The sequence below is a fragment of the Chryseobacterium viscerum genome (assembly GCF_025949665.1).
Taxonomy (GTDB): Bacteria; Bacteroidota; Bacteroidia; order Flavobacteriales; family Weeksellaceae; genus Chryseobacterium; species Chryseobacterium viscerum_A.
Genome location: NZ_JAPDFT010000001.1, coordinates 1 through 461,373, shown reverse-complemented (window position 1 = coordinate 461,373; position 461,373 = coordinate 1). Strand labels below are relative to the sequence as shown.

At 35.8% G+C, this 461,373-nt stretch carries 423 protein-coding genes, 12 tRNA genes, 2 other RNA genes, 1 pseudogene and 1 riboswitch (1 of these 439 only partly in view); of the genes and pseudogenes, 223 read left to right on the top strand and 215 right to left on the bottom strand.

The features are described from left to right. The 7 genes from OL225_RS02195 to OL225_RS02165 form a co-directional block, all read right to left on the bottom strand. Positions 1–1,262, bottom strand: the 5' portion of a protein-coding gene (locus OL225_RS02195) for a glycosyltransferase family 39 protein (RefSeq protein WP_264517129.1). Its footprint begins 265 nt before the window's first position; only the first 1,262 of its 1,527 coding nucleotides appear in the window; its start codon is at positions 1,260–1,262; its stop codon lies off the left edge, out of view. Positions 1,263–1,311: 49 nt separating this feature from the next. Continuing rightward, entirely contained in the window at positions 1,312–1,878 is a 567-nt protein-coding gene (locus tag OL225_RS02190; protein ID WP_264517128.1) for a hypothetical protein, read from the bottom strand. Positions 1,879–1,998: 120 nt separating this feature from the next. Beyond that, positions 1,999–3,210, bottom strand: a complete 1,212-nt coding sequence (locus OL225_RS02185) for an efflux RND transporter periplasmic adaptor subunit (protein ID WP_264517127.1) — start codon at positions 3,208–3,210, stop codon at positions 1,999–2,001. Positions 3,211–3,316: 106 nt separating this feature from the next. Then, positions 3,317–4,588, bottom strand: a complete 1,272-nt coding sequence (locus tag OL225_RS02180) for an ABC transporter permease (protein ID WP_264517126.1) — start codon at positions 4,586–4,588, stop codon at positions 3,317–3,319. A gap of 80 nt (positions 4,589–4,668) precedes the next feature. Continuing rightward, positions 4,669–5,898: an ABC transporter permease gene (locus OL225_RS02175; RefSeq protein ID WP_047378788.1), complete on the bottom strand. Its 1,230-nt coding sequence runs from the start codon at positions 5,896–5,898 to the stop codon at positions 4,669–4,671. A 133-nt stretch (positions 5,899–6,031) separates the two neighbouring features. Beyond that, positions 6,032–6,388: a four helix bundle protein gene (locus OL225_RS02170; RefSeq protein WP_264517125.1), complete on the bottom strand. Its 357-nt coding sequence runs from the start codon at positions 6,386–6,388 to the stop codon at positions 6,032–6,034. A gap of 99 nt (positions 6,389–6,487) precedes the next feature. Then, complete coding sequence (locus OL225_RS02165; protein WP_047378789.1) at positions 6,488–7,177, bottom strand: ABC transporter ATP-binding protein; 690 nt, start codon at positions 7,175–7,177, stop codon at positions 6,488–6,490. Positions 7,178–7,602: 425 nt separating this feature from the next. Between OL225_RS02165 and OL225_RS02160 the strand changes: the two genes are divergently transcribed. The 3 genes from OL225_RS02160 (at position 7,603) to OL225_RS02150 (ending at position 10,690) form a co-directional block, all read left to right on the top strand. Continuing rightward, on the top strand, positions 7,603–8,577 hold the full coding sequence (locus tag OL225_RS02160) for a ribonucleotide-diphosphate reductase subunit beta (RefSeq protein WP_047378790.1): 975 nt from the start codon (positions 7,603–7,605) through the stop codon (positions 8,575–8,577). A gap of 108 nt (positions 8,578–8,685) precedes the next feature. Further along, positions 8,686–8,976, top strand: a complete 291-nt coding sequence (locus OL225_RS02155) for a hypothetical protein (RefSeq protein WP_047378796.1) — start codon at positions 8,686–8,688, stop codon at positions 8,974–8,976. A 55-nt stretch (positions 8,977–9,031) separates the two neighbouring features. Further along, on the top strand, positions 9,032–10,690 hold the full coding sequence (locus OL225_RS02150) for a ribonucleoside-diphosphate reductase subunit alpha (RefSeq protein ID WP_047378798.1): 1,659 nt from the start codon (positions 9,032–9,034) through the stop codon (positions 10,688–10,690). A gap of 362 nt (positions 10,691–11,052) precedes the next feature. Here the strand turns inward: OL225_RS02150 and OL225_RS02145 are convergent, their stop codons facing one another. Then, complete coding sequence (locus tag OL225_RS02145; RefSeq protein WP_264517124.1) at positions 11,053–14,238, bottom strand: TonB-dependent receptor; 3,186 nt, start codon at positions 14,236–14,238, stop codon at positions 11,053–11,055. Positions 14,239–14,556: 318 nt separating this feature from the next. Here OL225_RS02145 and OL225_RS02140 point away from each other — a divergent pair, with 318 nt between their 5' ends. Both OL225_RS02140 and OL225_RS02135 read left to right on the top strand, forming a co-directional pair. Next, positions 14,557–15,447, top strand: a complete 891-nt coding sequence (locus OL225_RS02140) for a DUF72 domain-containing protein (RefSeq protein WP_264517123.1) — start codon at positions 14,557–14,559, stop codon at positions 15,445–15,447. Between the two features lie 116 nt (positions 15,448–15,563). After that, positions 15,564–15,794 (top strand): hypothetical protein, encoded by a 231-nt coding sequence (locus tag OL225_RS02135; RefSeq protein ID WP_047378800.1) that lies wholly within the window; start codon positions 15,564–15,566, stop codon positions 15,792–15,794. 54 nt (positions 15,795–15,848) lie between these two features. Here the strand turns inward: OL225_RS02135 and OL225_RS02130 are convergent, their stop codons facing one another. Then, entirely contained in the window at positions 15,849–16,442 is a 594-nt protein-coding gene (locus OL225_RS02130) for a hypothetical protein (RefSeq protein ID WP_081995537.1), read from the bottom strand. Between the two features lie 69 nt (positions 16,443–16,511). Here OL225_RS02130 and OL225_RS02125 point away from each other — a divergent pair, with 69 nt between their 5' ends. Then, entirely contained in the window at positions 16,512–17,747 is a 1,236-nt protein-coding gene (locus OL225_RS02125; RefSeq protein ID WP_264517122.1) for a PorT family protein, read from the top strand. Here OL225_RS02125 and OL225_RS02120 read toward each other — a convergent pair. From OL225_RS02120 to OL225_RS02095, 6 genes are all read right to left on the bottom strand, one after another. Continuing rightward, positions 17,744–18,388 (bottom strand): HD domain-containing protein, encoded by a 645-nt coding sequence (locus tag OL225_RS02120; protein WP_047378802.1) that lies wholly within the window; start codon positions 18,386–18,388, stop codon positions 17,744–17,746. The two genes, OL225_RS02125 and OL225_RS02120, sit on opposite strands and share 4 nt — an antisense overlap. Continuing rightward, a complete protein-coding gene (locus OL225_RS02115) occupies positions 18,385–19,230 on the bottom strand; it encodes an alpha/beta fold hydrolase (RefSeq protein ID WP_264517121.1) in 846 nt (281 codons plus the stop codon). The genes OL225_RS02120 and OL225_RS02115 overlap by 4 nt, the downstream gene beginning before the upstream one ends. 92 nt (positions 19,231–19,322) lie before the next feature. Next, entirely contained in the window at positions 19,323–20,213 is an 891-nt protein-coding gene (locus OL225_RS02110) for a ribokinase (protein WP_047378809.1), read from the bottom strand. Positions 20,214–20,280: 67 nt separating this feature from the next. Next, the gene (locus tag OL225_RS02105) at positions 20,281–20,916 is read right to left on the bottom strand and encodes a DUF4241 domain-containing protein (RefSeq protein ID WP_264517120.1); all 636 of its coding nucleotides are present in this window, start codon (positions 20,914–20,916) and stop codon (positions 20,281–20,283) included. Between the two features lie 133 nt (positions 20,917–21,049). Continuing rightward, positions 21,050–21,661: a DUF3239 domain-containing protein gene (locus tag OL225_RS02100; protein ID WP_264517119.1), complete on the bottom strand. Its 612-nt coding sequence runs from the start codon at positions 21,659–21,661 to the stop codon at positions 21,050–21,052. 24 nt (positions 21,662–21,685) lie between these two features. After that, positions 21,686–24,301 (bottom strand): valine--tRNA ligase, encoded by a 2,616-nt coding sequence (locus OL225_RS02095; protein ID WP_264517118.1) that lies wholly within the window; start codon positions 24,299–24,301, stop codon positions 21,686–21,688. Between the two features lie 128 nt (positions 24,302–24,429). Here OL225_RS02095 and OL225_RS02090 point away from each other — a divergent pair, with 128 nt between their 5' ends. Then, entirely contained in the window at positions 24,430–24,906 is a 477-nt protein-coding gene (locus tag OL225_RS02090) for a DUF1573 domain-containing protein (protein ID WP_047378814.1), read from the top strand. Positions 24,907–25,238: 332 nt separating this feature from the next. Beyond that, complete coding sequence (locus OL225_RS02085) at positions 25,239–26,108, top strand: polyphosphate kinase 2 family protein (RefSeq protein WP_264517117.1); 870 nt, start codon at positions 25,239–25,241, stop codon at positions 26,106–26,108. 11 nt (positions 26,109–26,119) lie between these two features. Here the strand turns inward: OL225_RS02085 and OL225_RS02080 are convergent, their stop codons facing one another. The 4 genes from OL225_RS02080 to rnpB all read right to left on the bottom strand — a co-directional run bounded on the left by OL225_RS02080 (position 26,120) and on the right by rnpB (position 28,335). Further along, on the bottom strand, positions 26,120–26,710 hold the full coding sequence (locus tag OL225_RS02080; RefSeq protein WP_264517116.1) for a glycine-rich domain-containing protein: 591 nt from the start codon (positions 26,708–26,710) through the stop codon (positions 26,120–26,122). Positions 26,711–26,757: 47 nt separating this feature from the next. Next, positions 26,758–27,285 carry a hypothetical protein gene (locus OL225_RS02075; RefSeq protein ID WP_264517115.1) on the bottom strand — a complete coding sequence of 176 codons (528 nt, stop codon included), beginning with the start codon at positions 27,283–27,285 and terminating at the stop codon, positions 26,758–26,760. Between the two features lie 21 nt (positions 27,286–27,306). Next, positions 27,307–27,837, bottom strand: a complete 531-nt coding sequence (locus OL225_RS02070; protein ID WP_264517114.1) for a hypothetical protein — start codon at positions 27,835–27,837, stop codon at positions 27,307–27,309. Positions 27,838–28,010: 173 nt separating this feature from the next. After that, an RNA gene (rnpB, locus tag OL225_RS02065) (RNase P RNA component class A) lies at positions 28,011–28,335 on the bottom strand. A 166-nt stretch (positions 28,336–28,501) separates the two neighbouring features. On the opposite strand from rnpB, the gene OL225_RS02060 reads away from it, so the two are divergent. Genes OL225_RS02060 through OL225_RS02050 form a run of 3 tightly spaced genes read left to right on the top strand, consistent with a single transcriptional unit; the run spans position 28,502 to position 31,344 of the window. After that, positions 28,502–28,993: an RNA polymerase sigma factor gene (locus OL225_RS02060; RefSeq protein ID WP_047378820.1), complete on the top strand. Its 492-nt coding sequence runs from the start codon at positions 28,502–28,504 to the stop codon at positions 28,991–28,993. Next, positions 28,986–29,660, top strand: coding sequence for a hypothetical protein (locus OL225_RS02055; RefSeq protein ID WP_047378821.1), 675 nt, complete (start codon positions 28,986–28,988; stop codon positions 29,658–29,660). Before OL225_RS02060 ends, OL225_RS02055 begins: the two co-directional genes overlap by 8 nt. A gap of 58 nt (positions 29,661–29,718) precedes the next feature. Further along, entirely contained in the window at positions 29,719–31,344 is a 1,626-nt protein-coding gene (locus OL225_RS02050; protein ID WP_264517113.1) for an AMP-binding protein, read from the top strand. 185 nt (positions 31,345–31,529) lie between these two features. Here the strand turns inward: OL225_RS02050 and rpoN are convergent, their stop codons facing one another. The 6 genes from rpoN to OL225_RS02020 all read right to left on the bottom strand — a co-directional run bounded on the left by rpoN (position 31,530) and on the right by OL225_RS02020 (position 39,023). Further along, positions 31,530–32,993, bottom strand: coding sequence for an RNA polymerase factor sigma-54 (rpoN, locus tag OL225_RS02045; protein WP_264517112.1), 1,464 nt, complete (start codon positions 32,991–32,993; stop codon positions 31,530–31,532). Between the two features lie 160 nt (positions 32,994–33,153). Continuing rightward, positions 33,154–34,602, bottom strand: coding sequence for an asparagine--tRNA ligase (asnS, locus tag OL225_RS02040; RefSeq protein WP_264517111.1), 1,449 nt, complete (start codon positions 34,600–34,602; stop codon positions 33,154–33,156). Positions 34,603–35,368: 766 nt separating this feature from the next. Next, positions 35,369–37,099: a helix-turn-helix domain-containing protein gene (locus tag OL225_RS02035; RefSeq protein ID WP_264517110.1), complete on the bottom strand. Its 1,731-nt coding sequence runs from the start codon at positions 37,097–37,099 to the stop codon at positions 35,369–35,371. Between the two features lie 153 nt (positions 37,100–37,252). Next, positions 37,253–37,894 carry a hypothetical protein gene (locus tag OL225_RS02030; RefSeq protein ID WP_052184846.1) on the bottom strand — a complete coding sequence of 214 codons (642 nt, stop codon included), beginning with the start codon at positions 37,892–37,894 and terminating at the stop codon, positions 37,253–37,255. Between the two features lie 29 nt (positions 37,895–37,923). Continuing rightward, positions 37,924–38,388, bottom strand: coding sequence for a hypothetical protein (locus OL225_RS02025; RefSeq protein ID WP_264517109.1), 465 nt, complete (start codon positions 38,386–38,388; stop codon positions 37,924–37,926). Further along, positions 38,385–39,023, bottom strand: a complete 639-nt coding sequence (locus tag OL225_RS02020; protein WP_264517108.1) for an LA_2272 family surface repeat-containing protein — start codon at positions 39,021–39,023, stop codon at positions 38,385–38,387. The genes OL225_RS02025 and OL225_RS02020 overlap by 4 nt, the downstream gene beginning before the upstream one ends. Positions 39,024–39,128: 105 nt before the next feature. Here OL225_RS02020 and OL225_RS02015 point away from each other — a divergent pair, with 105 nt between their 5' ends. From OL225_RS02015 to OL225_RS01995, 5 genes are all read left to right on the top strand, one after another. After that, positions 39,129–40,058, top strand: coding sequence for a helix-turn-helix domain-containing protein (locus OL225_RS02015; RefSeq protein WP_264517107.1), 930 nt, complete (start codon positions 39,129–39,131; stop codon positions 40,056–40,058). After that, entirely contained in the window at positions 40,055–40,861 is an 807-nt protein-coding gene (locus tag OL225_RS02010) for a helix-turn-helix transcriptional regulator (protein ID WP_264517106.1), read from the top strand. Before OL225_RS02015 ends, OL225_RS02010 begins: the two co-directional genes overlap by 4 nt. 247 nt (positions 40,862–41,108) lie before the next feature. Further along, complete coding sequence (locus OL225_RS02005) at positions 41,109–41,948, top strand: SDR family NAD(P)-dependent oxidoreductase (RefSeq protein WP_047378831.1); 840 nt, start codon at positions 41,109–41,111, stop codon at positions 41,946–41,948. A 100-nt stretch (positions 41,949–42,048) separates the two neighbouring features. Further along, positions 42,049–42,963 (top strand): helix-turn-helix domain-containing protein, encoded by a 915-nt coding sequence (locus OL225_RS02000; RefSeq protein WP_264517105.1) that lies wholly within the window; start codon positions 42,049–42,051, stop codon positions 42,961–42,963. Between the two features lie 85 nt (positions 42,964–43,048). Beyond that, positions 43,049–44,701 (top strand): serine hydrolase domain-containing protein, encoded by a 1,653-nt coding sequence (locus OL225_RS01995; protein WP_264517104.1) that lies wholly within the window; start codon positions 43,049–43,051, stop codon positions 44,699–44,701. Between the two features lie 37 nt (positions 44,702–44,738). On the opposite strand, the gene rimM is transcribed toward OL225_RS01995, so the two are convergent. The 5 genes from rimM to OL225_RS01970 all read right to left on the bottom strand — a co-directional run bounded on the left by rimM (position 44,739) and on the right by OL225_RS01970 (position 47,621). Continuing rightward, positions 44,739–45,281 (bottom strand): ribosome maturation factor RimM, encoded by a 543-nt coding sequence (rimM, locus tag OL225_RS01990; protein ID WP_047378836.1) that lies wholly within the window; start codon positions 45,279–45,281, stop codon positions 44,739–44,741. A 14-nt stretch (positions 45,282–45,295) separates the two neighbouring features. Continuing rightward, positions 45,296–45,862, bottom strand: a complete 567-nt coding sequence (locus OL225_RS01985) for a 30S ribosomal protein S16 (protein ID WP_034698991.1) — start codon at positions 45,860–45,862, stop codon at positions 45,296–45,298. Between the two features lie 117 nt (positions 45,863–45,979). After that, a complete protein-coding gene (locus OL225_RS01980) occupies positions 45,980–46,564 on the bottom strand; it encodes a hypothetical protein (protein ID WP_264517103.1) in 585 nt (194 codons plus the stop codon). Beyond that, entirely contained in the window at positions 46,565–47,074 is a 510-nt protein-coding gene (locus OL225_RS01975; RefSeq protein ID WP_264517102.1) for a nitroreductase, read from the bottom strand. A gap of 97 nt (positions 47,075–47,171) precedes the next feature. Next, positions 47,172–47,621: a hypothetical protein gene (locus OL225_RS01970; RefSeq protein WP_047378839.1), complete on the bottom strand. Its 450-nt coding sequence runs from the start codon at positions 47,619–47,621 to the stop codon at positions 47,172–47,174. Positions 47,622–47,752: 131 nt separating this feature from the next. Between OL225_RS01970 and OL225_RS01965 the strand changes: the two genes are divergently transcribed. After that, the gene (locus OL225_RS01965; protein ID WP_047378840.1) at positions 47,753–48,112 is read left to right on the top strand and encodes a DUF805 domain-containing protein; all 360 of its coding nucleotides are present in this window, start codon (positions 47,753–47,755) and stop codon (positions 48,110–48,112) included. A gap of 34 nt (positions 48,113–48,146) precedes the next feature. Here the strand turns inward: OL225_RS01965 and OL225_RS01960 are convergent, their stop codons facing one another. Then, positions 48,147–48,677 carry an SRPBCC family protein gene (locus tag OL225_RS01960; RefSeq protein WP_047378841.1) on the bottom strand — a complete coding sequence of 177 codons (531 nt, stop codon included), beginning with the start codon at positions 48,675–48,677 and terminating at the stop codon, positions 48,147–48,149. 211 nt (positions 48,678–48,888) lie between these two features. Here OL225_RS01960 and OL225_RS01955 point away from each other — a divergent pair, with 211 nt between their 5' ends. The 9 genes from OL225_RS01955 (at position 48,889) to OL225_RS01915 (ending at position 55,838) form a co-directional block, all read left to right on the top strand. Continuing rightward, positions 48,889–50,907: a M3 family metallopeptidase gene (locus OL225_RS01955; RefSeq protein WP_047378842.1), complete on the top strand. Its 2,019-nt coding sequence runs from the start codon at positions 48,889–48,891 to the stop codon at positions 50,905–50,907. Positions 50,908–51,053: 146 nt separating this feature from the next. After that, positions 51,054–51,473 carry a DUF1801 domain-containing protein gene (locus OL225_RS01950; RefSeq protein WP_264517101.1) on the top strand — a complete coding sequence of 140 codons (420 nt, stop codon included), beginning with the start codon at positions 51,054–51,056 and terminating at the stop codon, positions 51,471–51,473. A 95-nt stretch (positions 51,474–51,568) separates the two neighbouring features. Beyond that, on the top strand, positions 51,569–51,952 hold the full coding sequence (locus tag OL225_RS01945) for a tetratricopeptide repeat protein (protein ID WP_047378844.1): 384 nt from the start codon (positions 51,569–51,571) through the stop codon (positions 51,950–51,952). Between the two features lie 28 nt (positions 51,953–51,980). Beyond that, positions 51,981–52,181, top strand: a complete 201-nt coding sequence (locus OL225_RS01940; protein WP_264517100.1) for a YqaE/Pmp3 family membrane protein — start codon at positions 51,981–51,983, stop codon at positions 52,179–52,181. A 153-nt stretch (positions 52,182–52,334) separates the two neighbouring features. Then, positions 52,335–52,655, top strand: a complete 321-nt coding sequence (locus OL225_RS01935; protein WP_129042068.1) for an ArsR/SmtB family transcription factor — start codon at positions 52,335–52,337, stop codon at positions 52,653–52,655. Positions 52,656–52,706: 51 nt separating this feature from the next. After that, on the top strand, positions 52,707–53,210 hold the full coding sequence (locus tag OL225_RS01930; RefSeq protein WP_264517099.1) for an SRPBCC family protein: 504 nt from the start codon (positions 52,707–52,709) through the stop codon (positions 53,208–53,210). Between the two features lie 3 nt (positions 53,211–53,213). Next, positions 53,214–53,627, top strand: a complete 414-nt coding sequence (locus OL225_RS01925) for an SRPBCC family protein (protein ID WP_264517098.1) — start codon at positions 53,214–53,216, stop codon at positions 53,625–53,627. 268 nt (positions 53,628–53,895) lie between these two features. Continuing rightward, entirely contained in the window at positions 53,896–54,627 is a 732-nt protein-coding gene (locus OL225_RS01920; protein WP_264518680.1) for a class I SAM-dependent methyltransferase, read from the top strand. A gap of 164 nt (positions 54,628–54,791) precedes the next feature. Further along, positions 54,792–55,838 (top strand): serine hydrolase domain-containing protein, encoded by a 1,047-nt coding sequence (locus OL225_RS01915; RefSeq protein WP_264517097.1) that lies wholly within the window; start codon positions 54,792–54,794, stop codon positions 55,836–55,838. A gap of 18 nt (positions 55,839–55,856) precedes the next feature. Here OL225_RS01915 and OL225_RS01910 read toward each other — a convergent pair whose 3' ends face one another. Further along, positions 55,857–57,254, bottom strand: coding sequence for an MFS transporter (locus tag OL225_RS01910; RefSeq protein WP_264517096.1), 1,398 nt, complete (start codon positions 57,252–57,254; stop codon positions 55,857–55,859). 40 nt (positions 57,255–57,294) lie between these two features. Then, the gene (locus tag OL225_RS01905) at positions 57,295–57,858 is read right to left on the bottom strand and encodes a TetR/AcrR family transcriptional regulator (RefSeq protein WP_264517095.1); all 564 of its coding nucleotides are present in this window, start codon (positions 57,856–57,858) and stop codon (positions 57,295–57,297) included. A 202-nt stretch (positions 57,859–58,060) separates the two neighbouring features. On the opposite strand from OL225_RS01905, the gene OL225_RS01900 reads away from it, so the two are divergent. Then, positions 58,061–58,387, top strand: coding sequence for a VOC family protein (locus OL225_RS01900; RefSeq protein ID WP_264517094.1), 327 nt, complete (start codon positions 58,061–58,063; stop codon positions 58,385–58,387). A gap of 152 nt (positions 58,388–58,539) precedes the next feature. Continuing rightward, positions 58,540–59,163 (top strand): hypothetical protein, encoded by a 624-nt coding sequence (locus tag OL225_RS01895; protein WP_047378851.1) that lies wholly within the window; start codon positions 58,540–58,542, stop codon positions 59,161–59,163. Between the two features lie 13 nt (positions 59,164–59,176). Here OL225_RS01895 and OL225_RS01890 read toward each other — a convergent pair whose 3' ends face one another. The 4 genes from OL225_RS01890 to OL225_RS01875 form a co-directional block, all read right to left on the bottom strand. Beyond that, complete coding sequence (locus OL225_RS01890) at positions 59,177–60,196, bottom strand: NAD-dependent epimerase/dehydratase family protein (protein WP_264517093.1); 1,020 nt, start codon at positions 60,194–60,196, stop codon at positions 59,177–59,179. 59 nt (positions 60,197–60,255) lie between these two features. Then, complete coding sequence (locus OL225_RS01885) at positions 60,256–60,831, bottom strand: Crp/Fnr family transcriptional regulator (RefSeq protein WP_264517092.1); 576 nt, start codon at positions 60,829–60,831, stop codon at positions 60,256–60,258. Between the two features lie 236 nt (positions 60,832–61,067). Continuing rightward, positions 61,068–61,427 carry a hypothetical protein gene (locus tag OL225_RS01880; RefSeq protein WP_264517091.1) on the bottom strand — a complete coding sequence of 120 codons (360 nt, stop codon included), beginning with the start codon at positions 61,425–61,427 and terminating at the stop codon, positions 61,068–61,070. Next, positions 61,427–61,561 carry a hypothetical protein gene (locus OL225_RS01875; protein WP_264517090.1) on the bottom strand — a complete coding sequence of 45 codons (135 nt, stop codon included), beginning with the start codon at positions 61,559–61,561 and terminating at the stop codon, positions 61,427–61,429. The genes OL225_RS01880 and OL225_RS01875 overlap by 1 nt, the downstream gene beginning before the upstream one ends. Positions 61,562–61,661: 100 nt before the next feature. On the opposite strand from OL225_RS01875, the gene OL225_RS01870 reads away from it, so the two are divergent. From OL225_RS01870 to OL225_RS01840, 7 genes are all read left to right on the top strand, one after another. Next, positions 61,662–62,282: a TetR/AcrR family transcriptional regulator gene (locus OL225_RS01870; RefSeq protein WP_264517089.1), complete on the top strand. Its 621-nt coding sequence runs from the start codon at positions 61,662–61,664 to the stop codon at positions 62,280–62,282. After that, positions 62,260–62,757 (top strand): GNAT family N-acetyltransferase, encoded by a 498-nt coding sequence (locus OL225_RS01865; RefSeq protein ID WP_264517088.1) that lies wholly within the window; start codon positions 62,260–62,262, stop codon positions 62,755–62,757. Before OL225_RS01870 ends, OL225_RS01865 begins: the two co-directional genes overlap by 23 nt. A gap of 10 nt (positions 62,758–62,767) precedes the next feature. Next, positions 62,768–63,586: a helix-turn-helix domain-containing protein gene (locus OL225_RS01860; protein ID WP_264517087.1), complete on the top strand. Its 819-nt coding sequence runs from the start codon at positions 62,768–62,770 to the stop codon at positions 63,584–63,586. Between the two features lie 76 nt (positions 63,587–63,662). Beyond that, positions 63,663–64,253 (top strand): NAD(P)H-dependent oxidoreductase, encoded by a 591-nt coding sequence (locus OL225_RS01855; protein ID WP_264517086.1) that lies wholly within the window; start codon positions 63,663–63,665, stop codon positions 64,251–64,253. A gap of 479 nt (positions 64,254–64,732) precedes the next feature. Then, the gene (gene tyrS / locus OL225_RS01850; protein ID WP_264517085.1) at positions 64,733–65,935 is read left to right on the top strand and encodes a tyrosine--tRNA ligase; all 1,203 of its coding nucleotides are present in this window, start codon (positions 64,733–64,735) and stop codon (positions 65,933–65,935) included. Between the two features lie 189 nt (positions 65,936–66,124). Beyond that, positions 66,125–66,646 (top strand): 3'-5' exoribonuclease domain-containing protein, encoded by a 522-nt coding sequence (locus OL225_RS01845; protein WP_264517084.1) that lies wholly within the window; start codon positions 66,125–66,127, stop codon positions 66,644–66,646. A gap of 24 nt (positions 66,647–66,670) precedes the next feature. Beyond that, on the top strand, positions 66,671–67,111 hold the full coding sequence (locus OL225_RS01840) for a GNAT family N-acetyltransferase (RefSeq protein WP_264517083.1): 441 nt from the start codon (positions 66,671–66,673) through the stop codon (positions 67,109–67,111). 246 nt (positions 67,112–67,357) lie between these two features. Here the strand turns inward: OL225_RS01840 and OL225_RS01835 are convergent, their stop codons facing one another. The 8 genes from OL225_RS01835 to panD all read right to left on the bottom strand — a co-directional run bounded on the left by OL225_RS01835 (position 67,358) and on the right by panD (position 74,779). After that, positions 67,358–68,869 (bottom strand): helix-hairpin-helix domain-containing protein, encoded by a 1,512-nt coding sequence (locus OL225_RS01835; protein ID WP_264517082.1) that lies wholly within the window; start codon positions 68,867–68,869, stop codon positions 67,358–67,360. 4 nt (positions 68,870–68,873) lie between these two features. Continuing rightward, on the bottom strand, positions 68,874–70,100 hold the full coding sequence (locus OL225_RS01830) for a PP2C family serine/threonine-protein phosphatase (protein WP_264517081.1): 1,227 nt from the start codon (positions 70,098–70,100) through the stop codon (positions 68,874–68,876). A 50-nt stretch (positions 70,101–70,150) separates the two neighbouring features. Next, positions 70,151–71,194: a TerY-C metal binding domain-containing protein gene (locus tag OL225_RS01825; RefSeq protein WP_047378863.1), complete on the bottom strand. Its 1,044-nt coding sequence runs from the start codon at positions 71,192–71,194 to the stop codon at positions 70,151–70,153. 17 nt (positions 71,195–71,211) lie between these two features. Continuing rightward, complete coding sequence (locus OL225_RS01820; protein ID WP_047378864.1) at positions 71,212–71,850, bottom strand: vWA domain-containing protein; 639 nt, start codon at positions 71,848–71,850, stop codon at positions 71,212–71,214. An 86-nt stretch (positions 71,851–71,936) separates the two neighbouring features. Then, positions 71,937–72,614 (bottom strand): TerD family protein, encoded by a 678-nt coding sequence (locus OL225_RS01815; RefSeq protein ID WP_264517080.1) that lies wholly within the window; start codon positions 72,612–72,614, stop codon positions 71,937–71,939. A 29-nt stretch (positions 72,615–72,643) separates the two neighbouring features. Beyond that, positions 72,644–73,219 (bottom strand): TerD family protein, encoded by a 576-nt coding sequence (locus OL225_RS01810; RefSeq protein WP_264517079.1) that lies wholly within the window; start codon positions 73,217–73,219, stop codon positions 72,644–72,646. A gap of 177 nt (positions 73,220–73,396) precedes the next feature. Continuing rightward, entirely contained in the window at positions 73,397–74,425 is a 1,029-nt protein-coding gene (locus OL225_RS01805) for a lysylphosphatidylglycerol synthase transmembrane domain-containing protein (RefSeq protein ID WP_264517078.1), read from the bottom strand. 3 nt (positions 74,426–74,428) lie between these two features. Beyond that, the gene (gene panD, locus OL225_RS01800; RefSeq protein WP_002976902.1) at positions 74,429–74,779 is read right to left on the bottom strand and encodes an aspartate 1-decarboxylase; all 351 of its coding nucleotides are present in this window, start codon (positions 74,777–74,779) and stop codon (positions 74,429–74,431) included. A 399-nt stretch (positions 74,780–75,178) separates the two neighbouring features. Between panD and OL225_RS01795 the strand changes: the two genes are divergently transcribed. Further along, complete coding sequence (locus tag OL225_RS01795; protein ID WP_002976900.1) at positions 75,179–75,469, top strand: HU family DNA-binding protein; 291 nt, start codon at positions 75,179–75,181, stop codon at positions 75,467–75,469. A 276-nt stretch (positions 75,470–75,745) separates the two neighbouring features. On the opposite strand, the gene pdxH is transcribed toward OL225_RS01795, so the two are convergent. Further along, the gene (pdxH, locus tag OL225_RS01790; RefSeq protein WP_047378874.1) at positions 75,746–76,387 is read right to left on the bottom strand and encodes a pyridoxamine 5'-phosphate oxidase; all 642 of its coding nucleotides are present in this window, start codon (positions 76,385–76,387) and stop codon (positions 75,746–75,748) included. 24 nt (positions 76,388–76,411) lie between these two features. Here pdxH and OL225_RS01785 point away from each other — a divergent pair, with 24 nt between their 5' ends. Together OL225_RS01785 and OL225_RS01780 are read left to right on the top strand one after the other, a co-directional pair. After that, the gene (locus OL225_RS01785; RefSeq protein WP_047378875.1) at positions 76,412–76,960 is read left to right on the top strand and encodes a YqgE/AlgH family protein; all 549 of its coding nucleotides are present in this window, start codon (positions 76,412–76,414) and stop codon (positions 76,958–76,960) included. Between the two features lie 101 nt (positions 76,961–77,061). Further along, positions 77,062–77,643: an N-acetylmuramoyl-L-alanine amidase family protein gene (locus OL225_RS01780; RefSeq protein ID WP_047378876.1), complete on the top strand. Its 582-nt coding sequence runs from the start codon at positions 77,062–77,064 to the stop codon at positions 77,641–77,643. 84 nt (positions 77,644–77,727) lie between these two features. Here OL225_RS01780 and OL225_RS01775 read toward each other — a convergent pair whose 3' ends face one another. The 9 genes from OL225_RS01775 to OL225_RS01735 form a co-directional block, all read right to left on the bottom strand. Beyond that, positions 77,728–78,543: an aminotransferase class IV gene (locus OL225_RS01775; protein ID WP_264517077.1), complete on the bottom strand. Its 816-nt coding sequence runs from the start codon at positions 78,541–78,543 to the stop codon at positions 77,728–77,730. Between the two features lie 78 nt (positions 78,544–78,621). After that, complete coding sequence (locus tag OL225_RS01770; protein ID WP_034696870.1) at positions 78,622–79,008, bottom strand: START-like domain-containing protein; 387 nt, start codon at positions 79,006–79,008, stop codon at positions 78,622–78,624. Positions 79,009–79,196: 188 nt separating this feature from the next. Further along, positions 79,197–80,372 (bottom strand): aspartate aminotransferase family protein, encoded by a 1,176-nt coding sequence (locus OL225_RS01765; protein WP_264518679.1) that lies wholly within the window; start codon positions 80,370–80,372, stop codon positions 79,197–79,199. 95 nt (positions 80,373–80,467) lie between these two features. Continuing rightward, entirely contained in the window at positions 80,468–82,207 is a 1,740-nt protein-coding gene (locus OL225_RS01760) for an OstA-like protein (RefSeq protein WP_264517076.1), read from the bottom strand. 3 nt (positions 82,208–82,210) lie between these two features. Beyond that, complete coding sequence (locus OL225_RS01755; RefSeq protein ID WP_027374694.1) at positions 82,211–82,684, bottom strand: Fur family transcriptional regulator; 474 nt, start codon at positions 82,682–82,684, stop codon at positions 82,211–82,213. 65 nt (positions 82,685–82,749) lie between these two features. Next, complete coding sequence (locus tag OL225_RS01750) at positions 82,750–84,744, bottom strand: KUP/HAK/KT family potassium transporter (protein WP_047378879.1); 1,995 nt, start codon at positions 84,742–84,744, stop codon at positions 82,750–82,752. A 114-nt stretch (positions 84,745–84,858) separates the two neighbouring features. Further along, positions 84,859–85,839, bottom strand: a complete 981-nt coding sequence (locus tag OL225_RS01745) for a pyruvate dehydrogenase complex E1 component subunit beta (protein WP_047378880.1) — start codon at positions 85,837–85,839, stop codon at positions 84,859–84,861. A 240-nt stretch (positions 85,840–86,079) separates the two neighbouring features. Further along, on the bottom strand, positions 86,080–86,499 hold the full coding sequence (locus tag OL225_RS01740) for a DUF2147 domain-containing protein (protein WP_034696866.1): 420 nt from the start codon (positions 86,497–86,499) through the stop codon (positions 86,080–86,082). A gap of 178 nt (positions 86,500–86,677) precedes the next feature. Next, positions 86,678–88,606, bottom strand: coding sequence for an LTA synthase family protein (locus tag OL225_RS01735; protein WP_264517075.1), 1,929 nt, complete (start codon positions 88,604–88,606; stop codon positions 86,678–86,680). An 89-nt stretch (positions 88,607–88,695) separates the two neighbouring features. On the opposite strand from OL225_RS01735, the gene OL225_RS01730 reads away from it, so the two are divergent. The 5 genes from OL225_RS01730 to OL225_RS01710 all read left to right on the top strand — a co-directional run bounded on the left by OL225_RS01730 (position 88,696) and on the right by OL225_RS01710 (position 91,806). Next, entirely contained in the window at positions 88,696–89,409 is a 714-nt protein-coding gene (locus OL225_RS01730) for a CDP-alcohol phosphatidyltransferase family protein (RefSeq protein ID WP_047378882.1), read from the top strand. A gap of 41 nt (positions 89,410–89,450) precedes the next feature. After that, positions 89,451–90,215, top strand: a complete 765-nt coding sequence (locus OL225_RS01725; protein ID WP_047378883.1) for a 3'-5' exonuclease — start codon at positions 89,451–89,453, stop codon at positions 90,213–90,215. 2 nt (positions 90,216–90,217) lie between these two features. Continuing rightward, positions 90,218–90,616 carry a DUF2007 domain-containing protein gene (locus tag OL225_RS01720; RefSeq protein ID WP_264517074.1) on the top strand — a complete coding sequence of 133 codons (399 nt, stop codon included), beginning with the start codon at positions 90,218–90,220 and terminating at the stop codon, positions 90,614–90,616. Between the two features lie 88 nt (positions 90,617–90,704). Continuing rightward, entirely contained in the window at positions 90,705–91,310 is a 606-nt protein-coding gene (locus OL225_RS01715) for a fumarylacetoacetate hydrolase family protein (RefSeq protein ID WP_264517073.1), read from the top strand. A 58-nt stretch (positions 91,311–91,368) separates the two neighbouring features. Next, entirely contained in the window at positions 91,369–91,806 is a 438-nt protein-coding gene (locus OL225_RS01710; protein ID WP_264517072.1) for a universal stress protein, read from the top strand. An 83-nt stretch (positions 91,807–91,889) separates the two neighbouring features. Here the strand turns inward: OL225_RS01710 and OL225_RS01705 are convergent, their stop codons facing one another. Further along, entirely contained in the window at positions 91,890–92,123 is a 234-nt protein-coding gene (locus tag OL225_RS01705) for a DUF6341 family protein (protein WP_149833408.1), read from the bottom strand. Between the two features lie 42 nt (positions 92,124–92,165). On the opposite strand from OL225_RS01705, the gene OL225_RS01700 reads away from it, so the two are divergent. Next, the gene (locus OL225_RS01700) at positions 92,166–93,071 is read left to right on the top strand and encodes a DUF6427 family protein (protein ID WP_047378892.1); all 906 of its coding nucleotides are present in this window, start codon (positions 92,166–92,168) and stop codon (positions 93,069–93,071) included. Positions 93,072–93,077: 6 nt separating this feature from the next. Next, entirely contained in the window at positions 93,078–93,662 is a 585-nt protein-coding gene (locus OL225_RS01695; RefSeq protein ID WP_047378893.1) for a DUF3109 family protein, read from the top strand. 74 nt (positions 93,663–93,736) lie between these two features. Here OL225_RS01695 and OL225_RS01690 read toward each other — a convergent pair whose 3' ends face one another. From OL225_RS01690 to OL225_RS01620, 15 genes are all read right to left on the bottom strand, one after another. Further along, a complete protein-coding gene (locus tag OL225_RS01690) occupies positions 93,737–96,601 on the bottom strand; it encodes a M16 family metallopeptidase (protein WP_264517071.1) in 2,865 nt (954 codons plus the stop codon). 152 nt (positions 96,602–96,753) lie between these two features. Further along, the gene (locus OL225_RS01685; RefSeq protein WP_047378894.1) at positions 96,754–97,440 is read right to left on the bottom strand and encodes a hypothetical protein; all 687 of its coding nucleotides are present in this window, start codon (positions 97,438–97,440) and stop codon (positions 96,754–96,756) included. Between the two features lie 196 nt (positions 97,441–97,636). Then, entirely contained in the window at positions 97,637–98,971 is a 1,335-nt protein-coding gene (locus OL225_RS01680) for a trigger factor (protein ID WP_264517070.1), read from the bottom strand. 138 nt (positions 98,972–99,109) lie between these two features. Beyond that, positions 99,110–99,694, bottom strand: a complete 585-nt coding sequence (locus OL225_RS01675) for a hypothetical protein (RefSeq protein WP_047378896.1) — start codon at positions 99,692–99,694, stop codon at positions 99,110–99,112. Positions 99,695–99,712: 18 nt separating this feature from the next. Next, on the bottom strand, positions 99,713–102,106 hold the full coding sequence (locus OL225_RS01670; RefSeq protein ID WP_047378897.1) for a TonB-dependent receptor: 2,394 nt from the start codon (positions 102,104–102,106) through the stop codon (positions 99,713–99,715). Between the two features lie 278 nt (positions 102,107–102,384). After that, positions 102,385–102,741 (bottom strand): hypothetical protein, encoded by a 357-nt coding sequence (locus OL225_RS01665; RefSeq protein WP_047378898.1) that lies wholly within the window; start codon positions 102,739–102,741, stop codon positions 102,385–102,387. 146 nt (positions 102,742–102,887) lie between these two features. Beyond that, the gene (locus OL225_RS01660) at positions 102,888–104,816 is read right to left on the bottom strand and encodes an ABC-F family ATP-binding cassette domain-containing protein (protein WP_264517069.1); all 1,929 of its coding nucleotides are present in this window, start codon (positions 104,814–104,816) and stop codon (positions 102,888–102,890) included. Positions 104,817–104,952: 136 nt separating this feature from the next. Further along, entirely contained in the window at positions 104,953–105,201 is a 249-nt protein-coding gene (locus tag OL225_RS01655; RefSeq protein WP_047378900.1) for a hypothetical protein, read from the bottom strand. A 40-nt stretch (positions 105,202–105,241) separates the two neighbouring features. Next, a complete protein-coding gene (locus OL225_RS01650) occupies positions 105,242–105,979 on the bottom strand; it encodes a hypothetical protein (RefSeq protein WP_264517068.1) in 738 nt (245 codons plus the stop codon). A 253-nt stretch (positions 105,980–106,232) separates the two neighbouring features. Beyond that, positions 106,233–107,585, bottom strand: a complete 1,353-nt coding sequence (locus OL225_RS01645; protein WP_264517067.1) for a T6SS phospholipase effector Tle1-like catalytic domain-containing protein — start codon at positions 107,583–107,585, stop codon at positions 106,233–106,235. Positions 107,586–107,735: 150 nt separating this feature from the next. Next, positions 107,736–108,413 (bottom strand): response regulator, encoded by a 678-nt coding sequence (locus tag OL225_RS01640; protein WP_047378903.1) that lies wholly within the window; start codon positions 108,411–108,413, stop codon positions 107,736–107,738. Beyond that, a complete protein-coding gene (locus OL225_RS01635; RefSeq protein WP_264517066.1) occupies positions 108,382–109,053 on the bottom strand; it encodes a sensor histidine kinase in 672 nt (223 codons plus the stop codon). The genes OL225_RS01640 and OL225_RS01635 overlap by 32 nt, the downstream gene beginning before the upstream one ends. A 110-nt stretch (positions 109,054–109,163) precedes the next feature. Next, positions 109,164–109,787 (bottom strand): hypothetical protein, encoded by a 624-nt coding sequence (locus OL225_RS01630; protein WP_264517065.1) that lies wholly within the window; start codon positions 109,785–109,787, stop codon positions 109,164–109,166. 17 nt (positions 109,788–109,804) lie between these two features. Then, positions 109,805–110,584, bottom strand: coding sequence for a hypothetical protein (locus OL225_RS01625; protein ID WP_264517064.1), 780 nt, complete (start codon positions 110,582–110,584; stop codon positions 109,805–109,807). Positions 110,585–110,647: 63 nt separating this feature from the next. Continuing rightward, positions 110,648–111,268, bottom strand: a complete 621-nt coding sequence (locus OL225_RS01620; RefSeq protein WP_264517063.1) for a DUF5715 family protein — start codon at positions 111,266–111,268, stop codon at positions 110,648–110,650. Between the two features lie 218 nt (positions 111,269–111,486). Between OL225_RS01620 and aqpZ the strand changes: the two genes are divergently transcribed. Further along, the gene (gene aqpZ / locus OL225_RS01615) at positions 111,487–112,203 is read left to right on the top strand and encodes an aquaporin Z (RefSeq protein ID WP_047379563.1); all 717 of its coding nucleotides are present in this window, start codon (positions 111,487–111,489) and stop codon (positions 112,201–112,203) included. A gap of 291 nt (positions 112,204–112,494) precedes the next feature. On the opposite strand, the gene OL225_RS01610 is transcribed toward aqpZ, so the two are convergent. The 11 genes from OL225_RS01610 to aceB form a co-directional block, all read right to left on the bottom strand. After that, entirely contained in the window at positions 112,495–113,040 is a 546-nt protein-coding gene (locus tag OL225_RS01610) for a hypothetical protein (RefSeq protein ID WP_264517062.1), read from the bottom strand. Positions 113,041–113,281: 241 nt separating this feature from the next. After that, positions 113,282–114,274, bottom strand: coding sequence for an acyl transferase (locus tag OL225_RS01605; protein WP_264517061.1), 993 nt, complete (start codon positions 114,272–114,274; stop codon positions 113,282–113,284). Between the two features lie 194 nt (positions 114,275–114,468). Continuing rightward, positions 114,469–115,239: a UDP-2,3-diacylglucosamine diphosphatase gene (locus tag OL225_RS01600; protein ID WP_264517060.1), complete on the bottom strand. Its 771-nt coding sequence runs from the start codon at positions 115,237–115,239 to the stop codon at positions 114,469–114,471. Between the two features lie 20 nt (positions 115,240–115,259). Continuing rightward, positions 115,260–115,706, bottom strand: a complete 447-nt coding sequence (locus OL225_RS01595) for a 6-pyruvoyl trahydropterin synthase family protein (RefSeq protein WP_264517059.1) — start codon at positions 115,704–115,706, stop codon at positions 115,260–115,262. A 72-nt stretch (positions 115,707–115,778) separates the two neighbouring features. Beyond that, positions 115,779–117,221, bottom strand: coding sequence for a serine hydrolase (locus OL225_RS01590; protein WP_264517058.1), 1,443 nt, complete (start codon positions 117,219–117,221; stop codon positions 115,779–115,781). A gap of 74 nt (positions 117,222–117,295) precedes the next feature. Then, on the bottom strand, positions 117,296–117,682 hold the full coding sequence (locus OL225_RS01585) for a hypothetical protein (RefSeq protein WP_264517057.1): 387 nt from the start codon (positions 117,680–117,682) through the stop codon (positions 117,296–117,298). A 32-nt stretch (positions 117,683–117,714) separates the two neighbouring features. Beyond that, positions 117,715–118,881 carry a hypothetical protein gene (locus OL225_RS01580; RefSeq protein ID WP_264517056.1) on the bottom strand — a complete coding sequence of 389 codons (1,167 nt, stop codon included), beginning with the start codon at positions 118,879–118,881 and terminating at the stop codon, positions 117,715–117,717. 87 nt (positions 118,882–118,968) lie between these two features. Further along, positions 118,969–119,355: an acyl-CoA thioesterase gene (locus OL225_RS01575; protein WP_264517055.1), complete on the bottom strand. Its 387-nt coding sequence runs from the start codon at positions 119,353–119,355 to the stop codon at positions 118,969–118,971. Positions 119,356–119,470: 115 nt separating this feature from the next. Then, positions 119,471–120,043 (bottom strand): OmpH family outer membrane protein, encoded by a 573-nt coding sequence (locus OL225_RS01570; RefSeq protein WP_264517054.1) that lies wholly within the window; start codon positions 120,041–120,043, stop codon positions 119,471–119,473. A 180-nt stretch (positions 120,044–120,223) separates the two neighbouring features. Continuing rightward, positions 120,224–121,504, bottom strand: coding sequence for an isocitrate lyase (gene aceA / locus OL225_RS01565; RefSeq protein WP_255816595.1), 1,281 nt, complete (start codon positions 121,502–121,504; stop codon positions 120,224–120,226). Between the two features lie 119 nt (positions 121,505–121,623). Beyond that, positions 121,624–123,198: a malate synthase A gene (aceB, locus tag OL225_RS01560; protein WP_264517053.1), complete on the bottom strand. Its 1,575-nt coding sequence runs from the start codon at positions 123,196–123,198 to the stop codon at positions 121,624–121,626. Positions 123,199–123,324: 126 nt separating this feature from the next. Here aceB and OL225_RS01555 point away from each other — a divergent pair, with 126 nt between their 5' ends. The 3 genes from OL225_RS01555 (at position 123,325) to OL225_RS01545 (ending at position 126,504) form a co-directional block, all read left to right on the top strand. Then, positions 123,325–124,803, top strand: coding sequence for a helix-turn-helix domain-containing protein (locus OL225_RS01555; protein WP_264517052.1), 1,479 nt, complete (start codon positions 123,325–123,327; stop codon positions 124,801–124,803). 160 nt (positions 124,804–124,963) lie between these two features. Next, positions 124,964–125,617, top strand: a complete 654-nt coding sequence (locus OL225_RS01550) for a ComF family protein (protein WP_264517051.1) — start codon at positions 124,964–124,966, stop codon at positions 125,615–125,617. Between the two features lie 200 nt (positions 125,618–125,817). Beyond that, positions 125,818–126,504 (top strand): alpha/beta fold hydrolase, encoded by a 687-nt coding sequence (locus OL225_RS01545; protein WP_264517050.1) that lies wholly within the window; start codon positions 125,818–125,820, stop codon positions 126,502–126,504. 1 nt (position 126,505) lies between these two features. Here the strand turns inward: OL225_RS01545 and upp are convergent, their stop codons facing one another. Both upp and der read right to left on the bottom strand, forming a co-directional pair. After that, entirely contained in the window at positions 126,506–127,156 is a 651-nt protein-coding gene (gene upp, locus OL225_RS01540; protein WP_047378923.1) for a uracil phosphoribosyltransferase, read from the bottom strand. A gap of 244 nt (positions 127,157–127,400) precedes the next feature. After that, complete coding sequence (gene der / locus OL225_RS01535) at positions 127,401–128,711, bottom strand: ribosome biogenesis GTPase Der (RefSeq protein WP_047378925.1); 1,311 nt, start codon at positions 128,709–128,711, stop codon at positions 127,401–127,403. A gap of 373 nt (positions 128,712–129,084) precedes the next feature. Between der and OL225_RS01530 the strand changes: the two genes are divergently transcribed. Next, positions 129,085–129,155: transfer RNA gene (locus OL225_RS01530), tRNA-Gln, on the top strand. 148 nt (positions 129,156–129,303) lie between these two features. Here the strand turns inward: OL225_RS01530 and OL225_RS22035 are convergent. The 4 genes from OL225_RS22035 to OL225_RS01510 form a co-directional block, all read right to left on the bottom strand. After that, the gene (locus OL225_RS22035; protein ID WP_413541844.1) at positions 129,304–129,462 is read right to left on the bottom strand and encodes a hypothetical protein; all 159 of its coding nucleotides are present in this window, start codon (positions 129,460–129,462) and stop codon (positions 129,304–129,306) included. Between the two features lie 615 nt (positions 129,463–130,077). Next, a complete protein-coding gene (locus tag OL225_RS01520; protein WP_264517048.1) occupies positions 130,078–131,544 on the bottom strand; it encodes a tetratricopeptide repeat protein in 1,467 nt (488 codons plus the stop codon). Positions 131,545–132,041: 497 nt separating this feature from the next. Then, positions 132,042–132,635, bottom strand: coding sequence for a hypothetical protein (locus OL225_RS01515; protein ID WP_264517047.1), 594 nt, complete (start codon positions 132,633–132,635; stop codon positions 132,042–132,044). A 933-nt stretch (positions 132,636–133,568) separates the two neighbouring features. Continuing rightward, positions 133,569–133,709 (bottom strand): hypothetical protein, encoded by a 141-nt coding sequence (locus OL225_RS01510; RefSeq protein ID WP_264517046.1) that lies wholly within the window; start codon positions 133,707–133,709, stop codon positions 133,569–133,571. A gap of 81 nt (positions 133,710–133,790) precedes the next feature. Here OL225_RS01510 and OL225_RS01505 point away from each other — a divergent pair, with 81 nt between their 5' ends. From OL225_RS01505 to OL225_RS01490, 4 genes are all read left to right on the top strand, one after another. Continuing rightward, positions 133,791–135,398: a hypothetical protein gene (locus OL225_RS01505; RefSeq protein ID WP_264517045.1), complete on the top strand. Its 1,608-nt coding sequence runs from the start codon at positions 133,791–133,793 to the stop codon at positions 135,396–135,398. Positions 135,399–135,623: 225 nt separating this feature from the next. Then, on the top strand, positions 135,624–135,863 hold the full coding sequence (locus OL225_RS01500; RefSeq protein ID WP_264517044.1) for a hypothetical protein: 240 nt from the start codon (positions 135,624–135,626) through the stop codon (positions 135,861–135,863). Between the two features lie 320 nt (positions 135,864–136,183). After that, on the top strand, positions 136,184–136,525 hold the full coding sequence (locus OL225_RS01495; protein ID WP_264517043.1) for a hypothetical protein: 342 nt from the start codon (positions 136,184–136,186) through the stop codon (positions 136,523–136,525). 365 nt (positions 136,526–136,890) lie between these two features. Continuing rightward, positions 136,891–137,142 (top strand): hypothetical protein, encoded by a 252-nt coding sequence (locus tag OL225_RS01490; RefSeq protein ID WP_264517042.1) that lies wholly within the window; start codon positions 136,891–136,893, stop codon positions 137,140–137,142. Positions 137,143–137,243: 101 nt separating this feature from the next. Here the strand turns inward: OL225_RS01490 and katG are convergent, their stop codons facing one another. Beyond that, positions 137,244–139,523 carry a catalase/peroxidase HPI gene (gene katG, locus OL225_RS01485; RefSeq protein ID WP_264517041.1) on the bottom strand — a complete coding sequence of 760 codons (2,280 nt, stop codon included), beginning with the start codon at positions 139,521–139,523 and terminating at the stop codon, positions 137,244–137,246. Between the two features lie 453 nt (positions 139,524–139,976). Here katG and OL225_RS01480 point away from each other — a divergent pair, with 453 nt between their 5' ends. Together OL225_RS01480 and OL225_RS01475 are read left to right on the top strand one after the other, a co-directional pair. Beyond that, positions 139,977–140,444 carry a heme-binding domain-containing protein gene (locus OL225_RS01480; RefSeq protein ID WP_264517040.1) on the top strand — a complete coding sequence of 156 codons (468 nt, stop codon included), beginning with the start codon at positions 139,977–139,979 and terminating at the stop codon, positions 140,442–140,444. A 4-nt stretch (positions 140,445–140,448) separates the two neighbouring features. Next, complete coding sequence (locus OL225_RS01475; RefSeq protein ID WP_047378933.1) at positions 140,449–140,859, top strand: thiol-disulfide oxidoreductase DCC family protein; 411 nt, start codon at positions 140,449–140,451, stop codon at positions 140,857–140,859. Positions 140,860–141,198: 339 nt separating this feature from the next. On the opposite strand, the gene OL225_RS01470 is transcribed toward OL225_RS01475, so the two are convergent. Next, positions 141,199–142,638: an alpha-amylase gene (locus OL225_RS01470; RefSeq protein WP_264517039.1), complete on the bottom strand. Its 1,440-nt coding sequence runs from the start codon at positions 142,636–142,638 to the stop codon at positions 141,199–141,201. A gap of 187 nt (positions 142,639–142,825) precedes the next feature. On the opposite strand from OL225_RS01470, the gene OL225_RS01465 reads away from it, so the two are divergent. After that, the gene (locus OL225_RS01465; RefSeq protein WP_047378938.1) at positions 142,826–143,497 is read left to right on the top strand and encodes a DUF4290 domain-containing protein; all 672 of its coding nucleotides are present in this window, start codon (positions 142,826–142,828) and stop codon (positions 143,495–143,497) included. Further along, complete coding sequence (gene murA, locus OL225_RS01460) at positions 143,497–144,804, top strand: UDP-N-acetylglucosamine 1-carboxyvinyltransferase (RefSeq protein ID WP_047378939.1); 1,308 nt, start codon at positions 143,497–143,499, stop codon at positions 144,802–144,804. The genes OL225_RS01465 and murA overlap by 1 nt, the downstream gene beginning before the upstream one ends. Before the next feature lie 282 nt (positions 144,805–145,086). Here the strand turns inward: murA and OL225_RS01455 are convergent, their stop codons facing one another. Both OL225_RS01455 and OL225_RS01450 read right to left on the bottom strand, forming a co-directional pair. After that, the gene (locus OL225_RS01455; RefSeq protein WP_047378941.1) at positions 145,087–145,398 is read right to left on the bottom strand and encodes an NIL domain-containing protein; all 312 of its coding nucleotides are present in this window, start codon (positions 145,396–145,398) and stop codon (positions 145,087–145,089) included. A gap of 159 nt (positions 145,399–145,557) precedes the next feature. Further along, on the bottom strand, positions 145,558–146,232 hold the full coding sequence (locus OL225_RS01450; RefSeq protein ID WP_264517038.1) for a YiiX/YebB-like N1pC/P60 family cysteine hydrolase: 675 nt from the start codon (positions 146,230–146,232) through the stop codon (positions 145,558–145,560). A gap of 101 nt (positions 146,233–146,333) precedes the next feature. Between OL225_RS01450 and OL225_RS01445 the strand changes: the two genes are divergently transcribed. After that, positions 146,334–147,038, top strand: a complete 705-nt coding sequence (locus OL225_RS01445) for a response regulator transcription factor (protein WP_264517037.1) — start codon at positions 146,334–146,336, stop codon at positions 147,036–147,038. A 28-nt stretch (positions 147,039–147,066) separates the two neighbouring features. Further along, the gene (locus OL225_RS01440; protein ID WP_264517036.1) at positions 147,067–148,428 is read left to right on the top strand and encodes an ATP-binding protein; all 1,362 of its coding nucleotides are present in this window, start codon (positions 147,067–147,069) and stop codon (positions 148,426–148,428) included. Positions 148,429–148,439: 11 nt separating this feature from the next. On the opposite strand, the gene OL225_RS01435 is transcribed toward OL225_RS01440, so the two are convergent. Beyond that, positions 148,440–149,291 (bottom strand): EamA family transporter, encoded by an 852-nt coding sequence (locus OL225_RS01435; RefSeq protein WP_264517035.1) that lies wholly within the window; start codon positions 149,289–149,291, stop codon positions 148,440–148,442. 409 nt (positions 149,292–149,700) lie between these two features. Between OL225_RS01435 and OL225_RS01430 the strand changes: the two are divergent. From OL225_RS01430 to OL225_RS01415, 4 genes and pseudogenes are all read left to right on the top strand, one after another. After that, positions 149,701–150,081: pseudogene (locus OL225_RS01430) on the top strand (MgtC/SapB family protein); the annotation flags it as partial. Between the two features lie 106 nt (positions 150,082–150,187). After that, positions 150,188–151,288, top strand: coding sequence for an efflux RND transporter periplasmic adaptor subunit (locus OL225_RS01425; protein WP_264517033.1), 1,101 nt, complete (start codon positions 150,188–150,190; stop codon positions 151,286–151,288). Between the two features lie 98 nt (positions 151,289–151,386). Then, on the top strand, positions 151,387–154,482 hold the full coding sequence (locus tag OL225_RS01420) for an efflux RND transporter permease subunit (RefSeq protein WP_264517032.1): 3,096 nt from the start codon (positions 151,387–151,389) through the stop codon (positions 154,480–154,482). After that, positions 154,472–155,737, top strand: a complete 1,266-nt coding sequence (locus tag OL225_RS01415) for a TolC family protein (protein ID WP_264517031.1) — start codon at positions 154,472–154,474, stop codon at positions 155,735–155,737. The genes OL225_RS01420 and OL225_RS01415 overlap by 11 nt, the downstream gene beginning before the upstream one ends. Positions 155,738–155,926: 189 nt before the next feature. Here OL225_RS01415 and OL225_RS01410 read toward each other — a convergent pair whose 3' ends face one another. Both OL225_RS01410 and OL225_RS01405 read right to left on the bottom strand, forming a co-directional pair. After that, complete coding sequence (locus OL225_RS01410) at positions 155,927–156,382, bottom strand: DUF1801 domain-containing protein (protein ID WP_047378948.1); 456 nt, start codon at positions 156,380–156,382, stop codon at positions 155,927–155,929. Positions 156,383–156,531: 149 nt separating this feature from the next. After that, positions 156,532–159,123, bottom strand: a complete 2,592-nt coding sequence (locus OL225_RS01405) for a fibronectin type III domain-containing protein (protein WP_264517030.1) — start codon at positions 159,121–159,123, stop codon at positions 156,532–156,534. A gap of 214 nt (positions 159,124–159,337) precedes the next feature. On the opposite strand from OL225_RS01405, the gene OL225_RS01400 reads away from it, so the two are divergent. The 4 genes from OL225_RS01400 to proC all read left to right on the top strand — a co-directional run bounded on the left by OL225_RS01400 (position 159,338) and on the right by proC (position 163,390). Then, complete coding sequence (locus tag OL225_RS01400) at positions 159,338–160,543, top strand: pyridoxal phosphate-dependent aminotransferase (RefSeq protein ID WP_047378951.1); 1,206 nt, start codon at positions 159,338–159,340, stop codon at positions 160,541–160,543. Between the two features lie 10 nt (positions 160,544–160,553). Next, positions 160,554–161,039, top strand: a complete 486-nt coding sequence (locus OL225_RS01395; protein WP_047378952.1) for a hypothetical protein — start codon at positions 160,554–160,556, stop codon at positions 161,037–161,039. Between the two features lie 4 nt (positions 161,040–161,043). Continuing rightward, on the top strand, positions 161,044–162,057 hold the full coding sequence (gene murB / locus OL225_RS01390; RefSeq protein ID WP_264517029.1) for a UDP-N-acetylmuramate dehydrogenase: 1,014 nt from the start codon (positions 161,044–161,046) through the stop codon (positions 162,055–162,057). Between the two features lie 529 nt (positions 162,058–162,586). Beyond that, complete coding sequence (gene proC, locus OL225_RS01385; protein WP_047378954.1) at positions 162,587–163,390, top strand: pyrroline-5-carboxylate reductase; 804 nt, start codon at positions 162,587–162,589, stop codon at positions 163,388–163,390. Here the strand turns inward: proC and OL225_RS01380 are convergent. Beyond that, on the bottom strand, positions 163,380–163,793 hold the full coding sequence (locus OL225_RS01380; protein WP_264517028.1) for a VanZ family protein: 414 nt from the start codon (positions 163,791–163,793) through the stop codon (positions 163,380–163,382). The two genes, proC and OL225_RS01380, sit on opposite strands and share 11 nt — an antisense overlap. A gap of 56 nt (positions 163,794–163,849) precedes the next feature. Between OL225_RS01380 and lnt the strand changes: the two genes are divergently transcribed. Continuing rightward, the gene (lnt, locus tag OL225_RS01375) at positions 163,850–165,484 is read left to right on the top strand and encodes an apolipoprotein N-acyltransferase (protein ID WP_264517027.1); all 1,635 of its coding nucleotides are present in this window, start codon (positions 163,850–163,852) and stop codon (positions 165,482–165,484) included. A 174-nt stretch (positions 165,485–165,658) separates the two neighbouring features. On the opposite strand, the gene OL225_RS01370 is transcribed toward lnt, so the two are convergent. Next, positions 165,659–167,368, bottom strand: a complete 1,710-nt coding sequence (locus tag OL225_RS01370; protein WP_264517026.1) for a T9SS type A sorting domain-containing protein — start codon at positions 167,366–167,368, stop codon at positions 165,659–165,661. Between the two features lie 243 nt (positions 167,369–167,611). Between OL225_RS01370 and rpmB the strand changes: the two genes are divergently transcribed. The 6 genes from rpmB to OL225_RS01340 all read left to right on the top strand — a co-directional run bounded on the left by rpmB (position 167,612) and on the right by OL225_RS01340 (position 170,076). Next, positions 167,612–167,854 carry a 50S ribosomal protein L28 gene (gene rpmB / locus OL225_RS01365; protein ID WP_002976757.1) on the top strand — a complete coding sequence of 81 codons (243 nt, stop codon included), beginning with the start codon at positions 167,612–167,614 and terminating at the stop codon, positions 167,852–167,854. Positions 167,855–167,860: 6 nt separating this feature from the next. Beyond that, entirely contained in the window at positions 167,861–168,043 is a 183-nt protein-coding gene (gene rpmG / locus OL225_RS01360) for a 50S ribosomal protein L33 (protein ID WP_027373683.1), read from the top strand. A gap of 20 nt (positions 168,044–168,063) precedes the next feature. Further along, positions 168,064–168,216, top strand: coding sequence for a DUF4295 domain-containing protein (locus OL225_RS01355; protein ID WP_002976755.1), 153 nt, complete (start codon positions 168,064–168,066; stop codon positions 168,214–168,216). 89 nt (positions 168,217–168,305) lie between these two features. Next, positions 168,306–168,773, top strand: coding sequence for a RidA family protein (locus tag OL225_RS01350; protein WP_052184855.1), 468 nt, complete (start codon positions 168,306–168,308; stop codon positions 168,771–168,773). 15 nt (positions 168,774–168,788) lie between these two features. Beyond that, on the top strand, positions 168,789–169,742 hold the full coding sequence (gene ftsY, locus OL225_RS01345) for a signal recognition particle-docking protein FtsY (protein ID WP_264517025.1): 954 nt from the start codon (positions 168,789–168,791) through the stop codon (positions 169,740–169,742). Positions 169,743–169,815: 73 nt separating this feature from the next. Continuing rightward, the gene (locus OL225_RS01340; protein ID WP_047378967.1) at positions 169,816–170,076 is read left to right on the top strand and encodes a GlsB/YeaQ/YmgE family stress response membrane protein; all 261 of its coding nucleotides are present in this window, start codon (positions 169,816–169,818) and stop codon (positions 170,074–170,076) included. 76 nt (positions 170,077–170,152) lie between these two features. Here the strand turns inward: OL225_RS01340 and sppA are convergent, their stop codons facing one another. After that, on the bottom strand, positions 170,153–171,910 hold the full coding sequence (gene sppA, locus OL225_RS01335) for a signal peptide peptidase SppA (protein WP_047378969.1): 1,758 nt from the start codon (positions 171,908–171,910) through the stop codon (positions 170,153–170,155). A gap of 20 nt (positions 171,911–171,930) precedes the next feature. On the opposite strand from sppA, the gene folK reads away from it, so the two are divergent. The 6 genes from folK (at position 171,931) to fmt (ending at position 179,765) form a co-directional block, all read left to right on the top strand. Beyond that, positions 171,931–172,347 carry a 2-amino-4-hydroxy-6-hydroxymethyldihydropteridine diphosphokinase gene (gene folK / locus OL225_RS01330; protein ID WP_047378970.1) on the top strand — a complete coding sequence of 139 codons (417 nt, stop codon included), beginning with the start codon at positions 171,931–171,933 and terminating at the stop codon, positions 172,345–172,347. Positions 172,348–172,364: 17 nt separating this feature from the next. Next, a complete protein-coding gene (locus tag OL225_RS01325; protein WP_264517024.1) occupies positions 172,365–173,480 on the top strand; it encodes an OmpA family protein in 1,116 nt (371 codons plus the stop codon). A gap of 50 nt (positions 173,481–173,530) precedes the next feature. Beyond that, the gene (locus OL225_RS01320) at positions 173,531–175,057 is read left to right on the top strand and encodes an OmpA family protein (RefSeq protein WP_047378972.1); all 1,527 of its coding nucleotides are present in this window, start codon (positions 173,531–173,533) and stop codon (positions 175,055–175,057) included. A gap of 210 nt (positions 175,058–175,267) precedes the next feature. Further along, positions 175,268–176,707, top strand: a complete 1,440-nt coding sequence (locus tag OL225_RS01315) for an OmpA family protein (RefSeq protein WP_047378973.1) — start codon at positions 175,268–175,270, stop codon at positions 176,705–176,707. 77 nt (positions 176,708–176,784) lie between these two features. Beyond that, positions 176,785–178,689: an ATP-dependent DNA helicase RecQ gene (locus OL225_RS01310; RefSeq protein WP_264517023.1), complete on the top strand. Its 1,905-nt coding sequence runs from the start codon at positions 176,785–176,787 to the stop codon at positions 178,687–178,689. Positions 178,690–178,817: 128 nt separating this feature from the next. Beyond that, on the top strand, positions 178,818–179,765 hold the full coding sequence (gene fmt, locus OL225_RS01305; RefSeq protein ID WP_264517022.1) for a methionyl-tRNA formyltransferase: 948 nt from the start codon (positions 178,818–178,820) through the stop codon (positions 179,763–179,765). 88 nt (positions 179,766–179,853) lie between these two features. Here the strand turns inward: fmt and ribB (OL225_RS01300) are convergent, their stop codons facing one another. Next, positions 179,854–180,975 carry a 3,4-dihydroxy-2-butanone-4-phosphate synthase gene (ribB, locus tag OL225_RS01300; protein ID WP_047378976.1) on the bottom strand — a complete coding sequence of 374 codons (1,122 nt, stop codon included), beginning with the start codon at positions 180,973–180,975 and terminating at the stop codon, positions 179,854–179,856. A 68-nt stretch (positions 180,976–181,043) separates the two neighbouring features. After that, complete coding sequence (locus OL225_RS01295) at positions 181,044–182,048, bottom strand: LLM class flavin-dependent oxidoreductase (RefSeq protein ID WP_264517021.1); 1,005 nt, start codon at positions 182,046–182,048, stop codon at positions 181,044–181,046. A 188-nt stretch (positions 182,049–182,236) separates the two neighbouring features. Here OL225_RS01295 and OL225_RS01290 point away from each other — a divergent pair, with 188 nt between their 5' ends. Next, positions 182,237–182,686: a hypothetical protein gene (locus OL225_RS01290; RefSeq protein ID WP_264517020.1), complete on the top strand. Its 450-nt coding sequence runs from the start codon at positions 182,237–182,239 to the stop codon at positions 182,684–182,686. Between the two features lie 251 nt (positions 182,687–182,937). Next, positions 182,938–183,786, top strand: coding sequence for a M12 family metallopeptidase (locus OL225_RS01285; RefSeq protein ID WP_047378978.1), 849 nt, complete (start codon positions 182,938–182,940; stop codon positions 183,784–183,786). A gap of 35 nt (positions 183,787–183,821) precedes the next feature. Here the strand turns inward: OL225_RS01285 and OL225_RS01280 are convergent, their stop codons facing one another. After that, positions 183,822–185,948 (bottom strand): helix-turn-helix domain-containing protein, encoded by a 2,127-nt coding sequence (locus OL225_RS01280; RefSeq protein ID WP_047378979.1) that lies wholly within the window; start codon positions 185,946–185,948, stop codon positions 183,822–183,824. Positions 185,949–186,030: 82 nt separating this feature from the next. On the opposite strand from OL225_RS01280, the gene OL225_RS01275 reads away from it, so the two are divergent. After that, positions 186,031–186,483, top strand: coding sequence for a 2-hydroxyacyl-CoA dehydratase family protein (locus OL225_RS01275; protein WP_264517019.1), 453 nt, complete (start codon positions 186,031–186,033; stop codon positions 186,481–186,483). A 288-nt stretch (positions 186,484–186,771) separates the two neighbouring features. Here the strand turns inward: OL225_RS01275 and OL225_RS01270 are convergent, their stop codons facing one another. After that, entirely contained in the window at positions 186,772–187,308 is a 537-nt protein-coding gene (locus OL225_RS01270) for a gamma carbonic anhydrase family protein (protein WP_047378983.1), read from the bottom strand. A 167-nt stretch (positions 187,309–187,475) separates the two neighbouring features. On the opposite strand from OL225_RS01270, the gene OL225_RS01265 reads away from it, so the two are divergent. From OL225_RS01265 to hemH, 3 genes are read left to right on the top strand one after another with little or no spacing between them, the layout of a single operon-like run. Beyond that, a complete protein-coding gene (locus OL225_RS01265; protein ID WP_264517018.1) occupies positions 187,476–188,354 on the top strand; it encodes a NifU family protein in 879 nt (292 codons plus the stop codon). A 12-nt stretch (positions 188,355–188,366) separates the two neighbouring features. After that, a complete protein-coding gene (locus tag OL225_RS01260) occupies positions 188,367–188,894 on the top strand; it encodes an NADPH-dependent FMN reductase (RefSeq protein ID WP_264517017.1) in 528 nt (175 codons plus the stop codon). Positions 188,895–188,909: 15 nt separating this feature from the next. Further along, entirely contained in the window at positions 188,910–189,938 is a 1,029-nt protein-coding gene (gene hemH / locus OL225_RS01255) for a ferrochelatase (RefSeq protein WP_264517016.1), read from the top strand. A 76-nt stretch (positions 189,939–190,014) separates the two neighbouring features. Here the strand turns inward: hemH and OL225_RS01250 are convergent, their stop codons facing one another. Both OL225_RS01250 and OL225_RS01245 read right to left on the bottom strand, forming a co-directional pair. Beyond that, positions 190,015–191,970: a M4 family metallopeptidase gene (locus tag OL225_RS01250; protein ID WP_264517015.1), complete on the bottom strand. Its 1,956-nt coding sequence runs from the start codon at positions 191,968–191,970 to the stop codon at positions 190,015–190,017. Positions 191,971–192,337: 367 nt separating this feature from the next. Then, positions 192,338–193,558, bottom strand: coding sequence for a DUF5103 domain-containing protein (locus OL225_RS01245; protein WP_264517014.1), 1,221 nt, complete (start codon positions 193,556–193,558; stop codon positions 192,338–192,340). 70 nt (positions 193,559–193,628) lie between these two features. On the opposite strand from OL225_RS01245, the gene OL225_RS01240 reads away from it, so the two are divergent. After that, positions 193,629–194,267, top strand: coding sequence for an MBL fold metallo-hydrolase (locus tag OL225_RS01240; protein WP_264518678.1), 639 nt, complete (start codon positions 193,629–193,631; stop codon positions 194,265–194,267). A gap of 197 nt (positions 194,268–194,464) precedes the next feature. Here the strand turns inward: OL225_RS01240 and OL225_RS01235 are convergent, their stop codons facing one another. Genes OL225_RS01235 through OL225_RS01225 form a run of 3 tightly spaced genes read right to left on the bottom strand, consistent with a single transcriptional unit; the run spans position 194,465 to position 199,630 of the window. Then, the gene (locus tag OL225_RS01235; protein WP_264517013.1) at positions 194,465–196,894 is read right to left on the bottom strand and encodes a TonB-dependent receptor; all 2,430 of its coding nucleotides are present in this window, start codon (positions 196,892–196,894) and stop codon (positions 194,465–194,467) included. A 22-nt stretch (positions 196,895–196,916) separates the two neighbouring features. Then, entirely contained in the window at positions 196,917–198,398 is a 1,482-nt protein-coding gene (locus OL225_RS01230) for a trehalase family glycosidase (protein WP_264517012.1), read from the bottom strand. Positions 198,399–198,400: 2 nt separating this feature from the next. After that, positions 198,401–199,630 (bottom strand): MFS transporter, encoded by a 1,230-nt coding sequence (locus OL225_RS01225; protein WP_264517011.1) that lies wholly within the window; start codon positions 199,628–199,630, stop codon positions 198,401–198,403. Between the two features lie 123 nt (positions 199,631–199,753). Between OL225_RS01225 and OL225_RS01220 the strand changes: the two genes are divergently transcribed. Beyond that, on the top strand, positions 199,754–200,659 hold the full coding sequence (locus OL225_RS01220) for an AraC family transcriptional regulator (protein ID WP_264517010.1): 906 nt from the start codon (positions 199,754–199,756) through the stop codon (positions 200,657–200,659). 291 nt (positions 200,660–200,950) lie between these two features. Here the strand turns inward: OL225_RS01220 and OL225_RS01215 are convergent, their stop codons facing one another. After that, entirely contained in the window at positions 200,951–201,505 is a 555-nt protein-coding gene (locus OL225_RS01215; protein WP_047378998.1) for a thioredoxin family protein, read from the bottom strand. 320 nt (positions 201,506–201,825) lie between these two features. Here OL225_RS01215 and OL225_RS01210 point away from each other — a divergent pair, with 320 nt between their 5' ends. From OL225_RS01210 to OL225_RS01195, 4 genes are all read left to right on the top strand, one after another. Then, entirely contained in the window at positions 201,826–202,422 is a 597-nt protein-coding gene (locus tag OL225_RS01210; protein WP_142017878.1) for a TetR/AcrR family transcriptional regulator, read from the top strand. 364 nt (positions 202,423–202,786) lie between these two features. After that, complete coding sequence (locus OL225_RS01205; protein ID WP_047379000.1) at positions 202,787–203,947, top strand: efflux RND transporter periplasmic adaptor subunit; 1,161 nt, start codon at positions 202,787–202,789, stop codon at positions 203,945–203,947. A 39-nt stretch (positions 203,948–203,986) separates the two neighbouring features. Next, positions 203,987–207,169: an efflux RND transporter permease subunit gene (locus tag OL225_RS01200; RefSeq protein WP_264517009.1), complete on the top strand. Its 3,183-nt coding sequence runs from the start codon at positions 203,987–203,989 to the stop codon at positions 207,167–207,169. Between the two features lie 171 nt (positions 207,170–207,340). Continuing rightward, positions 207,341–208,753, top strand: a complete 1,413-nt coding sequence (locus OL225_RS01195) for an efflux transporter outer membrane subunit (RefSeq protein ID WP_264517008.1) — start codon at positions 207,341–207,343, stop codon at positions 208,751–208,753. A 260-nt stretch (positions 208,754–209,013) separates the two neighbouring features. Here OL225_RS01195 and miaA read toward each other — a convergent pair whose 3' ends face one another. Next, positions 209,014–209,934: a tRNA (adenosine(37)-N6)-dimethylallyltransferase MiaA gene (gene miaA / locus OL225_RS01190; protein ID WP_264517007.1), complete on the bottom strand. Its 921-nt coding sequence runs from the start codon at positions 209,932–209,934 to the stop codon at positions 209,014–209,016. Between the two features lie 178 nt (positions 209,935–210,112). Here miaA and OL225_RS01185 point away from each other — a divergent pair, with 178 nt between their 5' ends. From OL225_RS01185 to OL225_RS01170, 4 genes are all read left to right on the top strand, one after another. Continuing rightward, complete coding sequence (locus OL225_RS01185; RefSeq protein WP_047379005.1) at positions 210,113–210,970, top strand: YicC family protein; 858 nt, start codon at positions 210,113–210,115, stop codon at positions 210,968–210,970. An 86-nt stretch (positions 210,971–211,056) separates the two neighbouring features. Next, positions 211,057–211,623, top strand: a complete 567-nt coding sequence (gmk, locus tag OL225_RS01180) for a guanylate kinase (protein WP_047379008.1) — start codon at positions 211,057–211,059, stop codon at positions 211,621–211,623. 109 nt (positions 211,624–211,732) lie between these two features. Continuing rightward, on the top strand, positions 211,733–212,752 hold the full coding sequence (nadA, locus tag OL225_RS01175) for a quinolinate synthase NadA (RefSeq protein ID WP_047379009.1): 1,020 nt from the start codon (positions 211,733–211,735) through the stop codon (positions 212,750–212,752). 52 nt (positions 212,753–212,804) lie between these two features. After that, entirely contained in the window at positions 212,805–212,966 is a 162-nt protein-coding gene (locus OL225_RS01170) for a bacteriocin-like protein (protein WP_156118487.1), read from the top strand. Positions 212,967–213,229: 263 nt separating this feature from the next. Here the strand turns inward: OL225_RS01170 and OL225_RS01165 are convergent, their stop codons facing one another. From OL225_RS01165 to OL225_RS01150, 4 genes are all read right to left on the bottom strand, one after another. Further along, the gene (locus tag OL225_RS01165; protein ID WP_047379010.1) at positions 213,230–213,439 is read right to left on the bottom strand and encodes a bacteriocin-like protein; all 210 of its coding nucleotides are present in this window, start codon (positions 213,437–213,439) and stop codon (positions 213,230–213,232) included. Positions 213,440–213,505: 66 nt separating this feature from the next. Next, positions 213,506–213,703, bottom strand: a complete 198-nt coding sequence (locus tag OL225_RS01160) for a hypothetical protein (RefSeq protein WP_047379011.1) — start codon at positions 213,701–213,703, stop codon at positions 213,506–213,508. Positions 213,704–213,765: 62 nt separating this feature from the next. Further along, positions 213,766–213,936: a bacteriocin-like protein gene (locus OL225_RS01155; protein ID WP_156118488.1), complete on the bottom strand. Its 171-nt coding sequence runs from the start codon at positions 213,934–213,936 to the stop codon at positions 213,766–213,768. A 58-nt stretch (positions 213,937–213,994) separates the two neighbouring features. Then, a complete protein-coding gene (locus OL225_RS01150) occupies positions 213,995–214,189 on the bottom strand; it encodes a bacteriocin-like protein (protein ID WP_047379013.1) in 195 nt (64 codons plus the stop codon). 334 nt (positions 214,190–214,523) lie between these two features. Between OL225_RS01150 and thrA the strand changes: the two genes are divergently transcribed. From thrA to OL225_RS01105, 9 genes are all read left to right on the top strand, one after another. Beyond that, positions 214,524–216,971 carry a bifunctional aspartate kinase/homoserine dehydrogenase I gene (gene thrA, locus OL225_RS01145; protein WP_264517006.1) on the top strand — a complete coding sequence of 816 codons (2,448 nt, stop codon included), beginning with the start codon at positions 214,524–214,526 and terminating at the stop codon, positions 216,969–216,971. Positions 216,972–216,980: 9 nt separating this feature from the next. After that, positions 216,981–217,907: a homoserine kinase gene (locus OL225_RS01140; RefSeq protein WP_264517005.1), complete on the top strand. Its 927-nt coding sequence runs from the start codon at positions 216,981–216,983 to the stop codon at positions 217,905–217,907. Positions 217,908–217,921: 14 nt separating this feature from the next. Then, positions 217,922–219,226 carry a threonine synthase gene (thrC, locus tag OL225_RS01135; protein WP_264517004.1) on the top strand — a complete coding sequence of 435 codons (1,305 nt, stop codon included), beginning with the start codon at positions 217,922–217,924 and terminating at the stop codon, positions 219,224–219,226. 4 nt (positions 219,227–219,230) lie between these two features. Then, on the top strand, positions 219,231–219,599 hold the full coding sequence (gene folB / locus OL225_RS01130; protein WP_047379018.1) for a dihydroneopterin aldolase: 369 nt from the start codon (positions 219,231–219,233) through the stop codon (positions 219,597–219,599). Positions 219,600–219,632: 33 nt separating this feature from the next. Then, a complete protein-coding gene (locus OL225_RS01125; protein ID WP_264517003.1) occupies positions 219,633–220,997 on the top strand; it encodes a DUF4403 family protein in 1,365 nt (454 codons plus the stop codon). A gap of 42 nt (positions 220,998–221,039) precedes the next feature. Then, positions 221,040–221,549 (top strand): RDD family protein, encoded by a 510-nt coding sequence (locus OL225_RS01120; RefSeq protein ID WP_264517002.1) that lies wholly within the window; start codon positions 221,040–221,042, stop codon positions 221,547–221,549. 58 nt (positions 221,550–221,607) lie between these two features. Beyond that, positions 221,608–221,678: transfer RNA gene (locus OL225_RS01115), tRNA-Cys, on the top strand. A 1,267-nt stretch (positions 221,679–222,945) separates the two neighbouring features. Continuing rightward, positions 222,946–223,173, top strand: a complete 228-nt coding sequence (locus OL225_RS01110) for a hypothetical protein (protein ID WP_047379023.1) — start codon at positions 222,946–222,948, stop codon at positions 223,171–223,173. Positions 223,174–223,601: 428 nt separating this feature from the next. Then, entirely contained in the window at positions 223,602–224,435 is an 834-nt protein-coding gene (locus OL225_RS01105) for a glycosyltransferase family 2 protein (protein ID WP_264517001.1), read from the top strand. A gap of 446 nt (positions 224,436–224,881) precedes the next feature. Here OL225_RS01105 and OL225_RS01100 read toward each other — a convergent pair whose 3' ends face one another. After that, the gene (locus OL225_RS01100; RefSeq protein ID WP_264517000.1) at positions 224,882–225,322 is read right to left on the bottom strand and encodes a hypothetical protein; all 441 of its coding nucleotides are present in this window, start codon (positions 225,320–225,322) and stop codon (positions 224,882–224,884) included. A gap of 344 nt (positions 225,323–225,666) precedes the next feature. Here OL225_RS01100 and OL225_RS01095 point away from each other — a divergent pair, with 344 nt between their 5' ends. The 8 genes from OL225_RS01095 to OL225_RS01060 all read left to right on the top strand — a co-directional run bounded on the left by OL225_RS01095 (position 225,667) and on the right by OL225_RS01060 (position 234,963). Beyond that, the gene (locus OL225_RS01095; RefSeq protein WP_047379025.1) at positions 225,667–226,221 is read left to right on the top strand and encodes a YMGG-like glycine zipper-containing protein; all 555 of its coding nucleotides are present in this window, start codon (positions 225,667–225,669) and stop codon (positions 226,219–226,221) included. A gap of 54 nt (positions 226,222–226,275) precedes the next feature. After that, entirely contained in the window at positions 226,276–227,910 is a 1,635-nt protein-coding gene (locus OL225_RS01090; RefSeq protein WP_264516999.1) for an LIC_10190 family membrane protein, read from the top strand. A 50-nt stretch (positions 227,911–227,960) separates the two neighbouring features. After that, a complete protein-coding gene (aroC, locus tag OL225_RS01085; RefSeq protein ID WP_047379028.1) occupies positions 227,961–229,031 on the top strand; it encodes a chorismate synthase in 1,071 nt (356 codons plus the stop codon). Between the two features lie 17 nt (positions 229,032–229,048). Continuing rightward, positions 229,049–229,612 (top strand): thioredoxin family protein, encoded by a 564-nt coding sequence (locus OL225_RS01080; RefSeq protein ID WP_047379030.1) that lies wholly within the window; start codon positions 229,049–229,051, stop codon positions 229,610–229,612. Between the two features lie 9 nt (positions 229,613–229,621). Then, on the top strand, positions 229,622–230,161 hold the full coding sequence (locus OL225_RS01075; protein ID WP_047379032.1) for a TlpA family protein disulfide reductase: 540 nt from the start codon (positions 229,622–229,624) through the stop codon (positions 230,159–230,161). A gap of 83 nt (positions 230,162–230,244) precedes the next feature. Further along, on the top strand, positions 230,245–230,586 hold the full coding sequence (locus tag OL225_RS01070; protein ID WP_047379034.1) for a YkvA family protein: 342 nt from the start codon (positions 230,245–230,247) through the stop codon (positions 230,584–230,586). Positions 230,587–230,707: 121 nt separating this feature from the next. Further along, positions 230,708–232,087, top strand: coding sequence for an orotidine-5'-phosphate decarboxylase (gene pyrF / locus OL225_RS01065; RefSeq protein ID WP_264516998.1), 1,380 nt, complete (start codon positions 230,708–230,710; stop codon positions 232,085–232,087). A 53-nt stretch (positions 232,088–232,140) separates the two neighbouring features. Next, on the top strand, positions 232,141–234,963 hold the full coding sequence (locus OL225_RS01060) for an aminopeptidase (RefSeq protein WP_264516997.1): 2,823 nt from the start codon (positions 232,141–232,143) through the stop codon (positions 234,961–234,963). Between the two features lie 186 nt (positions 234,964–235,149). On the opposite strand, the gene OL225_RS01055 is transcribed toward OL225_RS01060, so the two are convergent. Next, positions 235,150–235,959, bottom strand: coding sequence for a T9SS type A sorting domain-containing protein (locus OL225_RS01055; protein WP_264516996.1), 810 nt, complete (start codon positions 235,957–235,959; stop codon positions 235,150–235,152). A gap of 156 nt (positions 235,960–236,115) precedes the next feature. After that, entirely contained in the window at positions 236,116–236,985 is an 870-nt protein-coding gene (locus OL225_RS01050) for a T9SS type A sorting domain-containing protein (protein ID WP_264516995.1), read from the bottom strand. Positions 236,986–237,140: 155 nt separating this feature from the next. Here OL225_RS01050 and OL225_RS01045 point away from each other — a divergent pair, with 155 nt between their 5' ends. Beyond that, positions 237,141–240,368: a hypothetical protein gene (locus OL225_RS01045; RefSeq protein ID WP_264516994.1), complete on the top strand. Its 3,228-nt coding sequence runs from the start codon at positions 237,141–237,143 to the stop codon at positions 240,366–240,368. A 76-nt stretch (positions 240,369–240,444) separates the two neighbouring features. Here OL225_RS01045 and OL225_RS01040 read toward each other — a convergent pair whose 3' ends face one another. Continuing rightward, complete coding sequence (locus OL225_RS01040; RefSeq protein ID WP_264516993.1) at positions 240,445–242,415, bottom strand: T9SS type A sorting domain-containing protein; 1,971 nt, start codon at positions 242,413–242,415, stop codon at positions 240,445–240,447. A 198-nt stretch (positions 242,416–242,613) separates the two neighbouring features. On the opposite strand from OL225_RS01040, the gene dusB reads away from it, so the two are divergent. Further along, a complete protein-coding gene (gene dusB / locus OL225_RS01035; protein ID WP_264516992.1) occupies positions 242,614–243,609 on the top strand; it encodes a tRNA dihydrouridine synthase DusB in 996 nt (331 codons plus the stop codon). Between the two features lie 51 nt (positions 243,610–243,660). Here the strand turns inward: dusB and deoC are convergent, their stop codons facing one another. The 5 genes from deoC to OL225_RS01010 all read right to left on the bottom strand — a co-directional run bounded on the left by deoC (position 243,661) and on the right by OL225_RS01010 (position 248,153). After that, positions 243,661–244,404, bottom strand: a complete 744-nt coding sequence (gene deoC, locus OL225_RS01030; RefSeq protein WP_264516991.1) for a deoxyribose-phosphate aldolase — start codon at positions 244,402–244,404, stop codon at positions 243,661–243,663. 4 nt (positions 244,405–244,408) lie between these two features. Further along, positions 244,409–244,879, bottom strand: a complete 471-nt coding sequence (locus tag OL225_RS01025) for an Lrp/AsnC ligand binding domain-containing protein (RefSeq protein ID WP_047379047.1) — start codon at positions 244,877–244,879, stop codon at positions 244,409–244,411. A gap of 27 nt (positions 244,880–244,906) precedes the next feature. Beyond that, positions 244,907–245,842: an endonuclease/exonuclease/phosphatase family protein gene (locus tag OL225_RS01020; protein ID WP_047379049.1), complete on the bottom strand. Its 936-nt coding sequence runs from the start codon at positions 245,840–245,842 to the stop codon at positions 244,907–244,909. Positions 245,843–246,222: 380 nt separating this feature from the next. Continuing rightward, on the bottom strand, positions 246,223–246,894 hold the full coding sequence (gene trmD, locus OL225_RS01015) for a tRNA (guanosine(37)-N1)-methyltransferase TrmD (protein ID WP_047379050.1): 672 nt from the start codon (positions 246,892–246,894) through the stop codon (positions 246,223–246,225). After that, positions 246,891–248,153: an NAD(P)/FAD-dependent oxidoreductase gene (locus OL225_RS01010; RefSeq protein WP_047379051.1), complete on the bottom strand. Its 1,263-nt coding sequence runs from the start codon at positions 248,151–248,153 to the stop codon at positions 246,891–246,893. The genes trmD and OL225_RS01010 overlap by 4 nt, the downstream gene beginning before the upstream one ends. Before the next feature lie 66 nt (positions 248,154–248,219). On the opposite strand from OL225_RS01010, the gene OL225_RS01005 reads away from it, so the two are divergent. Continuing rightward, complete coding sequence (locus OL225_RS01005; RefSeq protein WP_047379052.1) at positions 248,220–249,083, top strand: glycoside hydrolase family 25 protein; 864 nt, start codon at positions 248,220–248,222, stop codon at positions 249,081–249,083. A gap of 142 nt (positions 249,084–249,225) precedes the next feature. Here the strand turns inward: OL225_RS01005 and OL225_RS01000 are convergent, their stop codons facing one another. Together OL225_RS01000 and OL225_RS00995 are read right to left on the bottom strand one after the other, a co-directional pair. Further along, positions 249,226–250,881, bottom strand: coding sequence for an alpha/beta fold hydrolase (locus OL225_RS01000; RefSeq protein WP_264516990.1), 1,656 nt, complete (start codon positions 250,879–250,881; stop codon positions 249,226–249,228). Between the two features lie 145 nt (positions 250,882–251,026). Continuing rightward, entirely contained in the window at positions 251,027–251,539 is a 513-nt protein-coding gene (locus tag OL225_RS00995; protein ID WP_047379053.1) for a 5' nucleotidase, NT5C type, read from the bottom strand. 215 nt (positions 251,540–251,754) lie between these two features. Here OL225_RS00995 and OL225_RS00990 point away from each other — a divergent pair, with 215 nt between their 5' ends. Further along, on the top strand, positions 251,755–253,653 hold the full coding sequence (locus OL225_RS00990) for an ABC-F family ATP-binding cassette domain-containing protein (protein WP_264516989.1): 1,899 nt from the start codon (positions 251,755–251,757) through the stop codon (positions 253,651–253,653). A gap of 161 nt (positions 253,654–253,814) precedes the next feature. Here the strand turns inward: OL225_RS00990 and OL225_RS00985 are convergent, their stop codons facing one another. Beyond that, a complete protein-coding gene (locus OL225_RS00985) occupies positions 253,815–254,870 on the bottom strand; it encodes a Gfo/Idh/MocA family oxidoreductase (protein ID WP_264516988.1) in 1,056 nt (351 codons plus the stop codon). Between the two features lie 181 nt (positions 254,871–255,051). Between OL225_RS00985 and OL225_RS00980 the strand changes: the two genes are divergently transcribed. The 3 genes from OL225_RS00980 (at position 255,052) to OL225_RS00970 (ending at position 258,791) form a co-directional block, all read left to right on the top strand. Continuing rightward, on the top strand, positions 255,052–257,337 hold the full coding sequence (locus OL225_RS00980) for a TonB-dependent siderophore receptor (RefSeq protein ID WP_264516987.1): 2,286 nt from the start codon (positions 255,052–255,054) through the stop codon (positions 257,335–257,337). A 94-nt stretch (positions 257,338–257,431) separates the two neighbouring features. Continuing rightward, positions 257,432–257,947, top strand: a complete 516-nt coding sequence (locus OL225_RS00975; protein WP_047379059.1) for a membrane protein — start codon at positions 257,432–257,434, stop codon at positions 257,945–257,947. A 253-nt stretch (positions 257,948–258,200) separates the two neighbouring features. After that, on the top strand, positions 258,201–258,791 hold the full coding sequence (locus tag OL225_RS00970; protein ID WP_047379061.1) for an outer membrane beta-barrel protein: 591 nt from the start codon (positions 258,201–258,203) through the stop codon (positions 258,789–258,791). A gap of 95 nt (positions 258,792–258,886) precedes the next feature. On the opposite strand, the gene OL225_RS00965 is transcribed toward OL225_RS00970, so the two are convergent. Next, positions 258,887–259,522 (bottom strand): peroxiredoxin, encoded by a 636-nt coding sequence (locus OL225_RS00965; protein WP_264516986.1) that lies wholly within the window; start codon positions 259,520–259,522, stop codon positions 258,887–258,889. Between the two features lie 94 nt (positions 259,523–259,616). On the opposite strand from OL225_RS00965, the gene OL225_RS00960 reads away from it, so the two are divergent. Beyond that, entirely contained in the window at positions 259,617–260,504 is an 888-nt protein-coding gene (locus OL225_RS00960; RefSeq protein WP_264516985.1) for a mechanosensitive ion channel family protein, read from the top strand. Positions 260,505–260,759: 255 nt separating this feature from the next. Here the strand turns inward: OL225_RS00960 and sucC are convergent, their stop codons facing one another. The 5 genes from sucC to OL225_RS00935 form a co-directional block, all read right to left on the bottom strand. Further along, a complete protein-coding gene (gene sucC / locus OL225_RS00955) occupies positions 260,760–261,950 on the bottom strand; it encodes an ADP-forming succinate--CoA ligase subunit beta (protein WP_034694875.1) in 1,191 nt (396 codons plus the stop codon). A gap of 131 nt (positions 261,951–262,081) precedes the next feature. After that, positions 262,082–263,359 carry a chloride channel protein gene (locus tag OL225_RS00950; RefSeq protein WP_047379067.1) on the bottom strand — a complete coding sequence of 426 codons (1,278 nt, stop codon included), beginning with the start codon at positions 263,357–263,359 and terminating at the stop codon, positions 262,082–262,084. Positions 263,360–263,361: 2 nt separating this feature from the next. Next, complete coding sequence (locus OL225_RS00945; protein WP_047096689.1) at positions 263,362–263,748, bottom strand: DUF423 domain-containing protein; 387 nt, start codon at positions 263,746–263,748, stop codon at positions 263,362–263,364. A 1-nt stretch (position 263,749) separates the two neighbouring features. Beyond that, on the bottom strand, positions 263,750–264,820 hold the full coding sequence (locus OL225_RS00940) for a hypothetical protein (RefSeq protein ID WP_264516984.1): 1,071 nt from the start codon (positions 264,818–264,820) through the stop codon (positions 263,750–263,752). Between the two features lie 166 nt (positions 264,821–264,986). Continuing rightward, positions 264,987–266,315 (bottom strand): hydroxymethylglutaryl-CoA reductase, degradative, encoded by a 1,329-nt coding sequence (locus OL225_RS00935; RefSeq protein ID WP_264516983.1) that lies wholly within the window; start codon positions 266,313–266,315, stop codon positions 264,987–264,989. Positions 266,316–266,471: 156 nt separating this feature from the next. On the opposite strand from OL225_RS00935, the gene OL225_RS00930 reads away from it, so the two are divergent. Next, entirely contained in the window at positions 266,472–267,731 is a 1,260-nt protein-coding gene (locus tag OL225_RS00930) for a putative DNA modification/repair radical SAM protein (RefSeq protein WP_264516982.1), read from the top strand. Between the two features lie 177 nt (positions 267,732–267,908). Continuing rightward, positions 267,909–268,667 carry a TIGR03915 family putative DNA repair protein gene (locus OL225_RS00925; RefSeq protein ID WP_047379072.1) on the top strand — a complete coding sequence of 253 codons (759 nt, stop codon included), beginning with the start codon at positions 267,909–267,911 and terminating at the stop codon, positions 268,665–268,667. A gap of 432 nt (positions 268,668–269,099) precedes the next feature. Here the strand turns inward: OL225_RS00925 and OL225_RS00920 are convergent, their stop codons facing one another. After that, complete coding sequence (locus OL225_RS00920; protein ID WP_264516981.1) at positions 269,100–269,900, bottom strand: DNA alkylation repair protein; 801 nt, start codon at positions 269,898–269,900, stop codon at positions 269,100–269,102. Between the two features lie 95 nt (positions 269,901–269,995). Between OL225_RS00920 and OL225_RS00915 the strand changes: the two genes are divergently transcribed. From OL225_RS00915 to gap, 4 genes are all read left to right on the top strand, one after another. Continuing rightward, on the top strand, positions 269,996–270,343 hold the full coding sequence (locus OL225_RS00915; RefSeq protein ID WP_047379074.1) for a winged helix-turn-helix transcriptional regulator: 348 nt from the start codon (positions 269,996–269,998) through the stop codon (positions 270,341–270,343). Positions 270,344–270,409: 66 nt separating this feature from the next. Then, positions 270,410–271,288, top strand: a complete 879-nt coding sequence (locus OL225_RS00910; protein ID WP_264516980.1) for a DUF4846 domain-containing protein — start codon at positions 270,410–270,412, stop codon at positions 271,286–271,288. A gap of 83 nt (positions 271,289–271,371) precedes the next feature. Then, a complete protein-coding gene (pfkA, locus tag OL225_RS00905) occupies positions 271,372–272,358 on the top strand; it encodes a 6-phosphofructokinase (RefSeq protein ID WP_047379076.1) in 987 nt (328 codons plus the stop codon). Positions 272,359–272,391: 33 nt separating this feature from the next. Continuing rightward, positions 272,392–273,396 carry a type I glyceraldehyde-3-phosphate dehydrogenase gene (gene gap / locus OL225_RS00900; RefSeq protein WP_047379077.1) on the top strand — a complete coding sequence of 335 codons (1,005 nt, stop codon included), beginning with the start codon at positions 272,392–272,394 and terminating at the stop codon, positions 273,394–273,396. 54 nt (positions 273,397–273,450) lie between these two features. Here the strand turns inward: gap and OL225_RS00895 are convergent, their stop codons facing one another. Continuing rightward, positions 273,451–274,302, bottom strand: a complete 852-nt coding sequence (locus tag OL225_RS00895) for a hypothetical protein (protein WP_047379078.1) — start codon at positions 274,300–274,302, stop codon at positions 273,451–273,453. A gap of 195 nt (positions 274,303–274,497) precedes the next feature. Between OL225_RS00895 and OL225_RS00890 the strand changes: the two genes are divergently transcribed. The 3 genes from OL225_RS00890 (at position 274,498) to recA (ending at position 277,868) form a co-directional block, all read left to right on the top strand. Continuing rightward, positions 274,498–275,295: a response regulator transcription factor gene (locus tag OL225_RS00890; RefSeq protein WP_264516979.1), complete on the top strand. Its 798-nt coding sequence runs from the start codon at positions 274,498–274,500 to the stop codon at positions 275,293–275,295. A gap of 79 nt (positions 275,296–275,374) precedes the next feature. Further along, positions 275,375–276,559 (top strand): oxygenase MpaB family protein, encoded by a 1,185-nt coding sequence (locus OL225_RS00885; RefSeq protein WP_264516978.1) that lies wholly within the window; start codon positions 275,375–275,377, stop codon positions 276,557–276,559. Positions 276,560–276,866: 307 nt separating this feature from the next. Next, on the top strand, positions 276,867–277,868 hold the full coding sequence (recA, locus tag OL225_RS00880) for a recombinase RecA (RefSeq protein ID WP_047379082.1): 1,002 nt from the start codon (positions 276,867–276,869) through the stop codon (positions 277,866–277,868). Between the two features lie 326 nt (positions 277,869–278,194). Here the strand turns inward: recA and OL225_RS00875 are convergent, their stop codons facing one another. Beyond that, positions 278,195–279,628 (bottom strand): hypothetical protein, encoded by a 1,434-nt coding sequence (locus OL225_RS00875; RefSeq protein ID WP_264516977.1) that lies wholly within the window; start codon positions 279,626–279,628, stop codon positions 278,195–278,197. Positions 279,629–279,778: 150 nt separating this feature from the next. Then, on the bottom strand, positions 279,779–282,670 hold the full coding sequence (locus OL225_RS00870; RefSeq protein ID WP_413541843.1) for an alpha/beta hydrolase family protein: 2,892 nt from the start codon (positions 282,668–282,670) through the stop codon (positions 279,779–279,781). A gap of 153 nt (positions 282,671–282,823) precedes the next feature. Between OL225_RS00870 and htpG the strand changes: the two genes are divergently transcribed. Together htpG and OL225_RS00860 are read left to right on the top strand one after the other, a co-directional pair. Further along, the gene (gene htpG / locus OL225_RS00865) at positions 282,824–284,719 is read left to right on the top strand and encodes a molecular chaperone HtpG (protein ID WP_264518677.1); all 1,896 of its coding nucleotides are present in this window, start codon (positions 282,824–282,826) and stop codon (positions 284,717–284,719) included. A gap of 410 nt (positions 284,720–285,129) precedes the next feature. Further along, the gene (locus OL225_RS00860) at positions 285,130–285,522 is read left to right on the top strand and encodes a helix-turn-helix transcriptional regulator (RefSeq protein WP_047379086.1); all 393 of its coding nucleotides are present in this window, start codon (positions 285,130–285,132) and stop codon (positions 285,520–285,522) included. Between the two features lie 277 nt (positions 285,523–285,799). Here OL225_RS00860 and OL225_RS00855 read toward each other — a convergent pair whose 3' ends face one another. Continuing rightward, positions 285,800–286,096, bottom strand: coding sequence for an MGMT family protein (locus OL225_RS00855; RefSeq protein WP_264516975.1), 297 nt, complete (start codon positions 286,094–286,096; stop codon positions 285,800–285,802). Positions 286,097–286,183: 87 nt separating this feature from the next. Between OL225_RS00855 and OL225_RS00850 the strand changes: the two genes are divergently transcribed. After that, positions 286,184–286,330, top strand: coding sequence for a hypothetical protein (locus OL225_RS00850; protein WP_185097866.1), 147 nt, complete (start codon positions 286,184–286,186; stop codon positions 286,328–286,330). Positions 286,331–286,711: 381 nt separating this feature from the next. On the opposite strand, the gene OL225_RS00845 is transcribed toward OL225_RS00850, so the two are convergent. The 5 genes from OL225_RS00845 to OL225_RS00825 all read right to left on the bottom strand — a co-directional run bounded on the left by OL225_RS00845 (position 286,712) and on the right by OL225_RS00825 (position 290,997). Further along, entirely contained in the window at positions 286,712–287,686 is a 975-nt protein-coding gene (locus OL225_RS00845) for a deoxyhypusine synthase family protein (RefSeq protein ID WP_045500886.1), read from the bottom strand. Between the two features lie 478 nt (positions 287,687–288,164). After that, positions 288,165–288,545, bottom strand: a complete 381-nt coding sequence (locus tag OL225_RS00840; RefSeq protein WP_047379596.1) for a GreA/GreB family elongation factor — start codon at positions 288,543–288,545, stop codon at positions 288,165–288,167. 299 nt (positions 288,546–288,844) lie between these two features. Then, positions 288,845–289,489, bottom strand: a complete 645-nt coding sequence (locus OL225_RS00835) for a hypothetical protein (RefSeq protein ID WP_264516974.1) — start codon at positions 289,487–289,489, stop codon at positions 288,845–288,847. Between the two features lie 48 nt (positions 289,490–289,537). After that, positions 289,538–289,930 carry an alternative ribosome rescue aminoacyl-tRNA hydrolase ArfB gene (gene arfB / locus OL225_RS00830; RefSeq protein WP_255812609.1) on the bottom strand — a complete coding sequence of 131 codons (393 nt, stop codon included), beginning with the start codon at positions 289,928–289,930 and terminating at the stop codon, positions 289,538–289,540. 38 nt (positions 289,931–289,968) lie between these two features. Beyond that, entirely contained in the window at positions 289,969–290,997 is a 1,029-nt protein-coding gene (locus OL225_RS00825; RefSeq protein WP_264516973.1) for an AMP-binding protein, read from the bottom strand. A gap of 99 nt (positions 290,998–291,096) precedes the next feature. Between OL225_RS00825 and OL225_RS00820 the strand changes: the two genes are divergently transcribed. Beyond that, positions 291,097–291,167: transfer RNA gene (locus OL225_RS00820), tRNA-Gln, on the top strand. 230 nt (positions 291,168–291,397) lie between these two features. Continuing rightward, positions 291,398–291,468: transfer RNA gene (locus OL225_RS00815), tRNA-Gln, on the top strand. Positions 291,469–291,853: 385 nt separating this feature from the next. On the opposite strand, the gene OL225_RS00810 is transcribed toward OL225_RS00815, so the two are convergent. From OL225_RS00810 to OL225_RS00795, 3 genes are all read right to left on the bottom strand, one after another. Continuing rightward, positions 291,854–292,882, bottom strand: coding sequence for a hypothetical protein (locus OL225_RS00810; RefSeq protein ID WP_264516972.1), 1,029 nt, complete (start codon positions 292,880–292,882; stop codon positions 291,854–291,856). 867 nt (positions 292,883–293,749) lie between these two features. Then, the gene (locus tag OL225_RS00800) at positions 293,750–294,172 is read right to left on the bottom strand and encodes a helix-turn-helix domain-containing protein (RefSeq protein WP_264516971.1); all 423 of its coding nucleotides are present in this window, start codon (positions 294,170–294,172) and stop codon (positions 293,750–293,752) included. Between the two features lie 127 nt (positions 294,173–294,299). Beyond that, positions 294,300–296,054: a hypothetical protein gene (locus tag OL225_RS00795; RefSeq protein WP_264516970.1), complete on the bottom strand. Its 1,755-nt coding sequence runs from the start codon at positions 296,052–296,054 to the stop codon at positions 294,300–294,302. Between the two features lie 693 nt (positions 296,055–296,747). On the opposite strand from OL225_RS00795, the gene OL225_RS00790 reads away from it, so the two are divergent. Then, positions 296,748–298,061: a tetratricopeptide repeat protein gene (locus OL225_RS00790; protein ID WP_185097868.1), complete on the top strand. Its 1,314-nt coding sequence runs from the start codon at positions 296,748–296,750 to the stop codon at positions 298,059–298,061. 6 nt (positions 298,062–298,067) lie between these two features. On the opposite strand, the gene OL225_RS00785 is transcribed toward OL225_RS00790, so the two are convergent. The 6 genes from OL225_RS00785 to OL225_RS00760 all read right to left on the bottom strand — a co-directional run bounded on the left by OL225_RS00785 (position 298,068) and on the right by OL225_RS00760 (position 305,880). After that, positions 298,068–298,703 carry an HdeD family acid-resistance protein gene (locus tag OL225_RS00785; RefSeq protein WP_047379101.1) on the bottom strand — a complete coding sequence of 212 codons (636 nt, stop codon included), beginning with the start codon at positions 298,701–298,703 and terminating at the stop codon, positions 298,068–298,070. A 265-nt stretch (positions 298,704–298,968) separates the two neighbouring features. Further along, positions 298,969–300,387: an amino acid permease gene (locus OL225_RS00780; RefSeq protein ID WP_264516969.1), complete on the bottom strand. Its 1,419-nt coding sequence runs from the start codon at positions 300,385–300,387 to the stop codon at positions 298,969–298,971. A 201-nt stretch (positions 300,388–300,588) separates the two neighbouring features. After that, positions 300,589–301,533, bottom strand: coding sequence for a hypothetical protein (locus OL225_RS00775; protein WP_264516968.1), 945 nt, complete (start codon positions 301,531–301,533; stop codon positions 300,589–300,591). A gap of 176 nt (positions 301,534–301,709) precedes the next feature. Beyond that, positions 301,710–302,324 carry a response regulator transcription factor gene (locus tag OL225_RS00770; protein ID WP_264516967.1) on the bottom strand — a complete coding sequence of 205 codons (615 nt, stop codon included), beginning with the start codon at positions 302,322–302,324 and terminating at the stop codon, positions 301,710–301,712. Beyond that, positions 302,321–305,293: an ATP-binding protein gene (locus OL225_RS00765; protein WP_264516966.1), complete on the bottom strand. Its 2,973-nt coding sequence runs from the start codon at positions 305,291–305,293 to the stop codon at positions 302,321–302,323. The genes OL225_RS00770 and OL225_RS00765 overlap by 4 nt, the downstream gene beginning before the upstream one ends. Positions 305,294–305,586: 293 nt before the next feature. Beyond that, positions 305,587–305,880 carry a helix-turn-helix domain-containing protein gene (locus tag OL225_RS00760; RefSeq protein WP_047379111.1) on the bottom strand — a complete coding sequence of 98 codons (294 nt, stop codon included), beginning with the start codon at positions 305,878–305,880 and terminating at the stop codon, positions 305,587–305,589. 184 nt (positions 305,881–306,064) lie between these two features. On the opposite strand from OL225_RS00760, the gene ccoN reads away from it, so the two are divergent. The 5 genes from ccoN (at position 306,065) to OL225_RS00735 (ending at position 317,847) form a co-directional block, all read left to right on the top strand. Next, positions 306,065–308,344, top strand: coding sequence for a cytochrome-c oxidase, cbb3-type subunit I (gene ccoN / locus OL225_RS00755; protein ID WP_264516965.1), 2,280 nt, complete (start codon positions 306,065–306,067; stop codon positions 308,342–308,344). Between the two features lie 19 nt (positions 308,345–308,363). Next, positions 308,364–309,251, top strand: coding sequence for a cbb3-type cytochrome c oxidase N-terminal domain-containing protein (locus OL225_RS00750; protein WP_047379113.1), 888 nt, complete (start codon positions 308,364–308,366; stop codon positions 309,249–309,251). A gap of 295 nt (positions 309,252–309,546) precedes the next feature. Beyond that, positions 309,547–314,580 (top strand): translocation/assembly module TamB, encoded by a 5,034-nt coding sequence (locus OL225_RS00745; protein ID WP_264516964.1) that lies wholly within the window; start codon positions 309,547–309,549, stop codon positions 314,578–314,580. Further along, the gene (locus OL225_RS00740; RefSeq protein WP_264516963.1) at positions 314,580–316,907 is read left to right on the top strand and encodes a BamA/TamA family outer membrane protein; all 2,328 of its coding nucleotides are present in this window, start codon (positions 314,580–314,582) and stop codon (positions 316,905–316,907) included. Before OL225_RS00745 ends, OL225_RS00740 begins: the two co-directional genes overlap by 1 nt. A 1-nt stretch (position 316,908) precedes the next feature. Beyond that, positions 316,909–317,847 (top strand): YihY/virulence factor BrkB family protein, encoded by a 939-nt coding sequence (locus OL225_RS00735; protein ID WP_047379115.1) that lies wholly within the window; start codon positions 316,909–316,911, stop codon positions 317,845–317,847. A 110-nt stretch (positions 317,848–317,957) separates the two neighbouring features. Here the strand turns inward: OL225_RS00735 and argS are convergent, their stop codons facing one another. The 6 genes from argS to OL225_RS00705 form a co-directional block, all read right to left on the bottom strand. Next, positions 317,958–319,718 (bottom strand): arginine--tRNA ligase, encoded by a 1,761-nt coding sequence (gene argS, locus OL225_RS00730; protein WP_264516962.1) that lies wholly within the window; start codon positions 319,716–319,718, stop codon positions 317,958–317,960. Positions 319,719–319,847: 129 nt separating this feature from the next. Then, on the bottom strand, positions 319,848–320,297 hold the full coding sequence (locus OL225_RS00725; RefSeq protein WP_264516961.1) for a lipocalin family protein: 450 nt from the start codon (positions 320,295–320,297) through the stop codon (positions 319,848–319,850). A gap of 57 nt (positions 320,298–320,354) precedes the next feature. Beyond that, positions 320,355–321,815, bottom strand: coding sequence for a SusD/RagB family nutrient-binding outer membrane lipoprotein (locus tag OL225_RS00720; RefSeq protein ID WP_264516960.1), 1,461 nt, complete (start codon positions 321,813–321,815; stop codon positions 320,355–320,357). Between the two features lie 3 nt (positions 321,816–321,818). Beyond that, positions 321,819–324,776 carry a SusC/RagA family TonB-linked outer membrane protein gene (locus tag OL225_RS00715; RefSeq protein ID WP_264516959.1) on the bottom strand — a complete coding sequence of 986 codons (2,958 nt, stop codon included), beginning with the start codon at positions 324,774–324,776 and terminating at the stop codon, positions 321,819–321,821. A gap of 398 nt (positions 324,777–325,174) precedes the next feature. Continuing rightward, on the bottom strand, positions 325,175–326,773 hold the full coding sequence (locus tag OL225_RS00710; RefSeq protein ID WP_264516958.1) for a SusD/RagB family nutrient-binding outer membrane lipoprotein: 1,599 nt from the start codon (positions 326,771–326,773) through the stop codon (positions 325,175–325,177). 14 nt (positions 326,774–326,787) lie between these two features. Beyond that, positions 326,788–329,823 carry a SusC/RagA family TonB-linked outer membrane protein gene (locus OL225_RS00705; protein WP_264516957.1) on the bottom strand — a complete coding sequence of 1,012 codons (3,036 nt, stop codon included), beginning with the start codon at positions 329,821–329,823 and terminating at the stop codon, positions 326,788–326,790. 551 nt (positions 329,824–330,374) lie between these two features. Between OL225_RS00705 and OL225_RS00700 the strand changes: the two genes are divergently transcribed. Next, positions 330,375–330,959, top strand: a complete 585-nt coding sequence (locus OL225_RS00700; protein ID WP_264516956.1) for a ribonuclease HII — start codon at positions 330,375–330,377, stop codon at positions 330,957–330,959. 131 nt (positions 330,960–331,090) lie between these two features. Here the strand turns inward: OL225_RS00700 and yidC are convergent, their stop codons facing one another. The 3 genes from yidC to OL225_RS00685 form a co-directional block, all read right to left on the bottom strand. Next, positions 331,091–332,890: a membrane protein insertase YidC gene (gene yidC, locus OL225_RS00695; protein WP_264516955.1), complete on the bottom strand. Its 1,800-nt coding sequence runs from the start codon at positions 332,888–332,890 to the stop codon at positions 331,091–331,093. 178 nt (positions 332,891–333,068) lie between these two features. Next, a complete protein-coding gene (locus OL225_RS00690) occupies positions 333,069–334,676 on the bottom strand; it encodes a CTP synthase (RefSeq protein WP_047379124.1) in 1,608 nt (535 codons plus the stop codon). Positions 334,677–334,903: 227 nt separating this feature from the next. Next, complete coding sequence (locus OL225_RS00685) at positions 334,904–335,473, bottom strand: YceI family protein (protein ID WP_264516954.1); 570 nt, start codon at positions 335,471–335,473, stop codon at positions 334,904–334,906. Positions 335,474–335,609: 136 nt separating this feature from the next. On the opposite strand from OL225_RS00685, the gene radA reads away from it, so the two are divergent. Continuing rightward, positions 335,610–336,959, top strand: coding sequence for a DNA repair protein RadA (gene radA / locus OL225_RS00680; protein WP_047379126.1), 1,350 nt, complete (start codon positions 335,610–335,612; stop codon positions 336,957–336,959). Positions 336,960–337,172: 213 nt separating this feature from the next. After that, complete coding sequence (locus tag OL225_RS00675) at positions 337,173–337,766, top strand: ACP phosphodiesterase (RefSeq protein ID WP_264516953.1); 594 nt, start codon at positions 337,173–337,175, stop codon at positions 337,764–337,766. A 5-nt stretch (positions 337,767–337,771) separates the two neighbouring features. On the opposite strand, the gene OL225_RS00670 is transcribed toward OL225_RS00675, so the two are convergent. Further along, the gene (locus OL225_RS00670) at positions 337,772–338,287 is read right to left on the bottom strand and encodes a DUF6702 family protein (protein WP_047379128.1); all 516 of its coding nucleotides are present in this window, start codon (positions 338,285–338,287) and stop codon (positions 337,772–337,774) included. A gap of 81 nt (positions 338,288–338,368) precedes the next feature. After that, on the bottom strand, positions 338,369–341,587 hold the full coding sequence (locus tag OL225_RS00665) for a S8/S53 family peptidase (RefSeq protein WP_264516952.1): 3,219 nt from the start codon (positions 341,585–341,587) through the stop codon (positions 338,369–338,371). A 151-nt stretch (positions 341,588–341,738) separates the two neighbouring features. On the opposite strand from OL225_RS00665, the gene OL225_RS00660 reads away from it, so the two are divergent. From OL225_RS00660 to OL225_RS00640, 5 genes are all read left to right on the top strand, one after another. After that, positions 341,739–342,317: a HupE/UreJ family protein gene (locus OL225_RS00660; protein WP_047435205.1), complete on the top strand. Its 579-nt coding sequence runs from the start codon at positions 341,739–341,741 to the stop codon at positions 342,315–342,317. Positions 342,318–342,384: 67 nt separating this feature from the next. After that, on the top strand, positions 342,385–344,772 hold the full coding sequence (locus OL225_RS00655; RefSeq protein ID WP_264516951.1) for a M1 family metallopeptidase: 2,388 nt from the start codon (positions 342,385–342,387) through the stop codon (positions 344,770–344,772). 56 nt (positions 344,773–344,828) lie between these two features. After that, positions 344,829–345,551 carry a hypothetical protein gene (locus tag OL225_RS00650; protein WP_264516950.1) on the top strand — a complete coding sequence of 241 codons (723 nt, stop codon included), beginning with the start codon at positions 344,829–344,831 and terminating at the stop codon, positions 345,549–345,551. Between the two features lie 154 nt (positions 345,552–345,705). Then, positions 345,706–345,843 (top strand): hypothetical protein, encoded by a 138-nt coding sequence (locus OL225_RS00645; protein WP_165790518.1) that lies wholly within the window; start codon positions 345,706–345,708, stop codon positions 345,841–345,843. Positions 345,844–346,077: 234 nt separating this feature from the next. Then, a complete protein-coding gene (locus tag OL225_RS00640; protein WP_255812661.1) occupies positions 346,078–346,212 on the top strand; it encodes a hypothetical protein in 135 nt (44 codons plus the stop codon). Positions 346,213–346,265: 53 nt separating this feature from the next. Here the strand turns inward: OL225_RS00640 and OL225_RS00635 are convergent, their stop codons facing one another. Both OL225_RS00635 and OL225_RS00630 read right to left on the bottom strand, forming a co-directional pair. After that, complete coding sequence (locus OL225_RS00635; protein ID WP_264516949.1) at positions 346,266–346,964, bottom strand: LytR/AlgR family response regulator transcription factor; 699 nt, start codon at positions 346,962–346,964, stop codon at positions 346,266–346,268. Next, positions 346,957–347,865 (bottom strand): sensor histidine kinase, encoded by a 909-nt coding sequence (locus tag OL225_RS00630; protein ID WP_264516948.1) that lies wholly within the window; start codon positions 347,863–347,865, stop codon positions 346,957–346,959. Before OL225_RS00630 ends, OL225_RS00635 begins: the two co-directional genes overlap by 8 nt. A 355-nt stretch (positions 347,866–348,220) precedes the next feature. Here OL225_RS00630 and OL225_RS00625 point away from each other — a divergent pair, with 355 nt between their 5' ends. The 12 genes from OL225_RS00625 to OL225_RS00570 all read left to right on the top strand — a co-directional run bounded on the left by OL225_RS00625 (position 348,221) and on the right by OL225_RS00570 (position 360,256). Further along, the gene (locus OL225_RS00625) at positions 348,221–348,913 is read left to right on the top strand and encodes a DUF2490 domain-containing protein (RefSeq protein ID WP_264516947.1); all 693 of its coding nucleotides are present in this window, start codon (positions 348,221–348,223) and stop codon (positions 348,911–348,913) included. Between the two features lie 27 nt (positions 348,914–348,940). Further along, the gene (locus OL225_RS00620; RefSeq protein WP_047379142.1) at positions 348,941–350,227 is read left to right on the top strand and encodes a CitMHS family transporter; all 1,287 of its coding nucleotides are present in this window, start codon (positions 348,941–348,943) and stop codon (positions 350,225–350,227) included. Positions 350,228–350,270: 43 nt separating this feature from the next. Then, positions 350,271–351,482, top strand: a complete 1,212-nt coding sequence (locus tag OL225_RS00615) for a cation:dicarboxylate symporter family transporter (protein WP_047379145.1) — start codon at positions 350,271–350,273, stop codon at positions 351,480–351,482. Next, positions 351,469–352,260 carry a TerC family protein gene (locus OL225_RS00610; protein WP_264516946.1) on the top strand — a complete coding sequence of 264 codons (792 nt, stop codon included), beginning with the start codon at positions 351,469–351,471 and terminating at the stop codon, positions 352,258–352,260. The genes OL225_RS00615 and OL225_RS00610 overlap by 14 nt, the downstream gene beginning before the upstream one ends. Before the next feature lie 115 nt (positions 352,261–352,375). Next, positions 352,376–352,654: a co-chaperone GroES gene (groES, locus tag OL225_RS00605; protein ID WP_034696138.1), complete on the top strand. Its 279-nt coding sequence runs from the start codon at positions 352,376–352,378 to the stop codon at positions 352,652–352,654. Between the two features lie 95 nt (positions 352,655–352,749). Beyond that, the gene (groL, locus tag OL225_RS00600; RefSeq protein WP_264516945.1) at positions 352,750–354,375 is read left to right on the top strand and encodes a chaperonin GroEL; all 1,626 of its coding nucleotides are present in this window, start codon (positions 352,750–352,752) and stop codon (positions 354,373–354,375) included. 116 nt (positions 354,376–354,491) lie between these two features. Next, positions 354,492–355,358: an alpha/beta hydrolase family protein gene (locus OL225_RS00595; RefSeq protein WP_264516944.1), complete on the top strand. Its 867-nt coding sequence runs from the start codon at positions 354,492–354,494 to the stop codon at positions 355,356–355,358. Between the two features lie 259 nt (positions 355,359–355,617). Beyond that, positions 355,618–356,574 (top strand): hypothetical protein, encoded by a 957-nt coding sequence (locus OL225_RS00590; RefSeq protein ID WP_264516943.1) that lies wholly within the window; start codon positions 355,618–355,620, stop codon positions 356,572–356,574. A 594-nt stretch (positions 356,575–357,168) separates the two neighbouring features. Continuing rightward, positions 357,169–357,390, top strand: coding sequence for a hypothetical protein (locus tag OL225_RS00585; protein WP_264516942.1), 222 nt, complete (start codon positions 357,169–357,171; stop codon positions 357,388–357,390). A 169-nt stretch (positions 357,391–357,559) separates the two neighbouring features. Then, positions 357,560–357,883, top strand: coding sequence for a hypothetical protein (locus OL225_RS00580; protein WP_264516941.1), 324 nt, complete (start codon positions 357,560–357,562; stop codon positions 357,881–357,883). A gap of 346 nt (positions 357,884–358,229) precedes the next feature. Beyond that, positions 358,230–359,078 carry a toll/interleukin-1 receptor domain-containing protein gene (locus OL225_RS00575; protein ID WP_264516940.1) on the top strand — a complete coding sequence of 283 codons (849 nt, stop codon included), beginning with the start codon at positions 358,230–358,232 and terminating at the stop codon, positions 359,076–359,078. Positions 359,079–359,161: 83 nt separating this feature from the next. Next, the gene (locus tag OL225_RS00570; RefSeq protein ID WP_264516939.1) at positions 359,162–360,256 is read left to right on the top strand and encodes a hypothetical protein; all 1,095 of its coding nucleotides are present in this window, start codon (positions 359,162–359,164) and stop codon (positions 360,254–360,256) included. Between the two features lie 96 nt (positions 360,257–360,352). On the opposite strand, the gene OL225_RS00565 is transcribed toward OL225_RS00570, so the two are convergent. Then, positions 360,353–360,640 (bottom strand): helix-turn-helix domain-containing protein, encoded by a 288-nt coding sequence (locus OL225_RS00565; protein WP_264516938.1) that lies wholly within the window; start codon positions 360,638–360,640, stop codon positions 360,353–360,355. 508 nt (positions 360,641–361,148) lie between these two features. On the opposite strand from OL225_RS00565, the gene OL225_RS00560 reads away from it, so the two are divergent. The 34 genes from OL225_RS00560 (at position 361,149) to OL225_RS00395 (ending at position 386,730) form a co-directional block, all read left to right on the top strand. Further along, positions 361,149–361,673, top strand: a complete 525-nt coding sequence (locus tag OL225_RS00560; RefSeq protein WP_264516937.1) for a hypothetical protein — start codon at positions 361,149–361,151, stop codon at positions 361,671–361,673. A gap of 107 nt (positions 361,674–361,780) precedes the next feature. Continuing rightward, complete coding sequence (locus OL225_RS00555; RefSeq protein ID WP_264516936.1) at positions 361,781–362,323, top strand: hypothetical protein; 543 nt, start codon at positions 361,781–361,783, stop codon at positions 362,321–362,323. A gap of 24 nt (positions 362,324–362,347) precedes the next feature. Further along, the gene (locus tag OL225_RS00550) at positions 362,348–362,797 is read left to right on the top strand and encodes a hypothetical protein (RefSeq protein ID WP_264516935.1); all 450 of its coding nucleotides are present in this window, start codon (positions 362,348–362,350) and stop codon (positions 362,795–362,797) included. A 20-nt stretch (positions 362,798–362,817) separates the two neighbouring features. Further along, positions 362,818–363,402: a hypothetical protein gene (locus tag OL225_RS00545; protein ID WP_264516934.1), complete on the top strand. Its 585-nt coding sequence runs from the start codon at positions 362,818–362,820 to the stop codon at positions 363,400–363,402. A 108-nt stretch (positions 363,403–363,510) separates the two neighbouring features. Then, a complete protein-coding gene (locus tag OL225_RS00540; protein WP_264516933.1) occupies positions 363,511–364,047 on the top strand; it encodes a hypothetical protein in 537 nt (178 codons plus the stop codon). Beyond that, entirely contained in the window at positions 364,044–364,976 is a 933-nt protein-coding gene (locus OL225_RS00535) for a Kelch repeat-containing protein (RefSeq protein WP_264516932.1), read from the top strand. Before OL225_RS00540 ends, OL225_RS00535 begins: the two co-directional genes overlap by 4 nt. 128 nt (positions 364,977–365,104) lie before the next feature. Next, on the top strand, positions 365,105–366,310 hold the full coding sequence (locus OL225_RS00530; protein WP_264516931.1) for a T9SS C-terminal target domain-containing protein: 1,206 nt from the start codon (positions 365,105–365,107) through the stop codon (positions 366,308–366,310). A 56-nt stretch (positions 366,311–366,366) separates the two neighbouring features. Beyond that, the gene (locus OL225_RS00525; protein WP_264516930.1) at positions 366,367–366,915 is read left to right on the top strand and encodes a hypothetical protein; all 549 of its coding nucleotides are present in this window, start codon (positions 366,367–366,369) and stop codon (positions 366,913–366,915) included. A gap of 51 nt (positions 366,916–366,966) precedes the next feature. Further along, complete coding sequence (locus OL225_RS00520; RefSeq protein WP_264516929.1) at positions 366,967–367,455, top strand: hypothetical protein; 489 nt, start codon at positions 366,967–366,969, stop codon at positions 367,453–367,455. Between the two features lie 22 nt (positions 367,456–367,477). Then, on the top strand, positions 367,478–368,131 hold the full coding sequence (locus OL225_RS00515; RefSeq protein WP_264516928.1) for a DUF4919 domain-containing protein: 654 nt from the start codon (positions 367,478–367,480) through the stop codon (positions 368,129–368,131). Between the two features lie 48 nt (positions 368,132–368,179). Then, positions 368,180–368,623: a hypothetical protein gene (locus OL225_RS00510; protein WP_264516927.1), complete on the top strand. Its 444-nt coding sequence runs from the start codon at positions 368,180–368,182 to the stop codon at positions 368,621–368,623. A gap of 64 nt (positions 368,624–368,687) precedes the next feature. Then, on the top strand, positions 368,688–369,254 hold the full coding sequence (locus tag OL225_RS00505) for a hypothetical protein (protein ID WP_264516926.1): 567 nt from the start codon (positions 368,688–368,690) through the stop codon (positions 369,252–369,254). A 17-nt stretch (positions 369,255–369,271) separates the two neighbouring features. Then, on the top strand, positions 369,272–369,931 hold the full coding sequence (locus tag OL225_RS00500; protein ID WP_264516925.1) for a DUF2461 domain-containing protein: 660 nt from the start codon (positions 369,272–369,274) through the stop codon (positions 369,929–369,931). Positions 369,932–370,116: 185 nt separating this feature from the next. After that, positions 370,117–370,911 (top strand): hypothetical protein, encoded by a 795-nt coding sequence (locus OL225_RS00495; protein WP_156118491.1) that lies wholly within the window; start codon positions 370,117–370,119, stop codon positions 370,909–370,911. Positions 370,912–371,023: 112 nt separating this feature from the next. Beyond that, positions 371,024–371,599 carry a hypothetical protein gene (locus tag OL225_RS00490; RefSeq protein WP_264516924.1) on the top strand — a complete coding sequence of 192 codons (576 nt, stop codon included), beginning with the start codon at positions 371,024–371,026 and terminating at the stop codon, positions 371,597–371,599. Positions 371,600–371,695: 96 nt separating this feature from the next. Further along, positions 371,696–372,175: a hypothetical protein gene (locus OL225_RS00485; protein WP_264516923.1), complete on the top strand. Its 480-nt coding sequence runs from the start codon at positions 371,696–371,698 to the stop codon at positions 372,173–372,175. 76 nt (positions 372,176–372,251) lie between these two features. Beyond that, complete coding sequence (locus OL225_RS00480; protein WP_264516922.1) at positions 372,252–373,220, top strand: hypothetical protein; 969 nt, start codon at positions 372,252–372,254, stop codon at positions 373,218–373,220. Between the two features lie 50 nt (positions 373,221–373,270). Then, positions 373,271–373,912: a hypothetical protein gene (locus OL225_RS00475; RefSeq protein ID WP_264516921.1), complete on the top strand. Its 642-nt coding sequence runs from the start codon at positions 373,271–373,273 to the stop codon at positions 373,910–373,912. An 86-nt stretch (positions 373,913–373,998) separates the two neighbouring features. Continuing rightward, on the top strand, positions 373,999–374,541 hold the full coding sequence (locus tag OL225_RS00470; protein ID WP_264516920.1) for a hypothetical protein: 543 nt from the start codon (positions 373,999–374,001) through the stop codon (positions 374,539–374,541). Positions 374,542–374,609: 68 nt separating this feature from the next. Further along, the gene (locus OL225_RS00465) at positions 374,610–375,002 is read left to right on the top strand and encodes a hypothetical protein (protein ID WP_264516919.1); all 393 of its coding nucleotides are present in this window, start codon (positions 374,610–374,612) and stop codon (positions 375,000–375,002) included. Between the two features lie 394 nt (positions 375,003–375,396). Next, positions 375,397–375,936, top strand: coding sequence for a dihydrofolate reductase family protein (locus OL225_RS00460; protein WP_264516918.1), 540 nt, complete (start codon positions 375,397–375,399; stop codon positions 375,934–375,936). 18 nt (positions 375,937–375,954) lie between these two features. Next, on the top strand, positions 375,955–376,329 hold the full coding sequence (locus OL225_RS00455) for a VOC family protein (RefSeq protein WP_264516917.1): 375 nt from the start codon (positions 375,955–375,957) through the stop codon (positions 376,327–376,329). A gap of 19 nt (positions 376,330–376,348) precedes the next feature. Next, complete coding sequence (locus tag OL225_RS00450) at positions 376,349–376,876, top strand: hypothetical protein (RefSeq protein WP_264516916.1); 528 nt, start codon at positions 376,349–376,351, stop codon at positions 376,874–376,876. Positions 376,877–376,889: 13 nt separating this feature from the next. After that, positions 376,890–377,558 (top strand): hypothetical protein, encoded by a 669-nt coding sequence (locus tag OL225_RS00445; protein ID WP_264516915.1) that lies wholly within the window; start codon positions 376,890–376,892, stop codon positions 377,556–377,558. Positions 377,559–377,573: 15 nt separating this feature from the next. Then, entirely contained in the window at positions 377,574–378,077 is a 504-nt protein-coding gene (locus tag OL225_RS00440; RefSeq protein ID WP_264516914.1) for a hypothetical protein, read from the top strand. Between the two features lies 1 nt (position 378,078). Beyond that, the gene (locus tag OL225_RS00435) at positions 378,079–378,876 is read left to right on the top strand and encodes a hypothetical protein (protein WP_047379175.1); all 798 of its coding nucleotides are present in this window, start codon (positions 378,079–378,081) and stop codon (positions 378,874–378,876) included. Positions 378,877–378,958: 82 nt separating this feature from the next. Then, positions 378,959–380,569 carry a serine hydrolase gene (locus tag OL225_RS00430; protein ID WP_264516913.1) on the top strand — a complete coding sequence of 537 codons (1,611 nt, stop codon included), beginning with the start codon at positions 378,959–378,961 and terminating at the stop codon, positions 380,567–380,569. Positions 380,570–380,700: 131 nt separating this feature from the next. Then, positions 380,701–381,084 (top strand): 5-carboxymethyl-2-hydroxymuconate Delta-isomerase, encoded by a 384-nt coding sequence (locus OL225_RS00425; protein WP_264516912.1) that lies wholly within the window; start codon positions 380,701–380,703, stop codon positions 381,082–381,084. 33 nt (positions 381,085–381,117) lie between these two features. Next, a complete protein-coding gene (locus tag OL225_RS00420) occupies positions 381,118–381,621 on the top strand; it encodes a DinB family protein (RefSeq protein ID WP_264516911.1) in 504 nt (167 codons plus the stop codon). Positions 381,622–381,679: 58 nt separating this feature from the next. After that, positions 381,680–382,453 carry a hypothetical protein gene (locus tag OL225_RS00415; protein ID WP_047379184.1) on the top strand — a complete coding sequence of 258 codons (774 nt, stop codon included), beginning with the start codon at positions 381,680–381,682 and terminating at the stop codon, positions 382,451–382,453. Between the two features lie 487 nt (positions 382,454–382,940). After that, a complete protein-coding gene (locus OL225_RS00410) occupies positions 382,941–384,185 on the top strand; it encodes a hypothetical protein (RefSeq protein ID WP_264516910.1) in 1,245 nt (414 codons plus the stop codon). Between the two features lie 41 nt (positions 384,186–384,226). Next, positions 384,227–384,580 carry a DUF2200 domain-containing protein gene (locus tag OL225_RS00405; protein ID WP_047379188.1) on the top strand — a complete coding sequence of 118 codons (354 nt, stop codon included), beginning with the start codon at positions 384,227–384,229 and terminating at the stop codon, positions 384,578–384,580. 146 nt (positions 384,581–384,726) lie between these two features. Further along, positions 384,727–384,852: riboswitch (FMN riboswitch) on the top strand. A 92-nt stretch (positions 384,853–384,944) separates the two neighbouring features. Next, entirely contained in the window at positions 384,945–385,592 is a 648-nt protein-coding gene (gene ribB, locus OL225_RS00400) for a 3,4-dihydroxy-2-butanone-4-phosphate synthase (RefSeq protein ID WP_047379189.1), read from the top strand. Between the two features lie 139 nt (positions 385,593–385,731). After that, positions 385,732–386,730: a T9SS type A sorting domain-containing protein gene (locus OL225_RS00395; RefSeq protein ID WP_264516909.1), complete on the top strand. Its 999-nt coding sequence runs from the start codon at positions 385,732–385,734 to the stop codon at positions 386,728–386,730. A gap of 63 nt (positions 386,731–386,793) precedes the next feature. Here the strand turns inward: OL225_RS00395 and OL225_RS00390 are convergent, their stop codons facing one another. Continuing rightward, positions 386,794–388,878 (bottom strand): outer membrane beta-barrel protein, encoded by a 2,085-nt coding sequence (locus OL225_RS00390; RefSeq protein ID WP_264516908.1) that lies wholly within the window; start codon positions 388,876–388,878, stop codon positions 386,794–386,796. A gap of 166 nt (positions 388,879–389,044) precedes the next feature. Between OL225_RS00390 and OL225_RS00385 the strand changes: the two genes are divergently transcribed. After that, complete coding sequence (locus tag OL225_RS00385) at positions 389,045–389,797, top strand: DUF3575 domain-containing protein (protein ID WP_264516907.1); 753 nt, start codon at positions 389,045–389,047, stop codon at positions 389,795–389,797. 103 nt (positions 389,798–389,900) lie between these two features. After that, entirely contained in the window at positions 389,901–391,193 is a 1,293-nt protein-coding gene (locus OL225_RS00380) for an MFS transporter (protein ID WP_264516906.1), read from the top strand. Positions 391,194–391,253: 60 nt separating this feature from the next. On the opposite strand, the gene OL225_RS00375 is transcribed toward OL225_RS00380, so the two are convergent. Then, positions 391,254–391,469 carry a hypothetical protein gene (locus OL225_RS00375; protein ID WP_115958649.1) on the bottom strand — a complete coding sequence of 72 codons (216 nt, stop codon included), beginning with the start codon at positions 391,467–391,469 and terminating at the stop codon, positions 391,254–391,256. 220 nt (positions 391,470–391,689) lie between these two features. Here OL225_RS00375 and OL225_RS00370 point away from each other — a divergent pair, with 220 nt between their 5' ends. The 5 genes from OL225_RS00370 to OL225_RS00350 all read left to right on the top strand — a co-directional run bounded on the left by OL225_RS00370 (position 391,690) and on the right by OL225_RS00350 (position 395,093). Further along, positions 391,690–392,364: a DUF4919 domain-containing protein gene (locus OL225_RS00370; protein ID WP_264516905.1), complete on the top strand. Its 675-nt coding sequence runs from the start codon at positions 391,690–391,692 to the stop codon at positions 392,362–392,364. 213 nt (positions 392,365–392,577) lie between these two features. Further along, the gene (locus OL225_RS00365) at positions 392,578–393,429 is read left to right on the top strand and encodes an alpha/beta fold hydrolase (protein ID WP_264516904.1); all 852 of its coding nucleotides are present in this window, start codon (positions 392,578–392,580) and stop codon (positions 393,427–393,429) included. Continuing rightward, positions 393,429–393,899 carry an RNA polymerase sigma factor gene (locus OL225_RS00360; RefSeq protein WP_264516903.1) on the top strand — a complete coding sequence of 157 codons (471 nt, stop codon included), beginning with the start codon at positions 393,429–393,431 and terminating at the stop codon, positions 393,897–393,899. Before OL225_RS00365 ends, OL225_RS00360 begins: the two co-directional genes overlap by 1 nt. Beyond that, positions 393,889–394,482: a hypothetical protein gene (locus tag OL225_RS00355; protein ID WP_047379199.1), complete on the top strand. Its 594-nt coding sequence runs from the start codon at positions 393,889–393,891 to the stop codon at positions 394,480–394,482. The genes OL225_RS00360 and OL225_RS00355 overlap by 11 nt, the downstream gene beginning before the upstream one ends. Beyond that, entirely contained in the window at positions 394,479–395,093 is a 615-nt protein-coding gene (locus tag OL225_RS00350; RefSeq protein WP_264516902.1) for a class I SAM-dependent methyltransferase, read from the top strand. Before OL225_RS00355 ends, OL225_RS00350 begins: the two co-directional genes overlap by 4 nt. A 68-nt stretch (positions 395,094–395,161) precedes the next feature. On the opposite strand, the gene OL225_RS00345 is transcribed toward OL225_RS00350, so the two are convergent. Both OL225_RS00345 and truA read right to left on the bottom strand, forming a co-directional pair. Next, positions 395,162–396,919, bottom strand: a complete 1,758-nt coding sequence (locus OL225_RS00345; protein ID WP_264516901.1) for an ABC transporter ATP-binding protein — start codon at positions 396,917–396,919, stop codon at positions 395,162–395,164. Positions 396,920–397,251: 332 nt separating this feature from the next. Further along, positions 397,252–398,004 (bottom strand): tRNA pseudouridine(38-40) synthase TruA, encoded by a 753-nt coding sequence (gene truA, locus OL225_RS00340; protein WP_264516900.1) that lies wholly within the window; start codon positions 398,002–398,004, stop codon positions 397,252–397,254. Positions 398,005–398,092: 88 nt separating this feature from the next. On the opposite strand from truA, the gene lpxK reads away from it, so the two are divergent. The 6 genes from lpxK to OL225_RS00310 all read left to right on the top strand — a co-directional run bounded on the left by lpxK (position 398,093) and on the right by OL225_RS00310 (position 403,992). Beyond that, entirely contained in the window at positions 398,093–399,118 is a 1,026-nt protein-coding gene (gene lpxK, locus OL225_RS00335) for a tetraacyldisaccharide 4'-kinase (RefSeq protein ID WP_047379207.1), read from the top strand. Continuing rightward, the gene (locus OL225_RS00330; RefSeq protein ID WP_264516899.1) at positions 399,102–399,917 is read left to right on the top strand and encodes a purine-nucleoside phosphorylase; all 816 of its coding nucleotides are present in this window, start codon (positions 399,102–399,104) and stop codon (positions 399,915–399,917) included. The genes lpxK and OL225_RS00330 overlap by 17 nt, the downstream gene beginning before the upstream one ends. A gap of 211 nt (positions 399,918–400,128) precedes the next feature. After that, positions 400,129–400,644 carry a TlpA family protein disulfide reductase gene (locus OL225_RS00325; protein ID WP_047379211.1) on the top strand — a complete coding sequence of 172 codons (516 nt, stop codon included), beginning with the start codon at positions 400,129–400,131 and terminating at the stop codon, positions 400,642–400,644. 87 nt (positions 400,645–400,731) lie between these two features. Further along, on the top strand, positions 400,732–401,187 hold the full coding sequence (locus OL225_RS00320; protein WP_264516898.1) for a GNAT family N-acetyltransferase: 456 nt from the start codon (positions 400,732–400,734) through the stop codon (positions 401,185–401,187). Positions 401,188–401,377: 190 nt separating this feature from the next. Next, positions 401,378–402,475 carry a DNA polymerase IV gene (dinB, locus tag OL225_RS00315; RefSeq protein WP_047379215.1) on the top strand — a complete coding sequence of 366 codons (1,098 nt, stop codon included), beginning with the start codon at positions 401,378–401,380 and terminating at the stop codon, positions 402,473–402,475. Positions 402,476–402,519: 44 nt separating this feature from the next. Next, on the top strand, positions 402,520–403,992 hold the full coding sequence (locus tag OL225_RS00310; RefSeq protein WP_264516897.1) for an alpha-amylase: 1,473 nt from the start codon (positions 402,520–402,522) through the stop codon (positions 403,990–403,992). A 465-nt stretch (positions 403,993–404,457) separates the two neighbouring features. Here OL225_RS00310 and OL225_RS00305 read toward each other — a convergent pair whose 3' ends face one another. Next, complete coding sequence (locus OL225_RS00305) at positions 404,458–405,798, bottom strand: carboxylesterase family protein (protein WP_264516896.1); 1,341 nt, start codon at positions 405,796–405,798, stop codon at positions 404,458–404,460. Between the two features lie 130 nt (positions 405,799–405,928). Then, entirely contained in the window at positions 405,929–406,831 is a 903-nt protein-coding gene (locus tag OL225_RS00300) for a helix-turn-helix domain-containing protein (protein WP_264516895.1), read from the bottom strand. A gap of 131 nt (positions 406,832–406,962) precedes the next feature. On the opposite strand from OL225_RS00300, the gene OL225_RS00295 reads away from it, so the two are divergent. Next, complete coding sequence (locus tag OL225_RS00295; RefSeq protein WP_264516894.1) at positions 406,963–407,367, top strand: cupin domain-containing protein; 405 nt, start codon at positions 406,963–406,965, stop codon at positions 407,365–407,367. Between the two features lie 24 nt (positions 407,368–407,391). Then, positions 407,392–408,447, top strand: coding sequence for an NAD(P)-dependent alcohol dehydrogenase (locus OL225_RS00290; protein ID WP_047379223.1), 1,056 nt, complete (start codon positions 407,392–407,394; stop codon positions 408,445–408,447). A 53-nt stretch (positions 408,448–408,500) separates the two neighbouring features. On the opposite strand, the gene OL225_RS00285 is transcribed toward OL225_RS00290, so the two are convergent. Next, a complete protein-coding gene (locus OL225_RS00285; protein ID WP_081995546.1) occupies positions 408,501–408,929 on the bottom strand; it encodes a winged helix-turn-helix transcriptional regulator in 429 nt (142 codons plus the stop codon). Positions 408,930–409,010: 81 nt separating this feature from the next. Between OL225_RS00285 and OL225_RS00280 the strand changes: the two genes are divergently transcribed. Beyond that, on the top strand, positions 409,011–409,889 hold the full coding sequence (locus OL225_RS00280; RefSeq protein ID WP_264516893.1) for an NAD(P)H-binding protein: 879 nt from the start codon (positions 409,011–409,013) through the stop codon (positions 409,887–409,889). A gap of 94 nt (positions 409,890–409,983) precedes the next feature. Here the strand turns inward: OL225_RS00280 and OL225_RS00275 are convergent, their stop codons facing one another. From OL225_RS00275 to rpsU, 40 genes are all read right to left on the bottom strand, one after another. Then, positions 409,984–411,267 carry an ectonucleotide pyrophosphatase/phosphodiesterase gene (locus tag OL225_RS00275; protein ID WP_264516892.1) on the bottom strand — a complete coding sequence of 428 codons (1,284 nt, stop codon included), beginning with the start codon at positions 411,265–411,267 and terminating at the stop codon, positions 409,984–409,986. Between the two features lie 109 nt (positions 411,268–411,376). Next, the gene (locus tag OL225_RS00270; RefSeq protein WP_264516891.1) at positions 411,377–412,222 is read right to left on the bottom strand and encodes a GNAT family N-acetyltransferase; all 846 of its coding nucleotides are present in this window, start codon (positions 412,220–412,222) and stop codon (positions 411,377–411,379) included. A 178-nt stretch (positions 412,223–412,400) separates the two neighbouring features. Beyond that, complete coding sequence (locus OL225_RS00265) at positions 412,401–413,183, bottom strand: T9SS type A sorting domain-containing protein (RefSeq protein ID WP_264516890.1); 783 nt, start codon at positions 413,181–413,183, stop codon at positions 412,401–412,403. A 4-nt stretch (positions 413,184–413,187) separates the two neighbouring features. Then, the gene (locus tag OL225_RS00260; protein ID WP_264516889.1) at positions 413,188–413,712 is read right to left on the bottom strand and encodes an ankyrin repeat domain-containing protein; all 525 of its coding nucleotides are present in this window, start codon (positions 413,710–413,712) and stop codon (positions 413,188–413,190) included. Further along, the gene (locus OL225_RS00255) at positions 413,709–414,254 is read right to left on the bottom strand and encodes a YceI family protein (RefSeq protein ID WP_264516888.1); all 546 of its coding nucleotides are present in this window, start codon (positions 414,252–414,254) and stop codon (positions 413,709–413,711) included. The genes OL225_RS00260 and OL225_RS00255 overlap by 4 nt, the downstream gene beginning before the upstream one ends. Positions 414,255–414,264: 10 nt before the next feature. Continuing rightward, a complete protein-coding gene (locus tag OL225_RS00250; protein ID WP_047379233.1) occupies positions 414,265–414,612 on the bottom strand; it encodes a hypothetical protein in 348 nt (115 codons plus the stop codon). A gap of 1 nt (position 414,613) precedes the next feature. Then, complete coding sequence (locus OL225_RS00245; RefSeq protein WP_264516887.1) at positions 414,614–415,456, bottom strand: DUF5777 family beta-barrel protein; 843 nt, start codon at positions 415,454–415,456, stop codon at positions 414,614–414,616. A 125-nt stretch (positions 415,457–415,581) separates the two neighbouring features. Next, positions 415,582–416,232 (bottom strand): Crp/Fnr family transcriptional regulator, encoded by a 651-nt coding sequence (locus OL225_RS00240; RefSeq protein WP_264516886.1) that lies wholly within the window; start codon positions 416,230–416,232, stop codon positions 415,582–415,584. 188 nt (positions 416,233–416,420) lie between these two features. After that, positions 416,421–416,726 (bottom strand): DUF3467 domain-containing protein, encoded by a 306-nt coding sequence (locus OL225_RS00235; RefSeq protein ID WP_002976436.1) that lies wholly within the window; start codon positions 416,724–416,726, stop codon positions 416,421–416,423. Between the two features lie 87 nt (positions 416,727–416,813). Continuing rightward, positions 416,814–421,079, bottom strand: a complete 4,266-nt coding sequence (gene rpoC / locus OL225_RS00230) for a DNA-directed RNA polymerase subunit beta' (protein WP_047379238.1) — start codon at positions 421,077–421,079, stop codon at positions 416,814–416,816. 84 nt (positions 421,080–421,163) lie between these two features. After that, positions 421,164–424,985: a DNA-directed RNA polymerase subunit beta gene (gene rpoB / locus OL225_RS00225; protein WP_264516885.1), complete on the bottom strand. Its 3,822-nt coding sequence runs from the start codon at positions 424,983–424,985 to the stop codon at positions 421,164–421,166. Positions 424,986–425,425: 440 nt separating this feature from the next. Further along, positions 425,426–428,023: a T9SS type A sorting domain-containing protein gene (locus tag OL225_RS00220; protein ID WP_264516884.1), complete on the bottom strand. Its 2,598-nt coding sequence runs from the start codon at positions 428,021–428,023 to the stop codon at positions 425,426–425,428. A gap of 39 nt (positions 428,024–428,062) precedes the next feature. Beyond that, positions 428,063–429,196 (bottom strand): hypothetical protein, encoded by a 1,134-nt coding sequence (locus OL225_RS00215; RefSeq protein ID WP_264516883.1) that lies wholly within the window; start codon positions 429,194–429,196, stop codon positions 428,063–428,065. Positions 429,197–429,325: 129 nt separating this feature from the next. Then, positions 429,326–429,724, bottom strand: coding sequence for a hypothetical protein (locus OL225_RS00210; RefSeq protein WP_156118493.1), 399 nt, complete (start codon positions 429,722–429,724; stop codon positions 429,326–429,328). A 373-nt stretch (positions 429,725–430,097) separates the two neighbouring features. Further along, complete coding sequence (gene rplL, locus OL225_RS00205; protein WP_007845452.1) at positions 430,098–430,463, bottom strand: 50S ribosomal protein L7/L12; 366 nt, start codon at positions 430,461–430,463, stop codon at positions 430,098–430,100. 46 nt (positions 430,464–430,509) lie between these two features. Beyond that, positions 430,510–431,097 (bottom strand): 50S ribosomal protein L10, encoded by a 588-nt coding sequence (gene rplJ / locus OL225_RS00200; protein ID WP_264516882.1) that lies wholly within the window; start codon positions 431,095–431,097, stop codon positions 430,510–430,512. A 17-nt stretch (positions 431,098–431,114) separates the two neighbouring features. Next, a complete protein-coding gene (gene rplA, locus OL225_RS00195) occupies positions 431,115–431,807 on the bottom strand; it encodes a 50S ribosomal protein L1 (protein ID WP_047099699.1) in 693 nt (230 codons plus the stop codon). Between the two features lie 11 nt (positions 431,808–431,818). After that, positions 431,819–432,262: a 50S ribosomal protein L11 gene (gene rplK, locus OL225_RS00190; protein WP_047379251.1), complete on the bottom strand. Its 444-nt coding sequence runs from the start codon at positions 432,260–432,262 to the stop codon at positions 431,819–431,821. A gap of 347 nt (positions 432,263–432,609) precedes the next feature. Beyond that, on the bottom strand, positions 432,610–433,278 hold the full coding sequence (locus OL225_RS00185; protein WP_047379253.1) for a hypothetical protein: 669 nt from the start codon (positions 433,276–433,278) through the stop codon (positions 432,610–432,612). Positions 433,279–433,284: 6 nt separating this feature from the next. Then, a complete protein-coding gene (locus OL225_RS00180) occupies positions 433,285–433,932 on the bottom strand; it encodes a hypothetical protein (RefSeq protein WP_264516881.1) in 648 nt (215 codons plus the stop codon). Positions 433,933–433,945: 13 nt separating this feature from the next. After that, positions 433,946–434,566 carry a hypothetical protein gene (locus OL225_RS00175; RefSeq protein WP_047379255.1) on the bottom strand — a complete coding sequence of 207 codons (621 nt, stop codon included), beginning with the start codon at positions 434,564–434,566 and terminating at the stop codon, positions 433,946–433,948. A gap of 485 nt (positions 434,567–435,051) precedes the next feature. Beyond that, positions 435,052–435,594 (bottom strand): transcription termination/antitermination protein NusG, encoded by a 543-nt coding sequence (nusG, locus tag OL225_RS00170; protein ID WP_047379257.1) that lies wholly within the window; start codon positions 435,592–435,594, stop codon positions 435,052–435,054. A gap of 19 nt (positions 435,595–435,613) precedes the next feature. Further along, complete coding sequence (secE, locus tag OL225_RS00165; protein ID WP_045501119.1) at positions 435,614–435,820, bottom strand: preprotein translocase subunit SecE; 207 nt, start codon at positions 435,818–435,820, stop codon at positions 435,614–435,616. A 12-nt stretch (positions 435,821–435,832) separates the two neighbouring features. Further along, positions 435,833–435,903, bottom strand: a tRNA-Trp gene (locus OL225_RS00160). Between the two features lie 56 nt (positions 435,904–435,959). Further along, on the bottom strand, positions 435,960–437,171 hold the full coding sequence (tuf, locus tag OL225_RS00155) for an elongation factor Tu (RefSeq protein ID WP_034687396.1): 1,212 nt from the start codon (positions 437,169–437,171) through the stop codon (positions 435,960–435,962). Between the two features lie 252 nt (positions 437,172–437,423). Next, the gene (locus tag OL225_RS00150) at positions 437,424–440,522 is read right to left on the bottom strand and encodes an efflux RND transporter permease subunit (protein WP_264516880.1); all 3,099 of its coding nucleotides are present in this window, start codon (positions 440,520–440,522) and stop codon (positions 437,424–437,426) included. A 70-nt stretch (positions 440,523–440,592) separates the two neighbouring features. After that, positions 440,593–441,678, bottom strand: a complete 1,086-nt coding sequence (locus OL225_RS00145) for an efflux RND transporter periplasmic adaptor subunit (protein ID WP_264516879.1) — start codon at positions 441,676–441,678, stop codon at positions 440,593–440,595. 4 nt (positions 441,679–441,682) lie between these two features. Next, positions 441,683–442,924: a TolC family protein gene (locus OL225_RS00140; RefSeq protein WP_081995547.1), complete on the bottom strand. Its 1,242-nt coding sequence runs from the start codon at positions 442,922–442,924 to the stop codon at positions 441,683–441,685. A gap of 220 nt (positions 442,925–443,144) precedes the next feature. Further along, positions 443,145–444,509, bottom strand: a complete 1,365-nt coding sequence (locus OL225_RS00135) for an ATP-binding protein (RefSeq protein WP_047379262.1) — start codon at positions 444,507–444,509, stop codon at positions 443,145–443,147. Continuing rightward, a complete protein-coding gene (locus tag OL225_RS00130) occupies positions 444,510–445,190 on the bottom strand; it encodes a response regulator transcription factor (RefSeq protein WP_047379264.1) in 681 nt (226 codons plus the stop codon). 257 nt (positions 445,191–445,447) lie between these two features. Further along, positions 445,448–445,519 (bottom strand) — tRNA-Thr (locus OL225_RS00125). Positions 445,520–445,562: 43 nt separating this feature from the next. Next, positions 445,563–445,635 (bottom strand) — tRNA-Gly (locus OL225_RS00120). An 86-nt stretch (positions 445,636–445,721) separates the two neighbouring features. Continuing rightward, positions 445,722–445,802: transfer RNA gene (locus OL225_RS00115), tRNA-Tyr, on the bottom strand. Positions 445,803–445,822: 20 nt separating this feature from the next. Beyond that, positions 445,823–445,896: transfer RNA gene (locus OL225_RS00110), tRNA-Thr, on the bottom strand. An 88-nt stretch (positions 445,897–445,984) separates the two neighbouring features. Further along, positions 445,985–446,057 (bottom strand) — tRNA-Gly (locus OL225_RS00105). 88 nt (positions 446,058–446,145) lie between these two features. Beyond that, positions 446,146–446,226: transfer RNA gene (locus tag OL225_RS00100), tRNA-Tyr, on the bottom strand. A gap of 19 nt (positions 446,227–446,245) precedes the next feature. After that, positions 446,246–446,319: transfer RNA gene (locus tag OL225_RS00095), tRNA-Thr, on the bottom strand. 109 nt (positions 446,320–446,428) lie between these two features. Next, positions 446,429–446,719 (bottom strand): HPF/RaiA family ribosome-associated protein, encoded by a 291-nt coding sequence (locus OL225_RS00090; protein ID WP_047379265.1) that lies wholly within the window; start codon positions 446,717–446,719, stop codon positions 446,429–446,431. Further along, the gene (locus tag OL225_RS00085; RefSeq protein ID WP_264518676.1) at positions 446,716–447,603 is read right to left on the bottom strand and encodes a tyrosine-type recombinase/integrase; all 888 of its coding nucleotides are present in this window, start codon (positions 447,601–447,603) and stop codon (positions 446,716–446,718) included. Before OL225_RS00085 ends, OL225_RS00090 begins: the two co-directional genes overlap by 4 nt. A gap of 78 nt (positions 447,604–447,681) precedes the next feature. After that, the gene (gene rpsU / locus OL225_RS00080; protein ID WP_047379266.1) at positions 447,682–447,879 is read right to left on the bottom strand and encodes a 30S ribosomal protein S21; all 198 of its coding nucleotides are present in this window, start codon (positions 447,877–447,879) and stop codon (positions 447,682–447,684) included. Between the two features lie 270 nt (positions 447,880–448,149). Here rpsU and ssrA point away from each other — a divergent pair. The 7 genes from ssrA to pyk all read left to right on the top strand — a co-directional run bounded on the left by ssrA (position 448,150) and on the right by pyk (position 453,735). Continuing rightward, positions 448,150–448,548: a transfer-messenger RNA gene (gene ssrA / locus OL225_RS00075) on the top strand. A gap of 167 nt (positions 448,549–448,715) precedes the next feature. Then, positions 448,716–449,174, top strand: a complete 459-nt coding sequence (locus tag OL225_RS00070; protein ID WP_047379268.1) for a hypothetical protein — start codon at positions 448,716–448,718, stop codon at positions 449,172–449,174. A 379-nt stretch (positions 449,175–449,553) separates the two neighbouring features. Then, the gene (locus OL225_RS00065; protein WP_002976354.1) at positions 449,554–449,793 is read left to right on the top strand and encodes an acyl carrier protein; all 240 of its coding nucleotides are present in this window, start codon (positions 449,554–449,556) and stop codon (positions 449,791–449,793) included. 34 nt (positions 449,794–449,827) lie between these two features. Beyond that, positions 449,828–451,072 carry a beta-ketoacyl-ACP synthase II gene (gene fabF / locus OL225_RS00060; RefSeq protein ID WP_047379275.1) on the top strand — a complete coding sequence of 415 codons (1,245 nt, stop codon included), beginning with the start codon at positions 449,828–449,830 and terminating at the stop codon, positions 451,070–451,072. 9 nt (positions 451,073–451,081) lie between these two features. After that, positions 451,082–451,846: a ribonuclease III gene (gene rnc, locus OL225_RS00055; RefSeq protein WP_047379280.1), complete on the top strand. Its 765-nt coding sequence runs from the start codon at positions 451,082–451,084 to the stop codon at positions 451,844–451,846. Beyond that, the gene (locus OL225_RS00050) at positions 451,824–452,297 is read left to right on the top strand and encodes an IPExxxVDY family protein (protein ID WP_047379287.1); all 474 of its coding nucleotides are present in this window, start codon (positions 451,824–451,826) and stop codon (positions 452,295–452,297) included. The genes rnc and OL225_RS00050 overlap by 23 nt, the downstream gene beginning before the upstream one ends. Continuing rightward, complete coding sequence (gene pyk, locus OL225_RS00045; RefSeq protein ID WP_047379289.1) at positions 452,290–453,735, top strand: pyruvate kinase; 1,446 nt, start codon at positions 452,290–452,292, stop codon at positions 453,733–453,735. Before OL225_RS00050 ends, pyk begins: the two co-directional genes overlap by 8 nt. A gap of 191 nt (positions 453,736–453,926) precedes the next feature. Here the strand turns inward: pyk and OL225_RS00040 are convergent, their stop codons facing one another. From OL225_RS00040 to hutI, 3 genes are all read right to left on the bottom strand, one after another. Continuing rightward, on the bottom strand, positions 453,927–455,219 hold the full coding sequence (locus OL225_RS00040) for an aldehyde dehydrogenase family protein (protein WP_264516878.1): 1,293 nt from the start codon (positions 455,217–455,219) through the stop codon (positions 453,927–453,929). A 137-nt stretch (positions 455,220–455,356) separates the two neighbouring features. Then, positions 455,357–456,277, bottom strand: a complete 921-nt coding sequence (hutG, locus tag OL225_RS00035) for a formimidoylglutamase (RefSeq protein ID WP_264516877.1) — start codon at positions 456,275–456,277, stop codon at positions 455,357–455,359. An 87-nt stretch (positions 456,278–456,364) separates the two neighbouring features. After that, entirely contained in the window at positions 456,365–457,588 is a 1,224-nt protein-coding gene (gene hutI / locus OL225_RS00030; protein WP_264516876.1) for an imidazolonepropionase, read from the bottom strand. 259 nt (positions 457,589–457,847) lie between these two features. On the opposite strand from hutI, the gene ruvB reads away from it, so the two are divergent. Genes ruvB through coaE form a run of 4 tightly spaced genes read left to right on the top strand, consistent with a single transcriptional unit; the run spans position 457,848 to position 461,044 of the window. After that, positions 457,848–458,870, top strand: a complete 1,023-nt coding sequence (gene ruvB, locus OL225_RS00025) for a Holliday junction branch migration DNA helicase RuvB (RefSeq protein WP_142719109.1) — start codon at positions 457,848–457,850, stop codon at positions 458,868–458,870. 43 nt (positions 458,871–458,913) lie between these two features. Continuing rightward, positions 458,914–459,525, top strand: coding sequence for an FMN-binding negative transcriptional regulator (locus OL225_RS00020; protein WP_264516875.1), 612 nt, complete (start codon positions 458,914–458,916; stop codon positions 459,523–459,525). Between the two features lie 13 nt (positions 459,526–459,538). Next, positions 459,539–460,405: an MBL fold metallo-hydrolase gene (locus OL225_RS00015; RefSeq protein ID WP_264516874.1), complete on the top strand. Its 867-nt coding sequence runs from the start codon at positions 459,539–459,541 to the stop codon at positions 460,403–460,405. A gap of 9 nt (positions 460,406–460,414) precedes the next feature. Continuing rightward, positions 460,415–461,044 (top strand): dephospho-CoA kinase, encoded by a 630-nt coding sequence (gene coaE, locus OL225_RS00010; protein WP_264516873.1) that lies wholly within the window; start codon positions 460,415–460,417, stop codon positions 461,042–461,044. Between the two features lie 88 nt (positions 461,045–461,132). Here the strand turns inward: coaE and OL225_RS00005 are convergent. Then, positions 461,133–461,373, bottom strand: a 241-nt coding sequence (locus tag OL225_RS00005) for a T9SS type A sorting domain-containing protein (RefSeq protein WP_264516872.1), incomplete at its 5' end; no start/stop codon positions are given.

Below are 461,373 nucleotides of genomic sequence, written 5' to 3'. Positions count from 1 at the left end.
GCTTTTACACCCATTTTTGAATAGTAATTAATAGCTCCGGTCTGCCCATAATTATCACACAGAACCATAGTATTTCCTGACTTTGACAGTCGTGAATATTCTTTATCTACTTTTTGAGCCAATTCTTTCCAGCCCTGCATATCTGCAAAATCCTGAGGTAACGGATGATCTTTTCCATCCTCCCACCGAAGCAGCCCGAATTTTTTGTATTGATCCTGATGGGATTCAATATATTGAGGACTTTTATTCGGAAAGGCTACATTATATAAAGGAAGAAATAAAAGTATGGGAATGAGAATACTGATGGGCTTCAAAAACCTCTTCCAGCCTTTTTCAAATAAATGACCAAGAAAAACGGAACCAAAAGCAATATACACTGGATAAAGTCCTATTGCGTAATAGTCTTTTGCTTTAAAAAACAAAAACAGAGTAATTGTAATGATATAACTCCAGAAGAAAAATCTGAATTTCTCAAAAGGTTTGTACAGCAATAATGCTCCCCAGCCCGCAATAATCACAAAGATAACTCCTATGAAAAAGAGGATCTGAGATTTCATAAAATCCATTCGGTCTACATTTACAAGCTGTGTTTCAGAAAGTTCTTTCATATGATGAATGACCGGAAACTGATTCTGATACTGCCAGAGAAGATTGGGAAAAATAATCATCAAAGCCAAAAGAGCAGCCCAATATACATGAGACTGCATAAAAATTTTTCTTTGCTCTGTGAGCAATAATGCAGGAATAAGCCCCAATAATGAAAAAGCAATATTGTATTTATTTAATATTCCTATTCCGAAAATGACAGCTCCAATGTATATCCATTTTACTTTTTCTGAATTAAAATATTTAATCAAAGCATAATAAAGGAACAACCACAGAAAAATTTCTAAAGAGTTAGGCTGAAACAGCATATTTATCCGGAGGAGCACTGAAAACAGAATGCCTAAGGAAGCAAGTATTTTGGCAAAGAGGCTTCCATTAAGTTCTTCAACAATTTTCCACACCAGCACTATCGTCAGTGCTCCAAATAAAGCAGGGAAAAATTTAACCCAAAATATGGAATTTCCTAACATTTTAATTATCCAGGCAATCCATGAATTGACGGGAGGAACTGAAAGATATCCCCAAGCCAGATGATTCGCCTGATCGAGATGCAGATATTCATCCCGGTGGAGTTCATACTCAGGACTTATTAACGAGTATTGAAGGGCAAACTTTGCAATGACAAAAAGAAGCAGAATCCAATAGTCTTTTTTCATGGGATATAGTTTGGAATTTAAAGGTAAGACAGTATAACTCTTTCTTTTGTTACATGATTTCAAACTTATTATCTATGATTTCAGTTTTTATCTTCTGAATATTGCCGGACCAATACTTAATTTCTTCAGTCTTCTCAGGACATTCTTGTAAGGGAGCATTCTGACAGGCAGCCAGATATTCCTGATACGTTTTCAATATAGTATTCAGGTATACTTCATAATCTTTGGGATTTTTGGGAATATATCCTATTCCATCACAACCGCAGGAATGAAAACATTTTCCTGTTTTAAAAAGGCTTTCTACAATCTTCCATTCTTTGACTGCTGTTTTTTTAGGCGCTTTGAAATCTTTTCCCAGATCAGCCATCACACTGGCGCATTCCGGGCATTTTATAGTCCTGTTTTCAAGTTTTGAAACAATTTTTTTCAGTTCTTTTGTCTCATCTTTTGTGAAAATATATCCTACTTTGCGAAATATTTTCCCACCAGGTTCATAGTAAACTTTTTCTTTTTCGATCCTTCTTATAATGTCATAAGTATCCGGCTGTTTAAATGATTTTCGGCATTTAAAACAGACATAATGTGATTTATAAGTTTTCCGAGCGTATCGACACATTTTTCATGGATTTATCTAATTCAAATATAGGAATTTACTCTTGTAAAGATTTTATATAAAAAAATCCCGGAGAAAAAAATTCCTCCAGGATTACAGTTTAAAAGTGTATAGTGTAGTTTATTATTTTTTATTCGCTTTTTCTTTCAGCTCTTCTTTGTCTTTATCAGACGGGTTCCAAACTTTCACCTCAGTGTCTTTTGTAATATTTGATCCCGGAAGAATCTGAACGTTGATACCGTCGCTTGCTCCAAGTTTCACATATACTTTTTTGAATTTCCCATCTTTTTGTTTCACTTCTACAAAAGGAACATCTTTACCTTGCTTTTTTTCATACTGGACTAAAGATTCATCCAATAATAATGCATTTTTCTGAGAACTCAAAACAATTTCACCGTTTGCAGAAAAACCTGCTCTAATATACTCATTATTAGGATTAGTTACGTTTCCTTCTACCGGAAATTTAATAGTTCCTGCATTGTCCTTTCCTTTAGGCGCGATCATAGTAAGTTTCCCAGGGAATGTTTTGTTTTGTAATGCCCCGATCACGATGTTCATATCCATACCTTCACTTAGCTTTCCGGCTTGTGCTTCATCGATTTCACCTTTAAAAATCAAGACGTTCAAATCCGCCACTGAACAGATTGTAGTTCCGGCATTAAAGTTATTGGCTTCAATCACCTGACTTCCTGCTTTTACAGGAACTTCAAGTACAGTACCTGAGGCTTTGGAACGGATTTCTGTAGTTGCCAGGCCTTGTCCTTTAAGTTCAGGAGTTGCTCCTGTTTTAGCGATCTGTAATCTTTTTTGAGCGGTATTCAATTGCTGCTGGGCATTTTTCAAAGTCTGCTGCTGAGAAAACAACTGTTGCTGAGAGTTCAGATATTCCTGCTTAGAAGCAACTCCCTGCTTATATAGTTTCTCCTGCATTTCAAACTGCTTCTGCATATTTCCTACATTCATCTGCGCATTGCTGATCTGAATCTGTGCATTCTGAACTTCCTGCTGAGAAGCATTTACTTCAGAGATGCTTGGAACAATTTTTACCGTGGCAATCAGCTGCCCTACCTCTACTTTATCTCCTTCTTTTACTAAGATCTTATCTATAATCCCTGCAATATTGGGTTTGATTTCAATTTCTTCTTTTGGAACAATTTTCCCCGTAGCCATTACCTTATCATCCATATTCTGAACAGTAGGTTTACGGGTAAGGAAAGCCTCACCTTCTTTAGAGTTTGATTTTATAAGATAGCCAAGCCCCGAGAACAATGCCACTGCAAATAAAAGCCCTAACACAATATAAATGGCTTTTTTCCAGGTGAATTTCTTTTTCATATGTATAGTTTATTTTTTATTAAAAGATTGAATGATTTAAAGACTAATCAGCCATACTGATGACCTGATCATCACAATTTTCAAATTATTTTTATTTTCAAATTAATTACTCCGTTCTTAATGCTTCAATAGGTCTGATCTTTACTGCTCTCTGTGCAGGGATCATCCCGATTACCAATCCTAAAATCACCATTACAGCCATTGCTGCAAATACGTTTCCATAGTTGACTGTCGGATTATAGAAGGGAAACGAATCCTGCCCCTGTGTAACGGCATTGAGAATCATCAATACAAAAATTCCAAACATAAAGCCTAATAATCCCGAGGAGAGCGTGATCACAACACTTTCCAGCAAAATCTGATTTCTTACTTCTGCCGGCTTTGCTCCCAATGCTCTTCTGATCCCGATTTCTTTGGTTCTTTCTTTCACTGTAATCAACAGGATATTCGAAATAGCAATTACTCCCGCAAGAATCGTCAATGTACCAACAATGATTGTTAATAACTGCATTCCCGTAAGGAAACCGGTCAGCTTTTTAAACTCTTTTCCAAGGTTGAAACTTCCGAAAGCGTTGGTATCTTCAGGTGAAACTTTATTTTTTGTTTTTAAAACCTGCTTTACATCTTCTTCTACGGAATTCACATCAGCATTAGGCTTGCTTACAATAGCAAACATATCAATCTGGTCTCCTGCATTATACATTTTTGTATAAGTGGAAAGTGGAATGAAAGCCGTTTGGTCATTTTCAAATCCGCCTCCTTTTTTCACACGGAAAACTCCGATGACATTAAAGAAGAGACCTTTAATATTGATTGATTTTCCTATTGGATTTTCTTTTTTCTTGGCATCAAAGAAGTTTTTATAAATCTCTTCTCCTATAACCACTACATTTTTATTTCCTGAAACATCAGCATCATTGATATAACGTCCAAAAATCAGTTTCTTTTCTGAAATTTTATTTCCTACAGAGTAGTCTCCGGTAAGCGAATACGTTCCGTTTTTCCCATTCCTTGACATTGCTTCTCCCGGTGTTCCGGTAAAACTTCCTCTTGCATTTTGCGGCGAGATATAATCTATGGCAGTTACTCTTCTTTTCAGCATTTCCATATCAGCTAAGTTCAGATGTACTTCTCTTCCTTTGGGAAAACCCTCATATGGAATAGATGTTTTCTGCGCCCACAGGAATATTGAATTGGTAGCAAAACCTGAAAATAATTTATCAAAACCATTTTCCATTCCTTTTGCGGCTCCAAGAAGGCTTACATACAAAAACATCCCCCATCCTACGCCAATCATGGTAAGAAATGTTCGGAGTTTATTATTCCTCAATGAGTAATAGATCTCCTGCCAAGTATCTTTTTTAAATATGATATTCACCTTTTTGAATTATAAGTTATAAATTATGAGTTATGAATTCCATTCATCCTTTTAACTAAAGACTTGCTTTTTAGCTTATATTATTCTGTTCTCAATGCTTCAATAGGTTTGATTCTTGAAGCTCTGTATGCGGGCACAAATCCAGCAATCAATCCTGAAAAAATCAGTGCAATGAATGCCATAATAATGGCTCCCCAGCCTACACTTGGGCTTTTGATAAAGAATTCTTCAAGACTGTCACCAATAAGACTTAATGTCAAAACACCTATTCCCACTCCAATAAGTCCGGATACCACTGTAATTACAACACTTTCCTGAACAATCAGCCCTACGATTCCGCTTGGTTTTGCCCCAATAGCTTTTCGTACTCCGATTTCTTTGGTTCTTTCTTTCACGATATACACCATGATATTACTGATCCCGATAATTCCGGCCAATAGTGTCCCTAATCCAATGAATCCTACAATAGCTGTAAGAACTGCCATAAACGTAAATGTATCATTCATGTTTTTGGCATTATTCCAGACACGTACTCCATTTTCATCATCAGGAGAAACATTCTTTCTGGCTTTTAATTTATTTTGTAACTCATCACCGTATTTTATGGCCTGATCCGGAGTCAACTTATCATTATATGTGATATATGCTATATTCACCGTATCAGAACCCTTTTTCATCTGCTGTAAAGTGGTAATAGGAACTGTAATATGTCTTTCATCCCTGTCTCCTCCATCATCTGAAAAGACTCCAATCACCTTGTACATCGTTCCATTAATATCCAGCTCTTTTCCAATAGGATTTCCATTTTTGATCAAATCCCGCTGAACCATTCTTCCAATTACTGCAACATTTAATTTCCTAGCCAAATCCATAGATGTCAGATAACGACCATCAATAACTTTTCTATTTTCAATAACCTGCTCCCCCGGCTCTGCACCATTGATCTGATAAAGACCACTCTCTTTCCCATATTTCACCATTAAATTGGCGCTATACCTAGGACTTGAAGGACCCGCTTTTTTCTTATCTGCATTAATCAAAAAATCATAGTCTGCGTTATTCATTGAAACATTTCTATCAGACTGCAAACCTTTATAAGCTAAAGTGGCTTTTCCTGTTGAAATAATAATAAGGTTCTTAGCGTCTCCGGCAAATCCTTCAGAGAAAGCATTCTGAAGTCCTTTTCCAATTCCAAAAAGTACAATAAAAATAAACAGTCCCAAAGCTACTGTAAACCCTGAAAGCACCGTCCGAAGTACATTACTCCGGATAGAACTGAATATTTCCTGCCAACGATCTAGGTCAAACATAGTTTTTATTTTTTTACTTTGTAAAAAAGTCAATTAGCTTCGCTCTTAATTTTCTTCGAAGTCAATTAACTTTGTTGTCAATTTTTTTCTCCTATTTTATTTCGATTACGAAGCAAAGTTCATTTTCACATTTCTACTCTTTTTTCAACATTTTACTTAATAGGATAAATGTTGTTTTTATTAAATTTTCAATTTTTGTTAATTCTTCTATTTTAATATAATTACATTCTATAACGATATCAAAACAAGAATCCAACTCAATAACTGAACCTCTGGCAATTTCAAAATATCTTTTCCTTTCCAGTTCAGATTTTCTTGAACACCCTTCGGTAATATTTAATACCACTGAAGTAGAAGCTCTTCGTATCTGGTCAATTATATTAAACTTTTCATGATCAGGAATTTTAGATAAAACTTTATAACATTCTATTCTTAATTTTCGGGCTGACTGATAAACATCAAGCTTATAATGATTCAGATTTAAAAACATTTTTATTTTTTTTCATATTCATTTGTGTCCGTTATAAATTATTTATCCTCCTCATTATAAAATTCACTTGCGAAGCAAAATTGACCATTCACTATTCACTTATAGTACAATCTGCTTAATAAACTCATCACTTTCAATAACCCCATCTTTCAGTATTACATTTCTTTTCGTTTGTGCAGCAACATCCGGTTCGTGGGTTACAACAATGATTGTTTTCCCCTCATTATTGATATCCTGAAGAAGTTTCATAATATCATGAGTGGTTTTGGAGTCCAGCGCGCCGGTAGGTTCATCTGCAAGCACCACTTTTGGATTTGTTATCAATGCTCTTGCAATAGCTACCCTTTGTTTCTGTCCTCCGGAAAGTTCACTCGGAAGATGGTTTGCCCATTGTGCCAATCCCACTTTTTCAAGATATTCCATAGCTTTCTGATTTCGCTCTTTTCTCGGTACATTCTGATAGTACAGAGGAAGTGCTACATTTTCCAAAGCTGTTTTATAATTGATAAGATTAAAAGACTGAAAAATAAATCCTAAAAACCTGCTTCTGTATTCCGCAGCTTTTATTTCAGATAAATGTTCAATAGGAACTCCATCCAATTCATAGGTTCCTGAGTCTTTTTCGTCCAGAATCCCAATAATATTAAGAAGCGTAGATTTTCCGGAACCGGAACTTCCCATAATAGAAACAAACTCCCCTTCAGAAATATTCAGATTAATTCCTTTGAGAACATGAAGCTTGCTTTTCCCTGTATCGTATGACTTATTTAAATCCTGAATTACTAACATTAAGTGATGTATGTTTTTATACCCAATAAGTAGATGATATTTTCAAATTGTTACAAGAATAAAAATTTATTCAAATATTTTTTTGTTTAACTAATTATACCTTTATTTATAATGGTTTATGTTTTTCTGTTTAACTGTAACTATGAATTTACACCCATTTACCCCCAAGATAGCGGTCTAGCCTATTATTCGAGCCTGTTTCATGTAAATGTGGAAAACTTTTCAGGCTAAAAGTCAGCCGATTAGTATTTACCTCTTTCAAAATCAGTTCTTTTTTTCGAACTTTGCTATTAGTTCTTTACAAGAAATATGAATTTGGGGAAGTGAATAACTTTAATTCACAACTTACAGATAAACAAAAAGTTAAGTATTTCCGGAACATTATCCACAGAGATCTAAATTATTTAATTATAAAGATATTTAATATGGGAATTTTTGATAAAAGAGTAAGCTATAAGCCATTTGAATACCCGGAGGTTCTTCAATTTGTAGAGGCAATCAACAAATCGTTCTGGGTGCATTCGGAAGTGGACTTTACTGCAGATGTTCAGGATTTTCATTCGCAGTTGGAACCACATGAAAAGCATGCTGTGAAAAATGCGCTGTTAGCCATTGCACAGATCGAGGTGTCTGTAAAGACATTCTGGGGAAATTTATACAACCACCTTCCAAAGCCGGAATTCAATGGATTAGGATCTACTTTTGCAGAATGCGAGTTTCGTCATTCTGAAGCATATTCCCGTTTATTAGAGGTATTAGGATATAATGATGAATTCCTTAATGTAATCGAAATTCCTGCTGTAAAAGGAAGAATCGAGTTTTTAGGAAATGCTTTAAAGCATGCTAATTCTGCTACTCCGAAAGAATATGTTTCCGCTTTATTGCTGTTCAGTATTTTAGTGGAAAACGTTTCTCTTTTCTCGCAGTTTGCCATTATCCTTTCTTTCACAAGATTCAAAGGATTCATGAAAAACGTTTCCAATATCATTGCATGGACTTCAGTAGATGAGCAGATTCACGCCAACGCAGGAATCTACCTGATCAACAAAATCCGTGAGGAACAACCTGACTTATTAACAGACAGCGATATTGAAGATATCTATACATTGGTAGACGAGTCTATCGCAAGAGAAGGTGATATCCTTAGCTGGATCTTTGAACTAGGAGAAATCGACAATGTTTCCAAAGAAGACCTGTTGAACTTCATGAAATACCGTGTGGATGACAGCTTGAAGAAAATCAACATGAAAACAAGATACAACATCACTCCGGAACAATACAAACCAATGGTATGGTTCGAAGAGGAAGTTTTCGCGAATTCACTGGATGATTTCTTTGCAAAAAGACCTGTAGACTACACAAAACACGACAAGAGTATTACAGCAAACGATTTGTTTTAATACAGAGGCGCGAGCGAAGCGAGCGTCAAAACAGTCAGTATTAGGATTATCCTTTTCTGATTAATAAATGGAATTGCTGTTCATTAATAAAGCACAAATACAGAAGAAATGATCAATGTAATAGTAAGCTATACGGTAAAACCGGAATTTGTTCCAAACAATAAAACCAATATCCAAAAGTTTCTGGAAGATTTCAAAAATTTAGATCCTTCCACTTTTGAATACAAAGTTTTTGTAAAGGAAGATGGTGTTACTTTTGTACATTATTCAAACTACATCAACGAAGAAGTTCAGCATGAAGTTTTGAATGTTCCGTCTTTTAAAGAATTTCAGAGATTAAGAGATGAAAGCGGGCTGAACGGTTCCCACAAAGTAGAAATTTTACAATCAATAATATAAAAAAACAAAATTCCGGAGTGATTCTCTCATTCCGGAATTCGAAAATATAACATCTATGGAAGAGCAAAATTCAAATATATGGTGGCTCAATGAAGAGTCTGAGCAGATGCTGAACAGAGGATATCTGTTGAAAGGTGAAACGGTAGACGGAGCTATCGACAGAATTACCACTGCCGCTGCAAAAAGGTTATACAAACCCGAACTTCAACCGGCATTCAAAGAAATGATCACGAAAGGATGGATCAGTTTTTCTTCTCCTGTATGGGCAAATATGGGAACAGAAAGGGGACTTCCTATCTCATGTTTCAATGCTCACATTCCGGACAGCATCGAAGGGATTACTCACAAAATGGGTGAAGTAATCATGCAGACTAAAATCGGAGGTGGTACTTCAGGATATTTCGGGGAATTGAGAAATAGAGGAACCGCTGTAACTGATAACGGAAAATCTTCAGGAGCAGTTTCATTCATGAAGCTTTTTGATACGGCTATGGACGTTGTTTCACAAGGAGGCGTAAGAAGAGGAGCTTTTGCTGCTTACCTAGATATTGACCACGGAGATATTGAAGAATTTTTATCCATTAAAGATATCGGTAGCCCGATTCAAAACCTGTTTACCGGAGTATGTGTACCAGATTACTGGATGCAGGATATGATAGACGGTGATATGGAAAAACGTAAAGTTTGGGCAAGAGTATTGGAAAGCCGCCAGCAAAAAGGTCTTCCGTATATTTTCTTCACAGACAACGTAAACAGAAATAAACCTCAGGTGTATAAAGATTTAGGAATGACGGTAAATGCAAGTAACCTTTGTTCTGAAATCATGCTTCCGTCTACTATGGAAGAATCTTTCATCTGCTGTCTGTCTTCTATGAACCTTGAACTATATGATGAGTGGAAAGATACAGATGCTGTAAAATTAGCAGTATACTTCCTTGATGCTGTATTATCAGAGTTTATTGACAAAACTGAAGGTAACTACTATCTGCAGGGAGCAAGAAACTTTGCAATGCGTCACAGAGCTCTTGGATTAGGAGTTTTAGGATACCACTCTTATTTACAGAAAAATATGATTCCGTTTGAAAGCTTTGAAGCAACCCAGTTCAACGCAAGAGCATTCAGACATATTAAAGAGCAGGCTGAGCAGGCTTCAAGAGAGCTTGCCAACATCTATGGAGAACCGGAAGTATTGAAAGGATACGGGTTAAGAAATACCACTACAATGGCTATCGCTCCTACTACTTCAAGTTCAGCAATCTTAGGACAGACTTCTCCTGGAATCGAGCCTTTCTCTTCTAACTATTATAAAGCAGGTCTTGCTAAAGGAAACTTTATGCGTAAAAACAAATACCTTGCAAAACTATTGAAAGAAAAAGGATTGGATAACGAAGAAACATGGAGAACAATCATGTTGAACCACGGATCTGTACAGCATCTTAATGAGCTTACCCCTGAAGAAAAGGCAGTATTCAAAACATTCAAAGAAATTTCTCCAATGGAGATTATCTCTCAGGCAGCACAGAGACAGCAATACATTGACCAGGCACAGTCACTGAATCTTCAGATTCCTTCTACAATGCCTGTAAAAGATGTTAACTATCTTTATATTGAAGCTTGGAAAAAAGGAGTAAAAACACTTTACTACCAAAGAAGTTCTTCTGTTTCAAAAGAAATGATGGTCAACTTTGTATCATGTTCAAGCTGTGAGGCATAAGATCAAGTAATAAACACACTATATTTACAAAAGCATACCGAAAGGTGTGCTTTTGTCGTTTTCAATGTTAATAAGTTTTGGCTAAAGCCAGTGGAGGGTTTGTTTTATGAAAACGGGCTTCAGCCCATTCCTATTGAATAATTACAGCTTGTATATAATTATTTTGAGCATTTCCCGCACATTGCGCAGATTTTCACAGATGATTGTGTGTATTTAAAATGATTTAGTAAGAATAAAATATATTTCTTCTGTTGGCATCATTTATCAATAATAATTTATAGTTTATAATTCATGAAAAAGGTCCGGAAAGAAAATCCGAACCTTTGAAAAAGAATTATATGAAGTAAAATGTAAAAGCGTCATTAAAAATTGTATCGTACTCCCAGCTGAGCCTGGAATCTTGATGCAAACTGATCAATAGTATACGGCAATCCCGGAGTTTTGAAATTGTATGTAGGATCTCCCGCAGAAGGTTGTCCTGTAGCTATATTTCCAACCTTTGTCAGTCCTACACTTGCTGTAGAGTTGAAAGTATTAGGCACAAAATAGACTTTCCCCCAATCTTTGTTTAACAGATTGGTAAAATTGATGATACTCAATGAAATTTGAATATTATTCTTAGATTTCTTACTCAGCTTAATCTCATCCATGATTCTGATATCTGCCTGAATATTCCATGGAGTGACATCACCGTTTCTTTCCGTGAACTTCCCTCGTCTGGATTTCAGATAATCATTACTGTTGACAAAGTTTTCATAATCTGCAATCTGCTGCTGGGCAGTTACGACTATATTTCCTGCAGCATCTTTTATAGGAACAATATATTTGGAAGCTTCTGCAGCATCTTTAAAGATATAAGCAAGCCCTGCAGCCTGTCCCGTATTGGCAATTGTACTGTTTACAAATCCCCATGAAAAAGGATTTCCGGACTGTGCATTGAAATATACATTGGTATATAATCTGTTCATATCGGAAATATTAAAGGCATACCCCAGATTGGCTACTACTCTGTTTTTGATTGCAAAATTAGAGGTTGTCAGTTTCGGATCGTTAGGAGTAAGAGACTGGTTCATCTGCCAGTTACTTTCCATAGAGTTTCGGATCCCGTTGGTAATATCTTTAGCATCTCCGTAAGTATAAGCCACAAAGAAATTAAATCCGAAATCATAGGATTTTGAAAGCTGTGCCGTCAGGTTATAACGGTATCCCTCTTTAGTATTGGATAAAAGATAGGCATTAGAGAAGTTGCTGTTGATATTTGTGGTATAGATTGGCATTTCATGATTCGTATCATAGCTGTAATACGTCACGTTGTCTGTCTTGTTCACCTGCTGGAATTTCAGATCATAAAGCACTTTTGTATAAATACCCTCCAAAGTCAGTTTATACCCTGCAAGCGTATAATCGAAAGCTAATGAACTTCTCCATACTCTTGGCATTTTAAAATTATTATCAATAAGATCAACCTGTACTTTTGAAGAGTTCTGCCATTTCGGGAAATTGGCACTGTTCAATGGGTCTCCATTGGCAGCAAGCTGTGCCGCCGTTGGCCCATTGTAATCATAGCTTCCAAAACCTACTCCATCATTATAATAAGCGTATCCCAGCCATGCAAAAGGAATTCTTCCCACAAAAATACCTGACCCTCCTCTTAGTACCATAGATCTGTTCTCTGTAAGATCAATCGTAAATCCAAGTCTTGGAGAGAATGTCGGTTTATTCAGATAATTGTTGGTAAGCTGACTTAGTGGGGTATAATTGTAAGTATTTCCAGCATTTGGATCCTGAGGCGAATTGGTTACCAATGGGCTCAGCTGCGGTTTATTCGGTAAGTCTGTATAATCTACTCTTACTCCCGGTGAAAGTCTCACTCTTCCCCAATTGATTTCATCCTGAAGATACATGGAAAGCAAGTTTACTTTATACTGAGCATACGGATTATCAAAAAGGTTTTCTCTGCTGTCTCCGTTGAAAGGATAAGTACCTCTTATTCTTGCAGGTGTTCCATTATAAAAATCAGTCAGGTTTTTATAGGAAATTCTTCCGTTCAAAGCATTCACAAAACCATAGTTGATATTATACAATTCATTGTGAGTTCCCAATAAGAAGGTATGATTTCCTGTTTTGTAGGTAAGGTTATCCGTAATTTCGAAAGTCTTTTGCTTCATATTGAAAACGGTAGCTTCTCTGTCATTTCCAAGAAGAATAGTTCCTCCGTTGTAAGCAATTTCCACCTGTGGGAACATCGCGTTTCCAGAAGTAGGATCTCTGTAATCATGAATGGAAGAATATCCCACCACTAAATTGTTGCTCCATTTATCATTAAAACGGCTTTTCAATTCAAGTGTAGTGGTAGACGCTGTATTTTTCTGAATAAAATCCATGCTGGAGAATCTGAAGTTGGCTCCGTCTCTTTCCAGGTTGGATGCCTGTGAAAATACCGTATTGTTTTTAATGGATAAAGTATGTTTATCATTAATCTTCCAGTCTAACTTATTGAAAAGTTTAGAACTTTCAGAGAAGTTATTGTACTGATTGAAACTTCCTGCGTTGAATCCATATTTATTTCGTACAAAATCTGAAATCTGCTGCGCTACTTGCTCATTCACCAATGCCCCCGGATCGTTGGCATTATAGAAAACAGGATCTGTTCTTTTGGTGTACTCCAGGTTGGTAAATAAGAACACTTTATCTCTTACAACCGGCAATCCTACTCTTCCACCATAGATAAAGTCTTCAAAATCACTAGGCATTTTAGAATTATCCCCTACTCTGTTTCTACCGGTAATGGCTGCGTTTCTTCCGTATGCATAGATTGAACCTGTAACATCATTGCTTCCGCTTCGGGTTACGGCATTAATACTTCCTCCAAGGAAATTTCCGAGCTTCACATCATAAGGAGCAATGTAAACCTGCACATCCTGAATGGCATCCAAACTTATAGAATTGGAACGCGTACTGCTTCCCGGCATTCCTGAAGTACCGGTCTGCCCTCCCAGTGAAGGGCTGAAACCAATAGCGTCGTTATTGATAGACCCATCAATCGTCACGTTATTATAACGGAAATTAGTTCCGTTGAAAGAGTTGTTAGCACTCTGGGGAATCAGTTTGGTAACATCCTGAATTCCGCGATTGATGTTAGGAAGTCCGGAAATCTGAGCCTGGCTGATCCCCACTCCATATTTTGCAGTGGTCTTTTTAGAAGTAATTTTCACCTCATCAATTGTCTTTTCTTTACTTCCTACTTCTACTACAGGTAAGTCGTTATTTCCCAAAGAAAGCTGCAGATTCGGGTTTTCATAGATAACCTGTGATCCGTCAGAAATTTCAATTTTATAAGGTCCTCCCGGCTGAAGATTATCCAAACTGAACTGCCCTTTGCTGTTACTTTTCGTTTCAAAGGTACTATTGGTAGGTATATGTATTACCTTTACTGTAACTTCGGAAGAAATTCCCTTTAATCTTCCAAAAATTTTAGAACTGGTTTCCTGTGAAAATGCAAACCCAAACGATAACAGAGCAAAAGCACAGATGATTTTTTTCTTCATATTTTATTCGCTATAAACTTGGTGTAAAATTAGACCTAGTAAAAGTGAAGTATGGTAACATAGAATTAACATTACGTAACAGAATGTTTAACATTTCCTTAAAAAAAACTTAATAGGAACATCGTGAAAATCTTAAAAAAAATTCTAAAGAAAAACATAAAAATCGTCCTATTTACCGAGCATTTCAAAAGGTTTTAATTTCTTAAAATTTCACTATCAACAATCATTTCCTGTTGAATTACTTTCCATGAAAATCATAGAAGCTCTGATATTTTTGGTTTATATTTGTGTTTATTGTTTAATACCAAAACTACAGATATGAAATTCGGACAAGTAGAGGACCCATCAAAAATAGATTTCACATTACCAAAAGATCATCCTAAAACCAAAGATATACTGGCTCTTAATAAAAAAGGACTGGAAAATATTTCTATCGGATGTGCAAAATGGAATAAAACAGATCTTAAAGGATTCTATCCTAAAGGAACTAAAGATGAACTGACCTATTATGCCACTCAGTTTAATTCTATTGAGCTGAATGCAACTTTCTACGGAATGCCCACTCCGGACCAGGTAAAAACATGGAAAGAAAAAACCCCTGATAATTTTAAATTCTTCCCCAAGATTACTAACACCGTTTCCCATTTCAGAAGACTGATTGATGTGACTGATCCGGTAACACATTTTGCCTCAGCGGTAATCAATTTTGATGAAAAACTGGGAATGGCTTTTCTTCAGCTTCATGATAATTTTAAACCCAAGGATTATGACAGACTGGAAAAATTTGTAAAAGAATGGCCTAAAGAAGTTCCATTAGCTATAGAACTCAGAAATACGGAATGGTTTACCGATGAAGAGATCCTTAATACAACCTGTGATCTCTTTGAAGCTCACAACATCACCAATATCATCGTAGACACTGCCGGAAGAAGAGATATGCTTCACATGCGTCTTACTACACCTAATGCATTTATCCGTTATGTAGGAGCCAATGCTGAAAGTGACTATGAAAGGTTGGATGACTGGTTGAAACATCTCACAAAATGGAAAAAAGAAGGCCTTCAGAATCTCTACTTTTTCGTACACCAGAATATTGAAAAAGCATCTCCTCTATTATCCGCATATTTCATCAAGAAACTGAATGAAGAATGGAAAACTGATATTCATGTTCCACAAATGGCAACGGAAAGTACAGGTACGTTATTTTAGATAGTATAAAGCGGGTACAAGATAAAGATTGACGCAACACCCTTTTTCATAATGAAAAATTTCATAAATTAGAGTATAGCGTATTTCACAATACATTATACTTTAAAACATAAATCATGGAAAAGGAAATTTGCAAAATCAGTATTGCCAATAACTGGCTTGGTGATGAATATACTTTTTATGAAAACAATACCATAAAAAGAGTATTTGATTATCACAGTCTTAATTCCAATAAAACGGAATGGGTTACCCCAAAAGAAATCAGTAAACAGAGTAAAGACAAACTTATCAGGTCCTGTCCTGAGGAATTCAAGGAGCAAATTATGCAGATCCTGGATTATCCTTAGCAAAATAATAATGGGTAATGGGTACTATAAAAAGACTCATTACCCATTCTATTCTTATTTATTTTTCTTCAGAAGCAATACCAGATTGAGAAACAGAAGCAGGAAATCCAATGCAATCCAGATCCCAAGTTTTGTGTTCTCATAATTATAGGCATCTACCTGCTTTTTTGCCGATTCAGAAAGTTTCATACTTTGATTGATGTAATTCTGAACTTCTACAATCTGATCAATATTTTTATTCGGTACGGAATGCTGGGAAAAGTACACCAGGTTTTTCTTTCCGAGATAGCCCACAATCCAGTATTCATCAGACTTATCCATTTTCAGGTATTCTATCCTGTAGTATTCCGGTCGTATTTTACCAATATGCTTGGGCTCAAGGGTTACATTCTTATCGTTTTTATTTACATTGATCAGGTAAAAATCCAATGCCTGAGGAAGCTTATTGACGACCTGCAGCCCCACAGAATTATCCACAAATGCTACAGCACTTTTCTTGATAAACCAATATGTAAAAACAGAGATTGAAAAAACTACTGTTACAATACGAAACAGCTTCGCCCACTTTGCCATACTTCCTGATTTTACCTTAAACAGGACCAAAGAAAGAACAGAAGCCAGGAATATTATAAAAATAATGAGTGTCATATTTTACAAAGATACTTCTTATCTCTATTTTATCTATATTTGCGCCCAAGTTTTTAATCCTAACTAACCATGAAAAAAACATTCTCGGTGCTGCTTTCCTTCTGTATCGTGCTCATTTCCGCACAAATAAAATTCGAAAAAGGCTATATCATCAGTAGCAATGATGTAAGAAAAGAAATACTCATCAAAAATCAGGGATGGGCCAACAATCCTGACAGTTTCACTTATAAAATGGATGAAGCATCAGGAGAAAGTACAGGAAATCCCTCTACAATTAAAGAATTTGGTATCTATAATGATGTAAAATATGTTACTTACAATGGTGATATTGATTACTCTTCTGATAATACAGGAGATCTTTCTTCCATCAAGGAACCTGAATTTAAAAAGGCTTCCGTATTCCTTAAAGAAATAGCAACAGGTAATAAAAATCTGTATTCTTACCAAGGGCGCAATGTAATAAGATATTTTTATTCTGATTCTGATTCTTCTATCAAGCCATTGATTTATAAAAAATACTTTTTCAATGGAAATAATCTGCAGGTTGCAACTAACGAAGAATATATTGATCAATTGAAGACCATATTCTCAAATGACAATGTAGCCCAAGCAATCGCTCCAAAAACAAAATATACCAGTAATGACCTGAAGAAAATTTTCTCAACCTATAACAGCAAATTTTCCGGAACTACTAACGAGGAAAATGTTTCTGAAACTAAAAGAAATTCAAAGTTGAACTTAGCGGTTAGACCCGGTCTCAATTTTTATTCACCATTGGAAATAACAAAAACCCTTAGTAATGAAGGAGCTCCTTCAAAAACCGGATTTAGAATAGGAGTTGAGGCAGAAATTGTATTACCTTTCAATAGAGGCAAATGGTCAGTTGTAGCTGAACCTACATTCTCTCTTTACAATAATAAGACGGCTATAAGAACAACTAATGGTAATTTGTATAACATCAATGTAGAAAATTATTCATTTATCAGTATTCCTCTAAGTGTAAGACACTACATGTTCATCAATGATAAATCAAAGATTTTTATTAATGCCGGAATTAATCTCCTGACGCTTAAAACCAGTTCCGCTAAGGATTTCTCTGTAGATTATGACGGATATGTATTTGATAGATTAAAGCTATCTTCATCCCAGGCTTTCAAAAGTGCTGTATTTGGAATAGGATATAACTATAATAACAAATACATATTAGAGGCAAGATATAATACAGGCATGAATCTATTTGAAGAAAAAGGGGCTGAAGCAAACCTAAAGTATGCTTCCATAATTCTGGGATATAATATTTTCTAATCTACATTCCATTCTTTATAAAACTGGTCGAGGAAATTCAGCATATAATTGTGTCTTTCTTCGGCCATTTCTTTTCCTTTTTGGGTATTCATCATATCTTTCAAAAGCAATAGTTTTTCGTAGAAATGATTGATGGTTGTTCCATCAGACTTTTTATATTCTTCTTTTGACATTCCCAGTTTAGGTTTCATATCCGGGTGATACATCAGGTTATTCTTAAAACCTCCAAAATTGAATGTTCTGGCAATTCCAATAGCTCCTATTGCATCAATACGGTCTGCATCCTGCACAATTTGCAGTTCAATAGATGGATTTACCGGAGCCTGATCTCTGTTTTTGAACGAAATATTTTCAATTACAAATAAAACCTGCTGGATCGTTTCTTCAGGAACGTTCTGTTCTTCAAGAAATGCTCTGGATATTTTGGGAGCAATGGTTTCGTCGCCGTTATGAAATTTAGGATCTGCAATATCATGGAGAAGGGCAGATAATTCTACCACCTCTTTATTACAATTTTCTGTTTCTGCTATCTGAGCTGCCAGTTTCCATACTCTTTCAATATGGAACCAGTCATGTCCTGCTTCTGCTCCTTCTAATTTTTCTTTTACAAATGCTACCGTGTTATCAATCGTACTTTTCATTTATCTATCAGTTCATTTAAAATAATATCCCAGAGTTTGCTGTTGTAGCTTCTAAAAAAATTGACATGTCCGATTTCCTTTTTATCAGATTCTGAAACAGCGATCAGTCTGTACGTTGGTTTAAGATTAGGGTAAGTATTGTTCAATAAGCTTAATACGCCTCTTTCTGTCAGCCAGATATCATCTTCTGCGCGGATTACAAATACTTTCTGTGTCAAATTTCTAGAAAAGTTATCAATTTTCTCCAACAGCCTGTTGGTTGATTTCTTGTTTAAAATTAAGGTTCTCCAGTCATATGCGCAATTTTTTGGAAGACTTTCTCCCAGTCCAAACCAATGTGCCGGAAAATATCCTAATAATGAAGTGGTTAATGGCTGGGCAATTCCAAACCCCAGATAGGCTTCAATTTTTGTAACTCCTTTAAGGTTGCCAACAAAAGCATTTTGTGTTCCTACAAAAACAAATTCTTCAAATATTTCCGAATCTTCATTCATTCCCAGAATCAATGCGCCTACAGAATGACCTAAGCAATACTTTTTGTGGTCTTTAAAGTGTGTTTTGATGTATCCAGTTAAAGCTTTATAATCTTTTGAGCCCCACAATCTCATCGAACCATGAAATCCTCTCATATCTTTCGGCTTGGAAAGTCCTATTCCCCTGTAATCGTAAGTGATCACGGTAAATCCCTGTTCAGAAAAATAACTAGCAAAAGAAAAGTACACCTGCTGTTTTACTCCTGTTGCCGAATTGATCAGCAATAGTTTCCCATTACTTTTTTCCGGTTTAAAGAGATGGACAGCCAAAGAAATATGATCTTCCGTGGTAAGTATTAGTTTTTCCATAGTATAAAAAGAAAAAAATCCACTATAAAAGTGGACATTTTTACTTATACTTTTATGTTAAGTTTTAGACTTTTAATATGTCGTAAATAGTTTTAAGAAAAGAAATCTGACATTCTTGGCAGGCCTGTCTGAGAACCCTTACCTCCGGAAACTCTTGATGAAACTTCATTTCCAAATTTCACACATTCTTCGATAGAGTTTCCATGACAAAGAGCGATAGCAAATCCTGAAGTAAATGCATCACCCATTCCCATTTTATAAACTTTCTCATCTTTGTCGTTTCTGTAATATTTCATCTCAGTACCATCAAAATAAATGGTTGAGTTGGTATCATCTCTTACAAAAACTTTATTGAAATATTTCTTAAGGACCTCTTCCCTTTTTTCTTCTCCGAAAATGGTGTATAATTCGTTACTCTTCGCTACAATAAAATCAACCTTTTCTAAAATTTCTTCACTGACTCTCATTGCAGGAGAAGCATACAAACCTACTTTTTTTCCATATTTCTTGGCTTTTTTAACGGTATGCTCCACCACCTCCATAGAAACCTCAAGTTGTACCAGCACAAGATCTGCAGTATTAAAATACTTGTCGGCTTCGTCTATATGTGATTTGCTAAGATGTTTATTGGCTGCCGGCACTACAACAATAGCCGCATTGCCGTGAGAAGTCGTTACGTAGGCTGTTCCTGTAGCATCTTTATCTGTTTCATGTACAAAACCTACATTCACATTTTCACTTACCAGATTTCTCATAATCTGCTGCCCAAGGGGATCCATTCCCACACATCCTATAAAGTACACACTTGCCCCCAGCCTGGCAGTACCTACCGACTGATTGGCTCCTTTACCTCCAAAATAACTATCTGACTTAACGGCTAAAACCGTTTCGTTGGGTGAAGGAAGTTTTTCGGTTTCAAGAACCAAATCTATGGATGAGCTGCCCACAACAATAATTCGGGGTTGTTCTGATGAGAAATTCATTGTGTTTTGTATTAGCTTTAAAATTTATAACTGACAAAATCGTGTTCCAAAAATAGCTAATTTTAAATTAACTTATTTCTATAAATTCAGTAATTATTTTCACAGGCACTTGATCCTGATCATACGCTATATAACTGGCATAAAATCCTTCACCATATCCGGTTTCAAAAGCAAATATAGTTCCAGGATGTTCCTTTGCAGGTTTTAGGAAAGCATATTGATCAATAGCTCCGTTTTCATCAAAGAAATACTCATGGAAAAACTCTTCGTAGATTCCCATAAAATCTCCGCCTTTATTCTGGAATAACCTTTGTTCAAGCTCATTGAGACTGTTTTGAGTATCAACATCCATAAAGCATCCCATCCCGCTTTCTACAGGATAACCAAAAATTTCTTCTTTTGCCAGATCTTTTATATTCTGCCCGGCTGTGGTGGCCAGTTTCCATTCTTTAATTTCAGAATTATTGAATATGATTTCGGCATAAGCCACACAGTTACTGTTTCTTTCTTTGTGTACCATCACAGAAAAATCTCCCTTCGGAAATTCTGTGGTGAAAGGAAGCATATCATTGGTGATTAATGGATCGCAGGCAACCAGCTTTCCACTGGAAAGATAGATCTTTCCTGCTTCAAAACTTTCTAACAATGGATTTTCTACAAAATCCTTCGAGAATAGTTTTTTTATGTTTTCTATATGTGTCATTTTATGTATTCTTTAAACCATCAGGCTGGATACAATTTTCCATCTGTATCCAGCCTGAGATTCTGACAAACTTTACTGTCTATATTTTACAAACTTTTCAGTTTCTCTTCAAGGATAAAAATATCTATACTTTTTACCAACTGCTTGTTTCATCAAATATTTTAAATAATCCTTCTCTATATGGTTGCTTTAGCTGCTTTATTCTGCTTTCCAAAACATCCCAGCTTTCTTCTGAATATGATTCCAAAACAGTATTCAATTCCTCTTTATTATTATTAACATAGTCTACAGGAACTGGAAAAAAGTCATTCCAGTGGGGCTTTTCTTCAGAATTTTCATAAAGAGCAACTGTTCCTATCCTATCATTGAGTTTTCCTTTTCCTTTATAAGGCAAAATCTTTATGACAGGAAACTTACCTCCAAAACCTTTGGAGAGATTGGTAGTGACTGCAATCATTTTAGGTTTTTCAGAAATGACTATTGCTCCGTTAGAATCTCCATATTTAAAATGTTCTTTTTGTCTTCTCCAATAAAAAATATTTACCAGTAAAAGAATAATAAAAGCAAATCCTCCCCATAGCCATGAAACATCCAATGCAAAAGCTAACGAAAACAATAAAGCAATTAACAAATAAATAGGTTTATAGATGTATTTTATCAATACAAATGGCATTACTCTAACCCTTCCAGGATTTGAAGCAACCGTTCTACTATTTAATGTTAAAATATCCCTATTGTCATCCATATTTTAAGGAGTATTTAAAATATTTTACAAACTTTTCAGTTTCTCTTCAAGGATCGCAATTTTATCCTGAGCATCTTTCTGCTTCTTACGCTCCACTTCTACAACTTCAGGCTTAGCATTAGCAACAAACTTTTCATTGGAAAGTTTCTTATCTACTGAAACTAAGAATCCTTTTAAATATTTCAATTCTTCTTCAGTTTTTGCTTTTTCTTCTCCCAAGTCTAAGTTTTCACTTAGAGGAATAGAGACCTCGGTTGCTCCTACCAGGAAAGTAAAGCTTGGCTTATCTGTTTTCTGTCCAAAATGGATCTCAGAAACATTAGCCAGTTTTCTTACTACGGCTTCATTGGCAAATTCAGAAGCATTTGTATATATATCAGCAGCCTCTCTTGGAGAAATTCCTTTTGTCTGACGGTAATTTCTAACTCCTGAAATCAATTCAGCTGTAATTTCAAAGTTTTTAATGACTTCTTCACTAAAGCTATCCGCATCCTTCTGCTGAGCAATAACAAGCGCATCATCAATACTTCTTTCCGAAATCAATTGCCAGATTTCTTCAGACTGGAATGGCATGAACGGATGAAGCAATTTCATCAATTCTTCAAAGAAATATATTGTTTTATTATAAACTTCTTTAGAAATGCCTTCTCCATAGTTTGGTTTAATCGCTTCAAGATACCAACCACAAAAATCATCCCAAATTAATTTATAGATCAAATGCAGGGCATCAGAAATTCTGAATTTCTCGAACTGATCATTAATCTCAACGATTGTTTTGTTAAGTTTATTCTCAAACCATTCGATAGCCTGGTGATCTGTAGCGACAGCAGGTTTATCTTCATGGTTCCACATATTGATCAAACGGAATGCACTCCAGATTTTCGTCATGAAGTTTCTTCCCTGAAGCATTAGATCTTCATCAAAAAGAAGGTCATTTCCTGCTGCAGAACTCAATAGAATTCCTACACGTACTCCATCAGCACCATATTTTTCCATTAATTCAATAGGATCCGGAGAGTTCCCTAAAGATTTAGACATTTTTCTTCTTTGCTTATCTCTTACAATTCCTGTAAAATAAACATTTTTGAACGGTACTTCTTTTTTATATTCCAGTCCGGACATAATCATTCTTGCCACCCAGAAGAAAATAATATCAGGGGCAGTTACCAGATCAGAAGTAGGATAATAATACTTGATATCTTTATTTTCAGGATCTAAAAGCCCTTCAAATACAGACATTGGCCATAGCCATGCAGAGAACCAGGTATCTAATGTATCCTGATCCTGTCTTAAGCTTTCAAGAGTAAGTTCCGGATTTCCGGATTTCTGTTTTGCTAATTCTAAAGCGGCTTCAGCAGCTTCAGCTACTACAAAATCGTCATCTCCTGTTCCGTAGTAAAAAGCAGGAATCTGCTGTCCCCACCAAAGCTGACGGGAGATATTCCAGTCACGGATGTTTTCCATCCAGTGTTTGTAGGTATTTTTAAATTTCTCAGGATAGAATTTCACTTCATCATCCATTACCACATCTAAAGCAGGCTTAGCCAACTCAGACATTTTAAGGAACCACTGTACTGAAACTTTAGGTTCAATAACGGCACCTGTTCTCTCGGAAGTTCCAACTTTATTTACATAGTCTTCAGCTTTCAGTAAAAGATCTTTTTCTTCAAGTTCTTTAGCAATCTGCTTTCTTACGTCAAATCTGTTTTTCCCTGCATAATGTAAACCATGTTCATTAAGATTTCCGTCATCATCCAGGGCATCAATCATTTTCAGCTGATGTTTCTGTCCGATTTCGTAGTCATTTACGTCATGTGCCGGCGTAATTTTCAGAGCACCGGTTCCGAATTCAATGTCAACATATTCGTCTTCAATAATTGGAACTACTCTGTTTACAATAGGTACAATTACATTTTTACCTTTTAAGTGGGCATATCTTTCGTCATTCGGATTGATACATACCGCTGTGTCCCCGAAAATAGTTTCTGGACGCGTAGTAGCTACTGAAAGAAACTCTTCTGAGCCTTCAATTTTATATTTAAGGAAATACAGTTTTCCGTTCTGTTCTTTGAATATTACTTCTTCATCAGAAATATTGGTCTTTGCTTCAGGGTCCCAGTTGACCATTCTGTATCCTCTGTAAATCTTTCCTTTATTATAAAGATCTACGAAGCTTATGATAACCTGTTTTGAAAGGTTATCTTCCATGGTAAAACGGGTTCTGTCCCAATCACAAGAACATCCCAGTTTTTTCAGTTGCTCAAGGATCGTTCCTCCATATTTGTGAGTCCAGTCCCATGCATGAGTTAAAAACTCTTCACGGGTAATATCTGACTTATTGATTCCTTCAGACTTCAATTTAGCAACAACTTTAGCTTCGGTAGCAATTGAAGCGTGATCTGTTCCCGGAATCCAACAAGCATTAAACCCGCGCATTCTTGCACGACGGACCAAAACATCTTGAATGGTATTGTTCAGCATATGCCCCATGTGTAATATCCCCGTTACGTTTGGCGGAGGAATGACCACGGTATATGGTGGTTTATCATTAGGTTCTGAGTGGAAATATTTATTTTCCAACCAGTAATTGTACCATTTCTGTTCTGTTTCCTGTGGATTGTACTTTTCTGAAATCTGCATAAATTCTATTTCTTTGGCTTGCAATTTGCAAAAATAGTCTAAAGAAAAAAATTTTTAAGCATGAATTAAAATAATTTTTAACTTTGTTTCACAAAATTTATCTAACAAACGTATTAACATTCAAGAATATGAAAAAACTAATTGCAGGAATTGCATTATTCGGAACATTTGCAATTGCATCTGCACAAACGATTACATTTGATAAAACAACTTTCGATTACGGTACTATTAAGCCTAATGCTGATGGTACGAGATTCTTTACTGTAACGAATTCAGGTGATAAGCCTTTGATTCTTTCAAACGTAAAGCCTTCTTGTGGATGTACAACTCCTGAGTTCAGTCAAGATCCTATTATGCCTGGTAAATCTGCTAAAATCAAAGTTGGATACAACACAGCTATTCCTGGAGGTTTCAACAAAATGATTGAGGTTTTCTCTAACGACCCTGCAAACAGTAGAAGTGTAATTTACATTAAAGGTAATGTAGACGCTAATGCTCCTGCTCCTGTTGCTGAGACAAAAGTATTGACTCCTGCAGAGCAGAAAGAAGCTGCTAAAGCAGAGAAGAAAGCTGCTAAACTAGCTAAAAAGGCTGCTGCGAAGTAATCTCTACTCAAAAAAATAAAGAAACCGTCTCTATAGAGGCGGTTTTTTTTATTACATTTATGTTAGTTTAGGTGGAAGGTAGCAGATAATCGGTAATAGGAAATGGTATTGATATTTATCAAATATATTATTTAGGTTTTGACCGAAGCCTTTTGAATTTATTTTTTTAAAAATGGCTGGACTAAAACCCACTCCTATTGAATTTTAATAACAACCTCTTTTAATCTTTTAATCTTTTAATCTTTTAATCTTTTAATCTTTTAATCTTTTAATCTTTTAATCTTTAAATCTTTAAATCTTTTAATCTTTAAATCTTTAAATCTTTAAAATATATGGACACCAATTTCTCAGATGACTTTAAGGTAAATGGAAAATTTTCAATAAAAAAAGCGTCAACATCTTATAAAGGAAAGCTTACCAAAGAAGATGGAGAGCAAATGCTGATTCAGGAGAAAGAAAAGCTTCGTGAACTGCAGGAAAAATTATACGCTGACGGAAGCCAGTCTCTCCTGGTTGTATTGCAGGCTATGGATGCAGCAGGAAAAGACAGTATGATAGAACATGTTTTCGGAGGGGTAAATCCGCAGGGATGTAATGTGACCAGCTTTAAAACTCCAAGCTCTAAAGAGTATTCCCATGATTTTTTATGGAGACATTATCTTGCATTACCACAGAAAGGAATGATAGGGATTTTCAACCGGTCTCATTATGAAAGTGTTCTGGTCTGCAAAGTACATCCTGAATATAATTTAAGTGAAAAAACGTGGTCTTCAGTAAAAGATTTTGACAATAAATTCTGGGAAAACAGATATGAAAGTATTAGAAATTTTGAAAAACACCTTTCACAGAACGGAACAACCGTTGTAAAGATCTTTTTACATGTTTCTAAAGATGAGCAGAAAAAAAGGCTTCTGGACAGAATTGATGAGCAGGAAAAAAACTGGAAATTCTCTGTAGGGGATCTTCCGGAAAGAGCATTATTTGATCAATATATGGAAGCTTATGAAACAGCCATCAATGAAACATCAAAAGATCATGCTCCATGGTATGTACTTCCTGCCGACAGCAAATGGTTTACAAGAATAGCTGCTATCCAGATCATTATTGATACTCTTGAAAAAATGAATCTCAAATATCCTACACTTTCTGATAAAGACACGGAAGGTCTTCAACAGGCCAAAAAGCAATTAATGGAAGAATAATCAGTCACGGTTTATTTCAAAACCGATCTGTGATGAATATAATTGAAGACCTTTGAATGTAATTTTTCAAAGGTTTTTTTCCAGGTGAATTGTTCGGTACTTTTTATCTTATTCCCATTTTCCGGTAGCAGGAATGGTATAATTTCTTTGGGTATACGCCATAAACCTTCGCGTGGATTTTGGCTGAAAATATTAATGTAAAGTTTTAATGTTTCCAGATACCAGTCCTGATGCTTATGATAATCATTAATTCCACCTACGTTTGGGAAATGATGCAGTTCTCTTTCCAGGATCTTCGGACAGAATTCTTTCCAGTATTCGGTGGTATAAAGCAAGTGCATATGCCATACTTTATCTACTACGATTGAAGGTGAGGCTCCGTTTTTTGAGATACAGCATAAATAAACAAACTTTTTATATTCTTCAATAGCAAGCAGACAGAATCTTCTCGTCCAACCTTCAGTCTGAGCTAATTTTCTGGAAAATGGAATAATGACGTCAGCCTGATCAATCTGATATTCTGAAATCCTTTTCCACAAAGGATCCTGGTCATAATCTAACTGTATGTTATCCAGTAAAATGGAAGTAAATTCGGGTTTCATAATGTCAATATTTTAATTGGTAATTCTGGTTACTATTATACACTCAATTAACCTCCGCATCCACAGGATAAAGGACTATTATAGGTATAAATTTCTTTTTTATAATGACATCCAAGTAATTTTGCAAAATCATCTCTGGTCATATCCATATAAACATCCGTGTCCCCTAAATATAATTGAAAATCTTTTTCAGGATACAAATCTACCGTCACCGAAATAACAGCATCAATAATCTGAATTTCAGAAATTTCGTCCCAGATCAATTGCTGTTTTGCCTTATGGTTAAAAATTCCTGTTTTGGTGATGGACAGTATTTCAACAGCTTCTTCTTCCGGCGCTCTCTGCTCCGTAATGCATCTGATTAAGATTTTTACTGAACTATATAAGAAGACTGATATCAATACAAGTACAATAACGGAGATTAAAAACTTAAAGAAATTACTGCTTATTAGCAAGAGATATATTGTTGCACAAAGAGCAGCCAATAGAGCAAGTGATATGAGCATAAAGAAAATAATCCCCGAATACCCCGGTTTTCTTTGTCTGGATTTATATAAGGTGATTTCTGTTTCCATTTTTATGTTATTATATTAAAATTAACAACCACAACCACAGGATGATGGAGTATGGTAAATATAAATTTCTTTTTTATAATAATATTCCAATAGTTTTTCAAAATCATCCTGCTTCATTTGCTTCTGAAGATCTGTATTGAAAAGGTTAAGTTTAAAATCTTTTCCAGAATCAAAATCTACGGTTACAGACAATATAGAATCTATAATCTGTATTTCTGAAATATCTACCCATATGGCTTTTTTATTTTCCGGATAATAGGCTATTCCTTCTTTTGAAATATTTAAAACAGGATAAATAACCGGACGTTTTCTTTGTTTTTTTATCAGATAAAGGAAATGTTTTACGATCAAATAATTAAAAAACATCAACCCGATCCACACTACCTTATTAAGAATCTTTATCAGTACAGCATTGGTTATATCACTGAAAAAATAAACCAGACATTCGTCTATTATCCAAAAAAGTCCATATATAAAGGCAAGGTAAAATAGAATAAGAATATATCCGGGTTTTTCTTCAGGAACTGAATGTAATGTGATTTCTGTTCTCATTTTGATTTGTTTATACAAATTTGTGATAACAGAACAATATAAAAGTCTCTAATTCGTCTTATTTAGTTTTACACAAGTCTTATATTAGACTTATATAAAACAATACTCTTTCAAGTATAGCTATGAAAAGAAGTTAGATTGAAGAATAAAATTTGAGGAAGATTATATTGTAAAAAACGAGAAAATCTATAAGCCGGATTTTGTACTTCCGAAGAAGTGCCTGTTATTTATCTACGTGTTACATTGCTGCAACACTTGAGCTGATTACCCCTCGGTTTTCAGGACGAGCCGCCCCTATTTCCATTACTGAAAAGAACCGATATACTTACCATTGCACCGCAAAGAGTTTACCTGGTTTCACTACAGCCGAACTGTACCTGCTTTCTGTTGCACTTGTCCTACCCTCACGGGTGACGGATGTTATCCGCTTTGCTGCTCTATGGTGTCCGGACTTTCCTACCTCCCGTAAAACGGGAAATCAACAAGCCGATTTTCTCGCGGATGCAAAGATACATAAATTTCGCAAAGAAAGCTGAGAAAGCTAAGTTGGCCGAGAAATCTAATTTTTTAATTTATTTTTTTCCCTTTTCACATTTTTACAATTTTACACTATAATCTTTACTAATTTACCACTTTATCATTATCTTCGTGCCATTATATATCTATGGATTCCAGAGAAAAAGAATTTGCGCAGCTTATTAAAGATAATCAGGGACTGATTATCAAAGTATCGCGCCTTTATACCAATTCTCTGGAAGATGAAGAGGATCTTTTCCAGGAAATCGTGTTACAACTCTGGAGAAGCTATGATTCCTTTAAAGGAAATTCAAAGATTTCCACATGGATGTACCGTGTAGCGCTCAATACAGCCATTACCCTCTTTAGAAAAAAAAGCAAAAGTCTTCCTACAAATGAGCTAGACGTCAACCACAAAGATTTTGTGGAAGATGATGATGAAAAACAGCAGCAGGTATCACTTTTGTATACTGTAATCAAGACTCTTCCCAATGTAGAAAGAGCCATTGTCATGATGTATCTTGACGATCTGCCTTACAAGGATATTGCAGAAAACCTCGGTATCACTGAAGTCAATGCACGTGTTAAAATGAACAGATTAAAGAAAACCCTTAAAGAACAGATGGAAAAATATGCCTGAATTTGATCTAGATAGTTTAAAAAAAACATGGCAGGAGCAACCTGTCCAGCCTAAATATGACAACAACGAGATTCTCCAGATGTTGAATAGAAAATCACGTAATTACATCAAATATATTTTCTGGATCAGCGTTGTAGAGTTTTTGTTTTTTTCCGTATTGGGCTTGTTTTACCTTTTCCCGGAAGAAGAATCAGACAGTTTCCGTAAAATGCTGGAAAGATTAGGGGCCCAGGAAGCTCCGGAAGTAGAAAACAACTTCGGTCATGCTTATTTAGCGATAAAGGTCTTAAGTTTATTGATCACAGCATATTTTGTATTGAAATTCTACCAGAATTACCGAAGAATCAAGATTGAGGAAAATCTGAAGGGACTTATCACCAGAATCATTAAATTCAAAACAACAGTCAATGCTTTTATTCTGATTAGTATTGTATTATTATTGATATTCACGTTTGTATTGACAGCGTTCATATTTTACACTTTAAATTCTCAGAATATACAGCCTAGCGGCTCGAATCTCACAATCATCATAGTAGGAATTGTTGTCAGTACTCTATTAGGCATATCCATGATCTGGCTTTATTACAGACTGGTATATGGTACAATTATTAAAAAGCTTGATAAAAATTTAAAGCAGCTTAAAGAAATAGATTCTCAGGAAAGTTAATATACATAGGCATATTTCGGGATATAATTATTAATTTTAGCCCACCAAATCTTAAACTATGCCCTTATCTTATGTGTGTGGAACTTCTGAGATTCCATTATTAGGACAGACCATTGGAGCAAATCTTAAAAGTACTGTCGAAAAATACCCCCATCAGGAAGCATTAGTCTGTGTTCATCAGAATTACAGAGCTACTTACCAGGAATTTTACAATCAAACCACTGCTGTTGCAAAAGCTTTACTGCTTTTGGGAGCAAAAGCAGGTGACAGAATCGGAATCTGGTCTTCCAATCGTTATGAATGGGTCCTCTTACAGTATGCCACTGCAAGAATAGGAACTATTTTAGTCAATATCAATCCGGCCTACAGGACTCATGAACTCACCTATGTTCTTAATCAGTCTGAAGTTCGTTTTATTTTTTCTTCTTTAAGTTTTAAAAGCAGCAACTACAAAGAAATGGTTGAATATGCCAAAGAAGTATGTCCTACCCTTGAACATGAGATATTCTTTGATGAAAACTGGGAAGCATTTGTCAATAACGGTCAGGATATTTCAGATGAAGTTCTCCACAGTTTTGAAGAACATGTACAGTTTGATGATCCTGTTAACATTCAATATACTTCCGGAACTACAGGTTTCCCGAAAGGAGTTACACTTTCTCATCATAATATCCTCAACAACGGGTATTTTATCGGAATCAGATTAAAATATACTGAAAAAGACCGTGTCTGTATCCCTGTTCCTTTCTATCATTGTTTTGGTATGGTTATCGGCAATATGTGCTGTACAGCCCATGGAGCATGCATGGTAATTCCCAACGACAGTTTTGATCCGGAAATTACTTTAAAAGCCGTTTCTGACGAAAAATGCACTTCTTTGTATGGTGTTCCTACCATGTTTATTGCTGAGCTGGCAGTAAAAGATTTTAATAAGTATGATTTTTCAAGCTTAAGAACGGGGGTCATGGCAGGCTCGGTATGTCCTCCGGAGATTATGAAAAAGGTAGAGAGCCTGATGAATATTAAAGAAATGAGTATCTGCTACGGAATGACGGAAACTTCACCTGTATCTACCCAGACTTTAATAGGAACACCGCTGGAGAAACAGGTCAGTACTGTGGGAACTGTTCAGGACCATCTTGAGATCAAAATCATTGATGAAAATGGCAGAACTCTGAAACGCGGGGAACATGGTGAACTTTGCACAAGAGGCTATTCTGTCATGCTGAAATACTGGAATGATCCTGAAAACACCAAAAAAGTACTGGATAATGCCCGCTGGATGCATACCGGAGATATGGCAGTAATGGATGAAAACGGATATATTACCATTTCAGGAAGAATAAAAGACCTCATCATCCGCGGTGGAGAAAATATTTCACCTAAAGAAATTGAAGATTTTTTATATACTTACACCAACATTCTTGATGTTCAGATCATTGGTGTTCCGAGTGAAAAATTCGGGGAAGAAGTGATGGCCTGGGTGAAAGTGAGAAAAGGTTTTACCATCACTGCTGAAGAACTGCAGGAATACTGCAAAGGAAAAATTGCCCACTATAAAATACCAAAACACTGGAAGTTTGTAGATGAATTCCCAATGACCATTTCCGGCAAAATAAGAAAGGTTGAAATGAGGGAAATCTCTATGAGGGAATTGGGACTGGAGAATATAAAGCAGATCTGATAAGATATTAAATGCAAAATTGTGAAATGATGAAGTTATTGAATAATCCATATCAAGGTTTAAAACCTTGACATGGATTAAAGTCTTTTCTACATTTACAGGAGTAATTTGACAAATGACTTTTATCCATTCAAACCTATAAAAAACAAAAAAAAGCATTTCAAAATTGAAATGCTTTTTTTATTTTAAAGTTCTTTTCTTAATCTTGCTACAGGAATATTGAGCTGTTCACGATATTTTGCAATCGTTCTTCTGGCAATATTATAACCCTGTTCTTTTAGAATTACCACTAATGCATCATCTGTAAGCGGCTTTCTTTTGTTTTCTTTGCTGATTACTTCCTGAAGATGGGTTTTGATTTCTTTGGTAGAAACTTCTTCTCCGTCATCATTCGTTAAGCTGTCTGAAAACAAATCTTTAAGATATACAATACCGTTAGGAGTATCTGCATATTTACTTTTTACCACTCTTGAAATGGTAGAGATATCAAATCCTGTAATATCTGCAACATCCTTTAAGATCATTGGTTTCAGAGATTTTTCATCTCCGGTAATGAAATAATCCTTCTGGAATTTCACAATCGCCGTAATCGTCTGTAATAAGGTATTCTGACGCTGATTAATAGCATCAATATACCATTTTGCAGCATCCAGTTTCTGCTTGATAAATAATGCAGCCTGTTTATGTTCCGATGAATTCTTATCATGGGAATAAGTAGTAAGAATATCTTTATATTCTTCAGAAACTCTTAAGGTAGGTGCATTTTTGCTGTTGAGCATAGGTATAACCAATCCATCTTTTACCTGAATCACAAAATCCGGAATAATTTCCTGATTAATTGTAATGGTCTGTGTATCAAAGTTCCCTCCTACTTTCGGGGATAATTTTGAGATTTCTTCCAGTGCATCTTTCAGATCTTCTTCCTCAATATCATATTTCTGAATGATCTTATTGTAGTGCTTATTCGTCAAGGCTTCAAACTGATGTCTCAAGATATTGGCAGCTAAAGAAACTGCTTTATCTGAGCTTACTTTCTTTTCAATTTGCAGCAATAAACATTCCTGCAGGCCTCTTGCTCCTACTCCGGACGGATCCAGTTTCTGAACATAGTTCTCCAGGATATCCTCCACTCTTTCTTTAGTTGTATAAATTCCTTGGGAGAAAGCCAGATCATCAACAATAGACTTGATTTCTCTTCTAAGATATCCATCTGTATCTAAGTTCCCGATAAGGTATTCTGCAATCTTAAGATCTTCATCACTGATATTCACCAGATGAATCTGTTCCGTAAGATAGTCGTATAAGGACTGTCCTTCCGTAAGAAGACTTTCATTGTCAAATTCTTCGTCATCCGGAGAATAGTTGCTGGATGCGGTTTTATAGCTTGGTTCATCGTCATAGATATATTCATTGACGTCGAAATCTGTTTCAATGCTTTCTGTACCCTCATCCTTATAAGCATCTTCCAGGGAAGAATATTCATCCTCCTTAGAATCTTCTTTCGCAATTTCCAAAGCCGGGTTTTCTTCTAACTCTCTCTCCAACTCCTCTTCAAATTCCAGAGTATGAAGTTGAATAAGCTTCATCAACTGGATTTGCTGAGGGGCCAGCTTTTGTCCTAATTTGAGTTGTAAGTGTTGTTTAAGCATATTCTTATTTGCGTTTTAACATAACATATTCTACGAATTTAATAAATTTATTTGATAAAAAACGTATTTAGCATGATTTTTGCAGTATACATCCCATCTTAATAAACTATTGAAAAATAAAAAAAGCCTTAACTTGTGATTAAGGCTTTTTTTTATTGTTCTAGAATTCAGCGCTTTTCGGCGTTCTTGGGAAAGGAATTACGTCTCTGATGTTCGTCATTCCTGTTACGAAAAGAACTAATCTTTCCAGTCCTAAACCAAAGCCTGCATGCGGCACAGAACCGAATTTTCTGGTATCAAGATACCACCAAAGTTCATGTTCATCTACATGCATATCTGCCATTTTCTGTTTTAAAACATCTAATCTTGCTTCTCTTTCAGATCCACCGATAATCTCACCGATACCAGGGAAAAGAACATCCATCGCTGCAACAGTTTTGTTGTCATCGTTCAGTTTCATATAGAAAGCTTTGATTTCTTTCGGATAGTCAAATAATACTACCGGGCTTTCAAAATGTTTTTCAACAAGATATCTTTCATGCTCAGACTGAAGGTCTGTTCCCCATTTTTCAACCGGATAAGCAAATTTTCCTTTTTTGTTTTCTTTCGAGTTCAATAGGATTTCGATTGCTTCTGTATAGCTTACACGCTTGAAACGCTTAGCCACTACATTCTGAAGTTTTTCGATAAGACCTTCTTTTGCTCTTTCTTTTTCCGGTTTTGTCTTCTGTTCTTCTGCAAAACGGTTGTCTAAGAACTCAAGATCATCTTTACAGTTATCCAATACATACTGGATTACATATTTTAAGAAATCTTCCGCAAGATCGATATTGTCTTCAAGGTTGTTGAAAGCAACTTCCGGCTCAATCATCCAGAACTCCGCAAGGTGTCTTGTAGTGTTAGAGTTTTCAGCACGGAAAGTAGGTCCGAATGTATAGATTCTTCCTAATCCCATGGCAGCAGTTTCTCCTTCAAGCTGTCCTGAAACGGTAAGGTTTGTTTTTTTACCGAAGAAATCCTGTGCAAAATCAATGTCTCCTTCTTCAGTTCTCGGCATGTTGTTCAGGTCAAAGTTCGTTACTCCAAACATTTCACCTGCTCCTTCTGCATCTGCTCCGGTAATAACCGGCGTGTTGATATAGAAAAACTGATTCTGGTTGAAGAACGAGTGAACGGCAAAACTTACTGCATGGCGCACTCTGAACACCGCTCCAAAAAGGTTTGTTCTGAATCTTAGATGTGCCTGCTCACGAAGCTTTTCAAGGCTGTGTTTTTTAGGTTGAAGAATCGTACTCTGAAGTTCTTCCGTAAAGTTATCTCCTAAAACAATAATTTTTTTAGCGATAATTTCCACAGATTGGCCTGCTCCCTGGCTTTCCACCACTTCTCCTACTACTTTAAGGGAAGAAGCTGTACTGATATTCTTGATAATAGCTTCATCAAAATTTTCGAAATCAACAACTATCTGCAAATTATTAATCGTAGAACCATCATTAAGCGCTATAAAGCGATTAGCACGGAATGATCTTACCCATCCGTAAACTGTAATGTCATGATGTAATACTTTCTTGTAATCCTTTAGGACTTCTTTGATCGTTTGCTTTTTCATTTGTTGATGATAAATTTTTTATATAAAAATTAATGTCTGCAAAGTTACAAAAAAACAGCGCAACTTGATGATTGCGCTGTCTTAAAATCATTTAACAAGTATTTAAACTTTCAGTTCAGGAAAATCACCCTTTTTCTTCTTCCCACTCTTCTTCATTTTCAGGTTACATTTCCACTCAATATTGTCCTGAACTTCAATAAAATCCGCATTGCCCCGGAGTGAATACCCTTACACTATCACCTTTTAGAAAGAATAAATTTTACTTTATTCTGAGTTTTCATGGAATTAGTTTTAATTTATTGAAATGGTTATTAGTTTTTAGGCAATAATTTCATGGTAAACTACAGGTCATGAATCCATCTATTAAACTATACTATACTTTTAAACACTGTGGATGGATTCTGCGAATTTATTTTACTTATTTTATGATTTTTTAAATGATCACTACTCTTTTATATTTCTAAATTTCTGAACAAATTACTTCATTACTATGTTTCATTTTTTACTGATATTCATTTATGATTTTAACCAGCTTTGTTTCTCATTTTTAATATACAGTTCCGGACTTTACTTTTTAATGAATCAACAGTTTGGAACTGATATCTTGTATTGTGCACATACAAAATAAATGATTGTGTTTTTACCTGAAGCAAAGATGCAGTAAGAAAAATAATGATACAAGAGAATGGTTCATAGATTCATAAATTTATATACCTAAAATCATGAATTTATAAACTTAAATAAAATGAAAATCAATCAGTTATATTTAACTCACCCTCATGTTTTCAATTTCTTTCAGATAGACAGAAAGAGGTGTTCCAGTTCGTTTTTTGAAGGCTAAAGTGAAAGCCTGCTCATTATTATATCCTAATTCTTCGGCAATAAAAGGAATTTTATAAGACCTGAATTTTCTATCATTCGCCAATCTGTTGATGGCATAGTCAATACGGAGATCATTAAGATAGGTTGCAAAATTTTTCCCTTTGTAAGTATTGATAATTTCCGACAGATATTTAGAGTTTGTTTTTATTTTTTTGGCAAGACTTCCCAATGTAATTCCTCTATTCAAAAACTGGTCTTTGCTTTCAAAGATGTCAAGTTCTTTTAAAATGGTTTGGGCAATATCTTCAGAAATTGCTCTGGATGTTCTGTCTTCCGTATTTTCTACCGGAAGAGTTTCAGGCAGAATCTCTTTTTTAATTTCAGACTCCCTGCTTCCTCTGTTTTCATTAACAGACTGAATCAGGTCCTGGGCAATCTTTTTATAATTCTTTTCAGATTTTTTGTATTTAAAATAAACATTGATAAATAAAAGATGTGATACCAATAAAAGACTCAACACGATATAAAACAGGCTCTTCCTTTTTGTAAGCTCATTGGTGATATTTTCTTTCTCCTGCTGTAGTTCCGGAGTATCATACCTTCTCGGAAGTTCTCTGGAAATATACCTGAACCGGCTATCCAGGACCTGATCAACCTTTAAAAAACGTTCTACATAATACAGTTGTTTTTCCTTAGCATTGTTTTCTTTATAATAATCAATCAGATAGGTGTATACATCTCTCAGTTCAGGATAGATGTAATTTGTTTTAAGAACCATGGAATCTATCTTCCGGAAAAAGTTTACGGCTTTTTCTTTTTCCTGAAGCCCGGCATAGGATTTTCCCAAATACAAAAGAGTATAATGCTGGTTTCTTTTACTGCCATTATTGTTTGTAAAGAAATATTTTTCACACTCCAATAAACCGTCAATCGCTTTCTGATAATTTTTTGAATGCAGATGATAATATCCCAGCAACCCAAGATTCTGATAATAACGGTAAACATTTTTATTTTTCCTTGAATCTTGTAAACCTTCCTGTATTAATATATAAGCAGAATCCATTTTACTGATCTCTATATAAGCATCTGCCAGGTTCAGTTTGAGAGAGTTCTTCTCATCCTCATTCATATAATCAGCATCATAGGCATAATGTCTCAATACCTTAGCAGTTTCCTCGTGTTTTCCAATATAATTATTCAGATAGGCAATATTGATATGTGCCATGGCAATCTGCCGATTATTTCCTTTTTCTTTTGCATATTTCAACCCTAAGATATAATTATTTAATGCAGACTGAAGATTATCATTTTTAAAATATAAAATCCCTCTTAAAAGATACGTTCTTGCCGGATAAATGTTTTCTTTGGAATTTTTGGTGATATGCTGTAGGCTGTCAAGATATTGTAATGCATTGGGTAAGCTTTCGTCAAAATGAAGCATAACATACCCTTCAGCAATCTGAGCTGTATTTTTTTCAAATTTTGCTTTTTTAAGATAATAATTTGCAATACTTCTTGCACTGTTTGCATCTTCAGAACGGTCCTTATAGAATTCTTCTTCCAATTCCTTATAAGTAAGTCTTTCAAGAATATTTTTTTCTACATTATTGATCTGTGCCTGAAAAAACACATTCCCTATAATCAAAAACAGCAGTAAATATTTTATTTTCATCATTCATCCTAGCTATATTACAAAAATATTATTTTTCTTCAGTAGATGCACCAATCCTTTTACTTTTTTCCGTGAATGGGGAATAATTTTATTAAAATCAATACTGATAAACTTACAAAAGAGAGTACAGTATGAAGACTGCACTCTCTTCAAAAATCATTTCCATTCTACCCTTCCTTCCATATAATATACCCTTCCCTTATCTTCGTAAAGAAGATCATACCCCTGAGAGGTCAGGTAGAAATGACAAACCTTCATTTCATCTTTTTTATCTTTAAATTGAATAACAGCCGGGCACATTTTAGCACGATCCATTTTTTTCACAGTCAGATCAAAATTCTTCTGAATATTCTTTTTGCTGTACAGAGACAACATTCTGTCATCAATAAAACGCACATATTTTAAAGATGAAAGAGGGTAATTAATCAATTCAAAAGGCTGTCCTGCCAGCCTGGCTGCATTTTCATTGAAAAAATTCGTAATCGAAAGACTGTCTTGAGTAATATTTTTTACCACACTTGATTCATATCTTTTTCCATCCGTAAATTCCATACTGTATATTGCTTCCATTTTAATGGCAAAACCTTTCCCTGATTTTCTTAAGTCTTTAAGATCTGTAAATTCTTTCCCCTTTTTGATCACGATCAAAACATTTCCTTCTCCAAAATCACAATCATAATATTTTTTATAGTCAAAAGATTCTTCTGTTTGGGTATTCAGTGTATCATTGATTGTATTTTGTGAAAAAACACGTACCGAAAACAGTAATAAAAATAATATCCATTTATAATTTTTCATGGTTGAATTATTTATAGGTTTAAAATCATTTAAAAGACAAGGTTAATTCCCATACCATAGCGGAATCCTTTAATAGGAAAAGGCTTGTAGGTATTATATTCAAAGTTGTACCCGAATTCTGCACAAAAGAAATGGTAAAAATTTATTCCCGCTTTGGGTGAAACCGCATAAGGTGAAACTCCTGCTCCGGCATATAAAGATGATACCTCGGCACCATCCCGAAACGAAACAACTTTTCTGAAATAATCAAACTCCGGAATGACCAGTAGTTTTCTTTCGTCCCACCAGTTAAAATGACCTCTTAAGCTGTAATAATTCTTATCACCATCAGTAAGTTTTGTTCCTATTGACAGAAAGGCTTTATTATCCATTAAAGTCCCTTCAATTCTGGTACTGAGAAGAATGACCAGCCACTTTTTTTCTTTGATTTCTTCAAACTGAGCTTGTAAGAAACCACAAAGAAATATTGCGATTATTAAAGCTAACTTTTTCATAATGTCTTATTGGTTTTTTGTTTTTTAAAATTCCAGTTGATCAAAGGAAGTTTTCTCTTTCCGTTCTCATTCCATCCGCCAATCTGTATTCCACTGAAATCACTGCATTTATTGTACAGTCCTATTTGTATTCCTCTGCATTTCTGGCCAATATTAGCCAGTGGTGCTACAGAAACCCCTTTCATTTCATGGTGCAGATTAAAAAACGGAGAAACAGCCATACCGTTGGTCACCGCATAAGTATTGATATTACTTGAAACATTGATTTCCAAACCATTTGTAACCGTAGGTTCCATATTGATGAGCGACAATTGAAGTCCATTGATTTTGTTCATCTTTTCACGAGGAACTATTACATAATCATCATTACCAGGTAATTGTAAGTTGAAAAGCATCAACGGAGGAAGAAAAACACCTAGGAAATTGAATCCCAGGCCCAGGCCATTTACTTTTTTCGGTTTAAAATGATCTTCTTCATCATAATATTTAAATAAAACTCCATTCACGTTTCTGACATTCTTTGAGGGGGAAGCGGCAATCAGTCTCGGTTTCAAAGAATCTGCTTTTAAACGGTCTGATGCATAGGCCAGACTACTGAATAAAAGAACTGCTATTAATAAAATTCGTGTTTTCATAACTCTTTATTTTAAAATTACAGTTCAAAATTATCAGCAGAAGGCTCAGTTCCGAATGTGAAAAAAAATTAAAAAAAATGCTACATTTGTGAAAATCACAAAACTATGCACCAGGAAGCCCTACTGAAGGAGATCCGAAGAAAAATCGGTGAAAAATCTTTAAATGATGAGATCGCCAACATTCTTAATATCAGCTATGATGCAGCTCACAGAAGGACTTCCATGAAAGCCAAGTTCAGTTTTGAGGAAGCACTGGAACTTGCCAAATACTATCAGATTTCATTAGATCAGTTCCTGGGAACAGAAAACCAACTGATTGTTAAAAGAACCCAGCCTGTAAGAACCACCGAAGATCTTTTAAACTATTTTGAAAACTCTTTGAAGATTTTAAATGTTTTTCAGAATATCACCAATTCCAAAGTATTTTATTCAGCAAAAGACATCCCATTTTTTTACACGATTTCAGATTCCATTTTGTCCCGCTTCAAATTTTATGTCTGGATGAATTTACTGAACCAGGATAAATTTTTAAGTCCTTTTCATGAGTTTAATATGGAATATCATTCTGTAAAAAATGAAATGCTGAAAGATCTTTATGATAAACAAAATGTAACTGAAATCTGGAATGACACCACTATTATGAGCGCTTTAAGACAAATCTCATTCTATTATGAGATGGGATTGTTAAAGAAAAATGATGTAGATCTTATTCTGGATGACCTGAGAAAACTATTGGAAGGGCTTGAAATGAAAACACTGGAGAAAACTAATTTTCAGATCTATGTGAATGATTTAGTAATTTTAAACAACAGTATTTTATTCAAAAATGAGCAGCAATGTTCTTTTTTTGTTCCTTTCAGCATGTTTGGATATATGATGACCAATGATAAAATCACCTGTGAAGATTCTCTGAGCTATTTTGAGCATCAGATCAAGAACTCCAGATCGCTGAACGAATCCGGAAACCGGGAAAGGAAAATGTTCTTTAATAAAATGTATGAACAGATTGACCGATTAAAACAAACCCTATCATGAATACACTTCGTAAAGGCGAATACTTTGGACAAACCAATCAAATGGTCAATTTAGAAGGATTGACCATCACTGATACGGAGTATACACATCCTTACGTAGACTGGCATTATCATGAAAATGCTTATTTCACTTTTCTTCTGCAGGGCAATATGACAGAAGGAAACAAAAAAGAAAGGTATGACTGTTCTGCAGGAACGTTATTGTACCATCATTGGGAAGATCCGCATTACAATATTAAACCGGAGGTTTTCACAAGAGGTTTTCACATCGAACTTTCACAAAGCTGGTTTGATCGGTTTGATATTCAGAAAAATAAAGTGGAAGGTAGTTTTAATATAAAAGATCCCGCTTTAAAACTGTTGGTTTATCAGATATTCAGGGAAACCAAAACCAATGATTTGTCTTTTGAAATAGCTGTCAATCAGTTATTATTACATCTTTTCAGTCAATTGAGCCATCAGAAAGAAACAGTTGATAGAAACCCCGTATGGGTAGGTCAGATCAATGAAATTCTGCATGAAAGCTTTACGGAAAGTCTCAATCTTACAAAACTTTCCAAAACATTGAACATTCATCCCATTCATTTAAGCAGGGATTTTCATAAATACTTCCATTGCAATCTGGGCGAATACCTCAGAAAATTAAAACTCAATAAATCTCTTGAACTTCTCACTTTACCCAATTCTTTAACGGATATCGCTTTGGAATGTGGTTTTTCAGACCAGAGCCATTTTATCCGTTGTTTCAAAGAGAGTATAGGAATTACTCCACTTAAATACAGGAAGCTTTTGAAAAATCATTAGAATCTGTCCGAATTCAGAAAGGCCGTCCTGAAAGTCAAATTATTCCGCTTTTGTAATCGTGACGAACGAAGAATCTTACTAGTTATCAAGTGTTTGAGATTCTTCATTTCATTCTATTCCATTCAGAATGACACTTTTGAAATAGTACCATTCACGATTTGGATACATCATTCCCCGATTTGGATACATTTCCCCTTTTGTAAGTTTCCATCTTTGTACCATCATTTAAACAAAAAAATATTTAAAAATGGAAACAAAAAAAGTATGGTTCGTGACAGGAGCTTCAAAAGGCTTAGGATTCGAGTTGGTAAAAAAATTATTATCCGAAGGATTTCAGGTTGCTGCTACAAGCCGTACCGTTGAATCCCTGATCTCCACCATCGGAGAAACTTCAGAGAACTTCCTGCCGCTCAGCGTCAACATTACAGACAATAATGACATCAAATCTGCTATTGCTAAAACAGTGAATCATTTCGGACGAATTGATGTAGTTGTCAATAATGCAGGCTACGGGCAGATCGGAACGCTGGAAGAACTTACCGATGAAGAAGCAAGAGAAAATTATGCGGTGAATGTTTTCGGAACCTTAAATGTGATAAGAAACGCCATGCCTTATCTTCGCGAGCAAAGATCAGGAAACATATTCAATATTTCTTCTGTTGGGGGATATTCTGCCAATTTTCCAGGTTGGGGAATTTACTGTTCAACAAAATTTGCTGTTGCCGGCTTTACTGAAGCTTTGGCTGAAGAAGTAAAAGATTTCGGAATTCATGCTACCGTAGTGTACCCAGGATATTTCCGTACCGATTTTTTGAACAAAGATTCTGTAAAAACTCCCGCCAATCCCATTCAGGCGTATGAAGCAGCGAGGAATTCTGAACAGGCACACCTTAATGACATCAACGGAAATCAGCCTAATGATCCTGGAAAAGCAGCTGACGTCCTGATCCAGATCAGTAAGGAGAAAAATCCACCAGTACACTTGTTATTGGGTGTAGGTACCCTGGAATTTCTGAATAACAAGATTGATATTTTAAAGAAAGACGCTGAGAAATGGGAAAGCCTTACTGTTTCCACTGCGATCTAATTCTGTAGTGATACCCTTCGGCTCTGTTATACATAAGCAGAGCCGAAGACTTTTTGAATCAATACGTTATACTTTTTACAAAAACAACTAACTTCGCTATATGAAACAGCCTGTTCATTTTAATTCTATTTCAGATTTTCATGCTTTCTGTGGTCTTCCCAATCCTGAGCATCCGCTGATCAGTGTGATAGATTACAGTAAAGTCCGCTATATTATAGACAATGGGGAGTTGAAATGGATACAGAATTTTTATTCAATTGGTCTGAAAAAGAATGTCAGTCCTAAGTTCAATTACGGACAGCAGCAATATGATTTTGACTCGGGCGTATTGTGCTTTGTTTCTCCACAACAGTTTTTAAGTCTGGAAATAAGACAGGATGTTGAAGTAGAGCCTACCGGATTTTTATTGCTGATTCATCCCGATTTTCTGTGGAACACTTCATTAACCAGGAAAATAAAATCTTATGATTTCTTCAGTTATAAGGTGAAAGAAGCCCTTTTTCTTTCTGACAAGGAAGAGAAAATTCTTGTTGATATTTTTAAAAATATTGAGCGTGAATATCAAACCAACACCGATAGATTCACGCAGGAACTGATCATTGCCCAGATTGAATTATTACTGGTTTACTCTGACCGTTTTTATGAACGTCAATTTTTCACCAGAAAAAAATCAAGCCACGAATTATTATACAAGTTTGAAGACCTTCTTTCTCAATATTTTGAAAGTGGAAATCTTCTTGAAACCGGAATCCCATCAGTAAAAACCATTGCCGAACAAATGAATATTTCTCCTAATTATCTGGGAACGCTTCTACGGCTTCACACCCAGCAAAATACCCAACAGCATATTCAGAATAAACTCATTGATTCTGCTAAAGAACGTTTGAGCACGACAAGTTTATCTGTAAGTGAAATTGCTTATGAATTGGGATTTGAACATCCACAGTCTTTCAGTAAACTCTTTAAGCAAAAGACCAATCAGTCTCCGGGAGAATTTAGAAAATTATTTAATTAGATTCAAGGGCAGATCAATATAAATGTTAATTTCATTCTATTTTGGCACTAAGAAGTTTGTTACTTTTGTTTAAATACTTCTTGTAATGAAACCAGTTCTATTATTGATCTTTATTTTTACATTTTATCTTTATCAGGGGCAGAATAAAAATATAATCAATCCTGAAAAAATTGAAAATCCGATTCAAAAAAAATATACCGGAAAAATTATTTTCCTTAACAAAGCCGTTACTCTTGAAAATTTGAAAGATTCGGACTTTCTCACTTCTTGTCTATTCCAGGAAAACGGAGATCTTGGCATTCTTGCTTTTTTTGACAATTCTCTTGTCAATTACCTTCACCAGCTTGAACCCAATTGGACCGTTGAGGAACTGTTGAAAAACGGAAATTATCAATTCTCATTTTATGTAGATGGCAAGCTGATCTATAAAGAAAACCTCAATACAGGTGCAGGTACTTCAGATCATAAAAAAAACAAAACTACATTACGAATTCCTCTTCTCAGCAGTAAAAATGAAGATTCATGGGGAAGATATCTGTGGATGCGCTTCTACATGGCCCATAACGGAATTGATGCTCTGACAGAAGGAAATCATATTTTAAAAATTGAAATGCGTCCGTATCTTAATACCTCTACAATCAAGATAGGAGCTGTTATTGCAGAAGGACAGATCAACCTCAGTGTTCCGTCCCAAAATATTTCGGAGCAACAGATCGCTGTTCAGTCTATCCAGCCCAACAGCGGATGGAAGGTTTCTCAGGAAAAGATCAACACAGAAACTATCAGAAATCTGAATAAGAAAATTGCAGAAAACAGGTTTAAAAATATAACCGGAGTTGTTATTGTAAAAGACGGGAAATTGCTTCTTGAAGAATATTTCAACGGATCCGGAAGAGATTCTTTGCAGGATACCCGTTCTGTAGGAAAATCATTTTCTTCAGCTTTAATGGGAATTGCTATCAGAGAAGGAAATATAAAAAGTGAAAATCAAAACCTGAAAGATTTCTATGATCTGAGACAATTTAAAAATTATTCTTCACAAAAAGATAATGTTACTATAAAAAGTTTATTGACAATGAGCTCCGGATTTGACGGAAACGATGAAAATTTTGAATCTGCCGGAAATGAGGAAAATATGTATCCTACCGAAAATTGGGTAAATTTCACGTTGGATCTGCCAATGACAGATAATGTAGCAGGAAAAAACTGGAGTTACTTCACTGCCGGGGTGGTGGTAACCGGAGATATTTTGGATAGAACAGTTCCTCAAGGCTTAAAAAGCTATGCAGATAAAAAGTTATTTCAACCGCTTGGAATCACAAATTATAAATGGCAGTTTACTCCACAGCAAAAGCCTTCTCTGGCAGGAGGACTTCGTATGAAAGCGCTTGATTTTGCAAAATTCGGACAACTGTATAGTAATAATGGAGTTTGGGAAGGTAAAACTATTTTAAGTAAGGATTGGATTAAGAAATCTTTTACCAATTATTTTCCGGATCGTCAGGATTTTGAAGGGTATGGATATTTATTCTGGAGAAAAGTTTATACAGTGGGAAACAACAGTTATGAAGCTTTCCAATCCAGCGGAAATGGCGGAAATAAAATTATCATCTTCACTCAAATACCAGTTGTCATGGTAATTACCGCACAAGCTTACAATAAACCTTATGCCCACCCACAAGTTGAAAAAATGGTACAAGAATATCTTTTACCAAGTTTAATTATGAGTAATGAGTAATATTGAAAAGTGAGAAAGAAATTGCTTATTGCAAAAATTATTCGTCTTTCTTGGATGGAACAAGGAATACATCAATAAGACCTTCAGGGAGTTCCATTTTGATTATTCTTTCTTCTCTGTCAACTTCAAGAATCCAGTCTTTTATCATAGGAATAACCACTTCTTTTCCATCCAGATTGGTAATGAAATACACCTGTGCCGTCTGATCGTTTACGGATCTGATCACTCCACAGTTGTTATCATTTTGATCAAAAATTTCAAACCCGATGATTTCGTGGTAATAGAACTGTTTTCCTGAAAGTTTAGGCAGTGAAGCAAGCGGAAGGTAAACATTTTTACCCAATACCTGGTCTATGATAGCCTCAGAAGAGTTTTTGAATGCAAGATTCAGAGCATCAAGTTTGCTCCACGATGATCTTTCAATAAAAAATGGAACCAATAATCCGTTGATTTCAACGAATATTGATTCCAATTTATTGTAAAGCTCGGGTTGGTCCGTATCCAATTTAAGGATTACGTTACCCGCAAGTCCATGTCTGCGTGTGATTTTACCTAAAAAATAGCAATCTTCTTTACGCATAACAGGGTTTGGTCTTAAGCTTCAGTGTTTTCTTCAGTTTCAGCAGCAGGAGCTTCTCCTTCTGTAGCTTCAGCAACAACTTCTTCAGCAGGTGCGTTTGCAGCTTCTTCAGCAGCTTTAGCATCAGCTTCAGCTTGTGCAGCAGCAGCAACTCTAGCTTCGTTTACTTTTACTTCAGCCTCTAAAGCAGCTTTCTTAGCATCAGCTTTAGCAGTTGCTAAACCTTCTACTTTACCTTGTACTTTAGAATCTTTAGCTTCTACCCAAGCATTGAATCTTTTTTCAGCTTCAGCTTCGTCAAAAGCACCTTTAGCTACACCACCTTGTAAGTGTTTTTTGTAAAGAGCACCTTTGTAAGATAGAATAGCTCTAGCAGTATCAGTAGGCTGAGCACCGTTGTTTAACCACTGTACAGCGGAATCAACGTTCAATTCGATAGTTGCTGGGTTAGTAATTGGGTTGTAAGTTCCTAGTTTTTCGATGAATCTACCATCTCTTCTAGCTCTAGAATCTGCAACCACGATGTGGAAAAAAGGTTTTCCTTTTTTACCGTGTCTTTGTAATCTGATTTTTACTGACATAATGTTTGAATTTTACGGGAACTCGTCCCAGTTAAATATTTAAGAGTGCAAAGATAGTAAAAAAGTTTGAAGTAAAAAGCTCAAAGTGAAAAGTTTTATAAATTCAAATTATTTTTTCTAACCAAGCATAGCAAGAGAGAATATTGTTGAAATAATTACGGAAATAAGAACAGCCATAAAAACAACAAAATTATCCCGTGTCTTTCCCGTAATTCCATAGATCACGAAATAGTTGATGATATAAACAGGTACCAGCAGAAAAAATGAAAATTCTCCTGTAGATGTCATCACAGCCTTTAAAAAAAGAAGTCCGGTAACAGAAGCTGCTACAAGTCCTAAAAGGCTTTTAAAAATTATTTTCGAATCTATTTTATCATTTTCTTTTACTTTTGAAAACTGATCAAATTTATCCAGAATAAAAACTTTCAAATCACTGCTTCCGATCATTTTCGAAGAGATCGTTTCAAGAATAGTATCTATCTTTTCTCCCTTTTGTACCATTTTGTGTACTTCAAATGAGATTCTCCCTTTTTCTTTAACTAAAACCTTCCTGAATTCTGCTGCTTTTACAAATTCATCATAATTGAATTGCTGACTGATGGCTTTACGCAGTTCATCATTGACTTTACCGGTATGATCAGTCATATGAAGATAAGCAGCATGCAGATCTTCTTCATTATAATTTCTGTAAATATTCTTCATCTATACCGTTCCCATATAGAAAAGTCCCAGACATTGCTGGTTTTCTTCAATAGTCAGAGAATCTTTCAACTCCTCTACAATTTTAGGTGAACTCCAGTAGCATCCGATATTATTCGCTGTGCAGGTAAGATACATATTCTGAACGGCCATTGAAGTAGCTGCTATTTCTTCCCATTCAGGAACCATTCCACTGAAATTGACTACGATGGAAACTACAACATTAGCTTTATTGATTTTAAAACCGATATCTGCGTATTTTTTTTCTAAGAAAAGCTGTTCGGGTGTAATTGCTTTATAGATTGCCTGCATTTCTGATGCCAGCTGTGCTTTTTCTTCCCCTTTGAATATCTTGAAACGCCAAGGTTTAGTACGTTTATGATTGGGAGCAAATGTAGCAGAGTTTACAATTTCCTCTACAACTTCCTGAGATATCTCTGTGTCTGTATAATCTTTTGGGAAAATACTTCTTCTTTGCTCTATAATTTCTTTTAAAATGGATGCATTATTCATACAACAAAATTACGAAAAAGATGGATGCAGGAAGCAGAATGAAAGAAGTTTAATGTTTGACTGTTTAATAGAGAATTATCAAAATTACTTTTTACTTTTACAAAACCTCTATAATCTTCTGATGGATTTGGTTCAGGGTAAATTCATCGCCAGGCTTCATCCCCATCATTTTTTTGGCCATAGGGCTTTCGGGAGAGATGGCGTAGAACCTGTCTCCCTCAAAAAAAAACTCCCCTAATGACACTGATATATAAAACCTGGCCTTATTGGTGATCACCAGCGAGCCAAGCTGTACTCTTTCTGTAGCGGTATTCAGAACTTTTGCCATATTTCTTTTAAGATCATTCAAAGCCCCAAGCTGTCTCTGCATCTGATAAATCTCCTCCTGCATCTCTTCTCTCATGCTGTCATATTTCGGAGTTTTTTTAATATCACGGCTGGCTTCCAGGGTAAATTCGATAAAGTTATTAAGCTTTTCAATTTTCTCTGCGATGGTAGTTTTCACAAAGTCTCTGATATCACTTTTTTCAAATACGATCTTCTCCATACAATCTATTCTTTATATAAAGATAATATTTTTAGAATAATATTTCTTTCACTTTATAGAAAATAATGCCCACAAACAGCCATTATCTTTAAAAAAATATTTCTAGATTTGCCTTTTTTAAAACTAAAACCATGTTTAAAGCACCATTTTCATTTAATGGAAGAATCAGAAGGACAGAGTATGGATTGTCCTATCTTCTATATCTGGTATTTTCTGTACCATTCAATATCTACTTTCAAAGTAACGAACCATCAGGCGGTGTTACTTTTGTATTCTTCGTTTTACTGATTCCATTTCTTTGGTTTCTTATTGCACAGGGAACAAAAAGATGTCACGACAGAGGAAATTCAGGTTGGTTTCAATTAATCCCTTTGTATGGTTTATGGATGTTATTTGCAGACAGCGACCACGGACCAAATGAATACGGACCAAATCCTAAAGGGGAAGGAAACTATAGCTCAATCAACGAGATTGGTAAGAAAGAATTGTAATAAAAAAGCCTTGTAAATTTACAAGGCTTTTATTTTATTTTTCAGCAAGTTTCTTCAGATCACCAAGACCCTGACTAAACATTTTATCCATATTACTGTTCATCAGCGGTTTCATAATCTTCATCATAGGAGTTAGCTCATTATCGATCATCCATGTTACTTTTGTTCCGCTTCCTTCAGGTGTCATAATGAAATTAGCCTTCATATTTCCTTCAAATGGTTCTACAAAGTGAAGTTTGGTAGCCATTTTTTGATTGGGTATCAGCTCAGTAATGGACTGCTCACCCTCTCCCACATTTTTATCTCCTTTCCAGTGATAGGAATCTCCTACTTTATCTCCATTTCCTGAATAAGTAATGACAATGTTTTTATCAGCTTTAGAAAAAGGATCCCATTGGTTATATCCTTTTAAGTTACCCGCATAAGTCCATACTTTTTCCTGTGGTGCATTGATCACAATAGATTTTTCATAATGATAATCTTTACTGAAAGCCAGCATCGCAATTACAGCATAGATGAGAATCAGCACGATGATAGTACCAATAATTTTTAAGAGTGTTTTCATAGTCTATATATTTAAGGTTATTTATTTTAATAATGACTTTTAAATCTGTTCTCAAAATTAAATATTCCCGCATCACTCCCACTTTCCATATGACAAGATTATTTAAAGATAAGTATTTTTGTCATAACTTGTGAGTAAGGCATTATTTTTGAGCATTTCAGCTGTGATTCCCAATGAATCATTACATTTACCTTATATAAAAGATTAAAAAATGAATATTTTAACTGAAAAATTTAACACTCCATATCATTCGGCACCATTCAATAGCATTAAAAATGAAGATTATCTTCCGGCATTTAAAGAACTGATTCAAAAGTCCGAAGCCGAAATTGATGCCATTATCAACAATACTGAGGCACCTACTTTCAAAAATGTTATTGAAGCATTGGCATATTCGGGAGAGCAGCTGGATGTGGTTTCAAATATTTTTTTCAACTTAAATTCTGCAGAGACCAGCGATGAAATTCAGCAGATTGCTCAGGAGGTTTCTCCGATCTTAACTGAATATTCATCAAAAATATCTCAGAACGAAGCCCTTTTCAACAAAATCAAAAAAGTATATGATGAAAAGGAAAACTATAATCTTAACGAAGAACAGGAAATGCTTTTAAATGAGACTTACAAAGGTTTTGTAAGAAGCGGAGCTTTATTGAATGAGGAAGACAAAGAAAAATTAAAGAAAATCAGCATGGATCTTTCTTTAAAGTCTTTACAGTTCGGACAAAATGTACTGGCTTCCACGAATGCTTATTTTAAACATATCACCAATAAGGAAGATCTTGCGGGAATTCCTGAAGCCATCATCGATCAATATGCTGAAGAAGCTAAGGAAAGAAACCTTGAAGGCTGGGTAGTAACTTTACAGTATCCAAGCTATATTCCGTTCATGACGTATGCTGAAAACCGTGAACTGAGAAAGGAACTGGCTTTAGCCAATGGTAAAAAGTCTTTCGATGGCGGAGAATTTGACAACCAGAATCTGATTAAAGAACTTCTGAATTTAAAGCAGCAAAAAGCCGAGCTTCTTGGGTATAAAAACTATGCAGATTTTGTTCTGGAAGAAAGAATGGCAAAGTCTCCGGTAAAAGTTCTTGATTTTTTAAACGAACTTTTAACGAAAGCAAAACCTTATGCTGATAAAGAAATTGAAGAATTAAAGTCTTTAGCCAAAGCAGACGGAATTGATGAAATGCAAGGTTACGACCACACATTCTATGCTGAAAAACTTCGTAAGGCTAAATTTGACCTTAATGATGAAGAATTGAAGCCTTATTTTCCACTAAACCAGGTGCAGGATGCTGTATTCGGGCTGGCTGGAAAACTTTTCGGGCTGACTTTTGAGGAAAGAAATGATATTCCAAAATACCACGAAGATGTAAAAGTATATGAAGTGAAAGAGAACGGAATTTACAAATCTCTGTTATACGTTGATTATTTCCCAAGAAAAGGGAAAAGAGCCGGTGCATGGATGACCAGCTACAAAAATCAGTATAAGCAAAACGGTGAAAATTCACGTCCGCATATTTCTATTGTCTGTAACTTCAGCAAGCCAACAAAAGATACTCCCAGCTTACTTACGTTCCAGGAAGTAACGACTTTATTCCACGAATTCGGGCACGCTCTTCACGGAATGATGGCGGATACTCAGTATCCTACCCTTTCCGGAACTTCTGTAAAATGGGATTTTGTGGAACTTCCATCTCAGTTTCTGGAAAACTTCTGCTATGAGCCGGAGTTTTTAAAAACGTTTGCTAAGCATTATAAAACGGGAGAAGTACTTCCTGACGAAAAAATTGAAAAGATAGAACAGTCTAAAAATTTCATGGAAGGTTATCAAACTTTAAGACAGCTGGGATTCGGGCTTCTGGATATGAACTATCATACAAAAGTTGGAGAGTTGGAAAATGAAAGTATAAAGGATTTTGAGGATAAGTATACCAAAGCGACCACTCTTTATCCTTCCAATGCTGAAACGGCAATGAGCCCAAGTTTCTCCCATATTTTCCAGGGCGGATATTCTGCAGGATACTATTCTTATAAATGGGCAGAAGTTCTGGATGCGGATGCTTTCCAGTATTTCAAAGAAAACGGAATCTTCAATCCTGAGATTGCAGCCAAATATAAAGTATTGCTTTCTTCAGGCGGAACGAAAGATCCAATGGAACTTTATAAAAGCTTCAGAGGCAGCGAGCCAAAAGTAGAGAGTTTATTGAAAAGAGCATTTGGATAACCATAAAAACTGATTCACAGATCAGGAAAAAGAAAATATAAAAGAACAGCAATTGCTGTTCTTTTTGTTTCATCATTATGCATATAACGCTTTATGAAATTTTGTAAATTAGCCCATCTACAATCAAAAACTAATTCTAATTTCACATGACCATCCAGGAACAAATCAAAAACTATATCAACAGCCAGCCTGAAAAGAAACGCAATGATATGCAGGAACTGCACCACATCATTCTGGAACTTATGCCGGAATGCCAGCTTTGGTTTCTCGATGGTAAAAACAGTGAAAATAAAACAGTTTCCAACCCCAATATCGGATATGGATTCTATACCATTCAATATACCGACGGAAAAACCCGGGATTTTTATCAAATCGGAATGAGTGCCAATACCACCGGAATCTCAATTTATGTTCTCAACATTGATGATAAAACTTATTTGTCTACAGCCTATGGAGACAAAATAGGTAAAGCCAGCGTAACCGGATATTGCATTAAATTCAAGGCATTGAAAGATATCAATATTGAAATCCTGAAAGCTGCCATACTGGATGGGCTTAAAGGATAAAATTCTTTTAACTTATAAAAAACTGGCAGATCTATTCTAAGAAAGCTAAATTTGTATAGGAAACAAAGCAAGCATCCATTCTGTAATTTTAAATAATGAGCACGATACCACTAAGATTAGAAAACGTAAAAAAACTTCAGGCTAAAAGATGGGAAAATGAAGACCATTGGGATACTTTGAATGATTTATTAGTCAAAGAATTAGATGAAATTTTATTGATTGACCCTGAAAACACTTCGGCTTTAGTGAATATTGGTGCTGTTTATTCCGATATGGGAGAAAACGAAAAGGCTCTGGAGTATCTACAAAAGGCTTTAAACTTAGGTTCTAAAGACAAAAATCTTTTTGTAAACCTCGCTATTGTGCTTATCTACATGGAAAAACATCAGGAAGAGTATTTGGAATACCTTGAAGAAGCTGAAGATACCATTGAAGATCCGCTTACTTTTAAAGCATATTTTGATCCTCAATCTCGTTAAAATTCTTTACAATAAAAATTTTAAAATCATGCTACTGGCCATATTACTTCCCTTCTTATCCTTCATCGTCCGTGGAAAAGTTTTCACCGGAATTATCTGTCTTATTTTACAGATCACCCTGATCGGATGGCTTCCTGCCGCCATTTGGGCTGTTCTTTCTTTAAACAATGAAAGAGCTGATAAACGGAATGACAAGCTGATTAAAGCGATGCGTAAAAACCAAAAGTAAATATCGCTTCAAATCAGCCACTAACAACCGGTTACATTCTATACATTTTAATTTATAACTTCTGATTTGTAATTTTTTTCAAAAAAAACTTGCGAAACCAAAAAGTTGCATATATATTTGCAACCATATGGTTTCATTTAAAAATTGATACTTATGAGAAGAGATATTTTTCAGGCAATAGCAGATCCTACCCGCAGGGCAATTATTGCGTTGATAGCAGTACAAGCGATGACACCCAATGCAATTGCAGAACATTTTGACACGACAAGACAAGCGGTTTCAAAACACCTTAAAATCCTGACTGAATGTGAACTGGTTACCCAAAATCAACAGGGAAGAGAAATTTATTACTTTTTAGAAATTGATAAAATGAAAGAAATAGATCATTGGCTGGAACAGTTCAGAAAAATCTGGGAAAGCCGCTTCGAGCAACTAGACACTTTACTGGCAACATTGAAAAGCCAGCAGAAATAAAGCTTAATACTTTACTATCATTTTAACAAAACAAATTATAAAAATAATATTATGAAACATCATCTTCAGTTCGATTTTCTTGCAGACAAGGAAAAGAACACACTTACTATCAGACGTGAGTTTATGGCCAACCGACAAATGGTTTGGGATTGTTACACAAAGAGTGAACTTCTTGACCGATGGTTTGCTCCGAAACCACTGACCACAAAAACAAAATCAATGGAATTCCGTGAAGGCGGACATTGGCATTATGCTATGGTAGAACCCAACGGAACAGAATATTGGGGCTGGGTAAGCTATCACAAGATTAATCCGGTTGATTCCTATACTTCAGGTGATGCGTTCTGCAATGAACAAGGAGAAATAAACACAGATTTACCTCAGGCTGAATGGCTGGTCACTTTCACAGATAAAAATGAAAATACCCTTGTGGAAACTATTGTCACCTATCAATCATTAACCGATCTGGAAACCATTATCGAAATGGGAATGGAACAGGGAATGATAGCCACATTAGAAAAACTTGACGAATTATTACTAACATTAAATCAATAAAAAATGAGCCACAAAATCACAGTTTCTGCCATCATAAATGCAGATCCAAAAAAAGTATGGAATTATTACACCAATCCTGAACACATCACCCAATGGAACTTTGCTGACCCTTCATGGCAGTGTCCTTTTGCTTCCAACGATATGAAAGTAGGAGGGAAATATGCTGCAAGAATGGAAGCTAAAGACGGAAGTTTCGGTTTCGACTTTGAAGCGGTTTATGATGAAATTAAAAACGGTGAAAACTTCACCTATACCATGCCGGACGGAAGACAGGTAAAAGTTGATTTTAAAGAAAAAGAAGGCCAAACTCATGTAGATGTAGCTTTCGATCCGGAAAACCAGAATCCTGAAGAAATGCAGAAAGGAGGCTGGCAGGCTATTCTTGATAATTTCAAAAAGTATACAGAATCGAATTAAAAATTCTCAATTGAGAAATAATGAAATAAAGCTGAGTGTAGAACATTCAGCTTTTTTCAGTGATCAGCAGCCTCTGAATTCTGATATAATTGTCGTAAATTTACGTAGATCTCGTGTTCATTAAATGATTTGCAGGAATGATACTTCTTTAATGAGCTGAAAATTTTCAAAGTCTTAACTAAAATCCATGTCAAGGTTTAAAACCTTGACATGGATAGGTAAAAAAGTCAAAATGACTTTAATTAAAGAACCACAATTTTTTGAAGCTATGAAAGAAAATAAATACGACAGTCCGTCATTTTTTGACCAATACGAAAAAATGCTCCGTTCACAGATAGGTTTGGAAGGAGCCGGAGAATGGCATACATTGAAAAATATGCTGCCTGATTTTCAGGGGAAAAATGTTCTTGACCTTGGATGTGGTTTTGGATGGCACTGCCGCTATGCCATGGAAAATGGTGCAGAATCCGTGATCGGAATCGATCTTTCGGAAAGAATGCTGGCAAAAGCTCAGGAAATTAATAATCTGGAAGGAATCCGATATGAAAGAAAAGCTCTGGAAGATGTTGATTATCCTGCTGAAAAATTTGATATCATATTGAGTTCACTCACATTGCATTATGTAGAATCATTCGATACTATTGTTCAGCATATTTACAAGTGGCTTAGCCCTGGCGGATCTTTTGTGTTTTCGGTGGAACATCCTGTTTTCACGGCAGAAGGCGGTCAGGACTGGGTATATGATAAAAACGGTGAAAAAACCTGCTGGCCCGTAGACCGTTATTTTATGGAAGGAAAAAGAGATACTACTTTTTTAGGAGAAAATGTGATCAAATACCATCGTACTTTAACTTCTTATTTAAATACTTTATTAAAACAGAGTTTTAAAATCAAAGAGATTATTGAGCCGGAACCGGGCCAGGAAATGTTAAAAGAAATCCCTGAGATGAAAGAAGAACTCCGCAGACCGATGATGCTGTTAATCTCTGTTGAAAAATAGTTTCTTAGAACTACGTCATTAGCTTTTCAAACAAAAAACAAAACAACTATATTGTATAACATAGTAATAATAAATAATCATATCTTTGCATAACAAAGTATAGAAATATGATTATTAAAAAACTAATTTCCTTCTTGATATTGCTCCTGTTTTTAAGCAATAGAATGGATGCTCAGATTCCTACAAAAGGATATGAAAAGAAAATTGACAGTATTATCCTGACAGAATTCAGGAGTGAAAATGAGCCTGGTGGTGTTTTCCTGATTACTCAAAATGGAAAAATCCTCTATCGGAAAGCATTTGGAAAAGCCAATATTGAACTCAACGTTAATATGACACCGGATAATGTTTTCCAGATCGGATCTATGACCAAGCAGTTTACAGCCGTGGCTGTTCTGATATTGGAACAACAAGGAAAACTTAATGTCAGTGCCCCTGTTTCCAAATACCTTAGAAATTATCCTAACGGGGACAAAATTACCATTCATCATCTTCTTACCCACACGTCAGGAATTAAAGATTTCACCAAAATGAAATCCATTTCTTCTATTGCTCAAAAAGAGATGAAGCCTGAGGAAATGGTTGATTTTTTCAAGAATGAACCTGTAGATTTTGCTCCAGGAGAAAAGTTTGATTACAACAATTCCGGATATGTCGTGTTAGGCCATATCATTGAACTGGTTTCCGAAACCTCTTATGAAGATTTTATTAAGAAAAATATTTTTGATAAAACAGGAATGTCTCATTCTTATTATGCCTCTGACAGAAAAGTGATCCCTCAAAGAGCCTATGGTTATCACAAAAAAGAACAGGGCTTCGTCAATAAAACTGTTATCAGTTTCAGTGTTCCTTTTTCTTCCGGTTCATTGATGTCTACCGTAGATGATATGCTGAAATGGCAACAGGCTTTGCTTCAGAATACTTTGCTGAATCCAGAAGAAGCCCAAAAAGCATTTCAGAAATATAAGCTGAACAATGGTGAAGAATTTACCTATGGATATGGATGGCATCTGAAAGATATTAATGGTATACCAGACCGGGAACATGGCGGAAGTGTATTTGGATTTAAAAGCATGGGCGTTTATATTCCAAGCGAAAATGTCTATGTGATAGGATTCAGCAACTGTGACTGCCACTCCCCGACTGAAGTTACCAGAAATATTGCGAAAGCAACTCTGAATGAAATCAAAACCTCATCAAAAAAGCCATAAAATAATCCAGATTATCATTTACCTCTTTTCAGGGAGAACATGATTCGGAACTTTAAAAACAGAAACTATTACAAAAATCAGACAGAGAATGTTGATCAATACTGCAACTGAGAACGCATGGTGATAATGTTGTACTGTAGGTTTCGTTCCCAGAAAGTAGTAGAAAACACTTCCTACAGCCACAATTCCGATGATGGCGGCAATCTGCTGAAAGGTATTATAAACTCCGGATGCATTTCCAATCAGCTTTTCAGACATACCCGACAAGGCAATATTCGCCAGTGAAGGAATGATGGAACCTACTCCCAGCCCATGTAAAAACAGCAGCAGCCAGAACATGAGAAAACCGGTCTGCATTCTGAATAAAAACAGCTGAAGAATAAGAATAACAATGATAAAGCTGAGCCCTGCAATCAGGGCTTTTTTCCCATATCTCAAAATCAATTTTACAGAAACTGCGGATGCCAGTATAAACCCAAGCCCCTGAAAAACAATAATTTCTCCGGCTTCTAACGGACTCATCTTTAATCCATCCTGAAAAAAAAGCGACAAAATGTAAAAATAGGAATCCAGCATAATGAAAAAGAAGGAAACGGCCACGATACCCAGATTGAAATTTTTATAACGGAACAATTCAAAATCAATCAGATAAGATTGTTCATTTTGTATTCTCTTCTTTTGATTTTTCATAAAACCGAAAATAATCCCGGCTGAAATAAACATCAATGAAGCATTTTTGAAATGAAAACCTTCATGCTCAGACATCGTCAGGGCATAGGTAGCACAAAACAGGCCTGCAGATAGTGCAGCAACACCTCCAATATTAAAAGACTCCTTTGCTGAAGTTTTGGATTCATTCAATAATTTCAGGCTCATGAAAACTGCCGGCAGGCATATAGGAATATTCATCAGAAAAATAAGCCTCCAGGGTTCTTCCATAATCGTAAGAGACGAAAAGTATCCCCCAAGAAACTGACCTGCGATGGTACCTATTCCAATAGTAATTCCATACCATCCCATTGCTTTTGTACGTTCATGGTGAACAGGAAATAAAATCTGAATCATGGAAAGTACCTGTGGAGCCATCATTGCAGCACTTATCCCCTGTATAAATCTCGAAATGACCAGTTGCTCTGCTCCTGCAGAAATTCCGCAAGCAATGGAACTCACCATAAAAGTTATTAACCCAATGACATAAATCTTTTTTCTTCCATATAGATCACCCAACCGGCCTCCTGTAATCAGAAAAGAAGCAAATCCGATAAGATAAGCTGCAATCATAAACTGCATTTCTCCATTGGAAGCATGAAGATCACGTTGTATGGAAGGTATAGATACATTAATGATGAAAATATCCATAATCGTCAGCAACTGACCAAATAGTACAACCAATAATTTCAAATACTTATGTTTCATTTTTATATAGATATATCTATTTTTTTAATATTAAAAAAAATCAGGACAGTAATCCCTGAACGATTTTTTTTACCTGATCAAAAGAATCATTCTGTTTGTTGATGGTGGATGTTACAACCGCCCCTTCTATTAACAGGAAAATATTTTCTGCGATTAAATCAATATCGTTAAGCTGCTCCTTCGTTCCATATTCTGTTACTAGTGTTTTAATAAGATCTTTCTGTTTTTCTTTATGCTGTTTGGCAAAATCGGAGACAGATGGATTTCCCTCTCCTATTTCAGAAACTATCTTTATAAAATGACAACCTGCAAACTTAGAGGTCTGCTGTAGTTTTTTCCTGTAATCAATAAGTGCCAGAAGTTTTTCTTTCGGAGCAGAAATTTTGGAGATACTTTTTTCAAATCCTTCAAACCAGCCAAATTCTTCTTTGATGAGATACGCCTGAAGAAGGTCATTTTTAGATGAAAAATGGTTGTATAGCGAGCCAATGGCAATATCAGCTTCTGCAATAATCTGGTTTATTCCTGTAGAATTGTACCCCTGCTTATAAAACAAATCTGAAGCTACCCTGATAATTCTTTCGCGTACTTTTTCTTTTTTCATTGTGAAAATTTTTACAAATATAAATAAAAAAATAGATAGGTCTATCTATTTTTAAAATACAGATGAAAATTTTCTTTTAGATCATAGAAATAATCTTTGTCTTTTAAACTTCCTGCCATGAAATCACTATGTTTTTTTCATATTCTTCTTAATGATAACCGTATCTTGCAGCCAATCACAGAAACCTAACCCTGTAAAAAATATGAACCCGACCAATCCTGTTGTATACTTTGAAATCCCCGTGCAGAACCTGGAACGTGCAGAAAAATTCTATTCTGCTGTTTTCAACTTTAGCTTTGAGAAAGAAATCATCGACCATTATGAGATGGCTTTGTTTCCTTTTGAGGAAAAAAACAGCGGCATTACAGGAGCTTTGGCTAAAGGAGATGTTTATAAGCCTTCCAAAAGCGGTGTCATTATTTATTTTAAAACAGAGAGTATTGACCATACATTGGAAAAGGTTGTACAACATGGAGGTGTTCTGTCCTTTATCCTAAAAGAAACGATGAAAAGTATGGTTTCGCCGTAGCAGAATTTGAAGACTCAGAAGGAAACAGAATTGCACTGCATGAAACTGTAAAATAGCTATACCATTTGATGCATATTATTTTTTTAAACAAAGTTGATGCATATTTTGTATCTTTCAATAACCATTTACAAAAGATTATCTGATAAATACCCATGGCAGAAGAACTTTATTTCATCAAAACCAACCCTACTATTGCCAAAATTAATTTGTACAATAAGCTCGAACGTGAAGAGGAAAATATTCTAAAATTCCTACCATCTGATGCAAAAGATACGCTTGAGAATATTAAAAAAAAGGTTCAGGATTCTGTAGAAGAACTTACCCAGGAGGAGCTTCTGCTTATTTTTCAATGGTTTAGTAAAGTATATTCTTCAGATCATGAGGAGGCTAAAACCCAGCTCTACATCAATGGTATTGATCTTTTTTATGAAATACCTACGACCATTCATGCCGAAAACTTTCTTCAGATTCTCTCAGACTATGAAAAACTCCTGAAACAGGATATGAATTATATTGTGGATTCCAAAAACTTCAATCAGTTTCTGATCTACGGAATATTTCTCACAGAAATTATCAATAAAGACCAACATCAGAATAATATCCTTTGTGAATACCTGAAACCGGACAATCAATCTTTATATCTTTTGGCAGAAAACCAATGTGATTCTAAAGAATTTGATGGAAAAATCATCCCGGACCTTCAGCATCATTTTGCTGATTTGTATGATCTGACCAAATTTTACAAAGGTCCCATTATCAAGCTCGAGCAGGAATAAAAAAAGAGACTTTTCAGGTCTCTTTTAAAATTTCAGGGTTTTTCATTAAATAATCCAATGCTTCTTTCACAGCCTGTTCAGGGCTTTTGGGATTAAATCCCAGCTCCTTTCTTGCTTTGGAAATATCAAAATCCTGCTGTAATCCGGAAAACATGCTAATATCTTTTCTTGTGAGTACCGGAGCTTTCCCACTGAGTCTTGCAGTAAATTCCATAATGGCAGCAATGCTGAATAAAATTCCTTTAGGTACAGAACGGGGAATATCACGTTTCAGTTCAGGATAAAGCTGATTGGCTAAAATAGTGGTATCAGTAATGGTCATACATTTTTCATTGGCCAGAATATAACGTTCACCAGAACGTCCTTTTTCTGCTGCCAGATAACATCCTTCCGCCACATCTTTCACATCTACCCAGTTCAGGGTAATTTTGGTATCCACCGGAATTTTCTTGTTCAGGATAAGCTTCAATACTCCATAGGAAACATTCAACGGAGAAAAAGCTTCACCGCCTATCATCGCAGAAGGCATCACGGAAACAAGTTCTATTCCCAATTTTGCAGCCAGATCAAAAGCTAGTTTCTCACCGTCATTCTTAGAATTATAATACATATCTCTGCGGTCCGGGTTATAGCCATTACTTTCTCTTGTTGGTAATGTTGTATAGTTGAGTGCGGCAATAGAACTTATATACACTATTTTCTTCACACCCGCTTCCGCTGCTGCTTCGATAGTATTTCTGGTTCCCGCGATATTTACATCATAGATTTCTTTTTTTGGATTTTTTGCCCATAATTTAAAAGCCGCACCTACTGCATAGAAGGTTTCCACACCCTGAAGGGCTTTTACAAAAGAAGCTTTATCTGTAATATCAGCCTGTACCAGCTCGCAATTCAGCCCTTCAAAAGGTTTTTCGTTATGAGTATTTCTTACTGCCGCACGCACCGGTAGCCCCTGTTTCAGTAAAAATCTGACTAAATTATTTCCCAGATGCCCATTTGCTCCGGAAACAAGACTTAAATGATTCTTTGTCATTGCATAGATTTTAATGCTGCAAAGTTCATCTTCCCGTCCCCGAAGCCACTTGACTTTTGTTAGTTAATTATTTTTCTCCGGATTCTGCTCAGACTTTCGGGTTTCATCCCTAAAAATGAGGCGATGTGCTGGATAGGAACATTCTGAATAATTTCCGGATATTCTTTCATGAGTTTCAGATAGCGCTGTTTGGCATTCAAAGCTGACAATTCTCTCGAACGGTTCTCATTGTAAGCAATTGATTGTTGAAAAACTGAAATACTAAAATCTTTCATTGCCTGACTTTTGCCTGTCAGATAATCCAGATTTGTTTTTGAAATTCTCAAAAGCTCAGCATCTGTAATGCATTCCACATTATTTTCAGAAACCGTACCATTGATAAAATCTGAATATGAAGTAAAAAATCCAGGGGGACAGTTGATATGAGTAGTAATTTCACTGCCATTTTGGTCATTATAAAAAAGTCTGAGATAGCCTGAAACAATATAGTAAAGATAATGAGGAACCTTCCCTGCATTTTCTATCACAGTATTTTTTGAAAACACCATAGGCTCAAAATATTGTCGAACAGCTTCTGTTTCTTCATTGGTAAAGTCATGGCCAGACTGGATGTAGTGTAAAAGCTTGTCATGCATCGAAGTAAAAATTTTGAGTCTTTTACAAAGCTACCAAAAGAAAGCTTTCCAATGTATTAGTTTAAAAAATATTCATCTGTTCATGTAACATTCCGGATTCAATAGTTGTCTTGTATACATAATCGAAAGAAAGCTGTTGAGAAAAACAGTCGCTAAGATTAGTAAACATTATTGAACCAGGATAAAAACTATACCCCAGCCAGCAGTCTCCTTTACGATGTGATCTGTTGGCTTTTTTATTTATTTACAGCCCAATTCCTTATTGTAACAAAATAATATATCATTCCTCCGACAAAATAAGCCAGTACATCAAAAAAATCTCCGGTAAAGTCCGCAGATAGTTTCGGACAAAGAACCTCAAACAAAAAAGACAGATAAAATACGGACGTCAATACAAATTTCAAATCTGGGCTCCATTGATAGCCTAAGACAGAATTCATTATAAATTCTATGAGATAACAATACATAGGGACAGTAATACCATCTGTAAAATAATCATTGATAACAGGAATATAAATTCCGTTTCGTCTCAGTAAAACTATCACTCCCCAGGCTGTCAGTCCCAGTAGAAACCAATATGAAATTCCTCTTTTCATCACATGTGAAGTACTGCCATTATTACCCCAAGAATTATCTGCAGTATTTTTGATATAACTTCCTGAGGATCTGCTTTATTTTCCTTTTCAGTGCTTTCTGCTGATTCATAATTGAATTTTTGTTTACCTTCCATTGCCATATGATTTAACATTGCAAATATATCAAAATTAGAACATTTGTTCTAATTTTGAAAATATGATTTATATACACTCTTATATTCTTATCTTTGAGGTATGAAGACCAAGGATAAAATTCTGTCTAAAGCACTGGAATTATTTAATGAAAAGGGATATAACAATATTACCACAAGGCATATTGCGGCTGAACTCAGCATCAGTCCGGGCAATCTGCATTATCATTTCACACACTCTGAAGACATTATTAAAATCCTTTTCTCAGAACTTACCCTGAAAATGGATGAGCTGCTGAACCAAATGAAAAAAATGGAGAATAAAACACTGGATGATCTTTATGAGTTTACCTATTCTACCTGTGAAATCTTTTATTCTTACCGTTTTGTATTTATTAATTTTATAGATATACTTAACAAGATTCCTGAAATAGAATCCAGATATGAGGGGATCAATTTCAGTAGAAAAGAAGAATTTCAGATCATCTTTTCAGACCTTCAAAAGAGTAATGTTTTTCAGAAAGATGTACCCTGTTTTATTGTAGAATGTCTTACTGAGCAGATTTTCATTATTGCAGACAATTGGCTTACCCACAACAGACTTATCTTAAAGCTCAGTCCCAAAGAAGCAATACAGCATTATACACTTCTTCAGATGAATCTTTTTTATCCGCTTCTCAATAAAGAACAGCAAAAACTTTATGAAAAACATTATATCCAATAGTCAAAGTATTACCATCAGAAAAGGGATCAGGAAAGATCTCCCTGAAATGCTGGAGCTTTTTACAGCTACTATAGATGAAGTATGCAAAAAAGACTATAATTCTCAACAGCTCGAAGCATGGAAATCCGGTGCAGAGAATGAGGAGAGATGGATGAATGTGATTAGCAACCAATATGTTTTAATTGCTGAAAATGGAAATCAGATCGTAGGTTTCTGCACACTAGATGGGGGAAACTATATTGATCTGTTTTTTGTACACAAAGATTATCAGCAAAAAGGTATTGCATCCGCGCTTTATAATGTAATTGAAAAAGAAGCTCTGCAGCAATATAAGAAACTGCTCACAGCGGATGTAAGCAAAACTGCCAGACTTTTTTTTGAAAAAATGGGTTTTCAAGTTGTTCAGGAACAGACTGTCAAGGTAAAAGAAATTATACTTACCAATTACAAAATGGCAAAAAATCTCATCTCTTAATTTCTGAATAATGGAATTACAGCCGGAATATAATGAGCTTAGAATTTCAGTTCCTCAGGAATTTGAAAATGTATTTACTCATTTTTATTTTGCTGAAAATACTTCTGATATACCGGTTACAAAAACTCTTTTGCCAACATATCAGACTATTTTGTTATTCTGTTTTGGAGCAAGCGCCACGATGTCTACCCGGGAAAAAACAATCATTGGTGTTGATAAATGTGTGGTATTCGGACCCGTGAGGCAAGCTTTTGAATATACACTTCCGACAGGTTGCTCCATTCTTGCGGCAAATTTTAAAGATGATGCATTCTTCAGGTTTTTTGGAAAAATATCCACTGAACAATCGGTAAGACATCCTGACGAACTGCTGGAGGAAAATTGTTTTACAGATCTGTGGCATCAGCTGACAAAATTAGATTCAACCACAGAGCAAGTGAATCATATTCTTGAATTCTGCAGACCCTATCTTCAGCATCAGAATACTACCAGCAGGCTTTTGAGCAGTTTTGAGAATGAGCTCTTAAACCCTGTTAAAGTAATTGCAGAGCAAATTCAACAGACAGAAAGGAACATACAGCGCAAACAGAAAGAACAGTTTGGCTATTCCTTAAAAGAACTTAACCGCTATAACCGTTTTTTAAAAGCAGTAAAAATCATTGAAAAGGAAACCGGAAAACAGGGTAAAGTGAAATGGTTTACCATCATTGATGAGTGCGGTTATTATGATCAAAGCCAGCTTATTCATGATTTCAAACATTTTATCAACATTTCTCCTGCTCAGTATTTAAAATTCCAGCAGGACATCTGCAATCCAAAGTCTAAATAGACTATTTTCGTTTTCTTACAATTTTTGAAAAGTATACCATACTACTTTTGTCTCATTAATCTTAACAATCAAGACAATGAGACATTTAATAATTTACGCGCATCCTAATGAAAACAGTTTAAATCATCATCTTTTAAATACTGTTGTTGAATCGCTTCAGTCCCGTAATCAGGAGATCATGGTGAGAGATCTTTATAAAATTGGTTTTGATCCTGTACTTTCTTTGACTGATATGCAGGAACAACGCATGGGAAAAGTATCTGAGGATGTAAAAATTGAACAGGAATATATTTCATGGGCAGAACAGATCACTTTCATTTATCCTATCTGGTGGACCGGACTTCCCGCTATGATGAAGGGATATATAGACCGTGTTTTCAGTTATGGTTTTGCTTACCGTTATGATCAGGGTATACAAAAGGGACTTCTGAAAGGTAAAAAGACTGTGATTATCAACACTCATGGAAAATCTCATGAAGAATATGAAAAAACAGGGATGGATAAAGCACTCAATTTAACCTCTGATAACGGAATTTTTATCTACTCCGGGCTGGAAATCATTAGACATTTATTTTTTGATAAGGCAGATAAAGCTACTTCCGGAGATTTTGAGATCTGGAAAGATCAAATTAAAAACTTATACTCTGAACATGCCTTTAACTATTAAATAACAACCATGAAGATAAACACTGATAAACAGACCATTAACCCATTACCAATCAATACTTATAAGTTGATAAAGAAAATTATAAAATATAGTTTTTACATCTTTATCCTGTATTTTGCTTTTAAGGGATTTATGGCATGAAATTAGCTTCAAAAATCGCAAGTAAAATTGTTTTGAACCATTATTTTAAGCCATTAAGATTGATGGATGGTTAAGTTTTTTCTTAAAAACAGATCTTGTTATAACCCTGCAATGCGTCTTAATGGTTTAAATATTGGATCCTCGGGAAATTCCTGTATATTTACATTACAATGAAACATCTGAACAGCATATTACGTCTTCCATTCTTCAGTGAATATTACACTCCGGGCTATCGTTCGGGAAGACTTTCTATATCTGTAATTCAATAAAATAATCTAAAGTATATATAGAACCCGGACAGTACCTGTCCGGGTTTTTCAATTTTAAAACTATTCAACATGATCCATTTATTACAAGAAAATGTGGCTATCATCCTACCTGAAAACGGTTTGGAAGAAAAGCTTGCCCAGGCTAAAGAAGAAAACAGAAAACTCACCATCAAATTAGGGTTTGATCCTACTGCTCCGGATCTGCATCTGGGACATGCAGTAGTGCTAAAAAAACTGAAACAATTTCAGGATCTGGGACATCAGATCATTATAGTGGTAGGAAGCTTTACAGCAAGAATCGGTGATCCTACAGGAAAAAATAAAGCCCGAAAACCTTTAAGTGCTGAAGATGTACAGCATAACGCCCAGACTTACATCAACCAATTATCTAAGGTAATTGATGTTCAGAAAACAAAGATTGTCTTCAATTCTGACTGGCTGGATTCCCTTGGCTTTCCGGAGGTTATCCAACTGTTATCAAAAGTTACCGTTGCTCAACTGATGCACCGCAATGATTTTAATAAAAGATTTACAGAAAACACTCCTATTGCCATGCATGAGCTTGTATACCCAATTCTTCAGGGCTTTGATTCTGTAAAAATTAAATGTGACATCGAAATGGGCGGCACGGATCAGCTTTTCAACTGTACAATGGGAAGACAGCTTCAGGAAGTTCATGGAATGCCAGCCCAAATCGTCATGTGCATGCCTTTACTGAGAGGCCTTGACGGAAAGGAAAAGATGAGTAAGTCACTGAACAATATTATCGGACTGACAGACGACCCTAATGAGATATTTGGAAAAACTATGTCTATTCCGGATGCATTGATTGAAGAATTTATCAACCTGGCCACAAGTTTTTCAATGGAAGAAAAAACGACTCTTGTTTCAAGAATGACAGAAGGCGAAAATCCTATGAATATTAAGAAAATCATTGCTAAAAATATCATCAGCCAATATCATGATACAGCTTCAGCAGAAAATGCAGAGCAATTCTTTATCAATCAGTTTCAGAATAAAAATTTTGAAGAGAAAGTATATGAGCCCGTTGTTATTGGTTCTTTAAATAGTATTGAAAACAGAATATCACTTGTGGAGCTTTGTCATCAGCTTAAAAGTGACCTCAGCAAATCGGCAGTCCGAAGGTTAATTGAAAATGGAGGAATTCAAATCAATACCACCAAAATAACGGACTCAAACGAAGAAATTGAACTAATCCCCCAAACTAAAATAAAAATAGGGAAAAGAGGCTTCTTTGAGCTTGTGGGGTAAAGCTGGAGGGTGGGAGCTGGAAGAAAGAAGCTCTCTAAGACAATAAACTTCCGGAATTCTTTAATTGAAATATTTTTAAAAGCATTTGTTGAATTAAAAAAGCAAAAGTTCCTTTCAACACAAAAGCAGCTTCCGGCTTCACTCCTTCAACTTATTTCAATATATTCGTTCTCTTAAAAACTGTTTCCAATGAGCTACATAATGGTTGACATAGAGTCGGATGGCCCGATTCCAGGCGATTTTTCAATGGTCTGTTTCGGGGCAGTACTCGTCACAGAGGAACTGGACATCACTTTTTATGGAAAATTAAAACCTGTTTCTGAGAAATTCAATCCTGATGCTTTGGCGGTTTCCGGCTTCAGCAGAGAGGAAACAATGAGTTTTGATGATCCTGAGGAAGTAATGCTTTCCTTTGAAGAATGGATTAAGACAAATTCCAAAGGCAGACCAATATTTATCAGTGATAATAATGGCTTCGACTGGATGTTTATCTGCTGGTATTTTCATCATTTTATCGGAAGAAATCCTTTTGGTTTTTCTTCCAGAAGGCTTTCTGATCTTTACTGCGGGCTGGAAAAAGATACTTTTGCCCAATGGAAGCATCTCCGCAAGACAGAACACACTCACAATCCTATAGACGATGCCCGAGGAAATGCAGAAGTTTTACTGCACATGAAAGAAGAAATGGAACTAAAAATTGCATTAAAATAAGAACTCTAATTTTTATTTTTAAATATGGATCTTGATTTACGCTACAAAAAAGCTGATGATACTGATATTGATTTTCTTCTCAAACTCAGAATGAAAACCATGAATCCTCATTACGAAGCTTCGGGGCTTTCTACAGACACAGAAACAACCCTTCAAAGAGTTTTGTATCAGTTTGAAAAAGCCAATATTATTCTTCTAGACAATCAACCCATCGGACTGTTAAAACTAGACAGAACATTTACCAACATTGAGGTCCTGCAACTTCAGATTGATCCCGGCCAGCAAGGTAAAGGACTTGGAAAAAAGATTTTATCTGATATTCTGGAGGAAGCTTCATTAGCAGGAAAAACAGTATCATTGAGTGTTTTGAAAACCAATAAAGCACAGCATCTTTATACAAGTCTTGGTTTCAGAATCGTGGATGAAGATCAGTATTCTTATTTTATGGAAACTGAAAAACAGTGAATTGAAAATAATGTAAGTTTTAGCTAAAGCCGTTGGAATCTAAATCTATTTCTTAAAACGGGCTCCCTTCGACTAAGCTCAGGATTATAGCCCGTTCCTATTGAATATGGACCATGCTAAAATCAATTTTATCATTCTATTTTTTTGATTTAAACACAAATCTCACAAATAAATGAGCACAAATGCCCACAACTATTTGCGAGATCTGAAAATATGAGATTGCTTCACTACGTTTGCAATGACAGTTTACTGGTTTGCCATCGTCACATAGATCAATCTTCCGCCTTCTTCTGCAGATAACAGTATTTTTTTACCATCAGTGAGTTCAACCATAGAACCGGGCGGAATTTCTTTTTGTTCTGTGACATCTTTCATTCCTGATAAACTTTGGCTTACCAATACCCATCTTCCTTGATGGAAGGTGAAGTATCCTACAGGCATTTTATCCTGCATCGTCAGATTTTCGTTGCGTATCACTTTCCTGGAAACATGCCACTTAAACAGATATTGATTATGATAGACCATCAGCCTGTGATTTTCTGGTTTCCATACCTCATCATCAAATTTAAAATACAAGTCTAAAACGGGCAATGTGCCCTGATGTGGTGTTCCACAGAACGGACATTTGGGACTGCTTGTATTATCAAAAACATACCATTTTTCGGTACAATTGGAATTGTGGCAAGGTTGTATAAGATCTACAGTTTTCAACAGAGCAGCTTCCCATTCATTGGCTGTGGGACGTCTAATTGGATCATGTAATCCATCTATAAAGGTTTTTTTAAACAATTCTGCAATGTAAGGTCCTGTGACTGTATATGGGATCTTTTGAGGATCTCCCCAGAATGCATCCCATTTTCTGAGGTGATCAGCTTTTACCTGATTGGAAGAATTTTCCGGATCTTCCACAAACATTGCTTTTTCTCCCATAGACAGCATTTCATCTTTTTCTGAATCCAGATCCCAGATTTTTCCTCCACGCAGCGGATGTCTTCTTAGCAGGTACATATAAATCAGAACAGCAAGGGCATGCAGGTCTGTTTTTTGATTGGGCAGATGTCTTCCAGAGTCCTGAAGACTCAGATGTTGGGTTTTTAACACCTCGGGAGCAATAAAATCGGAAGTTCCTATTACTTCCGGAGGAAACAGTTTGGGAACAACAAGGCCATCTATATCAATAATACAGGCAGATTTTGTAACAGGATCTACAAGAATATTATTGTATGATAAATCGGAGTGCGCTAACCCCATCTGATGCAGCTTTTTTACTCCTCTGCTGATATTGACTGCAATCTGAAAATAGCTCAGCCAATCTCCCAGCTCCGACTGGTCAAGTCTTAGAGGATATTGCTGATTCCTGAACATAGGAGCAGTAAACCACTTCCCCACTTTATCCTGTCCCTGGATATTATCTGAACCGATATAGCCTTTGGCAAAATAAAATTTATTGTGATAAACAGGAACCACAATTCCTGTAAGGTTATCTTTTTCAACAATATCGTAAGGCCATCTGAATATTTCGTTCAGAAAGTATTCCGAAGCATTTCCGTTCTGTATACTTTGCAGATAGGTAGAAACAATTCTCCTGATTCTTTCTTTCTGTCCTTCATCCAGCGGATTCCGGTAAAAAGCCACCACATATTCTTTATCGGGAGAGAAATAAACATCTTTCACGCCGCCCCGGATAGGGTTTTCATCTACATATTGATAGAATTTGGCTGTATCCAGAACAGAAACAACCTTAATGGTCTTTTTCATGGTATTAATAGATTATTGCCAATGTACGGTCATCATGATTTCCTCTGCTCCAGAAATCACTCCAAATCAAAAGTTCTTCATCAATTTTTTCATCGTTGATAAAGTTTACTTTCGCCCGGTCATCATTATTTCCGCAAAGGTCTTCAAAAAGTGATTTCCAGCTTTCTGTATCTTCCAGTTTATTTTCTGTGATAAATTTCGGATCATAAATACCATCCGTCATCAGCACGAGATAAGAAAAATCATCCACACAGGTAATCCGGAAACGGGAATCCATCTGGTCGTTGAAAATTTCTTCCATGGTGATAAAACGGGTACCCCCGCTAAATTCACCCACATCCATCTGATTTAAAAGCTTCACTTCAGAAAAACCAGGATTGATGAGATTAATAGGGCAATCTCCCACTCCGAAACTAAGAATCACATATCCGAAACTGAATTTTTTAAGTAATGCAAAAATCAGTGTAGCATGCATATCAGTTACAGACATAGTATTTTCTGCTGCAGTTTTTTCTAATACTTGATAAACTTCTTCAACACTCTCTGATAAAATATTTTTGATGTTTTGCTCTGCTTCTGAACGTTCTTCAATAGGAACATCAGTACCATACATCCGATTGATATTGTTTTCAATTCCGCTTAAAATCTCCTGTGAATTAAAGAACTGATTGATCGTTACTGTTGCCAGCCTTGAACCTTCTCTCGCAGCCACTGCCGAGCCTGCACCGTCTGAAACGGAAACAATATTCCATTCATTTGGCAAGGCATTCACAGCAAAATCATCTTCACGAAATTTGCCTTCATGAGCATGGGAACGCCCTCTTTTGGAAGCAACAACAATTTTTTTATCTGAAAAAGAACCTTTGAATGAGTCTTCTTCCAATTTATAAAAAGCAGCATTTCTATCGCTGGGAATATTTTTCCATAAGTCTTTCGGATCTGCGTTTACAAAGAGCTGTACTTTTTTTGTTTCAATCTGATCCTGATCATGAATGTGATAAAACTGAACATCCAGATGATATATATTGCAGGTAACCGGAGTTCCTGAAATTGTATTGTTTTCAAAAGTAAGTCCTGTTTCTTCCAGGTTTCTGATATTCTTAATTTTTATGTTCGGGAAAGCTTCCATGTCAAGGCTGAACTCATAGAACTGCTTTGCACCGGCATTCTTCAATACCCAATGAGCATCTTTGAACTCTTCTTTCTCTCTGTAAATAGCAGCTTGTTCCATCGTCTTTGGTTTAGGTTCCGAGGCTGATTTCCGAAAAAATTTACCCATCATTATCCCAAAGTTCTGTTAATATCAAATCCTCCCCCGGAAAATCCGTAATAATCTGAAGTTCCACACCATGGACATTTGCTGTATCCTTCTCCTCTAAGGCAGTGAATACCACCGCAGGAACAGGTGGCCAATGCAATGGGATTTGCACAGTGAGGACATGAAGTACCACCGTCCAGTTCTTCTATATTGATTTTAAGGTGAGTTTTCTGATTGGAAGAAAGTCTGTAGTACGCTTTTTCATCAATTTTATAGGCTCCATCCAGTCTGTAATATCTTGTTGCCATTCCGGGAATGCTTGATTCTGCAAATGCTTTTTTAAACTTCATCAGATAAAGCTTCTCTGTTTCCTGGCATTTCCCGTTTAATACTACAAAATTGTTGTCTGGAAATCTCTGTTCCATTTCAGGGTCTACTTTCTCGAGAATAAGAGAATCGATCTTAGAAAGATTGATTCCTTCTTTCTTGGCTTCCGTTACACTCTGGCTGGTTGTTTTAATAGAATCTGTTACCCATTTGAAAAATTCTTTGTAGGAATTCTCATCAGAGTTATTAAACAGCAATACATTATCCGCTAATGAACCAAGAAGTTTGTAATTTGTATTTTCCCCAATAGATACGGCAATTGTATTGGATTTCCCGCTGTACTTGTTATTCCACCTCTCAATAGCTTTGGTGGCATCATCAGTGGGAACTCCGTCAGTAAACAGGAAAACGATAGGTTTCCAGTCTCCTTTCCTTTCATAAGTGGTCTTCACAATATCCCTGTCGATACAATCCATTACTTTAATCAAACCCTGGGAAAGTGATGTCCCGCTCCCGATTGGGATTTTAGGTGGATAAAAGCTTATAATATCCTGCAATGGAGTAATCACTTCCGCTTCTCCTGCAAAACCTATCACAGAAATATAAACGGTTTCAAGTGAATATGGGTCTTTTTTTAATTCTCTGATAATATTAGCGATACCTTCCTGTACCTGCTCAATAGGTTCTCCTACCATAGATTCGGAGATGTCTACTAAAAAATAAATAGGCAGCCTTCTCATGTTGTAAAGACAATTTTTTAAATAATAATATTAAGCTCCGATGGTGGTGGAGGCAATGTAATATTTTCTCCCGTATTTTGTGAATGCCCTCCCTGTGTAATGGAGGAGCTCACCCATTTGAAAAAGGAAGAAAGGGTAATAGCGTCTGTAGTATCCAGTTTTACCACATGATCCGTCAGTTCTTTCAAAAACTGTTCATCAGCTTTCGGGCCGGCAGCGCAGCCTACGATGGCCCCAAACTCCAGCCCTCTGATTACAGGAATCATCTGTCTGTATTTCTGAATATCTGAAGGTTTTCCATCTGTAAATATAAAAAGTAATGGCTGCCAGTCTCCTTTTGCATCTGCCGATTCTTTTACAATTTCTTTCTGCACCAATCCGGAAACCATTTCCAATGCAGCTCCCGTATGTGTAGGGCCACTATCCGGACAGGTAATTTCCATGGGATAAAAACTGGCCAGATCTGTTAAAGGAATAATATTTTGAACTTCTCTATCGAAGGTAATAACGCTCAGATGCAGGCTGTCCATTGCCTGCGGATCTGCGCGAAGCATACTGATTAACCCGTTGAATCCGTTATTCAGTGCCTGAATAGGCTCACCATTCATAGAACCTGAAGTATCTAATAAAAAATACGCTAATAATCTCCTGCTCATTATGACAAATATTAATTCTGAAGCCGGCGGAGGAAGTCAAAGACTTCCAAGCCGGCTTTTATTGTGGTTTAATAAAATTTGAGAACCTAATTGGAATAAGCGTACTGCTGTCTCAGAATATCTATAAAGTTATCTGTATGATGCGGTTCACCTACAGCACGGAATTTCCAGTCTCCGTTATGACGGTATGCTTCTGCAAAAACCATCGCACACATTCCGTTCATACTTGAATCTCCGGAAAGGCTGTATTTTGTAATTTCTTTTCCAGTAGCATCTACCGCCCGGATAAATGCATTTTCGATCATTCCGAAATGCTGGTTATTGGTTTTTCCCTGATAAATGGTAACAAGGAATACAATTTTCTGATAACTCTGGTCCAGCTGATCCAATCTTACAATAATCTGCTCATCATCCCCATCTCCGGCTCCGGTTCTGTTATCCCCTGTAAGCCATACATTTCCGCTTGGATGCTGCATAGAATTGAAGAAAACTACATCTCCCTGATATAGCCCCATCTGTCTTCCGTCATTGGTCTGTACCGTTCTTCCAAGATTGGCTACTTTTCCATTGCCATCTAAAAGAAATGCTACTGCATCAAGATCATATTCTGCTTCTTTGCTGAACAGTTTTCCAAAAAATCCTCCACCTTGTTTTCTTACATCCCATCCTAAGCCAATGGTTACTTTTGAAAGATCATAAACGCTTTCTCCGCGGTCATTCTTTCTTAAATCTATCGTTTGTCCTTTCTGTAAATTAATTGCCATAGTTATAGTTTTTGTGTATTTGAGTGTTTTTATTTAATGATTTGTCCTTTGTAGTATTTCTCCAGGAAGAAACCCAGATCTGCTCTGTACCCTATCCCTGAAGCTTCAAACTTCCAGCTTCCGTTTCTTTTGTACAGTCTTCCGAACTCTACACCGGTTTCAATGGAGAAATCTTCATCCAGCTCATATTTTGCAATTTCCTGGTTGGAATGATTATCCACAACTCTGATATAGGAGTTTCTTACCTGTCCGAAATTCTGTCTTCTTCTTTCAAAATCTTCTATGGTTACTACGAAAAGAATTTCTTCCACTCTTGAATCTACTTTATCAAGATCTATTACGATTGCTTCATCATCGTCACCATCACTGTTTTTACCATTGGGATCATCACCTGTATGGGTAAGAGCTCCGTCCGGAGAGTTCAGGTTATTGTAAAAAACAAAATATTCTTCGCTTACTAATTTTCTGTCAGAATTAATCATGATTGCGGAAGCATCCAGGTCAAAATCGTAGCCGGTTCCTTCATTAGGATCCCAACCTAATCCAATCGTCATTTTAGTCAATCCTATGTCGATCTTTTGTCCTTTCTGTAAATTAATTGCCATAGTGTTTTATATTATGATTATTTTTCGCATTAAGATAGAAGTGATTTATGAATTGACCAAATTTATTTAGGAAAAAATGATCTATAGAGCTCGATTAAAGCTATTTAAGTCACAAATCACCATAAAAAAAGGTCCAATTAAAAAATTGAACCTTGTATTGTAGAAAAGAGTATTAAATTAATTTTCAAATTCCTTATCCGAAACGGCAGCATTTCTTGCTTTTGCCAGCATAGGAATAGAAATCAACCCCATCACCAGCATAATAACAATCTGTAACGGTAAAGAAATAAAGGAATAGGTAAGTCCCATTTCACCACCAAAATCAGCACTTTTTCCCACAGAGATAAAGAGTGCCATGAAACCATACTTCATAGCAAGGTTATAAGCTCCGATACCTCCACTGGCAGGAATTATCATTCCCAAAGTTCCCACAACAATAATAAAGAAGCCGTCTGCAAAGGTAAATGCAGATGTTTCAGGAAGTGCAAAGCAAACCAGATAAGCCGCTAAATAATAACAAATCCAGATTCCCAGTGTATAAAGGATGAATTTCCCTTTTTCTTTTAATTTAAAAATGGAAGTTATCCCCTGAAAAATCCCATCAATAAAGTTGACAATTTTTCCTAAAAACGGAATTCCTGAAAGTTTCTTTTTGAATACAAAAAATAAAACTGTTCCTGCAATCAGAACTGAAAGGACCAATAAAATTTTATTAGGATTCATGCTTATTCCGGAATTTTTATAGAATGACAGAATTGCATCATATTTAAACAATAAAGTCAATCCTAAAAAACCGAGCATACATATAAGGTCTACCACTCTTTCCAAAATGATAGTTCCAAAAGATTTGTCCACAGGTACTTTTTCTACTCCATACAGAGCCGTAGCTCTTGCCACTTCCCCACTTCTCGGAATGGTAAGGTTCATCAGATATCCAAATGATATTGACCAAAGGGAATTGGAATTTGAAATTTTGTATCCCATAGGTTCCAGCATCAGATTCCAGCGAATAGCCCTGAACCAATAAGCAAGAAGACCAAATACGGATGCCAACAGCACCCATAAATAATTTGCTTTCGCCAGTGACTTCTGAATCACTTTAAAATCAAGCCCTCTTAAGGCAAGCCATAAAAAAAAGCCTGCAAAAGCAAGCGATATTACTATTGTTAATATTGATTTTACGGGACTTTTTGATGTTTTCTCCATGTACTATGTAAGAAGGTTTGTTTTTTCGTCCGGGAAAACGATCTTCGGTTGGAAGTCTTTAGCCTCTTCCGGGGTCATCTGTGCATAAGCAATAATAATGATAATATCATCTTTCTGTACTTTTCTTGCTGCAGGCCCGTTCAGACATACTTCTCCGGATTTTCTTTTTCCTTTGATAACGTACGTATCAAAGCGTTCCCCGTTGTTCACATTCACAATATAGACCCTTTCTCCTACCACCAAACCGGCAGCTTCAATAAGATCTTCATCTATTGTTATACTTCCTATATAATTAAGGTCAGAGGCTGTTACTCTCACCCTATGAATCTTAGACTTAAAAACTTCTATTAGCATGATGCAAATTTATTAATAAAAATTAATAAAACAGGTCTTTAGTATCATTTAAAAACTCCCACAAACACAGGGGTTTAATTTTATAAAATACAAGGATTTTGAGAATTGCTTATAAATTTAATAATCATATGGTTAAAAAAATTAAATGTTTACACTTAATTTAGGATTTAATAAATACAAGAAATAATATTAACTTTTTGCTAAAGTCAATAAACATAAGCATTTGGCATGATTTTAGCAACGCGTAACGTAGATTTTCTGTAAAAAGTGGAATTATCATATTTTAACCAATTTCACCAAAAAGCAAAAAAATTTTACAAGTTTTAATAAAAAAATTGCACAATTAGAAAATAGTATTATATTTGCTATAATTACGAACTAACTTTAATATTAAAAATTATGAACAAGTCTGAATTAATCGACGCAATCGCTAAAGATGCAGGTATCACTAAAGTTGCAGCAAAAGCTGCTTTAGAATCTTTCATTGGTAACGTAACTACTACTTTAAAGAAAAAAGATGGAAAAGTATCTTTAGTAGGTTTCGGTACTTTCTCAGTAGCTGAGAGAGCTGCTAGACAAGGGATTAACCCTGCAACTAAAAAACCGATCAAGATCGCTGCTAAAAAAGTTGCTAAATTTAAAGCTGGAGCTGATTTATCAAATGCAGTTTCAGGTGCTAAGAAAAAATAATCATTCAGATTAAAAAAATTCAAGGGCTGTTTCTTAGAAACAGCCTTTTTTATTTGAAACAGTGAATGGAAGAAATTAAACCATTAAAAAGTCTTAAGCCGTTAAGAACTATTAAGTTTCGGCTAAAGCCATTTATAATATTGCCGTAAACAAATAAGCGGGCTTTAGCCCGCTTCTATTGATATTACAAAGTTTATATTTTCAGGATGACAGCACCATATTTAAAATCACCATCACTAAGCTCTAATTTTTAGTTTCTAACCTCTAATCTTCCCATTACGGTGCCAGTCTTGAAATTTTCCAATCCAGATCTTCCAGCTGATAAATAATCCTGTCATGAAGACGGTTGGGCCTTCCCTGCCAGAATTCAATTTCATAAGGTCTTGCCAGATATCCGCCCCAATTGGAAGGCCTTGGAACCTCAGTATTTTCATATTCCTTTTCCAGTTCTTTTAATTTCCCTTCTAAAAATTCTCTGTTGGGAATCACCTGGCTCTGTGGAGAAACCACCGCTCCCAATTGACTTCCTTTCGGTCTTGAATGGAAATAACCATCACTTAAGTTTTCTGCCAGTTTTTCAAGATCTGCCTTGATGATGATCTGCCTTTCAAGATTAGGCCAGAAGAAATGCAGGCATGCTTTATGATTGCTTTCTATTGCTTTTCCTTTTCGGCTGTTATAGTTGGTATAAAAAATAAATCCTTCATGGGTATATGCTTTAAGAAGGACCATTCTTGTTCTCGGACAACCGTCTTCCTCTACTGTGGAAACAGCCATAGCATTGGATTCTGAGATCATCGGGCTCTCGCTAGCCTCCAAAAACCAGTCTCTAAACTGCTCAATTGGATTTTGTTTTATCTCACTTTCAATAAGTTGGGATTTCTCGTACACTTTTCTTTTGTCGTGCAGGTTTTCCATAAATATTTTTTATTAAATTTGAGTATGAATCACTCATACAAAGGTAAAATATTAATCTCGACACCTGACATTTCCGGCGATATTTTTTCAAGATCGGTAGTGTTGGTTATTGAACATAATGAAAGTGGTGCATTTGGTTTGATACTGAATAAAAAGAACAGCCAGATGAGCAGCAAGTTCAAAGATTTTTTTGACTTTAAAATTGAGGTATATGATGGAGGTCCTGTGGAAAACGACAAAGTATTTTTTATTGTAAAAGGTAAAAGAGTTACTGAGATCTATACAGACATCACAGATGAATACTATCTTACAGAAGATATTGAACGTATCATCAATGCTGTTTTGAGCAGCGAACTGGATATTGAGAACATCAAAATATTTTCAGGGTATTCCGGATGGTCTCCGGGCCAGCTTGATACTGAAGTTCAAAGAAAAATGTGGACAGTAGTGGATGTTTATAATCTTGATTATACGCTTCCAAACGATCAGACTCTTTGGAAGTCTATTATGCAGAACCTTGGGGGAGAATTTCTTCTTTGGGCCAATTCACCTGAAGATATTTCACTGAATTAAATGCCATTTTCATGTAAATCAGACAATTAACAAACTTTAAGATTCCTTTAACCAATTTTAAAGAAAGTTTTTCCGTTCTTTGAAAAACTAAAATCACTGATATGAAAGGTATTACATTACTTGCTTTATCAATATTTTCTACCGCTTTTTTATCATTCAGCCCAATTAACAAAAAATACATTGTCATAGATGCCGGTCATGGCGGAAATGATTTTGGGGCTACACATGGTGAAATTCGTGAAAAAAATATAGCGTTAAGCGTTGCTAAGGAAATCCAAAAGATCAATGAAAGCCAGGATAAATATGAAATCATTCTGACAAGGGATTCTGACAGTTATCCTACTCTTTCCGAAAGAACAGCTCAGATCAATAAACTTAATCCTGAAATGGTTATTTCACTCCATGTCAACACGTCTTCTGAACAGGAGAGATCTGATAACGGATTCGAAGTTTATACTCAGAATTCTGATGTTTCAAAGGAATTAGCCGGAAAAATTTACAAGAAATTCAATGCCCGTAAAATATCGGAGAGCAATCTTCACATTTTAAGAGAAACTAAAGCACCTGCCGTATTGGTAGAACTTGGTTTCATCAATAATTCTGAAAATAGGAATTATATAACAAGTGAAAAAGGGCAGAAAGAAATCGCACAGAAATTTGTTGAAATCATCAACGAATACTAAATAAAAAAACAATTTCTGATTTACTCAGAATAAAACCCGGTAAAGGACTTCTGGAACTTTGTTGTTTACCGGGTTTGTCAATTTTTATTGATTAAAACTTTGCTTCCAGTTTTCTACCAGTTCTGAGAAACGGGAGTTTTCAAAAGTCTTATTTCTTATCTTACCTACAGAAAATATACCTTTCTCTTCAGAAATCATTAAAATCTCTTCAGCTTTCTGAGATTCAAATGCAATAATCTCATGTTCCTGAATATCAGCAAGGTTATTTTTATGTAAAAAAGTAACAAAATTTTCCATCAAAGGAGAAATGTAAGCTCCTTCAGTCTGCTTTGGTACTTTAATAACGTCACCTTCTAAAAAAAGAAGATTTCCTGCAGTGGTACGTGCTATTCTTTTATTCGGGTTCAGAAGAATAACGTCATCAAGGTCATTTTCCTGAGCATAGATCGCCCCGTAGATATTTTCCGGACAATGAACTCTGATATTGCTCAGAAGGTTATTATTAACGTTAATTTCTTTAATCAAATCCAATTCTAAAGGTCTTTGATGAACTGCCAGCACATCTGCCATTTCTGAAACTTCGTAAAAATAGGAAACAGAAGATTTTGCCAATGTTGTGCCGTCATTATTTCTGAACACCTGGAAATTGATAATTCCGTTCTTTACTCCTTTACCTTCAATAATTTCTTTTTGAAAAAGTGTCTGAAAAAACTCCAGAGTGTAAGTCAAAGGAATATTCATTCTCATCTTTCTCATGGAAGCCATCAGGAAAAAATAGCATTCTTCGTCCATGATCAATCCACCATTTCTTACAAAGAAAGAAACTTTCACTGAGTCGCCCCAAAGGAAGGCTCTGTTCTTTACATTTAACTCGTCTGATGTAAAATATTGATTTTCCAATTTTTGATGTGATTTATTTACAAAAAAATAATGAACGATAAATCGTTCATCAGTTTTATCATTTAATATAGCCCGGTATTATGCCGCACCTAGTTTTATTCTCAGGTTCTCAATAAGATTTTCCCAATACATTGCATTTTCCTCTTCATCACCTTCTTCACAGAAGTCTGTAATATTTAAAGCCAGATCTTCTGTAATATCATCAATTGTGATCGTCATTTCAAAGAAATTTTTTGTTCCTTCATCTTCTTCCCATCTGAAACGCACGAAACCTTCAGGCTTATATCTGATCAAAGTGGCCTTCTCAGCAGGTCCTCCACCCCAGCTAAAAAAGAAATCATCGCCTTTCTCTGTTACCTCATCCGCAAACCATTCAGACAATCCCTCTGCAGTTGCCAGATATTCATATAAAATCTCTGATAAACAGTGCATTGGAAATTCGTAATGGACTTTATGTTTCGCCATATAATCTTTGTTTTATCGTCCCGCAATATATAAATTAATTTTTTTATTACGCAAAAAAACAATTACTTTTTTAAAGAATCAGTATGATATTTATCACAGGATTTAAATCCTTATTCTATTAATTTTTAATGGTTAAACTTGCCATGTAAAGCATAAAAAAATCTCTCCTTTCCGGAGAGATTTTATCTTTAATTTTCGTTTAGTATATCAAGAATAATATGACATCCTTCTCTTATTTCTTCCTTAGACAATGTAAGAGGTGGAGAGATTCTCAGGTACTCATTTCTGTACAGCTGCCAGAAAACCACCAATCCTCTTTCCATACATTTTTTGGCTACTTCCAATGTATATTCAGGAGTTCCGAGATTTACAGCAAGCATTAAACCCTTACCGTTAATGTTTTTAATTTTTGGATGAACTAAAAGTTCTCTGAACAGTTTTTCTTTTTCTTCTACTTCATTCATCAATCCGCTGTCCAGTACTTCCTTTAAAGTAGCATAGCTTGCAGCTGCAATCAATGGATTTCCACCGAAAGTAGTGATGTGCCCCAGCTTTGGTGAATGTGATAAGCTTTCCATAATTTCTCTGGAACTCATAAAAGCTCCTACAGGAACTCCTCCTCCCATTCCTTTACCCATCACCAGGATATCCGGAACGATTCCAAAGTGTTCAAAAGAGAATAATTTCCCTGTTCTCCCAAATCCGGGCTGAATTTCATCTAAAATCAAAAGTGCTCCTACTTCTTCACATCTTCTTTTCAATTTGATCAGATAGTCCTTATCGGGAACCAGAAATCCAGCTGCTCCCTGAATAGTCTCAAGGATAACACAAGCTGTTTTCTCCGTAATTTTATCGAAGTCCTTTTCATTATTAAATTCAATAAAAGAAACCATCGGCAGTAAAGGTCGGAATTCTCTTTTATGGGTTTCATTTCCTGAAACACTTAAAGCACCATGCGTATTCCCGTGGTAAGAGTCTTTAAAGGAAACAATTTCTTCTCTTCCCGTATATCGTTTTGCAAGCTTCAAACTTCCGTCAATAGCCTCAGCACCACTGTTCACAAGATAGGTAACTTCCAAAGGCTCCGGAGTAGCTTCTGCAAGCAGTCTGCATAATGCGATGGGTTTTTCCTGCGCATATTCCCCGTACACCATTACATGAAGGTATTTATCTGCCTGTTCTTTGATGGCATTTACAACCTTAGGATGTGAATGTCCCAAAGTGTTAGCAGAAACTCCCGCTACAAAATCCAGATATCTTCTTCCGTCTGTTCCGTAAATATAGCTTCCTTCTGCTTTTTCAACTTCAAAACCTGCAGCAAATTTTGTGGTTTGAGCTTGATATATAAAAAAATCTTTTTGCATTTCCATTGTCTCCAAAATTTCAGCAAAGCTATAAAAGATTCATTAAACGTTAAAATTAATCCGCAAAAAAGACCAGTGAGTACTGGTCTTTTATATTATTTTCTGGTTCGTTTAGGCTTTTTGGCTTCTTCTTTAGCTTTTTCATCGTCTATCGCTTTTTGAGCTTTATCGAAGAGCTCACTATCAGCAGTGTATTGTATTTCCTCGTTGTTTGGAGTATCTACAAGAATATCCTGCCATTTTCGGATCCGGTCTTTGGTATTCCAGTTAAAATCGGGAAATTTCCTTCGTGCAGGTTCTATTTTACTCATCGGATAGGTATCTGAAACAGCACCAATGCTACACGAAATAATCTGCAGAGCTCTTTCTTCAAATAATGCTCCGATAATTCCGCAGGTAGAAAGGGTAATTCCTATTCTTTCCGGTTTTTTGGTTTCCTGATCGGTATCATCTACATAGACAATAGACTGGGCATTTCCTACTACTCTTGCTTCTTTAATATCATTTTTCTCATAGTAAACCGTCATGAATTTTCCTTTTACCTGATTGAATTCATCTTTCAGGTTCAGGGAGTCTACTTTGCTAATAGCAAAAGCATTTCCGATAACTTTTAATGAGTCGATATCTTCTGTCTTGGTATTGAAATAAGCTTCTACTTTATCACCGGTTACCTGTTTTTCACCGCTCCAAAGAATCGGGTTGGTATACATATGCATGACACCATCTGTTTCATTGAAGGCAATGGAATCTGCTCTTCCCTGTGCATTGGATTTATAAATACGGGCTTTTTTAAAGGCTCTTAAGTAGCTTTTCTTAACTTTAATATCCAGTGAATCCGGCCTTTGATAAGAGATGATTTTTTCTGATGCAAAATAGATGGAATCTTTTTCCATCACTTTTACCGCATAAGGATTTTTCGTCATCATTGCGGAGTCTTTTTTCTCAAAGATCTCTCCGTAGCCACCTTTTATATATCTTCTCTCTTTTGGATCATCAAGGGTTACATTTCCCGTTGCTTTACCGAATCCAGTAATCTGATTATAGTACATATCATCACCGGTAAGGATTTTCTCGTTATAAAAGATTCTGGAGTTTTTGGTTAAATAAGCCTCCTTGGAATCCATTTTATAAGTTCCTTTTTCAGTGTAGATTCTGTTTCTTGGATTGGTTTTGCTGGTAATGGTTGTAGGGCCTAAAAAGTCAGCAATTTTTGTATTCTGATTCTGCTTGATATTGGGTCCTTCAATGATATATTGAGGCGTTTCAATTTTTACATTTCCTGTAAGGTCTACAACTCTTGTATTGAGAAAATAAGTTCCTACTTTAGCGTAGGTTACATTCTGGCCATCCGAGATTGTTCCTCCTGTATTAAAATAAGCCTGATTAGCCAGTCTGTCATAATACAGAATATCTGTTTTTATTGTTTGTTTTGGATCGGTTAAGACCACATTTTTTCTGGCAACACCTTTCTGAGTATTGGCATCATATTCCATTTCTCCTGCTGTGATTACAGAGCCATCTGTATTTTGAAGTCTTGTATTGCCTATTGCTTTTACAAAGTTCTCTTCATTATACAGAACTACTTCATCTGCTGTAAGAATGGAGCCTTGATGTTCAATCTGAACATTCCCGGTAAAATATTGATTCCCGTCATATTTTTCAGGGTTTTTCTTGATCTCGTCCGCATGGATGATCTTTACCTTATCTTCAGGTCTCACCTGTTTGGGCTGAGCCGGTGAAGGAGTCTGCAAATAGGGATCTCTCTTCACAGGAGTTTTATCCTGCGCAAAGCTTAGCGTAGAAATAAAGATTAACAGAAAAAGGATTATTCTCATTAATTAGTCATTCTTAGTGCCATAAAAATATAGCGAATGAGAATCAATTTTTACGCCAAATGCTTCTTCAATGGCTTCTTTGATTCCTTGGATTCTTGGGTCGCAGAATTCAATAATTTCTTCAATCTCTTTATCAGAGTCTTTTTTGTAGATCACCAGGTGGTCATGCTGTTTGTCAAAATAAGACTTCTCATAAGATGAAGAGGTCAATGTCTTTTCTCCAAACTGATGCTTACGGATCAATCCTGCATCAAGGAAAATTTCAATAGTGTTGTAAATGGTTGCTTTGGAAACATGGTATTTTTTCTGCATCATCAGAAGATACAGATCATCCACGTTGAAGTGATGATCCATATTATAAATCTCTTCCAATATCGTATATCTTTCAGGTGTGTTTCTGAACCCTTTTTCTAGTAAGTAGTTTCTCAAAACATCCTTGATCAAAGCTATATTTTTTTCTTTTTGTACTGTATCCATTAAAAAAATTATCTACAAATTTATTGAATTTTATTTAAATAGATATTATAGTTAATACTAGTAGGTTACGAGTTATGACGGAAATACCCGGACTGCTCTATCTTATTATCGTAAACTGTTAATTCTGTGATCGGCGCAGATTCCACTTCAACGTTATGAGAAGATACTCCCCAGGCCTTAAAGTCATCACTTCCGATATACTTCACAAAGTTATAAATGTTAAGAATAATCTTTTGCTTAACAGTTAAAAGGATATCGTTGATATAGGTGTTATCTATGATTACATATTTAAGATCCGGCGGTATCTCATGAGATCTTAAAGATGGATGGCTGCTTCTTGAAGGAATGGTTCCATCAGCCATTAAATCTTTAAGAACCATATTGAAGTAATCATTGATTCTACGGTCTACTTTAAATCCTAAAAGGAAGTTGATTTTATATACTGTTCCCGGAAGAATTTCGTCTACTGTATATTTAAAAGTATATGGATCTTCCTGGTTTACGATGCTCAGGATGAAATAATGATCTGCTCTTTTCGGCTGTTTCTTGATGATGGAATAGATGATTTTTGATTCTACTTCATCGTTTCTTTTTGCTCTGCTCAGGTAAGCCAGGTTTGTAGCATATTTCGGAATAGTTTCATCCAGTTTCATGTCTTTAAGGATAGACACATACTTTTCTATTTTCACAAACTGGATAAATCTTGTTTTGATCAGTCGTCCGTTATACCATGCATACATAGAAAGTCCGATAGAACCGGCCAAAACAACCGTAATCCATCCTCCTTCCATAAACTTGATAATATTGGCACTGAAGAAACCTAGTTCAATAGCCATATAAACAAATGCGAAAAATAAAATCAATATTTTGCTTACTCTTTGTTTCAATAGCCAGAACACCAGCAGGATAGTTGTCATCAGCATCGTAACTGTAATGGAAAGTCCATAAGCCGCTTCCATTTTTCCGGATTCCCTGAAATGCAGTACGACAATAATACACAGAATAAGAAGTCCCCAATTGATTCTTGGAATATACATCTGTCCCTTAACCCCGGAAGGATAATCAATTTTTTGATTCGGCCATAAGTTAAGAGACATTGCTTCTGAGAATATGGTGAAAGAACCTGTAATCAATGCCTGGCTGGCAATAATTGCAGCTGCTGTTGCTAAAATTACTCCCGGGATGATCATCCATTCTTCCATAATTCCAAAGAACGGGTTTACTACAGAGAATCCAGGTTTGTTGTAATTCGTCAAAAGCCACGCTCCCTGTCCAAGATAGTTTAGGATAAGCATAACTTTAACAAATCCCCAGCTTACTCTGATATTTTTTGCACCGCAGTGCCCCAAGTCTGAATAAAGTGCTTCTGCTCCTGTTGTACAAAGGAAAACAGCACCTAAAATAACAATTGCACTTGGTGAGTTGACAATAAGTTTGTAAGCATAATAAGGATTGAAAGATCTTAAGATTTCAAAATTTTCGCTCAGGTGCATTACTCCCAAACCACCTAATACCAGGAACCAGACCACCATTACAGGGCCAAAAAATTTACCGATAAAGCTGGTCCCAAATTGTTGTACTACAAAAATAACAATCAGAATTCCAATGGTGATAGGTACGACAGGGGTGTGAGGGTTATAAATTTCAAGACCTTCAATGGCTGACATTACGGTAAGTGATGGTGTAATTACCCCGTCTGCAATAAGAGCGGCAGCCCCTACAATAGCAATGAGATACAACCATCCTTTCTTAAGGTTTCTTACTAATGAAAACAAAGCAAGTATACCTCCTTCACCTTTGTTATCTGCTCTTAAAGCAATGATCACATATTTTATTGTGGTCTGCAAGGTAAGTGTCCAAATAATACATGAAAGAGCCCCTTCTATGTATTCATTGAAAGGCATATTGCTCCCTTGGGATCTTGCATTCACAATTGCTTTCATTACGTAAAGCGGAGAGGTACCAATATCTCCAAAAACAATTCCTAGAGACACTAAAACTCCAATAAAGGAAAGTTTCTTTATGTCGAAGTGGTAACCATCTTCTGTAACTTCTGCCATATCAGCTTAATTTATTTTAAAGGCGCAAATTTATACTAATTTTATGACGTCAAGAATTTTTCTTCATGAATATAATAAATGAAAAAACTTCCTTTCGGAAGTTTTTCTCTATAACTATTTTACGTACATCGCTTTTTTGATTTCTTCTTTCACTTTTTCAAGTTTAGGAAACCATTCTGCAAATAATGCTGCAGAGTAAGGTGCAGGTGCATCAGGAGTAGTAATTCTCTTGATAGGGGCATCTAAATAATCAAATGCTTTTTGCTGTACCATATAAGTAATTTCAGAAGATATAGAAGCAAATGGCCAAGCTTCTTCTAAAATAACCAATCTATTTGTTTTCTTCACTGATGCCAGAATAGTATCAAAGTCAAGAGGACGAACTGTTCTAAGGTCAATAACTTCTACAGAGATTCCTTCTTTAGCCATATCTTCAGCAGCCTGTAAAGCCAGCTTCATGATTTTACCAAAAGAAACCAAAGTAACGTCTGTACCTTCTCTCTTGATATCTGCTTTTCCTAATGGTAAGTAGTATTCTTCTTCAGGAATTTCCATTTTATCTCCATACATCTGCTCAGATTCCATGAAAATAACCGGGTCATTATCCTGAATTGCAGTTTTCAACAACCCTTTCGCATCGTAAGGATTTGAAGGTACTACTACTTTAAGGCCGGGAATGTTTGCAAACCAGTTTTCAAAAGCCTGAGAATGGGTAGCTCCTAATTGTCCTGCAGAAGCCGTAGGTCCACGGAAAACAATTGGACAGTTCCATTGCCCACCACTCATCTGACGGATTTTTGCAGCATTATTGATAATCTGATCAATTCCTACCAATGAGAAATTGAATGTCATATACTCTACAATAGGTCTGTTACCATTCATCGCAGCCCCAACAGCAATTCCTGTAAAACCAAGTTCTGCAATTGGAGTATCAATTACTCTTTTAGGACCAAACTCATCCAGCATTCCTTTTGAAGCTTTATAAGCACCATTGTATTCTGCAACTTCCTCCCCCATTAAAAAGATGGATTCGTCTTTACGCATTTCCTCGCTCATTGCCTGTGCAATTACCTCACGAAAAGTATATTCTGCCATATTTATTCGAAAAATTTAGACTACAAAAATAGTGTTTTTTTATTATACACATCATAAAAAAGCTCTTCATTTGAATGAGAAGTCCTTTTATTAATTTTATTTAAAACTGATTTTTCTCCTGTAAACTCAGTTCTTTGTAATTTTTCTGAGATCCAGTAAAATTTCCCCAATAATTCTTTTGCAGACAAAAAATGACATCTCATTTCTGAAATGTCATCTAAAATTCTATTTAAACTTAAATTAATTAGCTTTCTCCCAAACCTGGGTTCTTCCTAATAAAGATAATCCTAAGTAACCTCTTACGTTCAGCTTATCACCGCTTCTTGTAATTGTACATTTATAAGTTTTTCCGGTTTTAGGGTCCGTAATTGTTCCTCCCGTGAACTCATCACCATCTTTTTTCAATCCTCTGATGATCTCTAATCCTAAAATGGGTTTCCCTTTTCTGTCATCCTTACAAAGTGTACAGTTCGGATCAGCAGGCTTTATCAATAACTGAGAAACTTTCCCATAATATTTCCCATCTGATTTTTTGTACACTTCAACAATAGATTTTGCCTGTTTTGTCTCATCATCTATCGTTTTCCACTTCCCTTCTATTTGTGCAAATGTGAGTACCCCACATAGAGAAAGCGCAAACGTTAACAATATTTTTTTCATATTTCTTATAGTTTTAATTTTAATATAATATTCTTATCTACGTATTGATAAAAATATAAATTAATTTTCAATGAACAAAAACTTTTATTATACAAAGCATAAAGAGCTTATGAAAGATAAAATGGTAAACCTAACAAAATGCAGGTTTTCATATTAACCTGCTTTTCTATCTTTTACCTTAATACAGTTTCCTGTTAATTACTCTGTCCATATAATCCTGATACCAAGCTTTTGCAGTTTTCTTTCCAGATTCAACTTCAGAGTTTTTAACTTCATTCATAATATTTTTTTCAAGACTCAGGTCTGATTTGTCATATACTCCGATAATTTCTTTTCCATCAAAACGGTAAATGTAATTTCCGATCATGAACTGATCCGTACTTCCATCAGAGTTTACTATTATGAAAGGATATTTTTTATCACTTACCAAACTTCTGCCCCAGCTTCTAATGGGTTTGTTATATCCGATAAGGTCAGCCAATGTAGGATATATATCTGCCTGCTGGGCTATTTCCTGACTGACTCCTTTGAGCTGATAAGCAGGATTCGGGGAATAGAATACCAACGGAACGGCATAACGGTTCATCGCTCTTTCATATTCCGGATAATACACCTGATTGGTATGATCTCCTGTGAAAACAAAGATTGTATTATTATACCAGGGCTGCTTTTTTGCGGTTTCAAAATACTGTTTGATAGCATAATCCGTATACTGCATCGGCTCATGGATTTCAATTTTCCCTTTTTTAAATTTACCGTTATATTTTTCAGGTATTTTAAAAGGATGGTGTGATGAAGCAGTGAATACTGTAGTCATGAAAGGTTGCTTTTTTCCTACATTTTTAGCAAAATACTGAAGGAAAGGCTCATCCCATATCGCCCACATTCCATCAAAGTCTTCATCATGATTGTATTCTGTTTTTCCGAAATAGTGTTTAAATCCTAAAATATTTCCAAATCCAAGGAATCCCATAGATCCATTCGGTGCTCCATGATAAAAAGAAGTATCATAACCCAGATCATTACATACCGAAACAATAGACTGTATTTTCTGATTGGAATACGGAGATCCTGTAAAGGCATCTGTAAGACTCGGAATTCCGGCCAGCACACTGCTCATCCCGTGAATAGACTGCCTTCCGTTTGCAAAAGTATTGGGAAAAATAAGACTTTGACCAGCCAGACTATCCATAAACGGAGTATAAGAAACGTAATCTTTGATATTTTTATCTTTATTAAAAGCTCCGGAATATTCCCTACCGAAGGACTCTACAATGAAAATAACAATATTGGGACGGTTTTCAACTTTTCTGTCATATACTTTATAAGGCTGTACATTTTCTTCAATATATTTTTGATCTACGAAGTGAACTTCCTTGAAATTATTGGTATTTAAAGTCCTGAAAAAGGAGAATGTACTGTTGAGTACCATATTTCCCTGCAGTGGATTCGTTACAAAGCGGGTAGCATCCACCATATTAATAGGTCTTGTACTGTGTTTAAAATCCCCTCTGATTCCTCCTACAACCAATACCGCAGTGAGACACAGCGTAACAATGGAAGTAATAAAGTAAGGAAGTAATTTCAGAGGTTTTACCTCCTCTACTTTTACTCTTTTGTAAAGGAAAACCCACAGTCCCATTAAAACAATAAACCAAACCATCACAAAAGGATGTTCTCCCACAGAGATCATCAGCGTTTGGGAAACGTTGGATTCATGTTCAGCTACCTGAAATACTGCAGACGTAAGTCTTGCCTGTGAGAATTTATAGTAAATAAAATCCCCGAAATTCATGGCATAAGCAATCCCGTTGGTAATAAAATACAGCCAGAAGAGAATTTTCTGAAAAACTTTCTTTGTGTTGATGACCAAAGGCAATAAGCTAAGGAGTATAAACAATGCATTGACATATAAAATAGCAGTGGTATCGAAAGCTGTACCATGGAAGGCCAGCTTTATATATTCTGAGACAGAGTCAACTTTAATCAGGCCTTTATTAAAATACCAGAATAATAGTCTGGCAATCTGATAAAAAACATAGGCTAAAAAAATCCTGTACACCAATGCCAGAACTTCCTGTTTTCTAAATCCTTTTAAAAATTTCATGGGGCAAATTTACATCAAAATCACTTTAATGCATTTTTTAGTGCAGATTATTTTGAGTTAGAATTTTTAAAAACTGTAATTTTGTGGTTATGAATTTTATAAAGAATAATCTGGCCAATGCCTTAACCCTGGCTAACTTATTTGCAGGCTGTATAGGAGCAATACATCTAATTTTAGGAGATTATCAGACTACAGCAGTCTGCCTTATTCTCTCTTCAATTTTCGATTTTTTCGATGGATTTGTAGCACGAGCTCTAAAATCAAATTCAAATCTGGGACTTCAGCTGGATTCTCTTGCGGATATGGTAAGCTTTGGGGTAATACCTGGCCTTACCATGTATAAAGCTCTTGAACCATTTGGTACAGAACTTCTTGGAATTCACTTTCCGTTTGAAATCAAGTATCTCGGACTGATCGTTACGGTATTTTCCTGCCTGAGGCTTGCCATCTTCAATCTTGATGAAGAGCAGCGTTATTATTTCAAGGGATTGAACACACCCACTAATACTGTTTTATTGTTTGGTCTCTATTATGCGTTTAAAGAAACCGGAACTTTTAGCTTTTTATTCGATAATGAACTATTGCTGATTCTTCTGACTCTTCTTACATCATGGCTTCTGATCAGCCCGATTAAAATGATGGCAATGAAATTCAAATCAAAACAGTTAAAAGATAACTATCCTAAAGTAGTATTGCTTGTAGGAGGAATTGCTATTCTTGCCCTATTTCAGGTAGTAGGAATCCCGATGCTTGTTATTTATTATATATTGGTGTCCCTCATTTTTCAGGGACAATTAAAATAATTTATTTAAATAAAACACATTTCAAATTATTAATCATCAACATGAATTTAAAACTCCATAAACCACTTTGTATTTTTGACCTGGAAACCACAGGAACCAACATAGGAAAAGACAGAATTGTTGAAATCTGTATTTTAAAAGTAAATCCTGATGCCTCCAGAGAAAGCAAAACATGGCGCGTCAACCCGGAAATGCTTATTCCTAAAGAAAGCAGTGAGATCCACGGGATTTATGATGAAGACGTTAAGGATGCTCCAACCTTCAGAGATATTGCTTCTAAAATTATGGAAATGATTACCGGAAGTGATTTGGGAGGATTTAATTCCAACAGATTTGATGTTCCGCTTTTGGCTGAAGAACTTTTAAGAGTAGGAATGGATTTTGATCTGAGTAAATTCAGATTAGTAGATGCACAGACTATTTTCCATAAGAAAGAACCTAGAAACTTAGGCGCTGCTTACCAGTTCTACTGTGGAAAAACATTGGAAAATGCCCATTCTGCAGAAGCTGATGTAATGGCAACATTTGAGGTTCTGGACGCTCAGGTTGGAAAATATGATGATATTCCGAATGAAATAGCCCCGCTAAGCGAGTTTACATTCCATAATAAGAATGCAGATCTTGCCGGATTTATCGGATACAATGAAAAAATGGAAGAGGTTTTCAACTTTGGAAAATATAAAGGCCAGGGTGTGAAAGCAGTTTTTCAAAAAGATTTAGGATATTTCGGATGGCTTCAGAATGCTGACTTCCCGTTATATACTAAGAAGGTTTTTACAAAAATTCAACTCTCAAGCAGATTTTAAATATGTCTGACCTGGTTCGTTTTAAATTTTATGAAACTGCCCTTGAAGCTAACAGGGACAAACAGATACTGGCTGAAAACGGGATCAACAGCTTTATTGCCAATGAGCAGCTCATCCAGTCGGATTGGCTTCTGTCGCAGGCTGTAGGCGGGATACAGCTTCAGGTATTTGAAGAAGATCTTGAGAAAGCCAAACAGATATTGCAGGATTATAAAGACAATGAACAATATTCGTTGGAAGTAGAACACACCATTGAAGATCCTGAGTTTGATTTTGTATGTCCAAAATGTGGTTCCAATCATATTTACAGGGATGACAGTGCAACCAGCTTCTTTGGAATTTCTTTTCTGACGAGTCATAAATTCAAATGCTATTATTGTGGGAATGAGTTTACTCATTAACCTGTTAGGAATTAATAGTCTTTAATCCATCAAAAAGATTGCTTCATTCCTCGCAATGACGAGGTCAAAAATATAAACAAAAAGAGTTATGAAAATAATCTGTATAGGAAGAAACTACAGTGAGCATGCAAAAGAATTAGGAAACGAAATTCCTGAGAATCCTGTTATTTTTATGAAACCGGATACAGCGGTTCTGAAAGGAAATGATTTTTATATCCCTGAATTCTCAAATGATATTCACTACGAACTTGAAGTCGTATTAAAAATTTCCAAGGGAGGAAAGTATATCCAGAAAGAAGCGGCAAACAAACATTATGAAGAAATAGGTCTGGGAATAGATTTCACAGCCAGAGACCTTCAGAGTGAGCTAAAATCAAAAGGACTTCCATGGGAGCTTGCTAAAGGTTTTGACGGTTCTGCAGTGGTAAGCAATTTCTTCAAAAAGGACAGCTTTAATCTTGACAGCCTTCAGTTTTCATTATTAAAGAACAAAGAGAAGGTACAGGATGGCAATACAAAAGACATGATGTTCAATTTTGATGATATCATTGCTTTTGCTTCTCAGTATTTTACGTTAAGAGTAGGTGATCTTATCTTCACAGGAACTCCAAAAGGAGTTGGAAAGGTAGAGGAAAATGACATTCTGGAAGCTTATCTTGAAGATGAAAAAATTCTTGACATCCGAATATTATAAGTATTTAACACAGAATCTGACAAATTTTTCTTATCTTTAGGTAACAAAATTAGAGGTTATGATAAATATTGTATTACCCGTAGATTTTGGGGACAAGACAGACCAATTGGTAGACGGTGCCATAAAATTTGCAAAACAGCTTAACGGCAGAATTTACCTTATCCATGTAGCGCCATCAGATATCGGCTTTGCCATTGGCGATATGGGATTTCAATATTTTCCGGAAGTGGAAGCCAATGAAATCATAGAAGAGCTGGTGCAGCTCAATAAAATTGAGCAAAGAATCATTGCTCATGATATCGACTGTGAGCACCTTTTAAAACAAGGACTCGCCAAAGATATTATTCTGGAACATGCAAAGGCAAAAAATGCAGATTATATTGTGATGGGATCACATGGCAGAAGCGGAATTTATGATGTATTCGTGGGAAGCTTAACCAAGGGAATTACGAAAAGTTCAAATATTCCTGTACTGGTACTTCCAATTCACGACTAAGAAAAAGAAATTTTAATCGTTAGTAATAAAAAAACCGATCAAAGCATATTGTTTGATCGGTTTTTTACTATATAACCAATTAATTAACCTTCTTTTTTGTAGATATTCGGATCGTAGTAAGGGTGCTTACCTTCCGTTGGAGAATAATAGTCTTTGTCTTTGTCTCCACCTAATGTTACTACAAGTACATAGCACCAATAAGTAAATAATACACAGCAAACTGCAAATAGAATCCAGTTTAAAACATTACCGAAAGTATCAAAGAAACCGAAAGTCCATTTGAAAACTTTACTTAAGAATAGAAAGAAAGACGTCATTATTTTCCTTTTTTAAATTAACTTTGTACAAATTTATAAAAAATGTTTAAATTACTTTCAAAAGAAAGCAATATTTTTTCAATTCCTGTTTATATTGGTTTTCTTCTTTTAGTAGTCGTAATATTTAACATACTGAATTTCAACACTTATGAAGCCATTGTTGCCGGAATAACTTTTCTGGGAATTGCTTTGGGATATTTTTGTTTTCACAGTATTGCCCTTAATTATCAGACACATCTTCCATTATTTCTATATACTTTTTTCATTTTCGGGCTGTATCCCGGAAATCTGGATATAGGAATTGCCGTTTCGCTGCTTACAAATTCCTTTCTTATTCTTCTTCTGACAAGTGCGGATGAAGACATCAGAAAGAAGTCTTATGTATTGGTAGGATCTATTGTGGCATTGAACTTTATTTTTCTTCCTACTACCTGGCCGATGGCTGTTTTTGTGATTATTCACGTGATCGCTACTTCAGCCAAAATCACTTTGAATCTTTTCAGATTCCTACTGGGAATTGTACTGATTACCTTCAGCTATTTTTCTGTGATGTATTTCGTTCAATTCACATCCTGGAATATAGATTATTTTCCGTTTGGAAAGATGAAGCCGGTAACGGATTATACGGAACTTCTGCCCTTAATTCCCGTGGTTCTGATGCTTATTTATGCGGTATATGACCATTTTAAAAACTATAATAAGAAAAGCCCGATAAGCAGGTATAAATATACGTTCCTGCTGGTCTTTTCGATGGCACAGCTTGTTTCCATCATCCTGTATATGAATAAGAGCTATGAATATCTGCTGCTTCTGGCATTTCCTTCGAGTATTATCCTAAGCAGAATGATGCGGTTTTTGCCTAAATACTGGATGCGTGAAGCCAGTGTATGGCTTATTATTATTAGCTTACTTACCTTTAAAGCAGGTACAGTTTTTGATTTATTTTAAAAAATTATGATTCAGATAGACGATAAATTGATTTCTGAGGAAATTTTTTCCGAAGAATTTGTTTGCAACCTTACGAAATGTAAAGGTGCATGTTGTGTGGAAGGAGATGTAGGAGCTCCGTTGGATAAAAACGAGCTTGAGATATTGGACAGTATTTTTGATAAAATAAAACCTTACCTTACCCAGGAAGGCATCAAAGCCCTTGAAGAACAGGGAACATGGACTACTGACCCGCACGACGGAATGTATGTTACTCCTATGGTGGAGAACCGCGAATGTGCTTATGTAACATTCGATGAAAAAGGAATTACCAAATGTGGTATTGAAAAAGCCTATGAAGATGGTGCTGTAGACTGGCAGAAGCCAATTTCCTGCCACCTGTACCCTATTCGTGTTACAGAATATTCTGCGTTTACCGCTTTGAATTATCATGAATGGAATGTATGCAGCGATGCATGTACGCTTGGAAAAGAACTTCAGGTTCCTGTCTATAAGTTTTTAAAGACACCATTGATCAGAAAATACGGCGAAGAATTCTACAATGTCCTGAGCGGGGCTGCTGACGAATGGAAAAAAGAATATGGTTCTTAACCAATAGGATTTGAATTAAATAACAAAAACCGCAGATTTCTCTGCGGTTTTCTTATTGTAAATAAATAAGTTAATTAGTTGGCAGCTCCTGCTTTTACAGTTACAGCTTCTACCTTTTTAGATTCTTCTTTTTTAGCCTTTTCCCAACCGTCTTCCGGCATCAAAGTGGCTACAATTCTACCTTTTGTAAGATATTTTTTAGCAACATCCTGAAGATCTTTTACGGTAAGTGCTTTTACTTTATCCTGATAATTCAGAATGTCATATTTATCACTTCCGTCTAACTGGTTTTTAGCAATGGCATTCAGCCAGAACATATTGTCTTTCAGTTCTGTTTTGTTATCATTGTATTCTCCTTCTTTGTATTTATCCAGATCTTTCTGTTCAGGGCCGTTATCAATCAGCTTCTGCAGCTCTGTGATTGCGCTCTTTGTCAGTTTTTCCACATTTTCCGGACCACAAGGGAAGTTAATCCCAAAGTTGTAAGTACCGTAAGGAATTTTGTTCATCCCTCCTCTTGCACCTCCACCGTAGATACCGCTTTCATCTTCTCTCAGTTTTTCAATAACTTTGATAGTAGCTACTTCTCCAAGAGCAGATAACGCTAAAGCTTCTTTTTCGTTATAAGGAGCTTCTCCACTATACGAGATAGACACCATGCTCTTAGGATCTTTCCCTTTTTTGTACACTTTTGTATAATCTCCGGTAATTGTTCTGTATCCGGTATCTTTGAACATTGCAGCTTTGCCTGATGATGGTAAGCTTGCAATATACTGAAGGACTTCATTTTTAAACTTCGCTTCATCAATATTTCCTACGAAATAGAACTGGAAGTTTCCGGCATTGGCAAATTTATCTTTATAGATATCATATGCTTTTTTATAGTCTGTATTAGCCCAGTCTTTTTCCATTGGAAATAACCCGATGAATCTCGGATTCTTCTGATTCGTGAATTTTGCATGCTCATTAGAGAAATAAGCCTGAGGATTTGACAACAGGTTACTCAGCATTGCTGACTGCTTTTCTTTGTAAGCATTAAAGGAAGCAGGGTTGTAATTTAAGCTTGTAAAATAAGCATACATAAGCTCCATTGCTGTTCCTAAATCTTTCTGGTTTGTTCTTCCTGAAACTCCTTCAAAAAGAGAAGTTACCATAGGATTTACATTCACCTGCTTACCGGCAAGATAATTGGTAAGATCTGCTTTAGAGAATCCGCCAACTCCTGCTTCTGTTAATGCAGAGAAAGCAAACTGTGTCTTATTGTAATCTGCATCCGGAATAAGAGAGCTTCCTCCTAAGCTTCTTGCAGTAAATACAATTTCGTCATCTTTAAAGTCAGTTTTCTTGAAAGTCACTTTAGCGCCGTTGCTTAATGTCCAGGTTGTTGTTCCCAGCTTGGCATCAGTTTCTGTTTTAGCAATTTTACCTTCTGATTTGAAAGGTTTCACTAAATTTTTGATGGCAGCCTTTTCTTCATAAGGTTTTAGATCAGCCATTTTTACAGCATCGAATGTATTTACAACCATTGCTTCCGTAGGCATGGTGATATTATCTTTTTTAGGACCTGTGATTACGATTACCCTGCTGTCATCTTTCACCATTTTCTTGATGATTTCGTTGGTCTGCGCAAGGGTAACAGATGGTAAGAAAGACTTGGTATCTTCATATTCCCATGCAATTCCAGGTATTGGTTCCTGCTCCAGGAAGTTTCTTACATACTCACCTACCAGCATATCACTTTCTGTCTTATCTTTATTGTTATAAGATCTTTCAAGGTTGGAAAGCACCTGAGATTTTGCTCTGTCAAGTTCAGACTGTGTAAATCCAAATCTTTTTGCCCTTTCAACTTCTTCCAATAAAACTTTCAACGCACTCAGCTGGTTTCCTTCTTTTACCATAGCAAATCCCTGGAATGCTTCCTTACTTCTTGCATAGGTTCCTCCATGATATACTGATCCGAAAGTGAAAGGCGGATTTGTAGAGTTGATCAGTTCTCTCAGTCTGTTATTCAACATTGTGGTTGAAAGGTTTTCTACAAGACTCTGATTGTACTGTTCTACCGTTACATCCGGCTTGTAGGCATCAGCATCTTTCATGATAAACTGTACCATAGAATTGGTAGCGTCAGGATCTGTTTCAATGGCTACCAGGGTTTCTTTATGATTCGGAAGGTCAAAAGATTTTCTTTCTCTTGGCTTTGAAGGATTTTTATATTTACTGAAATTATCCTTAATCTTTTTTTCAATTTCATCCACGTTGATATCTCCAACAACAATAATGGCCATCAGATCCGGTCTGTACCAGTCCTGGTGGAATTTTCTGATAACATCCGGTTTGAAGTTCTCCAATACTTCTTTTTTACCAATCGGAAGTCTGTCTGCATATTGGGATTTGTATAAAAGTTTCGGCAGATATTTATCCATCATTCTTTTATCTGGTCCAAGCCCCAGCCTCAGTTCTTCCAATACAACTCCTCTCTCTTTATTGATCTGTTCATCAGAAAGTGTTGCGTTGAACGCCCAGTCTTCCATTACTTTCAGTCCGGCATCTAAGTTCCCAGGTTTATCCAATGGAACGGGAAGCATATAAACTGTTTCGTCAAAGCTTGTATAAGCGTTAAGGTGCTGGCCAAACTTTACACCGATAGACTGTAAAAAGTCTACTAATTTATTATCTGGAAAATTTTTGGTTCCGTTGAAGTTCATGTGCTCCATAAAGTGAGCCAGTCCTCTTTGATTTTCATCTTCAAGAATAGATCCGGTATTGATAGCCAGACGGAAATCTACTTTTTTCTCCGGTAAAGTGTTTTTTTTGATGTAGTACTTCATTCCGTTGGAAAGGGTACCGATTCGTACAGAAGGATCCACAGGGATATTCTGTGCAAAAGCATTTGCTGACATCAAAAAGATGACCGCAAATGAAGATAAGACTTTTTTCATGGTATTTGATTTTATTTACAGCTTAAAACTACCAATTATTCACAATGTGAAGAAATTACAGAATTCATTTTATAGTTAAATTTGAGTTAAACTTATTCATATACCAAAAAAACCGGGAAATACCCGGTTTTAATATCTTAAAAAGCAATTTTTTATTTAAAATCAGCATCCGTAACTCCGGAGTTGATCACAATTTTGCTGGTTTTAATTGTCATTTTCTGACCTCCACCTTCAGCATCTACTTCAGCAGGGAACTGTATTCCATCTACGGTCATATAGCTTTTAATTGTCGCATTTCCTTCTCCTGCATTGGTTTTATACAAAAGCCCGGTTCCTGCATCAAAATAAAATTTACCTTTATCTGAAGACAATACATTATAGTCTTTTCCGTCTAATTTTTCTGTGGATACATTAGGAAAATTAGAAGCATCAAAAGCTAAAGCATCAATTGGTTTTCCTTTTTTCAGCTCACCAATTTTGTCTGCAGGAATTTCTGTTTTATTTCCCATCTGATCAAAATATCCTTTCTCACCGTCAAAAAGCTGAATCATTTCTTTGCCCATCAGTGATTGTACAGACTTGAATTTATTTCCTAATTTCTTAGTCGTCATTTGAATTTCCATTCCCTGCACGGAAACCGTGTTATCAGTAATGGTAGATTTTACAGCTTCCAATTTATCTTTTCCTCCTAATGCTTTGAAATAATTGTCAACAACTTCTTTAGGGGTCAGTTTAGATTTTACAGCTTCTGTTTTAGTTACTACGGCTGCTTTTTTCTGAGCGGCTGCCGGTACTGAGAAAAGTACAGCACAGAAAAACGGTATGATGATCTTTTTCATATTATATAATAAGTTTAAAGGGTAAATATAGGAATATTGGCGGACATACGGATACGTAATGAGCAATGAGCGATTAGTAATGAATAATAATTGATGATAAAGGATAAATACGATGATTGATATCTTTAGGTATGAATACAACATAAAAAAACCGTCAAAAAATTGACGGTTTTCAAATATTTATATCGGAGTATAATTATTTCTTAAGCTCTTCTAAAAATTCGTCGTGAGAAATTTTAGTTTCTTTTTTGCTTGCTTTTTCAAGAATTACATCTTTCAATTTAGCCATAGCTACTTCAGAAGAAATTTGTCTTACCTGCTCCTGGTCTTTCAACATTTCAACAGCATATTTCTGGATTTCTTCATCACCTAGGTGGTGGATTCCGTAGATTGCCAATTGGTTCTTAACTAACTGCTCAGCCTGAGCCAATACATCAGCATAGTCAAGGTTGATTTCGTTTTCAGTCATCAATTTACCTTCGATGATCTGGTATTTCAACTGGTTTTTCTCAGCTTCAAGAATTTCCTGAGCCTGAGCTTCAGACTGGATGTTCTGGTTAGAGAATAATAACCACTTCACAAGGAACGTTTCAGGAAGTTTTACTTCTTCTTTATCCGTTACCTGCTCTAATACTTTATTCACAAAGTGAACATCAGCATTTTGCTGGAAGTACTCATCTAATTCAGTTTTCACTTTATCTTTAAGCTCTTCTTCAGTTTTGATGTTTCCTTCTCCGTATACTTTGTCGAAAAGATCCTGGTTTAGCTCAGCTAAGTTTAATGAATAGAAGTCTTTTACTTTTACTTCTAATTCATTGTGGTGTAAGTGCTCAACTTCTTCTTTGGTGAATCCTAATTCTTTAGCTAATTCTTCGTCACCTGCAAGAGTTTCTTTCGTTACTTTTACAGAACCTTCCATTTTCAAACCTTTTACCAATTTGAAAGCCTCTTTGTTTTCAGCTGTAATGGTAAGGTTTTTTGGGTGGTGGTGGTGCTCTCCTTCAGCATCTTCTTCCACAACCTGAGAAACTTCTAAAGCAATGTAAGAATCTTTAGTGATTTTATCTTGAGGAACCTGCTCAGCGAAACGCTTCTGCATGTTTTCAATACTCTTGCTGATTTCTTTGTCAGACGCTTCTACTTTGTAGTGAGGCGCTTCATATTTAGCTAAATCTATAGTGAATTCAGGCTCATATCCTACTTCGAAAGCAACTTCTAATTGATCAGCATTGTAATCTAATTCGTTTACTGGCTGAGGAACAGGCTGACCAACTAATCTTAATTTGTTTTCATTAACATAGTTGTTTAAAGCATCAGAAACTTGTCTGTTGATTTCTTCGAATGCAATACCTGCTTCATATTGTTTTTTAACCATACTCAAAGGCACTTTCCCTTTTCTGAATCCAGGAACTTGCGCATTTTTAGCATAATTAATCAACTGCTTCTCTACTTTTTCTTTGTAGTCAGATTTTTCCAATGTTACTGTAAGCAATGCACTTACGTCATCATGGTTTTGTGCGGTAACCTTCATTATTGATTAAAATTTTAGGTTGCAAAAATATGAATTTTTTATGAAAATCACCCATTTAAAATCAACTTATAACGCCAAATATTGTTAAATAAAAAACCACCGGAGAATTCCGGTGGTTCAAACAAGATTAAAGGTATATTAATTAATAATATTATAATTGGCTTGTGCGTCTGTTTCACCTCCTGTATGGGATCCATAAACCACTCCATTTCCACTCACAGCAGAAGCTTCAGAAACCGTTACCGGCTCATGGAATAGAGTAAGAACCAGCTGACTAGGTGCAGAAGCATTTTTTACGGCAGTGTTTACCACCCATTTTGTTTTCAATCCTACGCGGTTTCCGTCTCCTCTTGTGGAGTTGGCGTCATCTGTACGGGTTAATGTAATATCAGAGTTTGGAAAGTTGTACACTAAGAAATGCTCATCTTTTGCATCTTTAATTTCCTGAGTGGCATCTTCATCACCATTCTTGAAAATAACTTCTACGTTATACGTATGACCGTTGATAAGTTTAACATTAGGGTTTGTTGTACTATTTACCTGATAGTCATACACTACCGGAGTTCCTGTAGCAACATCTGTTACTCTTAAGAGAACATCTGAAAGTTCTTCCTGAGGAAGATCATCTGCTTCATCATCGCTTCTGTTGCACGATGTTAAGCTTAAAGAAACTGCGAAGAAAAGTCCTAAGATAAGAGTAGTATTTTTAAAAATATTTTTCATGTTTTTGATTTTAAGTAATTAAAATTGATATTTAAGAGTTAGAATAAAGTTTCTTCCCATTTCGTTGGAAAAGAAACGAAGTCTGTTCAGATAATCCCTGTAAGACTTGTTGAAGACATTTCGGACTGAGAAATCAATTCCGAAATTTTTAGACAGATTCACCCCTGTCTGAAGGTTCCAAAGCGAATATCCGCTTGGAGGTGTAGAGATATCTACATCTTCACTGTAAGCATTTCCATCAGAATCAAATAATCTGATAGGAACGTTATAAGTTGGAAATCTTGTCTGTTTCAGATAAGTATTGTTACTGACTGTGAAATAGAAGTTTTTCCATTCTTTTTTATTGAATTCCAATGAATTATTAAAATTCGGAGGCATCATAAGAATAAGGGGCACGTCATGAGTAGTATCCTGCCCATAAACATAGGAACCGCTTCCTTTATAGGTTAGATTATCTGTTATTTTAAGCTGAGCATCAATATCTAATCCATACATTTTTGCATTGATCTGCTGATAGCTATATACTACAAACGCCCCGCCCCACTGAGTATTCTGATATCCTGTAGGAATCTGATTAATGAAATTCTGGGTGTAAAAGAAATATGGGTTTACTGAAATATTCAATCCTTTTAAAACATTTGCTTTTACATCTGCAATTAGATTAAACTGATTTCCTGTTTCACTTTTCATTCTCATATCTCCTCTTTCAATAATGGCTGCAGAATGGTGAAGTCCGTCAGCAAAAAGCTCTGCAATATTCGGAGATCTGGAAACTCTGGCATAATTAAATTTCAGATTAAAATATTCAGATGGGTGATAGACAATTCCACCATTTACTGAAACATTATTATACGTTAATGATGGATTGGTAAGAATTCTGTTTTGGTTTATTCTCACTACAAAATTTGAATAATCTGCTGCATAAGTCTTATTCCAATCGCTCAGATCATACCATTTTGTTACATCATAATGATCATAATCGTATCTGCCTCCCAGTTCAAGGTCCAGTTCCGGAGCAATTTTATATTTTAATACGGAATAAATTCCTGCATAATATCTGTCATAGTTCGGAACAAGACGTCTTGCCTCGGTCTGCGTATTGGAGTAGTTGTTTTGATACCCTGCATTAATCCCTGTTTCAAGATTCCAGTTTCCTCTTTCTATCAGGTGATTTACATTCAGATCATTGGTGATCAGTTCAAGATCCAATGCCGGCTTTTTGCTCAGTGCTTCTGTACGTCTGATGTCATATTCTTTTCTATGATTGTACTGAAAACTGTAAGTAGCCGTGATCTTTCCAAAATTTTCAAACCTTTTATAAGCAGAAACTTTAGCAATATGATGTTCGATTTCCTGTTTAGGATTATCAATATCATAACTAAAATCTCTTTGATAGATTGGTTCCGGAGAGGTAAGAGCAGTACGCAGATCTTCAGAGTTCCCTACGTGAGAGCTTCTAAGAATCCCAACTGTGCTTTTGGTCAGATAATAATCAAATGAAAAGCCTTTTTCAAATGTCATTTTCTGTACTCCGAAATTAAATCCTGAACTCTCGAGTCCTGTATTCATCAAGCCATAATCCGGAGCTTCAAGATCTCCCAATTTTTTATAGCTTCCATTGGTTTTTATAGCCCAGCCATTCTCCCAGGTTTTTGCCAGCTTTACGTTAAGATCGGCTCCTCTTCCGTTTGAAATTCCGGAAAGAGAAACATTTCCCATGATCGTATCTTTCTTTGGCAAAACCTGAGGTTGCAAAACAACTACTCCACCTACGGCTCCCGCTCCATATTTCAGGGCAGATGCTCCTTTAATCACGTCAATATGTTCAAAATTATTGACATCCACATTGGGTGCATGTTCTACTCCCCATTCCTGTTCGGCAAGCTTCACCCCATCATTAAGAATGGATACTCTACTTCCATAAAGCCCGTGGATAATAGGTTTGGCAATATTATTTCCCGTCTTAAGAACGTTAACACCGGAAATATTGGTTAGTAAATTACCTAAGTTTTCGGTGACATTTCTTGAAATCATTGCCTTGTCAATGGTTTTCACCACCATGCTTCCATTGTTCTTATGACTTCCATGAACGGTCACTGTTTCGATGTCTTTGACATGATGTTCCAGCGTAATTACCAGCTGAACATCCTGATCAACTCCTATATTTTCAGTATAATCATTGCAATCAGGATGCTGTGCAATGAGTGTATACTTTCCTGCAGGAATTTTGTCAAAAGAAAATTTACCTTTCTTGTTTGTTTTAGCTGTAAAGTTTCCGATTTTAATCACCGCATTTTCCAGCAGTGTTTTATCGTGGAAATCCTGAACGGTTCCCTCTACAGTATAAGTTTTTTGTGCACTTGTAAATACTGATCCGCAAAAGATCAGCAGCAGGCAATATATCAATTTCATTGTAAATAGATTGATTGCGTACCCTTTTTTGATAGGTACAATTGTCGTTAAAATTTGTGGAAGGGTTAGCTTAATTGTACAATGTAAAAAGTATAATGCTTAATGAGAAGTTAGAGGTTAGAAATTAGAAGCTAGTAATTGAACATTATTCAAATATCAATTACAGATCATTAGTTGTTTCCCTAACAACTTTAAACCTTAAACTTAAAATTTTAAATTTTAAACACTAAACATTGAACTTTAAAGGATTAACCTTTAAACCCTATAGAATCTATGAATTATGAAATTGTGGGAGGCCCCCGAAGCTGAAAAGTAAATTTGGTCTGAGACCAGATTTTCTCCTGGATGGCGATGATTTGTTTTACCTCATGGCTGTAATGCTCAACAGTAAAACTGAATTCTTCAGGAGCTAATGTATGTCCGGTAACCAAAAAGTGGCAGGCCAGACAGTCGCCAGCTTTCTCTTTAGTAACAGCTTTCGTCACTGTATTCTCTGTTTTTTTAAGATTGAAAGCCTTAAAATAATCTACAGCATCGTGATGGTGAAAGCTCTGAGAAAGCAGCGCGAGGAAATATACTCCAAACAATAGCTTGGAGATAAAACTCTTTAGGTTTCTGCTTTCTTTAAAAATCATGGTTCAAAATTATGAAAATAATTTAACTGTTTCCTTAAACTTTTATTAAATTACTTATACTTATTGATAATAGGTAGAAATGAAAAGGATTATGTTACAAAAAAAATGCTTCACAATTTTTAGTTGATGAAGCATTTCTATTTTATTTAATCAAGTTGGGTACCAAGATATTCCCACTCCTGCAAAGCAGTATCCAGGTCTTCCTTAGTTTTATTGTATTTTTCTAAGGTTTCATCTGAAGGATTTTCTTTGGCAAAAGAAGCTTCCATTTCCTCTATTTTTGTTTCAAGTTCGGAAATTCTCTCTTCTACTTTCTTGATTTTATTCTGAATATTTTTCTGTTCTTTACTAACGATATTCGAAGATGGGCTGCTGCTTACAACAGGTTTTTCTTCTACTTTCTTAGGTTCTACCTTTACTTCCTGATGAAGTTTGGCTTTTTCTGCAGAAATCTCTCTGATCGTTTCCTTTTGTCTGTATTCAAGATATTCATTGATATCTCCAAGGAATTCTTTCATTTTCCCATCACGGAACTCATAGATCTTATCACAAAGTCCCTGAAGGAATTCCCTGTCGTGCGAAATTACAATTAAAGTTCCTTCAAAGTTCTGCAGCGCAAGCTTGATAATCTCCTTAGACTGGATGTCCAAGTGGTTGGTAGGCTCATCCATGATCAGGGTGTTGAAAGGACGAAGCAACAGTTTACAAAGTGCCAGACGGTTTCTCTCTCCTCCGGAAAGTACTTTTGTTTTCTTAGTAACAGCGTCTCCCTGGAAAAGGAAAGATCCTAATAAATCTCTTACTCTAGGTCTTGTCTCTTCCGTTGCTGCATCTTCTGCTTCTTCCAGAACTGTTTTATTAGGTGTTAAAACCTCTTCCTGATTCTGTGCGAAGTATCCAATGTTTACATTATGTCCAAGATTCCAGGTTCCGGAATAATCTTTAATATCTCCTGCTAAAATTTTAGCCAACGTTGTTTTTCCTTGTCCGTTTTGTCCTAAAAGAGCAATTCTGTCTCCTCTCTGAACGATAAAGTCTACATCATCAAAAATCTGCTTTTTTCCGTAAGCTTTTCCTAAATGATTTGCTTCAAAGATGATTTTTCCCGGAACCATAGACTGTACGAAACGGATATTGAATTTTGAAACGTCTTCATTATCAACTTCGATACGTTCTATTTTATCTAATTTCTTAATAAGTGACTGCGCGAAAGATGCTTTTGTAGCACTTGCACGGAACTTATTAATGTTGTCTTCCATCTGTTTGATCTCCGCATCCTGATTCTTTTTAGCCTGAATCAGTTTTTCACGACGATCTTCTCTCATGACAAGATACTTGGAATAGTTAGCTTTATAATCGTCAACCTTCTTGTTGTTGATATCGAAAGTACGGTTACAAACAGCCGTCATGAACTGTTTATCGTGACTTACAAGAACAATGGCTCCCGGATAATCTCTCAGGAAGTTCTCCAGCCAGATGATAGATTCCATATCCAGGTGGTTGGTAGGCTCATCGAGAAGCATAATATCATTCTTCTGAAGAAGTAATTTTGCCAATTCGATTCTCATTCTCCATCCTCCGGAAAATTCATCAGTGATTTTTTGGAAATCATCTGCTTTAAATCCTAAACCAAACAACACTTTTTCCATGTCACCTTCAAGATTGTAGGCATCATGGTTCATCAAAAGGTCATTCAGTTCGGTCATTTTATTAATCAGATCTGTATAAGAATCACTTTCGTAATCTGTTCTTACGGTCATCTGGTGATTCACTTCTTCAAGCTCATTTTTCCAGGCATTGATCTGCTCAAAAGCCTGCATCGTTTCAGCCCAAACGGTTCTTCCTTTTACAAAATCTAGGTCCTGCTTCAGGAAACCAATGGTAACACTTCCTTCCGTCACAACCTCTCCTTCGTAGAAATTAATTTCTCCGGACAGCATTTTCAATAAAGTGGATTTCCCCGCTCCATTTTTTCCTACGAGACCAACTTTATCATCTTTTTTGATGGTAAAATTGACATTTTGAAATAAATAATTTCCTGAATGATGTAATCCTAAACTTTGAACCGAAAGCATCTTAATTAATAATTAGTAATGAATAATGAATTTTCGGGTGCAAAAATACGGAAAAAGAAATGAATAGCCCAGAAATAAAAAAAGCTGGCTAAAACAGACAGCTTTTGATTTATAATACAATTGATTTATAAGATCGTTATCCCGGGATAAGTGGTGGTGTTTTCCATCCTGCTTTTACCATTCCGATCATTTCAATAAGAATGTCTGAAGCCTCGTTATAGCTAACCGGTGCGATTCCATGGCGATACCCGATTTCATCTTGTAACTCGTGCAAAGTATCAGATTGACTCACTGTTAAAGCTTTCTTCCCATTTCTAATACTGATCTGGTAATTACAAATATCTAAAAGTCTTTTGGCTTTATCCAGCCATTCTGAAACGGTCATATTATTATTTTTTAGTTAATTTTAAAAATTTCCCGTTTTTTTATTTGATATTGAGAAGTTCTGCCAATGAGGTCCCCCGAGGTATAGATTTAACTGGTGCTTTTCCTGGTACATTTCCAATACCATAAGTTCCGTGAATCATCTCCAAATCATATTTTACATTCTGGTCGCTGAACGCAAAGTTACATCCAGATCCTGTTGTATAACCAGTAACAGATCCTGGGGTAGCATCTGTCTGGTCAGCAAACAGAACTATATTTTCATTAGGTTCCATGACCACCTCTCCTTGCGGAGCACATGTAAAAGCACAGAAAGGCTGGAATCTTCCTTCTACAAATGCAGCTAATCCTATCGTAATATCCGACGTACCCGCCTCTCTTTCATTTTTTACAGTAATGGCTTCTGCCGGGGCTCCTGAAGTGGTTGAAAAAGAACCATCCTTGTGGTAAGTCACGGCTGTACCTAATGGAACTTCATCCGATATGGCATGCATTTGAATGGTTGTATTGATATCTATAACTCCTTTATTGTAAACATATACTTTATATTTTGGTTCACAATAAATTTCTTCATATCCAAACATTTCAAAATAATAAATTGAAAACCACGCCGGCACTCCTGAGGAAACCTGATTGGGTCCCGATGCACCTTTATATCCTACCAGCTTATAATTATTTGCCTGCAGTTCTCTTAGAATCTCTTGCTGATCACTTGAGGTAAAATCAAAATTAATTGTGAATAATGTAGTCCCCGATTTTTGAATGAGTGTCTTTTCCATTGTTTTAATCTTTGGTGTTCTTACTCTTTTGATATTAGGCTTTTCAGAAAACGCCTTTGTTCATATTATGATGTTGAAGCTTCTTGCAATGAACAATTCAAAATAACGAGAATTAAATTCCAAAAACTACAGTATAATATACCAAATATAAAATTCAGTACTTATACTCAATGGAATTCAATCTGTTATAACTAAAAGGGAACACCTGCAATGATGTCCCCTAACCTAAATTTAAAACTGAGAAGCGTTGGCACTAATTCTTAATTTCATTTAATGTAATGGCTGCCGGTGCTTTTAAAATGGAACGATCCCATACATCATTATTGGGAACACTGGTTCCGTAAAGAAAATCTGCAACAAAGCTGTCTTCCGGCAGATGAAGTTCAACGGAAAGCCTTGTCCGGCTGGTCTCGTCCACAGAAGTACTGCTGGAAACATTTAATCCGTTATTAATCAATTCAATATTAATTTCCCGTTGGGATCTTTTCAGAAAGCTGTTGCTATATAGCCCGAAATTTGCTGAAATATGGGTGTAATCTGCAAATTTCCAAAAATCATAAATTGGCTTTTTACCCACAGAAAGATCTCTTATATATTCTTTTATTTTGATATAAAAACGACTGAGAAAAGGATGTTTATTATAATCTGTCCCAAAATAAGCATCATTATCTGTACTGAAAACGGATACTTTAGCATTGGTTTCTTCCAGCATCAGTTTTCCATAAACTTTTGAAAGATCATTATATACTTTGTCCCGACATACATATGCCTGTGAAAGGCCATTGGCGGTCTCAATTTCATATCCGGAAAGCAGAGCATCCCAGATTTTATTGCCTTCAGCATTGGTTTTTTCATTCCTGATATCTGAAACATAGTGATGCAGATCATCAATATGAATGAAGTCTGTAGAAATATAAACAGACTGCGGCCCTTCAAGATATCCTCCTCCGATATCAGCATGATCACCCGGCACAAAGATTTCTTTCCAAACGGAAGATGTATTCTCCGATTTCTGATCCTCCATTATTTTTGAATCCTCAAAAAATCCGGTAAGCGGAAAGAAAAAACGGCTCTCATTGACTGCACAGATATGCAAAGCATTCTCTACCTGAGCAGGAATATTCAGATTATAAGTATTAAAAGGTTTAGATTCTACTGTATCAAAAGCTCCTAAGAATTTTATTCTGAAATTTCCCGGAGAATAATGAGTTAAAAGCTGATTGCAGAAAGTTCTTGCCAGCATTCCTCCTCTCCCGAATCCATAGATATAAAAATGGTATTCTTTTGTCTGATCATGAATAATCTGCTCTACAAAATTCCCTGCTTTCTGAAGTTTATCATCGGAAGAATATCCGTTACCATAGGGGGGATTTGCACATGTTGCCATAGCAAAACTATTATCTTCACTGCCCGTTACGGTTCCAATTCCTTCGATATATATTTTTTCATCTCCAATAAATAAACTGTATAATTTATAGATATTGGTGAAGGTACCATAATAACTTTCATTGTTGTTCAGCGGTTTATCCGGTGAAAGAATATTGACCCCATTGTTTCCTGTACCGTCAAAGAAAATCCCGACGGAAATCACTCTACTACCATTCATGTTTTTACTTTAATTTTTTTATTACAGATCTTGTTTGTGTTTTTTCAAATAAATTCCCTAAAAGAGACATTCCAAAATAACAGAAGAAAAACAAGGTTAGGTAGAGTGAAAAGTACCAAATAAAAAAATCCGTATTTCTACGGAATCAGATTACATTTTTTCAAGGGAATAAATATTGTTAATAATAGCATAAATCACTATTCCCACAGTATTTTTGGCTCCTATCTTCTCCAGAATACGCTGCCTGTGGCTTTCTACGGTTCTGGGACTGATAAAGAGTTTTTCTCCTATTTCGTTATTGGTAAACTCCTGGCAGATCAGTTTTACCACGTCTTTTTCTCTTTCAGACAGTTCATCTTCTGTTTCAAAAAGAGAATTTTTCTTGGCAGAACCATTCATATAGGTAAACAGCATCTGATGGTCTTCCGCAGTAAAGAAAACTCCATTTTTATCAACCATCGTAATGGCATCAATAAATGTTTTTTTATTTGAATTTTTGGGAAGAAAAGCCGATACTCCGAGCTTGACCATATATCCTAAAATAGAAGTTTTATAATGGGATGAAAGGATAATAATTTTAAGATCGGGATATTTTTCCTTCAGAATTTCTACCAGTTCAAAACCGTTCATAGGTTTCATCTGAACATCTACAAGGGCAATATCAGGAAATTCATTTTCTGAAAGTTTTCCGAGGTCTTCTATAAAATCGGGGCCATTATCCGCGGTAAGGCATACCGATATATTTTTTTCATTGGACAGCAACATTTTTACCCCTTCGAGGATCAGCTGTTCATCATCAATCAGTGCTAGTTTGATTTGGGAACTCATGATATTTTGGAATTTTTATAATTAAACGACTTCCTTTATTCGAAAAAGTTTTTTTCCATTTGTGTGTTGCGTTCATTGATTTGATACGGGATTCTATATTTTTTATTCCCATTCCTTTTTTCACTTCTTCATATTCAAAACCCTGTCCGTTATCAGAAATAATAACAGCCGTATTTTCAGGATAATCTTTAATATAGATCCAAAGGTCTTCTGCTTCAGAATGCTTGATTACATTGGTAGTAAATTCCTGAATAATCCTGTACAGCTGCACTTCTGCGAAAAGATCTTTCTTCTCATATCCCGGCATCACTTGCAGGGATATATTAATTTTATGGGAAAGGTTGGCTATTAATTCCTCAACGTATAAAACCAGCCCTACCGATTCCAGATTTACAGGGTACAATGAATGGGAAATACTTCTGGCTGCATCAATCAGAGAAGACATCTGGCCATAGATATTTTTTTTTATCAACTCATCACCCTGGGTATCAAGGTTATTCAACCATAAAGAAAGAATATTGAGCCGGTTTCCAATGTCATCATGAATCATTACTGCAATTCTCTTTCTTTCTTCTTCCTGGGCTTTGATGTTTTCCAGTACTAATTTTTTCTGATGAAGAACTTCAGCCTCATGCTGCACGTTTTTCTCTTTAATAATTCTGGTTATAAAAGCTCTGTAGGCAAGCAGAATAAAGGATACTATAACTGTTATGGTAACAATTATAAGGATCAGCAGATTGATATTTAAAGTTACTTCTTTAATCTGATAAATGTGTATAAAAATGAACAGTACAAAATACTCGAAAGAATATTATTGGCACTGAGAATAATATAATAATCGTTTTCCGACAGATCTGCAATCTGGTGCTGAATGATAAAAATAAATACCGAAACTGAATAATAGAAAAAGATACTGGCATCTACCAGAATAAAACGGTTCTGTGCAGAGGTATTTTTAATCTCACGGATCAGGGTAGCCCCGGAAAGGCAGATAATAACAATATTGGAAACTACTTTTGCAATATCTGCATTGGACGGATAATCAATCCCATATTTTGAAATCATAAAACTTCCAGCAAGCAAGCCTGTAAGACCCAGAGTATATTTCGGCCAATCCAGTTTTCTGATAAATAAACCTGTCAGCAAAAAAAATTCTCCTGCAATGTAAAAAGGATAAAGAAATGATGTATCATTAAGTCTGAAGATATAGGGCAGCGCCAGATTCAGCAGTTCAATAAAAAAAAGAAAAGCAATACAATGAAAATACTGCTTTTCTTTTTGGTTTAATATGCGGTATTTTACTGCTCCCAGCAGTATAACAGATAGAAGCAGTGCATAATTCAGGAATAAAATTGCCTTATAAAGTCCAGCCATTCCTCAGTTTATCGTTTTTAAAATCCACTTCCTACATCTACATCCGGAATACGGCAGATAGGAGGACATGGTTTTGCCCAGTCATAAGTATTGGAAACAGTCTCTGCTCCCAGTTCCGAATTTCTAAGATTTGCTCTGGAAGAAATAAAAATAAGAGTTACCAGAATTTTTCCATAGATATCATTGTATCTAAGGCCAAAAGAACAGGTAATACCCAACAAACCATCATCTTCAAGGCAAAGGTCTGCGGTAGGAACATAGAATTTTCTGAAAATTCCAATGCCTTCATTTTCTCTGCATTCTTTATAAAACCACTCCATTCCTTCGTTTCTCCAACGTTCAATAGCTGATACAGCTATATCCTGCTCAAGAATAGGTGCGTTGGAAACCGGGAATCCCATATTAGCATTCTTCTCTGTACTCTCAAGATTTTTAGAAAGAACGGCGTTTCTAATAACAGTATATTCCTGAACTTCCTGTAGTCTCAAGTCTTTATCAAGCTCTGTAAGGAAACTGTACGGATATTCTTTAACGTCTATTTTTACCCCTTCATTATTCATTGGATAAAAAATAAGGATCATACGATCTCTATAAACTCCTACTGCTGCACAAAAGTCTTTATAGTCCTTAAAGCCCTTCATCCACTCAAGGTGCTCACTGGAAATATTAAAAACATAGTTGGTAGGAATCAGCTTTTGAATTTTGGAAAAGTCAGAGAAATACGCTTTCCATTCGTTTGATGCTGCTCTGCATTCTTCTACAGGGAGCATATAGTCTACAATGTTTAATGTTGACATAAGCATAGTTTTTAGTCCTATAAAAATATATAAACTAAACATGCTATGCAAGTAAGATTTTAATTAATAATTTTTCACAGTAATATGATAACAGCTCTGTTGTCTTTCTTTAATGTAATATATTCTACCGGCATTCTGATAGTGCTTTAAAACTTTCTCAAGTGCTATTTCCATTTTCGGATTGTACTTCAGAACGTTGTTGAATCTTACATAAGAAATGTCAAAAGAGTTACCATAATTGTGAGAACTAATCCCTAGTGAGGCATTGGAATTCACTCTTCTCAACCTGCACTGGTCTTCAAGTGTTCTGGTAATGGATGAAACGGTGAAAGTGCCTCCTTTTGTATCTTTACTGAACTTTGAACCTATTTTCTCAAGGGTAGTTTTGGCCTTCGATACCATATAAGCCCTGCTGTAATCAAGTCTCTGGACCTGATATCCTTTACCTGATTTTTTTATTTTGTGGAATTTACCTTTGTTGATATACTTTTGCAGTATTTTAGAATCTTTCAGCAGCTGTATTCCAAAACTCTTTGAGGCATCAAGATGGGGTTTGTAAAGCGGTGTAGGTTCAACCTTCAATACAGTAGTAAGATCATAGCAGGGAAAAGCCTTTTTTGCTGCCTGCGAATAATGTAAACTATAAATAAAGGGTACAAAGACCACACAAAGAAACTTTCTCATTCACCATCCTTTTAAATTACAAATGAAAGATAAAACATTTATGTTATATCTTTCAAAACCGACTATAATACTCTATAAATAAATCCCAAACAAACTTTACACCAAATTATCGATTTTATAATTTTTGTTCACACTTTTTTGAGTTTTTTTTTCAGTTTTAACTTTTTACTTTAAGATTTAAATTTTACATTTGAGATACATAAATAATAAACAACATGATAAAAAAACTTTTCGCTGAATTTTTCGGCACATTTTGGCTTGTTTTCGGAGGGTGTGGAAGCGCTGTTTTCGCAGCTGGTGTTCCCGACATTGGCATTGGACTTTTAGGAGTTGCTTTGGCATTTGGTCTTACTGTTCTTACGATGGCTTACGCTGTAGGCCATATCTCAGGAGGGCACTTTAATCCGGCAGTTTCTTTTGGACTTTTAGCAGGGGGAAGATTTCCTGCCAAAGACCTTATTCCTTACATCGTAGCCCAGTGTCTGGGAGCTATTGTAGCAGCAGGATGTCTGTATACAATCCTAAACGGTGCAGGAGCGGTAGAATTCTCAAAACCCGGAGATTTTGCCACGAACTTTTACGGAGAAGCCGTTTACAACGGAAAAGCTTTCAGCATGGGAGCCGCATTCCTGGCTGAGTTTTTATTAACTGCCTTTTTCCTTATTGTGATCATGGGAGCTACAGATAAATGGGCCAACGGTAAATTTGCCGGTCTTGCTATCGGTCTTGCTCTTACTTTGATTCACCTGATTTCTATTCCTATTACCAATACTTCTGTAAACCCTGCAAGATCACTTTCACAGGCTGTCTTCATGGGAGGAATTGCCATGTCACAGCTTTGGCTGTTCTGGGTAGCTCCTATTTTAGGAGGAGTTGTAGGAGGATTGATCTACAAATTCCTGCTTCAGAGAGACACTGCAGAAGTTGCAGATTAATTTTTAAAATAATATTCAATGATAAAATCCTGTCAGGCGGCAGGATTTTTTTATTTTCTGTTTTTAATAAATAATTCTAAATTTTTAAAATGCAAAGTTTTTATATGAAAATGTTTTTATTTAAAGGGAGCAAAGTGATAACGACTGCGTCGTTGATTGAGCGATATGATAGCCTCAACTTAATCAGAATCAATTTCATTGATTTCTTCTTTGCTTCCATAAAATATTAAAAAGAGTAAACTAAACTTTGCGTTTAAATCATACTGATAAGCTTACAGAAATCTTTTAGCATTATTTCAGTTTTTTGATATCAAAAGGGTTCTTGAAAATAAGTTCTTCATGTTTTCCTTTAATTTCCATTTTGCGCTGGAGAAGATTCAAAGCCATTTTTCTGATGAAAAGATCTTTATCATTCAGTTTCCAGTAGGAATCTTCGTGAAGTTTTCTGGGTGGACGGATCAGATAAAATTCGGTTTCCCAGGTATCTGCATTATGGTAAAACTCAATGATTCCGCAGTGTTCGGGGATAAGAGCAGCATCTATCATTCCCATCGGAAGCAAAAAGCTAAAAGAATTACATATATAATCACCACAGGAAATTTTATCATGTTTCAGAAATTTTTCTCCGGTATCTTTATTGAGATATGATTTTTTGAAATCATTTTTAAAATCACTTTTCGAAAACTTAATCTCTATTTCATGACTTTCCCCTTCTGAATCTATGATCAAAATATCTGCTTCCCAATCAGCCTGGAAATAATTGGTCAGTACAATTTCTTTTTCAAAATCGCAGTGGGAATGGATGTAGGCGTGGATAAGTTCTTCAATTTTGAGCATTGGTTATAACTGTAAAATGTACAATGTAAAAAGTATTAATGATAATGCGCTCTCCTAATAGTCAATATTATAAACGCAATGTTCACAAAATATTTATTTACTGCTGTTAAATGTTTGCAAAGGCGTTTCACTCAGCAAAAGTTGCGGGTTATCTTTTCTTTATTTATTACGATTAGAAAAAATTGACAAGCGTAGCAAATTGACTATTGCCTATTGACTATTACTTTTTACATTCAGTCTTTTAGCTTACCAGCAGGCTGCATCCTCTGATATCGGAATGATCTATTCTTCCCAATACCTGAAACTTATCCCCTGTAATTTTACCTAAATCCTGCGTCGCAATAAAGGAGCAGGAATGAGTATTGGCAAGATCGATGATATTAATAGCCCCGGTTCTTCCTTCTTTTTCATAGGCCAGAGGATCTTCAGCATTCCGAACCATGATTCTCATCCAATTCGGGCATTTATATTCATTATTTCCAAGAGAATATGCCTGTGAAAGCAGTTCCGTCATGGAGTATTCTGAGTAGATTTTATCTGTCTTAAAGCCGTCCTGTAAGATTTTCAGCAATTCATCTTTGGTCATTTCTTCTTTTCTGCCTTTCATTCCTCCGGTCTCAATCACTACTAAGTTGTCAAGAAAATTCAGAGATTCTCCGCTCCTTTCAGAATGACAGTAATCCAGGAAATCAAGAAGAGCAAAGGAAACTCCGAAGAGAATGACTTTCTTATCCTGAAGTGTGTTCAACAGCTCAAAAAGATCTGAATGGTTATAAAGGAAATATCCGTTTTCCGGTTTGGCAGATTTCTTCATCAGATAATCTACCATATAGATCAATGACGAATTCTGTTTTTCCAGATAACTTGGAAGTAAGCCCAGAAAAATAAAATCTTCCGGTTTCCCGATAAACTGTTCAAAACTTTTATAAATACTTTCTTCGTAAAGTTCCGGATCTGCAATGAAATGCTTTGACAGATTCATCTGCGTTGTTCCTGAACTCTGAAAAAACAGATCTGTTTTTATATTTTTATCCAGAATCTGATGGTTTTTGAACATTTCGATAGGTAAAAACGGAATTTTCACCAAGCTATCTACCTCATCAGGATTAATATTCAGAAAGTCGATGAATTTCCTGTATATTTCAACATTTTCATATTGATAACGGAATGTTTTCAATGATGCATTCAGGAAATCCTGTTCAGTCTGTATATTGAATATATTTTTTAATTCCATAACTTTTTAAGCACCTTATCACTTCAGTATAAAGCAATTATAAAGATAAAATATTGATATTTAATAATTTTTTAATCTGCAAATTCTATTTTGGTAAGCTTCTTGCTCATACCTGAATGGAATATGGATTAAAAACAAGAATGGGTTTCGGCCCGTTCGAAAGTTACCTCTTTTTAGGGGTAATTTTTTTTGCTCTATTTTTCAAAAGTCTTCAGTTCAAAATCTTTCTCAAAAACCCCGTAAGTAAAATAGGAAATCCAGTCTCCGAGGTTGACATATTTTGAATTCTGTTCCAGATCAAGTACCATTGGCAGGTGTCTGTGTCCATAGATGAAATAGTCTATCTTCTCAGACTTCAGCTTTTCTTTAGAGTAAATGATCAGGAACTCTTTATCTTCTCCCAGGAATGCTTTGTCTTCTTCTCCTGAGATCATTTTATTTTTCTGAGAAAGGTATAATGCAATTTTCATTGCAATATCGGGATGAAGCCATTTGAAGAACCATTGTGCCACCGGATTTGTGAATAATTTTTTCATTCTTTTATATCCTTTGTCACCAGGTCCCAGCCCGTCTCCATGGGCCAGCAAAAACTCCTTTCCTCCCATTTCAAAATATTGCTTCTGATAAAATACTGTACAGCCAATTTCCTCTTCCAGATAATCTTTCATCCACAGATCATGGTTTCCGACAAAGAAATAGATATGAATTCCTCTGTCTTTAAGTTCTGCAATTTTCCCAAGTACCCGGACGTATCCTTTGGGAATAACATGCTTCCATTCATGCCAGAAGTCAAAAAGATCACCCATTAAAAACAAAACCTGAGCATCTTCTTTGATCTCATCCATCCAGCGTATAAATTTTTCTTCACGCACTTTGCTCTCACTTGGAGTGGGTGCTCCAAAATGCTGATCTGAAGCGAAGTATACTTTTTTTCCAGGTTCTAAATTAATTATCGTTTTTAACACCTTCTGAGTTTTGGGGTAAATTATTGATTATCTTCTGCAAACCATTCTCCATAAGAGTTTTCTGTCTCATGAAGTTTAAGATAGGCTAAAGAAATTCCTTCAGGAAGTTTTGATTTGATTTTAGCAGCAATAGCATACAACATGTTTTCACAGGTGGGCTGAAAGCTGCAATAGATTACTTTATGACCTTTCTGTTCCAGGTCATCCCCCAGCTCTTTGTGTGGAGACAGAGCATTGACAAGAACCGCATGGTCCCATACATCTACAATTTCGGCATTTACGATACTTTTGATATCTCCGAAATCTACCACCATTCCATTTTTAGGATTTTCAATATCATTGATCGGTTTTCCTTTCACTGTTACGAACAGCTTATAGGAATGTCCATGCATATTTTTACACTTCCCATCGTAATTGTAAAGCACGTGAGCTGTTTCAAATGTAAAAATTTTTGTAATACGTATCATACTGCAAAGATATGATAAAACCGCTTAACACAGAAAAGACTGTTTCTATTACAGTGATATTAATATATACTTTTAGTCAATCTTAAAGGTTAAATTATTATCCTGTGAGCCATCAACATTGATAGCGTTGTAAGGTACAGAAAGCCAGCCGTTTTTATTCATAACAAATTTGAATTGATGGTTTTTTCCTTTTTCAAACTGAGATTTCGGCAATACCAGCTCAAAAGTATTGTTCTTTTTCAAATTCATACGATATACCTGATTATCAGGATTCCAATCATTAAATGAGCCTGTAACTGAAACACTTTTGATATGTTCTATGTTTTGTTTGTCTGGAAACTGGTAAGAAAAAATAATATTGTCCTTCTCTGTCCGGTAGCCATATATTTCTTTTTTAAGATCAGGATGAACAAAAGGTTCAGACTTTGTATATTCTTCTGCCAAGGTGTAAGGATTCAGCATATGCTTATTCATAATACCAGCAATTTGATTGATCATCTGATACATCACCGCAAATTCTTTATATCCGTTGTACATCACTACAATAGCCATATTATTATCCGGGAAAATCCTGTAAGCACTTACATTTCCACCTGAAAAATTATAAGATCTAATATTATTAAAGGTATCCATATCCCAGCCATTAGTGAAGCTGATATCTTTATTTTTATATTCAAACGGTTTCCACATCAATTCTTGTGTAGCAGGTTTTAGAAAATCATTCTTACTCAAATGAATGCTCCACTGTAAAAAAGCAGGCAATGTAATGGCCAGGCCATTGGCTGAATGCGCTCTTCTTCCTTCCACAAATGTAGATTTATCGTATTGATGTGTATCTTTATTATAGATATATTTTACAATTCTGTTGGGAATTTTTTCAATAGAATTGGATGAAAATACCATCTGATTTTTAGAATCCGAAAACTGATTCTTCAGGATATAATCTTCAAATTTCTCTTCTGTTATTTTTTCAATGATCATCGCAATCAGCATGTAGTTTGTTTGATTGTACCTATAATCACTTCCGGTTTCAAATTCCATTTTTTCTTTTGATAACCGCGCAATCACCTCGGCATTGGAAGCATCTGTTGCAATATCACTGAAACGGATCCAGTCTGGTAATCCTGAGGAATGAGATAAAAGATTTTTCACCCGAACATTTTGCCACTCTGCCGGCACATTATCAATATATTTTGATATCTTATCTTCTAAAGATACTTTTCCCTGCTCTACAAGCTGAAAGAACCCAATATTTGACATCAGTTTCGTAGTAGAATAGATCCTGAACATGGAATTGCCATCTACTTTTTTATCACTCTCTAAAGTTTCCGTTCCATAGTATTTCTGGAAAGTTACTTTATTATTCTTAACGATTCCTACGGCCATCCCTGGTATCTCATTGATTTGAATAACCTTTTTTAGATAGCTATCAATTGCTTTTGACTGTTCTGCAGTCTGACTATAACCTGTGAAGAAAAAGCTTAAAAAAAGTATCGTTAAAACGGATGGTTTCATGGTAATGTTTGTTTGATATGTCTCTATTAAAAACAATTGTGGGTCTTATTATATTACATAGAAGAAAAAATCAGTTATTTTCCGGGAACTAATTTACCTGTTTCAAAACCTAGCTCATTCAAATAATCAAGTCCGTTTTGTATATCTATTGAATTGAAACCTGACCATCCTTTTTTTAATCCCAATACAATCAACTGTTTGATGTATTTGGGTTCATTAAGATTGACCTCATTTTCCGAGCTTGTAAATTTATTTACCAGCTTAACCCCTGATTTTAAAGGCTGTCCCATCATATAATCATCGGCAGTAACAAATTTGATGATTAAAGGTGTTTGTTTTTGCCCTCTTAAAAAAACTTTCACAGTCAGAGTATTGGTTTCCGTTTCAGAATGGAATTGATTTGTTACAGAATACACATACTCAATATTATTAATGATGATTTTTCTCAACTTATTTTTCATTGCCTCATTTTATTCAACCTATTAGTTGTATTTTATTTTATCCTTTTCTCAAATCTATTAATGACTTTGTACTCTTTATCTTTAATAACAATATCATAATTTCCTTTATTTAGGATTAAAAAACGATTGTCTTTAGAGGTATTGATTTCAATGATATTGGCAGGAATTCCTTTTTGCTCAAATTCACCTTTCCGGTAAGCCAAAACCATAACCGGATATGTTGAAATTTTAGATGCCGGAATTTTATAAAACTTCCGGTTTTCCTTCAGCATCCAGCCTGGTCTGCCTTTGATATATTTTGTAACGGGATGAATGACTTTAATATCTGTATACAGTTCTTTATCTTCGCCGTTATAGATCATTTCGTTATCATCTTTCAAAACAACCGGAACAGTATTGTTTACCAATCTCAAAAGTGGTTCATTATACTTCTGGGAACTTTTCTCTGAAAACTGAGTCTGGTCAATGGTAAACGGATTAATACCTGTTAAGTCTGAAAGTCGTCCAGCCATTGTTTTTTCCCAGGATTTATGGATTCCTTCATAAGCATGCTGATATCCACAATAAATCAGATATTTCCCCTCTTTGTTTTGCTGCATAAAATCGGAGATATTTTTGGCTTCTCCAATTTCTCTTTCTTTATTGTTTCCTTCTGCTTCGTAGGGAAAAAGCTTAAATCCAATTTTCAGAGCATTGTAAATAAAGTTTCCGAATTCCGGTTCCTGAGAATAATATCCGCTGTTGAGCGTAGCAAATTTTATGGTATTTAAAGAGTCTCCTTCGAGTGTTTCAACTCCCAAGTATCTGTAACCTCTGTCATATAAACCCTGAAGTAAGGAAGATGCAAATGTTCTGTGGCTGGCATTGTGATGTGCTTCATTAATGATAATGATTTTCTCATCGGCTGCTTTTTTCAGAATATACTCTTTTGCATTAACCGGAATTAATTTTGTGAATTTCAGACTATCCGCAGCGGTTAGCTTTTTCTCTCTTCCGAAAGTCTGGTCCCAACTTTCCAGTGCTGGTTTATATTGCCCGCTTATGGAATAATATGTTGCCCCCATCTGACTTCTCCAGGATTGACTTTGAGCAGGATCTTCCACCTTCTTTTTAATATCATCAGAGAACAGGTAAGGATTTTCCTGACTATGAGCTGCTATGCCCAACAATAGTAAAGCCAACGAATAAAAGAATTTCATGTTATGTAGTTTTTTATTGAATATTGTAGGTTAAAAATAAAAAATCAAAGTTCTATTCCATACTTTGATTTTAATTATTTTATCTGTCTAAAAAAATTTCTCGAGCCAGTCAATTCCCAGACGTTTGATCTTCTTGGTTTCCGGATCGAAGAGAATCCAGAGTGTACTTGAATCTACCACAAGTTCATCATTACAATAAAATTCGACTTTTCTTGGTTGTTTGGCCCCTTCAGGAGTTATAGGATAGGTTCTTACTGTGATTATATCATTCAGATAAACCTGTTTTTTATATTGAATATGGTGGTCCAGAAGCATCCAGACATCATTTACATATTCGGTCTGATGTTTCAGAAGGTCCCAGTGTTCTCCTGCCACTTCTTCTACCCAATGCACATATTGTACATTATTTACATGGTTGTTCTGATCAATATGTTCTTCGGTTACCTTTATCTGTTTTTCGTACATTAAATTCATGCTCCTGAAAGTTTACTCAAATTTATCATTTTAAAACAGAACTTCCATTTTCTAAAATAAAAAAAACGGAATCAGATGTCTCTGATTCCGCTCAATATTCAGTATATTGAAATTATTATTTAGATTTCCCGGCAGGCTTAGCAGCAGTTGCTGTAGCTCCCAGTTTACTTTTTACAATTGCAGTAATATCCTCACTTCCGTCAGTATAAAGCAGGTTATTAGATTCCTGTGCTGCTGTATCAAATACATAGTTCAGGTTTTTTTCTTTAGCTACAGCAAAGATAGTATCTCTTACTTTCTTTTGTAGTGGAGAAAGCATTTCATTTTGTTTAGCAGAAATATCTTTAGCAGCCTGCGCTCTTGTTTCTTCTATTTTTTTACCTAAACCTTGTAATTCTGTTTGTGCTGCAATCAGTTCTTTAGTTACAGCTTCTTTATTAGCCTCACTTAAAGTTTTTTCTTTGTCCTGTGCCGCTTTCAGTTTAGTCTGATAATCATTGATCAGCTTTTCAATTTCAGTCTGCTTTGTTTTAGTCAGATTATCAATAGTAGTTCCTATAGTTTTTACTTCAGATAAACTTGCAAAAATATCTTCTGTATTTACACTTCCAATCTTCTGTTGAGCATTGGCAGCATTTGCAGTAAGTGTTAATCCTAATGTAATAAAAAGTACTTTAATTAAATTCATTTTTTAATAATATTTTTTCGTCCCCAAATATAATTCAAATTTTAATTACTTATCAAATGACATTTACTCCTTTGTTACTCTATGATTTGAACGAACTAAAAACAGGCTTACAGTGTTTTAAACAAAGAAAAACCTCCCTAATAAGGAAGGTTTAACATCAAAAAATATGGAAAAAAATGACTAATGGAATTGTGCAGTTTCTGTAGAATCTTTCATCGCTACAGTGGCTGAAGAACCGTTTGTAACAACATTCTGTATTTCATCAAAATACCCTGTCCCTACAAAAGACTGATGCTTCACCGCTCTGAATCCCTTCTGCTGCAAGGCAAACTCACGCTCCTGCAGTTCTGAGTACCCAGCCATTCCTCTTTCTTTATAGGCTAAGGCCAATTCAAACATTGCCGTATTCAGGGCATGGAAACCAGCTAATGTAATAAACTGGAATTTGTACCCCATTTTTGCCAGCTCTTCACGGAAAGTAGACATTTCTTCTACACTCAGTCTTGCTGCCCAGTTGAATGAAGGGGAACAATTATAAGCAAGCATTTTCCCAGGAAATTTCGCATGAATTCCTTCTGCAAATCTCCTTGCCTGCTCCAGATCAGGATTTGAGGTTTCCATCCAGATCAGATCTGCATATGGTGCATAGGACAACCCTCTGTCGATTCCCTGTTCTACTCCGTTTCTTACTACATAAAATCCTTCAGTAGTTCTCTCTCCTGTTACGAATTTTTTATCTCTGTCATCAATATCAGAAGTCAGCAAATCTGCAGCATCCGCATCTGTTCTTGCAATAATAAGGCTCGGAACTCCCAATACATCGGCAGCCAGACGTGCAGCAATCAGTTTGTTGACCGCCTCCTGCGTTGGCACCAATACTTTCCCGCCTAAATGTCCACATTTTTTTGCGGATGAAAGCTGATCTTCAAAGTGTACGGCAGCTGCTCCTGCTTCAATCATCTGCTTCATCAGTTCAAAAGCATTCAGGTTACCTCCAAAGCCGGCTTCTGCGTCAGCAATGATAGGTACCAGATATTCTTTATCTCCGGTTCCACTCACAGATTGTACCTGATCTGCTCTCAATAAGGCATTATTAATTTTTTTTACCACGGAAGGCACTGAATTGGCAGGATACAGTGACTGATCCGGATACATTTCTCCTGATAAATTGGCATCTGCGGCCACCTGCCAACCTGAAAGATAAATAGCTTCCAGTCCGGCATCTACTTCCTGTACTGCCTGATTACCTGTAAGCGCTCCAAGTCCTGCCACATAATCCTGGTTATTTAATTTATTCCAGAATTTTTTGGACATTTCCGTAGCAATCGTATATTCTATGGTATAAGAACCACGGAGTTTCAAAACTTCCTCAGCAGTATATGGTCTTTTCACGCCATTCCAACGTGGGTTTGTCAGCCAGTCCTGTTCTATTGCCTGGATTTGTTCTTGTCTTGTTTTCATAATATTTGGATTTTGTTTGATTAGATTTAAAAGTAATTTTGTTGCTAGTTGCTGGTTCTATTGTTAATTCATGATCTGGTTTTTAACCAGCAACTATAAACCAGCAACCAACATTTTTCCTAAATAAAAGGATATGCTTTAAGCGTTAAAAATTCTTCAAAGTTTTCAGAGAAGATCAGTTCATTGAAAAGCTCTTTGGCAAGATTGAATTTTCCGTTTTTGAAACGGGCTTCTCCTACATACTTTTCAATATTGTCCATTTCTTCGCTTTCCCACTGTAAAATCATATTGCGCGTAAGTGTTCTGTCATCACTTAACACTGCTTCATTTTTCAGCCATTGCCAGATCTGTGTTCTTGATATCTCTGCAGTAGCTGCATCTTCCATAAGATTATAAATAGCAGCAGCACCAGTTCCCATCAGCCAGCTTTCAAGATAAAGAATTCCTACATTGATATTTTTTCTGACTCCTTTTTCGGTAATATCACCTTTGGGAATCTCCAGCAGATTACTTTCTGTAATGTGGTATTCAAATTTTTTATCGATCTGATTTCTGGAAGGCATATACTGATCAAAAATTTCTTTTGCCACTGAAACTAATGCAGGATGCGCTACCCAGGTTCCGTCGTGACCATTTTTTACTTCCCGTTCTTTATCATTTCTTACTTTTTCAAAAGCAATATTATTGGCTTCATCATTATCTTTTACAGGAATCTGAGCTGCCATTCCGCCGATAGCATGTACATTTCTTTTGTGACATATTTCAATGACTCTTTTGGAATAGGCACTCATAAAAGGGGAAGTCATAGTCACCTGATCTCTGTCCGGTACAATAAACTCCGGAAGGTTTCTGAATTTTTTGATATAGGAAAAAATATAATCCCATCTGCCACAGTTCAGACCTGCGCTGTGCTCTTTTAATTCAAATAAAATTTCATCAATCTGAAATGATGCAGTAATGGTTTCTATTAAAACTGTAGCTTTAATTGTTCCCTGCTGAATTCCCAGATAGTTTTGCGCAAAGACAAAAACCTCATTCCACCAGCGCGCTTCTTTATAGTGTTCCAGTTTCGGAAGGTAGAAATAAGGGCCGCTTTCCTTTTCTAAAAGCGACTTGGCATTTCTGAAAAAATACATTCCAAAATCAATCAATGAACCGGAAGCTTTCTCACCATTAATTTCAATATGCTTTTCCGGAAGATGAAGTCCGCGGGGACGAACCTGCAAAACTGCAGGCTTTTCAATTAGCGTATAGGCTTTTCCTGTTTCGTTTACAAAATCAATAGTACGATTAATAGCATCAGAAAGATTAATCTGCCCCTGAATACAGTTTTCCCATACCGGCGAGCTGCTGTCTTCAAAATCTGCCATAAACGTAGAAGCTCCGGAGTTCAAGGCATTGATAATCATCTTGCGGTCTACTGGTCCTGTAATCTCTACTCTTCTGTCTGACAAATCTTCCGGCAAAGGTGCACACACCCAATTTCCATTTCGGATTCCTTCTGTTTCTTTTAAAAATTCAGGAAGATTTCCCTGATCGAAATTTTGCTGTGTATTTTTTCTCTCTTTTAAAAGTTCCAGTCTTTTATGATTGAAATTCTGATGAAGTGCAATCAGAAAATCTGCTAAATCCGGTGTAAAAACTACTTCAAACTGCTTCTGTGCTTTTATTTCTAATTGAGTCTTGGTTTCCATAACATATTGATTTTGTGATTTGATATTACAAACATAAATAAAAATATTCACAAATAGCGAACGTTCGCTAAATTTATTTAAAAATTATTATGCGAATAATCGCATCTAATTATTTATATTTGAGTAATGAATTCAGAAAGCGACTTTATCAAAACAGTTTTCGGACTAAAACTGAAACAACAGAGACAAAAGAAAAACTGGTCTCTGCAGGATCTTGCTGTAAAGACAGGATTATCAAAATCTTACCTTAACGAAATTGAAAACGGAAAAAAATATCCCAAACACGATAAGATTATTCAGCTTTCTGAAGCTCTAAGCTGCACTTTTGATGATCTGGTTTCTACCAAACTTGATAAAAGCCTGGCGCCTTTCAATGAAATTCTGCAGTCTGATTTTTTCAAAGAAGTTCCATTGGAGTTGTTCGGAATCAACAAAAACAACCTTATCAGTATCATCAGTGATGCTCCAAAAAAAGTAACAGCTTTCATCAATGCATTGATAGAAATTTCTCAGAATTATAATCTTGGAAAGGAAAGATTTTATTTTGCAGTATTAAGGTCATTTCAGGAATTGTATGATAATTATTTTCCGGAAATTGAAGAAAAAGTGAATTTGTTTATTCTGGAAAATCATGTCCAGCCCGGCAAAAATTTAAAGTCTGAGATTCTGGAAAAAATTCTTACAGAAAAATTCAGCTACACCATTCAATCTGAAGATTTTGAAAAATATGGAACTCTGGACAACCTTCGTTCGCTTTATATTCCGGAGAGAAAACTATTACTGTTGAACCAAAAACTGGAAAAAGACCAGAAAACATTCATTCTGGCTAAAGAAATCGGCTTCAATGTACTGGAATTAAAAAATCGTCCCAACACGTATTCATGGCTTGATTTTGGAAGTTTTGAAGAAATTCTGAATAACTTTTACGCTTCTTATTTTGCAGGTGCCCTGTTAATTTCAAAAGAACCTGTCATTGAGAAGACATCAGAGTTTTTCCAGCATAATACATGGGAAGCTGTAAATTTTGAAAATCTTATCAACAGTTTTACCCGTTCCCCCGAAACATTTTACTACCGACTGACCAATATTCTTTCGGCTGAAATGGGAATTAAGGATTTGTTTTATCTGTGTCTGGTAAAAAAGAAAAATTCAGATAAAATTCAGATTTTAAAAGAACTTCATCTGAACCACCAGCAGGCACCTCACGCCAATGCAACCAACGAACATTACTGCAGAAGATGGATTGCTGTGAAAAATCTTGATCATTTGAAAGAAAATGAAACCCTTACCGATGCCCAAATATCCCATTATAAAGATCAGGGAATAAGCTATCTTGTGATTTCCACTTCACAAAAAAATCCTTTTTCAGATGGAAGCAACAGAAGTTACTGCCTTGGTATTTTATTGAATTCACAGACAATCAAAAAAATAAGTTTTATAAAATCTCCTTCTTTAAAAACTATCAATGTAGGAGTTACCTGCGAATCCTGCAGCATTGCGGATTGCGAAGTGAGACAGGCACCGCCGGTAAGACTGGAAAAGGAGCATTTTAATCTAAGCATGAAAAACGCTGTAGAGAAGATAAGGAAGAGGTTTGAGGAATAAAGGGTGAATGGTGAATCGTCAATACGCTTTGCTTGTCAATTTTTATACTGCTATAAATTGTTCTCTTATAGACTTCTTACAATTGACTATTCATTTGCGGAGCAAAATTCACCATTGACTTTATTGACTTTTATTTCCTATCTTAGTACAAAACACAGTCATGATATTAGATTTATTGTTTCCCAACCGTTGCATCCACTGCAACAGAATTATTGATCCTGAACTTTTGGTGTGTGATCTTTGTTTTAGCCAGATTTATTTTACCCATTATTCCTATTTTGAAAACAATCCGATCAAGGAAAAATGCAGCTTGCTTTTTCCTGTTGAAAACACTTTTGCTTTACTGCAATTTGAAGAAGAAAGTTTAAGCCGGCAGATCATCCATGAATTAAAATACAAAGGCCGGGAAAAAGCCGGAAAGATCCTTGCAGACTGGACAACAGAACGTCTGGATTTCGATCACGAAAAACCTGATTTACTGGTAAGCGTACCACTTCACCCAAAGAAACTTAAGGAACGGGGATACAATCAGCTTCATTTATTCACTGAAACATTATCTTCATTTTACAACATCCCTTTTGACCATCAATTAATTAAACGAAATTACTATTCAAAAGCACAGGCTTTAAAAGATAAGAAACACAGATTGGAAGCCGTCAATACATTCTCTATCACAAAATCTGTTACAGGAAAACATATTCTTCTGATTGACGATGTTTTTACCACAGGAAATACAGTTTCATCAGTTGCATGGGAGATTTTAAACGCAGGGAACAATAAAGTGAGCGTTTTGGTGATGGCAATGGATGTCTGATATGGGATACGGGTTTCGAGATACGGGATGCGAGGGATTAGATTCGGGATGCATAGTACGAAATCATATTCAAAAATACTCTCAAAACTCTAAAGCCCTCAAACTCTAAATCACTCCCACACTCTTACCCTCTTACTCTCCTCCCCAATCTATTTTCATCCTTCGATTCTTTTTCTTAATTTTCCGGAAACTAAACAACTATGCCAAATCTGCTTTTATTACACGGAGCTTTAGGTCACAGCGACATTTTCACACCTTATTTGAACGCTCTTTCCCAGCATTTTACGATACACACTCCTTTATTTTCAGGACATGGAAATCAGGAACTTCCGGCAGAGGGTATTAGTATTGAAAAGTATACTCAGGAATTATCAGCATATTGTGAAGTGAATAATTTGAGAGATGTCTCAATTTTCGGGCACAGTATGGGAGGTTATGCAGCACTTTGTTACGCGATGAAAAGTCCTGAAAATGTAAATTCTATTATAACTTTGGGAACAAAGTTTGACTGGACTGAGGAACAGGCTTTAAAAGAAAGTAAAATGCTTAATCCTGATGTCATTCTTGAAAAAATTCCGCAGTATGCCCAACTCTTAGAATCACAGCACGGATCAAAATGGAAGCAGCTTCTTCCTGCTATTGCTGATTTGATGATTCGTTTAGGCAAAAATCCTCCGTTGGAAAATAATCTTGCGATGATTAATATTCCTATTCAAATCATGGTGGGAGATAAAGATAATATGGTAACCATCGAAGAAAGCTCAAGGGTCTACAGAAGTCTTCCGAATGCAAAATTGGCCGTACTTCCAGATACAAAACATCCACTGGATAAAGTACGACCAAGTTTATTGTTGAACTTAATAAAAGATTTTTGGAATCTTTCTTAAATTATCTTTGAAGTTTTTCTCCGTAGCTAAGATCTCCGGCATCTCCTAAACCAGGAGTAATATAACCCTTTGATGTTAATTCTTCATCAATGGCTCCTACCCAGATGTGAGCTTCAGGATAAGCATTCTGAATGGTTTCAACACCTTGTTTTGAAGCAATTGCTGCAACAATATGAAGCTGGGTTGGATTTCCATTGGTTAACAGGTCTTTAATTGCTTCAATTAAAGAAGCTCCTGTTGCCAGCATCGGGTCTGCCACAATCAAAGGTCTGCCTTCGATGCTTGGGCATGTCAGATAATCCTGTTTGATTGAGAAATAATCGTTGGCATCATGTTTTCTGTAGGCTGCTACAAAACCGCAGTCGGCTCTGTCCAGATAGCTCAGAATTCCTTCAAACAATGGAACTCCTGCTCTTAAAATAGTGGTAATAACCGGTTGTACAGCAATTTCCCTGCTTTTTATTGTATCTAAAGGAGTTTGAATTTCAACTTCTCTGTACTCCAATCCTTTACTGATTTCAAAAGCGGCAATCTCTCCGATTCTTTCCATATTTCTTCTGAATCTCATTCGGTCATGCTGGATGTCAACGTTTCTAAGTTCGTTAATCCACTCATTGACAAGAGAAAAGTTTTGCGATAAAATAGTAAGCATGAAAATTTTATTTTTAATTTCAGTTAATTGATATTAATTCCTGCAAAATTACAACTAAAAAACGAATTGAAAGATTGGGCTCGGGGAGAAATAAAACATATTAATGAAAATAAACCTTTGCTATATATTACAACTATTTACCGATAAAAAGTCTGATTTTAGTGATTAGCGCAAGGTTTTTAATTTAAAATCAAAAAAAATCCGGCAAGCAAACTTACCGGATTTTCTATGAACATCGTTCTTATTATTTTTGTCTGAAATACACTTCAATCGGAACTCCGGTAAACCCGAATTCTTTTCTCAACTGGTTTTCAGTAAATCTTTTATAAGGTTCCTTTACGTACTGTGGAAGGTTACAGAAGAATACAAACTGTGGTGACGGCGTTGGAAGCTGCACACAATATTTAATCTTGATATACTTCCCTTTCAATGCTGGTGGTGGTGTATTTTCAAAGATTGGAAGCATTACTTCATTCAGTTTTGAAGTTTTGATCTTCTTCTTACGGTCTTCATAAACCTCCATTGCTACTTCTACAGCTTTTAAGATTCTCTGCTTCGTTAAAGCTGAAACAAATAAGATTGGAATATCCTGGAACTGACCGATTTTGTCTTTGATTGATTTTTCAAAATCACGCATTGTATTGGTCTGCTTGTCTTCGATCAAATCCCATTTATTAACAAGGATTACAATTCCTTTTCTGTTTTTCTGAGCCAATCCGAAGATATTCATATCCTGCGATTCCCACCCTTGTGTAGCATCCACCATGATAATTACTACGTCAGAATACTCGATAGAACGAATAGATCTCATTACAGAATAGAATTCAAGGTCTTCGCTTACCTTAGATTTTCTTCTCATCCCTGCAGTATCTACCAATACAAACTCGTGCCCGAATTTATTATATAGAGTCTGGATACTATCTCTTGTAGTTCCTGCAATATCAGTTACGATATTTCTTTCAACATCTAACAAAGCATTTGTCATTGTAGATTTCCCTACGTTTGGACGGCCTGCAATGGTGATTTTAGGTAATCCTTCAAAAGGATCTTTATATTCTGTTGTTGGGAAGTCTCTAACGATATCATCTAAGATTTCTCCTGTTCCTGAACCGGTAGCGGAAGAAAGAGTGTAATATTTATCAATACCTAACTGGTAGAATTCTGTTGCCGGAAGTTCTTCTTTGGCAGAATCTACCTTATTGATAACAATATAAATTGGTTTATTGGATCTTCTTAGTAATCTGTAAATTTCGTAATCTGTATCGGTAAGTCCTTCTTCCACATTCATCATAAAGATAATAGAAGTAGCTTCTTCTACGGCTAATTGTACCTGCTTACGGATTTCTTCTTCAAAGATATCATCTGTACCTACATCATAACCTCCTGTATCAATTACAGTAAAATCTACTCCATTCCAGTCAGATTTTCCGTAGTGACGGTCTCTGGTAACACCGGCTGTAGAATCAACAATAGCTTCTCTTCTTTCTAATAAACGATTAAAAAGCGTGGATTTTCCTACGTTGGGACGTCCAACGATTGCGACAATATTTGACATAAAAAATGTTTAATAATCCTTCTGCTTATGCTCAGGATATGTTATTAATGGGTTACTCCAACTTTTGGAGCCCAATTTTTTGCAAAGATAGGATTTTATTATTTAACGGGGCTTTAAGGATGAAAGCTGGAAGAAGAAGGCTGGAAGTCATTATCCATCGGATAAATTAGCACAAATCTTACTCTTCAAATTGAGTATACAATATTCACCAACTTGCTGTTTATGGGTAGGAGCAGATTTTTTTAAAATTTTTATTAAAAATAATTATTTGGATATCAATACGTAAAGCGTTTTACACTCTTATTATGTTAATTAATCTTTAATTTTGATTTTCATATTTAAAATAAATTCTATAATTTCGCATCATCGAAACAGACCTATAGTGTAACGGTAGCACTCCGGTTTTTGGTACCGTCAGTCGGGGTTCGAATCCCTGTGGGTCTACAGCCAAACAAAAGCAACTCGCTAATTTACAGCAAGTTGCTTTTTTTATTTTGGCCATTTTTGGTCACTTGGTCACGATTTTGGTCACTGTTTTTCTAAAAAATGCCCTGAGTACACCTCATTGAATCTATTTGAATCTGATTGTATTTTAGCTACGGAAATAATGTCCGTCGCTTTCAAAATAATCATACATTAAACACCTTGAAGTTGCTTCCCAATCAATATAGATATAGTTTGGTAAACTTTCGGGAATACTTTCTTCTAAAATATATTGAGCAAATGTTTCATCATCTAAATACTCACCCATATAATAGTTTATTACATCATCATAAACACTCTGAAAATCCATTTTTCCAACACAATTAACATAAGCTTCAAAAACTGTTAGTTGTAAAAAAAAAGACAACTTGGTTTTGAAACTGAGGACTTGAAAGTCCGTGGGGACACACTTATTGTTGAGGGAGATATAATGATGTTCAAATCTAAGCTTTTAGATTCCACAAGAGTAAAAGTAAGTTCGAAGCATGCAACTACCAGCAATTTTCCCTATATCAGAAATGCCGACATGAACTTGAGGGTTTACATTCAGCCTAGCAATTCCTCAACCATACCAACAGGCTTTAGTTCTGGGGAAATAGCACTTATTAAATCAGCATTAAATATGTTTTTAAAATCTAACCTGTCCTCATGCGGATTCCATTACCTATACTACTAAGCCTGCCTGCCGAGGTCACATATAGCCAAATGGTGCCATTTTTATTTAGTCGGAACCTGTAGCTCTACCTAAAATTCACCTGGATGCCAGTCTGAGTTTTAGAGAGGGTTACACTCTTGCTCTACTAGCTTCGTTTTTTTTAGCCTCCGATTCAAATTCTTAGCAAGATCTTCCGACGTTATTCAATGATTAGTATAAACAAATATATCATGATCTTAAATTATTTATATTTTTCATCCAAATATAAATATCTGCCCCTGTGCCAATGTTCAGTTTCTTTCTTAGTCTATTCTTTCTCGTCTGTATAGACTGAGGCTGCACAAAAGTATATCTTGCAATATCTTTAGTTGAAAAACTAAGAAATAACAATGCACAAAATTTGAGTTCACTGGATTGTAATTCAGGATTTATTTGTAATAATTTTTTTATAACATGAGGATAAACTTCTTCGAATCTGGTAAGGAATACAGGGTCATTATTTTTAGCAAGCTCAACAATCTCATCAAATGCAACGTTCAATTGTTGCTTCAGCTCTTTGGTCTCCTGATTTTTGATCGTTAAATGATCTACAATTTTTCTTTTTTCATCTTTGTGTTTGTATCGTAGGATGATTAATATACTTATTAAAATTAATACTCCTGCTGTTGCCCAGTATAATAAATATTTACTTTTAGATTTCAAAGGCTCTTCATTTTCTTTGATTAGTCTATTAATGGGCGCATCTATATTTGAGATTTCAATATTCTTCAGACTGTCATTTAACACAGTATACTTCTTGAGATACTCTATTGCAGAAGTTTGATCACCTTGCTTACTGTAAACTTCATATAATAAATAGTATAAGTCTTTCAGCTCTGTCTTATATCTACCTTTCTCTGTAAGTTGTAGTGCTATATTATAATATTCCAATGAAAGAGGATATTGCTTTTTGGTAAAATAGATTTTACCCATCAGCTCCGCTGCCATATATTTATTATAATTGTTCTTTCCATTGGCTGGATATGCATTGTAACGTTGAAGATAGTACATTGCAGAATCCAATTGGTTTTGGCTAAACTTAGTTTTAGCCATATTAACAGTTACAATACTTAATAAAGTATTTAGTCTTTGATTTTTATTTTCTAATGAATTTAGGTTCTTGTATACTGTTTTATAATATGCGTATGCTGAATCTACTTGTCCGGAATCGCTATAAACTACCCCGATATTGTTTTGTGAAAAGTTAACTAAAAAGTCACGATTCTCTTTTTCTTTTATTTGAGAAGCAACTGACTTCATTTTTTTAAATTGGTATATAGCTTTTTTGCTTAAACCAATTTCATTATAGCACATTCCTAACTGTCTAAGTATATTACTTTGTAATTCATAATCAGTTTTAGTATATTCCTCTTTTTCTGCTATTTCAAGGTATTGTATACTTTTCTTGAACTCCCTCTCGAAGGAATATGCAGCTGCAAGACGAATATTACCCGTAGCAATCCCTTTAGAATAATTAATTTTCTCCGATGCTTCTATAATTGCTCTATGTTGTTCTATATATTCATTTACCTTACCTTCAACATGTAACATATCCGCCTTTTTCAGCCAATTATCAATTTTTTGTACAGTCATTTTTTGTTGGGCATCAATTATCATAAAAGAAAACAATAACAAAAAAAGTAAAAATTTTATCATACGGTTTTTAATTAAAAAGTAAATATAATAATCTTTTAAGTTTATTATTTAATCAATAACCAATTATTAGTTGATATCCTCTTGAATATGTTCTGTTTAATCCATTCAATTCAAACTTGTCTATATTTTATTGCTGGATGTAATATTCAGGTAGAATCCCATCTTTTGCTAAAAATGTAATAATTAATTACCATCAATTAATTATTGCGATATTTCAATTCTTGACACTTTTTTATAAGATTTTAAACAAAACTGACAATAAATTAAAAGCTCCAGAATATATCAGATAAAATAATAATTCACTAAATGAATATCACTAACTATATACAAATGGATTAACAAACACAAACTAAAATCGTCCGGATACCAGAATTTTAATTCACCATATCCGGACGAAGAAAACAGTTGAATATTTTCTTAACGTTTGTATCAATTTTTAGCTTGCTTTTATTTTTTTGAATCGTTAAATTATCATGAAGACAAACTGAAATACTTTACTAAGTGCCATAATAAACAACATTAAGGGATGCTCGATCGCATCTGTAAGTCCTGGTATATTGTACATTAATATGGAAAGTCTCATTGATATTAAAATACTGAGTAATAGTTGTACTATGGCCAATGCTATCTGTTCCATCTCCATGTCCTGTTAAAGTAGTAGCGATAGAATTTGCCCCTTTATAAATATTAGTTGATGCTGATCCACCACTAGGATTATTCATGCTAATATCATAGTGTGTATAAACAGTAATGCTATAATATCCTGCTTTTTTTATTGTAAAAGTGGTCCCATTACTAGAAATAAGTTCAGCATTGTTTTTGTTTATTGTAAACGATAGATTAGAAGATACAGCACCAGCAACAGTTCCTGTAGTAATGTTTCTGTTTGCTATTGTTGAAATAGAGGGTATATTCAATGCAGCTCCATCTTTTAAGTAACCGTTAGCATCTGTTCCTAAGAAACTGTAATTCTTATAATTATCAAGACGTACAGTTCCTACATCTGATATGCTTAACAATTCTTTGTTGCTGTTATCATTGATCTTCAATGCTTTCGTGGTGTCAGTATTTCCTTTACTAACAACATCCAAAGTTGCGCTGGGTGAAGGGGTATTGATACCAACTTGTGAATGTGCGGCGATATATGTAAGTAGCGCCAGTGAAAATAGTAGTTTTTTCATTTTAGTGTATATTTTAATTTTCTTTTTAGATGAAAAGTGGGTGTTAGATTAATTAATAACAATAGTTACTCAATTTTTTCAAGATATAGCAACTGACCAACTCCTATAGAAGCTAACGAACTCACTCTCGGACCATTACTTCATTACTCCTAAATAGTCATTATCACGAATATCCAGTAAAGTTTCAATTTCCGGTGTATCTAAACCTAACAGAGAATAGATTGGAAAAGAAACAAATACCATTATTTACTGAAAATAATTTTTCCGTCATAACTGTAATTGCTAAAATTGTTTTGTGTTAAAAAATAGAAATTAGGAATGTTTTAAATCCACGTCGCAATATTACAACAGAAAAATAGTTTTCAACAAAATTAATATATTACACAGATGTTACACTTATTTAATAAATTGATTATCAAAGAAATATAATTAAAAAAAATCAATATTTTAATTAATAATCAATCGTAGCCTGTTCTTAGATTGGTTATTTTTCTTTAAAATTTGAAATAAAAGAAACATCATATTAAACCAACACATGAAAGTTTGAAGTTTTGAAAAAAAATGTTTAATAGTCAATTATTCAAAAATATTAAAACAAAAAAACCGTTACGATTTCACTTACAGAACTGGTTGGCTTAATGGTTATTGGTTTATAAATATATATCATCCTTTTGCAGGATATACTTAGTTATGCTAAAACAGTACATAAAAATAAATTTCTCATCATCCTAAATTTATAATTGCTGAGATGCAATTTTTAATCTAAACGTTATATAATTAAAATATGCTACAGAGGTTAGGAATATAGTAGGGAGGTATTATATACCTTTAAAACCTGATTGCTTATAATGCTTCAGTTATGGTTTTTTTTGAAAAATCCGGGATATCACCGTAAAGAGTACTTAAAAAATCAGATTGCCAGATCTCCTTTGAATCAATGTCCATTATTGTTAATTTGCCAACTGAACCTGCTCCGGTGTCCATATTGGTTATATGTAAAGCTGTCCTGATCAGGTTACTTTAAACAATCTTTGCTATCAGTATCGATATGACGGGCTGAGAAGATTGGTAGAGAAAAAGGTTCCGGGGAAAGGCTGGGAGTATATGATCTATGATAAGCAGGACAGGCTTGTAGGTTTTCAGGATGCCGAGCTGAGAAAAAAAGGACAGTGGCTTTATACCAAATATGATCAATTTTCAAGAGTCATTATGACTGGTATATCTTTAGCAATAGGAAGTTCTCGTCAGCAGGAGCAGGATTATGCAAATACTAAAGATAGCAATAATGAAGCAAGAAGCTCCTCTGTTGCAGTAAATTATAGTGGTATGGATGTTTACTACTCTGTTACAACTGGTTATCCTCAATATGATAAAGTACAATACCTGCTAAGCTTAAATTATTATGACACCTACCCTACCTACAGCTTCAATCCAGCGTTTCCTTCTTCCATATTAGGAAAGCCTGTTATTACTGATACTCAAAATGCTTCGGTGAATACTAAGGCAATGCCGACCCTAAGTCTTGTAAAAAATGTTGAGGATGATAATTGGACCAAAAGCTATATCTATTATGACACAGAAGGAAGAGCAGTAGGAACATACAGCATTAATCACCTTGGGGGATATTCTAAAACGGAAACTGAGCTTGATTTTGCAGGTGCAACAAAGCAGTCCAAAGTTTATCATAAAAGACTCAGTACAGATACAGAAAAAGTCATCTCGCAAAGCTTTGATTATGATAATCAATACAGGGTATTAAAACAAAGCCATCAGGTAGGCAGTGGTCCTGTAGAAATTCTGGCAGAAAACACCTATAATGAACTGTCACAGCTTACCAGTAAAAAAGTAGGTGGTGGTCTTGAAACCATTAATTATCAATATGACATCCGTGGTGCGTTAATTAAAATCAATGATCCTACTACACTCGGAACAAAGCTTTTCGGATATGAAATGAAGTATTTCAATCCTCAGAATACCACGCAGGGAAATACCGGGAAATATGATGGTAATATTACAGAAGTGCGTTGGAAAACAGCCACAGATAAGGTTTTAAGACAGTATAATTACCAGTATGATGCACTCAGCAGGCTTAAAAAAGGAGTCTATTCTGAACCGGGAGCATCGGTTCCTGAAAACGGATTTTTTAATGAAACTCTGGCCTATGATATAAACGGCAATATTACTTCATTACAGAGAAATGGAAAAATTAATTCAGCTACGCAGCTAATTGATAATCTTATCTATACCTACACTGGAAACAGACTGAATACGATCACCGATAACTCAGGTAATTACAGTGGTTATCCCGACAGTTCAGGAAATACAATCTCGTACGATAGTAATGGCAATATGAAAACCCAGGTAGATAAAGGAGTCTTGCAGATTGATTATAATTTCCTTGATCTTCCCGATTATATACAGTTTGATAAACTGTATGCCCCAAGAGACTATGTTAACCTGCTTTTTAATGTAAATACAAAATATCTGTACAGTGCGGACGGAACCAAGCTTAAAAAAACTTATACCTACGGTTCCGGAAAGACAAACGCTGAAACGGTTACTGTGACAGATTATCTGGATGGGTTCCAGTATGAAAGTACACATACAGGAACTAATACATTACCTGTATTAAAATTTGTTCCTACTGCCGAGTGGAGTTGCTATCTTTTTTAGCGCAAGAAATTTACACTACTTGTCCTAAAATTTGAAAGTGTGTTATAAATAAGTAGGGTATTGAAATCAATACCCTAATTTTGAATACAATAAGTTTCACCAGAAACAAGCGAAGTTGCTCTTGAAATTGTAGATGAACTTATTAATATTCCAGAAATTAAACTCTCCAGAAGCAGTTTCTTTTGGAAATCACGAATTCGAAGCCATGTCGATAACTACATTAACTTGTGGTATGCCAAGAGTGATTTCGGCTGGAATAGAACTCTGAATGCAGGAAGATACAATGATGGTCCTGTAAAAATGATTGGCGGTATTAGTGATCCCGCAGGCTTTTTTGATATAGCTGGTCAGGTAATGAGCAATTGGAAACCTGAAAACAGGTATCTTGCTATGGGTGTTGGAATTGTTGGAGCATTAGCATTAAGAAAGCCAACATTAATTGCAAAAACAGAGGTAATATATTAAGACATTACACAACGGAAGCAGTCTATAAAGCTATAATGTAATCAGGACAACTACTTCCACCTATTGAAATAAAAAATGCCAGATATGGATCTGGACAATGTTTAATAGATTTATTATCGCATGAATTTACCAAGGGATAAGCATCAAGAAAGATTATTTGGATTATGACGCATGCCATTAATATTTTATAGAAAACCTGTGTCCTATAAGAGACGGATTTATGGATCAGAGAATATCCCTAATAGTGCGATAGAGGAATTAATTCAACTTAATAAAACAAAATATCCAGATTCATTTATAAAAAAATAATTATTTCACATATGAAACCATTAGAGTTAGTAAAAATTCTCAAAAGATATGTCATCGAAGAAAACATCGAGTTATATGAAAATTTATTGAATACTACAAAAGAAGCGCGAGATCCAGTATGGAAAGGAATTCTTCCTATGTATATTGATTTTTCGAAGGAAGAAAAAGATGTTTTTTTAAAATTTTTGAGAATTGTTGAAATTAATACTTTATCACATGTACTGGGAATATTAGATGGAAGTACTTATGCGGATGAAATAAATGATGAATTTATCCTAACTACAGAAAGTAGCACTGAAAAAATTAATGAAGATTTACAAGATTTATTTTTAGAATTAATTGAAGAAAAATAAAAAATATTTTTTTTATTTGTATTGATGATAAAATAGGATATTATTTTTTAATACCTTATTTTACAATCAAATGAAAAAAAAATATCTCTCATATTTGAGTTAGGGGTTTTACATATCTTATACACCATTATTTGAAATATCAAAATTTTTCTATGTTAGCAATTTTCCTCAAATCATTCAATAAAAAGTTCGAACTTTGGACTATGGGGTCTACAAACCATCCTTTTTTAAGGATGGTTTTTGTTTTTATATCTTCATGATAAATCCTTAAATTGTAAATTTAGCCTGGAGCAGGAATAGTGGCATAGCAGGCCGAAAATTATTTAATCCAACATTAATTAAAAATCCGACTAAAACTAAGTAAAATGACAGATTTAGAATTAAAAAACATCATGGAAATATGTAATAAAGCTACCCTATCTCCATGGACATCCTATATTGAGGGAAGAGACTTTAATTCCGGATCCAGTTTTATAATGACTGGAGAGGAAGAAAACAGAGATTATGATATAGAATTCATTTCAATAAAACCGGAGGATCAGGATTTCATTGCTATGGCAAGAAACGTGATCCCATTATTAGTAGATGAAATTATTACATTAAAAGGAGGCCAATAAAATAAGCAAGCTTTCCATTACCCTTTCAAAATCACCGATAAGTATAACAAAACGGGCTGTCTTTGCAAAGACAGCCCGTTTTTATTTTCATTTTTTATTTATTAAACCAGATCAAACCTGTCCAGATTCATCACTTTCGTCCATGCTGCCACAAAATCTTTTACAAATTTACCCTGTGCATCTGCACTTCCGTATACCTCAGCTATTGCTCTCAATTCGGAATTGGAACCGAAAACAAGATCAGCTCGGGTTGCCGTCCATTTTGGCTGACCGGTTGAACGATCTGTTCCCATGTAAAGTTGTTTATCGTCTGACATTGCTTTCCATTGGGTTCCCATATCTAAAAGATTTACGAAGAAATCATTGGTAAGAACTCCCGGACGGCTGGTAAAGACACCGTGTTTTGAACCGTCAAAGTTTGTATCCAAAGCACGCATCCCTCCTATCAGCACTGTCAGTTCTGGTGCAGTAAGTGTTAATAACTGTGCTTTATCAATCAGTAAAGATTCTGTAGATACTGTAAATCTTCTTTTCAAATAATTACGGAATCCATCAGCAATAGGCTCAAGATATCCCATAGATTCTACATCGGTTTGTTCCTGAGAAGCATCCATTCTTCCCGGAGCAAATGGAACTTTCACATCCTGCCCGGCATTTCTTGCAGCAACTTCTACTGCAGCATTACCTGCCAGAACAATCAGATCCGCTATTGAGATTTTCTTACCTCCATTCTGAGAATCATTGAATTCTTTCTGAATTCTTTCCAGCACTCCTAATACTTTATTCAGCTGTGAAGGATTATTTACTTCCCAGTTTCTTTGAGGTTCCAGTCTTATTCTTGCTCCATTGGCTCCTCCACGTTTATCACTTCCTCTGAAAGTAGAAGCAGAAGCCCAGGCTGTAGAAATAAGCTCAGCATTGCTTAATCCTGAATTTAAAACTTTTGATTTCAATGTTTCCACATCATTTTCGTCAACCAATTCATGATTCACTTCCGGAATAGGATCCTGCCAAATTAATTCTTCTTGTGGAACATCCGGTCCCAGATAACGGGCACGTGGTCCCATATCTCTGTGTGTCAATTTAAACCATGCTCTTGAAAAGGCATCAGCAAAGGCATCAGGATTTTCGTAAAAATGTCTTGAAATTTTTTCATAAACAGGATCCAGTCTCAATGAAAGGTCTGTTGTAAGCATTGTTGGTTTATGCTTTTTAGAAGAATCGAATGCATCAGGAATAATATCTGCTCCATCTTTCGCTACCCATTGGTGAGCTCCGGCAGGGCTTTTTGTCAATTCCCATTCATTTTCAAAAAGATTTTTAAAGAAATAATTACTCCATTGAGTAGGAGTTTCTGTCCAGGTCACTTCCAGACCACTGGAAATAGCATCTTTTCCGCTTCCTGATTTATAGCTGCTCGCCCACCCTAATCCCTGTTGTTCAATTCCTGCTCCTTCAGGTTCTTTACCTACATGATCTGCAGGACCGGCTCCGTGGGTTTTACCAAAAGTATGTCCTCCGGCAATCAAAGCAACCGTTTCTTCATCGTTCATTGCCATACGGCCGAAAGTATCACGGATATCTTTAGCAGCAGCAATAGGATCTGGATTTCCATCCGGACCTTCAGGGTTTACATAAATAAGTCCCATTTGTACAGCTGCCAATGGATTTTCAAGATTTCTTGAATGAATATCTCCGTCTGCATTATCATCGGTAGGAAGAACTGCAGAATGTCCTTCTACAACTCCTTCTGAACCGTGAGCATAACGTAAATCACCTCCCAGCCATGTTTTTTCTGATCCCCAATACACATCGGAATCCGGTTCCCAGACATCTGCACGTCCTCCGGCAAATCCAAATGTTTTGAAGCCCATAGATTCAAGAGCAATATTTCCAGTAAGAATCAAAAGGTCAGCCCAAGAGATGTTTCTACCATATTTCTGCTTGATTGGCCACAACAATCTTCTTGCTTTATCAAGGCTTACGTTATCCGGCCAGCTGTTTAGTGGTGCGAAACGCTGTTGTCCAGCTCCTGCTCCACCTCTACCATCTCCTACTCTATAAGTTCCGGCGCTGTGCCATGCCATACGGATAAACAGTGGACCATAATGACCAAAATCTGCCGGCCACCAGTCCTGGGAATCTGTCATTAATGCATGAAGATCTTTTTTTACTGCCTCCAAATCCAGGCTTTCAAATGCTTTGGCATAGTCAAAATCCTTGTCCATAGGATCTGAAAGGGAAGAATGCTGGCGCAGAAGATCTACTCTAAGCTGATCCGGCCACCAATCAGAATTCTGAGTTCCTCCTCCTGCTACACTCTTCTTCATTGTTCCGTTATGAAACGGGCATTTACTGATGTCATTCAAATCTTTTTCCATTGTCGTTTATTTTATTTTTTATGTTGATTAATACAGTTTCAATTTTCTGTTGTAAGAACATGACAAACCTACAACGTTTGACCGATAAATACAATCTATTAATTTTTATTTCAATGATAGTTAAAAACTATAAACATATATTTCTGACCACATCCGGGATAAGACAAAATTGTGGTATTAAGTTAATCATTTTTCAGATTAACTTAAATAAAAACAGCAGTATACGGTGCAATTTAGAATTGCTCAACGTAAGAATTTGTAGGAAAAGGAAGAAGGAAGCTGGAAGTTTAATAGCATCATGAAAAATAAATTAACAATTCCTAAAAAAATCTGGAAAAACGCACTATTCAAAGAACTATTGAAAGCACCTCCAGTCTCTCTCCCAGCTTCCAACTTTATCTCACTAAAAATAAATTAACTACCTTTATCTTTACCAAACATGAAACGTCTGCTATGAAAAAAATAATTGTTATCCTTCTTATTGCTTTTATTATCATTCAGTTTTTTCCCATCGACAAAACAAATCCGCCTCCTACACCCGGCATGGATTTTCTGAAAATTAAAAACACTCCGGAAAAAATTGCCCGCACTATAAGAACTTCATGCTACGACTGTCATTCCAATGAAACAGCATATCCATGGTATACCAATATCTCTCCGGCTTCATGGTGGGTAAAAAATCATATTAATGAAGGCAGGAAACATCTTAATTTTTCTACCTTTGCAGTATATGAACCTAAAAGACAGCTTCATAAGCTGGAGGAATGTATAGAAATGGTTGAAAAAAAAGAAATGCCGCTTGAATCTTATTATTTAGGACATCAGAATGCCAAACTCTCGGATGAACAGCGTGCAGAGCTTACTCAATATTTCAAAAAAGTAAAAGAAGATACAGAAAGAAGAATCATGTTTAATAAATAAAGTCGTGGAAAACTGGGAGAATAAACATATTGTATTTTTTGACGGAGATTGCGGTGTCTGTAATTTCTGGGTGCAGTGGATTTTGGAGCGTGACAAGAAAGACCAGTTCATGTTTGCTTCTCTTCAATCTGATTTCGGACAACAATTTTTATCCGAAAGAGGCCTGGAAACTAATGTATTCAATACCATGTATCTATGGAAACCTGGGCGGTATTATCAGATTAAATCAAGGGCAGTACTGGAAATCGCTAACTTATTGGGAGGTGTTTATAAACTTTCTTTTATTGGAAAAATTATGCCTGCTTTTTTAAGTGATAAAGTATATGATATCATTTCCAGAAACAGGATGAAGCTGGCCAATCAGAAGTGTTATTTACCGGACCAGCATCAGAAGAAAAAGTTTATTCAGGTGTAGCTTTATCTTACAGAAAATTTCTTTTAGCTTATATAAAGAACTTCTTTAAACTTTATTTATTGAAACATTAAGATTGTTTAAGGTGTTGAGAGTATTAAGATAAGCTTCGCTTTAAGCTTAAAAATCAGAATGATTCATCTTAATTACACTTTATTTCTTAATAGTTTTTATTATATTCAAAAATATCATTCCGTAAGAGTTTCTCACAACGCGACATCAAAATGATCAGTTGTATAGATTCCTACGGAATGACAAGCTTAGTGGATAATAAACAAGCTTGAATTAGTTATAGAAACTAATGTTCGCCACACTCATTACTCATTACTCATTACTCATTACTTATAAATTAAGCGACCATACAGAATAAGAATTCGGCGGGCATTGGATTTTCACCCATTTATCTCCTTGTGTTGTCGGATACCAACCCGAATGTCCGGTGAAATCTTTGATCTGCTGACTGCTCCAATTGGTTTCCACCCATCTTTCCTGCCAGCTTGATGATGTATTGATATAAACAACCAGTCCGGGATTTCCATTGTAGCCGTTACGTCTTGCAATATATTCATCATTATCAGTATAAAGAATAGAAGTTGTTCCTGTTGCTTTATTGTTATGAATCCAGATCAGGTTGTTCAACCTTTCTTTGTTCAGCCATTCTTCATAATCTCTGTAAAAAATGGTAGGATATCCTTCATGAGTTAAAATATAGGCATATGCAGGCATTTTATTGTTAATTATATCCGTGTCGTGATTGGCCACAAAAGTGACTGCTTTGTAAGGATTTCTTTTCCACATCATATCATCATTCAAAACGTTCAAATTACCATTATCAAAAGCTTCATCCATTTTATAATAGGCAGCAAAATCAAATACAGAACTGTTGGCATTATTTGCCCACCATTCCAATGTATTAACGTTGGAATCCCATAGTTCTCCAACAGAAAATCCACCTACTTTAGAATTCCAGGTATTGACTACCCAAGGTCCGAAACCTTTAACGTAATCAAACCTCCATCCATCAAATTTCATCACATTTTTATAATATTTTGCAACAGAATCATCTCTTCCCCAAAGCCAGTCCTGAACATGAGGATTAGCGTGACACAGATCCGGAAATCCTCCAAAAGCGCCTTCATCATTATTTCCGTAGGAATTTTTATAAAAATCATTATAATTTCTCTGAAATTTCCCGGAAGCAACGCCTGAGAAATCAGTCCAGGTATTCGTTCCTGTGAATGAATTCGCTTCAGATTGTCCGCCACTATTATGATTGATTACAATATCTGCATACACCTGCATATTTTCTGCATGCGCTTGTGTAATCAATGCTTCAAGTTCTGTTCTTGATCCGAAACGGGTTTCGACACTTCCATTCTGATTAAAATTTCCAAAATCATAATAATCTGTAGGATCATATCCCATAGAGTAAGCTCCGTTCTGTGCTTTTGAGGCTGGAGGCAGCCATACGGCACCAATTCCGGCATTGGACCATGCTGTTAATTTATCTTTAACGATATTCCACCAGTTGCCTCCTTCAGGAACATCCCAGTAAAAGCCCTGCATCAAAACTCCTCCACCTGGCCCTGATATAAACTTACCTTGTATAGACCCGGAATTATTTCCGGTACTGAACGGCCGGCCGTCATGCTGAGTTACGTTCACTGTTTTGTTATGAACCTCTTCCTGTCTGGAAGTCTCCGTAATCAATTCATCTCTGTTCTGACAAGAGCTAACCAGTGCTAAAGCCAATAGGGAAAGGAAAAAATATGTTTTTTTCATCGTAATAATTAATTATCAATCTATTAAACAAGATACAATTTTATTGAAAACAAATTCAAATGGACGGGAAATATTTTAATTTTCAACAATAAATCAGGAATAAAGTCATTTAAAATTTTCATTAAAAAATCATAAATTTTTCAGATTCTCGAAACAATTTTTCTTTTAATCCATATATTTGCATACTATGGAATACAATACCCAAAAAACTCAGCTTCATATGCCGGAATACGGCAGAATTATACAACAGTTGGTTGAGCGCTGCAAAGAACTTCCTACCAAAGAGGAAAGGAATGAAATGGCTATGGCAATCATCGATTTTATGGGTCAGAGAAACCCACAACTTCGCGACGAGGAAAATTATAAACATAAACTTTGGGACCATCTTTTTATTCTTGCTAATCATGATCTGGATGTAGAATCTCCATATCCGTTCCCTACTCCGGAACAATTGGCAGAAAAACCTAAAAGAATGGAATATCCAAAACTTCAAGGTGACTTTAAGTTTTACGGAAAAAGTATTCTTCAATTGATAGAAAAAGCAATTGAACTGGAAACGGGCGATGAAAAAGAAGCCCTTATCGAGGTAATTGCCAACAATATGAAGAAATCTTATAATGTCTATAATAAAGAACATGTGACGGATGATGTTATTTTCCGCCACTTGAAAGAACTGTCTGAAAACAGGCTTGACCTTACCGGAATAGATTCTCTTGAAAAAAGTAAAATCTATTACACCAGTAATAACAACAACAGGAATAATAACAATAACAACAGGAATAGCAATAGTAATAAAAACAACAACAGCAACCAGCCTAACAAGAGGAGGCACAATAACAATCATAAAAACAGAAAATAATGAGTGGAACATTTCAAATAAGAGGAGGAAAAAAACTGCAGGGCGAAATAACTCCACAAGGAGCCAAGAATGAGGCTCTACAAATTTTATGTGCGGTACTCCTTACGGACGAAGAGGTAAGAATCAAAAATATTCCTGATATTCATGATGTTAACAGACTGATTGAAATTCTTGGAGATTTTGGGGTAAAAATTACTAAAAACGGACAGGGAGATTATACTTTCAAAGCTGATCAGGTAAATTTTGATTACATAAAATCTAACGAGTTCAAAAAAGACGGAGCAAAATTACGTGGATCTATTATGCTGATGGGCCCGATGCTTGCCCGTTATGGAGAAGCTTATATGCCAACTCCGGGAGGTGACAAAATCGGAAGAAGAAGACTGGATACCCACTTCCAGGGGCTTGTAGAACTGGGTGCTGAATTCAATTATGATGAAGAGGAATATTTCTATTCTTTAAAAGCCAAAGAACTGAGAGGAAAATTCATTTTATTGGAAGAAGCTTCTGTAACCGGAACTGCCAACATTGTAATGGCAGCAGCTTTGGCAAAAGGAAAAACAAGAATCTACAACGCAGCCTGCGAACCTTATCTTCAGCAATTATGTAAAATGCTGAACAGAATGGGAGCCAATATTTCAGGAATCGGATCCAACCTTCTTACCATTGAAGGAGTAGATTATCTGAGAGGAACGGAGCATACCATGCTTCCGGATATGGTAGAAATCGGATCGTGGATTGGTCTTGCGGCAATGACAAAATCTGAAATCACCATCAAAAATGTAAACTGGAACCAACTTGGTGTAATCCCGAATACATTCAGAAAATTAGGAATCGAGCTTGAGCAAAGTGGTGATGACATCTACATTCCTGCTCAGGAACATTATAAAATTCAAAAATTTATTGACGGGTCTATCCTTACTATTTCGGATGCTCCATGGCCAGGATTTACGCCGGATTTATTATCTATTATTTTAGTGGTAGCTACTCAGGCAAAAGGAAGTATTCTGGTTCATCAGAAAATGTTTGAATCCAGATTATTCTTTGTGGATAAATTAATTGACATGGGCGCTCAGATCATTTTATGTGATCCGCACAGAGCTACGGTAATCGGATTGAACCAGGAGGCTCCGCTAAGAGGTACAACGATGGTTTCCCCGGATATCAGAGCCGGAAACGCTCTTCTTATTGCTGCACTTTCAGCAGAAGGAAAATCTATTATCCACAATATCGAGCAAATCGACAGAGGATATGAGAATATCGATGGAAGGCTAAGAGCAATTGGTGCCGATATCGAAAGAATTTAAAATTATTTTATTTATAATATGAAAGCGTTCAGATTACTCTGAACGTTTTTTTGTTTGACTTTTGTCATTCTGACGAAGGAAGAATCTTATTATCAGTTAAATACATGAGATTCTTCACTACATTTCATTTCGTTCAGAATGACACTTTTGAGGCAACCCCAATTCTGTGCCGATTAATTATTATTTTTTTATATCTGTTTATAATCTGCTTTTAATAAAAAAGTAAAAAGTGCCCGGTAAAAGACCGGACACTTTAGGTAATTAAAACTATATGAATCTCACTTAAAAATACTTTCTGCAGATATACTCCACCGTCGTATTCATAAGTTTATTTTTATTCAGATAGATCTCAAGCTGCTGAAAATCTTCTGAACTTACATTAATATATAACTGTACTGAACCAAAACTATATCCGTTCACATATTCTACGTTAGCGGATAACACTCTATGACAGATGCCCAATTGATTGTAGATGGTATTCATTAAATGTTCAAATTTCATTTTGCCATTCAACTCTATTTCCAATAACAATTCTTTTTTAGGCAGGTTTATTTTATTTTGTAAAACCTGCAGGCCTGGATTAGGTGTAATCATCGCTAAACATTTTTTTGGTTAAACTTCTCAGATCATATTGCACTCTGCATTTAAATCTGTGACAAAAATATAAAAAAATATTAGTCTACCAAATTAGTAGACTAATATTTTTTAAATTTTAACATAAAAAAAAAAAAGCTTTAGCAGCTTCTTTCTCTTTTAAAGTTTATTTATTCTTTCCAGTTTCTCAGAACCGGCAAGTCCGTTGGGGTTGCAACCAGGCTCACCTTCAGGGACTTTGATATTTTTTTTGGTATAAAATTCTTCCCAAAACGTATTTGTTTTACCTGTTTTGGGATCAATAAATGTCATTGGCTCCAGTTTGAAAATATGATCATCCCGAAAAGCCCTTTCCACAAAATCTGAACAGTAATATGAATTTTCATCCAGAATATAATTGAAATTGTAAGGTTTTCCAAGCATAGAATTGGCTTTTTCAATAGCTCCGGAAATTGTTTTCTGATATTCCGGCTTCAGACGATATACAATGATTTCCTGTCCTTCTTCTTTCTGGTCTTTGATAAAGTCTTTTAAATCCTGCTTTTGAGAACCACCTTTGGGAGCAGCATGCAGTACAAACATATGGTGACATTCTTTTTCCAGAATTCCTATATGATCAAATGAAGCTGTTTTTTGTTTTTGAGTGACATTATTGATCGCTCCGGAAAGCCCGGATTCTTTGGCAGTAACAAAAAGAAGATCTCCATTTTTGAGTTCTACATTACTTTGATAAACGTGACTACACTGAACCAGTAAAATCATTAAAAAGGATAAAATTCCTACAGCAATAATTTCTTTGATTCTTTTGCTAAAAAATATTTTAAATTCAGACATTCTATTCTACTTTCGGCATCAAAATTACAAAATAGAATTCATTACATTTGTGGGAATATTGATCTATTCTTCACACCAACCCAAACATTTCCAAGATTCTTATGCCACATATTTTATTAGTTGAAGACGATGACAGGCTTTCCAAACTGATTGCAAAAGGATTTCAGGAAGCTAAATTTGAGGTAACCGTGGCTTATGACGGAATCACAGGTCTGAAACTGGCTTTGCAGACCAATTTTGATCTGATCGTCACAGATATTGTCCTTCCTAAAAAAAACGGCCTTGAATTTTGTAATGAAATCAAAGCATTAAAACCTAATCTTCCTGTCATTATGCTGACTGCACTGGGAACCACTGATGACAAACTGGAAGGATTTGATGCCGGAGCTGATGATTATCTGACCAAACCTTTTGAAATGCGGGAACTGACAGCAAGGATCAAAGTACTTCTGAAACGTTTTTCACAACAGAGGCTGCAAAAAGTTTCTGTTCTTCAATATGAGGGAATTGAAATGAATCTGGAGCAGAAAACGGTGAGCAGGGATCATACTCCAATAAAACTGACTCCGAAAGAATTTAATCTTTTAAAATTTATGCTGGAAAATTCAGAAAGAGTCCTTTCCCGAAGTGAAATTGCAGAGAAAGTATGGGAAACCCACTTTGATACGGGAACCAATTTTATTGATGTATACATTAACTATCTCCGAAAAAAGATTGATAAAGATTTTGAGACCAAACTTATCCACACCAAAGCCGGTATGGGATTTATTCTGAAGAAAGACTACGAATCAGGCATTGTACAGTAATCATTAAGATGAACTAAAAAATATCCGGATGAAAATAAGAACCAGACTTACACTGCTTTTTACCTTAATTACTGCAATGCTTTTAAGTGCTTACAGCGTTTCGATTTATTATTCATCCAAAGAAGCCAGAGAAAAGTCTTTTTACAGCGAACTTCAGAACGAAGCGATTGCCAAAGCAGATTTGTTTTTCCGAAGTTCACTGCCGGAGCAGGAAATGCATAAGCTTTATAAAAACAATACCAGAACACTTAATGAAGTTCAGGTAGCCATTTATGATGCCAATAAACAACTGGTTTATCATGACGATGCCAAGGTAGATTATGTAAAGGAAACCCCGGAAATGCTTTCGCAGATATTCCAGGAAAAGAGAATCAATTTCTTTTTAAATGATTTGCAGGTGATCGGGATGGTCTATCATTATGAGGGAAAAACTTATGCGGTAACCGCCGCAGCCTATGATCAATATGGATATGAATATCTCACTCATCTTCTTACCATCAGCATTATTTCGTTCTTCAGTATTTTAATATTGATTTATCTTTCAGGAATATTTCTTTCCAAGAAGGCATTGAGTCCACTCAGTGAGATGGTCGCCCAGATTAAAAAAATTACAGCCGGGAAATTACAGTTGCGTCTGAAAACAACAAAGGAAAAAGATGAACTTAATGAACTTGCTCAAAATTTTAACGGAATGCTGGAAAGGCTGGAAAACTCTTTTGATTCACAAAAGCATTTTGTATCCAATATTTCACATGAATTGAGAACGCCTCTATCTGCCATTATTACTGAACTGGAACTGGCTTCTGAAAAAGATAAAACCAAAGCAGAATATCAGGAAACCATCCAATATGCACTGGAAGATGCACGAAATATGGTGAAACTTTCCAATAGTTTAATGGACCTCGCCAAAGCAAGTTATGATCCTAACGAGATCAGCTTTTCCGAACTTCGCCTTGATGAAATTCTTCTGGAATCTTATACTAAAATCGTAAAAGAGAATTCCGGATATAAAGTTTCATTAAACATAGACGATGCGGTAGAAGAGCACGAACTTATCATCCAGGGAAATGAATATCTTCTACAGGTGGCCTTTAATAATCTTATTGATAATGCCTGTAAATATTCGCCAGAACACATTTGTTCAATAGATGTCAGAACCAATTCCAAGATTCTTTTAATTAGTTTTGCCAATACAGGAAACATCATTCCTAAAGAAGATTTGGAACATATTTTCAAACCTTTTTACAGAAGCGAAACATCCAGACAGGAGAAAGGACACGGAATAGGGCTTTTCCTTACCGAGAAAATTATTCTCCTCCACCATGCAAAAATTACAGTGGTATCAGATCATAATGAGACTGTTTTTACTGTGATATTTGATATCATTTAATTTCTCCTTCTTTACTCATGAGAAAGAGATTTCTTATTGAAAATAGTAGTTCCAATACTCGCCGTAATCACACAGGCAATAGAAATCCACTGTAAGAAAGATAACTTTTCAGAAAGAAAAACCAATCCTGAAAGCGCAGCAAATGCAGGTTCAAGGCTCATCAGAATACTGAATGTTTTTGCAGGAAGTCTTTTCAAAGCCATCATTTCCAGCGAAAATGGCAAAGCACTTGAAAGAATAGCTACTCCCAGCCCTTTTACAAAAATAGTGGGAGTAAGATTAAAAACAGCACCATCCCATATTGTAAAGGGAATAATCACCATACTTGCAAATATCATCCCGGTAGTTACGGCATCTTTTCCATCCATTATTTTTGAAACCTTTCCACCCATTATGATATAAAGAGCCCAGAACATTCCTGCAAGAAAGGCAAGCCCAAGTCCTACCAAATCCACATGATCATTCTGCCAAGGAACAATCAGCAGAATTCCCACACATGCCAATAATGCCCATGCGACATCCAATAGTTTACGGGACAATACCAATGCAAGAAATAAAGGTCCTGCAAACTCTACGGTAACCGCCAACCCTAATGGAATTCTTTGAATTGCCATATAAAAAATAAGATTCATTGCTGCCAGACCTATTCCGTATATCGCACAATATTTCCATTTCTGTCTGTTAAACTCTAAAAATTTCGGACGATTAATCACCGTAAGCAAAACAGCTGAAAGTACAATTCTTAAAGTAACTGTACCAATAGCTCCAATGGCAGGAAAAAGCTGCTTGGCAATAGAAGCTCCTCCCTGTACACATATGATCGCTAACAATGTAGCGGGTATCGCTATGTTTAATTTTTTCATTTCTAAAATATATAATTCAAAAGAGTTTGGAAAGAAGTCTCCGGGATTAAACAAACTTTTATTTTACTAGGATAAATCGTGAAATTCATTATGTAAAACTGCCTGTCCCCAAATGTATTGAAATTTTATCTTTTACAATGGGTACAGTTTACACTTATTAATAGGGTCTAAAAAATAATTATTTCCGGTATTATCATCTTAAAAAAGCAGAAAAGTATTTTCTCTAATGATTTTCTAATAACATTCTAAAGCTTTTCTAACGGTAAAAAAAGGCAGGCATTTCTACTTTTGCACAGTAAAAAATAAAGCATATGGACTCAGATCCTTACAGTCATTATCAATCTTAAAAGCTTTAGTTGTACTCACTTTTCCCGTACAGCTGAAAAGCTTTATAAAAACAGGAAAAGTTATGAATACATTTGAATTTACCCTTCGTTTACTGACTGCCTTCTGTCTGGGAGCCGGTATAGGTTTTGAAAGACAGTGGCGTCAAAAAAATGCAGGTCTCAGAACCAATACTTTGGTTTGCATCGGTTCTGCAGCGTTTGTGTTGATTGCCATCAGAATAGGTGGTGATGCAGCCGGCAGAATCACCTCTTATATTGTCAGCGGAATCGGTTTCCTCGGCGGCGGCGTTATAATGAAAGACGGTCTTACCGTAAGAGGATTGAATACGGCAGCCACATTATGGTGTTCTGCAGCCATAGGTGCACTATGTGCTTTGGGATATCCTTTAGAAGCCCTCATCACAGTTCTTTTCATTGTCTCTACCAATATATTCCTGAGACCCTCTTTATCTTCTCAGAAAGAAGCAAGGAGCAAAAAACGGTTCAGTATCAAGAAAAACAACAACGAAAAAATAAAAATCAGCAATAGCACTCAATTGTATTAAGATCATGAAAAAGATAATCTTAAGTAGTATTATTCTCTTTGCAGTCTCCTGTAAAGACAATACACCTCAGCAAAACAAAGAACCGGAAATAGTGATGAAAGGCGACCAGGTCACCGTTCCGGAAAACAATCCCATTTTCAAGAAAATTAAAACCCGGATTGTAACCAAGCAGGAACACAGTGATAGAGTAATTTCAGCAGGAACTATTCAGGCTATTCCTAATCATTATGCGGAAATTGCAAGCCCTTTTTCCGGAAGAATTACAAAATCATTTATTCAGCTTGGACAAAATATTTCTGCCGGAAGTCCTCTTTTTGAAATCCTTTCTTCAGATTATTTTTCGGTTCAAAAGGATTATACAGATGCCCTGAATGATGTACAGCTTGCCGACAAAAACTACAGACGCCAGCAGGATCTCGTAAAACATGGGGTTGGTATTCAAAAAGAACTGGATGAAGCGGAAACCGATTTTAAAAATAAAAAAACATCCCTCTCTAATGCTTCTTCTGCCTTGAAAGTCTATAACAGTAAAGGTGGAGGTATAGGAAGTCCTCTTATTGTAAGAGCTCCCATCAGTGGAGAGATCATTTCCAACAAAATTGTAAACGGCCAATACCTGAAAGGAGATGCTGATCCGGTAATGATTATCGCAGAATTATCCAAAGTATGGATTTCCGGTGACGTAAAAGAAAAAGACATCCGCTTTGTTCATCCCGGAGATCAGGTTTCTGTAAAAGTAAGTGCGTATCCGGACAGAAATATTACCGGAAAAGTATATCACATCAATGAAATTGTAGACGAAGATACCCGAAGTATTAAAGTCCTTATTGAATGTGATAATCCGGACAGAAAACTAAAACCGGGGATGTATGCTACCGTTAATTTTTCAACAACTCCTGAAAAAACGGTGATGATTCCCGTAACCGCTTTGATGCAGCAGGACAACTCCCAATATGTATGGGTAAAAACAGGCAAGAGTCAATATACAAAACGTTCTGTGACAACAGGAGAAACCAATCAGGAAAAAGTAAGAATCATTTCAGGCTTACAACCCGGAGAAACCATCATGACCGAAGGCGGAATTTATATGCTGGATGCAAAATAATGTACAATGTACATGGTAAAGAGATTGAAATACCTGGTATTATTTAACGACAATACTTTGTACATCCTGCTTTTTACTTTGTACACAAATCAAGAACTATGAAGAAATTACTAACAATCTCTATACAGAAGAGATGGCTTATGCTTGCCCTTTTCTTATTACTGGGATTCTTCGGCTATTATTCCTGGACCAGATTATCCATAGAAGCTTATCCTGATATTGCTGATGTAACCTCGCAGGTGGTAACACAGGTTCCGGGACTGGCTGCTGAAGAAGTAGAACAGCAAATTACCATTCCTTTGGAGAGATCCCTGAACGGACTTCCGGGAATGCATGTGATGCGAAGCAAAAGTACCTTTGGACTTTCCATTATTACAATGGTTTTCGATGATGGGATAGACGATTACTGGGCAAGACAGCGAATTCAGGAAAGACTCACAGATGTGGAACTTCCTTACGGTGCACAACCAGGATTAGATCCTCTTACCTCTCCTATCGGCGAAGTCTATCGTTATATTATTGAAAGTAACAACCACAGTCTGCGGGAACTTACAGATTTACAAAAGTTTGTGATTATTCCACGAATCAAACAGGTTTCGGGAATTGCTGATGTTACCAATTTCGGAGGAATTACGACACAGTTTCAGATCGAACTGGATCCGCATAAGCTTGAACAATACGGATTATCTCTGTCAGAAGTTACCGAAACGATTTCCAAAAACAATGTGAGTGCCGGAGGAAGTATGCTTCCCCGCGGAAACCTCGCGTATGTCATCCGCGGAATAGGTTTGGTAAAAGACTTAAATGATCTTGGAAAAATTGTAGTCAAAACCCAAAATGGTGTTCCTGTTTTTTTGAATGATGTCGGGACATTAAAATACGGGAACCTGGAAAGGAAAGGAATTCTGGGCTACACAGACAGAAAACGTAACTATTCTGAAAGCGTGGAAGGAATTGTACTTTTACTCAGAGGACAAAATCCTTCACAAGTACTGGAAGGAGTTCATGAAGCTATCGAAGAACTGAATAACGAAACGCTTCCTCCCGGAGTAAAAATCCATCCTTTTCTGGACAGAACAGACCTTGTAAAAACCACGCTAACTACAGTTTCTCATACCCTTACCGAAGGAATTGTATTGGTTATTATTGTACTGATTGTATTTCTTGGAAGCTGGCGGGGAGCATTACTGGTGGCTATTACCATTCCGCTTTCTTTATTATTTGCTTTTATATTGATGCATTTTACGAATATTCCGGCTAACCTTCTTTCACTGGGAGCCATTGATTTCGGAATCATTGTAGACGGAGCCATCGTCATGCTGGAAACCATTCTGAAGAAAAGAGAAGAAAATTCGGAAGAAGCATTGGAAGAAAAAACGATTACCCAAAGAGTAATTGAAGTGGCAAAACCTATTTTCTTTTCAACCATTATCATTATTACCGCTTATCTGCCATTGTTTGCTTTTGAAAGAGTAGAGAAAAAATTATTTACACCCATGGCTTTTACTGTTGGATACGCTCTATTGGGAGCACTCGCTGTAGCATTACTTTTGATCCCGGGATTGGCTTATGTGATCTATCGCAAACCACAAAAAATCTATCACAACAAATGGCTTGAAAAACTTAGTACAGCCTATGGAAATAGCATTGAAAAAATAATGAAAGCTCCCAAAAGAGTTATTATTCCTATTATGATTGTCTTAGTTTCTGCCGGAATTCTCTCCTATCATGTAGGAAAAGATTTTCTTCCCGAACTGGATGAAGGTTCAATATGGCTTCAGGTACAGCTGCCACCCGGAATTTCTTTAGCTAAATCAAAAGAAATGAGTGATACGCTGCGTGCCCGTACCTTGAAACATCCTGAAATTACTTATATGATGATCCAGGCAGGACGGAATGATGACGGTACAGATCCATGGACAGCTTCCCACTTTGAGGTCTCCATTGGAATAAAGCCTTACAGCGAATGGCCTGCAGGAAAAACAAAAGCAGACCTCATCAAAGAACTCGCTGCAGATTATAAAAATATGCCGGGCTACACCGTAGGTTTTTCACAACCTATGATTGATGGAGTAATGGACAAAATCTCCGGTGCTCACAGTGAACTGGTGGTAAAGGTTTATGGTGAGGATTTTAAGGAAACAAGACGAATTGCCGAAAATATCTTATCTACTTTAAACACAATTCCGGGTTCGGCAGACCTTGCCATTGATCAGGAACCGCCATTACCACAATTGCAGATTATTGCCAACAGAGGCAAGATTGCCCAATATGGTTTGAATGTAGCAGATGTTGCCGACCTTATTGAAGTGGCATTAGGAGGAAAAGCGATCTCCCAGATCTTTATTGGTAATAAAGTATATGATATTTCCTGCCGTTATACGGAAGACAGCCGTAATACTCCGGACAAAATAGGAAACCTGATGCTGACCTCAGCTTCCGGCGCAAAAATTCCTTTATCTCAGGTGGCAGAAGTGAAACTGAGTACTGGCGAAAGCACTATTACCAGAGAAATGAACAAACGCCATCTTACCGTAAAACTGAATTTAAGAGGTACAGATCTTTCTTCTTTCCTGAAAAAAGCACAGGAAAAAATAGAAAAAGACATCCAATATGATCATGAGAAATACCAGATCAAATGGGGAGGGCAGTTTGAAAATCAAAACAGGGCCTATTCCAGACTGGCATTTATTGTTCCGCCGGCCTTGGCAATTATGTTTCTGCTATTGTATGGTGCATTCGGAGATTTCAGACAGGCTTTGGTTCTGATGTCTATTGTTCCACTGGCTTTATTTGGCGGAATGCTGGCACTCAATATAAGAGGAATGTCTCTGAATGTGTCTTCTGCAGTAGGATTTATTGCACTCTTCGGAGTTGCTATCCAGAACGGAGTCATTATGATTTCTCATATCAATGATCTGCGTAAAAAAGGATATGAGTTGAAACAGGCGGCTATCAAAGGGGCAAAAGACCGTTTCAGACCGGTACTGATGACCGCAACGGTTGCCGTAATAGGATTATTCCCCGCATCATTGGCCACAGGAATCGGTTCGGATGTACAGCGTCCACTGGCAACAGTAATTGTCTACGGACTGATGTTCTCTACTATTTTAACACTATTCGTGCTGCCGGCTATTTATTTTATGGCTGAGCACCGCAACGAAAAACAAAATTTGAAATCAGATGAAAATTAAAATTCATATTATCATATTATCTGTAGTATTATTGAGTATCACAAGAATAAAGGCACAGGAAAAAGAGCTTTTACAATTTGAAGAATACCTAAGTCTTGTCGGAAATAAAAATCTTGGGTATGCTTCTCAGAAATACAATGTAAGTATGGCTGAAGCTTCCGTCCAGACTGCCAATATGTTCCCTGACCCTCAACTGGAAATAGAAACTACCAATAACGGAGTGCGTAAAGATATGGGATATGTTTACGGTGCTTCCATCGGCTGGACGCTTGAACTGGGCGGTAAAAGAAAAGCAAGGGTAAATCTGGCCAGAAACCAATCTGAGCTGAGCAAAATACAATTGCAGGATTTTTTCAGGAATCTCCGTGCAGACGCCAGTTTAGGATATATTGATGCTCTAAAGGCCAAAGCTTTGCTTCAGGTACAGCAGGATTCTTATAAAAATATGCAGCAATTGGCAAAATCTGACAGCATCCGCTACAAATTGGGAACTATATCATTAGTCACGTCCAAACAAAGTAAATTGGAAGCGACTTCATTGCTCAATGAAGTATATCAGGCTGAAAGTTCAGAAGAACAGGCTCTCACCAGTTTATCAGTATTTCTAGGAGACGGCAAAATAACAGGAAGAGAGATTGCCGGGGATTTTAATGCCTTCAACAGGGATTTCAGTATGGATGATCTGATTCTTCAGGCATTGAATGAAAGAGCAGATTTACTGGCCGCCAAACAAAATACAGAAGTTGCCAAAAGTCAGATCAATCTCGAAAAAGCAAATCGTATTATAGATTTAGGCATCAGCGCCGGAGCAGAACGGCATACGGAAGCCACCAATGAAATTGCCCCTTCCCCAACCGTAAATGCTGTAAAAATGGGTATTAGCATTCCTCTGAAGTTTTCCAACAGAAGAAATGCAGGATTGAAAATTGCAGAAATGGTACATTCACAGGCAGAAGTTGAATACAAACAGATCGAACAGGGCATAAAGGCAGAAGTAATGCAGGCTTATCAGCAATATACAGCGACGCAAAAACAGCTCAGACAATTTCATAACGGAATGCTTTCAGAAGCACAAAGCATTTTGGAAGGGATTACATACAGCTACAAAAGAGGAGAAAGTTCCATTCTGGAAGTTCTGAATGCCCAGAGAACGTATAACAATGTAAGAAAGGATTACTATCAGGCTCTTGCAGATAATGCTGCTGCTTTAATTGAGCTTGAAAGGAAAGCCGGAATCTGGGATATTCATTTTTAGTTGGAAGAGGGAAGTTTCTGGAAGTCGATGGATAAATAGATGACAGTTTTATTGACCTTTTTATATTCAAAAATACCTGTCAAATACCGCCAGTAATTCTAAAAACACAAATATTACTTCCAGCTTCACTTCTTCCCGCGTCCAGCATAAAAAAATGCTCTGAAACCAGATAGGTTTCAGAGCATTTTTTTATTTCTTATACTGAGATACATAAATTCCGATCCAGTCATCAGGAGTCATTTTCTGGCTCAGTTCAGCAATCAGTTCGAAGGGAATATCATCCACTTTTTTGAAACGGATACAGGATTTACCCATATCCAGTTTCTTTTTGGAATGTTTTGGATATTCTCCAACAAACCAGTCGAGAAGTTCTGGTTTTGAATAAAGTCCCATATGGTATAGCGCTATAAAATTCTTCTGGGAAGCAAGATTGATAAATGGCAGCGGTGTACCGGGTGCACAGTGATATCCGGCAGGAAATGTTGCCAATGGAACCACCCAACCTATCATTCCATAATTCGTTGCTTCTTCAAAACCTTGCGGCAAATTGTCATTCACCGTATCAAAAAGTTTTTTAAAGGCATCCTGTCTTTCTTCAGGAATTTTTGAGATATAATCTTCTATAGAAACTGACTGAATCTGCATTTTTTAATTTTTTCTAAAATACGATTATTTTATAAAATTATCCAAATTGAGGTTTATTTCCTGATAGTTCTGATTATCATTTAAACAAATCATAAAAAAGGCAGCCACACGAATGCAACTGCCTACAGAAATTATTAACTCAAAAAATTTTATTTTTTAATGGCTTTTACTGTTGATTTTGAACCGTCTTTAAAGTTCATCGTCACTAAGTATAAACCGGCATTCAACTCCCCTAACTGAAGTTCTGTAGTTGGGTTGTCAATAGTTTTCACTACTCTTCCCGCTACATCTGTAACCGTTACAGATTTAACATTCTTGATATCAGCAACATGCAGAATATCTTTGAAAGGATTAGGATAAACATTCACTTCTTTTTTCTTAACAGCTGTTTCAGCAGTAGCTAAATTGGACTGTGTAAGAGAGAAATCATCAAATCCCATATAATATGGAGCTGTAGTTGTATTCAAAGCTTTAATTCCAAATGAATAATCACCAGTAGCCGTTGGGGTATAGGTAACGGTAACTTTAGTATAAGTAGTACTGTTACCTCCTCCTTCTGATGTTTGATCTGCTGTAATAAATGTTGATAAGCTAGTTGCTCCAGTCGCTGTTTGCCCATTGTTTACCAATACTTCATTCTGCCAACCAGAATAGCCGTCTCCTACCCAATAGAATGTAAAATCATACGAGCTTCCTGCAGTTAGAGTAAATGTAGGTGTCCATAAATAAGCTGCATTGCTATATGGATAATAAATCGTCACATAATTTGGAGCAGATTTAGGATCATTATAAGCTTGCTGGGAAGCATTTGCTGATGTAAAGTTATAGTTAGATGAACTTCCTCCCGGAGTTTGTTTCCAACAGTTCGGAATGATTGCAGAACCTATAGTTGCCATTGCATCAAAATTTTCACTCCAAGGCAGTGTAGTTATTGGAACACAAAGAGTTGTAAATGATGTAGAAGTACTCCAGATACTCTTATCAGATGCACTACAGCTAGATCTTACCCATGTATAATATGTTGTAGATGGCTGCAGTCCGTTTAACGGTGCAGAAGCTGTTGTAGAAGTTACAGAGTTTGTAGCGTTTAAAACAGTAGAAGCATCAGGTGCAGTATTGTTTGTGCTGTAATAAACTTCGTATCCGCCTGCAGGAACTGGAGATGGTTCCGTCCAGCCGATCGTTGCTGTGTTCGCTGATACGTTTGACGACGTAACTGCTGTAGGCTCCAGACAAGAAGGGATATTCTGAACAGTAATATTATCAATATAAAGTCCACGGCCTGTACCTCCTAAACCATGCTTAAATGCTAACTGTAAATCAGATCCCGCAGGAATATTAACAGTATATTGAGTGTGCGTAGTCGTCAAAGCAATAGGAGAACCAATGGGTGTAAAAGAAGCAGGATCTGCAGGGTTTGATAAAGTACCTACTAATAATGTATACCCATTTGATCCGGATTTTGCATAGAATCTCACTCGTTTAGTACCATCTGAAAGGTTTACAGTTGGAGGTGAAACTAACATCTGGCTGCCTGTAGTAGCAGTAGAGTTATATAAATAATAAGCATTAGGTGCTGAATAATTATTCGTTGTGGTTACATAACCATATCCTGTAAATGATGCACTTTCTAAATATGCCCAACAACTTGGTGCATTCGTGTTTGAGCTGGAACCTGTACTTGTACTATCAAAGTTTTCTGTATACGGAACAGTGAAAGTAGAACAGGCTGTTTTAAATGTACCTGCAAAAGACCATACACTTTGGCCTGTCGCCGTGTTACAGTTGGATCTTACCCAATAATAATAGGTTGTATTTGAATTAAGACCTCCTATAGTTGTGCTGGTACCTGTTACTCCCGGATAAGTAGGTGTTACTGAGCCCGCCGGTGTTGTGTTTGAAGTACTGTGGTATACATCATAACTGGCAGCATTCCCTGTCCATGAAACTAAAGCTGAGTTTGCTGTGATTCCTGAAACCGCCTGCAATACAGGAGGCATACAATCCGAATAAGCGTCTGCTGAAAAAGCAAAAATATTCGGTATCCCTGAGCCACTTACTTTGGTTACTGTTACACTTTGTACCAGTTTTGCCTGATTGGCTGCATCTATTGCCAATTCAGCCTGATATAATCTTGGATTAGTTCCGCCTTCAGGAGAAGGAACATCATCACCAGCTCCAGGAGTAGCTCCCGGCTTTTTAATTCTTCCTATCCCCTGGATAGCAAAATTAGATCCATTATACCAGTCTGAAAGACTGATACTTGCAAACGTCTGTGAACTGCCATCTGTAAAATTCACCATTACACTTACCGTAGAAGTACCACTTCCGCTTACAGCAAGCATATACAGCTTGGTTGCTGCTTTTGGTGTTGTAAATGCCAAAGTTCCGTTATCACTGGCTGCAGCCAGTCTTAAAGAATTATTCGCATTCAAACTTGCTAACTGAAAACTCAATCCGGGAGTTGTTGCTACTACAGAATTAATAATTCCATCAACAGGAATCCCATACGTAATAGCAGCACTTGAGGATGTAAGCTGAAAATCTTTAGCTACAAAAGCGTAAGAAACTCCATCTACGTCATTATTTGTACTAATTGTTGAAGAACCTATCCCGTTGGCAATCACATCAGCTGTAAAGCCTGAAGAGACCGGCATAGTTTGATAATTCTGAGCCATCATTACACTGGCTGAAAAGAGAGCGATAGCGGGTACCACTCTAGAAAATAAATTTATTGCCATTTTAATCACATTTGAGGCGAAATTTAGTAAAAATAACAATACAAAAAGATTTTTTTTAAACAAAAACCAACATAAAATAAAAACAAACCAAATATCAACATTCCAAACTATGAAAATTATTAGAGTTTAAAAAATATTGAACCACTTCTAATTGATCCTTAATTTTATTATTGAGAAATTAAATCCTATTTTTGTCATACAAATTTTTTGAACAATGCCGAATATTTCAAACAGAGCGCTGCATATGCCGCCATCGCCGGTAAGAAAACTGGTTCCCTTTGCATTACAAGCAAAACAGAAAGGAATAAAAGTATACCATCTTAATATCGGACAGCCTGATATTGAAACTCCGGAAACAGCTTTAAATGCTTTAAAAAACATCGATTTAAAAGTATTGGAATATGCGCTTTCTGAAGGAAATATAGAATACAGAAAAGCCCTTACAGAATATTATCATTCATTAGGTTTTTCAGATCTTACCCCTGATAATTTCATTGTTACCAATGGAGGTTCTGAAGCTCTGAACTTTGCTATTTCTACTTTATGTGACGAAGGCGATGAAGTGATTATTCCTGAGCCTTACTATGCTAACTACAATGGCTTCACCAGTACATTTGACGTGAATGTAGTAGCTGTATCTTCTACTATTGATACAGGTTTTGCTTTGCCTCCTATTGAAGAATTTGAGAAAAAAATCACAGACAAAACAAGAGCAATCATCATCTGTAACCCAGGAAACCCTACCGGATATCTGTATACCCGTGAGGAGCTTCAGAAGCTTGCAGACATTGCTTTGAAATATGATATCGTAATCATTTCTGATGAAGTATACAGAGAATATGTATACGACGGAAAACAGCAGATTTCTATGTTTGATTTCCCTGAATTAGCTGAAAACTGTATCATCATTGATTCTGAATCCAAACGTTATTCTATGTGTGGAGTAAGAATCGGATGTATGGTTACCCGTTCCAGCAAAATCCGTAATGCTGCCATGCTTTTTGCACAGGCGAGATTGAGCCCTGTTCTTTTAGGACAGATTGCCGCAACAGCAGCACACCAGAATGATGGTGCCTACATCAGAGCGGTAAGAGAAGAATATACTCACAGAAGAAATGTATTGGTAGATCTTTTAAATGCCATTCCTGGTGTTATCTGCCCTAAACCAAGAGGTGCTTTCTATTGTGTTGCTGAACTTCCCGTAGATGATACTGAAAAATTTGCACAGTGGCTGCTTGAAAAATATTCTCTTAACAACGAAACTATCATGGTAGCTCCTGCAGGAGGGTTCTACAGTGATCCGGAATTAGGAAAGAAACAGGTAAGAATTGCCTACGTTCTGAAAGAAGAAGATTTAAAAAGAAGTGCTGAAATTCTTAAAGAGGCTTTAAAGAAGTACAGAGAAGAATTCAGCTTGTAAAATATATCCTATGCCGACAACAAAAAAACTCTATCTGAAAATACTGTTTTCGATTCTTTTGCTGTCGGCATTTTTTTCCTGTGATTCCAAAAAAACGGAACAGACTATTTCTTACAAAAATCCACACGAGATTACTTTTATCAGTGTATCCGATATCGGAGGACATCTTGGAAATTACAGAATTATTAAAGTCACAAAAGATTCCGTTTCTGCAGAAAGAGGAATGACAGCCAATCAAACCCATAAAAAATGGGTATCTGCCGTCAGTTCCAACACATGGAAACAGCTTGTATCATCGATCAGGATTGTAGACCTCGACCATATAAAAAGTTCTCCCAGCCAGCAATCGGTAGATGGAACAGATGAGACTTTCCAGATCCGGACTCCGAAAAAATCACACATCTATGTGAATGCTTATGTGGACACTTTACATTACAAGCAGTTACAACAACTTAAAGAACAACTAGACAAAATTCTTCCCAAAGAATACAAATAAAAACATGCAGGAAAATTTTTCACTAAAGCCTTATAACACATTCGGTGTTGAAGCCAAAGCCCGCTATTTTACTGAAATCAATACTATTGATGAATTAAAAGAAGCACTCGTTTTCTCAAAGACAAGATCTCTTCAGCTTCTGTTTTTAGGAGGCGGGAGCAATATCCTTCTGACAAAAGATTTTGATGGTCTTGCTGTCAGACTTAATTTAAAAGGAATTTCTGAAGAGAGCATCAGTGAAAATGAGGTATTGGTAACAGCAAAAGCAGGTGAAAACTGGCATGAATTTGTGATGTACTGCCTGAAAAAGAACTTTGGAGGATTGGAAAACCTTTCTTTAATTCCCGGAAATGTAGGAACTTCTCCTATGCAGAATATCGGGGCTTACGGAACGGAAATCAAAGATATTTTTGTCAGCTGCCAGGTATTGGATCTGGAAAGCCTCGAACTTACAACTTTCAATCTTGAACAATGCAGGTTCGGTTACAGAGATTCTATCTTCAAACAGGAAGGTAAAGGAAGATACATAATCCTGGAAGTTACTTTTAAGCTGACCCAAAAAGATCACCATATCAAAACAGAATATGGCGCTATCAAATCTGAACTGGAAAATCTTGGCATTGAAAATCCAACTATTCAGGATATCTCGAAAGCGGTTATCAATATAAGACAAAGCAAACTGCCGGATCCTAAAGAAATTGGAAATGCCGGAAGCTTTTTCAAAAATCCTACTATCCCTTTAGTTCAATTTGAAGATTTAAAACAAAGGTTTGAAAATATCCAGGGTTATCCAAATGGTGATATGGTAAAAGTTCCTGCCGGATGGCTGATTGAACAATGCGGATGGAAAGGAAAACAGATTGGAAATGTAGCTTCACACAAACTGCAGTCTCTGGTGATCATCAATGCTACCGGAAATGCTACCGGAAAAGAAATTTTTGATTTTTCTACTGAAATCATCAACTCTGTGAAAGAAAAATTCGGAATTGAACTTGAAAGGGAAGTGAATATTATTTAATCTAAAAATATATAAAGACTGATCCATATGATTTCAGTCTTTTTTTATAATACCTGTTGGATTAACGCAAAGGGGATGCGAGTTATTTTTTAAGCTTTATGTTTTATTTTATCTCATATAAAATGCGTTATGGCTGCATGATAGCTGGAAAATTGTAAGGCTGGATTCTTTCAGAATGACAAACACAACGCTTAGCTTATCCGTACACTTTGTCATTCCGTAGGAATCTATGCATAGATGGGGTGAAAAACACAAGGACTCAAGTTATTTTCTAAGCTTTATGTTGTAAGGTACTAAGATAAAATTCAATGCTGTTCGATCTTTGTGTGGCAAAAAGGATTAACCTTATCTTATTTCATTCTCACCCTTGCTGAAAATCTCACATTGAGCGAAGTCAAAATGTTCTTGTGCCTTAAAACAGCATGTTATTCAAAATCTTTGCGCTTTTGCTTTTTCCAACAATAACTCCTTACAAGTTATTCCTGCATTCCAAAAAATCATTATTTTAGCTTAAAAATTACAATTCACGATGAAAATAGCTATTCTTGGAGCCGGAAATATGGGACTTTCTTTCTCAAAATCATTTTTAAAATATGAACTGATCAAACCTGAACATCTGCATCTTATCATCAGAAATCAGGAAAAAATATCCAAAATAGCTGAAGAATTCCCCAAGTCTAAAATTTCCACCTTTGAAGAAGTAAAGGAACTCGATGCGGATTTGATCATCATAGCTGTAAAACCTCAGGATTTTCATTCGGTTGCCCAAAATATCCAATTCACTTTTAAAGAAAACCAGATGGTTTTATCCATCATGGCCGGAATTAATATTGAAAAGATTCAGAAATTACTGAATCATCCGCTTGTTGTAAGAGCAATGCCGAATTCCCCTACTCTTCTGGGAATGGGAATCACGGGATATACCGCTGCAAACGGAATTTCTTTCAGCCAGTTAATCAATATAGAAAGATTACTGAACAGCACGGGAAGATCAGTTTATCTGGAAGAAGAAGAGCTTCTGGACGGTGTTACAGCACTTTCAGGAAGTGGTCCTGCTTATTTCTATTACATCATTGATGCAATGATTAAGGCCGGAATTGAAATGGGAATTGAAGAAAACCTCTCCAAACTTTTTGTAAAACAGACGATGCTGGGAGCTTATCATTTGATCAATAATTCAGAAAAAAATCTTGAGGAACTGATTAAAGATGTTGCATCCAAAGGCGGAACGACAGAGGCTGCTTTAAAAACATTTGAAGACAACAGTTTCAAAGAAATTCTGAAACAGGGAATTCTGAACGCCGAAAAACGCGCTAAGGAACTTAATAAGTAACTCTTTTTTCAATCATTCTGCAAAACTCCCATCCCAGATACACTCCAAAAGTATTCAGGATGATATCGTCTACCTCAAATATTCCCATTCTTGTAAAGTATTGAAGGGCCTCAACAATGATGATACACGAGATAAAACTAAATAGTAATGGCTTTAGTTTTCTCAGGTCGGGAAAAATCCAGCCCAAAAATCCAAAAGGAATAAACATAATAATATTTCCTAAGACAATGGTAACAATATCTATCGTCCTGTTTGGACCCTGAATAAATTTTATTGTAGAAAAAACGGGTTCCAAAGTAAGGAGATTTTCTTCATACTGAAACCTGCCCATTCCCAAAAACATCAGGTAAAGCAGAAACAAAGTATACGGAATAATAATGATTTTATATATTTTCTTTAACATTGAACTGCTAATATATTCATTTCAAAAACATTAAATTTGTGTATTAAAATAATTTAATGAAATACGTTCTACTTACACTTATTTCAGCAATGCTGCTGTCGGTTTCATGGCCAACTTATGGAGTTCCGTTTTTTATATTCTTTGCCCTTGTTCCGCTTCTGATGATGGAACACGGAGTTTCAAAGTTTTCAGATTACAAAAGGAAAAGCTGGGTCGTCTTCGGATTGTCTTATCTATGTTTTGTGATCTGGAATATTGTAACCACGGGATGGCTGTACGGCTCAAAGAATCCTGACGGAAGCCATTCTCTGATGGCTGTTGTATTTCCCGTATTGGTCAATTCTCTTTTATATTCTTTAGTATTCCAATGCTATCACTGGTACAAAAATGCCCAGGGAACCTATTGGGGACTGGGATTCCTGATCGCGATCTGGATGAGTTTTGAAAAATTCCATTTGGGATGGGAGCTTACATGGCCGTGGCTTAACCTTGGGAATGTATTCGCCGATTACCCCAAACTTATCCAGTGGTATGACACATTAGGAGCTACCGGAGGAAGCTTCTGGATACTTCTGACCAATGTTCTGATTTTTTATACAGTAAGAACCTGGGAAGCTGGCAGAAAGAGAAAAGACCTGATTAAAAATTCTGCCATTGTTGGAGCTTTAATTGTTCTTCCAATGATTATTTCAGTGATTAAATACAATAATTTTGATGAAAAGCCAGCCGGACAGGTGAGCGTTTTGATGCTGCAGCCGGATCTTGATCCTTATGCCGAAAAATATTCAAAAGACAGCCTTACCATTGAGCAGGACTTACTGGCGCTTGCTGAAAAAAATTCAACAGGCAAAATTGATTATTATATTGCTCCGGAAACAGCTCTTCCCGGCAGAGGATCTATTTCTGAAACAGCTTTTGAAAAGAGTTTACTTCTCAACAATATCAAAGGATTTTTATCCAATCATCCGGGATCTGTTTTTGCAACCGGAATTTCTTCACACCGTTTTTTTTATAATCCGGCTGATTTACCTAAAGAAGCGTATCAGATCAATAGTGGTGTTTGGGTAAGCAGTTATAATACAGCGATTCAATTGGTTCCTAACCAAAAAGTACAGGCTTACCACAAAGGGAAATTGGTACCGGGTGTTGAAATATTTCCTTATATGAATGTTTTAAAACCACTTTTAGGAGATGCCATGCTCAACCTGGGTGGTACTGTGGCGTCCTTGGGAACAGATAAAGAAAGAGTTGCCTTTTCAAATCCTTATAACAAAGGGAAACTGGCACCTATCATCTGCTATGAAAGTATCTATGGTGAGTTTGTAACAGATTATGTAAAAAAAGGAGCTAATTTCTTAGCCATTATGACCAATGACTCCTGGTGGGGTGTTACAGAAGGGCATAAACAGCTTTTGTCTTATGCTAAGCTTAGAGCCATTGAAACCAGAAGAGAGATTGCCCGTGCTGCTAACAGTGGAATTTCTGCCCACATCAATGCTAAAGGAGAAATTACTGCTGATACTTTCTACGGAGACAAAACAGCTTTATTTGCCAAAGTGAACCTGTATGACACCATGACATTTTATACCAGAGCGGGTGATCTTCTTTCGAGGTTTTCCATATTTGCATTGGGCTTTTTATTATTCTATTATCTGATTGAATGGTTCAAAAAGAAAACGAAGAAAGCTTAATACTAAACACAAATTGCACAAATTTTTGCACAAATAACACAGAACCGGCATGATCAATAAGATTTGCGAATGCTGAATTTTCTTACCTATTATGCAGATTTTAATTCTATAAAAAAGAGAAAAGCCAGCTGGACGTCTGGCTTTTCTCATTGATAGAAGATAGAATTGATTCAATTATTTAATCGTAAGCTTCCTTGTGGTTATTTCGTTTTTTATCTTCAGTTTTAATAAATAGACTCCTTTAGGTAAATGGGATACATCAATAGACTGATCTCCATTCACATTGATATTCAGTTTTTTTCCATCCATAGAATACATTTCAGCTTCTGAAACTTTTTCCCCTTTGATATAAACTTTATCGGATACAGGATTCGGATAGATGATAACTTTTTTATCAGATTTAATTTCTGCTGTCCCCAGCACACTTTGTACAGAAGCGTCAGAATAGACTTTTGAAGCATCAATAGATTTCACACTCCAATACACATTCTGAATGGCCGGATCAAGATCCAGAAACCATGATGGTGTTGTTACTACATATTTGGCAATATCATGAGCTCCCTGTGCAGATCCTACTGTAATTTCATAACGTAATGCACTCACCGGAGTTTTATCATCTGAAGCACCGCTCCATGTAAAATTAAAACGGTTTCCGTTTTTGGTCATGTTCAGTTGAGTTGGCGGTGTAGGCTTTGCGTTTTCAGCAGTAGAATTATTTTTAAATATCTTAGTTAATGAAGGCAGATCAGAAGCCGCCCAGTCGAAGCCGCCCAATAAGATATCCAGATGGCGGTCATTATTAAAATCAAATAGATTAATCAGCCCCGGACCTCCCAGTGCACTTATACCCGTTAATGTTCCTTCATTAAAATTATTATTGGAAACATCATAGATATAGGTTTTCACAACAGCATTATAGTTTTCATTTCCTGAAATAATGAAGTCGTAATACCCATCATTATTAAGGTCACCAACACTCAGTGAAATATCTGAAATATCAGTTCCGGTAATTGTTTGAGGGGTCAGATTACCTGTACCATCGTTCATCAGAACCGCAAAATATCCGTCATCATTTCCATCTCTTCCAATCACTACAACATCCTGAAATCCGTCTGCATTAAAGTCGGCAAAATCTATTTTCCCAACAGCTACAGGAGCTAGATCCTGCGTTGGAGTAAGAATGCCTGCCTGATTCATATATACTTTAGAAACCGGAGCCCCATTAATATCTGACCCAATAATCACAAGATCCAAAAGGTTGTCATTATTAAGATCTACTACTTTAAAGCTTCCGTTTTGAGTTCCGTCAACCCAGTTTGCTGTCACATCAAAACCAGCACCCGTATTTTTATAATAATCCAATGTATTTCCAAAACCTCCCCCATGGCCATATTGAGTTCCGTTAATAGCATAATCAGATTTTCCATCGTGATTAAAATCAAAAACTTCTACTGATCCATAAATTTTCCCCGGAAGTTCAGCATCTTTTACAAACCCTGTTCCTGTATTTTTGAACCGGTATTGTTTATAGTTCACAACATCCATATAGCTGAGCCCTGTGGAAATAATATCCATAAGCCCGTCATTATTATAATCAATGAATTTAATATCTCCAAGATGGGTCACATCAGCCCCCAGTCCTGCATATGGTAATAATGTTGTTCCATTATTCTGATACACTTCATTATAAGTACTATCTACATTTCCGTCACCATCAGAATCTATGGCTCCATTGAGCACGATATCCATTGTCCCATTGTTGTCTATATCTGCAATGTCTGCCGCAGAATAATAAAAATTATTCATGCTGGTCTGTACCTCAGTAAAATTCTGAGCCATCAGGCCCACAGGCAACATAGACAATAAAATATAAATCCTCTTCATAGTTGTTTTTATTTAGATTAATTAAAAACAAAGATGGAATATTAAATTCTGAGCTTTAAAAAAAGCCTGTATGAAATATATCAGCACCCATTATCTGCTGTATCCCAAGGATTCTACTATTTTAAAAATTCATGATTATTAATCAGTCACTTATTTGCAAATATTTTCTAAAAGATTTGTCTATCTAAAAAATTCTTCGTTATTTTGCACTCTCAAATATTATACAAATAAGAACATCGAGATATGTCAAGAATTTGCCAAATAACAGGAAAGCGTGCAATGGTTGGTAACAACGTTTCTCACGCTAATAACAAAACGAAGCGTCGTTTTGAAATTAACTTATTAGAGAAGAAGTTTTACCTTCCAGAGCAAGATAAGCACGTAACACTGAAAGTATCAGCTCATGGATTGAGAGTGATTAACAAGATTGGAATCGAGGAAGCTATTGAAAGAGCTACTAGAAACGGATTGATTAAAAAGAATTAATAAATCATGGCAAAAAAAGGAAATAGAGTTCAAGTAATCCTTGAATGTACAGAGCACAAAGAAAGCGGTATGCCAGGAATGTCTAGATACATTTCTACAAAAAATAAAAAGAACACTACAGAGAGATTGGAATTGAAAAAATACAATCCTGTTCTTAAGAGATCTACCCTTCACAAAGAAATTAAGTAATTTATAAATAATAACTTACCATGGCAAAGAAAGTAGTAGCAACCCTACAAAGCGGTCAGTCTAAGAAAATGACGAAAGTGGTGAAAATGGTTAAGTCTTCTAAATCAGGAGCTTACGTTTTCGAAGAAAAAGTAATGAATGCTGACGAAGTAGACGGTTATTTGAAAAAATAATCAGTACTTTGTTTACAATATAAAAAACTACTCATATTTTGGGTAGTTTTTTTGTTATCTTTGTGCACCAGATTATTAATCAGTAAAGTATGAAAAAGATACTTGTTCTGGCCTGCACAGTAACTTTTCTATTTTCATTCAGTCAGAAAACAATGAGTCCTGTAGAATATAAAAGTTCGCCAAAAGTCTTCAGCATAAAAGGCCTTTCACAGTCAGTAAGTATTGACTGCGGGAGTTCTAAAATGATTTTATTATCCGGACAGGTACCTCTGGACCCGGAAGGTAATCTTCTGGGAAATACTATAGAGGAACAGACGCATCAGGTTTTCAAAAATATTGAAAACATCCTGAAAGAATATGGAGGAACAGGAAAAGATATTATCAAACTGGGAATCTTTACAACAGACATCAAAAAAACACCTGATTTCAGAAAAGTCAGGGATTTGTATGTCAATCTTCAAAACCCTCCTGTAAGCAGCCTTGTAGAAGTGAGCAGGCTTTTCAGAGATGATGTGCTTATAGAAATAGAAGCTACAGCAGTGATTAAAAATAAATAAGAATAAACTAAAACTATGAGTTGGTTTAAAAATATTTTCAAAAAGGAAGAAAAAGAAACCTTAGACAAAGGATTGGAAAAATCCAGCCAGGGATTCTTTGAAAAAATGACGAAAGCCGTAGTCGGTAAAAGCAAAGTAGATGATGAAGTACTGGATGATCTGGAAGAAATACTGATTGCATCCGATGTAGGTGCCTCCACCACTATCAAAATCATAGGAAGAATTGAAGAACGTGTTGCCAGAGACAAATATGTAAGCGTAAACGAGCTGGATAAAATTCTTCGTGATGAGATTTCAGGGCTATTGCTTGAAAATCCTCATGCCAATACAGGAAATATTGACACCTCCAAAAAACCTTATGTCATCATGGTTGTAGGAGTGAATGGAGTGGGAAAAACAACAACAATAGGAAAACTGGCTCACCAGTTTAAATCAGAGGGTAAAAAAGTAGTTCTCGGAGCTGCAGACACCTTCAGAGCTGCTGCAGTAGACCAACTTGTGATCTGGAGCGAAAGAGTGGGTGTTCCTATCGTAAAACAGGAAATGGGATCTGATCCTGCTTCCGTAGCATTTGATACTGTACAAAGTGCTGTAGCCCAAAATGCAGACGTTGTCATCATTGATACAGCAGGAAGACTTCACAACAAGATCAACCTGATGAATGAACTTTCTAAGATCAAAAGAGTAATGCAAAAAGTTATTCCTGATGCTCCTCACGAGATCCTGTTGGTTTTAGACGGTTCTACCGGACAGAATGCCTTTGAACAGGCAAAACAGTTTACAGCTGCAACGGAAGTAAATGCTTTAGCCGTTACAAAACTAGATGGAACAGCAAAAGGAGGAGTTGTAATTGGTATCTCTGACCAGTTCCAGATTCCAGTTAAATATATTGGTGTAGGCGAAAAAATGCAGGATTTACAGCTTTTTAATGGTACGGAATTTGTAGACTCATTCTTCAAGAAAAGATGATTTATATCATGTTTTCCCTTATATTAGCAACAAATCAATTTTAAATATTAACAATTAAAAAAAATTTGCAACTATGGGAATACTAACATGGATCGTATTCGGTCTTATTGCAGGTGCAATCGCTAAAATGATCATGCCTGGAGCTCAGGGAGGAGGATGGCTAATCACTATTATCCTGGGGATTCTGGGAGCATTTGTAGGAGGAGCTATAGGAGTTTACATTCTACATTGGGGAGATGTTTCTTCATTCTGGAATCCAAGAAGCTGGATTCTTTCAATCGGAGGAGCTTTAATCATTCTCTGGATTTATGGAATGGCTACCAAGAAAAGCTGATAAATGCTTATAAAAAAAATAAAATCCCGGATCTGAAATTTCAGATCCGGGATTTTTGTATACAATATAAATTTAGTTAGTTGTTGATTCTGATTTGGTAAGGCATTTCCATCTTCACCTCAGACTGTAGTTTTTTATCTGTGATCTGCTGCAGAATCTCATAGTTGGATTTACCAATCTTGTTCTTAATAATTCTCGCAGAAACGTCTTCTTCATTCAGATCCTTGAAGATTTGCTCAAACGGTGACATTCTCTTAGGAAAAGCATCTACCTGGTAAGACTTTAATCCTGCTTTTTGTGCAGCAAATTTCACAGCATCATTCAAAGTACCAAGTTCGTCTACTAAACCAATCTCTTTGGCACGAACTCCGCTCCATACTCTACCCCCTCCTACATTATCAATCTGCTCAAAAGTTTTCTTTCTGTTCTGAGTCACAAAATGTACAAATCTCTTATAAGTACCCTCCACACTTCTCGTCATCATATTTACCCCATAAGGAGTCACTCCATTTAATCCTGAATAATACATAGAGTTGGCATTGGTAGCAACAATATCCGCACGGATTCCGTTTTTGCTTGCAATATCTTTATAATAAGGCATTACTCCAAATACTCCGATAGAACCGGTAAGTGTATTAGGCTCTGAATAAATTTTATCCGCTGCCATGGCAACATAATATCCTCCTGAAGCTGCATAATCACCGAAAGAAACCACCAATGGTTTTTTCTTTTTCAGCTGCTGTAATTCAAATAAAATCTCATCTGAAGCATTGGCACTTCCCCCAGGAGAATTGATTCTGAAAACGACTGCCTTCACTTTATCATCCTCCTGAAGCTTTTTAATATACTTCACATATTTTTCAGAATGAATATCATTGTATTCATCTCCATTATTAATAGATCCCGAAGCATAAAGTACAGCAATCTTTTCACCAGATTTATCTTCATCAGCATAAGAATTGATATAGCTTGTCAAAGAAATCTTATTCAGCTTTTCTTTATCTTTAACACTTAACTTCGCCTTAAGAAGATCTTCGTATTCTGATTTCTGGATCAGTTTATCTGCAAGTTTATATTTTAAGCCTTGCTCAGGAATCATTCCATATAAACTGTCAGTAATCGTTCTGAACTGAGCTGTATCAATTTTTCTTGAAGCAGCCATTTTGTTGGAGGTGTTTTTCCAAAGGTCATTCAAAAGAGTACTTAACTGTTCTTTATTTTCAGGAGAAATATCATTTCTTAAAAAAGGTTCTACCGCAGACTTGAATTTACCGTGACGGATCACTTCAATCCCGATCCCATATTTATCCGCAAAATCCTTAAAGAAAGTAACTTCTGTAGAAAGACCTTTTAGTTCGATCATTCCTGCCGGATGCAGATAATATTTATCAGCAACAGATCCTAAATAATAAGCAGACTGTGATACTCCGTTTCCGTAAGCATACACAAATTTTCCGCTCTTCTTAAAATCTTCAATAGCATTTCTAAGATCATCAATCTGAGTCAGCCCTGCATTCAGATCATCTGCCTCAATACTGATCCCTTTAATATTATCATCGGTCTTTGCTTTATTGATAGCTTCCAATGCATCATATAAAAGAACACTTTTATTTTGGGCACCTATACCAAACAATCCCATCTGCTCTTCAGTAGGACTATCGATTATATTCGTCTTTAAATTAATCGTAAGAACCGAGTTCTTTTTCACGGCCACCGACTTATCATTTCCCATAGAACTGAACACAAGCATCATGATGAAAAAGATGAAAAATAAAGCGCAAAGTATGACAATTGCTACTATATTTGCCAAAACATTTTTGAAGAAACTTCTCATAAATCAATCAATTTTCTAATATGTCGCAGCATAAGGTCGTTTTGTTACTAGGAAGTAACTTAGGAGAGCAAAAAAAAAATGTAGAGCTTGCATTAAAGAAGCTAAAAGATGCTGGAAATCACATTTCACAAACCAGCGAATATTTAATGTCTGAGCCTGTAGAATTTGCCAGTTCCAATATTTTTTGTAATATTGCAGCAATAATATTCACACATCTTTCACCAATTCAACTGCTTGATTGTATTAAGAATATAGAAGTTGAGATGGGAAGAATTAATGATTCAAAAGTATCCGGAGGCTATACTGACAGGATAATAGACATTGATATCATTAAGTATAATGAATTAAATTTTCAATCAGAAAGATTAGAAATCCCTCATAAAAAACATCTTTTTGAAAGGGATTTTTCCAGAATATTATTAAAAGATTTTATTTAAAACATAAAACATATTGTATGAAATTAGGTTTATTATTATTGGCTACTACATTGCCAATTGCAGCTTTCGCACAGAACAGCAGCACTACAGTAAACTCTTCCACAGAGTACCCTAATACATTCTCCTCAGGCTCCGCTAATGTACAAACTTTCGACAATAAAGCCAGACGTTTCAGAGACTGGTCTATTTCTGTCGGAGGAGGTCCCGCATTTATGGTTCACTCCGATTTAAAATCTATCCGCAAGGATAAGATCAATTGGGGATACAATGCCTATGTAAGCGTAGACAAACAAATCACACATGCATTCGCTCTAAGCTTGATGTATATGAGAGGAGAAACGAAACAGACTGCACAGCTTCCCGGTGCAGAAGGTGTAAAATCAGGAGTAGCAACTGCAACAACACAGTTTGATAACATCTCTTTATTAGGAGATATTAATTTCTCGAACTTATTCAGAAGAGTAGACAATCACTCACCATACAGATGGGCATTCCATGGATATATGGGAATTGGAGTTCAGGGATTCAGAACATCATTACATGATAATGATCAATTCAGATGGAGTACAACTCCCAGAAGAATTCCTTTATTCATTAAGCAGGATATCGATATCAATTCTATCTTCTATCAGGGAGGTTTAGGAATCAAATACAACGTTTCTAAACTTATTGATGTTGAAGCAAGAACGATGTACATTATCAGTGGTGATGATGAATTCGATGGTGGCGGATATGCAGATCCTAATGACTATGATCCTTCCACACCAGGTTCAAAATATAACATGCTAAACCCTAGAAGATCAGATAATGCCTGGACCATAAGTTTAGGAGTATCTTTCAAATTAGGAAAGCAGTTATCTCACCTTGCATGGCATGACCCACTTCAGGAAGCTTACTACAGAACCAGTGTTCTTGAAAATGCATCAACAGATCTTGTTGTGTGCGAAAAAGGAGATGCTGACAATGACGGAGTATGTGATGACTGGGACAGACAGCTTGACACTCCTGCAGGAGCAAGAGTGGATGGTGCCGGAGTTGCTTTAGATATGGATCTTGACGGAGTTATTGACCTTTATGATAAGTGTGTAACTGTTCCAGGACCTGTTGAAAACAACGGATGCCCAATCAAATAATTAACAAATTAAAAAATTCTTTTTCAAAAGAAATCAAATAATATTACACGATGAAATTAAGTTTAGCAATTGTAGCATTTGCTTTGGCAATTCCTTCTGCCACTTATGCACAAGACTCAACGGCAGTTTCAAAAGGAGAATACCCTAATACATTTTCTTCAGGATCTGCTAATGTTGCTCCATTTACCAACCAGTCTAAAAGATTTAACGATTGGTCTATTTCAGTAGGAGCTGGAGTTCCACTTCTTCAGTCGGCAGATTTAACCTCGATCAAAAATGGTAACGGTAAAAACCTTTTTGGATATTCAGCCTATGTAAGTATTGATAAAGCAATTACCCATGCTTTCGGAATCAATCTACAGTATGACAGAGGTGAAACCAGACAAGGATGGTTCAATACTAAAAATGCAGCACCTGATGCATCAGCAGTAGGAGCAAGAACTCAGTATGATGCCATCTCTATTTTAGGAGACATCAACTTTTCTAATTTATTAAGAAGAGTTGACAACCACTCCCCTTACAGATGGGCTCTTCATGGATATGCAGGTATTGGTACTATCGCGTATAGAGCATACCAGAAAACCGGCAACGGAAAGCAGGCCTTAATGACCGAAATAAAACCTTTCCAAATAGGTTCTATGTTTATGCAGGCCGGTACAGGTCTGAAGTTTAAAGTGAACAGAAGAATTGATATTGAGGGTAGATTAATGTATGTGGTAACCGGTGATGATGAATTTGATGGGGGCGGTGATGCTTACAGTGCTATCAACAAGCGTTCTGAGCAGGTTTCTGATAACTTCTTCAACGCAACTTTAGGTCTTACTTTCAAATTAGGAAAACACGAATCTCACTTAATGTGGCATGACCCGCTTCAGGAAATCTATTACAAACTGGATGTACTGGCTAATAAAAACCAGGATATCGAAGTATGTAAAAAAGGAGATGCTGATAACGACGGTGTATGCGATGATTGGGACAGACAGCTTGACACTCCTGCAGGAGCAAGAGTAGACGGTGCCGGAGTTGCTCTTGATGTTGACCTGGATGGTGTAATCGACCTTTACGACAAGTGTGTAACGGTTCCTGGGCCTGTTGAAAACAATGGATGCCCTATCAAAAAAGACAACAAGGAAACTGCTGTAGAAGTAGAGAAAACCCTTAAAGATATTTACTTCAATTTTAATAAAGCGACGATCAGACCTGAATCTAATGAAAAATTAGATCTGGCTGCTTCAATTATTAAAGAAAATGGAGGTAACTACTTGTTAACAGGACATACTGATATCAAAGGAAATGCAGCTTATAACTTAAGACTGTCTAAAGAAAGAGCCGCCGCTGTTGTAGGAGCTCTGGAAACCAGAGGTATCAATGAAAATGTACTGAAATCAAGAGGTGTAGGTTCTGCGGAAGCTACTATCCCTGCATCAGCTTCAGATGCTGAAAGAATGGCAGATAGAAAAGTTACGGTAAGATTTGTCGAAACATCAGAATGGGATTCTATCAAAAAGAAAGACTATGAAGATGCGCCTGCAAAAAAAGCAGTAAAAAAAGTACCTGCTAAGAAAAAGAAAAAATAATTTCATAATACAATAAAACCGAAAAGAATTGCTCTTTTCGGTTTATTTTTTTTCTACTACGAATTATTTTACATACCTTTATCATTATTTTCAGGATAGTAGTATGAAACACATTAAAAATCAACTAGTTTGATTTGAAAAAAAATAACATAAAATCGCTTTTTGGCGTAAAAAATCATTTAAAATAACTTAACTTAAAAAAATAACACTATGAAATTAAGTTTAGCAATTGTTGCATTTGCTTTGGCAATTCCTTCTGCCACTTATGCACAAGACTCAACGGCAGTTTCAAAAGGAGAATATCCTAATACATTTTCTTCGGGATCTGCTAATGTTTCCCCATTCACCAGTCAATCTAAAAGATTTAACGATTGGTCTATCTCTGCAGGGGTTGGAGTTCCACTTCTTCAGTCGGCAGATTTGACTTCAATCAAAAATGGTAACGGTAAGAACCTTTTTGGATATTCAGCCTATCTAAGTATTGATAAAGCAATTACTCATGCTTTCGGAATCAATCTACAGTACGACAAAGGTGAAACCAGACAAGGATGGTTCAATACTAAAAATGCAGCACCTGATGCATCAGCAGTAGGAGCTAGAACTCAGTATGATGCTATCTCAATCTTAGGAGACATTAACTTTTCTAATTTATTAAGAAGAGTTGATAACCATTCTCCTTACAGATGGGCTCTTCATGGATATGCAGGTATCGGTACTATCGCTTACAGAGCATACCAGAAAGACGGAAGCAACAAACAGAGATTAATGACTGAAGTAAAACCTTTCCAATTAGGTTCTATGTTCATGCAGGCTGGTACAGGTCTGAAGTTTAAAGTGAACAGAAGAATCGATATTGAAGGTAGATTAATGTACGTAGTAACTGGTGATGATGAATTTGATGGTGGCGGTGATGCTTACAGCGCTATCAACAAACGTTCTGAGCAGGTTTCTGACAACTTCTTCAATGCGACTTTAGGTGTTTCCGTAAAATTAGGAAAACACGAATCTCACCTAATGTGGCATGACCCGCTTCAGGAAATCTATTACAAACTGGATGTACTGGCTAATAAAAACCAGGATATCGAAGTATGTAAAAAAGGAGATGCTGATAACGACGGGGTATGCGATGATTGGGACAGACAACTTGACACTCCTGCAGGAGCAAGAGTGGATGGTGCCGGAGTTGCTCTTGATACAGACCTTGATGGTGTAATTGACCTTTACGACAAGTGTGTAACAGTTCCTGGACCTGTTGAAAACAACGGATGTCCTGTAGCAACAACAGGACCTGTAGTAGAAACAGAAACAAAATTGGAAGGAATCGAATTTGATTTAAATTCTGACAGAATTTTACCTTCAAACACTCCAATCTTAAATAATGCTGTAAACTATATTAATTCTTCAAATGGTTCTTATAGTGTAATCGGAGCTACTGATACAAGAGGTACTGACGCTTACAACCAAAAACTATCTGAAAGAAGAGCAAACAACGTTAAGAACTATCTGATCAAAAACGGTGTTCAAACAGGTAAACTACAGGCAATAGGAAAAGGTGAAAAAGACCTTAAATACCCTGAATGCGAACCAGCAACGAAGTGCCCTGAATGGAAAAACAGAGCCAACAGAAGAGTATACTTTGAAGCTAAATAATAAACTTATTTATATTTATATGAAAGTCACGCCTGGCGTGACTTTTTTTGTCATAATACTTTCCTTATTTTTACAACATGATTTCGCCGCAGGATTTTCAAAAGCTTAAATATGATACTCTAAAGTATTTCTGGGGTTACACCGAATTCAGGGATGCTCAGGAAGAAATTATTAATGCCGTCATTAATGAAAAAGATACCCTGGTTCTGTTACCCACAGGAGCAGGAAAATCACTGTGCTATCAACTTCCAGCATTATTGAAAGAAGGAACCTGTCTGGTAGTTTCTCCATTACTTGCATTGATGAAAGATCAGGTCAATCAGCTTAAATCCCGTGGCATAGAAGCAGAATATTTGTCTTCCGAACTGGATGAATATGATGCTGAAACAATTTATGACCGCTGCAAAGAAGGCCTTACCAAATTACTCTATGTTTCTCCTGAAAGACTTACCAATACTCAGTTTATTCAGAATATGCAGGAAATTCAGCTATCCTTTATTGCGGTTGATGAAGCTCACTGTATCTCAGAATGGGGACAGGATTTCCGGCCAAGTTATCAGAATATTAAAGGGTTCAGAAGTAACAATCCTGAGATCCCCTGCCTTGCCCTGACTGCAACTGCAACACCAAAAGTTCTGGAAGAAATCAAAAATAAACTGGAGCTGAAGAAACCTTTTGTTTTCCAAAAAAGCTTTAAGAGAGAAAATATCAAAATATTTACAGATGAAGTTTCTGATAAATTCCAGCGTGTTTTTGATATTTTAAAATATAGTAACGATTCTGGAATTGTATATGTAAGAACCCGAAAAGAAGCGGAACTGCTGGCAGAATTTTTGAAAAAAAATCAACTGAAAAATGTAGATTATTTTCACGCAGGCTTAACAACCAAAGAAAAGAACACCAGACAGAATCTTTGGAATAACAGTGACAATCATGTCCTTATTTCTACCAATGCCTTTGGAATGGGTATCGATAAAGACAATGTACGATTTGTAATCCACTATTCTCCCGCTGCTTCTCTGGAAAACTATTATCAGGAAATCGGAAGAGCCGGAAGAGATGGAAAAGACAGCTTTGCATTCATGCTTTGGAATAAACAGGAACTCCTGAATTTTGACCAGATCTTAAAAAACCAGACTCCCAACAAAGCAGAATTTCTAAAAATCATCAGCTACCTCTACTCTATTTTTCAGGTAGCAGAATTTGAACTTCCTGAAAAAACATTTCAGCTGAATACTCTTGGTATACAGAATTTCACAAAACTGTCGAAAGCTAAAATCAAAAATATACTCAATTTTCTGCACAACCAGGAAATTATCTATTATAATGAAAACAAAAGCCTGTCTTCACTCGAACTTTTTATCAAGGCTGATGAAATAGATCAGTTGCCACAAAAAGATGCTTATTTCATGGAGCTTCTTTTCCGTACAGTATCCGGTATCACCACTCACAAAGTGATGTTCAGTGAACAGCAGGTAAGTAATAAAATCAATGTCAGTGTCCCTTTGATCAAAGAACGTCTTAAGGAGCTGCAGCAAAAGAATTATCTTGAATATATTGATGGTGCACTTTCCAGTATTAAATTCCTGAAACCCCGCGACGAAAGAGCTGTGAATAACGCTTACTGGAAGTTATTTGAACATATTCAGAGAAACAAAATCCAGAAATGGGAAGAGATAAAATTTTACGTAGAGAATAATGAATACTGTAAAATGAAACTCATATTAGCCTATTTTGGTGAAAAAAATTCAAAAAACTGTGGACAGTGTTCTGTTTGTGAAAAAAACAAACAATCTATGTTTGGTAAAAATATTTCTCAGCAGATTGTTAATTTATTAGCTAAAAAGCCGGCAACGATTGAAGAGCTTTCTATACAGCTGAGTTATCATTCTAAAGAAAATATCTTAGAAAACCTTATTTTCCTTTTAGATTCCGGAAAGGTAAGAATGCTGAACTTCAGGACGTATGAGCTGAATCATTAGCCATTAAGTAATGAGTAATAATAAGTGTAGAGTGAACTTTTAAAATATCCCCATCCTATCTCTAAAACTCTCCCACCCTCCAACCCAAAAGCCTTCCGGCTCTCAGATCAAAAACTTATCTTTGCAGTATGAAATCATTGAAAGTCGTTTTTTTAGGGACTCCTGAGTTTGCAAAAACTTCTTTGGAGGCAATCCATCAATCTCACCATCAGGTGGTAGGCGTTGTAACTGTAGCTGATAAAGCAAGCGGACGTGGGCAGAAGATTCATCAATCACCAGTAAAAATCTATGCAAAGGAAAACAATATTCCTGTTTTTCAGCCGGAAAAGTTGAGAAACCCTGAGTTCTTAGAAGAACTTAGAAAACTGGATGCTGATGTTTTTGTAGTGGTAGCTTTCAGGATGATGCCTAAAGTTCTTTTTGAAATGCCTAAAATGGGAACCTTCAACCTTCATGCCTCTTTACTGCCGGATTACAGAGGAGCTGCTCCTATCAATTATGCAGTAATCAACGGTGAAGAAAAATCAGGAGCGACTACTTTCTTTATTAATGAAAAAATTGACGAAGGAAATATTCTTCTTCAGCAGGAATTAGAAATCTTACCTGATGAAAATGCAGGAAGTCTTCACGACAGACTTATGGAAATGGGCTCAAGACTAGTGGTTAAAACATTAGATGGCCTGGCGGAAAATGCGATTGAAGAAAAACCTCAGCCACAGGTGGAACATCCTAAAAATGCTTATAAAATTTTCAAGGAAGATACCAGAATCAAATGGGACCAATTTTCAAAAACCGTTCATCAGTTTATTCTGGGAATGTCTCCTTACCCTGCAGCTTTCACTACTTTAAAAATTGAAAACGAAGAAAAAGGATTAAAAATATTCGGAGGTAAATTTGAACTTTCTGATCATGGAAAACCATCAGGAACATTGGATATTTCAAAGAACGAATTTAAAATCTATACCCAGGACGGAATATATTATCCGCTGGAACTTCAGCTGGAAGGCAAGAAAAGAATGATGGTAAAAGATTTCCTGAATGGTTTCAGAAACTTTGATGGAATTGCATTAAGCTAAAATTCATTTTAAATAAAATAAAAAAGGTTTAGAAAAATTCTAAACCTTTTTTATTCTGTAAACAGTCAAAGTTATTTTTGACTATTCATTATAGTTGTACCATTTCAGTAACCTCTACATCATATCCTCCAACCTGAGGTTTGATATTAGGGTTTTGAGTGATTACTTTAAACTTGTTGATTCCTAAATTCTTTAAGATCTGCGTTCCAATTCCATAATCTCTGTAATTGTACGCTAACGTAGGATGCTGCTCCTGACCGTCCTGATAGTTCAGGAACTGCTGAAGTTTTCTCAATGTATTTTCAGAATTAGAAACGTTATTAATGAAAATGATTGCTCCTTTTCCAGCTTCATTTACCATACCGGTTACTTTTTCCAGTAATGGTTTTTCACCGTTATTCAATCTTGTCAATACATCAAAATAAGAATCTGAAGACTGTACTCTCACCAAAACAGGCTCATCTACTGTCCATGCACCTTTTGTTAGTGCAAAGTGGATCTGGTCATTAGAAGTTTCTCTGAAAGCATAAAAATCAAACTCACCATAGTGCGTTTTTACTTTTTTCTCTTCAAGTCTTTCCACAAGATTTCCTTTTTTAAGCTGATAATGGATCAGATCTTCAATAGAGACGATCTTCATATCGTGCTTCTGAGCAAATGCATGAAGTTCAGGCAGACGGGACATGGTACCATCTTCATTCATGATCTCACAGATCACTCCTCCTTCTTTCAACCCTGATAAGTGGGTAAGATCAATAGCAGCTTCAGTATGTCCGGCTCTTTTCAATACTCCACCTTTTCTTGCACGAAGCGGGAAAATGTGGCCAGGCCTCATAAAGTCTGTAGGTTTGGATTTTTCATCCATCAGTGCCAAAATTGTTTTTGCTCTGTCACCTGCAGAAATTCCGGTAGATGTTCCGTTTCCTAAAAGGTCAACTGATACGGTGAAAGCCGTTTCTTTAGGATCGCTGCTTCTGCTCACCATCACTTCAAGACCAAGCTCATCACATCTTTTTTCAGGAAGCGGCATACAAATAAGCCCTCTTCCGTGAAGAGCCATAAAATTGATAATTTCCGGTGTTGTCAACTCTGCTGCACAAAGAAAATCTCCTTCATTTTCTCTGTCTTCATCATCTACTACTATGATTATTTTACCATTTTTAAGGTCTTCAATAGCCTCTGGAATAGTATTTAATTTAATATCGGACATTTTTACTTTTTATTTTTGCAAAGATACTCATAAAAATAAGCATCTTCCAATTAATTATAAAGGGTTTATTACGCTTTGGATAAAGAGTAAACTGCCTCTCTGAAAATTTCGTAAGATCTCAATCGTTTCTGATGGTCGTAGATATGGGAATTGATCATTAGTTCATCAACCTGGAATTTTTCCTGGAAATTTTTTAGCTTTTCCTGAATTTCTGTCTGATCTCCAATAAAAGTATATCTGAGTTTTTGCAGAACCATGGATTTTTCCATTGGCGACCAGATTTCGTCCATATCATCAACAGGTGGCGCAAAAGGCTTTCTGTCATTTCTTACGATGTTGATGAATGCCTGGAATAAAGTGGTGGAGATTTTATGAGCTTCCTCCAAAGTTTCTGCTGCAACACCGTTTACACAGGCAATGATATAAGGTTTATCCAGATATTGTGAAGGTTCGAAATGCTCTCTGTATATTTTAAAAGCCATTTCCATCTGTTCCGGAGCAAAATGTCCTGCAAATGCATAAGGTAACCCCAGTTCCGCAGCCAGCCATGCGCTATCTGTACTAGATCCCAGAATATAAATTGGAATATCCAGTCCTTCTCCGGGAATTGCACGAACCATAGCATCTGAATTTTCCTTAGAAAAATAACGCTGAAGTTCCAGAATCTGTCTTGGAAACTGTTCATTAATAATAGCCGGATTTCTTCCCAAAGCCTGAGCTGTCAATCCATCAGTTCCGGGTGCTCTTCCTACTCCAAGATCTATTCTTCCGGGAAAAAGAGATTCCAAAGTACCGAACTGTTCTGCAATGATCAAAGAGCTGTGATTGGGAAGCATAACACCGCCAGACCCCACTCTGATTGTCTTCGTTCCGTTGGCAATAAATCCGATTAAAACTGAAGTAGCAGAACTGGCTATACTTTCCATATTGTGATGCTCGGCCAGCCAGAATCTTTTATAATTTAAATTTTCAGCGTGATTAGCTAATGATAAGCTGTCCTGAAAAGTATCATGAATGCTTTTGCCTTGCTTTACCGGGGCAAGATCTAAAACAGAAATTTCAAAATTTTTCATATTGAGATGTTAATTTTTCTTTTAGTCTGAAAAACTATACAAATTTAAAACATAAAAACTGCATTAGTTACTTTTTGTAATTAATAAAACCGATTGGTTAATTCAGGGAAAAACTATTGCATTTCAATTTTTCTTTACCTGATTTTAGTTATACGATTTTTAAGTAAATTGCATCATTATAAAAAACCATGAAAGCAAAAATATTATATATCGAAAACAAATCCTCCGGACATCACGGTTCCGCATGGATTGGTTTTGTTGAATTTTCAAAATCCGGACAAACGGTATATTTCAATAACAAAGCGCTCAAAAAGCTTAAAATCCCAGGAATCAATGCTAATCATTTTGATATAGAAACCGGAGAAGAATATTGGGTTTCCGGTGTAAAGAAAAATGGACAGGACAGACATCAATTCGGAGGAGGGAAAATTATGCTTGATAAAAATTCTATTGATGAATATTTAAAACTGGTAGATTTTACATGTATTGATGAAAATCACTTTGAAATCGTAGAATTTTCCAAAACAGATAAGAATAGATTTACTATAATAGAAAATACAGAAATTGAATTCAGAGATACAAGTTATCATGCTACTTTTTATGATAATAATGTCAGAAAGCTGATTTTTGATATTTAAAATTGAATTAAAAAAATAAAGGTTTTGACTCTCAATTGTCAAAACCTTTTTTATAATCAAGTTTTCCTTTTTTAAACTTTCATTCTTTCCAATTTGTTCAGTGATGTAGAAAGCATTAATAATTTTCTTTATCGCTCATTCAATTCACCAATTTTTCGCTTTACTGGAAAAATGTATACTTTAACAATAATAATTCAATAAAAAGAGAAATATTCATTATATTCGTATACCAAATCTTAAAAAAATCGAATATGAACAAAAAACCAAACAATCTGCTTTATCAGCAGATTCTAACAGGAAAAACTGTCTTTATGAGTTTTCTTATTGTTGTAGCACTAGCATCCTGCAGTAAAAATAATGAAGAAATCACCTCAGAAGCTCAAACCACTGCTTTCAATGCTGAAAACGTTAAAAAAGGACAATTGAATGGCCAGGATATTATCTATGAAAGAAAAAACGGAATGAATTTTTTTCAGGGAGATATTGTTCTTTCAGACAAACAACTGGCAGAAGGCAGCGAACTTAATAAAGGCGGTGCAAGCTATTCAAGATGGCCGGGTGGCAAAATTTATTATACTATTGCCAGCAATATGGGTTCTATCAACGTCAATAAAATCAATTCTGCGATCAGCGAGTATAATAATAAAACCAATACTCAATGGATTTACCGCACCAATCAGTCTAACTATGTTGAATTTGTTTTCGGAAGTTCATCAGGATCAGACGGCTGGGCACACATCGGCTATCAGGGCGGAAAACAAACAGTTTCTTTAGATCAATATATTTCTGTAGGATCAGTAATTCATGAAATGGGACATACGGTAGGCCTTTATCATGAGCACACCCGTAAAGACAGAGATCAGTATGTAAAAATCCTGTGGAACAATATTCAAAGCGGACAGTCCTATAATTTTAATATCTATAGTTCCGGTACAGATATTGGGCCATTCAATATTAATTCGGTGATGATGTATTGGCCAACCTCATATTCTAAAAACGGACAACCAACTATTACAAGAGCTGACAACAGCAGTTTTACTTATAACAGAACCGGCTTTACAACTGGAGACATCAATACCATTAATGCAATGTATCCTTAGTTTTAAAAATTCATATCAAATCAAAAAAAGAACTCTTATGAGTTCTTTTCTTTTTTATAATTATAATGATTTATTAAAATTCTGATTTCATTAAATTCAAAACTACTTGGCAGAGCATTCTTCCACTCAGTCAACGTTTCGTGTGGATTTTTGTAGAATTCATCTTCAAAAGCTTTGATCTTATCTGAAGTAATTACTCTTGAGATATCCAGCAATCCCTGTTCTGCAAATTTGGCAAGATGACCAATAACGGTTTCTTTTACCAAACCTCTTTCCAAAGCAATTTCTCCTATGGTTTTTCCTTGCTCAAACAACTGAAAAGTTAACACCTGAGACGGAACTTTAGCTATTTTCAGATTGATTTCTTTATCATTCTTTTCATCTAAAAGTTTAGTTTCAAGAAGATAAATATCTCTTAAGCTATTCAGGTATTCTTCAATATCTTCCAGCCAGTTTTTGAATTCCTCGTTATATTGTTTTAAGCCTTTCGCTCCTTTTATTTCAGCATAAAACTCTTTCAAAGGATCAAAAATTTTGTTTCTGATTTCTGTAAAAAAGAAATTAACCGCTCCTTTTGATTTGCTTTCAATCTCAGTCCAGTCTTCTTTTTGTTCAATAAAATTATTAACCTTCTGAAAAATGACACGCTCCAGTTTTTCAAATATTTTTCCAAGATTTACTGCTTCATGTTTCAACTGGAGATAAAGCTGTTTAGTCTTGACATGATCTATATTCTTGGTCACAATAGACAGGTTGTTCCACTCTTCTACTTCTTTTAAAAACCACGTACAATCAAGAGTACGAAGCACTTTTCTGATACTGTAGTCATATTTCTCCTGATTCAGAATAGCTTCCACATTGTCATTGGCAATAGTATCGCTATGAAAATGCAAAATCCTGTTATCCTTGAAAATAACTTCAGGGGTAATTTTTGATTTTAAAACAATCCCCTCCAATGTTCTGCAACGGGACAAAGCCACATATACCTGGCCGGCAGTAAAACTTTTTCCGGCATCAATAATTACTTTATCAAATGTAAGTCCCTGACTTTTATGGATGGTAACAGCCCAGGCGAGCTTAATAGGAAATTGTTCAAAACTTCCCAATACTTCTTCCTGGATGTTTTTTTCGGTATCAAGGAAATATTTTTTCTGTTCCCAGGTTTCTCTTTTAACCACAATTTCCATCTCACTTTCGTCCAGAACAACACGAATTTCATTTTCATCCAATCCAATGATTTCTCCTAATTTCCCGTTGAAATATTTCTTTTCTCCGGAAATATCATTTCGGATAAACATGATCTGCGCTCCGATTTTCAATTCTAAAAACTGTTCGTTCGGAAATTGGTTTTCTTTAAAATCACCTACAAGTTTAGCTTCATAAATCTGAGGATCTACCTTTATCTCCGCCAGTTTTTCCAGATTGATTTCATCAGCCATTTTGTTGTGAGAACACAGGTATACATAAGATTCTTTCCCCATATCAAAATCAGGATCGTATCTTTCATTGAGGTGGTTAAAATCTATATTATCCACATCACCATCACGGATAGCATTCAGAATTGCCAGAAATTCCTGGTCAGACTGTCTGTAAACTTTTGTCAGTTCAATAGTAACAATCGGGATTTCCTTAATGGCATGGCTGTCAAAAAAGAAAGGTGAATTGTAATACATTTTCAGAATATGCTCATCTCTTACCACAGGCGGGAGCTGAAACAAATCCCCGATAAACAGCATCTGCACACCACCGAACCTCTGATTATTCCTTCTGATAAATCTTAAAGAAAAATCCATCATATCCAAAACATCTGCTCTCAACATTGAAACCTCATCAATGATAATGATCTCAACTTCTCTCAGAAGTTTCAGCTTATCTTTACGGTATTTGAAATGGGGCATCAGATCAGCAATATTGTTAGCCAAACTGGTGTCTATTCTTTCTGTCGTTGGAAGAAAAGTTCTCAACGGCAGTCCAAACATAGAGTGAATTGTAACTCCTCCTGCATTGATAGCGGCAATTCCCGTGGGTGCTACTACAATATGCTTTTTCTTTGTACGTCTTACAAAATCATTGAGAAACGTCGTTTTACCTGTCCCGGCTTTCCCGGTCAGAAAAACACTTCTGTTCGTATATTCTATTAAGTCAAAAAAATGATTGTTCATCGTTGTCAAAAATACGGAAATGAATTTGAATTTCTTACCTTGGCATAAGTTTTGAAAATTCTTAAAAAGAAAAAAGTTTATTGTGAAAAAATTATTCTTCCATTTCCCGGTGATAGTATTATGTACTACATTAACTTTGGTTTCCTGTAATACATCAAAAAATACCAATACCAATCTCCCTGTAGATATCGCAGACAGACCTGCTGACGAAGACAGCCAGAAGTATGAGCAGGCACAACTCGATAGATTAAAAGCTTCTATTGAGTCTGAAGTGTCAGGAGAAAAATGTACGGATGCCAGTGAATGGGCATTTGCTCCTATGGGGGCAAAATCCTGTGGCGGACCTCAGCAATATATTGCCTATCCAAAGAAAATAGAAACTGCTTTCTTACAGAGAGTAAATGATTATACGGATAAAGTAAAAGCTTTTAATGAAAAATATAATATCATGTCTGATTGTTTAATGATTACACCTCCTACTTCTTTGAAATGTATTCATGGAAAGATCAGACTGATAACACCGGACAATAACTAACAATAAAACAAAGGTTCTATATCAAATCGAAAAAAGCTCTGTCTGTGGACGGAGCTTTTTATATTTATTATAAGGTCAATTGTGAATTTTGCTTCGCAAGTGAATGGTGAATTTCTGTATTAAAAAAATTGACAAGCGCAGCGGATTGACGATTGACCCTTCACTATTTCATGGTCAATAAGTGAATTTTGCTTCGCAAATGAATGGTGAATTTTTGCAGTACAAAAAAATTGACAAGCGCAGCGGATTGACTATTCACTATTCACTATTCACTATTCACTTGACATCCTAAAATTGATGATCCTTCACATTCTCTTTATACCATGAAGAGTATTTAACATAGTTATCTGCAATTCTGTTTACTTCCCCTTCTAATAACTGAGCATTAATATCTTTGATTTTTTTTGCAGGAACTCCACCCCAGACTTCTCCTGATTTGATATGAGTACCCTGAGTGACTACAGAACCCGCTCCTACAATAGAATTTTCTTCCACCAGGCAGTCATCCATCACAATAGCTCCCATCCCGATCAGGACATTATCTTTAATGGTACACCCATGAACAATTGCATTATGTCCGATAGAAACATTATTTCCGATATTCAGCGGATGTTTCTGATAGGTACAATGCAGCATTGCATTATCCTGAACATTTACCTTATCACCCATTTTGATATAGTGAACATCTCCTCTGATTACAGCATTATACCAAACGCTGCAGTCTCTTCCCATCGTAACATCCCCAATAATAGTAGCGGTTTCTGCCAAAAAAGTATTCTCTCCGATCTGTGGTGCTTTTCCTAAAAGTTCTTTTATAAGTGCCATAATATTAATTTGAAAATTTGAAAATATGCCCAATTGAAAATAATGATCTTCTGCCTTATAATCTCTGGTATCTAACTTCTAAATTACAGCGATAGCAAAAATCTAACTCTCAATTTTCAGCTTCTAACTTCTAATGCGTATTTTTGTATCTCAAATTTAACGAAAAAATGCGTACCGTACTTATAGAACCTACCGAAAACCCGAAAGTAATGAAATTTGTTACAGATTACAACCTCATTCCCGGGTCTTTAGAGTTGGACAGAAATTCAGATATTTCAGAAATTCCTTTGGCACAGGAGCTTTTCAATTATCCATTTGTAGAAAGAATTTTCATAACGGCTAATTTTGTAGCTGTGGCAAAACAGGATACCATAGAATGGGAACATGTAGCTGAAAGTCTGAAAAATGTGATTGAGGATGAATTATTGGCTAACCCAAGAATCTATCTTCAGAAGAAAAAAGAAATGTATCAGATCTATGCTGAAATGACTCCGAATCCTAATGTGATGAAATTTGTTTCAAACAAATTACTGATGGATGGTTTTGTGGAAGTAAAATCCGCTGAAGCTGCTGAGGAAGTTCCTTTGGCACAGGCCATCTTTAAAGAGTTTGAATTTACAAAAGAAGTCTTCATTTCTGATAATTTTGTAGCAGTTACCAGAGACAATTCTGTAGAATGGCACCAGGTGATGATGACTGTTCGTGCACTTATTGCCGAATATCTTCAAAACGGAGGTGAAATCTCTAAAATAGAACCACAGAAACATGAAAATCCTGTTGAAAAGATTATCAACAGAGATTATACGGAAGATGAGCAGAAAATTTCTGACATTTTAAATGAATATGTAGCTCCTGCAGTAGAAAATGACGGCGGAAAGATTTCATTGATGGAATATGACCAGGAGAGCAAAACTGCAAAAATGCTTCTACAGGGAGCTTGTTCAGGCTGCCCAAGTTCTACAGCTACTTTGAAAAACGGGATTGAAAATATTTTAAAACAATTCGTTCCGGATCTGGTAGAAAAAGTAGAAGCTGTAAACGGATAATTCAGTTCGAAAATGTCTCCCGAAAAGAAAATTGTAGTCATTATTGGAAGTGCTTCGGAAAATTCCAGCAACCTGAAACTGATGGAGCAAGTACTGGAAAATATGAACAGCAGAGATTTCCAGATATGCAATGATCTTTCTGTTCTTCCCCATTTTGATACTGCCTTAACGGATGAGAATACTCCTGATGAAGTTCTTAAGATCAGAGAAGATATTGAAAACTCGACAGGCGTTATATTTTCTACTCCGGAATATATTTTCAGTATTCCCGGCCGATTAAAAAATCTGTTGGAATGGTGTGTTTCCACAACCATTTTTTCTGAAAAACCGGTTGCTGTGATCACCGCATCAGCCAGTGGAGAAAAAGGCCACGAAGAGTTATTGATGATTTTAAAGACTCTCGGAGCAGTAACGGATGATAAACATCAGGCATTAATAAAAGGGATAAAAGGCAAATTTGACAGCAATGGCTTACTTGAAAGTAATACCTTTGCTAAAGTATCAAAATTAGTAGCAGATTTTATAATGTCTGCTTCATAATTAAAAATTAGAATATTGAATAATAAAGGAATTTTACTGGTCAACCTCGGATCACCGAGATCAACCTCCGTAAACGACGTAAAGGAATATCTTGATGAATTTTTGATGGACGAAAGAGTGATCGATTATCGTTGGATCTTTCGTGCTCTTCTTGTACAGGGAATCATCCTGAAAACAAGACCTGCCAAATCTGCTGAAGCCTATAAAACAGTCTGGACAGATAAGGGTTCTCCACTGATTGTTATTACTGAACAGATTCAGAAAAAACTGCAGAAGGTAGTAGATGTACCGGTGGAAATCGGAATGAGGTATGCTGAACCGAGTATTGAAACTGGTATTCAGAAACTAGTAGATCAGGGAATCACTGAAATTGTTCTTTTTCCTTTATATCCTCAATATGCCATGAGTACAACGGAAACTGTCATTGAAAAGGCAGAAGAAGTAAGAAAAAAGAAGTTTCCAAAAATAAAGATCAATTATATTCAGCCTTTTTACAACAGGGATATTTATATTAACTGTCTGGCAGAAAGTATTAAAGAAAAACTTCCTGAAAATTTTGATGCCCTTCAGTTTTCTTACCATGGAGTTCCGGAAAGACATATTTATAAGACAGATCCTACCAAGACCTGTAACCTTAATGACTGTTGTTCCCGAGAAGACAATCCAAGTCATCAGTTCTGCTACCGTCATCAATGTTATAACACAACACAGCGTGTTATTGAGAAACTGAATTTACCCAAAGAAAAAACAATCGTTTCTTTCCAGTCAAGATTAGGAAAAGATAAATGGATTGAACCATATACCGATGAAACATTAGAAACAATTGGTAAAAAAGGGATAAAAAATCTGGCCATAGTCTGTCCTGCATTTGTCTCTGACTGTCTTGAGACTCTGGAGGAAATTTCTGTAGAAGGAAAAGAACAGTTTATGCACGGAGGTGGAGAGAATTTCCATTATATCCCATGCCTGAATGATGAAGACCGATGGATTGATGTAGTAAAAATACTTTGTGAAGAAAAACTCAATGATTTCTATTTGGTATAATTCACTTTACTCAAAATATACAAATGGCCACAAGTAATTCTTGTGGCCATTTTGTTGAATATATTAAAAATTTGGCTTATTTTTTAATCAGGTTTCCTGCTTTCTGTCCGTTTACCGTTACCACATATACTCCTGGAAGCATATTGGAAGGCAATTGGATGTTCAGTTTATTGGTACCGTCTGTCATCTCAACCTTTTCAGAAATTTCTTTCTTACCTGTAAGACTTACCAGTTCTACAATTCCTTTTCCGGCTTTACCTTCAAAGTTTATGGTGAATCTATCAGTTGCAGGGTTTGGACTAATTGTATAAAGCTGAGCATCTGTGGCCGCCACTTTTCCTGCTGCAGAAGTTCCGCCTCCTACACCTACTGCATTCCAGGCATTTTTAACCTGAGTTACTTCATTGCTGGTTGCTCCATACAAATCAGTAGCTGCCTGAATAGAATATGTTCTTGCGTTTGCATAATTGGATGATGACGTCAGATAAGTAGTTAATGTTCTGTAAGCAATAGCTCCTGCCTTATCCAGCCCGATTCCGGAAACATTATAAGCAAAACTGTTATCATTAGTACCAGAACCGCCTGTTACCAATAAATAATACCAGAAATTAAGTACTCCCGAGTTTGTATGTACCCAGCAAGAATCATTATAACCTGGTAAATTTGGATTTCCCTGAGGAGTACAAGAGCTGCTCGCATCTTTCCAATACTTTCCTTTATAAGTATCTGGCTGGCTGTAAGCATTTGGATTTGACATATCTCTGATCACATAACTGAAATCTTCACCCAGCGTCCAGCTTGCCTGAGTAGGTCTTGCCCAAAGTTCTATTGAGTTTCCAAAAACATCAGAAAAACCTTCATTCAATGCTCCGGATTCTCTTTGATAAGCAAGATTGGCTGTTTTAGAAGTCATCCCATGAGTAATCTCGTGGCCACAAACATCAAGAGCCGTTAGTGGCTTTCCTCCGTTTGTTGTAGAACTTCCATCTCCATAAGTCATTCTTGAACCATCCCAAAATGCATTGAAATAATTAGTAGAATAATGAACATAAGATTTGATGGCAAAATTATTATTATCTATACTTTTCCTTCCAAATTTTGTATAGTAATAATCCAGTGTCATTTCTGCTCCCCAATGAGCATCGGTAGCATACTGATCTTTATTGGTGTTTACATTATTCCAAACATTATCAGTATCTGTAAAGTCTACTGCACTTGAATAATTGGTTCCTTTTTTCAGATTGTATGTTTCTACAGCAGTGCCGCCATTTCTTCCTGTCTCTCTTAATCTATAACTTCCGTTATAAGAGTCAGCAACAATAGATCTGCTTCCGCTGTATGCTGTTGTGGCCGTTCCCGGAGTATTTACTTCGTGGATGATGGCATCCGTTCCCAATACTTTTCCGTTTTTAGCATCTACAAAAACATATTGTCTGCTTAATGGTTTTTCTGCATAAATATCGAATTTGTAGGCTAATGTTAAATCATTAAGTTTTTCATCTGTAGGATCTGAATAATATACCAATTCACCTTTAGGAACAAAGCTTGCATCGGAATCTCTTCTAATAAAATCTTCCTCTTCTTTATTCTGCCATTTGTAGGATTCTGCCCCAATGAATGATAAAGCATTCTGTAATGCAATACTTTCAGAAATATTGGCTTGCTTTTCAACTCCTTTCGGAACATTAAGAACCCATTTTCCTGACTGTCCTACAATTTTCCCTCCTTTTGTCTGTACAGCCATCATTCCGTATTCTACCGGAATACCATTTACAGTCTGTTGAAATCTGTGAGTTTCAAAACCCAACGCATCCTTTTCTAATCCTAATTTGAGTCCTTGCCCCTGAGAAAGCCTTTGTGAAGCTTCATCAAATAAAACCGGACTTCCCTGAAATGCCGGTGCATTTTTTTCAAATCGCATAAAATCTGCGTGTAATCCGCTTTTACCCGGATCTAATTTTGATGGTGTATTTTGTGCAAAAACAAAAGAACAGGCAGCAACGCTTGCCACTAAGATAAATTTCGTATTCATAATAATATTTGGTTGATTGTGTTGACGAATTTATAAACTTTTCACAATAAAACAATATAAAACATGAATAAAATTCAATAGATATTATAAATTAATAAATAAAACATAATGATGATTTTAAAACAAAGAAAAATATTTAAATATAATTTTTCCGTAATATAATTTTTAAATTAAAATATTTAATTAAAATCAAAATTTTGTGAATTATTTTTTTTCACTATGTAGTGCATTATAATCAGGAAAAATTATCCTGATCTGATATTTTAAAGTCTGATATTTTCAAAATTGCAAAAAAAATAAGGACCGTCTTAAGAGACAGTCCCAAATTATAGGTATATTTTTATGTAGAATGGTATCAAGTCATGATTTATCTTTTATTGGCAATTGGAGTTCTGAATTCTCCATATCCCATCAAGCCATCATAATTTCTTCCGAAAGGTGCATAATAAAGAAATGCCTGGTAAAGATTTTCCGTCTGCCAGAAATTACCGTTTACCTCACCGAAATTCAATGCACCATTTCCTTCTTTGGTCACTAAAACATAATTATAAAAACCTTGTTTCAGGAATATTTTAGCTACATACTGCTTGGTAGCTGCATCATACTGCATCTGATTTTCTTTACTCGGTTTATAATTATTAAATCCACCCAAAACATAAATCTCTTTATCTACCGGATCCGACTCAAGGTAGAAATGCACCCATGAATAGTCAGCTTCTCTTTCTGCATCTCTTTCTCTCCCTAAATCATTTCTTCTGTAATACCATGCCCCGTTGACATCCGGCTGGTACTGATAATTTAATGGAAATGCCCATACAGGATGAAGATAGGTCTGGTTGACATCATCTTTTATTTCAGTTGCCCGCACCATATCCGCCGCCATATTCATGTTTTTATTATCGAAATAATAAAACTCATTGTCTCCCGGAAACGTAAGATTCATCTGCTGGAAAAGCACCTGATTTCCTAAAACACTGCTTGGCTTCAGGTTAGAAATCACCATATTCGGGTTGTTATTCTGCATCACATTCATAGTGATTGAATTGACATTGGAAGAGATATCTCCTCCTTTCGGAGAAACATTCACTTCTACCCTCTGGTTAAGGTTAGGATTTTTTGCATCTGCAAATCTTGATATATTTAATGCCACAGATGTTGCATCTTCCACCAGGTAAAATCTTTTTTTGAAAAGAGGCTGATCTGCAGAATCTTTGTAAACAATCAGTTCATAATTCCCTGAAATCTTCAGCTGGATTTTATCATTCGGAAAAACAAGTTTATAGTGAGTATAAGCCTGTAAGGTATTGAATGAATACTGAAACTGATCCAGAAGAGCATTCATACTTCCGGCTGCAAATTCTGTAAAAAACAGATTATCATCATTCCAGTTTCTGTCATAATGTTTGAATGTATATCTATAGATCTGACTGCCATTGGTAAGATCATCAAAGCCCAGAACCAGCTGTTCACCAATCCTGATAACCGGGGTTTCATCATTGGTCTGAGGATTGAACAACTGAACACTTTGGATATTTTGTCCAAAAACCAGTCCGCTCAAAGTAAGTAAGAGTATTCGCAAAGTTTTCATTATGACGAAGATAACGAAAAATAGCCATTTTCTTAATAATATCGTATTTTTGAATAAAAAATATTCAGATATGCTTCAGATTCAAGGTTTCGTATTCAACTTTGCGAGCGAAAACACTTACATCATTTATAACGAGAATAAAAACGCATGGTTAATTGATCCGGGAAATATGAAAGGGCATGAAACTCAGGCTATTGACAGTTTCATTTCAGAAAACGGACTGAAAATTCAGAAAATTCTTCTGACCCACGCACATATTGATCATGTATTGGGACTTCAATGGGCTTTTGATACGTTCAAAGTACCCGTAACAATGCATCAGGAGGATCAGGAAGTTCTGGATATGCTTCAGGCAAGTGGAATGAGATTCGGAATGCAGGTAGATCCTGTAAAAGTAGATGTGGAATATATAAAAGAAGGCGATGAACTGGATCTGGATGGTGAAAAATTTAAAATTTACCATGTTCCGGGACACTCTCCGGGAAGTATAGTTTATCATAACGAAAATCAAAAATTCATGATCTCAGGAGATGTTCTTTTTGAAGGGAGCATCGGAAGAACAGATTTATATAAAGGAAATTATGAGCAGCTGATTGATGGTATTAAATCAAAGCTTTTCATCCTGGATCAGGATACACAGGTCTTCTCAGGACATGGAAATCCTACCTCGATTGGTTTTGAAAAGCAGTATAATCCGTTTTTGAAGTAAGAGAGCTTGAGAGTTCTGCTCATGTTCATTCAAACTTTAATATGTTCAGAATTCTCTTATTATTTTACCTGTAAAAATCCCGCAGAATAAGCCAAATACTATTTTAAAATCGGCTTAATCTGCGGGAGAACATAAAAATAAAAAAATACAAAACCGTCAGTAACTTCGACGGTTTTGTTGTTATAAAGAAATAGAAATTAGAAATCCAAAGTGATTGATGCTCTGGCTGCAGCCCCCATAATAGGTCTTGCCATGATGATTCCATCTCCGTTTGGAGAACCCGCTCTTGGGTCACCTTCTGTGATTCCGATTGTATTAAAGATATTGGTTCCGTCCACAGCAAAACGTATTCTTCCTAATTGGTAAGACATTCCTGCCCCAAATTCGGTGAATGAAGGCAATGTCTGCACATTCTTTTCATCCTGAAAACGTTTTCCATAGTAATTCATGCTTACATAAGCTCTCCATGCTTTTGTAATATTGACTGCCGGTGAAATATTAAAGAAAAACTTAGGCATTCTTCTTACCACATTTCCTTCAAGAACACTTCCGGCCTCAAGGTTTTTATATTTAGGACTCTGGATTGTCCCGTTGAATATTACTTCTAAAATATTATTGAATAAACGGGCGAAACCTTCCACTTCAACTCCATAGTTTTCTGTATTGGCGAAAGTATTTTCGGATTTACCATCGGAGAAAACATCCGTAAATGAGAGGTTCTTCAAGGTAGAATAGAACGGAATTACTGCTATATCAAAAGTTCGCGAGTAATATTTGTATCCTACTTCCAGCTGATTGGTTGTTACAGATTTTAAAGGTTTATCGGGATTCGGATTGGAGAAATAGTTGTAATATGCTTCTTCATTCGGTGATCTGAAACCGTTAGAAAAACGGGCATACACTGCATTCTCTCTATTGATCTTATAATTAGCGGCTAATGTGAAAGATACCTTATCTACATTATAATTCCAGTATGTGTATTTATTTCCAAGCACGCTCATGTTATCGTCAGCTGTGGTTGTGACAAAACTGTGTGTTCCGTCGGTCGTTAACCCGGAATTATTTAAATTGGAAGAGGTTGTATTGGCAAAGTTTCCTTTATAATAATCATGGCTGTAGCGAAGACCTCCATTCACACTTAAAGCATCGGTAATATTATAATCCAGGTTTACATAAAGATCATTCAAACTTCCCTGAGTCTGGGTATCTCTCTGTAAAAATGTCATATTGGCAACTCCGTTATACGTTTTAGAATATCCAACATCTGAAGGACTTAAAGAAGTATCTACCAGATTCAGTAACTCCGGTCTGTCTGTAGCTGTAGTCAGGATATTACTCCAGTTCCAGTATTGATGCGATTTCCAATTAGATTTATAAAAACCTGCAGTAACATTTCCCTGGTCAAATTTATAATTGAATTGCAGATCATTCACAAAATTATTCATCTGTTTGTCAATTGCCCAGAATCCCAGCTTCTGTACATATTCAGGATTAACCACAGCTCCGTTGCTCACCAGTGAATACTGATAATTGTTGCCGGCAATTCCGTTGCTTTTAGCAAATTCTGCCATCGTCTGCGGACCTCCTGCAGGGAAAATTCCTGTATAATTCATGTTGATATTGGTGTATCTGGTCTTGTTTAAAACGCTGAAATTGTTTCCAAGATCATATTTAAATTCTGCTCCTAATACATCTACTTTCGGATGAATTCCGTCTTCAAGATTTCTGTTGAAAAATCCACCTCCGGCCTGTGGTATATTCAGCTGACTGATTGCTCTGTAGCTGTATGTTCCGTAATTAGGATCAAAATTCTGGAACCCTTTCAGCTTGTTGCCGTTTTGCACCAAAGGAATAGGAAGGAAGAATGTATTTCTGTCATCCAGTTTTTTGTAATATACTTTTACATAGCCTTTATCAAAGACATATTTCAGATTCATCCTGATTTGTCCGCCATTATTGGCTTTGAAACCCGTTTTTCTGATCCCGTCATCTGTTCTGTAGAAACCTCCTACATTAAAGAACAATTTATCCTGAACCAAAGCTCCACCTACATTCACATCGGTACGCATCAACCCATAAGTACTTGTTTCCAGCTTTGCCGTACCTCTGAAATCATTGGTCCCTTCTCTGGTAATAAAGTTGATCAAACCACCGGGAGAATTGGTTGCAAAAATGGATCCGGAACCACCTCTCAAAGCTTCCATACGGTTGACCGAATTATCTACACGAAAAAAGTTATCCGCATTGGCAAATTGAAGAGCTCCGTCTTCAAAAACCGGAAGTCCGTCTTCCTGTACCTGTACAAACTCATAAGCTCCTGCGGAAGGAATTCCTCTTGCAAAAAGATTGTTTCCCACTTCCCCACCAGAAGTTTCTACAGCAAATCCCGGAACTCTTTGTAATAAAGCAGCTGCACTGATTGGATTCTGCTTCTGAATTTCTTTAGAACTGAATGTGGAAATCGCTGTACTGGATTCTATTTTTTTCTTTGGATTTGAATTTCCTGTGATGACAATCTGATCGATAGAGGAAATTTTTGCAGAATCCTGCGGAGTTTCCTGGGCATAAGCATTATTAAAATATAACGTAGCTGTTGCGGCGATTAAAAAGATTGATTTTTTTTTCATAGCCTTATTTTTATTGTTAGTTTCAGTTTTGTTGTAATTGTAAATACACTCCATTGGTCCAACCGAATCCATCCTGATTAGGGTATTCCCCGCCGCCTGCTATTGTTTCTGTGTCTAATGCATTGTATTTTTCCATTAGTTTTCCGGTATTCTTGTAAACTCTTTCTACATTGGAACACCAGTTATTTTTTATTTTCTCAGCCAGTTCATCAAAGCCATAATTTTTCATTGCTTTAAAGCCCAGCCACTGATAAGGAGCCCATGCATTGGGAAGATCCCACTGCTGGCCTGAGTTTTTAGTAGTTGTGACCAATCCGCCTTTGTAAAGAAATTTCTCAGCTATAGCTTTAGCAACTGCCTCTGCCTGTTCCTGATCTGCAATTCCAAGGAATAAAGGGTAAAGAGCAGCAATATGTTCAGACGGTGTTTTTGTGTTTTTTTTAGTGTGATAATCTTTATAATTGTTAGTATTTCTATCCCAGAAATATTTATTGATCATCTGTCTTCGGCTTGCTGCTCTTTCTGAAAAATAATTTTCTTTGTCACTCAGATTCTGAAGCGCTGAAGATTTTGCCAAAGTCATTTCCAGATGCCACAACAGGCAGTTCAGATCTACTTGTGCAAGATTCAGTGTTTCTATCGTCTGTATATTTTCTCCGTCTGCAAACCATCTGCTGGAAAAATCCCAGCCGGATTCACAGGCACTTCTTATATTTCTGTAGAATTCATCACCTGAAGTGGTCTCATAATCTTCAATGTCGATCAGATAACTCTCAGGGCGTGGTGCATTTTCTGCATCGTAATAGCGGTTCAGAATATCTCCGTTTGTTGTTTTAACCACTCTTTTTACGCTGGATGCGTTTTCAAGCCATTCTTCGCCATTCATCCAGAAAGCATATTCTTTCTCCAGAGTTTCGTGGTATTGTGTATAAATTCCTTCATTATGCGTCGTTTCAAAAAGAAGATCCAGCATTAATGAAAAATAAGGCGGTTGAGATCTGCTCAGGAAATGAGTTCTGCTCGCATTAGGAACAAATCCTACATTCAGGATCAGGTAAGAGCAGTTTTCAATGATATTTTCCATCATTTCTATTCTGCCGGAAACTTGTAATCCAAGCATAATAAAATAGCTATCCCAATAGAAAAACTCATTAAAACGACCTCCCGGAACGATATAAGGTTTGGGTAATTTTAAAAGTGTCCCTTTTTCCTCATAGGCTGTACGGGTAAGTTCATCCCATAATTTTTCAATATGTTCACCAATTGGAAGTTGCTCTTCTCTGTGTACAGAAACTCTTGCTCCTAAAAAATCAAAATGGGTCATCACAAAATCTTTCAGGTTAAAACCTTCAGTTTTTTTTGATTTTTCATAATCTTCATTAATCTTTGCAATAGGAAACAGAGGAACTGCATCCGTCATCATTTTCTGATCTTCAAAAATTTCAGATCTCTGCACATCATCAAACAGACTTTGAATTTCGTTTATGTAAAGCTGATTACTCATTATTATTTTTTAGGATTAATTTTTAATTTATTCATGAAAACCGCGGATGTGATCAGTAATGAAAGCGGAATCAGGGAAAGATAAAATGCCTGCTGCCCGCTGAACTCCTGAAATACAAAACCGGTAATAATAGAACCTATAGTTCCCCCGATTGCTGAGAAAACAACTATCAATCCTGACATTGCACTGTGCAAATATTTGGGGATAGATGCCAGAATTACAGAATTAATGCTTGGATAAATAGGTGCCAGCAAACCTCCCATCAGAGGAAATAAATAGACCACCAAAGGTGCATTCATCCAATTTGTATTCGTATCAATATGAATATTATGGGTAAGAGGTAAAACCAGTAGTAAACTGATGGCAAAACCAACCACACAGAAAGAAACTACATAGATCCAGCTGAATTTTTTGGAGAAGAATCCCGATAAAAATCTTCCCAACGCAAAAGCTCCTGCCAAAACCGCTCCCGCCTGGATGCTCATGGATGTAGGCACTTTTAAAATTTCCTTATAAAATGTAGGTGTCCAGGTTTGAAAGCTCTGTTCCACCAATACAAAAAGGAAAGCACATAATAAAAAGCACAAAACTTTTTTATAACTGAAAAGGCTTACACTGTTTCTTAAATCTCCCAAGAGATCTGTTTTCTCACTTTTAGCCTCCTGTTCATTCAATTTTGAAAAGAATAAGAATAAAAAAGATAAGCTTGAAAGTCCTCCCAGAATCCAGTATACATTCAGCCATTCTGTAGATTTCGGATTGTGATCATCTATATATAAGCTGAATAAAACATTTCCAGCCAATACTCCGATCATAAAAAAACCTTCCAGAAATCCCATAAAACTGGAATGTTCTTTATCTGTTTCCGTTACCAATCCAATAGAAGTAAAAACCGATATTTTGATTAGTGCAAATGAAACTCCTACGGTTGCAAATAATAATTTAAAAACCCAGAAGTCATTGGTAAACGGCATTACAAAACACATGCAGCTTACCAGCAATAAAGCAATCAGCATCGATTTTTTGATTCCTATCTTCGGAAGAAATGAAGCCAGAATGAAAGAACATATGGCAATCGGAAGGTCTTTGAAGCCTTCCAAAACGCTGGCCGAAGATTTTGAAATCCCAAAATTCTGCTGTACCTGTAGAATGACTGTTCCTACAGAATTCAGAAGAATTGCGAAGACAAAATAGTTTAAAAATAAAACGGCCTTGATGTTAATATTTTTCATTCAGGTTATTTCTTGTCAGCTAAGATAGAAGCATTTGTGTTAACGATAATTTAACACAGTAAATCAATATTTGAACTATATTAATATAATTAGTATTTTTAGTAATTAAATATGATTAATTAAATGAAAGTTACTTTTGAAAGGGTAATCCCTAATGAAAAGAGCTCGTTCCGCACAATTCATAATAACTCCCCTATTTCAGAATTCAAATGGGAGTACCATTATCATCCCGAAATTGAGCTGGTATGTGTCATTTCCGGCAACGGAACCCGCCATGTAGGTTACCATAAAAGTAATTACACAAATGGAGATCTGGTATTAATCGGCTCCAATATTCCCCACTCCGGATTTGGACTGAATTCTATTGATCCACACGAAGAAATTGTACTTCAGTTCAAAGAAGAAATTTTGCAGTTTCCCGAGCAGGAAGTAGAAGCCAGATCTATCAAAAACCTGTTGGAACTTTCAAAATACGGGATTCATTTTCATCATAAGGTAAAAAAAGTAATGCTTCCCAAACTGAAGCTTATGCTGGAATCAGAGGGTTACAAAAGATATTTGCTGCTGCTTGAAATTCTTTTTGAACTTTCAAAATGTGAAGACTATGATCTTCTGAACAAAGAAATCATGCCCTACACCATTATTTCCAAGAATAAAACCCGTCTTGAAAATATCTTCACCTATGTAGAACATCATTACGACAAGGAAATTGATATTGAAGACGTTGCCAAACTGGCCAATCTTACTTTGCCTGCGTTCTGTAATTTCTTTAAAAAAGCAACTCAGATCACGTTCACAGAGTTTGTGAACCGCTATAGAATCAATAAAGCATGTCTGCTGATGGCTCAGGACAGATCTATTTCAGAATGCAGCTATCAATGTGGTTTTAATAATGTGACGTATTTTAACAGGATGTTTAAAAAATATACGGGGAAGACTCCTTCGGAATTTATCAGGAATTACTCTCATAATAAAGTGAATGTGGATCTGAAGGTTGAAAAGGAGACTAAGGTTAAAGCAAGTTTTTAATAGTAGTATAGACTCCTGCGGAGTGACAATTCGCATGGTTATACTAAGCGTTATACTTGTCCATTCCGTAGGAATCTAGGCTTAGTTATAGACATTTTACAGAGGCAAAACTACGCTGAGGCTCCTGCGGAGTGACAAAGTAGATGGAGAAATTTACTAAGAATTAAAAATCTGCTTCCTCTGCAAAATCTGCGAGAGAAAGCCCCAATCTATGAATCAACAAGAAACAAAAAAGCCACTCTAAAAGAGCAGCTTTGTATTATTAAGTAAAAACCAGTAACTAAATAAACCTTATTTCCATTTAATATTACATCCCATACTTGGTCTTTGAATTTCTTCCTGCGCTTCTCCAGCCAAAAGATTTTCAAAAGCAATAATCAGATCCTCACCTGTAACATCTTTATTATTTCCAGGTCTTGAATCATCCATCTGACCTCTGTATACAAGATCCAGTTTATCATCAAAGAAATAAAAATCCGGTGTACAAGCAGCCTCGTAAGCTTTAGCTACAGCCTGGCTTTCATCGAATAAATAAGGGAAATCAAAATTTCTTTCAATCTGGAATTCGATCATTTTTTCAGGAGAATCTGCCGGATATTTTTCAATATCATTAGCATTGATAGCAATGAATTCAATTCCACGTTCGTTATAATCTTCGTATAATTCATTGATCTTGTCGATCACATGAAGAACAAATGGACAGTGGTTGCACATGAAGATCACCAAAGTTCCTTTTTCTCCTTTCAGTTCGTCCAAAGACTGAAGTTCATTCGTTTTTGACGGGTTAGGAAGTTCAAAAAACGGTGCTTTTGTTCCTAATGCCAGCATATTTGAGGGAGTATTCATATCCTTTTTTCTTTACCGCAAAGATAGATATTTCTTTTATTAATTGAGCTGGGTTCTGAAACAGACCTTTTATTTTTAGTAGAGGAAGGAAACTGGAAGCTGGAGGAGGGAAGATTTTTAGACCTCAAAAATAGTTATAGTCAAATTCTATTAATGGTATTTTTTTAACGCGAAACAACTTCCAGCCCCCATTCTTCCTGCTTCTAACCTTTGATCTATTTTTCTTTAAATAGTTGCCCAATCTATAAAACTCATAATATCCTTTGGAAGTTATATTAAAAAGTTTGTAGTTTTGCTAACGCTGTTAGTAAATAAATATCATGGGTCTACATGAACGCCGTCAACGAGAAAAAGAATCTATCCGCGCAAATATTTTGCAGGCTGCTTTCACGTTGGCTAAAACTGAAGGCTGGGCATCACTTTCTATGCGAAAGATAGCAGACGCTATTGAGTATAGTGCCCCGGTGGTGTATGATTATTTTGAAAATAAAGAAGCTATTTTATTTGAAATTTCATTAGATGGCTTCCACAAGTTACACATAGAATTATTAAAAGCTCAACAGAAACATGATACTCCGGAAGAACAGCTTGTTGCGATTGTGGATGCTTACTGGAACTTTGCTTTTAAAAATAAGGAATATTACCAGCTAATGTTTGGTCTTGGAATGCAGTGTTGCGGAAAAGGTCAGATGAAAAAGGAATTTTCATCATTTCAGGAGCTTATCTATGAATGTACTTATGAGATTATAAAGAAAAACGGATCCAATCCGGACAATGCCTGTCATATGTCTCACGCTCTGTTTTCTGCCGTACACGGAATGATCTCTATTATGATGATGCGTACAGCTGATATCCCTTCTACAATGAATAAGACGACATTAGACGAAACTGTTTCGGCTTTTATTAAGTCTTTGTAAATTTTTTTTGAATTAAAAATTAACACCGTTAGGAAATTTAACACTGAATTAATTTAAATTATTCTGTTTTTCCTGATTAAAAACTCAATCTTTTATGAAACCATTCATAGTATTCAGTTGTTAAAATTAGTCATTTTTTGCTTATCAATTAACACTGTTAGTAAAATTAACACACCTTACACCATCATTATACACTTAAATACATTAAAAACAATTTTCAATTATGGAAACAATCGACTTCATTGGACATTAAAAATTCTGTAATTTTTTTTGAACTAATTATTAACACTGTTAGGAAAAAATACAGCATTTATTAAAACACTTTACTTACCTCTAACACTTCATTAAAAAAATTAAACCAACAATGAAATTACCTGGAAAAACAAGGTTTATTGTACTTATTGCAAGTATAATTCTTTTACAGAGCTGCACAAAAGCCGCAGAAGGAACCAATGCCGCGCCTCCAGCTCCAGAACTTCCGGTTTATACCGTTATTACATCACCCGCTACTACATATCAGGAATTCCCAACTGCTTTGGAAGGGAAAAACAACGTAGAAATCAGATCTCAGGTAGACGGATATCTGGATAGAATCTATGTAGAAGAAGGAGCTTATGTAAGAGCAGGACAACCGTTATTTAAAATAGATTCAAGAAGCTACGGCGAGCAGATGAATATGGCTCAGGCTAATCTTCAGGCTGCCAATGCCAATATTCAAAAGGCAAGAGTGGAAGTAGACAGACTTCAGCCATTGGTTGCTGCAAAAGTAGTTTCTGATGTACAGCTTAAAACAGCAAAAGCCAATTATGAAGCTGCCGTTGCTGCTGCTTCTCAAGCCAGAGCCTCTGTTGGAAGCGCAAGAATCAACGTAGGATTTACCACCATTACAGCTCCTGTAAGCGGTTATATTGGAAGAATTCCTTACAAAAAAGGAAGTCTGATCTCCAGAACAGATCCAAATCCATTAACATTATTATCTGATATCAGTGAAATCTATGCCTATTTCTCTTTAAGTGAACTTGATTTCATTGCTTTCCAAAACAAATACCCGGGAGCAAGCTTAGAAGAGAAACTTAAAAATATGCCGATGGTAGATCTTGTCATCGCCGATAACAGTACTTACCCTGAAAAAGGAAGATTGAGTATTGTAGACGGGCAATTTGATAAAACTACGGGAGCTATCAGCGTACGTGCCGTTTTCCCTAATACCAACGGAACTTTAAGAACCGGGAATACAGGAAGAGTACGTATGCCTCAGCTGATCTCGAACGCTGTAGTTATTCCACAGGAATCTACATTCGAAATTCAGGATAAAACCTATGTATATGTGATGGATAAAGATAAAAAAGTAATGGGAAGACCTATTAAAATATCTGGAAAAACAGACAGTTATTACTTTATTTCTGAAGGACTTTCCCGTGGCGAAAAAATCGTATACACAGGAATTGGAAGCTTAAAAGACGGCGCATCCATCAGACCGAAAAACATTTCGTCTGACAGCTTATTAAAAGCGAAACCATTATAGTCCTTTACAAAACAGAAGACTTAAAAAAATAAACTTCTTATGTTAAAACAATTTATAGAAAGACCGGTCCTTTCAACGGTCATCTCCATAATACTCTTATTATTGGGAGCTTTGTCTCTCTTTAATTTACCGATTGCCCTCTTCCCGGACATCGCTCCACCAAGTGTACAGGTAACGGCATTCTATCCTGGAGCTAATGCTGAAGTTGTAGCACGTTCGGTTGCCACCCCTATTGAGGAAGCTGTAAACGGAGTTGAGAACATGACTTACATGACCTCAAATTCCAGTAACGACGGTACAATGACACTAAGTGTATTCTTCAAACAGGGTGCTGATGCTGATAATGCGGCGGTAAACGTACAGAACCGTGTATCGAAAGCTATGAGCCAGTTACCTCAGGAGGTAGTACAGGCTGGGATTTCAACACAGAAAGTACAGAATAGTATGATCATGTTCATGGGATTAACCAGTGAAAATGAAAAGCAATATGATGAACTATTCCTTCAAAACTATTTGAAGATCAACGTAATTCCACAGATACAGCGTATTCCCGGAGTTGCACAGGCTCAGGTATTCGGAACAAGGGATTATTCAATGAGAATCTGGTTGAAACCGGATCGTCTGGCATCAAATAATCTTTCTCCACAGGAAGTTTTGGCAGCCATTAAAGATCACAACCTTGAAGCTGCCCCAGGCCGTCTTGGACAGGGAAGTAAGGAAACTTACGAATATATCCTTAAGTATAAAGGAAAACTGAATAAGAATGAAGACTATGAAAACATTGCTATTAAAGCAAACAGTGACGGTTCTTTCTTAAGATTAAAAGATGTTGCACGAGTAGAGTTCGGATCTTATACCTATACTGCCACCAACAGAGTAGACGGAAAACCCGTTGCCGGATTTGCGATCTTACAGACAGCAGGTTCTAATGCCAACGAAATCCTGACAGAAATTGAAAAGCAGGTGAAAGTAATGGAAACCACGCTTCCAAAAGGAGTGAAACCCATTATCATGTATAATTCCAAGGACTTCCTTGATGCTTCGATTCATCAGGTTGTGGAAACACTTGTTATTGCCTTTGTATTGGTATTTATTGTAGTATTTATCTTCCTTCAGGATTTCAGATCTACATTAATTCCGGCTATTGCAGTACCAGTAGCGATTATCGGAACATTCTTCTTCCTGCAGTTATTTGGCTTCAGTATCAACATGCTTACTTTATTTGCATTGGTACTCGCCATTGGTATTGTAGTGGATGATGCCATTGTAGTGGTAGAGGCCGTCCATTCTAAAATGGAACAGACAGGTATGCCGGTAGAACAGGCTACAATGAACTCGATGAGTGAAATTTCAGGAGCCATCATTTCCATTACATTGGTAATGTGTGCCGTATTTATTCCGGTTGGTTTCATGCAGGGACCTGCAGGGGTTTTCTACAGACAGTTTGCTTTCACATTAGCCATTGCGATTTTAATATCAGCAGTAAATGCATTAACATTGAGCCCGGCATTATGTGCGATGTTCTTAAATGATCCTCAGGGAGAACATGGTGAACACGGTCATAAAAAAGGTTTTGGAGCAAGATTCTTCAATGCTTTCAATGCCAGCTTCAACAGCATGACCAGAAAATATATCTACAGTCTTAAATTTTTAATTAAAAACAAATGGGTTGCGATAGGAGGTCTTGTGGTCATTACAGCAGCAAGTGTTTTCCTTATCAAAAAAGCACCATCAGGATTTATTCCTACTGAAGACCAGGGATTCGTATTGTATGCAGTGAATACTCCTCCGGGAAGTTCACTGGAAAGAACGCACAGAGCGACAGCACAAATTGATAAAATTATCAATGGTGAAAAAGCAACCAACCACCTTTGGGTAGCAGATGGGATGAACTTCATCAGTAATGCTAATGCTTCCCCTTATTCCGCAGGTTTCATTAAACTTAAAGATTATGACAAACGTGGTGAAATGAAAGATCCTGATCAGATTGCTGCAACATTAACAGGCAAGGTAAGCCAGGTGAAAGATGCCAATGCATTCTTCTTCAACTTCCCTACTGTACAAGGTTTCGGTAACGTTTCCGGATTTGAATTCATGCTTCAGGATAAAACAAATGGTTCTTTCGAACAGTTGGGAACAACTACTCAACAGTTCATTGGAGAGCTGATGAAAAGACCTGAGATTGCATTCGCCTTTACAACATATGCAGCCGGAAATCCTCAGTATACCATTGATGTGGATACGGATAAAGCCAATCAGCTGGGTGTTTCTGTAACAGAATTGATGCAGACTATGCAGATTTATTTCGGAAGCAGCTTTGTATCGGATTTCAACAGATTCGGAAAGTATTACAGAGTAATGGCTCAGGCAGATATTCCTTACCGTACGGATGTCAATTCACTTGAAGGAATTTATGTGAAAAATAAATCAGGAGAAATGGTTCCTGCAAAAACTTTGGTGACGTTAAAAAGATCTTTCGGTCCTGAAACGGTAACAAGAAATAACCTTTTCAACGCAGTAACGATTAACGGAACTCCAAAACCTGGTTACAGTACCGGAGATGCCATCAAAGCCGTAGAAGAAGTTGCTCAGCAATCCCTTCCAAGAGGATATGGATATGAATGGACAGGGATTACCCGTGAAGAAATTAAAACAAGTGGACAAACTTCATTTATCTTCTTCTTAAGTATCTTGTTTGTTTATTTCTTACTGGCAGCTCAATATGAAAGCTACATTCTTCCGTTTGCGATTATTCTTACCATTCCAACAGGGATTTTCGGGGTATTTGCATTCACAGGGCTAGCGGGAATTGATAACAATATTTATGTTCAGGTAGGCTTGATTATGCTGGTCGGGCTACTGGCCAAGAATGCCATCCTGATTGTAGAGTTTGCCGTACAGAGAAGAAAAGCAGGTAAAACATTAATTGAATCTGCTCTTCAGGCATCAAGATTACGTTTAAGACCAATCTTAATGACTTCTTTCGCTTTCATCGTGGGAATGCTTCCACTGGTATGGACACAGGGTGCTTCCTCAAAAGGAAACCATTCTATCGGTTATAGTACCGTAGGAGGAATGCTTACAGGAGTAATATTGGGAATCTTTATCATTCCGGTAATGTACGTAGTATTCCAGTATCTGCATGAAAAAATGCCAAGCAGAAAAAAGAAAAGACTTCTGAAAAAACAAATGGAGGAAGAACTTTTAGCTGCTAGTCACTAATAAAAAAATGAATAACAAAAACTTAGAGAAAATTTTAAGATCATAGGTTTACCTATTTACCTGCCTGTTCTTAATGGTTTGAAAAAGCTAACTATTTTCTCCTACTAAAGACAATTTGTGCCTCAATAGAAACCTCTCTAAGTTTTGTGTTCAATTAAAAGTTTAAAAACTATGAAAAGAGTAAAAAATATTATTCTAACATTTGTACTGGCCATAGGCTCTGTTTCGTGTGTATCCAAGCTGGCATACACGGAACCTGAGCTTCCTCTTCCGGAAAAATTCCAGTACACCGCAACTGCCGACACAGCCAGTATAGCCAATCTGGAGTGGAAACAGTTTTTCAGCGACCCTATTTTACAGGGATTGATTGAAAAAGGAATTAAAAATAATTATGACCTTCAGATCGCCTTAAAGCAGGTTGCTGCTTCACAGGAAAAACTGAAACAGGCAAAATATATGCAATATCCGGACGTTGGCTTCGGAGTAAACGGACAGATTTCAAGACCTTCCAAAAACAGTATGAACGGGCAAAGCTTAAATTTATTTTTAGGATCAAGCCATGTTGAAGATTATAATGCAGCCTTTAACCTTTCATGGGAAGCGGATATCTGGGGGAAAATTAAAAACCAGCAGGAAGTTTCAAGAATGCAATATCTTCAGACTTATGAAGGTTCAAAAGCAGTTCAGACTCAGGTAGTAGCAGCAATTGCACAAGGGTATTATAACCTGTTGATGCTTGACAGACAATTAACTATTGCAAAATCTAATCTGGAACTAAGCAGCAATACTCTGATGATTACACAGAAAATGTGGGAAAGTGGTGATAACACCTCTTTAGGAGTACAGCAGGCAGCCGCACAGAAACAGGCAACAGAACTTCTGATTGCTCAGCTGGAACAGAATATTGCTATTCAGGAAAATGCATTGAGTATTCTGACAGGCGAACTGCCTAACAAAGTAAACAGAACCATTGAAATGTCTGATACTTCATTACCTCAGAATATTTCCGCAGGGCTTCCGGCAGCTATGGTAAGCCGAAGACCGGATGTGCGCCAGCAGGAATTGGTTTTATTAGAATCCAATGCCATGGTAGGAATTGCTCAGGCGAATATGTATCCGGCATTGAAGATTACAGCCAATGGAGGAGTAAATTCATTTAAAATTGATAACTGGTTTCAGATTCCGGCTTCATTATTCGGATCCGTTTTAGGAGGAATTACCCAGCCTATTTTCCAGAAAAGACAATTAAAAACAGACCTTGCAGTAGCAAAAATTCAAAGGGAAAGAAATGTTCTGGCCTTCCGTCAATCGGTATTGAATGCTGTTGGAGAAATTTCTGATGCTTTGGTTTCTAATGAAAATTTAAAAGTTCAGGAACAGAAAGCCACAGAGCAATCTACCACGTTAAAAGATGGAATTAAGAGTGCACAACTTCTTTACAAAGGAGGTTCAGCCAATTACCTGGAAGTGATTACAGCACAGGGAAATTCCCTACAGGCAGAGTTGAATCTGGCTTCCATTAAAAGACAGAGATTAAGCAGTATTGTAGATCTATACAGAGCTTTAGGCGGCGGTTGGAAGTAGTAAATTAAATTATATTTGTTGAAAGTGCGGTTCTTTTCAGAGCCGCATTTTTTTCAGTATAAAAACGCCCTAATTAATCACCATCTGTACTGTCATTCTGAATGGAACAAAGTGGAATGAAGAATCTTTAAAAACAATCGATGGGATTCTTCCTTCGTCAGAATGACAAACTAAGCGCTTAGTTTATCCGCACACTATGTCATTCCGTAGGAATCTATATTTTAAAAACTCCTAAAGTCGTTTAATAATGTAAAAGCATCTTATTTTTCAAACTCCTCCGCAATCCATTGAAGTAAATCTTCAAAATCTTTTTCAGAATATCCCAATTGTAAATAATGAATATCATCCGCCTTTCTGTACCATGTCAGCTGGCGTTTCGCATATCTGCGGCTATTCTTTTTTATTTCTGAAACAGCAAAATCAAGATCCCATTCTCCGTCAAAATATTTGAATAATTCTGCATAGCCCACAGTATTCAAAGCGGTCAGATCTTTGAATTTTTCAAGACCTTTCACCTCATCCAGCAAGCTATTTTCCATCATCATATCCACTCTGCGGTTGATTCTGTCATACAGTTCTTCTCTTGGGGCTTCTATTCCGATTCTAATGACATTAAAATCTCTGCCATTCTGAGAAACCGAAATATGTTCAGAATATTTTTTATCCGTTTGCCAGATAATATCAATGGCTCTCAACAACCTGCGGTGATTGTGAATATCCACCACACTGAAATATTCAGGATCGAGTTCTTGTAAGATTTCCTGAAGTTTTTCTATTCCTGCCTGCTCCATAATAGTCTGAAGTTTCTCCTGATTTTCAGCATTCGCTTCTGGTAAATCATGCAGACCTTCTATCACAGCTTTTTCATACATCATGCTTCCGCCAACAAGAATTACGGTGTCATGCGTAGTAAAAAGTTCATTGAGTTTTTGAAGGGCATCTTCTTCGTACTGTCCGATAGAATAATAGTCTTCCACTGAAAGATTTCCGATAAAATGATGAGGTGCTCCAGCCAGTTCTTCTTCTGAAGGTGCTGCTGTACCTATTTTCATTTCTTTAAAAAACTGACGGGAATCACAGGAAATAATCTCCGTATTGAAATGCTGAGCCAAATCAATTGCCAATCTCGTTTTACCAATTCCGGTGGGTCCTACAACAGAAATCAAATTTTTCTTTTTCACAGCGCTAATTTACGAAAATGAGTTTATTTAATTGGCTGGAAGATGGAGGCAGAAAGTGGGAAGATTATTATAAATATAAATTATATCTAATTTTAACTTCCAGCCTCCATCTTCCAGCCATTCAACATTAACCAAACTATAGACTTAAATGTTTATCTTTGTAGAACAATAAAAAACTATGATTTTATCAATGACCGGATTCGGTAGAGCCGAAGATGTTTTTGAAGGAAAAAAAATTACTATAGATATTAAATCTCTGAACAGCAAGAGCTTTGATTTGAATATTAAAATTCCTTTACGTTATAAAGAAAAAGAATTTGAAATCAGAAAAATTCTTAACGATAGAATTATCCGTGGAAAAGTAGACTGTTACGTTAATATTGAGAATCTTGAGGAGTCCAATGATGTAAAAATTAATAAAAACTTAATTGACTCTTATATCAACGAACTTAGAAACATAGCTTCTGACGGACCCAATTTCGAATACCTTAAAATGGCGGTAAGACTTCCTGATGCCATTACGTCAAGGCCTGACGAGCTTACGGAAGGTGAATGGGAAGCATTGGCAAAAATTGTCAATAATGCCGTGGACAGATTTGAAGAATTCAGAAGAACTGAAGGCAGCATTCTACATGAAGAACTAAACAGGAATATTCAGAATATTGACAAATATCTTGGAGAAGTGATTCCTTTTGAAGAAGAAAGAATTGTAAGCGTGAAAGAGCGTTATCAGAAATCTTTGAAAGAATTTGAAAACGTAGATGAAACACGTTTTTACCAGGAAATGGCCTATTTTACTGAAAAACTTGATATTTCTGAAGAAAAGGTAAGACTTGCCCAGCACCTGAAATATTATAAAGAGGTAATGGACAATGAATCTTTCAACGGAAAAAAACTGGGCTTTATTTCTCAGGAAATCGGAAGAGAGATCAATACATTAGGTTCTAAAGCTAATCACGCAGAAATCCAGAAACTGGTAGTGATGATGAAAGATGACCTGGAAAAAATTAAAGAACAAACGCTAAACGTATTGTAATGATAGGTACGAGTTACGAGATGCGTGGTTGTCATTTCTAAGAAAAGAACCCGAAACTCGGACCTCGTAACCCGAAATTGTAAAAAATGGATAAAGTAATTATATTTTCAGCACCATCAGGGAGCGGAAAAACTACATTGGTAAAGCATTCACTGGAAACATTTCCGGAACTGAATTTTTCAATCTCATGTACCACAAGACAACCAAGAGGAAGTGAAGTTCATGCAGTAGATTATCATTTTCTGACACCTGATGAATTCAGACAGAAAATTTCTGAAGGTGCTTTTGTAGAATATGAAGAAGTATATACTGACAAATATTACGGTACTTTAAAATCTGAAGTAGAAAAAATCTGGAATCAGGGAAAAGTAGTTATTTTTGATGTAGATGTAAAAGGAGGTATTTCTTTAAAAAAATATTTCGGTGAAAAAGCCCTGTCTATTTTTATAGAACCACCTTCCATTGAAGAATTGGAACGAAGATTGATTTCAAGAAATACAGATGATGCAGAAACCATAAAAACCCGTGTAGCAAAGGCAGAAGAAGAAATGTCCTACGCCAGCGAGTTTGACAAGATCGTTATTAATGAAGATCTTGATGCAGCTAAAATAGAAATAGAAAGTTTAATAAAAAGTTTTATAGAAAGAAACTAGAAGCTAGAAATTAGAAGTTAGTTTTTTAATTTCAGGAAAATTATCCTCATTTTATACTAACTTCTAATGTCTAATCTCTAACTTCTATAAAGGAAAAATTGAGGTTGATATGAGTACCGAAACATTAGAAAAAGCTAAATCTGCAATTCCTGTCAGAGGATTTCTGGATATTAAAGATATTGCTATTCCTCAGGGTGAAGAGCTTGTAAAAGCAATTCTTAAACTTAAAGAGGAAAAAAATGCTGTTATTCTTGCCCATTATTACCAGCCCGGAGAAATTCAGGATATCGCTGATTTCCTTGGAGATTCTTTACAACTGGCAAGACAGGCAAAAGATACAAATGCTGACATGATTGTATTCTGTGGAGTACATTTCATGGCAGAAGCAGCTAAAATTCTGAATCCAACTAAAAAAGTAGTTCTCCCTGATACTATGGCCGGATGCTCTCTGGCAGATGGTTGTTCCGGAGAAGGACTGAGAAAAATGCGTGAACAGCACCCGAATGCTTTAATTGCAACTTACATTAACTGTAACGCAGAGACTAAAGCAGAAAGTGATATTATCGTAACCAGTTCAAATGCTGAAACTGTAATAGAAGCACTTCCGAAAGACAGACCTATCATTTTTGCACCGGACAAAAACCTTGGAAGATATTTATCTAAGAAAACAGGCCGTGACATGATCCTTTGGGATGGAAGCTGTGTAGTACACGAAGCATTTTCAATGGAAAGAATTGCTCAGCAGCTCGCTGATAATCCTGATGCTAAGCTGATTGCACACCCCGAAAGTGAAGAAGCTGTTCTGAAACTGGCTCACTTTATCGGCTCTACTTCTGCCCTGTTGAATTATGTAGAAAAAGATGACTGTCAGAAATTCATCATTGCGACAGAAGAAGGAATTCTTCATGAGATGAGAAAACGTGCTCCTCACAAGGAATTGATTCCTGCATTGGTTTTTGATGAAAGCTGTAACTGCTCAGAATGTTTCTATATGAAACGTAATACAATGGAAAAGTTGTATTTATGTATGAAGTATGAACTTCCTGAAATTCTTATCGACGAAGAATTAAGATTAAGAGCACTGAAACCTATTGAGGCAATGCTAGATCTTTCTAAAAGTATAAAATAATTTTTTTGTTATTCAATATTTATTATATTTAGCATTCAAACTAATAATAAATATGAAAAATCTAAAAAAATTAGACAGAAGAAGTCTTAAAAATGTAAACGGCGGCGGCAGTAGTTGCAGCTTAAACTGTGAAATACATGAAACCTGTGGCCAAGGCTGTAATGGAGAATTAATCTGCGTACCAAGAGGAATGTACATTCCGGATAATTGTTAAAAAAATAAAGCACTGTTTTCACAGTGCTTTTCTATTTTAGTCTGCAGTAATTGCAACAAAACAATCTGTGCTTACAACAACGCACATCCTGCAATTCTCGGATAATGTCCAATATGCCTCGCACGAAGGATCGGTGGAAGAACCTGGTCCAAAAACGAGATGCGTAGGACAGCCATCACATTTGGATACACCTGCTCCCTTCATCTGTTCCAAATCTCTTCTGTTCATTTTTTTTAAATTTTTCATAAAAGTCCGATTATCTTTTAAGAAACTCCTCCGTCCACACACTCCATACTTACTAACACACACATCTTACAGTAGTCAGGCAGTCCCTGATAAGCAGAACATGGATACTGATATTCAGGACCATCTCCAAATGTAGCGTGTTGTGGACATCCTGCACATCTTGACGGACCTGCTGCTCCGTTTAATTGTTCAAGTTCTTTTCTGTTTAATTTCTTTAAATTTTTCATAGTAGTTTTAATTAAATTTTGATTTTATGTTTTACAACAAATTGATGGTTTTTAAATAATATTTTTTTAGTCTTCCAGAACCATACAACTACCTGGTATTGATGGATCATAAGGGAAAAGGTAAAGACAAACTTTACGGCCTTTAAAATCTGTACATACCGCACATCCTTTTGGCCCGCAATCAAGGTCGACAGCACAGGTATCTCCTCCACCTCCAATAATAGCTCTTAGATTTTCTCTGTTTAATTTTTTAGAGTTTCTCATGGTAGTTTTAATTTTTAAATTAAGTTTTGATTTTTTTTATCCGATCGTGCAAGCAACAATACTTACAACATTGGTGCGTAACAGGTTCCTCCCGGTTTCAGCCAGCATCCCCATTTTCCACCTCCGCGGAAACATACAAATTGTTCACCACCACAGGCTTCAATCTGGATATCGGTAAATCCTCCGGTGATGCTTTTCTTTTCTTCACGTGATAATTTTTTAATTGTTTTCATAGCGCTTAATTTTAATATTAGAAATAAAGAATATTCTTTGTCTTTGCGTTACTAAAAATCAAGGACGATCAAAGCAGTCAATGCTTACCAATACTCTTCCTTTACAGCATTCTGGCAAAGCATGATAATCAGCACATGATCTTGGTTGACCCGGTCCGTATGGCCCGGCAGGACAATTTTCAAAACAGTTGTTCACATTTCCTCCACTGATCGATTTCAGATTTTGGCGGTTCAATTTCTTTAGATTTTTCATGATTATTTTACTATTAGTTAATGTTATAAATGTAACATTTTTAATCAATTACAACAAATATATCTCCAAAAAAGGAAATAAATTTTATTATGTTAAAAGCTTGGCAGTTTCAAAATAAATTGTACATTTGTTCTGTTACAATGAATTTATTAAGAAACATATCTGATATTTCTGCCCTGAAATCACCTATTTCAGGCATATCTTCTGTTTCTACATTCACAACTACAACAACTACCCCATAACGGGGTAAATTTTCACATATTATTTCCGGTACCCATACTCTTTTTTTTAAAGAGTAGCCACTTCGTTATATCCAACTTTAAATAAATAATTGATGAAAGTTTTAAAATTCGGCGGAACATCAGTCGCCCATTCTCAGAATATTCTCCTGGTAGAAAAAATTATAAAAGATGAATCTTTAAAAAGCAAAATAGTGGTTATTGTATCAGCACTTCATGGCGTTACCGACCAACTGATCAAAGCTGCAGAATATGCTTCCGTTAAAGATGAAAATTATATTCAGATTATTCAGAATCTTGAAGAAAAACATATCAGCCTGGTCAAAGATCTTTTTCCTATCACAGAACAAAGTTCATTGCTAAGTTTTGTTAAAAAACATTTTAACGATATAGAAGACCTTTACAACGGAATCTTTGTTCTTGGTGAACTTACCAACAGAATCAAAGATAAAATTGCCTCCTACGGAGAGTTTCTGTCTTCAAAAATTATTGCATCAAGACTTCAGCATGGAGGACTAGACTGTACATGGATGAATTCGGCAGATCTTATCAGAACAGACAGCAATTTCACCAACGCAAAAGTAGATTTTGATTCCACAGAAAAGAATATTATCCATTTTCTGAATGAAAATCAGAACCGTATCCTTGTAGGGCCCGGTTTTGTAGCCCATGATGAAAAAAATAATGCAACAACATTAGGAAGAGGTGGTTCTGATTACACAGCTTCTATCATTGCATCTTCTATTCATGCAGAAGAGCTCCAGATCTGGACAGATGTAAACGGAATGATGACTGCTGATCCACGTTTGGCTTCCAATGCGAAACCTATTTCAGAAATTTCTTATCATGAAGCGATGGAACTTTCTCATTTTGGGGCAAAAGTGCTTTATCCACCATCCATTCAGCCTGTCATGGTAAAAAATATAGATCTGATCATCAAAAACACTTTTGATCCTGAAGCATCTGGAACTTTAATTTCTCACCAACTGAAATCTTCAGAAAATGAAAAACAGATTGCAGTAGGAGTTTCAAATATGAATAATATTGCTCTGCTTACACTGGAAGGCAGCGGTATGGTAGGGATTCCGGGTATTTCAGCAAAATTATTCCAGTGTTTAAGTCATGAAAAAATAAATATCATCCTTATTACACAGGGATCTTCGGAGCATTCTATAACGATTGCCATTGAAGAAAAAGAAGCTTTACGTGCTGAACATGCTATCAATTTATCTTTTGCAGATGATATCAATCTGAAAAGAGTGTGCGCAGTAAACATTGAAACAGAACTTTCCATTGTGGCTTTGGTTGGAGAAAGTATGAAAAGCAGAAGTGGTGTGAGCGCCAAAATGTTCGGATGTCTGGGAAATAACGGGATCAATATAAGAGCAATTGCGCAAGGGTCTTCAGAAAGAAATATCAGTATTGTTATTTCAGAAAAAGACAGTAAAAAAGCAGTGAATGTACTTCACGAAGAATTTTTCGAGTCTGAAATTAAACAAATCCACCTCTATATCTGCGGAACAGGAAATGTAGGTTCAAAACTCATTCAGCAGATCTATGATCAGAATGCTTATTTAAGAGAAAACTTTTTAATCAATCTGAGAATTGCAGGAATTTCCAACAGCCGTCATATGATATTTTCAGATAAAGGAATATCACAGGAAGACTATCTTATCTGGAATCAACAGGGAGAAAAAGCTTCAGCGCGGGAATTTGCTGAAGAGATTATCCACCGAAACCTGAGAAACTCTGTTTTTGTAGATGTAACTGCAAGTGCTGATGTACCTGAAATTTATGAAAGTTTATTAAAAAGAAGCGTGAATATCGTGGCATGTAATAAAATTGCAGCCTCTTCAGATTTAAAAAAATATAAAACTTTAAAAAATACAGCGAGAAACCACAACTGTAATTTTTATTTTGAAACGAATGTAGGAGCAGGGCTTCCGGTCATAGGAACCATCAACGATCTCATCAAAAGCGGAGATCAAATTCAATCCATTCAGGCTGTTTTGAGTGGAACATTGAATTTTGTCTTTAATCATTATGACGGCAGCAGGACATTTTCTGAAGTGGTAGCCCAGGCCCAGCAGGAAGGTTATACAGAACCCGATCCAAGGCTTGATTTATCGGGAACTGATGTAGCAAGAAAGATTTTAATCCTGGCAAGAGAATCCGGATATCCGCTTCAATTCGAAGAAATTGAAAATGTGGGTTTTCTTCCTGAAGAATGTATGCAGGGAAGCGTAGATGATTTTTATGAAAAGCTTACAGCATATGAAGATCATTTTAAAAATTTATTGAAAAATGCTAAAAATGAAGGCAAAATATTAAAATACGTTGCAGAGTTTGAAGATGGTAAAGCAAAAGTAGGTTTACAGCATATCGCTCCTGATAGTGATTTGTTTCATCTTTATGGCAAAGACAATATTGTCATTTTTAAAACCCTCAGGTATTCCGAGCAGCCATTGGTAGTAAAAGGAGCCGGGGCCGGAGCTGATGTAACGGCAAGCGGAGTTTTTGCAGATATTATTCGTTCTATTTAAAATACAATTATGAAAAAAGTAAAATTAAAAGTCCCGGCTACCGTTGCCAACTTGGTCTGCGGATTTGACATTCTGGGAATGGCTGTCTATGATCCATATGATGAGATGGAATTCAGGTTACTAGAAACTCCTGAAATTATTATAAAGCATATTGACTCTTTCGGACTTCCTGAAGAAGCTTCCAAAAATGTTGCGGGTGTTGTCCTATTAAAAATTCAGGAATATTTTAATCTGAAAATTGGTTTTGAAGTGATTATCCGTAAACATATAAAACCTGGAAGCGGGCTCGGCTCCAGTGCGGCAAGTGCCGCCGGAGCCGTCTTTGGAGCCAATATATTATTAGGAAACAAATTATCAAAAGAAGAAATGGTGTATTTTGCCATGTTTGGAGAAGAACTGGCTTCAGGAGTTCGTCATGCAGATAATATTGCTCCGTGTATCTATGGGGGAATTACCCTGGTAAAATCCTCCAACCCTATTGATATCATTCCTCTGAACAGTCCTGATTTATTTGTAACGGCAGTACATCCGCAGGTGGAAGTCAAAACTTCAGATGCAAGACAGATTTTAAAGAAAAATATCAGTTTGAAAAGCGCTGTAGAACAATGGGGAAACATAGCTGGTCTTGTAGCAGGAATTCAGAAAAATGATTATTCATTGATTGGCAGAAGTCTTAACGATGTCATTATAGAACCAATCCGCAGTATCCTGATTCCAAAATTTGACAAAATAAAATCAAAAAGCTTACAATTGGGTGCTTTAGGAGGAGGAATATCCGGTTCAGGACCTTCTATTTTTATGTTGTCCGAACAAAAAGAAACAGCAGAAAAAACTGCTCAGATGATGAAATCAGTGTATGATGAAATTGAGATAGAAAATCTGATATACGTTTCAAAAATAAATCCGAACGGAATTCAAATCGTTGAAGAAGCTTAACTATAAAAACAGAAATGAAATATTATAACTTAAAAGATTCTCTGGAAAACTTTGATTTCAGAGAGGCAACAATAAAAGGTCAGGGAAAAGAGAAAGGATTATTTTTCCCTGAAAACATTCCACAGTTTAATGAAGAATTTATTCAGAATATTCATGATTATTCTCATGAAGAAATTGCGTACCAATGCATGAAAGATTTTGTGGGAGATGAAATTCCTGCAGAGATACTAAAGGAAATTGTAGCTGAAACCGTCAGTTTTAAAATTCCTCTGGTAAAGATCAACGAACAGATCTCCATATTGGAACTGTTTCATGGTCCTACCCTTGCCTTTAAAGATATTGGTGCAAGGTTTATGAGCCGTTGTCTGTCTTATTTTCTGAAAGATCAACAGAAGAAAGTCACTGTTCTTGTAGCCACTTCCGGAGATACCGGAGGTGCTGTCGCCCATGGGTTTTATAAAATTCCGCAGATTAATGTAGTTATTTTATATCCCAAGAACAGGGTAAGTCCGGTTCAGGAGAAACAGTTGACCGCATTAGGAGAAAATATTTCTGCATTGGAGGTAAAAGGTAGTTTTGACGACTGCCAGAACCTTGTAAAACAGGCTTTTTCAGATGAAGAAATCAATAGTCAGTTATTTCTGACCTCAGCCAATTCCATCAATGTAGCGAGATGGCTTCCCCAACAGATTTATTATTTAATAGCATTGAAACAATGGATTCAGCACCATAAGAAACAACCGGTAATCTGTGTTCCGAGTGGAAATTTCGGAAATATCTGTGCCGGAATTCTGGCTCATTTCAGAGGTCTCCCCGTCAGCCATTTTATTGCTGCCTGTAACGCCAATCAGGTAATCCCTGATTATTTTAAAACCCAAAATTATCAACCGCAAAAAGCAGTTGCTACCTTATCTAATGCTATGGATGTGGGAGATCCAAGCAATTTTGTAAGGATTTTAGAACTTTTCGGACATCAGTTTGAAGCTTTAAAGAACAAAATATCTGCATATTCCATTGACGATGATGAAACAATGAATATCATCACAGAAGTCTATAAGAAATACGGATATATTCTGGAGCCTCACAGTGCCGTAGCCTTTGCTGCAATGGAACAGTACTTGCAGGAAAATCCTGAACAAAAAGGATTTATTCTGGGGACTGCACATCCGGTAAAGTTTCCTGATGCAGTGGAAAAAGCCATTCATACTCAGATTGAAATTCCTGAATCGTTGAACAATCTTATGAAAAAGGAGAAAAAAACTGTAGAAATAAATTCAGATTTTGAAGAATTAAGACGATTTTTGCTTCATAAAATATGAGGCAATGAGCAAAATATATCTTGAAGATGTACGAATATATGCGTACCATGGTGTACTTCCTGAGGAAAATATTATCGGGACGTATTATATTCTGAATGTAGAACTTCATACTGATCTGTGGAAAGCAGCAGAATCCGACGATTTGCATGACACCATAAGCTATGCAGACATCAACGATATTCTTCACAAGGAAATGAAAATAAAATCCAAATTACTGGAACATGTTGCAGGAAGAATCATCTCAACAATCCACAACAGCTTTCCACAGATTGATTATATTAAATTAAAAATCACCAAAACTGCCCCGCCTATGCAGGGAGAAATGACAGGTGCCAGCATTGAGCTGGAAAAAAGCTTTAAACCAGAAAATTAAAATTCTTATTTTCGTTCATTAAAAACATACAAATTGAAATTCGTTAAAATATTATTTTTAGTAATAGGTATCAGCGCTTTTGGTCAAACCAGTGTTGATAATCAGCTGGCGGCCTATAATTTCCCAAAGATAAAATCCAGTATTACAATGCCTGTAACGATTCCTCTTTCGGAACTGAGCAATATGATCAATGCTTCTGTGAAAGACCTCGTTTATCAGGATGACTCTTATACTGACAATAATAATGATCAGTTTAAAGTAAAAGTATGGAAAACCAGACCTATTCGTCTTGTTGGCGGAATCAGTCAAAATTTACTGATTGAAGTTCCTTTAAAAATATGGGCAGAAAAAGGGATCGGAACTTTGGGAGTATATACTTATCAGAATACTACTTTCGAAACCGTAATGTCATTCAACACAACAGTTACTTTTAAGAATAACTGGACCATTACCACCAATACACAACCCAATGGCTTCAGATGGGTAACAAAACCCGTTCTCGATTACGGAAGAATACAGATTCCCATTACCTCTATTGTTGAAAAAAGTTTAAAAGAGCAGCAGGAAAAATTCTGTAAGACGATAGATCAGCAAATGGCTACACAGCTGAATTTCCAGCAATATGCTTTAATGGCCTGGAATACATTTCTGCAGCCTTTCAATATATCAGAAGAATATAATACATGGCTGAAAGTAAGCCCGGTGGGAGTGAATATTACTCCTTTGAAATTTTATGGAAATCAGATCAATGCTACGCTTGGTGTTGATATTTATTCCGAAACTTTTACAGGAAATAAACCTGTAGCTTCTTCACCTGTAACCAGCGTTGCCAATTTCAATTCCACTCCTACTGTTGCGGATAAATTTATTTTACAGACTACAGCCAATATCCCTTTTACAGAGGCAAGCAATATGGCAAGAAAAACATTTCTGAATAAAGAATTTGATATCCGCGATTCTAAAGTGAAAGTAACAGACATCAGAGTATATGGCGTTGATAACAGAGTGGTGATTGAGGCTCAGACCGATGGTTATATAAAAGGTACCGCTATTATTTCCGGGATTCCGGTGTATGATGATGCAAAAAGAAAAATTGTTTTATCTGAGACCAAATTTAAACTGAAAACGACCAACATTCTTCAAAAAACAGCTTCTCTCCTATTCCAGGGAAAAATTGTAAAAATGATTGAAGAAGAATATGGTATTCCAACCCAGGAACTGGAAGAAACATCAAGAAAAAGTATTGAAGAAGCTTTTAATAAAGAATATTACAAAGGGTTAAAGATGAACGGGAAAGTCTTCAATCTGAAACCTAGCAAAATTCTACTTAGCAATACCGGAATTACAGCCGTGATTGATACAAATGCTTCATTAAAATTACTGGTCAACGGATTTTAACCTTCAAATAAAAACTAAATTAAAAAACTAATAACCTTAAACATGAGAAAATATCTAGTCGTTGTAGACAGAAACAGAGCCCAAAAGGGGGTAAGACTTGCTAATTTTATTATTGACAGACTTGTCATTACTCTTACCTTTCTTACTTTCGGATTTATTGCTGCCTTAATATTCAATCTTACCAATAATGATTTTTTCATTAATCTTGCTTATAAAATGTCAGAAGTAAATAGATTTCTGGATATACTGATAACCTCTTTAATCTATTTTATATACACTTTTCTTATAGAATATTTTACAAAAGGCAGATCCGTTGGTAAGTATATTACCGGAAGTAAAGTCATTTGTATCGATGGTACTGAGCCTACTTTCAATGATTATCTGATCAGAAACATTTCCAGAATTGTTCCTTTTGATGCCCTTTCTTTTTTGGGAGAAAATGGCTGGCATGATAAATGGAGTGAAACAAGAGTTATTAACATTAAAAATTATCAAGCTGAAATTCAAGCAAAAAGCGAAATCGAGGCTCTTGGGAATAAAGAAATTGCTTAAAAACTTTTGTTCATAAAGAAATTTTGCTATATTTGCACACCTCAAAAATGGTAAAAATGGTACTTTGGCCGAGCGGCTAGGCAGTGGTCTGCAACACCATCTACAGCGGTTCGAATCCGCTAGGTACCTCAAAAAAAACCTCTAAGTTATTTAGAGGTTTTTTTGTTTCTAAAAAAAATCAAAAAATACAATCATTTGCTTCTTTCTTTTTACATATATATAGAGTAATTACATGTAGATTTTTATATTTGTGAAAAATATCCTACTATATAAAGAACTTCGCCATGTTTTTATCAATATCAGCAACACACATTATAATTTCAGCAATTGTATTATTATTCATCTTCTTCTGTACTATTTATGTTTTTTACAGACTAGTAAAAAACACTGTTAAAAAATGGGCTAAAGAAGCGGAAGAAAAACAATAGCTCTCAACTTAATTTTAAATAAGACTTTAAAATAATTGTATATTAGTAAGACTAAAATCAAATACTGATGATACAATTTACTCCTGAAGAAAAAAATCTGATACAGGATGCTATACAATACGAAAAAGAAATATAGGACAGATCGGATGATGAAGAAATAGAATACGTAGAAGAAATAGAAGAAGAAATTCAAAAAGACAATGTTTTTATTTCAAGAAGGCATATTGATTCAATTATAATTTATTTAGGATATCTACTCGACAGAAAAGACCAATATGACAGTGGACAAATACTTGCTCTAGAAAGCAAATTAGATAATTTATCCAACTTACCATAATAAATATCCCTGCCAAAGAGCAGGGATATTTATTTTAAACCCATAAACAGTTATCATCACTTTTCATTCATTGATCACTTTTTAAACAATCATCCTATTTTAATTTATAAAACAAGCTCTTCATTTTACAAGAGTTTGATAAATAATGCAAAAAGGCGAATAGTAAGCTATCTTACTCAGACATAAAGGATTAATCAATTTGCATTTATCAGCAGCTTCATATTAAAAACAAAAAATCCTCGGAAATTCCGAGGATAAAAACTAATAACCATGAAAACTCAAATTAAACATGAGTTACATTTCTATATCGAAAAATCGTGCCAAGAATGCCAATTTTGAGAAAAAAAAACAATTTACGCTGGCTGTATCAATTTTACAATTTTAGCATTTTAACCCGATTTTATTGATGCTTTAAAAACCACTTCATAATTATTTATAATTAATTAAAATAAATATAACATGCCGGTAAAAATATTAAAAATAAAATAATTTACAATTTGGTAAATAAAATTCACATTCGGAAAATAAAAACTTTCAAATATTCAGTCAGCTATCAAAAAAAAACTAAATCAAACATCAAATTGGCATAATTTATTCTTCATATAAATCAATCCAATAAATTTAAATCATCATGGCACAAAGAATTTTTAGTAAGAAAGATTTCACAAAAAGCAATGAAAAAGAATATCAGTTGGAGTACAAAGTAAATGAAATAGGTAAAGGTTCTGATCTCATTGTAGAAAGGTTAACTGAAAAAGGAGACTATGAAATAATTCAAGCTCCCTTGCGAAAATCAAACGACAAAGTATTTATCATTTGGGATGTCCCATTTGACGGCAGAATACTCTTTGATCTTTAAAGTATTTTGAGGTTTACTATATGAAAAAGCCCCCAAAAATGGAGGCCTCAAAAAACACAAATGATGAAAAAAAATTTTATATCAGAGATAAAAATTATTTTATCTATTAATTCTTAACCAAAGATATAGCAGTCTTTTTTTTTATTTTATGAGTACAATCATAAAATTATTATTTCTTTTAAATACTAAGCTATCCAGCTACCAGACAATATTTCTCAAAAAAAGACAATAAACAAATAATATTTCAATCCCTATTTTTCCAGCCCTAATCAAATATTTCAAAGCCAGTTCACTGACAAACAGCATTTAAAATATAATTCACCTTATACATTTCTAAAATATAGTAAAAAATTTCAAATACATTATGATCGAGGTTATGTTTTTCACATATATTATGTTGTAATTTCGCTTCATTAATTCAAAAAATCGTGATAAATTTTTCTATACTTATAGCAAACTATAATAATGGAAAGTATTTTAAGGAATGCTATGAGTCATTAATCAGCCAAACCTACGAAAATTGGGAAGTGATTATTGTTGACGACGCCTCTACAGATGATTCGGTAGAGATTATACAGTCTCTTATCCAGAATGATCCCCGCTTCAAACTCTATCATAATGCAATGAATAAAGGTTGTGGCTTTACAAAAGCCGCCTGTATGAAATATGCTCAGGGAGATTTGTGCGCGTATTTAGATCCTGATGATGCACTTTATCCGGAAGCATTGGAAAAAACAGCCCAGGAATTCGTTGACAGAGATGATCTTGCTGCCGTTTATTCCCAAATGATGCTATGTGATGAAAACCTTACTCATAAAAGAGTATATGCCGGCACCAAGCAGATTTACAATAACCGTCATTTTTTCAACTGTCCAATTCAGTTTGCACATTTCTTTGCATTTAAAAAAGAAATCTATTCAAGAACAACAGGGATTAATCCGAATTTAAAAAATGCAGTAGATCAGGATCTGTATTTAAAAATATTAGAACAGGGAGAAGCTAAATTCATCAGAGAACCTTTATATTTATACAGGCTGCACTCCAATGGAATTTCCCAGGATAAAGCTAAGCTAAGCGCAAAAGAATCGTTTGCCAGAGTGATACATGAGACGATGAAGAGACGGGGAATCAAATCTATCAATAACCAGATTGTTCCTGAGGTTTTCACCAATTCACAGGAAATTTATGACCTCCTTAGTTATCAGACTAAAAAGGTGCACCGGTTAATCAGTAAAATAAAAGTCACCCTAGATAATATATAAAAACAAAAGACTCCTCGAAACGAAGAGTCTTTTTGGTAAAATATGGAATGAAAATGTTCTTGTACCCAAAGATACGATCTCCCTTTCACTTATTATATGAGCAGAATCATAAAACTGAACAAATAGAAACGGCCTCCTGATGGAGGCCTAAAAAACACAAATGATGAAAAAAATCTATTTAGAAAAATCCAAACAGAATATCGTAGAATCATTCAGCATAATTGCTATTATTACATTTCTTTAGCAGAAGAATATAATAAAACAGAGAATGAATACTTTCTATAAAAATCAAAGATGGAATAAATTCATGCAATTATAGTAATTTATTTATTTTATTTAATATAAAATCTATAAAAACGAAATAAAAAATACAAATAATTACTTAATGATTAAAAAAAACCTCGCTTTCAAGAAGGGTAAATTTAGGTGTTTTTTTGCTTACAAGTCTACTCCTCCCAAATGATCGGAATATACACCGTAATATATCCATCAGAATCTACCTGTGCGTCAGAAACCGTAGCAATTACCGTTCCATAACCTACCCAGCCACCTTGTCCCTGCATAGCAGAAAAAGTATAAGTTCCTGCTGGAAGACCATTATAATATTGTGGTACCGACTGAAACCCACCACTGTAATAAGTATCATACACTTCTCCGGTAACCATGTTTTCTGCAACAAAACTTCCTACATCATAATTTCCGGAAAGAATTTTTGCCCCGCTTTTTGAAAGAAGACCATAACGGATCTTATAAGTCTGAGTCTTTGGTGTGGTATCAGCTATTTCTGAACAGTTTTTATTGTTCTCTACTATTTCATTAGAGGAAAATGATGTTACAACAGCCAGCAGTCCGATACATGCTGACACTGTAAAAATTGATTTTTTCATATTAAAAAGTAATTTGGTACTCAAAAGTAATCAACTTATATGAATTGAGTAAAAACTATCAATGAACTAAAATTTACAAATACAAATTCCGGAACTACTTGAAATACTAATGATATATTTACTTAAGGAATCAATTTTCCTTTCTAAAGAATATTTTAACATAAAATCAAATTTCAATATCAAACGCATAAAATCCCCATCAATAATACAAAAGTGAGCAGCATTTAAAATTAATTCACTTTTCTCTGATCAATTTTAACACTCATTAACTAAATTTTGGCTTCATAATTGAAAATATATTTAAATCAAAGTCGTTTTGGCTTTACCTTATTAAAATTTGAATTATGAGAAAGATAGTATTAGCAGGTTTTTTATCCGTCTTTTTGATGACGGCCTGCAAGAAAGACGACAGCGTTGCCGAGAAATCACTGGAAGCACAGAAACTTGAATTTCAGGCCAGACAACTGGAAATAGAAAAACAAAAGCTGGCGATTGAAAAAGAAAAAATGGTCTATGAAGCCCAGAAAAAAGCAGACAGTATATCTGAAACCAAAAAAGCAAGAGCTGCTGCTGAAAATAATTCAAGACCACAGGTTATCAGAGAAACAAGAACAATATATAGAGACAGAAACTCAAATTCCGGTTCATCAGGAAGCAGCAATGGAAGTTATGCCAATAACGGAAGTGGAACTTCACAGGGAACTACTCAGAAAAAAGGATGGAGTAAAGCTGCTAAAGGAACTGTAATTGGTACTGTAGGTGGAGCCGCTGCCGGAGCCCTGATTGCTAAGAAAAACAGAGGACTGGGAGCTGTAATTGGTGGTGTTGTAGGTGGTGCTACAGGGTATACCATTGGGAGATCACAAGATAGAAAAGACGGAAGGGTACAACCACGTTAATAAATATTTTCACAATAAATATAAAGATTGCTTATTTTTAAGCAATCTTTTTTTATGCTATTGATTCTGTTTTCTTCAATTTTCATCATTCCTGTTTTAATGGGTTGGGGAAAAATCATTGAAAATGTATCAGGGATTTTATTTCAGGGAATCTCAGGAAAAATTCTATCCGGAATTCTGGGAATAAGCCTGGTATGGACAGTTCTTTCTTTTTTTTATCCTCTAAATATTTATGTAGAAACAGCGTCAATACTATTGGGATTATTATTTTTCTTTAAAAACAGGCTCTACCAGGAGTTCTATCAGTTTTCAAGGAAAGATTTTGCATTATTGAGCGCGGGCTCTCTTATTATTATTTTTGCAGGTTCATTTTATCCTTATATATTAGATCATTTCGGGTATTATATTCCCACACTGAAATGGCTTACAGAATATGGATTGGTAAAAGGAATTTCAAATGTAGATCTCACACTGGGGCAAATGTCTGTCTGGCATATTTTTCAGGCTGGGTTTTCCAATTTTTCTGATCCGTTTTTAAGAATCAATGTTGTATTACTGATTATTTACACCATTTATATCATCGAAAGAAAAAACTGGATACACCTTTGTTTTCTACCGGTTTTATTATTGTTTTCACAATCTCCAAGCCCGGATCTTCCTGTTATTATTTTTTCATTGATCATCTTAAATGAAATGATAGCCGGAAACAGAAATACAACCCTTCTTTTTGCCTTTTCTGTTTTTGTTTTTGCTATAAAACCTACGATGATATGGCTGCCCATATTAGTATTCTCAAGTTCTGTTTTTATTTTCAAAAATAATTTCAAACCATTGCTTTTAGGAATTCTGATTCTCTTCCTTTTTTTTATTAAAAATATATGGACATTTGGTTTTCCCATTTTCCCCATAGCAATAGGTGATCTGGATGTATTCTGGAAACCCAATCCGGAAGTTTTGAAAACCTCCTCCCAATTTGCTGTCATGAAGACGTATGATATGCAGTACACCTATGAAGAAATTCAAAAATTTTCACTGGCAGATCATATTAAAAACTGGTTCTTTCTTGAAGGAATTAAATCAAAAATCAATATCCTCTTTATCCTGAGTCTAATTATTTTCTCTGTATTTGCCTGGATAAAAAAGAAAAAACTCATCACCCTGATCTGTATTTCTTTGCTGATAAAAAGTATATCGATCCTTGCCTTTTCCGCTCAATACAGATTTTTCATAGATGTTTTTTTTGTGATATTCTTTGTTCTGTTTCAAGAATATTTTAATCGCAAGAAATCCATTATTGTCTTTTCGGTTTTAAGCTTATTTTTTATTTCAATGTTATTTTTTCCGGCATTGATTCAAAAATATATTCCGAGCTTCAGAGTGGGAAGTTTTATGACAAGTTTTCAAAAAGAGCAGCTTTATAAGCCTTCAACTTACGAATACCATCAGTTTAATACATTTAAAATCGGTAATTTAAAATTTAATGTTTCTCGCAATTACCCTTACAGTTTTGACACTCCTCTTCCTGCCGTTACCCCATTCTATATTTTTGATGATGTAAAAGCGGGTATTTTCCCTCAACTTTTAGACAAAAATGATCTCAAGAAAGGATTCATCTGGAAAAAAATGACTTCAGAAGAAAAAAAGGAAGCCCAAAAGGTTATCAATAATATCAAAAACAGTGATAAATAGAACAAATCCAGAAACTTTATTATCTGAAGAAAAAAAGGTAATTTTGTATTATGTTCAACACATTAGGTAATCTTCTTAGTCTTACAACATTTGGAGAAAGTCACGGAGTGGCTTATGGCGGTATCATCAATAATTTTCCGGCAGGTTTAACGGTAGATCTCGATAAGGTTCAATACGAACTGAACCGAAGAAAACCTGGCCAGTCAGCAATTGTTACTCAAAGAAAAGAAAGTGACACAGTAAAGTTTCTTTCAGGAATCTTTGATGGAAAAACAACAGGTACCCCAATTGGTTTTATCATTGAAAACGAAAATCAGAAATCGAAAGATTATGATCATATTGCAGGGGCCTATCGTCCAAGTCATGCGGATTTTACTTATGATCAGAAATTTGGTTTCAGGGATCATCGCGGCGGCGGAAAATCTTCAGCAAGAGAAACTATGAACTGGGTAGTTGCTGGTGCACTTGCCAAGCAGCTTTTACCAAACATTGAGATCAATGCTTACGTTTCTTCCGTGGGTGATATTTTCTGTGAAAAACCGTACCAGGCATTAGATTTTTCCCAAACAGAAAGCAATGATGTCCGTTGTCCTGATGCTGAAACTGCTGAAAAGATGATTTCAAGAATCAAGGAGATCAAAAAAGAAGGTAACACTATTGGAGGAACCATCACCTGTGTGATTAAAAATGTTCCCGTAGGAATTGGTGAACCTATATTTTCAAAACTTCAGGCTGAACTGGCAAAAGCAATGCTGAACATCAATGCCTGCAAAGGATTTGAATATGGAAGCGGCTTCTGCGGTGCCAAAATGACGGGAAAAGAGCACAATGATGCTTTCAATACAGACTTCACTACAAAATCGAACCTTTCAGGAGGTATCCAGGGTGGAATTTCCAACGGAATGGATATCTATTTCCGGGTAGCATTCAAACCTGTAGCCACTATTCTAAGACCTCAGGACAGCATTGATAAAGACGGAAATCCTGTAATCGTAGAAGGAAAAGGACGTCACGATCCTTGTGTAGTTCCAAGAGCGGTTCCTGTAGTGGAAAGCCTTGCTGCATTTGTATTGGCAGACCTGTTTCTGATCAACAAAACAAGAAATATCAATAATTTTTAACATAAATATTTTTGGTAATGAAAAATTACTGGGATAAAGGAATTTCTTTTGAGGAATACCTTCAGATTGCAAAAGAAAGATTAGAGAATCCTGCCAACCAACAGGAAGCTGAATATAAACAATATTATGAGCTGGGTCTTCAGAGAATGGACCGAACGGTAAAAAAATACGTCCCGGATGAAGATCAGCTGAAAGAACTAGCCACAAAAAACTTTGACGGAAAGATTTTAATCATTTCTGAAGCATGGTGCGGAGATGCAAGCGCAACAGTTCCGGCTGTCTTCAGATTTTTTGAAGGACACAATGAAGTAAAAGTTTTTCTTAGAGACAGTGATAAGAGCTTAATCAACCAGTTTCTGACTAATGGTACAGAATCTATTCCTAAGGTACTTATTCTTGACAAAGACCTGAATGTAAAAAATTCATGGGGCCCACGTCCGAAATATGGATATGAGCTGTTGATGAAATATAAAGCTGATCCTGAAACGTATCCAAAAGATATGTTCTACAATGATCTGCAGATATATTATGCTAAGAACAGAGGAAAAGATGCTGTTCAGGAAATTTTAGATCTTCTATAAAAAAGAGATATGAAAAAAAGCATCATTTATCTTGTAATCATTGCCATCATTGGTGTTATTGCGTTTGTACCGGGAATAAGAAACTTCCTGAAGGATACGTTCTTTCCCGTTGCAACCATTGAAAATGCCGTACATATCAGTGAAGAGGATTACGATATAGAACTTAAAGGAATCAATGCGCCAAGCACCAATCTTAAAAATTTTAAGGACAAAGGTATTTTCCTGAACTTCTGGGGAACCTGGTGCCCACCTTGCAGAAAAGAATGGCCTTCTATTCAGAAACTGTATGATACTAGAAAAGATCATGTAGATTTTGTATTGATTGCTATGAATGACAAAGAAGAAGATGTAAGAAAGTTTTTGAAAGAAAACAACTACACTGTTCCTGTTTATATTGCTCAAAGCCCTATTTCTGAGAAAATTCTTCCCAAGGTATTCCCCACCACTTTCCTACTGGATAAGCACGGAAGAATCCTTATTAAAGAGGACGCTACAAAAGACTGGAACACAGAGACTGTGCATCAGTTCATTGACAATATTATCAAATAATATTTTAACTAAATTTTATAATTTGTTGGTACAGGATTTGTGAAATTTATAGCGTTGAAAAATTTATTAAATCCAAACACAAAATGAAATATTCAAAATTAAATCTTGCAAAAGAAGCCATCAGTCACAAGGGCTTTATAAAAAAGATCCCTGATATTTTCAGAATGGTCAAAATGTGGAGAAAAGGAGTCTATCCGATGAGATCCATAGACATTATTCTTCCTTTACTGGGAATTTTATATGTACTCTCTCCTATTGACCTGCTTCCTGAATTTGTGATACCAGTACTTGGAGTCATGGATGACCTGGCAGTATTGTCACTTACCATTCCTAAGCTCATCAAAGAGGTTGACAAGTTTTTATTATGGGAAGCTGAACAAAAATACAGCGGCGCTCAAGTGATTGATGCTGAAATCGTAAAATAATAGTTTATTATATTTTTCACACCATCCTGGTCAATCCGGGGTGGTTTTTTATTTACAAATGAACGATAAATTTTTAAGCCTTATTTCAATTGCTTAAATTTGCAGTATCTAATAAAAAATAATGGAAAGTAAAAAAGAATTCTTCTTAGAGTGCTACAAACTAGGCATCATCAAATTTGGTAGGTTTACCTTAAAAAGTGGTATTGAAAGTCCTTTTTATGTAGACTTAAGACCTTTGGCTTCAGATCCTAAAATTTTGAAAAATCTTGCTAATTATTTACTGGAAATGCTTCCATTGGATAATTTTGATTTAATCTGTGGAGTTCCTTATGCTGCTCTTCCTATGGCGACTGCAATGTCTCTGGAAAGCTACATTCCATTAATTATTAAAAGAAAAGAGGCTAAAAGCTATGGTACAAAAAAACTGATTGAAGGAATTTATCAGAAAGGACAAAACTGTCTTTTGGTAGAAGATGTAATCACATCAGGAAAATCTTTGTTAGAAACTATTCCCGAAATAGAACAGGAAGATCTTAAAGTTTCTGATATTGTAGTGGTATTGGACAGAGAGCAAGGTGGAAAACAACTATTGGAAAGCAAAGGATATAGAGTACACACTCTTTTCAATATTTCAGAAGTATGTAATATTCTTCAGGAAACTGGTGAATTGTCTGATGAAGAAGTAAAAAGAATTCAGGACTTCCTTCAGGGGAATCATATTCAGTTTGAAGAGGAAACCAGATCTTCTTATGAGCAGAAGCTTCAGACTACACAACATTCCGTTTCAAAAAAATTACTGGAAACAGCTTTAGCAAAAAAATCTAACCTTATTGCTTCTGCAGATGTTATCACTACACAGGAGTTATTGGAGCTTGCTGAAAAAGTGGGACCTCACATCATTGCTTTAAAAACACATATTGATATTATTTCTGATTTCGATTACGAAAAAACAATCACTCCTTTAAAAGCCATCGCTGCAAAACATCAGTTTTTATTGATGGAGGACAGAAAATTTGCTGACATTGGGAACACGCAGGAGCTTCAGTTCACGAGTGGAGTTTTCAAAATTACCAATTGGGCAGATTTCGTAACATCTCAGGTTATCGGAGGTTTTGAATCATTAGACTGCTTTCATAATGTAGGAGTGGTAGCTATTGTAGGAATGTCTTCTAAAGGAGCTCTGACTTCTGCAAGCTATCGTGAAGAAGCTTTAAAAGTAGCTTTATCTCATCCCAATGTAATAGGTGGTGTATCTCAGAACAAAATTCCGGAAGATCTTTTATTATTTACTCCAGGGGTAAATCTTGCAGATTCAGGAGATGGTAAAGGGCAGCAGTACAATACACCGGAACATGTTTTCAAAACGCTGCATACAGATTTTATCATTGTAGGAAGAGGAATCTACAAATCTGATAATCCTGAAGCATCTGCGATTACTTATAAGACAGAGGGTTGGAACGCGTATATTAATTCTTTGGAAAAAAAAGCAATTCAGGGTTAAAATCCTATAAAGTATATACAAAATAAGTTATATTTGACCTTTATCACGAATATTTGAAAAAGATCAGCATTTGCCTTATTTTGTTCTGGGGAGTCGCACAGGTTTCTGCACAGAAAGACAGTATCTATATTGAAGCTAAACTGTCTCCTGACAAAAAGAACCTTGAAATCAGTCAGGAAATTGTTTACTACAATCATTCTGAAAAAGACCTGCAGACTATAAAACTCCTGAATTGGGTTTCCGCTTACAACAGACGCGGAACTTCTTTAGTCTACAGAAAACTGGAAGACAGAAATACTGATTTGCACTTTGCAAAAAGTGATCAATTGGGAAAACTTCTTGAACTGAATGTTAAGAATTCTGAAAATGAAGTCATTCCTGTTACTACAATCTCAGATGAAAATCTTTTTATTCCTCTGAAAAATGTATTAAAACCTGGCGAAAGCGTCACTCTACAGTTGCAATACCGGATGCAGCTTCCCGATAAAACTTTTACGGGATACGGAACATCCGCTCAGAATACAGTATTAAAATATTTCTTTATTGTTCCGGATCATTTTGATCCGGACAATATTTCCAAAAGAAACTACCACGATATTGAAGAACCAGTAAGTTTCAATACTTTCTGGACCGTAAACTTTGATATCCCTGTAAATAATTTTGTGGAAGGTAATCTCCCACAGGTTCAGATGAACTCATTCAAAGGATATCTGGATTCGGATCCTGAGTTTTTGATTTCACCGACTGGCTATCCTTCAATAAAAACCAATGTTGACGGAGCTGAAACCGAAATTAAGTTTGGTTATAATCTAAAACCGGAAGAAAAACAAAATCTGGAGTTTTATCTTCCTTTACAATTAAAATTCCTGAAAGAAAGAATCGGTATTCTTCCGGAAAGCATTTTTATTTCAGATAAATTCAGAGCTAAGGAAGACTTTTTCGGAAATAATGACATTACTTTCTGGAAGTTCAGATTTCAGTTATTTACCAATGCTGAAAAGACAGATCTGGATTATTTTGGAATCATTGCCAAGAAAATTCTTGATGAAAAAGTTATTGCTGATAAAGAAAAAGACCATTGGTTTAAAAACGGTTTAAAATCCTACCTGGAAATCCAGTATCTGAAAAAATTCTATGCTGACACCAAACTTTTAGGCACGCTTCCTGAGACCAGAGTATTCGGAATCAAACCTTTAAAATTTTTCCATGCATCCAAAGTAAAACTTCTGGATCGTTACGGACTTTCCTATCAGTATATCATGCTGCAAAATCTTGATCAGAAAATTGATGAGCACTTCCCTGTTTTAAGCAACTTCAATGACATGGCTGTCAGTAGTTTTGAAACCGGAAGTCTTTTTAATTATTCAGCGGATAAAATGGGGTATGACAGCTTCAATAATATTATAAAAAGTTATATCTCTCAGAATTCCGGAAAAAAAATTAATCCTGAAGATTTCCTGTCTTCCCTTTCCGATAAAAATAAATCAACTGCCTATCTTTCAAGCTTTTTAAAACAGAAAAACAGAGTTGATTTCAAATTAAAAAACATTAAAAAAGCCGACGATTCTCTTGAGATAAAGATTACAAAAAATACAGATATTTCCATTCCTGTAAAGCTAGAAACAGAGACCAAAGAAGGAGAAAAAAAGACATACTGGATAGATACTGAAGAAAATGAGCGCATTACCAACCTGTCGCTTCCTGCTTCTGATAACATCTATAAAGTTACATTAAATAGCGGCTACACCTTCCCTGAATCCAATTACAGGGATAACTTTCTGTATGCAAAAGGTATATTTTCCAATGCAAAAAAAATCAAACTTAAATTAATAAAAGACATTCCAAATCCGGAATACAACGAAATCTATATCACCCCAAGAGTACGTTTCAACAATACATATGATAAATTTCTTTTGGGAATTAACTTAAAAAACCAATCTTTATTTGATCAGAAGTTCCTCTATTCAGTTACTCCTACCTACAGTACTGGAACAGGAAAACTGACAGGCTCGGGAGCTGTTTCCTACTCTATTCTGCCTGCCGAAAGTATTATCAGAAGCTTAACCTTTGGCGTTTCCGGTTCTTATTTCCATTACGATTATGGTTTAGCCTACAGAAAGAGTTCAATAGCTTCCTCTATTAATTTCAGAAAAAATCCCAGAAGTACCGTAAGCAGAAGCATCGGAGTTTCCTATAATTATTTTGAAAGAGATCTGAGCCCTAAAATGATTGCCAATAACGACTACAGCAAATACAATGTCTGGACTGTCGGATATGGGTATAGTGACAGCCAGATGATCCATGAAAAAAGTTTTAGTCTGAGCACACAGGGAATGGAAGATTTTAATAAAATCACAGCTGAAGGTTTTTACAGATGGGAATTTGCTCCTAAACAAAAGTTGAGTTTACGTTTATTTGCCGGATATTTTTTAAGAAACAACACAAGGAATAATCTTTTCGACTATGGAATTTCCAGAGTTTCCAATTATTCATTCTCTTATAACCTTTTAGGAGAAAGTGCCAGCAGCGGTCTTCTTTCGCAGCAGTTTATATTAGCTGACGGTGGTTTTAAATCTTTTCTTCCGGGAACAGTAAACCAATGGATCACTTCAGCCAATGTAGATTCAAGTGTATGGAAAATATTCCATGTGTATGCTGATGCCGGGGTTTATAAAAACAAAGATCTTCCTGCAAAATTCATATGGGACACCGGAGTTAAAGTAAGAATCATCCCGGATTTCCTGGAGGTTTATTTCCCGATACAGTCTTCTTTAGGTTTTGAGCCTTCATTCAAAGATTATGGAAAGCGTATCAGATATACATTGATTCTTAACCTTGGATCAATCATTAATGCAGCGAGAAGAGGCTGGTATTAAAATACTGAAAAAAATAAAAAGATAGTCTCAAAAGTCAAATAATTTGGCTTTTGTCATTCTGACGAAGGAAGAATCTTATTAGCAGACGAGCTCATGAGATTCTTCACTACATTTCTGAACTGCGTTCGCAGACTTTCAGTCTGTGTTCAGAATGACATTTTCAAAGAAGCTATTTTTTATTAAAAACTAATCTTTTATAATTTTCTGTGAGATTGGAATATTGTTAATCGTTCCGGTAACAATATAAGTTCCTTTTGGGAGCTCAGCAATATCAAGAGTTGAGGCTAATTTCGTAGGTGATTTTTTAACAATCTGCCTGAAGGTATCATAGATTTTCACATCTTTCACTTCCGTTCCGAAGACAATTTTGCTGTCCTTTATAAATGGATTCTGTACAAACCCGGATTTCACACTGCCTTCCAGAGAAAAATCAGCCATATTATCATTACTGCCTACCAATGTTCTTTTTATAGCTGTAGTTGTGGTTGGAGAAGGAGCTGGCCCATCTCCTTTAAACTGATCTGCATTTGCCCCGTAACCTACAAAGTCCAGGACGTTAGATGCAGAAGGTCCGGTAACCTGTACTATATTTCCGGCTAAAGCAATCTTTCCCGATACATTGGAAATTCTTAATCCGGAAGATTTGTTGGGTGTTCCATCGAAACTGGTAATAGTAGTGGCAATAAAATCCGGTGTTGGTAAATTTTCAACACCTCCATCAATGGCTGATTCCTGAATCAAATATGTTTCATCAGGACCCAAAGTAAAATCCGGAAGCGTATGATACTCGGTAAAAGCCCCTATTGCCGGAGCATATTGTATGCTTGCCCCGGTCAAAGAAACCAGGTTCGTTCCAATGTTTTTGAGCACAATATAATTATTTTTCAATACGGCACCTGAATCTGCATTCCCGCCATAAATCTCATTGATCACAATCTGAGCATTTGAAAAGGCAGTTAATGATACAAGCCCGATAAGAGTAAAGATTTTTTTCATCGTAATAATTTTAGAAATGGATTTGTAATAAAAATATCAAAAACAATACCACCAAATTAAGAAATAAACAGCATACAAAAATCTAAAAACCAGTAATAATCACATAAAAAAACAGCCGCTTCATTGAAGCGGCTGTTTGTATTTTATCTAAAGAGATTAGTCTTTAAGAACTTTTTGAGAAACCGGCTGGTTATTTACTGTACCTGTTACGATATAATTTCCTTTTGCCAGTTCAGCAATATTTACAGTTCCGTTTTGTTTCACAGAACCTTCTTTCACAAGCTGTCCGAACATATTGAAAACTTTCACGTCTTTTACATCAGATCCGAAAACAATCTCATTGTTTTTAACAAAAGAATTTTTTACGAAGTTCCCTGATTTTACGTTTTTAGTATCGATAACTGCTAAAGAAGCAGTAGACGAAGTAACAGTTAAAGAAATATCATCTATTCTCCAGTTGGCTGTACCAAGAGATGGAGTTCCTGTACCAGGACTATCACTTCCATAGATTCTTAAGGTAACCGGAGCTGATTCCGCTCCTACTAAGTTAGTACCTGAAAAAGTGATATTATTCATTGTCCATGTACTATTGTTATTTACATTTACAGTTCCTATTGCAGTAGCATAATTGTCAATGCTTGAATATACTGTAATCTTTCCAGGTCCTGTAGAGGTTCCTCTGGATCCTAAATTTAAAGAATTTAAAGTTACTTTATTACCAGCAACAGGAGTAACAGTAACGCTAAAATAAGTACTTGCAGTGGTAGAAAGAGCCTCTTTAAAAGCAGCAGCACCAAAATTACTGGATCCACTTGCACCTGTATAGCCAGAAGATACTGATGAGGTGGTAATTAAATTTGTAGTACCATTATTATTTCCCTGAGCAGCCGCGAATGCTACACTTGAAATATTAGCATTTGTACCGGAAATAGGATTTACAGAAGTACAATCCCACAGGTAAGTTGTTTGTGCAAAAGCAAATGCACTCACTACTACTGTAGCGAAAAGAGAATAAAGTTTTTTCATGATTGAATTTTTTTCTTGATTAATAAATTTCTTTATATCACAAAACTACACTTAACTTGTTTATTTGAGACAATAAATAAATTAAGTTTTTGTTAATTATAATTGACCTCTTAATGTTAACATTTTTTAATTATTTTTACGAATTATTTTAAAAGTTGCGGAATTTTATCATCCTATTCGTTTTATTCTTCTTAGGCATATTTTCAGGAAATGCTCAGGTATTTTCATGGAAAAACCCCAATGTTCCTGAAGACAGTATTAAAAGGGATAGTATTCTTGCCGCACGGCTGGAACAGGATCTCTTTGTAAAAGACACCCTGGATTTCATAAGAACACACAATAAGATCATTATTGATGAAGCTGTACTGGCAAAAAATGATAAAAAGAGATTCTTAGGAGAGCTTAATTCAAAAGGTTCCATTATCCGTGGGATAACTTTTGGTAACAACCAGGGACAATCTGTACAAAGTTCCATGGATCTTCAGATTTCAGGACGGCTGTCAAAAGATGTTACGATTTTAGCCAGTATTTCGGATCATAACCTTCCTATTCAGGCTGATGGCTATACCCAGACTTTAGAAGAGTTTGATAAAATCTATATGCAGCTTAACATTAAGGAAAAGTCTATTCTCAGAGCCGGACACCTTGATCTTGTAGAAGCTAAAAATTATTTTGCGAAATACCAGAGAAGGAGTATGGGGCTTCAGTTCCAGACAGAATTTGGGAAGGAAAATAAAACATTAATAGATATTTCCGCCGGTGTGGCACGAAGTGAATTCCATAGAATTCGTTTTCAGGGGGTTGAAGGTAACCAGGGACCTTACCGTCTGACCGGTAAGAATGGTGAACAGTTTATTACGCTGATCTCCGGTTCTGAACAGGTTTTCATTGATGGTATCTTAATGAAGCGAGGAGAAAACCAGGATTATATTATCAATTACAATACCGGTGAAGTTACCTTTACCAGTTTCCGTCCTATTTTCCAGCAGAACTTCATCACAATCTCTTATAACTACGCCAACAGAAATTATTCAAGATATTTATTTACCGGAAAACTTGAGCATCAGAGAGAAAAATTCAAAGTGGGTCTAAACTGGTTCATGGAAAATGACAATAAAAATGCACCCCTTTCTTTAAATCTTTCTAAAGAAGATGAACAAATCCTTGCTGAAGCAGGAAATGATCCTAATCTGATGTATGCACCATCAGGAGTTGTTACCGAATATGATGTCAATAAAATTTTATACAAATTAAACTCTGCAGGAAATTTCTACGAATTTTCTACGGATCCTAACTTAACACTTTATCAGGTTTCTTTTACTTATTTCGGAGCTAATCTGGGAGATTATAAAATAGCACAGACAACCAATAACGGACGTGTTTTTGAATATGTAGGGCCTAATGCCGGAGATTACAGAGCGGTAAGAAAACTTCCTTCTCCTCAGAAATCACAGGTATATTCCCTGAATTCTGAGTATTTATTGAATGAAGGAAAAATAGGAGCTGACATCTCCCTGAGTAATTATGATGTCAATTTGTTTTCATCAAAAGATTCTGATCAGAATATGGGCTATGCGTGGCGTATTTTCGGAAATAAAAGCTTTACGAAAAACACATGGAAGGGAACTCCAAGTTTTGAATATCAGTATATAGACAGACAGTTTCATATTCTTGACCGTATCAATGATGTGGAATTCTCCAGAGATTTCAACCTTACACAAGAGTTTAATAAGAAAACTCAAAACAGGTTTATCTTCAGCTTCCTAAACAAATGGAATAATAAGTCTACTTTAAATTACCGTGTCAATTATCTGAATGAACAGGACTCTTACAAAGGGCTTAAAAACGATCTTGATTTCGGATGGATCACAGGAAAACTCTTTACCAAAGGGAATTTATCTTATCTGAGTACCAATGCTACCCTTCAGGATACTAAATTTATCCGTGGAGGAATTTCAACAGAATTTACCGGTAAAAAAGGCAGCTGGGCCATTGGTGGAAGCATGGAACACAATGAGAAAAAGTACAATGACACTCAACTTATGGATGTCACGAGTTTCAGCTGGAAAGAAATTTTTTTGCAAAAGAAGATCGGTGACAGCACAAGAACCAAGCTATTGGCAAAAGTATACATGAGAGATAATGACTCTGTGCGTGGCAACCGACTTCAGAATATGAATAATATTTTGGGATTCATGGCCGAAAGTCAAATCATCAAAACGGAAAGAACTACGCTAAATGCACTAATCCATTACAGAAAATTTTTCTACTCAGGTGCAGAAGGTGATGTTACCCGAAATAATGACTTCGTAGTTGGAAATATTTTATACAATCAACAGCTTTTCAGAAACGGAATGCGTCTTCAGGCCTTCTATGAACTTGGAAACGGACAGGAGGCACAGAGAGAGTTCCAATACATTAAAGTAACGGATGGACAGGGTGTATATAAATGGACAGATTATAACGGAGATGGCATACAGCAGCTTGACGAATTTGAAATTGCAGAATATTCAGATCTTGCCCAATACATTCGTGTGTATACCAATTCCGTAAGGTATATTCCTTCCAATAAAAATAAATTACAGCTGGCATTATTTGTCAATCCTGCAATTGTTTTTAACTCAGAAAACGGATTTTTAAAGCGCTGGAATTTCAATATTTCATTGAATTCTCAAAACTCATTCTATAAAAAGGATAAAGTTCTTGTTCTGAATCCTTTTGAAAAAAACAGCGATCAGATTCTTAAAAATCAAAACATACTGGCTTCAGTACAATTCAATCCGACTGATAAATCAGGCTGGAATGGTAACTACAGATTTATCACAAACGATAATCTTATCAATGCCAATTTTAGTAATGAAGAGCGTGAGCAGACCTCCCATTTCCTGAATATCGGATACTGGTTCAATAAAGAATTCAGAGTAGACTGGGAAAACTCAGTGCATGATATCCAAAACTCTTCGCAATTATTTAAAACAAGGGACTATCGTCTCAATAATTTTGAAACAAAGCCTAAGGCTACTTATAAATTTACCGATGCCATACAGGCTGAACTGTCCTCTGCTTTCCGTCAAAAACAAAGGCTGGATGGTGAAGAACTTCTTAAAGCTTTTGATGTTACAGGAACCATCCAGTGGGAGCGCAGAAAAACGTCTATCCGCGGAAATTTCTCATTCATCAGCAATAATTTTACCGGAAACAACTTCAGTATTGTAGGAAATCAGATGCTGGATGGTTTGAAACCGGGAAAAAACCAGGTATGGAGTGTATTTATTCAGCAGGCGATCAACTCGTTTATCCAGCTGAATCTTAATTACGAAGGAAGAAACTCCGGTGACCGAACCATTCATATCGGAAGTATGCAGGTAAAGGCAAGTTTTTAAGTTTAATAGTTCCTTTTTACAGTAAAAAAATCCCCAATAGTGATATTGGGGATTTGTATTGGTTATTAATTAATTTTTATTTTTTAATAATTTTAAGTGATTGTGAGTCTTTTTCAGTATTCACTTTTAAGATATAAATTCCTGCAGGAGCACGTCTCATATCTACAGAACCTTTTTCTGCGTTAATTGTTTCGCTATGGATTCTTTGTCCTGAAACATTATATACTTCAACATCTTTGATTCTACTGTCATTATTGATGTAAAGGTAATCTACAACCGGGTTCGGATAGAAATTGACAGTATTCTTTTTCATCGTTTCATTTACAGCCAATACTGTTGCTGTAAATTCAAAACTTCCGAGATCCGGTGTTACAGCATTTCTTGTATTACCATCAGCATCCAATGTTACTTCAGCAACCGGAGTTCCTTTATTATCAAGAGCTGCATTCCCTGTACCAGACACATGGAAGTCCGTTGCTGAGACAAATACCGGCAAAACATTCAAAGAATTTACATTACCTCCAAATCCTGCCTGGATATCAGCAAGGGTAGCTTTTGCAGCTCCCCCGATATATCCGAGATTGGCTCCGGAAGAATAAAAATTATTATAATTAATGGTAGAAAAAACAGTACTGGCTGCGCCGGCATAAATTGCATATCTATCTCCTGCCTGAGTTTGGGTATTGACAAAAAGGTTATTTCTCACATCTATGCCTCCTGCACCAGTTACCCCGCTTGTAATATTCAAGGCAGATGGTCTTCCTGCAACTGTCTGGCTTACATCCATTACAACAGTATTATAATACACTTTATATCCTCCGCCCGCAGCGATGATAATTCCGTTTCCGTTGTCATTTACCCCACCTGTTGTTGCATAGCCATAACCTGCCACACCGCTTACGATATTGTTGGCTACTAAAGTATTGGAAGTAAGATTTGTTGTCGCCAGATAAATCCCCTGTGCTCCATATCCGGATATATTGGTATTTTTGATTCCGGTTATTTTATTATTAGTGATGGTCATTCCATTGGTCAATGTACCTCCTGCATAAATTCCGGCAAACAGAGTTCCCGTTCCACTGGAGGTAAAGTTGGAAATCGTATTTCCTTTTATAATAATATTGGCTGCTGCGGAAGCTCCCGTATTACCAGAAGTTACTGTTATACCGGAAGCCCCTCCGGCACCGGTTCCGGTGTAGCCCAGATTGGTAATCGTATTTGAGATAATTGAAGAATTAACGGTTGCTGTTGCAAACCAGATTCCTCTTTTGATTTCTGCATTGGTAGTTTCAAAATTACCAAGGGTATTGTTACTTACTGTGACTCCATCCGCTCCTTGTACGTAAACCCCTCCAAGACGATTAGCATCTGTTCCTGAAGCATTTATATCATTACCGGTAACCAATGTATTTCCTCCGTTACCTGCTGCTGTAGCTGCAAATAAATAGATTCCCATATAGGCTTTTTTCACAGAATTATTCTGAATGGTAACATTATTAAAAAAACCTCCGGTAGGAGTTGTAGCTCCGTCATACATTACCAAAGCCGAAGAATTATTAATACCATTTATAATATTCAGGTTTTTAACCATAATATTGGTATTGGCCGCCGCTGCAGAAGCCGCAATAAATGTAAGTACCTGCGGAGCAGTAACAGAAGTATTGGTAAGGGTAAGATCTCTTGTAGTTCCTGAAGCAGCATTACTTCCATCTAAAGTAATATTACTGCCCTGTATTCTCACTAAAGGGGCACTGGCAACATCTCCTGAAATAGTAGCCGTAACTCCTACTGCCGGTTTAATCGCAACAGAAGTATAGCTTGTTGCTCCCCCGCTGGCATTCAGGCTGGCAGTTGCCGTTTCAGTTGTGTTAGCTGTTATACTGATTGCAATTGCTCCCTGATGTGTTCCCGCATTAATAGCGTCAAATGCTCCCTTTAACGTAGTATAGGTTCCTGTAGCTGTACCTGCCGTAGCAGACACATTCACTTGTGAATAAAAATTTGATGCAGCAAAGCCTGCCATCAAGCAAAATAGAAGTTTTCTCATATTATTAATTTTTGTTTGTATTAAATATAAAAAATATTTTTCAATATAATACCAAAAACATTGAAAATCAATTATATAAATTCAATAAAAAATTAAAATAATATCATAAAATCCCTTAAATAAACAGAAATATACTAAATACAGAGCATATTACAAATAGTAAAATATTGTTTTTTCAGAATTTCGTAAATTTGCACCATGATAAAAATAGGCAACATAGAACTGCCGGAATTTCCACTTTTGCTGGCTCCGATGGAAGACGTAAGTGATCCTCCGTTCAGACGTTTGTGTAAAATGCATGGTGCAGACTTAATGTATTCGGAATTTATTTCTTCTGAAGGGTTGATTCGTGACGCGATCAAAAGCCGTAAAAAGCTTGATATCTTCGATTATGAAAGACCAGTGGGTATACAAATCTTTGGTGGAGACGAAGAAGCTATGGCCATGTCTGCAAGAATTGTTGAAACAGTAAATCCGGATCTGGTAGATATCAATTTTGGATGTCCTGTAAAAAAAGTTGTCTGCAAAGGAGCAGGTGCAGGTGTTTTGAAAGACATTGACCTGATGGTTCGTCTTACAAAAGCTGTTGTAAGCTCCACCCATCTGCCTGTAACTGTAAAAACCCGTTTAGGATGGGACAGTACCTGCATTAATATTGATGAGGTAGCAGAACGTCTGCAGGAAACAGGAATCAAAGCTCTTACCATACATGCGAGAACCCGTGCTCAAATGTACAAGGGTGAAGCAGACTGGGAGCATATCTCCAGAATCAAACAAAATCCTAATATTGAGATTCCAATCTTTGGAAACGGAGATATTGATTCTGCTGAAAAAGCATTAGAATATAAACAAAAGTATGCATGTGACGGTATTATGATTGGACGTGCTGCTATTGGCTATCCATGGATATTCAATGAAATCAAGCATTTCTTTAAAACAGGAGAGCATTTACCTGCCCCTACAATATCAGACCGTTTATTGGCAGTTCGCCAGCATGCAGAATGGAGTGTTGAGTGGAAAGGAGAAAGATTAGGATTGGTAGAAATGAGACAGCACTACAGTAATTATTTCAGAGGGATTCCTCACTTCAAGGACTTCAGAAAAAAATTCCTGGAAGTTTTCACATTGGAAGAAATGAACAGCTTAATCAAAGAAACCCAACAGTTCTACGAAGAATATCAGGCACAGGTATAAATATAAAAACCATCAGCAAAACTGATGGTTTTTTATTATTTGAATCTTAGATTAATATCCTTCTGATGGAGATTGATTTTTAATCAACGCCAAAGCTGAAGAGGTTCCTATTCTTTTCACTCCCATATTGATCATTTTCTCGGCATCTTCAGGGGTTCTTACACCACCCGCTGCTTTTACAGGAAGTTTCCCTGCGTTGTTGAGCATAATTGTTATTCCTTCAAAGGTTGCTCCGTTAGGTTTTCCTTCGGGTGTTTTGTAGAATCCTGTTGAAGATTTAACAAAAATTTTTGACCAATCGTTTTCAGAGAAGTTCTCTTCTGCCCAGGTAGAAATATTTTTGGTAAGATCTGCAATTTGTTCATCTGTCAAAGCGGCTATTTCAATAATCCATTTTGCTATTTTATGATGTTCAAGAGATAATCTTGTACATTTTACAAATTCATCTTTTACCAGCTCTACATTACCTTGCAGATAAGCTGTATAATTAATAACGAAATCCAATTCATCAGCACCGTCTTCTATTGCTTTTGAGGCTTCAGCAAGCTTCTCATCAACAGAATAGGTCCCTTCGTGAAAGCCTATTACAGTTCCTACTGCAACATTTGAATTTCTTTCCTGAATATATTTCCTGATCTCTGCTACATAATCCGGGCGAATCATTACTGCAAAAATGCCATTCTCAATAGCTTCCTGTGCAAGTTCTTTATCTTTTTGAAGTGTTTCTTCATGGGAAATACCTGATTGTTCCGGTGTTTTCAGGTAGGTTGAATCCAAATATTGGGCTATGTTCATATCGTTATACTTTCAATTGTCTGTAAATACCTTGTTCCAAAGATATAAAGGTTTCTGTTCTTGTTACTCCTTTCAGCTTCTGAAGCTTGTTAAGGATCTGCATTAAGTGATCATTATCTTTACAAAGAACTTTCAGGAATATGGTATAATTTCCTGTTGTGTAATGGGCTTCCACTACTTCGTTAATATCATGCAAAGATTTTACCACCTCTGGATAATGGCTTGGCTGATCCAGAAACACACCAATGTAGGAAATCACCTTGTATCCTATTTTTTTAGGATTAAGAAATGATATTGAATTTTCAATAACTCCTGCATGTTCGAGTTTTTTGATTCTTTGATGCACTGCCGTTGTGGAAATTCCGACATTTTTTGAAATGTGGGCTAAAGAAGTTTTAGCATTATCCATCAACATGTAGATAATTTCCTTGTCAATAGAATCTAAATGATAGCTTGTGTTGCTCGAATTTTTCATTTTCTACTTTTTTATTATTTATGTTTTTTACTGTAAACTTTTAAATTTTACAAAAACCGGAAAGTGATCACTATATCCTCCTAAATACCGTGTACCGGCATAAGTTCGGAAAGGTCGTCCTTCAAAATTTCTGGTTCTGCTGCGGATTTTTTCAGAATTGAATATATGGGCATCCTGAAAAGTCAGCGTCTTATTATCAAGCAAAGATCTTGACATAATGATCTGATCATACAACAATCCAGATTTATAATGAAAAGTAGAATAATTTCTTGTAGAAAACAATTGCTGAAAAGGATTCATTAAAACCTTCTCATGGTCATTGTTATAGAGAATCTGTACTAAATTTTCATCATCCGGGTTTTCGTTAAAATCACCACACAATATGACATGCTCTTTATCAGCATCTACTATTTTCATAATCCGTTGCCGGACTTCATTCAATATAAAGGCTCTTTTAGGTTTATTGATGTCTTTTTCTCGCTTAGAGGGAAGATGGGCGATAAAGACATTAATAATTTCCCCTTTATATCTAATTTTTGAAAAAAGTACGTCTCTGGTTGTGTCGTAATTTCCTGTGTTTTTATTTAGTATTTCAAAAAAGAAAGTAATGGTTTCCGAATCTATTACCTCTACTTTATTTTTATCATACAACATGGCTACATCCACTTTTCTTTCGTCCATAGAATTGTAATGCACAATTCCATATTGCGAATGAAAGGGCTCCATCTCAACAAGATCTTCCAATACTTTCCTTCCGGAAACTTCAGACAATCCTATTACAAATGGCATTACACCGTTTTCCTCCTTCATTAACTGAAATACATGGGAGATTTTGAAAAGCTTATTATTATATCTTTTTTCATCCCAATTCCTTAATCCTGACCGGGTAGGATCTAATTTGTGGACAGGTTTCGGATCGGGTAAAAATAAATTTTCAACATTATAAAAAGAGAACAGTTCCATCTACACTAATTTCTATACTTTAATTTATTATGTTCTTTTTTCCTTAAGATGTAAATTTATTATTTTTTTTTAAATTCCTTTGATTTACCTTAAGACAAGCAAATCAATTTCCAATAAAAAACTATTCAAATATAATAAAAAATATCAATGAAATCAGTTATAATAAAATAATTTTTCAATTATCAGGGAGTTTTAACATATTAATCAAAATAGAAACAATACGTAAAACTCAAAATAATAGAAACAAATTTTCAATTTAAAATTAGAAATATTAATATTTTTCGCTCATATTAAATTTACAACAAATATTATTCCATTTACATTCATAAAAAATGGAATTCAAAACTGGTAAGAATTAAATAAGTTTCAACAATATTTGACTACAGTAAATCGGGGCGTTTTTCTCTGGTGATCCTTACAGCTTCATCATGACGCCATTCTTCAATTTTTCCAGAATTTCCGCTGAGTAAAATTTTAGGCACGTCCAATCCTTTATAACTTTCAGGTCTTGTATAAATTGGCGGTGAAAGAAGATCATCCTGAAAACTATCCGTTAAGGCACTCTGTTCATCATTTAAAACTCCGGGAAGCAGTCTTATGACAGAGTCTGCAAGAACGCAAGCTGCCAGTTCCCCTCCCGTAAGAACATAATCTCCTATTGAAATTTCTTTTGTGATATGAAGATCTCTTACTCTTTGGTCTATTCCTTTATAATGGCCACAAAGAAAGATCAGATTTTCTTTTATGGAAAGAGAATTGGCAATTTTCTGATTTAAAGTAACTCCATCCGGTGTCAGATAGATTACCTCATCATAATTTCTCTGCGACTTAAGCTCTGAGATACACTTATCCAGCGGCTCAATCATCATGACCATTCCTGCTCCGCCTCCGTAAGGTTCATCATCAATTTGTCTGTGCTTATTGATAGCCCAGTCTCTCAGTTGATGAAAATGTACTTCTGCCAGCCCTTTATCCATCGCTCTTTTCAAAATAGAAGTTTTGAACGGACTTTCCATCAATTCCGGAAGTACGCTTATTATGTCAATTCTCATTGTAATGTTCCGTTTTTCTTAGTAGGTATAATAATTAATCTTAAAGAAGAATCTTTGTTCACATAGCTCCACATCCAGTTGAAGAATATGGCCAGCTTATTTCGAACGCTCAAAATTAGCATTAAATGGAGAAACATCCAGAAATACCATGCCAGAAATCCCTGGAATTTTATAAATGGCAGATCAACAACGGCTCTGTGCTTCCCTATGGTTGCCAATGAACCTTTATCATCATACTCATACTCTGCCCACTCGTTCTGACTTTTCTTTAATAGATTTTTACCTAAATTTTTTGCCTGATTAATGGCTACGTTTGCTACCTGCGGGTGTCCTTGTGGATATTTTGGAGTTTCCATATAGGCAATATCCCCGATGGCATAAATATTATCGTATCCTTTTATTTTATTATATCGATCTACAATATATCTGTTTCTTACTAATTTTTCTTCTGGGAAACCTCCTACCACATTTCCGGTAACTCCGGCTGCCCAGATTACATTATTGGACGGGATTTCTTTCCCGCTTCTAAGATGCACTTTATCTCCATCATAATCTGTCACCACTTCTCCGCTCATAAAAGTCACTCCAAGATCTTTGAGGTATTTTTCAGATTTCTCCTGAGCCTCACTGCTCATTACAGCAAGGGGTTTTTCTGTGGAACTCACCAGAATAATTTTCAGATGGTCAAAATTCATGTAGGGATAGTCTCTGGGAAGGATGTCTTTTTTCATTTCGGCAAAAGCACCCGCCAGCTCTACTCCGGTAGGTCCGCTTCCTACGATAACAATATTCCAGTTCCCGTCATCGCTTCTGCTTTTTTCAATAATCAGCTTTTCAAAGGTCATCAACACATGATTTCTTATGCTGATGGCTTCCTGGGTATTTTTCATTCCGAACGCTTTTCCTTCAAGATCTTTGTTCCCGAAAAAATTAGTTTTACAGCCCGTTGCAATGATGAGTTTATCATAAGTAAATTCTGCCTCATCGGTAATTACTTTATTGCTGGCAGGGTCTATTTCTTTCACCTCTGTCATACGGAACTGTGTGTTTCTGGACTGCTGAAAAATCTTCCTGAAAGGAAAAGAGATATTGGAGGGTTCTATCCTTCCTGAGGCTACCTGATAAAAAAGCGGCTGAAACATATGGTGATTCATCCGATCCAGAACAATGACCTTTTTGTTCTTGTTATTCAATGTTTTTGCAAGCTGCAGCCCCGCAAATCCTCCTCCTATAATGATGATTTTTTCGCGTGTTTCCATAATACACAAATTTACTGATTTTATTTTAGCATTTAGCAGTGAAAAAAGTTAGTTTTGCAAAACTTTATGACACCAAAAAAGTACACCAAAAAAACTGCCAAACAGCTCCATAAAACAAGACGGAAGAACTATTTTTTCCGTAGAAAAGTAATATTGGCCATTTTAATTGTTGCCCTTATCGGAACCGGCTTTTATTTAAAGCAATCCATCAGCTATTATTATGCATTGTACTTTAACAAATTTACTCACAAGAAACTCCACAACAGCGAAAGAGAAGCCGCAAGAATTCAGAGAATTTTAACGAGCAACCTTGATAAAACATACGGTTTTGATGTTTCCCATTATCAGAACAGGGAAGATATCAAGTGGGACAGCCTCAGCATTGGTAATAAAACCATTCCGCTGGAGTTCGTCGTTATGCGTGCTACGATGGGGAACCGAAGTGCTGACAAGCATTTTGAGGAGTTTTGGGAAATGGCTAAAAAGCACAATCTTATCCGGGGTGCCTACCATTTTTACAGAGCGGATGAAGACCCTGTTATTCAGGCCAATAATTTTTTAGCAAATGTAAAACTTGAGGGTGGAGATCTTCCTCCTATTCTTGATATTGAAAAAATTCCAAAGCGTAAAACGAACAAAAAACTGATTGAAGACTTAAAAGTCTGGTGTAAAATTATAGAGGAAGCTTATGGTGAAAAACCTATCATTTATACCTATTATCATTATTACAAAGATTTCCTGAAAGGTGAATTTGAAGATTATCCTTTATGGCTGGCCAATTACAATGATGTTCCTTCTCCTTCCCCTGATGATCAGTGGGATTTCTGGCAATTTACAGAAAACGGGATTGTTCATGGCATCAACGCCAAAGTGGATCTTGATATTTACAACGGCAATTCATGGTCTTTAAAAAGACTGACTCTGGATTAGCAATAAGAAAGAAAAATAGAAGCGGGAAGATAGCAATTGATGAAATTTCATTTATCCAGTATGTACATTTCAATGAACCAACTTTCAGAATTAGCTGACTGATATAACTTCCAGCCTCCAATTTCCCGCTCCCAGCCTTTATTTAATTACTTTTTCCTAAAAAATGCAGAATATCTGTATTGAGCTGGTCCGCATTTTCAAAAGGAATCATATGAGTAGCATTGTTGTAGATTTTGAGTTCTGCATTGGGAATTTCTTTAGCGATGAGCTCGGTGTGCTCTGGTTTAATAACATCTTTATCTCCGGCGATCACCAATACCCTGCTTCCAATTTTATTTAAATCTTTTTTACCGATGCGAGGCTGTGTCAGCATAATCTTCAGAAGTCTTTGTTCATTAAACTTTTTAGGATCCTTCAGTTCTTTCATTACCAGCATTTTATTTTCAAAATGACCGGTAAGCTTATCATCTACTCCATCAGGAAAAGCATTTGCTCCAATGGTTATCAATTTATTAAGTCTTTCCGGGTATTTCAGAGCGAATTCCAGACCTGTATTTCCGCCATCACTCCAGCCTGCGATATTTACTTTATCAAGATTTAGCTTATCCGCCAAAGCTTTCACATCATCTGCAAACATTTTATAGGTAAAATCTTTTTTAGAAGAATCTATACTTTTTCCTTGCCCTCTGGTATCTATCGCAATTACTTTGTATTGCCCGGACAAAACGGGGATCTGCTGATAAAAATCTTTAATACTTCCTGAATTACCATGAAGCAGAATCAATGGCTCTCCTTCACCATAGATTTCATAATAAAGATCTGTATCCTGAAGTTTGAGATATTTCCCGGCAGTTGTATTTTGACCATATATTGTATGTTCTGACTCCTGAACATATTTTGATACATCAGGCATCATTGCTTCAGCACTATCATCTGAAAAACCGCCTTCCTCTTCGGTATTGCTATTGCCGTTTTTATCCATTTTCACATCAATATTTATGGCAGGTGCAGCAATAGTCATTTTTTTCCAATCTCCATAAAATTCTCTTATAAATCCTGTTCTAAATAATGCTGCACTTATTTTCACCGTTCCTTGAAAATCTTTCAAGAATTGAATTCCTACAAAGAATTTTCCCTGAACCCAAATATTACGGTCATTTACATCCAGTGTATAAGTCCCGTCTTTAATCATATCTTCAGTAAGCTCTACTGTGATTTCCTCATCCAAAACATTCTTATCCGGGAACCCGTTTTTTTCACTGTAAATACTATATCTCATCAGGACCGGCTGACTGGAAGTATAACTCGCAATATTCAGGTTGATATTTTTAATCTTGGACCTTTTTTTTGCGTTAAACTCCAATGCCGTTTCTCCTAAAAAATTATCTTTGTTTAGCCCCGGATTCACTGAATATAAAACACTTTTTGTTTTCGTATTAACACCCCAGTTTTTATCTACAAGTTTCTTAGGTTTAATCGCAATTTCTTTAATATTTTTAATTTTTTCTCTCAAAAATATTTTCTGCAGATCATGCTTTTTAAAATCCTGTACAGCCTCCGTATACATTTCATAGCCCGGCACTTCAATGATTACTTTTTTTTGCGGAGCTAATGTGGATAAATCAATTGAAAAATTTCCTTTTCCATCAGAAACCACTCCAACATTTTCTTTATCAACACCTATTTTCACATAAGGAATCGGTTGATTTTCATTTTTAGAAATAATAGTCCCGGAAATAATCTGGGCATGGAAGGCTGAAGCTGCCAAAAGAAAGAATAAAGTGTTACGTTTTTTCATGTTAAAAGTTTGATGCAAACTTATTTCTTTTCAACAGCCCGCTCTCATAACATCTTATTAAATTTAATCTACCTTTAGTTAAAATTCATTTAAAGCTTTCTGCTATTTTTATGATTATTCTAAAAAACATTTAAATCCCCTGCTTTTAAAGGATATTCATAACATCCTCCCATGAATGCACTCTTTGATAGGTATCGTTTTCTATCAGCTCATTATGAGGCTGCGTGAATATCAGTCTGTCTCCGGTAAAATGATCTAGATTTTTAGGATAGTCGTCAATCATAATATCTCCGGAAACTACCTTTTTGCTTCCGCAAAGAACAATCTGCTCCCAGGTGATGAATGGAAAATGTTCTGCAAGCCAGTCATATTTTTCTCTTAAGCTATTGGGAAATTCCATACCTGCAGACACGATATACAGATCGTATTTATTATTCAGATATTCCATTGCTTCACGGCTTCCTTTCATTACAGGTAAGGTTCTGAAAAAGCCTACCTCATTTACATGCTTTTTTCCGTTTGGAAAAGATTCTATTTCAGGCTTCCCAGCCAAATCACTGATTTCAATTTCTCTTCCTGTATCTCTTTTTTCAAATTGTACCAGCTGATGATATACATCCGCCATTACCCCGTCCATATCTACAATAACTTTTTTCATTGTTTCAATCAGATTTTTGTATTATTTATTAATATTATTAAAGTGTATTCATTGTGTCATATCAAATTTACTGAATAGTTTTTTCAGATAATGGACACAGTCTATTAAAAAATTATAAATATTCATTTTTATAAAAGGGGTTCCGGAAAATTTTAGGTTACATTTTCGTACTTTTGCGGTTCAATTCAAAATTAAAATCAAACCATTAATTTCCAATGAATTACGTTTCTGCAGAAAATCTTACCAAATCTTACGGCATCAAAATTTTATTTGAAAACATTTCTTTTCATATCAATGAAGGGGATAAAATTGCTATTGTTGCCAAAAACGGAAGTGGAAAATCTACCCTTCTGAAAATATTAATGGGTAAAGAAATTGCAGACAGTGGAACTGCGATCATCAACAAAGATATCCAGGTGGTATTATTTGACCAGGAAATTGATTATGATCCTAAACTCAGTATTGAGGAATTTATGATGGCGCTGGATTCAGAACCTATTCTTGCTCTTAAAAATTATCACCTATCACTTCATTCTACTGATAATGATTTTATTGAGAAAGCATTAGCCGGTATGGAAGCTCATAAGGCATGGGATCTGGAAAATGAAATGAAACAGATTCTTTCCCAGCTTAAGATTACCGATCTGGAGGCTAAAATGGGTACTCTTTCCGGAGGTCAGATCAAGCGTGTAGCGCTGGCTAAACTTTTAACAGAAACAAGGGCCGAACACAGGCATACGCTTCTTATCATGGATGAACCTACCAACCACCTGGATGTGGATATGGTAGAATGGCTTGAAAATTATCTGAATAAGGCAAAAATCACCTTATTGCTTGTAACCCACGATCGATATTTCCTTGACAGTGTTTGTGACATTATCTGGGAAATGGAAGATAGAAATCTCTATGTTCATAATGGTTCATATGCTACTTATCTTGAGAACAAAATGATTCGTGAGGAGAATCTTAATGCTACTATTGATAAGGCCAATAACCTTTACAGAAAAGAGCTGGAATGGATGCGCAGACAGCCAAAAGCCAGAACCACAAAATCAAAAAGCAGAATTGACGCTTTCTACGAAACTGAAAAGGTTGCCAAAACCGATACCAGAAAGGATGGATTGGAATTGGATTTTGAAATGAAGCGTCTGGGAAATAAAGTTCTTGAACTTAAACATATTGATAAAAGTTTTGGAGCAAAAGTTCTTTTAAAAGATTTCAGCTACCAGTTTCAACGTGGTGAAAAGGTGGGAATCATCGGAAAAAACGGAGCAGGAAAGTCTACCCTGCTTAATATTATACAAGGATTAGAAAAAGCAGATAAGGGAGAGATTGAAACCGGAGAAACTATATCTTTCGGTTACTTCGCTCAGAAAGGACTTACCTATAAAAAAGAGGACGAGCGTGTTATTGATTTCATCAAGGAGATTGCAGAATTTTATCCTTTGGCGAATGGCAGAAGCTTATCCGCATCTCAGTTTTTAAGATTATTTTTATTTGATGATCAGACTCAGTACTCTCCTATTTCTAAGCTTTCGGGTGGGGAGAAGAGAAGGCTTCACCTGATGTATATTTTGTATCAGAATCCTAATTTCCTGATTTTTGATGAGCCTACGAATGACCTGGATCTTCCTACACTAACGGTTCTTGAAAACTTCCTTCAACAATTCCAGGGATCTTTGATTATTGTTTCCCATGACAGATATTTCATGGACAGAATTGTAGATCATGTTCTGGCTTTTGAAGGGGACGGAAAAATCAGAAATTTTGTTGGAAATTTCTCAGAATACAGAGAGGCGAGAAGCCGTGAAGAAGCATTGGAAAAAAATACAACCGTAAAATCTGAACCTGCTAAAGAAGTAGCTGCTGTAACAAAAAACACTCCAGCTTCTGCCTCTAAAAAAAGAAAATTAACTTTTAAGGAACAAAAAGAGCTGGAAACCATTGAAAAGGAAATGCCTGAACTGGAAGATCAGCGTTCCAAAATTCTTGATCAGCTTAACAACGAAGCGGATTACGAAAAGATAGCCAAACTTTCTGCAGATCTTGAATCTGTTTCAGAAAAACTGGAGAATTATGAGATGAGATGGCTGGAACTTCAGGAAATCGTTTAATAATTATGAATTATAAATGATGAATTATGAATGAGTCAGAGTGTTGGAGGGTTTTAGAGTTTGAGTGTAAACAAGTTGGGAAACTTCTAATTACAACTGCTATCAAACTTGAACTTTAAACGTTGAACCTTTGAATTCATTCATAATTCATAACTCATAATTTATAATTGAATGATTCTTTCTTCTTTTACGCTTTCCAGGGAAGCATCAATGATTTTCATATTCTGAATAACTTCTTTTCCAGGGGATGGCAAAGCATATCCAAAAACAATATGCTCATAGATCTGCTGGTAATAATCCATATAATTTCCAGCTTCACTGGACGTCAGGATTCTTTCCGTTTCGGAATGATCATTCAGGAAGTTTAAAATTCCATCCGCTTCTCTCAGGGTCTGGGTCCATTCTTTACCATATACAGGAATAGCTCCTGCTACCAATTCATTTTCCTGATTGTCTGTCCTTTCCTGTAAGAAAGTTCCTCTATCCCCATGAATTGTGTAAGCATAATGCCCTTCTTTACTGAAAACCGATGTTTTTAGTCTTACTCTCAGATCATTTTTGTAGAATAGCAGGATCTCAAAATAATCATTCGCAAATTCTTTTCCTTTCATAGAAAATACGTCTGCAAAAAGTTTTTCAGGGTATCCAAAATACTGTACAGCCTGGTCTACAAGATGCGCTCCCAGATCATGAAGTGATCCTGAACCTACCTGATCCGGACTTTCTTTATGCTGCTTTCCGCTAGGGGTTGTACGGAATCTGTCAAAACGAATTTCAGCCTCTTTAATATTCCCTATTTTATTATCATTTAAGATCTTCTGAACCTGTAAAAAGTCACGGTCGAATCGTCGGTTTTGATATACACTTAAAAACAATCCTTTTTCTTCAGCCAGCTGCACCAGTTCCTCTGCTTCAGAAACATTTACTGTAAAAGGTTTTTCCACAATAATGTTTTTTCCTGCCTCCAATGCTTTTTTGGCGTATTCGTAATGGGTCTGAACCGGAGTATTGATAATCACCAGCTCCACATCCGCATGTTGAAGCATTTCTTCTACGGAACGGTAAATAGTTGCTTCAGGATATTTTTCTTTAGATTCTTCCTTACTTCTTTCCACCACAGCAGATATAAAAAATCCCGGATGCTCCTTTAAAAAAGGCGCATGGAATACTTTTCCGCTCATTCCAAAGGCACAAAGCCCTGCTTTTACCAATTGCATATTATAATTTTTAACAAATATATTCATAAAAAACGCTCTATTCCCCAGTCTAAAGGAGCTATAGAAATAATCCATCTCATTAACTATAAAAATATGATTTAAATCATTAAATTATTTTTATCTATTCTAAACAAATACTTACATTTGCGCCTTATTTAAAACTGTTCTACATAAAAATAAAATGAAAAGACAATTACTTTCTTTAGGTCTTCTATTTATTGCTGTTTCAGCAAGTTCACAGATGAAAAATGCTGAAGCAGACACCATCAGAACTCAGACCATTGAGGATATTAATCTTCACAAAACAGGAAATCCTAACCAGGCAAGACCATTATCGACAAAATCAAATCTGACGGTAATGGAAAATCCACAGCCTATTGCTATTGTTACTCACGAAATTATTGAGCAGCAGCAGGCAAAACAGCTTAGCGATGTTCTTCAGAATGTAAACGGAATGTACATTACTTCTTCCAGAGGAAATTCTCAGGACAGCTTTGGTGGACGTGGTTTCATTTTAGGAAATGATAATATTTTCAAGAATGGTTCAAGAATAAATAGTGGTGTTTTCCCTGAAGTAAGTGGTCTGGAAAGAGTAGAAGTTTTAAAGGGAGCTAATGCTATGCTTTTTGGTAATACAGCAGCTGGTGGTGTTATCAATATGATTACAAAAAAACCTAAATTCAATTTTGGTGGAAGCGTAGGACTTAATGGTGGAAGCTGGAATTCTTACAAACCAACAGTTGATATTTATGGACCATTATCCAAAAATATTGCATTCAGAATAAATGGTGCATATGAGCATGCTGAAAGCTTCAGAAATGTTGTAGAATCAGAGAAATACTACTTCAATCCTTCATTTTTATTTAATTTAAGTGATAAATCTCAATTAATTGTTGAGGCAGATTATCTTAAAAATAATTTTACCCCGGATTTCGGGATTGGATCTATCACTGAAAAAGATCAAAGCTACAGATTGAATGATGCTGTTTCCAGAAACACTTTCTTCGGAACTGACTGGCAATATCAAAATGTACAGCAAGCTTCTACGAACGTAACCTTTAATCATCAGTTTAATGAAAAATGGTCTTTGAACGCTACTGCTTCTTACCAGAACTATACTAAAGATTATTTTTCTTCTGAAAGAGTACAATGGATATATGAAACTAAAGATGCAGCTGTAGATCCTAACAGATTATCTTGGAAAAGACCTTTTGGTAGAACTTACAACGAACAAAATTATACTTCGGCACAAGTAAACATCAATGGTGAATTCAATACTGGAAAAATCAACCATAAAGTTTTAATTGGTTCTGATGCTGATTACAGCCAGGCTGATGCTTATGCTTATAATATTACTGCCCCAAAAAATCTTCTATATTTAGATGATCCTTCAACATGGGGAAGTATTGATATGCCAAATTCTACTCTTAGTACAAGAAATAGAATCAATACAAGAAGAATTGGGATCTATGCACAAGATTTTATCAGCTTAACAAAGCAACTAAAAGTAATTGCAGGACTTAGATGGTCTTATATAGAAAATATGCCTACGCTGACAACTCGTTTTACATTAAATGATAAAATTGAGGTGGCAAATTCTTCAACTTCTGACAATGCATTTTCTCCAAAAGTAGGTTTGGTTTATGCGCCAAATGAAAACCTTTCGGTGTTTGCAACTTATACTAATTCGTTTGCTTCAAATGCAGGATATACTTCAGATCAGTTTGGTACAGTAAATACCAATCAGCCTGTTACCGATGTTCAAAATCAGTTAACTACTTTATCAAGACAAAGCATAAAACCTTCAACAGTTGATCAATACGAAATTGGTATTAAAAAGAATTTCTGGAACAATGCTTTAGCTGTTAACTTAACGGCTTACCAGATTATGTACAATAATTATTATCAAACATATTGGTTCGCTTCTGCTCCAAACGGAGCACCAGTAAATTCAACAGATACCAATCTTAAAGAATATGCAGGAAATATGAGAAGCCGTGGTGTGGAATTAGACATTACAGGAAACCCAACAGAAAACCTATCTATAATCGGAGGTTTTTCTTATAACAATTCTGTTTACATTGACACTCCTGAAAAGGGATATGTTGAAAACCAAAGATTAGTAAGAACTCCTGCCACAACAGCAAATGCTTCCGTTTTCTATAAATTTACAAACTATGTAAAAGGTTTAAAAATTGGAGCTGGAATTTATTACATTGGAGACAGAATCGCTGGATGGAATGATTCAAAATCTACAAATGCAAGTAGAAACAACGTGAGTAGAATGTTTGATCTAAAAGACTATACAACTGTTTCTGTATCTGTAGGCTACGAATGGAATAAATTCTCTATCCAGGGGAAAGTGGGCAACCTGTTTGATGTCGTAAACTATAACGTTCATGAGAATTATTCAGTGAACCCTATCACTCCGAGAAACTACTATTTCACACTGACATACAGACTCTAGAATTCTTTATATAATAATTCTTTCATTAAAAGTGGAGATTGCATTTTTGCAGTTTCCACTTTTGAAATTTTAAACAAAAACAAAACAATAAGATATGGATAAGATTAAAGACACAAGAAGTTTCATGAGAATTACGCACCGTTATCTGGGATATTTCCTTGCCGGGATTATGGCCGTATATTCGTTAAGTGGAATTCTTCTGGTGTACAGAGACACCGATTTTCTGAAAAACGAAAAAAAATATGAAAAGAACATCGCTGCCAATCTTTCAGAGAAAGAACTGAAAAAAGAACTGAAGATGAAAGGGCTTGAAGTGGAAAAAACAGAAGGAAGTGTTCTTTATTTTAAGCAGGGAACTTACGACAGCGCAACCGGAAAAGCAAAGTACACCAAGAAAGAATTACCTTTCGTATTAGATAAAATGGTTTCTCTTCACAAATCACAGTCTAAAGATGCCATATCTCCTCTAAGCGTATTCTTCGGAGTTTCTCTTTTCTTCTTTGTGATTTCCAGTTTCTGGATGTTTAATCCTAAAACAAAAGCATTCAAACGCGGAATTAAGTTTACTATTGCAGGACTTATCATATCTATAATTCTTTTATTTATTTAATTATTGGGAAACTGAACAAAAGAAAAAGCACTTGAGCTCATGACCCTTTTTTATCATTTCCTTTTTAAAACCCTTCTTTTATTTCCTTTATCATTATGAAATCCTCAACAAATATGTTAAAAAAGAGGATTATATCTTACTGATAATATTAACGTTTATTTAGAAAAATTACCTAAAATTAAGAGTATGGCACATTTATTGTTTTTTCTATAACTCGTGAATAATAAACATTTAATTATTAAAATAATAAATTATGAAAAAACTTATTTTAACAGGGATATTAGCTGTAGCAGGTTTAACAGCAACCGCAAACGCTCAGATTCAGAAAGGTAATTGGATGGTAGGGGGTAACCTTGCAGGGGCAAATTTTGGTTTAAATGAAGGAGCAGGATACGACTTTGCAATTCAACCAAAAGGAGCATATTTCATTGAAGACAATATTGCAGTTGGGGGATATGTGGATTTAGGCTTCAAAGGAGCTAAAGATGCACCCACTACTTTTACATATAACGTAGGAGCATTAGGGCGTTATTACCTTAATCCGGGAGAGCAGGGAGTAAACAACTTGCTTCACCACGGAAGATGGTTCTTCGAAGGTAACGTAGGTGTTGGAGGTATGTCAATTTCTAAAGGAGGTTCTTCTTCTAATGGTCTTAACTTCGGATTCGGACCTGGTTATTCTTATTTCATCACTCCAAACATCGGACTGGAAGGTTTAGTGAAATATGACGCAAATGCAGGATTCGGAAGCGGTGGATATACTAACAAAATTACTTTTGGTTTAGGATTCCAGATTTACCTTCCAACCTCTAAAGCAAAACAAATTATCAACGACGTTAAGTAATAACTGAAATACTTATAAAAAATAAAGCGCCCGGAAATAAATTTCCGGGCGCTTTTCGTACAAATTAAAACTAAACTATAAAAAATCAAATAAAATCATGTATTGGGTTGTGGCGTATATCGTAAATAGGGTTTTATTTCAGTCACTCCTTTTGGGAATATCTTCCGTGCTTCTTCTGTAGAAACTGTTGGCGGAACAATGACATTTTCTCCATTTTCCCAATTAACAGGAGTAGCTACGCGGTAATTATCCACCAATTGTAAAGAATCCAGCACTCTCAGAATTTCATTGAAATTTCTGCCTGTAGAAGCAGGATAAGTGATAACTAGTCTTACCTTTTTGGAAGGATCAATAATCAAAAGAGAACGCACTGTAGCCGTCAGCGAAGCATTAGGATGAATAAAATCATACAACTCTGAAACTTTTCGGTCTTTATCAGCAATAATAGGAAACCGTACATTGGTATTCTGAGTTTCATTAATATCTTTCACCCAGTTTTGATGATCTTCTACTCCATCTATACTCAAAGCAATGACTTTGGTTCCTCTGGCATCAAATTCAGACTGCAATTTCGCTGTATATCCCAGTTCTGTAGTGCATACCGGTGTATAATCTGCAGGATGTGAAAACAGGATTCCCCAGGAATCTCCCAGATAGTTATAAAAATTAATATCACCTACAGATGATTCTGCCTGAAAATTGGGCGCTGTATCTCCTAGTTTAATTGACATAATGCGTTACTTTTATAGTCTACAAATTTAGTAGACTTTTTGGAACTGGCAAATTTTTTGACGAAAATTTATATCTTTAATTAAAATTTTATTCATGGAGAAGACCGGACTCAGGTATGTAGATCTTGTTTATAAAGTATTGGAAAATTGGTATGTGACATTTGCTGAGCTCACGCCCAAACTAATTGTCGGAATTTTAGTATTTACATTTTTCCTGATCACCAGTAAATATTTAAGCCAGGCAGCCGTAAAACTGTTCCATAAATTCTTCCCGAAGAGCCAAAAAGAGAGTTCATTAGTTACTTTAATCAGTATTTTCAGATTTCTGATCATGCTGATGGGTACCTTTATTGCCCTTGAAATAATGGGCTTCAGCGGTTTTCTTTGGAAATTTATCGGAAGTCTGGGAGTTGCAGGGGTTATTGCCGGAGTTGCTTTGAAAGATCTTGTATCAAGTATTTTTTCCGGAATGCTGATTGGCATTGACAAAGCATACAAAGTAGGAGATTATATTACCATTGGAGCACATTCCGGAACAGTACAGGAAATCGGTTTTTTAACCACCAAAATTCTTACTGATGATGGGAAGAAGGCTTATATTCCCAATCAGGTGGTTTTCAATGCTCCGTTTTATAATATTACCGCTTCCCCACAGCGCAGGATTATTTTAAATTTTGAAATTCCTGCTGATGAAGATATCAGTAAAGCACAGAAAGGAATTCTGGATGTTATTAAGAATCTTGACAATGTGGATAAATTAGACACCATAGAGGTGATCTTTACAGACCTGAAACAAGGGGCATTTAACCTTCAGGTGAAGTTCTGGATAAAAGTAGGTGCTAATCTGGCTCAGGTAAGAAGTAAGGCTTATTTAGGGATTAAAGAGCGTTTTGATGTGGATAAAATTCAGTTGGTGACCCCTACGAGCATCAGTATTACCAGCGGCGAGAGTAATTTACCGGAAAGCCATCAGGATAAGTAACAAAAACCTATATAAATAAAGAACACCTTAAAACCTAGGTGTTTTTTTAAGATGATTACAGAGAAAAAACCTAACAGGTTTTAAAAACCCGTTAGGTTTACAATATGGATGTTATAAAAATCTGTGTCATTCGTGTGATCTGTGGGAGAATTTAATCCAAGAAAAAACTAAAAAAAACATTCTGTCTTCAGGTTTGCAAACAAAAAAACCGTTCCAAAAATGAAACGGTTTCTTTATTTATCTGAGAATTTCAGCTTATGCTAAAACTTCTTTTACTTTGTTTGCAGCTTCTTCTAAAGTAATTGCAGAGTGTACCGGAAGACCAGACTCGTCAATTAATTTTTTAGCTTCTACAGCGTTAGTTCCCTGTAATCTTACGATCAATGGAACCGGAAGGCTACCCATTGCTTTATAAGCATCTACAACTCCCTGAGCAACTCTGTCACATCTTACGATACCTCCGAAGATGTTAATCAAAATAGCTTTTACGTTTGGATCTCTTAAGATGATTCCAAAAGCAGTCTGTACTCTCTGAGCATCAGCTGTACCCCCTACGTCAAGGAAGTTAGCAGGGTTACCACCTGATAATTTGATGATATCCATAGTTGCCATTGCAAGACCAGCTCCGTTTACCATACAAGCAACGTTACCATCTAGTTTTACGAAGTTAAGACCAGCTTCACCAGCTTCTACATCCATTGGATCTTCTTCTCTTGTATCTCTAAGTTCAGCTAAGTCTTTGTGACGGAACAATGAGTTGTCATCTAAAGTTACTTTAGCATCTACAGCGATAATCTTGTTATCAGAAGTTTTTAATACCGGGTTGATTTCGAAAAGAGAAGCATCAATTCCTGTGTAAGCATTGTAAAGAGATGAAATAAATTTCACAAATTCTTTGAATGCATTTCCTTCAAGACCTAGGTTGAAAGCAATTTTTCTAGCCTGGAACCCTTGAAGACCAATAGCAGGATCAATCAATTCGTTGTGGATCAAATGAGGAGTTACTTCTGCAACGTGCTCAATATCCATACCACCTTCAGTAGAATATACGATAGTATTTTTCCCTTCAGCTCTATCTAAAAGAATAGAAACATAAAATTCTTTAGTTTCAGATTCTCCTGGATAATAAACATCTTCTGCAACCAAAACAGAGTGTACTTTTTTACCTTCAGCAGAAGTTTGAGGAGTTACCAACTGCATTCCGATGATATTCTGAGCGTTCTCTTTAAGTTTGTCCATGTTTGGAGAAAACTTAACACCCCCACCTTTACCACGACCACCTGCGTGAATCTGTGCTTTAACAACCCAAGCCTGTGCTCCGGTTTCCGCAGTCAATTTTTCAGCAGCTGCTACAGCTTCATCTACGTTGTTTGCAACGAAACCACGTTGGATAGCTACTCCATACTTTGATAAAATCTCTTTTGATTGATACTCGTGAAGATTCATATTATTTTTATTATTTTATTTTAATATTTAAAGGTTGACAAATTTACTAAAAAGACATGGAAGTTCAAGTTTATTGACTTAAAAATTAAAGTCTGATGGACTTGATTTTTAACATATCATTCGATTTTCCCCTATTCTTCCGTTAATTTCTCAGACTGAGATCCGATAAACGGAATTTTAGGAGCCAGAAAATATCCTGTAAGACTGGCAAATAATATCGGTACAAAATAGGTAAATCCGGTAAGTGTCCCAAGGATAATCGTAGTACTCATCGGAGTTCTTGTCACACAGGCATTAATAGCCGCCATGCAGCTTACAATCGCTAAAGTAGTATCTACTGCCGGAAATAAATTGTGGATAATCAGTCCCAATGTTGTTCCTACAAAAAACAAGGGAATGATAAATCCTCCTCTCCACCCGGAAGTTACCGTAATTGCGATGGCCAGTATTTTAAAAACAAGAATCAGAATTAAAAAATTCAATCCGAAATTTCCACCGATCAGCTGGTTGATTTCGTTATGTCCGAAGTATCTTGTAATGGGAAAATTATAGGCAATAATTCCTAAAATGATTCCACCTACGAATGTTTTAATGTAAATCGGAAATTTTCTGTACTCAAAAATCTTTTTGAAAAATTTGACTACAAATATGAAAATCCATCCGAATAAAGTGCCTACAATTCCAAAGGCGGTAGCATAAGCAAAATCATACACTCCGGTATAATGATAAGCTTTCAGATCCCAGGTTGCTCCAATTCCCAGATGGATAATCAAAGCAAACATCAGATAACTGAAACAGCTTGCTACCAATGCAGGAATAATGGCTTTGTAATATTCTACAGCGTGTTTATGATGCAAAATTTCCAAAGAGAATAGGCTTCCTCCAAGCGGAGCACCAAATAATGCGGTAAAACCGGATGCCATACCGGCAATACTCAAAGACCTCAGCTCTTCCCCTTTCAATCTGAAAATTTTCCCCAGCCAGGTTCCCGTAGATCCAGTAACCTGTACCAAAGGAGCTTCAGGTCCCAAACTTCCTCCTGATGCTACACAGAAAAGAGAAGAAAGAATCATCGAAGGATTATTCTTGGGTTCCAGTTTTCCTTTATTGAATCTGATGTTATTAACAATCAGATGAATTTCTCCCGGATCTCCGATAAAATGGATCACCAGTCCGGCCAGCAAACCGCAGATAGCCATGGTTGGAATCACCTGCCAACCCTGAAATTCAGCTAAAAATTCTGTAAAATGTTCCAGTACAATCCAATATCCTCCGGCGATAATACCACCCACGAGACCTGTAACAGCCCACATAAAAAAAGTACGGCTGAACACAAACGGATTGAATCTGATAGGTTGATCCAGGAGATTGAATGTTCGTATTAACCGTCTTCTTCTGTTAATTTTCATTCTTAAATTCTGTTTTTAGCAAAATAAAAGATCAGCATTCCCCAGCTTAAGATCATCATCAGACCTCCAAGTGGAGTGATAGGACCTAAGAATTTAAGATTCATTCCCAGATAGTCCTGCATACTCAGGAAATAGATGCTTACTGAGAATAAAAGTGTTCCTGCAATCATTAAAATGGAAGTCCATTTTTCAGCAGAAGTTTCAAATTTTAAAATATACCCGATAATCAGCAGAAAAAAAGCTGCATACATCTGATATCTTACCCCTGTTTCAAAACTTTCCAGTCTTTCCACAGCTAATATTTTTTTTAAGGCGTGCGCTCCGAATGCACCCAGGATTACAGAAACCATTCCGTAAACTGCTCCAAAAACTAAAGTAATTGTTTTCATTTTATAACTCTTCTAATTCTAGGGTTAAATATTTTTTTGTTTTATAATCCTGCCACGTACCAATGATTTTATTTCCTTTCAAATTGGCTTCTATTAAAGCTTTTGGTATCCATTCCTTAAGTTCCTCACTGTGATAATCATCTTCTGTGATGGAAAAATGGTCATGGACAAATTCTCCTCTCCAGTTGATTGGTTTTTTGTTCTTGTCATACCAATAAGTAGCTGAAAAAGAATCATCCTCATTGATTTCGTTAAATAAAACCGTAATAGGATATTTTCCGTCAATTTTTCCTTTGTATAATTTATTTCCCGGCCCCGTCTGCCCCAACTTTTCAGAGCCTGATATCAGATTCTTTCCATAAATACTCAGGTATTTTTCAAGTTCTTTATAGGTAAATTCAAGTTCATGACTTCCCAGATCGTCCAAAGCTCTCATGGCATGATTAGAACATCTTCCCGCTACAAAAGTGAGTTTATCCTTTCCGAAAAAATATCGGATGCCATTCAAAGTATAATCCATGAAGCATCCTTCATATAAGCCAATCTGCTCCTGAACTTCTTCTGACGGGTTCTTTTCGGATTTTAATTTTACAAGAAAGTCATTGACTCTTTTTTTGATTTTTTTCTGAATTAAACCTGCAACCGTTTTGGCAGCATTTGTTTGAAATAAATCTTCAGCATTGATATAGTTTCCTGTTCTCAGGTCAAAATTCTTCCAATCTGAAAACTCTTCCGGGTACGCTCCCGAAGCTTCTCCATTGACTCCTATACTTAAAATGTTTTTAGGCGTTTCCAACTTCTCCCAATCATAAAAATAAACATAATTGGAATAAGAGTTGGTTGCTGTAGAGGCAAGTTTAAAAGGGTTCCCACCAGAATTCGGGATATATTCCAGTTCGTTTACCTGAAGAAATGTATTGATCTTATTGGCCACGGAAGGATTTGCAGGATAAGTAACTACAGGAAACACAAAGTTTTCAGATTTAGGCTGCAAATCCTGTATTTTTAAATCCTTCTGCTGCGAAAAACTTAACCCGGAAATCAATAAGAAAAATACTATACTCTTTTTCACTACTTTGATTTTAAGTACATTAAAATGAACTTCGCAACCAATGTAGAAATTCCCAGTATGATAAACATATTGGCAAATCTCTTGGAGCTTCTGAAACCTTCATTGTTTGTTTTCTTCAGAAAAAATCCAAAAAGAAGGAATACAATGGGTAAAATGATCTGTAACATTAGTGTCCTCTCATTCTGTTAAATTCATTGATCACCTCGTGGTGGCTCACGGTCTTATCTTTAAAATATGTCACAAAGTGCTGCTTTTCTTCTTCGGTAGCTCCCAATTGGTTCAGAATATTCAGTAAGTGCATTTTCATATGTCCTTTCTGAATTCCTGTGGTTACCAGAGAACGTAAAGCTCCAAAATTTTGTGCAAGACCTGAAACAGCAAGAATACTCATCAGTTCCTGCGCAGAAGGTTTTCCAAGTAGGGCTAAAGAGAATTTTACCAAAGGGTGAAGATTCGTAAGTCCTCCTACTACTCCAACAGAAATAGGAAGATCAATCCAGAATCTGAAAACTCCGTTATCTGTTGTACAGTGGGTCAAAGATCTGTATTGTCCATCTCTCGCAGCATACGCATGTGCACAGGCTTCTGTAGCTCTGAAATCATTTCCGGTAGCGATTACAACGGCATCTACTCCATTCATGACTCCTTTATTGTGAGTGGTTGCACGGTAAGGTTCAATTTCGGCAATGGTTACTGCCTGTTTAAATTTATAGGCGAATTCTTCAGGAGAAATCCCGCTGTCATCTTTTAAATCTTCCATTTTACAGGAAACCTCAGCTCTCACGATACAGTCAGGTGTAAAGTTGGAAAGAATATTCATCACAATCTGTAATGAATTCTTTTCTTCCTGAGTAAAATCTTCGCTGGTTGCTACTTCCTGTCTCAACGTTTTTCCAAACTGCTCAAGACATGAATTGATAAAATTCGCTCCCATGGAATCTACTGTATCAAAACTTGCTTTCAGCTGATAGTAGTTTGGCATTTCTGCCGTTTTATCCACCAGATTGATATTTAGAATACCTCCACCACGTTTTCTCATGTTGGAAGTAATATCTTCTGTTGCTTCAAATAATTTTTTCTTTAAACTGAAATTAAAGAAATGTAATAATTTGTGAGGCTCTACATTAAAAATAAAGTGGGTATGCCCCAGTTTTTCAGTATTGATAATGGTTGTTTTGAACCCCCCTTTGTCTATCCAGAACTTTGCAGCTTTTGAAGCGGCAGCCACTACAGAACTTTCTTCAACAGCCATTGGAAGCGCCACAAGCTTCCCATCAATTAAAAAGTTCGGAGCAATTCCGTAAGGCATATAAAAATTGGAGATAGTATTTTCAGAAAATTCTTCGTGAAGCTTCTGAAGATCTGCATCATCGTTCCAGTATTGTTTTAATATATTTTGATACTCCTGGTTTCCTTCAAGATATTCGTTTACGAGCCATTCGATTTTTCCCTGCTTTGGAAGCTTGGAAAAACCTTCGATTGGTTTATGATTCATGATATAAACTTTAATGAGCCGTAAATATAATGATTTTGAGACTCTTTTTTGTTGATAACTTCTATGAAAAAAGATTGACATTTATCAATTTTGGAACTAAATTTGAACAAAAATTAAGTAAAATTAAGATACAAAACGTATCATATCTTTAAAAATATGAATTTTGACCGCCTTAAAGAAAAGCTCGAAATCCTTGCTGATGCAGCGAAATATGATGTTTCCTGTTCATCGAGCGGAGGCTCTAGAAAAAATAAAAAGGGAGCTTTAGGAGACAGTTCCGCAAGTGGGATTTGCCATACTTATACTGAAGACGGAAGATGTGTTTCTCTTCTTAAAATTCTATTGACCAATCATTGCATCTACGATTGTGCTTATTGTGTTTCCAGAAGTTCTAATGATATAAAAAGAGCTGCTTTTACAGTAGAAGAAGTTGTAGATCTTACTATTAATTTTTACCGCAGAAACTATATTGAAGGATTATTTCTGAGTTCAGGAATCTTCAAAAATGCAGATACAACGATGGAGCGGCTTGTAAGAATTGCCAAAAAACTTCGTATGGAAGAGAACTTTAATGGGTATATTCATCTTAAATCTATTCCGGGAGCAAGTGATGATCTGATGCAGGAAGCGGCTTTGTATGCAGACCGGTTATCAGTAAATATTGAAATTCCTACAGAAAGCGGATTAAAATTACTGGCTCCTGAAAAAAACAGACAGGACATGATCAGTCCTATGCGCTATATTCAAAAAGGGATCATTCAGTACCAGGATGAAAAGAAAATTCTGAAGAAAGTTCCCAAATTTGCTCCGGCAGGGCAGTCTACCCAGATGATTGTGGGTGCAACCAATGAAAATGACTTACAGATCATCAAAGTTGCTGATCATTTTTACAAAAATTTTAATCTGAAAAGGGTGTATTATTCCGGTTATGTTCCGGTTTTGGAAGATCAGAGGCTGCCTTCTTTAACGACGGAAGTTCCCATGCTTCGTGAAAACCGATTGTATCAGTCGGATTGGCTGATGAGATTTTATGGTTTTAAAGCAGAAGAAATTTTAGACCCGAATGTTCCTTTCCTTGATCTGGAAGTGGATCCGAAATTAAGCTGGGCGTTACGAAATCTTCACCAATTTCCTGTTAATCTTCAGACCGCGGAATATCAGTTGATTTTAAGAATTCCGGGAATTGGAGTGAAAACAGCACAAAAGATTGTAAGTGCAAGGCGTTTTCAGATTTTAACAATGGATCATTTGAAAAAGCTTGGAGCGGCTGTCAACCGTGCAAAATACTTTATTGATTTTAGTGCCGGAAATGTCTATCTGAAATATTTAACGGATAAAAACTTCAGAAAACTGCTGATAGGTGGAAGCTCATCCAAATTTCATAATCAGTTTTCGCAACAACTTACTTTATTTTGATTTTAAACACAAGTCACACGAATATTTTCACAAATGTTCACAAATTTATTACGCAACACTATTGTCATTCTGACGAAGGAAGAATCTCTCCTATAAAATAGATTCTTCATTTTATTTCGCTCAGAATGACAAACCAACTAAATTTTTAAATAAATAAATAAATAAATAAATAAATAAATGACAACCCTACTCTACGATGGAAGTTTTGATGGTCTTTTCACCGCAATATTTGAAGTTTTTGAATATCGTTATAAAGATGTGGAAATTGTAAGCAGAGAAAGGTTTCATCAGGAAAATATTTTTGCTGAAATTCATGAAGTGATTACCCAACCAGACAAATCTGAAAGGGTTCTGAATAAGCTGGAACAGAATATCGGAAAACAAGGCGTTTATCACCTTTTAAAAGTGTTTTTATCAGAAGATCCGGATCTGGAAAACCTCATTTTATCTGTGGTAAAACAATCTATAAAGCATCCGGAAAAGAATATTCTTGAAAACTTTGCTGATTCTGATGTTTTAAAAATTTCAAAAATCTGCAAATCAGTGGACAGGGAAAGACACAGAATGACGGCTTTTGTCCGCTTTGAAAAAATGCTGGATGGTGTTTTTTTCGCCAAAATAGATCCTGACTTCAATGTTTTGCCTTTAATCAGAAAACATTTTCATGACCGGTATCAGGATCAGAAATGGATGATCTATGATTTGCGGAGAAACTACGGACTTCTCTATGATCTGGATACTTGTGAGTTTTTCTATCCTGATGAAAAGATTGATTTCGGGAATTATCAGCAGAAATTTCATGATGATGAAAAAAGCTATCAGGTGCTCTGGCAGCGCTATTTCACAAAAACCAATATTGTTGAACGGAAAAACATGAAACTTCATATTCAGCATGTCCCGAAAAGATACTGGAAATATCTGACTGAAAAATGGTAAACAGACCTGCAAAATTTAAAAAATGTTTATCACTGGTTGAGCCGATAACGCAGATTTTTATCAATAAAACTATCCAGATATTCTTGGGTACATAAGTTCAGAATTGAATCAATAATTCCATATTGTGGATAACTTTTTATTTTGACAAAAAAATATAGAATTTCAAATCCGTTTTCCAAGAGCATTACTTAGTCCACTCATTTTATGATATTTATAATCCACATTCATCAGAAACTCATATTGTGGATAACTTTTTTCAGTTAACATACTGTTAACATAAAAATTTTTTCAATGTCACTTTTACAAGAAAATTGAGTAGAAAGTTACCTACCCAATGAGAATAATGGGTTTGAAAGAATCATTTAAAAACATGAAAATCTGCAGTATATGCAGTAAAAAATTACATCAACATTTTTGTTTTGTGGATAACTCCTACTTTTTAAGGGTTCGTAAAGCTTTTTTAACGATATACTGTGTTTCTTTTGTCGGACTTTCCCGAAGCCATTCATCGCAGACTTCCACTACAAACTCGGGTTGTGATTTACTGGCATCATTCAGCCAATTGCCGACACTGTCCTGCACATATCTGGCGGAATCTGACCGTAAAGGTTTTAAAATTTCCAGTCCAAGTCCAGGATTTTGTTTTAAAGCATCAATATGTTCACACCAGACTCCTCTTGGTCTTGTAGATTCGCTGGCAAAACGTCTCACGTTCTCATCGTCATGCATCGTCCATTCTGATAAAAAAGATAAGCTTTCTTTAAGATTTTTGGAGATATCCGGACGCACGGTCATCCAACAGATTTCCCTTACTCCAAAATGAGAATCAGAAGCGAATGACTGAATTTTGTTTAATTTTTCTTTAAGTTTCAGTTTATTATTTCTCCCAATGGTATAAGCTGCCCAGCAACGTACCAGATCTGCCGGATGAACCGACAGTTTCAGAAGAAATTCATCATCATTATTTTTAGCTACCAGATTAAGCATCCCCATTCCAATTGTTTCATTAATGGTATTAACCGTTTGCTTTTTCAGCTGGTCTACGTTTTCTAAAATCGGCTTCAGGTAATCTTTACGATTATTCTGCAATAGTAAGTTTTCCAGCAGCAGCCTTTGATCTACCGCCAGCCATTCTGTAAGATTGGCGGTTTCAATTTCTCCTCTGTTCAGCTGTTCCAAAATATCCGGTGGAATATCTTTGATGGAGCGGGCTCCTTTTCGTTTTTCTGCCATACTATTTTAATGATTATCTTTACAAAAGTCTGAAAGTAAGCGGACAAAAACAATACCGCATATTTTTCACTCATAGGGATAAAAAAGTCAATTTTATGGAAACAAAGGGAAAAGCTGAAGAAAATAAAATTTGTCCGTTGGAAGTTGCTGTCAATACCATTAGTGGAAAGTGGAAAATTCCTATCGTCTGGCAGATCAATGAAGGGAAGAAACGTCCCAGTGAGTTTTTGCGCGGTATCGCTAAAGTAGACCGAAGAGTTCTCAATCAGCAGCTGGCTGAAATGGTTGAAGATGGCATTTTAACCAAACAGTCTTTTAATGAAATTCCTCCAAGAGTTGAGTATACATTGACAGAACTTGGTGAAAAATTGGTAGAAATCCTCTGGCAATTGAATGATTGGGGGAAATTATTGATTCCGGAGAACGAAGAGTCATTAAACTAACAGATTTTCAGATTATATATTGGCAGATCTGTGAAAAAAAATGATATTTGTGTTCACTAAAAACACATGAAAAAGATTATCACCGGAATCGCAGCATTTTTAATTCTCACAAACTGTACAAAAGAAAAATTATCAGACTGCTTACTGCCTGAGCCGGATAAAAATGAACATTTAATTACAGAAAACGCTCTAAAAATCCATAAGAATAAAAATACGATCCGTGAAAGATTTTCTCCTCCGGAAGGCTATGAATGGAGTGAAGAAAATCCGGACTCTTTCGGGTATTTTATTGAAAATTTTAAGCTGAAACCTTATGGCAGCCAGATTCTGAAATACGATGCCACTCCTATTTCCGCCCAACATCTTCATGAAGCCATTTTTGATATTGACACCGGAAATAAAGACCTGCAGCAATGTGCTGATGCAGCAATCCGCATGAGGGCTGAATATCTTTATAAGACAAAAAAATTTGACGAGATCAAATTTCATTTTACCAGTGGTAATCTTCTCAGCTGGAATGACTACAAAAACGGAACGAGAGCATTTGTCAATGGAAATTCGGTAAGCTTTAGAAAGACTGCTGCTTTTGATGATTCTTATCAGAGTTTCAGAAATTATCTGGATCTGATTTTTAATTATGCGGGAACTATTTCATTAAATAAAGAAACAAAACCGGTAACAAAAAATTCCGATCTTAAAACCGGAGATATTCTGATTACACCGGGAAGTCCGGGACACATTGTTTTTATTTCCGGTGTCTGCCGCAATAAGGAAGGGAAAAGATTGTTTTTATTGAGTGAAGGATTTACACCGGCACAATCTATTCATGTACTCTCCAATCCGTTTAACCCTTATTTTACACCATGGTATGACCTGGATACCGATGCTCAGGAAACTAAAACTGCACGATATTTTTTTAAACCTACAAACTTCAGAAGCTTTTAATAATTTATATTCAAAACTATTGAAAAGTTACTACGATAATCTGAACTTGTTTTTGTAAATTTGTGTTCGAAATTTTTTTCTTGATGAAAGAGAGTGTTGTAAAAAAAATTGCAGTTCTTACTTCAGGAGGTGACTCTCCGGGTATGAATGCAGCGTTAAGAGCGGTAGTAAGAACCGCCAATTACTATAATATCGAATGCTACGGGGTGAGAGAAGGCTACAACGGTCTTATCAACAATGATTTCCTGAAAATGGGAGCCCGTTCCGTAAAAAATATAATCAATCAGGGTGGAACCATTCTAAAGTCTGCCAGATCCGCTGAATTCAGAACAAAAGAAGGCCGTCAGAAGGCTTACGACAACTGTGTAAAACTTGGAATAGACGGATTGGTATGTATTGGAGGTGACGGAACTTTTACCGGTGCAAAAATCTTTAATGAAGAATTCGGAATCAGAGTAATCGGTATCCCGGGAACAATCGACAACGATATTTTCGGAACTGATAACACCATCGGGTATGATACTGCATTGAATACTGCAATGGATGCCATTGATAAAATCCGTGACACGGCAACTTCTCACAACAGAGTTTTCTTTGTGGAGGTAATGGGGCGTGATGCAGGTTTTATTGCTTTAAACAGTGGATTGGCAACAGGAGCTCTGGATATTTTAATTCCTGAGAAAAAAGACAGTATTGATGAACTTTTCGCGAAATTCAGAGATGCTGAAAAAACAGGAAAGGCATCAAGCATTGTGGTGGTTGCAGAAGGTGAAAAACTAGCCAATGTGTATGAACTTGCCGAAAAAACAAAGCAGACATTCCCTGATTATGACATTCGTGTAGCCATTTTGGGACACATGCAGAGAGGAGGTTCTCCAAGCTGTGCAGACAGAGTTTTGGCAAGCAGACTGGGTTACGGTGCTGTAACAGGATTAATGGAAGGACAAACCAATGTAATGGCCGGAATGCGTTCCAATGATCTGACGTATACGCCGATTGAAGAAGCCATTAAAAAACATAACGAAATCAATGAAGATCTTTTACTGATTTCAAAAATTTTAGCAATCTAATTATTTTTATAAATCTAATAAAAACAAACTATTATGTCAACAATTAAAGTAGGTATCAACGGTTTTGGTAGAATTGGACGTCTTGTTTTCAGAGCAATGACTGAAAGAGACAACATTGAAGTTGTAGGAATCAATGACCTTATTAATGCAGAATACATGGCTTACATGTTAAAATATGACTCTGTACACGGTATTTTCCCAGGTGAAGTTTCTGTAGAAGGAAACGATCTTGTAGTAAACGGGAAAAGAATAAGAGTAACTGCTGAAAGAGATCCTAACAACCTAAAGTGGAATGAAATTGGTGCTGACTATATCGTAGAATCTACAGGTCTTTTCTTATCTAAAGATACTGCTCAGGCTCACATCAACGCTGGTGCAAAGAAAGTAATCCTTTCTGCTCCTTCTAAAGATGATACTCCAATGTTCGTAATGGGGGTAAACCACAAGGAACTTACTGATGATATCAAAATTTTATCAAACGCTTCTTGTACTACAAACTGTTTAGCTCCTTTAGCTAAAGTGATCCACGATAACTTCGGAATTGTAGAAGGTTTAATGACAACTGTACACGCTACAACAGCTACTCAGAAAACTGTTGACGGTCCTTCAGTAAAAGACTGGAGAGGTGGTAGAGCTGCTCTGAACAACATCATCCCTTCTTCTACAGGTGCTGCTAAAGCGGTAGGAAAAGTAATCCCTTCTTTGAACGGAAAACTTACAGGTATGTCTTTCAGAGTACCAACTGTTGACGTTTCTGTAGTAGATTTAACAGTAAGAATTGATAAAGCTGCTTCTTATGAAGAAATCTGTTCAGTAATCAAAGCTGCTTCTGAAGGTGAATTGAAAGGTATCCTTGGATATACTGAAGATGCAGTAGTATCTCAGGATTTCGTAGGAGATAAGAGAACTTCTATCTTCGACAAAGATGCTGGTATCATGCTTTCTCCAAACTTCGTGAAACTTGTTTCTTGGTATGACAACGAAATGGGTTACTCTAACAAGTTAGTAGATATGCTTGTACACGCTGCTTCTTTATAATAAGTAATGAGCAATAAGTAATATAAAACCTTCCCGATGGGAAGGTTTTTTGTCTTAATTGAATTTAAAAAAATTATATCCAAATCCTAAACCAAGCCATGGAATACCATTAAAATTCCAATTCTTCCTATTACTTGTTGGAAGATCAAATCCTACAGCTAGCATCAATGTGAAATCATTATAATGATATCCTAATGCACCTCCTAATGAAATTGCTGCTACATTTCCTTCAGCCTTGCCATTTTTAGATAATGAAGTATTTTTTTCATCAAGCTCAATCTTGGAAAGCCCTGCTAATCCATTAATAGAAAATCCGGTTTTATACTCCCTAGCCTTCTCTTCATTTGGAAATTTTACAAACTTTGATTTTCCAAATTTATATCCTACATTTATCATTGCATTTAAACTTGTCTCAACATTTCCAATTTTACTATCAACATACCATTTAATAGGCAGCGTTATGACTCCTACCTGTACTGATCTATGAGGAAAACTATAATTCACCCGATCTTTCATTTTTATATAGACATTATTTTTATCAAAAAAATCATTTGTAGTTCTACTATAGGTAAAATACCACGGATAGATCATTATTTTATTATCAACAACTTTTAGATTTGCAGTAATAGTACTTCCAAAATCAATATCTGTTTTGGATTTATCTACTGTCATGAATAACACTTCAACAGGCTTTTTTTTCAAAGTATCTTTTTCGTAAGAAATAATCTGATTACGACCATCATATTTAATATTTTTGTTTACTATAGAATCTACCTTCTCCTTTGAGGCAACCCAGACAAAGCAGTCTAATGAAACCTTATTTCTTTCTTTAAAGGATTTTTGGTCTTGTCCACAAACCATCCCCACCCATCCGAGTAGAAATAGCAATAAAATTTTTGTTTTCATGGTTATTTATTTTTCAGATTAAAGTTTTTTGAATTGTCAGTGGTTGAGTTATCACCTTAAAAGGAATGTTCCGGAAATTAAGTTTCCATGGTCATTAGTTTTATTTAAAGCTACAATACTTACCTACCACACGAAATACCACAAAAGGGTGATTTTTTTAACATAATTTTATTATTTTTAAGAAAACATTAACCAATGGAGAAAAAACATCTGACTCATGCAAAAAAACCGCATCCCCTCACCAAAATCTGGAATGACTATCCTGAAATTTTACAGAATGACAACAGAATACTACCCGCTCCCGCCATTGAACATCTTATAGGAGAAATCTTCGCACCGGGAAAGTTCTATTATTATGTCATTAATTTCGCAGACAGTACCATCTGTAATCACCATGAAGACATTCTGAAAATACATGGCCTCAGTAAATATCCCGTACACCTGAAAGAAATTATAGACCTCATCCACCCCGATGACATTGAGTTTGTCATGGAAGCCGAAAGAATGTCAATAGAAAAAATAAAAGAAATTGACGGCTTTGATTATCAGCAGGAACTGAAAACCAGCTATTGTTTCAGGATGAGAACTTCAAAAGGGAATTATGAATTATTCCATCATCAGGCTTTACACACGTATAAAGATGAAAACGGCAGACTTTTGCAGGCTGTTAACATCCATACAAATATTGAACATATCACTCATCAAAATTCCTATGTAGTGCTAGTCTGCGGAACTAACGGCCGGGATGATTTTCATCAGATGCAATGGATGGAACATAGCAAACCTCATGAATCTACCCCTGTAATCTTCACCAAAAGAGAGGTCGAGATTATCAACTGTATCGCAAAAGGCTATTCCACAGGAGAAATATCAGATCTGCTGAATATTTCAGAGGAAACCGTACGTACCCACAGGAAAAACATTTTAAGGAAATCCGATTGCAGAAACAGCTCTGAACTGATCAAAAAAACTTTTGAATGGGGATATCTATAGAATTTCCATCCTGAGCCTGACAAATCTCACCAAAAAACTTCAGCAAAAATCTTGTACTTTTATAGGTAAAGGAATGAACATGATACAACCACGATTTAAAGACGCTCCTCATTTCAGAGATTTCTGGGAAAGTGGAAACGGAAAACTACTTATTGAATTTTCCGGAGCGGAAGTGAGTTTTGAAAAATTTGAAAAATTCGCTCCTTTTTTTCATCATGTGGATGAGACGGGTGATGAGGTTGTAAGAGATGTTTATTTTACTAAAAAATTTCATGAGGCATCCAGGGAAATTGAGCAGTACATCAGAAATGGAGTTTCGGAAACAGATTCAGTTCCTGAAAGTGTAAAAAAAATGTTCAGTCAAACCCAGAAAGTTCCCGAATGGCTGGATTATAATTTACTCAAAAGCGGTGCCGAACTCTGTATGAGAAGCAACCTTGATTCTTTGATCTCCCTGAGAGATTATTGCCTGATCGGCGGTTATGATTATGCTTACCTTAACAAACCTCTTATTGTAACAGAGGCATTAAAAAAGGGTGCTGTAAAACGACTTTCTGAAACATTGGATTTTTGGGTGAATGCTACCCGATACAACGCGCTGAAAATTCATGCAAAAGGGTATGAATTTGCTATAAAAACCCGCCTGATCCATTCTTATGCGAGACTTTCCATAAAAAAACATTATCAAGGCTGGGATACCGAAAACTGGGGTGAGCCTATCAATTCATGGGATATGATGGCAACATACATCGGTTTTAGTCTTGTCTTTCTTCACAGTCTTCAAAAATTGGGAAATAGTTTTTCCATTGAGGAAGAACAAGGAATATTTCATTTGTGGAAATACGTAGGTTATCTTTTAGGTATTCCGGAACAGCTTCTTCCTGATAACAAAAAACAAGCTACTGAATATTTTTACTTATGGACTTCCGTTCAGCCTCCTTCTGATAAAGATTCTGTACTCCTTGCCCACTCTCTACTGAACGAGTCACTGGAAAATCCTATATTAAAATTTGAATTCCAAAGGAAAAATTTAAAATATCTGCACGTCTGCTGCACCTGGTTTCTGTTGGATGATGAAATTTGTAAAAGATTACAAATTCCGGAAGTTCCTTACAAGAATTTGTTTCCAAAATCAAAGATACTTTTCAACAAAGTATATGATAAACTTGTCAGTCGGGATGCCAGAATACAAAGAGGAAACAAAGATCAGATGAAAGTACTGGAAGATTATCTTACTATTACTAAGAATTCAAATTTTCATTAGGATAAGTTAGGAAGATCGAGGCTGGAAGTTTCTATTAGACGATAAATCTCATTTTAAAAGTAATAAACTAAGTTCAATGCAGTTTACAGCCTTCAAAAACTCCCTTCTTCCAGCTTCCAGCATCCTTTCTCATCAATCGTTATTATTTTTTTTAATGCACTAATACACATTCTGCATCCGCTTCATAATGAATAGAATCAGCAGCAAAAATTTATCATTTTTTAACTCTAAAAACAGTTTTCACGAACAAATAATATTAGTTTTTGATGTTTAAATTATGTATTTTTGAGAAATTATTTTAATAGCGATGAGTAACATTGATGATAAGAAAAAAGCACTTGCTTTAGTGCTTGACAAATTAGATAAAACATACGGAAAAGGAACTGTAATGACTTTAGGTGATCAATCTATAGACAATACAATAGAAGTAATTCCTTCCGGTTCTTTAGGATTAGATATTGCTTTAGGTATAGGTGGATATCCAAAAGGAAGAATCATTGAAATATATGGTCCTGAATCTTCAGGTAAAACAACTTTGACCCTTCATGCTATTGCTGAGGCTCAAAAAGCAGGTGGTATTGCTGCATTCATTGATGCAGAGCACGCTTTCGACAGAACTTATGCTGCGAAATTAGGAATTGATCTTGAAAACCTGATCATTTCTCAGCCGGACAATGGTGAGCAGGCTTTAGAAATTGCTGATAACCTTATCCGTTCCGGAGCTATTGATATCGTTGTAATTGACTCCGTAGCGGCTCTTACACCAAAAGCAGAGATCGAAGGGGAAATGGGAGATTCCAAAATGGGACTTCACGCAAGATTAATGTCTCAGGCATTAAGAAAATTGACTGCTACTATTTCAAGAACAAAATGTACAGTAATCTTCATCAACCAGTTGAGAGAAAAGATCGGTGTAATGTTCGGAAACCCTGAAACAACTACCGGAGGTAATGCTCTTAAGTTCTATGCTTCTGTAAGAATTGATATCAGAAAAGCAAGTGCACCTATCAAGCAAGGTGACGAAGCTATCGGTAGCCGTGTGAAAGTGAAAATTGTGAAAAACAAAGTAGCACCTCCTTTCAAGCAAGCAGAATTCGATATCATGTATGGAGAAGGAGTTTCTAAAGTTGGTGAAATTCTTGATACTGCCGTAGATATGGGAATTGTGAAGAAAAGCGGATCTTGGTTCAGCTACGAAGAGACTAAACTTGGTCAGGGACGTGATGCTGTAAAAGATGTTTTAAAAGATAATCCTGATCTTTCCGAAGAATTGGAAAACAAGATCAAAGAGGAAATGAAAAACAAATAATTTTTCAGAAAAATATAGAAAAGGCAGTCTTAGGATTGCCTTTTTTGTTTTGAAGTGTACATGCTTTTTTTAACGCAAAGTTTTTTTTGGTTGTGTTATTTTAAAAGGAGCAAAGACAAAATCAATTTCATTGATCCTTTTTAAGCGACTACATAACCACAAAGCTTCATCAGCGACAAAGTGGCAACTCTTTGCCACCTAAAAATCAACTTCCGAATCTCTTATTACTTTGCGTTTAAATAATTTTTCAGGTTTCATTTACAATCAAAAAATAAAAAAGAGGTCATTCCGCGGAACAACCTCTTTTAGCTTTTATATTTTTAAAATTATTCGGCAATTTTACCTTGCAGCTGAAGTGCTCCGGTAACTTTCATTCCTTTTGCTGGAGTTTCAAATCGCATATTTTCTTTATTCACAAAAGCATCAATGGTAAAGAAATCTTCATTTTCTTCATTCGTGATCAGCTTCAGTTTCAGAATATATCCTTTAACGCTTCTGTCATCAAGTAATTCTGTCTCCTTAAAGTCTACAACCTGAGCAATAAAATCGAAACATGCATAGTTCGGAAGATCCTGGCTTGGTGCATACGTTGTGAAATCTTCACTCATTTTAGTCCCATCAGGTAAATCAGTGTTTGTGTGAACATCAAGGATGAGAACAATTCCGCTGATATGTATCTTCAGGTGAGGCTGTGTGATGTATGTATTTCTGTTTTCCGCATAATCCGTTGCAAAGAACCAAACGCCAAAAGTATTTCTGGCAGGACCGGCTACAATTGCCTGCAGGTTCAGCGCATTTTCCCACTCTCTGATTGACCTTGTTTCAAAATCTAAAACATAATTAGTTTTCACCTCCGGAATTATGGTGCTAAGTTCATCTGTAACAATGGTTTTAAATCTTACATCTTCAAATTCTGTTTTGCTTTTATCCTCACCAGCCGGATCTGCAACCGTGGACTGCATTAAAACAGCAGTAAGATATTGACCGTAATCTTTAGTCTGGAAATTTTCATGACCAAAAACCCCGCTCCAGGTATTCACAAGATTATGAACATTTGATTTTCTTATAATAATTCCAGCTTCATTAGTCGTTTCAGGAGCAGCAATTCCTTCTATATTCGGGAAATAATCTTTACCATCCACCAACTGATGATTCATGATCTCATTATTTTCTTCATGAGAAAATTCTGCAAACCCTTTATAAGTGACATTCTGGTTTTCGAAAACATAAGGCAGACCTGTTTTCACCTTATCCTGACCTGCAAAATGATACGCAAGAGAAATCCCTTTGAACTCCCCTTCCTGAATTGCCGGAGTGTGATTTCCGTTATGATCAAACTGAGAATGATACAGGATCATATAAGATTTAATTTTTCCTGCCTGAAGCTCATTCTCAAACTTCTCTTCCATTTGTCCAATCGCCTGTTGTGGAGAAAGTGCATAGGCATCTTCAGTTACCATATAAGCAAAGCCCTCTACCTCACCATTTTCTTTTTCAAAGGCTGAAATAGGCGTATATTCCCCTCTTAGCTGAAGCGCTATAGAATACACAACATAATCATTATAAATCCTGATTTTTTCATATTCTTCATTTACTTTTGGCTCGTCTATCTGTTGTGAAGGGATTTCCGGTATCGTTTCCACAACTTCTTCTACCACTTCCTCTACTACTTTTTCCTCTGGCATTTCCATTTCCTGAACCAAAGTACTTACATTTTCCTGATTATTATTTTTCTTCTTAAAAAAATCAAAGATTCCCATACTGTTATTTATAATTGGCCGTAAATATAATAAAAGTGCTCAACAGGCCCATCATAAAAAAATGCCATTGTGTCAGTTTATCTTTTGTAATATATTTTCCTCAGAAAAATTAAAAAACTCGGCGGAGCCAAAGGCTCCGCCGAGTTGATATTAATTTGGTTTGTCATCTGTCAGCTCAAATCCCCAATCTTTTCCTTTTTGGGTGGCTGGAATACCTTTTGTCATCCAGACCGGAGCTTTAGCACCTTTGAGATAATAATCAAAAAACTGCTGTTCGCGTATTTGAATATCTTTTCTGTTCTGCCGTTTAACGAGATTGTGATCATCACCATTATAATTCAGAAGCCATACCGGTTTTCCGAGACGACGTAATGCGGTAAACATCTCAATTCCCTGATACCATGGCACAGCTCCATCTTTATCATTACTCATAATAACTACCGGAGTTTGTACTTTATCAATGGTAAAAAGCGGTGAATTTTTAATATAAAGATCCGGTGCTTCCCATAGATTCTTACCTAATCTGCTTTGTGATTTTTCATACTGAAACTGTCTGTTCATCCCTGAAGTCCATCGGATTCCTCCATATGCGGAAGTCATGTTTACAACAGGAGCACCACTCCATGCAGCTGCATACATATTGGTATGAGCAATAAGATACGCTACCTGATAACCACCCCAGCTTTGTCCCTGAATTCCAATTTTAGTACCGTCTACCCAGGAATTTTGCTTTAGATTTTCAACTCCTGAATTAATGTATTCCATAGCAGATTCTCCAGGAAAACCGTCTGTATACGAAATATCAGGAGTAAAAACCAGATATCCGTTGCTCACAAAATAAGAAATATTCAATCTTGAAGGTGTTGGAGCCGGTGCTACATAACGGTTAAGATTATCCGAAAGTTTTTCATAGAAATAAACAATCATTGGATATTTTTTATTTGGATCGAAATTTTCCGGCTTGTATAAAACTCCTGTAGATGTATTTCCTTTTGGTGTTGTCCAGTTTACCAATTCGTCTGTACCCCAATTATAGTTCTTTTGCTGCGGATTGGTATCACTCAGCTTTTGCTGTTCTGAGAAATCTGATGTTGCGAAAATATTGGGAGAATCAGTATATGATTCTTTTACTACAATATATTCTTCAGCATTTTTTGCTTTTTGAAGACTTCTATATCCCCATACATTTTCCAACTGAATTTTTACCGGATCAGAATTCGACTGAATAGAAGTTTTAAAAATTCCGTTTGCTTTGGATGTATTATCAAATGCTGATAAATAAATGGAAGATTTTCGGTTTAAGCTTTTAATATCTTTATCTAAGTCGTAGGTGTCAAACGTTATTTTATTTTTACGACCAAATCCATTGGTGATATTTCTCGGCTTTTTTGAGCCATTCAGAAAAAACTCCCAAAGGTCGAAACGATCTTTAATAATCACAGATTCATCATTATTCGTCCAGGAAGCGATGCCATAAGAATTTGGAAAATCCGGCATATCAAACTCTTCATCCACAAAAGAAACGGGCAGTCCGCTGCTCAATGGAAGTGTTTGTTTTGTTTTCACATTATAACTGAGCCACTTCCCTTTTTCTCTGTCAAAAATCACTACGAATTTTCCAAGCGGAGAAACAGCAACTGAGCCATTCAGATTCTGAATAATCTCTGTCCTCTCACCTGTTTTATTATCAATCAGGAAATATGTTTTCTTAGTTGCACCCTCCCATTGCGAAGAAATACGGTTGTTCAAACTTGTAATACCCAGCGCAAATTCAGCATTTCCTTCATTTACCAGTCTTAAAGTATCCAAATCTTCGCCATCAATATTTCTGAAGAAATCTGGTTTTTCCGTCTGTATTACTGCAGCATAGGATTTCTTCAGATCGTTTTTCAATTCCTTTAGCTGTACTGTTTGCAGATAATCATCTTTATAATTCCAGATATCTACTACCGCATGATCATTCGCAATCATTGCAGTATCTTTTGCGATAGGTTTCGGAGCAACACCAAAATACAACTGCTTTCCGTTTTTGCTGAATAAGGGTAAACGGTTTTCAGAAATTACCCAATTCTTCTTCATCTGTGCATTTTCATTGGCAATTATTTCCTTTTTATTTCCTTTAAAATTAAAGTAATACAACTGATACAATTTCACCAGGTCATTTTGTGCAGAAGAAGTTCCTACATATGCCAGCTGATTTCCTTCTTCATCAAAAGACAATTGTGAAAAATCGCCTTCCATCTCTGAAATTTTAGTTACAACTGCTTTTTGCAGATCTACAACCTGTACGGTTTGAAATGTATATTTCTTTGGCTTTGATTTGTCATTATCTTTTTTGTCCTCAGATTTTTCATCAGCAGAATCTTTTTTATCCTTTTTAGGTTTTTCTTCAGGTTTCTTCGTCACAAAAGCGAGCTGCTTTCCATTTTTACTGAACTCATAGCGGACTACATTATCATACGTTGTACTTTTCCCGTCCAAAAGATTTCGCACAACTAACTGCAAAGGTTTTACATTTTTATCTTCATCTTTATTATCCTCTCCATCTTCTTTATCAGAAGCATCATCCGAAGATTTATCTTTTGTGTTTTCCAGAAGATAGGCTACATAAGAGCCTGCTTTTTCAGGGATTTTAAATGATTTTACATTAGGAATTCTTTCTGTTTTATCATTTAAAAAATCAACAATTGCAAGACTGTCTTTTGTTAATTTATTTTTTTTAAGTTTTTTATCTTTTACCGCTTTTATATCTTTATACTGCGGACGGATTTGAAAAACAGCAAATCTGGAATCATTTGTAAAATCTACTTTTGTTCCTCTTGCAAACTTCTTTGTCGTTTTATTTTTTACGGAATATAAAGAAAGGTTAGGATTTCCTTCCTGAGCATCTACGGAGTAAGCAATCCATTTTCCGTCATTTGATATTTTTCTCATGCCGATATTTTGCCAACTGTCATAGACAGAATGGTCTAAAGGTTTTTTCTGTCCATAGACCCAACAGGTCATTATGAGCAGAATAAAAACTGTACATTTCAACTTCATCTTTAAAAAATTTTTAATACTTAAAAGTAAGATATTTCTTTGACAAATTCGTAGGATAAAACTGTTTCACGTTGAAAAAATGCCATTCTGTCACTTTCTGCTGCATGGTATTTTTTTTGAGAAGTATGTAGAACAATTAAAATATAAAATATGATGACTAAAGGAAATATTAATGTATCTGTGGAAAATATTTTCCCGCTTATTAAAAAATTTCTTTACAGTGACCACGAAATATTCTTAAGAGAATTAATCTCTAATGCTACTGATGCCACTTTAAAATTAAAACATCTGACAAGCATTGGTGAGGCAAAAGTGGAATACGGAAACCCTAAACTTGAAGTTAAAATTGATAAAGACCAAAAAACTTTACGCATTATAGACCAAGGTATTGGTATGACTGGTGAAGAGGTTGAAAAATATATCAATCAGGTTGCTTTCTCAGGAGCAGAAGAGTTTTTGGAAAAATATAAAGATTCTGCAAAAGATTCTGGGATTATCGGGCATTTCGGTCTTGGATTCTACTCTGCGTTCATGGTAGCTGAAAAAGTAGAAATTCTTACAAAGTCTTATAAAGACGAACCGGCAGTACGTTGGATCTGTGATGGAAGCCCGGAATTTACCCTTGAAGAAACTACTAACAAAACTGACAGAGGAACGGAAATCATCCTTCATATTGCTGAAGATTCTGTGGAATTTTTAGAAGAAGGAAAAATCCGTGAACTATTATTGAAGTATAACAAGTTTATGCCTGTTCCGATCAAATTCGGAACAAAAACACATACACTTCCATTACCGGAAGACGCTCCTGAAGATGCCGTAGCAGAAACAGAAGAAGTAGACAATATCATCAACAATCCGGTACCAGCATGGACGATTGCTCCAAGCGAACTGACCAACGAAGATTATATGAAGTTCTACCACGAGCTGTATCCTATGCAGTTTGAAGAACCTTTATTCAATATTCACCTGAATGTTGATTATCCTTTCAATCTTACAGGAATTCTGTTCTTCCCGAAACTGAGCAATAATTTAAATATCGACAAGGATAAAATTCAGTTGTACCAAAACCAGGTATTCGTAACAGATGAAGTAAAAGGGATCGTTCCGGACTTCCTGATGCTTCTGAGAGGTGTTATAGATTCACCGGATATTCCATTGAATGTTTCCCGTTCTTACCTTCAGGCTGATGGTGCTGTAAAGAAAATTTCATCTTACATCACCAAAAAGGTAGCTGATAAAATGGCTTCCCTGATCAACGAAAACCGTGAAGACTACGAGAAAAAATGGAACGACATTAAGATCGTAATCGAGTACGGAATTGTTACAGAAGAAAAATTTGCTGAAAAAGCAGACAAATTCACACTGTACCCTACAACAGACGGAAAGTATTTCCTTTGGGATGAATTGGTTGAAAAAATCAAACCTATACAAACGGATAAAGACAACAAACTGGTTGTATTATATGCTACCAACGCTGATGAACAGCACAGCTACATCCAGTCTGCAAAGGATAAAGGATATGAAGTTCTGTTATTAGACTCTCCTATCACTCCACATGTTATCCAGAAGCTGGAAACTTCAAAAGAAAATATTTCTTTTGCAAGAGTAGATGCAGATCACGTGAACAACCTGATCAAAAAAGATGAGCCGGTAATTTCAAAATTGAATGAAACGGAAAAAGAATCTTTGAAAAAGAATGTAGAAGAAGCTATTCAGGATTCTAAATTTACAGTTCAGCTTGAAGATCTTGACAGCAATGATTCTCCGTTTACCATTACTCAACCTGAATTCATGAGAAGAATGAAGGAAATGCAAGCTACAGGCGGTGGTGGTGGTATGTTCGGAATGGGAGGTTTCCCGGAAATATACAATCTTGTGGTGAACTCGAACAGTGAGCTTTCCAATCAGATTCTAAAAACTGAGAACGCTGAAGAGAAGGAAAATTTAATCAAATACGCTCTGGATCTTGCCAAACTTTCACAAAATTTACTGAAAGGAAAAGACCTGACAGATTTTATACAGAGAAGCTACAAGCAACTTGAAAAATAATACACAAGAGACTGTTTCAATTTTGAAGCAGTCTTTTTTTATTTGAGTACGTTAGGAAAACGCAAAGACGCAAGTTTTTCCCACAAGGCTCATGCTTTAAGGCGCAAGGATTTTATCTGCAATAAAATTGTGTACTGTATATTTTATTTTTTATCTCACTCTGATTTTGCAGATTATACAGATACTAATAAAAATCTGCGTAATCTGTGTGATCTGCGAGAAAATTTAATAAATGAAACTCTTTGCGTTTTCTTAAAAATCTAAAAATCATTAACAGCCAATTTAAATAATCTGAATATTATAAACCTGTACCTTCTTTTCTCTTAATCTTCATTACTTTACTCTACATTTTATTCATTTTCTATTGTACAGCTTATGCTTTTTTGCCATTTTTGTATAAAATGTCGGTCATGCAAAAAGAAAAATTACGCGTCATCAGAAAGCAAAAAGGCTATACTCAACAGCAGGTAGCTGATTTTATCGCAACAGATGTATCTAATTACAGCAGAAAAGAAAGCGGTGATGTAAGGATTGTAAAAGATGAATGGGACAAACTTGCCCGTTTTTTGGATGTACCGGTTGAGGACATTTATGAAGAGGAGGAAGCTACAGTAGTAATTAATAATAACCATCCTGTATTTAATGATAGATCTTCTTCTGCTGGAGTAATTACTAGTCTAAATAACTATGATAATATCCCTGGAGCTATTATTGAAAACCTACAAAACTACATTGCCTTATTAAAAGAGGAGAACGAAAGGCTAAAAGAAGAACTGAAAGGTCTCCCAAGAGGAAGAAAATAATACGGTTTGAAAACTGTAAAAAATATTGATGTCACTCATATTAAGTTATAGAGTGACATTTTTTTTGTATTGATGCAAGCTAATGCTTTTTAACGCAAAGAACTAATGATTTGAGTGTTTTATTTCAGAAGGCAAAGAGCTGCGACACTGTCGCTGATGAAGCTTTGTGATAGTAATACGTTCGCTTAAAGAGAATCAATTCCATTGATTCCTCCTTTGCTCCCTTAAAAATATACAGTATACAGATAAAACCTTTGCGTTAAAAATTCTTTGATATTTACAATTCATCCAACGGGTTCCAGAACAGTTTTTTGAAATTTTTTATTCTAAGATTTTCCACAGTAATTCCTTCTGCCTCCAGCTTAGGCTGAAATTCCGGAACGGATAAAACTCCTGAACTTGAAATGACACGGTGAGCCGGAACATCTTTCGGGCAACCTCCCATGGCTTTTCCTACATGTCTTGAATAGTTTGGATAGCCAACGGCTTTTGCTATAGCACCATACGTAGAAACTCTTCCTTTGGGAATAAGTCTTGCTACTTCGTATACCTGTTGTTTGAAAATTTCGTCCATATCAAATTGTTATTTTAGCTGGCTTTCTTTTTTGCATCATTTTTGAACTCTCTTACGCTCAATGATGTTTCATTAAAAGATAAAGATATGAAAAAATCATTTTTCAGGCTGTTGAACGCGGTTAATAAAAAAGTTCTTCCGAAGCTGAGTAAGAAGGATCCTAATCATCTGACTAAGGTAGAAAAGGGAATTCTGGCATATCGATACTTTGTGTTGGTGAATTCTTTGGATTGATTTTTATTTTCCCGCAGATCGCACAGATTTTCACAAACGTATATTTTTTGGAGAACGCAAAGGCGCAAGTTCTTTGAATACTATGTGTTGTAAGGCGCAAGGATTTTATCTTCGATAAAATTTTATATTGTATAATTTCTTTTATCTCATGCTGATTTTGCAAGCCATACAAATAATATAAAAATCTGTGTAATCGTGGGATCTGTGGGAATAATGTATATCACTTTAAACCATTAAGAAAAATGATTACAACTTAAATAATCTTAATGGTTCAAATTGTTTTTAGTTTTCAAAATAAATCTATTTTTCAATCATAAAATAAAAATAGCGCTTCAAATGAATTGAAGCGCTGTATTGTAATCTCTGATGAGAATTTTATTCTTATGCGTTTTCTAAGATATAAGAGAACATCAATGGTGCACAGATCGTTGCATCACTTTCAACGATAAATTTCGGTGTAGTGATATCAAGTTTACCCCAAGTGATTTTTTCATTTGGAACTGCTCCTGAATAAGATCCATAAGATGTTGTAGAATCAGAAATCTGGCAGAAATAAGACCAGAAAGGAATGTCATGCATTTCCATATCCTGATACAGCATTGGCACTACACAGATAGGGAAATCTCCTGCGATACCACCACCAATCTGGAAGAACCCAACTCCTTTTCCTGCTGAATTTTTAGTATACCAGTCAGCAAGGTAAGTCATATATTCAATTCCTGATTTCATTGTAGTAGCCTTAAGCTCTCCTTTGATACAGTAAGAAGCGAAGATGTTACCCATTGTAGAATCTTCCCATCCCGGAACTACGATTGGTAGGTTTGCTTCTGCAGCAGCAATCATCCAAGAGTTTTCTCTAGGAATTTCGTAGTACTGCTCCAAAACTCCTGAAAGGATCATTTTGTACATGAATTCGTGAGGGAAATATCTTTCTCCTTTAGCTTCTGCATCTTTCCAGATCTCTACGATATGTTTTTGTAATCTTCTGAAAGCTTCTTCTTCAGGGATACAAGTATCTGTAACTCTGTTCAGACCTCTTTCTAAAAGATCCCACTCATCCTGAGCAGTCAAATCTCTGTAATGAGGAACTCTTTCATAGTGAGAGTGTGCTACAAGGTTCATTAAATCTTCTTCAAGGTTAGCCCCTGTACAAGAGATAAAATCTACTTTCCCCTGACGGATCATTTCAGCAAGAATCTTCCCTAATTCAGCAGTAGACATTGCTCCTGCCAAAGTAATCATCATTTTTCCGCCATCTTTAAGATGTGCAACATATCCTTTAGAAGCATCCACCAATGCAGCTGCGTTGAAGTGCAGGTAATACTTTTCTATGAATTCAGTTATCGGTTTGCTCATTTTTTTAATTTTTGCAAAGATAAAACTTAAAAACGGAATGCAGCCAAAGCACTTAAAGAAAGTGTAACGGAGGGGACTTTTTTTATCATTTGTTAAATAATACCAAAACTGTTTTGTTGGGAAACGCAAAGGTGCAAAAGTTTTTCATGCATTACTTATATTTTTAAGATGCAAGAACATCTCGACTTCGTTCAATATTAAATTTTCAGCAAGGGAAAATGTTTAATTTTAGATTAAATTTTCGCGCAGATCACACAGATTACGCAGATTTTTATACTATCTGTGTAATTTGCAAAATCAGCATGAGATAAAAGAAATTATACAATATAAAATTTTATCACAGATAAAATCCTTGCGCCTTAAAGTATATAAAAAGCTTGTGTCTTTGCGTTTCCAAAAAAATCAAGCTAATATAAAAGCGCAGCTCAAATAAGCCACGCTTTCATTGTAATTCAACTTAATATTATTCAACAAAAGATTATCCCTCCCAGGCTTCTACTTTCAGAATTTCAATTTTTCTTTCTCCATCCCTGAAGGGCCAGCTGATAATATCACCAACTTTATATCCTACTACTGCAAGGGCAATATCTGATAGTATGGAATGTTTATTCTTTTTAAGTTTTGCTTTGGTAGACGGCACAAAAATATATTCATGCTCAAAATCTAAGGTATGGTCCTTTAATGTTACTTTTCTTTCAACTGTTACGATATCAGCAGGCAGATCTCTTCTCAATACCTGTTTCGCATTTCTAAGTTCTTCCGTAAGTCTTTTTTCTTCTCCGATGCTCACTTTTTTCCTTCTGAGTGTATCTTTTATAGCATCATAAATTCCGGTGGTTACAATAATATGATTAGACATTTTGTTCATTTTTTTTAAAATTAAAATGCAGTTATTCCTGGTGATCCAATGTAGAATCCAGGCATACAACAGCCTTCCTCTATAGAAAACCGCAAAAAGCAATAAATAAAATCCGGAATAATTCCCTGTCTTGGATCCTGACAGGGCTTAATTGATAAAGTCTTTCGAACTTTTCAGAAAAGAATCTGTGTGTAAATAAAGTAATGACAGCAACAATCCTGACTGTCTGCGTTCTGCCGATAAAGAGATTGTTGCTGCCATTATTATGAGATTATATGTAATCTTTACAAAGATAGCATTTAAAAACGAAATGTAGCGGCTGCGCTCAAAGAAACTCTTGTCAGACCCTCTTTCTGGTCCTCACCAAGGTCAGTTGTTTGTCCATTAACTTTGATTTTGTTCAAAGTTCCTGCGGTAATTCCCAACTTAGGACCTATCATAAAGTTTTTTGAAACTGTATATTGATATGCTGCCCCCAGTTCCATACCAAAGTTGGATCCTGTACCTTTTACTGCTTCTGTTTTTGTAGTGTAGCTAATAACTCCAAGAGATACATCAGCAACAATTTTGTGGTTTGTAGGTTTCGTGTAATTAGAGAACATAACGGAAGGTCCAAAGAATGTAATATTATCCTTAGTACTTATATAAACTGTAACAGGCTGCCCGTTCATATTGTATCCGCTCAATACACCACTGCTGGAAGCATTATAATTGGAAAACTTAGCACCGATTCCTATATTTTTCACATTATAATAAGCTGCAATTTCAAAATGAACTCCATTTTTCAATCCTTCAACATATTTTTTTTCTGATAAAGAAAGACCTGGTGCTGTTTTGGCTACTCTCCATGCATATCCTACAGCTGGTATGATGGTTATTTTTTCCTGTGCAAAAGAAAGTAAAGAACTCGAAATAGTTCCTAATAGAATTAGTTTTTTTATCATGGTTATAAAGTTTCCGGCAAAAGTAAAATTTTCTTCGGGAGAAACAAACTAAAATTTGAAGCGTCTGTTTTCTTTTTTATCGGAAAGTTTTTTCTTGCCATCAAGTCTTTTTTGTTTCTGAGCTCTTGAAGGCTTTGTTGCAGTTCTTTTCTTGGGAATGATAAGGGCTTTATTTACAATTTCAATTATTTTTTCAATGGCTTTATTTTTATTCATCAGCTGAGTTCTGCTTTCGGAAACGGTAAGGAATAAAAAGCCTTCCGCATTGATTCTGTTTTTCAGTTTATTCTGAATCAATATTTTTTCATCATCATTGAAAAATTCAGACGAATCTACTTTCCAAAGTACGGTAACAGCAGTCTCTACCTTGTTGACATTCTGCCCTCCTGCCCCACTGCTGCGGGAAGTTTTGAAACTGAGTTCTTTTGAAAAGGTTTTCATAGTGTTATGATTTTTATATACCAGAATCAAGAGCAGGACTATAGATTTATGTTTATATTTTTATAGAGTTCTAATCTGCTTATTTTTCCGTTGGGTGTCCGCGGAATTTCACTGATAAAAATAATTTCTTTAGGTTTGTGAAAACTCTTCTCAAACGGAATTTCTGAAATTTTCTTTATTACCTCATCTGATTCATTTCCTTCTATAATCAGTATCAATTTCTGACCCAAACTTTCATCCGGTAAGCCAATAAATACGGCTTCGTTCGGAATTTCTTTCTTTACCAGGGCTTCAAGAGTTTCCGGGAAAATTTTGGCTCCTCCTGAGTTGATGACATTATCAATTCTTCCGAGAAATTTAAATTGTTTTTCATTCCTAATATCAACTAAATCATTAGTTTGTAATTCTTCAGCATTCAGATTAGGTGCATAGATTTTCAGACATCCTCTTTCATCCAAAGAGATGGATACATTTTCAAAAACCGTGAAATAATCTTCCTGTTCGGGCATCAATTGTTTTAAGCCAATATGGGAAAGCGTTTCTGACATTCCATAGGTTTCAAAAATACGGTTTGAAGCACTAAGGTTCATCTGTAGAATTTTATTTTTCAGACTTTCTGAAACGGCGGCACCACCAATAATCAGGTTTTTGATCAGATGAAGTTTCTCCAATGAATTTTCTACCTGAAGCGGAGTCATGGCACAAAAATCAATTTCTTCTTCTAAGTTTTCTACAGGTCTCAGAGAAGGTTCAACAGCTTTTAACTTCAATCCTCTTTCAATAGAGCGGACAATCATCATTTTTCCTGAGATATATTCTACGGGCAGGCAGAGTAATGCCGTATCTCCTTCTTTTAATCCCAAAAAGTTGCAGGTCATTACTGCTGAATTGATCATTTTCTTTTTATCAATTTCAAAAATTTTTGGAACTCCTGTAGAGCCCGATGTTTGCACATTTACCCTTGTTTTTTCTGAAAACCATTCTTCCAGAAAAATTTTCACTTTCTTTTCAAATTCCGTATTGAACGATAATTGATTAATATTGAGATTATTGAAGTCTATCAGCATATTTTCCGTAAATAAAATCCACAGTAAATTTAAAAAAAAAATCAAAAAGTTCTTGTATGTAAAGAAAAAAGCTGTAAATTTGCACCACCAAAATAAAACAGACCTATAGTGTAACGGTAACACTCCGGTTTTTGGTACCGTCATTCGGGGTTCGAATCCCTGTGGGTCTACAAACCATCCTTTTTAAGGATGGTTTTTGTTTTTATGATTAATCAAATATTTTCATTAAAATTTTCATCATCCCGGCTTTGATTTCTCAGAAAAAAGATTCTTCTCCTATTTCAATAAGCCTGAAATTTAAAAAATCAAATTCTGTTTTTTCGTGTAAACAATAGAAAATTGAAAGAAGATATTTGTAAATAAGAAAAAAATATATAAATTTGCAAAACCAAAATAAAGCAGACCTATAGTGTAACGGTAGCACTCCGGTTTTTGGTACCGTCAGTCGGGGTTCGAATCCCTGTGGGTCTACAAACCATCCTTTTTAAGGATGGTTTTTGTTTTTATAATGAATTATAAAAAACAGACACTAAGTATCTGTTTTTATTTTCCGGTTTTCTTAATTGCATCCCCTGCAATAACTTTTATCTACATACTCCTTATTACCTGAGGAGGACAGATAGTAACATCCTCATCCCCATTTCCTCCACAAGAATAAACAATGGGTGTAGATATTAATACAAATAATACAATTACTTTCTTCATGTTTTAAGCTTTTAATTTTACACAAACTAAATCAGGTTTCAGATAAAAAAATACGGAAAACCATAACCGGTAATACAATATACTTTGGCAAAAACGATCAGATTTAAAATAAAAAAGATCTCCAATGGGAGATCTTTTTTGATACTTTAAATTAAAAAAGTCTTGTAAGTATAATTTTATACTGTAAGCTTGCATCTCCATTATTGGTAAGATCTATTGTTCCGGCTGAAGGCATTGTTAAGGTATAATTAAAGGCAATACTAGTACCCCCTGCAGCACAATTAGGAATACCTGACCAAACAACGGATGTTGTAAATCTGTTTACTTCAGTAAAAGTAGGGGCTTTAGCAGTGGTGTCAGTGTTTAAGATCCCATCCATTCCTTTGATAGAAAAAGAATTGTTAACAGCATTATTAGTGACATAATATTCTGCAATACCGATACGTCCGCAACTATTACTAACATTTACCACAGCTTTATATACAGCATTATTACCAAGTCCTGTGATCAAATTGTTTGTCGCTCCTGAAGCAATAGTAACTGCATTATTAATAACGGTTCCATAAATGTTATCAACAGCTTTATTCAGAACACCATTTGCATCTGAATATACCGGTGTAATAAGAGTAGCACCTGCAGCAATATCCATAGTTCTTATTCGGGTGCTTCCTGAAACGTCTAAAGTATTTGTAGGAGTATTCGTAGCAATACCTATATTACCCAGGGTTAAATCCATTGCCAAATCACTTCCACCAGGAACACGAGAAATAATAAATACCCCGTTATTTCCATTGAAATTAGGATTTATTCCCATTACTGCCTGTTTTATTCCTGTAGTTCCTGTAGTTCTTAAGATAGATAGTATAGAATTATTGGCTATTGGATTTTCTATCAGCAGTCCAGTATTGGTAGCTTCACCACCTCCAATACCTGTGGCAGATCCCCGATTTAAGACATGGAGATTAGATAGCGGGGTAAGATTCCCGATACCTACCATTCCTGTGGAGGTTACTATAAAATCATTGGCTTGTTGTACATCAGTTGGAGTACCCGTGGCCGGATTGTCTTTTGCTCCATCTACATGTAATGAGCCTTGAGGGTTTGATGTTTGTATCCCTACTTGGCCATTCGCGAAATTAGCAATTATTAACATTGATAATAGTAAAATGTTTTTCTTCATTTTATTAGTTTTTTAAATTTAGTAATATGATGTATTTTTTGAACTTTAAAATTTTATTTCAAACAATAATCCCTATATCATTTTTTGAATTTACTCCTTATAAAATCACTTTCTTTATGACGCACTGCAATTCTATAAAATATTATTTATCAACGGATTAAAATTAAGCACAAAACAAACACAAAACAATATTTGGAATAAAAAAATAGCAACCATATATCAATTTAATTAAAAAAATTATTCAATAAATAGCATTTAACTTATTAAAAACACATACATATGGTCGTAATTTTAGATTATAGCCATTTTTAAAATCGCGAGATATTTATAATAAAAACACAGTTTTTTCCTTGCAAGGAGTTAAACATAAATCATATTAAAAGTTGATTAAATTCGAGGCAGGGAATAGTAAAAAAACTTTTAGCCATAATTTGGGGCATCAAAATTAATGTTACTCTCAAATATTGATTTATCGTGAACTATTCATGCTATTTTTAGTCTAAAAATATTTTTTTCCACTTTGTCAGTGTATTTCTACTGAGACCAAAATATTTGGCTGTCTGTATATTATTCAATTTCTGTTTCTTTTGATAGTCTAAGATTTTAAAAATTGTAGACTTATCATAAGACCGGTGATTTCTTCCATTTAAGTTTTCTGTAGTGTTTTCTCCAAATATTATCTTATTAAGCTTTATTACATCCAGTCTGGAAAGCTCCTTTTTATTTAAAAAAAATAAACATTGCTCCCTTTTATCAGGGAATTTTAATACCAACAGATCATGGAAGATCTTTTTATAATTGGGCTTTGAATATTTCATATAACATATTATTATATTTCCATTACATAATTATCCTTATAGATCTTCATTAATATTTTTCAAGCCATTTATACAAAGTTGATTTTGGAATGTTATATTCTTCCATTACTTGTTTTTTTGTTCTTTTACCGGTACGGATAAGCTCAAGAATAAAATCAATTATTTCCTGAGTATACAGGTTTTTTCTAAACTGAGGGAGGACACTTTTTTTATCCTCTTTTGTCTGTACGCTACTTTTTTGGGGTGCAAATAGTATCAAATACTGGGAATAAACCCGAAAAAAATCATATTGTAACAGCTTGCTCCATCTTAATAATACATCTGTTGGAAGATCTTTCTGCAGATACATTACCTCTATTTCCTTTTCTGAAGACCGCATAAACTTACATATCCTTGTCATTTCAAATTCATTTTGTTCTACATGTGACTGAATCACGCTTCCAATGTGAATGTTTTTTAAATCCAATGCCATTGTCTTATATTTTGCTTAATTACAGGATACATCACTTAAACTGTGATTTAAATAGGCAGGGATGTGGAAAATCCAGTATATCCCTGCCTGTCAACAACCATAAAAATAAAATATCCTCTTTCTCTTACTATTTAATAGCTGTTGCAAAAATGGAGCTCTCTGACCATGTGTCTCCAAATCGTGATATCACAGTTGTACTGTTAGGTCCCCCACCTGTCACTGTATTTCCAGCAATATATCTATAGGTTTTATCTGATGAGGTTGTATTTTCAATAATAATCGTTCCCTGAAATACATCAAACTGTTGGGTATGCCCTGCAGAAGCAGGTCCTTGTACTCTGAAACTCATCAATGAAGGACCTCTTACATCATTAGATCGTGTAAGTGCAGCGCCTACCGCAACATTCCCTTCTCCAAAAGTACTTCTCACAAACATCCAGTCATCATTATCCAGATTACCCACAGTTTGTGCCAGCTGAGTAATGGTAACCGCCCATTTTCCCGGAGGCAATGTGACATACCTTCCTGTGTATTTATAAGTACCGTCATTAGCAAAAGGAATATTAATTCCAGCACCTCCTACGACACCTCCTACAGCTGTTTGAGAAGCAGGAATCCGCCATTCAGCAGTACCATTAGTATCAGTTGCCGTTAGTACAGCACCCACAGCTACAGAGCCACTTGTGGCATTCTCAAATCTCCTTGTTCCGATGGTATGAAAATTGGCTTGGGGGTTAGTAGTTCCAACACCTACACGTCCATTTTTATTTAAAGTCATTAATGGATCACCTGCAACCGTAGCTCCTGCAAAAAATTGCAATACATTTGTTGCATTTCCCAATCCATAGAAATCATCACCAGCAGCATTGTTCCATAATGCTAACTTTTTTCCGTTTCCTGAACCTAAATCTAATAGATTTTTAGGTGTTGTTGTACTTATACCCACCCTATTAGTTAAAGCATCAATTGAAAATGTACTTCCATCTACTGAAAAGTGATTGGTACCTGTAAGAGCTGTACTTGTAAACGCTAAAGTGTTCCCAGCTTGTGCTACTGTACGATTTCCACTCAATGTCCCATTAGTATTGTAAATACTAGTATCAGCAACACCATCTCTCCATGTAGCAACACCGTTCGCATCTGATGTTAAAACTTTATTGGCCCCCTGGGTTCCATCCACAATTTTAATAGCTCCATTAGTTGCAGAACGAATATCAAGCTTATTGGTAGGGTTAATTGTTCCTATACCTATATTTCCGGAAGTATTAACCACAATATCATTTACCTGCTGTGCAGCTGTGGGAGCAGAATTAATATTATTATCTCTTGCACCATCTATGTGAAACATTGCTTGAGGAGTAGCAGTTCCAAAACTTACATTCTGATTATCAGAGATAAAGATTCCCGGTTTTGCCGGATTATAAGCATACTTCCCTGTTTGTGCTGCACCCATTGCCAAACCATCAGAACCATAGATATTTCCCCCTTCAGTATTTTGCCTTATATAGTATCCAAAATTTTCCGCATTCTCACTAAAAACTAATGACCCTCCTGAACCGTCTGCATTTGCATTAGAATGAATTCTCAAAACTGGGTTAGCAACACTTCCAGATTGTGAAACCGGGCCTCCTACTCTCAGTTCATCTCCCATGACCTGGAGATTTGATTTTGGAACATCAGTTCCTACTCCTATTTTTCCTTCGTCAGTAGCGGTAAGGATTTCTTTGTTACCAGAATTATTAATTCTCATAGCTTTTGTGGCGGAAGTATTTCCTTTACTCTGAATGTCCAAAGTAGCTTGTGGATCGGGAGTATTAATACCTACTTGAGAAAAAGCGAAATTGGCAACCAATATCCCAGATAATGTTACTATTTTTTTCATTTGTTTGTTACTTTAAAATGTTCAATTTTTTTTCGTGTGTATTTAGAATCGTATTGAAAAATATGACCGGTCTGAAATTTTCCAATGTTCGAATTTGATGATGCAAACTTACAGCCTGTAAACAAAAAAAATTCTACATCAAAGACACTTCAAAAAATAATTAACTGAAATACAATTAATTACAATACAACTGAAGTAACTTTGAAGTAAGATAAAAAAGTGAATTATTAATGTTTTCCGGATAAAATTAAGAGGATAGAGAGGAGAATTATAAATACTTTACAGCTTTAACATCAATGGTTTTATCATTTAAAAAGCAGGGATCATAAATATCCCTGCTAATAAACACAAACACTTAGAATGAAAAAAAATTTTCGTAGTAAATGTATCAATATTACCAGCCCAAAGTATTACTTCAAATATACTTCACAATATAATGAATTAAAAAACAGTATTTTATAAAACAAATGGAGTGTTTTTGAAGTACGCTTTTGCTATATGTTATTATAAAAAGTATCTGTAGTTAATTAAATTTTTAATCATATTCATAAAAAAGTTATTTTTGTTTAACTAATTTTAAAAAATATGTTCCCCAATTTTAGAATTAAAGCACTATATCTGATTTTCTTTTTCTTCTCAATATTTTTTTACGCGCAGGACTATTCTTTTCAACCTGAACCTATAAAAACAACCGTGAAATACCAAAAAAATGGGGATTACGAAGGTGCACTAAAATTTAATATTAATGCATTAAAACAATATGAAGAAAATGGTAACACCCAAGGCATTATTATGGTATACACCAATATTGGAAGTATCTTATACAATTTCAGTAAATACAAGGAAAGCTTAGAATATCTGGACAAGGCAAAAAAAGAACTGAAGCATATCAATGAACCTTTTCTGAAAGCCAATTTATATAATGAATATGGAAGGAATTATACTCGTTTGGGACTATATGAACAATCCAATGCCGCTTTTAATAAGGCAGAATATTATATCAAGAAAATTCAAAACCCTAAACAGAGAAAACTTTCGTTGACGTATAACTATTCCTGGAAACGGATAAACTTTATTAGGGTTAAAAATCTCGATTCATTACAAAGTATAGATAATAAGATACTCGCAGTAAGGCCTAATATTATTTCCTATACAAGAAAAGCAGACAACTTTATCGCACAAAAAAAACATTTAGATTCTGCAGAATACTATATGAATAAAGCTCTTGCCCATTCCAAAGATGCATATGCTGCTGAAAAAGCAACCGCATGGTTCAGCTATGGAGATCTTTATAATGTAAAAGGAAATAAAGAAAAGGCGCTGGAGTATTATTTGAAATCACTTGATATATTCCAAAAAACAAAAAGTAAGCCTGTTTTATTGACTGTTTATGATACTCTTTCCAGCGTTTATAAATCTTTAAATGAAATAGAAAAATCTAATGAATATCTAAGAAAATATACCATCCTTAATGATAGTATCAATAAAAACGAAAAAGAAGCTGTAAATCTTGCCGTTAATACACTGATTGATTTAAAGCATGAGGAAAAAGGAAAGGAAAGAAAGATGTTCTACTTTATAGTCATGATTATTGTAGTATCATTTGGTCTATTATTATACTTTATCAGAAAAATCTATATTAAAAAAGTACTGAAAAAGGATAAAATTCTTGAGAAAAAAACCATTGAAACGGATGTTCTTAAACTCAAAGTAAATAATTCATTTGATGAAATCATCCAGCTTATGGAAAGCAGAAGCCCTCTGTTTCTGATGCGCTTTAAAGAAGTATATCCTGAATTCTATGAAAAACTGATTACACATACTCCTGAACTTACAGAACATGATATAAAATTCAGTGCTTATATCAGATTAAATCTTACAAATAAAGAAATCTGCCAATATGAAAATATTAGTTTACGGGGAATAGAAACAAAGAGATACAGACTCAAGAAAAAATTGAAACTTCCCTCAAGTACTGACCTTCAGAAGTGGATTCTGGAGCTGTAAAATAGGTCATGATTTTTTTAGATCATCAATCTCCTCCTGTAAAGATTTGATTCTGTCTCTTAATTCCTGGCTTACTTTTCCAGGGATTTTTTTAATTTTCCTTAAATCCAGGGCCAGCATTATAGAAGCTATCCCCATAAAAATAAAGGAAACACCTGTGAGCGTAACTAATGAAATTCCTGTAAACACAGGATTAAATATCAGCAGCAGAGAAAATATAATTCCTCCAACACTGGCCAGCGCTACATTTCCCCAACTCATTATTCTCATACTTCTCAGGTCGAAAGCAAAACCAAGGAGCTGAAAGGAACGAAACAGTAAAGTGAATCCTATCACAAACGGAAGTACCGTCATTGAAATCTGAGGATTTGCGATGAGATAAACTCCTATTGCCGTAGTTAATAATCCGCTTACCAAAAACCAGCCCCAGCCCTGCAGGGATTTACTGTTCTGTAATGAAAAGAATATTTCCGTAATTCCCGAAAACAAAAAGGAAACACTGAAAAAAATAGAGAGTGTAACATAAGTTGCAAGCGGCACGCTGAATACATAAAAACCACAGATCAGAAATATAATTCCGAAGATTAATGGGATATACCAATGTTTTACGGTGTTGGTAAGTGTTTGAAATAAATTAGCCATAGGTGTCTTTTTTAGTCCTGCCTACTTTATTGGAACGGTTTTCGGCTTATCCGCAGGTATTTCAAACAGATTAAAATTTCACCTGAATTTGAAATATAACCTCTTACTAATGTACGAAAAATAACCGTAGAACATTGCAGATTCTGCGAATTGTTTCCGCAAAAAAGCATCAGATGAAGCCAATTTATAGAAATAAAGACAAAAAAAGGTGAAAATCATTTAATTTTCACCTTTCCAAAACATATTTAAATCTGTTTTTATATTCTTACTTCGGTTTGTACAATTTGTACATAGCGAATAAAAAGCCAATCCATACCGGAATCAGGATCACCTGAATTTCCATTCCTGTAATACTCATCAATCCTAATATCAGAACCAAAAAGGCAATACAGATATAATTGGATACAGGATAAAATATAGAGGGGAATTTTGAATGAATTCCTGATGCATTTATTGATTTTTTAAACTTCAAATGGGTGTAGCATATCATCAGCCAGTTGATGATCAAAGTAGATACTACTAAAGCCATTAAGTATTCAAAAGCTTTTTCCGGTACTAATTTGTTAATGATAATACATATCCCGGCAAAGCATGATGAAATAAGAATAGCGTTGATAGGAACAGAATTTTTATTCAGTTTTTTCAGGAATTTCGGAGCATTTCCCTGCTGAGCTAATCCAAAAAGCATCCTGCTGTTACTGTAAACACTACTGTTATATACTGATAAAGCCGCCGTCAAAACAATCAGATTAAGAACATTTGCAATCAATGTATTGAACTGAATCACCTTACCAAAAATACTGAATTCAAGACCATTTAGATTTTGAAATACCATTACAAACGGACTGGAACCTTCCGTAATATCTCTCCAAGGGCTTAATGAAAATAAGATTACCAAAGCTCCCACATAAAAAATAAGAATTCTATAGATTACCTGGTTGGTTGCCTGTGGAATAGTTTTTTCCGGATTTTTGGCTTCTGCTGCAGTAATTCCGATAAGTTCCAATCCACCGAAAGAGAACATAATCATGGCCATTGCAGCAAATAATCCTGAATATCCGTTTTCTGTTTTATTAAATAATCCTTTTGGGAAGAATCCGCCATCATTCCATAAATTAGCAATGGTAGCTTTCTCTCCTCCTGTACCACTTATCAAAAGATATACTCCGAAGACAATCATGGCAATAATAGCTACTACTTTGATGATGGAAAACCAAAACTCTGTTTCTCCATAAACCTTTACGGAAGCAAGATTAAGCGCATTGATCACAATAAAAAAGAACAAACTGGAAACCCAAAGAGGTATATCCGGCCACCAAAAATGGATATAATGTCCTATTGCCGTGAGTTCGGCCATACTTACCAGGATATAGAGAATCCAATAGTTCCACCCTGAAGCAAATCCCGGGAAATTTCCCCAATATTTGTAGGCAAAGTGACTAAAACTTCCTGATACGGGTTCCTGAACAACCATTTCACCAAGCTGGCGCATAATAAAAAAGGCAATAATTCCTGCTAAAGCATAGCCTAAAATTACTGATGGTCCCGCCAGTACTGCAGCCGGCCCGATTCCCAGAAATAACCCGGTTCCTATGGCACCTCCAAGGGCAATTAATTGTATATGTCGATTTGTTAATCCTCTAACTAAAGTCTCCTTTTCTCCTGTTTTATTTTCGTTGCTCATTGAATGAATTATTCGGTCGCTAAATATATAAAAACTTTTCAGAGAAATTCACATTCCATGGGGTAAATTGACAATTCACCCTTCTTCAAACCGGAAAGCCCCTATCTATTTATACCTTTGCTGGTAAAATGTAAATTATAATTACAAAAAGCGGTCTTAATCTATTGAATCAAGGCCGCTTTTCACAGTATCAATATTATTTTAATTTGCAATTTTGTATCCGAACATGGTACTTGTCACCACCTCGTACTTGTTACCGGAAGATACTCCTGCCACAGAAGCCATACTTACCGTTTCTCCTGCACTAAGATATGCCATGCATGAAATACTCGAACCAAAAACCCTTGTTACAGTAGGTTGATAAGATTGAACTAATATACTTCCTCCGTTACCAGGAGCATAGTTTTTTACCAGGTAGAGTACCGTCCAGGTAAAATTCGGATTTCCTGCTACACTTCCATTGTCAAACTGTGTAGATCCCTGAATCACATAGTATCCATCGTTGGGTGCTTTAAAAGCTCCTGTAGAGGTATTGAGTACATTTCCTTTATTAAGAACCGTACCCTGAGGATAAGTAATTGCCGTCCTTATCCATGGATCAGAAGGAGTGGCAGTAGCATCACACATTTGTCGGCTCGTAGTAGACACCGCAGAAAACGGATAAGTAGATTCTGCAGAAGGAATACTGCTGGAGCTAGAAACCAGTACCAGTTCCCATGTTGTACCGGTAGCTGTTCCTTTACTAACCAAAAATGCATAATATCCGGGAGGAACCGTAATGGAAGGAACTCCCAGCCCGGTTCCGTTCTGATCATCAATCAATTCAGATCCATTGGCAGAAACGGTAAGTAATTTCCCTCCGGTATTTTTGAAGTGATAAGTACGTCCGGCAAAATTACCAGCACCACTGATGGCCGCCGGTAAAGTTAATGTTCCATCAGCAGTTCCGTTATATGCAATATAGTAATCATTGGCTCCTACAACACCACTTGTAGCAATTGTTTTGTAAGTGGCAGCAAATGAACCATTAACAGTAAGGGTACTGCCGGGATTTGCAGTATTAATCCCCACATTACCTACCTGGGATTTTACCAGAACACCATTTAAACCAGCCAATAAGGCCATGAAAAGCATCTTTTTTTTCATAAACAAATACGTATTTTAGAATCTAAGGGGGCCTGAATAATATCCATTACCTTCAGTTATTTAATGGAATTTTTCACAATACGAACCTACTGCGAAAAATGAGTAAATAAAGAACAGATCCTGTACGCATTTTTCCACAAAATTGTAATGATTTTATGACAAGAGCAGATGGGACATTAATGTATTTCTTTATAAATATCAAGTAATTCAACCAAATTGGTAATCTTCAGTTTCTGATAGACCCTTCTTTTGTAGGTACCCACCGTAGATTCTTCAATATTAAGGGCATTTGCTATTTCAAGATTTCCGTTTCCTTTGGCTAAAAGATTAAAAACCTGCAATTCTCTCTCTGATAAATCATCTACTGCTTTTTTCTTTTTATTTCCTTTCAGTATTTCATGCATGATCTCCGGAGTATAATAAAAACCTTCTTTAAAGACAGATTCAACTGCTTTGACAAAATTTTCCGGATCACTCTGCTTATTCAAAAAACCATTCGCTCCTTCTTCAATATACTGCAGTGCAATATTTTCTTTGTAGGATGTAAATATTAAGATAAGAGTATTTTCAGAGATAGTTTTGATCTCTTTGACCATAGATTTGAAAATGCTTCCCGGAAGTTCAATATCCAGAATAACGAGGTCATATTTTTCAGATTCAATTTTCTTTTTTGCTTCTCCATAGGTCTCTGCAAAATCGACTTCAAAATGATTAAAATTTTTCTCCAGGATCATAGCTGTCCCGATTCTTACCACATGATGGTCATCTGCAATGAGTATTTTTTTTGTCATATTTTAATAAGGATTTTAATGATGGTTCCTTTAGGAGTATTTTTATGAAAGGCCATTTCGGAATTGATTTTCATCATCAGCTGAACAACCATGTGAAGGCCTAATCCATAATTTTTAAAAGTCATATGTTCGCTGCCTTTTTTCTTAAAAAGTTCGGAATAATAAATCCGTTGTTCATCAGACATCCCGCTACCGGTATCTGTAATACTGATTTCTATATGTGATTCCGTAGAGGCCGATGTAATCGTAATTTTCCCATCTGAAGTATTTTTCACTGCATTATCAAGGATATTATGAAAAACTGCAAGGAGAATATTTTTATTAAGCCTGCTCTTCAGTTGGTGATCACAAAAATTGTATATAAATGTATTTTTTCTCGCTGCTATTTCTTCAAACAACAGTCTTTTAGTTTCAATAAGATCATAGATTGAACATTCTTCATCTGTTGTATTTCCTTGCTTATACAGTTCTGTATATTCTTTTAGGCTTAATGTAAATTTATACAACTGTTCCGAGGTTTTGTAAATGCTGTCAAAATATTTTTTCTGAGTCTTTAGATCTACCGACTGATTAAGTTCCTGAGAAAGAAGGGCAATAAACTTAACGGGTGTGGTAATATCATGGCTTATACTTTCCACTAGCTTTTTTTGATAATCAGATTCATTTTTCAGTTTATTATTGGTTTCCAGCAGCTCTTTATCCTTATGCACAAGTGTATTTTTCAGAACTTTATTTTTCAATCTTAAAAAATTGGTTCTCATCTGTACAATTACCAAAACGATGAAAATAGCAATACCGGCAATCAGGATCTTAAAAAGAAGAGTCTGATAAAAATAGGCTTCCACTTCTACGGGAATTGTTTTATAAATGAATTTTCCGGTTTCCGAAGATAAAAACCGAACCCAAAGAGTATAATTTCCGGGGTCCATATTGGCCAGCCTAAATGTTTTATCACTTTTAATATTAATCCATGGGCTATCCTCACTGCCTGAAAGCTTAGCCTGCAGATAGATATTTTCCAGGTCAGAATAGTAAGGAATATCGATATAAACTTCTGCATTTTTATAACCACATTCTAGAAAAAGTTTGTCTTTCAGCGGAATCATTTTCCCTTTTACTCTTGCTCTTTCCAGATAAACATCCTGAGACCCTGGATAATAAGTTTTAACATCTTCTGGATTAAAAAACACAAACCCTTCCATGGACGGAAATACAAATTGTCCATCTTTAAGCTCATGAGCGCAGGGATTGGCACTTCCGTTGAATTCGTTATTTAAAAGACCTTGTTTTTTAGTATAACGATAATAAGTGATCACTCCCTCCATGGTTTTCATGTACTGCAGAAGAGTATTTTTATTGACTTTAAACAATCCGTTATCAGAAGAGATCCATAAATTGGAATGCTGGTCTTCCAACAGATAATGGGCACTGGCCAGAAAATCATTTTTATCGGATGGAATTTTAATTGCTTTTTGGTTTCTTATTAAAAAAATCCCTCTATTGTAAGTCGTAAACCAGACATTGCCCTCTTTTGTCCTGATAATTTGTTTTACAGGTAGACCTTTTCCAATCTGCTTTATCATCCTTTTCAGCGTAAGGGAGTATACATAAATTCCTCCACTGCTTCCCAGATAAAGAAGATCTTTATTATATCTGAAAACAGTATATATATTATCTTCACATGGAATAATTCTTTCAACTCTCTTAAAATTATCATGACTAAAGAGATACAGATAAAACTGATTTCTATCTATGACAGATACAGTATAAAGATCCCCGTTTTTATAAAGCCCGTCAATCCCTTTATCTTTAAAAGAAATGGAATCATATTTTGTAAATCCAGTATTTTTATACCTTATGTGGATAGAATTATTTTCCCGATATATAAGATTTCCCGCATTATCTTCAATTATATATCTCTTATCATAGGACTGAGGGGCAAAAAATAATCTTTCTGAAGTATTACGGGAATATTTTATTCCTTCCTGTGTCAAAACAGAATTATCCCCGTAAGAAATTGCCGCATAGCAGACCTCATCCTGATAAGACAAATTTTTCCTGGAAACCGAAAAATCTGATAAACTCAGAATCTTCAGTCCATTAATAGAACTTCCGATATATAGTTTTCTGGCAGCTTCATCATAAAACATAGCCCCTGAGATATCTTTATCAATATCCTTGTATTCTAATAAAAAAGTGAGTGTTAGTTTACCTCCTGAAAATTCACTTCTGTATATTTTACCCTCGTGAATCATAAAAACCTGTCCGGAAATTTGCTGCCAGTACATTCTGGTTTCAGGGTCAGTATAGACAGCAGGAGCTTCTATCTCTGACAATGTTCCTCTGTACAATTGGATTATTTTCTTTCTGGCCGGATCACTGATGAGTACATATTCACCGTGAACAAACATTTTTTTTAACCGGTCATAAGAAAACCCGACAGCAACGGTAGTCCTTTTCCTGCTTTTTTTATCAACGTAAACAACATTATTATCTTCAAAGTAATAGGCTCCCTCATTCAACTGAATATAATAGGAGTTTATATAATAAGAAAGATACCTGACCGTGAAATTATTCCTTACAATTCTTTTATAGATCTTACTTTTCAAAGCACCTCCATATTCAAATGTATTATTAGCAGCTATAACATCCGGTTGGCGGCGGGAAATCAGAAGAACTTTTTTTTCAGAAATATTGAAAACGGAAATACTGTCTTTCTTTATGTTCCCATAGAAATCTCCAAAACTTAAATTTTTAAGCTTAAAATTATTATACTGTACAAAGTTACTCCCGTCGTATCTCAGAATTCTGCCTTCCATGGACAGCCAGATGAATCCATATTTATCTTTTACGATGTCTTTGATACTGTTTTGAGGCAGGCCGTTATCCATGTTATACCATTGGGTGGTATAGCTTTGCCCGTAGATGCATAAAGAAAATAAAAGTGAAATAAAGTAAAGAAGCTTCATTCAGTGGGCTAGCGTTATATTTATGACAAATATATTATAGAAAATTAAATTAATTGTAAATATTTATCCACAATTATGTGAATTTTTTTCTACATAATTATTTATTAATAACTTATTGATTATAATAAATTTGAAAATCCAATACTTGTTCCCTCATCAATGTCATGATCATCAGGTATACTAGAAACACAACTCTTTTTTTGAACAAAAAAATATGATCTTCTTCGGTGGCTGAAGAAGATCATTATTTTATGATTGTTAACATTGAATGTAAATATAAAAACCCTTATAGTTTATAAAAACTCTTTTGGAATTGAAATATTATTCTTTTTCATATACTCCAAAAGATCCTGATATTTATCTTCATATACATCTATTCCACATTTATGCGAAATACTGCAGATATCTGATGGTTTGATGTCTAAAATATCAGATATTTTAGTCAGTATCTCCAGATTGATTTTTACCTTGGAGTTCTCAATATCGGAATAAGCTTTCTGGGAGATTCCCATTTCAAAAGCCATGTATTCTTGCGTAAGGTCTTTACTCCTACGGATTTTCCTGATATTTTGTCCACATACTTTCATCGTTTTTGTTTTAGTAGTTTTCGGTATATTTTAGAAGATTATCTAATAGCCTCTAACAAAGTTAATAAATACCTTTGGCAAAACATTATACACGTTACATGATATTTATTTTCAACATAGAAAAGAGTCAAAAATAAGCCTTTTTTCAGAGAAAATATCACTTCGGTAAACACTATTGGAATTTATGGAGACGCAAAAATTTAATTATGACAATAATATTGTCAGAGCATTCCTCTATGCGACTATCGCATTTGGACTTGTGGGATTTCTGCTGGGACTTACAGCTGCATTGATGCTTTTTTATCCAGAATTACCTGAATTTTTATTCGGTACGGATGATACAACTATTAAAAGCTTAGCTTCGGGCAATATTCAGGGACTGATCAATACTCAGGGAGCAATGGGCTTCGGAAGAATCAGAATGCTTCATACCAGTGCTGTAATTTTTGCTTTCGTATGTAATTCCTTTTTCTGTGGTGCTTACTACAGTATGCAAAGACTTCTTAAAACCAGAATGTATAGTGATACACTTTCATGGATCCATTTCTGGTCATGGCAGATTATGATTATCAGTGTAGTGATCACATTCCTTATGGGAATCAATACATCTAAAGAATACGCTGAACATGAATGGCCTATTGATATTTTAATTGCATTCTCATGGATCGTCTTCGGGATCAATATGTTTGGAACTATAGCCAAGAGAAGAGTGAGACATTTATATGTAGCCATCTGGTTCTACATTGCAACCTGGATTGCTGTAGCAATGCTTCACATCTTCAATAACCTTGAAGTTCCATTATCTTTCACAAGCTGGAAATCTTATTCTGTATATGCAGGTGTAAAAGATGCATTAGTACAATGGTGGTATGGGCACAATGCGGTAGCATTTGTTTTAACCACCCCTGTATTAGGTCTGATGTATTACTTTATGCCAAAAGCAGCTCAGCGACCGGTATTCTCATACAAATTATCCATTATTCACTTCTGGTCGCTGATCTTCGTATACCTTTGGGCCGGGCCTCACCACCTGCAATATACAGCTTTACCTGCCTGGGCTCAGGCTGTAGGAACAGGATTCTCTATCATGCTTATTGCACCATCATGGGGAGGAATGTTGAATGGTCTTCTTACTCTGAGAGGAGCGTGGGATAAAGTAAGAGAAAATCCGATTCTGAAATTCTTTGTAGTTGCTATTACCTGTTATGGTATGGCTACTTTTGAAGGACCTTTATTGGCAACAAAATCATTAAATAAAATTGGTCACTTTACAGACTGGGTTATCGGTCACGTACATTTAGGAGCTCTTGGATGGAATGGTTTCATGGCATTCGGGGTAGTATATTATCTGGTTCCGATCATGTGGAGAACGTCTCTTTGGTCTAAAAAACTGGCCAACTGGCACTTCTGGCTGGGAACATTAGGAATTATCTTCTATGCCGTTCCTATGTATATTTCAGGATTCACACAGGGATTAATGTGGAAACAGTTCAATCCGGACGGAACATTATTGTGGAAAAACTGGCTGGATACCGTTACTGCGATCATTCCTTACTTTAAAATGAGATTCTTAGGAGGTGTTCTTTATCTGTCCGGAGCCATTTTGATGGTCATCAACGTTATCAAAACTGTTAAAGCCGGTTCATTCCAGAAAGAGGTTCCTGCAGAAGCTCCTGCATTGGCCAACATCGGTACTTCAAGAAAAGAAGGTGAAGGTGTACACTTATGGTTGGAAAGAACTCCTACTCTCCTTTCTATATTAGCTTTTATCACGATAGCAATTGGTGGATTGGTGGAAATTGTTCCGACATTGTCACTGAAGCAAAGCGTTCCTACGATCACAGCAGTAAAACCCTATACACCGTTGGAACTGGAAGGCAGAGATCTTTATATTCGTGAAGGATGTAATTCATGCCACTCTCAGATGATCAGACCTTTCCGTGATGAAGTGGTAAGATTTGAAGGAAAAAACGGACAGTATTCCAAAGCCGGAGAATTTATTTATGACAGACCTTTTTTATGGGGATCTAAAAGAACAGGACCGGATCTTCACAGAGAAGGAGGAAGAAACCCGGATTCATGGCACTTCAAACATATGTACAACCCAAGGATTACATCTGCCGGTTCTATCATGCCTCGTTTCCCATGGCTGATCACCAATAAACTGGACCGCGATCAGATGGTGGATAAAATGAAACTGATGAAAAATGCTTTCGATGTTCCTTACACAAAAGCACAGATAGATTCAGCCAACCAATGGGCAGATAACCAGTCAAAAGCAATTGTACAGAGAATTTATGCTGAAGCAACAGATGTAAAAGATCAGATGGTAAAAGAAAAAACGGCAAAAGGAACTGCGTATGTACCGCTTGAACAGAGAGAAATTGTAGCTATGATCGCTTACCTCCAGAGACTAGGTACGGATATTAAAACAACACAGGTACAAACAGCCAGCATAAAGTAACATTTAAAATTGAATTGCAATGAAAACGAGAACCCCAATTTCAATATATATCGCAGCAACGATAGGTTTAACGATCATGGCCTTTGAAATGTTCGCCAGTGATTCAGGATATTTTTCTTCTCCTTTTTTCTGGGCACTGATATTAATCGCTACGATTCTGCTGCTGATCATGAACTCTATTGGAGATCTGGTAGAAAATCAAAGCTTCAGCAGATTATCCGAGGAAGAAAAAAAACAATATCTGGAAGAGAAAAAAGTTCCGTATTATCAAAAATTATGGAATTCCGCTTTCAAAAAACAAACTGCTACGGAAGAAAAAGATATTCTTATCGACCATGGTTTTGATGGAATTACAGAGCTTGACAACTCGCTTCCGAAATGGTGGATTGGCCTGTTCTGGTTCGGATGTATCTTCTGTGCCGTTTATCTGTTTGCCTTTTCTTTCACAGATTATGCCCATCCGGAAGCAGAGTATACCAAAGAAGCCAAAACCATGTTGGCATCTATTGAAGAGTATGAAAAAACTGCACCTCAGATCAATCTGGAATCTGCAAAATACAGTGCTGATAACATTGCGGAAGGCCAGGAACTGTTCAAAACAAATTGTGTTACCTGCCATGGAGACGGAGGAAAAGGAGGTATAGGTCCGAACCTTACTGATACACACTGGATCAACATGAAAGAAAAAAGCCTATTTAAAAATGTATTCTGGATGCTTGAAAACGGATCTCCAAATAATCCTACCATGAGACCTTTCATCAAGGAAGGAACCATCACAGGAAGAGATGCCGAAAAGATTGCCGCTTACATTTATCATATCAACCAGGAAACCGCTCCTATTACAACAGCACAAGGCGGCGCAGCCCCACAGGGAGAAGAGGTGAAATGGGAAAACGGAAACAACTAAAATTATTATTATCTATCATATAAACCATGCCAAGCCCCCTTTGCAACTACACTAACATTTGAATTTCATTTTTGCTAACTAACCTTTTCAACATTAAAAAAATGATATAAAGGGGGCTTTTTTAAAAAATAAATATCCATACCTTGGTCTGTCTTACTCAACTATTCACTTGACAACTACAAACTAAAAATTCCATAATAAGACAGCCAAGGCAGGATTTTTGCATTCGCAAAGGGTACCACAACAAAGACTAAGTGAAATAGTATTATTATCTTTGTTAGAAACCACCTCGCATTTGAAACTGAAAATCAACACCACAAAAATTTTAAGGCGTATTGCAATAACCTTTATTTCAATATTGGTTCTTCTTACCCTGTTGATATTAAGCTTAAGGCTTCCTGCCGTTCAAAACTTCATTAAAGACAAGCTTATTGTTTACCTTGAGAAAAAAATCAAAACTCAGGTCAGCCTTGAAAAAGTTTACATCGGATTTCCCAATAGCCTGGTGATGGAAAATCTTTACCTTAAAGGACAAGATGTAGATACACTACTGGCAGTCAGGAAACTGGATGTAGGTTTACATATGCTGAAACTCCTCAATTCTACAGCAGATATTACTTCTGTCAATATGGAAGGAGCCCGTGCCAATGTGGTACGCAAGCCGGATGGCAAATTCAATTTTGATTATATTATTGATGCTTTTGCTTCCAGTGACAAAGAAGAAAGCTCTTCCAAGCCATTCATTATTTCTCTCGATAAAATCAATTTAAAAGATGTTGGCGTTACATTCAATGACCAGCAATCGAAGAATGATATTCAACTATACTTTAAGTCTTTCGATACCAGGGTAAAAACTTTTGATCTTAATAAAAACAATTACGCTGTTAATGATATTAACCTTGACGGATTAAAATTAAAGCTAAAACAGGGACTTGTAGAAGAAGTTGCCCAAAAGATTGAGAAGAAAGTAGACTCTCTCAATGAAAAGAAACCGATGAATATTGGATTGAGAGGCATTAAGCTTACTCATTTTGACATTGACTACGGTGACGAAAATACCAAAACATTTGCAAAAGTTATATTCAAAGAGCTGAGCACAAAGGTCAATAAACTTGATCTTGAAAACAATGCCTACAACGTTGCAAATGTATTTCTTTCCGGAGCAGATATTAATGCCAACCTTTATCTTCCTGCCCAGAATGCCAATCCAAAAACAACAAAAGAACCTGAGGATTCCAAAGCTTCGGATCAGGATAAGGCAATGAAACTTCTCTTAGGAAAACTTGTTTTGAACGATGTAAAGGTCAATTATAACAATACGGCTATTGCTCCAACAAAACAGGGAATTGACTTCAACCACCTTAATTTTTCAAAAATGAATGTGGAAGTAAGAAGCTTCAAAATGGAGAATAATACTTTTGCCGGAACTGTGAACACAGCAGAAATCAAAGAAAACAGAGGCCTGGATATCCAGAAATTCAATACTGATTTTGTTTACGCAGAAAAAGAAGCATATCTGAAAGATCTTTATCTCCAAACCCCGAAAACAATATTGCGTGATGAGGTTATTTTAAATTATAACTCCATTGACCAGCTAAGTTCAAACCTTGGTGCTGTAAAAATTTCAGCCAACATTAAAGATTCAAAAATAGGATTCTCTGACATTCTGAATTTGGTCCCGACTTTAAGGAATACGGTTCCATTCAACAAATATCCGAACGCTGTTCTCAATGTAAATGCCAATGTAAAAGGAAGCGTAAATGATCTTTTAATCCGGGATCTCAAAGTTTCAGGGCTGGATCAGCTGAGGGTAATGGCATCCGGGAAAATTAAAAATGCGATGAATCCTGATCAGTTGTATTACGATCTAAGAATCGGAGAATTTTCTTCCAGTGCCAAAACAGTATTTAATCTTGTCCCGAAAAATACTATTCCTTCCAATATTTCACTTCCTTCCCATTTCAGTATCAAAGGAAATGCAAAAGGCACAACGAAAGTAGTGAATACAGATCTGAACCTCTACTCCACGCTTGGTAATGCAGCCGTCATTGCACAAGTAGATATGCGTAGGAAAAATCATGAATTATATGATGTAAAAGCAAATCTTCAGGGCGTACAGGTAGGAAAAATTATTCAGAATAAAGATATTGGTCCTATCACCGCACAGATTGCAGCAAAAGGTGAAAGTTTTGATTTCAAAAATGCCAATGCAGACTTAAAAGGACATGTTGCCTCTGCAGTCTACAAAGGATATCGTTATCAGAACATGAATCTTATCGGAAAGATCAACAAAGGTGCTTATCATGTTATTCTCGATTCAAAAGACCCGAACGCCAGTTTACAGCTAACTGCTTCCGGAGTATATGATGAAAAAAATCCTACGGTAAAAGTGAATGGAGAAGTCATCAAACTGGATGTCAACAAACTTGGCTTCTATGAAAAGCCGATGATCATTGCCGGAAAAATTGATGGTGATTTCGCAAGTCTTGATCCCAATAATCTGAACGGATATCTCAACCTTAAAGATTTTGCATTCTCAGATACCAAAGAAGTCTATCCGGTACAGGAAGTCAATCTGAAAGCTTCATCTACTCAGGATTCTACCCAGATTGTTTTCAATTCACAGATAGCAGATCTGGAACTGAAAGGTAAATATAAACTTACTCAGATCTTTGGTGCATTAACCCAAACTGTCAATCAGTATTATCAGTTTCAGAAGCCGGATAAAAACCAGAAAACAGATCCGGGGCAGCATTTTACTTTTACAGCCAAAATCAAAAATGATGACCTTATCAGAAAGTTTGTTCCCGATCTGAAAGATTTTGAAACCATAAATCTGGCAGGAAATTATGATGCAGATTCTCAAAAAATTGAAATTGACGGACAGATTCCGCGATTATTGTATGGTGAAAACACCATTGAAAAAGGAGTTTTAAAAGTAACCAACGAAAATCAGGCATTACAATACAGCCTGAATGTTGCCGCCTTAAAAAGCTCAAGCTTTTCTTTAAATAAAATCAATATTGACGGAGATGTTGCAGACAATACCATCCGATATAATGTCACTACAAAAGATGAGAAAGATGCCACCCAATTCCTGATTGCAGGAAATGCGAAATCGTTGAATGACATTACAGAAATATCTTTAAATCCAAACGGATTAAAGCTCAATTACACAGATTGGAATGTAGCAGAAAATAATAAAATCCAGATCAGCAATAAAGGAATTCTGGCAGATAATTTCATTTTATCTAATGGAAACAGTGAAATTGCTGTTCAGTCTGAGAGCAATAGCCCAAGCAGTCCTTTGAACATTTCGTTGAAAGACTTTAAAATTGAAACCATTACGGAACTTATTAAAAAAGATACTGTTCTTGCAAGAGGAACTATTAACGGAACAGCACAGCTTCGGAATGTCACTAAAAAAATGGCATTTACTTCTGACCTGAATATCTCTGATTTAATTGTCTATGGAAGCCCCGTTGGAAATCTTGCAGTAAAAGTAAATAATGCTTCACCGAATGTTTTAAATGCAGATATTGCCCTTTCCGGAAATAACAATGATGTAAAAATCCTTGGTGATTATAATACTTCTTCCAGTACTTTCGATCTGAATATGGCGATCAATCAGCTTCAGATGAAGAGTATTCAGGGATTTTCTATGAATGCGATTACCAATACGGAAGGGTATCTTTCAGGAAATTTAAAGATTACCGGAACTACCGATAAACCTAATATTTTAGGAAAAGTAAAATTCAATGATGCAGGGCTGGAGATTGCAAAAACAGGAAGTGATTTCAGACATCTGAGCGATGAGATAGATTTTACCAGCCGTGGAATTGAGTTTGATAAATTCAAAATCAAAGACAAAGACGGAAATGCTCTTGTAGTAGATGGGCAGGTTCTGACACAGACCTACAGAGATTTTGCCTTTAATCTGAATGTGAATGCTAAAAATTTCAAGGTTGTCAATTCTGAAAAGTCCAATGATGCCATGATGTATGGTATTCTTGCCATTGATGCCGGGCTTCATATCCGCGGTAATTTGGATCTTCCTAAGGTAGACGGAAAACTGAATGTCGCAGACAACACGGATTTCACTTTTGTTCTCCCTCAATCTACTCCATCTTTACAGGAAAGAGACGGTATTGTAGAGTTTGTAGATCAGGATCAGGTAGTTTTAAACAAAACAATCAAAGCAGATTCTCTTAATGCGCAGAGCCGTATCAAAGGAATGGATGTAAGCGTTAATATTGAAGTGAGCAAGGAGGCAAAAATTTCATTGATCATTGACAAGGCCAACGGTGATTTTGTCCAGCTTCAGGGTGAGGCAGAATTAACCGGAGGAATAGATCCATCAGGAAAAACTACACTGGTAGGTGTATATGAAGTAGAAAAAGGAAGTTATGATCTTTCTGTAAGCTTTCTGAAACGTAAGTTTGATATCCAGAAAGGAAGTACAATAACCTGGACCGGTGAACCTACGATGGCTATCATGGACATTACAGCTGTTTATAAAACAGAAGCAGCTCCTATTGATCTCGTGGAGCAGCAGGTAGGAACTGAAAACGGAGGAGCCTCACTGATCAATCAGTTCAAACAAAGAATTCCGTTCAATGCTTTATTGAAAATGAAAGGAGAACTGCTGAAACCTCAGCTTACTTTTGATATCACTACGCAAGAAAAAAATAATTCCGTATCTACGAATGTAAAAGATGTTGTTGATCAGAAACTTGCCCAACTCAGAACTCAGGAATCTGAACTGAACAAACAGGTTTTTGCTTTACTGCTTCTGAACCGTTTTATCGGAGAAAATCCATTTGAAAGCGGTGCCGGAATGTCTGCAGAAACTATGGCTAGACAAAGTGTAAGTAAGATTCTTTCTCAACAGTTAAATAATCTTGCAGCAGGCCTGATTAAAGGGGTAGATCTTAATTTTGGACTTGATTCCACGGAAGATTATTCCACCGGACAAAAAAATACGAGAACCGATCTGAATGTGGATATCAGTAAAAAATTATTGAATGACCGATTGAAAGTAACGGTAGGAAGCAATTTCGGATTGGAAGGCCAGGCCCGCGAGAACGAAAACATGACCAATATTGCAGGTAATGTTTCTGTGGATTACAGTCTTTCAAAAGACGGAAGATATATGCTTCGTGCTTATCGTAAAGATGAATATCAGGTGGCTCTTCAGGGACAGATCATAGAAACCGGAGTAGGATTTATTATTACATTGGATTATGACAAATTCCGGGAGATTTTCCAGAAATCTAAAGAGAAGAAGCCGAAAAAAAATCAAAATAACCAAGTGGTAGAATTTAAATAATGAGTAATAAGATCCATATATATTGTAAGTATCTGTTTGTTTCCGGACTGGCATCAGCTGTAATGTCGTGCAGTAATACAAGGTTTTTGAAAGAAGGCCAGATGCTTTACACGGAAGCCAAAGTAAAGATTGAAAACGATACGATTTCAAAAAAAGAAAAAAAAGATCTTCAGGCTGCTCTGGAAGCTAACCTCACTCCGAAACCTAATTCTACATTTTTAGGTATGCGTCCCAAGCTGTATTTTTATAATATAGCCAAGGAGCCTAAAAAAGATAAAGGATTTAATTACTGGCTGAAATATAAAATAGGTGAAAAACCTGTATTATTGGGCGATGTAGACCGTGAATTCAATAAAGATATTATTGTAAATTATTCTGAAAATAAAGGATATTTCAACGCTAAAGCTTCTTATGATACGGTTTCAAAAAATAAAAAAGCCCAGGTTATTTATACGGTAAGACCGGGTTCCAGGTATTTGATTGACGGAGTAAAATTCCAGAAGGATTCTACGCTGGTTAATCAGGAAATTCAGGGCTTAGCAGGCAAAACGTTTCTTAAAAACGGCAGACCCTTTGATCTGGATGTCATCAAGGCGGAAAGAGACAGAATTGATAATGGTTTAAAAGAAAGAGGCTTTTATTATTTCCACCCTGACAACATTATTGTACAGGCAGACAGTACGGTAAGCAAAAATCATAAGGTAGAACTTAATGTAAAACTGAAAGATAACACACCAGATTTAGCAACTCAGCAATTTGGGATAGATAAGGTTATTGTATTTCCCAATTACAACATTCAGGATGTAAAGGATGGCAAATACAGTATCCCGATGGATAAAGATTCTCTTTCCAAATATGCGTTTGATGACATTTACGTCATTGATCCTCAGCATAAATTCAAACCGAAGATTTTTGACAGAGCTTTATATTTCAAGAAAGGAGATCTTTATAACCGTTCCAATCACAATCTTACCCTGAATCGGTTGATCAGTCTCGGTGTTTTCAAATTTGTAAAGAATGAATTCGTTGTGTCTGATTCATTGAGTCATAAATTTGATGCTTATTATTTATTAACTCCGAGACAAATCCAGTCGCTTCGTCTGGAAGCCTTAGGAAGAACAAATTCTGCCAATTATGCGGGTAGTGAGCTGAATCTGAACTGGACTCACCGAAATTTTTTCAGGGGAGCAGAACAGTTTAAAGCGGCTATCTACGGAGCTTTTGATTTCCAGATGGGAGGTGCTCAGAATGCCAATAATATTTTCCGTGCAGGAACAAATGTTCAGCTTTCCATCCCGAGAATTGTGGCACCTTTCCGTTTTCATTCTTCCAGTGAATTTGTTCCGAGAACGAATATCACTTTGGGCTATGAATTCCAGAACAGAACACAATATTATACGCTTAACAATTTCACGGGATCATTCGGATATCTTTGGAAGGAAAATGCCAGAAAAGAACATGAACTGAAGGTAATTGACATTACATTGGTTTCTCCAGCCAATGTTACTGATGAATACAGGAGAATATCTGCAACAAATCCTGCTATGGGACGAATTGTAGATAAACAGTTAATTTTCGGACCTACTTATTCTTTCACGTACACCAATACTATGCTTCCCAAAACGAATACCGTTTATTATAAAGGAACGCTTGATCTCGCAGGGAATATCACAGGGTTGGCTACAGGAGCAGATGTAAAAAAAGATAAACAGAAGAATATATTTGGTATTCCTTTCAGCCAATATGTAAAGATTGAAAATGATTTCAGATTCTATCATAAGTTCACTGAAAAATCTTCATTGGCAACGAGATTTATCGGAGGAATTGCCTATCCCTATGGAAACTCAGAATTTATTCCTTTCTCCAAACAGTTTTTCTCAGGAGGGAGTAACAGTATCAGAGCATTCCGTGCAAGAACATTAGGACCGGGAAGTTTTGATCCGAGAACTATAGATCCTAGTATTTACTTTGACCAGTCCGGAGATATCAAACTGGAATTAAATGCTGAGTACAGAGCCAATCTTTATAAATTTTTAAATGCTGCGGTTTTTGTAGATGCAGGAAATATCTGGCTGCTTCATGACGATAAAGACAGACCGGGCGCTAAGTTTTCAAAAGACTTTTTAAATGAAATTGCGGTGGGAGCAGGAGTAGGTCTGAGACTGGATTTTTCTATCCTGATTCTGAGACTGGACCTTGCCATGCCACTGAGAGTTCCTTACTATCAAAAAGGGGACAGATGGGCCTTCGATAAAATTAATTTCGGGGACTCTAACTGGAGAAAAGACAATCTTGTTTTAAATATTGCCATCGGATATCCTTTTTAATATGATCAAAAATGCTCAATTTTTCTGGGAGGTTCTGAAAGACACATTCACAGAATGGAATAATTCTGCTGCATCAAAAGATTCAGCAAGTCTTGCTTATTATGCCATTTTTTCAATCCCGGGATTATTGATCATTATTATATGGGTACTTGGAAATTTCTTTGGTGAAGAAGCTATCCGCGGACAAATAAGCACGCAGATCAGCGGTATTATGGGCCCCGATGTTGCTAAAAGTATTGAAGGGATGCTGGCCGGTGCTCTGATTGACAAAAAAAACATTTTCATGAAAGCAGTGGGTGTCGGATCATTGGTTTTCGGTTCTACGACACTCTTTTTTCAACTTCAGCATTCATTAAATTCACTTTGGGAGGTTGAAGCGGCTCCCAAAAAGGCATTGATTAAATTTCTACTGGACAGAGCCAATTCTTTGGGAATGATCCTTATTATGGGATTTCTTCTGATGATTACTATGGTTTTATCTTCTCTGATCAGTCTTTTCAATAAAATAATCACTCAGTATTTTGGTTTTGAAACCTATATGCTGGTAGAGTTTGTGAATTTTGCTGTAGGATTTGGTTTGGTCATGCTTTTATTTGCTTTAATGTTTAAAGTACTGCCTGATGTTCTGATCAGCTGGAAGCCCGTATGGAAGGGAGCGTTTCTGACAACCGTTTTATTCACCCTCGGAAAATTTTTATTAAGTCTTTATTTTAATCAGGTGAAACCTACTTCAGCCTTTGGTGCTGCCGGAACCGTCATTCTGATTATGATGTGGATCAACTATTCCTGTATGCTGATATTTTTTGGTGCTGTATTCACCAAAGTTTATACTTACAAAAAAGGATATAAAGCCATTCTTTCTAAACATGCAAGATGGACTCCTGCCAAGTTGTATGCGGATAGTTTGAAACAGATGCATAGTGAAAGTAGTGATAAATAAAATACGAGATTCGGGTTGCGTAGCTCGTGAAGAGTGACGCAAGATCTTAACTACAAATAGTTAATTCTACATAAAAAAAGCCTCCTGAAAATTCAGGAGGCTTTTTATTTTTACATTCTGTTTACGGTTCCGATTCCCAGCAGTTCCAGCGATTTTTTGATCGTCTTCGCTGTAATATCTGATATATTTAAACGGAATTGTTTTACATTTTCATCTTCCTGATTCAGAATAGGGTTATTCTGATAGAAAGAGTTGTATGCTTTCACAAGATCATATACATAGTTCGCCACTAAAGCCGGACTTAATGTTTCCGCTGATTTAGCCACTACAGTTTTAAAGTTTGTCAACTGCATAATCAATTCTTTTTCGGATTGATTTAATTCAATATCAGCCGTTTCCGTTTGCAAATTACCTGCTTTCGACAACAATGACTGAATACGAGCATAAGTATATTGGATAAATGGTCCTGTATTTCCGTTGAAATCTATACTTTCTGCTGGATTGAAAAGCATTTTTTTCTTAGGATCTACTTTAAGCATAAAATATTTCAATGCACCCAGTCCCACTGTTTCATAAGATGCTTCTTTCTCATCTTCAGAAAGATTCTCCAGTTTTCCTAATTCCTGAGCCTTAGATTTTGCTGTTTCATACATCTCCTGCATCAGGTCATCTGCATCTACTACGGTACCTTCACGGGATTTCATCTTGCCTTCTGGTAATTCTACCATCCCGTAGGAAAGGTGGAACAACTGATCAGCCCACTCATACCCTAGTTTCTTTAGAATTTTAAATAAAACCTGAAAATGATAATCCTGTTCGTTTCCTACTGTATAAATCAGCTTTTGAATACTATTTTGCTTAAAACGCTCAACTGCCGTTCCTAGATCCTGCGTCATATAAACCGATGTACCGTCTGAACGTAACAACAGCTTCTGATCAAGCCCTTCATCCGTAAGATCACACCAAACAGAACCATCTTCTTTCTGATACAGAACTCCTTTATCTAATCCTTCCTGAATAAGATCTTTTCCTAAAATATAGGTATTGCTTTCGTACTGAACCTGATCAAAGTTAACACCCAGTCTTTTATAAGTTTCGTTGAACCCTTTGTAAACCCATGAATTCATTTCTTCCCAAAGCGCTCTTACTGTTGCATCTCCATTTTCCCAATCCAGAAGCATTTTCTGAGCTTCTTTCATCACCGGAGCAGCCTTCTTAGCTTGTTCTTCTCCTACTCCCTGTTCTACAAGCTCCGCAATTTCTTTTTTATAGTTTTTATCAAATTCTACGTAGTAGTTTCCAACAAATTTGTCTCCTTTGGTACTAGTCGTTTCAGGAGTTTCCCCGTTTCCAAATTTCTCCCAAGCCAGCATTGATTTGCAGATATGAATTCCTCTGTCATTAATGATCTGAGTTTTGATTACATCATACCCGGCTTCTTTTAAGATTTGTGCTACAGAAAATCCTAATAAATTATTTCTGATATGGCCTAAGTGCAATGGTTTATTCGTATTCGGGGAAGAATATTCTACCATTACCGTAGCATTTTTCTTTTCTATAACAGAGAAGTTTTTGCTTACAGATCTGAAGTTATCCACAAACAATTGGTTTTTAACCTTAACATTAAGGAAACCTTTCACTACATTAAAGCTTTCGAAAATTTCCGTCTGCTCTGTCAAAGCCTCACCTAATTCAACCCCGATACTCTCAGGATTTTTTTTCAACTGTTTTACCAACGGGAAAGTGACAATGGTAAAATCACCCTCAAATTCCGTTTTATTTTCCTGAACTTCCAGCTTGATGTCTTTTAACTGATATACATTTAAAATGATCTCCGAAAGTTTTTGTTCTATAATATCTTTAATATTCATGTTTCCAAATTCTCTTTTAATGCTTAAAGCCGAAATATATTACAATATGTTTCCACTCAAAATATAAGTTACAAATATACGGAAATAAAAAAACCGCCCGAAGGCGGTTTTATAAGTAAATGAGAATATTTATTCTTTTCTGAAAACCAAGACTGCCTCGTCATTGCCAGGCGTATTGTCCAGATTTTTGCTGTTGTCAATAATTCTGAGTTCAGTATTGGAATAAGAATCAATTTCTTTTTTCAATGTTTTGGAGACTCCTGCTTCTGTATAGGTAAGAGTTAATGTTTGATACATTTTATCAAAAGCCCACTTTCCTCCAAAAGAATCAAATAGATTACAGTTTCCGGAAGAAGAAGCCACATCATATCTTTCGTAAGATCCTGAGAAATCTGGATTGATAAATATAACTCCTTTCTTTTCACAATCTGTCAGGACGATATCTTTACCTTTAAATTCATATTTATATGGCTTCCAGGTTCCATTAATACTTACATTTTCATTTACAACTGCGCGGTCATCATCACTAGAACATGATGCAATACTCATTAAAAGAACAATTCCTATAAAAAATCTCATATAAAAGTTTTTGTATTCTTCAGACCTGTTTGTGGGTCTGAAGAATTATTATTTAATTTAAAATTTATCCCAAAATATTTTTGTAGATACTTTATCGCCTCCAATTTTTGAAGCTGCAGCGTTCACATTCTTAGCGTTAAGAAGATACTCCTGATCAGAATATTTCATTCTTACCGGTACGGATTCTACCACAGAGCCACCAGGATTTACAAATACAGGAAAGTCCAGTCTTCTCGCAAAATTCCATGCCTGGAATCCTTTATTAAACATTGCTATCCATGCCTGCTCTCCTACAGATTTTTTCCAATTGGCTGCATTATATGGATTGGCTGCAATAAATGCAGTTGCAGTAGCATCGTTAATATTATATTCAGTCATTGAAGCCTTAATTGCTGCGGAGTATAAGTTAGCAGCAGTATCTCCAACACTAAAACCTCTTGCAGCAGCTTCAGTTCTCAGGAATTGAATTTCAGAAAAATCTAACAAAAAGCCTTGTGCATTTTCACCCGAGATAGCATTTGTAAAGTGAGAATAGCTACTGAAAACATTCTGATCACCATACACACCTCCAACATAAGCACCCGCAACAGTTGTAAACCATGTTGCTCTTCTTGGGTCAGATGTAGTATTCATGAAGTCAACAAGAATATCGGACGGAATAAAGTCATTTCTACCGGATTGAATTACATCCTGATATACAGGGTTTGATAATAATCCAGAAGGAAATGTCTGAAGCCCGAAGTTATCTGCTTTTTCAGTAAATAATCCTGCTGTATAAGCTGCTTCTGCATAAGATTTAGCCAATGCCGGATCACTATCAGCCAATGTTACTGCCATTCTGAACTTCAATGAATTCCCCATTTTTTTCCATTTGCTCATATCTCCTTTGTAGATCAAATCATTTGTATATCCAGCCCCAGAAGTATTAATCATTGCAATCGCAGCATCAATTCTCTTAATAAGATCTAAATATACTGTTTTTGCATCATCATAAGGAATCTCCGCACTTCCTGGATTCTCAGCTGTGGCTTTTAATGCTCCAAAATAAGGTATATCACCATAAGTATCCACTAAATTAGCCCATGCATACACATTTACTAATTCAATCATAGCAATATTATTGTTTTTGGTAACAGCATCTACACCTTCACCGTCAAGAAATCTCCTTGCATCTCTTAATGCAGATAATACTCCCGGAGAGTTAATGGTTGCTGAAGCAGATGCCATCATACGATTATAGTGATTCCTTGGAATTGGTCTTGTCACCATATCATAATTAGTCTCATCAGTATAAGTAGTTTCTGACCACTGCTGTGTAAAAAATCTGGTAATATTACGGTTTACATTGGCAGATAATAGCTGATCAAGAAGTGCATGCTCAGCACTTGCAAAAAGCACTCCTGAAGGAACTTCGGTTGGGTGTTTAGGATCTTCATTCAGTGAAGTAATGTCTCTTTCACACGATGTAAATGTTAACGTTAATGAAGCTAAACCTATAATTAAAAATAATTTTTTCATTTTCTAGAATTTTAAAGTTATATCAATTCCAATATCACGGGTAGTAGGTAATACCCCAATAGAATTACCTTTAGATGCTAAACCATTTCCTGTACCCGCTTCCGGATCTGCATATGGTAAGTTTTTGTGGATAATCCAAAGGTTTCTTCCTACAATTGAAATTTTTGCGTCACGGATAGAAGTATTGGCAAGGACTGATTTAGGAAGACTATATCCTATACTTGCTTCTCTCAGTTTTACGTAAGATGCGTCATAAACAAATCTTTTATTTGGCATTCTTCTATATCCGTCAACGTTACCAAAAGATCCAGGATTGATCGCAGGTGTTGTATTTACATTTCCATTTGGATTAACCCCGGGATGCACGAAACCTCCTTCTCTGTAGTCAGCAGTTTCTGCGTAAAGCCCAGTTGCCAATCCGTAATACATATCGGTAGAGAATACATCTCCTCCTTTTTTCACATCAATAAGGAAACTTAATGTGAAATCTTTGTAACGGAAACTGTTTCTGATACCCCCTACCCAATCTGGCGTGATATTTCCAATAACCTGATTATTATTTCTTAAATAACGACCTGTAGCAGGATCTATTACTCTATCCCCATTAGCATTGTATACATAATCTGATCCTACTAAAGCACCAAAAGATTCTCCCACACGTGCGTTAAGAGATACTCCTCCCTGGTAACTTGCCATCAAATAATTTTGAGAATCGCCATTTAATGCAATAACTTTATTTTCGTTTTTAGACCAGTTTACATTAACATCCCATGTAAAATTATCTGTTTTAAATGGAGTCCCGTTTAATTGTACTTCGACCCCTTTATTGTCAATCTGTCCTGCGTTTACAAGGAATGTTCTATATCCTGTTGCAGAAGAAACCGGCAAGTTGATAATCTGGTCAAATGTTCTTGTTTTATAGATTGCAACATCAAAACCTAATCTGTTTTTGAAAAACTGTGCTTCCATACCGAATTCAGTTTCCTTAGATCTTTGAGGTTTTAAGTTTGGATTTGCAAGAAAGTAAGGTTGGTCAAATAAACCTTCACCTCTTGCTTTGAAAGTATTTACCAATCTGTAATTATTTGTAGAAGAACCTACTTCAGCGTAGTTTGCTCTCAATTTCCAGAAACTTAACCATGGTTGCTTTACAAATTCGGATAGAATAACAGCACCTGTAACTGAAGGATATCCATAGCTATTATTTCCTTTTGGTAAGTTAGACGATTGGTCTACACGGTATGTACCATCTACAAATAAGAAGTTTTTATATCCAAATGATGCGGTTGCATATAAACTGGAAGTAACCCATTTTGCATAATTCTCATCAGGTGGGAGTATTGTTCTTATAGAGTTGGATATAGCAAAAAGCCCAGGTTTTGATAAACCTCCTTCTGTACTCATAAAGATATTATCGACTAGGTTCCTTCTAACGTTCCCCCCTGCAATACCACTAACACTTAAGTCTGAAGTAATATCAAACTTGTAATTAGCAAATAAATCAAAGTTGATCTCTGTATTTTTCACATTTGTTCTTGCATATCCAGAGCTTACATTAAGCCCGGATGCACCAAATGCCTGAGGAAGTGATCCATTCATTAATCTTTCTTCTACAACCATTTGTAAATCATCATAAGATAATTTCCCAGTAATTCCAAAGTTCTTGGAGACATCATATTTCAACTGAGCATAACTGAATATTCTGGTTCTGTCATCAGACTGATAATTCTGGTATCTCTGGAAATATGGGTTATTCCAATACTGAGGAGTTCCATCTGCAGCTGTAGATCTGTTCCAGGAAAAATTACTGTTTCCGTTGTTAGCATAAGCATCTCTTAATGCCAGTACATCTACGTTGGTCTGCCACCACTGTCTGAAACCAGTAACAACATTGTCGGAATATCCGGTTTCGTTACGTCCTTTTGTATCCTGTAAGGTTAAAGTTGTAAAGACAGATGCATGTAGCTTGTCTGTAAAATCATGATTAAACTTTGCTGAAATTGTATTTTTTCTCAGCTCTGAATTAGGCATCAAACCATTGGAAAGCATATTGGAATATGATAAGGAAAGGTTTGAAGTCTTATTTCCTTTTTCAATGGTGATTGTATTAATATAAGTGACTGGTGTTTCAAAGAATTTAATAGGTCCGTTTTTCGCGGCAACCCAAGGTGTGGCTTTTCCATAGTTTGGAGAAGAAGGATCAAATGAATCCCATTGGTAAACCAATTGATTAGGATTAAATGCCGGCCCATAAGATGCATCATCTACAAAGTTGGCATAATTGTAACCTCCTGGGCCCGGATCCTCATTCCATGCCTGGCCACCATATCCTGCTCCGTATTTTTTCTGATAAGTAGGGAATGTAGATTTATCAATAAATCCTGCTGTAATTCCTGAGTTTAAAGTAACGCCCCAGCTTCCGTCGTTATTTCCTCTTCCGCTTTTAGTTACAATCAGGATTACCCCATCACTTCCTCTTTCACCATACAAAGCAGATGCAGCAGCACCTTTCAATACGTTTACAGATTCTATATCTTCCTGATTGATATCTGAAAGAAAGTTACCATAATCGAATGTAGACCCGGTTACAGTATTATTGTTAACTGGTGAACCATCAATTACAATAAGTGGAGAGCCTCCTGACAAAGATTTATATCCTCTGATCAAAAGGTTTGCAGATCCGCCAAAGTTGTTGTTTGTATTTACCTGTAGTCCGGCCACCTTACCTGAAAGAAGAGATGCTACGTTACCGGTATTGGTAGTTCCACCGGTTAATTCTGCAGCTTTAACTTCTTCAGAAGCATAACCAAGAGATTTTTTTTCTCTTTTAATCCCGAGTGCGGTTACAACCACCCCCTCAATTTCTTTTGTTTTAATAGTATCATTCTTTTGCTGGGCGTTAGCAACAGCTATGGAAGAAGACAGTACTAAAACAAGAAGACTTGCTGTTAGTTTCTTCATATCAAATTAATTTTTGTGACTTTACAAATTTGTAAAACTTTCTTAATATCACAAAGCAAAATTTGAAAAAATTACAATTTATTCAGTATTTTAAAATAAAAACAACCAAGTAGATATTAAAATAAGTTAAAAAATAGATATTTAACAAAAACAAATTACTTTTTTGTTATTTTTTTTTAAGAAATAATAACAATCATTTAAATTGATTTTATCTATATTTTATTTAAAACACCACCAATAAAACAAACTGAATATCAATAAATTGAATAAGAAAAACTAAGTATAGACAGTAAAAACATTATGCTAAGCATATTTTTATAATTACATAAATATTTACTTTTTAAAATAAAAAAACCGCCCGAAGGCGGTAAAATATATTGAAATTTGAAATTACAAAATTAATTTCTTGCCCAGAAAGGGGTATATTGATTTTTACTAAACACATCCGCATTACTAATAGCAGGTACATTACTAGCATTACCAATATATTCAGAAAGAGGATAAATCAGTCTGTTTGGTTTTGGGTTCGACGCTATTGTAGCTAACGGTGTTACAGGGAAACCTGTTCTCGTATAATCAAAGAAAGATTGCTCTGGATTAACACCTGTTAAAGCGATCCATTTCTGAGTCATAATTGCTTCTAACTTATTTGCATCAGTTCCTGTCCAACCTAGACCAGCAACATTTTGTACAGCTGCAAGATAAGCAGCAGAACCACTTGCTCCAAAGTAGCTATAAGACGCAGTAATAGCAGCTGTGAAATTACCTGCTGCATTAGAGAATAAGCCTGGATATCTTAAAGCAGCTTCTGCTTGTAAGAATTTCGATTCTGCTCTACTCATAATACAACCAGATTTTGATGATGCTTTAGAAACATAATCCTGAGTATCTACAGCACCGGTTGGCAATGTTTTAGGAGAATCCTTACCAATTGTAATACCATAACTAAATCTAGAAATAGCAGCAGGTACTCCTGGTTGGCCAGGTAAGTTCCCTTGTCTGATACCAGAAACTTTTCCTCCTACAAGACTAAACATTCTTGCACTCCTTCCATCTACAATTCCATTAAACTTTTGATATACTGGCCTAGTATCTCCTCCTGAATTACCATTTAAAACGATTGCCATATGCTCAGAAGCAACATTAATAGAATAGTTTGCTGCTCTAGTTCCAGAACTAAGATATACATAGAAATTCGTAAACGGGTTCTGCTGCGCATCATTAGCAGCTGAATATCCAGGATTTTCTAAAACATCTTCATCAATAAAGTCTGCTCCACTAAGTTTTGTTAATTGTTGATCTCTATAAGCAGCCATATCCCCTGTTACATTGGACATTCTTAAAAGATATCTTAATTTCAACGTATTACCAAAGGCTATCCATTTATTAGTATCTCCTCTAAAAACAATATCACTACTTGGAGTATTCCCCACACCAGATTCTAATGACTTAATAGCATCATCTATATCTGCAATAGATGCTTTATAGATGTTTTCACCTTTATCATATTTAGGAGTCAAATTATCTTGTCCTTTAAAAGCTTCAGAGTAAGGCATATCACCATACAAGTCAGTTAAGACCTGAATATAGTTTGCTTTCATAATTTTAGCCATAGCCTTATGCTGAGCATACTGATTACCAGGATCATTAAAAGTAATAATTTTTTCAAAATTAGCTATTCCTCTGAAAAGACTATCCCAAACATCATTATAAAATGTATTAGAAACATTGGGTTTATAATCATCAATAAATGGAGCACCATATACCAATGAATTCCCCGCAGTTGAGTTCATTACAACACTCGCAAATCTATTTAACGTTTGAGATTGCTTTGCATATGTTGATGTGATACCAACAGGAAGCAATTCATTCGGAGTAACTTTATCAATTGAAATATTATTAGGATCTTCATTAATGTCAAGATATTTATCACATGACACAGAAGCAAATAACATGGTTAAAGATAAAACCGCTGTCGTTATTTTTATATTTTTCATAATTTTTTTAAATTTTAGAATGTAGCTTTTAAGTTAATTCCAAAAGATCTTTGAGAAGGATACTGTTCAGCTAGAGCGATTCCAGCACCATTCCCACTAGTATAAGAAGTTTCAGGATCTGCATAGTTTCTATTTTCTTTTGAATATACAAAGAATGGATTTCTAGCAAATAAACCTACAGTAATCCCAGTTACAAAAGTTGATGATAATACTGATTTTGGAACGTCATAAGATAAAGCAATTTCTCTTACTTTAAATGCAGTAGCATCTAGTACCATCGGCTCACCCAATCTTTGTAAAGATTGTGAACTGAAATAACCAGCCACACCATCATAATCTGCTGTTCCTCCAACAGGGGTAATATTTTGAACATATTGTCCGTTTACCATTTGAACTGAGTTAGGAATCACATATCCTTTACTTCTGTCAAATCCGGCAGTTTCTTCACTTGCTCCGGCAAACGTCAAGATACTTTTACTAAGTGAAGCAAATTTACCTCCCTTACGGTAATCCATTGTAGCAGAAAGTGTAAACCCTTTAAACTTAAGAGATGTATTAAATCCAAGTGTATAGTCTGGAGTTACTCTTCCCATACTGCTTAATGTAGTATTTTGCAAAGGAACACCATCAGCTCCTACAATAATTCTTCCTTGATCATCTCTTTGGAAGGTTGTTGCTTTAATAACCTGCAGATCTGACCCTTTTATTGCAAAGACTCCAATCCCAACAGTTTGGAAAGGCACCGCAAGGGCTACCTCATCTAATCCGTTTGGTAAGTCAATTACTGTAGATCTTGATTTAGCAAAAGAAGCTCTTACATTCCAAGTAAAGTTTTGAGATTTAAACGGAGTAAGCCCTAAATCAATTTCAAACCCTCTCATTCTTGTTTTACCAAAATTGTCTTTCAAGTTGCTTATTCCAGAAGCATTTGAAACGTTTGCATTAGTAATCAAATCTTTAGTATCTGACTGATAAATAGATCCTTCTAATGTAATACGATCATTTAGGAAACCTAACTGAACATTTAAGTCATAGGTAGAAATAAATTCAGGCTTAATTGTTCTATTAGTTTGTGTAGCATCTACTCCGTAGCCAGGAAGATTAGGGAAAGGATACCCTGAAGGAGCTATACCTACGTTAGACGTTTCATAAGGTAAAATAGCGGATGTATTTCCAACTTTAGTATATCCTGGTGCAATTTTAATATAATTGATGATATCATTACCCTTCAGAGCTTCAAAAGCTTTTGTAGGAATAAACGAAACCCCTACAGAGTAATAAGGATAAGTTTTATTATGAACTTGTCCGTTATAATAAGTAGATAACACAGAACTTTGCTCAATTCTGAAAGTAGAGTTCAAGAATAAGTAATCTTTATATGATAGATCTAAGTTCGCAAATCCAGCAATGGTTCTCTGTCTTGTTGTAGTATTCTCAAAAAGAATGTTATCCAACGCTGAAGCTCCTGTTGAGTTCCCTGGCTGAATAAGGTTAGTAACGTTTCTGATATCATACCATCCTGGAACTACCAAATTAGTACCCCCCATTGATCTGGCAGTTCTATAACTATCTTGAATGTTATTACCAATGTTTAACTTCAAATTAATATCATTCGTAAGATCATAATTAAAGTTTAACATTAAATCTCCATAGTAACTTCTTGTACTTACAGTACGGTTGATGTAGTATGAATCAAAGTTAGAGTTGCCCGTATAATCTTGCAATGTTCCATCATCTAAAACAAGTCCACTTCCTGTGTAAACCTGAGTAGCTTTGAAACCATCATCATGATTATCAGATCTGGAATTATTTAAATATAAGTTTCCAGTATATGTTAAATTGATATTTTTATTAAAATCATATTGTAAAGATAAAATTCCGGATAGATAATCATTAACCGTATTTTGTCTTGTATGTTCAAGCTGATAATATGGATTCTTCGTAAAAGCAGAAAGCCCTCCTTGAACACCAGAATATCTATATTTTCTAATATCATTCATTGAAGGCATTTGAAGGATATCACTATATAAATCAGAACTAGATTGATTAGTAATCTTGCTAATATAGTTGATCGTACCGTCAATTCTTAACTTATCTAGCTTTTTTCCTGCTTTAACCAAGAAACTATTTTGTCTTAGCTGATCTCCTTCAACAACAAAGTCATTCTCTAATCTGTTAATGGATAACATTGCATAAGAATCACTTCCACCAGAGTTAACAGTAAGTCCATTCTGAAGGATCAAACCATTTTTGAAAAACTTAGAGAAATGATTGTTTATAGGAGCATATTTTTCATAAATAAATTTGCCATCAGCCTGTGGTAAGCCCGATGGAACCATCTGCCCACCAATATTTGGGTCATTGTAAGCAGGGCCCCAGGACATATTTTCAAAAGGAACATAAGTTGTTCCATTATAGTCCACATCTCCACCACTAAAAGCAGGTTCGTGAGGATACCCTTTACCGTATTGCTTTTGTATGATAGGAAATTTAAATGCTTGTGTCATCTGAATTGAAGAAGTAAGAGTAAATTGCATTTTCTCACTTTTCGCACCCTTTTTAGTCGTTACAATAATAACTCCATTTACCCCTTGCTGCCCATAAAGTGCAGCACCTTGAAGACCTTTGATTACGTTTACGTTTTCAATAACTTCAGGTGGCAACTGAGCTAGAACAGATGCAGAAGAAATAACATTATCAATTACAACCAGAGCTTCATTTCCTCCTGAGATTGATTTATTTCCTCTGATTACAATTCTACTTGATGCTCCTACACTATTATCCGTTTGTGTAATCTGCAACCCAGATACCTTACCCGTCAAAGCTTGAACAGCATTTGGAGCAGAAGCTTGATTCAATTCCTTAGTACCTACTACTTGCTGTGCATTGGTAACGGCATCAGCCTTTTTCTTAATACCTAAGGCACCAGTAACTACAACTTCTTCAATAGTCTTTGTTTTTATTGTGTCCGCCTCTCTTTGTTGAGCGCTCACAATAAAAAAAGACGAAGAAAGTGCTACAATAAGTACACTAGTTGTTAATTTCTTCATGTTAATTCAATTATTTTTTACAGGCTACAAATTTGTAAAACTTTCTTAAAAACACAAAGGATTTTCTTAAAAAATTACAATAATTTAAATTATTGATAAAAAAAACATTGAATTAAATATTAATATTTGTTAAAAAATATTTTTTTAACAAATATTAACAACCAATAGATCGACATTATTTAAAAAAAAATAACAATACTGTTAATTAATAATTTTCATACAAAACCAACAAAAATACAGCACAAACAATAAATCCAATCAAAGAAATAACTAAATAAATCAAAGAAAATGGGGAAACATCAAAATATCACCAATACAATCTATATTATTTTCTATCTTAAAAAAATAGAAAAAGTACGAACATCTCAATACAAAAGCATTATTATCAAAAAAAACACATATTTTAGGAAAAAGTGCTAATTTAAGCTATTTAAAAACCCAGACAAAAAAAACCTTACCATAATAACACGTTAATTTTGATAAAATCATTCACTCAAAAAATAGATTAATATATTTGTTTTTTTAATTTTGTATCTATTATTTAGATAAATATGGAGCTAATAAAAAACTGGTCGAACCTTTACATCGAAGCTGGATGTGATGAAGTAGGAAGAGGATGTTTAAGTGGTCCGGTGGTAGCCGCTGCCGTAATTTTAGATGATGATTTCAAACAAAATCTTGTTAATGATTCAAAAAAATTAACATTCAAAACCCGCATGGAACTGGATAGCTACATCAAAGACAATGTAAAAAACTATGCCATAGCAGAGCTTCCGCCTTCGTTTATTGATGAGCATAATATTCTTAACGCAAGCATTCATGCCATGCACCGTGCACTGGATAAACTGACAATAACACCAGAACTTATTTTGGTAGATGGCAACAAATTCCATCCCTATAATTATATTCCTCACCAATGCATTATTAAGGGAGATTCCAAGGTTTTATCTATTGCTGCAGCCTCTATTCTTGCCAAAAATTATAGGGATAAATTAATGATTCAACTCCATGAAGAACATCCGGAATATGGATGGAACACCAATTTCGGCTATGCAACAAAAAAACACCAGGAAGCCCTTATTAAGCATGGCCCGACCTCACATCACAGACAATCTTTCAGACTAAAATATGATTGAAACAACTCATTTTCAATTATTAAATTCTCATGCCAAGATTGAAAATTTGAAATCATTCTAAATAAAATTCAAATAAAAAAAAGAGAAGCAATTATTTTTTGCTTCTCTTTTTTTATAATGTAATTAAAGAATTATTTTTTCTTATTTCTTTGCTGCTCCTGAGTTTTTTGCTGTTCCTGAGCTTTCTCCATCATTTCTCTCATTCTCTTCTGGAACTTACCTTCTGCTTTCGGTTTTTCCTTATTAGATTGAATCTGAGCGTGGATTTTCTTTTCATCCAGAATCACATATTTAATCACAAGGATAATTAAGATGTTAATAGCATTCGATACAAAATAATACCAAGAAAGACCTGAAGCTGAAGTATTAAGGAAGAATAGGAATGTAATAGGGAAGATGTACATTAATACCTTCATATTTGGCATTCCTTCCTGTTGAGGCTGCTGCATATTCCCTGAAGTCATTACAGTATATATCAAAATAACAACAGTACAAGCCAACGCAAAAATACTTAAGTGATCTCCAAGGAAAGGAACTTTAAATGGAAGCTTGATCAAATCATCATAAGCTGTTAAGTCTTTTGCAAACCAGAACCCTTGCCCTCTAAGATCAATAAAGTTCGGGAAGAAACGAAACAAAGCATAGAAGATAGGAATCTGAACTAACGCCGGTAAACATCCCGCCATCTGATTCACTCCTGCTTTTCTATAGATCTCCATCGTAGCCTGCTGCTTCTTCATTGGATCAGCATCTTTGAATTTAGCATTTGCTTCATCAATTTCCGGACGAATAACCTTCATCATAGCACTCAATTTATGCTGCTTATACATAATTGGCGACAGGATCAACTTAACAATAATTGTCATTACAAAAATAACCCAACCTGCTGATAGCCCCCAAGCGGCAATAATACTATACAGCCACATGAAGAAGTAACGGTTCATTGCTCCGATAAATGACCAACCTAACGGAAGAATTTCATCAAAGTTCTTATCATAAGATTTAAGTAATGGCAGGTCTAATGGCATGAAATACCATGTAAAATCCTGATTCAGCTCACTTCCGGTCATCTGAACAAAGCCTTCATAGTTGAATTTCTTTAAATATTCTCCTTCCTCAACATTTTCCTGATTTCCTTTACTTTGAGTAAATCCGTTTTTAGCTTCAAGCACTGAAGAGAAAAACTGCTGTTTTACCCCAATCCAGTTAAGAGTTTCTTTCTCTTCTTCCATTGTAGTTCTTCCATCATAATCATAGTCTTTATAATTATTGAAAGCATAAGAAAATTCTGAGTGAGACTGCTCTTGAGCTCTACCCTTTTCTAAATTTCTCACATTATAATCCCAGATGAAATCAGCTTTATTGTCTGAAGTAATTTTGGAAAGCCCTTGAGTTCTTACTTTAAAATCAAGGGTGTATTTTGGAAGTAGTGTGTAAATGAATTGAATTACAGCACCATTATAATCTGCAGTTAAGGTTACAGCATTTCCATTAACAGTAGGTGAGAAAACTAAATCTTTAGTATTGATAACCTTTCCCGTTTTATCTTTAAACTGAAAACCGTAGTTTGAGTTATTTTTATTGATCAGATAAAGTGGCTGATCTGCATTGTCTGTTTTGTGGTTGTAAGCTTTATACTTTAAAAGCTCTACTTTGGAAACCTGTCCTCCTAAGCTTGAAAACTCAAGTTTTAATTCATTATTACCAAGACTTGCGGTCTGGATTGAGCTAGGAGTTACATTTGGATTGATATTGTTTGCCTGAGTTTGCTTCACGGCATTTTTTACCTGTTCTGTTTTCTGCTGCTGAGCTTTTAACTCCTCTTCTTTCGCTTGTTTGTTCTGGAAATAGAACATAAAGCCGAAGAGAACCAGGCATAAAACCGCGAAACTAATCATTTGTTTCTTATCGATTCCGTTGTTTTGTTGCATTTTATTTTATATTAAAATTTTAAACTTAGGATGTACCTGTAACGTACATAATTTTGAGCTGACAAAAATACTGTTTTTTTATCAAAACTCTATGCTTTACGATGTTACTATATAATAAACTCAAGCTGATTATTCTCAGCTTGAGTTTATGTATAGACGATTATGATAAAATATTACCTTATTTCTTTTCGCAAGCCTTAATGAAAGCTCTGAATAAAGGATGCGGTGTTGCTACCGTACTCTTATATTCCGGATGATACTGAACTCCCACATAGAATGGATGATCAGGTAGTTCAAGTGCTTCTACCAAGCCTGTTTCAGGATTTGTACCTGTAGCAAGGAAACCATTTTTCTCAAATTCCTGAAGATAATCACTGTTGAATTCATAACGGTGACGGTGTCTTTCAGAAATATTCTTGCTTCCGTAGATATCAAATAGTCTAGAACCATTTTTCAAAGAACACTTCCATGCTCCAAGACGCATCGTTCCTCCTTTATCTACTACATTTTTCTGTTCTTCCATTAAAGAAATTACAGGATCCGGGGTTGCGGTATCAAATTCCATTGAGTTTGCTTTTGTATGTCCTAAAACATTTCTTGCAAATTCAACTGTCATGATCTGCATTCCTAAACAGATTCCCAACATTGGAATTTTATTTTCTCTTGCATATTTTGCAGTAAGAACTTTTCCTTCAATACCTCTGTCTCCAAATCCTGGAGCTACAAGGATACCATTCACTCCTTTCAGCGTATCTTTAATATTCTCTTCTGTGATATCTCCACTGTATACCCATCTTACTTTTACTTCGGTTTCAAGGTCAGCTCCTGCATGTTTGAAAGCTTCAGCAATGGAAATATAGGAATCCTGAAGGGAAACATATTTTCCAACTAATGCAATCTCAACTGTTTTCTTAGGGTTCTGGAATTTCTTAAGGAAATTTTTCCAGTCTTTAAGATCAGCTGTTTTATCACTTTTCAGATCCAGCTCTTTCAATACCACATCATCAAAATTTTGTTTCTGAAGATACATTGGAACTTCATAGATGGTTTCCAGATCCTTACACTCAATAACGTTTTCTAAAGCAACGTTACAGAATTGAGCCAGTTTTGCTCTCTGATCTTTAGGAATTTTATGCTCTGTTCTGCAAACTAAAACATCTGCCATAATTCCGCTTTCCATCAACTGACGAACGGAGTGCTGGGATGGTTTTGTTTTTAATTCTCCACTTGAAGCCAGATAAGGCAATAAAGTAAGGTGAATCACCATAGAATTACTTTCTCCCAATTCCCATTTCAACTGACGAACAGTCTCAATGTATGGTAAAGATTCGATATCCCCTACAGTTCCTCCGATCTCAGTGATGATGATATCGTAGTTCTGTTTTGAAAGGATTTTAATTCTACGTTTGATTTCGTTAGTAATATGAGGAATTACCTGAACTGTTTTTCCAAGGAAATCTCCTTTTCTTTCTTTTTCAATTACAGTCTGGTAAATTTTCCCTGTAGTAACGTTGTTGTTTTGGGATGTAGGAGCATCAAGGTAACGCTCGTAGTGGCCTAAATCCAGATCCGTCTCCGCACCATCTTCAGTTACATAACACTCTCCGTGCTCATAAGGATTCAAAGTTCCTGGGTCGATATTGATATAAGGATCTAATTTTTGGATCGTTACATTAAAGCCGCGTGATTTTAGTAGAAGTCCCAGAGAAGCAGAAACGATTCCCTTTCCCAAAGATGAAGTTACACCTCCTGTCACAAAGATGTACTTTGTATTCTTTTTACTCATTAGATTAGGTTTGTGCAAAGTTATGGGAAAAAGAGATACAAAGCAATTTTTTACATTTTGAAAATGATAAAACATCCTTCAAACAGTCATAAAACCTGATAAAAATTTTTATCTGAATTTGATATATGCAAATGAAACAAAGCTATAGCCAACATGATTTCCGTCTATTAACTAAAAAGGTTTTCCACTTAATATGGAAAACCTTTTCAATTTTATGTTTTACAATGTTACTGTTTAACCAATTCAAAGTAAGCTGTTACTTCAACATCTTTCGCAATTCCAGCTCCTGTAGGATCATACTTGATTCCATAATCCAGACGGTTTACTGTAAATTTTGTCTGAATTCCCATTATTTCTTTTCCTTCTTTATTCTTTGTAATTCCACCGAATGTAACCGGAGCACTGATTTCTTTTTCCACTCCTTTCATCGTCAGTTTCCCTTTTACAATATAATTGTTGTTTTTATCTTTTGTAACGGAAGAACTTTTAAATTCAATAGTAGGATATTTGGCAACATCGAAAAACTCTTCGCTTATAAGATGTCTGTCTCTCATGTCCACTCCGGTGTTAATGCTAGAAACACTTATAGAAAAATTTAAATCGGCATTATCCAGATTAGCACCGCTGCTAGCCATTCTACCGTCAAATTTATCAAACCTTCCCTGTACAAAGCTAATTCCCATATGCTTAATATTGAAGTTGACAGAAGAATGCATGTGGTCTACTTGCCAGGTACCTTGTGCAAATGCCACAATACTTAAAAGCGCAAATACGAAAGATAAAAATACTTTTTTCATTGTAATTATATTTTACATTACTATTTAATTGAACAAAGCTAAGATATGAAAGATATTTCTACTGTGGATGGATTAGTTTTTAATATTAAATCCATTTAGATTCTGAAAGAAAAATGCTTTTTTATAACTTCGCAGTATGGCAAAACTGAAAACAGCATATTTCTGTCAAAACTGCGGAACTCAATACCCACAATGGCTCGGACAATGTAAAAACTGTGGAGAATGGAACACTCTGGTGGAAGAAGTGGTTGAAAAACCTTCTCATAAAACTCCTCCTTTCTCAAAAACCAAACAACATGTAATCAATATTGTTGAAGTGGTAACGAGTGAAGAGCCGAGAATAAAAACTCCTTCTGATGAATTGAACCGCGTTTTAGGAGGCGGAATTGTTTTAGGTTCCGTTACTTTGATTGGTGGTGAACCGGGAATCGGAAAGTCTACTCTTCTGCTTCAGCTTGCTTTGAAAATGAAGAAAAAAATCTTCTATGTTTCGGGGGAAGAAAGTGCCTCTCAGATCAAGATGAGAGCAGACAGGCTTACGGATATTCAAAATCCAAACTGCTTTCTTTTCACTGAAACATCATTGGAAAAAATCCTTCATGAGGCAAAAAAACTGGAACCTGATTTTATGATCATTGATTCCATTCAAACCCTGCAGTCTCAACTGATAGAGAGTTCACCGGGAACCGTTTCCCAAATCCGCGAATGCTCCAATGAGATCATCAAATATGCCAAAGAAAATAATACTCCTGTATTTCTTGTAGGGCACATCACCAAAGATGGTCAGATTGCCGGACCAAAGGTACTGGAACATATGGTGGATGTGGTTTTGAATTTTGATGGAGACCGAAATCACCTTTTCAGATTGCTGAGAGCTAATAAAAACCGTTTCGGATCTACTTCCGAGATTGGTATCTATGAAATGGTTTCTCAGGGATTGAAAGAGATTAAAAATCCTTCTGAAATTCTGATCACCAAGAAATTTGAAGAACTTTCCGGAAACTCCGTTGCGGTAACCCTGGAAGGAAACCGTCCTATGCTTCTGGAGATTCAGGCACTGGTAAGTACTGCCGTTTATGGTACTCCTCAAAGAAGTTCCACCGGTTTTGATTCCAAAAGATTGAATATGCTTTTGGCTGTACTGGAAAAAAGAGCAGGTTTCCAGCTTGGAGCTAAAGACGTTTTCCTGAATATTACTGGAGGAATAAAAACAGACGACCCGGCACTGGATCTGGCAGTAGTAGCTTCTGTTCTTTCATCCAATGAAGATATTGCAATTTCAGAACATTACTGCTTTGCAGGAGAAATCGGGCTAAGCGGAGAAATACGTCCTGTAGCTCAGGTGGAACAAAGAATTACTGAAGCTGAAAAACTGGGTTATGAAAAAATATTTGTTTCCAATCTTAATAAAATTCCGAAGAGAAAGTTTGGCATAAAGATCGAAGAAGTGAGTAAGATTGAGGATTTTCATGAGAGGCTTTTTTAATGTGAATGGTCAATTTTGCTACGCAAGTCAATAGTCAATTGGAACGTGAATAAAAATTCACAAGCGAAGCGGATTCACTATTGATAAAATTGTGAATGGTCAATCTTGCTGTGCAAGTCAATGGTCAATTGGGAGGTTGATAAAAAATTCACGAGCGAAGCGGATTCACTATTCACTATATCAAAACTCACATTTAATTCATACCTTTAAATTATGAATTATCTGGCGCATTCTTTTCTTTCTTTTACCGACGGACAGATCGTGGGTCAATTTCTCGAAGATTTTATCCGTAACAGAGATCGTTTTTCTTTCCCGAAAGATATTCAGGATGGAATCACCCTGCATAGAGCTATTGATACTTATACTGACTCCCATCCCGCCATTCATGAAGCTAAAAAAATATTTGCTCCTTTGGTAAGACTGTATGCTGGTGCATTTGTAGATGTTTCTATGGATCACTTTGTGGCCAGAGACCTTTCTCTGAATTCTTTGGCGGAATGGAAGGCCCACTCTCTTAAAGTGTACAGCGTTTTGAATGCCCATGAACAATGGCTGCCGGAAAATTTCAAAAAAATGCTTGTCAAAATGGAGCACGACGACTGGCTTTATAATTACCGTGAAGACTGGGGAATTAAATTCAGTATTCAGAATGTGCTCAATAAAGCAAAATATCTGGATAAAGACATTCCTGTTTTTGAAGCTTTTTTAAAAAATAAAGATCATCTTCAGCAATGTTATGATGATTTTTTTCCTGACCTGCTCGCTCATGCGAAAGGAATCAATACATTGCTGCAACTAGAAAATTAATATTCTTAAAACTGCTTATAAAGATAGCGGTTAGGATAGGTAAGCTTTTCACTGTTTCTTTGCCCATTGACAATGATATGAACAATATTGATCTGATCATCAAAAAGATTGTACAGAAAACTTACAGCAGTTTCCACTTTTTTAGGTGCGGCTACAGGTTCAGACTCGAGAAATATATCTACAGATTCCTGGTCTTCTTCATAGCCAATATAGTTTACTTTCAAAAATTTGTTGTCTGCTTTTAATTTGAAATATTCCGAGCAATATTTCTGTAATGCGTCATTCAGTTTTGCTCTGTATTTTTCATCATTAAAATGAAAAGCTCCTCCATATTTTTTTCCCAATCCATTTTCCATATCATCAAGGAAAAATCTCCCTGTCACTTCGAATGTTCTGGATTTTGAATTATAATTAATTTCTACAGAGCCTACATGATAGGGATGAAAGGCTTCACCATCCGTAAAACTCTGAAATACCAGGGTTACAAATAAAAAAAATCCAAAAAAAAGCTTACCTGACATGAATTCTATTTTTACAGCAAATATAAAAAAAGCAGCAGTTATAAAAACGGCTGCTTCTGATAATAATTGATTGATGAAGATTTATTGTTTAATTACTTTTTTCGTAATTTTTGTGTTATCATCCAATATAATGGTGAACAGATAAGTTCCTCTTACCAGTTCTGAAACATCAATTTTACCGGAATGGGTATCCACATTTACGGTTTTAATCAGTTTTCCTGAAACATCATAGATCGTTACTGCTGCTTTAGAATGTCTGCCTAATGCTACATTCACAAAATCTTTCGCAGGATTTGGAGTGATATTCACTTCCGGGTTCAACTTAACATCGACTGTTCCTAATGTTGTCCCTGTTTTAACAAAATATCCGCCAAAACCTGTCGTCTGAAAGCTCACTTCCCAGTATTGATAGGTATCATTCCAGATAATATCAGCAATATCGGGAGTAATAACCGAAGCTGTCCCTCCAAAAGATGCGACTGTACCAGTAGTACTGGTTCCTGTATATTTTTCAATAATAAGGTTAGCTTTATTGGCAACATCTGCAGGTGAAGTAGGTAATTTCACTCCACTTGTCAAGTTATAAGCATCGAAATCACCCTGTTTAAAGTATAAAGTTACTTTTCCGGTTGCTGTGGCTGCATTCGTGTCAGGATTTATTTCATATCTTCTTGCCACATAGTTTGGCTGTGCATTATCCACCCATACTTTTGATGTTGTATTTCCTGCTACAGTACTTGCGGTTTCTTTTTCCACTCTTGAAATCAGCTGGCAGGCGTTTGTAAAATAGTTATAACCATTGGCCACTGTACTTGCTTTCGTTTGATTAGACGTTGCTAAATTCTTTACTTCAGCAATATTTTCATAGACTACAGCTCTCATTTTAAGATCAAAAGTTCTTGAAGTCCATGTAGTGCCGTCAGTAGAAGTCTTAGATCTGTTATTTACTACTGCGTTCTCAGCTTTCATCGCAATTCTCCCCCCTAATCCATTTACGACAATATAAAATTCTTTTCCGGTTACCATTTGTACATTTAAATCGGAAAGATTCACATAGTTCCAGGTAAATCTTTGAGAACTATTAAGCCATGAAGTAATGGTTTTGGTTGCAATAATATCTCCTGGATTTCCACTGGCATTCACTTTTCTGATTTGAATATCAACCGGAATATCTGAAGGGAGTGAAGTCCCTGTTAAAAATGAAAAACCTCCCAATTTCCCTGTTAACGTTGGTGTATATCTTACTGCCAGAGCAATATTATCAAAGTAATAATTAGATTCTGTATTAGCAATAATATAAGGTTCATCATACCCTATAGTCTCAAAATTAGATTTTACACATCCTAATTCATCAGTAACAGCTTTATAAATGTCCAGTTTACCATATCCCCACCTCATGTTTGGAACGGTTCCTGTTGCTCCATCCATTCTGGCATTAGCAGTAAGACGTGTTTTCACCTGTGCTGCTGTTAACGAAGGATTAGCCTGAAGCAATAATCCAACAGCTCCTGCTACTCCTGGTGAAGACATACTTGTCCCCTGGTTTTTCACATAATAATTAGTTCCTGCAATAATATCTGTTGCAGCCGGAGCAGAATTACTGGATCTTGATGAAATAACATTCTGACCTGAACCTGCAATATCAGGTTTTTGGACACCATCTACTCTAGGTCCCTGTGAACTAAATGAAGAGATGGATTCCTGTGGAGTAAGTGTAAAATAACCACTTGTTCCACTATACCAACTGGCTCTTCCCATGTATGAAGCTACTGTAATAGCATTGGAAGCATTCCCCGGAGATCCTACAATATATTCATTATCTCCGTTTTGCAACGTAGTTTGTACTCCCTGGCTATACAGCCAGCCGTGGGTGGTTATCTGCTGTGCTCCGTTATTGGTAATTTCTAATGTATAATTTCCCTGAACATCAGTAGCTCCTGAAGTTCTGGTTACAACTAACTGTACATATCTTTTATTGTTATCATTTCCCCAATAATTATACATCGTTGCTGTAAGACCACCTCCCAATATAGTGTGAGCCGTGGTTGTGCTTATATTCTGAGTATATTGCTGTCCATCGGGAGTAGTCAGTTTTGCTGTAACAGCAGTATTATCATTGGCATACATAATGAATGAAAATACTGAAGCAGCAGAGGTATTGCTTGCTACTGTAAAACTGTACGTCTGTGCAGCACCAGCCGCAATATCCACTTTTCTGTGAAGATTAGCTCCGTAATCATTTCCGGCAGAAATAACCACAACTCTACCAGTTCCTGAAGTCGTAAAATTATTAACCGCCACTTCATGACTGGAAGTTCCGTCATGAGCAGTTCCCTGACCACCAATACTCATATTGACAACGATAGGTTTATTAAGTGCCGTAGCTACATTTTTGAAATAGGTTAAGGCATTAATGGTATTTGTTGTAGGAAAAGAGCCATTCCCTCCTTTTACAAATACGATATCTGCATCGGATGAAAATCCTTTGTGCCTCTTATCTGTAAAAGCGGCACCATTTCCGGCAGCAGTACCCGAAACATGGGTTCCGTGCCCGTTAGTATCATTTTCGCGAACGAAGCCTGTAGGTGTCCCATCCAGTTCATCTTCAATCTGTGCTCTTGTATATTCCACACCTGTTGAAAACCCTGTAGGAGTTGTCTCACCAGATTGTGCCGTTAATGTCTGATCCCAGATGGAAACAATTCTGCTTTTGGTCTGGTCATCAGCTTTTCTGAAATCCGGATGCTTCCAGTCTATCCCACTGTCATAAATTCCAACCAAAACACCGGTACCATTATAAGAAGTATTATTAAAAACTCCATCCTGCAAAAGACTTGCTCCGGACTGGGCTCTGCTCACATCATTATGAAGCTCATCAAATTCTGGTCCCATTACAGACGTTATATAGGGAAGCTGCACAAGTCTTTCAATATCTTCAATGGTAACCAAAGCGGTGGAAAAAGTTGGCAGCTGGCTCTGAATAATAAAACCATCTGCTTTCAGTTTTTCTGGTTCTTTGGTATAAATAATACATGAATACATGGTTTGTGCTCCTTTTGAAGTCACCACCAGATGCTGATCAAGTTTCATATCCGGGCGTTCCAGATCTTTCACCGCTCTTCCATTGGCTATATTCTCTTTATTTTTCAATAAAACATCAAAGCGGGAGTCCAGTTTCTGTACCTGCCCGTAAAAGGCATAAGAATACAATCCTAAAAAGGCTGCTGCTGCATTTCTCAGAAGCTTCGATCCTCCGTGTGAAATGCTTACTTTTGTAAAAAATAATTTTTTAATATCCATATTTCATTTTTAAGCAATACAATTATACAATATTTATTAAAAATATAAATAATACCAATAATTAACAAACAATAAGCGTAAAAATTAAATCAAATAATAAAATTAACAACATTTTAACAAAATATTTAAAATATAAAATTTTTTAACCAAAATGCAGGATTTTCTTTTTTATTTAAACCTTGGATGGGAACATATTATTTCTTTGGATGCATTGGATCATCAATTATTTGTTTTGGCTTTAATAGCTGTTTATTCTTACAGTGACTGGAAGAAAATACTGATCCTTGTAACTGCATTTACGATCGGACATTCCATTACATTAGCTTTAAGTATCCTTGACGTCTTCAGGGTTCCGTCTGACTGGGTTGAGTTTTTAATTCCCCTGACGATTGTCCTGACATCATTGGATAATATCATTATGAAAAATCAAAAGCAGACCCTGATGCGGGCCAATTACTATCTTGCTCTGATCTTTGGTCTGGTACATGGAATGGGGTTCGCCAACACAGCAAGAGTAATGATTGCGAAAAGCCAAAGTATTGCTTTACCCCTGCTGGGATTCAATATTGGTTTGGAGCTTGGTCAGATTGTAATTGTTGCTGCAATCTTAATCATCCTGTTTATTTCACTCAATCTTTTTAAAGTGAATAAAAAAGACTGGATACTCTTTGTTTCTTCCGGGGTGTTTGCTTTATCCTTAAAAATGACTTTGGAAAGAATTCCTTTTTAAAAGTTAAATATTTTCATTATTTCAAGAGCTTATTACTATCTTTGATCATTAATAAATCATTTCGGTTATGAAACTAAAAGTTGTTATACTTTCACTTTCTGTATTTGCATATACAGGTTTCACCGCACAAAATATTCAGAATAACCCAGGCAGCAACCATGGCAACAAGTTTGAGCAGCTGGGAACAATTCTACCAACACCCAACATTTACAGAACGGCTTCCGGAGCTCCGGGACACGGATACTGGCAAAACAGAGCGGACTATAACATTACCGCGTATCTGGATGAGGACAAAAGAAATCTGAAAGGTTCTGAAACGGTAACTTACTACAACAATTCTCCTGATGATCTGGATTATATCTGGCTGCAGCTTGATGAAAATGAGCATTCAAGCATCAGAAATGCCGGGTATGATACTTCATCGGTTCTTCGCCCTTCAACGACCGACCAACAGCTTAAGACTACTGAACTTCCGGTAAAAGATAATGGCTATGGCGTGAGTCTTGAAAAAGTGACAGATGCTGCAGGTAATGCTTTGAAGTATACTGTCAACAAAACCATGATGCGTATTGATCTTCCTAAAGTTTTGAAAAAGGGCGAAAAATTCGTTTTCAAAGTAGACTGGAACTACAATATCTCCAACAGAATGAAGATGGGAGGCCGCGGCGGTTATGAAAATTTCCCTGAAGATGGCAATGATCTCTACACTATGGCACAATGGTATCCAAGAATGTGTGTATACAGTGACTTCCAGGGATGGCAGAACCATCAGTTTACCGGAAGAGGTGAATTCGCTTTGGTTTTTGGAGATTTTAAAGTTTCAATGAATGTTCCTGCCGATCATATTGTAGGAGGAACCGGAGAATGTAAAAATTATGATCAGGTATTAACATCTGATCAGTTATCAAGATACAGAAAAGCTGAAAATGCATCTGAACCTATCGAAATCGTAACATTGGATGAAGCTAAAAAAGCTGAAAAAAATCATTCAAAACAAAGAAAAACATGGGTTTTTGAAGCAAAGGATGTTCGTGATTTCGCATGGACTTCTTCGAGAAAGTTTGTATGGGACGGAATGCGTGTAACGATTCCTGAAAACAATAATAAAGTAATGGCGATGAGTTTCTACCCGAAAGAATCTTATGGTCTTTACAGAAAGTTTTCCACAAAAGCGGTTGCCCATACCATTAAGACCTATTCAGAATTTACCATCCCTTATCCATATCCTGTAGCACAATCTGTAGAAGCAGCAAACGGTATGGAATATCCGATGATCTGTTTCAATTTTGGAAGAACTGAAAAAGACGGAACGTATTCCGAAGGAACCAAAAACGGAATGCTTGGAGTAATTATTCATGAAGTTGGACACAACTTTTTCCCGATGATCATCAACTCTGATGAGAGACAGTGGGCATGGATGGATGAAGGTCTGAACACTTTTACAGAATATCTTACAGAAGAAAAATGGGATAATAAATTCCCTTCCAAAAGAGGACCGGCATGGACTATCGTAGATTACATGAAACTTCCGAAAGATCAGCTGGAACCTATTATGAGCAACTCTGAAAATATTGTTCAGTATGGACCGAACGCGTATTCAAAACCTGCTACAGGACTGAATATTCTTCGTGAAACGATCATGGGAAGAGAGCTTTTCGACAAAGCTTTTAAAACTTATGCTAAAAGATGGGCATTCAAACATCCTGAACCTGCAGATTTATTCCGTACCATGGAAGATGCCAGCGGTGAAGATCTTGACTGGTTCTGGAGAGGATGGTTCTACGGTACAGATCCTGTAGATATTGCAATTGATAAAGTAACGGTTGCTGTTCCTAATCTTGAAACAGATCCAAAAGCAGCGGCTGAAGTGAAATATCAGGTTGAAAAACCTTTGGTAAACAGTTTTGAAGATCTTTCAAAAATCAGAAACAGAGAAGACAAGAATATCAAATTCTATGTAGAGACAGACAAAGCTGCCCAGGATTTCTATTATAAATATGACAGAGGCCAGGAAAAAGTAGATAATAATAAGGAATACACCATCAAAACTGATGCTAGTCTTCCTTTAGACGCGAAGGATAAAGAGAAATTCAAAAATATTACCGGTTATCAGATCGATTTTGTTAACAAGGGCGGGCTGGTAATGCCTATTATCCTTGAATTTACTTTTGAAGACGGCTCAAAATTGTATGATAAATCCGCAGCACAGATCTGGAGACTGAATGAGCAAAAAGTTTCCAAGACGTATTATTTTGATAAGAAAGTAAAATCTATTCAGCTTGATCCGATGAGAGAAACTGCTGATATTGACACAACCAATAACTTATGGACTAGTTCCGGATCTGGTACTGAAACTTCAAAATTCCAGCTCTTTAAACAAAAACAGGAAGCAGGTTCTGTAAGAGGAGGCTCCACCGGAAAGGTGAATCCAATGCAGGCTGCAGGAAAGAGTTAAAAATCAAAATGTTGTAACTTTTAACAAATACAGCACTACTTATTATTAAAAAGATCATGAGAACTATTCTTTTCCTTTTAATACTAAGTAGTGCTAATTTTTTTTCCCAGAAATTACTTACTCCCGAAAATTCAGGAATCAATTCAAAACTCATCCAGGATGAAACTTCTGAAGCCGTATGGTTTGTTGAAAATGCAGGCACAAAAATAGAAATAGGAAGCATTATTACTGAGATCAAAAAACTCAACAAAGCAGATCTTCTTATCAGAACTACTGTAAAAATGAAACAGGCTCCGGATGCTCAATGGACGGATTCTACTCTTGTCAAAACTTCCAATTTCAGCCCAGTCTACCACTCTTCTTACAATTCAATGAGAGACATGGTTCTCAAGTCTGAAAAGGATAAGGTCACCGGATATTATCTGGATAAGAAATCTCAGAAAAAAGATATAATCGAAATTCCTGCAACAAATTATTTTGACAGCAGCAGCTATGCTCTACTGATAAGATATCTTCCTTTGAAAGAAAGTTACACTGCTGAGATTTCCATTTTCGATTACAATCCTAAATCTGAGAAAAAAGGGATGATGAAAGCTTACATTCTGGATACTCAAAAGTCAGAATATAAAGGAAAGCCTGTCTGGGTAGTGAAAACAAATGATGATATCAGCAACCAATTAACCATAGTGACCTATTATATTGATCCCGCCACAAGAAAAATTGTTAAGCAGGATATGGACATGGCAGGAAAAAAAATGTCTTTAGAAACAATTCAATAAATCACTGAAAATCAGACACCAATATCTTATTTCCGTCTACAAAAAATATAACAACCTGACTTAAAAAGTCTTATATTTGAATGACCATAAACACCAAATGTCAAAAACCTGATTGACAATAAATGTTCAGGATCAAAAAAACAAAATATTACTTATGAAAAATGCCAAATTACTAAGCAGAGATGCTCAGAAAACGATCAATGGCGGAATTGCTGCCAGACTTGTATGCTGCGAACGCGACGACAACGGAAAGTGTACTTTATGGATCGGACCGGGACAGAATTGCCCATAGTTCAATTATCTGATAACAATTTAGAATAAAGCCGGAGGTTTCCGGCTTTCCCTGTTTATATCCTCCATCATCTTTACAACCTGATAATCAAAATTTTATTTAAAAAAAACAGCAATAAAATATATCCCATAATAAGGAAAAATAGTATCTTTGATCCACTTCTTTTACACCAAATGTCAAAATCCTGATTGACTTTAAATTCTCAGGAGCGTACAAATCAAAATATTATTAACTATGAAAAACGCTAAATTATTAAGCAGAGATGCTCAGAAATCTATCAATGGCGGAGCTGCAGGACGCATTTGCTGTGAATACAATTACAAAGGACAATGTATCCTGTGGATCGGACCTGGACAATATTGCCCATAGTTCAGCCATCAGATAACAATTTTTGAAAGCCGGAAAATTCCGGCTTTTATTTTTTAGCTTAAATGTGCTTTTACGTTCTTTTTATAAGTTCGCCCAAGTGGAAGTTCTTCTCCGTTTTTCAAAAAAACATGACCGGAATTATAAGAATTGATATGATCCGACAAAACGATATAAGACTTATGAATTCTGATAAACCCGAAATGCTGAAATTTCTCTTCAAAATTTGACATTCTCTCCAAAATCATATATTTTTTCAATGGGGTCATCAGTACAATATATTCCCCGAATCCCTGTATCCATAGAATATCTTTAAGAAAAACTTTATTCATCACGTAATTGGATTTGAACATAATATAGTCTTCCTGCTGCTGGTTATTAGCAGAGCTTTTAAACTGAACAAAATCTCTTGCTTTATTAACCGCTTTTTTGAAAGTATCAAAGTCTACAGGTTTTATGAGATAATGAACAACATCCAGTTCAAAGGCTTTCACCGCGTATTTTGTTTCCAGTGTAAGAAAAATACATAACGGCGGATCGGGAAGCTGCTGCAAAAGTTCTACTCCATTGATTCCAGGCATATTGATATCGAAAACAACCAAATCCACTTTATTTGCTTTCAGGAATGCCAGCGCCTCTTCCGGTTTCTGAAATGAAGCCAGCAGTTCAACATCTTCAAGCTGATCGCAATATTGTTTTACAAGCTGCAATGCAGGATATTCATCATCTACATTAACGATAGTAAGGTTAGCCATTGATAGTAATTGTTAAAGCAATTTTATATTGATCATTTTCTTTCGGTCCGGAATAAAATTCATACTGATCAGGATAAAATTTTTCCAATATATGAATAATTGCTTCATTACCCAATCCGTGATAATTAGATTCAGCCGCATGATTTCTATCTTTCCCTACAGAATTTATAATTTCAAAATACAGTTCAAAGCGCTCAATATTACAGAATAATTTTATAAAACCATGAGCATCCTCTCCTATTGCTGAGTGCTTTAATGCATTTTCAAATAAAGTAAGAAGTATAGCAGACGGGATTTCAGCAATGTCAAATTCTTCCTGATCTTCAATATCCATTACAATATCAAGCTGGTTATTATATTTAAGCTGGTATAAAGCTGCAAGAGCTTTCAGTGAAGAAAATTCCTGGGAAATCGTTACTTTTTCCTTTCCACTGTCATAAATAATATACTTCAGAAGCCGGCTCAACTGCAAAATAGAATCCGACGTTTTCTCTGAATGGGTAAAACTGTTCGCGTATATATTATTAAGAGTATTCAACAAAAAATGAGGATTCAGTTTAGACTTCAGCAAATCAAGATAAAGCTGGTCTTTCTCTTCTCCAAGGCTGATTACATCCTGCTCAATTAAAAATTTGTCTTTGGTAATTCCCAAAAAAGAACCGACCAGAATTATTATTCCCTGCGAGATGTACACATTATACAGGAACCCAACATGGTAACTTTTTTCACTGAAATCGATCTGAAAAACTGCCGGCTCCCACAGAATTCTGAAAAGACTGGACACCAAAAAACAGATTAAAGCATAAAGGATAAACTCCGGATACTTATTGGATAAATAAAACCGGGGAACAAGATAATAGTATACCAGATAATAAATTCCCACATTAAAAATTGTATTCAAAATAATGCTTATTACCAACTGAGTTGAATCCAGGAAGTAGTTTTCGGTGAAATAAGTCATCAAAATGAAGATAAAAAAGAAAAAAACATGCTGAAACCTCAACAAAAATTTCCAACGGTACTTCATAAGACTTTCCAGAATCTTACCACTAAATAAAATTCTGATAATCAATAATATAATAATAAAATTAATGATTAAAAACATAGTCCATACCTTATTTTGAAACGCATCAAATATAATATCTTTTTGTCTCAAAATGCAGTTCGTTGAGAAAAACTGTCATTGATTGAAAAAATCCAGTCCCGCTCTGTCGAATAAATATATTTGAGAAACCGCAATATTAATCAAATATTACATGAAACTTAATATACAATTAATGCTTATTTTATCATTTTGCATGGTAAATAGCCTTTTACACAGTCAGAGTAAAGACAACTATAATATGTGGTTTCAATACCTGATGTCGGCAAAGCTTACGGATAAAAGTACTTTAACCGCACTTACTCAATACCGTTCTTTTGATCTTGCCTATGACACAAGGCTTTTTCTCGTGAATGCCTATGTAGATTATGAAGTGGTGGAAAATATAAAACCTGCTGCAGGAGCTATGTTTTTAATCCTTGAATCTTATAATGCTGATGATTCTAAAAAGATAAGATATGAAAAAAGACCTTTCCAGCAGGTAACCGCTGATTATTACATCGGCAGAACGTCAATTTCCAACCGGCTTAGAGTGGAAGAACGTTTTATCAGTAATCCTGATGAATTTGAAGTAAGAATCCGGTATCTGATCTCTGTCAGAATTCCTTTCAATAAAAAAGGAGAAAAAGAAAAGCTTTATGGTATTCTTAAAAATGAAATAAGAATGAATGTTGATAAGCTAGAACCCTTCGACAGCAATCGTATTACGGCAGGTCTTGGAATAAAACTAGGAAAAAATTCTGCTTTGGAGCTAGCCTTTATCAATCAGCTGGAAACCAAAAAAACAAGTAATTATGGATTCGTAGGATTCAGAAACAATTTTGACTGGAGAAAAAAGAAACAATAATAACCTCATTAATATTTACACAAAACTATGCTGACCCTTCTTGGCTTTTTAATGATTTTCATCTTCATGGTTCTCATCATGAACAAAAAGATGACTCCACTTACCGCCTTAGTTCTAGTTCCGGTTCTTATAGCTGTAGTTGCAGGATTTGGACCTGACCTCGGAAAAATGATGAAAGACGGAGTAAAAGAAATAGCACTTACGGGAGTTATGCTGATTTTTGCCATCCTGTATTTCAGTCTGATGATTGATACAGGGCTTTTCGAGCCCCTTGTCAATGCCATATTAAAGGCTGTAGGAGATAATCCTGTAAAAACAACCATCGGAACTGCCCTTCTCACCACTTTAGTTTCATTAGACGGCGATGGCTCTTCCACTTACATTATTGTAGTGGCTGCATTACTCCCACTTTATAAAAAACAAGGGATGAACCCTTTGGTTCTGACCTGTATTATCATGCTTGCAGGCGGTATTATGAATATTTTACCATGGGGAGGACCTACTGCAAGAGTGATGAGTTCCCTTAAACTGGGCCACACAGAAATATTCGTTCCTATGATCCCGGTAATGGTGATCGGGCTGATCTGGGTATTTTTTGTCGCCTATATTTTGGGTGTACGGGAGAAAAAAAGAATAAGCAAGCACGGAAAATATACCAAATACAGCGGACAGGATATTGCCGGGGAAAATGATCCCGCATTAAGACGTCCCAAACTTATTATTATCAATCTGATCCTTACCATTGTCCTGCTTTGCGTAATGATTCTTGATATTATTCCTTTGGGAATTGCCTTTATGATTGCCTTTTGTATAGCTTCCCTAATTAATTATCCGAAACTGAAAGACCAGCAGAAAATCATTTCAAAACATGCAGGAAATGCATTATCTGTAGCAGGAATGATCTTCGGAGCAGGAATTTTTACAGGAATCCTGAATGGTACCGGAATTATGAATTCTATGGGAAACAGTATTATCAGTATCGTTCCTAAAACATGGGGTGGATATCTGAACGTCATCACTGCAATATTCAGTGTACCGCTTACTTTTTTCCTTACCAATGATGCCTATTATTTTGGAATATTGCCTGTGATTACTGCAACCGGCAGCCAGCTGAATATTCCTCCTGATATTTTAGGACGTGCCAGCCTTGTGGGGCAGGCTTCTCATTTATTAAGTCCTTTGGTTCCTTCTACTTATCTGTTGGTTTCACTGGCAGGTGTGGAATTCTCGGACCATCTGAAATTCACTTTAAAATGGGCCATAGGATCATCAATCGTAATGTTGCTGAGCGCATTGCTTCTTGGTATTATATAAGGTTATATCTTTGAATTTTGTAATCTTACCCAATAAAAAGTGAATGATGAAACCTTCTAAGCAAAAAACATTTACAGACTCCTATTTAAGAAACTTAACTCTATATGTGTTCACAGCGATTATCTGTGGAGCATTAACCGGTTATTATTTCCCGGAAGTCAGTAAACATCTGGAAACGGTAAGCAGTTACTTTTTCATGCTTCTTGAGGTTTTGATTATTCCTGTTATTTTCATTGCTGTAACTTATGGGGTAAGCTACATTTTCAGCACCAAAAATGCTTTTAAAATTGTAAGTCAGATGGTTCTGTACTTTTTAATCATCACCTCCGTAAGTATTGTATTGGGAATCGGTTCCGGGCTTCTTTTAAAACCAGGAGCCAATACGGGAATTATCATTTCTTCCCACAAAGCGCTTCCGGAAAGATTTTTAACCACATCCACGAATCCGTTGCATATCAGCAATTATGTGCTTTTTCTTTTAATATCAATATCTGCGGGAGTTGTGATTGGCCTTTCAAAGAAAAAAAATAACATTCTTAAAACGATTGATAAGGGAAGAAACTTGTTTTTCAAGATCATCAAGTATGTTTACATCTTTCTTCCGATAGTCATTTTCTCTAATATCGCTTACGGAATTTCTGTATATGGGATTAATACTTTACTGCCATTAAGTAAGATAGTTGCAACGGTATATCTTACCTGTGTATTTTTCATTTTCGGAATACTAGGTATTGTAACGGCTTACTTTAAAATTAACCTTTGGGATTTTTTAATCAGCATCAAAGAGGAAATCATTCTTGTAGTGGCCACTTCTTCTTCAAAGACCGCCTTCCCCATGATTTTTGATAAAATGGAATCACAAGGCTATGACCGGAAAATTCTTCGTCTTATTATTCCTCTCGGATACAATTTTAATCTGGCAGGAGCCTGTATTTACCTTTCAATTTCATGTATTTTTCTTATCCAGTTTTATAATATTCCTCTTACGGTAAAAGATTATTTCTGGCTTTTTATAACGATTTCAATTGCTTCAAAAACAGCTTCGGGAGTACCCGGATCAGGCTTCCTTGCCCTGATGTTTACCCTAAGCCGTTTTGGAAAAATTCCCACCACAGATCTTGCTCTTTTATACAGTATAGACCGCTTTATGAACGAAGCCAGATCGGTTACCAATTTCATAGGTATTTCAGTTTCTGCTGCCATTATTTCAAAACTTAATCAAAATTCTATTTCTTTAAAAAATGATGTTTCCTGATTTCACACACCTTTTAAATGACATATTACAAAATCCTGCAAAATCCATCGCTATCATCGGTAATCTTATCCTGATCGAAAGCCTTCTCTCTGTAGACAATGCAGCTGTACTAGCTACCATCGTAATGGATCTGCCCGAACATCAAAGAAAAAAAGCCTTGAAATACGGAATCCTTGGAGCTTATGTATTTCGTGGACTGGCCCTTATTTTTGCTTCCGTACTGATTTCCGTATGGTGGCTAAAACCATTAGGAGGATTCTATCTGCTCTATATTTCCTTTGACTGGTTTATCAAAAAGATTAAAAACACAAATGATGAAGAAAATCCTGAGGAAACCCCGGACAAAGAATCCAGTTGGCTGTACAAAAATTCAATCGGACTGCTGGGACAGTTCTGGGCCACTGTAGCTATTGTAGAAGTAATGGATCTTGCTTTTTCCATAGATAATGTTTTTGCTGCGGTAGCGTTTTCAGACAATTTACTTTTGATTACACTTGGGGTATTTATAGGAATTTTAGCGATGAGATTTATTGCACAGTGGTTTGTCCGTCTGATGCAGATATTCCCTTTTCTGGAAACGGCCGCTTTTATTGTGATTGCTATTTTAGGAGTTAAACTAAGTTTGTCATTATACGAACACTTCTACCCTGCTACAGCTTTTGCTCAGTTTTTAGCCAGTCATACCATGGAAATTCTGGTTTCCGCTATTACCGTTCTTTTGTTTATAGTCCCTGTAGCTACGAGTTATCTTTTCGGATTTCCAGCACGCAAGAAATAATTTTTCTGCCAAATTTTCACATTCGGAAATAAAAGTCTGCCATTTCATCCACCAGTGTCTCATGGCATACATTTAGAGAATTACTACACAGAAATAATTAATAAATAAACATATTATGTCAGTAAACTTTAAACCATTAGCAGACAGAGTTCTAGTAGAGCCTATCGCTGCAGAAACTAAAACAGCTTCAGGTATTATCATCCCGGACACTGCAAAGGAAAAGCCTCAAGAAGGTACTGTTGTGGCAGTAGGTCCTGGTAAAAAAGATGAGCCTACAACTGTTCAGGTAGGTGACAAAGTTCTTTATGGAAAATATTCAGGAGCTGAATTGAAGCTTGAAGGAAAAGATTATTTAATCGTAAGAGAAGCTGATTTATTAGGAATCATCGGTTAATTTGTAAAAAGTAAAATGTATTCATGTAAAATGATATTTTCAGGATACAAAATCATTAATACATTGTACAAAGTACACTAATACAATAAAAAATTATGGCAAAAGAAATAAAATTCGATATTGAATCAAGAGACGCTCTAAAGAGAGGAGTAGATGCATTGGCTAATGCAGTAAAGGTAACTTTAGGTCCTAAAGGTAGAAACGTAGTGATCGAAAAATCTTTCGGTGCTCCACACGTAACTAAGGATGGTGTGTCTGTTGCAAAAGAAATCGAACTTGAAGACAGAGTAGAAAATATGGGAGCACAAATGGTAAAAGAAGTGGCTTCCAAAACTAATGATATCGCAGGAGACGGTACAACTACCGCTACTGTATTGGCACAGGCTATCGTAAGAGAAGGTCTTAAGAACGTAGCTGCTGGTGCTAACCCAATGGATCTTAAAAGAGGAATCGACAAAGCAGTAACTGCAGTTGTTGAAAACCTGAAAACACAGTCTCAGGAGGTTGGAGATTCTACAGATAAAGTAAAGCAAGTTGCTTCTGTATCTGCTAACAATGACGAAACTATTGGTGCTTTGATCGCTGAAGCTTTCGGAAAAGTTGGAAAAGAAGGTGTAATCACTGTAGAAGAGGCTAAAGGTATCGATACAACGGTAGATGTTGTAGAAGGTATGCAGTTCGACAGAGGTTACCAGTCACCTTACTTCGTGACTAACCCTGAGAAAATGTTAGCTGAACTAGAAAACCCATATATCCTTTTAGTAGAGAAGAAAATTTCTTCAATGAAAGAATTACTTCCGGTTCTTGAGCCAATTGCACAAGGTGGTAAGTCTCTATTAATTATCTCTGAAGAAGTTGAAGGTGAAGCTTTAGCTACTTTAGTGGTAAACAAACTAAGAGGTTCTCTTAAAATTGCTGCTGTAAAAGCTCCGGGATTCGGAGACAGAAGAAAAGCAATGTTAGAAGATATCGCAATCCTTACAGGTGGACAAGTGATCTCTGAAGAGCAAGGTTTCACTATGGAAAACATCTGTTTGGATATGCTTGGAACTGCTGAGAAAGTAACGATCGACAAAGACAACACAACTGTTGTAAACGGTGGTGGTGACGAAGCGAAAATCAAAGGAAGAGTAGCTCAGATCAAAGCTCAGATGGAAACTTCTACTTCTGATTATGATAAAGAAAAACTTCAGGAAAGACTGGCTAAATTAGCTGGTGGTGTTGCTGTACTTTACGTAGGAGCAGCTTCTGAAGTGGAAATGAAAGAGAAAAAAGACAGAGTGGACGATGCATTACACGCTACGAGAGCAGCTGTAGAAGAAGGTATCGTTGCAGGTGGTGGTGTTGCTTTAGTAAGAGCAATCTCTGCTTTGGAAAACCTTACCGGAATCAATGCTGACGAAACTACAGGGATTAAAATCGTAAAAAGAGCCATTGAAGAGCCATTGAGACAAATCGTTGCTAACGCAGGTGGTGAAGGTTCTGTAATTGTTGCTAAAGTAGCAGAAGGATCAGGAGACTTCGGATACAATGCGAAAACTGACGAGTATGTTCACATGCTTGAAGCAGGTATCATTGACCCAACTAAAGTAACAAGAGTTGCCCTTGAAAATGCAGCTTCTGTATCTGGAATGCTTCTTACTACGGAGTGTGTAATCACTGAAATTAAGAGTGCAGAACCAGCTATGCCAATGGGTGGTGGAATGCCAGGAATGATGTAGTCTTAACTACCATATATAAATTAAAACCGTTCTATAAAAATAGAGCGGTTTTTTGTATTATATTTGATAACTAACCATGATCTATGAAAATCAGCTTTTTTTCTAATTTATATATTTTGCTATTATTAATAGCTTTGCCAGAAATGGTATTTTCACAATCCGCAGATTTTACCATTCAGGATGTAAAGTTTGAAAGTCAGGGTATCACTCTGGCAGGCTCCATTTTAGAGCCTAAAAAACCGGTTGCAGCAGTCGTAATTGTTCACGGATCCGATCCGGTAAAAAGAGAACTGGAATTTGCAAAACGTCTTGCTAAAGAAGGCATTGCTGTATTCACCTATGATAAACGCGGAGTTGGAGAATCCGGAGGTGTGTATGTAGGACCATCTGTTGGCACGAATAATATTGACACTACTAATCTTAATTTATTGGCTCAGGACGCCAATGCAGCCGTAACAACATTTCGAACCTATTTGAAAGATAAAAAAACACCCATTGGATTAGTCGGATTCAGTCAGGCAGGATGGATCATCCCGATGGCAGTAAGCAAAAATCCACAAATTGAATTTATGGTTTTATTTAGTTGTCCTACCATTACCACTCTGGAACAGCTTCGATTTCAGTTTTATACTAATGGAAACAATAGTTTTTGGGAAAATCATACAGAAGCAGATGCCATTGAGCATACTAAAAATGATCCGGACAAATATCAATTTGTGGCCACCGACCCCAAAAACTATCTGAAGTCCCTTTCAATTCCCGGGCTTTGGCTTTTTGGTGAAAAAGACATACAGATTCCGGTAAAGTTGTGTATAGAACAATTGAACACGCTTAAAGCGCAAGGCAAGCCTTTCGAATATACTTCTTTTCCTAAGCTGGGACACAATACTTCCTCCAGCAATGATACAGCCCCTGTAGATACTGCTGTACAATGGATACAACAGAAAGCATTGAATAGTAAAAAATCTAAAGCTTCAAAATAAGGCATATATAAACATGCTTGAAGCAGATCCCTTCGTTACCGTGCGATTGTATCGTGTGGCTTGGGCTTTTAGATTATATCATTGGGAGTTTAATTTATAATATTTAAACCACACGAAAGAATTCGTGCGGGAGCAGGGGAAATAGTACATTTATATTTTACATTTAATGATTAATAAATAGATGGCTAAAACCAAAACAACATTAGCGTAATGCATAAATTTGGATGTTGTACGATATTTTGACCGAAAAAAAAGAAAAATGAAAAACATATTAATTTTTGCTCTAATTTTTAATGTTTTATCTTGTAAAGCTCAAGAATTTGAAAAATTATCTGTTTCAAAAACAGATGATGCTGAACTGTACATTAATGATGATGATTCTACAGAATTATTTTATTATAAATATGTACCAAAAAGTAGTATTAAAGGTGTTTTAGTAATTATTCCTTCTGGTGGAGAACTCGTTGAAAATACATTAAAACAAATAAGTCTGCCAAAAATAGCAGTTGAAAAAGGAATTATGGTCATTGTTCCATCAATCAATTGGGGAACAGATAATCGAGAAGCAGAATTCAAATTACTTGATAAAATTTTCAGTGAAATTGTCGCAAAGCATAAAGTACCGAAAGATAAATTCATAATCGGAGGCCTTTCAAGTGGCGCAATGATTTCTTTAACTTACGCTGAAAAGGCAACTAAAAATCCGGAAAAGTTTTTTCTAATACCAAAAGGAGTTTTTGCCTTAGACGCACCTTTAGACCAGGCAAGATTTTATAAATATTGCGAAAGAGAAATCGAAAGAAATATTTATAAACCGGCAGTAGATGAAGCACAATGGATAAAGAATAATTGGGACAGTATTTATGGAGGATCTCCAGATAAATTCCCAGAAAAATATCTGGAAAATTCTATTTATTCTTATGGAGCAAAAGATGGCGGAAATGCAAAGTATTTAAAAAAAATGCCTCTTTTAATGTTTACTGATTTGGATACAGATTGGTTAATTGATCAAAGACATCGTGACTTACATGATTGGAATGGAATTGATATCATCTCAATGATAAACCAATTAAAAATAATGGGAAATGAAAACGCTAGAGTAATAGTTAGTCAAGGAAAAGGAGTTCGGCTAGACGGAACGAAAAATCCACATTCTTGGTCAATTATGGATTCCGAAGTTTGCCTGAATTGGCTACTAGAAACATTGGAAAAATAAAACATCGCACAACAGGCGTTTGGCAAGATTGCGAATTTTGTAGCAAATTCATGTTTACAGTTCGCAACCTCCTCGCTACCGCACGATTGTATCGTGTGGCTTTGGCTTTTAGATAATAGCTAATTTATTTAAACCACACGAAAGGATTCGTGCGGTAGCGGGGTAGAATGCCAGGAATGATGTAATAGCAAGTCGCTAAGACAAATTTAATATATAAACCGCTCTACTCTTTGTAGAGCGGTTTTTTTATCTGTAAGTTTTAGACAAAAGTACCTGGATTGGTGTCCTTGTCAAGGTTTAAAACCTTGACAAGGATATGCAACAAAAGTAACAAGAGTTACCCTTGAAAATACAGCTTCTTTTCTGGAATGCTTTTAACAACTGAATGTGTTATCAATGAAATGAAGAGCGCTGAACCAGCTATGCCAATGGTGGTGGAATGCCAGGAATGATGTAATAGCGAGTCGCTAAGACAAATTTAATATATAAACCGTTCTGCTTTTGTAGGACGGTTTTTTAAATTATGGTTTTCCGTAAGAAAGTATTGTTTAAATATTTTAACTTAGGAGAAAGCATTTAAACAACTAAATAAATATGAGTGAATTAGACTACAATTCAATAAAAAGAAAAATTGAAAATGAATCATGTTCCGAACACAACAAACATCCTCAATTTATCAAAACATCTAAAGGCTTTGAAATAAAAGCTTGTTGTGAAAACTTCAGAAGTAAATTAGTTGAGAAATCAAAAAAAATAATTGAGGAAGAAACAAAAAAAACAATAGAAAATATGATGAAGAATATTTTCAAAAAATAACCCTCGCTGCCATACGATTGTATCGTGTGGTTTTGGTTTTTAGATTATATATAAGATTTAATTTACTCCCTACACGAAAGGATTCGTGCGGGGGAGTAAATTCATAAATTTTTAGTTCCAATTAAGCTATATTTTAAACTCTTTTATTATATTAGTAAAAACTAATTTTATGAGTAATTCAATTTTAAAAAGCTTTGAAGTCTTTAATACGGAAGCCTTAACTTTCGTTCATGAAGCATATTTAGAGTTTATGACATTTGCTGATAATAGTTCAGACAGTGAAAAATTATCTAAAATGCTTGTTGTAATTGGGAAAACATTACAACAAGAACTACAAATTGTATTTAAACCTCTGGATTCACCTGGACAACCTCCCGAGATTAAAGAACACTATAAAAATGTCGATTTCGATAAAATGATTATGTCTTATACGGATTACTTTATTAAGATATGTTCTGCGTATCTTAATAAGATAGGTAAATCATTTAGCTAGTTTTTAAGATTTTTCATTTAACTGTACAAAAAATTTAAGTTGATTACTTCCAACTAAACAAATTGTAAAATTTGGAGAATCAAAGGAATTATATAGCCTTAATGACTATAAATAAAAACCTCGTTCTATAAAAATAGAATGGGGTTTTATATGGATTATGGTTTCCCATAAGGAAATTTCATTTTGATTTTTTAATTTGATCAAAATTTATAATAAAAAACAAAAGTCGATTTAAATATTTCAACACAAAATGTATATTTAATAAAACCCAAACCACATTTACGTAATTATTTATTGGCGCAATGTGTAAATTTTGGATGTTAGTCATAATTTCAAAACTAAGATAATGGATAAACAATGGGATGTTTTCATTTCGCATTCAAGTGAAGATAAAAACGATTTTGTAAGAATTTTAGCTGAAAAACTTTTAAAACTTGATGTGAAAGTCTGGTACGATGAATTTACTTTAACATTTGGTGATAGTTTAACTAAATCCATTGATTATGGATTATCAAAATCAGATTTTGGAGTGGTTGTAATTTCGAATAATTTTCTCAATAAAAAATGGACAGATTATGAATATCAATCATTAATTTCAAAAGAAGAGCATGGAAAAAAATCAATCCTTCCAATCTGGCATAATATTTCTAGAGAGGAAGTAAAAAATTATTCTTTATATCTTGCAGATAAACTTGCATTAACAACTGAAAAAAATTCTATTGACAAAATAGCTCTTGAAATTTGTAAAATAGTTAGGCCAGATATTATTCAAAATATTAAAGGCTATATGTTAATGACAGAAATTCTAAGAGATGCGAAACCTGTTGAAATTAGCCGCGATCAAATTAAAATGAAAACGAAATCTCAAAGTAAACTTTCTAAATCATTAATTTGTCGAGCAAAAAATATTCATTTAGGAATTGGAAGACACACAAAATTAACTTTTGAGCAAAGTATCTACAATTACGAATTAGATTTAAAACCAGATTATGAAATACAATCTTGGGAAATGATGAATGCAAGTTATTTAGAATTTATTGAAAAATATAAGGTTAGTGATGAACATATCAAATATGACATTTTTAGAATTCTTTTAGGGTTTTCAGTAGGTAATGTTCCAACAAAATCCTTCCTTTCTGAAGAAGAGCTTTTTGATTTATCAAATATATGGACATCAAACGCGTATGAATATTAAGAACTATACCTAACACTGTATTCGCAAAATGTGAGGGTAAACACAAAATTCAACATTTGTAAAAACTATAAAACAATAACAAAATGAAAGCAGGAAATATAAAAGGGGCATTACTTGAATATATTATTCGACAATTATTGAAAAATTGCGGATTTACAAATGTCAGAGCTGATAATTTATTTTCATTTGAAAGAGGCGGACTTTTCTTCATAAATGGAAAAGGTGCAGCGCATGATGCAGACATAATAATGAACCCTCCTATTCAAATGCCATTTGCTTATCCAACCCAACTACTATTTGAATGTAAAGCTTATGGGTCAATTGCAAATCTGCCATTTGTAAGGAATGCAATTGGCTTAAGAAATGATTTGAATGATTTTGAAATTGTAACTAGAGACAGTATTCTTAAAAGGCAAAATAATAGACGAGCAGCCTATGCGATTGATACAAGAACGAGATTTTTATATCAAGTAGGCGTTGCTTCTGTAAATGACTTTAGTAAACCAGCTGTAGAGTTCGCATCTAACAATAAAATTCCATTGCTTTCACTTAGTTGGTTTTTAAGTGCAAATACAATTCGGGACTTTAATAGAATTGACCAACCATTAATTGATAGTTTTCAGACTGAAGAGGTTCAAAATCTATATGATTTTTTAAAGGATAGAGAAGGAGACCTACACGCTGAAAAGTACAACAGAGCTTATAACTTGTTGGTAGATGACAACATTATTGGTGATATTGTAACATTTTCAAATACAGTTTTAAGATATTCTTATGTTGGTTTGTTGGAAACTGGCGATATGATTTTTTTATTTTCAAGAACAAGGACAGAAGAAAACATTCTAAACAGCCAAAATAATTACGGAACATTTTCTACGTTAAAAGCGGAAATTCATTGGAATGGAGACAGTGCGAATGTTTGGAGACTTACTGTTTACAATCCACGAGATAGGAGGCAATCAACTGACTTCGACTTCTATATTCCTAAAAGAATATTTAGTCATTGGAAGTCATTCAACTTAGACAAATCAGTTGCTCTTGATATAAAGCAGGAGTTCTTCTCTAAGATTTTTGTTTTTAACCAAAGAAATAATCCAGAAGCTCCTTTTACAATAATTAATATTGACAGAGAATGGTTAGAAGAAGCTAGACAAAGATTAGTTGAAGATAATGAATAAACCCAACTGGTAACATCATATTAACAAATGCTCATCAGCTCCAATACGTAATATGTTATTTTATAATAGAATAACAAAGACAAATCCCAGCTATCGCTAGGATTTTCTCTTTATTTCTATTTCTCTTACAAATTCATATTTCTCTTCCAAAATTGGTTGCTCTGGCCAGAAGTCTCTTGGAGAGCATCCCAAAGCTTTAGATATTAAGTTTAGGCTTTTAATATTGTATTTTGCAGTTTTGGAATGCGCTTCAATATCTGAAATATAGCTCGTACTCTTACCAATAGCCAAAGAAAGTGAAGTTTGGCTAATACCTCTCTGTTCTCTTATTTCTTTCACTTTTGAAATTATATATCGCTCTATTTCGTCTAAAGAATCATGCATAATGACAAAGTGAACCAAAAACAAAATAAAAAACTAAGGACTATAGTCCTGTATATTAAAAATATTATTATATTTGGAAAAGATTACTCATTAGAGTAATTTTGCGATACTTCAAAGAAATATAGAAGCTATTGCTTAGAACCTTGCTTTTGAAAACTGGTATTTTTATGCACGCAAGATGATAAGCAGGAAGCTCACGACCTAGGCGTGAGCTCTCTTATCTGTGTGCAGGGTATACCAGTACCTCAAAAGCGGATATTGTAGAGTCTCATGCCGTTTTTATTTTCATGCTGTTCTGCTTTTCTACAATCATCTTTTTCTAAGCCTGCTTTACCACATAAAGTATCATGACACGGTACAATGGGATGTACAATCCATTGCGGCTTTCGGGCTTTTAGAAAACATAAATTCTATCATATTCATTCGGCTTGTATAGACAGGAAGTTCAGATATTTCAGGACTTACTTCTTTACTGCCCGCAGAATCGTACAATAAAAAATACACACTCATGAAAAAAAACAGAACAGAAATTCAATCCCGGCTTGGGAAAGGCCGGAAGAAGCATTACGGCATACAGCTAATGAAAACATTTTTTCAGCTCAATGATCTGGTAGCATCCAAAGAGTTGTTAAACAGCATTATGAGCTATGCCCTTAAAAGAAATAGCTGGATAAAAGAAGATCCGTCCGTCATTTATCATTTTCATCAGGCGATGCGTTCATTCATCCGTGCAGGTTACTTCATAGCGATAAAGGAAAAGAAAGGGTTCGTCAATACTCCGTTGGAAGAAGTCTCTCCACTAGTTCTTGGCTTGCTTTCTGAGAAGGAATACCAAAATCCTCTGTTGGTCTTCAAAAAAGCATTCAGAGAATACAGCATAAATGAGTTTGATTACTTTATATCCGGAATGGCCTATTTCTCACTTGGCGTATACAACAACCTTCCGGAAAGGAATATGATAAACCCGTACATCCATCTGATCAAAATGCTGGATGCAGCGTATCTTCTTCTTGAAAGGAGAAGGAAGAAATAAAAGTGGAAATTCCGGGCTCAAACAACATTATCATCATAGTATATAATTTATATTATTACAATATGTAAATTTGAGCCTTACTAAACACTCAACATACTGTTATCAAAATGAAATTAAACTTTAAACTTTTTTCCATCTTCATTCTTTTTCTGGTTTCAACCTCTTCTTTTGCACAAAAGAAGACTCCTTTTCAAATCAATGGAGAATTATTTGAGATTCCTGGAAAATGGGAATATAAAAACCAACTTAAACAATCCGGACAATTTCACTTAAGCAATAAAGACGAAAAAATAAATTTGCTGATTTCAGTAAGAAAACCTGAAAAATTTGAATTTTATAAAGAAGGCTTAACAGAAAAAGAATTGCTGAATGCTTTTTACAAATGGGAATATGATTACTGGGCCTCTTCAACCGGAGTGAAAGCTGAAGTTTCCGAAGTAAAGCGAAACGAAGAAAAAAATTATATTATCTGGAAAATTATCCTAAAAGATAAATCTCAGGATGTTAGTAAGGACAAGACTTCCTATTTACTATATGCCGTAAGAAATAACAATCTGATCTCATTCAATTTAACAAATAATACAGATAAGAAGAATCCATTAACTGAAACGGAATCAGTGGAACTCCTTGAACAAGCCTATTTGAAATAAAAACAAAACTAATAACCTCCCTTCATGAAATTCTATACTTTAATCGTAGGAATACTCTTACTGTTTTCCGGCTGCGAAAAAAATAACCAATACCGCGTCGGCCAGAAATGGAATTATAAAACCCGTCCCGCAGAGAAAAACTCCATTCTTAAAATTTTAAAGATTGAAGGATATCCTGAAACCGGAAAAGTAATTCATATCTCCATCAGTGATTTGAAGATGAAAAACCCTGCCAGCCCTACAGGTTTTGCAGAATACATCAGCCATATTCCCATATCAGAAGAAGCTTTGGACAAAAGTGTCATCAATCTGAAAAAGGTGACCTACAAAAAAACAGATTCTCTTGAAATGGACGGATATTTTTACTGGAAAAAAGAATTCGATAAAGGAAATGCCGGGATATTTACTATTCCTGTTTCCGAGATTGTAAGTACAATGGAAAAATCTATTGTTGCAGGGGATTATACTAAGTAAAATTTTACATATTTTCATCGATGCAATACTTTACACTGCTACTATTTTGTCTTGTACTTCTATTTTCCTGTGGTAAGAAAAATAATGCCCACAAAACTGAAAAGCCTAAGGCTGTTCTGATAAAAATAGGATACTATCCCACCTTTCATCTTCCTGCTGAAACCATCTTAAATTTCACTGACAAATATTTGATTTTTTACAGCCCGGTTTCCTATAATCCTCCACCTCCACCACCTCCAAAAGAAAATGGAGAAGAAAGGAGCGCTGAAGAAAAGAAGGAACATCTTGAATATCTTAATGAAAGGCCGGAACTGCAGCCTTTTAAAATTAAGCTGTCACAAAATGATATCGAAAGAATTCAGCGAATATCAGAGTCCTTTACATCAGAAGATTTTAATGATAAGGATTTAAAACCTGCCACCGATGGGATGTCAACAAACATTATCATTGTATACTCCAATGGAAAATTAGTTCAAATCAACCCTATGAACGCTCCCAACGAAAAACAAAGAGCGTTATACGGAGAGATTTTAGATCTCCTCATTGAAAAGAATACGAATAAGAATAATGCTGTTATTTTACAAAAAATAAAAGGATATCACTGATGATTTTCTACCTCTGCTACGCAGAGTTTTCTGACTTTATTACTTCTTTAAAAATGATCTCACTTTAATATTTTAACTTAGCAAAATTCAATTGAGTAAAAACATAACATGGTAAAATCAAAAATAAACTTTGAATCATTTTTAATTATTCATTTCTTAACCTTCATACTATCTCTGGTTTTTTCAATCATTATTTACTCTAATGTGAAAGGACTAATAAGCGCCTTCAATATAATGATCATATTAAAAACAGCTTTTCTATTAGGTGCTTTATTTTTTATATGGACTTTCTTTTATAAAATTCATACGAAGATTATAATCACTAAAGAAGATATTACATTTCAAAAAATATTTAACTGTAAAAAATACAATTTCAACGATCTAGAATATTTCTTTGAAAAACAGGAATTTGCAAAGCATAGGAAATATAACACATTGTTTCTTGTGAAAGAAAATAAAATTATTGAAAGGATTTCAGGCTTTGAATATTCAAATTATGAAGAATTAAAAAGCAAAATTAAAATATCTGAATCCAAAAATACAGAAATATATTTTTATGATTTAATAAAAGTATTGATAGGGTTGAATCCTAAAGTCAGAGCAAAGAACCATAAAAAAACAAACACTAAAACTTACTACCATTGAAAACAAAATTATTATTCCTGTCATTTTTGGGCTCATTGCTGGCCCATGCACAAACGCTTCATTTTCAAAAGCTCGCCGGTATGTCAGCAGGCAGAGGGGCCATAGCAAGTGTAATAGTGCATGATAATATTTATGTGTCCAATGGCTATACAGCAGATAACGAAGTCAATTATATTGAGAAATATAATATTACCGATAACAGTTGGAGTATTCTCAATACTACTCTAAGTCCCAAAAGATTTGCTAATTCGGAGGCTTACAATAATAAGATCTATATTTTTAACGGTTTGGGAAACTGTCATCTTGAAATTGTAGATCTTGAAACCAATACCGTAACCGAAGGAGCAATTAATCCTTATTATGCCGGCGGTTCCGGTTCTGTCATATATAATGGTAAAATATATGTGTTTGGAGGCAGCGGATTAAACGGGGCCCCTATATATTCTGATAAATTTCAGTATTACGATATTGCTTCAGATACCTGGCATTCATTACCGGATATGCCCATAGCCAAAGAAACAAAAGGTAAGGTTGTTAATAATAAACTGTACGTCATTGGTGGTTTTAACGAAAATTCTTCTAATCTGATAGATGTTTACGACCTTAACACGAATCGTTGGACCAATCAATATAAAATGCCTGTTGGGATATCCGGGCATTCATTAGCAGTAGCCGATAATAAGATTTTCATTGTAGGTGATTACAGTAATCAGGATTTTCTGGCCTATTTTGATACTACTACCCATAAATTCTATCAGTTATCATCCGATATGATTCCCAGAAGACACGCAGCAGCAGAAGTATATAACAATAGATTATACATCATCGGTGGAAATACAACCACTCTTCCTTCTTCCTCTATTAAAAGCACACAAGTGGCGGAGATTAATGAAATAATGTTCAATTTGAATATCCCGCTATCTCCATAGACGAGAAAACCATCAGTAAACGTTTTGCTTACCCCTCCGCAAAGCCGGGAGACTTTGCGCCATCAAAAAATAAAATCCGGAGTCTCCCACTTCAGATTCAGCTTTTACATATATTTGTTTCTATAAATATGCAAAACAAACACTTAACCTTAACGCCATTGAAAACAAAATTATTATTCCTTTCATTGTTGGGTTCAATGCTAATCCATGCACAAACGCTTCAATTTAAAACTCTCGCCAATATGTCCGTGGGCAGAGGAGCCACAACCAGTGTAATCGTGAATGATAATATATATGTAAGCAATGGATATCAGGAAAACAGCGGTAACGCAAACTATATTGAAAAATATAATATTACTGACAATAAATGGAGTGTTTTCAATTCTTCTCTGCTTTCTAAAAAATTTGCTAATTCGGAGACTTACGATAATAAAGTTTATATTTTTAACGGTTGGGGAAACAGCCATCTTGAAATTGTAGACCTTGAAACCCAGAAGGTAACGAAAGGAGCTGTTAACCGTTCCTATACTGGAAATGCAGGCTCTGCCATCCATAATGGAAAAATATATGTATTTGGGGGCAGCGGATTAAATGGAGCCAAAAACACTGTATTTTCTAATAGATTCCAGTATTATGATATTGCTTCCAATACATGGCATCCATTAGCGGATATGCCCACAGCCAGAGAAACAAAGGGCAAAATTGTGAATGATAAATTGTATGTCATTGGTGGTTTTAATGGTACCTCATCCCGACTGATCAATGTCTACGACCTCAACACTAATCGGTGGACCAATCAATACACAATGCCTGCTGGAATATCCGGACATTCATTAGCCGTATCCGGTGATAAGATTTTTATTGCAGGAGGATATAATAATCAGACTTTTCTGGCCTATTTTGATACGACAACCAATAAATTCCATCAGTTATCCTCCAATATGATTCCCAGAAGACACGCTACAGCAGAGGTATATAACAATAAATTATATATCATCGGCGGAAGTACAGCGTCCTCAACCAAATCAGCGATTAAAAGCTTACAAGCAGCTGATATTACCGAGAGTGCCCTCTCTTCAAATACAGCCAATGAAGATCGTGAAACCAAAACAAGAATGTATACCAATGCGCAAAAGGACTGTTTTATCATCAGCAATAAAAATAACAGCAATCAATTTGGATTTACCGTTTACTCCTTAGATGGAAAGGAAATAAGCAAAGGTTTTGCTTACTATAATAAAACGATAGATTTATCCAGAGTAAAGCCCGGAAACTATATTTTTAGTTTTAAAAATGAGAAAGAAGTTTTACAGCAGATTAAAATTTTCAGATAGCAATCTATATTCACAGGATACAAAAGAAAATTAAGTACACAGAAACAAAACAATTGATGATAGACGAAATTTTAGTACAAAAAATGATTGAAGATGAAATTCATCCTGATTATACCATCTTCAGATATTATGAAACAGAGCCTTATATTTTTATTTTCTGGAAGCATAAAAAATATGATAAAGATGATGAAAGAGGAAAATTAATTGGAGTTGGACCTATTGTTTTTGATAAAGCACAGAAGAATTATACCATCTTGGGTTCCGGATCAAACAATAAGCATTATTACAAACATTTGCCAGACAATCTTTTTGATGAATACAGAATCATCAATACTTTTGAAAGTATTAAAGCTGGAATTGTAAGGAGAAAGTATGTAAATACTGATGATGTTGACAGATTATGTCAGATTATAACTAATGGCTGGGCCAGTGTTGATTTTGACATGCATTATCCTAAAGATTATGATGTAGAAACTCATATTATTGCTGTTTTGAAAAACAAAGAACAACAAGATACCATCATCAATTTCTGGAATGAAATAGATCACCAATATAAAACACTGAGTGACACAGAAATATTACTTTGGAAAACAAAAGACGAATAAAAAATTATAAACCTACTAAAGTTGTTTATACAAAATAAAATACTGATTGTATTGATCCTCATTTTGTTGATGGGATGTAAAAAGCAAGAATTCGATGAATTTGATTTTTCCTATGGCAATACTTTTGAAACAGATTTCTCAATAAAATTCAGCAATAAAAATGATTCAATTTTTTTGTATGAAAATTGGGCTCCGGAAAACAACCAGTTACCAAGAAGTAAAACCAGCTACATTTCAGCCCTGAATAAAAGTCAAAAATTAAAACTGGATAGCTTTATTTCGAATATAGACTTCAAAAGTTTAGACACCCTATATTTTGAAAAGTATCAGGATGGGGAATATTACAATTTCTTTATTAAAAAAGGTAAAATCAGGAAAACTATAAAAGTTCATAGTCATGATGCACCCCAATCATTAAGTAGCTTTGCCCATTGGATCTATAAAACAAAAAAATCTTTACAATTAACCGAAACACCAAGAAGTTTTGAGTTTAAAAGCCAAAATTTTTATATTAAACCTCCAACTACATCCGAAGAGTAAAATTTAAACAATAAAAAAAACAATGAGAAAATATATTATTTCAGGCCTTTTAGTTTTCATCTTTCAGGCATTCTCTGCACAAATAAATACGGATCTTATTAAAAAGAATGTCACCGAAAATCCACAGGAAAATTTTTATAAGCTTTTAGATGTATTCAAAGTAAATCCTTCTGAATTGACTCAGGAGCAGTTGAATCAATTGTATTACGGAAGTAAATTCATAAAAATTGATTACACCATTGGAAATTATAACAGTGAATCCGGAACATTCTGGAAACCTGCTCAAAAAAAACTGTCAAAAAGTAAAGCAGAAAGAATGGTTACTGAAGCTGAATCAAAATATGCTATCAATCCCCTCAATAAAGATTTACTGGATGATATGATGAATATTTATCGTGCACTTGATAATAATGAAAAAAAGGAATTGTGCTCCAAACAAAAGGATTTAATCATTCAAACCATAGAAAAAAGTGGCGATGGGAAAAGCGAAGAGACCGCAATTTGTGTTTTAACCCCTGGAGAAGTTCTACAACAACTTGAAAAACTGGCTATTTCAGGACCGAGAGATGAATTTAGTCAAAAAATGAAACAACTCCCAGATGGCAGTGTACTAACCATTTATAAAATCGGAGACAGAGAGGTATTTGTGAAATTAGTGGGTGGATACTTTTTCTAAAAATAAAAAACAATTGGTAATCAAGCACAAAAAAACACTATGATTAAAATGAATTTAAATTTTAGTCCTATTAAAATTGAGGAAGCAGTCAGACAAAACTCAAAGAGAAGTTCTATGATATTAGATTTAGCCAATACAGCTTCATTGGCTAGTGATGGAAAATTATTCTATGGCAGAGAGTTTAAAAACAGAATTGAAGTGACAAGAATAAAAACATCTTTCTTAACAATTCTTCCCACCTTAATCATTATTTTTAAAAAGAATGATCTTCAAAATCCCAGATTGAGATTAAGCTTTTTTGGATATATTTGGTTCTCAATTCTTCTGTTATTATTTTTATTCACTATAATAAAAAAAATTATCGAACCTGATTTTCAGGGAGATATTGTACTTGTCATAATTTTAGTGCTATTTTTTTATTCATTATTTGCAATAGAGTTTTATTTCACCAAAAAGGCTTTTAATAGACTTAAATTAAGAATTAGGGAATAATCATGAAACTCAAAGACACTTATTCTTTTATACATCGTTTATATTTGCACCAAAAAACATCTAAATGATCATCGAAAATAAAGGAATACAAACAGACCTGTTTTACGTCCCTCCGTTTACACTCAATGAAGGAGAAATTATTGTTATAAATCTTTTCAACGGAACACACTTTTATAAAACGGAAATGTTTCTTAAGGATCTATTTTGTGGTAAGACATACCATGAAAATGTTATCATCCATAAAAAAATGACTTTTGCTGAACATTTCAGAGAATCTAAGTTTAGATACATTTTTTATCCTATGACTGTGGGAGAATACTTAAAGAAGAATGCAAATCCTGCTAGTCCTTATGCCTTAAAAATTTACGAGACGGAAGGGATCAATAAAAAAATAAAAGTCAATACACTTACAGGCAGCCCGAGACGGCTATTATCATTGTATACTACTCTTTCAAATACAAATAATATTATTTTTGATTTAGTTGGACTAGGCCCCGATGGAGCGAAAGAAAATTATAAAATAGTAAAGGAAGTGGTGAAAAAAGGTGGTTCAGCAATTTTACTCGATGGATATGATGATATGAAAAACTACTGTACAAAATACATTGAGCTACAATGGACACAAGCATAACCTTACTTAATAAAAATATGAAAAAAACATTTGAATTTCTCACCCATTTAAAAGAAAACAACAATCGGGAATGGTTTGCCAAGCACAAATCTGAATACGAATCCATTATAAAAGAAAACAAAGTTTTTTTTAATCAGATCTATACCGAACTTCAGGAATTTGATAACCTGAAGGGAATCCATATTTTCAGGATTTACAAAGATGTTCGTTTTTCAAAAGATCAGACACCCTATAAAACCAATTTCGGAGTTGGATATTCACGCTCAAAACCGATGTTGAGAGGCGGATATTATATTCAGCTGGAACCGGGCAACAGTTTTGTAGGCGGCGGATTTTGGAGTCCGGAAGCAAAGGATTTGCTCCGTATCCGTAAAGAGTTTGAGATCAGCAGCTCAGAAATTGAAAAAATTACCTCAGATAAATCTTTTATAAAATATTTTGGAGAGCTTAAAGGAGATTCTGTAAAAACAGCACCTCGTGGTTTTGATAAAAATCATCCGTCCATAGATTTGATCAGAAAAAAACAATTCCTGGTAATGCGGAAATTTACAGATAAGGAAGTTTTGTCAGCTAATTTTCAAAAGGAAGTCCTTCTCACCTTATTGGCAATGCGCCCTTTTTTTGATTACATGAGTGAAGTACTTACCACTGACCTCAATGGAGAACCTTTATTTTAAATGGGATCAGTTATTATCAAAAAATTAATAAATTCATTCAAAATTGTTCTGAAAACCAGAATGTTTTTTTATATAATCTACCACAAAAGGGTTATTGACAGGTAAGCTTATGCTTGGTAATTTTGATTATTGAATGTTTGAAACAAAACATGATCAGAAATTTACTAACCATAAAAACTCATACCATGTTATCAAATACCGGAACCGTTTCATTCTATCTGTATCTTTTCTTTATTGTGATAGGTTTGCTGTCCATTTTTATAGTGTATTATCTGATTAAAAAAGGAAGCTTAGATCCAGATAAACTTGAGAAATTTTTAAACTACTTCAAATGGGTGATCATAACTCTTGCTATCAGTACTGTCACTTTAATTGTAACGGATCTATTTAAAGAGAGGGATCAGGATATTAAAGAACTTCAATATTTTGATAAATACGTAAACGATGTTAAAAACGAAGAAAAACCACTAGTAAGACTTCAGCTTGCAAAATACCTTTCCATAGTAGCTCCAAGCGGTGAAATGAAAAAATCCTGGACCAATTATTATGCTACTATTAAACAGGAGTATGACGATTATGTCGAAGCACGGAGCAACTTAAAACAAGACACTCTGAAAGCGAACCCAACTCCCAAACAGATAAAACAAAATGAAGAGAACCAAAGAAAAGTAGATTTATTCGAGACCCCATTATCAAGTACTCCCAATAATGCTGAATGGTTTATTATAGCAGCAGGTGACAATGATATAGATAGAGCCAATATCAATCTTGGCAAAGCAATTAAGATTAACCAGAATTCAAATATAATTAAAAAAGGGAGCTCATTCAGAACAGTTCTGATGGGATACACCTCAAAACTTGAAGCCGAATCGCAGTTACAAACTGTCCGAAAGGAAATTAGCCCCACGTCATATATTGTCAGAAAATCCACCTGGTGCAATACCATTGAAAGAGGCAGCGAATGTTTAATTTGCAAATAAAAAGATTTAGAAATTTCATCATACCGTTCTGTTTTTCAGAACGGTATTTTATTTTTAATCTTAATATTACTATTCTAACATTTATATGTAGATTTGAGTACTAATCAAAACCATGAAATCTCTCTTCTTATTATTCTTTTGCGCTGTCATCCTGGGTTGTCATTCATCAGATAAAATTGAAACTATTAATTCTAAGCACACATTTGAAATCGTTAAGGCAACAGATTCAACCTCTTTTCTACACTGGAGTGATGGAAAAAAGACTTATCGTTCTTCAAAGACTGTTAGTAACAATTACCTTGATCATAAAACAACATTACAATGGAGTAATGATCAATATATGTGTCTCAGACATTCAAATGGGAGTGATACGTGGACAGATTTAATTTTGCCATTTAACAATAACGAGGTCAAGTTATATGAAAATACTCTGGCTTATGATAAAGTAAACGGTATTGTTATCTATGAAACAGACTCTCTCCCTTATAAATTAGTTGCAGAAAATATTACTGGAAAGAAGAAACAATACCTGGGAGAACACTGGAAAAACTGTTCAAGCCTGTTTCCCCATTATTGTATTGACAGTATATATGTTGAGAATAAAGAACTTTATGTAGATTGGGTTTTACCAAACAAAATAGATGAACCTAATACAGCAGAAGTACAAAAAGTGAAGCTAAATTTCTGATGTTAACAATAACTAACCATGAAAAACATATCCTTATTCATTATAATTTCTTTTATTATACTGAGTTGTTCTGAGCATTCACAAAAAACGAAATCAATGGACTTTGGCAGTTTTAAAATTCAGGCTCCCAAAACCTGGAACAAATTAAAAACGGATGCTTACGATAGCAATGCCGGAATCATCGTCACCAAAAATAACGATTCTGTTTTTTATGATTACGGACCTTATTCAAACTCATTGGAAGAACCCACAGGTGCAATTATTAGCAGAAAAGATTTGAACGAACTTCTAAAAGTAAATCCAGAGGCTGATACTACCGCATTTATGATCCTCAATGAAGATGCAAATCAGGAGGATTTCATCAAAAGTAAAATAACCTATAAAAAAATTGATGGGTACAAGGCAAAAATATTAGCCCCAAAACAAATTGGAAAAGGGATGACAGGAGTTTATATCGACAGCATTAAGACAGTATCTTTAGGAAAAATCCGTTTTAATTTATACGGAACAAACCTAAAAAAGGAAAATCAGATTGAACTTTTAAAGGCTATTCAGACTTTGCAGTTTAGAAAATAATATCTGCAGCAAAACATTAACATCAGAAAAAATATAAAGCACAATTTTTGTACTTTATGCCCATGAAAAACAACCCATGAAAATAAAAATCCTTCTACTCTTATTATTTATCGTAAACTCAGTCAAAGCACAAGTCACAGAGAAAATAACTATTCCCGGTGGAGTAGTTTATAATTATGCTGATGACAAAATAAATGAAAAAGCAAAAAAATTACTCACTGAAAGCCTTACGAATACGACCAATGATGATCTGTTGGGAGATAACTTAATCATAGGTCCAACGCTTTGGAAAAGGTTTAAAAATCTTGAAAGTTTAAAAAGTATTCCGGACAGTCTAATTTTTCATATTGACGATATGGAAATAGAAGGAAAAATGTCCAAGAATCTAAAGGATTCCAAAAAGATTTGGGATGAAGTAAAAAAAGAAGTTTCCGGAAAATATCAGATACGAAAAGCCAATGAAGATGAATTGAAATATTACTGGTCAACCATTTCATTTGATATTGAAGAGCCCTTGTTTGTGCTGCAGACCGAAAACCATCTGTATATTTTAAACTCTCTGAAAAAAAATATGAAGTTATTTTGGCTGGATGAAATTCCTAATAAAAATACTTACCATAACCCTATTGACAACGGAACATATAAAACGAATGGTACTTTCAAAACGTATCAAAATGGAAATGAGGTTTATATTACCGATAAAGGAAACAAAGAAACTAAGCTTGAAAAAGTAATATTGTTAAGCAGTGATCCTGAATTACAGGCCAATTCTTCGGTGGAGGATATGAAATCTGTTATGGAAAAAACGAACAGAATTTTTGAAAATTTATTTCAGAACTCTAAAAATGAAGGAAAAATAATGGTTCAGTTTGAACTGGGAGAAAAGAAAAATGAAATTCAATTTGCTGTTAAAGATGATCTTGATCTGGAAATTATGAAAGAATTTGAAAAGCAGGTAAACAAAGAAAAATATCCCCATTCAAAGAAAGGTACTGTAAAATTTCAACTGATTTATAAAGTCAATTCTTATAATGATACGGAATAAATTTTCACCACTTTTTGTAATTTAGCCCTTGAAAAACTAATAAAACTTTCATGAAACCTTATATTTTATTTTGTTTACTTTTTATTTTTAACATTGCTGTCGGCCAGGAAAAACAATATCAATTCATAAAAAAAGGAGATTTCCCTGAAGGTATTTATATGACCCTTGAAGATGTTTTAAATAAAAAACCGTCTTCTACCGAAGAAGTATATTTCAAAGCCTGTGAAAAATGTGATTCTCTTGATCTGCCGGACAAAGCTTTTTTTTACTTTAAGCAAAAGAATAAAAGAGTTAAATTTCCACTAGCCGTTTCGCATAAAGGAGAAATGTATTTTCAAACCTATAGAAAATACACCAACAAGAAAGACAATGGATATGATCCGGATCAATATTCAAGATTTTGTAAAGTTTTGAATTATGGGAGGTTCATTTATTTTGAAGAAAATATGAAAGGCTTATGGTCGAAAGCATTCTTAGGTGCATTAAGTCCTCTTACCTACTCCATCAATGGGAAAACCAAAGGAATTGTTTTAGATTTAGATAACAAGGAATTTAATATTCTGCAAGATTGTGATGATTTGAATGATTTCCTATCCAAACATGATATTCCGGAGATTCAATGCAATTCAGAAACCTATACCATTGCAGATTTGAGAGCAAAAATTGAAGAAATCAATCTGCCATACCGTTAATCTGTCTTTCCTGTTTATGTTGACAATATATCCAAAGCCGTTCCGTTGTAAGAACGGTTTTACTATTTTATAAAAACTTTTAACTGATGAAAAAAGTACTCTCTGTCATTTTCACCTTTCCATTTATTTTTCTGACAGCTCAGGATAATGATAACAGGTGTAAATATGTGTCTGAAGAACTTAAAGAAAAACCTTTGGAGTGTATTGACAAATCAACATTTAAAGAAAATAATGAAGTCTACCAGTTTTTCAAATGGTCAGCATTCAGAGACAATTATTTAATCAGAATTGAACAAACCGGAAATAAATATATTCTTATTAAAAAGAAAATATTTACCCATGAATATGATCAAAAGACAGGTGAAAAAATAGATTCCAGATTTAGAATTCTTGTACAAAAAGATTTAACTCAAGAGCAATATACACAATTTATAAAGTTATTATCTGAAAACAATTTTTGGATTAACAATAACTATGATGTTCCTTCGATATGTACGGATGGAAGTGGGATATTTATTCATGCCCTTAAGAAAAACAGTTTTATAAAAATGAGTAATGGCAATTGCTCTTCCAAAGACGAGTATTTGAATAATTTATATCAAAAAATAACTGAGTTGTTCAATCTATAAAGGATTTGGATAGCAATCAATTAAGCACATTATATTTGGTCATTTTTTATAATAATGAACTCAAAAAAATGAAGACCCTACAGACCATCGGAATCCTACTATTAATCGGGATTTTAAATACTATAATAACTGCTGAGTATATCAAACTACTTAAATTACCCAGTGGAGATGTTGCAATGCTGCCCATTGGGATTATGATTGTATCTGCTGTCTCTTTAGCAGTTTCAACAATTTTAATATTAGCTATCAACTTAAAAAAACAAATAAACCTTACAACATCGATCCTGATCTACCATTTTATTTACTTCATTGCAGTCATTTTCTTTGGATTAGACTGGAAGATTTCAAACTTTTCTTTTACAAATATTGATTTGTTTGTTATTATCATTGGATTTGTGATATGGGGATTTTCTTTTGCAATTATAAAGTTCTTTCAATCAAGAAAAAAACAAACCCCATGAAATTCAGAGTTTTTTTTACTTTCTTTATTATTACTTTCTGTAAAGGTTTTAGCTTGCAAATGTAATGGGAAATCCACTTTAAAATCATCGTTTAATAATGCAGATTTTGTATTTATGGAGAAATATACGGTGTAACTAAAGTTCCTTCAGGATCCAAAACTGCACAAAATATTCTAAGCAAAGTAAAAATCAACAAGATCTACAAGTCAAATTACTACGATGAATTTTATACAGTGAGTGCTACCCTCTTCAGTTCTCTGCTGTAATGATAGGGGTTACCGAGCCTGCAAATAAAATAAAGCTGTCAGAATTTCGTCATAAAAGAAGTAAAATATGCCTATCTTTCCTGTTATTACAGAATATTCAATCCCAAAATCACTAATAAATAAAAAAAATGAAAAAAGTAATATTAGATCTGGCCACTACTTTAGATGGATTTATTGAAGGGCCCAATGGAGAAATTGATTGGTGCATCATGGATGGTGATATGGATTTTGACGGGTTTCTGGCAGGGATAGACACCATTTTTTACGGGAGAGTAAGCTATGATGCATGGGGACATTATCAGCCGGAAGAAAATGCAGGTCCGGAAGAACAAAAACTCTGGGAAGCGGTACATTCAAAAAATAAATTTGTGTTTTCCAGTCAAAACAGAGAAGACGAAAATGCCATTTTCATCAGTTCTGATATTCTGGAAAAAGTGTCTGAAATAAAAAAACAGGGTGGAAAAGATATCTGGCTGTATGGAGGTGCAAGCCTTATTAAAACATTTATCCAGCATAACCTGATTGATACCTACAGAATTTCTGTTCATCCGGTTGCTTTAGGAAAAGGCAAACCTCTTTTTGAAGATGTAAAGGAAAGATTAAATTTAAAACTGGTAGCCACTAATGTTTTTAAATCCGGTGTGGTACAACTTATTTACGAAGCTTAATCTTAAAACAGTCAGGACATGAATGCCCAGCTTGAAACTATTATTCTGTATGTAAAAAATGTGCAGCTGCTTAGGAACTTCTATGTGGATTATTTTAATCTGAAAGTGATTGAGGAAGATCCAGGCTGGGTGTTGCTTGATGCCGGAGGTGCCCATATCGGATTACATAAAATAGGAGATCAGTATCTTGAAAAAATAGAAGCCGGATATCTCTTCGACAACAATACCAAACTCGTTTTTGAAATTGACATTGATATAGAATCTGCAAGAAATGAACTGGTCTCAAAAAACATTCCGATGAGAGAGATCAAAACTTTTGAGAACTACCCTTTCTGGCTCTGTGACGGAACTGATCCGGAAGGAAATGTTTTTCAATTAAAAAGCAAAAAATAAAACGAACTAATCTACAACCATGAAAAAAATAATTGCCGTCACCTGTCTTGTCTTAATTCTAACCCTTTATAACTATCCTATTTTTGACGACAAAAAAATTACGTTTGCTGTTATTTTTCTGTGCTTTGCTGTTATTGTATTTTCGATAGCAAAACTTTATTCTCCCGTTGAAAAAGAGGATTATGATTCGGTTGAAAAAGAAATGGACAGACTGCATGATGATGACGGGATCTTTCAATACACACACGAAGGGTTTTATTTTAAACAAAAAAATATAACAGAGTTTATAAAATGGGATGAAATTACTACAGTAAACAGATTCACATTCCCCATAAAGCCTTATGGCGGACAGTCGGGACTGGAAGTTATTACTGAGCAAAAAAATTATGAATTTAATGATAAAACTACCTCTGGAATTTTAAAATTAACAGATCAGATTTATGATAATCTTCCAAACTGTAAAATAGATTCACCAACAGTCAGAGTTAATAATTTCGGTCTTGAGAAGACAAAGTTGTATGAAAAAAAATATTTAAATTTTAAATAAGCCTGCCAATATCATGAAACTCTCATTTATACTCATTCTATTTTTTTTCTTAAGTTGGGTTGACGGACAAAAATGTAATTGTTTAAAAAAAACTGAGTTAAAAAATTTAATATCCTGTCAGCCAACTCAATTTCAAAATGGAGCCAGGATATATTGGGAATATGACTGTAATACTTCATGGATAACTTTTCAAAAAGGGAATATTAAAAAGAAAATATTTGAGCTTGAAAAAGAATTCATTGAATTGACCGGAAGACTAGGATATAGAAGTTGGACAGAATATAAAACTTCGTTTCTTATTGAAAATAGTCTTGTATCAGGATGCTGCCAACCTGCAGAATATATTTTGTATAATAAAAACACCGGAAAAAAAATAACATCGCTTGGTACCATTATTTCTATCAACGATAAAAAAGATCATCCTTATATCATAACCCTAATACAAAATAATAAACTATTATATACCAATCTAAATAATAATAAATCCTACACAATAAAAGTACCACAGGATAAAATTAAAAGTACCTTAAAAAATACTAACGAACTTTATCCTGAAAATTTATTTGAAAATGCAGGAATCAAAAATGAAGTCTTAACCATCCGTTTAAGATATAAAGAATCAAATAATACAGCTTGGAAAATCAAGACAATAACATTGAATACAAAAATAGGTAGTAAATAAAATATACATTTAATAATGCCATTAATCATTACTATAAAAAATAAAACCAATTGGGCAGTAACGCTTATATTGGGGCTAGGATTATTCATACTCTCTTTTATTATTCTGATTATTATTCCCCTCATGAGCATTCAGGAGGAAGGTTTTTATATTCTTTTAAACTATATTTCAACCGTCATTCCCTTTGCTGCCTTTTTTATCCTATTCCTATATATCTGGCTGTGGAATACCTTTGGAAAAACAATTCTCACTATTGAACCCGAACAAATAACAGTCCGGTATAAAAACAAGTTGTTTACAAGTCCCAGAATCTATCTGAAAAAAGAGATTGATGAGGTTCAGATAAAAGACTTTCAGGTAGAAAAGTATAAATTCGGTGTCCGCTATCATTTTTCAATAAGTGGTTCAACCTATTCTGTTGTTTTTATACAAAATGGTAACGAAATCAGAATTGTAAACTGGATCACTATAACTAAAGCTTACGAAATAACTGATGAATTAAAAAGAATTTGGTATTAAAATGTATAATCCAACACGTAGAAATAAAAATATTGGAACTAAAAATCAAGGTTATGGTCAGAATAATAAATTGACTATTTCTTCACCTTATGGTAATTTGAAATCTTTTTATGAAAAGCTTACTGATTACCAAAAAAAAATCCGAATCATCAACAATCATGAATTTATATTTGTGATTGAAAAAACTCGTAAAAACTCACTCCATCCTTGTTCAGTAAATGATATTCAAAAAATTATAGAACAAATTCCGGTCAAAGATTATGGAGAATTGAAGTTTATTATTCTACGGCAGCCAAAGCGAAAAGAAGAAATTCTTTCACCCGTTTGGGGAAGATTGATCTACAGCTATGATTTCGAGGATGAATATTATCCAGCCATTATTCTGGATGCAATAGACACAGAAAAGCAATTATTATGGTCTAAAAAGCAGACGATTGAAGATCAGCAGGAATTCGAAAGATTAAAAACAGATGGACATATTTTTACTGAAACAAAAAGAAACTTTATTGCACAACTTACACCTGAAACAGCTAGAAATACTCAACTTTACAGAACCTTACCCCACGAGTTCGGGCATTATGTTCATTATTTAGACGTTGTTGAGAGACCTGGGTGCAATATAAATGATGATGACGATATAGATTATGATGCCCACGAGAAGAGAATGGATTTTTATTTTCAGATTTCAAAAAGTGAAAAAGAAAAATTTGCTCATACCTACGCTGAAAAATTTAAAAATAAACTTATCGAAGATCATCAAATTCCATTTGAATCTGTAAATACAGAAAATATTAAATAAGCTCTTAATTTTTTTACATCAAAATAGTTCATTAGCCATGTAATATTATAACACTTAAAAGTGTCTTATTTAAAAAAAATAAATGAAATCTATTGTAACGTGTCTTATTTTATTACTCGCAGCCACACCCCTCTTTTCTCAGAGAACCCAACAGCTGGAACAATTATTCTCAACGTATGAAAAAGCCGGCCTTTTCAGCGGCTCTGTCCTGATTGCTGAAAAAGGAAAGATTATTTTTGAAAAAAGCTACGGCTACAGAAATGCTCCAAAGAAAGAGAAAAATACCAATAACAGCCTTTACAGGGTTTTCTCTACCACAAAGATGTTTACCACAACAATTATTCTTCAGCTGGAAGAACAGGGAAAATTATCTTTGAATGACAAACTTTCAAAATATTATCCTGATTTTCCGAAAGGTGACAGCATTACCATTGCTCATCTGCTTTCTCACACTTCAGGAATTCCCAATGATACAAACTCAGAGTATACTGTAGATGAAGAGACATTTTTAAAGTATATTTCTGCAAAGCCTTTGAATTTTTCCCCGGGTAAAGATTGGGATTACTCCAATTCCGGGTATTATATTCTCGGTTATATTATTAAAAAAGTAACAGGTCTGAATTATGATAAAGTTATAGAAAACAATATATTAAAGCCGCTGAAAATGAATAACAGTGGATTCAATTTCAATAATGTTACCGATGAAAATAAAGCATTGGGATATGAATTTTTATCAGATAATAATTCTAACGAAGCATTGCGTTTCAAAACCGACCATCCTTTTGGTGCAGGAGCTATGTATTCTACGGTGGAAGATCTTTATAAATTTAATGAAGCACTCAAGAATTATACTATTCTGAAAAAAGAAACGATAGATAAAGCTTTTACACCTTACCTTAAAGATCATTATGGATTAGGGTTTCAGATTTCTACTGTTTTTGACAAAAAACGGGTGGGTCATGATGGCGGCGGGCCAGGTTACAGAAGTAGATATTACAGAGTTCTGGATGATGATATTTGTCTGATTGTAATTTCAAATTCAGAATTATCACACACAGATTTTGTTACTCCACTGGTAGAAAAAATACTGTACAATAAGCCTTACAGCATTCCGGCAATTGCAAAAGTGAGTGCGGAGGATTTAAAAAAACTGGAAGGAGTTTATTCCACTGAAAAGTCAAATTTTTATATAAAGAGTGTTGATGGGCAGTTGGTTTTCAAAGAAGGCAGCTATCCCAGAAATGCCTTGTTGCCATTAAGCAAAACATTATTTCAACTGGACGAAAAATTTTTATGCACATTTAAACCAGATCAGAACGGAAAAATAGATACTGTTGTCATTCAGTTTTGGGACGGAACTGTGAAAACAGCTAAAAAACAAACACAAAATCTTACCTGGGGAATCATTGGAAATGCAACTCCCAGCGGCTGGGATGGAAAAGATATTCCGTTACAGACAGATCCTAAAAACCCGAATATTTATTTTCTTAAAAACTATAAACTGAATAAGGGTAATCTTAAATTCAGGTTTAATAATGATTGGGGATACAGCCTCGGACTGAATAATGATAATAAAAGTATTGCCTTTGATGCCTATGATTTTCCAATCAATGAAGATGGGCTTTATGATATTATTCTCGATATGACCAATATTGTAAAACCACAATACAGCATCAAAAAATCAGTTCAATAAAACTGCGAATTACAAAGTAAAAAACACCTGTTTTCCAACCACATTGTTTTCAGTGTGGTTTTTATTTTGAATATCCGTTGATTTTTTTATTATTTTTATCTTACTCAAAATCAACCCACAAAATATAATCTATGCCTCATTTCATTATAGATTGTTCACAGGATATTCTTCAGCTGAGAACATCTGAAGAATTAATGGATGCCGTTTATGAAACAGCTGACGCAGCAGGTTTGTTTGCACCCAATGATATCAAAGTGAGGCTTCAGCCCTATCAGTATTACAGATTAGGTACAGGTAAGAAAAATTTTCTGCATGTCTTCGGATATATTATGCAGGGACGTAATACGGAACAAAAAGCCCATCTTTCAAAACAGATTAGTATGAGGCTTTCAGAATTACTCCCTGATATTTCTTTTCTTTCTGTAAACATCAGTGATTTTGAAGCAGCAACATACAGTAACAAAGCACTCATTAATCCTGAAAATACGGATAACGACCGGCATTTCGGATTATAATACCTTATTTTAAACCAACTAAATACTAATATTATGAGCTTAAAAGCATTAGTCAACAAAAGTGTACAGTACAACAACTGGGTAGTCAACAAATACATCGACTGGTTATCCACAAAGTCTGACGAGCAGCTTAATCAGGAAACAATTTCAAGTTTTCCGACAATCTTAAAAACCTTACATCATATCTGGCAGACCCAGGAATACTGGTGGAGTCATATTTCTGAAAAAAATGATTTTGATTTTACTAAAACTACAGAAACTACAGACAAGGAAGATGTTTTCAATGCTATTAAAAACAATTCACAAAAACTGGTAGATTATGTGGAAAGTCTCTCTGAAGAGGATCTTTCAAAGAATGTAAAGATAGAATCCCAATGGTTTCAATGTGATTTTTCAAAATATGAATACATTCAGCATGCCATTCTTCACGGGACTTATCACAGAGGGCAAATCGTAACTATGGGGCGAAATATCGGAATAACAGACGCTCCTATGACCGATTTTAACTTCTGGAATATTTATAAAGACAAGCAGTAAAAGGTATATCTTTTCTATCACTTAAAAAGATAGTAATTTATAGTTTGACCCCATCATTATGACCACTAAAACCATAAAACTCGATTTATTTCAGGAGAACATCAAATACCTTTCAACTAATGAGCTCGGGAATTTTATTGCCATAACCTCTAGGAACAAAATTGTAATCTCCGGCACAGAAACGCCATTAGAATTAGGAGTTGATATCTTAATGGCTAAAATCATTAATGAAGAAAAAATTTTAATTGTACTTCATCGTCCAACCTCAATAGAAAATGCTTTAATTATTGACTATACAGGAAAACCCTATGTAAAATTTAATATTGGTACTTCAATTAATGACATTAAGATAAATGGCAAAAAAATAATAGTATCGTATTTTGATGAAGGTGTTTTAAGAGGCGATAAACCTGACTGTGATGCATTAGCAGTATTTAATCTTAATGGGGAACATGTTTTTGGTTTTAACTCAAGTAATTTACAAGACCAACTTATCGATTGCTATTGTGTTGCCAATTTGGGAAATGGAAAAATAGTTTTTAATGGTTATGGAAATTTTCTGTTGCAGGAGTTGGATGTAAACAACTTTAATCTTGTCAGCTATAAAATTCCACCTGTATGCATAGGTGCTCAATCTGTATCTACCAATGCTGGAAATATTATATTTCATTCAACCTATAAAGACAAAACAAGTTTTTTTATTTGGAACCTTCAATCAGATGAATTCTACCAAATGCATTCGGAATTTAAAAACCTTCAGTCTACCGAGAATGGAATATTCTACCAAGTCAACAAAAAATCATTTACTATCATTAACCCATTAGAATTATAAATTTTGTGGATAAGTATGAGATACAATTTCAGAACACCAACAAATATCCAATTAAATAATTGATTTTAAAATAATTAAATCAAAAACAAACAGTTGTCCACATCTTTAAATATTTGTGGATAACTTTTCAACACTCCATTTACATCTGTGGATAAAGTATGGATAAGTTTTTAGCTCATTAAAAATTACACATATAATATATTAAAATTCAATAATTTAAAATAATATTGAATTTTTGAAAAATTTCTAAAATAAAAAATCATGTGGGTAAGTTCTGTGGATAACTTATCCACATTTTTTTTAACCTTATTACTCAGCAAGTATTCGCAGACATTATTTAAAACTAATTCTTGAGGTTATCCACAAAAATAAACAACTCCAATTACCAGGATTGTTTTTTATCTTATAAGAATCATTAGATTTTTTGTAAGTTAGTTGATAAGGAATACAACCTCATTTTCAATAAAATTTTAAAATAAAAAGTTCAATGTACAACACTACAATCCAAAAAGAATGGTTCTCAGAAGGGGAACGCTATGCAAAAGAAATCAATGAAATGGTTGAGTTTGGTGAAAAAAACGGCTGGGAAAACTGGAAAGGTGAAGAACCTGAAGATAAAAGAGGAAATATAGCCCGCGAAGTTTTTGAACTGCTTAAAACAGCTAACAAGAACAAAGACACAGAAAATTTCAGGGAACATTTCCCTCCTGCCCATGCTCCTATCATTTCTTTAATGGAAAATAAGGCTCAGAATATTGAACATATGCACTTTATCTCTGATGAAAAAATTGTTTTCATGACAGGCACTTCATATGAAAAAAGACAGGCTTATATTCTTGATAAAGATATTACCACAAAACTTGATGAAAACATCCGCGCCATTGGAAAATCCAAACGGGGAAACATTTTTGCCATTGCAGACTCTCATAAAATATCTTTATATAAAGGTTGGAACGGAGACCTCATCAATGAATTTGAACTGGATGAAAACCCAGACTTTGGGATTACTGATATGTATCCTTTCAATGATGGAAACAAAATAGTAATTGTTTCCTCAGACGGAATTTTTCTGGTTTCAAATACTGAAAAAAAACTCATTCATCCCATTAATGAGGACAATGAAGAAGACTGGAGCTCTCAGATTGATATGGAAAATGCATCATTATCCAACGACAATTCTTATATCGTGGTTGGAGATCAGTGCTATGATCACAGAATATTAGATCATGAGGGCAATACAGTAGGATCTATAGGACCTCAATCATCTTACCCACATTTTTGTCTTTTTGCAAAGGATGACAGCCAGCTGATTACAAACTCCTGCCATTTTTATAACGGAATTACCATAGGAATTAATGCTGATCAATATGTAGGAGCTGATATTGAAGCATATACAGAAAGTGAAGATTTTACTTTCATTGATGAGGAGATGAGAGTCTATGAAGGTGTTGCCATAAAAGATAACTACATCCTTGGAGACGCCTACGGTTATATCAAAGCCTTTGATAAAAAGGGAAATCAGCTGTGGAAACACTTCCTGGGTTCTACCATTACAGGAATAGCACTTTCTGATGACGAAGAAACCCTATGGGTAGCTGCACATTCAGGTATTTTACACAAATTAAAACTGGGAAAAGGAAATAGAGATACCCACACCATCGGAAATGGAAAGCATTATGAAGAATTCAGATTACTGGTCTGGAAAGATGAGCCTCAGATCTGGAAGTGGTAATTAAAACTTGCATCTGGACATTAATTAATAACAATAAATTCATGCAGAATACCAAAATTTTCACAACGGCTTTCGCCAGTGTTTATCCCCATTATATTCAAAAAGCAGAAAAGAAGGGTCGTACAAAATCAGAAGTTCATGAAATCATCTGCTGGCTGACAGGTTATGATGAAAAAGGCCTGCAGGAACAGATTGATAAAAGGAATGATTTTATTGCTTTTTTTGATCAGGCTCCTCAAATGAATCCTAATGTCTCATTGATTAAGGGCGTCATTTGTGGATATCGTGTGGAAGAAATAGAGGATGAACTCATGCGAAATATCCGCTATATGGATAAACTGATTGATGAGCTGGCAAAGGGAAAGAAGATGGAGAAAATTTTGAGAACTATATAAAGCTTTTAATAATCCTTTTTAAAGGATATAAATCTGAAAAAATTCTTCCCCATTTCAAAAAACTTCCCGAAATTAGCAGTCTGTGCGTTAAATACTATTCAATGAAATAAAAATTTAAATTACAACATACAGCAAAACTTAGTATAAGTTTTCTTCGGGGCAGGGTGAAATTCCCTACCGGCGGTTACAGTCCGCGACTCCTTTCTTACGAAGGGACTGATCTGGTGAAATTCCGGAACCGACAGTTAAAGTCTGGATGGGAGAAGAAAATGAGATGACCAATAAGATTCCTTATGGACTCTTGTTGCGTTGTATTTCATTTCCATGTACCGAAGACTATTTTAACTTTAAAAAGTAAAATAACATGGAAAAATTATTAGAACAATTCGGAGCAACCTCCAAAGAACGTGTAGAAAAAGCACTTCAAACACTACAAAAGGGAAAAGGTATTCTTCTGGTAGACGATGAAAACCGTGAAAATGAAGGAGATATCATCTTCCCCGCTTCCACTATTACAGAACAGGATATGGCTCTTCTGATCCGCGAATGCAGCGGTATCGTCTGCCTATGTATTTCTGAGGAAAAAAGCCACCACCTCAACCTTCGTCCGATGGTGGAAAACAACAATTCAAAAAATCAGACCGCATTTACCATTTCTATTGAAGCCAGAGAAGGTGTGGAATCAGGTGTTTCTGCAAAAGATCGTGTAACAACGATCAGAACTGCTGTGGCAGCAGGTGCTCAGGCAGAGCATATTGCAAGCCCCGGCCATGTTTTCCCCCTGATTGCCAGAAAAGACGGTGTATTTGAAAGACGCGGCCATACCGAAGGCAGTGTAGATCTTGTAAAAATGGCCAATCTGGGTGATGATGCTGTACTTTGTGAACTGACAAATGAAGACGGTTCTATGGCAAGACTTCCTGAAATTGTAGACTTTGCTATCAAAAAAGGGATGAGCGTCGTGACTATCGAAGACATTTATACTTACCGAAAAATGGTAATGAGCAATTAGACTTAAACATTTTTAACGCACAGAGACGCCTGCTGATATGATCAGCAGGCGTTTTTATTAAAAATTTAATTAAAAACAAATAAAATTATCATTTCAATACTATTTTTTAATTATTTTTAACAAAAAAAAATTCTTGACTATGAAAAAATCTTTACTCCTTTTATTAGGAGCTTCTGCAATGTTTTCTGCGCAGATTACGCTTACAAAAGCAGCCAATGACCCTATTTCTGGAAACGTTGTCAATTACAACCATGTAACGGGAGTCGTAAACAACACCGCAACAGGAGCCAACGCTACATTTTCAAACGGAGGTCTTACAATGGGAGTTTCTTCAGTAACAACTTATTCTACTCCTTCTTCTACTGAAATAGCCACTTTTCCAGGTTCCACTATCAAAATGGTAGATGGGGCAACAACTGTTTATTACAAAGCTTCTGCTACTAAACTGGAAATCACGGGAATTGTAAATCCACAAGCCACTTTAAACTTTAGTGTTGACAATGGTACTTACATTAGTTACCCACTAACTTATGGACCTGCCCAAAATGACACTGCCAAAGGAACTTTCTCTTCGTCTTCTGCCAACGGATTGTTCAGCGGTACAATGTCTGCCATTGCTGATGCATATGGAACCTTAATTATAGGTAATCAAACGTACAGCAATGTTCTTAGAGTAAAATATACACAGAACTTTAATCTATATGCATCTTTTGATGTTATTTATGCTAACCCTATCGGAACTGCTACCAATACAGCCTATGCTTATTACGATGCATCTCACAGATATGCTCTGCTAAATGCTACCAGCGGAAATATCAGTGTTCCATTGTTGAGTATTAACCAGACGGTAGCTACTGCATTGGCTTTAAACGAAACATTTCTGGCAACCAGCAACGCTGTAAAGAAAGAGAATCTCGTTGTTTATCCTAATCCTGCACAGGATTTTATCGGTTTCAAAGGAAATACTGATAATTATTCCAAAGCAAACATCTATAGTCTGGATGGAAAGCTGGTTAAAACATCAGATGTAAAATCCGGAAATATTCAAATCTCAGATCTTCCGCCAGCGTCTTATTTCATAGAGATCAGTGGAAAAAATGCTACAGACACCAAGAATACAAAATTCATCAAGAAATAATAAAAGTAAAATCCCCGCTCCTACAAGTGAGCGGGGATTTCTTATTAACATTCAAAATTGCATTTAAAAAGTAGCTGCAGGAGCTGTTTCGTTATTTAGCTTTCGCTGAATCTCTGTCTTTTTCCCTTTAGAGAAGTCATAGCTCAGTCCTAATACAAACATTGACTTATTATTCATAATCTGAGTATGAACTTTATAATCAACTAAGCTTTCCGGTAAACTTTTCGTTTTGTACTCTGAAGGCATTCCTATCCAGTACATTCCCGTAGAAAACGTCCAGTTTTTGCGTTTATAGCTTACAAAAATATTATTCTGATTTTCGTTCGTGTTCAGGAAAGCACCGCTAAGACTATACACCGGAATATTGAACTGATACTGAATTGAGAAAGATTTATATTCTGAGGAAAGCGAAAAATAATTTCCTAAATAATCATTTTTGATCAAAGCACCTGTACTTGTTCTTACAGTTTCCGAAGTGGGTGTAATTACTGCTTTTACAACAAGTAAATTATTCCCGAAAGGTTTATAGGATCCTGTAAGCTGTACTCCGTACCGCTGTCCGTTTTTCCCGTTTTCATAAGTCAGTGCATAACCTCCCAATATATCATCCTGAACATAATACTGATTGATTACCCTGTTGGTATACCTGTAAAACAAACCTGCATTAAAATCAAAATACTTGTTATTAAAAGAATAGGTCAGGTTGTTAGAAAATACCTGCTGAGATTCTAAAAAGGGATTTCCCCTTTGTACAATATTGGGAGCCAGCTGCACCACATTACTGCTCAAAGCATTACTCCATGGGCTTACCGGATTATAACTTGATGTAAAGCGAAGATTCTGATTGTTTTTAAGTTGATAAGCTAAAATAACTTTCGGAGTAAAAGTCCATTCATCAAAAGTATTCTCTGCGCTTTTGTTATGAATATTCGTAAGACCCGCTCCGATGCGGTAACTGAATTTATCAACCTTTCCAGCAAATTCGGTATAAAAATACTGTTCCAGATAATTGACACTGTATTGAGAATATCCGGCAAGGTTATTCAGATCATTGGAAATAGAAGACCTTGAAATACGATATCCTGATGAAAGTTTTCCTGCTTTAAAATCATGCGTATGGGCAAGTTCTCCTACCAGACTCGTTTGCTTTGCCTTTAAAACCATATCATTATCATATACCGAAAGTCCTGACCCTACAATCCACTCCTTTGCTGTTTCTGAAGTATTGGTAGTATAATGAGAACCTACTACATTAATGCTTAGCTCATCTTTTTCACCAATCTTTTTGGAGTAATAAAGATCCAGCTTGGGAATCACATAATCCGAGCCATTATTTTTAAACATCGCATGTTCGTCCTTCAGATCATCTTCACTAAAGGTACTCTGCCCTACTCCTTTTGAAAATCTGCTGAAAATATCCATATTCAGTTTGGCCTGAAAAGCATAATTATCAGGAACAAGTCTTGTATAGCGTAAAGCAACATTCTGGAAAGTGTACCCGAAATGATCTTTCCTGTTTTCATCAGAACGGTAATGTTTTCCGTTCAGCTGGTAATCATAGATACTGTTTACTCTTCGGTCATCATAATCCCTCAGGTTTAAAGAATATTCTAAACCGAAATTATTTTTCCCTTTGGTATAATTGGCATAAGCAGAACTATTCACAAATCCTGTGTTCAAAGCTGTAGAAACATCAGCACCAAAAACATAACCTGTTTCTGTGGATCTCGTCAGAATATTCACTACAGTATCTGCCCTTGTTGCCCATCTTGCCGGCGGAATATCATAATACTCAACTTTCACTACCTCGCTGGGTGCTACACTTCGGATCTGCATATCTGTAGCTTCAATCCCGTTGATAAGAAATAGTGTAGCTCCTCCTTTCGTACTGGCAATGGTATTCGATACCGGATCCAGCTGTAATTCCGGAAGGGTACGAAGCAGATCTTTAGCATAGCGTGCTCGTTCCAATGCCTCCTTATCAAAAGTATAAACAGCTTTATCTGCAAACTGTTTTTTACGTTGTGATTTTAAAATAACTTCCTGAATATCTTTTGTTGCTGCAACATCGGCTGTATCGTTTTTCTTCTCCTGGGCAAAAGCAAAAACTCCGCAAAGAAAGAATATGGTATAAATAGTTTTTTTCATATCAAAAGATGAATTATACTGTTAGAACAATCAATCCCCGCTGTATATTACATTGACTGTTGTTAACATTAAAGATTTATCAATAATTTTTCTTTAAATTCTTATTATTATGTTAAATACAGCCCGTTTTTTGCTGGTACTTTTTAACATCACAAAATATAAAGTCATGAAAAAAGCATTCATATTAATTCCGAGCTTTCTTTTTTCAGTATTGGGAGCTCAGGAAATTCAAAACAGCTCAGCAGAAAAGATGAATATCATCAAGACCAATGTCACAGCATATGCTTTCAGAAATATTAACCTGTCTTACGAGCGGGTCATCAACCAGTGGCTTTCAGTGAACATCGGTTTCGGAATGATGCCGGAAGGAAAAGTGCCATTCATCAATGCCTTTCTGAAAGATGAAGATGAGAAAAGATTCCAGAATCTTAGAGTAAAAGCCACTAATTTCACCATAGAACCCAGATTTTATATTGGTAAAGGCTATGGAAAAGGATTTTATTTTGCCCCTTATTATCGGTATTCAAGTGTTACATCCAATACTTTTGATTTTTATTATGATTACAATGGTCCTAATGCAATGACCTATCAAATCCCTCTTCGAGGCCAGGGAGATACCAATGGAAACAGCGGAGGTCTGATGGTCGGAGTACAATTCTTTTTAACAAGAAGCCAGAATCTTGTACTGGATTTTTGGATTGCAGGAGCACATTACGGAAGTGGAAAAGGTGATTTTACCATGACCTCAGATTATGTATTGACTCCTGACATGCAGGCACAGCTTAAAAAAGAAATTGAAGACCTTGATATTCCTTTTGTGAAGTATACGGTAGAAACCAATGCCAGTGGTGCCAGAATAAAAGTGGACGGTCCCTGGGCGGGCTTCAGAAGCGGGCTTTCCATTGGATATAGATTTTAAAAAATCACTCTTACCTATTATTCAACCGTTCTTTTTCAGAGCGGTTTATTTTTTTCTGAAATTTGTATCTTGGAAGTCTAAAACTTGTCTGAAATAATACTTTATGAATTCATCCTCTATCACTACCGGACAAAGAATCAAAGCCATCATAGGCGGATCTATCGGAAATCTTGTTGAATGGTATGATTGGTATGCCTACGCAGCCTTTGCCATTTATTTTTCACATTCATTTTTCCCGGATTCTGATCTGAATGCACAGCTGATGAATACGGCAGGAATATTTGCAGTAGGCTTTCTGATGCGCCCTATTGGAGGTTGGATGTTTGGAAGTATTGCAGATAAGGTGGGAAGAAAAAAAGCAATGACACTTTCTGTTCTTCTTATGTCATTCGGATCTTTACTGATTGCCTTTACGCCTACTTACCAGTCCATAGGAATTTTAGCTCCGCTATTACTTTTACTGGCAAGATTACTTCAAGGCTTGAGTGTTGGCGGTGAATATGGAGTTTCAGCTACCTACCTCAGCGAAATGGCTACACAGGACAGAAGAGGATTTTATTCAAGCTTTCAATATGTTACTCTGATTGGCGGGCAGCTGATCGCTTTGGGAATTCAGCTTATTTTACAGAAATTATTGCTGACTGAAGCCCAGCTTGAAGAATGGGGCTGGAGAATTCCCTTTGTGATTGGAGCCATGCTTTCTGTCATTGCATTATATCTCCGTGCCAATCTTCATGAGACAGAAGCTTTTGAGAATAAAAAACAAGTGAATGAAAAGAAAAAAGGAACAGTGAAAGAACTTCTGAAGCATCCAAGGGCACTGCTTACCGTTGTAGGTCTGACTTTAGGAGGAACACTGGCATTTTATACCTATACAACTTACATGCAGAAATTCCTAGTCAATACCGTACATCTTACCAAGGAAGAATCTACATTGGTTTCTTTTATTTCACTCTTTATTTTTGCATGTCTTCAGCCTGTATTCGGAGGATTGTCTGACAAGATCGGAAGAAGACCGCTTCTTTTAAGTTTTGGTATTCTGGGAACTTTATGTACTGTTCCGCTTCTTACAGCATTGAGTTCTACTACTTCAATCTGGGGAGCCTTCTTCCTGATTATGGCTGCATTAATTATTGTAAGCGGCTATACTTCCATTAATGCAGTGGTAAAAGCAGAACTTTTCCCTTCGGAAATCAGGGCACTTGGTGTAGGCCTGCCTTATGCTATTACAGTTGCGGTATTTGGGGGCACTGCAGAATATATTGCGCTTTGGTTCAAAAAGATAGGTTCTGAAGAATACTTTTACTGGTACATTACCGGATGTATTCTTTTTTCCCTGATTGTTTATGCCGGAATGAAAGACACTAAGAAAACTTCCACACTGGATAAAGATTAGTCTCTATAGCGTTATAAAAAACTGAGCGCCGCAGATTCTCTGCGGTGCTCGTTCTATTTTTTAATGATAGGCTTGTTTAAATTTTTCAATCATACTATCCAGATTATGACGCTGGACATAAATACTTTTTACCTCTTCATACCTCGGCGATTTATAGAAAACCTCGTGGAAATCCATACTTCCGTTTCCTACTTTTACAACTTTTTGTACTTCGATATTTAACTTTTTCAATTCGTCTTTGAAGACTTTAAATTCATCTTGGATACTACTGCTCATTAATATTTTTTAGTTTTTTAGTTAAAAATTCCATTTACCCCTTTGAATGTCAGGGGTAACCTCTTAAATTCCGAATAAAGTTAGTAAATTTATCAACACGGAATAACACTTTGACAATATTTTATTGTTTTTTTTACAAACAGTTAGTATTTTTTTATCTTATTAGTGCACATTCCGTATTTTTAAGTGGTCAAAAAATCATAACAACGTTATACAAACCATGAATATTAAAGCATTTTTCTCTTTATTCTTTTTAACACTGCTTACTTTCCTGCATGCACAAAAAATGGAATTTAAAGCACCAGATTATGCTGCAATTCAAAAAAATATTGAGGATAAAAATTCAGAATATTACTATCCGAAGCTTTTAAAAAGATTAAAACAGAACGATACACTTCTTACAAGCAGCCAATACCGTCATCTTTACTTCGGTTATACTTTTCAAAAAGATTATCAACCGTATAAAACAGGGAAGAAAGCTGAAGAAGTGGCCAAATATTATCGCGGGGAAGGTATTTCACAAAAAGATCTTTCCAAAGGGATCCAATTGTTTTTGGATGCTTTGGATGAAAACCCACTTGATCTGCGCGCCATGAATTATCTTGCTTATTTATATCATTTAAATAATGATGATAACACCGCTGAAAAAGTCGCTGGAAATTTCCACGGATTATTAAACGCTATTCTTACTTCAGGTGATGGGTTGAAATGTGAGACCGGCTTTCATGTCATTTCCGTTACTGATGAATATGTCCTTTTAAACAGGTTTCAAATGGAAACAAAATCGCAAAGTCTGAAAGGAAAATGTGATTATCAGGAATTTGAAAAGGACAAATACAAGGTTCCCGGATTTTATTTTGACATCAGCAGATTCTATGGAAGAATATTAGATTAATAATTTCCTGATACATATTCATTATTTCATAACGTTCTATATTCAAAAATAACTGCTGTTAATTTTTATAAAAATAAATTTCATGTGAGTTTGCCCTAAACATAAGGGTTCAGAAGGAGGAGAAATATTTTTTTCAAAAAAAATCAAATCTGGTGTAACATTTTTTCAAGGTTCGTCTCTAAAAGACAAATAAACCTTAAAACTTTAGAAATCATGAAAAAATTTACATTCCTTCTTATCATTATGTTATTTTTTTTAGCAATATGCAATATATTTGGACAGGAAGCAGCTTATCCGTTTGAAGTAAAGAAAACCGGAAAAGGAAATCAGTCCTTACTATTTATTCCCGGGTTTGCCTCTTCAGGAGATGTATGGAACGAAACAGCTGCAAAATTTGAAAAAAACTTCACTTGTTATACGTTAACGATGGCAGGATTTGCCGGAACACAACCACAGGCAGACGCCAGCTTTAAAGATTGGGAAAAAGGAATTGCTGCTTATATAAAGAATAATAAAATAGAAAAACCTATTATCATCGGACACAGCATGGGAGGCGGCCTTGCCCTTGCAATTGCTGCAGATTACCCTGAATTAGTAGGAAAAATCGTCATTGTAGACACATTACCTTGTCTGGCTGCGATGTCTGATCCTGGTTTTACCTCTAAAGAAAATAATGACTGTACCTCTACCATTACTCAACTAACAGCTATGAGTGATGATCAGTTCCGTAAAATGCAGACACAGACTATGCCACGTCTTCTGGCAGATACTTCTATGCAGGAAACGGTGATCAACTGGAGCATGAAATCTGACCGAAAAACATTTGCAAAGATGTATTGTGATTTTTCCAATACCGACCTGAGAGAGAAAATAAAAAATATACAATGTCCTTCTCTTATTCTTTTGGAATCTTTTTTTGCCAATCTGAAACCGACTATTGAAGGCCAATACAAAAATTTAAAAAACACCAATATGCAGTATGCTTCAAAAGGGTTACATTTCATCATGTATGACGACAAAGATTGGTATTTTAATCAGCTTAATAACTTTTTATCTGCGAAATAATGGCTTTTGAAGAGATATACGAACTCTACTGGCAAAGGATATTCCGCCTGTGCATGGGATATGTGAATGATCCCGACCTCGCTCAGGATCTTGCCCAGGAAACATTTATCATTGTATGGCAGCAGCTTCCGAAATTCAGAAATGAATCCAGCATAGGAACATGGATCTTCAGAATTGCCTCTAATAACTGTCTCCGGCAGATTGAAAAGGAAAAGAAATTCACCAAAACAGATCTTCCCATCAATCTGGAAGAGAAAAAACAGGAATCCATGGAGCCTCAGATACAAATGCTTTATCAGTTTATTTCTGAGCTTCCGGAAACAGACAGAATTATTATTTCATTGGAGCAGGAAGAAGTGAAGCAGGCAGAGATAGCTCATATCGTAGGGCTTTCTGAATCCAATATACGGGTAAAAATTCACAGGATAAAGGAAAAATTAACGCAAAAGTTTAGAGAAAATGGATACTAATATTAATTTCAAAAATATATGGAAGCAACAGACTTCCAATAAACCCAACCTGGAAGAGCTTCTTGGTAAGCTGAAAAAATTCAGAAACCAGAATCTGCGTAAGCTGATTGCTGCCAATATTGGATTAATCACCACCTCATTATTGATTATTTATATCTGGTATCGTTTCCAGCCTCAGATGATTACTACAAAAATCGGGATTGTGCTTGTCATTCTGGCCATGGTCATGTTCCTTTTTGCCTACAATAAAATGTTTATGGTTTTTTACAAAATTGATCAGACCCAGTCAAACCATGAATATCTCCAGAGTTTATATGTAGTGAAGAGTAAGCAGAAATTGATGCAGACTACCATCCTCAATCTGTATTTTATCATGCTTTTTCTAGGAATATGCTTTTATATGTATGAGTACACTTCAAGAATGACTCTTGGTTCAGGCATTCTGGCCTATGCCATAACATTTGCATGGATCGCTTTTAATTGGTTTTATTTAAGACCCAAAACAATAAAGAAACAACAGGGAAAACTTGACGAATTAATTAATAAATTTGAAGAGATAAACAATCAATTAAAAGAATCATGAGTTCTTCTGACAATAAAAATCACTGGGAAAATGTATATGAAACCAAAAATCCAGATCAGGTAAGCTGGACCCAGAAAAAACCTCAGACATCACTTGACTTTATCAAATCTTCAGGATTGGGAAAAGATGCCAGCATCATTGATATTGGCGGCGGAGACAGCAACCTTGTTGATTTTCTTCTTGAGGAAGGCTACGGGAATATTACAGTCCTTGATATTTCTACCAACGCTTTGGAAAAAGCACAGAAAAGACTCGGAAATTTAGCCCATAAAGTAAAATGGATTGCCACCGATATTACTGCTTTCCAACCTACGGAAACTTATGACATCTGGCATGACAGAGCTGCTTTTCACTTCCTGACAAGTCCGGAACAGGTTTCAAAATATATTGATATTGCAGAAAAGAATGTGAATAACTTTATAATCCTTGGAACTTTTTCCAAAAACGGACCTACGAAATGCAGCGGATTGGATATTCAGCAGTATGATGAAGAGTCATTATCAGAAAAATTTAAAGGAAGTTTTGAAAAAATAAAATGCCTTACTGAAGATCATATCACTCCTTTTGAAACTGTTCAGAATTTTGTTTTCTGTAGTTTTAAAAAGCATTAATGAATTATATATTAAAATAAAAAAGAGAATCGTAATGACTCTCTTTTTTATTTTAATACCTGAATGGATTATGATTCTTTTTCTTCTTCCATTTCCACTTCATGACGCAGCTGGGCTTTGTAAAGAGTAGCATAATATCCGTTCTTATCCAAAAGCTCAAGATGCTTCCCTTCTTCTACAATTTTACCATGCTCCATCACAATGATCTTATCTGCTTTTTCAATCGTTGAAAGTCTGTGGGCAATAATAATGGATGTTCTGTTTTTGGTAATTTTTTCTGTTGCTCTCTGAATAAGCTTTTCACTTTCGTGATCTATAGAAGATGTGGCTTCATCCAGAATCAAAATTTTCGGATCTGATAAATAGGCTCTCAGGAAAGACAGCAATTGTCTCTGCCCTAAAGATATTGACGAACCTCTTTCACTCACCACATAATCATATCCGCCAGGAAGCTGCTGAATAAACTGGTCTACCTCAATTTCTCTGGCACCTGCTTTTATTTTATCCAAAGTTATGGTATCATCTCCAAAGGAAAGATTTTCAAAAATACTTCCATGGAAAAGGAAAACATCCTGTAAAACGACTCCTATGTGGCTTCTCAGGTTATAAAGCTCATAGTCTTTTAAATCCACATCATCAATCAGAATATTTCCGGAGTTGATATCATACAATCTTGTGATCAGACTAATAATGGTAGACTTTCCGGCACCCGTTGCTCCTACAATGGCTACTGTTTCTCCCGGGTTTACTTTAAAATCAATTCCTTTCAGAACTTCCTGCTTTTCGTCATAAGCAAAATGTACTTTCTGGAATTCAATTTTTCCGGCAAAGTGATCTTTCTTTACCGTTCCGTTATTCGGCATTGCATTTTCTTCATCCATTAATCCCAGCACTCTTTCTGCTCCTACAATTCCTCGCTGAATATTATTGAAACGGTCGGCAATCTGTCTCAAAGGACGGATCAGCATTGAAATATACTGGATAAAGGCAATCACAACCCCCGCACTGATCGTAATATATCCTCCATAGAAAAGGATAAATCCTATGAATAATGAAGAGATAAGTTCCACTACGGGAAAGAACAGCGAGAAAATAAATACGGTTCTCAGTAATGCTCCCTTTAATGTAATATTAATATCATCAAATTTCTTAAATTCAGATTCCTGTCTGTTGAATACCTGAATAATAGACATTCCTGCCAGTCTCTCCTGAACAAAAGAATTCTGATTGGCTGTCCAGTTTCTTTCATCTCCAAAAGCTTTTTTCAGTCTTTTCTGGAAGAATCTCGTGATCATCACCATTAAAGGTAAAATAGCCAGCGTAATATAACTCAGATGAACATTAGTACTGAACATCATAATCAGTACAAACAGAATTCTCAGTATATCTCCGAAAACCATCAGGAAACCGTCTGTATATACTGTAGCAATTGTTTCCACATCTCCTACGGCACGCGTCACCAGCTGTCCGATTGGAGTTTTATCAAAAAATGAAGTCTTGAAATAGATCAGTTTAGCATATAAACGCTCTCTGATATCCCTGATCACATTCTGCGAGATGAAATTTGAAAAATAAACTAAAAAAAAGTTTAAAACTGTTTCTGCAAACACCAACCCCACAAGAATGTAGATGTGTTTCATCATCAAAGCTTTATCATGCAGCTTTGTAATATCATTATCCACCACCTGCATAGTAAGATACGGCCTGTAAGTAGAAACAATGGAAAGGAATATAGAAATTATAAGCGTAAGGATGAACCATGAACGGAACTTCATTCCGATAAAGAACAGCCTTTTTATAATCTCCCAGGTATCTTGTTTTTTCATTGTACGAATCGAAAGAAAGAATTAAAATAAAAATTCTATGCAAAAATAAGACTTTATAACCGGACTGCCTTTACAACTTTTGCAAATCGTCATAGAAAATTTCAGATACCTGTTATTTACAGAATGAATATCCTTAATCTCCCGACAAGCTGATTTTTTGGCTATTAAGCCCTATTTCATTCTTTATAAAAACAGCCTGCTTGTGATTTTCCGAGGTCTCTGGAAATCACAAGCAGCTTGTGGAAAATCTTCAGAGTCTTCCAGAGATTCATTGTAACCAAAGACATTTTTTGGCTATCACAAATGAATTGATAACAGACTATATCTTAGTATTAAAATTCATATCCCACATCCACCAGATACAATCCGTGCCCTGGAGCTGAAGTTCCGGCAGCGTTTCGGTTTTTATCTTCAATCACTGTACGAAGATCTTCCGGGTTCAGTTTTCCGGTTCCTATTTCTACCATTGTTCCAACGATAGCACGAACCATATTTCTAAGAAAACGGTTGGCTGAAACTGTAAATTTCAGTTCAGATCCGTTTTGCTCCCACTCCGCTTTATACATTTTGCAGATATTGGTCTTGTTGTCGGTTTTTAATTTGGCGAAACTGGTAAAATCTTCATATTCAAAAAGAATTTTGCAAGCTTCATTCATGGCATCAATATCCAGACCTCTTTTCCAGTGCTGCCATGCAGATTCCTGTGTGAATGGATTTTTTTCCAGTGAGATATAATATTCGTAGGTTCTGTACGTAGCATCAAAACGGGCATGAAAATCATCTTTTACCGGAAAGATCCTTTTAATAGAAACATCAGGTGGAAGAAAACTGTTCAGCCTGCGCGTAAGCTGATCATCCAACTCTTTTTCTGTGTCAAAATGAGCAAATATTTTTTTAGCGTGAACCCCTGTATCAGTTCTTCCTGCTCCTGTAGTTTTAATCTCTTCCCTTAAAATAGTGGAAAGTGCTTTTTCCAGTTCTTCCTGCACAGAAATGGCATCCGGCTGTATCTGGTAGCCGAAATAGTTCTTTCCGTTGTAAGAAAATTCAATAAAGTATCTCAATGTATTGTAATAACTCCACAAAAATACTTTAATTTAACGAAATATTTGTTGAAAAGTCTTTGAGAATATTACGTCAAATGCTTATGAAAATTCCTATTTTTGCAATCGTATGAAAAGATGGTACCTTTATCCTTTTTCCCTTGGTTATCATTTGGTAACGGGTATCCGAAACACAATGTATGATCTGGGAATTTTTAAGTCGACAAAATTCAAAACTCCGATAATCAATGTCGGAAATCTTTCTGTGGGCGGAAGCGGAAAATCACCCATGGTGATGTATCTGGCTCAATATCTATCCAAACATTACAGAACCGGTGTTCTTTCACGAGGCTATGGAAGGCTGACAAAAGGCTACGAAGTAACCAATTATGAAAGCAACTACAAAATGGTAGGTGATGAAGCGATGCAGCTTTTTGAGCGTTTTAAAAACCGTTTCGTCATTGCTGTTTCAGAAGAACGTGTGCCCGGAGCCAAAAAAGTAATTGAAGATATGGACCTTGAAGTTCTGGTATTGGATGACGCCATGCAGCACAGAGCGATCAAGCCTGGATTCAATATTCTGATGACCGACTTTAATGATCCTTTTTTCAAAGACTACCTTCTTCCGGCCGGAGATCTGAGAGAATCAAGATCCGGATACAAAAGAGCAGACATTATTATGGTCAGCAAATGTCCTGACGAACTTACTGAGGAAACAAAAAGGTATTATATCTCAAGAATAAGACCTTCATACGGACAGAAAGTTTTCTTTTCATCCATTGGTTATGACGAGAATGTATACGGAAAAGAGAAAATGCTTCCGGATAACAACCTGAATTATTATGATATTTTACTGATCACCGGAATTGCTAATCCCAAACCACTTCTGGAACATCTGGCAAAATTCTCAAAAAGGGTGAAACATTTAAAGTTCAGAGACCATCATAATTTCACGGATGATGATATTAAAAAAATCCTTGCCGAGTATAAAAAATTAGGGGAATATAAGCTGATATTAACCACAGAGAAAGACTATGTACGTCTGAAAACTTTTGACTATCTTAGAGAAATTGTTTACTACTGGCCTATCAATGTACTTATTGATAAGAAAGAAGAATTCAATCAAATCATCTTAGATTATGTTAGAAAAAATTAAAGAGACTGCTGATTTTATTAAAAATATCATTCAGGAAACACCTGATTTTGCGGTTGTTTTAGGATCCGGACTTGGAAAACTACAGGATGAAGTAGAACCGATCCATGTTTTAGAGTACAAAGACATTCCTCATTTTCCACAGACTACAGTAGCCGGCCACACCGGAAAACTGATTTACGGAATACTTGAGGGGAAAAAAGTTCTGATGATGAGCGGACGTTTCCATTATTACGAAGGGCATTCAATGGAAACCGTAACTTTCCCAATAAGAGTTTTTTATCTGCTGGGCATTCAAAAACTTATTCTTTCCAATGCCTGCGGTGGTGTAAACCCTGCTTACAGCGTGGCAGATATTGTTATCCTGAAAGATCACATCAACATGATGCCCGAGCATCCTTTACGCGGAAAAAATATTGATGAGTTTGGACCCCGTTTTGTGGATATGAGTGAACCTTACAACAAAAAAATGATTGCCACAGCAGAACAGATTGCATCAGGTCATCATATCAAGATCCATCAGGGAGTGTATGTGGCATTACAAGGCCCAACTTTTGAAACTCCGGCTGAATATGGCATGATCAAAGCCATCGGCGGTGATATGGTAGGAATGAGCACCGTTCCGGAAGTGATTGTAGCCAGACATATGGGAATGGATGTCTTTGGTATTTCGGTCATCACAGACCTTGGCGGACCAGATATTGCTTTGGCCGTTTCTCACGAAGAAGTTTTAAATGCTGCCAATAAAGCAATGCCGAATGTAATTACCGTTGTGAAAGGCTTGGTTAAAAACTACCAATAATAAATCGTCCGGAATTACAACTGAAGACTTAAATATTCCCCTCCTTCGGAGAGGTGTCAAAAATTCTATTGAATTTTTGACGGGGTGGTTAAGCATATTTTCACTCAATTCCCATAGAAACCATCAATATTATAAATTTTTCCTAATTCAGCTGAAATCAATCTCAGATTGCAATTCATTGTTTAGATTTGTACAAATGAAATTGTACGAGATGAGAAAGTTGATATTAATTTTTATGATGGGGATTTTTGGAATAAGCTATTCACAAAAAGTTCCTGCTGTTCTTAAAACAGGGTTTTCAAAAGAAGCTTTGCAACAGAAACTTGAAGATGAAGAAGGAAAAGCCATTACAGTCCAGCAGATTCTTGATCAGCATAAAGGAAAAGTCTTAGTGATTGATTTTTGGGCCGGATGGTGTAGAGATTGTCTGAAGGCACTTCCAAAAGCTAAAGAATTAGAAGAAAATAATAAAAATATTGATTTTGTATTTTTATCATTAGACCGTTCAAAAGAAGGATTTGAAAAAAGCCTTGAAAGATTTGACATGAAAGACAAAGAAAATTATTGGTTTTCTACTGGCTGGAAAAATGATTTTAATAATTATGTGGATCTTAACTGGATTCCAAGATATATGGTGATTGATCAGAAATCTTCAATTGCAAAATATTACGCGATATCCCCTGAAGATCCTGAACTTCAACAAACCATAGATAAACTCTTAAAATAATATTCATTTATTTTTAAAAAAAACATAAAAAACTCATTGACAACCATCGGCTTTCAATGAGTTTTAAAATTTTAGATAGATAACACCATGATCACAAGAGAAGCCACAGAACAGGATTTAGAAATCCTTTTAGAATTTGAACAGGGAGTTGTTACTGCAGAAAGACCTTTCAACAGTACACTTATTGAAGGAGAGATTCATTATTATGATTTAAAACATTTAATACAATCTCCGGAAGCAACCGTAATTGTTGCCGAAGAAAATAATGAAATTGTTGCATCAGGATATGCTCTGATCAAAAAAGCAGCAAAAGATTATTATCAGTTTAAAGAATATGCCTATCTCGGTTTTATGTATGTAAAGCCGGAACATAGAGGAAAAGGAATCAATAAAGTGATTACCGATGAACTTATTTCCTGGTCCACATCAAGAGGAATCAGTGAGGTAAGACTTGATGTGTATGCTCAAAATGAATCTGCTATAAAAGCTTACGAAAAAGCTGGTTTTGAACCTCATCTTCTCACCATGAGACTGAAATCGTAAGAGGTTGGAAGCAGGAAAATCGAAGGTGGAAGTAATTTTAGTACGTTGAAAATCTGTTATTTTTTCTAAACTAATTTTCAATAAACAGGTCATAAATTTCCATATCTTTCTCATTAACTTCCACACTCCAGCGTCACACTTCCTTTCTATAAAAAATTTACCATAAATAAAGGAATCCATATCTTTGTATATGGATTTTTCTTTGCCACTTCGTAAAATTATTCATGTTGATATGGACGCATTCTATGCTTCTGTGGAGCAGCATGATAATCCTACATTGAAAGGGAAGCCTATTGCAGTTGGAGGGCAGCATCGAGGCGTCGTTGCCGCAGCAAGCTATGAAGCCAGAAAATATGGAGTACGCTCTGCAATGCCCAGCAAGACCGCAAAAGAAAAATGCCCACATCTTATTTTTGTTCCTCCCCGATTTGCCAGATATAAAGAGATCTCCAAAAAAATCCGGGAGATTTTCTATGAATATACTGATCTGGTAGAACCCCTGTCTCTGGATGAAGCTTATCTGGATGTCACCGAAAATAAAAAAGGAATGGAATCTGCCAACCTGATTGCCAAAGAAATCCGTCAGAAAATCTTTGAACAGACGGGACTGACGGCATCTGCAGGAATTTCAGTCAATAAATTTTTAGCTAAAGTAGCTTCAGACATCAATAAACCGAATGGCCAGAAAACAATTCATCCTGATAAAATGGAGCATTTCCTGGAAGAACTGCCTGTAGAAAAATTTTACGGGGTTGGAAAAGTTACAGCCAACAAAATGTTTAGTTTAGGAATTTATAAAGGAAAAGATTTAAAGAAGAGATCACTTGAAGATCTGGTAAGGCTTTTCGGAAAGTCCGGGAAACATTATTACAATGTAGTACGCGGTATTCATACTTCTGAAGTAAAACCTCATCGGATCCAGAAAAGTGTGGCCGTGGAAAGAACTTTTTTTGAAGATCTTTTGGACGAACAGCAGATCAATGAAAAGCTGGAAAGTCTTGCTCAGGAAATCCATCAAAGATTACAGAAAAATAATATTCTCGGAAGAACTTTAACATTAAAGATAAAATATAAAGATTTCTCTCTTTTCACAAGAAGCATAACAAGAGAAGATTATTTCTCGTCACCGGAACAGTATTATAACACTGGGAAAAAACTCTGGGATCTCCGTCCTTTTGATAAAGCTGTACGCCTGCTCGGATTATCTCTCTCCCAACTGAATACTGAAGAAAAAAAACAGGTTTCCGTTCAACTAAAAATCCCGTTTGAGGAATTTGAAAATGAGTAGGTCATATTTTTTCGCTACCTTGTATCTACCAAATCAGCAAATCTATGAACCCAACCATGATTCAGTTTTTCCACTGGTACTCTGAAGGCGACGGAAAATTGTGGAAAGAAGCCGAAAAACAGGCCGGATACTTAGCAAAACTTGGAATCACTTCTGTATGGTTTCCTCCAGCCTATAAAGGAACAAATGGCGGTTATTCTACCGGATATGACGCTTATGATCTCTATGACCTTGGAGAATTTGACCAAAAGGGTACCATTGCTACAAAATACGGTACTAAAAATGATTATACAAAAGCCATTAAAGCCTTAAAGAAACAAAATATACAAGTGATTGTAGATATTGTCCTGGGACATAAAGCAGGAGGTGATGAGCTGGAAAAATTCAAAGTGGTAAAAGTAGATGAAGAGAACAGGGAGAAAATTATCTCCGACGTCATTGAAATTGAATCTTATACCAAATTTACCTTTCCAGGAAGAGGAAAAAAATATTCTGATTTTGAATGGAACTTCACCTGCTTCAGCGGTGTAGATTACGCGGAAGGTATGGAATCCCATATTTATAAAATACAGTCTGAATATGGAAATGACTGGGAAGAAATGATTGATGATGAAAAAGGAAATTATGATTACCTGATGTATAATGACATTGAACACCGAAATCCTTTTGTACGGGAAGAGCTCAATAATTGGGCAAAATGGTATTTTGATCAGACAGATTTCGATGGCGTGAGACTGGATGCTTTAAAACATATTTCTTTTGATTTTTATAAAGAATGGCTTACGCTGCTCCGTTCCAATTCCGGAAAAAATATTTTCGCTGTAGGAGAATACTGGGCTCCCGGATATCTTCATCTTCTCCAAAAATATATTGAAGTAACGGATGGATGTATGAGTCTTTTTGACAGTTCGTTACAGAATAATTTCCATACGGCTTCCAGGGAAGGTGGTTCTTATGATCTCAGGAGAATTTTTGATGAAACTCTTACTCAGGCAGATCCGATGCATTCTGTAAGTTTGGTAGCCAATCATGATACACAGCCTTTACAGGATCTTGAAGCTCCTGTAGACCCATGGTTCAAACCTCTTGCCTATGCATTTATCTTATTAAGAAAAGACGGCTATCCATGCATCTTCTATCCAGATCTCTATGGAGCTCATTATGTGGATAAGGATAGAGAAGGTAATGATCAGGAGATATTTATGCCCAAAGTAGACGGTATTGAAGAGCTGTTAAAAGCAAGGAAAGATTATGCTTACGGTGACCAGCAAGATTATTTTGAGGATGCCAATTGCCTTGGTTGGGTTCGCACTGGTGATGATGAACATCCAGGATGTGCAACTGTTCTGAGTAATAAAGATTCTTACAACAAGCCTATGGAAATGGGAATGTTGTATTCCGGAAAAAAATTCAAAGATCTGTTGAAACGATTCAAAGACAAAGTAACGATTGATGAAAACGGATGGGGAAATTTCCCAGTTCCGGCAGGAAATGTAAGTGTCTGGATTCCTGAATAAGAGCCTTGTCAAGGGTTAAAACCTTGACAAGGCTTGCTTTCATTAGAAAATCAGCAATAAATGTAACGGCAATTCCAAACATCTATGGCCCATTCGCAACATTGCCCGTCTTCGGTGGAAGTACAGCATACTTTACCCCAATTTAAATCTCCGGCCTTTAAACTCTTCAGTTCCTCACGTTTAAGTTTTTTTACTTTGAAATCTTTGTTTGTTTTCATAATTATTATTTTTTATGGTTCAATAATTAAATTTACATCAAAAATTACAATTATGAATAAACATTCAACAGCAATCACCTGATTCTGTATACATAATTCACACAAAAAACATATAACTGTTGAAAATATGGCTAACCACTCCGTCAAAAATTCTTTGAATTTTCGCTGCACCTCCAAGGGAAGGGAATGTTTATCTTCGGCTGGAATATTTGTTAAGATGATTGGTTTTTATAATTTTAGTATGTAACTATATCTTTCGGAGTTCCAGGATCTCCGGTCTTTCGGAGGCATCAGATATTTTTCCGGTTCTGGCAAATTCTGCCCAAAGTGCCCGCAGTTTTTTACCGTTCTCATGAATACGGCTCCAGGGAATATCTTTCAGCAGTTCGGAAGATTTCCACGCTGATTCATTCCCAAAAATCAAAGGAAGATCAATACAATGTGGTGCTCCGATGTGATTGTCTTTCAATTTTGAATGAATTCTGAAGAGATAGACATTTCCACCGGATTCAGCCAAAGTCTGAGCAAATTGTTTTGCCGGATTTCCATAGATAAGTGCTGTAGTTTTTTCAACCGCTTTATCTATGAGTTTTAAACCAAATCCTTTTCCGAAATATTTATTTAAAGCCTCGGAAGTCTTGAGATAAAAGGCAGTTTCATCATTATTTAAACCAATGATCACATCAAATTTCTGAGCATTCTTTTTCCACATCTCCACCGACTCTTCTTCTTTACACAGAGGAAAATATCCGTATTGTGTACCAAAGGGCATTGCAGCTTTCAAACCGTATTTTATTACAGAGGGTACAAATATTTTGTAGTCCTCCATCATTTTTAAAACGTCAGTTTCATCTTTCAATACTTCTGTTTTTTTAAGAAATTCTGCAGACATTTTCTGTCTTTTATGGCGTAATCCCAGAGGAGCACTCTGGATGATCACACGCTGAAATAAATCCTCCACCCCTTCTGAAATCATTAGGTGAGCAATAGCATCTCCTCCTGAAGACTGCCCGAGAAGGGTAATATTGTTTTCATCACCACTAAACTCTGCAATATTGGCTTTTATCCACCTCAATGCTTCGATCATATCCAAAAGTCCAAGATTAGCAGGTCTTGTTTCATCTCCACCTAGAAAACCGAACAATCCCAGACGATACGAGACGGCAACTACGATGATATGTTGTTCTTTCACCCATTCGGCAGGATTGGCAGTAGCAAGATCACCACAGCCTATTTCATGAGATCCTCCATGAATCCAGACTACAACAGGAAGCTTTTCATTTTCAGAAACTGTTTCAGGGCGGGTTATGGAGAGATACTGGGTAGATTCATCTGCTTCAAAGCTTTCAACGGAGGTTGCTCCAATCATTTTTTCCACAAGCGGACTTAAAGCCTGTGGACAGACTGGTGTTTTTTCCGGGGAAATAATTACAGAAGATAAAGAAGCTTCTATGGCAACGGGTTCTTTAAATCTTTCAGAATGAGCATATCGGATACTTCTGGCTCTGATAATCCCCTCTTCTTTTAATGCTAAAATTTTCCCGAACCTGGTCTCAAAAATAGTGGTATTCTGCTGATTAGGTGTCATTTTTAAAACTGTGAACTTTTCTTTCTAAATTTAATTATTTAAACACAAATCTCACAAATGATAGCACAAATATTCACTAACTATCATTGTGTTGTTTGTGAAAAAGATTAGTGTTCTTCGTGTTGAAAACTTAGTTCAGGATTTTGTATTCACTTGGAGAAATGCCTACTTTTGTTTTGAACAATCTTGTAAAATGCTGTGGATATTTGAACCCTAAATCATAGGAAATTTCACTGATTGTTTTTGCCTGATCCAGGATTTGTTCTTTAGCGATATCAATAAGTTTGTTATGGATAAATTCCTGAGCGGAAATACCCAGTTCTTTTTTTATCAGATCTCCAAAATAATTGGCGGACAGGTTCAGCTTCTCTGCAAAATAGTTTACCATTGGAAAACCAATATTCTTAGGATTTTCAGATTTTAAATAATCATCAACCAGATTTTCAAATTTTCCAATCACCCCCTGATTGATGTGATCTCTCGTAATAAACTGGCGGTCATAAAAACGCATACAGTAATTCAGGAATAGTTCAATATTATTAACGATTAAAGATTTGCTGTGTTTATCAATAGCCTGTTCCAGTTCAAGCTTAATATTTTTAAAGCAATCCAACACTACTTCTCTTTCTTTTTCAGAGAGGTGTAGGGCTTCATGTACGTCATAAGAGAAAAATGAATAGTCTTTCATGTTCTTCCCTAGGTTGGTTCCTTTTATTAAATCCGGATGAAAAATTAGGGCAAAACCTGCAGGCTGAACAAATCTGTCTTTATTATAAATTCCATATGTTTGCCCGGGTGCAATAAAAACCAAAGTTCCTTCCTGATAATCATAGCTGTGTTTCCCATATTGCATATCTCCACACATTACATCCTTCAGGAAAACGGTATAAAAACCGAATTTTCTTTTATACTGGCATATAGGATCGGATTTGGAAAAATCAATCACACTTACCAGCGGATGCAGCGTTTCATGATTCGCCATTTTATTGTATTCCGAGACCGTATTATAGATTTCAACCTCCTGATTGTCCATGAAGTATATTTTTATTTCTATTCAAAATTACCACTTTCATTTGTAACTGAAATAGTGTCTGTAAAATTGGTAAGTAATTCGGTAATCTGTATAAGTCTGATTTATGAGAAAGTGTCGACTTTTGTACCGTTATGGAAACTTTTAATACAACCATTTTTCCAAAAGGGGAAAAAGCTTCTTCAGATTATTTCTCCGGAGGAACAGCGTGGGTTTATATTCTGAAACCCAATGAGGATAGCCTGAACTGTCAGATTGGAAATGTCATTTTCGAGCCAGGATGCAGAAATAACTGGCATTCTCATGGAGGCGGACAGATATTAATCGTAACTTCAGGAACAGGATACTATCAGGAAAAAGATAAACCTGTACAGATTTTAAACCCAGGAGATGTTGTTAACATTCCTCCTGATATTATCCACTGGCATGGAGCTGCTCCGAACAGTGGGTTTACCCATATTGCCATTAATCCTAATACTCAAAACGGGATTGTAGAATGGCTGGAGCCTGTAACGGATGAAGAGTATAATAATTTATAAACCTAAATAAACTAAATATAAAAAATGAGTACAATCACAGTAAAAGCTTATGGTGCAGAGTCTACCACAGCAGATCTGAAAGAAATGAATATTGAAAGAAGAGAGGTAACCACAAAGGACGTAGAGATTGAAATCCTATACTGCGGGGTATGCCACTCTGACCTTCATACAGCAAGAAACGACTGGGGCGGATCTTTGTATCCTGTAGTTCCGGGACATGAAATTGTAGGAAGAATTACCAATGTAGGAAGTGAGGTTTCCAAATTTAAAGTAGGCGATCTTGCTGCAGTAGGATGTATGGTAGATTCTTGCGGACATTGCGACAGTTGTAAGCACGATTTGGAACAATATTGCCAAAACGGATTTACAGGAACTTATAACGGGAAAGATAAGCATCTTGGAGGCCACACTTTTGGAGGATATTCTCAAAAAGTAGTTGTTGATGAGCATTTCGTTCTAAGTGTTCCTGAAAATTTAGATCTGGCAGCAGTAGCACCACTTCTATGTGCAGGAATTACTACATGGTCACCACTAAGACACTGGAACGCAGGTCCGGGTTCAAAAGTGGCCGTTGTAGGATTAGGTGGATTGGGTCACATGGCTATTAAACTGGCAAAAGGACTGGGAGCTGAAGTTACTTTATTCTCAAGAACTCCGGGTAAGACTGATGATGCAAAGCAACTTGGAGCTGATCATGTAGTGATCTCTACAGATGATTCACAGATGGATGCTGTAAAAGGTAAATTTGATCTTATCATTGATACGGTACCTTATGAACATGACATCAATCCTTATATGCAAACTCTTTCTTTGAACGGAACTTTAGTTCTTGTAGGATTTGTAGGTGAATTCCAGGAAACTGAAGTAAGTACAAGACCTATGATCTTCCAACGTCGTTCTGTAGCAGGTTCTTTGATCGGAGGTATTGCAGAGACACAGGAATTGTTAGATTTCTGTGGAAAACATAATATTGTTTCTGATATTGAGCTGATTAAAATGCAGGATATTAACAACGCGTATGAAAGAATGCTGAAAAGTGATGTAAAATACCGTTTCGTCATTGATATGCAATCTTTGTAACTCTTCTATACAATATTAACAGAAACAGGCGCTTCAGATTGAAGCGCCTGTTTTTATTTTTTTAGATTTTGGCTAAAAGCATTCTGATCCTGATTCAACATATATCGGTTTCCTTCAGCACATTTGTTATCATTTCTTTCCATATCCTGAAAAGCCCATGCAGCCATGGCATCAATAACAGGAGCCAATTCATTACCTGCATCACTCAACCTATAGGTCACATGAGGAGGTATTACAGGTTTTGCTGTTCTGATAATCAATCCATCTGTTTCCAACTGTTTCAGATGCTGGATCAGCATTTTTTCTGTTACGGCAGGAATTGCTTTTTTCAGTTCGCTGTATCTTTTTTCGCCTGTGGAAAGATTAAACAGGATAATAGGTTTCCAGAATCCGCCAATTCTTTCCATAACATACATTACGGGACAATCCTGTACTGTTTTCTTATTCTCCTGAATGGTTGAACTTTCTTTGATCGCTGTCATATCTACATACTTTAGGGTAAGTACTTGTATAAAAGTAAGTACAAATATAACTTTGTTCTCAGAAATAAAAAAATATTTATTATGAAAATTGTAATCACAGGATCATTAGGAAATGTAGCCAAACCATTAGCACAACAGTTAATTGCCGAAGGGCATAATATTACAGTAGTCAGCAGCAGCGATGCAAGAAAACAGGATATTGAATCTCTGGGAGCCACTCCAGCCATAGGTTCTATCACAGACGTTAATTTTTTAACTCAGACATTTGAAGGAGCAGATGCTGTTTTTGTAATGACTCCTCCGGCTATCAGCCCGGATAAGATTGTAGAAAACACAACCAATGCAGGAAAAAATTATGCTGAAGCTATAAAGAATGCCAACGTAAAAAGAGCCGTAATGCTAAGCAGTGTGGGAGCTGAATCTCCGGTAGAAAATGGCCCCATTGCAGGTCTTCACAATATTGAAAAAATATATAACGAAGTAGAAAATACCTCTTTCACTTTTTTAAGAGCCGGATATTTTTATAATAATTTTTTCAACGATATTCCTTTGATTCAAAATGCTGGAATCATTGGAGGGAATTATCCTGCAAGTGTTGAAGTACCAATTGTACATCCCAATGATATTGCCCAAGCTGCCGCTGAAGAACTGGTAAAAGACGGAAATACAAACAACATCCGGTATATTGTAAGTGATGTGAGAAAAGCGGCTGATTTTGCAAAGGTTTTAGGAACTTCTGTTAATAAGCCTGAACTTCCATGGGTAGAATTCTCTGATGAAGATTCTTTAAATGGAATGCTTCAAGCCGGACTACCTGAAGATATGGCTCATCTTTATGTTGAAATGGGTAGAGGAATAAGAACCGGGGTTGTTCAGAAGGATTTTATTGATCACAATTCTCCTGTTACAGGTAATGTAAAGCTAGAGGATTTTGCTAAAGAGTTTTCTTCTAAGTTTTAAATTCTTTTGTTTTTCTAAGACTGATAATATGAGTTTCGGCGCACCAAAGGTGCGCCGAAACTTTGTTAACTATTATAATATTTTAAACCATAGACTATTTTTTGTCTTTCAGGGTTTCTTTTAAAATTTTCAGTTTTCCGTCAATTGGCTGATCTATTTTCAATCCTAAAATCTCAGCAACCAAAGGATAAACATTAATGTTAGCAAATTCACTGATGACCAGATTGTTTTTAAATTCAGGTCCCCGGGCAAAGAAAGTAGCTTTCATTTCCGGCACAACTTTAGGGTTGTAGCCATGTTTTCCAACAGATGTTTTCTTACCTTTTTCTAAGAATATTTTCGGTGCTTTAGGGATCAGAAGAATCTGTCCTATTCTGTTGTATTGGTCATCTCTTGTTGCAAAATGCAGATATTTAGGAAGTTTTTTATCCAGATACACTTCGTAATCATCTGTTTTCTGAGCTTTCAGTTGTTTGTAAACCTTCTTTACCTCATCAGGATTTTTAACGTAAACTCTTAACAAAGTCTGGGAATTGTAAAAATCAAATCTGTTTTTATCAAAAAGAACGGCCGGGATTTCTAATGGAGCTCCACCGTCTACTTTGATCATTCCGTGGTCAGACACAAATATAAAGTTGACGTTCTTTAAGCCTAATCCATCTACTTTCTGAACAAGATCACCTATCGCCTGGTCTATCAGATGTACAGCAGTTTCGGTTTCTTTTGTATCAGGACCATAATGATGCCCGCTTCCGTCTACTTCCGGGAAATATAATGATATAAAATGAGGTCTTTTATCTTCCGGTAATTTCAGCCAGTTCACCACTTTTTCTACTTTTTCGGAAGGAGAAAATTTTTCGTGATAAGGGTAGTAGTAAGAAGGTCTCATTCCTCCGGCATCGCTGGCAGATCCTACCCACATTAAAGATGCTGATACCATTCCCTGTTTTTCAGCAAGTCCCCAAAGTGGAGTTCCTCCATACCAGCTTCCGTCTTCAGCATTTTTTTTATTGCTCATGGCATACCCTTCTTTTCTTTTATAGTCGTAGAAAAAATTATCAATCAAGCCATGATGGGAAGGATAAAGTCCGGTAATTAAGCTCCAGTGATTAGGGAAAGTAATACTTGGATAGCTTGGAATCATTGCTTCAGCTTTCACACCGCTATTGGCCAGTTTCAAAAGGTTTTCAGCATTGTACTTCTGTGCATAGTCATAACGGAAACCGTCTGTAGATATCATAATCACATAAGGTTTTGACTGTGCTTCCGTGGTGTTCTGTCTACCTGGGATAATCACCTGGGCTGTATCAATATTGCCCTGTTGCGCAAAAGCCGTAAAAGAAATTAGCAGCAGTAAAAAATGGATTCCTCGCTTCATTATTTTAAAATTTTCCACAAAGTTACATCCTATACTTCTGCATAAAAAGTTTAAGAGATTAAAAGTATATTAAAACCGATTATTTTTTTTGAATCAAAATGAATCTTCATTAAATAGATCTTTTCATTTCAAACTGTGACAGCCAATTGTTCAGTCCTACTCGTTCACTGAGAAATTTGCTGGTATTTTCTGAAGAATCATCTACATTGTTCAATGCTATACCCTGCCCGCCATTTTTATCTTTAACAGCGTTAAAAAGCTTTGTTCCAATTCCACGGTTTCTGTAGTTCTTATCTACAGCAAACTGATATACTTTTTTCGCTGCAGGGCCATAGATAATATATCCTACCAGTTTATCTCCATCATAAGCTCCTAAAGTCACATGATTTTCCGGCATCGGCTCCAATACGAAAACTGACCCTTGCCATGAAGGTTCAATATCCCAGAAAGAGCATAGCAGCTCCCATTGAAAGTCTTTCAGATCTCTAATAGAAACCTCAGCATTTTCTTTTCCCTGCTGAATACTTCCGTTAAAACAAAGTAATCTTCGGACAATTACAAAGCCCAGGTTTTCATACGCCCTGATTGCAGGCTGATTTCCTTCAATCACTTCAAGCAACAATGTATTGGCATTTCTTTCTTTTAAAACAGGGATAATAAAATCATACATTTTTCTCACCAATCCTTTACCTCTGCTTTCAGGAACTACGCCTGTTCCGCCATTGTATATAATTTTCTCCCCATTTTCAACTTTTTCAGACTGAAGAATAAAACCTACCAGTTTTCCATCTTCAAATGCTCCGGCAGATAAACTCATATCTAATTTTTCTGCTGCAATTTTTGAGACAAGCACCTCTTTCGTTAAGTGGAAAGGAATAACATAATCTGAAAATGAATGGTTGAATACTGACAGAAGTTCGTCTGTTGTAATATTGGCTAAAGTTTTAAATTCCATTGGTTGTAAAAATTATAAGGTAAAGAAGCTGCCTTTTGTTAAGAATCCGGATATACACAAATATATGAAATTTAAAGCAATCTCCCTGGAATGGGTACTTTAAGGAAAAAAGATACCCCTGAAAAATCAGAGGTATCCGTTTTTAAAAAAAATATTTAGGTGTGTTTTTTCTGAAAAATTATTCTTTAATCAGTTTTTCGTAAGATGTAGTTCCATCTTTCAATGTGATTTCAAAATAATAAGTACCAGATTTTAAATCTCTGACACTGATATTTTCTCCCTCAAGTTTCACAGATCTTACTTTTCTTCCGGCAGATTCATAAATATCAACAGATTTTATTTTATCAATATTTTTAAAGCTTACCGTTTCTTTAGCCGGGTTTGGATAAAGAACTATTTTCTTACTCTCTAAAGCGGTTTCGCTGGTCCCTAAAGTAGAACCAAAAGTAAGCGCTGTAGTACCACAGCTGTTAGAACCATGATAAGCAATCGTAAAGTTTGATAATCTACGTCCATATGTAACGTTTAAAGGGCTTGCGGGAGGAAAAGTAAAAACGTAATCATTAGCATCTCCTGTATTTAAAGCTCTTGTAGCGACTACAGTACGAACGCTTCCAGCCACTGTATTGGAGGTTACAGTCCAGTTCTGAGTTCCATCCAAAGGCGGCACCACTCCCTGGCCATTAAATGTTCTGTCACTTAAATTGGTTCCATCAAAAATAACAACATCCTTCCCTATATCATCCATATTCGTTGTATCGAAAGCCATTCCCAGCCATCCTGTAGAAGGGCCGATAAGGGTAAGGGTAACTAAAGAAGGAGTAAGGTCTATCTTAACTGAATAAGCCAAATCTGCTCCTCCGGGTGTGGAAAACAGAGGCACAGTTCCTGTCGAATATTGACTTTTTACATGAAAAAAAGCAAAAAATCCGATCAATAATAATGTAGTTTTTAATTTCATATGATCAATTTTTTAATAGGTTAATAATATCCTGATTTTTAGAAAATAAAGCATATTCAAAAACAGTTTTCCCCTGCTTGTCTGCTAATGCCTTATTAGCTTTATTTTTGAGTAACAGCACAACCATTTCTTTGTTTTGTGACTGAACTGCATATATCAATGGAGTTACTCCGCTGCTGTTTGCAACATTGGGATCAGCTCTGTTCTCTAATAATTTCTGAGTAAGATTTTTATCTCCTTTAAAGACAGAAGCCGTTAAAGCTGTTCCTTCTCCACTTGCATAGTTCATATTTTTAACATGAGTGATTAAAAATTCCGCAACCGGAGTATTTCCTCTGTAACAGGCTAAAATAAGTGGTGAAAAACCATTTTCGTTCACCTGATTAATAACATCCGGATTTTGTTTCATCAGCTCCTGTACTTCAGGAACTGTTCCGCTTCTGGCAATATCAAATATTGATTTTGCTTTTTCCTGGGCAGACATCCATGAGCTCAGAAATAATCCTAAAATTAAGATTAGATTTCTCATTGTTTTACCATTACGTAGTTGTATTCTATGTTGACATTTTCTGCAACTTTCTTTGTAACCATTTTAGGTATAGTCACTTTATAATCTGCAGGTTTGGCCACAAAACCACCCTGCATATATATTTTACCATCTTTTGCATACAAAGTAGCTGCAGAGTTAACCGCTTTGTCTACACCATGAAAGTTAAGTGTTCCCTGAACAGTATATTTCTGAGGGCTGGCCGTAAGCTTTGTTTTATCAAAGTTGACAATTTTCCCTTTGAAAGTTGTTTTCGGATATTTTGCAGATTCAGCATAACTTTCATTGAAATGCTCTTCCATTAATTTGGTTTTAAAATGAAAGTTCTTAACTGTAGAAACGGATGCCATTTCACCGTTATCCGCATTCAGAATAACAACATTATTGTCATCCTGGGCAAAGATGTCATCAAACAGAGGAACCGAAGCTTCAAAAGTTACTTTTCCTGTCTTAGAACTGTATTTTTGTGCTGATGCGTAACTGGCAGTAAGCAGTAATACGCTTAATAATGCTAATTTTTTCATATCAATTTTTTTAATTTTCATTGAGCCCGTCAGCTTTCCATTTTATGAAAATATTGATCTGAGCTGCGGACAACGATCCTCCCTGCGGCATTTTCTCCGGATCACCATTAGGTCTTTGGATACGATCCAGAATTCCGTCTATATTGTTTTTTACCTGATCATAGGTAACGAGAGGTTTATAGCCGCTGGCAGAATGGCAGCCAATGCAATTGTTATCCACAATGGGTTTTACATCTGCTGTATATTTTACGGGTGCAGTGATAGGTGTATTATCAGAAATCTCTTCATAAGTTCTGCTGTCACAAGCCGTCAGTATGATTGCTGACGACAATATCAATAAGGATGTTAGCTTTTTCATATTAAAAAACTCTATAAAGATTAAACCCAAAGAAAATATGTCCCTTTCCCCATGCTCCAGTGGCATTGGTAAGATATCCGATATCTGAATTTATCTGGGAGTTCGTTAATAAAAGCTGGAACACATGTCCTCCGGTTTCTATATCCACCCCTAATGATAATGGGTTTTTATAAAAACTGTGATCGTCGAAATTCACAAAATATTCTGCATTTACAGAAACTCTTTTGGAAATTTTATAGCGTCCTCCCAAACCTGCTAAAAATTGATTTTTGTTTTCAATGGTGGGTTCGTAAAGATTTTTATGAACAAAAGAAGGGGTAATCTGTAAGGAAAGCTTATCATTGAACCTTCTTGAGATCAATGCCTGTGTAAGATAAGAAAGTCTGTCACTGAATTTAAGGTGTGGATAATTATCTTTATCCAGTTCAGTATTGGCACCCATTACATTGTACCCCACAATATCCACCGGGAAGTTTTCGTTTTGTCTTGCCAGTCTATATTTCACTGCACCTTCAAACGTTTTCATATTCGTTTCTCTGGAAAGGCTTACGGAGACAGCATCTGAAATACCATAGATAACACCTAATTTGGTTGAAGCATGATCCAGACCGAAAAAGTCTTTAAACCCTGCGCTTATATCTCCAAATCTGTGGGCAACGACAATGTACCATTCTTTTTTGGCGGCCAGTTTTGTAGATTGTCCCGTAACAATCTGAAGAGCTTTGAAGGCGGGTTGTGAAGTTTCTGTGTTGGTTTTCACCGTGTCAATATCTTTCAGCAGATCTTCCTGTGCAAAGACAAGACCTGATGCAAATACTGACAAAAATAAGAGAGTTTTCGTCATATACAATTTGAATTAAATTATGATATAACAAACTTATCGAGTTCTCAATTCAAAAACAGGTGATAAAAGTCACCATCCAAATTGTTTTTATCGATGATGAAAATAAACTTTTCAAACAATTAGAATTAGATTATTCTAACATTTTCATTTACAGGTACTTTTATCCCTTCTTTGGTCTGAACAATTTCACCTTCGCTTTCAATTTTTTTCAAAACTCTGCTCACTACTTCCCTGGAAGTTCCCAAACTATTGGCAATTTCACGATGGGTTATCTTAATGGGATTGTTTCCTGTGGATGAAATCTGCTGTTTGATATAATTCAGGACTCTTTTATCCAGCCTGTGAAATACTGCATCATTCACCATATTCATCACTTCTGAAAATCTACGGTCATATTCATGGTAAAACAGTTTATTGATTTCCGGAAATTTTATCAGCCAATCATGCATTATGGTAACGGGGATAAGAATAGCTTCCGAATCTTCTTCAGCGATGGCATATACCCTGCTGACATAATCTGTAAGAATAGATGAAAAAGTCATAAGGCAGCTGTCTTTGGGTTTAATATAATAGTAGATAAGTTCTCTGCCATCATTAAGAGTAAAAACCTTGATAGAGCCTTTTATCAGGAAAGGCACAAACTTATTTTTCTGCCCTTCTCTTATGATTTCGGTTTTGGCTTTTATATCAATTGCAACAGCATGTTTTTCCAGCTCAGATAAAAAATCAGCACCTAAAAAGCCAAATTTGCCCACAGCGAATGCTTTATCAATCATATCTTATATTTTATACTTTTTCTCAAACAAAGATATAAAATTGATGAATGGTTATTATATATTTTTATCTTATTAAATAAAATTAACAATTAAACAGATTCAATTTTCATTTCTGCTGCATGGTTTACCTCATAAAAAATGCCCTGGTAAAAACCAGGGCATTCTTATTTTATTGTAAAAAAGAAATCTTACGCTTGAACGTTGTTTCCTCCTAATACGAAAGGCTCAACTTCTTTGATTTCTCCGAACTGCTGCTCGTAGTTAGCGATGTTCTGTTGAAGAGCGTTTAATACTCTTTTAGCGTGAAGTGGAGCAAGAATAACTCTTGATCTTACTTTAGCTTGCTGAACACCTGGCATCAACTGAATAAAGTCTACTACAAATTCAGATGGAGAGTGGTTTACTAAAGCTAGGTTAGCATAGATACCAGCAGCTACCATTTCGTTTAATTCGATGTTGATGTTTCCGTCTTGTGGATTTTGATTGTTGTCCATTGTTATAAATTATGTTTTTAAAATTCGAAATTTGAGATTGTGAAAATATAAAAATAATTTCAAATCCCAAATTTCAAATCATTAATTTTAGTTAAGGTCTTCGAATTCTTTCTTAGAACCTACAATAACGTTCTGATACTCTTTAAGACCTGTACCTGCAGGGATTCTGTGACCTACAATTACATTTTCTTTAAGACCGTTAAGATCGTCTACTTTACCAGCAACAGCTGCTTCGTTAAGAACTTTAGTAGTTTCCTGGAACGATGCTGCAGACATGAATGACTTAGTCTGAAGGGCTGCTCTTGTAATACCTTGTAGTACAGGAGTTGCTGTAGCAGGAAGAGCTTCTCTTACTTCTACAAGACTTAAATCTTCACGCTTCAACTTAGAGTTTTCATCTCTTAATTCTCTTGCAGTAATCATCTGACCTGGCATGAATTCTTTAGAATCACCAGCATCTACTACTACTTTAAGACCGAATACTCTGTTGTTTTCTTCCAAGAAATCATACTTGTGCTCAAGAGCTCCTTCAAGGAATTGAGTATCACCTCCATCTACGATAGATACTTTCGTCATCATCTGTCTTACGATAATTTCGAAGTGCTTGTCGTCGATTTTTACCCCTTGTAGACGGTAAACTTCCTGGATCTCGTTTACTAAGTATTCCTGAACTGCTGTTGGACCTTTAATTCTTAAGATATCTTCTGGTGTGATAGAACCGTCAGAAAGCGGAGAACCTGCTCTTACGAAGTCATTCTCCTGTACTAAGATCTGGTTTGATAATTTAACTAAGTAAATTTTTCTTTCTCCAGTTTTCGCTTCAACAATAAGTTCACGGTTACCTCTCTTAATTTTTCCGTAAGAAACTACCCCGTCGATTTCAGTAACAACCGCTGGGTTTGAAGGGTTTCTTGCTTCAAATAATTCGGTAACTCTCGGAAGACCTCCGGTGATATCCCCTGCTTTTGCAGATTTTCTTGGGATTTTGATTAAGACTTTACCGGCCTTAATTTTTTCACCATCGTTAACCATTAAGTGGGCTCCTACCGGTAAGTTGTAAGCTTTCTGCTCAACACCTTTAGAGTCTACCACTTTCAAGGTAGGTACGGCTTTCTTATTTCTAGATTCAGAGATTACTTTCTCTTCGAATCCTGTCTGTTCGTCAATTTCAAGCTGGAATGAAATACCCTGGATGATATCCTCGTATTCTACCTTACCTGAAGTTTCTGCAATAATTACCGCGTTATATGGATCCCATCTACAGATTGTATCTCCTTTCTTCACTTTATCACCTGGTTTTACAGCTAATATAGATCCGTAAGGTACGTTAGCTACCATTAATGGAGTTCTGAACTCATTATCAGCAACTAATCTGAATTCTGTTGAACGGGAAACTACAACTTCAGCAGTATTACCGTTTTCATCTTCAGAAGTAATAGTTCTTACTTCATCCATTTCAACGATACCATCTCTTCTTGCAACAATAGATGGGTTTTCTGATACGTTTCCTGCAGTACCCCCTTGGTGGAAGGTTCTCAACGTAAGCTGAGTACCTGGTTCCCCAATTGACTGTGCTGCAATTACACCTACCGCTTCACCCATGTGGATCACTTTACCTGTTGCTAAGTTTCTACCGTAACATTTAGCACAGATACCTTTCTTAGCTTCACAAGTTAATGGTGAACGAACCTCAACAGCTTCTAATCCAGCTTCTTCGATTCTTTTCGCCAATGCTTCAATGATCACCTGATCTGCGCTTGCAATAAGCTCGTCAGTTTCAGGATCGTAAATATTATGAAGAGATACTCTACCTAAGATTCTTTCAGAGATTCTTTCAACGATCTCGTCATTTTTCTTAAGTGCAGTAACTTCTGTACCTCTCAGTGTTCCACAGTCGTCTTCTGTAACGATAACGTCCTGTGCAACGTCTACCAATCTTCTCGTTAAGTAACCAGCATCGGCTGTCTTAAGAGCGGTATCCGCAAGACCCTTACGAGCACCGTGGGTAGAGATAAAGTACTCTAGAATCGAAAGACCTTCCTTAAAGTTTGCAAGGATCGGGTTTTCGATGATCTCCGCTCCGGTAGAACCGGCTTTTTGCGGTTTTGCCATCAAACCTCTCATCCCTGATAACTGACGGATCTGTTCTTTAGAACCCCTCGCTCCAGAGTCAAGCATCATATATACAGAGTTGAACCCACCTTGGTCAGTTTTCATTCTGCTCATGATCATTTCAGTTAATCCGGCGTTGGTATTTGTCCAAACGTCGATTACCTGATTATAACGTTCTGTATCGGTAATTAGACCCATGTTATAGTTAGCTCTAATTTCATCTACAGTTTCAATTGAAGAAGCAATCATCTGCTTTTTCTCAACAGGAACTACAATATCCCCAAGTGAGAATGAAAGACCTCCTTTGAATGCATTTGAATATCCTAAATCTTTCATTGCATCAAGGAACTTCACAGTTGTAGGGAAATCTGTATCAGCAAGGATCTTACCGATAACGTTTCTCAATGATTTCTTAGTAAGAAGTTCATTGATATATCCTACCTGCTTAGGTACAATCTGGTTGAATAAAATTCTACCTACAGAAGTTTCGATCAATCTTGTTACTATTACTCCATCTTCTTTAACAGGTAGTCTACATCTTACCTTAGCATTTAAAGAAACTCTACCTTCAGCATAAGCGATTTCCGCTTCCTCAGGAGAATAGAATGCAAGACCTTCACCTTTTACTTTCATATCTTCTGTAGAGCTCAATTCTTTAGTCATGAAATAAAGACCAAGAACCATGTCCTGAGAAGGTACTGTAATTGGAGAACCGTTTGCAGGGTTCAAAATGTTTTGAGAACCTAACATCAATAACTGAGCTTCAAGGATTGCCTCTGGTCCTAACGGTAAGTGTACCGCCATCTGGTCACCATCGAAATCGGCGTTGAATGCTGTTGTTACCAACGGGTGTAGCTGGATTGCCTTACCTTCGATCATCTTAGGTTGGAAAGCCTGGATACCTAGTCTGTGAAGCGTAGGTGCTCTGTTCAATAGAACAGGGTGTCCTTTCATCACGTTTTCAAGGATATCATAAACTACTGGTTCTTTTCTATCAATGATTCTTTTTGCAGATTTTACAGTTTTTACAATCCCTCTTTCAATTAGTTTTCTAATGATAAATGGTTTGTAAAGTTCAGCTGCCATATCTTTAGGAATACCACATTCGTGAAGCTGTAAGTTTGGACCTACAACAATTACCGAACGCGCAGAGTAATCTACCCTTTTCCCTAGTAAGTTCTGACGGAAACGACCTTGCTTACCTTTCAATGAATCAGAAAGTGATTTCAATGGTCTGTTTGATTCAGATTTTACTGCAGAAGATTTCCTTGTGTTATCGAATAATGAATCTACAGATTCCTGAAGCATACGCTTCTCGTTTCTTAAGATTACTTCAGGAGCTTTGATCTCCAATAATCTCTTCAAACGGTTATTTCTGATAATTACTCTTCTATAAAGGTCATTCAAATCAGAAGTTGCGAAACGTCCTCCATCCAATGGAACTAATGGTCTTAATTCTGGTGGGATAACAGGAAGTACACGCATGATCATCCACTCTGGTCTGTTGATCATTCTTGTATTAGCACCTCTTAATGCTTCTACAACGTTCAATCTTTTAAGAGCTTCTGTTCTTCTTTGTTTAGAACCTTCGTTGTGAGCTTTGTGTCTCAAGTCGAAAGACAATGCATCAAGATCGATTCTTTTTAACAGATCTTCTACAGCTTCAGCACCCATTCTGGCGATGAATTTATTTGGATCAGAATCATCAAGATACTGGTTTTCTACAGGAAGAGTTTCCATGATATCAAGGTATTCTTCTTCTGTAAGGAATTCCATATTTTCGAAATCGGACCCATCTAATTTTTTAGCAATACCCTGCTGAATCACTACATATCTTTCGTAGTAGATGATCATATCTAATTTCTTAGAAGGGATTCCTAAAAGGTATCCGATTTTGTTTGGCAATGAACGGAAGTACCAGATGTGAGCAATAGGAACAACCAATCCGATATGACCGATTCTTTCTCTTCTTACTTTTTTCTCAGTAACTTCTACACCACAACGGTCACAAACAATCCCTTTGTAACGAATTCTCTTGTATTTACCACAAGCACATTCGTAATCTTTTACAGGACCAAAGATTTTCTCACAGAATAATCCGTCTCTTTCAGGTTTGTGAGTTCTGTAGTTAATAGTTTCCGGTTTTAAAACCTCCCCTCTTGAGTCCTGTAAAATAGACTCCGGTGAAGCTAAACCGATGGTTATTTTATTAAATCTACTTGTTTTATTTTTATTTGACATTTGTTAGATTTTAAATTTTAGATTTTAGATTTTAGATTAATTTCTGAATGTTGCCATTCAACATTTATAATTTAAAATTTAAAATTATTCCTCTAGTCTTACGTCTAATCCAAGACCTTGCAGCTCGTGAAGTAATACGTTGAATGATTCCGGAATACCTGGTTCAGGCATAGATTCACCTTTTGCAATTGCTTCATAAGTTTTTGCTCTACCAATCACGTCATCCGACTTCACAGTCAAGATTTCTCTCAAGATATTGGATGCACCGAATGCTTCAAGTGCCCAAACCTCCATCTCTCCGAATCTCTGACCTCCGAACTGAGCTTTACCTCCTAACGGCTGCTGAGTAATCAATGAGTAAGGTCCGATAGAACGTGCGTGCATCTTATCATCAACCATGTGTCCTAGTTTCAACATGTAAATGATACCTACTGTCGCAGCCTGAGTAAATCTTTCTCCGGTACCACCATCATAAAGGTGAGTGTGACCGAATTTAGGAAGACCTGCTTTCTCTGTATATTCAGTAATCTGATCAAGAGTTGCTCCGTCAAAGATTGGTGTAGCGAACTTCATTCCCAGCTTCTGACCAGCCCATCCAAGAACTGTTTCATAGATCTGACCGATGTTCATACGAGAAGGTACCCCTAGTGGATTCAATACGATATCTACTGGTGTTCCATCCTCTAAGAACGGCATATCTTCTTCACGAACGATTCTTGAAACGATACCTTTGTTACCGTGACGTCCTGCCATCTTATCTCCTACATTCAGTTTACGTTTCTTAGCGATGTAAACTTTAGCCAACTTCATAATCCCTGCTGGAAGCTCATCTCCGATTGAAATAGCAAATTTCTCACGGTTTTTAACTCCTTGGATGTCGTTATATTTGATTTTGTAATTGTGAATTAATTGTTTGATCAATTCATTCTTATCAGCGTCTACTGTCCAGTCTGCACCACTAACATTTACATAATCTTCAACTGAAGTCAATAATTTGTGAGTAAATTTCACACCTTTACCGATGATTTCTTCGTCAAGGTCATTTTGTACCCCTTGAGAAGTTTTACCGCTTACCAGTGTATTTAATTTTTCAATTAAAGTATTTCTCAACTCATCAAATTTAGCCTTGTAAGTGTTTTCAATTTCTTCAAGTCTAAGTTTTTCTTCAGTTCTTTTCTTTTTGTCTTTAATGTTTCTAGAGAACAATTTCTTGTTGATAACAACTCCTCTTAATGAAGAGTCAGCTTTTAATGATGCATCTTTTACATCACCAGCTTTATCACCGAAGATTGCTCTAAGAAGTTTTTCTTCAGGAGTCGGGTCAGATTCACCTTTTGGAGTAATTTTACCAATCATGATATCTCCAGGCTTCACTTCAGCACCGATTCTGATCATACCGTTCTCATCAAGATCTTTGGTAGCTTCTTCAGATACGTTTGGAATATCTGCTGTAAGCTCTTCCATACCTAATTTGGTATCACGAACTTCAAGAGAATACTCATCTACGTGGATTGAAGTAAACCAGTCTTCACGTACAACTTTTTCATTGATTACGATTGCATCCTCAAAGTTGTATCCTTTCCAAGGCATGAACGCTACTACTAAGTTTCTACCAAGAGCTAATTCTCCTTTTTCAGTAGCATAACCGTCGCAAAGTACTTGTCCTTTTTCCACTACATCACCTACTCTTACGTTTGGTCTTAGGGTAATGGTTGTACTCTGGTTGGTTTTTCTGAACTTAGTAAGTTTGTATGTTTTAGTAGCAGACTCGAATTGTACTAAATCTTCGTCTTCGCTTCTTTCATATTTAATAACGATTTTGTCAGCATCTACGTACTCTACAGTACCTGTACCTTCAGCGTTAATTAAGATTCTTGAATCTCTTGCAACTTGCTGCTCAAGCCCTGTACCAACGATTGGAGCCTGTGGCTTCAATAGAGGAACGGCCTGACGCATCATGTTAGATCCCATCAATGCACGGTTCGCATCATCATGTTCCAAGAAAGGAATCAATGAAGCGGAAATACCTGAGATCTGGTTTGGAGCTACATCGATAAGGTTAACCTGAGCAGGCTCCACTACCGGATAGTCACCATCCAATCTTGCAATAATTCTGTCTGTTAAGAAGTCTCCGTTATCACTCAATTCAACGTTTGCCTGAGCAATTACCTTATCTTCTTCATCTTCTGCATTTAAGTAAATAGGATCAGCGTTAAGATCAATCTTACCACCTTCTACTTTTCTATATGGAGTTTCGATGAAACCAAGATTGTTGATTTTCGCATAGATTCCCAGAGATGAAATCAAACCGATGTTTGGTCCTTCCGGAGTTTCAATCGGACAAATTCTTCCGTAGTGAGTATGGTGAACGTCACGAACCTCGAAACCTGCTCTTTCTCTTGATAAACCACCAGGCCCTAGTGCAGATAATCTTCTCTTGTGAGTGATCTCTGATAACGGGTTGGTCTGGTCCATGAACTGAGAAAGCTGGTTGGTACCGAAGAATGAGTTAATTACAGATGTTAATGTCTTAGCATTTACAAGGTCAAGCGGAGTAAAGATTTCGTTATCTCTAACGTTCATTCTTTCCTTGATTGTTCTTGCAATTCTTGAAAGACCTACACCGAACTGCCCTGCTAATTGCTCACCAACAGTTTTAATTCTTCTGTTTGATAAGTGGTCAATATCATCAACCTCAGCTTTAGAGTTTACAAGTTCGATTAAGTGTCTTACGATAGCAATGATATCTTCTTTTGTAAGAACCTCAGTTGTTGTAGGAATGTTAAGACCTAACTTTTTGTTCAATCTGTAACGTCCTACTTCACCTAAAGAGTATCTCTGCTCAGAGAAGAATAATTTTTCAATGATTCCTCTTGCAGTTTCCTCATCTGGTGGATCTGCATTTCTTAACTGACGATAAATATACTCTACTGCTTCTTTTTCAGAGTTGGTAGGGTCTTTTTGTAATGTATTCTGGATAATAGAGAATTCGTTGCTGTTTTCTTTGTGAATCAGGATTGATTTCACACCAGCATCCAGGATAAGATCTAAGTGTTCTTTTTCAAGGATTGTTTCTCTATCCAAGATGATCTCGTTTCTTTCGATAGAAACTACTTCACCTGTATCTTCGTCTACGAAATCTTCGAACCAAGTGTTCAATACTCTCGCAGCCAATGTTCTCCCTTCTACTTTTTTAAGGGCAGCTTTAGAAACTTTCACTTCTTCAGCAAGGTCGAAGATCTGAAGGATATCCTTATCAGATTCGTACCCGATAGCTCTTAATAAAGTTGTTAATGGTAATTTTTTCTTACGGTCGATATACGCGTACATTACGCTGTTGATATCCGTTGTAAATTCCATCCAAGATCCTTTGAAAGGAATAATTCTTGAATAATATAATTTGGTCCCGTTCGCGTGGTAAGTCTGTCCGAAGAATACACCAGGTGAACGGTGAAGCTGCGTAACGATAACTCTCTCAGCACCGTTGATGATGAAAGAACCACTTGGCGTCATATAAGGAACCGGACCTAAATATACGTCCTGAACCACAGTTTGGAAATCTTCGTGTTCCGGGTCAGTACAATACAATTTAAGTCTAGCTTTTAGAGGAACTGAATAAGTAAGTCCTCTTTCCACACACTCATCGATTGAATAACGTGGAGAATCTACCAGATAGTCTAGGAATTCTAATACGAATTGGTTTCTTGAATCCGTAATTGGGAAATTCTCTTGGAAAGTCTTGTAAAGAGCTTCTGTCTTTCTGGCTTCAGGAAGTGTATCAAGCTGGAAAAATTCTCTGAAAGACTCAATTTGGATATCCAAAAAGTCCGGAGTGATAATTTTTCCTTTCGCTGATGAGAAATTAATTCTCGGATTTCCTTGAGTTGTTGATTTTGTTTTACTCATAAAACTTTTAAGAAAGGGTTAAAAAATATTTTGATTCATTAAAAAATATCAGAAAAGAACAAGAAACAAGGTAAAAGTAAAAGGTAAAAGTGTTTTTGGCGCTCACAGAAGACCTTAGAACTCTTTCAACTATGCACTTGGCTCTTTCTAACTGCAACACTGGTATATCTTTTCACAGTGTAATGCAAAATATTTTTATTACTTTTGAGGCAGCATTACCGCAATATCTACATATACGAAATCCCTCTCACGTTTTCACAATGAAAGAGTTGATTTTCAGTATTTTATAAATTTACAAACAATTTTTCGCGCCAAAAGAGGGGCAAATATACAAAAAATTATCCACAATAACAAATAAATCCTCTCATTTCTAGACTCTTAAAACAAGAGAGGCTGCCCAAATATGAGCAACCCCTCTACAACACAAGCTAATCTTATGGCTATTTCACAATAACCTTATAAGATTTTATTTTTGATTTGGTTTCTATTTTAATGATATAAACCCCTGTAGGAAGTGAAGACGTATCAATACCGGTATTGGCATTCAGTTTATCTGTCTTAATTACCTGTCCTTGTGCAGAGAACAGCGTATACACTCCTTCTTCTACAGATGTGATTCTAAGATTTTCTCCTGCTTTTACAGGGTTTGGATATATTTTTACATCATTTGCGGCATCTGCAATTTCCGTAGCTGTGATTTTCGCAGCAGTTTTGGAAGCATTTTTCAGCAATGAAGCATAAGGTGAAAGTGGTGAATCCGGTGAACCTCTTTTCACAAGGTCTGTATCTACAACAGCCTGAATACCATCTTTGTCTTTATCATTAATCGTAGAGATGAACCCACCTCCTAATGTATCGAGATTTTCTTTTCCAATCTTATAAAGGTCAAGATCTGAACCATTGGAAGTAATATCCAGGAAGTCAGGTTTATCATCTCCATCTGTATTTTTAATTGCATATTTCAATACTCCTGAGTCTGGTGAAGTTTCCAGAATATCAGCGATACCGTTTTTACCTACCGGAACATTAGTGTCAATAACTCCATTGTGATCTGCATCAATCTGATTGATTACTGATACAGGGATCCCAGACTCAAACAGATCTAATATACCATCGTTATCAGAATCAAGGTCCAGATAATTCGGAACTGAATCTCCCAATACCGGCGTTAACAGAATATCTCCTTCATTATCATCATCCTGAAACTTGCCATTTTTATCAAAATCTTCCACAACATCAAGAATACCGTCGTTGTCAGAATCCAGATCACAAGCATCCACAATACCGTCTCCGTCTGTATCCAGTGCAGGAGATTTGTCATTCACTTCTGTACAGCCTTCTGCACAGTCAGGAATTCCGTTTCCGTTATTATCTATACTGTCATCACCTCCAGGGCAGCGGTCGAAGCAGTTCGGAACACCATCGTTATCATCATCTCTGCTCGCAAAAGCGTTATAGATATAATAATTTTGAGGAATACGAACGGCAGTTCCACTGTTGAATGTAATTTTAATACGATTGAAAGGCTTTGTAGCTTTTCCTCCTACATAGAATTTATTTGAATTCGTTGTGAAGAAGTTACCGCTGATAAGACTGCCTGAACTTGTAAAGGTATCTGTCAGGGTATTTCCATTGTATAATGTTACAGTAATATTTTCCAGAACACTTACTCCGAGAAGATTTCCTGCTTTTTCTACAGTAAACCCAGCCATCGTATTGACAGGAAGCACACTCGCACTGCTTACCGTTGCAAATGCTGAAAAAATACTAAGAAAGGATGCTGCCGGAACTGTAGCCGTTGCATAATTAGACGGGTTATTATCAACAATCGCTTCCGGATTGCTCATCTTCGCCAAAATAAGACCAAGGAATCCCGGACCTGATGTCCACGAAGTTCCGGTTACCAAATTTCCGGGAACAGCAGAACCACTTGTCTGGATTTTATCATCACATTCGCAAGAAACGGGTTCTTCAAAAGCATAATATACTTTTAAAGCTCCTAAATTAAATCCTACTGTCTGGGTAATTTTTAATCGTACTTCATTGAAAGGTTTAGTAGTTGTTAATGTAACTTTCTGCTTTCCTGAACCAAATCCTAACACTTTAATATTAATCAAGCCTCCTCCGTCAGACAACTGTTTTGAATCCTGAAGCTGGCCGTAAAGATAAGTCTCTATTGTAATATTTTTTAAAAACTCTGCACTTAACAGCTTCCCCTGATCATCAGGTTCTATAACAAACCCCGTTCTGTTACCTGCAGGATAAATCTGGTTTTTGTCAAGTACTCCAACTGAATAAGATCCCAACAATCCGATCGGAAGAACTATTGATCCGTAAGAGTTTTTATTTCCATCCCCAATTCTTTCTTTATTCTGAACATAAGAAAGCGGAGCCAGGAAACTGCTGCTTCCGGATACATTTCCGTCAACACCGCCTCCTGCAATGATATCATCACAAATACCATTATTATCTGTAGGTACTTTTGCAGGATCAAATGCAAATGCATAGTATACATTCATAGCACTGAATATGGAAAGAACATTTGTTTGATACAGTCTTACTTCATCAAATTCTTTTGAAGTTTTAAAGTGCAGGAATATCCTGTTCTTACTTCCTCCGAATGCTGGTACTGATAAAAGTGTACTGCTGGTAGTTGTCTCCTGAAGAACACCATTCTTATAAGTACTGATTCGTAAAGAACTTAAAAGATCAACGGTAATAAAACTCGTCCCAAGATCTACATTAAATCCGGTAATATATCCCGCAGGATAGGTTGTATTTTTATTTTTTACAGAGATTCCGTTTCCACTTAACAAAGAAGCAAAATTCCCCATGTTTACACTGTTATCAAGACTTGCGTCCACCACCGGATTCATGCTTCCGTTATAACATGCTAGACAAATCCCTGAATTGTTGACAGGTTTTGCCTCTACCCCAATCCCACGGATCGGTTCATAGCCCTGCTGCGCAAATATTACCGCTGACATCATCAATGTCATAAGCATCGCAGCTAACTTTTCGAATAATTTTCTGGTCATTTTCTATTTTTTTAAGGTTTGTGTTTATTTTTTATTGAATTAGTAAAATGCTTTCCAATTGCTTCCATTGCAACCTTCGTGTGCTTTAGTGGTTGTATTATATCGGATCGCACCTTCTTCAGCGGCTGTACATGTTGCGTTAGCAGCAGAAGCAATTCCCTTCATCTGTACAGCAGCACCTGTAGATGTAGCTGCAGTAGGAGCCATATTGATTCCTAATATGGTATCTGTTCCATTACCTTTATTGAAGAAAACATGCTCTTTATTAGCATAAACCATTTGTCCTGCAGCTGCCTGACCAGAAAATCCTATTACAAAAGCTTCTGTACCAGTAGCTGTATTTGCAGAACCAACAGCAATATTGTTCAATGATGTTGTATTTCCGCTTCCGATAGCAATCCCGCCACTATTGATATGATTATTACCAATGGTAAGTCCCGTAAGCCCTGTTACAGTATTGAGATTTCCAAAAACCAGGTTATTGGCACCTGTAGCGCTATTATTATTTCCTATTACTTTAGCACCATTATTTGCCGTATTGTTTAATCCAATGGCTACAGCAAGAAAATTACCCTGCGCAGAGACTGTGTTATCTTTTCCCAATGCAATATTTGAAGAGGTACTGTTGGTAAGAATATTATTGGAGCCCCAAGTAAATGATGCATAAGGACCTGTTGCAGAATTGGAGTTTCCGCCTTGCAGGGTTCCATTAGTATCTAATATTCCTTTTACGTTTTTCTGAGTAGCCAGAACCAAATTCTGACCATCATTTGTTCCTAAGTAATTTCCGCTGCCAATATTTGCTCCTAAGGTTGCCGTTGTTGCTGTTGTACCGCCATTTCCTACTGTACGCCAGCTTCCGCTTAAGCTTCCCCATTTGACACCATCAAAATAATAATACCCTGGTGAAACGACATCAATAGTCTGTCCGGCAGGTGTAGCTTCAACCGAGGTAACATATACTATGGCACCTGTTTGGGCTGTTGTATAATTTTTAGCTTTTAATTGTACACCTGTAAGTCTTGGAGCAATCACGCCATCAAGTTTAATGGGGTTAGAAGGTGATCCTACTATATCAAAGGTTGCCTGAGCTTGTCCGGTATTAATCCCAACCTGTGCTAATGCTGGTAAACCAAATGATAAAAGAGCGATAGTAAATAATCTGTTTTTCATGTCTAATGATATTTGCTGTTTTTTATGTATATGTGTTTTTTGAAAGGGCAATTCTCGGGCATTCTCATTCAAATAATAAATGAAATAACAGACAGTACTGTAAGAAAGCGCATAAAATTGTTAGAAATATTAAGAGATAATAGAATGGATTAATTTATCAGGGATTTTGATAATAAACTTAAAGCCATCAACGAGTTTAAAAGAATTGATATAGAATTTTCGGACATCATTAAATGTCAGGAAAATGTATTCTTTGCAGATGGAGTACGAATAAGCCCATCTATTGTATGCAGTGACAAATTTCATGTCTCCAAGAAGGAATAACCGAAGATTGTTATTATTAAAAAAATAAAAATTGTTTTGCTGGCTCTTGCAATAGAATGCGAAGGTTTCATTTTGAACTGTTGACAATCTGTTTGCAGCTGCCACATCATTTACTGCTTCAGACAGATAAACTGAAACATTAGCTAAGTATTGTTGTGGATGATTATTTATAGCTGTACAATATGGTAATTCAGTTTTACTCATTGTGTCAGGTATAAACTTAGTGTTTAATTTTCCTACAGCCGCCAGAAGTAACAGAAGTGTAATCTTGTGACCGTAGGAAAGAAAATAATTTCTATCCAATTATGTTGTGTTTTTTTTCGGTACAAATATAATATTTTTTCAATCAAAACAATACTTTATTAGTAAAAAACTAAACAAGATGAACAAATTGTAAAATAAAAATAAATTATTATGTTAATTTTTAACAAATAAATAATCATATTAAAATATAACAAAAAAAGAATTAATAATATTTAAATACTATTATAAAATAACACCCACATTTGAAAAGGTTTACATACAAAAAAGAACCCGGGCGAATGCCCGGGTTCCTATATTTATAATAAAATTGAAATTATTTCAATTCTACTTCAGCACCAGCCTCTTCTAATTGCTTCTTAAGAGCTTCAGCTTCGTCTTTAGAGATACCAGTTTTGATTGGAGCAGGAGCACCATCTACGATATCTTTAGCTTCTTTAAGACCAGCACCAGTTAAATCTTTTACTAATTTAACGATAGCTAATTTAGAAGCACCTGCAGACTTAAGAATTACATCGAATTCAGTTTTTTCTTCAGCAGCTTCTCCACCACCTGCAGCAACTACTACAGCAGCAGCAGCTGGCTCAATTCCATACTCATCCTTAAGGATAGTTGCTAATTCGTTTACGTCTTTTACTGTTAAGTTTACTAGCGTTTCAGCTAAATTTTTTAAATCTGACATTGTCGTAATGTTTTTGTTGATTATTTATTTAATTTCTTGAGTGTAATTATTCAGCACTTGTTTCTTCAGTGCTTTCTGCAGCAGCTTCCGGAGCTTCAGCAGCAGTTTCTTCTACAGCAGGAGCAGCAGCTTCTTCAGCTTTAGCTTCTACAGTTTCAGGTTTGTTTTGAAGAGCAGAAACAACTCTTTGAATTGGAGATTGAAGTAATCCGATGATTTCTCCGATCATTTCTTCTCTAGACTTGATGTTAGCAAGTGCAGATAAGTTTTCGTCTCCAACGTAGAAAGTTTCTTGAACAAAAGCAGACTTTAAAGCTGGCTTCTCTTCTTTCTTTCTGAACCCTTGGATTAATTTTGCTGGACCGTTTGCAGTCTCAGAAATCATTAATGCAGAGTTTCCTTTGAAAGTCTGGAACATTTCAGAGTAATCTACTCCTTCAATCTGCTCCATTGCTTTTTGTAAAAGTGTATTTTTTACCACTTTCACTTTGATATTTTGTTTGAAAGCCTGTCTTCTGAATTCTGAAGACTTCGCAGCGTTCAAACCGTCTAGATCTGCTACGTATACTACTTTTGCATCCTGAAGCAAGTCTTTGATCTCTTGTATTGCTACAACTTTTTGGTCTTTTGTCATTGTCTTAAGGATTTATATTAGTTAACAGATTTAGTATCGATTGCAATACCAGGGCTCATTGTAGAAGACAAATAAATGCTTTTTACATACGTTCCTTTAGCAGCAGTTGGCTTCATTTTGATCAATGTAGAGATCAATTCCTGCGCATTTTCTTTGATTTTAGCAGCATCGAAAGATACTTTACCAATACCAGCGTGGATGATACCATACTTGTCTACTTTGAAATCAATTTTACCTGCTTTCACTTCAGTTACTGCTTTACCAATTTCCATTGTTACAGTTCCTGATTTAGGGTTTGGCATTAAACCTCTTGGACCTAATACTCTACCTAATGGACCTAATTTACCCATTACAGCTGGCATAGTAACGATAACGTCAACATCTGTCCAACCTTCTTTGATTTTTTGTAAATATTCGTCAAGACCTACATAGTCAGCACCAGCAGCTTTAGCTTCTGCTTCTTTATCTGGAGTTACAAGAGCTAATACTTTAACATCTTTACCAGTACCGTGAGGAAGAGATACAACACCTCTTACCATTTGGTTTGCTTTTCTTGGGTCTACACCTAATCTTACAGCGATATCTACAGAAGCATCAAACTTTGTAGTGTTCACCTCCTTTACAAGAGCTGAACCTTCTTCAAGGTTATAGATTCTTCCTTTTTCTACTTTGCTTAAAGCTTCCTTTTGCTTTTTAGTTAATTTTGCCATTTCTTTAAGTTTTAAGCGTTAGTTGGTTTAGTTCCTGTTACTCTTAATCCCATAGATCTAGCAGTACCTGCAACCATAGAAAGTGCAGAGTCTGTTGTAAAACAGTTAAGATCCGCCATTTTATCTTCAGCGATTTTCTTTACTTGTTCCCAAGTTACAGAACCTACTTTGTTTCTGTTTGGTTCACCAGAACCTCCCTTGATTTTAGCTGCATCCATTAACTGGATTGCTGCAGGTGGAGTTTTAATAACGAATTCAAAAGATTTGTCTTCGTATACTGTAATTACTACAGGTAAAACTTGCCCTGGCTTATCTTGGGTTCTTCCGTTAAATTGCTTACAAAACTCCATGATGTTCACACCTGCAGAACCCAATGCTGGACCTACTGGTGGAGAAGGGTTAGCTGCGCCACCTTTCACCTGAAGCTTTACCATTTTAAAGACTTTCTTAGCCATTGTTTGTTTTTTAAATTTGAATAATTAATGAGTTTGGAAGCATTTATTATTCAGCAGGTTATGCACTCACATAACAATAAACCTACTTTTTGGACTGCAAAAGTATAAAATATTTTTGAAATAGCAAACGGAAATTGCTGATTTTTAAAAAGTTTTAAAAAAAATCTTTATCTCAATTATTATTTTTACAGACCACCTTGTGCTGCATCCTTTTTCATGAGAATATTGACATATAATCCAAAATCACTACAAATTACTTCCACTCGATCTAAACAGGAAGATGTATTCCCCACAAAAAAGAAGAACAGATATCTGCTCTTCTTTTTATTTATAGAATCGAAAACGTATTAAAAACCTGATGGTTTGGTAATCGTTTGGGTAGAACCATTATTCCCTCCAAGATCAGCATTAACATCACTGATGTTTTGTTTTGTTATCAGCCTTCTGTAAGCCATCAGATAAAGATCTACCGTAAAGTTATTGTAGCTTCTTGATGGACTGGATGAATTCACCGCAATAATTCTACTATCTGTAAATCTTGCTCTTATATGCCATGTTCCGTTACTTTTGAAAGCAACAACATCAGGCGAACCTTGTTTGTTGTCATTAATACCATTGTCACCATAATCAAGCATCACATTGGTATTCCCGTCATTCAGTTTGAAAGAATAGTTATGAAGTACAACCAAAAAGTTATTTGCATCAATTTTGGTATCATAATCCGAAATTCCTGTACCTGATACTCCGGTAAGAGTAAGCTTAAGGTAATTGAACAGTCCGCTGCTTTCCAAAGCAGGATCATACAATTGTAAACCATTTTGCGAAGTTGCTAAAAAGCTACCTCCTGTCATGGTAGGTTCTCCCGGATTTCTCAGATATAAAGAATTCGTATATGTTTTTCCGTTAACGTCAAGTGTTTCTGTGGGATTAGCAGTATTCACCCCCACTTTTCCTTTCTGGGCATTCAAAAATATCCCCAGACACATGATTATTGTAATATAAATTTTTCTTTTCATAGTTTTTTATTGAAGCCCTAGAGGCGTATTTGTTGATACTCCTGAATATGCCGGTGAAGCAGATGCTGAAACTGAACCGTTGAAAGTTCCCCAGTCTTTAACTAGTGACTTTTCAAAGACATTCAGGGTAAGAGTCCATGTTCCATTTTGAGATGAAACGGTACCGGCTCCTTTAAAACTTAAATTAATCGCATGGTAATTTTTACCTCCACTTGCTACCTGAGTAACTTCAGTAGAATAAGAACCAAATGATTTTGGGTTGGTTGTCGTATTAGCCGCTGACACCGCTCCTGTAAAAACAGCACCTGTAATTGCCACTACATATTTACTTACATCTAATCCTGTATTGAGATTTACAACTTCATCCTGTCTCACATTTTTCAATACAACATCATACATATTTACAGGGGCTACATTACGGAGCGATATATCCAACAGCTTTACCTTACCTACCGGTGAAGTATCTTTTGAACGGGTAAGAAGAAGATAGTTTCCGCTTGCCTTCGTATTTTCAGTATCTATTAAATAGGACTCTATCAATGTTTCTCCTTCCACGTCTAGAGTTCCTTTGGGAGTATTAGTATTAATTCCAACTTGTGCATTAATGCTTAAAGCAGCAAACCCTGTAAAGAGTATCGCAATAATTTTTTTCATAAAATATTTGTTTTTATTGAATTAATGGAGCTGCAGCAGCACCAGTTGTTGAAGCATTAAGGCTTTGTGTTGAGTTAAAATCTTTGGCATATGATCTGTCAAATACCAGCAAATTCAGTGTCCAGACTCCTGTAGGAAAAGAGCTATCAGGAGAAAATCCCTGGTAATCTGCTTTAAGTTTCCATGTTCCACCTGAAGAATAAGCAAAAATCTGCGGCACTGGCGTAAGCCAATCTGCAGAAAAAGTTCTTGTAGGCTGTGTAAATCCAAAAGAAGAAATTACTACCAAAAATTTACTAGAATTGATCTTTGTGTCAAACTGATTTACCCAATCCTTATCTGAAGGATCACAGGTAATTTTAAATTGAACAAGATTAATTGGTGCCGGAGAATTGGGTACAAATGAATCGTTGTACGCTGTAATTTTGTTTTCCGGAGCTGGAGATTTGATAATGAAAGTGTAATTCTCATCCGCTTTCAGTTTCTCAAGGGGTTGCTTGAAAACAACTCCTGATGTCTTCATTGTACCGTTCACGGTAAGTTCTTTTTCCGGGTTCGCAGTATTGATACCAACCTGCGCACTTGCGAGTACAGACGTACCCACCAGAATGACCATCGAAATAATTTTTGTCATTGGGTTATGTGTTTATATAAGCTTGTGTTTTGAGTAACTAATCCAAACTTTACATTTATTTAAAAAACATAAAATTGCCATACGCCTGTAAACAGTGTATGAAATTAAAAAACATAAAATTTTATGGATTAGTTAACAGCTTGGTTGCAAGAACTATGCCAGCTGAAAATAAATTGAAGAATCCGTAAGACTTTAATTCAGAAAAACGGTTCTACGGGAGTAGTAATTATATTGAAGTAAAGTCCTTCGCAAAAGCAATCAACAGGATACCTGTACTTGAAAATACTGCCAGAATAATGACAATAAATTTTTAAAATAAAATTCTTCAAAAAAACATTGTAATATGTTTTCAATGTTTCAGCCTTGTCTTTTTTTTTATGAAAATATATATCCGGCAGCCATACGGTATTTATAATTTAAGAATGAAAGTATAAAAGCAAAAAGACCGCTATTAAGCGGTCTTTTTTATATTTCTATAAGTAATTTTATACTTTTTCTACTTGCATGTAGCTTAGTTCCATTGGAGTTTTTCTACCGAAGATCAATACAGAAACTTCAATTTTCTTTTTGTCTTCAAGAATCTTCTCAACTGTACCATTGAATCCGTTGAAAGGTCCATCGATTACTTTAACGTTTTCACCTACTACATAAGGAATTTCAACATCGCTTGCAAATTCTGAAAGTTCATCCATTCTTCCAAGCATTCTGTTAACCTCTGATTTTCTCATCGGAACAGGATCACCTCCTTTAGTTAAACTTAAGAAAGAAATAACTCCGGGAATATTCTTGATAACGTGAGGAATTTCTCCCATCAGGTCAGCTTCAATCATCAAGTATCCAGGGTAGTAAGGTCTCTCTTTAGGAACTTTTTTTCCGTTTCTAATTTGAATTACCTTTTCCATAGGAATAACCACTTGAGTAACGTATTGATCAAACCCTAGACGTTTGATTTCTGTCTCAATATAGTTTTTCACTTTATTTTCCTGTCCGCTGATAGCTTTCAGCACATACCATTTCAATTCGCTCATTATGGGAAAATACTTTTAATTAATTGAACAAGTTGATTAGCATTCCTATGATGTTGCTGATTGATTTAGAAAACAATTCATCAACTCCAAAAGTGAATAATGCCAGAATCACTGTCGCAATAGTCACTACAATAGTAGATGACTGAAGGTCAGCCCACTTTGGCCATTCAACTTTATGTCTGAATTCGTTATAAGAACCTTTTAAAAAATCGACAAATGAACTCATAATTTATATTTGCACGGGCACAAGGATTCGAACCCTGATCAACGGTTTTGGAGACCGGTATCCTACCATTGGACGATGCCCGTAGATAAAAAGGCTTCCGAGAGTTTCCTTTCGGAAGCCTTTATTTATTTTTAGATAATTAGTCTAAGATTTCAGTAACCTGACCTGAACCAACTGTTCTACCTCCTTCTCTGATCGCAAATCTAAGACCTACGTTAAGAGCGATTGGTTGTAACAATTCTACAGTGATCTCTAAGTTATCACCAGGCATTACCATTTCTACACCTTCTGGTAAGAAGATTTCACCTGTAACGTCAGTAGTTCTTACGTAGAACTGAGGACGGTATTTGTTGTGGAATGGAGTGTGACGTCCACCTTCTTCTTTAGAAAGGATATAAACAGAAGCTTTGAATTTTTTGTGTGGCTTAACTGAATCTTTCTTAGCGATAACCATACCTCTCTTGATGTCAGTTTTTTCAATACCTCTCAACAATAGACCTACGTTATCTCCAGCTTCACCTCTATCTAGGATCTTTCTGAACATCTCAACTCCTGTAATAGTAGAAGTTAATTTTTCGTCACCCATACCTACGATATCAACTGGATCACCAGTGTTGATAACACCAGCCTCGATTCTACCAGTTGCTACAGTACCTCTACCTGTAATAGAGAATACGTCTTCGATTGGCATCAAGAATGGCTTTTCAGTATCTCTTGGTGGTTGCTCGATCCAAGTATCAACAGCATCCATCAATTCTTCAACGCTCTTGAACCACTTATCTTCTGTGTTAGCAGGAGATGCAGTAGCTGCAGTAAGAGCTCCTAGTGCAGAACCTTGAATTACTGGAGAGTTGTCTCCGTCAAATTCGTAAGTAGATAATAAGTCTCTAAGCTCCATTTCAACAAGCTCTAATAACTCTGGATCATCTACCATGTCAACTTTGTTCATGAAAACAACGATTCTTGGTACGTTTACCTGACGGCAAAGTAGGATATGTTCTCTAGTCTGAGGCATAGGACCGTCAGTTGCAGCACATACTACGATAGCTCCATCCATTTGAGCAGCACCAGTTACCATGTTCTTAACATAGTCGGCGTGACCTGGACAGTCAACGTGAGCATAGTGTCTTTTTTCAGTTTCGTATTCGATGTGAGCAGTATTGATAGTAATACCTCTTTCTTTTTCTTCTGGAGCAGAGTCAATTGCAGAGAAGTCTTTTTTCTCAGCAAGACCTTTGCTAGCTAATACAGCAGAAATAGCAGCTGTAAGAGTAGTTTTACCATGGTCAACGTGACCAATAGTACCAATGTTCAAGTGTGGTTTGTTACGATTAAACGTTTCCTTTGCCATGATTTAAAATTATTTATTTATTGTTTTTCAAATTTTCGGTGTGCAAATATAATGAATTTTTAAATACCAAAAACTTTTTATTAAAAAAACTTTCAATATTCTCATCCAGTGAAGGACAAACCTTATATTTAACGTATTGAGACTGCAAATTTACACATTTTTCCGAATTGAAAAAAACTTTCTGAAACCTTTTATTAAAAAGCCTGAAATACAGAATATTCCAGGCTCAATTAATATATAAATGAAAGAAAATTACATGTGGCTGAGCTTTTTTGTCCGGTTGAATATCCAGAAAATAATTGGAAAAATAAGCAGTGTAAGGACGGTAGCTGTAATCAGCCCTCCAATAATGACAATTGCAAGAGGTTTTTGGGATTCCGACCCGATTCCTGTAGACAATGCTGCCGGCATCAATCCGATAGAGGCCATAAGCGCTGTCATAATTACGGGTCTTGTTCTGGATTTCACCCCATTTAGTATCGCGGAGTCTATATCGAGACCGTCTTTCACATTCTGATGAAATTCTGTGATAAGAATTACTCCATTCTGGATACAAATTCCCAGAAGAGCAATCATACCTACTCCGGCAGAGATTCCAAAATTGATTCCGGTAACATGCAATGCGATGATTCCTCCTATTAAAGCAAAAGGAACATTGGCCAATACAAGAAGAGAATCTTTCATATTTCCAAACAGGATAAACAAGAGGAAGAAAATCATCAGAATACTTACAGGTACTACCTGTGTCAATCTGTGAGAGGCCCGCTGCTGGTTTTCAAACTGACCGGTCCATCCTACAGAATAACCGTCCAGAAGCTCAATAGTTTCAACTTTTTTCTGGGCATCGGCAATTGTACTTCCCAAATCTCTGTCACGGATTGAGAATTTAACCCCGATATATCGCTTGATATTGTCCCGATAAATAAATGCAGCTCCATTATCCTTAACAATGGTACTTATTTCTTTTAAAGGAATCTTTGATCCATCCTGTGTAGGAACCATCAAAGCTGCAATATCGTTTTCATTGGTTCTGTATTCCTGAGAATAGCGCAGACGGATCGGGAACTTCCTTTCGCCATCAAACATTTCTGAAGCGGTTTTTCCACCAAAAGCCATCTCCAATACGGCCTGTGCATCTGCCGGCATTACACCATAAGCAGCCATTTTATCTCTATCCAGTACGACACTTACTTCCGGCTGGCCGATATTTTTAATAATTCCGGGATCTTTTACTCCTTCTACATCTTTAATTTTTAATAGAACTTCATTAGCTATTTTATCCAGAGTTTCTAGATTATCACCATAGATTTTGATTCCGTTTTCGGCTTTAAAGCCTGCTACTGCTTCCGCTACATTATCCGAAATCGGCTGGGAATAGTTGAAAGTTATTCCCTGATAGCTTCTGAGTTTTTTATCAATTTCATTAATCAACTCATCATAGGTGATCTTACGTTTCCATTCTTCCCTTGGTTTAAGGTTGACAGCAAACTGTACGAATCCAAATCCATTGGGGTCGGTTCCGTCATTACTTCTTCCTGTCTGCGCAAGAACATCTGTCACTTCAGAGAAACTCATAATATCTTTCTTTAAAAGGTCTGCTGTTTTCAGAGATTCTTTTAATGAAGAGCTCATTGGCATTTCGGCTGTGATCCAAAGTGAACCTTCATTCAACTGAGGCAGGAATTCCGTTCCCAAAAATTTACCGGAAAATAAAGTGACTGCCAGGAAAGAAATCGCAACAATCATACTCGTTTTTTTATGCTTAAATGTTAAATTAAAGCCTTTCAAAACAATTCTATCCCAGAAATTAACAAATGGGTTATTTTTTTCTCTTACATTTTTATTTAAGAGGATATGTGAAAGAACAGGAACCAGCGTTAACGTAAATATTAATGCTCCAATTAGTGCAAACCCCAATGTAAAAGCCAGAGGAGAGAACATTTTCCCTTCTACTTTCTGAAATGAGAAAATAGGAATCAAAGAAGTAATGATGATTAATTTTGAAAAGAAGATCGCTTTCCCCAATCCGGTTCCGGTCTGCTTGATCCAGCCTCCTTTGGCGAGTTTATTAAACTTCTCCATTCCGTACCGCTTCGCTTTATGATCCAGCATTACAAAGAGACCTTCTACCATGACGACGGCTCCGTCTATGATAATCCCGAAGTCTACCGCTCCTAATGAAAGCAGGTTAGCACTCATTCCGGCCAGTTTTAAACATAGAAATGCAAAGAGTAAGGACAGAGGAATGATAATGGAAACGATCAATGTTGTTCTCCAGTCGGCCATAAAGATTAAAACGATTACCGTTACCAGAACAATTCCTTCGATAAGGTTGTGCATTACGGTATGAGTAGTAAAGTCCATCAGATTGTCACGATCATAGAAAGTAACCATTTTGACGTCCTTTGGAAGTATCTTTTCGTTAAGTTCTTTAATTTTAGCCTTCACTCCCACCAAAACCTCCCTTGGATTCTCTCCTTTTCTCATCACAACAATTCCTTCTACCGTATCATCATGTTGGTTCAGGGCAGCCTGTCCTACTCTAGGCATAGAACTTTCATGAACTTCTGCTACATTTTTTACCAGAACAGGGTTTCCGCTGTCATTCTGAATGGTAATATTTCCGATATCGGCCACTGATTTCACCAAACCGATCCCTCTTACTACATAGGCCTGCCCATTTTTTTCAATGACGTCACCTCCTACATTCAGGTTGCTCTTGGTAACAGCATCATATACCTGAAGCGGAGTCAGGTTGTATTTATCCAATGCTCTTGGGTCTATACTTAATTCAAAAACTTTATCCTGGCCTCCGAAAACATTGATATCCGCAACTCCCGGAACACCTCTTAAAGCACGGTCTATAACCCAATTTTGCAGAGTAAGTAATGCCCTTGAATCTTTTGTTTTACTTTCAAGTGTATATCTGAAAATCTCACCGGTTGGCCCGTAGGGTGGCTGTACTTCCGGATCTACCTCATCAGGAAGGCTAATGGTTCTTAATTGGTTGTTGACCTGATTTCTGGCAAAAGTATCGTCCACCCCATCGTCAAACAGAATTTTAACAATGGAAAGTCCAAACATTGTGGTACTTCTCACACTTGTTTTCTTCTGAACCGGGCTCATCGCCAATTCGATGGGGGTAGTGACAAAACGTTCTACTTCTTCTGCACTTCGCCCATTCCATTGGGTAATGATTACAATCTGAGTATTGGTAACATCCGGAAAAGCTTCAATAGGCATATTTTTGAAACTTATAAAACCGGAGATGGCTAAAATCGCTACCCAGATAAAAGTAAATGCTTTATTTTTTAATGAAAAAGCGATTATATTTTTTATGAATTTATTCATGATAGATAAATTGATGACCTAAAAAAGCCGTTAAAGAAAAATATCAATATTCTTAATGGTTTAATTAAGACTAGCTGTTCAGTGAACGGTATATCAGCAGCTGATTGTTGGTAATCACCTCCTCCCCTTCTCTCAGACCGTCTGCAATATAGGTGACATCCCCTACCTGCTTTAACACTTTAATTTCTCTGACCTTCACATCTGTTCTTGATTTAAAAATCACTACAAAGCTCTTGTTATCATCAAAAATCACTGCTTTGGATGGAACAGTCAGCATCGTACTGTTTTCCAGGCTGGAAACTTTTATCGTTGCTTTACTGTCCGGAATGAGAAGTCCATTAGCATTATCCAATACCACTCTTGCCTGCATGGCATTAGTCTGTGGATCAATAATCTTGAATATTTTATCAATTTTCCCGTCAAAAACTTTATCCGGATAAGACAGAGTAGATACCTGAGCTTTCATTCCAAGACTGATTTTATCAATATCGGATTCGTTGACATTCATAATTGCCCATACGTTGGTAGTATTGGCAACATCAAAGATGTTATCACTTCTGTCACTTCTCAGCTGCATATCTTTATTGATACTTTTCTGAACAATATAACCGTTGATGGGTGCTACCACACTGTATATATTTCCGGTTTTCACATTATAAACCGTACTTACTGCTGCAGCTCTCTGCAACTGGTCTTCGGCTTTTTGCAACTGACTTTTCGCTTCCAGGACATCTCTTTCTGTATTCAGTTTTCCTTCATACAGCTCCTTTGCAACACGAAGATTATTTTTTGCCACTACCAGATCTGTTTTTGCATCGCTTACATCCTTTTGAATTTCTGCAAGCTCGGTACTCCTGATGGTTGCCAGCACCTGTCCTTTTTTCACATAGTCTCCCAATTCTACGTTTACACTCATCACATTTCCTCCCACCAGCGGGTAAACATCTATATAACTGTTTTTATCTGCAGAGATCTTTCCGTAAAAGCTGTATTCATCTTCTATATTCTTTTTTTCAACTTTTGCCAGGGAAATAGAATTCAGCATCGTGTTGCTCAGCTCGAATCCTTTTTTGGCGTGATTGGTTTTCTCTTCCTCTTTTTTTGAACAGGCCAATAATGAAAGGACCATCAATACGGGAATAATATATGTTCTCATGATTTTAATAGAAGATTTTCGTTTGTACTAGTTGATTAAGCTGTTCTGCTGACTGCATGATCTCATTTTTCATATCATAGATCTGAAGGGCTGTTTCCCTATAGCTATCCATAAAGTCTGTGAATTCAATCAGGTTGACATTTCCTTTTCTGAAATTGTTCAGCATCCCGTTGTATACAAGATCCATATTCTGCAGATCTGTAGTTTTGATATCCAAAAGCTGGTCATACTGAGCTTTCCAGGTTTTATACGCAGACTGAACTTTCGTCTCCAGCGTCAGTTTCTGGAAGTCAGCATTTTTCTGATTCTGCTGAATAGCATAGTTTGCTTTTATCACATTTCCCTGATTCGCTTTCCATAAGGGTAAAGGAATTCCTAAGGTAAGGTTCGCTTCATTATTAAAAGTTCCGCCTGCCTGATCCCATGCAGCGCCTACTGTCACATCCGGTACATTCAAAGATTTCTGCCACTGTGCATATAACTTGCTGTTATCAATGAGCTTCAGATTGTATCGGTAATCAGCATTATTTTCCAGCGCTTTGCTTTTCAGTTCTTCTTCATCACCGAATGGCTGTGCTGCCAGCGATTCTTTAGCTTCAGACTCAGACATCGTAGGTTCTATTTCCTCCGAAACTCCTGTTAAAACTTTGAGATTTTGTTCAAAATCCAGAATATTTTTGCTGATCTCAAGTTTATCATGATTCAGCTGGATCACAATACTCTGTAACCTTACTGCATCTTTAAGGGAAACGTTCCCTTTTGCAGACTGTACACGATAAGCGTTTAAAAGATCATTCATATACCCTAACTGCTTATTGGTGTTCTCCAGTTTTAGTTTTTCGTAATAAAGGTTGAAGTAGGCGGAACGAAGCTGAGATCTTAAATCAGCCAGCAGTTGGGTAAACTGAAGTTGTGCAAGTTCTTTATTGGATTTGGCAAAAGCAATTTCGTTTTTCTTTTTCCCACCCATATAGATCAATTGAGTAATTCCTGCTCCTTTTGAGTGTCCCACATCAAAAATCTTTTTATCCTGGGGATTATAAGCATTGAATTGTCCGCTTAATTGCGGTAGTTCCCAGATTTTAGCCTGCAGAATATCTGCATCAGCCATATTGATGTTGTATTGTTCGGCGAGCAGCTGGAGGTTGTTCTTCTGAAAGGCTTCTTCGCAATCCAAAAGAGACATCTGCTGTTGTGCTGCCATGAATGAGGAAACGGCGAGACACAGCACTGCAATTCTGTTCATTGTTTTTCTTTTTAAATTACAAAATTGCTTTGATGCTATTAAAAGAAACTTAAATGACGCTTAAAATAAAATTAAAATCTCCTCCTACAGGCCGTTTCAAAGAAGAAAACTCCAATTAAAAGTTTATTTTATTCTCCAAGAGTTGAATTTTTTATTAAAAATTTAATCCTGAGTTTAACAAAAAAAGCAACTGGTTTTTGAGGTCAGTTGCTTTTGAATATCATTTTTTAAAAATTAAAGTGAATTTATTAATATATTCCTGAGGAGAGGAATATAGGATATCTGCGTCATGATATTCCAGAATTCTTTTAACAATCCTAAGACCTAAGCCCGATCCTGCAATATTCTGGGCATTATTTCCTCTTGTAAAAGCTTCAAACAGTTTGGCCTGCTCATCTTCAGAAATCGTATTTCCATGAGAAATAACTTCTACATAAAGATTATCATCCGTTTCGGTGATCAGGACATTCACTTCCGTATTGTCAGAATACACCGCCGCATTTTTAAAGAGATTAATAAAGACGATAACCAATAGTGATTGAATTCCTTTTATCATAAGAAAAGCATTCTCGGAACTATCTTCGTTAATAAGAAAATCCAGCTTAAGCTGTGGATAACTTTTTTCAACTGCTTCAAACGCTTCAAAGATGACTTCATCAATCCTTACTTCCTCATAAATACTCTGAATATTTTCTTTGTCAAATTTTGTAAGCAGCAAAAGCGAGTTCGTCAAATCCGACAACTGGTACACATCCCGCTGAATCTGTTGCAAAGAAGACAGGGTTTCCGGAGAATGTTCTTCAAATTTTATGAGATTCTCCAGCTGAAATGCCATTCTTGTAATAGGTGTCCTGATCTCATGGGAAGCACTTGCGGTAAAATCCTTTTGTGACTGAAATACATCATCCAGTCTTCCTATCATTGTATTAAATGATTTGGCCAGAACACTGACTTCATCATTAGACTGCTCAACAGGAATCTGAGTCGTAAGTTTATGCGCTGTCACTTCAGAAATTTCCTTGTTCAAATCTTCCAGTGGACGCAGGAACTTTTCCACAAAATAATAACTGAAAAAGCCAATAAGAAGAGTACTCATGGCATAAGCCGTAATCAAAAGGTATTTAAGATAACCCAACTTCGATTTCCCGTTGGTATCAAAGGCACTGGTAAGAATATAATAGTCTTCGCCATTAATAGTTCTGAGTGCAGCATAAATCTCTGGAACCGTTCTTTCCGTATAGATAATCTTCTTTTTATCCAGTTCTTTAAGCATTGCACTATCCCAAGTGACATTCCGGTCCTTGATTGTACTGTAGATTAACTCTTTTTTCTCGTTGAAAATTAAAATCTTTTCATTCAAAAGAATGTTATCTGAATTTTCATTGAAGAAAACCGGAGCTTCCTCCTCAAAGTCTTTGGATTTTGAGATGAAATGGGAAGTAAATTCAAGTCTCTGTCTGAAACGCTCTTTAAATTCATCCCTTCTGAAATCATTAAAAGATAAATAAATGACCGCCATTACCATTCCAAAAAGTAATGAAAAGGCGATACTGATTGTTAAGGCTATCTTTCTTTTTAAAGACATTTATAATGGGCTAAGGTAATATCCGAAACCTGAACGGGTATGGATCAGTTTTATTTTAAAATCTTTATCAATCTTTTTCCTGAGGAAATTGATATAGACTTCTACCGTATTGGTATTCGTGTTAAAATTATGTTCCCAAACATGTTCTGTAATCTGTTGTTTTGAAACCGTTCTTCCCTGTGCTTCCGCAAGATAAACCAAAAGTTGAAATTCTTTTAAAGTAAGGGTGATTTCATTTCCTCCACGATAGACCTTCTGCTCTGTTTTGTTGATAATAAGATCATCAATTCTGAGAATATCCTGATCTGAATTATCGGAAGGTGCTTTTCTTCTCAGCAGTGAGTTCATTCTTAAAAGAAGTTCTTCAAACTGAAAAGGCTTTACCAGATAATCATCAGCCAACCTGGTGAAGGCATCTTTTTTATCAGAGATATCTCCATAGGCAGAAATAATAATGATTGGCGTATTCTTATCAAAAGAACGGATCGTCTGGCAGACATCAAGTCCATTTATTTTAGGAACATTGATGTCCAGCAAATACAGTTCATAAGTATTATTCTTTATCTGACGGAGAAAAGTTTCTCCGTCATAGATCTTATCACAGTTAAAATTATTTGATTCTAAAAATCGGCAAAGTTCTGCAGACAGAATGAGATCATCTTCTAATAAAAGAATATTCATCAAAATTTATTTTACACGAATTTAACGAAAATTTTATGATTGTGATTCTAAAGATGAAGTAAAAATTTCCAAGGCATTACAACATACTATTCATAATAGATGAAAAGTGACTGAAAAAAAAATGGAATGGAATCAATTTATGATTTTGTTTAAGCAGGCGTTTAACCATAAAACTTCATCAGTAACAAAATTACTTCATTCTTATTTTCAAAAAATAGGGGTAAAAAAAAATCCCGAAGAAATTCGGGAAAATCGAGAGCCAACTACGGGACTTGAACCCGTGACCTCTTCCTTACCAAGGAAGCACTCTACCGCTGAGCTAAGTCGGCATCAACTAAAAAAAATCACACTAAGTAGCGTGATTTTTTTTTGAGCGGAAGACGGGGGTCGAACCCGCGACATTCAGCTTGGAAGGCTGACGCTCTACCAACTGAGCTACTTCCGCAATTTTGTTTCCAAAACTATTGGTAAACGCTGTGCAAAACTAAGAAAACTTATTTAATTTTGCAAGTTTTTTTATAATATAAAATGTGGGGAGAGCAGGATTCGAACCTACGAAGCCGAAGCAACTGAGTTACAGTCAGTCCCATTTAGCCACTCTGGAATCTCCCCAGATATTTTATATTAAAATGAGCCTCCAGAGGGATTCGAACCCACGACCCCGAGATTACAAATCACGTGCTCTGGCCAACTGAGCTATGGAGGCATTTTAATAAAAGACTGAAGGTGATTGAGAGAATCTACTCTACACATTTCAGTGTTAAAAAAAACACCTTTTTCAAGGTATTTTTTTGAGCGGAAGACGGGGGTCGAACCCGCGACATTCAGCTTGGAAGGCTGACGCTCTACCAACTGAGCTACTTCCGCAATTTTGTTTCCAAAACTATTGGTAAACGCTGTGCAAAACTAAGAAAACTTATTTAATCTTGCAAGTTTTTTTTATAAAAATATAAAGTGGGGAGAGCAGGATTCGAACCTACGAAGCCGAAGCAACTGAGTTACAGTCAGTCCCATTTAGCCACTCTGGAATCTCCCCAAAAAGTTTATATTTTATGAGCCTCCAGAGGGATTCGAACCCACGACCCCGAGATTACAAATCACGTGCTCTGGCCAACTGAGCTATGGAGGCAAATATAAAAAAGAATTCAAAAGATCACTGTTCCTTTTTTGCGAGTGCAAATATAGAACGGATTTTTTGAATTCTCAAATTTTTTATAAACTTTTTTTAACTTTTTTTTCTACGCCATTTCTTTTTTCTTGATTAATAGCTTTTTAGCAGTATCAACGCAAAGGTCCAGACTTTCTTCAAAACTTGCAGATGTCTTTTTTACTACAATATCATCTCCCGGAACCGCCAGAATAAGTTCAGCTGTTTTGTTCACTTTATCAGCGTTATTTTCTACTTTCAAAAATACCTTACACTCCTGAATCTTGTCATAGAAGGTATCTAATTTACTTACTTTTTTGTCAATATGTGACTCTAGTGGTTCGTGTGGAGTTAAACCAATTGATTGTACTGAAATCTTCATAATTCTTCTTTTTTTGAAGCTCGAGGGTGAGCCTGATTAAACACTTTTTTCAATTGTTCAATATTAGCATTCGTATAGACCTGAGTACTGGCAAGACTGGAATGCCCTAATATTTTTTTTACTTTGGAGATCTCCGCCCCATTATCCAACACGTGAGTAGCAAAGCTATGACGAAGGATGTGAGGACTTTTTTTTTCTTTCGTTGTTATAAGACTAAGGTACTTATTAACTACCACATAAACAAATTTTTCGTTGAGTTTTTTCCCCTTCTTATTTACAAAAAAATATGATTTAAATTCCGCCTGTGGATTTCTTATTTCCAGGTAACTTTTAAGGAGTTCAGACAGTTCATTCGAAACAGGAATTACCCTTTCTTTATTCCCCTTTCCTATTACTTTTAATTCATTTTCATATAAGTCAACATGCTCAAATATCAGGCCACAAAGTTCCGCTTTACGCATACCTGTCTGATAAAGTACTTCCATGATACACCTTTCAAGAACATCATGCAGCTGATCGAAAATTCTATCGTTAAGATCAGCCATTTCTTCTTTAGACATAGGCATCTGTTTTTCAGCATAAAACTTCAGGGAAGAAATCCCTTCGGTGGGAGAAACTTTAATTTCACCTATTTTTAAAAGAAAAAGATAAAAACTGCGGAGAGAAGATAATTTTCTATTGATACTTCTTTTGGAAATATTGTTTTCGCTGAGTTCAACAATGAAATTTCTGATGATTTTTTTGTCAGCTTTGGCCAGATTATCGGAAGACTCTGTTTGGAGAAAGAAATGGGAGAAGTCTTCAAGGTCTTTTTTGTAGCTTGTAACTGTATGAGGAGAGTACCTTTTTTCGAATTGTAAGTATTCTAAAAACTTTTCCAGCATCATGGGTATAAAAATAAAAATTCACTCCTCAAATATAAGAATTTAAGAAGTGAATTAATATATGGTTAAGAAAAAATCTTAAGCCTGCTCTTCTTTGCTAAGTGCTCTTTGTTTGTAAGCAGCTTTCAACCTTGATTGTCTCAAAGTTACAGAAGGCTTGATAAACGCTTGTCTAGATCTTAATTGACGAACTGTACCTGTTTTATCAAATTTTCTCTTGTATTTTTTTAAAGCTCTGTCGATGGATTCACCATCTTTTACTGGAATTATTAACATATTTTACATCTCATTTTGGATTGCAAAACTAGGCAATTTTTCTTACATCACAAAATATATTACCACAAAGAATTACTCCCCTAACTAAAGATTCTTAACAAACCTAGTATTAAAGGCAGTTAACACATACTAATATTTTTATCCACAATAACTAAATATTCAAATCATAACAGTTTCAAATTGCTCATTCCACAAGCTGATCTCATTAAAAAACCCCCATATTAATGAAATGTAAACAAAAAGCATTATCTTTGCATTCACTTTATTCATGGGGTTGACTGGTTTCGACAGCAAGACCAATGGGTAAGTAAGCATGCAGAGAACCGTGGCGCGATCTCTTTAATCCCTTGCTACAAAACTTTAACTGGCAACGAAGAGTTCGCTCTTGCAGCTTAATATCGAAGTATAGTAGATCAAGCGTTTTCCCGAAGATAGTAAGGAAGCAAGATATCTCACAAATGCTCTGTTCTGCGGCGTTTGATCCTGGGATATAGGAATGCAGGAATAAGATTTTAGATGCTTCGGCTAAAATTCGAAAACTTTAGAAGATAAGCTGGATGTTGGGTGTCTGCCCTCTGCCTTCAGTCGAAAACCAATGGTAGAATAAGCATGTAGAAATCTTATGTATTGCTTGTTTGGACGAGGGTTCGAATCCCTCCAACTCCACAAAAACCGCTTATTTATTTAAGCGGTTTTTTTATTTGTTTCTTGCAGATTACAGACTCTCAACATCCAATAACTTGGTAATTAGAATAAATCCATATATTTACATCAATATTCTTTATTCTCTAATAAAAGGAGAATAGTAATTTATTAAATAACTAATAATCCATTTTATGAAAATTACAAAGAACGTTTTGCCAATATTTCTTTTTGCATTATCATTTTTAGTTTTAAGTTGTTCTGGAGATAATGATAATCTGCCTGAAAAAGAAGAACCAACAACACCTGTTCAAACTAAGCACTTCAACCCACCACTCTGGATACAAGGCACTTGGCACACAACAAAGACTCCTACTACACGCTTAAAGTTTACTAAAGATGACATTATTTCACTAAATGACAATTCAAGTCTCAATGATCAAATAAACAAATCAAAAACCACAAATCTGATATGGGCAGTAGAAGATGAAGCGTCATCAAATACACTCTACTATTATACGTTGACTTTCAGACCTGTTGGAGGTGGTCCATATGGTGACAATAAGTTTAGAGTTCAGAAAATTAATGATACACTAATGCTAAGAGCTCCAGATTTTTCTTATTTAATTTATTATGTCAAAGAAAAAGACTAGTAAATTAAATAACATTGATTTCATATTTATAGAAAATCATCTATTTAAATAGGTGATTTTTCTTATTCCTTATTGTTTACGACAAAAAAACGAACTCAATAATACTAAAGAATTTTACAATTACCAATTTGGTTTTATTCATATTAAGGTAAAATTCTACCCGATCTCAAACTTTCTTATTGTAAAATACTTTATTATTACTCAATTTCGGTTTTAGCCTTTCATAATTCACACCGAATATAACCACCTGAAAACTAAAAGACTAAAGCAAAACAATCTAAAATGAAAGCTTCCGGTCCACAAAAAAGGCTAAAAAAATGTTTTATCGTAAAGAATTTTATATATTTGCACCATCTAACAATTAAAAAAATAATTTACTATGTCAGACATTGCATCAAGAGTAAAAGCTATCATCGCTGATAAGCTTGACGTTGAAGAAACAGAAGTAACTCCTGAAGCTAGCTTCACTAACGATTTAGGAGCTGATTCACTAGATACAGTTGAGTTAATCATGGAATTTGAAAAAGAATTTAATATTCAGATCCCTGATGACCAAGCTGAAAAAATTACTACTGTAGGACACGCTATCGCTTACATCGAAGAAGTAGTAAATAAATAATATTCTTCAACAAAAAAGAAATTAAACAAAGTTTATGGAATTAAAAAGAGTAGTTGTAACAGGATTTGGAGCAATAACACCAATAGGAAATAATGCAAAAGAATACTGGGAAAATCTTGTGAAAGGTGAGAGCGGTGCCGCTCCGATTACTCTTTTTGATGCCACAAACTTTAAAACAAAGTTCGCTTGCGAAGTGAAAAATTTCGATCCGTTACAGCATTTCGATAAGAAAGAAGCTAAAAAAATGGACCGAAACACTCAATTGGGACTTGTTGCTGCAAGAGAGGCAGTAGCACATTCTGGAATTATTGAAGACAATGTAGATAAAAACAGAGTTGGTGTAATCTGGGGTTCCGGAATCGGAGGATTAGAGACTTTTGAAACTGAAGTGTTAGGATGGGCCAATACGGAAATTCCGAGATTCAACCCATTCTTTATTCCGAAAATGATTGCGGATATCACTCCAGGACATATCTCTATTGAGTATGGTTTCCACGGGCCTAATTATACTACCGTATCTGCATGTGCATCTTCAGCAAACGCTATAATTGATTCCAAAATGCTGATCCAATTAGGAAAAGCAGACGTGATTGTGTGCGGAGGCTCTGAAGCAGCCGTTACAGCAAGTGGTGTCGGTGGATTTAATGCAATGATGGCACTTTCTACAAGAAATGATGATCCTAAAACAGCTTCAAGACCTTTTGACAAAGACAGAGATGGATTTGTATTAGGTGAAGGGGCAGGATGTATTATTCTTGAAGAATATGAGCACGCTGTAAAACGTGGTGCTACAATTTATGCAGAATTATTAGGAGGAGGTCTAAGTGCTGATGCACATCACATGACTGCCCCTCACCCTGAAGGCCTTGGTGCTTATCTGGTAATGAAGAGCTGCCTGGAAGATGCAGGTTTAACTGCTGATGAAGTAGATCATATCAATATGCATGGTACTTCTACTCCATTAGGAGACATCGCAGAATCCAATGCAATCTCAAGATTATTAGGCGAGCACGCTTATGACATTCAGATTAATTCTACAAAATCAATGACGGGCCACCTTCTTGGTGCTGCAGGTGTTATTGAAGCTATTGCTGCATTGGGAACTATTATTCATGGTACTGTTCCTCCTACCATCAACCATTTTACTGATGATGAAAATATTGACAGCAGACTAAACTTTACGTTTAACACTGCTGTGAAGAAAGATGTAAAAGTAGCCATGAGCAATACTTTTGGATTTGGCGGGCATAACGCTTGCGTTCTATTTAAGAAAATCTAAATTCAATGAATGGAGTTACAGAAATACTTTTCTAAATTCCTTCTCAAAAAAAGAAAAAGACAATTAACGGAGAGAGAATATTTTCTCAGTACCGAGCTTCAAAAAGTTTTAGGTACAGAGGTACAGAATATAGCTCTTTACCGCGAGGCCTTTTCTTTGAAAAATTCTTCTAAAAATCAAGACAGCAATTACGAAAGACTTGAATTTTTGGGAGATTCTGTTTTGGGTACAATTATTTCTTGTCATCTGTTCCAGACCTATCCTCAGGCAAATGAGGGGTATCTGACCCAGATGAAATCTAAGATTGTTAATAGGAAAAACCTCAATAAATTAGGCGAAGACCTCAAGCTTACGAACCTTTTGCAAAAGCAAAACAGTTCTTCCGCTTTGGGTGAGAATATCTCCGGAAATTTATTTGAAGCTCTAATTGGTGCCGTTTATTTAGACTTCCATTATGATACCTGTAAAAGGATTATTTTGGAAAAATTGCTGACCCCTTCTGAAATCAATAAGCTTGAAAACAAAATTGTAAGCTATAAAGGTCTCCTGCTTGAATGGAGCCAAAAGAAGAAAGTCAATATAAAGTACGAAACCTGCGAAGAAATACAAGCTAATAAGTCTGTGGTATTCCGATGTCACGTGTGGCTGGGTGAAGGAAAAATTGCTAATGCAACGGAAACTTCCAAGAAAAAAGCAGAGGAAAAGGCAGCACAAAGGGCATTTTATATTTTAAATAAAAAAGAAAATATACTTGGAAATTCAAAAACTTTATGATCTTGATGATATAGAATTTGAAGATATTACCATAGGATTGGTAAGATTAGCAAAAGATGTACCTGCTCATGAGTTTTTTTACAAAATAAATCAAGCTAACAATCTCAGTTTTTCAAGAAAAAAAGATCTTGTCTTTCATGGAGGATATTATGATTATTTTTTTCCAAGATTTGAGGCCTACCACAAGTTTTCCAGGACCTGTTTTACCTTTATTTCAAATAAATCTTCTGAAAGTAAGCAAAAAAAAGTTCAGACAGAACTCTTTACAGAAGAAGAAAACATTAAATTTTTATTAAATAATCAGGTAGATGTGGAATATATTCTGCATAGTTCGGAACAGTTTCCTGATTTTTCCGTAATTTTGCTCCCTGAAAATCTTGTGTTTCCAATTCAAGATTATACACTGAGTTCTGAAGAGGAACTTTATCAAATTATCCAGTATTATGAATAAGTATTTAAAGAAGACAAAAATTATCGCAACACTAGGACCTGCTTCATCATCGAAGGAGGTAATGTTAGATTTAATGAAAGCGGGTGTTGATATTTTCAGAATAAATTTTTCCCATGCAGATTACGACTTAGTTCGAAAAAATATTGAAATAATTAGAGAGCTCAACAGCGAGTATGGTTATTCAGTGGGAATCCTGGGAGATCTTCAGGGCCCTAAGCTGAGAGTAGGAGTTGTAAAAGAGGGATCTTACCTGAACCCAGGTGATATTCTTACCTTCACCAACGAAAAGATGGAGGGAGATTCCACTAAGGTGTACATGACTTATCAACAGTTTCCACAAGACGTAAAAGTAGGAGAAAGAATCCTTATTGATGATGGGAAGCTAATGCTGGAGGTTATCGAAACCAATGAAAAAGATACTGTAAAAGCGAAAACCATTCAAGGAGGTCCGTTAAGTTCTAAAAAAGGAGTTAATCTACCTAATACAAATGTTTCTCTTCCTGCTTTGACAGAAAAGGATATTCAGGATGCTAATTTCATGCTTGACATGGAAGTTGACTGGATTGCCTTATCATTTGTTCGTCATGCACAGGACATCATTGACCTAAAAGAATTAATTGCAAACCATCCAAACGGTAAATTCAAGACTCCGATTATTGCGAAGATTGAAAAGCCTGAAGGCGTTAAAAATATTGAAGAAATCCTTCTTGAATGTGATGGATTAATGGTTGCCCGTGGAGACCTTGGAGTAGAAGTTCCAATGGAAGAAGTTCCTGCCATCCAGAAAAATCTGGTAGAAAAAGCAAGATTCTATTCTAAACCAGTAATCATTGCTACTCAGATGATGGAAACAATGATCAACAGCTTAACACCAACAAGAGCTGAAGTAAATGACGTGGCCAACTCTGTATTGGACGGAGCTGATGCGGTAATGCTTTCCGGAGAAACTTCTGTAGGTAGATATCCGGTACAGGTTGTGGAAAACATGGCTAAAATTGTAAAGAATATTGAAACGACTCATTTTTACCAACACAAAAATGAGCCTATCGAGAAAGATTATAACTGTATTGATGAAAGATTCATTACCAACAGGGTGTGCCTTGCAGCAGTAAGAATTGCTAAAACAACAAACGTTTCTGCTATTGTAACACTTACTCATTCTGGGTATACGGCTTTCCAGCTTGCAGCACACAGACCAAATTCTCATATCATTGTATACAGTGGTAACAAAAGAGTTATTACGATGCTGAACCTTCTTTGGGGTGTTCACGCCTATTATTATGATATGAAGAAATCTACTGATGAAACGATTATCCAGGTAAATATGTTAACGCATAACTATGGTTATATCGAAACCGGAGATTTCGTAATCAACATCAATGCTACTCCATCATACGAAGGAGGAAAAACGAATACACTGAGATTGACGACAGTATAAGCAATAAGCAATAAGCAATAAGCAATAAGCAATAAGCAATAAGCAATAAGCAATAAGCAAAATTACTTTTTGTAAAAGCATATAAGAAAACAAAAATTCCAGGAAATTAATTTCCTGGAATTTTTGTTTACATAATGATAAATTGATATCATCAATACATTGTACTTTTTACATTGTACATTATACAAATCTTAATTACCTACAACAGTCTTAGCTGTAACAAATTCTTTTAAAGCTAATAGAGATAGTTCTGTTCCGTAACCTGAAGCCTTTGATCCTCCAAATGGAAAACGTGGATCAGAACTTGTCATTCTGTTGATATTAACGGTTCCGGATTCAAGGTTCTCAATGAAGAATAACTGACGGTCTTTATTTTTAGTCCATACAGAATTGGAAAGTCCAAAAGGTATATCATTAGCCATTTGCAGGGCTTCTTCATCATTTTTTGCAATCATAATCATACCAAGAGGACCGAAAAGTTCTTCTTTTAAAATTGGGTTTCCTTCCTGAACTCTGATTAAGCCTGGCTTAAATTCATTATCCGAAACTCTTTCCAGAGGAATAATAATTTCCGCACCATTTTCCAATGCCCTGTTGAATTGAGCTTCCAACTCGTCAGCCAGGTCAGGCCTTGCCATTCCCGCTAATTTGGTTTCTTTATCTAAGGGATCTCCAATTTCATATTTTTTATATTCTTCAATGAATATAGGAAGAAATTCATTTTCGATCTTCTCGTCAATAATAAATCTTTTTGCGGCTGTACAAGTTTGCCCACAGTTTTGAAGTCTGGATTTTACTCCAGCTTTTGCAGCTTCCTCCAGATTGGCATCATCAAAAATGATAAATGCATCACTTCCGCCTAATTCAAGCAAAGATTTTTTGATATTTAAACCAGCAATTGAAGCTACTTCACCTCCGGCTTTTCCACTGCCTGTAAGGCTTACTCCTTTTACAGCGTCATGTTCAAGAATCTCCTTTACCGCTTTATGCCCTACTTCAAGATTCTGGAAAACACCTTCAGGGAAACCTGCTTCAAGAAGAACATCTACGATAGCATTTCCACTTCCGAAACAAATTGAAGCATGCTTCAAAACAACTGTATTTCCAGCTAAAATTGCAGGAGTAGCAAATCGCAATACCTGCCAAAAAGGAAAATTCCATGGCATTACTCCTAAAATCACTCCTTTTGGAGCATAATGAACTTCGGAATAAGCAAATTCAGATTCTACTTTTTCAGGTTTTAAAATATTATCTGCAGCGGCATAATAATTCATCATTAAAGCACACTTTTCCACTTCAGCTATTGATTCTGAAATGGGTTTATTCATTTCTGTTGTAATTATTCTACCAAATTTCTCCGAATTATTCTTTAAAATTTCTGCTGCTTTTGCAATTAACTTCTGCCTTTCCTCAAACGGCACTTTTCTCCACACTGAAAACGCTTTATCTGCTTTAATAAGCTTGCTTTCAATTAATTGTTCCATAATATAAATTCTGTTTTAAATTCAGCTAATGAATTTATGAGCGCTCTTATTTTAAAAGCACGGTGAAATTAGCAAATTCCATTCCTTAAGGGTTAATAAAATAATGATTTTCTCTATCGGAAGAATATAACTTTATCTTAAATCATTAGCCATTCATTCACAAGACATGCTGCCAGTCTTGCTGTTCGGTCCTGGATATCAAAAGAAGGATTAACTTCCGCCACATCCATTGCAACCAGTTTTTTATTTTTTAAGATATGTCTGTAAAAATGCATAAAGGCAGGATCTGCGAAGATTCCGTTGTACGCTGCAGCGGAAACTCCGGGAGCAACTGATGCATTAAAGACGTCCATACAAATCGTAAGATAGGCATAATCTACAGTATCCAATAATTCATCAATACGCTGATAGATAGATGGAAGGTTTTCAAAAAACAGTTCATCTGCCAGAATATATTTCATTCCGTACTGATGAGCGGTATCAAAAAGCTTCAGTGTATTGGAGTTTCTCTGAATTCCGATATGCAGAGAATTGATAGGTCCTTCCTGGGCAATCTGCCAGAACCCGGTACCTGAACTCGCTCCTACTCCTTTTTCAGGCTGTCTGTTATCAAAATGGGCATCAAGATTAATAATTCCTATTTTTTGCTCCGGAAAAGCTGTTTTAACTCCTAAATAATGGGCATAAGTAACTTCATGGCCACCGCCTAAGACAAGGGATTTCCCACCTTTTAGAAGTACTTTTGAAACATTTTTGGCAAGATTGTTCTGGGTATTTTCCAGATTACCATCGTCACAGGTAATATTCCCAAAGTCAAGCATTGAAAAATCAGGAAGAATCACTGGGAAATTAGACATATTTTTTCTGATCACGTCAGGAGCATCCTTAGCTCCCTGGCGGCCTTTATTTCGCCTTACTCCTTCATCTACAGCAAAACCATGCAGTACAAAGTCATCTGTTGCGATATTATCGTAATTGCGTTCTTCTCTTATCCTTTGAAATATTCTGTGATGGAGAAGTTCTTCTCCGTCCAATCTGCCTTGCCAAATATTACTCATTATTCAGTCATTTGCCTATTGCATGTATTCAATGAGCTGACATAGAAGACCACTCATTGAATAACAAAGTATGGTTAATTTATAATTTTATTTTTTATTCCCATCAATATAAACAAGTTCAGCTTTTAAACTTCCCTGATTATAAAGTACATTCTGGAAATTATTGGTTTTGAAGGTCACAAAATCTGCTTTTTTCCCTGCTTCCAATTGCCCTCTATCCTCTAGATTAAGAGCATAAGCTGCACGGAAAGTCATTCCAGCCAACACTTCAGCAGTGGTTAATTTCTGGAAAGCAGCTAAGATAGAAGCCTGGGTGATTAAATTTCCCATTGGGGCCGATCCCGGATTCCAATCACTTGCAATAGCTACAATAGCTCCTGCATCTAATAATTTTCTTGCCGGAGTAAATGTCTCACCGAGCCCTAAACTTGCTCCAGGAAGAGCTGTTGCTACAGTATCTGATTTAGCCAAAAACTCGATATCCTCATCAATTGTTGCTTCTAAGTGGTCTGCAGATTTAGCACCCACCTCTACCGCAATTCTTGAGCTTCCTGGCGTAAATTGATCTGCATGAACCGTAATTTCAAAACCTAATGCTTTTGCTTTAAGTAAGAATTCTTTACTTTCTTCAGGTTGGAAGGCAGACTTTTCAATAAAAATATCTACTCTATTTGCCAGTCCTTCCTCTTTTACTTTGGGTAAAATTTCAGTAATGATATAATTAAGATATTCAGGATTGCTTCCTTCAAAGTCTCTGGGTTTTAAATGTGCCGACAAACAGGTAGGAACCAAAGCAGCCTTAGTTAAGTCTTGTGCTTTTTTAATAATTCTAAGCATTTTCAGCTCATTTTCCACATCCAGACCGTAGCCACTCTTCACTTCAATGGTTGTAATTCCTAAATCAATCAAAAAATTGATTCTTTCTCCTAAAGTTTTCAATAATTCTTCTTCAGAAGCATTTCGTGTATGTTGTACTGAGCTCCAGATACCCCCACCACTTTCAGCGATTTCCAGATAAGTTTTCCCTGCATTACGCATGGCAAAATCATTGGCGCGGTTTCCTCCGAAACAAATATGGGTATGTGAATCTACAAAGGCAGGAAGAACAATCTGCTCTCCTTCGATAGATTCAATTTCTATAGTAGGATTTTCTGCTTTTAATGTTTCAAAATTTCCAACTTTCTGAATGGTATTCTGATCTACTACAATTCCTCCGTCCACAATAATTTCCAGCTGTTCATCGGAAAGTTTTCCTCTTAATGGTAGGTTAGCAAGCGTTACCACCTGCTTAAATGGTCCTATTAATTTCATTAGTTTAAAGTTAATGCTAATGTTTAGATTGAGGCTGATTTATTTATCATCAACACCTACCTTCTAAACAATCAAAATTTTAATAATTTTTATCAATAATTTCTCCTCTCAAAAATACTTAAAATATCCCAATTATTTAAATCTTAGCTGTTCTCATTTTTAACCTTAGCATAAACTCTGTGTCAATCTTAACCTTTTCTCAATCTGCCCTTCAACCTTAGTCTAAATTTGCTATCTTTGAGGTAAATGAAATGAATTAATGCCAGATTTTTTACATCCAGATAAGGAAAACTACTCACGCGAGGAGCTGATGCAGGAAGAACAGATCCGTCCCCAGAGCTTTAAAGATTTTGCGGGGCAGAGAAAAACGCTGGAGAACCTTGAAGTTTTTGTTACCGCTGCGAAAAGACGTGGCGGAGCATTAGATCATGTTTTATTGCATGGTCCGCCAGGGCTTGGAAAAACTACTTTAGCCAATATTATTGCCAATGAACTAGGTGTCAACTGTAAGATTACTTCCGGTCCTGTATTGGACAAACCCGGAAGTTTAGCCGGTTTGTTGACCAATCTGGAAGAAAATGATGTTCTTTTCATTGATGAAATCCACCGTCTTTCTCCTGTTGTAGAAGAATATTTGTATTCTGCAATGGAAGATTATAAGATTGACATCATGCTGGAGACTGGTCCTAATGCCAGAAGTGTACAGATCGGACTGAATCCTTTTACCTTAGTAGGAGCAACTACCAGAAGCGGAATGCTTACTAAACCCATGCTTGCCCGATTCGGGATTCAAAGCAGACTGGAATATTATTCTATTGAACTGTTGTCAATGATTATCCAGCGAAGTGCAAGAGTACTGGGCGTTGTCATTTATGAAGATGCGGCGATAGAAATTGCAAGAAGAAGCCGTGGAACCCCAAGGATTGCCAATGCATTATTGAGAAGGGTGCGTGATTTCGCGGAGATCAAAGGGAATGGTGAAATTGAGATCAATATTACCAAATATGCACTGAACTCTCTTAATGTGGATGAATTTGGGTTGGATGAAATGGATAATAAGATCATGCGGGTTATGATTGAAAACTTCAAAGGAAAACCGGTTGGTATTTCAGCTTTGGCCACATCTATTGCTGAAAATCCTGAAACGCTGGAAGAAGTTTATGAGCCATTTTTGATCCAGGAAGGATTTATTATCCGAACTCCGAGAGGAAGAGAAGTTACTGACAAAGCTTACAAACATTTAAATATTACAAGACCTAAAAATCCGGGAGAGCTGTTCTAAGTTCAAAGTTTTGAGTTTAAGGTTAATGAGAGTTTATTAGTTTATGTTTATACCAAAATTATACAGAAGCGAAGATTACAATTTGATGAGAGAGATCATTAAAGAAAACTCATTTGCTTTACTGATTTCTTCCGTTGACAAAATCCGGGCGACTCATGCCATGATGATGTTGAATGAAGATGATCCGGAAAATGCTTATATTGAAACTCATATTTCGAGAGCTAATCCACAGGCGAAAACCTTAAAAAACGGAGATGAAGTTCTTTGTGATTTTTTAGGAGCCCACACTTACATATCCAGCAGCTGGTACGATCATATCAATGTCTCCACCTGGAATTATGAAGCAGTGCAGATCTACGGAAAGATTGAATTGATGAATCATGACGAGCTTTATGCTCATCTGGACAAATTGACATCCAAATATGAAAAATTTCAGCAATGTCCGATGATGGTGAAGGATATGGGAAAAGAATTTGTGGAAAAGGAAATGAAGGGGGCTTTTGGCATTAAAATAATTCCTAACGAAATATTTATCAAGCAAAAACTTTCTCAGAACAGAAAAGAGGCTGATTATGATAGCATTATCAACCATCTTGAGCGTTCTGATGATAACGCAAGAAAGATTGCGAAAAAAATGAATACAATAAAAAAATAATCAAAATATACATATGAAGTTATATCCAATACAATGTGGAAAATTTAAACTGGACGGCGGTGCTATGTTCGGAGTCGTCCCGAAGAGTCTGTGGGAAAAAACAAACCCGGCAGACGAAAAAAACCTAATCGAACTGGGAACACGTTCCCTGCTTATTGAAGACGGAAAAAAACTAATTCTGGTAGACTGCGGTCTTGGTAACAAACAGGATGATAAGTTTTTCGGACACTATTCTCTTTGGGGAGATGATACTCTTGATAAAAATCTAAAGAAATACGGTTTTATAAAGGAAGATATTACGGATGTATTCCTTACCCACCTTCACTTCGACCACTGTGGTGGTGCTATTGAATGGAATGATGACAAAACCGGATACAGACCTGCTTTCAAAAATGCCAACTTCTGGACTAATGAAAATCACTGGCAATGGGCAACAGAACCAAATGCAAGGGAAAAAGCCAGTTTCCTGAAAGAAAACATTATGCCGATGCAGGAAAGTGGTCAGCTTAATTTTTTACCGCTCCCTACTACCGGCAACTATGGTTTTGCTCCGGATCTGAAGATGGATGTCATCTTTGTAGACGGTCATACAGAAAAACAGATGCTTCCGGTGATCCAATATCAGGAAAAAACAGTTGTTTTTGCTGCAGATCTTATTCCTACAGCAGGACATATCAACCCTGTGTATGTGATGGGATATGATACCAGACCTCTTTTAACAATGGAAGAAAAAGGAAAATTCCTTAAGCAGTGTGTAGATAACGAATATTTATTGTTCTTTGAACATGATGCCCATAACGAGCTTGCAAGTCTTAAAATGACCGACAAAGGGGTAAGACTTGATGAAACGTTTAGCTTTAATGATGTTTTTGGATATTAATTTTAAATCATGGAAGAATTACATTCAGAAACACAGCAAACTGAACCGGAACCAGCACCCAAAATCATAGGTTTAACAGGCGGAATCGGCTCTGGAAAAACTACAGTAGCCCGCTTTATAGAAGAATTCGGCTTTCCGGTTTATTATTCCGATGACAGAGCCAAGGCAATCGTCAATGAGAGCGAAGATCTGAAAATAAAGATCAAGGAGCTTCTTGGTGAAGAATCTTATGATGAAAATGGATTGTATGACAGAAAATTTGTTGCCAGTAAAGTTTTCAACAATAGTGATCTGCTCCAGCAATTAAATGAAATCATACACCCGGCTGTACGAATTGATTTTGAGGATTGGGTTAAGAAACAAAGCAAATATCTGGTTTTCAAAGAAACCGCATTATTGTTTGAACTCAAACTTAACAGACAATGTTATAAATCTCTTTTGGTAACGGCTGAGGATAATATCAGGGCTAAAAGAGTAATGGATAGAGATAACAAAACCTACCGTGAGGTAGAGGCTGTCATGGAAAAGCAGATGCCTGAAAGGGATAAAATTAAAATGGCAGATTGTATCATCTACAACAATACCAATCTGGAAGAATTAAAAGAACAAACTGAAAAAGTAATCTTTGCTATTGAATAGAAATATTTTTAAAGATTATTTTCTCGAATAAAAAAAATAAAAATGCCCTCATTTTTTGAGGGCTTTTTGTATTTGAAATTTAGTTAATCTATTCTTTGATAAATTTCTTTTGAACAGTTTTACCGTTATCATCGATATCGATTACATAAACACCGTTAATCAATCTGCTTACGTTGATTTGGTTGTTGAGTAAGATACCGTCAGCAATTACCTGTCCGGCAGCATTGTAGATCTTATATTTAGCTCTCTTGCTGATATTTTTCACAAACAATATTGAGCTTACCGGGTTAGGATAAATCATAATACCTGTCTGATCAATTGGATTAGCA

What these genes read in the sequence shown, in the direction of transcription:
- OL225_RS01455 (WP_047378941.1), bottom strand. Translation starts at nt 145,398, where the DNA reads ATGATTACACCTAATCCAGGCCTGCAGGTTTTACAAAATAAAATAAAC.
- OL225_RS01350 (WP_052184855.1), top strand. Translation starts at nt 168,306, where the DNA reads ATGAAAAAGATACTTGTTCTGGCCTGCACAGTAACTTTTCTATTTTCA.
- OL225_RS00355 (WP_047379199.1), top strand. Translation starts at nt 393,889, where the DNA reads ATGGATACTAATATTAATTTCAAAAATATATGGAAGCAACAGACTTCC.
- hutI (WP_264516876.1), bottom strand. Translation starts at nt 457,588, where the DNA reads ATGAAATTAATAGGACCATTTAAGCAGGTGGTAACGCTTGCTAACCTA.
- OL225_RS01755 (WP_027374694.1), bottom strand. Translation starts at nt 82,684, where the DNA reads ATGGATACAGTACAAAAAGAAAAAAATATAGCTTTGATCAAGGATGTT.
- rplK (WP_047379251.1), bottom strand. Translation starts at nt 432,262, where the DNA reads ATGGCTAAGAAAGTCTTTAAAATGGTAAAGCTTCAGGTGAAAGGTGGC.
- OL225_RS00610 (WP_264516946.1), top strand. Translation starts at nt 351,469, where the DNA reads ATGATGTTTCCTGATTTCACACACCTTTTAAATGACATATTACAAAAT.
- OL225_RS01590 (WP_264517058.1), bottom strand. Translation starts at nt 117,221, where the DNA reads ATGAAACCATCCGTTTTAACGATACTTTTTTTAAGCTTTTTCTTCACA.
- OL225_RS01000 (WP_264516990.1), bottom strand. Translation starts at nt 250,881, where the DNA reads ATGAAAAAACGTAACACTTTATTCTTTCTTTTGGCAGCTTCAGCCTTC.
- OL225_RS02025 (WP_264517109.1), bottom strand. Translation starts at nt 38,388, where the DNA reads ATGAAAAAGTTAGCTTTAATAATCGCAATATTTCTTTGTGGTTTCTTA.
- sucC (WP_034694875.1), bottom strand. Translation starts at nt 261,950, where the DNA reads ATGAATCTTCACGAGTATCAATCAAAAGAGATTTTATCAAAGTATGGA.
- OL225_RS00945 (WP_047096689.1), bottom strand. Translation starts at nt 263,748, where the DNA reads ATGAAAACAATTACTTTAGTTTTTGGAGCAGTTTACGGAATGGTTTCT.
- OL225_RS00210 (WP_156118493.1), bottom strand. Translation starts at nt 429,724, where the DNA reads ATGAGTAAAACTGAATTACCATATTGTACAGCTATAAATAATCATCCA.
- OL225_RS01215 (WP_047378998.1), bottom strand. Translation starts at nt 201,505, where the DNA reads ATGAATACTCCCTCAAATATGCTGGCATTAGGAACAAAAGCACCGTTT.
- OL225_RS02105 (WP_264517120.1), bottom strand. Translation starts at nt 20,916, where the DNA reads ATGACACATATAGAAAACATAAAAAAACTATTCTCGAAGGATTTTGTA.
- OL225_RS01080 (WP_047379030.1), top strand. Translation starts at nt 229,049, where the DNA reads ATGAAAAATTACTGGGATAAAGGAATTTCTTTTGAGGAATACCTTCAG.
- OL225_RS00935 (WP_264516983.1), bottom strand. Translation starts at nt 266,315, where the DNA reads ATGAATCATAAACCAATCGAAGGTTTTTCCAAGCTTCCAAAGCAGGGA.
- OL225_RS01425 (WP_264517033.1), top strand. Translation starts at nt 150,188, where the DNA reads ATGAAAAAGATAATCTTAAGTAGTATTATTCTCTTTGCAGTCTCCTGT.
- OL225_RS01495 (WP_264517043.1), top strand. Translation starts at nt 136,184, where the DNA reads ATGAAACCATTAGAGTTAGTAAAAATTCTCAAAAGATATGTCATCGAA.
- der (WP_047378925.1), bottom strand. Translation starts at nt 128,711, where the DNA reads ATGTCAAATATTGTCGCAATCGTTGGACGTCCCAACGTAGGAAAATCC.
- OL225_RS01280 (WP_047378979.1), bottom strand. Translation starts at nt 185,948, where the DNA reads ATGAACAATCATTTTTTTGACTTAATAGAATATACGAACAGAAGTGTT.
- OL225_RS01240 (WP_264518678.1), top strand. Translation starts at nt 193,629, where the DNA reads ATGCTTCAGATTCAAGGTTTCGTATTCAACTTTGCGAGCGAAAACACT.
- lnt (WP_264517027.1), top strand. Translation starts at nt 163,850, where the DNA reads ATGAAATACGTTCTACTTACACTTATTTCAGCAATGCTGCTGTCGGTT.
- OL225_RS00325 (WP_047379211.1), top strand. Translation starts at nt 400,129, where the DNA reads ATGAGAAAGTTGATATTAATTTTTATGATGGGGATTTTTGGAATAAGC.
- OL225_RS01415 (WP_264517031.1), top strand. Translation starts at nt 154,472, where the DNA reads ATGAAAATTAAAATTCATATTATCATATTATCTGTAGTATTATTGAGT.
- OL225_RS01200 (WP_264517009.1), top strand. Translation starts at nt 203,987, where the DNA reads ATGTTAAAACAATTTATAGAAAGACCGGTCCTTTCAACGGTCATCTCC.
- radA (WP_047379126.1), top strand. Translation starts at nt 335,610, where the DNA reads ATGGCAAAACTGAAAACAGCATATTTCTGTCAAAACTGCGGAACTCAA.
- OL225_RS00255 (WP_264516888.1), bottom strand. Translation starts at nt 414,254, where the DNA reads ATGAAAAAATTAGCATTATTAAGCGTATTACTGCTTACTGCCAGTTAC.
- OL225_RS00660 (WP_047435205.1), top strand. Translation starts at nt 341,739, where the DNA reads ATGCAGGATTTTCTTTTTTATTTAAACCTTGGATGGGAACATATTATT.
- OL225_RS00270 (WP_264516891.1), bottom strand. Translation starts at nt 412,222, where the DNA reads ATGGAATTTAAAACTTTAGCCAATATTACAACAGACGAACTTCTGTCA.
- OL225_RS00495 (WP_156118491.1), top strand. Translation starts at nt 370,117, where the DNA reads ATGTTATCAAATACCGGAACCGTTTCATTCTATCTGTATCTTTTCTTT.
- OL225_RS00980 (WP_264516987.1), top strand. Translation starts at nt 255,052, where the DNA reads ATGAAAAGACAATTACTTTCTTTAGGTCTTCTATTTATTGCTGTTTCA.
- rplA (WP_047099699.1), bottom strand. Translation starts at nt 431,807, where the DNA reads ATGGCAAAATTAACTAAAAAGCAAAAGGAAGCTTTAAGCAAAGTAGAA.
- OL225_RS00510 (WP_264516927.1), top strand. Translation starts at nt 368,180, where the DNA reads ATGAATTTAAATTTTAGTCCTATTAAAATTGAGGAAGCAGTCAGACAA.
- OL225_RS01770 (WP_034696870.1), bottom strand. Translation starts at nt 79,008, where the DNA reads ATGGCGAAACATAAAGTCCATTACGAATTTCCAATGCACTGTTTATCA.
- upp (WP_047378923.1), bottom strand. Translation starts at nt 127,156, where the DNA reads ATGCTTACTATTTTATCGCAAAACTTTTCTCTTGTCAATGAGTGGATT.
- OL225_RS00215 (WP_264516883.1), bottom strand. Translation starts at nt 429,196, where the DNA reads ATGAAAAACAGATTATTTACTATCGCTCTTTTATCATTTGGTTTACCA.
- OL225_RS01465 (WP_047378938.1), top strand. Translation starts at nt 142,826, where the DNA reads ATGGAATACAATACCCAAAAAACTCAGCTTCATATGCCGGAATACGGC.
- OL225_RS01745 (WP_047378880.1), bottom strand. Translation starts at nt 85,839, where the DNA reads ATGGCAGAATATACTTTTCGTGAGGTAATTGCACAGGCAATGAGCGAG.
- OL225_RS00150 (WP_264516880.1), bottom strand. Translation starts at nt 440,522, where the DNA reads ATGAATAAATTCATAAAAAATATAATCGCTTTTTCATTAAAAAATAAA.
- katG (WP_264517041.1), bottom strand. Translation starts at nt 139,523, where the DNA reads ATGGAAAAAGATTTGAATGACATCAGTAAATGCCCGTTTCATAACGGA.
- OL225_RS01040 (WP_264516993.1), bottom strand. Translation starts at nt 242,415, where the DNA reads ATGAGAAAACTTCTATTTTGCTTGATGGCAGGCTTTGCTGCATCAAAT.
- panD (WP_002976902.1), bottom strand. Translation starts at nt 74,779, where the DNA reads ATGCTAATAGAAGTTTTTAAGTCTAAGATTCATAGGGTGAGAGTAACA.
- OL225_RS01050 (WP_264516995.1), bottom strand. Translation starts at nt 236,985, where the DNA reads ATGAAAAAACTTTATTCTCTTTTCGCTACAGTAGTAGTGAGTGCATTT.
- proC (WP_047378954.1), top strand. Translation starts at nt 162,587, where the DNA reads ATGAAAATAGCTATTCTTGGAGCCGGAAATATGGGACTTTCTTTCTCA.
- OL225_RS02100 (WP_264517119.1), bottom strand. Translation starts at nt 21,661, where the DNA reads ATGGATGACAATAGGGATATTTTAACATTAAATAGTAGAACGGTTGCT.
- OL225_RS00350 (WP_264516902.1), top strand. Translation starts at nt 394,479, where the DNA reads ATGAGTTCTTCTGACAATAAAAATCACTGGGAAAATGTATATGAAACC.
- OL225_RS00760 (WP_047379111.1), bottom strand. Translation starts at nt 305,880, where the DNA reads ATGAAAGTATGTGGACAAAATATCAGGAAAATCCGTAGGAGTAAAGAC.
- hutG (WP_264516877.1), bottom strand. Translation starts at nt 456,277, where the DNA reads ATGAGTAATATTTGGCAAGGCAGATTGGACGGAGAAGAACTTCTCCAT.
- OL225_RS01550 (WP_264517051.1), top strand. Translation starts at nt 124,964, where the DNA reads ATGATATTAGATTTATTGTTTCCCAACCGTTGCATCCACTGCAACAGA.
- OL225_RS01020 (WP_047379049.1), bottom strand. Translation starts at nt 245,842, where the DNA reads ATGGAACTGTTCTCTTTTTATAATGTTGAAAATTTATTTTTACCCGAT.
- OL225_RS00465 (WP_264516919.1), top strand. Translation starts at nt 374,610, where the DNA reads ATGAAGACCCTACAGACCATCGGAATCCTACTATTAATCGGGATTTTA.
- OL225_RS00515 (WP_264516928.1), top strand. Translation starts at nt 367,478, where the DNA reads ATGAGAAAATATATTATTTCAGGCCTTTTAGTTTTCATCTTTCAGGCA.
- OL225_RS02170 (WP_264517125.1), bottom strand. Translation starts at nt 6,388, where the DNA reads ATGTTTTTAAATCTGAATCATTATAAGCTTGATGTTTATCAGTCAGCC.
- OL225_RS00740 (WP_264516963.1), top strand. Translation starts at nt 314,580, where the DNA reads ATGAGTAATAAGATCCATATATATTGTAAGTATCTGTTTGTTTCCGGA.
- OL225_RS00635 (WP_264516949.1), bottom strand. Translation starts at nt 346,964, where the DNA reads ATGGCTAACCTTACTATCGTTAATGTAGATGATGAATATCCTGCATTG.
- ribB (WP_047378976.1), bottom strand. Translation starts at nt 180,975, where the DNA reads ATGTCCGATATTAAATTAAATACTATTCCAGAGGCTATTGAAGACCTT.
- OL225_RS02085 (WP_264517117.1), top strand. Translation starts at nt 25,239, where the DNA reads ATGGACACCAATTTCTCAGATGACTTTAAGGTAAATGGAAAATTTTCA.
- OL225_RS00345 (WP_264516901.1), bottom strand. Translation starts at nt 396,919, where the DNA reads ATGAAAAAACAAGATACCTGGGAGATTATAAAAAGGCTGTTCTTTATC.
- OL225_RS01845 (WP_264517084.1), top strand. Translation starts at nt 66,125, where the DNA reads ATGAGCTACATAATGGTTGACATAGAGTCGGATGGCCCGATTCCAGGC.
- OL225_RS00840 (WP_047379596.1), bottom strand. Translation starts at nt 288,545, where the DNA reads ATGTCTAATCATATTATTGTAACCACCGGAATTTATGATGCTATAAAA.
- OL225_RS01820 (WP_047378864.1), bottom strand. Translation starts at nt 71,850, where the DNA reads ATGAGCAGGAGATTATTAGCGTATTTTTTATTAGATACTTCAGGTTCT.
- OL225_RS00890 (WP_264516979.1), top strand. Translation starts at nt 274,498, where the DNA reads ATGGAGAAAAAACATCTGACTCATGCAAAAAAACCGCATCCCCTCACC.
- OL225_RS02035 (WP_264517110.1), bottom strand. Translation starts at nt 37,099, where the DNA reads ATGATGAAAATAAAATATTTACTGCTGTTTTTGATTATAGGGAATGTG.
- OL225_RS01650 (WP_264517068.1), bottom strand. Translation starts at nt 105,979, where the DNA reads ATGGAAAAGACACTCATTCAAAAATCGGGGACTACATTATTCACAATT.
- asnS (WP_264517111.1), bottom strand. Translation starts at nt 34,602, where the DNA reads ATGAAAAAGCAAACGATCAAAGAAGTCCTAAAGGATTACAAGAAAGTA.
- OL225_RS00870 (WP_413541843.1), bottom strand. Translation starts at nt 282,670, where the DNA reads ATGAAGTTGAAATGTACAGTTTTTATTCTGCTCATAATGACCTGTTGG.
- OL225_RS00720 (WP_264516960.1), bottom strand. Translation starts at nt 321,815, where the DNA reads ATGAAAAAATTATTTTTAATTATAGGTTTAGCTTCATTAACGTTAACA.
- OL225_RS00825 (WP_264516973.1), bottom strand. Translation starts at nt 290,997, where the DNA reads ATGCTGATAGACTTCAATAATCTCAATATTAATCAATTATCGTTCAAT.
- OL225_RS00565 (WP_264516938.1), bottom strand. Translation starts at nt 360,640, where the DNA reads ATGCATGATTCTTTAGACGAAATAGAGCGATATATAATTTCAAAAGTG.
- OL225_RS01655 (WP_047378900.1), bottom strand. Translation starts at nt 105,201, where the DNA reads ATGACCGTTTCAGAATGGCTGGATAAAGCCAAAAGACTTTTAGATATT.
- OL225_RS00795 (WP_264516970.1), bottom strand. Translation starts at nt 296,054, where the DNA reads ATGAAAAAAATAGTAACATTATCTGGGATATTGGTTGCCAATTTCGCT.
- OL225_RS00175 (WP_047379255.1), bottom strand. Translation starts at nt 434,566, where the DNA reads ATGACAAAAATTATTTCGATGGTCATTCTGGTGGGTACGTCTGTACTC.
- OL225_RS00710 (WP_264516958.1), bottom strand. Translation starts at nt 326,773, where the DNA reads ATGAAAAATATAAAAATAACGACAGCGGTTTTATCTTTAACCATGTTA.
- OL225_RS00310 (WP_264516897.1), top strand. Translation starts at nt 402,520, where the DNA reads ATGAACCCAACCATGATTCAGTTTTTCCACTGGTACTCTGAAGGCGAC.
- OL225_RS02015 (WP_264517107.1), top strand. Translation starts at nt 39,129, where the DNA reads ATGCACCAGGAAGCCCTACTGAAGGAGATCCGAAGAAAAATCGGTGAA.
- OL225_RS00305 (WP_264516896.1), bottom strand. Translation starts at nt 405,798, where the DNA reads ATGACACCTAATCAGCAGAATACCACTATTTTTGAGACCAGGTTCGGG.
- OL225_RS00485 (WP_264516923.1), top strand. Translation starts at nt 371,696, where the DNA reads ATGGACTTTGGCAGTTTTAAAATTCAGGCTCCCAAAACCTGGAACAAA.
- OL225_RS02010 (WP_264517106.1), top strand. Translation starts at nt 40,055, where the DNA reads ATGAATACACTTCGTAAAGGCGAATACTTTGGACAAACCAATCAAATG.
- OL225_RS01380 (WP_264517028.1), bottom strand. Translation starts at nt 163,793, where the DNA reads ATGTTAAAGAAAATATATAAAATCATTATTATTCCGTATACTTTGTTT.
- OL225_RS02165 (WP_047378789.1), bottom strand. Translation starts at nt 7,177, where the DNA reads ATGTTAGTAATTCAGGATTTAAATAAGTCATACGATACAGGGAAAAGC.
- OL225_RS01450 (WP_264517038.1), bottom strand. Translation starts at nt 146,232, where the DNA reads ATGTCTGAATTTAAAATATTTTTTAGCAAAAGAATCAAAGAAATTATT.
- OL225_RS02185 (WP_264517127.1), bottom strand. Translation starts at nt 3,210, where the DNA reads ATGAAAAAGAAATTCACCTGGAAAAAAGCCATTTATATTGTGTTAGGG.
- OL225_RS01765 (WP_264518679.1), bottom strand. Translation starts at nt 80,372, where the DNA reads ATGCAAAAAGATTTTTTTATATATCAAGCTCAAACCACAAAATTTGCT.
- OL225_RS01900 (WP_264517094.1), top strand. Translation starts at nt 58,061, where the DNA reads ATGAACCCGACCAATCCTGTTGTATACTTTGAAATCCCCGTGCAGAAC.
- OL225_RS02115 (WP_264517121.1), bottom strand. Translation starts at nt 19,230, where the DNA reads ATGGAAAAACTAATACTTACCACGGAAGATCATATTTCTTTGGCTGTC.
- groES (WP_034696138.1), top strand. Translation starts at nt 352,376, where the DNA reads ATGTCAGTAAACTTTAAACCATTAGCAGACAGAGTTCTAGTAGAGCCT.
- folK (WP_047378970.1), top strand. Translation starts at nt 171,931, where the DNA reads ATGTCGCAGCATAAGGTCGTTTTGTTACTAGGAAGTAACTTAGGAGAG.
- OL225_RS01975 (WP_264517102.1), bottom strand. Translation starts at nt 47,074, where the DNA reads ATGAATAATGCATCCATTTTAAAAGAAATTATAGAGCAAAGAAGAAGT.
- OL225_RS01195 (WP_264517008.1), top strand. Translation starts at nt 207,341, where the DNA reads ATGAAAAGAGTAAAAAATATTATTCTAACATTTGTACTGGCCATAGGC.
- OL225_RS01945 (WP_047378844.1), top strand. Translation starts at nt 51,569, where the DNA reads ATGAGCACGATACCACTAAGATTAGAAAACGTAAAAAAACTTCAGGCT.
- OL225_RS01905 (WP_264517095.1), bottom strand. Translation starts at nt 57,858, where the DNA reads ATGAAAAAAGAAAAAGTACGCGAAAGAATTATCAGGGTAGCTTCAGAT.
- aroC (WP_047379028.1), top strand. Translation starts at nt 227,961, where the DNA reads ATGTTCAACACATTAGGTAATCTTCTTAGTCTTACAACATTTGGAGAA.
- OL225_RS00440 (WP_264516914.1), top strand. Translation starts at nt 377,574, where the DNA reads ATGCCATTAATCATTACTATAAAAAATAAAACCAATTGGGCAGTAACG.
- OL225_RS01325 (WP_264517024.1), top strand. Translation starts at nt 172,365, where the DNA reads ATGAAATTAGGTTTATTATTATTGGCTACTACATTGCCAATTGCAGCT.
- OL225_RS00300 (WP_264516895.1), bottom strand. Translation starts at nt 406,831, where the DNA reads ATGGACAATCAGGAGGTTGAAATCTATAATACGGTCTCGGAATACAAT.
- OL225_RS01865 (WP_264517088.1), top strand. Translation starts at nt 62,260, where the DNA reads ATGAAAAACATTATATCCAATAGTCAAAGTATTACCATCAGAAAAGGG.
- OL225_RS00015 (WP_264516874.1), top strand. Translation starts at nt 459,539, where the DNA reads ATGAAGTTATATCCAATACAATGTGGAAAATTTAAACTGGACGGCGGT.
- OL225_RS00085 (WP_264518676.1), bottom strand. Translation starts at nt 447,603, where the DNA reads ATGCTGGAAAAGTTTTTAGAATACTTACAATTCGAAAAAAGGTACTCT.
- fabF (WP_047379275.1), top strand. Translation starts at nt 449,828, where the DNA reads ATGGAATTAAAAAGAGTAGTTGTAACAGGATTTGGAGCAATAACACCA.
- OL225_RS00665 (WP_264516952.1), bottom strand. Translation starts at nt 341,587, where the DNA reads ATGGATATTAAAAAATTATTTTTTACAAAAGTAAGCATTTCACACGGA.
- OL225_RS00260 (WP_264516889.1), bottom strand. Translation starts at nt 413,712, where the DNA reads ATGAGAAATCTAATCTTAATTTTAGGATTATTTCTGAGCTCATGGATG.
- arfB (WP_255812609.1), bottom strand. Translation starts at nt 289,930, where the DNA reads ATGAAAACCTTTTCAAAAGAACTCAGTTTCAAAACTTCCCGCAGCAGT.
- OL225_RS00725 (WP_264516961.1), bottom strand. Translation starts at nt 320,297, where the DNA reads ATGAGATTTTTTATAGGAATTGTTCTTTTAATGAGTATTGCATCATGT.
- OL225_RS00445 (WP_264516915.1), top strand. Translation starts at nt 376,890, where the DNA reads ATGAAACTCTCATTTATACTCATTCTATTTTTTTTCTTAAGTTGGGTT.
- ribB (WP_047379189.1), top strand. Translation starts at nt 384,945, where the DNA reads ATGGAAAAATTATTAGAACAATTCGGAGCAACCTCCAAAGAACGTGTA.
- rpmB (WP_002976757.1), top strand. Translation starts at nt 167,612, where the DNA reads ATGTCAAGAATTTGCCAAATAACAGGAAAGCGTGCAATGGTTGGTAAC.
- OL225_RS00245 (WP_264516887.1), bottom strand. Translation starts at nt 415,456, where the DNA reads ATGACGAAAACTCTCTTATTTTTGTCAGTATTTGCATCAGGTCTTGTC.
- tuf (WP_034687396.1), bottom strand. Translation starts at nt 437,171, where the DNA reads ATGGCAAAGGAAACGTTTAATCGTAACAAACCACACTTGAACATTGGT.
- OL225_RS01170 (WP_156118487.1), top strand. Translation starts at nt 212,805, where the DNA reads ATGAAAAATCTAAAAAAATTAGACAGAAGAAGTCTTAAAAATGTAAAC.
- OL225_RS01835 (WP_264517082.1), bottom strand. Translation starts at nt 68,869, where the DNA reads ATGAAAAAGACCATTAAGGTTGTTTCTGTTCTGGATACAGCCAAATTC.
- OL225_RS00930 (WP_264516982.1), top strand. Translation starts at nt 266,472, where the DNA reads ATGAATTTTGACCGCCTTAAAGAAAAGCTCGAAATCCTTGCTGATGCA.
- OL225_RS00860 (WP_047379086.1), top strand. Translation starts at nt 285,130, where the DNA reads ATGCAAAAAGAAAAATTACGCGTCATCAGAAAGCAAAAAGGCTATACT.
- OL225_RS01070 (WP_047379034.1), top strand. Translation starts at nt 230,245, where the DNA reads ATGAAATATTCAAAATTAAATCTTGCAAAAGAAGCCATCAGTCACAAG.
- nusG (WP_047379257.1), bottom strand. Translation starts at nt 435,594, where the DNA reads ATGAGCGAATTGAAATGGTATGTGCTGAAAGCTATCAGCGGACAGGAA.
- rpoB (WP_264516885.1), bottom strand. Translation starts at nt 424,985, where the DNA reads ATGAGTAAAACAAAATCAACAACTCAAGGAAATCCGAGAATTAATTTC.
- OL225_RS01155 (WP_156118488.1), bottom strand. Translation starts at nt 213,936, where the DNA reads ATGAAAACAATTAAAAAATTATCACGTGAAGAAAAGAAAAGCATCACC.
- pyk (WP_047379289.1), top strand. Translation starts at nt 452,290, where the DNA reads ATGAATAAGTATTTAAAGAAGACAAAAATTATCGCAACACTAGGACCT.
- OL225_RS01490 (WP_264517042.1), top strand. Translation starts at nt 136,891, where the DNA reads ATGACAGATTTAGAATTAAAAAACATCATGGAAATATGTAATAAAGCT.
- OL225_RS01720 (WP_264517074.1), top strand. Translation starts at nt 90,218, where the DNA reads ATGTCTGACCTGGTTCGTTTTAAATTTTATGAAACTGCCCTTGAAGCT.
- OL225_RS01705 (WP_149833408.1), bottom strand. Translation starts at nt 92,123, where the DNA reads ATGACGTCTTTCTTTCTATTCTTAAGTAAAGTTTTCAAATGGACTTTC.
- OL225_RS02150 (WP_047378798.1), top strand. Translation starts at nt 9,032, where the DNA reads ATGGAAGAGCAAAATTCAAATATATGGTGGCTCAATGAAGAGTCTGAG.
- OL225_RS01295 (WP_264517021.1), bottom strand. Translation starts at nt 182,048, where the DNA reads ATGAAAAATTTTGAAATTTCTGTTTTAGATCTTGCCCCGGTAAAGCAA.
- OL225_RS01870 (WP_264517089.1), top strand. Translation starts at nt 61,662, where the DNA reads ATGAAGACCAAGGATAAAATTCTGTCTAAAGCACTGGAATTATTTAAT.
- tyrS (WP_264517085.1), top strand. Translation starts at nt 64,733, where the DNA reads ATGATCCATTTATTACAAGAAAATGTGGCTATCATCCTACCTGAAAAC.
- OL225_RS00620 (WP_047379142.1), top strand. Translation starts at nt 348,941, where the DNA reads ATGCTGACCCTTCTTGGCTTTTTAATGATTTTCATCTTCATGGTTCTC.
- OL225_RS01290 (WP_264517020.1), top strand. Translation starts at nt 182,237, where the DNA reads ATGAAAGCAAAAATATTATATATCGAAAACAAATCCTCCGGACATCAC.
- OL225_RS02060 (WP_047378820.1), top strand. Translation starts at nt 28,502, where the DNA reads ATGGATTCCAGAGAAAAAGAATTTGCGCAGCTTATTAAAGATAATCAG.
- OL225_RS00735 (WP_047379115.1), top strand. Translation starts at nt 316,909, where the DNA reads ATGATCAAAAATGCTCAATTTTTCTGGGAGGTTCTGAAAGACACATTC.
- OL225_RS02175 (WP_047378788.1), bottom strand. Translation starts at nt 5,898, where the DNA reads ATGTTTGACCTAGATCGTTGGCAGGAAATATTCAGTTCTATCCGGAGT.
- rpmG (WP_027373683.1), top strand. Translation starts at nt 167,861, where the DNA reads ATGGCAAAAAAAGGAAATAGAGTTCAAGTAATCCTTGAATGTACAGAG.
- OL225_RS01725 (WP_047378883.1), top strand. Translation starts at nt 89,451, where the DNA reads ATGAATTTAAAACTCCATAAACCACTTTGTATTTTTGACCTGGAAACC.
- gmk (WP_047379008.1), top strand. Translation starts at nt 211,057, where the DNA reads ATGGATAAAGTAATTATATTTTCAGCACCATCAGGGAGCGGAAAAACT.
- OL225_RS02140 (WP_264517123.1), top strand. Translation starts at nt 14,557, where the DNA reads ATGAAATTCGGACAAGTAGAGGACCCATCAAAAATAGATTTCACATTA.
- OL225_RS01235 (WP_264517013.1), bottom strand. Translation starts at nt 196,894, where the DNA reads ATGAAAAAAAAATCAATCTTTTTAATCGCCGCAACAGCTACGTTATAT.
- OL225_RS01805 (WP_264517078.1), bottom strand. Translation starts at nt 74,425, where the DNA reads ATGGAGAAAACATCAAAAAGTCCCGTAAAATCAATATTAACAATAGTA.
- OL225_RS01630 (WP_264517065.1), bottom strand. Translation starts at nt 109,787, where the DNA reads ATGGCTGGACTTTATAAGGCAATTTTATTCCTGAATTATGCACTGCTT.
- OL225_RS00220 (WP_264516884.1), bottom strand. Translation starts at nt 428,023, where the DNA reads ATGACCAGAAAATTATTCGAAAAGTTAGCTGCGATGCTTATGACATTG.
- OL225_RS01620 (WP_264517063.1), bottom strand. Translation starts at nt 111,268, where the DNA reads ATGAGAAAGTTTCTTTGTGTGGTCTTTGTACCCTTTATTTATAGTTTA.
- OL225_RS00770 (WP_264516967.1), bottom strand. Translation starts at nt 302,324, where the DNA reads ATGACAAAAAAAATACTCATTGCAGATGACCATCATGTGGTAAGAATC.
- OL225_RS01220 (WP_264517010.1), top strand. Translation starts at nt 199,754, where the DNA reads ATGAAAGTTACTTTTGAAAGGGTAATCCCTAATGAAAAGAGCTCGTTC.
- OL225_RS01410 (WP_047378948.1), bottom strand. Translation starts at nt 156,382, where the DNA reads ATGCAGATTCAGTCAGTTTCTATAGAAGATTATATCTCAAAAATTCCT.
- OL225_RS01895 (WP_047378851.1), top strand. Translation starts at nt 58,540, where the DNA reads ATGGCAGAAGAACTTTATTTCATCAAAACCAACCCTACTATTGCCAAA.
- OL225_RS00490 (WP_264516924.1), top strand. Translation starts at nt 371,024, where the DNA reads ATGAAATCTCTCTTCTTATTATTCTTTTGCGCTGTCATCCTGGGTTGT.
- OL225_RS00140 (WP_081995547.1), bottom strand. Translation starts at nt 442,924, where the DNA reads ATGAACAGAATTGCAGTGCTGTGTCTCGCCGTTTCCTCATTCATGGCA.
- OL225_RS01695 (WP_047378893.1), top strand. Translation starts at nt 93,078, where the DNA reads ATGATTCAGATAGACGATAAATTGATTTCTGAGGAAATTTTTTCCGAA.
- OL225_RS00700 (WP_264516956.1), top strand. Translation starts at nt 330,375, where the DNA reads ATGGAGCTAATAAAAAACTGGTCGAACCTTTACATCGAAGCTGGATGT.
- OL225_RS00280 (WP_264516893.1), top strand. Translation starts at nt 409,011, where the DNA reads ATGAAAATTGTAATCACAGGATCATTAGGAAATGTAGCCAAACCATTA.
- OL225_RS00580 (WP_264516941.1), top strand. Translation starts at nt 357,560, where the DNA reads ATGAGTAATTCAATTTTAAAAAGCTTTGAAGTCTTTAATACGGAAGCC.
- yidC (WP_264516955.1), bottom strand. Translation starts at nt 332,890, where the DNA reads ATGCAACAAAACAACGGAATCGATAAGAAACAAATGATTAGTTTCGCG.
- OL225_RS00070 (WP_047379268.1), top strand. Translation starts at nt 448,716, where the DNA reads ATGAAAATTACAAAGAACGTTTTGCCAATATTTCTTTTTGCATTATCA.
- OL225_RS01955 (WP_047378842.1), top strand. Translation starts at nt 48,889, where the DNA reads ATGAATATTTTAACTGAAAAATTTAACACTCCATATCATTCGGCACCA.
- OL225_RS00965 (WP_264516986.1), bottom strand. Translation starts at nt 259,522, where the DNA reads ATGTCAATTAAACTAGGAGATACAGCGCCCAATTTTCAGGCAGAATCA.
- OL225_RS01840 (WP_264517083.1), top strand. Translation starts at nt 66,671, where the DNA reads ATGGATCTTGATTTACGCTACAAAAAAGCTGATGATACTGATATTGAT.
- OL225_RS00415 (WP_047379184.1), top strand. Translation starts at nt 381,680, where the DNA reads ATGACCACTAAAACCATAAAACTCGATTTATTTCAGGAGAACATCAAA.
- OL225_RS01740 (WP_034696866.1), bottom strand. Translation starts at nt 86,499, where the DNA reads ATGAAAAAAATATTGTTAACGTTTGCGCTTTCTCTATGTGGGGTACTC.
- OL225_RS00765 (WP_264516966.1), bottom strand. Translation starts at nt 305,293, where the DNA reads ATGAAGCTTCTTTACTTTATTTCACTTTTATTTTCTTTATGCATCTAC.
- OL225_RS00090 (WP_047379265.1), bottom strand. Translation starts at nt 446,719, where the DNA reads ATGAAGATTTCAGTACAATCAATTGGTTTAACTCCACACGAACCACTA.
- OL225_RS02020 (WP_264517108.1), bottom strand. Translation starts at nt 39,023, where the DNA reads ATGAAAACACGAATTTTATTAATAGCAGTTCTTTTATTCAGTAGTCTG.
- murB (WP_264517029.1), top strand. Translation starts at nt 161,044, where the DNA reads ATGCAGGAAAATTTTTCACTAAAGCCTTATAACACATTCGGTGTTGAA.
- OL225_RS00420 (WP_264516911.1), top strand. Translation starts at nt 381,118, where the DNA reads ATGAGCTTAAAAGCATTAGTCAACAAAAGTGTACAGTACAACAACTGG.
- OL225_RS01435 (WP_264517035.1), bottom strand. Translation starts at nt 149,291, where the DNA reads ATGAAAAAATTAAACATAGCGATACCCGCTACATTGTTAGCGATCATA.
- ruvB (WP_142719109.1), top strand. Translation starts at nt 457,848, where the DNA reads ATGCCAGATTTTTTACATCCAGATAAGGAAAACTACTCACGCGAGGAG.
- OL225_RS00525 (WP_264516930.1), top strand. Translation starts at nt 366,367, where the DNA reads ATGATAGACGAAATTTTAGTACAAAAAATGATTGAAGATGAAATTCAT.
- OL225_RS01400 (WP_047378951.1), top strand. Translation starts at nt 159,338, where the DNA reads ATGCCGAATATTTCAAACAGAGCGCTGCATATGCCGCCATCGCCGGTA.
- OL225_RS00975 (WP_047379059.1), top strand. Translation starts at nt 257,432, where the DNA reads ATGGATAAGATTAAAGACACAAGAAGTTTCATGAGAATTACGCACCGT.
- OL225_RS01315 (WP_047378973.1), top strand. Translation starts at nt 175,268, where the DNA reads ATGAAATTAAGTTTAGCAATTGTTGCATTTGCTTTGGCAATTCCTTCT.
- OL225_RS00560 (WP_264516937.1), top strand. Translation starts at nt 361,149, where the DNA reads ATGAAAAAAAACAGAACAGAAATTCAATCCCGGCTTGGGAAAGGCCGG.
- OL225_RS01660 (WP_264517069.1), bottom strand. Translation starts at nt 104,816, where the DNA reads ATGCTTTCGGTTCAAAGTTTAGGATTACATCATTCAGGAAATTATTTA.
- OL225_RS01930 (WP_264517099.1), top strand. Translation starts at nt 52,707, where the DNA reads ATGAAACATCATCTTCAGTTCGATTTTCTTGCAGACAAGGAAAAGAAC.
- OL225_RS00390 (WP_264516908.1), bottom strand. Translation starts at nt 388,878, where the DNA reads ATGAAAAAAACTATTTATACCATATTCTTTCTTTGCGGAGTTTTTGCT.
- fmt (WP_264517022.1), top strand. Translation starts at nt 178,818, where the DNA reads ATGAAATCATTGAAAGTCGTTTTTTTAGGGACTCCTGAGTTTGCAAAA.
- ccoN (WP_264516965.1), top strand. Translation starts at nt 306,065, where the DNA reads ATGGAGACGCAAAAATTTAATTATGACAATAATATTGTCAGAGCATTC.
- aceB (WP_264517053.1), bottom strand. Translation starts at nt 123,198, where the DNA reads ATGGAAACCAAGACTCAATTAGAAATAAAAGCACAGAAGCAGTTTGAA.
- deoC (WP_264516991.1), bottom strand. Translation starts at nt 244,404, where the DNA reads ATGAACATAGCCCAATATTTGGATTCAACCTACCTGAAAACACCGGAA.
- OL225_RS01815 (WP_264517080.1), bottom strand. Translation starts at nt 72,614, where the DNA reads ATGGCAATTAATTTACAGAAAGGACAAACGATAGATTTAAGAAAGAAT.
- OL225_RS01595 (WP_264517059.1), bottom strand. Translation starts at nt 115,706, where the DNA reads ATGATACGTATTACAAAAATTTTTACATTTGAAACAGCTCACGTGCTT.
- OL225_RS00360 (WP_264516903.1), top strand. Translation starts at nt 393,429, where the DNA reads ATGGCTTTTGAAGAGATATACGAACTCTACTGGCAAAGGATATTCCGC.
- OL225_RS00995 (WP_047379053.1), bottom strand. Translation starts at nt 251,539, where the DNA reads ATGAAAAAAGTTATTGTAGATATGGACGGGGTAATGGCGGATGTATAT.
- OL225_RS00855 (WP_264516975.1), bottom strand. Translation starts at nt 286,096, where the DNA reads ATGGACGAAATTTTCAAACAACAGGTATACGAAGTAGCAAGACTTATT.
- htpG (WP_264518677.1), top strand. Translation starts at nt 282,824, where the DNA reads ATGACTAAAGGAAATATTAATGTATCTGTGGAAAATATTTTCCCGCTT.
- OL225_RS02190 (WP_264517128.1), bottom strand. Translation starts at nt 1,878, where the DNA reads ATGTGTCGATACGCTCGGAAAACTTATAAATCACATTATGTCTGTTTT.
- OL225_RS01545 (WP_264517050.1), top strand. Translation starts at nt 125,818, where the DNA reads ATGCCAAATCTGCTTTTATTACACGGAGCTTTAGGTCACAGCGACATT.
- OL225_RS01685 (WP_047378894.1), bottom strand. Translation starts at nt 97,440, where the DNA reads ATGAAAAAGATCATCATACCGTTTTTCTGTGCTGTACTTTTCTCAGTA.
- OL225_RS01310 (WP_264517023.1), top strand. Translation starts at nt 176,785, where the DNA reads ATGATTTCGCCGCAGGATTTTCAAAAGCTTAAATATGATACTCTAAAG.
- OL225_RS01710 (WP_264517072.1), top strand. Translation starts at nt 91,369, where the DNA reads ATGATAAATATTGTATTACCCGTAGATTTTGGGGACAAGACAGACCAA.
- OL225_RS01810 (WP_264517079.1), bottom strand. Translation starts at nt 73,219, where the DNA reads ATGGCAATTAATTTACAGAAAGGACAAAAGATCGACATAGGATTGACT.
- OL225_RS00290 (WP_047379223.1), top strand. Translation starts at nt 407,392, where the DNA reads ATGAGTACAATCACAGTAAAAGCTTATGGTGCAGAGTCTACCACAGCA.
- OL225_RS00655 (WP_264516951.1), top strand. Translation starts at nt 342,385, where the DNA reads ATGAAACTAAAAGTTGTTATACTTTCACTTTCTGTATTTGCATATACA.
- argS (WP_264516962.1), bottom strand. Translation starts at nt 319,718, where the DNA reads ATGAATATTAAAGATATTATAGAACAAAAACTTTCGGAGATCATTTTA.
- OL225_RS01025 (WP_047379047.1), bottom strand. Translation starts at nt 244,879, where the DNA reads ATGAAAAATTCGAGCAACACAAGCTATCATTTAGATTCTATTGACAAG.
- OL225_RS00895 (WP_047379078.1), bottom strand. Translation starts at nt 274,302, where the DNA reads ATGAAAACAAAAATTTTATTGCTATTTCTACTCGGATGGGTGGGGATG.
- OL225_RS00545 (WP_264516934.1), top strand. Translation starts at nt 362,818, where the DNA reads ATGCAATACTTTACACTGCTACTATTTTGTCTTGTACTTCTATTTTCC.
- OL225_RS01890 (WP_264517093.1), bottom strand. Translation starts at nt 60,196, where the DNA reads ATGACAAAGAATCATTTAAGTCTTGTTTCCGGAGCAAATGGGCATCTG.
- OL225_RS01205 (WP_047379000.1), top strand. Translation starts at nt 202,787, where the DNA reads ATGAAATTACCTGGAAAAACAAGGTTTATTGTACTTATTGCAAGTATA.
- OL225_RS00370 (WP_264516905.1), top strand. Translation starts at nt 391,690, where the DNA reads ATGAATATTAAAGCATTTTTCTCTTTATTCTTTTTAACACTGCTTACT.
- OL225_RS01795 (WP_002976900.1), top strand. Translation starts at nt 75,179, where the DNA reads ATGAACAAGTCTGAATTAATCGACGCAATCGCTAAAGATGCAGGTATC.
- OL225_RS00375 (WP_115958649.1), bottom strand. Translation starts at nt 391,469, where the DNA reads ATGAGCAGTAGTATCCAAGATGAATTTAAAGTCTTCAAAGACGAATTG.
- nadA (WP_047379009.1), top strand. Translation starts at nt 211,733, where the DNA reads ATGAGTACCGAAACATTAGAAAAAGCTAAATCTGCAATTCCTGTCAGA.
- OL225_RS01445 (WP_264517037.1), top strand. Translation starts at nt 146,334, where the DNA reads ATGCCACATATTTTATTAGTTGAAGACGATGACAGGCTTTCCAAACTG.
- coaE (WP_264516873.1), top strand. Translation starts at nt 460,415, where the DNA reads ATGGAAGAATTACATTCAGAAACACAGCAAACTGAACCGGAACCAGCA.
- OL225_RS01860 (WP_264517087.1), top strand. Translation starts at nt 62,768, where the DNA reads ATGGAATTACAGCCGGAATATAATGAGCTTAGAATTTCAGTTCCTCAG.
- OL225_RS01230 (WP_264517012.1), bottom strand. Translation starts at nt 198,398, where the DNA reads ATGAGTAATCAGCTTTACATAAACGAAATTCAAAGTCTGTTTGATGAT.
- trmD (WP_047379050.1), bottom strand. Translation starts at nt 246,894, where the DNA reads ATGAGAATTGACATAATAAGCGTACTTCCGGAATTGATGGAAAGTCCG.
- OL225_RS00885 (WP_264516978.1), top strand. Translation starts at nt 275,375, where the DNA reads ATGATACAACCACGATTTAAAGACGCTCCTCATTTCAGAGATTTCTGG.
- thrA (WP_264517006.1), top strand. Translation starts at nt 214,524, where the DNA reads ATGAAAGTTTTAAAATTCGGCGGAACATCAGTCGCCCATTCTCAGAAT.
- OL225_RS00915 (WP_047379074.1), top strand. Translation starts at nt 269,996, where the DNA reads ATGGAAACAAAGGGAAAAGCTGAAGAAAATAAAATTTGTCCGTTGGAA.
- OL225_RS01925 (WP_264517098.1), top strand. Translation starts at nt 53,214, where the DNA reads ATGAGCCACAAAATCACAGTTTCTGCCATCATAAATGCAGATCCAAAA.
- OL225_RS02005 (WP_047378831.1), top strand. Translation starts at nt 41,109, where the DNA reads ATGGAAACAAAAAAAGTATGGTTCGTGACAGGAGCTTCAAAAGGCTTA.
- OL225_RS00320 (WP_264516898.1), top strand. Translation starts at nt 400,732, where the DNA reads ATGATCACAAGAGAAGCCACAGAACAGGATTTAGAAATCCTTTTAGAA.
- OL225_RS01245 (WP_264517014.1), bottom strand. Translation starts at nt 193,558, where the DNA reads ATGAAAACTTTGCGAATACTCTTACTTACTTTGAGCGGACTGGTTTTT.
- OL225_RS00925 (WP_047379072.1), top strand. Translation starts at nt 267,909, where the DNA reads ATGACAACCCTACTCTACGATGGAAGTTTTGATGGTCTTTTCACCGCA.
- OL225_RS01665 (WP_047378898.1), bottom strand. Translation starts at nt 102,741, where the DNA reads ATGATTTTTAAAGAAAGCAGAAACCTAAAGAGTTTTATCTCCAAGCTA.
- recA (WP_047379082.1), top strand. Translation starts at nt 276,867, where the DNA reads ATGAGTAACATTGATGATAAGAAAAAAGCACTTGCTTTAGTGCTTGAC.
- OL225_RS01760 (WP_264517076.1), bottom strand. Translation starts at nt 82,207, where the DNA reads ATGAGAATAATCCTTTTTCTGTTAATCTTTATTTCTACGCTAAGCTTT.
- OL225_RS02070 (WP_264517114.1), bottom strand. Translation starts at nt 27,837, where the DNA reads ATGAGAACAGAAATCACATTACATTCAGTTCCTGAAGAAAAACCCGGA.
- OL225_RS00455 (WP_264516917.1), top strand. Translation starts at nt 375,955, where the DNA reads ATGAATGCCCAGCTTGAAACTATTATTCTGTATGTAAAAAATGTGCAG.
- OL225_RS01855 (WP_264517086.1), top strand. Translation starts at nt 63,663, where the DNA reads ATGAGACATTTAATAATTTACGCGCATCCTAATGAAAACAGTTTAAAT.
- OL225_RS00505 (WP_264516926.1), top strand. Translation starts at nt 368,688, where the DNA reads ATGATCATCGAAAATAAAGGAATACAAACAGACCTGTTTTACGTCCCT.
- OL225_RS00850 (WP_185097866.1), top strand. Translation starts at nt 286,184, where the DNA reads ATGAAAAAATCATTTTTCAGGCTGTTGAACGCGGTTAATAAAAAAGTT.
- OL225_RS02160 (WP_047378790.1), top strand. Translation starts at nt 7,603, where the DNA reads ATGGGAATTTTTGATAAAAGAGTAAGCTATAAGCCATTTGAATACCCG.
- OL225_RS02030 (WP_052184846.1), bottom strand. Translation starts at nt 37,894, where the DNA reads ATGAAAAATTATAAATGGATATTATTTTTATTACTGTTTTCGGTACGT.
- OL225_RS00460 (WP_264516918.1), top strand. Translation starts at nt 375,397, where the DNA reads ATGAAAAAAGTAATATTAGATCTGGCCACTACTTTAGATGGATTTATT.
- OL225_RS01825 (WP_047378863.1), bottom strand. Translation starts at nt 71,194, where the DNA reads ATGAGAAGGCTGCCTATTTATTTTTTAGTAGACATCTCCGAATCTATG.
- OL225_RS00430 (WP_264516913.1), top strand. Translation starts at nt 378,959, where the DNA reads ATGAAATCTATTGTAACGTGTCTTATTTTATTACTCGCAGCCACACCC.
- OL225_RS01645 (WP_264517067.1), bottom strand. Translation starts at nt 107,585, where the DNA reads ATGAATGGTAGTAGAGTGATTTCCGTCGGGATTTTCTTTGACGGTACA.
- OL225_RS01370 (WP_264517026.1), bottom strand. Translation starts at nt 167,368, where the DNA reads ATGAAGAGGATTTATATTTTATTGTCTATGTTGCCTGTGGGCCTGATG.
- OL225_RS02130 (WP_081995537.1), bottom strand. Translation starts at nt 16,442, where the DNA reads ATGACACTCATTATTTTTATAATATTCCTGGCTTCTGTTCTTTCTTTG.
- OL225_RS01940 (WP_264517100.1), top strand. Translation starts at nt 51,981, where the DNA reads ATGCTACTGGCCATATTACTTCCCTTCTTATCCTTCATCGTCCGTGGA.
- OL225_RS00555 (WP_264516936.1), top strand. Translation starts at nt 361,781, where the DNA reads ATGAAATTAAACTTTAAACTTTTTTCCATCTTCATTCTTTTTCTGGTT.
- OL225_RS01920 (WP_264518680.1), top strand. Translation starts at nt 53,896, where the DNA reads ATGAAAGAAAATAAATACGACAGTCCGTCATTTTTTGACCAATACGAA.
- rnc (WP_047379280.1), top strand. Translation starts at nt 451,082, where the DNA reads ATGGAGTTACAGAAATACTTTTCTAAATTCCTTCTCAAAAAAAGAAAA.
- OL225_RS00875 (WP_264516977.1), bottom strand. Translation starts at nt 279,628, where the DNA reads ATGGGAATCTTTGATTTTTTTAAGAAGAAAAATAATAATCAGGAAAAT.
- OL225_RS02145 (WP_264517124.1), bottom strand. Translation starts at nt 14,238, where the DNA reads ATGAAGAAAAAAATCATCTGTGCTTTTGCTCTGTTATCGTTTGGGTTT.
- OL225_RS01510 (WP_264517046.1), bottom strand. Translation starts at nt 133,709, where the DNA reads ATGGACACCGGAGCAGGTTCAGTTGGCAAATTAACAATAATGGACATT.
- OL225_RS02055 (WP_047378821.1), top strand. Translation starts at nt 28,986, where the DNA reads ATGCCTGAATTTGATCTAGATAGTTTAAAAAAAACATGGCAGGAGCAA.
- OL225_RS00385 (WP_264516907.1), top strand. Translation starts at nt 389,045, where the DNA reads ATGAAAAAAGCATTCATATTAATTCCGAGCTTTCTTTTTTCAGTATTG.
- OL225_RS00800 (WP_264516971.1), bottom strand. Translation starts at nt 294,172, where the DNA reads ATGGCATTGGATTTAAAAAACATTCACATTGGAAGCGTGATTCAGTCA.
- OL225_RS00500 (WP_264516925.1), top strand. Translation starts at nt 369,272, where the DNA reads ATGAAAAAAACATTTGAATTTCTCACCCATTTAAAAGAAAACAACAAT.
- OL225_RS01935 (WP_129042068.1), top strand. Translation starts at nt 52,335, where the DNA reads ATGAGAAGAGATATTTTTCAGGCAATAGCAGATCCTACCCGCAGGGCA.
- OL225_RS01470 (WP_264517039.1), bottom strand. Translation starts at nt 142,638, where the DNA reads ATGAAAAAAACATATTTTTTCCTTTCCCTATTGGCTTTAGCACTGGTT.
- OL225_RS01210 (WP_142017878.1), top strand. Translation starts at nt 201,826, where the DNA reads ATGGGTCTACATGAACGCCGTCAACGAGAAAAAGAATCTATCCGCGCA.
- OL225_RS00910 (WP_264516980.1), top strand. Translation starts at nt 270,410, where the DNA reads ATGAAAAAGATTATCACCGGAATCGCAGCATTTTTAATTCTCACAAAC.
- OL225_RS00435 (WP_047379175.1), top strand. Translation starts at nt 378,079, where the DNA reads ATGTATAATCCAACACGTAGAAATAAAAATATTGGAACTAAAAATCAA.
- rplL (WP_007845452.1), bottom strand. Translation starts at nt 430,463, where the DNA reads ATGTCAGATTTAAAAAATTTAGCTGAAACGCTAGTAAACTTAACAGTA.
- OL225_RS01715 (WP_264517073.1), top strand. Translation starts at nt 90,705, where the DNA reads ATGAAAATAATCTGTATAGGAAGAAACTACAGTGAGCATGCAAAAGAA.
- OL225_RS00835 (WP_264516974.1), bottom strand. Translation starts at nt 289,489, where the DNA reads ATGATAAAAAAACTAATTCTATTAGGAACTATTTCGAGTTCTTTACTT.
- OL225_RS00530 (WP_264516931.1), top strand. Translation starts at nt 365,105, where the DNA reads ATGCAAAACAAACACTTAACCTTAACGCCATTGAAAACAAAATTATTA.
- OL225_RS01735 (WP_264517075.1), bottom strand. Translation starts at nt 88,606, where the DNA reads ATGAAATTTTTAAAAGGATTTAGAAAACAGGAAGTTCTGGCATTGGTG.
- OL225_RS00240 (WP_264516886.1), bottom strand. Translation starts at nt 416,232, where the DNA reads ATGATTGATAAAGCATTCGCTGTGGGCAAATTTGGCTTTTTAGGTGCT.
- OL225_RS00410 (WP_264516910.1), top strand. Translation starts at nt 382,941, where the DNA reads ATGTACAACACTACAATCCAAAAAGAATGGTTCTCAGAAGGGGAACGC.
- rimM (WP_047378836.1), bottom strand. Translation starts at nt 45,281, where the DNA reads ATGCGTAAAGAAGATTGCTATTTTTTAGGTAAAATCACACGCAGACAT.
- OL225_RS01875 (WP_264517090.1), bottom strand. Translation starts at nt 61,561, where the DNA reads ATGGAAGGTAAACAAAAATTCAATTATGAATCAGCAGAAAGCACTGAA.
- OL225_RS02120 (WP_047378802.1), bottom strand. Translation starts at nt 18,388, where the DNA reads ATGAAAAGTACGATTGATAACACGGTAGCATTTGTAAAAGAAAAATTA.
- pdxH (WP_047378874.1), bottom strand. Translation starts at nt 76,387, where the DNA reads ATGGAAAACCTGCACGACAAAAGAAAAGTGTACGAGAAATCCCAACTT.
- OL225_RS00645 (WP_165790518.1), top strand. Translation starts at nt 345,706, where the DNA reads ATGAAAAATGCCAAATTACTAAGCAGAGATGCTCAGAAAACGATCAAT.
- OL225_RS01250 (WP_264517015.1), bottom strand. Translation starts at nt 191,970, where the DNA reads ATGAATACGAAATTTATCTTAGTGGCAAGCGTTGCTGCCTGTTCTTTT.
- OL225_RS01680 (WP_264517070.1), bottom strand. Translation starts at nt 98,971, where the DNA reads ATGAAGGTTACCGCACAAAACCATGATGACGTAAGTGCATTGCTTACA.
- OL225_RS01555 (WP_264517052.1), top strand. Translation starts at nt 123,325, where the DNA reads ATGAATTCAGAAAGCGACTTTATCAAAACAGTTTTCGGACTAAAACTG.
- OL225_RS01675 (WP_047378896.1), bottom strand. Translation starts at nt 99,694, where the DNA reads ATGAAAAATATTTTTAAAAATACTACTCTTATCTTAGGACTTTTCTTC.
- OL225_RS01160 (WP_047379011.1), bottom strand. Translation starts at nt 213,703, where the DNA reads ATGAGAAACTCTAAAAAATTAAACAGAGAAAATCTAAGAGCTATTATT.
- OL225_RS01640 (WP_047378903.1), bottom strand. Translation starts at nt 108,413, where the DNA reads ATGAGTTCCCAAATCAAACTAGCACTGATTGATGATGAACAGCTGATC.
- rplJ (WP_264516882.1), bottom strand. Translation starts at nt 431,097, where the DNA reads ATGACAAAAGACCAAAAAGTTGTAGCAATACAAGAGATCAAAGACTTG.
- OL225_RS01285 (WP_047378978.1), top strand. Translation starts at nt 182,938, where the DNA reads ATGAACAAAAAACCAAACAATCTGCTTTATCAGCAGATTCTAACAGGA.
- OL225_RS00295 (WP_264516894.1), top strand. Translation starts at nt 406,963, where the DNA reads ATGGAAACTTTTAATACAACCATTTTTCCAAAAGGGGAAAAAGCTTCT.
- OL225_RS00785 (WP_047379101.1), bottom strand. Translation starts at nt 298,703, where the DNA reads ATGGCTAATTTATTTCAAACACTTACCAACACCGTAAAACATTGGTAT.
- OL225_RS01625 (WP_264517064.1), bottom strand. Translation starts at nt 110,584, where the DNA reads ATGTCAACATTAAACATTGTAGACTATATGCTCCCTGTAGAAGAATGC.
- OL225_RS01575 (WP_264517055.1), bottom strand. Translation starts at nt 119,355, where the DNA reads ATGAATTTAATGTACGAAAAACAGATAAAGGTAACCGAAGAACATATT.
- OL225_RS00960 (WP_264516985.1), top strand. Translation starts at nt 259,617, where the DNA reads ATGGAGAAGACCGGACTCAGGTATGTAGATCTTGTTTATAAAGTATTG.
- OL225_RS01670 (WP_047378897.1), bottom strand. Translation starts at nt 102,106, where the DNA reads ATGAAATTGATATATTGCCTGCTGCTGATCTTTTGCGGATCAGTATTT.
- gap (WP_047379077.1), top strand. Translation starts at nt 272,392, where the DNA reads ATGTCAACAATTAAAGTAGGTATCAACGGTTTTGGTAGAATTGGACGT.
- OL225_RS01005 (WP_047379052.1), top strand. Translation starts at nt 248,220, where the DNA reads ATGACACCAAAAAAGTACACCAAAAAAACTGCCAAACAGCTCCATAAA.
- OL225_RS01090 (WP_264516999.1), top strand. Translation starts at nt 226,276, where the DNA reads ATGCTATTGATTCTGTTTTCTTCAATTTTCATCATTCCTGTTTTAATG.
- OL225_RS00020 (WP_264516875.1), top strand. Translation starts at nt 458,914, where the DNA reads ATGTTTATACCAAAATTATACAGAAGCGAAGATTACAATTTGATGAGA.
- OL225_RS00475 (WP_264516921.1), top strand. Translation starts at nt 373,271, where the DNA reads ATGAAACCTTATATTTTATTTTGTTTACTTTTTATTTTTAACATTGCT.
- OL225_RS00185 (WP_047379253.1), bottom strand. Translation starts at nt 433,278, where the DNA reads ATGAAAAGAAAAATTTATATTACAATAATCATGTGTCTGGGGATATTT.
- OL225_RS01570 (WP_264517054.1), bottom strand. Translation starts at nt 120,043, where the DNA reads ATGAATTTAATTAAAGTACTTTTTATTACATTAGGATTAACACTTACT.
- OL225_RS01580 (WP_264517056.1), bottom strand. Translation starts at nt 118,881, where the DNA reads ATGAAATTCTTTTATTCGTTGGCTTTACTATTGTTGGGCATAGCAGCT.
- OL225_RS00330 (WP_264516899.1), top strand. Translation starts at nt 399,102, where the DNA reads ATGTTAGAAAAAATTAAAGAGACTGCTGATTTTATTAAAAATATCATT.
- OL225_RS01605 (WP_264517061.1), bottom strand. Translation starts at nt 114,274, where the DNA reads ATGGAATTAAAAAATATATTCAATATACAGACTGAACAGGATTTCCTG.
- OL225_RS01120 (WP_264517002.1), top strand. Translation starts at nt 221,040, where the DNA reads ATGAGAAAATATCTAGTCGTTGTAGACAGAAACAGAGCCCAAAAGGGG.
- OL225_RS00985 (WP_264516988.1), bottom strand. Translation starts at nt 254,870, where the DNA reads ATGCAATTGGTAAAAGCAGGGCTTTGTGCCTTTGGAATGAGCGGAAAA.
- OL225_RS01780 (WP_047378876.1), top strand. Translation starts at nt 77,062, where the DNA reads ATGAAAGGTATTACATTACTTGCTTTATCAATATTTTCTACCGCTTTT.
- OL225_RS01320 (WP_047378972.1), top strand. Translation starts at nt 173,531, where the DNA reads ATGAAATTAAGTTTAGCAATTGTAGCATTTGCTTTGGCAATTCCTTCT.
- OL225_RS22035 (WP_413541844.1), bottom strand. Translation starts at nt 129,462, where the DNA reads ATGGGTGAGTATTTAGATGATGAAACATTTGCTCAATATATTTTAGAA.
- OL225_RS02110 (WP_047378809.1), bottom strand. Translation starts at nt 20,213, where the DNA reads ATGAATTTCTCATCAGAACAACCCCGAATTATTGTTGTGGGCAGCTCA.
- OL225_RS00395 (WP_264516909.1), top strand. Translation starts at nt 385,732, where the DNA reads ATGAAAAAATCTTTACTCCTTTTATTAGGAGCTTCTGCAATGTTTTCT.
- OL225_RS00625 (WP_264516947.1), top strand. Translation starts at nt 348,221, where the DNA reads ATGAAACTTAATATACAATTAATGCTTATTTTATCATTTTGCATGGTA.
- dinB (WP_047379215.1), top strand. Translation starts at nt 401,378, where the DNA reads ATGGATTTTTCTTTGCCACTTCGTAAAATTATTCATGTTGATATGGAC.
- OL225_RS00570 (WP_264516939.1), top strand. Translation starts at nt 359,162, where the DNA reads ATGAAAGCAGGAAATATAAAAGGGGCATTACTTGAATATATTATTCGA.
- OL225_RS01610 (WP_264517062.1), bottom strand. Translation starts at nt 113,040, where the DNA reads ATGCTCAAAATTGAAGAACTTATCCACGCCTACATCCATTCCCACTGC.
- OL225_RS01750 (WP_047378879.1), bottom strand. Translation starts at nt 84,744, where the DNA reads ATGGCAGAAGTTACAGAAGATGGTTACCACTTCGACATAAAGAAACTT.
- OL225_RS01985 (WP_034698991.1), bottom strand. Translation starts at nt 45,862, where the DNA reads ATGTCAGTAAAAATCAGATTACAAAGACACGGTAAAAAAGGAAAACCT.
- OL225_RS01730 (WP_047378882.1), top strand. Translation starts at nt 88,696, where the DNA reads ATGAATTTTATAAAGAATAATCTGGCCAATGCCTTAACCCTGGCTAAC.
- OL225_RS01960 (WP_047378841.1), bottom strand. Translation starts at nt 48,677, where the DNA reads ATGAAAACACTCTTAAAAATTATTGGTACTATCATCGTGCTGATTCTC.
- murA (WP_047378939.1), top strand. Translation starts at nt 143,497, where the DNA reads ATGAGTGGAACATTTCAAATAAGAGGAGGAAAAAAACTGCAGGGCGAA.
- OL225_RS01420 (WP_264517032.1), top strand. Translation starts at nt 151,387, where the DNA reads ATGAAGAAATTACTAACAATCTCTATACAGAAGAGATGGCTTATGCTT.
- OL225_RS02050 (WP_264517113.1), top strand. Translation starts at nt 29,719, where the DNA reads ATGCCCTTATCTTATGTGTGTGGAACTTCTGAGATTCCATTATTAGGA.
- OL225_RS01260 (WP_264517017.1), top strand. Translation starts at nt 188,367, where the DNA reads ATGTCTCCCGAAAAGAAAATTGTAGTCATTATTGGAAGTGCTTCGGAA.
- OL225_RS00250 (WP_047379233.1), bottom strand. Translation starts at nt 414,612, where the DNA reads ATGAAAAAGCTAACATCCTTATTGATATTGTCGTCAGCAATCATACTG.
- OL225_RS00470 (WP_264516920.1), top strand. Translation starts at nt 373,999, where the DNA reads ATGAAAAAAGTACTCTCTGTCATTTTCACCTTTCCATTTATTTTTCTG.
- OL225_RS01910 (WP_264517096.1), bottom strand. Translation starts at nt 57,254, where the DNA reads ATGAAACATAAGTATTTGAAATTATTGGTTGTACTATTTGGTCAGTTG.
- OL225_RS00810 (WP_264516972.1), bottom strand. Translation starts at nt 292,882, where the DNA reads ATGAAGAAAAACATTTTACTATTATCAATGTTAATAATTGCTAATTTC.
- OL225_RS00750 (WP_047379113.1), top strand. Translation starts at nt 308,364, where the DNA reads ATGAAAACGAGAACCCCAATTTCAATATATATCGCAGCAACGATAGGT.
- OL225_RS00970 (WP_047379061.1), top strand. Translation starts at nt 258,201, where the DNA reads ATGAAAAAACTTATTTTAACAGGGATATTAGCTGTAGCAGGTTTAACA.
- OL225_RS01010 (WP_047379051.1), bottom strand. Translation starts at nt 248,153, where the DNA reads ATGGAAACACGCGAAAAAATCATCATTATAGGAGGAGGATTTGCGGGG.
- OL225_RS01140 (WP_264517005.1), top strand. Translation starts at nt 216,981, where the DNA reads ATGAAAAAAGTAAAATTAAAAGTCCCGGCTACCGTTGCCAACTTGGTC.
- rpoC (WP_047379238.1), bottom strand. Translation starts at nt 421,079, where the DNA reads ATGTCAAATAAAAATAAAACAAGTAGATTTAATAAAATAACCATCGGT.
- OL225_RS01265 (WP_264517018.1), top strand. Translation starts at nt 187,476, where the DNA reads ATGCGTACCGTACTTATAGAACCTACCGAAAACCCGAAAGTAATGAAA.
- pfkA (WP_047379076.1), top strand. Translation starts at nt 271,372, where the DNA reads ATGAAAGAGAGTGTTGTAAAAAAAATTGCAGTTCTTACTTCAGGAGGT.
- OL225_RS00380 (WP_264516906.1), top strand. Translation starts at nt 389,901, where the DNA reads ATGAATTCATCCTCTATCACTACCGGACAAAGAATCAAAGCCATCATA.
- OL225_RS00845 (WP_045500886.1), bottom strand. Translation starts at nt 287,686, where the DNA reads ATGAGCAAACCGATAACTGAATTCATAGAAAAGTATTACCTGCACTTC.
- OL225_RS02135 (WP_047378800.1), top strand. Translation starts at nt 15,564, where the DNA reads ATGGAAAAGGAAATTTGCAAAATCAGTATTGCCAATAACTGGCTTGGT.
- OL225_RS00365 (WP_264516904.1), top strand. Translation starts at nt 392,578, where the DNA reads ATGAAAAAATTTACATTCCTTCTTATCATTATGTTATTTTTTTTAGCA.
- OL225_RS00450 (WP_264516916.1), top strand. Translation starts at nt 376,349, where the DNA reads ATGAAAAAAATAATTGCCGTCACCTGTCTTGTCTTAATTCTAACCCTT.
- OL225_RS01520 (WP_264517048.1), bottom strand. Translation starts at nt 131,544, where the DNA reads ATGATAAAATTTTTACTTTTTTTGTTATTGTTTTCTTTTATGATAATT.
- OL225_RS01785 (WP_047378875.1), top strand. Translation starts at nt 76,412, where the DNA reads ATGAATCACTCATACAAAGGTAAAATATTAATCTCGACACCTGACATT.
- OL225_RS00715 (WP_264516959.1), bottom strand. Translation starts at nt 324,776, where the DNA reads ATGAAGAAACTAACAGCAAGTCTTCTTGTTTTAGTACTGTCTTCTTCC.
- OL225_RS00675 (WP_264516953.1), top strand. Translation starts at nt 337,173, where the DNA reads ATGAATTATCTGGCGCATTCTTTTCTTTCTTTTACCGACGGACAGATC.
- pyrF (WP_264516998.1), top strand. Translation starts at nt 230,708, where the DNA reads ATGGAAAGTAAAAAAGAATTCTTCTTAGAGTGCTACAAACTAGGCATC.
- OL225_RS01055 (WP_264516996.1), bottom strand. Translation starts at nt 235,959, where the DNA reads ATGAAAAAAATCTTTACTCTTATCGGGCTTGTATCATTAACTGCCTTT.
- OL225_RS00670 (WP_047379128.1), bottom strand. Translation starts at nt 338,287, where the DNA reads ATGTCAGGTAAGCTTTTTTTTGGATTTTTTTTATTTGTAACCCTGGTA.
- OL225_RS01480 (WP_264517040.1), top strand. Translation starts at nt 139,977, where the DNA reads ATGAAAAAAATAATTGTTATCCTTCTTATTGCTTTTATTATCATTCAG.
- secE (WP_045501119.1), bottom strand. Translation starts at nt 435,820, where the DNA reads ATGAGTTCATTTGTCGATTTTTTAAAAGGTTCTTATAACGAATTCAGA.
- OL225_RS00615 (WP_047379145.1), top strand. Translation starts at nt 350,271, where the DNA reads ATGATGAAACCTTCTAAGCAAAAAACATTTACAGACTCCTATTTAAGA.
- OL225_RS02000 (WP_264517105.1), top strand. Translation starts at nt 42,049, where the DNA reads ATGAAACAGCCTGTTCATTTTAATTCTATTTCAGATTTTCATGCTTTC.
- OL225_RS01075 (WP_047379032.1), top strand. Translation starts at nt 229,622, where the DNA reads ATGAAAAAAAGCATCATTTATCTTGTAATCATTGCCATCATTGGTGTT.
- OL225_RS00135 (WP_047379262.1), bottom strand. Translation starts at nt 444,509, where the DNA reads ATGTCTTTAAAAAGAAAGATAGCCTTAACAATCAGTATCGCCTTTTCA.
- OL225_RS02075 (WP_264517115.1), bottom strand. Translation starts at nt 27,285, where the DNA reads ATGGAAACAGAAATCACCTTATATAAATCCAGACAAAGAAAACCGGGG.
- OL225_RS02095 (WP_264517118.1), bottom strand. Translation starts at nt 24,301, where the DNA reads ATGCAGATTTCAGAAAAGTACAATCCACAGGAAACAGAACAGAAATGG.
- OL225_RS01995 (WP_264517104.1), top strand. Translation starts at nt 43,049, where the DNA reads ATGAAACCAGTTCTATTATTGATCTTTATTTTTACATTTTATCTTTAT.
- OL225_RS00950 (WP_047379067.1), bottom strand. Translation starts at nt 263,359, where the DNA reads ATGAAAATTAACAGAAGAAGACGGTTAATACGAACATTCAATCTCCTG.
- OL225_RS00130 (WP_047379264.1), bottom strand. Translation starts at nt 445,190, where the DNA reads ATGAATATTCTTTTATTAGAAGATGATCTCATTCTGTCTGCAGAACTT.
- OL225_RS01885 (WP_264517092.1), bottom strand. Translation starts at nt 60,831, where the DNA reads ATGCATGACAAGCTTTTACACTACATCCAGTCTGGCCATGACTTTACC.
- OL225_RS00685 (WP_264516954.1), bottom strand. Translation starts at nt 335,473, where the DNA reads ATGAAAAAAGTATTTTTATCTTTCGTATTTGCGCTTTTAAGTATTGTG.
- OL225_RS00990 (WP_264516989.1), top strand. Translation starts at nt 251,755, where the DNA reads ATGAATTACGTTTCTGCAGAAAATCTTACCAAATCTTACGGCATCAAA.
- OL225_RS00550 (WP_264516935.1), top strand. Translation starts at nt 362,348, where the DNA reads ATGAAATTCTATACTTTAATCGTAGGAATACTCTTACTGTTTTCCGGC.
- OL225_RS01585 (WP_264517057.1), bottom strand. Translation starts at nt 117,682, where the DNA reads ATGAAAAATAAGTTGAGAAAAATCATCATTAATAATATTGAGTATGTG.
- OL225_RS00040 (WP_264516878.1), bottom strand. Translation starts at nt 455,219, where the DNA reads ATGGAACAATTAATTGAAAGCAAGCTTATTAAAGCAGATAAAGCGTTT.
- OL225_RS00285 (WP_081995546.1), bottom strand. Translation starts at nt 408,929, where the DNA reads ATGACAGCGATCAAAGAAAGTTCAACCATTCAGGAGAATAAGAAAACA.
- OL225_RS00540 (WP_264516933.1), top strand. Translation starts at nt 363,511, where the DNA reads ATGGTAAAATCAAAAATAAACTTTGAATCATTTTTAATTATTCATTTC.
- OL225_RS00650 (WP_264516950.1), top strand. Translation starts at nt 344,829, where the DNA reads ATGAGAACTATTCTTTTCCTTTTAATACTAAGTAGTGCTAATTTTTTT.
- OL225_RS00265 (WP_264516890.1), bottom strand. Translation starts at nt 413,183, where the DNA reads ATGAAATTAAAAACTACATTATTATTGATCGGATTTTTTGCTTTTTTT.
- thrC (WP_264517004.1), top strand. Translation starts at nt 217,922, where the DNA reads ATGAAATATTATAACTTAAAAGATTCTCTGGAAAACTTTGATTTCAGA.
- OL225_RS01830 (WP_264517081.1), bottom strand. Translation starts at nt 70,100, where the DNA reads ATGGAACAAGCTGCTATTTACAGAGAGAAAGAAGAGTTCAAAGATGCT.
- OL225_RS01150 (WP_047379013.1), bottom strand. Translation starts at nt 214,189, where the DNA reads ATGAAAAATCTAAAGAAATTGAACCGCCAAAATCTGAAATCGATCAGT.
- OL225_RS01270 (WP_047378983.1), bottom strand. Translation starts at nt 187,308, where the DNA reads ATGGCACTTATAAAAGAACTTTTAGGAAAAGCACCACAGATCGGAGAG.
- OL225_RS00585 (WP_264516942.1), top strand. Translation starts at nt 357,169, where the DNA reads ATGAGTGAATTAGACTACAATTCAATAAAAAGAAAAATTGAAAATGAA.
- rpoN (WP_264517112.1), bottom strand. Translation starts at nt 32,993, where the DNA reads ATGCTTAAACAACACTTACAACTCAAATTAGGACAAAAGCTGGCCCCT.
- OL225_RS00775 (WP_264516968.1), bottom strand. Translation starts at nt 301,533, where the DNA reads ATGAAAAAAAAGATGCTTTTCATGGCCTTATTGGCTGGTTTAAATGGT.
- folB (WP_047379018.1), top strand. Translation starts at nt 219,231, where the DNA reads ATGAGCAAAATATATCTTGAAGATGTACGAATATATGCGTACCATGGT.
- OL225_RS00405 (WP_047379188.1), top strand. Translation starts at nt 384,227, where the DNA reads ATGCAGAATACCAAAATTTTCACAACGGCTTTCGCCAGTGTTTATCCC.
- OL225_RS00690 (WP_047379124.1), bottom strand. Translation starts at nt 334,676, where the DNA reads ATGAGTAAAAAGAATACAAAGTACATCTTTGTGACAGGAGGTGTAACT.
- OL225_RS00705 (WP_264516957.1), bottom strand. Translation starts at nt 329,823, where the DNA reads ATGAAGAAATTAACAACTAGTGTACTTATTGTAGCACTTTCTTCGTCT.
- OL225_RS02080 (WP_264517116.1), bottom strand. Translation starts at nt 26,710, where the DNA reads ATGAAACCCGAATTTACTTCCATTTTACTGGATAACATACAGTTAGAT.
- OL225_RS01970 (WP_047378839.1), bottom strand. Translation starts at nt 47,621, where the DNA reads ATGGAGAAGATCGTATTTGAAAAAAGTGATATCAGAGACTTTGTGAAA.
- lpxK (WP_047379207.1), top strand. Translation starts at nt 398,093, where the DNA reads ATGAAAAGATGGTACCTTTATCCTTTTTCCCTTGGTTATCATTTGGTA.
- OL225_RS01225 (WP_264517011.1), bottom strand. Translation starts at nt 199,630, where the DNA reads ATGAAAAATATTAACATCAAGGCCGTTTTATTTTTAAACTATTTTGTC.
- OL225_RS00275 (WP_264516892.1), bottom strand. Translation starts at nt 411,267, where the DNA reads ATGAAGCGAGGAATCCATTTTTTACTGCTGCTAATTTCTTTTACGGCT.
- OL225_RS02090 (WP_047378814.1), top strand. Translation starts at nt 24,430, where the DNA reads ATGAAAAAACTAATTGCAGGAATTGCATTATTCGGAACATTTGCAATT.
- OL225_RS01095 (WP_047379025.1), top strand. Translation starts at nt 225,667, where the DNA reads ATGAGAAAGATAGTATTAGCAGGTTTTTTATCCGTCTTTTTGATGACG.
- OL225_RS00480 (WP_264516922.1), top strand. Translation starts at nt 372,252, where the DNA reads ATGAAAATAAAAATCCTTCTACTCTTATTATTTATCGTAAACTCAGTC.
- OL225_RS01110 (WP_047379023.1), top strand. Translation starts at nt 222,946, where the DNA reads ATGGCACAAAGAATTTTTAGTAAGAAAGATTTCACAAAAAGCAATGAA.
- OL225_RS01950 (WP_264517101.1), top strand. Translation starts at nt 51,054, where the DNA reads ATGACCATCCAGGAACAAATCAAAAACTATATCAACAGCCAGCCTGAA.
- OL225_RS00145 (WP_264516879.1), bottom strand. Translation starts at nt 441,678, where the DNA reads ATGAGAACATATATTATTCCCGTATTGATGGTCCTTTCATTATTGGCC.
- OL225_RS01355 (WP_002976755.1), top strand. Translation starts at nt 168,064, where the DNA reads ATGGCAAAGAAAGTAGTAGCAACCCTACAAAGCGGTCAGTCTAAGAAA.
- OL225_RS01690 (WP_264517071.1), bottom strand. Translation starts at nt 96,601, where the DNA reads ATGAAAAAAGTCTTATCTTCATTTGCGGTCATCTTTTTGATGTCAGCA.
- OL225_RS01700 (WP_047378892.1), top strand. Translation starts at nt 92,166, where the DNA reads ATGTTTAAATTACTTTCAAAAGAAAGCAATATTTTTTCAATTCCTGTT.
- OL225_RS01100 (WP_264517000.1), bottom strand. Translation starts at nt 225,322, where the DNA reads ATGAAAAAATCAATTTTTACAGTGTCAGCATGTATCGGACTGCTGGCT.
- OL225_RS00780 (WP_264516969.1), bottom strand. Translation starts at nt 300,387, where the DNA reads ATGAGCAACGAAAATAAAACAGGAGAAAAGGAGACTTTAGTTAGAGGA.
- OL225_RS02125 (WP_264517122.1), top strand. Translation starts at nt 16,512, where the DNA reads ATGAAAAAAACATTCTCGGTGCTGCTTTCCTTCTGTATCGTGCTCATT.
- OL225_RS00575 (WP_264516940.1), top strand. Translation starts at nt 358,230, where the DNA reads ATGGATAAACAATGGGATGTTTTCATTTCGCATTCAAGTGAAGATAAA.
- OL225_RS00180 (WP_264516881.1), bottom strand. Translation starts at nt 433,932, where the DNA reads ATGAAAAAAATTATTGCGATACTCTTTACAGGGTTTGCTGCTTTAAGC.
- OL225_RS01880 (WP_264517091.1), bottom strand. Translation starts at nt 61,427, where the DNA reads ATGAAAAGAGGAATTTCATATTGGTTTCTACTGGGACTGACAGCCTGG.
- aceA (WP_255816595.1), bottom strand. Translation starts at nt 121,504, where the DNA reads ATGAAAACAAGACAAGAACAAATCCAGGCAATAGAACAGGACTGGCTG.
- OL225_RS01405 (WP_264517030.1), bottom strand. Translation starts at nt 159,123, where the DNA reads ATGGCAATAAATTTATTTTCTAGAGTGGTACCCGCTATCGCTCTCTTT.
- dusB (WP_264516992.1), top strand. Translation starts at nt 242,614, where the DNA reads ATGATAAAAATAGGCAACATAGAACTGCCGGAATTTCCACTTTTGCTG.
- OL225_RS02155 (WP_047378796.1), top strand. Translation starts at nt 8,686, where the DNA reads ATGATCAATGTAATAGTAAGCTATACGGTAAAACCGGAATTTGTTCCA.
- OL225_RS01965 (WP_047378840.1), top strand. Translation starts at nt 47,753, where the DNA reads ATGTTTAAAGCACCATTTTCATTTAATGGAAGAATCAGAAGGACAGAG.
- OL225_RS01165 (WP_047379010.1), bottom strand. Translation starts at nt 213,439, where the DNA reads ATGAAAAATTTAAAGAAATTAAACAGAAAAGAACTTGAACAATTAAAC.
- OL225_RS00920 (WP_264516981.1), bottom strand. Translation starts at nt 269,900, where the DNA reads ATGGCAGAAAAACGAAAAGGAGCCCGCTCCATCAAAGATATTCCACCG.
- OL225_RS00425 (WP_264516912.1), top strand. Translation starts at nt 380,701, where the DNA reads ATGCCTCATTTCATTATAGATTGTTCACAGGATATTCTTCAGCTGAGA.
- OL225_RS01440 (WP_264517036.1), top strand. Translation starts at nt 147,067, where the DNA reads ATGAAAATAAGAACCAGACTTACACTGCTTTTTACCTTAATTACTGCA.
- groL (WP_264516945.1), top strand. Translation starts at nt 352,750, where the DNA reads ATGGCAAAAGAAATAAAATTCGATATTGAATCAAGAGACGCTCTAAAG.
- OL225_RS01395 (WP_047378952.1), top strand. Translation starts at nt 160,554, where the DNA reads ATGCCGACAACAAAAAAACTCTATCTGAAAATACTGTTTTCGATTCTT.
- OL225_RS00640 (WP_255812661.1), top strand. Translation starts at nt 346,078, where the DNA reads ATGAAAAACGCTAAATTATTAAGCAGAGATGCTCAGAAATCTATCAAT.
- OL225_RS01185 (WP_047379005.1), top strand. Translation starts at nt 210,113, where the DNA reads ATGATTTTATCAATGACCGGATTCGGTAGAGCCGAAGATGTTTTTGAA.
- OL225_RS00065 (WP_002976354.1), top strand. Translation starts at nt 449,554, where the DNA reads ATGTCAGACATTGCATCAAGAGTAAAAGCTATCATCGCTGATAAGCTT.
- ftsY (WP_264517025.1), top strand. Translation starts at nt 168,789, where the DNA reads ATGAGTTGGTTTAAAAATATTTTCAAAAAGGAAGAAAAAGAAACCTTA.
- rpsU (WP_047379266.1), bottom strand. Translation starts at nt 447,879, where the DNA reads ATGTTAATAATTCCAGTAAAAGATGGTGAATCCATCGACAGAGCTTTA.
- OL225_RS01915 (WP_264517097.1), top strand. Translation starts at nt 54,792, where the DNA reads ATGGATGCTCAGATTCCTACAAAAGGATATGAAAAGAAAATTGACAGT.
- OL225_RS01340 (WP_047378967.1), top strand. Translation starts at nt 169,816, where the DNA reads ATGGGAATACTAACATGGATCGTATTCGGTCTTATTGCAGGTGCAATC.
- OL225_RS01980 (WP_264517103.1), bottom strand. Translation starts at nt 46,564, where the DNA reads ATGAAGAATATTTACAGAAATTATAATGAAGAAGATCTGCATGCTGCT.
- sppA (WP_047378969.1), bottom strand. Translation starts at nt 171,910, where the DNA reads ATGAGAAGTTTCTTCAAAAATGTTTTGGCAAATATAGTAGCAATTGTC.
- OL225_RS00235 (WP_002976436.1), bottom strand. Translation starts at nt 416,726, where the DNA reads ATGGACAACAATCAAAATCCACAAGACGGAAACATCAACATCGAATTA.
- OL225_RS00590 (WP_264516943.1), top strand. Translation starts at nt 355,618, where the DNA reads ATGAAAAACATATTAATTTTTGCTCTAATTTTTAATGTTTTATCTTGT.